Genomic DNA, 461373 nt, shown 5'->3' on the forward strand with positions numbered 1-461373 from the left:
CACACCGATTTCATTGGTGGAGCCGAAACGGTTCTTTACACTTCTCAAAATCCGGTAAGAGGCATGCCTGTCCCCTTCAAAATAGAGCACGGTATCCACCATGTGTTCCAGAACTCGGGGACCGGCAACACTTCCGTCCTTCGTCACATGACCTACAATAAATACGGAGATACCGCTGCCCTTTGCGATCTTCATAAGTATGCCTGTGGATTCCCGGACCTGTGAGACACTGCCCGGCGCGGATGATACCTCCTCATTATACATGGTTTGGATAGAGTCAATGATTACTGCCTCAGGCTTCTCATTTTCTATGGTCGTACTGATGGTCTCCAGGTTCGTCTCACAGAGAAGGCGCAGGTTCTCATTAAATTCCCCGATACGCCGTGCCCGCATTTTAATCTGCTGCAGGGATTCCTCCCCTGATATGTAGAGAATCTTATGCCCCAGATCTGAAAGAAGCTTGCACACCTGCAGAAGAAGGGTTGATTTTCCGATACCCGGATCTCCGCCCACCAGAACCATGGAGCCCTGGACCACGCCGCCGCCCAGAACCCGGTCTAATTCATCCATTCCGGTCTTTACCCGGTTGTCCTCACGGATGTCAATCTCGGAGAGCTTCACCGGCTTGCCTGCCCGTCCTCCCGGACTGCCTGCTGTTGCCTGCCCGGAGCTTTTTTTCGCCCCCTGTGAAACAGTCTCCTCCACAAAGGAATTCCACTCCCGGCATCCCGGGCACTGCCCCATCCATTTCGCAGATTCATATCCGCAGTTCTGGCAGAAAAAAACGGTTTTCTTAGCCTTTGCCATATTTTAATCCTTTCTGTTTTCCTTCCGTCAAATTTTCCCGTAAAATTGAAAAAGGGCCGGAGCACCACACTCCGACCCGCTGATTTTTAAACTGCTGCCCGTTCGGACAAAATCCTTTTTACAGTTTCCTGATACTTACAGATACCTGCTCGGACTGCTCAAGCTCAACGCTGAAGGACAGCTTGCCGCCCAGATTTGTCTTCATCTGACCTGCATTTACTCCATCTATGGTAATTGCATACTCTGTATCTTCTTCCAGTTCCACGGTGATCTGCGCATCCTTAGGGCCCTCTACCAGAAAGCTCATGCCATCCTCCACTACATCAAGATCCAGAACTGCAGTTCCCGGAACAGATTCATACACGAACATGCCGTTGCGCTCCAGCTTTGTAATTTCATTATATGTCTTTACTTTATACATATCTCCGTCATGCTCAAAGTCGGAAAGTTTGGATTTTGCTGCCAATTCATAATTTCCAAAGCTGATTTTACCGTTTTCCTCTGTTCGTATTAACTCTTTTACTACTGACATCTCAATGTCCTCCCACTTATGTCTTTCACCGGGGCCTTGATACCCTCGTGCCTTCCGGTGTCTTTGGTTATATTTCTCAATGGAAACCTTATATGCATGTTACCATAATTCGTAATCTTTTTCTAGTCATTCGACGGATTTACCACAAATTTTATTCCCTGTTTAGAAATGCCCAGAGTCACCTCATCGCCCTCTTTAATCTTCCCTTCCAGGATCTCCTCTGCCATGACATCCTCAATCTTGTTCTGGATAGCCCGTTTCAGCGGTCTTGCGCCGTACTTTGGATCAAAACCTTCTTTCGCGATGAGCTCTTTTACGCTGTCCCGCACCTTTAAGGTGATGTTCATCTGGTCCCTGCAGCGTTTGATCAGATCCTTCATGAGGATTCCCACGATCTTCTTGATCTCTTCTTTGTTGAGGGTGTGGAAGACGATGATCTCATCGATACGGTTCAGGAATTCAGGCTTGAACATGCGTTTTACCTCTTCCATTACCCCTTCCTTCATCCTTCTGTAATCCTGCTTTTCATCTTCCACGGCTCCGAATCCCAGCTTTTTCGGCGCTACGATGGCCTGGGCACCTGCGTTGGAGGTCATGATGATGATGGTCTCCTTGAAATCCACTTTCCTTCCCTGGGCATCTGTAATATGGCCGTCGTCCAGCACCTGGAGCAGAATATTGAACACATCCGGATGTGCCTTCTCGATTTCATCGAAAAGGATGACGCTGTAAGGATTCCTGCGGACCTTCTCACTGAACTGGCCACCCTCCTCATAGCCCACATATCCCGGCGGTGAACCGATCAGCTTGGAGACGCTGTGCTTCTCCATATACTCGGACATATCCACACGGATCATGGACTGCTCGCTTCCGAATACCGCCTCTGCCAGCGCTTTTGAAAGCTCTGTCTTTCCTACGCCGGTGGGGCCCAACAGCAGAAAAGAACCAATGGGGCGCTTGGGGTCTTTGAGTCCCACGCGTCCTCTCTTCACCGCTTTTGCCACTGCGGATACTGCTTCATCCTGGCCGATGACACGCCTGTGAAGGATATGCTCCAGACGGGCAAGGCGTTTTGACTCACCTTCCGCCAGCTTTTTGACCGGTATCTTTGTCCAGTCCGACACCACCTCGGCGATGTCCTCTTCCTTTACCACCAGCTTCTTATTCCTGCACTGCTTTTCATACCGCTCACGGGCCTTATTCAGCTCTTCCTCGGCTTTTTCCTGCTCCGCCTGGAGTTCCTTCGCCAAATCAAAATCCTGGGCTTTCACGGCCTCCTCCTTGGCTGCGTAGATGTGGCGGAGATGGTTCTCTGTCTGCACAATACCCTCCGGCGTCTTATAACCGGCAAGCTGAACCTTGGATGCCGCCTCGTCAAGCAGGTCTATGGCCTTATCCGGAAGGAACCTGTCATTGATATACCGAATGCTCATGGTCACGGCTGCCTCTATGGCTGACTCCTCAATGACTGCCCCATGATGCTTTTCATAATAAGGCGCAAGGCCTTTTAAGATTTCCACGGCCTCCTCCTTGGATGGCTCCTCCACCATGACCGGCTGGAATCTCCGCTCCAGTGCAGCGTCCTTTTCAATATATTTTCTGTATTCATCTATGGTCGTGGCGCCGATGAGCTGAATCTCTCCTCTGGAAAGGGATGGTTTCAAAATATTGGACGCATCCAGTGCCCCCTCCGCGCCGCCTGCGCCGATAATAGTGTGCAGCTCGTCGATGAACAGAAGGATTCCCTTATTGTTCATGACTTCCTGTACTACTTTTTTGATTCTCTCTTCAAATTCTCCTCTGTATTTGCTGCCTGCCACCATACCGGACAAATCCAGCACTACCACACGCTTATCCAGCATGTTCTCAGGCACAAGTCCCCACACGATCCGCTGTGCAAGTCCCTCTGTGATGGCAGTCTTGCCCACGCCGGGCTCACCGATCAGGCAGGGGTTGTTCTTGCTTCTCCGGCTCAGGATCTGGATGATCCTTGAAATTTCCTTTTCCCTGCCGATGACAGGGTCCAGTTTCCCGTCTGCAGCCATTTTGGTAAGATCGCGGCTGTATTGGTCCAGGGTGGGTGTCTGGCTTCCGGTGGATGCCTTCATCAGATTGCCGCTCTGCAGATCCTCCTTTGGAATCATTTTATCCTTGCCCATGGCCTTCAGCACATCCAGATAGAGCTGCTGTATATTGATTCCCAGTGTGTGGAGAAGTCTGGTCCCCACACAGTCATATTCCTTCAGCATGGCGATCAGAATATGCTCCGTGCCTATGACGCCGCCGCCGAAATTGCCGGCTTCCTCTCTGGCGTTATCAAGCACCTTCTGTGCCCTCGGTGTATATCCCTGTGGATTTTCAAGTGCCACATCCCCCTGGGGGGCGATCAGTTTATCGATCAGCGCCAGCAGCTTCATCTCCTCCACGCCGGCTTCCGCAAGGACAAGTCCGGCTGTTCCCGCCGTCTCCTTCAGCAGTCCTGCAAGCAGGTGCTCGGTGCCCACATAGTTGTGGCTGCGTCCCTCGGCAGTTTTCTCAGCGGCTTTCAGCGCATTTACTGCCTGCTTTGAATAACGTTCTTTCATGCAAGTCTCCTTATTTTACTCATATTCTTCATAGATTTCATCTATCAGCTCATGGACCTCTGCCCTGGAAATATTCCGGCAGCTTCCTTTTGCCAAAAGAACCCTCAGTTCTTCCTTCATCTCCTCCAGGGCACGTATCTTATCCGCATCTATGGAAATGACAGCGCCTCTTCTCCTGTCGATCGTGACAAACCCCTCCTGCTTTAAAACCGAGTAGGCTTTATTTACCGTATGCATGTTAATGCCTATGGTGTCAGCCAGTTGTCTGACAGAAGGAAGATTTTCACCCTCCTGAAGCTTGGAGGTGGCAATTCCCAAAATAATCTGATTACACAGCTGAACGTAGATTGCTTCCTCACTGTTGAAATCGATCTCTATCAACATCCTTCCACCTGCTTTCTCTTTTGGAATTTGTTATATATAGGATAGCACAAATAAAGACGTTGTTCAAGTGGATGGGCAAAAAAAGGAAACGCCCGGCGTATGCGGCGTTTCCTTTTCCTTTGTATCAATTGCTTTCCTTTTATGCCTCGTCGATTGCTTTGCCGATGTCACTGCGCATGTATTTGTTGTCAAAATCGATCCACTGTACTGCCTTGTACGCATTGGCACGGGCTTCCTTCAGGTCTGCTCCCTTTGCGGTCACTCCCAGCACACGGCCTCCGTTTGTAACGATCTCACCGTCTTTGAAGGCAGTTCCGGCGTGGAACACATAGTAACCGTCCTTGTCTTTGAAGGTATCCAGCCCCTTGATGGGATATCCCTTCTCATAAGATACCGGATATCCGTCAGAAGCCAGAACCACGCAGACTGCTGCATTATCCTCAAACTGCAGGTCGATCTCATCCAGCCTGCCGTCCACACATGCCTCGAACACTTCCACAATGTCATTTTTCAGTCTCGGAATGACAACCTGTGCTTCCGGATCTCCAAAACGCGCATTGTATTCCAGAACTTTTGGCCCCTTCTCTGTGAGCATGAGTCCGAAGAAAATAATTCCCTTGAACTCTCTTCCCTCAGAAGCCATTGCGTCCACAGTGGCCTGATAGATGTATTTTTCACAGAAATCATCCACTTCCTTTGTATAGAAAGGACTTGGGGAGAAGGTTCCCATGCCGCCTGTATTCAGGCCCTGGTCTCCGTCTTTTGCGCGCTTGTGGTCCTGAGCGGAAGTCATGGTCTTGATCGTCTTGCCATCCACAAAGGAGAGCACAGACACTTCACGGCCTGTCATGAACTCCTCCACAACCAGTGTGTTGCCTGCGGAGCCGAATTTTTTATCCAGCATAATGGTTTTGACGCCTTCCTCTGCCTCCTCCAGGGTGTTGCAGATCAGCACGCCTTTTCCAAGCGCAAGGCCGTCCGCCTTCAGAACAATGGGGAACTCAGCCTTTTCACGCAGATACTTTAAGGAGTCCTCTGCATCCTCAAAATTCTCATAGCCCGCTGTAGGGATATTGTATTTTTTCATCAGGTCTTTTGAAAATGCCTTGGAGCCTTCCAGAATGGCGGCATTTTTTCTCGGGCCGAATACACGCAGACCCTCTCTCTCAAATACATCTACAACACCGCCTACCAGCGGGTCATCCATTCCCACAACTGTAAGGTCAATAGCGTTTTCCTTAGCAAATGCAGCCAGCTTTTCAAATTCCATGGCTTTTATATCTACACACTGGGCATACTCCGCAATTCCCGCATTGCCCGGTGCACAGTAAATCTTGTCCACTTTGGGGCTCTGTGCCACTTTCCATGCAATGGCATGCTCTCTTCCGCCGCTTCCGATAATTAATACTTTCATATTGCGCCTCTTCCTTCCGTTCACTCTTTTGTTTTCACAATACCGTCTTCCACAATTATCCTGCCGTTTGCGATCAGATCAATGGCTTTTGGCATAATGACCCACTCTGCCTCCTCCATGACTCTTCTCTGCAGGATTTCCGGGGTATCCCCTTCTTTTACTTCCACTGCTTTCTGCAGAATGATCGGGCCTGTGTCTGTACCCTCGTCCACAAAATGTACCGTGGCACCCGTCACTTTCGCACCTCTTTTTAAGACAGCTTCATGGACTTTGAGCCCGTAATAGCCGGTTCCGCAAAAAGCAGGAATCAGTGCAGGATGGATGTTGATGATCTTATTCGGAAAAGCTTTTACCATGATCTCGGGGATCACCACAAGGCAGCCTGCAAGAACGACCAGATCCGGCTTGTAGGACTGCAGGGTCTCAAGAAGCGCCTGATTGAAGGCTGCTCTGTTCTCATAGTTTTTCGGGGATACGCACAGCGCGTCAATTCCATGTGTTTTGGCGCGCTCCAGCGCATAGGCGCCGGGATTGTTGCTGATAACCACGGAAATCTCCGCATTCGTAATTGTTTTCTTGTCAATGGCATCTATTATGGCCTGCAGGTTTGTACCGCCGCCGGATACCAGAACTGCCAGTCTCAGCATTGTCTTACCAGCCTTTCTCCATGAGTTGAAAGCCCGCAGACTGCCTGTCTATGCAGGAATCTGCGGGAACTTATCATACTACACTAATTTAACGTCTTTGTCTCCTGCCTCGATGCGTCCGATGACATAGGGCGTCTCGCCTGCTGCCTTTACAGCTTCCATGGTCTTCTCCACATCTGCCGCGTCCACAGCCATCACCATACCGATACCCATGTTGTAGGTGTTGTACATCATTTTCTCGTCAATCTCACCTTTTTTCGCCATCAAAGTGAAGATCGGAGGGATTGGGTAGCTGTCCTTTTCGATCACTGCGCATACGCCGTCTTTCAGCATTCTGGGCACGTTCTCATAGAATCCGCCGCCTGTGATATGGCTGCAGCCCTTGATGCGGACGCCGGCTTCCTTTACGCTTCTCAATGCCTTAACATAGATCTTAGTCGGTGCGATCAGTGCCTCACCCAGGGTTTTGCCCAGCTCGTCATAGTAAGTGTCCAGAGACTCTTTTGTCATGTCGAACACTTTTCTCACAAGGGAAAATCCATTGCTGTGCACACCGGAGGACGCCATGCCCACAAGTACATCGCCGTCTTTTAACTCCTTGCCTGTGATCAGGTCTTTTTCATCTACAACGCCCACAGCAAATCCTGCCAGGTCATATTCATCTTCCGGATAGAATCCGGGCATCTCTGCTGTCTCACCGCCGATGAGGGCTGCATTTGACTGCTCACAGCCTGCCGCCACACCTTTGACGATCTCAGCGATCTTTTCCGGGTAGTTCTTGCCGCAGGCAATATAATCCAGGAAAAACAGCGGTTCTCCGCCTGCGCACGCGATATCATTTACGCACATAGCCACACAGTCAATTCCCACTGTGTCATGCTTATCCATTATGAAAGCCAGTTTCAGCTTGGTACCCACACCGTCTGTTCCTGATACCAGAGTCGGTTTCTCCATGTTCTTAAATGCATCCATGGAAAAGGCACCGGAAAATCCACCGATATTGGTGAGCACTTCCGGTCTCATGGTCTTTTTAATGTGTTCCTTCATCAACTCTACTGATTTGTAGCCTGCTTCAATATCTACACCGGCATTCTTGTAATCCATTTTCATCCTCCAAAGGTTCTGTATTAATATTCGTAACTATTCAGCCAGCTGAATCGTTACGGGTATTCGCCCATTAAAAATCGCTTCGCGATGGGGCGAATACCTGCCGCCACTACTCTTTTGCACGGTCAGCGCAGTAAATGCGCAGACCTGACTAAACAGTTACTAATATTCTTTATATCCAACTTCCTGCAGTCTTGCATCTTTTGCAACGACCTGGTCTTTCAGCTCTTCTTTATAGTCTTTTAACTTCTGCAGCAGTTCCGGGTCGGAAGTTGCTAAAATCTTGGCTGCCAGAATACCGGCATTGGCTCCTCCGTTGATTGCAACTGTTGCAACCGGAATTCCGGACGGCATCTGTACGATGGAATACAGGGAGTCTCTTCCTCCTAAAGATGTGGTGTGCATGGGGATACCGATTACCGGCATGGGGAAAATCGCTGCACACATGCCTGGAAGGTGAGCTGCCATTCCTGCACCTGCAATGATGACTTTGAAATCTTTCTCCTCCGCTGTCTTTGCGTACTCAAAGAACACATCCGGTTCTCTGTGAGCTGAAATGATCTTCATCTCATACTCGATTCCAAATTTTTCCAACATGTCTGCTGCTTTTTTCATAACAGGCATATCGGAGTCACTTCCCATAACAATTCCAACTTTTGCCATGACTTTATCTCCTTTATTTTTGAATTTTGTTGTTGCTGGATTACGGGAATGCCAGAAGCAGTCCCGTGATAACAAGCTGTGCCCCGAAGATTTGCGGACCACAACGCTTACTTTCATCTTTACAGAACAATTTTACATAGAGTTCTAAATATTGTCAACCTCATATCTCATTTTTGATGGCAGCTTATAGGGGAAAAAGGCGGATTTTCACATAAAAAGGAAGCCGTTTTTCTCCGGCTTCCCAAAAATGTACAGGCTGCAGCCAAAAGTACAAGTCTTTCTCTGTCCTGTCAGTGTGAAATCTCTGCGCTGTCGGGGTTCATGGTATCTCCCTCGTATGTAACGGTAACCGTATCCCCAATCTGGTAAGAATCATCAAAACCGGAGAGTATGCCTGTGTCAAATCCGTAGACACCGCCGTCCGCTTCCATAATTCCCAGGGTGGAACCACTGATATCCTGAATGATACCGGTCACGGTCTGCGGGCCTCCGGGTTCTTCTGTACTATCATCCGTATCATCAGTGCCGGCAGTGTTATCCTCACTGTCAACATTTTCTACCTGTCCAGACGCTTCCTCCCCGGTATTGTATTCCTGCTGCCCGGATATTCCCGCGCCGGATTGGGCATCTGTCCCCTCTTCCTTCTTCGGCGATGCATCTTCTTGCTCCCCGTCCCCGGAAGTATCCGGCTTTTTCACTGGCTTTACCACCGTCTGCTCTTTTCTGTCCTTCGTTTTCTCTGTCCCATCCACCCCAGCCTCTGTCTTTTTTTGTGTATCTTTATCCTCCGCTTCGTTTTTTCCACATCCTGCCCCAAGTACGGATACTGCGAGCAGCCCTGCAAGCACAATTGCCGCTATACGTTTCTTCATAAATATTACTCCCCTTTTTCCCATGTAAATATTTGTCTCACAACATCTTCTTCCTCATTATACTGCACAAACAAAAGCAGAAAGCAAAATGTACATAATCGTCGTGATTTTTGACATAATCGTACAGAAATACATGTTTTTTTACAAAAGGAGGGCCGGGTCCGACATCTGCGGCCCGGCGTATGAAAAAGAAACATCACTCATCCAGCACCCGGTTCAGTTCCTCAGTCCCCGGCAGTACAAAACGGCTGTCTTTTATGATCGGTATCCGGCTGCCGTCCCTTTTCACCGCTGTGATCTCTCCCAGCTCCTCATAAGGAATGGTAATATCCGTATGGCATCCGAAGTAGGCTTTGCCCGCATCGATCCTTCTTAAAACAGACACTTCATTGTCCCTGGCAATGATCTCTTTCCCGTCGGGATTATACACTGCGGTATCCTCAGACCAGCTGTAGCAAGTATCACCCACTGCAAAGTGCGGTCCCATCTTCTCCGCAATGAGAATAGGCAGAATGTCCTCAATCCGGTATTTCTTAGCCATCACATAGGCCGTGGTGTTGGTGCCGATGGCAAATTCCCCCAAGGGCAGCATATCGTGGTGGAACAGGATATTTTCCTTAATATAATCCCTGTTCTCCTCCTCTGTCTCAAAATTGGCGCAGATATAATCTGAAACTTTCCCATCCCGGAAAGTTATCTCCAGATTCCTGTAATACAAGCCGTCCAGATACACGCCTGACACGTGCAGCACACCGTTCGTTCCATGAAGAACCGGGCTTGTGAAGACTTCCCCCACAGGGATGTTCACATCTGCCAAACAGTTTTCAAAATTCGTCTGTTTTTCCGGATCTGTAAGGTCATGGAGGCGCACCGTCATATCCGTCCGGTTGCCGCCCCTGCCCTTGATCCTGACCTCGCACCCTTCATCCAGGGCATCAATAAGCTTCTGCTGGATTCCCTGATACAGACGATAGTCAAGGGTGTTCAGGCGCACGGTTTCCCGGAAAATATCCCCGAATTTCTCACCTATCTCACAGACCGGATAGGCAATGATGGTAAAGCTGCGCTCTTCCCCCTTGATATAGCGGTTCACGATCTGTCCCGCCTCATTGTCATAGACCACCTGCAGTTTCTGCTGGTGGGATGACAGGGAAAAGGCCTCCTTTTTACTCACGGGAGTAAAAGGTGTTTCCCCGAAGGTCTCTATAACAGCCGGGCCTCCGTGGGTATTGGCAAGGTCTTTTACCTGCTCATAAGCCACCTGCATAACACGGAGCTTACGCTGTACAAACTCCTGGTTCAAAAACAGCGCCGCGTCATCCTTGTGGTCATAATCATACTGTTTATTTGGAATTGCCCCGTAATAGCCAATCCTGTGGTGCTGCTTTTTATTCACCGCATGGACGGCGCTCCGGTAAATCACAGGCTTTAATCCCATGTCCTCAAACTGGCGGACAGCCGCCCTTACCATGCGCTCAAAACCAAGCTGATAACGGATATTCACACTGTTCTTTTTGGAAATGTCTTTTCTCCCGTTGACAAACCCGATCCTGTAACCTTCTGTAAAGGTACGGGCCATGGCCTCTGTCTCCTCCTCAGAAAAACGGTTCAGATATTCTGCCATGGCGATTTCATTCTCTGTCACATATTCCCCGTACTTATACAAATATCTGGAATCTGTAAGGTCACTGTCACAGACAATGCGCACAGCAAAATCAAGAGAAGGGTCCACCGCTTCCCGGATTCTTCTCCCAACCATCTCCTCACTGTAATCACTCACATACCAGTACAGGGTATCTCTTATCTCCTGCGCAGGCACTGTCGGCTCCTCCAGCAAATTGTAGATCTGCACATAAAGTTCCATGAGCACCGTCATATCAAAGAGGCGGTCCTCATAGGCATAGACAACGATCCCCCGCACCTCTGCTGCCAGAAAGGAAAGAAGCCTTCCGTACTCCTCCTGGAGCATGCGCACCGCATAAGCCGGATTTGCGTAAGATGTCTCATAAGCTCCGGGCAGTATCCTGCCGTAAAGCTCCTCATTGTTCTTCTGAAGTTCTGAAAGGGCAGCATGTTCCAGCCATCCTTCCCTGATCTTCTCATGAAGGGTGAGCACATAATTCAAGTAGGATGTCATCTCATGAAAAAATCCGCAAAATCTCTCCGGCACATCCATCTCCTGCTGCATTTCCCGGATTCTTCCCTTCACCAGTTCAAAACGTTCCTCCAAAAATGTATCTCTACTCATCTCTCAGATTTCCTTTTTCCACATTTTTGTCAAGAATGCCGTTCACATACTCCATCAGCAGCGCAGAGCCCTGTGCGGTTCCCGCATTCCTTTTCATGACCTGTGATCTCTTGATCTCATGCTCTCTCCAGGACTTGCCGTCTGTGGCGTCATTGAGCATCAGAGGCTGCACACAGTCAAGGGAGTGGGCGAATTTTGCCTCCGGTGTCTCGGAAGCCTCAAACTCCTCCCACAGATCCATCATCTTCTCCGCTTGGTCCTCCGGCAGCAGCCCGAAAATGCGTTTTGCCGCCTTCACCTCACGCTCCCGCTTATCCAGATGGCCGGCATCGTCATAGGCATAGGTATCCCCTGCGTCAATCTCTACAATATCGTGTATGAGAACCATGAGCATGGTCCTGGCAATATCAATCTTCTCATTGGCGTGCTCTGACAGAAGTGCTGCCATCAGCGCCAGATGCCAGGAGTGCTCTGCGTCATTCTCCCTGCGGATTCCGTCTGACAGGTAAGTCTGGCGGCGGACAAATTTACTCTTGTCAACCTCCAGCATAAATTCCATCTGTTTTTTTAATCTATCGTCCATATTTCCTCCTTATGAGATTCCCACCAAAAAAAGCGCAATCCAGATGACCATCAGCACGCCGTTGGCCACGGAACCGATCTTGCTGTAAAGAAATGCACGGTTCTGTTCCGAAAAGCTTTTCAGCCCCAGAATAAACCCGTATACGGACAAGCCAAGAGCCAGGATTCCCATAGCTCCCAGATACATGCCGCCCTGTCCACTCATGACCAGGGAACAGATTGCTGCTCCAAAAAACAGCAGGCCGGACATCAGCGCCAGAATAGAGGATTCCACTCCGCCTCTGGTATGTCTTTTTTTTGTAAATGAATATTTATAGCGTTTTTTTGCCATGCTGTCTCCTCCTGTTTTTTCTATATATATAATGGCTCACGGCAAAAAGGATATATCCAAGTGCCGCACCAGTTGTATTCAAAATCATATCGTCCACATCAAAACATCCCAGCTTCGTGATAAGCTGTATGGTTTCCACGCAAAGGCTCAATGCAAAACCGGAAAAAGTGATAAAAAAGAATCCCCTTGCATTTCTGCAAATGATGGGAAGAATCAGGCCAAAAGGAACAAAACCTATTACATTTCCAAACAGATTGGATACCACTGCTAAGACTCCAAGCTGCTCTTTGTAAATCCAGAATCTTCTGATTTCCTGTAAAGGCGTCAGGTTGTAGTGGTATTCCCTCTGGGCAAACTCCACCCCGCTGAACCGCTCCGCGAAAAACAGGAAATAAATAAGCGCAAGTATATAAATCAGGAACAACACGGTTCCTGCCGCTTTGATTTTCCTTTTTGTTTTATTTTTCAATGTTCTAAACTCCTATTGCATAGTCTCTCCTATGTATGAAGAAGAGGGCCGCCTAAAACGCCCTCTTCCCTATTCTTGTGTTGTTCTGTCCGGCTAGAATGTGATCTCACTTCTTTTTCTTAAAAGTTTTGTTCCGTTGATAATAAGCATAACACCGCTGACAATTCCTGTAACTGCAGCGACAATTCCCAGTACCAGAGAGGTAACTCCGGCACGTGACATAGTCTTATAGATCTTTTCGTTCATCCAGCACACTTCCTTCCGTCCCGACAAAGTCAGATGATTATTGTTTACTCGTTTGCGCCATATTTCTCATAATATGCATCAATGGCTGCTTTCATCTTATCATCAATGATAACTTTTCCTTTGTACTCTTTGTTGTACAGATGCTCCACAACCTCCTCCATGGTTACAATGGCTGTTGTGGCAAGTCCGTACTTCTCTTCAATCTCTTTAAGTGCGCTCTTCTCGCCCTGTCCCCGCTCCATGCGGTCCACAGATACCACAAGGCCGATGGGGCTTACATTGCCCTGCGCCCTGATAATGGGTAGTGTCTCTGCGATAGAGGTGCCTGCTGTTGTCACGTCCTCGATGATGACCACCTTATCGCCGTCCTCAATAGGGCTTCCCAGAAGGATTCCCTTATCCCCATGGTCCTTTACTTCTTTCCTGTTGGAGCAGTAGCGGATATCTTTTCCGTAAAACTCACTGATCGCCATGGTTGCTGCTACTGTCAGCGGTATTCCCTTGTAGGCAGGTCCGAACAATACGTCAAAGTCAAATCCGAACTTGTCCGCAATGGCTCTGGCATAATATTCTCCCAGCTTGCGAAGCTGTGCTCCTGTTCTATAAAATCCGGTGTTTACGAAAAACGGGGTGTTCCGTCCGCTCTTTGTGACGAAGTCTCCGAATTTCAGCACCTGGCAGTCCACCATAAATTCAATAAATTCCTGTTTGTACGCTTCCATCGAATTTCCTCCTAGTTTTCTCTTCCCGTTTATTCTACCACACCAATCAGGGATTGAATATCCTGAATTTTATTTTTCTTCATATAATCTTCAATCCCCCGGACTGTCTCCACTGTTGCATAGGGGTTGGTGAAATTAGCTGTTCCTATGGACACGGCTGTGGCGCCGGCCAGGATAAATTCCAGAGCATCCTCAGCACTGCAGATGCCGCCCATGCCTATGATGGGCAGTTTTACCGCACGTGCTGTCTGGTAGACCATGCGGACAGCCACAGGTTTTAAACAGGGACCTGACATACCGCCTGTCTTGTTTGCCAGTGCAAACGTTCTCTTATTGATATCTATCTTCATGCCGGTCAGTGTGTTGATCAGGGAAAGCACATCCGCGCCGCCTGCCTCTGCGGCCTTGGCCATCTCTGTAATATCTGTCACATTTGGGCTGAGTTTCATGATAACCGGCTGTTTTGCATGCTTCTTTACTTCCCTGGTGATGGCTTCCACTGCTTTGGGATCCTGTCCGAATGCAATGCCGCCTTCCTTCACGTTAGGGCAGGAGATATTGATCTCCAGCATATCCACATCTTCCCCGGCCAGACGCTCCACTACTTCACAGTATTCCTCTGTACTCTTTCCGCATACATTGACAATGATCTTTGTATCATATTTTTTCAGGAAAGGGATGTCTCTCTCGCAGAACACGTCAATACCGGGATTCTGCAGGCCGATGGCGTTCAACATGCCGCAGGAAGTCTCCGCGATACGCGGTGTGGGATTGCCCGGCCAGGGTACACTTGCCACACCCTTTGTGACAACAGCACCAAGGCAGCTCAAATCCACAAATTCGCTGTATTCTGCCCCGGAGCCAAAGGTTCCTGAGGCTGTCATAACAGGATTCTTCAGTTCCACACCTGCCAGATTCACTTTTGTATTCATCAAAGCTCTACCTCCGTGCTCAAAAATACCGGGCCGTCCTTGCAGATTCTCTTGTTATGCACATGGGAGTGTCCGTCCACTTCCTTTGACTGACAGACACAGGCCAGACAGGCACCGATTCCGCATGCCATCTTCTCCTCCAGGGAGATATAGCATGTTATTTTCTTTTCCTCTGCATAGGCCTTCACAGCCCGCAGCATGGGGGTCGGGCCGCAGGCAAGGATGACTTCCGGCTCTATATGGTTCTCACGGATGGCATCCATAACATTGCCTTTCGTACCAACACTTCCATCCTCTGTTGTGATAAAAAGCCTTCCCGCTGCCTCCAGCTCTTTTACGAGGAAGAGGTCTGCGCTTCGGTAACCGGATATGATGGTCACATCCGCATCCGCCTCTTTGGCAGTCTGCAGCATAGGGGGCACGCCGATGCCGCCGCTCATCATGAGCACGCGTTTTCCCCTGATCTCCTCCATCGGGAACCCATTGCCCAGAGGTCCCAGTATATCCAGAGTGTCACCTGCACAGGCTTTTGAAAATTCCTCTGTTCCTTTGCCAACTGTTCTGTATACGATCCGCAGGCTTCCCGCTTCTCTGTCTATCTCACACAGGCTGATGGGGCGGGGCAGCATTCTGCTCTGGTCCCTGCTGTAGACAGAGATAAACTGTCCCGGTTTGGCGACTGCCGCAATCTCTTCTGCTGCCAGCCACATGCTGTACACACCCTCAGCCAGCTTCTCCTGCCGGATCACTGTACTTGTTATCTTTGCTTTTGCCATGGTCCTCTCCTTATTTTACAGCCTTAAGAGCGCCGTCAATGTCTGCGATCATATCTTCCACTGCTCTGCGGGATGCATCCGCGAAATTCGCTTCGCCGATTTCGGCGTATTTTTCCTGCTTGTAGGCAGCAATAATACCGCGGGAGGAATTTACAATGGCTCCCAGGCCGTCTTCATTAAAGAAATGCACCAGGTCTTTTCCCTGTCCGCCCTGGGCACCGTATCCCGGAACCAAGATGTAGGCTTTCGGCATGATCCGGCGAAGGATCTTACCCATCTCGGGATAAGTGGCACCTACCACGGCACCGATATAGCTGTATGAATCGCCCATGCATTCCTGACCCCACTCGGCAACTTTTTCTCCCACCAGTTCATAGAGCGGTCTTCCGTTTACTAACTGGTCCTGGAACTCCCCGCTGGACGGATTGGAGGTCTTTACAAGGATGAAAAGACCTTTTTTCTCCTTTTTACACACATCAATAAACGGGTTCACACCGTCTGATCCCAGATACGGATTCACAGTCACAAAATCCTCATCAAATCCGGCGTACTCCTTGCTGCCCACCTGAACCCTGCCGATGTGGCCGGCTGCGTAAGCGGCAGATGTGGAACCGATATCACCGCGCTTGATATCACCGATGACAACCAGGTCCTTTTCTTTACAGTAATCCACTGTCTTCTTAAAAGCCATAAGACCCGGGATACCAAACTGCTCATACATGGCGATCTGCGGTTTTACTGCCGGAATCAGGTCATGGGTGGCGTCCACAATTGCTTTATTGAACTGCCAGACAGCTTCTGCCGCCCCTTCCAGGGTCTCGCCGCACTCTTTGAATGCAGCATCCTGGATGTGTTTCGGAATATAATTGAGCATAGGGTCCAGACCCACCACGATAGGTGCGTGGGTCTTCCTGATCTTCTCTGTAAGTTTATTAATCATGATTTTTCCTCCGTGAGTGAAATTATTTTATTGTCTGATCATGCCGTCCTGGATATAGGCGATCTTACCGTCGCAGATTGTGGCTTTTACCAGACCTTTTACCCTGCGGCCGTTGAATGGCGTGTTCTTTCCTTTTGAAAGGAAAGTCATGGAATCAATAACATATTCTGCATCCGGGTCGATGATGGTCACATCAGCGGCTTTTCCCTCTTCCAGGGAGCCTCTGTCAAGACCGATGATCTTAGCAGGGTTATAGCTCATTTTTTCCGCCATCTGCATGGGTGTCAGAATCCCCTTGTCCACCAGCTCCGTGATGGTGAGGGCAACGGATGTCTCCAGCCCCACAATGCCGAAGGGCGCTCTGGTGATGGGCATGGTCTTCTCCTCACGGCTGTGAGGCGCATGATCTGTACTGATGACATCCATAATATCATCCTTCAGGCCGCGGATCAGTGCGTCCCTGTCCTCTTTTGTGCGCAGAGGCGGATTCATCTTATAGTTGGCGTCATTGGGGTCCACATCGTCAGAAGTCAGTGTGAAGTGGTGGGGGCATACTTCGCCTGTCACCTTGATCCCCTCTTTTTTCGCCAGTTCTACCATGCGGACACTCTCCTTGGTGGAGCAGTGGCACAGATGAAGCTTGGCTCCTGTCTCTTTTGCCAGGATAATATCCCTTGCCGCAATGATGTCCTCCACTGCGTTGCTGATTCCCGGCAGTCCCATCTCTCTGGAATGCTCGTCCTCATTGACGCAGCCCTTGCCCACAATATTCCGGTCTTCACAGTGGGCAAATACGGGAATATCGTATTTTGCCGCGATTCCCATGGCATTTTTATATAATCTGGCATTCATGACGGATTTGCCGTCCTCGCTGATGGCAGGTACGCCCTGCTCGATCATCTCCTCAATATCCGCCAGTTCCTCACCGGACTGTCCTTTTGTAATGGCACCGATCTGCATTACATGGATAGGAGACAATTCTTTTGCTTTATTCTGAACGTATTTCACACGGTCCGCGCTGTCGATGACCGGCTTGGTATTGGGCATGGCAAGAATTGTGGTGAATCCGCCTCTGGCTGCTGCCTTGGAGCCTGACACAATATCTTCTTTATAAGTCAGCCCCGGGTCCCGCAGATGCACATGCAGGTCAATGAGCCCGGGCATTACATAGCAGCCTGAAGCGTCGATGACTTTATCTGTCTTATCCTTTGGCTTAAGGCCCTTGCCTGTCTTTTTCACTTTGCCGCCCTCTATATAGAGGTCGCTTATTTCGTCTGTCTTTGTTGCCGGATCGATGATACGTCCGTTCCTGATTAAAATATTCATAAATTCTTCCTCCGGGACTTTACATCTTTTGATTTTAATAGTAACATACACAATTTCTTTCGTCAATTATACATTTTTACTTGACTTTTTTTCGATTTGCGAATATACTGAATTTGTTAAAGGAATATTGGATATAAATAATTGAAAGTGCATTTAATAAGCTTCCGGTTATCGTGATGTTAAGCGGTTTTTAGAGATTGTATTATTTCTTATTTATAATACCCTCTCTAAAGACCGCTTATTTTTCATAAATAATGGGAACTTTCCACGAAGCGTGCTTCCTGTTTTCTTTATCCAATCCTAATTTTTATTTTTTATTTTATGGAGGTAACACTATGAACAAGGGAACTGTAAAATGGTTTAATGCAGAAAAAGGCTACGGATTCATCACAGGTGAAGACGGACAGGATGTATTCGTACACTTCTCCGCTATCAATGGAGATGGTTTTAAATCCCTGGAAGAAGGACAGGCTGTATCTTATGATTTAACTGAAGGCGCTCGTGGAATGCAGGCAGCTAACGTAGAAAAATTATAATTTCCGGATAAACTGTACGAAAAATGCGGCTGGGCAGAATCTTCTGCCCAGCCGTTTTTTATTCTATTTCCTGCTGCTTTTCTTATTCTCATACATATTCCTGTCCGCCCGGCCGATCAGTTCATGAAGCCACTCATCTGATTCCCCCGTTTTTCTGCCTGTGGCAATCCCTGCCGCTATGGAAATCTTCACCTCGTGTTCCTGATTATACTTCTCCTGGGCTTCCTCCAGATTCTTCTCCCATGACCGGATGCTCTGCAGACGCTTTAAAAATATCAGGAACTCATCGCCGCCGATTCTGTAAATCTCGCCAAATCCACAGAATGCCTCCCTCAGACACCGGGCACATCCCTTGATCATCTCATCCCCGGCTCTGTGTCCAAAAGTGTCATTTACTTTCTTAAGGCCGTTTAAATCTACCATGACCGCTGACAGTTCCTGTCCCCGGGTCATCGTCTCCTGCAGTTCCTGCAGGCGCATCTCATATGCGGAGCGGTTTCCAAGCTTTGTCATAATATCCATATAGGCCAGCTCCTCAAGAATCCTGTCCCCGGTCCTATCCTCCAGGATTTCATTTACCTGACGTACCGTCATCCTGAGCAGTGCGCACACAAAGCCCAAAAGTCCAAGCTGATAATACATGGCATACCTGCTGCCCACCCCGGTATAAAAGGAGACCAGGGATACCACTGCCATGACTATGAGGAAAAAGACACCGCCAAGGAAAATCCTGGCGTACTGGGCCTTACTGCTTCTCAGCTCTTTTACCATATAAATCACAGAACAGATCATGGCAGCCACATAGAGGATATGGGTGATCGGAAGCATCTGCATCAGTTTACGTCCGCCCATCAGGTACACAAGACTCTGCACCAGTACATTGCCGGCCAGTATTGTCTTCATCCAGTCCAGCATGGCTGATCTCCTCTGGCAGACTTCTCTGATAAAGGAAAGCATGGGGATGGGGATCATATAAAACGCATAAAAGGATATCAGGCAGATCAGTCTGGGCCATGGCGATAAGAATACCATGAATTTGGAATCTGTGAGGATCCAGACTGCTGATACCAGGATAAAGATCCAGGCATAAAACACGCTGGATACATGCACAGCCTCCCTGACTCTCAAAAGAAGCCAGAGGAGAAACATACCCGCGCTCAGCACCAGGAGCACCACACAGAATATGATCCTGGGACATTCCCGCACTCGGATATCCAAAAGCATGCTTTCCCTGCTGTCCAGACAGATCACGGGAACCTGAACCAGCCCTTCTCTATAAAAGCCGCTGAATATGACGGTTATCTCTTTTCCGGCATCTTCCCTGCCAAGCCTTGTCATACAAAAGTTGTTTCCCAGCATACCGTGAAATGTCCCTGTCTGCTGTTCCATATACCGGTATCTTGACACACCGTCAACGTATATTTCAACCTGCTGGTAATGGTTCAGAAATCCCAGATATTTTTCCTCCTCGGAAAATTCAGGGATGGTCTGCCTAAGAATGATCTTCCCTCCCCGGATCTTTATTTGGGATGGGACCTCACACGTCTTCTCTGTGCCGTCATCCGCCTGATAGTGCCAGCCGGTATCCCACTGATTAACACTGCTGCCTTTCTCCCGCACATTCCGGGGTTCCGGTTCTGCCTGCAATGCCGTAAACACGCCCAGCACAGCCATGATCACAACTGTAAAAAATAAAATCCAGTGCCGGATCTTCCCGATCCTCTTTTCTCTCAACCGCAATTCCTCCATTTAAAACATACTGCTGTGAAGTATCCTCCGCGCGCTGCGCGCCTTTCGCTGTCCGTGCCTTCCCGCTTAACAAGAAAAAAGGAAATGCATCTTAGCATTTCCCATTCTGCCTTCCCTGTATGCCTATTCGGCTGTCTCTCCTGCAGTAAGCTCCTGGAGATAATCTGTCATGGCTGTCACGTTCATTTCTGTAGTTGTGGCCTCTCCCTCTGCGTCGTCTTTTGTAGCAAGACCGTAGGCAGAATAGCCAATCCATCCAACGATCAGCAGACAAACCGCAGAAACAATGATCTTCTCAAGCAAAAGTTCACGTGCTTCTTTTTTCTGGATCTTGTCGCGGTTATTTTTATAATTTTTATACTTATCGACTTTTTCCTGACTCATGATGCTTCTCCTTATGTAAAGTTATGAATATTCCTTGATTTTTAATTATAGCATATCTTTCTTTATTTTACCACTCTTTTGAGACTTCTTCTTCCCTGATTCCGTACTGCTCCATAAATTCCTGAAGGTCTGCCCTGCTTTTGATCAGGCACACTTCCTGGAATTTTCCTGTCTTCAGATCCTTGAATCCTGCCACCTGCTCTCCGGTGCAGATGCTGGATTTGAGCACAGGCTTCACGGCTATGCGGTCAAAGGGAATGACCTCTTTTTTCTTTTTCCTGCCAAACACAGAACCACGATCCTTTCTCTTATACCAGTCCCAGGGTTTTTAATAAGAACAGCCAGCCGGTCAATGTAAATGCGGAAAAAAAGGTAGTCAGCATTACCGTACTGGAAGTCAGCACTCCCTCATGGCCCATATTTTTCGCCATGACAAAACAACTCACCGTTGTAGCTGACCCCAGCATGACCAGTATGGCGATCAGCCGCTCCTTCGTATAGCCCAGCCGAACAGCCAGGGGGAGGAATACAGCAGCCAGCACCACCAGTTTGATCAGACTTGCCAGCACGGAGGGGCGCAGCTTTGCCAGTGCCTTCTTTCCCTCAAAGGATGCACCCATAGCCATAAGACCGAGAGGGGTTGCCAGAACTGCCACATTCTTCACTGTCTTCTGCATGATCTCCGGCTGCGGAATCCTAAGGACAGACCAGAGAATCCCTGCCAGGATTCCCAGTATGATGGGATTTGTGACAATGCCCTTTGCTGTTTTCAGCAGCAGTTTCCGGTCAAGCTTTTTTCTCCCGGGCTTCATAAGGGAGAGGATCACCACCGCTGCCGCGTTGTAGAGGGGAACTGTCCCCACGATCATAAGGGGGGCCATACCGGAACTGCCGTAGATATTCTGTATAAAGGCAATCCCCAGGATCGCTGCACTGCTTCGGTAGGAAGCCTGCACAAACTCCCCGCGGATCTCCTCCTCCACCAGCAGCCTGGCAAGGAGGGCGATCACGGTGATACTCACCAGCGTGGCGAGAAAGCAGAACAGAACAAAACCGCCGTCCCAGCTTTTCCGCACATCCACAGAGGATATATCCTGGAACACCAGGGCCGGTATGGCTGCCACGAAGACAAAACGGTTGAGCTTTGCCACAAAGTCAGCATTCATCAGCCCCAGATACCTGAACAGAAGGCCCAGAAGCATGGTGAGGAAAATGGGCAGTGTGGCATTCAGGCTGAATATAAGATTCTCCAATGAGCTCAGCCTTCCTTCACCAGTACCTTCAGGATCTCACCGATGTACATGGTGTGATAATCTTTCTCAGGGTACCATTTTTCATCATTCTCCGGAGCATCAAAGTTTTCCGGGAAGAGGTCTCCGTGATACATCTTTTTGCAGACAAACACCAGGCTGGCCTCCTCAAACGCGGGAGCGCCGTCCACAAAGCAGGCAGTAAGTCCGGCCTCACTGATCTTGTCTCTGTCACGGCCTGACACGCTGCCGCATAAGCTTAATGCTTTTTTGTACCCTTCAGGGAAGAAGGAGATGGTAAAGGTGTCATTTGCGTCCACAAATTCCTTTGTGTAGCGCTGGGGACGGATATAGGCTGTCACCACATCTTTGCCCCAGATCACACCAACGCCGCCCCAGCTTGCAGTCATGGTATTATATTTTTCCTCTGTACCTGCTGTGATCAGCATCCACTCTTTTCCTATCTTTGTAAATGGATTGAACTGTAATTCCTCTGCTTTTACCTCTTTAAATGCCATAATAATTCCTTCCTTTCTCCCGGCCTGTATTCAGCAGCCGTTCAGACGTCTGAACGGACACTATAATCTGCCGTATAATTTTGTCATATGCCAGATCCTGCCTTTTAATTCATCCGAAAATGCATTTTTGCTCATTCTCCACTTCCAGTTGTCCCCTAATGTGGATGGCGTATTGATCCTGGCCTCGCTGCCGAGCCCCAGATAATCCTGCACGGGTATGATGCAGGTATCAGCCACACTGCGCATGGCAAGGCTGATCAGATCCCAGTGCTGCTCCTCTTTCGGTGTATGGAAGCTGTTCATATATCTAAGGGCCACATCCCTGTCCCAGTTAGTCATGTGCTCATACCAGCCCACAGTGGTGTCATTGTCATGGGTTCCTGTGTAGACCACACAGTTTCTGTCATACTTGTAGGTGAGATAGTCGCTGTTCTCACTGGTGTCAAAGGCAAACTGCAGCACCTTCATGCCCGGATACCCGCTGTCCCGCAGAAGCTTGTAAACGGTCTCCGTTAGAAATCCCAGATCCTCAGCAATGATGTTCCGCTCCCCAAGCTCCTCTTTCATGGTATGGAACAGGTCCATGCCCGGTCCCTTTTCCCAGTGGCCGTTCTGTGCGGTCTCATCTCCGTAGGGAATGGAATAATACTCATCAAATCCCCTGAAATGGTCAATCCGCACAATGTCAAAAAGCTTGAAACAGTGGGCAATCCTGCGCATCCACCAGCCGTAGTGCATTCTCTTGTGGTAATCCCAGCGGTACAGGGGATTGCCCCAGAGCTGGCCTGTGGCGGAGAACCCGTCCGGCGGACAGCCTGCCACAGCCACCGGCAGATTGTTCTCATCCAACTGGAACAGCTCCGGATTCGCCCAGGTATCCGCACTGTCAAAGGCCACATATATGGGAATGTCCCCAACAATCTGAATCCCTTTTTCATGGGCATAGTTCTTTACATTCTTCCACTGCTCAAAAAACTCGAACTGCAGATACTGGTAAAAGATAATGTCCTCCCGCAGCTCGTCCTGATATCTCTTCAGGGCAGCCGGCTCTCTCAGACGCACTTCCTCGTCCCACTCGATCCAGCTTTTGCCGCCGAATTTGTTTTTCACAGCCATATACAGGGCATAGTCATCCAGCCAGTGGTTGTTCTCCACACAGAAGGTAAGAAAATTCCCGTCAGACAGGATTTTGCTCCTTTCAAAGGCCTTCCGAAGAAGAGGAAAACGGCTCTCATATATTTTTCCGTAATCAATATAGGAGGGATGATCTCCCCAGTCACAGGCGTCGCACTCTTCCTTTGTCAGCCATCCTTTCCCGATCAGGACGTTCAGATCGATGAAATAGGGATTGCCTGCAAAGGTGGAAAAGGATTGATAGGGGGAATCCCCGTAGCTGGTAGGTCCCAGCGGCAGTATCTGCCAGAGTTTCTGACCCGTATCTCTTAAAAGATCAATAAACTCATATGCCTCCTTAGAAAATGCTCCAATGCCGTATGGAGACGGCAGACTGGCTATTGGCAGCAGCATTCCACTTCTTCTCATATCACAATTCCTCTTCCTTGCCGTTTTTATAGTCAATTTTTATCAGGGTCAGCCCCCGCGCCGGGGCGGTGGGGCCGGCTGCCTTCCTGTCTCTGGCAGCCAGTATATCCTGCATCTTTTCCGGCGGATAGGCTCCACCGCCGATCTCCATCAGCGTGCCGGCCAGAATCCGCACCATATTATACAAAAATCCGCTGCCCGTGATGCGTATGGTGATCAGGTCATTCTCACGTTCCACCGAAAAGCTGTGGATGGTCCTGACGGTTGTCTTCACCTGCGCTCCCGCACCGCAGAAACTTTTAAAATCATGTTCGCCCAGCAGGTACGCCCCTGCCTGTCTCATCTTCTCAATATCCATGGGGATATAAGTAAAATGGGAGTAAAAGCGCTCTGTTGGCACCGGAAATCTTCTGTTCAGTATCCGGTATTCATATGTCTTCTCACTGACCCGGTACCTGGGATGAAAATCCCTGCTGACCTCCCTTGACCGCTGGATCCGGATATCTTCAGGAAGCCGCTGGTTCAGGGCGTAGGAAATCTTCTCCCCCGGCATTCTGGCGTTGGTGTCGAACACAGCCACATTGCCCAGGGCATGGACGCCTGCGTCGGTTCTGCTGGCGCCTATGGTCTCCACAGGCTCCTTTAACAGCTCCGCCAGATGGCGGTTCAGCACCTCCTGTACGGTGATCCCGTTTGGCTGTACCTGCCAGCCGCAGTAATTTGTGCCGTCATAGGCCACTTCCAGCATTACACGTTTCATACGGCGCCTCCTAGATCAGCACGCGGATCGCGATGTCCGCGGCCAGGTACAAAAAGATGCACAGGTAAGCTGAGGTGTCCCTGCTGTGGTATTTGAGAGGCTTCATAGATGTCCTGTTCTCACCGCCGTGATAACAGCGTGCCTCCATGGCCATAGCAAGATCATCTGCCCTTCTGAACGCGGAGATGAAAAGGGGAACCAGAAGCGGCAGCAGGTTCTTAGCCTTCTGGATCAGATTCCCGTTCTCAAAATCAGCGCCTCTGGCGATCTGTGCCTTCATGATCTTATCTGTCTCCTCCATAAGGATGGGAATGAATCTGAGGGCAATGGACATCATCATGGCGATATCATGTACCGGCACCCTGATCTTATTCAGCGGCCTCATAAGTCTCTCCAGACCGTCTGTGAGCTGGTTCGGCGTAGTGGTCAGTGTCATGACTGAGGAACCGATAACCAGATAGATCAGCCGGATACCGATCTTCACAGCCTGCAGGATACCCTCCTGTGTGATCTTGAAGATCCAGAACTGCCACAGCACCTTGCCCGGTATTAAAAACAGATTGAAGGCAACAGTGATCAGCAGAATAAAGAACAGCGGTTTCAGCCCTTTCAGCATAAACTTAACGGGGACCTTTGACATGATGATGACTGCTGCCAGAAAAACCGTTGCCAGCAGATATCCCCAGAAGGAATTTGCCACAAAAAGTGACACCAGAAACATGATGGTTCCCACAAACTTCACGCGGGGGTCCAGCCTGTGGAGAATGGAATCCGCAGGGTAATATTGTCCGATGGTTATATCTCTTATCATTTGTCCAATCTCTCCAGTGCCTGTAATATACTTGCCTTTGCCTCCTCCACCGTGGTGGCTGAGGTATCCACATGCAGCCCGCGTTCCCCCAAAGCGTGCATGATGTAAGTGATCTGAGGCGCCGCAAGCCCCATGGCCTCCAGCTCCTTATAGTGGGAAAAGACTTCTCTCGGCACACCGTCAAATGCCTTTTCCCCTTTATTCATTACGATCATGCGCTCCACGTATTTGGCAATGTCCTCCATACTGTGGGATACCAGGATCACAGTGATTCCCCGCAGACTGTGCAGGGATGCGATCTGGTCCAGTATCTCATCCCGCCCCTGGGGGTCCAGGCCTGCCGTGGGTTCATCCAGGATCAGCACCTCCGGCTCCATGGCCAGCACACCCGCAATGGCTGCCCGCCGCTTCTGCCCTCCCGACAGCTCAAAGGGGGAGCTTTTATAAAACTTTTCGGAAAGCCCTGCCTGGGTCAGCGCCCTGACAGCTCTCTCCTCGGCTTCCTCTTTGGAAAGACCCAGATTCTTCGGCCCGAAGCAGACATCCTCAAGAACCTCCGCCTCAAAGAGCTGATGCTCCGGATACTGGAACACCAGTCCCACTTTGCTTCTCAGTTTCTGCCTGTCATATTTTTCCGCCCATATATCCTGGCCGTTGTAGAGGACTTTGCCTGATGTGGGTTTCATAAGGCCGTTGAAATGCTGTATCAGTGTGGATTTTCCGCTTCCCGTGTGTCCTATGATGCCCATGAACTGGCCGTCCGGAATCTCCATATCCACATCCTTTAAGGCGTGCATCTCATAGACTGTTCCCGGACTGTATGTGTATGTGATATGCTCTAATTTTATTGACATAATGCGTTCACCAATTCCTCTGTCGTCAGAATTCCCGCAGGTATCTTCACCCCTGCCTGCTTCAGCTCATAGGCCAGAAGTGTGACCTGGGGCACATCCAGGCGGTAGGATTTCAGCTCCTCCACCCTGGAAAAGACCTCTCTGGGTGTTCCCTGCATCACTACTTTTCCCTGGTCCATGACGAACACCTTGTCCGCGTTCACCACTTCCTCCATATAATGCGTGATCAGAACCACTGTGATGCCTTCCTTTTCATTGAGCTCCTTTACTGCCCGGAGCACTTCTTTTCTGCCGTTTGGGTCCAGCATGGCTGTGGGTTCGTCCAGAATAATGCATTTGGGATGCATGGCCATGACACCTGCTATGGCAACCCTCTGCTTCTGTCCGCCTGACAGCTTATTTGGTGAATGGTGGCGGTAGGCAGTCATACCCACTGCCTCCAGACTTTCATTCACTCTCTGCCAGATATCATCCGTGGGGATTCCCATATTTTCAGGGCCGAAGCCCACGTCCTCCTCCACCACGGTACCGATGATCTGATTGTCGGGATTTTGGAAGACCATTCCTGCCTTCTGGCGGATCTTCCAGATATCCTCCTCCTCCGTGGTGTTCATGCCGTCCAGCCACAGCGCACCCTCCGTAGGAAACAAAAGGGCATTGATATGCTTCGCCAGCGTGGATTTTCCGGAGCCGTTGTGTCCCAGGACAGCAATAAACTGTCCTGCCTCGATATCCAGCTCCACATTGTCAAGGGCTCTGTACGTGCCCTCCACATGGCCGCTTTCATCGTATTTATAATAGTCATGCACCAGTTTAATGGCTTTTACAATTCCCATTTTATATCCTTTCCATTGTACCTGATTGTAACTATCCAGTCAACTGAATCGTTACTCCTGCCCGCAGCTAGTCACTGCAGGTATATCTGTAAACCTCCATATCCTCGCAGTCATCCTCCAGACGGTAATCAATCTTGGAAAAGCCCAGCTTGCGCGCCAGCTTTTTGGAAGCCAGATTGGCACTGCGTATTCTGCAGTACAGATACACAGCCCCTCTTTTCTTTGCCTCCTCCAGGATGCCGCGGCAGGCTTCATAGGCAAAACCTTTTCTTCTGTGTTTTTCATCGATCAGATATCCCAGCTCTACCACAGAGCTGTTGTGGTTCCAGATTTTCGGCTCTACACCGGCGCGGCCCACGATGGTGCCGCTCTCCTTCTCCTCCAGAACCCAGTATCCCATATCACACATTTCGTACATGTACTTGCGGTATGAAGGAAATGCCTCCAGTTCCTCCTCCAGGCTCTTTTCCACGCCCTCCGCAGTGTCGGGTGTGCCCTGGCTTGTGATCTCCATCATTTTGGGGATATCCCGCTCAGACATTTCCCGGATGCGCAGTCTTTCTGTCTCACAGACCACTGCGGGAAGATGTCTGCCATGACAGTACACTTTCTCCAAAAAAGCTGTGTCAATCTCTTCATATCCCTCTATGACCATATCTGCAGAACTGAGATCCTGTTTTCCGGAATCAGGATTGAAGTAGGCAATACAGACGATGCCCGCTGCCTTTGCAGCCCTGCATCCGTTGGCGGAATCCTCCAGTATGAGACACTCCTCCGGATCCAGTCCCATCTGCTTTGCCGTCTCCAGAAATACATCCGGCGCCGGTTTTGGGTTCTTCACCTGCTCCCCGCTCACCAGAATGTCAAAATAGCTGTCGATTCCCAGGGTTGTCACCACCTGCCGGATGTAGGAAAGGGGAGAGGAGGACGCGATCGCCAGGCAGTATCCACCGTCTTTTAAGCGCTTCAGAAGCTGGGGTACCCCCTCGATCATGGGGAATCCTTCCTCTTTTATGACCTGTTCCTTTATCTGTTTCATGGTCTTTACCAGTTCCTCGTCATCCCTGGAAATCCCGTAGTTGTCGTGCAGTATATCCATTAAAAAACCATTGGTGGAACCGATACATGGTTTGTAAATTTCGTAATCCAGTTCAATCCCCCGCGCTGCAAGCGTCTGTTTCCAGACTCTGTAGTGGACCGGCTCACTGTTTATAAGCACGCCGTCCATATCGAAAATAATTCCTTTTAACATACTATCTCCCTTTTAACGGAACTTTACCCTGTATTCAGAATCTCTGCGGCAAAGCGCTGTAACGAAAAACAGGGAGTGCCGCTGTCAAAGCGACACTCCCTCGTATCTCTACACGGTTCTACGCCGGCTCAAACAGCAAACTTTCCGCCAGCTCCCAGATCTCCTCCCTGCCCTGTTTTGTCTCGGCAGAAAAAGGGATCACGGCAGTACCCGGACGCAGCGCAAGCCCTTCTTTCAGGGCTTTCACATGCTTGGGCACCTGGCTTCTCTTTAATTTGTCCACTTTTGTTGCTATGATAATCGGCTCATATCCGTTGTGCACAATCCAGTCATACATGGTTTTATCATTTGCAGATGGGTCATGGCGGATATCAATGAGAAGAAACACTGCTCGTAACTCTTTGGTATTCTGCAGATATCTCTCGATCAGCTTTCCCCATTGTTCCTTTACTGCCTGGGCCACCTTTGCATATCCGTAACCCGGCAGGTCCACCAGGTACAGCGCATCGTTCACATTATAAAAATTTATAGTCTGTGTCTTTCCGGGGGATGCGCTGGTCCTTGCCAGGGATTTCCTGTTCATAAGCGCATTGATCAGGGATGATTTCCCCACGTTGGATTTCCCCGCAAATGCGATGTGCGGCAGCTCCGTTTTTGGAAGCGTGCTGGTGACACCGCAGACAATATCCAGTGATACATTCTTAATTACCATCTTTCATCCTCCGAATATGGTTTCAGACAAAAGCCTGCGCCAGCACCTCTTCCATTGTGCTGACGAATAGGATTAAAAGGCCGTCTGTGATCTCTTGTTCCATTTCTTCAATATCCGGTCTGTTCTCCGCCGGGACCAGTACGGTCTCAATGCCTGCGCTCTTGGCTGCCAGAAGTTTTTCCTTCAGGCCGCCGATGGGCAGGACCCTGCCCCGGAGGGTAATCTCACCGGTCATGGCAAGATTGGCCTTCACCGGAGTTCCCGTCACTGCGGAGAGCATGGCTGTGGCCATGGTGATTCCCGCAGAGGGGCCGTCCTTCGGAACAGCACCTTCAGGAATGTGGATATGTAAATCGTGTTCCTGGAAAAATTCAGGTTTTATATTATACTTATCAGCAATGGAACGGATGTAGCTTACACCGGTCTGGGCCGACTCTTTCATCACATCTCCGAGCTGCCCTGTCAGCATGAACTCGCCTTTTCCGGGCATGAGGTTTACCTCGATCTGCAGGGTATCACCTCCCACACTGGTCCAGGCCAGCCCTCGGACGATTCCGATCTCATCAAAGCTGTTCTTTTTCTGGTAGGTGTATTTCGCCCTGCCTAAGAACTCCTCCAGATTCTCCGGATTCACCGTCACGGATTCCTGCTTATCCTCCAGGATCTTTCGCGCCGTCTTCCGGCAGATCTCACCGATCTTCCGCTCCAGCTCCCTGACTCCGGCTTCCTTTGTGTAGCCGGTGATCATTTCCCGCAGAGCCTCATCATCCAGGATGAGCTGTCCCTCTTTCAGTCCATGGATCTTCATCTGCTTGGGAACCAGATGTTCCCTGCCGATGTGCCATTTTTCATTTTCCGTATAGCTGCTCACCTCAATGATCTCCATACGGTCCAGAAGGGGCCTTGGTATGGTCTGCAGGTCGTTGGCCGTGGCAATGAACAGTACCTCAGACAGATCCAGGGGAATCTCCACATAGTGGTCCCTGAACTTGTTGTTCTGCTCAGAATCCAGCACTTCCAGAAGTGCGGAGGAGGTGTCACCTTTATAGTCACTGCTCACTTTGTCAATCTCATCCAAAAGCATCAGGGGATTCTTGACACCTGCCTGTATCAGTCCATTGGCAATTCTGCCCGGCATGGCGCCGATATAAGTTCTTCTGTGGCCCCGGATCTCCGCTTCATCCCGGACACCGCCCAGGCAGATGCGAACATACTCCTTGTGAAGCGCCCGTGCCACGGATTTGGCAATGGATGTCTTTCCTGTTCCGGGAGGGCCGACCAGACAGAGAATGGGGCTCTCACCTTTTTTAGTGAGTGTGCGCACTGCCAGAAATTCCATGATGCGCTCTTTCACCTTGTGCAGGCCGTAGTGATCTGTTTCCAGAACCTTGTTGGCCTCCTTCAGGTTTTTATTGTCCCTGGTCAGCTTGTCCCAGGGCAGGGAGAGAAGCGTCTCGATATAACTGCGCATTACACTGGACTCTGCCTGGCTGCCGGCAGTGTTTTTAAAACGCTCCACCTCTTTTAATATCTTCTCTTTTACTTCCCGGGAAGCCTTCAGTTTTTTTACATCCTCGCGGAACTGGTCCGCCTCGGAGCGGGTATCATCTTCCCCCAGCTCTTCCCGTATCAGTTTGAGCTGTTCCCTTAAGATGTATTCCCTCTGGTTTTTATCCACCCGTTCTTTTACTTTGCTCTGCAGCTCCGCGCTGATTTCCAGGACTTCTATCTCATTGGTGAGAATAATGCCCAGCTCCTCATAGCGCGCCTCCAGGGATACCGCTTCCAGAACACTCTGCCTGTCCTCATACTTCATGGGGAGATGGATGGATATCTGGTCAATGACTTTGCTCACATCGTCAAGCTCCAGGATCTGTCCTGCCAGTTCTTTGCTCATCTTGGGATTTACACTGCAGTATTTTACAAAGATCTCCTTAATCCCCCGGAGCATGGCTTCCTCCACACTCTCATCCACCTGCCTCAGCTCCTCCTCATCGAATGTGGCTGCCTCGGCGTTCAGATAGTATTCACTTTCCGTAAAACGGATCAGCTCTGCCCGCTCCATTCCCTCTACCAGGACACGGACAATATTCTTCGGCAGCTTTACAAGCTGCTTGATCTCCGCAACGGTTCCTATTTTATATAAATCCTCCTGTCCCGGGTCCTCCACTGCAGGGTCTTTCTGAGTGATCAGAAGCACCCTCTGGTCCTGCATCATGGCCTTCTCAATGGCCTGGATGGATTTTTCCCTGCTCACGTCAAAGTGGACGATCATGTCAGGAAGGATCGTTGTACCTCTAAGGGCGATGGCTGGCAGATTATAGATTATGTCACTCATTCCCGCGCCTCCTTAATCGTTATGCATAATTATGCAGTTTCTGGTGTTCCCCTCTTGCGTCCGCCCTTGTTTCTCCTTGTGGGCGGCTGCATTTCCCCATGTTCAATTAAGGCCTGGCCCTTACCTTCTACCAAATCTTTTGTTATCTTGCAGGAGCGTATGGTCTCATCAGAGGGCGCTGTATACATAAGGTCCATCATGGTATTTTCCATAATGGCGCGCAGTCCCCTGGCTCCTGTCTTTCTGTCCATGGACTTCTTGGCAATGGCCACCAGGGCATCATCGTCAAAGTCCAGATCCACGCCGTCAAGCTCAAAAAGCCTCTTGTACTGTCTGATCAGAGAGTTTCTTGGCTCCTTCAGGATCTTCACCAGTGCCTCCTCATCCAGGGCATCCAGGGATACCACTACAGGAACACGGCCCACAAACTCGGGTATCATGCCGAATTTTACCAGGTCCTGAGGCATTACCTCTTTCAGGATCTCTCCCACATTTCTGTCTTTTTTATCTGTCACAACAGCATTGAAACCGATGGCTTTTGTATCTTTTCTGTTTTCAATGATCTTATTGAGTCCCTCAAACGCACCGCCGCAGATAAAGAGAATATTGGTGGTATCGATCTGCAGAAATTCCTGGTGCGGATGCTTTCTTCCTCCCTGAGGCGGAACGCTGGCAACTGTGCCCTCCAGGATCTTAAGAAGCGCCTGCTGGACACCCTCACCGGATACATCTCTTGTGATGGACGCATTCTCCGACTTTCTTGTTATCTTGTCAATCTCATCAATGTAAATAATGCCGTACTGCGCACGGTCAATATCATAATCAGCCGCCTGAATGATCTTCAGCAGAATATTCTCCACATCCTCGCCTACATATCCGGCCTCCGTGAGGGTTGTGGCGTCTGCAATGGCAAAAGGTACATTCAAAAGTCTGGCAAGTGTCTGTGCCAGCAGTGTCTTACCGGAACCGGTAGGTCCCAGCATAAGGATATTACTCTTCTGAAGTTCAATGTCGGAATCTTTTCCCGCCATAACGCGCTTATAGTGATTGTAAACGGCTACAGACAGCACCTTTTTCGCCTCATCCTGCCCGATCACATAATCATCCAAAAATGTCTTGATCTCCTGTGGTTTCAGCAGATTGATCTCCCCGCCGCCATCTTCCGTGTACCCTGTACTGTCCTCATCTATGATCTCCGCACAGATTTCCACGCATTCATCACAGATGTAAGTACCGCTGGGGCCTGCAATCAGTTTCCGTACCTGTTCTTCTGTCTTTCCGCAGAAAGAGCAGCGGATTTTTGGCTCGTTTCCTTTTATCGCCATTCTTCTATTCCTTTCTTGATTTCCGTATTAATGCCGAAAGACCCCCGCAGCTAACACCGCAGGAGTCTTATCATTCGTTCTTACCTGTGCTCGATCACACTGTCAATCAGACCATAAGCCTTTGCCTCTTCTGCGGACATATAATAATCTCTTTCCGTATCTCTGGCAATGACTTCAAAAGGCTGACCTGTGTTGGCGGCCAGAGTCTCATTCAGTTTCTTCTTGGTCTTCAAAATCATGTCGGCAACAATCTGAATTTCCGTAGCCTGTCCCTTCGCGCCGCCGGACGGCTGGTGAATCATGATCTCCGCGTTTGGAAGCGCGAATCTCTTTCCTTTTGTACCGCCTGCCAGCAGGAATGCACCCATGCTCGCAGCCATACCAATGCAGATTGTGGACACATCACATTTAATGTAATGCATGGTATCATAGATAGCCCATCCTGCTGTCACAGAACCGCCCGGACTGTTGATATACAGATGAATGTCCTTTCCCGGGTCCTCTGATTCCAGGAACAAAAGCTGTGCCACAGTCAGGCTTGCTGTTGTGTCATTCACTTCTTCTCCCAGAAATATGATTCTATCTTTTAACAGCCTGGAGTAGATGTCATAACTCCTCTCTCCTCTGCTGTTCTGTTCGATGACGTATGGTACTAAACTCATGAAACTCCTCCTATTCTGTCACGCGGGCGTAAGAAACGAACTTTCTGTTCGTTATTCCTCTGTCTTCTCCACTACCTCTGTCACTTTTGCAGCGTCAGCTACTAAGGTAACAGCTTCCTGAACAGCGATGTCTTTCTTCATCTGCTCTTTCTCGTAGTCGCCCATTAATTCTTTTAATTTGTCGGCTTCCATCTTGTACATTTCAGCCATTTTTGCGATTTCTTCATCTACTTTTTCATCAGTAACCTGGATGTTCTCAACCTCTGCAACCTTCTCCAGTACCAGACGGCTCTGGATTCTCTTCAGGGCCTGCGGTCTCATCTGCTCCTGGATCTTGGCATTGTCAAGACCTGTGAACTGATAATACTGGTCAATGGATAAGCCCTGGGACTGCAGTCTTCTTACGAAGTCATCCACTAACTGGCGGATCTGGTTCTGGATCATTGCTTCCGGAATATCCATCTGCGCGTTCTCAATGATCGCGTCAACTACTTTATCTTCTTTTTCACGTTTTGCAACGTCTTCTTTGCGCTCTTTCAGTTTCTGCGCAATGTCTTTCTTGTATTCTTCCAGAGTATCAAACTCAGAGACATCTTTTGCAAATTCATCATCCAGTTCAGGAAGTTCTTTCACTTTGATGGCTTTTACATTGCATTTGAATACTGCTGCTTTTCCGGCCAGGTCATTTGCGTGATAATCTTCCGGGAATGTCACATTGACATCTTTTTCTTCGCCGATCACAGCGCCTACCAGCTGCTCTTCAAATCCGGGGATGAAAGAGTTGGAACCAATGGTCAGAGGATAATCTGTGCCTTTTCCGCCTTCAAATGCCTCTCCGTCTACGAATCCCTCGAAGTCAAGCGTGATCATATCGCCGTTTTCCACTGCTCTGTCGTCCACGTCGATGGTTCTGGAGTTGTTCTCCTGCTCTTTCTTCAGCTCGCCTGCGATCTCTTCTTCTGTCACTTCCGCTTTTGTAACCTCAACCTCTACTCCTTTGTAATCACCCAGAGTCACTTCCGGTTTTACAGCTACTTCTGCTGTGAAGATAAACGGTTTGCCTTTTTCGATCTGTACCACATCGATCTCCGGCTGGGAAACGATCTCCAGACCGCACTCATCTGCTGCTTTAGGGTACTCAGACTGGATCAGGGCATTTGCTGCATCTTCATAGAAGATACCTGCTCCATACATTTTTTCAATCATTACACGCGGAGCTTTTCCTTTACGGAATCCCGGGATAGTGATTTTATTTTTGTTTTTCTGGTAAGCAGCCTGTACTGCTTTTTCAAAATCTTCAGCGGAAGCCTCAATAGTAAGCTTCGCCATGTTCTTCTCTAAGTTTTCTACCTGTACGCTCATTTTAAATGATTCCTCCTTGAATTCTATATGTATTCATGCATTTTGAGTATTCATGCATTCCTGCCCAAAACGGACACTTTATCATACTTACAGTCATTATCACAGTATAGCACAAGGAATTTAAAAATACCAGCATTTTTTTATGAAACAATGGATTTTTTGATCTGGCGGGCCTTCACTTCTCCCTCAAGCTGTGAAATCAGCTCCAGCGCAAAGGGGATAGCTGTTCCCAGGCCTCTGCTGGTGGTGATATTTCCGTCTTTTACCACCGGATCGGTAAAGACCAGCGCGCCTTCCAGCTTCTCCTCAAATCCCGGATAGCAGGCCGCCTTCTTCTCCCTTAAAATCCCGAGACCGCCCAGGACACTGGGTGCTGCGCAGATTGCCGCCACTTTCCGGTCTGATGCGGCAAATTCTTTCAGCAGGTCCGCAAGTCCCTGATGCGCTCCCAGATGTTTGGTTCCCGGCATGCCTCCGGGCAGCACCAGCAGGTCCACTGTGCTGTAGTCCACATCCTCAAAAAAAACATCTGCTTTTATCTCAATTCCATGGGAACCGGTCACACTCAGATTGTCGGAGATGGATACCATGAGCACTTCCTCGCCGGCTCTCCTTAAAAGGTCCACCACAGTCAGACCTTCCACTTCCTCAAAACCATCTGCGGTAAATACACAAACTTTTGCCATATGAGTACCTCCCTATTATAAATTCAAAACACGTATAAAATCCTGCCTACCCGTTTATTATACCATAGGATCACATGTTAATTCTAAAACTTCCGTTTCTTTTTTATAAAAAATATGATATACCTGTTTATATAGAAAAAAGGAGGTCCTCACAGAAATGGAAATCGAAAGAAAATTCCTTATTAAAGAGCTGCCCGCTGATTTGAAGAACTATCCCTGTCACGTGATCGAGCAGGCATATCTGAACACCAACCCGGTTGTCCGCATACGCAGACAGGACGCCACCTATATCCTCACCTATAAGGGAGAGGGCCATATGGTGCGGGAGGAGTATAACCTGCCGCTGAATGAGACGTCCTATTATCATCTGAAGGAAAAGGCGGACGGCATCGTTCTGTCCAAGATCAGATATCTGCTGCCCCTTGAGGGAGAACTCACCATTGAGCTGGATGTCTTTCAGGCACCTTATGAGGGTCTTTTTCTGGCAGAGGTGGAATTCCCGGACGTGGAGTCAGCCAATTCCTTCACACCACCGGACTGGTTTGGGGAAGATGTCACATTCTCATCACAATACCATAACAGCACCCTCTCAACAGGAACGGACAGGCCGCAGTGATGCCGGCCTGTCCGCTTTTGATTCACTCCTCACCGAGGCTCTTCATGATTCTGTGCCAGGTATCTTCCCGGCGTTTCTCAATCTCTTCCTCCAGTGCCTCTTCCCCTTTTCTTGTTTTCTCCAGACTCTTAGTATATGCCCTGGGAATCTTGTAAAGCAGTTTTCCCAAAAAACGCAGAAACGCATTGCCACTGTCCAGCAGCCATACACTGATTTCAAAAATATGGTCCATAAGCAACCCCTTCTGTCTCGGCCAAGCAGCACACAGGTGCTTTTTGCCTTTTCTTATATTCTACCAGCAGTTCGCATTTATTGCAATGAGAAATATTGCTAATTCCCGTCAAGACATTGCCCGTTTCTACAGTTCTCTGGTCTTCTTTACACAGGCGCGGATGCAGTCCATCACAGCACTGCGCATGCCCTTTTGCTCCAGAATGCCCACCCCTTCAATAGTGGTACCTGCCGGTGAGCACACCATATCCTTGAGCTCGCCCGGATGCATCCCTGTCTCAAGGACCATTTTTGCACTGCCCAGAACGGCCTGTGCCGCAAATTCATAGGCTTTTTTCCTCGGCATGCCCTCAGCAACAGCGCCGTCAGCCATGGCCTCAATGAACATGAAAACAAAGGCCGGGGAACTTCCGCTGACAGCTCCCACCACATCCAGCATGGGTTCTGTCACTACCTCTGCCCTTCCGAAGGAGCGGAGCAGCACCAGGGCCTCCTCCAGCTCTTTTTCTTCCACCAGTGCATTCCTGCAGACACCTGTGATTCCTTCGCCTACCAGAGCCGGTGTATTTGGCATGGTGCGGATGATCTTCCTGTCCCCGCCTATGCGTTCCTCCAGCCAGCTCATGGTCTTGCCGGCAGCGATGGAGATGATCACCTGGTCACTGCCAAGCACATCTTTTATCTCCGCAATCACGTCCTCCAGAAACTGCGGCTTTACTGCCAGGAACACCATGTCGGAATGCTTCGCTGTCTCCCTGTTGTCCGTACTGCAGGCGATGCCCAGTTTTTCTTTTATCTTTGCAGCAGATTCCTCTGACTTTGTGGACGCTGTGATATCTTCCCTGTCTACGATCTTTTTTTCCAAAATGCCGCCGATAATAGCAGAAGCCATATTGCCGCATCCGATAAATCCAAGTTTCATCTGTAATCCTCCTCGTTTCGTAACAGCTCAGCCGGAACCATTACCTTGTATTTACTTTTCCTCCCCATTATCCTCCGTTGCCTCTATTTTTTCAAGTGTCATACATATATTTTTTCAATTCCCAGCATAATTTTAAACATAATGCATGTTAATCCCCGGAGGTCTCCCTATGCAGCAATCTTTTAAAGTCTTTACCGTGATCGGTATCCTGTTCACCATGATCCTTGGTTCCCTGTCCCACTTTTTTTACGGATGGTCCGGTGATTTTTTCCTGGTCGGACTGTTCAGCCCGGTAAACGAGAGTGTGTGGGAACATCTCAAACTGCTGTTCTTCCCTGCACTTCTCTTTATGCTTACAGAACGGCGCCTGCTCTCCTACCGCTGTCCTGACCTGTTCTGCAAAAACCTGGCAGGTCTGTATGCCGGGCTGGCCGCCATGCCCGCGCTCTTTTACGGGTATACGCTGTTCACAAAAAAGAATTACCTGTGGGCTGATATCACGGTATTTATTCTCAGCGTCCTGACCACCTATCTGCTGGCCTATGCCCTCAGAAAAACGAAGCTATCGGATTCCCTGTGCCGCATCCTTTATGCTGTCCTCTATCTTTTACTGGCTGTCTTTACGGCTGTCTCCGTCTTCTTTATGATAAAATAAAATACGGCACAGAGAACTTTCCCGTACCGTAAAAACTCCCCTGTACTTTTTCCCTGTCTTGTATTATGATATTGTTATTCTGACAAAGGAGAAAAAGATATGAGCAATGAAGTATTTTCTGTGTACCACTGCAAATCCTGCAATAAAATAGAAGTGACACAGTACATATCTCCACAGCAGATGGAGGAATTCGGCCTGACCGCCGAGGAACTTCTTCCCATCTGTCCGGTCACCGGCAGCTCGGACTTAGAAGAGCTGGGACAGATGACAGAAAAGGAACTGCGCCACTTTGCCTACAGTGATGTGGAGGGCGTAAAAGAATATCTGAAAAACAGGGAAATAAAAACTCCCAGGCTCTAAGCCCTGGCCCTGATCCGAAAGAGGGGACCACACGCGTGATGCTGTCATGCGTGCGATCCCCTCTTTTTTTGCTGTTCAGCACTCTTTTCCCAGTTTACGGGAACCTATGAGTTTCCAGGTCTTATATTTCTTAACTCTATGCACAATATGGCGGGTTTTTCCGCATTTCATACACTGTCCCATAAAATCATATACCAGCACATCCTCCCGCTTCAGCTTCAGTCCGTATGTCTCATTCAGGCACGACCTGCAGTATCCCAGTCCATGTATTCTTTCATTTCTTGTCATCTTCACTCCCGCTCCCTGTAAATTTAATAATATCTTAATGAATCTAATATTTCTTTTTATAATATCAGATACAATACGATATTTCAAGACAGATTACGCATTAAAAACGACATTTTGGGGCATAGTATCATGTACAATGTTATATATTAGGTGGTGAAAAATATGTACAGCGAGAATACTTTTGAAGAAAACAGCTACGAAGAATTGTTTTATGACCGTCTTACGCAGCTTCGGTCAGCGAAGAAGGTCTCTGCAAGAGACATGAGTCTTTCCATTGGACAGAACCCGGGATACATCAACGGATTGGAAAATAAAAAAGGACTTCCCTCCATGACGGTATTTTTCTATATCTGTGATTATCTGAATGTTACACCAAAAGAATTTTTTGACGAGAGCATTGTCTGTCCTGAACAATTCAAGAATCTGTACCAGGATATGCAGGAACTGGACCGTGATGATCTCCAGCTCTTGTGGACATTGACAAAACGTCTGCAAAAATAAGACGCAGAAAAGCCGTGGGCTGCAGTAAGATACGCTGCAGCCCACGGCTTTTTTAATTCTGCCGGCCGGTTTCCTGTTTGCTTTCCAGCATTTTTTTTTCATTACTCTTTCTGTACTGATTCGGCGACATGGAAGTCATTCTCCGGAATGCCTGGGAAAAGTAAGACTGGGAGGAGTATCCGACCATACCTGATATTTTCGTGACCGGATAGTTGGTGGTCTCCAGAAGATGCATGGCCTCTGACAGCCGTTTCTGTGTCAGATAGCTGATGGGAGAGATTCCCTTATAGGCCTTAAACGCATGGACCAGATAGTATTTATTGATATGGGCCAGAAGGCTCAGGGATTCCAGGGTGATCTCCTCAAAGTAGTGTTCATTGATATACTGCTCCACAAAACGGCATTCTCTGGTGGCTTTCTTGGGCGGCGCTGCCAGAAGGTTCTGGCGGGTATGCCTGGTAATATACAGAAGGAGCAGCTCCAGAAGCTTCTGGCAGATCACCCCACTGTCCGGTTCTTCCAGACGCGCCTCCGCAACCATCTGCGCCAGGCAGTCTGAAATCTGCCTGTGGCGCTGTCCCAGGTAATGGACACTGTAGTCATAGGGTCCGCTCTCCTCCCCGGAATGGAACTGCAGCCCCTCTATGCCCAGGGCAATGTATTCCCAGGGGCTTTTTTTATTTCCCAGTTCCGTGTGGGAGACACCCGGGTTTACTAAAACCAGATCATTTTCCCGCACGGGTACTCTCTTATTGTCTATGATAAAGCTCCCCTCCCCCTTTGTGATGAAGAAAAGCTCTGCAAAATAATGGGAATGCTCCATACTGTGCCAGTCCTTGTCAGACCTGGCGCAGGTCACATACAAAAGCTGAACAGGCAGTGACAGAGGAGGCGGCTCCATGGAATATCGCTGGTTGCTCATATAGGGTTCCTCCCGTTTTCTCTTTGTAACTCCATTATAAAATTTTTCTGCTTTGGGAACAAGCCTGTTTTTTAACACCGGTCCCGGAACTTCTGGCAAGCCTTTTTCATACCTTATTATATGTCCCGGAGCACCCTGCGGCCTTTGGGAATATTTTATTGCACCAAATAACAGGAGGGAACTATGAAAAAGATTTTATCCGTTTTACTCGCAGTCACTCTCTGCGCTTCCATGTGTCTTACAGGCTGCCAGAAGTCAGCAAAGAGTGGGAAAGATTCCAAAGATTCCGGCACGGAAAAAGAACTGGTGGATGTGAAACTGAATGAAGTTGCCCATTCCATCTTCTATGCGCCGCAGTATGTGGCCATTGAGGAGGGATACTTTACAAAGGAAGGCATCCGGTTAGAGTGCGTGACAGGTTTCGGCGCTGACAAAACCATGACTGCTGTCCTCTCCGGTGACGCAGACATCGGCTTTATGGGCGCAGAGGCATCCGTGTATGCCTACCAGGAAGGTGCCAATGACGCAGTCGTCAACTTTGCGCAGCTTACACAGCGTGCCGGAAATTTCCTGGTAGCCAGAAAAGAGATGCCGGATTTCAAGTGGAGTGATTTAAAGGATAAGGATATTCTGGGCGGGCGCGCCGGCGGCCGACCTAACCACGATGTAACATTTGAGCACATTAGGGAAATTTACGAATGGACAAGCCGAAAATCCCTGGAATTGCCGGTTTTCAAGTATGAGGAAAAGATTATATCTGCTTCATAGCATTGATTGAATATATAGAGTTTGCTTAAAGAGGACAGGCCCGCACTGTCCTTTTTACTATCCTCAAAGGAAGGAGGCGAAAATTGTCGCAAGGAAATAACCCCTTAACCGGGCCTGACCGTAATGGTTGGGCCTTTTTTCATGTCACGAAAAGGAGGTAATGCACACATGGCTGATGATAAGCCTAAAATTTCACAGGAACAGTCCTCTCCCACCGACCCGCCTGTCAGTCAGGAGGTCAAGGACACTGCTCCGGCTGTAGCTCAACCGGGTGAGGAAAGGGACAAGGCGGCTGATACAAAATCGTTTGAAACGAAGGAAACAGAATCCGCTGGTTCTAAAAAGCTGGACGATATTGTAAAGCAAGTCAAAGATGCCCAGCAGAAGCAGACCGAGGCCAGTCTTGCCGCTCCCGACAAAAAACAGTCCGCTTCTATAACTAAGTTATCTGATTTGCCAAAGACCGGACAGAAGAAAGTTGAGAAACCGGAGCCCACACAAAAGACTGCCGCTGCGAAAAAAGAGACAAAGAAAAAGCCCGCACAGACAGCGAAACCGGGAAAGCCCAAAAGTACGGCTTCAGCTTCTAAAGGAGCTCCCGGAGCCAGTGTCCCGGCACAATCAGCACCCACGCCCCCGGAGCCACCAAAGGAGGCACCACGCCGGGGAGAGGAACAGATTGTCTATCTGAAGCTGAATGAGCTCCACGCCTTCAAAAACCACCCCTTCGGCGTGCGTGACGATGAAGAAATGCGGGCCATGGTTTCCAGCGTCAAGGACAAGGGTGTGACCCAGCCCGCTATCGTCCGGCCCTTGGAGGGCGGCGGCTATGAGATTGTATCCGGCCACCGCCGTCAGAAGGCCAGCGAACTGGCAGGCTACACGGACATGCCCTGTATCGTCCGCAACCTGACCGATGATGAAGCCATCACGCAGATGGTGGAGGACAACTTAAACCAGCGTGAGGAAATCCTCCCCAGTGAAAAGGCGAAGGCCCTGAAAATGCAGTTGGAGGCCATCAAACATCAGGGAGCCCGGACTTCGGGCCATGTTGACCCGAAGGAGGCCGGGAAACGCTCCAATGAGATTGTGGCAGAGCGCAACAAGATGGCGGTCAAACAGGTTCAGCGGTTTATCCGGCTCAATGAGCTGGTTCCCGACTTAATGAAGCTGGTGGACGATAAGAAAATCGGCTTCACAACTGCCGTGGAGCTCTCCTATATCAATAAGAAAAACCAGAACTATATCGCTGTCTCCATTGACAGCCAGCAGGCTTCCCCCACACAGGCACAGGCCAAACGCATGAGGGAGCTTGACGAAAAGAAACTGCTCAACGGTGACGTGATTGACGGAATCATGATGGAGGATAAGAAGGAGGTAGACAAAGTGATTTTAACAGGTGCAGAGCTTGGGAAATATTTTGGCGCGGAGGCCACCCCGAGGGAAATGAAAGACCAGATCATCAAACTGCTGGACGATTGGAAGGGACAGCAGAAGGAACAGGTCAAGCCGGAGAAAAAGGCTGACAAGGAGAAATAAGCGGGGCTTCGGGCCAGTGTGACCCGAGACTAAGACCGTGGGGCGCAGCCCCACACCCCGAAGCTCGAAGGATATATAATTCCCCGTCGCCGTTTGTTGGATAGCATAGCCGGGAAAATCTGTCAAGGGCCTGCCGCCGTAGGCGGTGCTTCGCACCCTTGACAGATTTCTCCCGGTTATGCTTTAAGGCGGTCAAGCGACGGGGATATAAATTCCTTTGAGCCGTTCCCCTTCCCACGGGAAGGGGCGGAGGGGTTGGGCTCTATCCTGCTACTACTCTTTTATAGAAGAAACGGAGGTAAAAACAGTGAAACGACCTTTAGCTTATATTACTGCGGCATGGAACGGGGAGCCGGATATTGACGCCGCCCTTGCCGTCCAATACTGCCGGATTACTTACGAAGCGGGATTCTCACCGATCTGCCCGCTGTTGTATCTGCCGCTGTTTATCAATGACGCTATCCCCGAGGAACATAAGGACGGGATTGACATGCGCCGGGATATGCTCCGGCGGGCCCGGGTGCTTGTTGTCTGCGGCGGTGCTGTGGACGAAGATGTAAAAAATGATATTGCCGTGGCCCAGCGGCTGAACATCACGGCAACCACCCTGGACGGGATTGTGACGGTCAACCAGCAGGGCCGGAACGCAGATGATGTTTGAAGCCTATCTGACAAATGTGGCCTTATATGCTACCAGAGGCGTTGAGGTCGGGGAGTATTTAAAATTCCCAGCCACCACGGAGGAAATACAGGCGCTTCTTTCCCGGATAGAAATAGACGGGAAGAAATATTCAGAAATCTTCATCACGAACTTTGAAAGTGACGTGCTGGGGCTGTCCGACTATCTTGATGAATATGAGGATATTGACGAGCTGAACCATCTGGCGCATGTTCTGGAGGAAGTACGGGATAAGGGCGAACTGGCAAAGTATGAAGCCGCCCTTGTTTTGGGAAAACATACGGCAAGCGTAAAAGATTTAATCAATCTCGCTCAAAATCTTGATATTTACAACTTTCAGCCGGGTATAGAAACTTGGGAGGCTTTAGGCTGTTATTATGCGGACGAGCTCATGGCAATCAATATCCCTTCCGATATACGGGCCTATTTTGACTATGAGGCATACGGACGCGATATCGCCATCAACGAAGGCGGCTGTTTTGCGCCGGGTGGTTATGTGTCCGCCGCTCCCCTTGTATTTACCGAGTATTATCACGGAATAGGGGATATCCCCGCAGAACACCGTGTATTTGCCTATCCCAACGAAACGCCACATTCCATTCTGGAAACCTTGAAACAGTTAAAAGAAGCCCCGCTTGCTCCGAAAAAGGAAAAGACGGGGCCTTCCCATGAGGAACGGTAAGACTTCGGGCCAGCATGGCCCGAGGCCGCAAAGGAGGTGCAGGTAACATTAACTACTATCCAATCAACGAGACAGCGGCCCGCCGTGCCAAAGAGATGAACAGCTTTTATGATTATCAGGAAGGGAGTGCAACCGCCGAATACCATAGCCTCGTAGATAAGGCCGCCGCTGTGGCAGAGAAACAGAAAACAAGGGTTGACCCCATGTTTCATGAAAAAATCGACCATCTGCTTGATACCTATGCCCGCAAGCTGGCAGAAAACATGAACCAGCAGTTTGCGATTGACGCGCGGGTTCCGTCCGTCATGATAGCCGGGCCTGCCAACTTCCCCATCAGGCAGAAGGAAAACCAGAACCGGGCCCGCGACAGCAACATGGAGGAATGGCGGCATATTCAGGGCCTCCTTGATAAAATCCGCAGTACCGGCATGGGCGGAATCAGCGCAGATGACCCGGAGGCCATCACGAAGCTGAAAGAGAAACTGGAAGGACTGGAACGCTCCCAACTGATTATGAAGGAAGTCAACATTTATTACCGCAAACACGGGACACTTGACGGCTGTGTGCTTCTCTCCCCTGACCAGATAGAAAAGCTAAAGGCGGATATGGCCCGGTACAGTTGGCTGAGAAAGCCCTTTGACCTTACGAATACCAGCGCGGAAATCCGCAGGGTAAAGGAACGAATCGAAGATTTAAGCAAACGGGCCGAAACGGAATTTTCCGGCTGGGAGTTTCAGGGCGGCCATGTGGATATGAACCGGCAGGACAACCGCCTGCAAATCTTCTTTGACGGGAAACCGGACGCCGATACCCGGACGGAACTCAAAGGGAACGGATTCCGGTGGGCCCCCAGCGTGGGCGCATGGCAGCGACAGCTTACCGATAACGCAATCTGGGCCGCCGACCGTCTGGATTGTATCCAGCCGCTTTCCGGTGAACGTCCTTCCCAGCTTCAAAAGAAGGCGCAGGAAAAGCCGTCTATCCTGAAAACCATGCAGGAATATCCAAAGGAGCCGGGACAGGAAAAACCGCTTACGCCTAAGAAGGAGGCCGAACGGTAGGCTTCGGGCCATGCTGGCCCGAGGTTATGAAGGGAGTGATTGATTATCAGTAAGACCAGACAAAAGCGGCTGGCGGAGCAGAAGGAAGTAAAGGAACTGCTGGCCGTGCTGAAGGAAAACAATTTTTCCAGCGCAAAGGATCTCATGGCCGCCATCGGCCATGTGTCAGACTTGGAGGAACAGCTTTCCAGTGCGGTTCAGGAGCTTACCGCCATGCGGCAGGAATTGCAGGAAATGAAGCAATCGCCGTTAAAGGCCGCCCTGCAAAGGTCGGTTCAGACCTTGGAGGCGAAAGTTTCCCAGTTGAGGGTGCAGATTGACGCGCTGAAAGAAATCATCATAGAGGGCTGTAAACAGGCCCTTGCCGATTTTAAGCAGCGAGGAACGGCGGCCTTAGACGGCGTGGCCCGCTTCTTCCATCTGCGGGAAGGTCTGGAAGGGGTAAAGGAAACCATTCAGGCGGGGATTGCCACAGACGAAAAGGCCCTTGCGAAAATCGAAGCCGTTTCAGCCGAATACCACGAGGCGGGCAGGCATTTGAAAAATGTAGGCCGGGCCCTGATGGGGAAGGAGGCCGTATCAAAGGCAAAAGGCCCGGGCAAGCTGGCAAAAACAGTTGCGGCACCTTACCGGGCTGAACGCTCCAGCCTGCTCTCCATGCAGAAAAGCGTGGAAAAAGCCCTCGCCCGGATAGAACGGCTGGAACAGGCGGCAGAAAAAAAGCCGTCCATCTTAGACACCATGCGGACGCAGAATGAAAAGATACGGGCGGAACCGGCAAAAGAGGCCCCGCCCTCCAAATATGCCGAGCGGTAGACCTCGGGCCACATTGGCCCGAGATTTTCCGTCTCCCGTAAAGATAAGAGGCCCCCCGGAGTTTATGGGAGCCTGACAGGAAGGAGGTATTATGCAGGACGAAGTAAACCAAAAAACGGTTGCCCTCTCAATCCGGGCAACAAAGCTCACAGGCCGGGTGCTGGCCTCCGCAATATGGAAGATTTTAGAGGAAGGGAAAAAGCGTCACCAGAAAGCGCTGACCCCGCAAGGCCGCCAAAGCGTGAAAAAGCTGATGAACCATTACGGGGCCAAAAACTCCATGCCCCTCGTGGGAGCGCCCCGGCAGTTTGACCGCATAGCAAAGGAATTTCATGTAGACTATGCGTTCCATAAGGTCAGCCCCGGCCACTACCTGCTGTTTTTCAAAGCGGGACAGGCGGACGCCATGACGGCGGCGTTCCAGAAATACAGTGACAAGGTGCTGAATAAGGGGAAAGACAAGGCTTCTATCCTCGGCCAGCTACGGAACCTTTCAGAGCATATCAAGTCCCGGCCGAAGGAGCGCCAGAAAACCAGAGAGGCGGTGAAGGAAGAACGGTGAGTGACAAAATCCGAAAATATGTGCTTCCCAACCTCCCCTACCTCTTTGTATTCTGGTTCTTCTCAAAGGTGGGGACGGCTTACCGCATGGCCGCCGGAGCCGATTTCGGCACGAAGCTCGTAGGCATGATGAAAACTTTCCCTACGGCCTTTGAAAACTACCTTCCGGGCCTTGGCGGGCTAGACCTTCTGGTGGGGCTTACCGGGGCCGTGGGAATGTACCTGCTTGTGCAGTCCAAAATCAGGAAGGGAAAAAAGTTCCGCCGTGAGGAAGAATATGGCTCGGCCCGCTGGGGTACGGCAAAGGATATCAAGCCCTTTGTAGACCCGGTATTTAAAAACAACGTCATTCTCACGGGTACGGAGTTCCTGACACTGAACACCCGGCCCAAAATCCCGGCCAACGCCCGGAACCTAAACGCCTGTGTGATCGGCTCGTCCGGCTCCGGAAAAACAAGATTCTGGCTGACCCCGCAGCTCCTTCAGGCCCATTCGTCCTATGTGGTCGTAGATCCAAAAGGCGGCACCCTCGAACAATGCGGGCGTTTCCTGCAACGACAGGGCTACCGGCTCCGGGTGTTCAACACTATCGACTTTACCAAATCCATGCATTACAATCCACTGGCCTACATCAAGACGGAAAGTGACGTGCTGAAATTTGTGACCGCCCTGATTGCCAACACCAAAGGGGACGGCAAAGACGGGGACGAGTTCTGGACAAAAGCGGAAACCCTTCTTTACTGTGCGTTGATTGCCTATATCGTCTTTGAGGGGCCGGAGGAAGAACGGAACATGAATACCCTTGTGGAAATGATTAACAGCATGGAAGTCCGGGAAGATGATGAGAGCTTCAAAAATGCCGTTGACTATATGTTTGACGGGTTGGAACGGAGGAACCCCAACCACTTTGCCGTGAGGCAGTATAAAAAGTATAAATTAGCCAGCGGCAAGACCGCAAAAAGTATATTGATTAGCTGTGGAGCACGTCTCGCGCCCTTCGATATTGGGGAGCTCCGGGAAATTATGACCTATGACGAGCTGGGGCTTGATATGCTGGGAGATGAAAAAACAGCCCTGTTTTTCCTGATATCCGACACAAATACCACCTACAACTTCCTCGTTGCCCTTGCCTTCTCCACTATGTTCAACATGCTCTGTGAGCGGGCCGACAACAAGTACGGCGGGAGGCTCCCCCATCATGTGCGGGTGCTGTGGGACGAGGCAGCCAACACGGGACAGGTGCCGGGACTGGAAAAAATCGTGGCCGTCATTCGTTCCCGCGAAATCAGCCTGACGCTGTTCTATCAGGCCATGAGCCAGTGCAAGGCGCTCTATAAGGACAACGCCGAGACAATCATGGGGAATATGGATTCCATCGTCTTCCTCGGAGGCCGGGAAAGCTCCACAATCAAGGAAATTTCTGAAAATTGGCTGGGCAAGGCCACCATCTCCATGCAGACAGAAAGCCGCACCCGGGGACAGTCCGAAAGCTACGGGCAGAATATGCAACGTCTGGGCCGGGAGCTTCTCACCACAAGCGAAATCACCACCATGCCCGGAAATATGTGTATCTGCCAGCTCCGGGGCCTCCCGCCTTTTTACAGCCCGAAGTATGACTTGAAAAAGCACCCCAGCTATAATCAGACAGCCGAGTACGACAAAAAGAAAAACGCCTTCCGCTCGGAAACCCTGTTCCGCCACCGGCCATTGAGACTAAAACCGGAGGACGAATACACGGTCTACGAGATAGAGGAAACAGACGCAGAGGAAGAAGCTGACATTCTCAACTTTGACGACATGGACAGTGACGACTTTGCGTGACCTCGGGCCACATTGGCCCGAAGCGCCGCCGTTATGGGCGGCTATTTTGTTACCCGAAAACCGATTCAATCTAAGAAAATGGAGGAAACCACATGGAATTTTTCAACTCTGCTATCGACATATTAAAGGTTCTCGTTATCGCCCTGGGGGCCGGGCTTGCGGTGTGGGGAGTCATCAACCTGTTAGAAGGATACGGCTCGGACAACCCGGCGGCAAAATCACAGGGAATTAAACAGCTCATGGCCGGAGGCGGTGTTGTCCTGATTGGCACACAGCTTATCCCCCTCTTATCCGGCCTGTTCTAAAGCGTTCCCATTTAAAGGAGTGATATATGGATACTATCATCAATGCAATCGTGGAATGGCTCAAGGGTGTGCTTGTAGATGGTATCATGGGAAATCTGGACGGCCTTTTCAACAACGTGAATGAGCAGGTCGGAGGGATTGCCTCGCAGGTTGGGACGACCCCGGCGGATTTTAACGCCGGGGTCTTTTCCATGATACGGCAGATATCGGAAACGGTCGTTCTGCCAATCGCCGGGATTATCCTCACGTTCGTCATGACCTATGAGCTCATTCAGATGCTCATAGACCGGAACAACCTCCATGACATAGACACATGGATGTTCTTCAAGTGGATATTTAAAACCTTCGTGGCCGTGACGATCCTGACGAACACCTTCAATATCGTGCTGGCTGTCTTTGACGTGAGCCAGCATGTGATACAACAGTCGGCGGGGCTTATCCAGAGCGGCACGGAAATCACGCCGGACATTATGGACAGCCTGCGCACGGACTTGGAGGCGATGGAGCTGGGCCCGCTGTTCGGGCTGTTCCTCCAGTCATTCCTCGTCCAGTTCACCATGACCGCCCTGAATATCGTGATATTTGTCATTGTCTATGGCCGCATGATTGAGATATACCTGCTGACCAGCCTTGCCCCTATCCCCTTCTCCACCGTGGCGAACCGGGAAACCGGGCACATGGGGCAGAACTATTTCCGGTCACTGTGCGCGGTCGGCTTTCAGGGGCTCCTGATTATGGTATGCGTGGCAATCTACGCCGTGCTGATTCAGAGTATTGCAACGGACGGCGACCCCATGGGAGCCATCTGGCGCTGTGTCGGCTATACGGTGCTCCTGTGCTTTTCTCTCTTTAAGACCGGGAGCCTGTCAAAATCCATCTTCGGCACCGGTTAAACCGGCAGAAGGACTTCGGGCCACCCTGGCCCGAGGCGGGAAGGAGGACATATGCCGAGACGCTACAAGCTGGGGGCGGACGGGCAGGCCCACCCGGCCTACTTTGGAAAGCTCCCCGAGGAATTTACAAAAGAGGATACCCTGCGTTTCCTCGCAGACACGGATATCCAGTTATACAGGCTTCTGTCGGCGGACACTCATGCCGCACTCCGGGCAGAAGGCTACGAGTATAAAAACGGGGGCCTTATCCCCATTTCAGAAAAGGAGACAGTTATGCAGGAACAGACAGGCGGCGCACCCGCCGCTACACAGGAACCCATGAAGCTGGACGTGAGCGTGAGGCTCATTGACCCCGTAAAAAACCTGATTGGCTTTGCCAGTGTGAAATTCAACGACTGTTTTGTGGTGGAGAATTTCAAGATACTGCAAGGCGAAAAAGGGATTTATGCAGGTATGCCCAGCCAGCCGGACAGAAACGGGGGCTACCGTGACGTAGCAAAACCCATCACGAAGGAGTTCCGCAGTCAGCTTAACGAAGCGGTTGTGGAAGCCTATACGACGGAGCTCGACCATTTGCAGGCAAGATTAGCAGCCGCACGGGGAGGCCAGGAACGGCCCTCCATCAAGGAACAGCTCACCGCCGGGGCAAAACAGGCGGAACAGGCGCAGGCGGAGAAACCCGCAAAGGCAAAGGCCAGCCGCGGGCAGGACAGATAACTTCGGGCCATGGTGGCCCGAAGTGAAGGAAGGAGGCGTATGCCCATGACACACATAAAACAAGCCTATGACGCCGCCTGCTACTACGATGGAAAGCTGTTGGGCCGCTGTACCGTGGCTGACAGTGAAGCCTATTCCCTTCTGATGAAGGAGTGCGGCGGCGAGGCCGTCCGTGTCCTGCGGGAATATCCCTACCTGTCCCCGGAGCTGAAAGCCATTCTGGAAAAAGCGGCGCTCATGCAGGCCGACCGCCAGAGGACAGGCGGCATGTTCCATGAGCCGGAAAGCTCCCCGTGGGGCAAGGTTCAGACCTGCGACACGCTCTGCCCCGGGGTGTTCCTTGTGAGCACGGCCAGCCACGGCGGGACAATGGTAGCAAAGGAAGTGGCCGCCGTCCTGTCTACTGCGGCTAAAAAATGCGGTTTCCAGAGGAACGGTTACATCTGTTTTGAGGAGGACGCACAGGAAAGCGTGGTACTGCGGGAGCTCTTAGATAAAAAGCTGTGGAAAATCCCTGACCGTATCAAGGATAAGGAAAAATTTGAGGAAAACATCAACCAGTCCATCAGACAGTATAACCCCGACTACTGGCGGGCAAGGCAGGCCGGACGAGAGGCCGCCGTGGAAGGGAAACGGCCCCTGCCCGCAAAGGAGACGGCCAGATAGCTTCGGGCCACCATGGCCCGAAGTGCCAAAGGAGGTGAACAGCCCATGGCATATGTACCCGTACCAAAAGACCTAAACAAAATCAAGACGAAGCTGGCCTTAAACTTGACGAAGCGCCAGCTTATCTGTTTCTCCCTTGCGGCGGCGGTGGGGATTCCGTCCTACCTGTCCAGCCGTGGAACCATCGGAAACAGCCCGGCCCTTTTCCTGATGATTGGCCTCATGCTCCCGTTTTTCTTTTTCGCCATGTATGAGCGTGACGGCCTGCCACTTGAAAAGGTGCTGAGGAATATCCTGCGCACCCGGTTCCTATATCCGAGGGTGCGGCCCTATCAGACAGAAAATTTTTATGCTCTATTGAGCGGTTTCAAGAAGGAGGCGAAGCCGATTGCAGAACCAGAAAAAAAGAAAAAGCCCCGCAGGAAAAAAGCCTGACCGGAAAGGCGGCCTGTTTCCCGGCGGAAAGCGGAAGGTTCCCGCCACCGCCCAGCAGACCCTTCCCTACCGGGAAATGTACCGGGACGGCGTGTGCCGGGTGGCCGACCATTATTACACGAAAACCATAGAATACGAGGACATCAACTACCAGCTCGCACAGGCCGAGGATCAGGCCGCCATTTTTGACGGGTGGAGCGCCTGCTTAAATTACTTTGACAGCACCCTCCCCTTCCAGCTCTCATTCATCAACCACCGGAGCCGCCCGGAAAGCCGCTACAGCGTCAACATCTCCATGCAGGAGGACGAATATAACGGGGTGCGGCAGGAATACGTGGAAATGCTGGAAAACCAGATAGCCAAAAGCAACAACGGAATCGTGCGGACGAAACTGTTGACCTTCGGCGTGAACGTGGACGATTTATCCACGGCCCGGGCGAGGCTGGAACGGGTGGAGGCCGATATCATGAACAATTTTAAGAAGCTGGGCGTAAAATCAGCCGCCCTCTCCGGGCTGGAACGCCTGGAACTGCTCCACGGCCAGCTCCACCCGGGCGGGAATGACCCCTTCCGTTTTTCATGGGATATGATACCAAAAACCGGGCTTTCCACAAAGGACTTTATCGCGCCCACCAGCTTTGACTTCCGGTTCAGCCGTCTGTTCCGGGTGGGCACCACATGGGGAGCCTCCTCCTACTTGCAGATTCTTGCCTCGGAGCTTTCCGATAAACTGCTGGCGGAGCTGTTGGAGCTGGACGCGGAAATGACCATCACCCTCCATGTGCAGACAGTCGATCAGGCCGCCGCCGTGAAAGCTATCAAGGCCAAAGTCTCCGATATCGACAAGATGAAGGTGGAGGAACAGAAAAAGGCGGTGCGCTCCGGCTACGACATGGACATTCTGCCTCCCGACCTTGTGACCTACAGCCAGGACGCTAAGACCCTTCTGGAAGATTTGCAGAGCCGGAATGAAAGAATGTTCCTCCTGACCTTCCTTGTGGTCAACATGGCGCCCACCCGGCGGGAGCTGGACAACGACCTGTTCACCGTGTCAGGAATCGTGCAGAAATACAACTGCGCCCTGAAACGGCTGGACTTCCAGCAGGAGCAGGCGTTCCTTTCCAGCCTTCCCCTCGGCCACAACGCCATTGAGATACAGAGGGGCCTGACTACCAGCAGCACCGCCATTTTCGTCCCCTTCATAACGCAGGAGCTCCGCATGGACGGGGAGGCGGTCTATTACGGCCTGAACGCCCTTTCCCACAACGTCATCATGGCGAACCGGAAGAAACTGAAAAACCCCAACGGCCTGTTCCTTGGCGTACCCGGTTCCGGGAAATCCTTTGCCGCAAAACGGGAGCTTGTGAACGTGTTCCTCGCCACCCGCGACCGGATTATCGTAGTAGACCCCATGGGCGAATATTCCCCGCTAATCCGGCGGCTGGGCGGTCAGGTGATTGAGATTGCGCCGGACAGCCCGCACCACATCAACCCCATGGACATAGATTTGAGTTTTGACGAGGAAAATCCCATGGCCTTAAAGGCCGACTTTATCCTGTCGCTGATGGAGCTCATTGTTGGCGGCAAGGACGGCCTACAGCCCATTGACCGGACGGTGATTGACCGCTGTGTGCGCTTCATGTACCGGGAGCATATCCAGCACCCGGAAAAGAAACAGATGCCGACGTTGCAGGATTTATACGAACTGCTCTGCAAACAGCCGGAGGCGGAGGCTTCCCGTCTGGCAACCTCCCTTGAAATCTACGTGTCCGGTTCCTTAAACGTATTCAACCATGAAACCAACGTGGACTTGAACCGCCGCCTTGTGTGCCTCGATTTAAAGAAGCTGGGGGCGGGACTGCGCACGATTGCCATGCTCATCATGCAGGATTTAGTGAACTCACAGGTTTCCCTGAACTTCATGAACGGGCTTTCCACATGGTGCTACTTTGACGAATTTCACGTACTGCTCCGGGACGCCCTGACGGCCAGCTACTGCGTTGCCATCTGGAAAATGCTGCGGAAGAAAGGCTGCGTCCCGTCAGCTTTGACCCAGAACGTGAAGGTGCGCCCAGATAGGGCGTTGTGCAAAGCAGTTTAAGGTACTGCCGCACACGGCAGTGTGCGAAACAATCTGCCTTACCGACTAAGGAGAAATCCTTTACGGGAACAGCGCATGGCAGAAAAAGGAATAGTCACCAAAGGACTTAGGTGCGACTGTTTCCTAATGTTAAGAAGATATGAGGATAAGATTGGGTTTATCGAATGTAAGGTTCCAGTTCCTGTTTTTTGCAGGTGTGGGAAAAGTCCTGTAACCCATGTCATAACGCTGTCACGTCATCTTTCACGGCGGGACAACTGCTACACGTTATGAAACAGGCGTGAGAACACGTCATAACGAACCGAAAGCATATCCGACAATCTTCATTCACCTAAGCACAACGCTAACTGGGGATTGCCTAAGTCCGGCTCATTCGCCGGATATGGTAACGGAGGCTCCATAGTAGTCCGAGAGGGGTAATGACCCTTACATGGCGAAGGGAGCCAGTTAGTAACATCTAAAATGTAAGAATGAAAGGGAGGAGAAACCTCAATGAAACCAACATCTGAAATTTTAGAGCGTATTGAAAGGTGTTCCAGCGAACACAAAGACGGCGTATTCACAAGGCTATACAGATATTTACTCCGTGAAGATATTTACTACGCCGCCTATCAGAAACTTTATGCAAACAAAGGCGCAACAACACAGGGTATCGACGACGATACCGCAGACGGTTTCAGTGACTTCTATGTAAAAGAGTTAATCCAGTCACTAAAGGACGGAACCTACAAGGCTAACCCTGTAAGACGTGGGTATATTCCAAAGAAAAACGGAAAACTCCGTCCGCTGGGTATCCCGTCTTTCCGTGACAAGCTCCTGCAAGAAGTTGTCAGAATGATTTTGGAAGCTATCTATGAACCTGTCTTTGACAGTCACTCCCACGGTTTCAGACCGGGCAAAAGCTGTCATACCGCACTCCGTCAGATTTCTTCTGACTTCACAGGCGTGGTTTGGTTTATCGAGGGTGATATTCAGGGTTGTTTTGATAACATCAATCACGAAAAACTGATTGAGATTTTGAGCAGGAAAATCAAAGACAGTCGTTTTCTGAACATCATTCGCCAGTTTTTGAAAGCTGGGTATATCGAGAATTGGAAGTATAACGCCACTTACAGCGGTTCTCCGCAGGGTGGTATCTGTTCACCGATACTTGCAAATATCTATCTGAATGAGCTGGACAAGAAGTTTCGGGAAATCGCAGAACGCTTTGATAAACCGAGGTCCGCATATCAGACACCGGAATATCATACGGCAAGCAAAGAATTAAAAAGGCTGTCCTACTGGATTGACCATACCGATAATGAAGCGGAAAGACAAGAACTGATTGACCAGCATAAAGCGCAGAAGAAAGCTATGAGAAATCTGCCCTGCAAACCCGCCGACAATAAGAAATTTACTTTTGTCCGCTATGCGGACGACTGGCTGGCAGGTGTGTGCGGCACAAAAGCGGAATGTGAAGAATTAAAAACCGAAATCGCTGAATTTCTAAGCACAGAGTTGAAATTGACCTTGAGTGAAGAAAAGACGCTGATAACGCACAGCTCCGAAAAAGTCCGTTTCATTGGCTATGATATTTGCGTCCGCAGAAATCAGGAGGTCAAAGGTCACAGAATGAAAAACGGGACGTGGAGAAAATCCCGTACCCTGCACATGAAAGTTGCCCTTACTATTCCCCATACGGAAAAGATTGAGAAATTTATGTTTGCAAAGAAAGTCATTCGCCAAAAGGAGAATGGGGAGTTCCAGCCGATACACAGAGCCGGACTTCTCAACCTTGCGGATTATGAGATTGTGGAGCAGTACAATGCCGAAGCAAGAGGACTATGCAACTATTACAATCTGGCCTGTGACTATCACACGCTGGACTACTTCTGCTATCTCATGGAGTATAGCTGCTTAAAGACGATTGCCAACAAGCATAAAACCAGTATCCGCAAAATCATCCGCCAGCACAAAGACGGGAAAACGTGGTCTGTTCCTTATGAAACCAAAGCTGGGACAAAACGTGTACGCCCTGTTAAAATCGCAGATTGTAAGCGTGGCGAAGCGAGTGACATCATCTATCAGAGAAAGAAATTTAGCTGGAAAACCACTATCAGACAACGGCTTAATGCCAGAGTTTGTGAACTATGTGGGTGTAAAGAAGCCGACTTGTACGAGGTTCACGTTATACGGAACCTAAACGAGTTGGGGAATTCTGATTGGGAAACCGTGATGAAAAAGAAGCGGCGGAAAACACTTGTTGTTTGTAGCAAGTGCCATGAAAGAATACACAAACACTAATCAATACGTCAATTACTAATGGGGAGCCGGATACTTCGAGAGGAGTAAGTCCGGTTCCGAGGGAGGGTGTAGGAAACCTGCCGCCAACGGCGGCAAGACGCCTTTACCCTACCCTACGATTTTCTGGCAAGCCCCGAGATTGAGAATATTTTCGAGAACTCGGATTTCCTCGTACTGCTCGCACAGGCACAGGGCGACCGGCAGATCATCGCAAAACAGCTTGGTATCAGTCCGCACCAGCTTTCCTATGTGACCCACACCAATTCCGGTGAGGGCCTTTTGTTTTTCGGGAACGTCACAATCCCCTTCGTAGACCACTTCCCGCAGAATACGGAGCTCTATGCAATCATGACAACCCGCCCGGAGGATAAGAAGAATGAGCCAAAACAGGAATGACACCACTTCGGGCCAACGTGGCCCGAAGCTCACGGTACGGGAAATCCCCAAAGAGCAGGCCATCGGCTTTATCCGCCGCTACCATTATTCCAAAATCATGCCCCGGCTGAATAAGCACTATCTGGGCTTTTACACTGGAAACCGACTTGCGGGCGTGGTGGCGCTGGGCTGGGGAACCCAGCCGCTCCAAAGCATACGGAAGATGTTCCCCCGCCACAGGCTCCAATCCGGCGACTATCTGGAAATCGGGAAGATGTGTTTTCTCCCTGAAATGAACGGGAACCAGTGTTTTGGGAGCCGGGTGCTCTCCCAGCTTGTAAAATGGCTGAAAAATAATACAGACTGCCTGTTCCTCTACACGCTGGCGGACGGCATTATGGGGAAATGCGGCTATGTGTATCAGGCCGCGAACTTCCGGTACATCGGGAGCTTTCCCACCAGCGTCTACCGCTGTACGGCCACCGGGGAGAAAATCCACCCACGGAGCGCAAGGCTCTTACTGGAAGAAAACGCCGCCCTTGACGGGGTGGAAAGACGGTTCTGGCTGACCCATGGCTACTGTGAATACAAGGGGATTGAAAAAATCAACGGCCTCATGTTCCGTTATCTCTACCCGCTGAACAGGCAGGCAAAAAAAATCCTGAACGCCTACCCGGAGTACCGGGGGCTCCCAAACCCGAAGGATAAGGATTTGAAATTCACCATGCGAACCGCCCCGGGCGTATACGCCCCAATCCCGCCGCCGTTATTTAACCGTGATGTATGCCAATTCAACACACAGAAATGTTGAGCTGGCTTTTTTTGTTCCGGGAAAGGAGGAATGACCTATGGGAAAGGAACCAAAGAAAGTCAGGCCAAAACAGCCGCCGCCGGATACCTTCACCTCGGGCCAACATGGCCCGAAGCAGGAAACCAGCCCGCCGCCGGATTCCGCCCCTTCCGGCCGCCTGCGTTTTGAGGAAGGGGACACGCCGCCGCAGGACGGGGCCACCTCGGGCCAGCATGGCCCGAAGCCCTCCGGGAAGTTCCGGCAGGATACGGAGCGGGCCCGCCCCTCCGACCATATGCGGCGGGAGGAAAATGCGGACGGAGACGGAGGGCAGGAACCCCATGACAAAGAGGCCGGGCCTGACCGGGCCGGTAAGAAACGTACTGATGGTGAGAAATATGCCGATGGGGAGAAACGGGCTGACGGCAAGGAACGCTCTGACGGCAGGAAACCGGACAAGACGGAGAAGGCACAGGAAAAAGCGGATAAGGCCGGACGGAAACTGGAATCGGCCCGGGAAAAGCTGGCCTCACAGAAGCCGCCCAAACAGCCGGGACTGGCAAAGAAGGCTGTCCGGGGTGTGCGGGCGGAGGTATGGTTTTACACCCACAACAAAATACACGAGATTGAGCATGAGAACGTAGGCGTGGAAGGAGCCCATAAATCCGAGCTTGTGGCAGAGGCAGGAACCCGTAAGCTCGCCCGGTTTGCCAGACGCCGCTACCGTGAGCACCCGGCCCGCCGGGTGGCGAAATGGGAACGAAAGGAGCTAGCGGCACGGGCCAATCTGGATTTTCAGAAGATGGCAAAGGAACACCCGGAGCTTGCCAGCAACCCGCTCTCCCGCATGGCACAGAAATGGAAACTGAAACGCCAGTATGCCAGACAGGCAAGACAGGCCGCAAAGCAGGGGGCACGGGCGGCGAAGAAAACAGCCGCCACAGCCGGAACCATTACGAAACGGGCGGTTCAGGCGGCGGCCCGCCACCCGGTATTTATCCTGATTATCGTGGTACTGTTCCTGCTGTTTTATATCCTGTCAGCGTTTTCCTCCCTTATCCCCATGCTGGGGAGCGGCCTTGCAAACGCCATATCCGGCACCTCCTACGCCTCCGCTGACAGCGACCTTTTAGGGGCGGACGAGGACTATACCGCTCTGGAAAATGACCTGAAACAGAAGATTGCCAATATCGAGCACACCCACAGCGGCTATGACGAATACCGCTACAACGTAGATGAAATCGGCCACAACCCCTATGAGCTTGCCTCCTACCTGTCGGCCAAATACCACAGCTATACCCGGTCAGGGATACAGGGCGAACTTGGGGAGGTCTTTGAAGCACAGTACGAGCTGACGCTGACCGAGGAAGTGGAAATCCGCTACCGCACAGAAACCAGCACAGACGCGGACGGCAACGAGACGAGCGAGGAAGTCCCTTATGAATACTATATCCTCCATGTGACCTTAAAAAACCGCACTCTCCCCGCCGTGGTGAATACCCGGCTTACCATGGAGCAGAAGGAGATTTATTCCGTCATGCAGGAATTAAAGGGCAACAAGCCCCACCTGTGGGAAGGCATTTACACGGGAGGCGGCACAGGGACGGACCCCGGCTACCAGATACCCGGGGAGGCCCTGTCCGACCCGTCCTTCGCGGCCCTGATTGGGGAGGCGGAGAAATACTTGGGCTATCCCTATGTATGGGGCGGTTCCAGCCCGTCCACCTCCTTTGACTGCTCCGGCTTCGTCTGCTGGGTATTTTCCAACAGCGGCGTCCATAACCTGCCCCGCACCACGGCGCAGGGCATTTACAACCAGTGCGCCCGTGTCTCCCCCGCTGACGCAAAGCCCGGCGATATCATCTTTTTTACTGGCACCTATGACAGCGGCGTGCCAGTCTCCCACGTAGGAATTTATGTAGGCAACAATATGATGATCCACTGTGGGAACCCAATTCAATACGCCAGTATCAGCACGTCCTACTGGACGCAGCATTTCTACGCATTTGGCCGTTTATCAGGAAATTGACCGTCATAAACAGAAAGGAGATTCGCATGAACAGACTTGAAAAAATCGAGAAGGATTTGGAGAAAGCCCGGGAGAAGGCCGCCGAGTGCCAGGCCAAAGTCCGGGAACTGGAAAAACAGAAACAGGAGGAGGAAAACAGCCAGATCGTGCAGGCGGTGCGCTCCATGAAGCTGACCCCTGCCGAGCTCCTGGCTTTCCTAAACAACCCGAAGGACACCCCTGCCGCTTCGGGCCAGACTGGCCCGAAGTCCGCTGACGGAAAAGAAAAGGAGGACGAAGCCCATGAAGAAGCCTAACCTTCACCGATTGTCGGCGCTGGCCGCCTGCCTGCTGTGCGGTACTTATTTTACAATCCCCGCCTACGCCCAGAGCAGTGAACCGCAGGCCGAAACCACATCGGCTGAAACTATCCCAGTTGAAACCGTGACCCCGGAGGAACCGGCGGAGCCCAATCCCTTCACCCCGGACGGAACCGGAACCGTGGTGGATAAGGCCACCGACAAGGACGGGAAGGAATTTTACACCATCACCACCCCGGACGAGAATATCTTCTTTCTGGTGATTGATAACCAGAAGTCCAGCGAAAATGTCTATTTCCTGAACGCCGTCACGGAAACAGACCTCCTTCCCCTTGCGGAAAAAGACGGTGAAGGAACGGCTGTGGAGCCGGAAACCACACCCGCACCGAAAACGGAACCGGAAACGGAAACGCCCACGGAGGAACCAGAACAGCCGGAGCCAGCGCCCAAAGAGGATAAGGCAGACAACGGCCTGTTCTCCCTCCTTCTGGTTGCGGCGGTAGTCCTGATTGGCGGCGGGGCCGGATATTACTTCAAAATCTATAAGCCCAAACATCAGGCCCCGGACTTGGAGGACGATTATTGCGAGTATGAGGAAGAAGCCGAGGAACCGGAAGAATCCGAAGAAGATGATACCCCACCGTGGAACGAAGAAGAACCGGAAGCAGGCGGGGAGGACAAGGAGGACAGGAAATGAATTTCACAGACAGCCCTTTTGAACAGATGATGAAGGAGGTTCCCCGTCCGGGCAGGGGCAGTTCCGGTCCCTGCGCCGGGTGCCGTTATGCTAAAGAGTGCAAAAACCAGAAAGGACGCTGCCGGAAGAAGTTCCGCGCCCTGCTTGTGGAGCCGCAGGCTTCGGGCCAACGTGGCCCGAAGTCCTGATGGCCCGGGAGCTGACCCGTGACGAGAGGAAGAAAATCCGGGGGCTTGTCACGGGCATGTGCGCCAACTATGACAGCGAAACCGGCCTGTGCCTCCCGCTGGACTGCCCCTGCTATATGCTGAATAAATGGTGGACAGGCGCTTACTGCCGCTACTTCCGTCGCTCCGTCCTGCCCCTCAATCCGGCATTGGAAACCACCTTATTGGAGAAAGGGCCCGCCCCCGGGCTCCGACCCTGCACGGTCTGCGGCAGGCTCTTTTTGCCAATGGGGCGGCAAGCCTACTGCTCCGAAGCCTGCAAGGCCGAGGGGAACCGCAAAAAGAGCCGGGAACGTATGCGGAAAATGAGAAGGAAAACGGAGGGCCCCTGTTACGTTTTGCCCTCCGGGAAAGCCTGATTTTGCAGGATTTCTAAGAGGCAGAACCGGGGCCGTGATAATCTGATACCTTTGTCCCCGGTTTTGCTGTTTATTTCGTAACATCATCAGACTTCAGGCCATGCTGGCCCGAGGTCGGAAAGGAGAATCTGCATGGAAGATTTAAAAGGGTATCAAATCCAGAAGGAGGCCGTCTTTGAGAATGGCCGGGGCTTCGCGCTGGCCCATAACCCGGAGGCGCAGTCCCCCTTTGTAATCTGGCATTTCACGGTTATGCCGGAAGGGGAACGCAATTATTATGGCTATACGGCCTGCCGTGGTATCCTGCCGCCGGAAAAAGAATTTGAGAGGTTCCTGTTCGCCTACGACTATGTTTACAAGGTTCCGCAACTGCCGGAGGGCAAAAGGCCGAGGGGAACGGATTATTACCGGTATTACACCCGCTATCCCCTTGACGCGAATGCCTTCCCAAAATCAAAGGAGCTGGGGCTGTTGGAGATTGCCCCTTACGATAACCGGACGATGGTGGAAGGCAATTCCATACGGACGTGGGGAGAACTGATTTATACTAAGCCGCTGCCGGAAAAGCTGGTGGCTGATTATGAGCTCAAACCCTCCCGCCTGAATCCTGACGTAAGAAGGAAAATGGAGGAGCAGACGCAGGCGCTTGGCAAATGGGAGGACAGCCGCCATTTCGGTGATAAGCGGCGGCTGACATGGTTCCATCCGGATTTTGGGACGTATATCCTGAAACAGCCCCTTTCCCCAGAACAGCTTTCCGAACGGATTGAGGCCATGGAGGAATTGGAGGCAGAGCGGAAAGAAAAACGGTCAATCACCGCCCAGCTCCGCAAAGAGACGAATCAGGAAAAGGAAAACAGGGAACCGCCCGCGAAAAAGGGCGGCCACTCCCACGAGGACAGATAGGAGGACGAACCATGCACGAAAAAGACAATTATTTAAAAAATGCAGAGCTTTCCACAGAGCAGAACTGCAACATGATTGACGGGATTCCCAATAATACGCCGCTCCCTCCGGCTCCCCCGGAACCGGACAGAAAGCCGCTGGATAAAGTAAAGGAGCCACCCTCCCGCAAACGGAGCCGGGAACGTGAGGACAGATGAAAGGCCGCAGGCGCGATATCCACCTTCATGTGATGGTGACGGCAGAGGAACTGGCAAGAATAAGAGAACGCATGGACGAGGCCGGTATCACCAACGCCGGGGCCTATGTGCGCAAGATGGCCTTAAACGGCTATATCCTCCATGTTGACCTCTCCCCCGTAAAGGAGCTGGTTTCCCTTCAGCGGCGGTGCGCCAACAATCTCAATCAGGTGGCCGTCCATGCCAACATGTACGGCGTATACCCGGAGGAAATCGCAGGGCTCCAGCGTGATTATGAAACGCTGTGGGGGCAGGTTTCCGATGTGCTGAAAGAGCTTTCCGAGCTGGTGGCAAAGTAACAGACGGGGCGGCGGCCATGGACTGACAGTTATGGCCTGCCGCCCTTTCTTTTTTTGAGCTTCGGGCCAATATGTCCCGAAGATATAGTCAAAATCACGTATATATGATAAAATACAAATATTATGTAGAATCGTGTTCGTTAAAATTGAGAACCAAATTATCAGAGATTGTTTGTATAAATATCGTATGCAGGAGGATACAAAAGTGAATAATTTAAGAGGCTCGGAATGGCATAAGTGGGATTTACATATTCATACAGCTTCATCATATGATAGTCCTTATCGGGGAGATGATGCTGATGAATTACTTTGTGCTACATTGCATGATAACAATATTAGTGCTGTAGCTATTACAGATCACTTTAAAATTGATGCTGATAGAATTTCCCATTTAAGGTCTTTGGCTCCCGATATCGTATTTTTTCCAGGAGTAGAACTAAGAACAGATAAGGGCGCAGACAATCTTCACCTAATAATTGTGTTCTCTAATGAAATAGATTTATCAACATTATCAATGGATTTTGAAGCAATTATGTTAAGGACTAATGCAAAATCAAATAGTTCACCAGAAACAATCTATTGGACATTTGAAGATATAGTAAGTTTTGCGAAATCACATGACGGACTTATTACAATTCATGCGGGAAAAAAGACAAATGGTATTGACAAGGAAATTTCTAATGCTCTTCCAGTAAAAGAGGCAATAAAGGCAGATATTGCAGAAAATATTGATTTCTTTGAAATCGGTAAGAAAACAGATATTAATGATTATTATAAATGGGTATTTAAGGAAGTAGAAGAAAAACCTTTAATTATGTGCTCGGATTGCCATGACCCGAGAAAATATACATCTAAAGAGAACTTATGGATTAAAGCTAATCTTACATTTGAAGGTTTAAAGCAATGCCGCTATCAACCTACGGAACGCGTTTATATTGGTAGTATTCCACCAGCATTAGATAGAGCGAACAAAAATGGAAAGTCTAATATACAACGAATTTCTGTCCATAAAAATGAGAATCCTAAAAATGTAGATATAGATTGGTTTGATTTTGAATTGCCACTAAATTCAGGTCTTGTAGCAATAATCGGAAACAAGGGAAGTGGTAAAAGTGCATTATCAGATATAATTGGCCATTTATGTAAATGTAATACTATGGAAAATGCTTCGTTTTTAAATGAAACCCGTTTTCGTAAACCACCGAAGAATTTTGCAGAAGATTACATTGCTACTATACAGTGGGGAGATTCTCACGTTGAATCTATATCTTTATCAGAAAGTAACTACAATACAACCATTGAAGATGCCCAATATCTCCCTCAAAAATATATTGAGGAAGTCTGTAATGATATAGGTAATGAATTCCAACGAGAAATTGATCGAGTGATTTTTTCTTACGTAGACCGTACTGAGCGTGGCACAGCAACCAATTTAGAAGAATTAGTTTTTAATAAGTCAAAAGCTATTTCTTTGTCCATGCAAAAATTAAACATTGAAATTAATGATATCAATGATACCTTGATTAAACTTGAAGAGAAGAAAACTACCCAATATAGGATACATATAAGTGACAGCCTAAAAAAATTAAAAGATACTTTAGAACGACATGAGAATACTAAACCACAAGAAATAAAAAAGCCCGAACCTAAGGAAGGTAAATCAGATTATCAAGATAAATTAAAAACTTTAAATAGTTCTATTGAGAGTTTAGAAACAAAAATTGAAGAGTATCGTAATAATTTAACGCAAATAAACATTGTAATAGATGAAGCAAACCAACTTATTGCCAAACTGGATTTATTAGAATCTAATGTAAAAGAAACAGAGTTATTATTGAAAGATTTTATAAAAAAGTATTCATTAGATGTTGACGAAAGCGGCATTACGTTGGTTACGCCTAAGGAAACTATACAACAGTATATTCTTAAATTAAGTAATGATAAGATTGTATTTCAAAAATCACTTAATGGTTCTGATACAGAAGATGGTCTTTTAGATAAACTCGAAAAAGAAAAAGAAAAGAAAAGTTCGCTTATATCCACAACGGATAGCGAAGAAAAGCAATATCAAAAATATTTATCTGATCTTGATGAGTGGGAAAAACAGCGCAAATTAATTATTGGCACCAAAACTACAGAAGATACATTAACATATTTTCAAAATGAAGCCGACTATATTGAAAACGAGTTAGATACAATTTATGAAGGCACAAAAAGTAGACGAGATGAAAAAATCAGAGAATTATATCTACAAAAAAGTAATCTTGTTTCAGTGTATCACGAAATATATGCGCCAGTAGAAATTGAAATTAAAAAGCTGTTAGGAGAATTAGAAGAAAGCATAGAATTTGCCGCAGAAATTCAACTGGAGCAAAGTGATTTTGCTGAAACCGCTTTATCCTTAATAAATCAAAAATATGCCGGCCTTTTTAAAGGAAAAAGTGAAGCATATAATAAAATGAATCAGTTGCTTAGAAGGACTGAATTTGATAACGTGGATAGTGTTATAGATTTTATTCACGATGTTCTGGTTGTAGTGGATGAAGATTTAGATAATTCAACAAAAAAAGTTCCTGATAAAAAAGCATTATATAATTTGTTATGTTGCTTGGATTATATCGGAGTTTCCTTTAAATTAAAAATGGGAGAAAGAGATTTGGAGGAATTATCTCCTGGCGAAAGGGGCATTGTCTTACTTGTCTTTTATCTGGCATTAAGTCAAAATAATATTCCAATAATAATTGACCAGCCAGAGGATAACTTAGATAACCAGTCTGTTTATAGTAAATTAGTTCCTTGTATATGTGAAGCTAAGAAAAAACGACAAGTTATTATAGTTTCTCACAATCCAAATATAGCAATAGCATGCGATGCAGAGCAAATTGTATATTGCCATATGGATAAAAATACACATACAATTACCTATGAAGCTGGTGCTATAGAAAATTCAATAGTAAAAGGTCATGTCGTTGATGTTTTGGAAGGTACTATGCCTGCATTTAATTTACGTCAAAGGAAATATACACAGAAATAAACGGATTTTTAGGGAGAGCTACTTATGCTCTCTCTTTTCTATTCTTCGGGCCACACTGGCCCGAAGTCCCGGGACAGGATTCGCTAATCATTCGCAACATTCCTGTCCCGGGGCCGCCATGGTAAAATATAGGTAGAAAGAATAAAAGGCGTTATAAATGAGATTACTGCTAAAGCTGTTTGCCGTTCCCGTCATGCTGGCGCTGACAATCCTTGCGGCCATGTTGATGTTCCTGTTTGATATCTGTTCGTATCTCCTGACAGTGGCTTCTGTCATAACAGCACTTTTGGGTATCGGGCTTTTCTTTACACCCACTCCGCACGGCGGGTTCATCTTCCTGTTTCTGGCCTTCCTGCTTTCCCCTTATGGATTGCAGGCGGTTGCCGGACTTCTGATTGAGGCGGTGGACGGGCTGGGCAGTTCCCTCCGCCAGTTCCTCGTAAGCTGATACTGCTTCGGGCCACACTGGCCCGAGGCCAATGACGGCGGCTCGCAAGGGCCGCTGTTCTGTTTGGGAAGGAGGGATTCATCTGGCTACCACCACTCTTTTGAAGCGTCACGCCAATGAGGGAGAAACCATAGCCGAGGCAATCCGTGACTGTCTCGACTATGGGAAAAATCCTGAAAAGACGGAGAACGGAAAATACGTTTCCTCATACGAGTGTGACCCGGCTACGGTGGCCGCCGAGTTCCTTTTGGCAAAGGCCAGCTATAAGGCTATCACAGGCCGGGAGCAGAAAAAGGAGGACGATATCCTGTGCTATCAGATACGCCAGTCCTTCCTCCCCGGGGAGATTACGCCAAAGGAGGCAAACCGTATCGGGTATGAGTTGGCTATGCGCTGGACAAAAGGCCGCCATGCCTTTATCGTCACCACCCATACGGACAAGAAACACATTCACTGTCACATTTATTACAATTCAACGACCCTCGACTGCACCCGGAAATTCCGTAATTTCTGGGGCTCGTCATTCGCCCTGCGCAGGCTCTCCGACCGGTTGTGCCTGGAAAATGGGCTGTCCATTGTGGAGAATCCAAAGCCCCGGAGCAAAGGAGATTATAAGAACTACGGCGAATGGCTCCAAAACAGGGAGAGGCCGCTTAACTTTCAGGATAAACTGCGGCTGGCAATCGACACGGCACTGGCAAAGCGCCCCGGCGATCTGGCGGCCTTCCTCTCCCTCATGGAACAGGCCGGCTATGAAATCAAGAAGGTCAGAGGCGGCGGCCTGTCTTTCCGGCTGGCCGGACAGGGGCAGGAACGGTTTACCCGTCTGCGGGCCTCCACGCTGGGGGAAGGGTATGACTTAAAAGACATACTGGCTGTCATAGACGGGAGCCGAAAACACTCCGGCCAAAGCCCCCGCAAGGTCAATCTGCTGGTGGATATTCAGGCAAAGCTGGCCGAGGGAAAAGGGGCGGGATATGAGCGCTGGGCTAAAGTATTCAACTTAAAACAGATGGCCGCCGCACTCGCCTATTTGCAGGATAACGGCCTGACGGAATACGGGGAATTGGAGAAAAAGGCCGCCGAGACAACAGACTGTTTTCACGTCCTCTCTGACCGGATAAAGCAGACGGAGAACGCCATGAATACCAACCGGGAACTGAAAACGGCCACGGTACAGTACGCCCGCACACGGCCTGTCTTTGAGAAATACAAAGCGGCAAAATACAGCCGGAAATTCCTTGCGGAGCATGAGGCGGACATTGAGCTTTACCGGGCGGCACAGGCCGACTTGAAGCGTCTGCTTGACGGGGCGAAGCTCCCGAAGATGGACGTATTAAAGGAGGAAGGCCGGAAACTGGCGGAGCAGAAACGGAAGCTCTATGCAGAGTATCAGAGAGTACGGCGGGATATGCAGGAAGTCAACACGGCGAAAGCAAACATTGATTATCTGCTGGGCTACGCCGGGCAGGACAAAAAGAAAGAACAGGAGCGATAGAGACGGTGAAAATAAGGAGCAAAGCGACGCTGCCACTTCGGGCCAGTATGGCCCGAGGTTCCGGGTTTGGGGCGGGCCCCAACAAGCGTCCTCCGTGCCATCTGTGGCCACGGAGGAATTGCTTGCCATTTAGTGACACCCCGGAAAATGGCGCAAAAAAACAGAGGCTCTTATTCCTGAACCTCCGTTTCCCTTGCTTTTTTCAGCCCTTCGGCTGTGGCCTCCATGACAACAAGCTCCTTCTCATTCATCGCATTGAGCATAACATCAATGTGCTTACGGCAACTTTCCCCGCCCCGCTGATTTTCCTTGTAGAAAAACTGGTCTACGGAAATATCAAACATGGTAACGAGCTTAAAGAACAGATTAAAACTGGGGTGTTGCCCCTTGTTCTCAATATTCATAATCGTGCGGTCAGTTTTTCCAACTAATTCCGCAACATAGGCTTGCGTCCAGCCCCGTTCCTCACGGGCCTTTTTGAGAGCCAGCCCTAAGCCATGAAAGTCAAACTTCCTCTCGTCTTGGTACATATTTTATCACCCTATGTCATTGTACATTTCAGGTGATAGTATTGGAATGTAATAGGATTTTATGCAAGGTGGTATTTTATTTCATGACACACATATAGGAAGGTGATAATAAACGCCTGAAAAAGTTTTTTTATCTTTATGAAATCTTCAAATTTACCATATACACTAATTTCAGACTAAACAATGAAAGGACAAAAAAATTATGGAAATGATTTTGAAAACAAACAGTCTATGCAAAAAGTTCAAGGGGCAGGTGGCTGTCAATGAGGTATCTTTAAATATCCAGAAAAACTCTGTCTATGGCTTACTTGGCCCCAATGGAGCTGGAAAATCTACCACATTAAAAATGATTACCGGGATTCTCCGGCCTACATCTGGGAGCATTGAGTTTGACGGCCACGCTTGGAGCCGAAAAGATTTGAATGACATAGGAACCTTAATCGAAACCCCGCCTCTTTATGAGAACCTGACTGCATTTGAAAACTTAAAAGTGAGGACGGAGCTTCTCGGATTACCAGATAAACGCTGCCATGAAGCGCTTGATATTGTCGGCCTTACGAATACCGGAAAGAAACGGGCAGGACAATTTTCTCTTGGCATGAAACAGCGGTTGGGAATTGCGATTGCAATTTTAAACAATCCCCGCCTGCTGATTTTAGACGAACCTACAAACGGCCTCGATCCTGTTGGTATAGAAGAACTCCGTGAATTGATTCGTTCCTTCCCCTCTAAAGGAATTACGGTAATTCTTTCCAGCCACATTCTTACAGAGGTACAGCAGATTGCCGACCATATTGGCATTATCTCGGAGGGTGTCTTGGGGTATGAAGGTGTTTTACATGCCGAAGAAAACCTCGAAAAATTATTCATGGATATTGTGAAAAAGAACAGAAAGGAAATGTAAGAGTATGAAATATCTTAAATCAGAATATTTAAAATTCAGAAGAACCTTTTCTAATAAGTTACTGGTGATAGCCCCGATTATTACAGCGATTTTTGCGTGGCTTATGGGAGGATTTACCGGGTATCAATATATGTCTCTATTCTGGTGGTACTCCTTTGTACTTCCCGGAACGATTGCGATTCTCTGTCATTTGTCCAATCAAAAAGAACTACGGGCAGATAAATACTATTCCGTATATTCCATGCCAATCAATCTGAAACAATTTTGGATAAGTAAGAATCTGGTCTTAATTAAAAAACTGTTACTTGCCGCTTTTGCTTTAGCGTTGTTGATGTGTGCCAGCAATATCATATCTCCGGCAACCGCTATATTTTTACCGGGTAAATCCATTATCGGCAGTATTGTCATTATGATTGGCTCTATCTGGCAAGTTCCTTTATGCCTGTTTTTGACTTTTAAAGTGGGAATGTTCGTACCTGTTGTAGCAAATACAGCCTTTGGTATTTTTCTTCCCAGCTATTTTGGAAATTCGCCTTTTTGGTGGCTCTTTCCATACTGCTGGGCCCCTAAAATGGCAGAACCGTTAATGGGTATCGGTGTCAATGGAACACTTATTGATTATAACGGGATTCCTGAATTAACTATAGGATTAACTTTGATTTTATCATTACTGCTCTTTATAGTTTTCACAATTTTAGGAGCAGAGAATTTCGGCAGACAGGAGGCAAAATAAAATGTCACTATATAGGGCAGTACGCTCCGAATTAGTAAAACTTCGGCACACACCGTTGTTGCCTATTCATATAATTGTTCCAATAGCCGGGGCAATACTTTTCACAAGTTACTTTGGCCTGTACCGTTCCCAGCCAGATTACAAAAAATATAAGCTGATGTTTGAGATAACAGCTACTTTTTTTCCACTCCTTATCAGCATTATTACCGGTCTGAATACCCTTATGGAAGATCACACAGCACATGCACAGCCGATTCTTTCTGTACCGAAAAGGAAAACTGTTTTTTGTGGAAAGTTTCTCGTCCTCTTGGGCGGTGGCGTTATTTCTCTGGCTAGTATGGTTCTCCTGTTTTCAGCACTGGTGGCAATACAAGGACTGGTTTCATATACGCCGTACCCCATGCTGTTAGAAACTATAACAGTTCTTGCATTTGGAAATATCATTCTATACATTTTTCACTTGTTTATCGGCTTTAAATTCGGACTTGGGCCATCATTGTTTTTAGGCGTGTTTGAGAGTTTGCAAGTAATCATGTATAGCAATATTGTTTTGGCCGGAGTATGGAAGTATATCCCCTTTGCCTGGGCTGTAGATTTAAGTCATTATGTCTTAGACGATAAACTGTCCCTTCACAAAAATGAGGTTTTTATAATGGGGCTTATTACGGTAATTGCTTTTATTGCAGTAACTTTTTGGATTTCACTATGGGAAGGAAGAAAAAACAATGATTAAGAAAATGATTTTACTGGTATCTGCTATTTTGCTGGTTGGTGCAAGTATGACTGGCTGTTCTATTTTGGAAAAAGGAATTGATGAATATTCCAAAGACAAAGAGGAATGTGTACTGAACACGGATAATGTAACACAGTTTACCTACAAAGGGGACAGCTATACTATTCTTGATGATACGCTGTCCAATTCAGAACTTGGAGAATGGGTCGGCTATATCAGAAAACTTGCAGTCACAGATTCAAACGGGAAAATCCTGCTTCAACAGGACACGGAAAAGGCCACTTTTAAAACTTTAGCTGATATTGCTGATTCGGAACCAGACGCCGCCTATATCATTCCATTCTTAAATGTTTATACAGTCAAAGGTGGAAATACACAGGAACTTATTGTTGACGCAAATGGAGGTTATCATAAAGCGGTTCTTAATAGCTTTATTACAGATAAAGATATTATTTTTCGCTACGATCAGCAAACAGAGGAAAAATCGGAAGGGGAATTTACAATAAATACGCAGGATTATACACAGTTATTATGCGGAGATAAGGTCTACCAGATAACAGACGAAACCGTTCCCTATGAAAATATAGGGGAATATATTGATATAATTGCTGAATCCTATACATTTGACAGTGAAACAAAATTACAAATTCCCAAAGAAGAATTAAATCATATTGATTGGAGCGGAAAAGAACAGAGCTCACAAAAACGTGAACAGTGGACAATAGGTGATATACGTGAAATTCTGGGCAAGGATATATCTGATTCTGTGGCGGTGAAAATAAATTCTCAATACCGGGTAGCAAAGTGTCAGTAAACTTTGCAAAATAAAATGATGGTGCTACAATAGTACCGGACTGAAAGGAGGTGCATTTTATGGCAAATATCCTTGCTATAGATGATGAAATTCCTATTTTGGAATTGATAAAAAATGGATTGCAGAAAGACGGACACACCGTTTCCGCATATCCATCTGTTTCACAGATTCCCTTAGAGCACTTAAACCGATATGATTTGATAATGCTTGACGTTATGATGCCTGACACAGACGGCTTTACGTTCTGTAAAAAAATCCGTTCCCTTGTGGATTGTCCGATTCTGTTTCTTACGGCTAAAACATTGGAGAATGATATAACCTTCGGTTTGGGAATCGGAGCTGATGATTATTTGACAAAACCATTCCGAATTGCTGAATTGCGGGCCCGTGTAAACGCCCACCTACGGAGGGAAACCAGAGAAAAACACAGCACAATCGTTTTTGAACATATAAAGGTAGATTTGTCTGCCAAAGAAATCCGGGTTGATGACTGCCCGGTAGCCTTTACAAAAAGTGAATATTTAATCTGTGAATATCTCGCTAATAACAGGGGGCAGGTTTTTTCAAAAGAACAAATTTATGAGGCTGTATTCAGCATTGACGGAGACAGCGATAATTCAACAATTTCTACACACATAAAAAATGTACGGGCAAAATTTAATAAGATGGGGGTACAGCCTATCATTACAGTCTGGGGGATAGGATATAAATGGGAACAAAAATAACAACACTAAAAACAGCTTTTATCAAATACCTTGTCATGCTGGTTGGAGGGCTTGGTTTATCCGTAGTAATACCTTTTATTATTCTATGGCTGTGTGTTAATTTCGGGGTTATCAACTACGCAAATAGAAATGAACAGATAGTAAAAGCGGTTGCTCCTGTTCTGGCTTCAATGCCGGACTTGACCACAATGACTGAAACCATACCAGACGGCTGTGATTACCTTTTGCTGGATAAGTCCTACAACATACTTGAAACAACCTTAACGGATAGTGAACTAAAACCTGCATTAGAATATGCAACAAAAGGTTCTTTACCCCCTGATAACGATAAGCAATTCACATTGGTTACAAGGGATAATGAGTTGATTGTGTTGCAATATTACATAGGCTCACGTTTCTTAAATCCATGGCTAAACAGACACTTGCCTTCCCCGGAAATATTGCTCCTTTGCTTTATTTCCCTGAATGGCATACTTGTATGTGTGCTTTTGACCCTTCACTTTTCCGGGCGTTTGAGGAAACAGCTATTGCCTTTGTTTCATGCTACAGAAGAAATTTCGTCACAAAATCTTGATTTTGAAATAGGAAAATCTAACATTAAAGAATTTGAAGATGTTCTGCTTTCTTTCTCTAAAATGCGGGATAATCTGAAAAACTCTTTAGAGCAACAGTGGGCGGCTGAACAGACCAGAAAAGAGCAAATTGCCGCTTTAGCACATGATTTGAAAACACCTTTAACCGTCATACGGGGAAATATTGATTTGCTGGAAGAAACGCCCTTGAACAGCGAACAGCAGGAATTTATAAAATATGCTTCATTCAGCTCTGAACAGATGGAATCCTATATTAAAACTTTGATTGAACTGTCCAGAGCTTCCATGGAATATGGGCTTTTGATTCAACAGATTCCCTTTTCGTCTTTCTGGGAGAATCTATGTGAACAAATACGGGCTCTTTGTAGCATACGGCATATAAACCTACAAACTGGCACAGATACCCCGCCTGAATACTTTCAGGGAGATAGAATATTGATTGAACGCGCTGTCATGAACATAATCAGTAATGCCTTAGAATTTTCACCTGAACAGAGCATTTTGAAAGTAAAGGCCGGGGGTGACGATAAAACACTGAAACTCTATATAACGGACAGCGGCACAGGCTTTTCACAGAAAGCATTAAAACACGCAAAAGAACTGTTTTTCATGGACGATCAGAGCCGGAGCTCAAAACTCCATTTCGGCATGGGACTATATATTACCAATCATATCGTGGAGCAACATCACGGAAACATGCAGATACAAAATTCAGCGGAAACAAAAGGCGGCGAAGTTATTCTTACCTTCCCTCTTAATCAGGAACAGCAAGCGGCACCACTATAATGCCTTTTGATAGTTGGTGCCCCAATCACAAAGGGCTTTTAAGACGGGCTGAATCGTCTCGCCTAATTCCGTCAGTGTATACTCCACTTTTGGCGGAGTTTCAGGATATACGGTTCGCCTCACTATGCCCTGTTCTTCTAACTCACGAAGCTGTGACGTTAAGGTTTTGGTTGTTATGGCTCCTAACAGCCTTTGTAATTCATTGAAACGGACAGGCCCCTTAGATACATGCCATAAAATACGCAGTTTCCACTTACCGCTTAATATATTCAATCCAACCTCCATTGGACACTGATCTGTTATTGCCATTGTTTTTGCCATATTGAAACCTCCAATCTATAAAGTGTCAAAAAAGATACCACATATCAAAAAAGTGCGTTCTTGTTGGGACACGTCATAAGTGCTAACCTGATTATAGCACTAAAATAAAAAGAAAGGAAATACATCAAATGATTATTGATAGCCATGAGCATGTTATGCTCCCCACCACTATGCAGATTGAAAAATTAAACGAAGCAGGTGTAGATAAAGCGATACTATTTACAACTACCCCGCATGTAGAAAAAGCAAAATCTTCTACATTGAAAGATATAAACAGCGAAATGCAAGCCTTATACCGGCTTTTGAGCGGGGGCTATACACCACAAGAGAGAATGGAAAAGATGAAAGATACGATTGCAGAATTGCAACAGGCAATCTCTGTAGCGCCTGAAAGGTTTTATGGTTTTGGCGCTGTTCCGCTCGGGCTTTCGGAAGATGATACATCAAGCTGGGTTGAAACATACGTCATTGGAAATTCTTTTAAAGGAATTGGAGAATTTACGCCCGGTTCCGAAGCTCAAATTGAGCAGTTAGACACAGTTTTTCAGGCAGTATCAAGCTATGTTAATTTTCCATTGTGGGTACATACGTTTAATCCGGTAACATTAAATGGAATCAAAATACTAATGAATCTATGCAAAAAATACCCTGCGGTTCCCGTTATCTTCGGACACATGGGCGGTTCAAACTGGATGGACGTAATTACTTTTGCAAAAGACAATGAAAATGTTTATCTGGACTTATCGGCAGCATTTACACCTTTGTCAGTAAAAACGGCCTTAACAGAACTACCAGAAAGATGTTTATTCAGTTCAGACGCACCATTTGGCGAACCCAGATTGTCCAGAGAGCTTATCGAATTTGTAAGCCCATCTGCTGAGGTTACAAACATGGCTTTGGGAGATAATATTACAAGGCTTTTAACGCTTTAAATAGAGGAGATTAACAGCATGGAAAATTCACAAAATGCGGTAGCACAGCTAATCAAAAAACTTGGTACTGATAAATGCCAACTATATACTCAACTAAATTCAGACGCAGTTAAAGGCCAGATTGTGCTTGCAGGCGATTCACTTATTGAGAATTTTATGATACCAGAATTATATCACGGCGATAAAATAATATATAATCGCGGGATTGCTGGAAACAGTACCTACGATATTTTAGAACGTCTTGAAACTACTATTATTCCACTACAGCCCAGCAAAATATTCCTTCTTGCCGGGACGAATGATTTTATGCCGCATATTCCAGATAATGATGAACTTTCAATAAGTAAACGTATTATCAAGATATGCGACACATTAAAAAATACGCTTGGCGATTGTACTATTTATGTTATTTCACTTTTCCCAGTGAATTTATCTAACGAGCCAATTATTTATAGAGATTGGCTTATTGGAAAAACTAATGAAAAGGTTCAACGAGTTAATTTGCATTTAAGCAAGCTATGCGGTGAAAGAAATTATAGCTATATTAACGCATTTTCATCTTTACAAGATAAAAATGGACAACTAGATATCTCTTTTACACTTGATGGAACACACCTTAACATTGAAGGGTATAAAATACTTTTAAATCTATTAAGTAAATTTTTTTAAAAATAACATCTACCCTGCGGAAAATAAAAAAAATCGCAGTTTGGTAGTTGTATTGTCATGTAAAAAATATAATTGTTATCAGCAAACGGCGGTTTTGAAAAATCAAAGCCGCCGTTTCTTATACCTCAATGGAGAGGAATGACGACTAATTCCCTGTAATAATGGCGGCTTATGGAGGTAGCCGCCATGACACAAAATAAGCGCCGACAAATTACGACAGGAATCTTTCTGTTAAAAAAAGTCCGTATCCTCCGCAGGGACAGTCCGGTGGCTTATATGAAACATTTTATGCCATAACCGATAATGTAATTTCATGCGCCTGTATAGCTTTTTGCTGTGCAGGCGTTTTTGCGTTCTTACAGACAAACCTCGGGCCAACATGGCCCGAAGCACCACCCCGGTGCCGCTCTCCACCACCTCTATTTCGGCTGCTCATTCACCCAACACCGAAATGGAGGAAATTATGACTACTATAAATCTCCGGGACTATTACCCGTTTTATACCCACGACTGTTTTATTGACGTACCTGACGAAGTGGCGGAACTGTTCAAGGAATTTGACCGCAAGGAGGCCGCCTATCGTCTGCGTACATATCGCCATAAAGCCTACTACTCTCTTGACCGGAATGACGGAATTGAGCATGAGGCGCTTTTCGTTTCCCTCTCTCCCCATGAACTGTATGAGCGCAAAGTTTCCATGCAGGATCTTCATGCCGCCATATCCAGTCTGCCGGAAAAACAGGCGAAGCGTGTCTATGCCCATTTCATTCTTGGCATGAGCCAGACAGAGATTGCCAAAGCCGAAGGTGTCAGTAAAATGGCGGTAAGCTATTCCATTGAACGCGCTTTAAAGTCCATGGAAAAATTTTTAAAAAATGCTCTGGATTGACTTTACAGAGAAGCGATTTTTGAAATGGCTTATGAGAGGCCAACAGCCTCGGGCCAACATGGCCCGAAGAAAAATACGCCTTGACTGCAATTTGAAAGCTGAATAAAAAGATACCCGGATACGAAGGGTTGATGTGTCCAGTGACAGGCCCGCCATGACCTCCATTGTCAGAGAATGGGGAGAGCGAAAAGGCTCATGCCGCAGGCAGGCCGTGGCTGGTCTGCCGGATAAAACACAAAGACTTTGTTACTTGCGTTTAGTCACCGTCCGAGCGTGAAGCGGCCTTGCAAGCCGTGAGCCGTCGCAGGCCATGAGAACGCCTTGCCATAAGAATGGGGAGAGTTGAAATACTATGGGGTGGACATGCCTACACCCGTCCGGGAATCTGATAAGCAACATCATATCATGGGGAGCCACCCGGCCTTACTGTCTTGTGACAGGCCAAATATTCCGGTGCGGCTCCCCTATTTTTCAAGAAGGAGTTTTTCAATGGGAAGAACATTTGAGGAAATTCAGGCTATGGCGGCAGACCCATGGAGTAATGACGCCTGCCGAGGCTATGTTATCTGGGCTATGGAAAGCTGCGGATTTAAGCCAAAGGAAATAAAGCAGGTTGTGGCCGAGTTGTACACGGTATTTGACTACAAGACCATTGAAGAAGCGGCCAAACATTATTATGAAAGTTCTTTTTAACTTCGGGACAGCTTGACCCGAAGTTTTAATTTTGCCCATTTCAAATTTCATCTATAGGATAAGCCTCAAACCGCATATGATGTAGCAAGCATACATAGAGGTGATTGTTATAAAAAGAGGAAAAGAAATCTGTTACTTACTTCAAAAAGCTGACACTGACAGTAATGAAATTGCTGAAAAAAAAGAACGTCTGATAAAGCAGGGGTATCTTGTTGTCACCATTATCGAGGGTGCGGAACACATGGAGAAAGGTTTGCGGGAGGTTGTGAAGAACCATTTCCACTAATCATTCGCAACATTGTGTTATTCCACCTATATAGTACAATATAGGTATAACGATAAGGAGGACGATATTATGATCTCAAAATTAACAGATACCCCTGAAATTATAGATGGCTATGTTCGGCTTTCCAGAGACGATAATAAGCGGAACTACTCGTCTATTGAAAACCAGAAAAAGATTATCCAACAATATGCAGAAGAAAATAACATGATAATCCGCCACATTTATGAAGATGACGGAATTTCCGGCTACTCATTCAACCGACCCGATTTTCAGAAAATGATGGCTAGTCTTGATACCATTAACATAATTGTTGCTAAAGACTTATCCCGAATTGGCAGACACAATGCAAAGGTACTGCTCTTTCTTGAAGAAATGGAGGAAATGGGAAAACGTGTTATCCTGATTGACGATAACTACGATTCTTTTTACTCTGATGATGATATAATCGGTATCAAAACATGGGATAATGAACGTCATGTAAAAAATACAAGCCGGAAGGTAAAGCGAATCAAGCGCATGGAGCAGGAAAGCGGAACGCTTGTCAGCCAGACACCATTTGGCTATACCAGACACCCTCTCAATAAACAGATGATTTTGATTGATGAAGAAGCCGCCGCTATTCTTAATCTGGAAAAGGAAATTTATCTGGACGGCAACGGAATCCGAAAAACGGCTGAAATACTTTCAGAACGTGGTGTTCCCACTCCCAGTATGATAGATAAAGAACGCCATGAATCGTTAGGGCTTGTATATAATAAACAGGTAGCCTATCAGTGGAGTTACGGAATGGTAAAGGACACATTATTCAACGACTATAACAATGGTGTCCTTAGAACACACAAACGGGAACGTGTTACAATAAACGGTAAAGATAAAAAAGTTCCTAAAGAAAATCAATATATTTTTCCGAATCATCACCCCAAAATTTTTGATGATAATACCATGAAGCTGTTAAATGAAGTCAAGGACAGCCGCCATCACAGCCAATACAGAGGACAGAGAGCCCATGTAAACCTTTTTTCCGGCTGTCTGTACTGTAAAGATTGTGGCTGGAAACTAACAGCTATTAACCGACCTAACCGTGGGAAATACTATGTATGCGGCACATACAATAAGAAGGGAAAGCAGTTTTGCCAACACGCCCATCTTGTAACAGAAGAAACCCTGATGGACGCTCTTGTAAAATATCTGGTTCTCTGCCGTGACAGTCTGGCAGATATTATCCAGAATTTTGACTTGTCAAAGTTAAAGGTAGAAACCTACACTCCCACTGACAGCAAACAGCGCTTAGAGGCCGAACTTGAAAAAGTCAAGGAAGAACTAAAGGTTCTCATAACACAAAAGGTAAAGGAGATTACCGCCAATCCTTCCATGAATGAAATTATCACTGAAACCTATGCGGCCCTTCAAAGTGATAAAATGGAGCGTATCTCCGCTATTGAAAAAACGTTGCAGGATTTAACAAAGGAGCCGCATATCCCCTCCACCACAATCAAACCCAGCTTACAGACGGCGCTGGATATTCTGAACGAGGTTCTTGAAAAGAAAGAACTAAGCAGAAAAGATATTGAGGTTCTGGTTGAGAAAATCATAGTGGATAAGGACGGCAACGTAGATATTTACCTAAAACACGGCCTTGGCAATCTTGCCGCCTATGATTTTAAGGCAGACAAAGAAAACCTGAAACTGACTATGCTGATTGAATCTATCCGGCTTTTGGAAAAGGACGAAACGGGCTTTACCTCGGTAAAATTCCTTGCCGACAGCCTGAAAGAGATGGGCTATCCTATGCACAAGAAGAAATTTGTGACTTACATGGAGCACCTACTTGACTTGGGGCTGGTTGAGAAAACAGGAATCTACCATTATCCTTATAGAATCGTGGCTTCTCGACAGCAACTGCGTGATGTGGAAAAAATGTTCATCGTGGTAGGGCAGACTGGCGGCATGCCGGAAATGGTATTTGAATATATCCTGAAACAGAACGGTCTTGACCCACAGAAGGATATGAACATTGACCAGAGTATTGATTTCGGCTCCACTGCTGCCGCTTTTTCCGGAGGACAGGGTGACTTCACCGTGGAATTTGAACCAAGCGCCACTGCCCTGGAAAAAGAAGGAGCCGGTTATGTGGTAGCCTCCTGCGGCGTGGATTCCGGTTATGTCCCCTATACGGCTTACAGTGCCAAAAAAAGCTTTATGGAAAAGAACCCGGAGATCGTACAGGGATTCGTCAATGCCCTGCAAAAAGGTATGGACTATGTGAATACCCACACCGCGGAAGAAATCGCCAAGATCATCAAACCTCAGTTCAAGGAAAATGACCTGGATACCATCACCACCATTGTAAAACGTTACAAGGACCAGGATACCTGGAAGGATAACCTGATCTTTGAAAAGGATAGCTTTGAACTTCTGCAGGACATTCTGGACAGCGCCGGGGAATTGAAAGCCAGAGTTGCCTATTCGGATCTGGTCATCACGGATTATGCCGAGACGGCTGCAAAGTAATTCTGATAATTTCCCGTAACATCTTGCAATATCGTTTTTAATCTGATATTATATCATTATATCACATTTTATATCTGACACATGTAAAAGGTGATATAAATCCTTTGAACTTCTTGCTGTAAAAAGCGGCTGTGCTGTCAGCATCTTCACTGACAGCCCAGCCGCTTTTTCGCATTATCTTTTCATCAGATCTCGTACCAGATGATCTCATTGGCATCCAGATGCAGCGCAAAGCTGCTTCCGTCCCCTTTATATACCACAGTATCCTGCGGTTCATAGGTATTGTTGACTACACAGTATTTTCCGTTCTTTACATAGGCGTGTACTTCCACATTGTAGTTCTCAGAGAACCATCTGTGCAGATTCTCCTCATCGTGGGATGACCAGAGGATCGCCCTGTAGAGAAGCCTGCTGTTCTCAAAGCTGTAAGGCAGTCCGCTGATATACACACTTCTGCCCTCTCCGAAATCATTGGCCGCAAGCTGTACTTCCTTATCCACCTGCCTGATGATGGTGGTTTCCGGGAGTGCGAAGATGCTCTTCTGTCCCTCACCGAAGTCCACTTCCCCTCTGCAGTCCTCTGTGATAAAGTGCTCATGCTCTTCCCAGTTGTATTTGTCCACATTGAGGGTGAATCCGTTTTCTTTCTCCACTCCCATGACACCGGAGAGCTGGAAGTAACGTCCCTCCCGCTGGCAGGCTGTAGGTTCACCCACGCCGATGAATCCGCCGCCTTCGTATACAAAGCGTTTCACGGCTGTCAGGATCTTCTCATCAGCCCAGTTCTCCCCGCCGGAATATGCCGTGTAGGCGCCTCCCACATTGAGAATAACATCAATATCTTTCAGGATATCCGGATTCTCTCTGATATCATCAAAGCTGATAAATTTCACATCAAAGGGGGCACCGCTCAATGCCTCGATGATGCCTGCATAGGAATAATTCTGTTTGTAATAGATCGCATGGTGTACCATATGGTTGCCCCAGGCGCGCATTTTGCCCCAGCTGTTCAGTACAGCCACACGTTTTACACAGTAAGGTGTGGTTCCTTTTATGTTGTTGTACAGGGTCCTGAACTCCTGGCAGACGCTCTCCACATAGTCGATGAAATCCGGGAACTGCATAGCCAGCTTCAGGTATCCGCCGTAACCGATCCGGTCGATGGGCTTTCTAAGGATAGCTCTTCTGGCTGTCACCCAGTTTACCTTTGCCTCCTTCACCGGGTCACCGCCCTCGTGGAAGGTATCCGGGAAGAAGTAGGGAAGAAAACGTCCCTCTGTATAGTTTACGCCCTCAATATCGCTGATCAGTCGCAGAGTAGAACCATTTCCCACACTTCCCACTACCGCATCCAGGCCGATGGATTTGAACTCCTCCATAAACGGTTCGGTACCGATCCAGTGGTCGCCCAAAAACATCATAGCTTCCTTGCCGCACTCGTGTGTGATATCCACCATTTCTTTTGCAAGCTTGGCAACCTCACGCCTCTGGAATCTCTGGAAATCCCGGAATTCTTTTGACGGAATGCGGTATGTATTGTTCATATAGCCCTGGTCAATGATGTATTCCGGGCGGAACTTATAGCCTGCCTCAGCCTCAAACTGCTCCAGGATATATGGGCTTACAGACGCGGAATAACCGTACCAGTCCACATATTTTTCCCTTGCCAGCTCATCAAAGATCAGGGTGAACTGATGGAAAAAGGTGGTGTAGCGGATCACATCAATGTGAGGATTGTCCTCAATATATCTGCGCAGCCTCTCCATGGAGAATTTATGGGTTTTCGGCTGACGTACGTCAAAGGTGATCTGCTTTTCCACGTCCTTCCAGTCATTGGTCACCGCGTTATACATATGTACCGGGTCCCACATGATATAGGCAAGAAAACTCACAGTGTAATCATGGAATGCGATCGTCTCATGGATGGTCACGTCCCCTGTCTCCTCACTGTACTCCCACTGTGCAGGGGGAACCACTTCACCGGTGGTACGGTCAATCACTTCCCACCAGCGGGTGATATCATCTCTGGAATTGACTTTCAGCATATCCGGATACAGATGATTCATCAGATGGATGCTGAGCTCATTTCCCGCCGCGTTGTAGAAAGGTGTCATAATGTACATCTGCTGAATCTCATCCGGGTTGGCTTTTGCCCATGTGTTGTCTTTCCTGGTGGTGTAATAAGTCGAGTAAACCTTTGCATCCACATCCCGAAGCTGGGCCGGATAATCTGTTCCGTCACAGTCACGGATGGCATCTGCGCCCCACCGCTTTACAAGCTCCAGTGTCTCCGGAACCACATCCACATCTGTGGGAATCGTAACACGCCCCTTCATTTCTGCTTTTTCACTCATAAGAATCTCCTTTCATCCGGTAAAAAATTTCAACTTTTTCCTCCCCGTAAGAACACTGCCGCGCGCTCCGGGAACTCTCGTTTCACTATCTATAGCATACGCAAAATTTCGTCATAAGTCTATCGCCTTCTTGCTCATAATATTATATATATTGCTTTTTTATGTTTCATTCAAACAATAAAGATGGGGTAAATACAGCATTTTTCTAAAAAAACAGACGTACGGATATTAAAATCCTGTACGTCTGTTCGTCTCTGCCTGCTCTTTAGGAGACCGGCCTGTTTATGGCTTTTATTACAACCAGTACAATCAGCATGAGAAGAATCGCAATGGGAAGGGCAATCCATGCTGTCTGTACAAATCCCGCGATGATGTAGGATACAAAGCTGACTGCTGCCGCTGTTATGGCGTAGGGAAGCTGTGTGGAAACATGGTTCACATGGTCACACTGGGCTCCGGCGGACGCCATGATGGTGGTGTCGGATATGGGAGAACAGTGGTCACCGCACACAGCACCTGCCATACAGGCGGAAATGGAAATGATCATAAGCTGCGGATTGGAATTGGCGAACACGGAAACCACGATGGGGATCAGGATACCAAAGGTTCCCCAGGAGGTTCCTGTGGCAAACGCCAGGCCGCATCCGACTAAAAAGATGATGGCCGGAAGCAGGTTCATAAACCCGTTGGCACTGGACTGCACCAGATTCCCCACATACTCTGCCGCACCTAAGCTGTCTGTCATGGCTTTCAGCGTCCACGCAAAGGTCAGGATCAGGATAGCAGGAACCATGGCTTTAAAACCATCCGGGATACATGCCATACACTCCCTGAAGGAGAGCACCCGGCGCGCAATGTAAAGGATCACCGTGATCACCAGACCGAAGAAACTGCCCAGCGCAAGGCCTACAGATGCATCGCTCTGTGAAAATGCCTCCACAAAGCCGGCTCCCTCAAAGAAACCGCCCGTATAGATCATACCGATCACACAGCATATTACAAGACATAAGATAGGAATGACAAGGTCCATGACTTTTCCTCTCGTGTTTTCCTTCTCTGTCTCCGCGCTGGCATAAGGGCGGCCCGGTGTGGTATACAAATCACCGTTCTTTGCATTTTTCTCATGCACTGCCATGGAGCCGAATTCCACTTTCATTAGTACCATTCCCACCATCATGACAATGGTAAGAAGGGCGTAGAAGTTATAGGGAATAGCCCGCACAAAAAGGGAAAGACCATCCTCTCCCTCCACAAATCCGCTGACTGCAGCAGCCCATGAGGAAATAGGAGCGATGATGCAGACTGGAGCGGCTGTGGCGTCAATGAGGTAAGCCAGCTTTGCCCTGGAAACCTGCTGCTTGTCCGTGACCGGACGCATAACGCTGCCCACGGTAAGGCAGTTAAAATAGTCATCAATAAAGATCAGCACACCCAGCAGAATCGTGGCAAGCTGCGCGCCCACACGGCTTTTGATATGTTCGCCTGCCCAGCGTCCGAAGGCCGCAGAACCTCCCGCGTTGTTCATGAGACATACCATAACGCCCAGTATCACAAGGAATACCAGGATACCCACATTGTAACTGTCGGAAAGCACGCTGATAATGCCTCCCTGGAAAATCTGTGTCACAGTTCCCTCAAAGGAAAAGTTGGAGTAAAATACAGCACCCACTAAAATACCGATAAACAGGGAACTGTATACCTCCTTGGTGATCAGTGCCAGCGCAATTGCCACAATGGGCGGCACCAAAGCCCAGAAGGTGGCGTACATCTTCGGCACATACTCTGTCTCGCCTTCCCCGGCAAATACCGTGACTGCGCACAGCAGCACCACAAGCGCCGCGGACACCCACATGGCCCATCTTCTTCTCTTGTTTCGCATTAGAAAACATCCTCTCTTTCTTTTCCCGGTTTCTGCCCTGTACTGCAGTGCTTTCCATTATTTAGGATAACAAAAAGCCATGAACGGCAATCCCTTACGGGAACGCGTTCATGGCAGTAAAATCTCTTTTCCTGTCCAAGATGATAGCGCTCCACTTCCAGTGACAGTACGACGCATCTTATGCGGCGTCCCAGAAACAGACACCCGGGCGGGTATCCATCCCTTCGGCAGTTTCCCCTTTCTCTCCGGCGGCCGCCCGGCCCTTTTTCGCGGAAATACTCTTGAAACCTGCACCTCTATCATTCTGCCGTTCCTGACACTTCGTCAGAAACCGTTTTTATATCTTTTTTATCATAACATTATTCTCTCAGAAATCCAAGTATTTTTTGACATTTTTCTTCTTCATTCCCCCGGATTGGTACAGTTCACTCCCAATGGTGATCCTTTACGTCTGACTCCCACGAGACAGGCACATAGGGTGGCCGCAGCTTTTCCCTGCTTTACAGATAATTTAAAGGAATATTTGGGGTTTTGTATGTAATTTTAAGGAGTCTGACTACGGTTTCTTCCCGCTTTACATATAATTTAAAAGGGACCTTTCATTTTATTATGTAATTTTAAAAGGCCCCATCATATTATCCTCTTGTTTTACAGATAATACTGAAAAAATCTGGAGCTTTCGTATGTAATCTTATGGAATTTGCTTGCTGATTCTCCTCTTTCTACAGATAATTCATAAAAAGCTCTTGGAATCTATATGTAAATCAAATCACTGCGTGCCCAGCAAAACGCTTCGTGATACACAGATATGTTGCATTCTGCTCCATATCACACCGGCTGCCTCTGCCGGGCTGACGGATTCTGAACTATTGCGATTAATTTCCCATATATATAGAATGCTTTCAGAAAACATGTTATAATGACTGTAAGAATAAAGAATTAATGACACCCGACAGCATCAAAGTTTCATATAGGAGGGATGGATATGGCGAACCGTATTATAACGATTAACCGGATGTACGGAAGCAATGGACGGCTTATCGGAAAAGCGCTGGCTGAGAGGCTCGATATTCCGTTTTACGACAAAGAACTCATTACCCTGGCAAGCCAGGAAAATGATATTCCCCTGGAAGAACTGAAAAAAGTGGATGAGAAGAAAGCAAACCAATGGCATCTGCCCATCAAAGACGCTATGCAGATGGAACCGCAGTACCACTTTCAGCCGATGAACGACGTGCTTTTTGAATCCCAATCTAAAATCATCCATGACCTGGCAGAAAAAGGAGACTGTATCATCGCGGGACGCTGTGCGGACCAGATCCTAGAGGGCAGATGCAAAAGCGTTTTCATTTTCGCCCCCTTTGAGCGCAGGGTAAAAAATATCATGGAACGGATAGGCAGGGAGGAGCGCAGCGCCCGCTCCCTGGTAAAGAAAATGGATAAAAGGAGACGTTCTTACTACGAATATTTTACAGACGCAAAGTGGCTGGATATGACTCACTATGACCTCTGTATTGACAGCAGCAAGTTCTCCGAGAAACACATTCTGGATATGCTGGAAGCTGTCTACAGGGATATGTAAACAGGAAATGCTTTGAGGGACATCCCAGGATGTCCCTTTTTTCACAGCCTGACAGAAACATAGGTTCCGTCCTTACCTGTGACATTTACGATTTCCAGGCCCTTGAACTGCCGCAGTGCATGATAGCATTCCCGGTACGCCCGGCGGAGGAATTTCTTGTCCACCTCTTTTCCGCAGAGAGCAGGCAGTGCACTCTGCATTTCCCGGATTGTACGCTCCGGGATGCAGGCTATGGCGATTCCTCCAAACCTTAACGGTACCGGTATAAAAAGGCGTACATCCTTAGAGCGTATAATGATTCTCATCTTCTCTCCCCTTTGCTTATCCCACGTAAACCTTTACGATATCACCGTTTTTCGATTCCACGTTCACGATATCGCCGATGGCCTCAGCATCTAAGCAGTCCACAACGGTATCCAGAATCTCCGTAAGCTCGATCCCCTGCAGGCTCTCACTGACAGCAGGAAGCTTTCCTGTCACTTTTAAGATCTGGCGGATGGCTGTTACCGGGAGCTGCACGTTCACTTTATCCCCTTCACTGCTGTCCACTACAATACGCACCATGCGCTTGTCATACTCCAGATTGACCCGCTCCGTCTCTGCCACTTCATAGGACGCGGCTTCCGTCTCCTTCTGCGGTGTCAGGGCCGTGAGAAATTCTGACGCCTGTTCTGCCGTAATTTTTCCTTCTTCCAGCATTTTTAAGATTCTCAACTGTTCTTCCATAACGTTCTCCTTTTATTCTCTCATTTTATTTCAATTTTTATTTCATTTGTTCCAGAGCTTCCTCCGGTGTGATTTCTCCCCGCTCCAGGGCGTCCAGGATTTCCTTCTTTTTGTTGTCAGGCGCCGGCGCCGGTTTGTAGCCCAGTTTCTCTATGACCTCATCCAGACGGGAACGGACGGTGGGGTAAGAGATTTTCAGTTCTTTTTCCACTTCTTTGATGTTGCCGCGGCAGCGGATGAAGGTCTCAATGAAGAAAAGTTCCTGCTCGGACAGGTAATCAAATTTGTTCAGGCGGAAATCATTTTCGATGACCGTATCACATTTGTCACATTTTAATTTGATCACCTTGAGCCGGCCGCCGCAGACAGGACATTGGCTGATTACTTTATACATTTGTTTTCCTCCTTATGTTTTATATCATAAACCTCTTTTTCGTATATGTCAATATAAATATTGATATTTTCAATTATATACTTAATTATTTTAATATCTATATTCAATATATTAATTTCTTCAAACTGATTCTTTCATAATATCAACTTACACTCCTCTTTTTGCATTCTGTCTTATACAAAAAACGGAGCCGGTACTTTAATGTACCAGCTCCGCCAGTTGTTCCAGAACGCTCCGCCCGCCGCCCAGGGTGATATTTCCCACCTTGTCGCATATTTTCTCCAGATACTCCATCTCCTTTAACTTATACAGTGTCGTATTCTCCTCCATCAGCCGTGCTGTGTTCAAAAGGCTTCTGGTGGATGCCACTTCCTCTCTTCTCATGATGACATTGGCCTGGGCCTTCTTCTCCGCCACCAGAACCGTATTCATAATGTCGCGTATCTCACCGGGAAGAATGATATCCTTGATTCCCGCACTCAGCACTTCCACGCAATACTGCTCCTGCGCCTCCTGAAGCTTTCTGAAGATAAACTCCCCGATTTCTTCCTTCTGAGCCAGCAGTTCATCGAGCCGGAAATGTCCTATGTAATCTCTTATGGTAAGCTGGGCAAATGTATACAGAAGCTTTCCCACCTCATCCATCCGATTCACCAGCCGTTCCGGGTCTGTGATCTGGTAATTGACTGTCACATTCAGGCGCACGGACACCTTGTCTGCCGTGAGGATTTCCTGACCGCTGATTTCCAACTGCTGAATCTTGAGATCGTATACCCTGCAGGTCACTTCTTTTCCGTAATTCCAGAAAAAGTATGTGCCCTGTTCCAGCTTCCTTTCAAACCGGTTGTCAAAGTAGAGAAGTCCGGCCTCCCCATCTCTTATCACTATCTTCCTGTAATATTTTACCGGAAGCAGGTCTATGTACATTCTCGGCAGGCTTTCCTGCATGTAGGGATTGGTGATATCAAAGATCCGAAAAGTGTTCTCCTGGAAAACATTCCAGTAGTAAGTTTCCGGTCTCACCACCACATCCTGATATGCCTGGTTCACAAAGTGAAGGGCTATGCTGGTGTCCGGAAGCTGTATTTTCACCACGCGGCTTGAAAATGCTTCATGCTGCATCAAGACCTCACAGGGAATGCCGCAGCAATCTACTTCCCCTGTCATGTCCACAGTCAGTACCTCATATCCCAAAGCCCTCGGATAGCGGTATTTTCCCGCTGTGAGCAGTTTTATAAACTTTCCGTTTTTCATCAGATATCCGCATTGCTGTTCTTTGATCAAATATTTCATCTCTTCTGCCTCTTTTCTTTTTTGGATTCCGAAAAGAAAATGTCCCGCTTCATCCTATGGCAGCGGACTCTTCCTTCAGTTTTTCTTCCCGTACAGGCAGGCCGCACAAGACCCCTGCGTCTGGCTGCAGGTTCCGAAAAACGGTATCCGGAAAAGTTCAGGCCGCTTTTGGACTGCCGCGGACGGCCAAAGCCGGGACTTTTTCTTTTCTCATTTCATGGTTTTTTCGTGTGATTGCTATACCAGCTTAGCTACATGTATCATCATGGCGGGAGTCGAACCCGCGGCAAATCCGTTCTTCCCGGTATCCGGCATACCTCTTCCGCTACGGCGGCGGCACCGCAAAGGCTCCTTTTTTCGGAAAACCTTGTGCTGATGGAAAGCAGGAAGTTTTTGTATCTCTGATACACCGTTATCATACCGGGAATTTCTGGAAGAATCATTTAAAAAAAGATGCGAAGTTGATTTTGCAGACTGCAGATAGTAGAATAGAGAGATACACAGGAGGTGTGCCATGTCGGAATATCAGGAGCTTATAAAGAATTTTGAGAGAATCCGGGACTATATGCGGCAGTTTTTCGTGTATGGTTTTAAGGTCCGCGGGGATTATAAAGGAAAAAGCGCCCGCACGTATGACAACGAGAGAAGGCGCATAGAAAGTTTTCTGACCGGTTACACCAGATCGGAATATACCGCCAAGGGCAAGAAAATATATATCAATGTGGACAGCAAAACCATACCGGAAAATCCCCTGTACGCTGCCTGGAAGTCCAAAAGCTTTACAGACAATGATATTATGCTGCACTTTTTCCTGCCTGCTCTTATAAAGGACAGCCCAAATGGACTTACCAGCAGTGAAGCCGCGGAACAGATTTCCCTTGTCTTTCAGGTTGTCTTTGACAGCCAGACCGTCCGTCTGAAGCTGAAAGAATATGAAAGACTGGGTATCTTCACATCCCGGAAGGAAGGCAGGGAGCTGCGCTATTTTATCGCCCCGCCGCTGCCCATGGAGTCCCCTTCCCACAAAGGACTTTGGAATCATATGATCCGGGCCGCTGCTTTTTACCAGGGCGTATCCCCTTTCGGCATTGTGGGAAGTACTCTGCTTGACAGGGAAGAAAAACGAAACTGCTTTTTCCAGTATAAGCACCAGTTTCTCGTACATACGCTGGAGGATGAAGTCCTTCTGGACCTGCTCCTTGCCATGCATGAAAAAAGAGCTGTGTCCTTTCAAAACAACAGCCACCGAAATGGATCCTCCGTCACTTTTTGGGGCATTCCCCTGAAAATATTTGTAAGTACACGCACCGGACGACGTTACCTGTGCCTGTATCTCACAGCAAGGCACCGTTTTCAAAATGTCCGCCTTGACAGCCTGACAGATATAAAGCTTCTGGAGCCTTTTCCGCAATATAGGGACCTGCAGAAAAAACTGGAGAAAAACATGCCCCGCTGTTTCGGCGTCTCTTTCGGAGGCCGCAGCCGCATGGAGGAGCTCCATATGGAATTGTATATCCATGAGCCAAAAGAGTCTTATGTGCTGGACCGGCTGTCCAGGGAAGGGCGGGGCGGCCAGATTAAGAAAATCGGAAGAAACAAATATCTGTACAGCGGATATTTTTATGATACCAATGAGATGCTGTCATGGGTAAAGACCTTTACCGGCAGGGTGCTGGACATCCGGGGCAGCGCCCCCGCCTCCGTCCGCAAAGTCACCGATGACTGGGCGCGCATGTATGAAATGTATTGCGCTCCCAAAGAAAGCGAAGTATGACAGGAGTTTATAATGGGTGAAATACGTTTTGATATCTTTGATAAAGTTTACAGTTGTTATTACAGAGTTGTCCAAAAGATTCTGGAGGAGGCCAAAAGCCATCCTATCACCAGAAAGGATATGGAGACGATCGCTGCTGCCTACGGATACGGGGAGAGCGCCCTCACCATTGTCCCGAAGCTGTTAAACAGAGAATGGGACCTGCTGCGCACCGAGGATGGAAAAACCTTTGCCCCGAAAACCGTTCCCGGCAGGCTTCCCCTTACCCTTTTGCAGCGCTCCTGGCTGAAAGCCCTTCTCGCTGACAGAAGAATATCCTGTTTTCTCACCCCGGAGGAGCAAAAAGAAGCAGCACATTCCCTGCGGGACGTGGAGCCGCTTTTTGGGCAGGCGGATTTCCACTATTTTGACCGCTGTCTGGACGGGGATACTTACAGCTCGAAAGCCTACCAAAAGCATTTCCGCACAGTTTTGGAAGCTTTGGAACAGGGTCTGGTCCTGCGGATCTCTTACTGCGGCAGACAGGGCGCGGTCTCCCGGTTTGAAGCTGCGCCCTATCAGCTTCAATACTCGGAAAAAGATGATAAATTCCGCCTCTGCTGTCTGAAAAAGACAGGGGGACGCTTTTCCCTCAATACAACATTAAACATGAACAAAATAGCCGGCTGCAGCCTCACATCCGTTAAAGTACCCAAAAAGGCTTTGGCGCTGCGCTTTTCTCCCATACAAAAATCCAGAGAACCCGTTCTTCTGGAAATCAGCAAAGAACGAAATTCTCTGGAGCGCTGTATGCTTCATTTTGCCAACTATGAAAAGCACACGAAATATGATGAGGAGCGTGATGTCTATTACTGCAGCATTTATTATGACCTGGCCGATGAGACGGAACTGCTCATAGATGTGCTGTCCTTCGGGCCTGTCATAAAGGTGCTTGGTCCCGCCTCTTTTCTCTCCCAGGTGAAGCAGAGAGTGAGGCGCCAGTATGAAATGCTGAACAGCCAAACACATACTTCCCGAAATCTGCCGGAATGAACGTGTCGGTGCTCTAGATTTCCTTCACCGGCAGCAGCTCAATATACCCTCTGCGGCCCACAGGTTCCAACTGTATGCGCGGATTCTCCGTATCCCAGCAGCAGCCGATGACAGCGGGATCATATTTTTCGATCGCCTGCTGCACTTCTGTGATCGCCTGGCAGTAATTTTCCTCCGCAAAGGGTTCCCCGCGAAACATCAGGTATTTTGCCGCGGGAAGTTCAATACACGCAAAGCCCTCCGGCACCGGTTCCTGATAGTCTGCCGCCACCTCCACGCCCTGCACATATTTGGATGTGCCCGGCGTGCGGAGGGAATCCGGAAGCCAGAGGCATACCGGCTCACCGCTAATGGATTTTATGCTGGAGAGAATCCCCCAGACATCGCATCCCACTTCACTGCAATACTGAAAATACTCCTCCGCGTCCACACCTCTCTTTATAATAACTTTTCTGGACGGTCTCTCCGTCATCTGAACAAACACACTTTTTACGTTTTCCATTTCCTCTGGCTCCTTCCGCAGATTTCTGTATTTTACACCATAGGGGATGAACAGAAGCAGAGGCCCGGGGCTTGCCGCGTACTCTCTGGGATTGCAGCCGAATTCCCGGAAAAAAGCCCGCTGATAACCATCCACACTTCCAAACCCCATGTCCAGCGCCACATCCAGGATCCTGCATTTCTCATCCCGCAGGCGCAGGGCGGATCTGGACAGACGCATGCGGCGGATGTAATCTGCCGGGGTGAGATTGGTGTGCTCCTTAAACAGCCGGTAGGAATACCACGGGGAGTAAAGAGATACTTCCGAAAGCTTTGCCAGCGTAATATTTTCACTCAAATGCTGTTCAATGTAATCCTGCATGCGCTGAACAGCAAGTATCTGCTCTGTCATTTCTGTCACCTCCTGTCTACTGCCATCCTATCAGATTTTCCCCGGACTGTTCTCGACTATTTTTGCCAAATATAAAAGGGAATCCTGTGTGAGGATTCCCGCATTTACATTGCCGCCTGCCTGCACTGCCGGCCGAATTGTCAGGACATCTGCAGGCAGCTGCGGGTCTTGGTTGTCTCATGGTATCTTTTAAATCACGTAATTCAGGGAACATTGTTTCTGCCATTCCACCAGATCCGCCAGGGTGTATTTGTCCACTACACTTTTGATGGCATTGTCAAGCTCCTGCCATAGGACCAGGGTGGGGCAGGCTTCTGCCCTGGGGCACTGGTTCGTATCTCCTTCCAGACACTCCACAGGGGCCAGGCTGCCTTCTGTCAGGCGGAGAATAGAACCCACGGTATATTCCTCCGGCTTTTTCACAAGACGGTAGCCGCCCTGGGGACCCCGGATGCTTTTCACATAGCCGGCTCTGGCCAGGATGGACACGATCTGCTCCAGATATTTTGTGGAGATTTCCTGCCTTGATGCTATTTCTTTTACCCTCACCGGGCCGCCCTCATCGTGTATGGCTATGTCCAGCATCATACGCAGTGCGTAACGTCCTTTTGTTGATATTTTCATGGTTACCTCCAGATTTTTCTTACTGTCCGAAGGCAGATACTGTCCCCTGTGCCCTCCCGGATCCGTCAGGAAACAGCGTTAAACGCCTCTTCCAGATCCTGAAGGATGTCATCAATATTCTCCGTCCCTATGGACAGGCGGACCGTGTTGGGGCGGATTCCCTGCTCTGCAAGTTCTGTTTCGGTGAGCTGGGCATGGGTGGTGGAAGCCGGATGGATGACAAGTGACTTCACATCAGCCACATTTGCAAGCAGAGAGAAAAGTTCCAGATTGTCGATAAACGCTTTGGTTTTTCCGGCATCTCCCTTCACCTCAAATGTGAATATAGAACCACCCCCGTTGGGGAAATACTTTTTATACAGCCTCTGCTGTTCGGGATCCGTGCTGACAGATGGGTGATGAACCTCCTCCACCAGCGGATGCTTCTGCAAATATTCTACCACTTTCAGCGCATTCTGTACATGGCGTTCTACCCGCAGGGACAGGGTTTCCAATCCCTGAAGGAATAAAAAGGCATGGAAGGGTGACAGGGTGGCTCCTGTATCCCGCAATAGAATGGCTCTGATCTTCGTGACAAAGGCTGCCGGACCCACCGCTTTCGTAAAGCTGACCCCGTGATAGCTGGGGTTGGGCTCCACAAGAGAGGGAAATTTCCCGGATGCCTCCCAGTCAAATCTGCCGCTGTCCACGATCACGCCGCCGAGAGCCGTGCCGTGGCCGCCGATGAATTTTGTAGCGGAATGCACCACGATATCGGCGCCGAACGCGATGGGCTGCACCAGGAAAGGTGTGGCAAATGTGTTGTCTACGACCAGAGGGATTTTATGGGCGTGGGCAATCTTCGCTATGGCTTCCACATCCACCACCTCAGAGCGTGGATTTCCGAGAGTCTCAATAAAAACAGCCTTTGTATTCTCCCGGATTGCGCCCTCCACTTCTTCCTTATTAAATATATCCACAAATGTAGTTTCAATTCCATAGTCCGGCAGTGTATGCTCCAGCAGATTATAGGAGCCGCCGTAAATGTTTTTTGCGGAGACTATGTGGTCGCCCTGTTTTGCCAGGTTCTGGAATGTATAGGCGATGGCGGCTGCACCCGAGGCAACGGCAAGTGCCGCAGCACCGCCCTCCAGCGCCGCGATCCTCTGTTCAAAGATATCCTGGGTGGGATTGGTCAGCCTGCCGTAAATATTGCCTGCATTTGACAGATCAAAACGTGCCGCCGCATGTGCGCAGTCATCAAATACATAGGAGGAGGAAGCGTAGATGGGTACTGCCCTTGCACCTGTCGCCGGGTCCGGAGCCTCCTGGCCCACATGCAGCTGTAACGTCTCGAATTTAAAGTTCCTGTCTTTTCTCTCTGTTTTCTTCATACTTGTCACCCTCGCCTTTTCTGATATTTTAGTTCTGGAATAATTGTGTGGAATAATACCTGTCTCCGCTGTCCGGCAGAAGCACTACAATGGTTTTTCCCGCGTACTCTTTTCTTTTAGCCAGTTCCATGGCTGCGTACATGGCTGCACCGGAGGAGATTCCCACCAGTATGCCCTCTTTTTTCGCGATCTTTTTTGCAGTCTCAATGGCTGCGTCATTTTCCACCTGCATGATCTCATCATATATGTCTGTGTTCAGCACAGCCGGAATGAAGCCTGCGCCTATGCCCTGAATCTTATGCGGGCCCGGTCTGCCTCCTGAGAGAACCGCGGAATCTGTGGGTTCAACCGCCACAATCTTCACATTGGGATTTTGGAATTTTAAATACTCTCCCGTTCCCGTGATAGTTCCGCCTGTACCTACCCCTGCCACAAAGACATCCACTCTACCCTCTGTATCCTTCCAGATTTCCGGGCCTGTTGTCTTTCTGTGCATTTCCGGATTGGCGGTATTTTCAAACTGCCCCGGAATGAAGCTGCCCGGAATTTCCCGGCTGAGCGCCTCCGCTTTGGCAATGGCTCCGTTCATCCCCTTGCTGCCCTCTGTCAGTACCAGCTCTGCACCGTATGCTTTCAGAATATTTCTGCGCTCCACGCTCATGGTCTCGGGCATTGTGAGTATGAGGCGGTAACCTCTGGCTGCTGCCATAGAGGCAAGACCTATGCCTGTATTGCCGGAGGTAGGTTCTATGAGAACCGTGTCCGGGCCTATAAGCCCTGCCGCTTCCGCGGTATCCAGCATGTTTTTGGCAATTCTGTCCTTTACACTGCCGGCGGGATTCAGATACTCCAGCTTTGCGAGAACTACTGCCTGCAGCCCCTCCTCCCTTTCCATGTTCCGCATCTCCATGAGGGGAGTGCTGCCTACCAGTTCTGATGCACTTCTATAAATATGATTTCTGCTCATCATTTTCTCCTTTCATATATTTCCTATCGAATTAATAGGAATTATAACTGTGTTTGATTCTAATGTCAAGAAAAAAATCCCATATTGCCCGATTTTTTTCGGATGCAATATGGGATTTTGCTGTATGTGCTGTCAGCCTTAAAGGGCTTGTGGGGCCTCTCCTTCTGGCATCTCTCCATCCGGCGGCTCCATTCCTTCCGGCACTTCCCCGTCCGGCGGTTCCATTCCTTCCGGCATTTCCTGGCTGCCATCTCCGGGTTTCCGGCCTTTCTGCATATCTCCTTTCATACCGCCGCCCATTCTTCCCATGCCTCCCGCCGAGCCATTGGAGGTGACCACAGATTCCAAGGTGAGCGTACTGCTTTCACTTCCCGCTGTGAGGGTATATGTTTCTCCCTCCTGCATTTCCGGACAGCTGACCAGTACAGAAGAATACTTTTTCTTTGGTGTAAAGCTAAGCAGCTCCTTTCCGTCTTCGTCCTGCAGTGTCACAGCAGTCTGTGCTTCCTGGGTATTGGTGAGATTGTGCAGGATGGAACACTGGGCGGAGGAATCGCTGAATCCCTGGGCCATGCCGGAACTTCCCACAGCGATGATGGTGCCACCTGTGATATCCGCGCCTCCGTTATAATCAAGGGCACCATCCCCGTCAGACACCGGCCCGTTCACATACACCGTTCCGCCTGACAGGAAGATGCTGCCGTTGGAGTCAAGGCCGTCACCCTCTGCGTCCACTTCCAGAGTTCCCCCTGTGATCTTGATGTAGGCTTCCGTGTCATTCTCCATACTGCCGTCTCCTCTTCCTCCGGGTACATCCGCCTCCTCCTCTTCTGTCTTAGCCTTTGCCGCGTTTACCGCGTCATCGCTGGCTGTCAGACTGATTTCACCGCCGTTTACCACAACTCTGCGGCCTTCCAGCCCTTCATAGCAGGCATTTACGGCAATTGCCCCATCATTTACAACCATATCCAGGTCCGCATGAAAGGCATCGTCTCCTGCATCCACAGTAAAGCTGCCTCCGTCCAGAACAATACTGCCTCCGGTGTGAAGGGCATCATCCTCTGTGTCAATGACAAAGGTGCCGCCTGCCACGTAGATGTTCCCCTTTTCGGATTCCTCCGTATTCTCTGACTTCATCCCTTTGCCCTGGGCAGTCAGATGAAAGGTTCCGTCCAGTATCTTAATACAGTCCTTTCCTGTCATGCAGTGCTCCACTGCGCTGACCGTGATCTCACCTCCCGTAATGACCAGATCATTCTTCGAGACAATGCCGTGTTTGTAAGCGGCTGTCACATCCAGGGCACCGCTTCCGTTGACGGTAAGGTCATCCTTTGAAAAAATCACCCCGTCCACCGTGTTATCATCTGTCTGGGTATAGGTACTGCCCCCGCTCAGACTGTTTTCGCTGTTTTCTGCCAGCGTGAGAAACACCTTATCCGCATTTTTCACATAGACGGCAGCGCTTGTCTCACAGTGGACCGCCGCATTGTCAAGGACGATCTGTACCTTGTCACTGTCCCCGGCATCCACCACGATCTGTCCGCTGCTGAGCGTTCCCGTAATATGGTAAACGCCCTCCCCGGTTATTGTCAGTGTACTTTCCGTAATCTCCGCGCTGCCGCTCTCTGCCCGGATGGAATCCCCGTCAAGGGTTATCATAACCACCTCCTCCGCGTCATAAATCCCCTCTTTATCCCGATCCGCAAATTCCGTATCCACCTCCGATTCCGTCAGTTCCAGGTTCTGGTCCACACCCTCTGTACTGCCGGTCCCCGCCATCATGCCGCCTCTGCCGCTGCTTTCGGATGATGTCTCAGCCGTATTTTCACCGGCTGCCTGTCCGCTGCCGCATCCTTCAAGGGTGCCTGCCGCCAGAAAAATACCCAGAAGCACTGCTGCCATTTTCTTATTATCCATCTGTTTTACAGCTCCTCTCTTACAATTGCAGTCCTGCTGCATAAGATTTCCAGGTTCCCGTTTCGGCAGCGCAGGTCATCGATCATTTTTTTCTCCTCTTTCCGATTTTTCAGCACAACCTGATAATCCAGGCGGAACAGGCTGCCCATGTTGGTGGTCTTCACCTGGACCAACTCCCAGCGTTTCAGATATTGCTCGAATATTTCCTCAAATACCTCTGTATAATCCAGTGACTCCGGAATGGTAATGCGCAGCGCCCGTTCCCGGGTCTGCTTCTCTCCAAAACGGCTGACTGTAAATATGGTATCTGCCGCGCCGATCACCACTACAAAAAGTGCCGCAATACCGATATACCCCATTCCGGTGGCAAGTCCCACTGCCATAGCCAGGAAAATACTGCTGATCTCCCTGGCTGTTCCCGGCACAGACCTGAACCTGACCAGGGAAAAGGCGCCCATCACCGCCACGCCGGTGCCCAGATTGCCGTTGACCAGCATGATCACCATCTGTACAATGGCCGGCATCAGCGCCAGGGTCACCACAAACCCTTTTGTATAGGTATTGCGGTACATATAGATTACCGCGATCACGATTCCCAGCACCAGAGAAGCTGCTGTACATGCCAGAAATGTGCCAAGAGAAAATGCGGCGGTTGTTTCATTTACAAGAATGGATTGAAACCATGAATTAAGCACAGTATTTTCCTCCTTCGTCTTTTCTTTCCTCTGCCTGCTGCATCCGGTAGGCTTTGCCGTATTTTGAGAAGGATACAGGGTAAATGCAAAGCTGGTCCAGAAGTTCGCAGAGCCATACCGGCATGGCACCGGGAATCTTAATTTCCATAAGCTGCTGCCCCTCCTCCAGGATCTGCTGTCCCCAGGTCCCCTTTTTCAGATCCAGTTCCTGATTCCGGAAGCGGATATTCCAGTCAAAGGTCACTCTCAGTTCCGGCTTTTGCGTATCATAAGCCGCGATTCTGTCATAGGCTATGTACATGGCTGGCCTGATGTCTCTGTAATACTTTAAAAACCAGTCAATCTCCCGCAGCACCTGTGTCTCCACTCCGGGCGCCTCATGGCGCAGAAGATACCCCTCCGCCTCGGACAGCACCATACTCTCCCGGCGTTTGTATACAATTCCCTTATATTTTTTCTTCAGTTCCAGAAATACAGGCCCATCCTTTCCGGGTGTCCCGTAACTGCGGAGCCGCAGCTTTTCTTTATAGACCGGCTTTTCAAGAGATGTGCGGATAAGCCGGGCGTCCGGTGTGTCAAAATAGATATTGCATATGGTGGTTGTCCCGTATTCGTCCGGGACAATCCTTCCCCCGGTCCTTTTTATAAACTCTTTATACTGGATTTCGTCCAGCAGGTATTTCTTCTCGTAGCGTTCAAATGTCATCTGATTACTGCCCATCATGTTCCTCCTTGATATTCTGTTCTTTCTTACCACCTCAGTATAACGCCCAAACCTTAAATGAACTTAAAAAGACAGACAGCAAATTTTATTTCTGCTGTCTGCCTTCCCTGTATCACGTGTACTGCTTCTGCACAGTATCCGCTATTTCAGGGTCATATTCTTTTTTTCATTCACCGGAAGCTTTGCCGTAAAACAGATGCCTCTGTCTTCTGCCCTGGCTGTAATCTTTCCTTTATGAGCCTTAACAATGGCCTGGGCCACGGACAGACCGATTCCATAGCCTCCTGTCTCCCGGGACCGGGAACTGTCGGCCCGGTAAAAACGGTCAAACAGCCTGTTCAGATCCCCCTCCGGAATCTCCTGGCAGTCGTTGCAGACGGAAAGCTCCAGATACCGCTCTTTTTTCTCCAGAGATACCCTTACACTGCCCTCTTCCGGGCTGTATTTGACTGCATTGTCCATAAGGATGGTGACAAGCTGGCGGATATTGGCTTCGCATCCGTTCATATAAAGGCCTTCCGGTATGTTTTTTTCCATCTTCAGACCTTTTGCCTGCGCCATGGGAGCAAAGGCATCCACAGACTCCCTCACAGTCTCGGAACAGGAGAAATCTGCAGTCTGAAGCCTGTCCTGCATCTCATCCAGTCTGGAGAGTGTGAGCAGGTTCCTGACCAGCTCTCCCAGGCGCTCCACCTGGTTTCGGATACTTCTGGTCCACTCGCTCTCCCCCTCACACATTTCAATCACCTCCGCGTTGGCCAGGATTATGGCAATGGGTGTCTTGATCTCATGCCCCGCGTCTGTGATAAACTGCCTCTGCTTCTCCATGCTCTCGATCACAGGCCGGATTGCCCGCCCGGACAGTACGCTTACCAAAAACAATACCAGCACCAGACAGAAAAAAGCCACAATCAGGGAGATAACGGCAAAATTCCGGATGGACTGCAGATCATTGCCGCAGTCCACAAACACTAATAGGGTCTGCCCGTCCTCCTTAACGGTCTTCTGGTATTTATACTGTCCGCAGTAGCCCTTTTCCCTGTCCTTCTTAAGCACCTCACCGGCAAACGAAGCAGCCTCCTCCTCTGTGACTGCTGCCACATGGGTCAGATCTATCTGCATCTGTGAGACATCTGCGGCATTTTCAGACCCCGCTTTTGCTGCCGGGATCGTTACGGAAAAATATCGTGTCTCAAATGGTGTCTCCTCTGACATCCGATAGCCAAACAGACCACCTCTTCCGCGTATCCCCTTATCCTGCGGTTCCGCAAAGGCCTCTTCCTGCTTCCGTCCTTCCCCGGTCTGCCCCTCGGGGTCCTTTGGCACTGTCTCCTCCGCGTCCTTCGGCATTGTCTCCTCCGCGTCCTTCGGCATTGTCTCCTCCGCATCCTTCGGTACTGTCTCCTCCGCGTCTTTTGGCACTGTCTCCTCCGTCATCCCGGGCGGATGGTTTCCCTTGTCCCATTGTTTCGGAAATCTCCCTCCATTTTCAGCCAGCATTTCCAGAAGAATATCGGATTTCCCCGTGACCTGAAAAATATTCAAGCCATTGATTCCCCCTACCACCAGCAGCAGAACAGCCAGCAGGGAGATCATGGTGATCATGACAAATTTTCTCTGCAGTTTTTTAATCATATGCATACCTTTCCGGCTCAGACTTTTTTCTCCAGCTTATAGCCGATTCCCCTGGCTGCCCTGATCTCTATGGGCGCCTCCAGATTCTGCAGCTTTTTTCTCAGATAGGAGAGATAGACCCACACCACACTCACCTCTGCCTCCGCCTCAAAGCCCCATATCTTTTCCATAAACTGTTCTGCTGAGATGAACTGGCCGGAATTTCTCATGAGCATTTCCATCATCTGGAATTCCTTATTTCCAAGGCGGAGAGACTGGCTTTTATAAGCCAGCTCGAAATTCTCCCTGTTTAGGGTCAGACCTTCAAAATCCAGTATATTTGCGGAAAATTCTGATTTTCTTCTGGTCATGGCTCTGATCCTGGCAAGCAGTTCTTTCATGGCAAAGGGCTTTGGCAGGTAATCATCTGCTCCCATGTCAAGGCCTGTCACACGGTCTTCAATCTCTCCTTTTGCGGTGAGAAGCAGGATCGGTACGGTACTTCCCTGCTTTCTGAGCGCTTCAAGCACTTCAAGCCCGCTCATCTTCGGCATCATGATATCCAGGATAATACCGTCATACTCAGCCGCCTGGGCCCAGTCATAGGCATCTGCCCCGTTGTAAACCACATCTATGGAATACTTGTTGTGTTTCAGCACCGCTGCCAGCGCATTCGCCAGTTCCTTTTCATCCTCTGCAAGCAGTAAACGCATGTTTTCCCCTCCGTTTTTGTGATAAGATTGTTTGTTACCTTTTATCTTATCATAAAAACCTTAAAAGAAGCTAAAAAAATCCCCGGGCCGCAGATGATCTTCTGCAGCTCCGGGAACTATATATTTTTTTATCCAATGGGTTCCTTCTCATCGCCGTCACTGTAAATATGTACTGCATAATTCACGCCATCTTCCACATAATACTCCACTTCCACGCTGAGGCCCGATTTTATAATAACAGGACAATCCACAATCGCCATGCCTATATTATATTCGACTGCTCTGTCTTCTCCTTCACCTCCATAAGTACGTCCGCCTATGTTCTCTTCATCAATCCGCATGGTATTGCCATTCACATCAAGCACATATCCTGCAGTTTCGTATGTCTCTCTGCCGCCTGAAGGATCGTAATGTCCTTCTTCATCTGTGTACGCATCCTGATTTTCACTGCTTTCGTCTGTATTCTCCTGGGTGCCGGATTCATTACTCTCCTCTGACTGCTCCTGGCTGTCTGTCTGCTCCTGGCCGGCTGTCTTATCCTGATTGCTGTTCTCCTCTCCACCGGCAGTTTCCTGGCTGCCGGAATTATCACTTTTGTCCGATACCTTTACGTCTTCTGTCTTCTTTTTTGGTTCTATGACCTTTGCTTCTTCTTTCTTTTTGTTCTTGTCATTTTCTGCAGTCTTATCCTTCTTTGCTGTGTCTTCTGTCTTTGTCTTTGTTTCTTTGTCCTCATTGCTGCTGCCGCAACCTGCCAGAAGACTTGCCGATAAGATTGCCGCTGCCGCCAAAACCATAATTTTTCCTGTTCTCATTATTTTTCTCCTTTGTTTATTTCTTTCAGGGGTGGGTTTATACATCCAATTCCGGCTGAAAATTATTTTCTCCGGAATCGGATGATATCCTGCATGGAATCTGCTCCGGTTCCCAGGCCTTCACAAGCTTTCCATCCAAAAACCCGAATGTCTGGCGGTATATCACGCTGTCCCAAACCTCAGGGTTCTTATCTGCCCCATTACAAAATACTCCCAGGCTGTATATGATATAACTCCCCTCATATCTCTCTACCTGCTGTACATGGGATGGGTGATACCCCAGCACCAGATCTGCCCCCGCTTCAACGGCTCTGTGTGCCCACTCCTCCTGACTTTTGCCGGGCTTTTGGGCCCCTTCTTTGCCCCAGTTCATGCACACGACGATCATGTGTGCGCCTGCACCCTCAGCAAGCCGTATATTTTTAACCAGCAGTGCCTGCATATCCATGGATCTGTCAAGCACATCAATGCCGATGAAGCCAATTTGAATCCCGTTTATATTTTTGAAAGAGACACGGTCATGTCCGAAAGCTCCGACTCCCGCTTCATTTAACGCGATAGCCGTGTCATAATATCCGTCCTGTCCATAGTCCTTTGTTCTGTCATTCGCCAGGTTCACCAGATCGATGGAACCTTCTTTGAGGATTTCCGCGTATTCTTTCTGTCCTTTGATAGGATGCTTCCTGCCTGCCGCCGTTTCCTCTGACATATCACCGATAAAATTCGTGACATTTACATCCGCCTTTTCAAGCTCTGTTTTCACATTCTGAAAAAAATAGGCAGGGTTTTCTTTCTTCTCGTATGTCTCCAGGAAACTGCCTTTTATACCTGTTCCCCGCTCATCGCCAAAGATACAGGTACCGATCGCTCCTATTGTCACCTTTGTCATCTTGGCTTCCAGCTCCGCCTCCCGGGCTGATCTGGCCTTTAATTCCCTCTCTGCAGATACCTTTGGTACAAACACCAGGGAGAGAAAAAGCAGGGCTGCCAGCAGAAGAACTCCTGATGTCAGCATTTTCTTCATGCGTCTGACCTTGCGTGCCCGCCTGATTCGGTTCCTTCTTATCTTTTTATCCATAATAATCCCTCTTTTGCAGCAAAAAACTGGATTTGCTGTCCATGTTTGGTATTATATAGAAAAGATGTTACTAATATAAGCAATCTTGTTTTACGTTTACACGACTTTAATAGAACAAACTCATGACTATTTTTTTAATGAACTGACAAAGTTTGTGACTATTTTTGCGTTTCTATGTACAATAAAAAATAAATTCTTAACATGTCCCGTAGCAACTATGTAAAATTTCCTCTTTCAATCCACTGTTTAAGCCTGATTCCGGATGTAATCTATGACAAAACGCGTTATAGATGTGTAACATTCTGCTGCACCATAGGTTCCGGTTCTATATTATCAGACTATAATAGGTTTTGCGCGATAACAGCACCAACGTAAATCGTATATGCACAAACGTTTTCTGCTGTCATCCCAAACTCCTGTATATCCCTTTACAAAACAGGACATAAAAAGAGAGGATTATACTTTTTTCATAAGCTATGCTGTAAGCAAGGAGGCAGAAAAATGGAATGGTTAAAAAAACTGAGCAGTGCCATCGCATATATTGAGGAAAATCTGGACAAGGAAATTTCCTATGACAAAGCAGCGGAAATTGCCTGCTGCTCCACCTATTATTTTCAGCGAATGTTTTCCTATGTGGCAGGTATTCCCCTGTCTGACTATATCAGGAAGAGAAGAATGACCCAGGCTGCCTTTGAACTGCAGCGCACAGACCATAAGGTTCTGGATATCGCCTTAAAATACGGCTATACTTCCCCAACTTCCTTTAACCGCGCCTTTCAAAGTGTCCATGGCATTCCCCCCACCGCTGCCAGAAATGAGGGATGTGTGTTACATGCCTATCCTGCCGTCACGTTTTCCGTGACCGTGGCAGGAGAAACGCCCATGGCCTACCGGATTGAACAGAAGGGTCCTATGCGCATTGCAGGTATCCGCATACCCCTGACAGAAAACATGGAGAAAAATATGGAACGCATTCCCGCCTTCTGGAAACAAACCATGGAAGGCCCGAAATTCTGGGAAATCTGCGCACTTGCTGACCAGGAACCACGGAATATACTGGGCGTCAGCACTTACCGGGACCCACAGAATATCTTCTATTATATTGCTGCCCAGACAGAAGGGCCGGTGCCGGAAGATATGCTGGACTACACAATCCCCGCTGCCACATGGGTGGTGTTTGAAAGTGACGGCAGCCTGAAAGAACAGGTGCAGAGCATTTTCCGCCGCTTTATGACAGAATGGCTTCCATTCTCCGGTTACGAGTACGCCTATCTGCCGGATGTGGAAGTCTATCCCATATATGAAAAACAGCCGGAGAACGGACATTTTCAGGTATGGATCGCAATCACAAAGAATAAGGAGGAATGATCATGGATCACAAAGTAGAAATCAGAGAAATCGAGCCCATACGGGCTGCATACATGAAATATCGGGGAGACGCCGCAAAAGCAAACCGCATGTTCCCCAAAGTGTTTCAATCCGTACGCGGAAAGACAAACGGGTCTCCTTTCTTCTCCTATCTCAGCATGGACCCGGAAACGAAAATGGGGAATATGGAACTGTGTGTCCCCACGCAGGAAACACCGGCCGGCAGCAGTGTAAATGTGAAAGTTTTCCCCCGCATACGGGCGCTCTGCGTCACACATACCGGTTCCTATGATACACTTTTTCAGGCATATGCCGCAATCGATCACTTTGCCGCAGAGCACCACCTGGTTCTAAGACCTCCCTTCCGGGAGATTTTCCTCAAAGGACCGGGCATGATCATAAAAGGAAACCCGGATAAATACATTACGGAAATCCAGTTTCCCATTGAGGAGGATTGATAGGCCATGCAGCAGACATCACCTTACGCCATCTGTGCCGAACAGGTGTACAAGCAATATAAAAACGGCGTGCAGGCCCTGTCCGGCCTCAGCCTGACAGTAAAAAGGGGCGAGATCTTTACCCTTCTTGGGCAGAACGGCGCCGGCAAGTCAACACTCATACGAATTTTGACCACCTTTTTGAAACCCGGTTCCGGAAAGGTATCTGTTCTGGGCCTGGACCTTAACCGTGACGCGGACCGCATACGGGCAAAAATTGCCTGTGTCTCCCAGCAGACCTCTATTGATATGCATTTGTCTCTCAGAGAAAATATGATGTTTCAGAGCCGTCTATACCGAATTCCGAAAGCCGCGGCAAAAAAACGCATGGACATGCTGATTGATGCATTTGACCTGACACAATATCTGAAATATCCCGTCTCCTCCTATTCAGGCGGCATAAAAAGGCGGCTGGACATTGCTCTGAACCTTATGTCAGAACCGGAAGTCCTGTTTCTGGATGAACCTACTGTGGGCATGGATATCCAGTCCCGCATGGCTATGTGGAAGATGATGGAGAAGATCCGGGAAGAATTCGGCACCACTGTCTTTCTCACAACACATTATCTGGAGGAGGCTGACAGTCTGAGTGATACGGTCTGTATCATGAAGGAGGGAAAAGAAGTGGCCCAGGGAACCCCCTTTGCCCTGAGGCAGTATATCAGACAGGATATGATCCGGATCACCTTTTCTTCCAAATCTGCCGCCGGGGATTCTGTAAAACGGATGTCCGGTCTCTTTCTGCCGGACAGGATCAGAATACAGGACAACTGCTGTCTGCTCTTTACGGAAGATATCCGCCGCGATATGGAAACTGCCAATGTGTTTCTGTTAAAGAATCAGATTCCCTTTCTGGGCATTGAGATAAAACAGCCGTCCCTGGATGATATTTTTCTGAAACTCACAGAGGACAGCAAACAGGAGGCATGCATATGACAGTCTTTACAATCTTATGGAAAAATATAAAATGGCGCTTTCACAACAAGCTCACCATTATCATCACCCTGACGCAGCCAGTTCTCTGGCTGGTATTATACAGCACCGTGGCAGGACAGACCTTGCAGGGGACAGAGATAGGAAATTACACGGCATTTATCCTGCCCGGCCTCATGGTGCTGGTCTCCTTCTCTGTGTGCAGCAGCAGCGGAATCATGAATTATATGCTGAAGGCAGAGGGAAGCTTCTACCGGATTCTCATCGCTCCGGTCCAAAGAACCTCCGTCATACTGGGGCAGATATTGGAAGGTGTTCTCTGCACTTTTTTGGAAGTCGGCCTTATGGGGCTCATCAGCCTTTTCTTTTCCGTGAGATTTCGTACCGGCATATCAGGCTTCTGCATCATTTTGCTTCTGATCTTTCTGATTGCCTTTTTCATGTCCGGAATCTGTTACGGCATCAGCCTGATCCTTCCCAATGAAATGGTGTACGAGTCTGTGATGAACGCCATTGTGCTGCCCGTGTTCTTTTTAAGCTCTGCGCTGTTTCCTGTGGATAGAATCACCGGTATACTGAAAATCCTGGTAAGCGGCAATCCCTTTACCCATGTGATCAACAGCATCCGCTCCATTTTGCTGGGCAAGGCGGTGTCAGGCCGTGAGTTAGTCCTCACCATATGTCTGCTTCTGCTCATGGGCGGACTGGGATTTTGCTTTGCTGCCGTCAGACTGAACAGGGAAACAGATCTGTGATTATTTCTGCCTATTTTTCTCCTGCATGTACCTCTCTATTTCTTCATGCGTCAGCCTCCGCACCTGGGTAAATGGGTACTCCCGGTATTCTTTCACGGAAAAGACAGGTGACATGGCTTCACATATTTTGTTTCTGTTCTTTTTCAGGTAACTCTGCAGTTCTTCTTCACCGGGGAAAATTTTATACGAAATTCTTCCCCGGCTGCTCTTTATCTCATAGATGCCGCAAGACTTTTTCATGGCCACATCCGCTGTGCGCAGATAAAGCTTTGCCTGTTCCAGAGACTGAAAGGGAAAATTCCATCTCTGCAGCCCTCTTCTCAAATCCCGTTCTATACAAATACAGCGCCCGCATGTTCCGCAGATATATTGGGTATGATGACTCAGGCAGTCTACGGGATTCAGCAGCGGTGTGATTCGGCTGTTGTCAATATAACATTCTTTGCACATTGTAAACATGTCCCTCCCCTTTTTACTTCAGTTTCTCTTTTTAATAAGTATAAACGATGACATTATGTGAGAGTCAAGGCCGTATATTCCTGTTCTTACATCCATTTTCATGCTGCACCTGTCAGGATAAATGCGGCCGTAATTGCCACCTGTCTTCTGATTGCTGCCCTGCTGCTTCAAAATAATTGACACTTATGTACCAAATGTTTAAAATAGAGTAATCAATCCATAATCCATTACAGCCAAAAGGAGTTATCCCATGATAATTAAAATAGAAAAAGCATGCCGCAGCGACGCTAAAAGGCTTGCCGAAGTTTATAATATGAGTTTTTACAGCGACTATTTAAAGTACGGGGAATGCCCGGGATATAACAAAACAGAAAATGACATTCTGGATAACTTACAAAAACGTGATGTATATAAGATAATCGCTGATGGCGCCATTGTTGGCGCAGTCTCTGTCAGGCCGGATGGGGATGAGTCCTACTATCTTGGCGCTCTCTGTGTCATACCCAAATACGCCAACAAAGGCATTGGACAGACAGCCATGCGTTTTCTTGATAAAAAATATCCCAACGCCAGACACTGGGCGTTGGAGACACCTTCCGATAAAACACAGAATCACTATTTTTATAAAAAATTCAATTTCAAAATAACAAAAGAATATATGTCCGGAGGTATTGCTATCTCTTTCTTTGAACGCAGCATACAACCCTGATTTTCTTTGGCGGACGAAAAAAGGGGACTGCTTTCCGACAGCCCCCTTCTTTCATCTCTTCTCTTACTCTTCTTCCAAATCATTGGTCAGTTTAAATCTGTCCAGTACATAAAACAGCAGGCTTAAAAGCATACCCACTACACAGGCCAAAACCATACCCTTCAATTCAATCTGTCCAAATTTCACCGAAATTCCCGACAACCCGGTCACAAAAATAACCGAGGTCAGTGCCAGGTTCCTGGAACGTCCGTAATCCACGCGTCCGTCCACCAGAATACGGATACCGGAAGTACCGATCATACCATACAGAAGGAAGGAGATTCCCCCGATGACCGGTCCCGGAATGGTACTGATAAGGGCTGACAATTTACCTACAAAAGAGCAGATAATCGAAAGCACCGCTGCCCCGCCGATCACATACACACTGTAAACCCTTGTCACAGCCATAACCCCAATATTCTCTCCGTAAGTGGTAGTCGGCACAGAACCGATAAACCCGGAGATCATAGTAGAAAAATTATCCGCAAAAAGAGAACGGTGCAGACCCGGATCCTTGATCAGGTCCCTTCCTACAATCTTCCCTGTTACGATCTGATGTCCAATATGCTCTGAGGCGATGACCAGAATAACCGGCAGAATGATCAGGATTGCCTGCAGATTAAATTTCGGCGCAGAGAAATTCGGCAGTGCAAAAATTGAGGCATTCGCCACCTCCGTAAAATCCACGATCCCGCAGAGAAGTGCTGCCGCATATCCTGCCAGAATAGCGATCAGAATAGGAATCACGGACAAAAATTTCCGAAACACCACCGACCCGATCACAGCGACACCAAGCGTCACCAAAAACACAATGGCATTCTTCGGATTGACCACCTCATCCAGCATCCCCGCATTACTGGCCGCCGTAGAAGAAAGCTCCAGACCGATAAGCGCCACAACCGGCCCCATAGCTGCCGGAGGAAGCACAATATCGATCCAATCCGACCCAAACTTATAAATAATGAAAGACAGGATGCACCCCAAAAATCCCACTGCCACGAACCCGCCAAGCGCATAGGCATATCCAAACTTACTGATCACAATACTGGCCGGCGCAATAAAAGCAAAACTGGACCCCAGATAGGCCGGCGCCTTCCCCTTAGTGATCAGTATAAACAACAGCGTCCCCACACCGTTCATAAACAGAACCACCGCCGGATTGATTCCAAACAAAAACGGAACCAACACAGACGCCCCGAACATGGCAAACATATGCTGAATACTGAGCGGTATCAGAAGCTTTGGCGGAACTTTCTCTTCCACCTGGATAATTCTTCGATTTTCCACAATATTTCTCCTCTCTAAATTCCTTTTCGGTTTATTTTAACACAATAAGCTACAATCTTCCATACAAAAATCGCCGTTTTTCCTTTCTTTCATCCTCCCCTGTCCCCAGAACATTCCGTGCCAAGTAATATGATTTACGCAGTACCGATATGGTACATTCTGCTTCATACCATGGCTGGCTGCCTTGCTTTTTCATGTCTGCAGAATGAAAACACCTGGTGATATACAGAACCGGCACATATTATGACTGCAGATTTTCTTTATTTTACAGTTGGTAACAAAGGATGAACACAGATTTTTCCTGCTTTACAGATAATTGGAAAAAGATGTTTAGCTTTCGTTGGTAGTTTTTAGATGCCTCGTCATGGTTTTTCCTCTCTTTACGGATAATTTGAAAGTAGCATTTGACTTTTGTAGGTAATTTTAAGATGTTTCGCCGTGGTTTTTCCTCTCTTTACAGATAATTTGAAAGTAGCATTTGGCTTTTGTAGGTAATTTTAAGGTGTTTCGCCGTGGTTTTTCCTCTCTTTACAGATAATTTGAAAGCATCATTTGGCTTTTGTAGGTAATTTTAAGGTGTTTCGCCGTGGTTTTTCTTCTCTTTACGGATAATTTGAAATCCCCTCTTACCTTTCGTATGTAATCCAAGAAATTTTCACCGCTAACTCACCTATTTTTACATATAATTCAAGAAAAATCTTTAGAATCCATACGTAAATCCAAAATTTTCAAACTAACAGACCTCATTATTACCCAAATAATATCTAATCCATAAGTCTGCCCTGAGAAAACCAGGGATGAGGCGGTGTGCAGCCGGGGACGGCGGGCGGGGGTCTGTTTGTGTCAGCGAGGTTAAGTGGAAGGGTCTGTGAAATCCACCTCCTACGGAAACTTCGGCGCGAGCCCTCCGGCGAGCGTCTTAGTTGCAGTTGGAGGTTAGTTCACAGTCCTGGAACGTCGAGCGGACACAAACAGACCCCCGCCCGCCGTCCCCGGCTGCACACCGCCTCATCCCGTCCCCTTTGCCACAAAAAAAAGAGCCCGCATGCAACTTCCACACAGACTCTTTTCCCCTATCTCTATTTCATTTCCAGTTCAAACCCAAAATAACGCACCGCATTATTATAAGAAATCCCCTTCACAATCCTCTCCAGCATCTTCATATCCTTAGGATACTCTCCATTTTCCACCCAATTACCGATCATCTCACAAAGTATCCTTCTAAAATACTCATGCCTCGGATAAGAAAGAAAACTTCTGGAATCCGTCAGCATTCCGATAAAGTTCCCCAGCAGACCTAAGTTTGCAAGAGATGTCATCTGCTTTGTCATCCCTGTCTTATGGTCATTGAACCACCATGCAGACCCCTGCTGAATCTTTCCCACAGCATCTGAATTCTGGAAACACCCGATGATTGTTCCAATTGCCTCATCATCATTGGGATTCAAACTGTAAATCACCGTTTTCGGAAGATTTCCCTCTGCATTCAGCGCATTTAAATAATCTGCGATCTGACCTGACGGCGCATAATTATTGATACAGTCATACCCTGTATCCGGCCCCAGTTTTTCAAACATATCCGTATTATTATCACGCTTACATCCATAGTGGAGCTGCATAGCCCAGCCCATCTTCGCATATTCCCCGGCAACAAAAAGCATGAACGCTGTCTTAAACTTCAGCTCTTCCTCCCTGGTAACCGTCTCCTCATTCAACCGCTTCTGGAAGACAGCCTCAACCTCCTCATCAGAAGCCGGAACATACATGACATACTCCAGCCCATGATCTGACGCCCGGCAGCCCATCTCATTGAAAAATGCCATTCTGGACTTCAGCGCTGCTTTCAAGTCCTCAAAAGACTGGATATCCATATTAGCCGCCTCTGCCAGTGTCTCCAGATACTGACCGTAATCCGGTTTTTCCAGATTCATGGCCTTATCCGGTCTCCATGCAGGAAGTACCTGTACCGGGAAACTCTCATCTTCTGCCAGCATTTTGTGCCATTTCAGGTCATCTGCCGGATCGTCGGTGGTGCAGATCAGCGTAACATTTGACTGGAGGATCAGATTTCTTGCACTCATGGAAGCCTCCTGAAGCTTTGCATTACACAAATTCCATACTTCCTCCGCAGTATCCCCGTTTAACACACCTGTATATCCGAAATACCGCTGCAGCTCCAGATGACTCCAGTGAAACAGAGGATTGCCGATGGCTTTCTCCAGTGTCTCCGCCCATTTCTGGAATTTTTCTCTGTCCGGTGCGTCTCCGGTGATATAACGCTCCTCCACACCATTGGAACGCATCTGGCGCCATTTGTAATGGTCTCCGCCCAGCCATACCTGTGTGATGTTCTCAAACTTTCTGTCCTCTGCGATCTCCTGCGGATTGATGTGGCAGTGGTAGTCAAGAACCGGCACCTTTGCCGCAAAGTCATGATATAATTCCTGTGCGGTGGGGGTGCTCAATAGAAAATCTTTGTCCATAAACTGTTTCATAAAACATTACCTCCTTTTATTTTACACATATCCCATCAGACTTGGCAGCCAGAGACTGAGCTGCGGGATATAAGTTACCAGCATAAGTACAACGAAGATCGCTGCAAAATAGATCAAAAGCTGTCTGAACACCGTCTCTATCTTCACCTTTCCCACCTTGACGCCCACAAACAGTGTGGTGCCCACAGGCGGTGTGATGGTTCCGATACAGAGGTTGAAGATCAGCATGATACCAAAATGGATAGGATTCATGCCAAGCGCCGTACACACCGGAAGGAAAATCGGTGTGAAGATCAGGCAGGCAGGTGTCATATCCATGAAAGTTCCTACAATCAGCAGAATCACATTGATCAGCAGGAAGATAACGATCTTGTTGCTGCTGATGGCCAGCAAACCATTGGAAACGGCTGTGGGGATATTGGTAAATGCCATAACCCATGACATAATACTGGAAACACCGATCAGGAAAATAATAATACCTGTCATCTCAGCGCTTTCCTTGAAAATCTTGGGCAAGTCCTTCAAGCTGATGGAACGGTAAAAGAACAGAGATAAAACAAGACTATATACAACCGCCACCACAGACCCCTCTGTGGCTGTGAAGATACCGCCGATGATACCGCCGATCACAATAATGATAAGCAGCAGACACGGCAGAGCCTGTAAAACAATTTTCATAGCTTCTTTAAATGTAAATTTTGTTTTTGCCCGGTATCCTTTTTTCTTTGCAATGAAATAGATCACCAGCATACATGCCAGTCCCCACAAAATCCCGGGTATGTAGCCCGCCATAAAGAGCGCTGCCACAGAAGTCCCGCCGCTGACCAGGGAGAAGGTGATCATAACATTGCTTGGCGGAATCAAAAGCCCGGTTGGGGCAGTGGCAATATTGGCAGCCGCGGAGAAGTTAGGGTCATATCCCTCATCCTTCTCAATCGGGCCGATGATGGACCCCATGGCTGAGGCTGCCGCTGTACCGGAACCGGAGATGGCTCCGAAAAGCATGTTTGCAATGACATTTGTCTGGGCCAGCGCACCGGGTGCACGTCCTGTGATGAGCTTTGCCAGATTGATCAGACGGACCGCGATGCCGCCCTTATTCATGATATTTCCGGCCAGAATGAAAAACGGTATGGCAAGAAGACTGAACACGGAAATACCGGAAAAAATCCTCTGCGCGCCGGTGAGAACCGCAACACTTGTATCCATAACCGGCAGAATGGCGCATACGGAAGAGATTCCCAGCGCTACTGCAATGGGCACACCTGCCAGCAGCATGATGACCAGCAGAACCAATATGATCAATCCTGAAACTAATGCTGTATTCATAATCGAAACTCCTTTTCCTCAGATTATTCTTTCACTTCCCGGTGCTCCTGCTCATATCCACTGCACAGATCCACAATATTGAAAATGGAGTACAGAACAATGAGCACGCCGGAAAGCGGTACGACCGTGTAGATGATACCCATGGGGATTCCCAGGGAAGCCGTCTTCTGGGTCATGGTAAGGTTCATGATCGTAGCTCCGCCGTAAATCATAACACTTCCGGCCAGGATCATAATCAGGATTTCGATTACGATCTCCAGGACTTTTCTTTTTGTCCCTGTGATCTTATCTGCTAAAAATCCCATACGCATATGGTCTCTTTTACCAAACACATAAGCGGAGGCAAGCAGCGCCATCCAGGTAAAGCTGTAGGTTAGAAGCTCCTCGGAAACGGTGCTGGGACTGTTGAAGAAGTAACGGATCACGATTTGATAGGTTCCGATGCATACCATAAACGCAAAAATAACAGCACAGGCAGAGCTTAAGATCGTATTGATAACTTTTCGGATTGAGTGTAAGGCTTTCATTTACTCTTCCTCCTTTGCGTATTTCTCATTGATTTTCTGGATATGGTCATACAATTCCTGAATGTCCGGGTTATCATCCAGCATATCCTGCTGCACATTGGACACCTTGTCCTTAAATGCCTGCACATCCACGTCAATGAACTCCACACCCATCTGGTTCTGCGCAATATCTTTTGCCTCTTCCACCTGCTTGTCCCACTCTTCCATCTCCACCTCTGTGGACAGAAGGGCAGCCTGTTCAAATACTTCACGTTCTTCACTGCTCAGTCCGTTTAAAAATTTCAGGTTTCCGATCAGCATATCCGGCACCATCTGGTGCTTGTTGTAAGAGTAGTATTTTGCCACTTCCCCGTGTTTGTTATTGGTAAGGGCAAGCTCATTGTTCTCCGCACCGTCAATGACACCCTGCTGTATGGCGGTGTAAACCTCGCCGAAACTCATAGGGGAGGCAGCCGCGCCGAAAGCTTTTACCATGTTTACACTGGCCGGACTCTGCTGTACACGGATTTTCAGGCCCTTTAGATCCTCCGGTGTATGAATCGGTTTTTTTGCGTAAAAGCTTCTGGTTCCCGCATTGTACCAGGTCAGTACCCGGAAACCTGCCTCGTCCGTGGACGCATATACCTGATTCATATAGTCCGTATCGCCCATCACCTCATGATAGGCTTCCTCGGAAGTAAACAGATACGGCATGCTGAACACCTCATATATATCTGCAAAAGTCTCCAGGTTGGCTGTGCCCGCCACAACAAAGTCAATGGCTCCTGTCTGCGTCAGCTCTATGGCCTTCTGTGCGGAACCCAGTATCTCATTTGGAAAAATCTGAACCTCATATTTGTCTCCCAGATTCTCCTCCACATATTCCTTAAATTTTAAAAGTCCCAGATGCTCCGGATGTGTCTCAGACTGGGCATGGGAAATCCGAACGATTCTCTTCTCACTTTTAATGGAAGAACAGCCGCCAAGTCCCAGAACTGCAGTGACACATAAAGCAAGTATAAAGGCTTTCTTTAATCCTCTCATGATTCTTTTCCTTTCACTCTTTTTCCGCTACGTTTATGCGGAAATTTTAAAACCGCCTTTGGCGATGGGCTTTTTATCAAAAATCTGTGGTGCACCGTTTTTCCAGACGGCACCGCACATATTTTCTGTGCTCCACGCTTTCTCCTTTTAAGACCTCCATCAGGGAGTCAATTGTCATCTTGCACAGCAAGTCACCCCTGCCGTCTATGGATGTCAGCTCCGGCTCACATCCAATGGAAAGTTCTGAATTATTGTAACCTATAATACTGATATCCTGCGGTACGGACAGCTTCTTTGCCTTGGCGTATTTTACTGCGCCCACTGCCAGACCGTCATCTGTGGCAATGACACCGTCAAACACCAGATCTCTTCTGGCCAGCAGAATATCCCGCACCAGATGGATCTCATTTTTGATGTAGACCTTGCGCTCCCCGAACACCGGAATGCCTGCAGCCTTCAGGGCATCCTCATACCCCTGCAGCTTATGCATGGCACTGTATGAATAAGAATCACTGAGAAACAGGATCTGCTTTCTGCCTGAGGCGATCATAGCGGAAACGGCATCAAACACGGACTGGTAGTCATCTGTGAGCATACAGTAGATATTCTCCCCGTCAATGAAACCGTTCATAATAAACACGGGGATCTCTTCGGAAGCCTTCTTAATATAAGTAATGTCTTCCCCGTACTCCTTGTCCCCCGCGTAGCAGGAGCCCACTAAAAGCAGCGCGTCAATGCGTTTCTGCAGAATCATCTGCACAGAGATCTCCTTATCCTCCTGCTCATATCCGCTGCAGTATAAAATGCAGTCATAACCGTAATTTCTCAGGTTCTTCTCCAGATATGCCACAGCAGATGCCATATAATGGTCTGAAACACTTGGACAGATGATTCCCACTGTCTTCATGGAGTTCAGGCTCATGCCCCTGGCAAATACATTGGGTATATAGTCATTTGCTGCCATGACTGCCCGTACCTTTTCTTTTGTCTTTTCACTCACCTTTGGGCTGTCATTGACCACTCGTGATACGGTGGCAATGGAAACCCCTGCAAGCTTCGCGATATCGTATATGTTCATAATCCCACGTTCCTTTCGCTGTGGAAGTGTAAGCCCTTACACTTTATTTTTCATTATACAGACAGGAAAACAAAAAAGCAATTCTTTTTGCCGCGATATTTTTCACAAGTTTTCTCTTTTATTTTTGTGAAACATTAATAAAATTCTTGTTTTTTGTCCAATTTTTAAAATTCATGTTGACGAACTCCCCACCAAGTTGTAGATTTAGTGTAAGCCCTTACATTTCATACTTAGCTATTATATGGAATCGCATTTTATAAAGGAGGATGAATATTCCCATGCAGACTTATCTGAAGATTCATCCGGATGACAGTGTTGCCGTAGCGCTTGCTCCGCTTGCAGCAGGCACCTCTGTCCATTTGGATCACAAGGAAATCCTGTTATCAGAAGATATCCCCCAGGGTCACAAGTTTGCCCTGAAGGACATCCGGGCAGGGGAGGCAGTTATAAAGTACGGCTCTCCCATCGGACAGGCCAGGGAGGACATCGCCCAAGGCTCCTGGATTCATACCCATAATATGAAAACAGGCCTGGGAGATCTTCTTACCTATACTTATCATAAGGATGCGGCAGAGCTTGCCCCCACTGAGGAGCGCTTCTTTCACGGGTACAGAAGAAGCAATGGCCAGGCCGGTGTCCGCAATGAAATCTGGATCATTCCAACCGTCGGCTGCGTCAACAACGTGGCAGAAGCCATTGAAAAACAGGCACAGATCTATAAGACCGGCACCATTGATGACATCGCAGCCTTTCCTCATCCCTACGGATGTTCCCAGATGGGGGAGGATCAGGAACACACACGCAGGATACTGGCAGACTTGATCAACCACCCCAATGCAGGGGGCGTCCTTGTATTGGGCCTGGGGTGTGAGAACAGCAATATAGAGGAACTGAAGCGATATATCGGTTCCTACGATCCCAAAAGAGTTCGTTTCCTGGTGGCACAGGAATCTGAGGATGAGATCCGCGACGGGCTTGCCGTCATCCGGGAACTTGCAGAATATGCAGGCAGTTTTTCAAGAGAACCCATAAGCTGCAGGGAACTTGTCATCGGCATGAAATGCGGCGGCAGCGACGGTCTGTCCGGCATCACAGCCAACCCGACCGTGGGCGGTTTCTCAGACCTGCTCATCTCCAAAGGAGGCACTACGATCCTCACCGAGGTACCGGAAATGTTCGGCGCGGAGACACTGCTTATGAATCGCTGCGCCAATGAAGCGCTGTTTGACAGGACCGTTGAACTAATCAATGACTTTAAAAATTATTTCAAAAGCCACAACCAGACCATCTATGAAAACCCGTCCCCCGGCAATAAAAAGGGAGGGATCTCCACGCTGGAAGACAAATCCATGGGATGCACACAAAAATCAGGCAGCGCGCCTGTAAAAGGTGTTCTCGCCTACGGGGAACCGGTAAAGGAAAAGGGTCTGAACCTGCTCAGCGCCCCGGGCAATGATCTGGTGGCCTCCACAGCCCTGGCTGCATCAGGCGCCCATATTGTCCTGTTCACCACAGGAAGAGGCACCCCTTTCGCCTCCCCTGTGCCCACCGTGAAAATCTCCAGCAATACTGCCCTCTATGAGAAGAAAAAAAACTGGATCGACTTCAACTGCGGTCCCATGACAGAGGGTGTGCCCTTAGAGGAGCTGAGCAGTCAGCTTTTTGAGTATGTGCTGCAGGTCGCTTCCGGTGAGAAAGTCAAAGCAGAGAAAGCCGGTTTTCATGACATGGCTATTTTCAAACAGGGTGTTACGCTTTAACACATTTCGCGTGACAGCGCCTGTGGATGGTAATGTAAATATAACAACAGGGGAATAAAAATCATGGAAAAACTCAGTTATCAGATATTAAAAGAACAGAATTACAAAGGCTATCTTCTCCGGGAGGCTCCCGAACGTGTCCTCCAATTTGGGGAAGGAAATTTTATGCGTGCCTTTACAGACCATTTTATTGATATGTTGAATGAAAAGACAGGTTTCAACGGCAAGGCAGTTCTTGTCCAGCCCCGGCCAAAACGCCCCGGCCACAGCCTGGCTGATGACCTGAACACCCAGGAAGGGCTTTACACCTTATATCTGCGCGGCTTTGAAAACGGAAGAAAGGTCAGTGACAAGCGTGTCATCTCCTGTGTCAGCCGCTGCCTGAATGCCTATGAAGATTACGACGCGGTCATGGCCTGCGCCGAAAATCCTGATCTGCGCTTTATCACCTGCAACACCACCGAGGCCGGAATCGTATACGACCCTGCCTGCAGGTTTCAGGACAGACCGGCCTCCAGCTTTCCGGGCAAGCTGACCCAGTTTCTCTACCGCCGTTATGAAGTCTTCGGCAGCGAAAAAGGAAAGGGATTCGTTATTCTTCCCTGTGAGCTTATTGCGGAAAACGGAAAAGAGCTGAAAAAATGTGTGCTTTCGTATGCCGCACAGTGGGATCTGGAGGAAGGCTTCCTTACATGGCTGGAGGAGGAGAACATGTTCTGCTCCACGCTTGTGGACCGCATTGTCACCGGCTTTCCCAAAGGGGAAGCGGATGCGCTGAATGAGGAAAACGGCTATCTGGACGCCGCCATGGATACCGGTGAAGTCTTTGCCTTCTGGGTCATTGAGGGACCTGCTGCTTTAAAACAGGAACTTCCATTTGAGAAGGCCGGACTTCCGGTCCTCATCACAGATGACCACAAACCATACAAGGAGCGCAAGGTCCGAATCTTAAACGGCGCTCATACCTCCATGGTCATGGGGGCATATCTGGCCGGGTTCGATATCGTGCGGGACTGTATGGAGGATGATGTAGTCTGCGGCTTTATGAATAAAGCAGTCCATGAGGAGATCATCCCCACCCTGTCTCTTCCCAAAGAGGAGCTGGAGAGTTTCGCCTCCGCCGTCACAGAGCGTTTTAAAAACCCGTTTATCGACCATGCACTGCTGTCCATCTGCCTGAATTCCACCTCCAAATGGAAAGCCAGGGTCCTGCCGTCCCTGAAGGCGTATATGGACAGGACAGGAAAACTGCCGCTCTGTCTCACAGCCTCCTTTGCCTTCTATCTGGCGTTTTACCGGGGGAAGGAACTGACAGACGCGGGTCTTGCTGCCGTACGTCCGGACGGTGGTGCTTATACTGTGTCGGACGACAGAAATGTTCTCTCCTTTTTTGCAGCACATAAGGATGATACCACAGAGGAATACGTGCACGCGGTCTGTGGCAATGAAGCACTCTGGGATATGGATCTGTGCTCTATACCCGGATTTGAAGCCGCTGTCACAGATATGCTGAACAAGATCCAGCGCGACGGCGCATATGAAATGATGAAATCCGTCTGCTGATTCTTTAAAAAATAAAAGTGCCCCATATGGAAGCCTGTAAATTTCCGGTTTTCCATATGAGGCACTTTTATTTTGTTCCGCATTTCTCACCCGCTGTATTCTGAATCCGGAGGACACCGCCGCATAAAATACATGTCCGCCGCTTATCCCTCCGCCTGTTTCTCTGCGACAGCACAGATTGTCGTATCCCGGCCTGTAAACGCCTTTCCTGCCACATTATCATAAAATTCCGTGCAGCACAGCCCTGCACGCTCTATTTCCTTTTTTAAGGTTTCCCTGGTGTACCGCTGGTTCCAAAGATTATAACAGTGGCAGTCCTCCTCTGTGATTACCAGATACTGCTCCAGAGTGTTATCTGTCTCGGGATATCTGTAATTGCGCTGAATGACCACATGAGGTCCGGCTGACCAGAATCCCTTATCCTGATACTGAACCGTCTCCAGTTCTTCAAAAGGCAGAGCACGGGTAAATCCGTCAAGAATAAGGATTCCACCCTGTTTCAGTGCCTTTTTTATTTTCCCCAGCAGAATCCTCCTGTCCTTTGGAGGCAGTACACCGAAATCACAATAGATCAAAGTTATGACATCAAATGCATTCTCCTCATCCATATCCAGATAATTCTTATATTCATACCGGATGTCCCTCTTTGTCCCGGCAGCATGTTCTCTGGCGTATTGGACGGACCGTCTGGAAAAATCAAGACCTGTCACCTGAAATCCCCTGTCATCAAACAGCTCTGCATAGAGTCCCGGTCCGCATCCCAGGTCCAGAAGCTTCTTTCCCGCTCCTCCCCCGCAGCGCTCTGCAATCCAGTCCGCGGATCTTTGTATAAATTCATGCTTCCTGGTTGCGCCTTCCGCATCCGGGTCCAAGTGCGCCTCCAGCATATATCCGGAAATATTCTCATCATCCCAGAAAGCGGAGGAGCTGGCTTCATATATCTGCGGTTTTTGTTTTATATACTCAATCAGTTTCCTGCTGCTGTTATTTTCCAAATATTTTCTCCCTGTCCTGTTTCTGCCGTGTCTACCGGTTTCCATCACTGCAGTTTGCCGCGTCAATGGCGATCACCGTCAGCAGGCCGATCAGCTCATCGTCCTGGCAGGCATAGTCGATCACATACGTGTCCCCCCAGTGAAAGGGCTCTTTCCTGATATGCATGATCGGGCAGCATTCCTGATAGACATCGTAATCCCATTCCAGAAAATCGCCTTCCACTCTCCAGTCATTATAGTCGATCTCATATTTGGGCTTAAACAATGCAAAGCGTTTTTGGATACTCCCCAGAGCCCTGCCCCCTGCAATCAGCTCAAACCGGGGCATGACAGTCATCAGTTTTTCTTTCACCATGCCTACTTCCTCACCGGTATCGTGACGGTAAATGTGTATCTTATGGCCAATAGACAGAAACTCTCCTTTGACAAAATACTTCGGGTTACCGTATTCATCGTACACATCATAGGTGTCTGTCCAGGAAAATACCCTCTGTTTTATCAGTAATTTCATAAATCCTCCTCCGTTTTTCCTTTTCCTTTGCCTGTATGCTTATATCTTACCACAATACCTGTACTTTATGGAACAGAAATCGTTACTCTCACTGCTTGCCCGGCAGCACGCTTCGCGGGACAGTGCTTACCATTCAAGCAGCGCGGCTCCCCAGGTCAGACCAGCTCCGAATCCTGACAGGATGATCTTGTCCCCCTTTTGCAGCCTTCCTTCACGGTTCATCTCATCCAGCAAAATGGGAATACTGGCGGCGGATGTATTGCCGTGACGTTCCAGATTTATGGGAAATTTTTCCTCCGCCTCCTTTAGTCTTTTGGCAACTGACTGGATGATTCTGCTGTTGGCCTGGTGCAGAACATAATACCTGATCTCCTCTTTCTCTGTCCCGGTCTTTTCCAGTACCTGTGTAATACACTCCGGCACCTTTTTTACGGCAAATTTGAAAACAGGCTGTCCTTCCATGGCAACATAATCCGCCTCCTGGGCACCGGGTACCAGAACGTTCTTCATCTGGCGGGCACCACAAGTAAGAACACTGTCCCCTCTGCCGTCTGACCACTGGACCATATCCATGAATCCTGTCTCATGAGCCTTTACCACGACGGCCCCTGCCCCGTCCCCAAACAGCACACATGTACCTCTGTCTTCCCAGTTGAGGAGCTTTGACAGAGTTTCCGCTCCGATGATCAGCGCATTTTTGTAAACTCCGCTTTTTATATACGCCTGAACCGTGCTTAAGGCAAATACAAACCCCGAACACGCTGCACTTAAATCGAATCCAACGGCGTTCCAGGCACCGATTTCCTTCTGTACCCGGCAGGCAGTATTTGGGAAAAATGAATCCGGTGTACAGGTAGCCACTAGGATCAGCTCCACATCCGCGGCATCCATTCCCGCATTCTCCAAAGCCTTTTTGGCGGCGCGGCATGCCAGAATGGTTGTATTTTCCTCTTTTGCAATCCTTCTCTCCCGGATTCCGGTCCGTGTGGAAATCCACTCATCATTTGTATCCACGATCCTGGACAGATCATCATTTGTCACAATATTTTCGGGAACTGCACTGCCTGTTCCGACTATCCTCGCTACCATATTCTTCCTACCTCTTATTCCATCATATTTTCACCGGATAACTGTTCAGCGCAGTAAATGCGCAGACCTGCTGAATCATTACTTCACAGAATCACATCCGGGAATTCATTTAAACTTTCAAATAGTTTGATTATCAAATCTTTTCTTTCAAAGTATACTAAGAAAGAGACCGTTTGTCAACTACACAAACGGCCTCCCGGTATCTATTCATCCTCTTTATAAATTTTCTGTATTTCCTGGGAAAGCTCCCGGCTCAGATCATCCAGGTCAATTCCCGTTCCCACACCCCGGTATGGGGCATTATCCGGCTCCGGTCTGCGGTTATAGTCCTGTTCCCGCAGCTTTGCCATATCGGGGATCTCTCTTGTCTTCTCTCCCGGCTCCTCTGCCGGCCTGCGCGGTGTCTGGCTGCGCGGCGTCTGGCTGCGGCTGCCGCCCCCGCTTCTTCCTGTTCCGGAAGATGTCCGGCTCTGGGCCGTATTATTTCTGCTCTTCTCTGTGGTCTTATATACCGTTTTCTTCCTGGTCTTCTTTTTCCTGCCCGGCAGCGTGGGAAGGCTGAACTTCCGTTTCTTCCGGTTGAAAAGCGGTTCCCGGCTGCTGCCTTTGCTGCCCTGCTTTTTTTCCCTGTTTCGAAGAAGAGGCGCTGCCTGCACCGCGATTCCGAGAAAAGCCAGGATCAGACCCAGCAGCCATGTACCCGCGCCGCCGTCTTTGCCTGTCATGGAAAACAGGATCCTGATAGCGCCAAGACCGCCGCAGATACCCGTGATGCCGATGATCACATACTCCTCATATCCGATAGCCATGGTGGCCGCAAAGATTCCTATGGCAATACAGATGATCCTGCCCGTGTCCGTAGGCGCACTGAAAAAAGAGTTTGCCAGCGCATATACAAGGCCTGCGCACAGCACGAAAATTCCAAGTTTATAAAATACCCATGCAAGCGCACCCAGCACCACCGCTCCGGCAAGTCCCGCGATCACCACATATTTTGCCTCGTGCAGAAAATAATACCCTGCAATACCGCCCGCTGCGGCACCGATCACAAGCCCGAGGATACTGCCCCAGACTTTCCTGAGCTTATAGCCCATAAAACAGTTCAGCAGTGCAAATATAAGCCCTGCCAGCATAATTCCCGTCGTATACTTTTCCACAACATTCCCGTACTGGGAAGTCACAATGTTTAAAATATCTGCCGGATTCATTTTGATCACCTTACCCCTTATCTGTTTATGTAACTGTTCTTCACCTGCAGTCCCTTCTCTGCCCTTTACAGAAAGGGAACTGCAGCATCACACACTCTCTCCCCTGAAAGTGGTTTTCAAATATACTTTTTTGATATACCTGAGGGTTTCCTTTTCCCCTTTTTCCGCCAGCATGCGCAGCAGAAATTCCAGGTCCTCATTGGTCTTCTCATGCACAAACCAAAGTCTGTCTCTGCTCTTCAGAAAATAGGCCAGAGGCGCCTGATCCGTATAAGTCCCCGGATTATAGACCCTGGAAGCGCTGATCCGGTCCATGACCATCTCCGCAATGTATTTCCTGGGCATGGGAACACCCTGAATGACTGTGTCACAGTCCACACCGTAGTCCACCCAGTGCTCAAAATGATGCTTATTCCTTCCATAGTGGTGAATCCAGGATGTGGACAGCCCGGTGTCTTCCCGCTCCGCATTGTTGGGACTTCTGTTTCCCTGATAATACCTGCATCCAACGGAAAATTCCGTCCAGGAATATTTTGACAGGTCATGCAGCAGCCCCTGCCGGTACAGACCTATTTTAAAACAGTAGCGCATGACCAGCAGCTTATGGCTGGTAATTGTCTTGAAATGTGCCCATATATGCATTACGCTGTTTCCTGCTTTCCGATTAATATTGCTATAGTTCTCGACGGCACCTCCACAGCTTTTTTACCCTTCCCCTTCTGCTTTGCCGTCTTTACCTCTTCTTCTGTAAAAACCTTTCCTTCCTGCCTGCTGGTGCTCGCCACGAATTTCCATACAGACCCTTTCGGCAGATTGGGCAGTGCAAATTCATGAGGCATCCAGTGCAGGTTATATGCTACAAATAAAAACTCTTTTTCCTGCTTCCCATAATCTCCGCAGTACATCATTCCCAGATGCCGCAGATTTCTCTCACAGGGCGCATACCAGGCCTGCGCTCCGTGGTAAGACAGATCCGGATAGCCAAGTGCCCTGTAGTCCACTCCTTTTAACTCTTCCTGCATATGCAGAATGTAGTATTTTTTTCTGAAGGCAATGGCTTCTTTAACAAATTCATAGAGTGCCCGGTTGGATTTGAACGCACTCCAGTCCACCCATCCGATGTCATTGTCCTGGCACCAGGCATTATTGTTGCCCTTCTGGGAATTGCCGAACTCATCCCCCTGAAAGATCAGAGGCGTGCCCTGGCTCAGCAGAAGCAGCAAAAACGCATTTTTAAGCTGCTGCAGCCGCAGTTCCCGCACTGTTCTTTTCCTGGTGGGACCTTCTGCCCCACAGTTCCAGCTGCAGTTGTACTCCATGCCGTCCCTGTTGTCCTCACCGTTGTCCTCATTATGTTTCTCATCATAGGACACCATATCCATCATGGTAAAGCCGTCCTGGTCCGCCAGGTAATTGATGATTCCCGTCTCTTTGGGATTTCTCCGGTTCCGGTAAATGAAATCCTCCAGCATGTTCTCATCGCTTTTCAACAGATGGCGCATACAGTAGAGAAACCCTTCGTTGTACTCCGCCACATTTTTAAATGCCGGTATTTTTCCCTGATAGAGATATCCGCCGTCCACATCGTGAAAGAAGAGCTTTGTTCTGGAAAGCAGCGCATCCCTTACCAGGACTTCCTGGCAGATGCCGCTCCCCATCAGATGAAATCCATCCACATGGTACTTAAGCTTCCAGTAACGCAGAATATCCAGCATAACCGAAGGACTTACAGAACCGTCAAAATAGAATTCCATCAGACACTCCATCCCTGCCTGGTGCAAAGTATCCACCAGATGTGAAAATTCCCGCACCGGACGGTCTGTGGCACAGAAGGATGCCTTTGGAGCGAAATAGCAGGCCTCGCCTGTATACCCCCAGCAGTTTATCTTACCGGGCGCACTTTCCTTATAAGCATAGGCAGGTTCCGGCCGCCTTCCGGCGCTGCGCTTCCTCTCAATCTCCCTGTAATCATAGGCCGGCATCAAAAGCACTGCCGTGACACCCATATCTTTCAGATATGCGATCTTCTGCTCCAGCCCCTTAAAGGTTCCTTTTAAACGGACCCCGGAATTTTTCTGCATGGTATATTCCCGTACCTGCAGCTTATAGATAATAGAATCCGACAGGGAACAGGGCTGAAAGGAATCATCCTGCCATCTGTACTTTTCATTCCGGAACCCGCACCGGATGATGTCCGTATCTTCTGTCTGCGGCTGTCCGAATTTTTCTGCACCGGAAAGATAGACCGCGTAGGGATCCTGTATCACTTCATTTCCGATACGGTAATTATACTCATACCTATCAGGGGAAATGCCTGTCACGCAGACAGAAACCAAATTCCCTGTCTTCTTTTCTTCTGACAAAGGGATTTCCTTTACCGGCTTTTTCTCCCCTGCATGGTACAGAAGAAGAAATGCCTCATCCCCATCCGGGACAGAAACAGTAAACTGATATCCCTTTTCCATCCTTATGACTCCCGGTTTGCCCGGATATACTGGCAAAGCTTGTATCTCCTTTGATGCCTCGTCCATTCTCTTCGTCAAGCTGTTCACCTCATTTCAATCTCTCTTGTTCCGAACACAGTGCCTCCATCCTGTCATGTACTCCCGGCGCGTCCTGTTCATCTGTCATGGTGATAATGGTATCACTTGCCATCAATATGGTGCGCCCCTTTGGAATCAGCTCTGCACCGTTTCTCTGCACTGCCACCAGAAGGCAGTTTTTCGGCCATTCGATCTGCTGCACCATTTTATTCTGCAGCTCACAGTTATGGCGGACCACAAATTCCTGTAAAATCTTCTCACCTGTTTTCTCCGGCACCGGCTCGCCCCGCTTTCTCAGCAGATTTTCCAGAAGGCTCTCATAAATAGGCTGCGATTTCACCGCAGTTGCCACCAGAAAGGCCACGATGGACACCAGGGACAGGGACAGCATCTGGCTGACACTGCCTGTCATCTCAAAGATCAGGATAATACCTGTAATGGGCGCCCGCACGATCGCAGTAAAATACCCGGCCATAGCCAGCATGATCAGATTGTTCAGATAATGGGCATCAAGTCCCAGAAACTGCACGGCAAAGGTTCCGTATGCCCCGCCGATCAAAGCCCCCAGTACCAGCAGCGGAAAGAAAATTCCTCCCGGCGCGCCGGAACCAAAGGAAATGACAGAAAATAAAAGCTTCATCACAAAAAGCAGAAGGATGGTCTTCAGCATCACATTGCCCTCTGTGATAATATCAATAATATTATGCCCGCTGCCCAGGATTTCAGGCATGATAAGGCCCAGCGCCCCGGCCAGCAGAAAGGGAATAAGAAGCCTGGTCGTCTCAGCCCTCTTCCCCCGGATTTTCCCAAACAGGGACTGCACAAACAGGGTCAGCTTATTATAAAAGGCGCCCATCAGTCCCAGAATGATCCCCAGCACAATAATATGTCCGTAATACTTTGCCGGAATAGAACCTGTTATCTCAAACTGAAATACAGAACGGAATCCCAGAAATCTGGAGGATATGTAATCTGCCGTGATGGATGCTGTCATGACAGACACCAGCACAGATACAGAAAAGTTCTTGTGAATCTCCTCCAGTGAAAACATCACACCTGCCAGAGGTGCATGGAACGCAGCCGAAAGTCCGGCACTTGCGCCACAGGTGAGCAGGAATTTTTCTTCTGTCTTGCTCCTGTCCAGTACCTTTGATACTGCCTTTCCTGCCATGGCCCCAATCTGGATGGACGGACCCTCTCTTCCCAGAGACAGCCCCGCAAAGAGTGACAAAAAGCCGCCCAGAAATTTTGCAGGCAGCACTCTCCACCAGACCTGATTTAATTTACCTGCCATCTCTCCTTCCACCTGGGGAATACCGCTCCCGGAGATAAATGACTCATATTTTACAAGACGCCCTACAACACAGGCGAGAATGAATAAAACAACAAACCAGCCTCCCGCAGCCAGTGGATATTTTCTTCCATATGCAAGGACAACGTTCATGCCCCTGCCCGCGTACTCCAGAAGTACCCGGTATAAAAGGACCACAAGTCCGGCTACGATTCCCACCAGGAATCCCTCTGCTGTCAGAATGGACTTAAAATGCTCTGCTCTCTTGATCACATAGGAAGTGTCCCGCTTCACAATGATTCCTCCCTCTTTGGTACCTTACTGTTACACTGGTCTTCTTCTGAAGACTACTCTCATTATACGTGTGACCCCATAAAATTGCAATCGCCAATTCGTAACTGTTGCAATCTTTTCCCTAATCTGATAGTATGAAAGCAGTCAAAATGCGGTTCTTGGCCGTATTTTGAATACTGATAGAAAAGAAGAGAGGTAACACATATGAGTGAAGAAACATTCACAGCAAATATCGGCGGCTGCGACCCCAGCGACTGCGCTACCTGCAGCTCCAACTGCTCCAGCGCCGGCAAAGGTTCTATTCCCAGGGTTCCGAACCCAACCATCAAACTGACTCTGGAGGATAACACAGTCCTGGAGTGTGCCGTTCTCACCACTTTCCCGGTGGAGGACTTCGGTGAGTTCATTGCTCTTGTTCCCCTTGACAAGGATGGCAAAAGTACATCCGGAGAGACTTATCTGTTCCGCTATGCGGAGGACGAGGAAGGCAACCCTGTGGTGACCAATATCGAGCGGGAGGATGAATACATGGCTGCTGCTGAGAGCTTCCATGAATTTATCGCCAATCTTCCAAGCGAGCAGGATATGGAAGAAAAATGATCAGGGTTCTGTAATTAAATATTTTTCATGGGGAGGATCTGCCATGCATGATTTTAAGATCTGGGACAGCCATGTCCATCTCTTTCCCCCTGAGGTCTATGAGAACTGGGAGAAATACGCTGCCAGGGACAACTGGTTTGCCCTTCTCACAAAGAAGCCGGAAAACGGCAAGGGGACCGAGGAGGCCTGGGCCAACGCCGAGGAAGCTCTGGAATGCGCAGACAAAGCCGGTATTTACGGCCTTGTCATGCAGGGATGGTATTGGAATGATGAGGGACTCATGACCCTGCACAATGATTATATGGCTGATATGATGAAACGCCATCCCAAGAGGCTGAAAGGCTTTCTTTCCATTAATCCCAAATTCCGGGAAAAAGCCATCGCCGAAATTGAACGGTGTGCCAAGCTGGGCTTTACCGGCATAGGCGAACTTGGCCCCGGGGGAAATGGATATGATTTTGAGGATTCTGATTTTATAGATGTTCTGGAATGCGCACAGCACTATGGTCTTGCCGTATGCATCCACTGCGGGGAACCGGTGGGACATGCCTATCCGGGCAGGGACTTTACCAGTCTGGCCCCTATACCCGGACTGGTGAAGAAATATCCTGATTTGAAGCTCATCCTGGCCCACATGGGCGGCGGACTTCCCTTCTATGAAATGAACCCAAAATATCAGGGCAAATTCCAAAATGTCTGCTATGACACAGCCGCCAATCCCCTGTTGTACCACATCCGCAGTTTTCGCTCCGTCATCTCCATGATCGGCAGTAAAAGGCTGCTGTTTGGAAGTGATTTTCCGCTGCTGCTCTATCCCTCCAAATGCAGGGAGATGGATTTTTCCATGTTTGTGGAGGATATCCGGTCAAACGCCGGGCTTACGGAGGAAGAGTGGCATGATGTGATGGGCGGTAATCTGATTCGTTTTCTGGAATGATGCGGATGGTCAATGATAGGATGGGTTAATGATGTGATGAATCCTGTGGGTTCCTTGCATAAATCTGATTTTTAAAGAAATGAGGCTTTCATTGTACGGAAGCAGGGATATGGTATAGCCAGTCGGGACTTCATGAAATTTGCGCAGTTGGATAAAGATAACTGCGGCAAAGCGCATGAAGAATCCGGCTGGCTTTTTTATGTTGTTTTTGGTAACTGTTCAGTCAGATCTGCGCATTTACTGCGCTGACCGTGCAAAAGAGTAGTGGCGGCAGGTATTCGCAGCATGGATTTCTATTTCAGTTCTTTGATCCTCTCCAGTGGGATATCCAGCTTTTCTGCTATTACCTCCGGGGGCAGAACATCAAGAAAACTGACCGCCGCTTTTTCCAGTCCCATCTGTTTTCCTCGCCTTTCACCTCTTTTTTCACCTCTTTTCTCACCTTTTCGTTCTCCTTCCCTTTCTGCATCTTCCGTCAGCATACTGTACAGCCACGTCATACTCAACACCTCCTTAATTTCTTCCAATTCCTCTTTTTCCAGAAATTTTTCCGCCAGTGTGTACAAAATAGATTCTGTCTTCTTAACCTCCTGCGTGACCTCCTGGCTGGCCGTTAGGCGAAAGGCCCGTTCCATCCTGTCTTTCTGGGATATCTCGCCTCCCAGTAACGGAAGCAGGGAAAGCTTTGCCAGATCTTTTCTTGAGAGTTTCCTGCCCTCTCCCTGTTTCTTCTCCAACTTTTTCAAAAGTTTGTCTCCGTCTCTGTCAGACAGCATCACAGGAACCACTTTGTAAGTATTTTTACCGCATTTCATGCTGGTAACAGGATGTTTTACACTGCCGCTGTATATAACATAGGTCACAACGTCAATCCCATACTGATAGCTGATAATACTCTCATATAGCCGGAACCGTCTCATATCCTCGATTCCCCCATCCCTGCTCTGAAACTCCAGATGACCGCAGGTATCATCCTCCATAATGAGGTTTAAATCCTCATAAAATTTTTTCAGTTCCAGATGGATACTCTCTGTAGGAGCTATCCTTCTGACCTTCTGTCTCACACCCGCCATGGGCAGCAGTTCCCTGGCGAAGAAGGACACGGCGGTCTTCAGGGCCTTGTCCTCATGTTCCGAATGTGCCGGGAACTTCTCACGCACAGCAGGCGGCCTGGATTTTTTCACTGTACCTCCTTACAGGCACTCTGAAAAAACATCCGCTTATATAGCACTGCATTCGCTGCATTTGTAAATATACACAGACAGACTGCATCTCTTTTTTATACTATAGCAAATTATCATTTTGCAGGCAATGGTTTTACCATGATTTTTTTATATTTTGGGAAATTTCGTCCTGAATAGGACATATAAGACTTTTTTATAAGATAAGGAAATAAAAAACAGGTCAAAGCGGATCCTCTTTACAAAGAGTACCACTGTCCCCAAATGCTGAATCACCATAGAAAAGGAGTTGTCCATGAGCTGCATACTGCAGGTGCTGTTAGTTATAAAGTATATGAAATCATCCGGAAAAAAGCAAGTGTTATTTTCCACAAGGCCTTTTCAGGCCATAGGCATGTAACTCCCGCGGCAGCCAGCGCGATATGGAGCAGCTTGCTCCATATCTGTGCAGCACGAAACGTGCTGCCGGGTGCCAAGGGAACGCCCAGCCTATACCAAGCTCGGAATTTCCACCTGTATCTCCACATCTCTGCTGTAATCCACATTGTCCAAATGGAAACCGAACATATGGTAGAAGTCTTCCCAGTATCCTTCGATATCAGAAAGTTTCTCCACATTCTCCGTATTCACTTCTTTCCAGCAGTCCATGACAGCGCCCTGTACCTGAGGTGCCAGCTCCCAGTCATCCATGCGGATACGGCCCTGTGGGTCTGTGGGAATCTCCGCAGCAAAAAGTTTGTCATGGAACAGGCGTGAAATCTGTTCAATACATCCCTCATGTGTGCCCTGTTCCTTCATCACCTTATACAGAATGGCAAAATAAAGAGGCACGATAGGAATAGCTGCACTGGCCTGTGTCACAAGGGCTTTGTTCACAGAAATATATGCCTGAATACCCGGATGTTTCTCGTGTATCCTGCCTGCTGTCTCTGTCAGATGCTTTTTGGCCTGTCCGATGGTTCCCTCTGTATAGATGGGATAAGTAAGTTCCGGTCCGATGTAGGAGTACGCCACTGTCACAGCATGGTCAGCCAGCACGCCGGCATCTGTCAGGGCATCCATCCAGTCCATCCAGTCCTCACCGCCCATAACTTTGATGGTGCCCTCCAGCTCCTCCTCATTTGCAGGCTCTACTGTCTTGGTCACAATTGTATTGTTTCTCAGATCCAGGCTCTTCTCCGTGAAAGCACCTGTTGTCGTCTTCAGAGTGGAGGACCATGTTTTGTTGTCCGCAGTCGTCCTTCTCGGTGCCGCCAAGCTGTAGATCACCATGTCCACCTGTCCCAGGTCCGCCCGGATCATGTCGATTGCCTGCTGTTTTACTTCCGCTGAGAAGGCGTCTCCATTGATGGATTTTGCATAGAGTCCTTCCTCCTGTGCAAGCTCCTCAAAGGCTGCCGTGTTGTACCAGCCCGGCGTTGCTGTCCGTTTGCCGTTGGACGGCTTTTCAAACATGATTCCAATGGTGGCTGCCTGACATGCAAAAGCCGCCGTAATTCTGCTTGCCAGTCCATATCCTGTGGAAGCACCGATTACCAGTACCTTTTTCGGTCCGCATACCTGGCCCTTTTCCTTCACATATGCAATCTGCCTTTTCACATTTTCCCGGCATCCTTCCGGATGTGCTGTTGTACAGATAAATTCCCTTACCTTAGGTTCAACGATCATTATCCTATCCTCCGACTTTTTATTATCTGAAAGCTGAAATTTCTTTCTGCTTACTTTTATCTTCTAATAGTTTGATTACCAAAGTATATTATCATAAATACACATGAAATGCAACCCGGTAATTATATTCTGTTTCCTTATTGACAAAGCGACATGCATGTCGCATAATAAAAGCAACACACGTGTCGCAAATGAGGTAATATCCAATGGGAACAAAAGGTGAAAAAACAAAACATTTTATCTGTGAAGCCGCATTCCGGCTTTTTGCGGAAAAGGGTTTCAAAGATGTAACTATGAAAGATATCTGCGAGAAAACCGGGCTCAGCCGCGGGGGCCTGTACCGCCACTATGACAGCACCAGCCAGATATTTCTGGAACTCATCCACACACTGATGGCAGACCAGCAGAACGAATTTGAAGAGAAAATAAAAGCAAAGGTCCCTGCGCGGGAAATCCTGCTCCATGTGCTGGACCGCTATGAAACGGAAATGCTTGACCGGGAACATTCTCTCAGCATTGCGATCTACGAGTTTTTCAGCGGCCCTTCTGTATCGAAAAGCAGCAATTCCATACAGCAGCAGTATGAGGCCTCTAAGGAGATGTGGACTGCCCTCATCCGTTACGGGATACAGACAGGTGAGTTCTCTCCGGTCAGCCCGGAAGCAGTCTATGACCTGATCGTTTTTTCTTACCAGGGTGTCCGCATGTACAGCAGGCTCATGGAAATAGAGGAGACCATACCGAAGAACATTACCAGCCAGATCAAATCTCTGTTATTAAAAGAAAGGGAAAAGAAATGAAAACAGTCTTTTACAGAAAAGAACGCCCCGGCCGGGCATTTATCAACCCGACAGATACCGTTGCCCCCGTATCCGGTTTTCCGAACATCTGCGTATCCACATACTCCCGGATAATCATTGAAAAATTTGCTGCCCTGGAAGGTGTGGAAGTCATTTCGCATCTGTATACAGCCAATGGAGCCATACCCATCTATAAAATCCCTTACGGCGGCAGTGAAATCGCATTTTATATGTCGCCGGTAGGCGCACCTGCATGTGTGAGCTGCTTTGAGGAGGCAGCAGCCATGGGTGCTGAAAAATTTGTTTTCTTCGGATGCTGCGGCATTCTGAATGATGAGGCCGTAAAAAACAGGCTTATCATACCAACAGGAGTCATACGCGATGAGGGGACCAGCTACCACTACCTTCCTCCCACAGAGGAACTGCAGCCTGACAGCCATTCCACGGAAGTCTTAAAAAGCTGCATGGAAAAATACGGATTTCCCTACGCCTGCGGCAAAATCTGGACAACAGATGCTATATACCGGGAGACGCCCCAGGAGATAGCCGCCTGGAAAGAAGCCGGGTGCATCGGTGTGGAGATGGAGTATTCCGCCCTGCTGGCAGCCGCAGCATACCGGAATCTGCCGCTCATCCAGTTCTTCTATGGAGCAGACAGCCTGGATAATCCCACATGGCAGCCCCGGGACCTGACCGACTGGGGGCTTTCAGGCGCAGAAACATACATGACCCTTGCCTTTGCATGCGGACTGGCTATGTAATGAACGGATATCTGTTCTGATGCCGCAGCCGTCTAAAAAATTCGGCACATCCATGGGGATGACCGCATGAATGTACAGCAGCAATCCGTTTCCTGCCGCTGCTGTACTAAATCTTTCCCTTTCCTATTTGACATATGCCATCTTAACTATTAGAATAAAAGAAAATGTTATGTATGACCCGATAAAAACCGGGCAGGCTGCACAGGATTCTTACCTATCCGGCCTGAAAAGAAAGGGAATGCAATGACGGATAGAGAAAAGATAATACAGGTGTTCTATGATTATGAGGATGGAGGTCTTGTTTCCCTGGATCTGAACAAAATCTTGAACTGCCTGGATGAAACTCTGATAGGCATCGGAATCGGAGAACAGGGATTTGTCACTTCCAAAGAGGATGTTCGTCAGGTCTTTACCACCGGCCTGAAAAATAATACCGATACAAAGCATTCTCTGTCCTTTGAACAGATTCATGTTCTGATACACGAGGAGGGTTTTGCCAACCTCTGTGCAAAGGTCATTGTCAGGGCTGAAAAGGAAAATAACGTGTCCATCAGTCAGTTCCTGCAGTCACTGACTTTAGTCCGCAGAGGAAAAGACTGGAAAATCTGTGCCCTCCATGCCTCCTCTCCCATCGTAACAGAGGAGAGTGTAGAGGCATATCCCTTGAAATTTGCCGAAAAAACCCTGCAGAGCCTGAAAGAAAAAATCGGTGAGGAGGCATATCTGGCTGAGGAGCAGTACCGGCAGGCTGTGCTGGCTGATACTGTAGCTTTCTACATCATCAATTTTTCCAAGGACGTCTTTGAAAAATGCCAATTAAATGGTGATTTATGCGCTTTTGTGGAGCCGCAGACTCCCTATGAGCAGTTTATATGTGATAAACTGCCGCAGTATGTGGCCTCGGAAGACCGGGCATATTTTCTGGAAACCCTGTCGCTGGCAAGTATAAAGGCTGCTTTTGAAGCCGAAAAAAAAGAACTGAGCTGCGAATACCGCTTTCTGTGTCCTGACAGCTCTGTGCTCTGGATGGTCACCACTGTACGGCTTATCACAGATGTAGTGACCGGCGACAAAAAAGGCATCATGTACGTAAAGGACATTGACGCCGGTAAACGAAGAGAGCTGGAGATGATTGAAAAAGCAGACAGGGATGAGATGACAGGCGTTCTCAACAAGGCCGCATTTATCCGTTCTGTCACAGATTCTCTTCTCTTAAGTACAGGAACTCCTGCTTTTGTCATGCTGGACATCGACAATTTTAAATCCATCAATGACACCAAAGGCCATCCGGCAGGGGACCTGGTGCTGATGGCTATTGCCGGTATTTTGAAGGATATTTTTGCCGCTGATGGTATTGTTGGACGTCTGGGAGGCGACGAGTTCGCGGTTTTCCTTCCGGGTACTCATACACAGGATGCACTTACCGCAAGGCTGGAACAGGTACTGGAACAGGTCAAAAGCGTAAAACAGTGCAATAAGGCTCCGTCAAATGTGACCTGCAGTATCGGCGTGACGTTCTGTGACGATAAGAGGAGTATTGAGGAAATCTATAAAAATGCAGACGATGCCCTGTACCGCGCAAAGCAAAACGGCAAAAACCAAATCACATTTTTCTGATAATACAATATATAAAAACTCCCCCTTAAACAGATTTTGGTTCTTTATCTTGTCTGCTTAAGGGGGTATAGAGTAAACTACTCAGTCTATTTATTTGGTTGTACTACCAAATCCTCCGTTTCGAATCTCACACACGTCGTCATCCACGGTAATCCCGTATTCCACAAAGATTCCCTGCGCAAATCCGGTACCTGCTTCCACGCATACGGTTTTTCCCTCATTGGAATCATTTGTTATTTTCACAAAAATATGACCCTCATTGTCTGAATGAAAATAATCGCTGTCTATGATACCAACTGTATTGTTTAGCTGCAGACGATATTTAAATCCCAGTCCGCTTCTCGGATACAATTTAAGGACCCATCCCTCATCCATCTCCGCGCGCACACCGGTAGGGATCTTCACCGTCTCACCGGGTTTCAGCTCAAAGGAGAGGGGGCTGTAAAAATCATAGCCCGCACTTCCTGCGGTTGCTCTTTTTGGGAGTTTTATGCTGTCGTATACGGTATTGATCTCCTCTTCTGTCACCTCACCAAAGGTGTCTTTCCATCCCTCTGCAAACTGTTCTCTGCTCACTTTATGAAATTTTGCAATTCTTCTCATAGTCATCTCCTGTATGTTTTTTATTTTAATCTGCATGCAGTACCACATTTCCCTCTTCCAGGGATCTCTGCACATCAATCACCCTCTGGTTGGAACTGCCTTTCCATTTCAGGGCAATATCCTTCTTCTCCGCCACAAACCTGCCGTCCACCAGCACGTCCAGGTATCTCAGAATCTCTTTTCCCTGTAGTTCTTCCCACAGGTATCCGGTGTAAAGCCATATAGTCTTGGCCGGATATTTTTCCCTGATCTCTTTTGCAAATGCCGTCACTTCCGGCTCGTTCTGAAAATACAGCGGGTCCCCGCCGGAAAATGTGATTCCGGATATGTAACTTTTACCCAATTGCTCGAAAATCTCTTCTTTCGCTGCCTCATCAAATGCAAGACCGCTTTCCGGGTCCCAGGTGATGGGATTCTGGCAGTCCTTGCAGCAGTGGGAACAGCCGGATACCCATAAGACTACCCGCAGGCCATCCCCGTTCAGCATGTCATCTTTTGTGATGTTATGATATCTCATGAAACTTCCCTCCTGCCGTAACCGTTTCTATTCTCATGAAAAAAGGAGAGGACCGGCAGTCCGGATACAGGCTGCCTGGCTCTCCCCTCAATATTTTTACGAATTACTGTGCGTCCTTCGGCACGTCCTTGATGCTGAAGCTGATTCTTCCCATCTTGTCCTTGCCCATGCAGATTACCTTTACCTTGTCTCCAAGTGTCAGGACATCCTCTACGCGGTTGATTCTCTCTTTGGCAATTTTGGAAATGTGAACCATACCCTCTTTGCCCGGAGCAAATTCCAGGAATGCACCAAAATCTTTGATGCTTACCACCTTGCCTGAATAGATCTGGCCTTCCACGAAGTCTGTGGTGATGACCTTCACATAGTGAAGTGCTTTATCCATCATCTTCTGGTCTGTGCCGCAGACAGAAACTGCACCTGTATCATCAATGTCAATTTTAACGCCTGTCTCGTCGATGATCGCGTTGATTGTTTTTCCTCTCTGGCCTACCACGTCACCAATCTTCTCCGGATCGATCTGGATCTGGATGATCTTCGGTGCGTACTCATTCACGTGGTCTCTCGGAGCCGGAATACATTTTTCCATAACTTCTGTCAGGATGTACTCTCTGGCTTCTTTTGTTCTGGCAATGGCCTCCTCAATGATCGGTCTTGTCAGTCCGTGGATCTTAATATCCATCTGGATCGCTGTGATGCCGTCATGTGTACCGGCTACCTTAAAGTCCATATCTCCGAAGAAATCTTCAAGACCCTGGATATCTGTCAGAACAATATAATCATCATCTGTGTCGCCTGTCACCAGACCGCAGGAGATACCGGCTACCGGTTTCTTAATGGGAACACCTGCTGCCATCAGGGACATGGTGGATGCACAGATACTTGCCTGTGATGTGGAACCGTTGGACTCAAAAGTCTCAGATACGGTACGGATCGCATACGGGAACTCCTCTGTTGCAGGAAGCACCGGTACCAGCGCACGTTCAGCAAGAGCACCATGACCGATCTCACGGCGTCCCGGACCTCTGGATGGTTTTGTCTCACCTACAGAATAGGACGGGAAATTATAGTGGTGCATATAGCGTTTGCTTGTCTCAAACTCATCCAGTCCGTCCAGTCTCTGTGCCTCGGAAAGAGGAGCCAGAGTGGTGATGGTACAGATCTGCGTCTGTCCGCGGGTGAACATAGCGGAACCGTGAACGCGCGGAATCAGGTCTGTCTCTGCTGCCAGAGGACGAATCTGTCTGATCTCACGGCCGTCCGGACGCTTATGGTCTCTGAGGATCATCTTGCGGACTGTCTTTTTCTGGTACTGGTAAACAGCGTCCGGAATCAGTGCCAGCCACTCTTCGTTCTCAGCAAAAGCCTCTTCCAGCTTTTCTGTGATCGCGCGGATGTTGCCTTCTCTTGTCTGCTTGTCATCTGTAAACACAGCTTCTTCCATGGCTTCCGGTGTCACCACCTCTTTGATCGCCGCAAACAGTTCTTCCGGAACTGCACAGCTCTCATACGTGTGTTTTTCTTTTCCGCATTCTGCCACGATCTTATCTATAAATGCAATGATCTCACGGTTCACTTCATGAGCCAGGAAAATTGCCTCGATCATCTTGTCTTCCGGAATCTCGTTGGCTCCGGCTTCGATCATGATCACTTTTTCTCTTGTGGATGCAACGGTAAGCTGCAGGTCTGAGATATCTTTCTGTGCCAGTGTGGGGTTCACGATCAGTTCCCCGCCGATCATTCCGATCATGGTTGCCGCACAGGGACCATCAAAAGGAATATCGGAAATACAGGTAGCGATAGAAGAACCCAGCATAGCAACGACCTCAGGGTTGCACTCAGGGTCTACGGACATTACCATGTTGTTCAGGGTAACGTCATTTCTGTAATCCTTTGGGAACAGAGGACGCATAGGACGGTCAATGACACGTGAAGTCAGGATGGCATGCTCACTGGCCTTTCCTTCTCTCTTGTTAAATCCTCCCGGGATTTTTCCGACTGCATATAATTTCTCTTCGTACTCAACGCTCAGCGGGAAGAAATCAATTCCCTCTCTCGGTTTGTCAGAAGCTGTCGCCGTAGATAATACGGTGGTGTCTCCGTAATGCATGAATGCTGCGCCGTTTGCCTGCTTAGCCACACGGTCAATGTCAACCGTCAGGGTTCTGCCTGCAAGTTCCATGGTAAAACTCTTGTACATATTATTTCTCCTTTACATTCTTCGGCGATGCGCTGTCCGAAACAACTGAAAAATGCATTTCCCTGTAAGGAAATACCCTTTTCAGTGGTCTCGGTTCCAGTATCTTCGCCGTGATAAAATGGGGCGGAATACTCCGCCCCTAGGTTTGACTGATTATTTTCTAAGACCTAACTTCTCGATCAAAGTACGGTATCTCTCAATATCAGTTTTCTTCAGATAAGCAAGTAAACCACGTCTCTGACCTACCATTTTCAGAAGACCTCTTCTGGAGTGATGATCTTTGTGGTTTGTCTTTAAGTGCTCTGTCAGTTCCTCAATCCTTGCTGTTAAAACTGCAACCTGCACTTCCGGTGAACCTGTGTCGCCCGGTGTTCTTGCATATTCTGCCATGATAGCCTGTTTCTTTTCTTTAGAAATCATTGTATGTTCCTCCATATTCTTTTTTATAATCGCCTCTGATTAAGAAACGGTCGGAGTTTCCAATTCCTGAATCAGGGCTGTGCTCATACTGGTTTAGTATAGCATAACAGTCCGTAGTTGTAAAGATGCATTTTCAGAAAAAACGCACGCCCCAGACAGCCTGTTCCCTGTACAGATCAGACACTTTTATGCCTGTGGCGGAACTGCTGGCATGGACCACCTGTCCATCGCCGATGTACATGACCACATGATAAATATACCCGTTTTCCGAGTAAAAGATCAGGTCCCCGGGAAGTGCTTCCTCCACGGATATTCTCTGTCCCGCGTTTGCCTGGTCTGCTGCCACCCTGGGGATATCCACGCCAAAATCATTGTAAAGGGTCTGTACAAAACCGGAGCAGTCCGCGCCGTTTGTCAGGCTTGTCCCACCCCAGACATAGGGATTCCCCACAAACTGAAGGGCATAATTGACCAAAGACGTGCGCACGTCCGAGGGGTTGATAACAGGCACCGGCTCCGGGTCATCCACCGGATATGCCAGCACCGGCTCTGTAAGCCCTGTCATCTCCAGATAATCCGCCTCATTGGTGCCCAGCATGTCCAGATACAGGTTGCACACATACCCTGTCATCTCCCCGGAGCTGATATAAGACCATTCTCCCTCTGTGCTCTCCACATAACAGAGCCCGTCCTTGGGGAGTTTGCCGATGATGGCAGCATCCGTACCTGCCCCCTCCCTGATATTCAGGCAGCTATCCACATCTGCCACGGCACAACACTGCTCTGTGGGAACGTTCTCTGCCGGTTCTGCCATAACTGGCACTGCTGCCAGAAGCATACCGGTACCTGCCAGTGTATAACTGATTTTTTTCATAAAATTCTGCATAAAATACTCCTTTTCAAAGAAACCATCATTCCTTCCGGCCGTACTTTGCCGGGCCGGACGCAAAAAGCCCGCGGCGCTTCTGCCGCAGGCTTTTTCTTTGGTATTCAGGACAATAAAAGCATATCTTTTATTGTATTATAGAGTATTGCCTGTATTTTACGATTTTATTACGATTTCATTACAATTCTCTTATCTTCTTCCGGTTCTTCGTCCAGAATGGAGAATGCAATGTTTGTTGCATGGTCAGCCACACGCTCCAGACCGGAAATCAGGTCTGAATAGATCATGCTGGCGTCGGGTGTACATTCATTTCTGGTAAGACGCTGTATATGGGTCTCCTGGAGATGTCTCTCCATCTCATCAATGCTGTCCTCCAGCTCCAGGATCTCCTGGAGATGCTTCTGGCTGTTATGGGAGAACATGTCCATGGAGTAAGTCATGATCCTTATAACCTTGTCCATCATTTCAGCCAGCTCCTTCTGGGCCGCCGGACTGAACTCGATATTTTTCTCCCTGCGCTCAATGGCTGCGTCTGCCACATTCTCCGCATGGTCTCCGATTCTCTCAATATCGTTCACCACATGGAAAAGGCCGCCGATGCTCTTGATATCATCAATGGGCAGCGTGCTCTGGTTGATGGCGATCAGATAATCCGTGATGGCGTGGTTCATATAATCAATATGTTTTTCCACCCGGTAGACCTCTGCGATCTCCTCCTCATCCATTGTGATCAGCGCATTCATCGCTCTGTTTAAATTGGTGATAGCCATATTACCCATTCTCTCCAGCTCTTTTGTAGCTTCCACTACAGCCGTACTGGGTGAGAATACATTGGTGGGACCTATGTATTCCAGCTTGAAGCCGCCGTCTGTGGCCTCTTCGTCCTTTCCGGGAACGAAGAGATAGGTCATCTTTACAATGGCACCGGAGAACGGCAGTAAAATCAACACCTGGAAAACTTTGAACAGGGTGTGGGCATTTGCCACGCTCCGTCCTATGTTGCCTCCGGAAAGTGTGGTGATCATATTCTCTACCCAGCTCTCTCCCAGCAGAAGCATTACCGCCATGATCACTGTACCGATCACGTTGAACAGAAAGTGGATCAGCGCCGCGCGTTTTGCGTCTTTGTTTCCATTGAGGCTTGCCAGCAGTGCGGAAGTACACGCACCGATATTACATCCCAAAATGATGTAGAAGCAGATTCCCAGCGGAAGCAGACCCTGCTGCGCCATCAAAAGCAGTATGCTGACCGTTACCGATGAGCTCTGGATAATGGCAGTGATGAGAAATCCGATGAAAATACCCAAAAACGGATTTTTCAGATTGGAGAGCAGGCTGATGATAAATGGTGATTCCTTCAGGCCCGCCATGCTTCCCGACATGAGTGAAAGTCCCATGAACAGCACGCCAAAGCCCAGAATGACCTCACCTACCTTTTTCACCTTCTCCTTCTTGCAGAACATGACAATGATCACGCCCAGCATCAAAAATACCGGGGCAATCTGGGAAAGGTTAAAAGCTACAAGCTGTGATGTGATGGTGGTACCGATATTGGCACCCATGATCACGCCTGCCGCCTGGTAGAGATTCATAAGCCCTGCATTTACAAAGCTGACTACCATTACTGTGGTTGCGCTGGATGACTGGATGATGGCACAGAAAATCATACCGAACAGCATTCCCACAACCTTGTTTTTTGTAAAGAAAGCCAGAAAACTACGCATCTTTGCTCCCGCGGCCTTCTCAATGCTGTCACTCATCACCCGCATGCCGTACAGGAACAACCCTAAACCGCCTATCAGCGTCAAAATGTTTCCTACGTTCATTCTTATCTCCTTGGTAAAAAAGATTTCGTTATAAACTATAATAGAAAATCTGAGGTTTGTCCATCATTATTTGTCAAACGCTTTGAAAAAATCTCGACCTTTTTGGACATCCACATCCAATTGTCCCTTTAATTCCTGAAGGGAGGCGAATTTTCTCTCCGGCCTCAAATAGCGGTAAAAACGCACCTCTGCGTCCTGTCCGTACAAGTCCTCGTCACAGTCAAAAAGGTATGTCTCCACACCCAGAAAATGTTCCGCAACTGTGGGCTTATACCCTACGTTGGTAATTCCCTGGTATATTTTGTCACTAATGCGGGAACGGGTGATATAGACACCGTTGGGCGGCAGTTTCTTACAGACCGGAGGGATCAGGTTGGCAGTGGGGACGCCTATGGTACGCCCAAGCTGCCGCCCGTGCACGATCTCACCTCTGGTAAAATACACATATCCCAGAAGCTCATTGACCTTTTCCATATTTCCCTTTTCCAGTTCTTCCCGCACATAGGTGCTGCTGATCTCCCGGCTGCCGTCTTTTAATTTTTCTACTACGTCAACGGTAAATCCGTAAGTTTCTCCCATTTTTCGCAAAAGTTCGGGGGAACCTGCCCTGTCGTGCCCGAATCTGAAATCAGGGCCCACAGCCAGATACCTCACATGCATGCGGTTCACCAGGAACTCTTTTACAAATTCCTCTGCTTCCATGTGCATGAGCGTATCGGTAAAAGGACACTCCACCAGAATATCCATTCCCCGCTCACAGGCCAGCTCCTCCCGTTCCTCGTTGGTCAGAAGTCCCTTTGCAGGGGTATGTAGAAGCCTCACCACAGGCGACACGTCAAAAGTAAAGATAACCGCCTTACAGTTATCTTCTTTTTTCTCCCGTATGCAGTTCATAAGCTTCTGATGTCCTCTGTGCAGCCCGTCGAATTTTCCGAGGGTGACTGCACTTGTCTCCCCCTCGCCAAGCCGTGGCACATCTGTTGTATATATCATGGTGTCTCCTTTCTGCTCTCCGCAAAATCCTCCGGGGTGCAGAACATGGTAATCAGCCGAAACTGTTTTTTCTTCTCTTCAAATTCATACAGGCCGATAAAACGCCGGCTGCTGTCGTACATGCGGACTCTGGTGCCGTCCTCCATGACGCATTTGGCGGGAACCGCATTTCCGTTGCGGAGCATTTTGTCAAAACACGCCGGTGCCTGTATCTCTCCGTATTGGGAAAACATCTGCTCAATTGTGACAACATGGGACAGGACCGTGCCCGCTTCTGCCGCCTTCTCCACCTCTGAAAGCTTCAGGGCATCCTTCACGTCAAAGCGCTCCACACGGGTGCGCAGCAAACTTTCCATACAGCCGCCGCAGCCCAGCTTCTGACCGATGTCATGACACAGGGTCCTGATATAAGTACCCTTGGAGCAGGTAACCGAAAACCGCACAAGCGGAAGATTCATCTCGAGAATATCAATCCCGTAAAATACCACGCGGCGCGGCTTTCTCTCCACTTCTTTTCCCTCACGGGCAAGCTCGTAAAGCTTCCTGCCGTTTACCTTTAAAGCAGAATACATGGGAGGGATCTGCTGCTGCTCTCCGAGAAAGCTCTCGATACAGGCGCGCACGCCCGAAGGGTCGGCACAGACCTCTTTTTCCTCCAGCACAGTGCCTGTCATGTCCTGGGTATCTGTGGTGATCCCCAGATGCAGCACCGCCTCATATGTCTTCTGCTTATCTGTCAGAAGGTCACACAGCTTTGTGGCCTTTCCCAGACATACCGGGAGAACACCCTCCGCGTCCGGGTCCAGCGTACCTGTATGGCCAATCTTCTTTTGTCTTAAAATGCCCCGAAGCTTTGCCACAACGTCGTGGGATGTATACCCCTTTTCCTTGTATATGTTAATAACTCCGTTAATCACAGCATTTTTCCTTTATCTGTTTTTCTATATGTCCGGTCAGATTGTTGATCACGTCATAGACAGAGCCCTGCATGGTGCAGCCCGCTGCCTTCACATGGCCGCCGCCTGAAAAATAGCTGGCTACCATATTGACATCCACAGGACCGTTGGAGCGCATGCTCACTTTAAATTCCTGTGTCTTTACTTCATACAAAAAGACTGCAACTTCCACACCTTTTGTAATGCGGAGCTGGTCAACAATACCGTCTAAATCCTTTGGTTCCACACCGTAGAATTCCATATCGCGCTTTCTGATACACCCGATGATGCATTTTCCGTTCAGCAGCATAATGCTCTCCATCAGGCATCTGCCCAGGATCTGGTTCTGCACATAGCTTTTCCGGTAAAAGGTCTCATCAATGATCCTTGTAAAATCAATCCCTTTTTCCATGAGCTTTGCGGCAATGCGCATGGTCTCCGGAGTGGCAGAGGAAAATTTGAACACACCGGTGTCATGGGCCATCCCCATATAGATGGCCTCTGCCGCCTGCTTTGACACTTTTTCCTCATCCAGAAGGCCAAACAGCACCTCTGACGCGGAGCTTACATCCGGCTTCACCACATTGATATCACCAAAGCCCTTATTGCTCACATGATGGTCAATGCAGATTCGTTTCCGCGCTTTCTGATACGCTTCAGATGCCACACCGATGCGGTCCGACGTGCTGGTGTCAATGAGAAAGAACACATCATACACCTCATCCCCGCCGCACACGGTCCTGATCTCATCCAGATGTGAGATCAGGGAAAAGGCATCCCTGGGCTGTTCCAGATAGACATCTGTCTCAATCTCCGGATAATTTTCGCGCAGATAGAGGTAAAGCCCCATGCAGGAGCCTACACAGTCACCGTCCGGACGAACGTGTCCGGCGATGGCTGCCCTCTTGATTCCCTTCAGTTCACTCGCTATCTTCTCCATCCTCATGCACCTCCGATGCTGTGTCCTTTCTGCTGACCTCATCAATCAGCTTAGACATGGTTACGCCATATTCAATGGATTCGTCCAGAATAAACCGGATCTCAGGCGTATTTCTCAGGTTCACCGTCTTGGCAAGCTGCCTGCGGATATAGCTTTCCGCACTGCGAAGCCCTGCTAAGGTGTCCTTTTTCGCTTCTGCATCGCCAAGCACACTGATATATGCCTTGCAGGTTTTAAGGTCCGGCGCAACTTCCACTGCCGTGACGCTTGTCATCGGCTGGATGCGCGGGTCCTTGATACCGTTGCGGATGATCTCTGCCAGTTCTTTGTGAACCTCAGCATTCACCCGTGTATTTTTAATACTGTTTTTTCTCATAAAAGCTCTCCTATCTCGGCACTTCCACCATAATGTAAGCTTCTACCCTGTCTTCTTCCAAAACGTCGTTGAAGTCCTCGAATACGAGACCGCATTCATAACCTGCTTTTACTTCTTTTACATCATCTTTGAAGCGTTTCAGAGATGCCAGAACACCTTCGTAAATCTGTTCTTCGCCCCTGGTGATGCGGACCTTGCAGTTTCTCTGGAACATACCGTCCAGAACATAGCCGCCGGCAATGGTACCCACTCCGGATGCCTTGAATGTCTGACGTACTTCCGCATGGCCGATGACTTTCTCCTCGAATACCGGGTCCAGCATACCCTTCATGGCAGCTTCCACATCCTCGATGGCCTGATAGATGACACGGTACAGTCTTAAGTCAACACCCTCCTGCTCTGCAATGGCCTTAGCCGTAACATCCGGGCGTACATTGAAGCCGATGATAATGGCATTGGATGCGCTTGCAAGGGTAACATCAGATTCGTTGATGGCACCCACACCGCCGTGGATGACTTTCACCACAACCTCCTCGTTTGAAAGCTTCACAAGACTCTGTTTCACTGCTTCCACAGAACCCTGTACGTCGGCTTTTACGATCAGAGGAAGTTCTTTCAGATTACCTGCCTGAATCTGTGTGAACAGATCATCCAGGGACATCTTGGCTTTTGTCTCTTCCAGAAGACGGTTTTTATTTTCGGAAACAAAGGTAGCAGCAAAGTGTTTTGCCTCTTTGTCATTTTCTGTTGCAACCAGGATCTCTCCTGCGTTTGGCACGTCACTAAGACCCAGGATCTCTACCGGAGTGGACGGACCTGCCTCTTTTACTCTTCTTCCCTTGTCATCCATCATGGCACGGACTTTACCGGAGCATGCGCCGGCGGCAATGAAGTCACCTACACGCAGGGTTCCTTTCTGTACCAGGATCGTGGCAACAGGGCCTTTTCCTTTGTCAAGCTCTGCCTCGATCACGAGACCTCTTGCCATTCTCTTCGGATTGGCTTTCAGCTCTGAAACTTCCGCAGTCAGAAGGATCATCTCCAGAAGGGTCTCGATACCCTCCCCGGAATGTGCGGATACCGGTACAAAGATGGTGCTTCCGCCCCAGTCTTCCGGAATCAGCTCATACTCGGATAATTCCTGTTTTACTCTCTCAATATTGGCACTCGGCTTATCAATCTTGTTGATGGCAACAATGATCTCAACGCCTGCAGCCTTGGCATGGTTGATCGCTTCCACTGTCTGAGGCATCACACCGTCATCAGCGGCAACTACCAGGATCGCAATATCTGTAGCATTGGCACCGCGCATACGCATGGCAGTAAACGCCTCATGGCCCGGTGTGTCAAGGAAGGTGATCTTCTGATCATTGATGGTAACCACGTAGGCACCGATGTGCTGTGTGATACCGCCTGCCTCTCTGTCTGTCACATGGGTGTTTCTGATACAGTCCAGAAGAGATGTTTTACCATGGTCAACGTGGCCCATAACGCAGACTACCGGAGGTCTCGGAACCAGTAAGGAGGCATCTTCTTCATCTTCTTTCAGAAGTTCCGCGATCACATCTACCTTCTCTTCCGGTTCTGCGATGATATCGTACTCCAGAGCGATCTCCTGTGCCTTCTCAAAATCGATCTCATGGTTCACAGTGACCATGATACCGTCCATGAAAAGCTTCTTGACGATAACTGAGGGCTGCATTTTCATCTTCTCAGCCAGCTCGCGGATGGTCATTTTCTCCGGAAGCGTGATCTCTTTTACAACTTCCTTCTTCTCCTCCACCTTAGGCTGGGTGCTCGGTCTCTGCAGCGCTTTCGGCAGTCTCTGGTTCGGACGTCTTCCGCCTCCCTGGTTCGGGCGTTTTCCGGCTGCCTTGAAATCGTCTTTCTTGACATCCTTCTTCTTATTCTCACGGTTTAATTTGCGGCTGTCCTTCTCCACAAATTCCAGTTTGGGAGCATCTGCTTTGCCGCCTTTGTCTCTGTTAAATCCGCCGCCCTGACGGTTATCCGTACCTCTCTGACGGTTATCACCGAAGCGGTTCGGACCGGTGCCTGTTCTCGGACGATTATCACCGCCTCTGTTGTCGCTGCTGTAGCGCGGGCGGTCGCCTGTACCTGTTCTCGGACGGTTGTCACCGTTTCTGTTGTCGCTGCTGTAGCGCGGACGGTCGCCCGTACCTGTTCTCGGACGGTTGTCACCGTTTCTGTTGTCGCTGTTGTAGCGCGGACGATCACCTGTGTTTGTTCTCGGACGGTTGTCACCGTTTCTGTTGTCGCTGCTGTAACGCGGACGGTCGCCTGTACCTGTTCTCGGACGGCTGTCACCGTTTCTGTTGTCGCTGTTATAGCGCGGACGATCGCCTGTGCCTGTTCTCGGGCGGCTGTCACCGTTTCTGTTGTCGCTGTTATAGCGCGGACGGTCGCCTGTGCCTGTTCTCGGGCGGCTGTCACCGTTTCTGTTGTCGCTGTTGTAGCGCGGACGGTCGCCTGTGTTTGTTCTCGGGCGGCTGTCACCGTTTCTGTTGTCATTATTATAACGGTTCTGGCCGTCTCCGCTGCTGGTTCTTGGGCGGTTATCACTGTTTCTGTTATCGTTATTGTAACGATTCGGACGGTCTCCGTTTCTGTTGTCGCTGTTCGGACGATTATCCGTCCTGTTCTGAGTATTTGCTGTACTTTCCGTTTTCATTCCTCCCTGTGCCGGACGATTATTCCCCGGCTGGCTGCTGCTGTGCACACTGCCTGCTTCTGCAGGACGATTCTGTGGTTTTTGTTTTCTCTCAGGCATATGACTGGCGTTCTGCGGTCTGAAGACCTGGATCAGCTTTTTCTTTGGTTTCTCTTCTGCTGACGCCGCCGGCTTTGCAGAATCTGTGCTGGCTGCTGCCATATTTCCCTTTCTCAAGTTTGCTCGTATCATGCTCACGTGGTCATCCTCAAGGCTGCTCATGTGGCTTTTTACATCTATATTTTTGGATTTCAAAAAATCCATGACCTCCTTGTTGGTTTTATCTAATTCCCTTGCAATTTCATGCACTCTCAGTTTTGACATATATTGCCCTCCTTTTTATTTTCCCATCTGTTCCAGCTTTTTCTTCATCGCCACTGCGAAATTATCATCCGTCACACCCAGAGACGCGCGGTAATCCTTTCCAATGGCACCTCCCAACTCCTCCTTTGTTCCGACAACATACAGCGGCACCTTATAGTAAGTACACATGTCGGAAAACTTTTTTTTTGAATTATCTGATGCATCGCCTGCCACAAGGACAAGGCGCGCTTTTCCTGCCTTCACTGCTTTTTCCGTGGCAAACTCGCCGCTTACCACTCTTCCGGCTTTAGCCGCCAGTCCCAGAAGGGACAGTTCTTTACTGATGCTCAAGCTTATCAAACTCCTTTTCCAGGCTCTCATATACAGATACCGGAATCGCTGTCTTTAAAGAGCGCTCCAGTCCTCTGTTTTTGATGGCCTTCTGCAGGCATTCCTTGTCAAAACACAGATATGCCCCTCTGCCGTTCTTTCTGCCTGTGGCATCCAGAATGATCTCATCCTCCGGTGTCTTTAGAACACGGAGCATTTCCTTCTTGCTCTTCATCTCACCGCAGCCGGTACATTTCCGCATAGGGACTTTCCTGACCGTACCCATACTCTCACCTACTCTTCTTCACCGGGAAGCGGCAGATCGGAAGGTTCTTCATAGTTCTCTATTATGTCCTCTTCCCCGTATGCTTCCTCGTCGTAGCCTTCTTCTGTAAACTCTTCCTCTTCAAACTCTTCCTCATAGAAATCGAAATCACCGGACTCTCTGGCCTGTGTCTCGCTCTTGATATCGATTTTGAATCCTGTCAGCCTGGCTGCAAGTCTGGCATTCTGTCCCTCTTTGCCAATCGCCAGGGAGAGCTGGTAATCCGGAACAATGACCATAGCAGTCTTCTCATCCGGGTCAGCCATAACAGAGATGACTTTTGCGGGACTTAACGCATTCTCAATGAGAAGTGCCGGGTTGTCGCTCCAGTTGATAATATCAATCTTCTCGCCCCTTAACTCTTCCACAATAGCATTGACTCTGGCGCCGTTCATACCAACACAGGCACCCACGGGATCTACATCCGGGTCATTGCTCCACACAGCGATCTTCGTACGGGAGCCCGCTTCTCTGGCAATGCTCTTGATCTCCACCGTGCCGTCCTTCACCTCTGTGACCTCCGCCTCAAAAAGACGTTTCACCAGTTCCGGATGTGTCCTGGACACAAGGATCTTCGGTCCCTTGGGGGTATCTTTTACCTCCAGGATATACAGTTTGATCCTCTCTGTGGGGCGGAACACCTCTGTCTTCACCTGTTCGTTCTCTGTCAGGATGGCATCTGCCTTGCCCAGGTTGATGCTGTAGTTTCTGCCCAGGCTTCTCTGTACGATACCTGTCACAACATCTTTTTCCTTTCCGTAATACTGGTTGAAGATCACTTTTCTCTCTTCTTCACGGATTTTCTGCAGAATTACGTTCTTGGCATTCTGGGTGGCGATCCTTCCGAACTCCTTGGACTTGATCTCCACATTCACCACATCTCCCAGCTCATACTGGGAATTCATCATCTTGGCATTTGCCAGGCTGATCTCCATGACCGGGTCCATCACTTCCTCCACCACAGTCTTCTCCGCGTACACGCCGAAATCACAGGTCTCGGGGTTGATATTCACGTGCACATTGTCAGCCTTGCCGAAATGGTTCTTGCACGCCTGGATCAGGGACTGCTCAATGGCTTCCAAAAGCGTATCTTTGCTGATGGATTTCTCTTTTTCCAGAATATCCAGCGCCTCTAATAACTCTGTATTCATTTTTTTACATCCTCCTGAATTTCTTCTATATAATATCCACTGCTGTTAAAAGTCAAATGCCTGCCTGATCAGTGCAATGTCAGCCTTCAAAAAGGTGCGCTCCCCATCTTCATTCTCAATGGTCACGCTGTCCGCATCGTAGGCTTTCAGTATACCGTAGAATTCCTTCTCCCGGTCAATGGCACGGTAAGTTCTGATCTCCAGCTCTTTGCCCATGTTTCTTAAGTAGTCCTTTTCTTTTTTCAGTGGTCTTCCAAGACCCGGGGAACTCACTTCCATAATATAAGCAGTGTCGATAAAGTCTTCTTCATCCAGCTTTTCAGAAAATGCTCTGCTGACAACCTCACAGTCATCTACAGTAATGCCGCCTTCTTTGTCAATGTAGGCACGCAGATACCAGTTACTGCCTTCCTTCACATATTCCATATCCACAAGCTCAAACCCATTGCTCTCCAGTATGGGTGTTATCAGGGCTTCTGCTTTCTGCTCGTATTTTTCTCTCTGACTCATTCTTTCACCTTCTTCCGCATTTTCTGTCCGCTATTCGATAAAGTTATAACGGAACATTTATATTCGTGGCAACTTTATGGGTACTTAGTTTCCCACTACATAATAAGAGTGGACCGAAGGCCCACTCTTATGTTATCGTGATTATCAAGTTCTATACCAGAATACCACTAAAGCAGTAAAGTTGCAAGTGTTTTTATAACTATTCCTCCCACAACCACTATTCCGCGAGGTGTTTTGCGAAGCAAAATCCCGAGTTGGCCAGCGCCAAAATGCAATTTATTGCATTTTGTGTGCATCGCGAAGCGTGTTACTGTTCACAGAACTGCGCTTTTTGCAGGGCTGTGAATAGTTACGTGTTTTTTACCAATAGACCGTGAGGAGCATGTCCTCATCGCTGTATCCGATGTTCCACTGATAGGTTTCCCCCTCCTGGAACGGATAGGCATCCCGCACAGCCCGCTCGATCAGATCACCGTCCACCATGGCGGCTACAGCCTGCCGGTAACTGTCCGGATCGGCAAACTTGAAATCTTCCCGCTCCCTTCCTTCCGATATGGATGCAGTGAGTATATTGTAGAATTCATTCTCCTCATAGTATGAGTACCAGGTGCCGTTCATTTTGTAATAGTTATAGCTGTCATCTGTGCATTCCGGCAGCGGCAGAAGGTCGTCCGGTGTATGTGTAGCAAGGAGTGTGGCGGCATCACAGCACAGATAAGTGTAGGAGATCTCCTGCACGGCCCCTTCCTGTTTCTCCGAAAATCCCGGATTTGCCCAGGTGGTATCCACATAGTAATAATTCTCTCCTATCTTCACCAGATTCCATGCATGTTCCTCATCATTTGGCGCTGCTTTTCCGGTGACCAGCGTACAGAAAATTCCCATCTTTCCCAAAAGGTACTGGGTCGCTTTGGAAAATCCGGCACATACCGTGACCTGGTTTAAGAAGACGCTCTGAATATTCTGGTTGTTTGGGCAGGACTGGTCATATGCTGTATTCTGGCTCAAAAATTCGTAAATATACTTGATTTTCCCATATGTATCCGCATCTGCCGGTACCTGTGCGATCCACTGGTCTGCTGCCGCCTCAATGCCGGCTTTTGTGGATTCTATCTCTGCCTTATCTATATTGTACACAAGCTGCAGATCCACACTGCCGGCCGCCTCCGCGCTGCCGTCTCCCTGGAAGGTGTAGGACTGCTGGTCCAGCCAGAAAAATTCCGGATGGTCCACGAACACCATATTGTTGACCCGGTTGATATCTGCCTCCGTACAGGCATCCACAGTGACGATATCCTTATATTCCAGAATCCCGTTCAAAAGCTGTCGGTATAACTTCTGCTGGTCCTCTGTCAGGCTCTCATAACCATAGGGTATGTATTCGCCGTTTATATACTGAAGGGCATCCGCCTCCGCAATTTTCTCCTTCTCCGGCTCAAAGACCTGATAGATCTTCTTTTGTACGGATTCGGTCACACTTTCTTTTGTCTCCGCCTCCGTCTCTATCCCCCTGCCGCAGCCGGAAAACAGAAAGGAGACCAGGAGCGTCCCGCACAGAAGCAGGCTGTATACTCTTTTTCTCATAGGCATCTTCTCCTAGTCAAACCAATTCTTATGTTTAAAATACAAAATCTCTATGATAACGATCAGAAGCACCACACCGATAATGATAAAATAGCTGCCTTTATAGTAAAGCTCCGGCATATTCACAAAGTTCATGCCATACCAGCCGGTGATCAGCGTCAGGGGCATGAAAATAGTGGTGACGACGGTGAGGAACTGCATGATCTTGTTCTGCCGCTCCGCAGTTCTGGCCTGATACATTTCCCGGATCTGAAGGGTATATTCCCGCAGGTTTCTGGTGTTGTCCGCAAGGCGCTCTATTCTTTTTGCCATTACTCGGAAAAGGCGGCAGTCCTCCTCCCCGAGAAATCCCGTATAATTTTCCTCCAGCATTTCACAGAAGTCCGCAAGCTGGTCATAGTAGGTGTTCATGCGCAGAAGCTCCCTGCGCACAGTCAGCATCCTTGCCGGACAGTCCTTGATCTCCCGACGGAACAGCCCGTCCTCCAAGTCTGTCATCCTGAGTTCATACGCCTGGAGAAAACGGACATCATCTTCTAACAGGCGCTCCATAAATTCAAAGAGAAAATGCGCCACATAACTCTGCTCCTGGAACCGGATTTCCTCCATCTCTTTTACTATATGGGCCACAAATCCGGATTCGTCCACAAACAACAGCTTCTCCCTATCCATATAATACCCGAAGGAGATGGGTTTTTCCAGAAGTTTTTCTTTCTGGGGCACGGAAAAAGTTCCCACTACGCAGTCCTTCTGCAGCTCCGCCTTGCAGAAATGCACGTGCTCCAGGCTTCTTAAAAGCAGGCGCCCCGGACTGCTGTCCCCGTATTTTCTTTTGTAGGATTCCACTGTCAGTATCTCAATAAGGCAGTCTCCGGGAGCCAGAATTTCCTTTTCCCCGAGGCCTGACATTTTCTTATTCAAACGATATCTCATTAGGCCCTCCCGTATCGGCGCTGTTCCCTGCGGCCAAACCGGCCTGCTACAGCCTTACCTTTGTACCTTTTGTATCACGTTTTGCCAGCTTCAGCCGGTTCAGTGCCACACTCTTCTCCTTGTAGGTAACGGTATACTCTGTGCGGCCTTCCAGCAGGTAAGCGTGCTCCACCTCATCGTCCCCGGCAAGGCGAATACCGCGCACGCCGATGGCTGTTTTCTTCTTATCCGGAACCTCTTCCTTCAGAAAGCGCAGAAAAATGCCGTTCTTTGTCTGCAGCACCACATATTCCATGGGGTCGGCGATCTGTACCAGTACCAACTGGTCGCCTTCCGCCAGCTTTGTGGCTGCTATGGTCCGCTTGGACACATCAAATTCTGTTCCTGTCACCTGTTTCAGCATACCTGTCTTCGTGGCAAAGAACAGCATGGAATCTTTAATTCCGGAGAGGCTGGATACAAATACCATCTGCTCCGCAGAGCTGTCATAGTTGCTCACATTGTCAATGGGTGTGCCTTTATCTCTGAATTTTCCGTAGGGCAGGTCCAGCACCTTGATGGTATGCATTCTGCCGGAATCTGTAAACACACAGATCTTGTCCGTGTTCATACAGGAGAAAATATATTTATTCTCACTGTCCGCAGTCTCCTTATTCCGTTCATAGGCTGCCTTGTCGATGGTCCTGGCATACCCGAAACGATCCATGAGAAAGACAACTTCCATCTCTTCTATTTTCTTTTCCTCGTACACAGCTTCTGCTGCGTTTTCAATGGCAGTGAGACGCTTCTTTCCGAATTCTTTTTTCACGGCTCTGAGCTCGTCGATGATAACAGCTGCCATGGAGTCATAGTTGTTTAAGATATCCTCGTAGCGGGCAATATTTTTCAGCGTGGTCTCATGCTCTGCCATAAGTGCCTCCACTTCCAGGCCGATAAGCTTATAGAGACGCATATCCAGAATAGCAGCCGCCTGTCTTTCCGTAAACCGCAGCTTTCCTGCCTGCCGCTCGCTTGTCTTTGTCTTAAAGCGTATCCCCTCTGTGATACCGCTGACCAGGCAGTTTTTCACCTGTTCTCTGTTCTTGCTTCCCCTGAGGATCTCAATGATCAGGTCTATGACATCACAGGCCTTTATGAGACCTTCCTGTATCTCCTGTTTTTCCCGCTCTTTTGCAAGGAGTGTCTGATACTTTCTGGTAGCCACCTCGAACTGGAAATCCACATGGTACTCAATGACCTGTTTCAGACTTAAGATCTCAGGCCTTCCGTCCGCAACGGCAAGCATATTTACGCCGAAAGTGTCCTCCAGCCTTGTCTTCTTGTACAGCATGTTGGTCAGGTTCTCCACATCCGCGCCCTTTTTCAGTTCCAGCACAATGCGGATTCCCTCTTTTGAAGACTGGTTGGAGATATCCACAATATCCGTGGTCTTTTTTGTCTCCACAAGGGTTGCCACATCGTTCAGGAATTTGCCGATGTTGGCGCCGATCATGGTGTATGGGATCTCTGTGATGACCAGAAGGGTTCTTCCTGCTTTTCCCTTCTCCACCTCCACCTTGCCGCGGAGCTTGATCTTGCCGCTCCCGCTCTCATAGATGGCGGGAAGGTCATCCTTGTTGACCACGATTCCGCCTGTGGGGAAATCAGGGCCTTTGATGTATTTCATCAGCCCCTGCGTGGTGATGGTGTTATCCTTCATATAGGCGATGACACCGTCAATGACTTCGTTTAAGTTGTGGGGAGGAATACTGGTCGCCATACCTACGGCGATGCCGTCCGCTCCGTTTAACAACAGGTTCGGGACCTTCACGGGAAGCACTGCAGGCTCTTTTTCCGTCTCATCAAAGTTGGGAACAAAATCCACCACATTCTTGTCAAGGTCTGCCAGATATACCTCCTGGGTTATTTTCTCCAGACGGGCCTCTGTGTACCTCATGGCAGCCGCCCCGTCCCCTTCTATGGAGCCGAAGTTGCCGTGGCCGTCCACCAGGGTCTGGCCTTTTTTAAACTCCTGGGCCATGACCACCAGGGATTCATAGATTGAACTGTCTCCGTGGGGATGGTATTTACCCATGGTATCGCCTACGATACGGGCACATTTCCTGTATGGCCTGTCATAGCGGATCCCCAGCTCATACATATCGTAAAGGGTTCTCCTCTGCACCGGCTTTAAGCCGTCCCGCACATCCGGAAGGGCGCGGGCGACGATAACACTCATGGCATAGTCAATATAAGACTTCTGCATGATCTCCGAATATTCTGTTCTGATAATATTATCCTGTACGTTCGCCATTTTGCTCCTCCTATATGTCTAATTCCGCATCCTGGGCGTGCTCGTAGATGAATGCTTTCCGGGGAGGCACTTCCGTTCCCATCAGTACCTCTGTCACGTCGGATGCCATACGCGCATCCTCGATCTCCACCAGCTTCAAAAGCCTGGTCTCCGGGTTCAGGGTTGTCTCCCAGAGCTGCTGCGCGTCCATCTCACCGAGACCTTTGTACCGCTGCAGGGTGAAGGGGCCTTTGTGCCTTTTTCTGTAACGTTCCAGAGCCTTGTCGTCATAGAGGTATTCCTCTTTCCCTTTTGCGGGCATGGCTTTATAGAGGGGCGGCATGGCAATGTACACGTGTCCCTCATAGATCAGTTCCGGCATGAACCGGTAGAACAAAGTCAGAAGCAGGGTGGAAATGTGGGCACCGTCCACGTCGGCATCGGCCATGATGATGATCTTATCATAGCGCAGCTTGCTGATGTCAAAGTCATTGCCGTATCCCTCGGAAAATCCGCAGCCGAAGGCATTGATCATGGTTTTGATCTCCGCATTTGCCAGCACCTTGTCAATGGTGGCTTTCTCCACGTTGAGGATCTTACCGCGGATGGGAAGGATGGCCTGGAAGCTTCTGTCCCTGGCTGTCTTGGCACTTCCCCCGGCGGAATCTCCCTCCACAATGAAGATTTCACACAGAGAAGGGTCTCTTTTTTCACAGTTTGCCAGCTTGCCGTTGGAGTCAAAGGAGTATTTCTGCCTGGTCAGCAGATTGGTCTTGGCCTTCTCCTCCGTCTTTCTGATCTTTGCGGACTTCTCCGCGCAGGACAGAATGTTCTTCAGGGTGTCCAGATTTCTGTCCATAAATAAGACAACTTCTTCCCCTGTCACTTTTCCTGTGGCTTTGGCCGCGTCCTGGTTGTCCAGCTTAGTCTTGGTCTGTCCCTCAAACCGGGGAGAGGGATGCTTGATGGACACCACCGCCGTCATTCCATTTCGGATGTCCGCCCCTGTGAAGTTGGGGTCTTTTTCCTTCAAGACACCGAGTTCCCTGGCATAGTTGTTCATCACCGAAGTGAATGTGGTCTTAAAACCGGTCAGATGGGTGCCGCCCTCTGCATTGTAGATGTTGTTGCAGAAGCCCAGCACATTTTCCCGAAATTCATTGATATACTGGAAGGCAACCTCCACGGTGATGCCCTCGGATTCTCCCTTAAAATAGACAGGCTCATGGAGGATCTCACATTTTTTGTTCAGATCCTTGATAAAGCCCACGATACCTTCCGGCTCATGGAAGGTGATGCTCTCCGGTTCGTCCCCTCTCTTATCCTCAAATACAATGGTCAGCTCAGGATTCAGATAGGCAGTCTCGTGAAGACGGCTCTTCACCTCCGTGGCAGAGAATCGTGTCTTCTCGAAAATCTCCGCATCCGGCAGGAAATTCACCAGCGTACCTGTGGCTTTTGTCCTTCCGAGCTTCGGAAGCAGGCCCTCCTCCAGCTCAATGGTGGGGATTCCCCGCTCATAGTGGTCGTGATGGATATACCCCTCCCGGCTGATCTTGATATCCAGATATGTGGACAGAGCGTTGACCACAGAGGAGCCGACACCATGAAGGCCTCCGCTTGTCTTATACGCGGAGTCATCAAACTTTCCGCCTGCATGCAGTGTGGTGAATACAAGCCTCTCGGCTGACATCCCCTTTTCATGCATGCCCACAGGGATTCCACGTCCGTTATCCTCCACAGTGGCAGAGCCGTCCCGCTCCAGCGTCACGCGGATATCCGTACAGAATCCGGCCAGATGCTCATCCACCGCGTTGTCTACAATCTCATAAATCAAATGGTTCAAACCCTTCCGGGAAACACTGCCGATATACATACCGGGCCGTTTCCTTACAGCCTCCAGTCCCTCCAGAACTGTGATGCTGCTGGCATCATAGGTTGTTTTTTTTGCCATTCCTGTTCGTCCTTTCTATTTCAGTATACTCTCAATCGCTTTTGCAGCACCGTCATTCTCATTGGTGTCTGTCACTGCGCTGCTGATCTCCTTCACTCTGCTGCAGGCATTGCCCATAGCCACAGAGTATCCGGCATTTAAAAGCATTTCATAATCATTATTGCTGTCACCGACTGCCATGATTTCTTCCTGTCTGACCCCGATCATGTCGGCCAGCTTTACAATGGCATTCCATTTGCTCCATCTTCCGTGCACCACTTCTATATTATTGGGGATGACGGAAATGGGATGTACACCGGGGAGCATATCTATTTCCCTTATCAGCTTATCCTTTTCTTCCATTTTGGATACTAAAATATGTACCTTTCCCACACGGATTCCATCCTCTGCAAGAAGCTGCCTGTAGTCTGCTGTCATTTTGTTGGTGGCAAGAAGCTGGTCGCAGTATTCAACCGGAAGGCCGCACCTTCTTATAACTTCCTGCCCCTTTACATCCATATAGGCATCCTGTCCCGCATAGATTTCCACATATGTATCATACTGTGCCGCAAGCTCGTAGATCTTCCTGACATTGTCCATATCCATTTCATGAAAATACAGGACATCTCCTGTCCTGCCGTCGGTGATAACGGAGCCGTTACCGTTTATGAAATAGGAAATCTCCCTGAAATCTTTTAAAACAAACCGGGCATTGCGATAGGAGCGGCCCGTTGTGGGCACGATCAGGTATCCTTTTCTTCCCGCTTCCTCCACAGCTTCCCTGGTCCTCTCTGAGATGGTGCAGTCGTCCCGAAGAAGCGTACCGTCCAGGTCAATGGCTATCATTTTTAAATCTTTTCTCATCTTGGTTCTCCTGTTATTTGTTCGGATTCATTCGGCGGCTTTTCACACAGCCAAATACATACGCAGACAGCAGCCCGCAGCAGATGCCGATGACAATGCCCGCCATTACATCTGTAGGGAAATGCACATACAGGTACAGGCGTGAAAAGGCGATCAGGGCAGCCAGCACATAGGCGCAGATGCCGGCCTTTTTATTGCCCGTAAACAGCGCTGTGGCCGCGGCAAAGGAGGCCTGCGTGTGACCTGACGGAAAGGAATAGTCCTTCGGCACCCGGATCAGCAGCTCCACGGTGTCGTTGATCCAGCAGGGACGCTGCCTGGCCACCAGCGGCTTTAATATAATATTTCCAAACAAAGCGGATAATATCAGCGCCCCCAGCACAAGAACGCCATACTTTCTGTATTTCTTCACACAGAGCAGCACCAGACCAAGTACGATCCAGAACCATCCTGCGTTTCCAAGGGATGTGATAAATACTAAAATTTTGTCCAGCAGAGGGGTATGTATCTGCTGCAAAGCATCCAATATCGTAAATTCCCAACCCATATCTTTTTCCTTTCTGTTTCGGATTCGTCCTATATCATAACTTATTTTGGGGATTTTTTCAAATCTATTCTGTAATTCGGTAAATATGTGGGGTGACGGCAAAAAACCTCCGGCTCCCGGGATGGGAGCAGAGGTTCTTATCATCGGAATGTTGTTCGCTGCAGCAAAAGGCCGCTGTAGGATACAACATACTATTTTTTCACCCTGCAGAAGGTGTGCTTCTCTTTTTTAATTCTTCCTGAATATATGGCAATTCTTTATCCAATTTATAAAATTGTAATGCCAATACAGCCAGAAAATACAAAGCCGCCGGTACCACGGTAAACAAAAGGATCACGGAATTTACTGCCGAACTGCTTTGTACCACCGCAGTGCCGTCATAACCGCCCAGTGCTGTGACAAGTCCTAACATGCCGCTTGCCAAACCGGTTCCGACTTTACTGCAAAAACCCGATACACAAGTATAAATCCCTTCTCCTCTAACCCCGTTTTTATACTCACCATAATCCATACAATTGATAATTACATTTGAGGTAAGAATAAAAATGGGCATAAAAGATATAGAAAAGAATAATGCCGAAACCAATAACAGCGGCATACTTGTCACCCCTAATAACGGCAGCAGTTTTCCAACGGCACCAATCAGTAATGCAGCCGCCATCAAATTCTTCATTCCTATCTTCTTTGACAGCATAGGATAAAAAGCGATCGTCAATGGACCCGCAATGGATGTCACCGAAACAAGTGACATCATGGAAATATCCCCCACAACATACTTAAAATAGTAAGTTTGTGAATTCGCGACGATATTAGATGCAATATTTGTCATCAAAAGTGCCAATCCAAAAAACATCAGATAACGATTGCTAAATAACAGTTTTGCACTCTGTACAATTGTAAGTTTCTTTGATTTATCTTTCATTACAGTTTCAGCAGTACCATCCACTTCCGGAATAAGAAAAATTCGGATAAAGGATAAAACAATTGCAGGAATACAGATCATAGCAGCGATCGTTCTCCAGCCGGATGCCGTTTTTCCGATTTTATCGATTAATAAAGGAAGTAAAACGCTTAACACCACAGATGAAAATGCTGAGATCATTCCTGTCAATGCTCCGACAGACACCTGGTCCTCTTTATCTGTCACTGCCCTTGCAAGATATACGGTTCCTGCACAGGAATACAATGTCTGAAAAATCGAAAAAACCATTGTATATAAAATAAACACAAGAATTGCCGTTCCAACTGTTCCGATATTCGGAATGGAAAACAATATAAGCGTTGCGATCGCATAGAACGCAAAGGTGATATCATATGGTCTTGCCTTTCCCCATCTTGTATTTGTCCTATCAATCAAATACCCAGCCAAAATATCGGTCACTCCATCAAAAATCTTTGATAAAAGCAGCAGAAGGCCCACAAGTCCGGATGGCAGTCCTAAAACATCTGTTGAAAAATATGTAATATATCCAAGAAGAATCAGTACACATGCTGATCCGATCAGAGGCGCTGACCAAACAAAATAGAATAATTTTGAACGTTTACCCTTTTTATTCCTGATTGTAATCATTTGTTTTCCTTCTTTCCCACATAAAGAGTCGTATGTAATTCTGCATTCACATTCCCTCCAACCCATATGTCGATGACTGTTTCATCCTGAACATAGGCTTTTTTGCTGCTGCTGTAATAACGCAAATCATCTGCTGTCAATTTCAATGCAATTGTTCTGGTTTCACCCGGCATCAAATCTATCTTCGTAAATCCCTTCAACAGTCTCTTTGGTCTGGTGTCACTTCCATATCTCTGGTGGATATAGAGCTGCGCAATTTCAGCCCCTGCCCGGCTTCCTGTATTGGAAAGATTGAATCGCACAACAGCCTCTTCCCCTAACTGGATCTTCTCTTTTTCCAATACAAGATCGCTGTATTCAAATGTTGTATAACTCAGTCCATATCCAAACGGATATAAGGGAGTTCCCTCTTCATTCCAATACCTGGAATAAGGTTTTGGCTGATCTTCCGCTGGCTGATGTGTGAGATTTTCTGCATAGAATTTCGGACACTGTCCGGCACTTCTCGGAACTGTGATCGGTAATTTTGCACTTGGATTTACGTCTCCGAAGAGAATATTAGCAACTGCATTGCCGCCTTCCCATCCCGGCTGAAAAGCTTCTACAATGGCATCTATATGCTCATCGGCCCATGTAAGTGAAAGCGGTCGTCCGCCCAGGAGCACAAGTACAATCTGCTTTCCTGTTTCGTATACTTTCTCAAGAAGTTCCTGCTGTCTGCCGGGTAAATCAAGGGTTGTTCTCGATGCAGCTTCCCCTGACATATTGACTGCTTCTCCCAGCACCATGACAACCGTATCCACCTGTTTTGCCGCCTCAACTGCTTCTACAATTGCAAGTTCCGCTTCCTCATCCGTCTGCTTTTCTTTTTCCTTTTTGCCGCAAAAATCAGGAAGAATCTGAGAGACCATACTCGGAATATCTCTTTTTAACCATGCTCCCGGTCTGTAAATAATCTCTGCATCAGGAATCTTATTACGGATTCCCTCTAATACGGTTACTGCCTGCGGCACATTAGACATTCCGAGAATTCCTTCTGTGTCATCTTTTGCATCCGCAATTGGTCCGATCACAGCCAGTTTCTTAATATCTTTTGATAAAGGAAGAATGGATTCTCTGTTTTTAAGCAGTACAATACTCTGTTCTGCACTCCATAGAGCTTTTTTTCTATGTTCCCTTTCATCTTCCTCTGATTCTATGTCAGTGTACGGATGTTCAAATAATCCAAGTTCAAACTTAGTTTTCAGAATACGCCTTACCGCATCATCAATCTGCTCCTCTTTTATTTTTCCTTCACGGACAAGTTTGGCCAGAAACTGGACATATTGAAAGCTCCCCATATCCATGTCTACATGCGCATCCATTGAGCGCAAAACAGCGTCTTCTCCGTCTTTTGTCAGTCCCTGAGTGATAAGGCTTCCGATGGTTCCTGCGTCTGTCACCACGAACCCATTAAACCCCCATTCCTCTCTTAATACCTCATTTAAAAGAAAGTGATTGATCGTTGCGGGAACATTGTTCAAATCCATATAGGCGGTCATTACCGTCTCTGCGCCTGCTTTTAATCCTGCTTCAAATGTAGGGAAATACACATTGCGAAGCTCTGCTTCCGATAAAATGACCTGGTCGTAGTCTCTTCCTCCCATGCAGGCACCATACCCGGCAAAATGCTTGACACATGTCATCAGGGAATCTTGTGCGTTTAATGATTCACCGTGAAAACCCTGAATTTGTGCCTCTACAAGCTTTGATGCAAGGCAGGGATCTTCCCCCATGGTTTCCCCCACTCTTCCCCATCTGGTGTCTCTTGCAATGTCAGCGTTCGGGAAAAAGGTCCAGTGGATTCCATCTCTTCTGGCTTCCTCTGCTGCAGCACGCTGGCTTTCCCGAAGCACTTTGGGGTCCCATGAAGCAGCCATTGCCAACGGAATGGGGAATCCCGTTCTATATCCGTGGACTACATCCGAACCATATAAAATGGGAATCCCACATGGGCTTTCTTCTACTGCGATTTTCTGAATGGCATTTCTTTTTTCTTTATTTAGCAGGTATAACATAGAACCTGCAAGCCCCTTACGCGCCATATCTTCGGGGTCCGGTCCTCCGAATTCTTTCATCTGCTCCAATCCCCATACCTGGTTCATCTGTCCAATCTTATCCATCAAATTCATCTGTGCCAACAAGTTTTCCGTTCGTTCTTCTATTGAAAGCTCCGGATTGAGATATGTTTTATCCTGTAACATGGTTATTTCCTCCTGATCTCTGCCTGTCCACGGCCACATAATTTTTATTTATTTAAATCCTGCACTATCTGCATCAGCTGCTCCCTTGTCATTCCGCCGAAACTTTCCAGTATCCCCAGGGGCATTTCCAGAAACATTCTCTGCTGCATTTTCGCCGCACCTTCTCCCAACACGTCAAAGGTGCTTTCTTCCTCTCCCTTCGACATGGGAAGCATCAGCTGCTCCAATACAGCACGTCCCTTTGCTGTTTTTAACAGGCTGCCGACATTTGACTCCAAGGTGTAATGGTATGGCAGCTCTGCACTGCTGTCCACATGAACAATTTCTCTTAATCGGATATCTCTGCTTGAGGCACCGATCTCAATGGCAAAATCGCCGCTTTCCACATACCAGTCATGAATTTTTGTTTCATAGTAAGCAAAACTTCTCTTATCCAAAAGAAACTCTACCTGTTTTTCCTGATTCGGATTCAAGTCAGTCTTTACAAAACCTTTTAATTCTCTCACCGGTCTGTCCACACTGCTTTCCAAATCTCTGACATAAAGCTGTACGACTTCCTTTCCGTAAACAGAACCGGTATTTTTTATTTTACATGTAACCCGCACAGTTTCTGTATCTGACAAAGTCGATTTTTCGACCTTTAAGTCGCTGTACGCAAAATCTGTATAAGAACATCCGTGTCCAAACGGGAACTGCACATCCATTTCTTTTTTGTCATAATAACGATATCCCATATAAATCCGCTCACAGTAATCAGCGATACCGTCCGGTCCCGGGAAATTCAGATAAGCCGGGGTATCCGGCAATTTTTTTGCCCATGTCTCTGCCAGCTTTCCGCTCGGATTGTCCTGTCCATATAGCAAACGGACCGCTGCGGCTCCAACCTGCTGTCCTCCCAGATGCATACACAACACCGCTTTCACTTTTTTAAGCCACGGCAGATGCATAGGGGAACCGCCATGCAGTACAACAACCAGATTCTTCTGTACTTCTGAAATTTCTTCGATCAGTCTGTTCTGATTGTCAGGGAGCTGATCATGTTCCCTGTCAAAGCCTTCCGATTCAAAGGAATCCGGCAATCCGGCAAATACAACTGCAACATCTGCCTGTTTTGCTGCCTTTACAGCCTCCTGTACCAATTCCTCATCTGCTGATTCCGTTTCTGCGTGATATCCTTTTGCATAGGCAACGCAATATTTTTTCGCTGCCTCTAATGCACTTGTCACACGGTTCGCATTAATATGGCTGCTGCCGCTTCCCTGATAACGTGGTTTCTCCGCAAACGCGCCGATAAATACAGCCTTTTTTTCAGTACTGATCGGCAATACTTTTTCGTCACACGAATCATTTTTCAGCAGTACCGCACACTGAACAGCCAGTTCTTCGCTTAATTTTGCTAATTCCTCTCTATCAATACCGGTATTTTCCTGTTTCTGTTCCTGATAGTCGAAAATGAACTGCAAGACATCAGCGACAATAGCATCCACTTCCGATTTCGTCACCTTACCGCTCTCCAAAGCGGCTTTTAATGCTGCCTCATGGGTACCATATCCTCCCGGCATAACCAGATTCAACCCTGCCCGGATGCCCTTTACCACATCCTTTGCAGCGCCCCAGTCTGTGACAACAAAACCATCAAATCCCCACTTTTTACGAAGAATATCTGTCAACAGCATTTTGTTTTCTGAACAGAATTCTCCGTTGACCGCATTGTAAGCACACATTACACTGCGTGTTTTTCCTTCTTTTACAGCCATCTCAAAAGCCGGAAGATAGATCTCATGCAGGGTTCGTTCGTCCATATTGGAAGAACCATTCATACGCATGGTTTCCTGGTTATTAGCCGCAAAATGCTTTACACAGGCTGCGACGCCCTGCTTCTGCAGGCTCCTGATATAAGCACCCGCCAGTTTTCCCGCCAGATAAGGATCCTCACTGAAATATTCAAAGTTTCTTCCGCACAGGGGACTTCTCTTCATATTCAGTCCCGGTCCGAGAAGCATACCCACATCCTCTGCCTGACATTCTCTTCCCAATGCCTCTCCAAGCTGTTCCAGAACATTTTCATCAAAACCGGAGGCCAATGCCGATGCACTCGGATAACAAACCGTCTTAATACTTTCGTGAATTCCCATATGGTCACTTTCGCCCTCCTGTTTGCGAAGACCATGAGGGCCGTCGCACATCATCACGGATGGGATCCCGAGTCTCTCTACTTTTTCCGTGTGCCAGAAATCAGCACCGGAACAAAGTGCGATTTTCTCATCTAACGTCAGCATATTCAACATTTCTTCCACTTTTTTCCTCATAATTTTTTCCTCCTGCATGTTTTCCTAATCACTCTTTCTGCCCGGATAGGACTGATACCTGGATTATAGCAAAAGAAATTTCTTTTTTGTGTTCGTTTAATTGTATATTTTTATTGTAATGTATGTTTTTTAGATATATTATAGAGTAGAGGATTTATGTATATGGAGGTATATAATTGAAGAATATAAATGACACCTATATTAAACTGCAGACAAATAACACCCTTCTCTCTCACAAACTTAAACACTTCTCTACCACCGCTGAGTATATTGACACAAACGTCAATATTCTCGGCTCCAAAACCATAAACCAAACATTTCAGAATGAATTTATTGTGAATTACGCGGATTTTCAAACATCAGGCATCATAAACGGCTCCATAGATATGGGAAAAATATACGAAACAGCCATTCAAAAACATGGTGGATTTGAAATGATTTACGTTGTAAAAGGTACATCCTTAAATCAAATCAATCATACGAATTATCAGTTACAAAAAAATGATATTATGATCATGAACCCCAATTGTAAAAGCGGTATGATATCCTCCTCTGATTCAATCATCATAATTTTAACGGTTACCTCTGAGTTCTTAACTTACTTTTATAATCAAAACCACCGGTTTACCATGCTTCCGAAAATATTTCAGGACTTTTTTCTTTCGTGTTATAGAAACAGTGAATATAAAAATTCAGACTATTTTATTTTTTCAAATCAGGGTGAATCAGGGGAAACCCCTGAAGTCTCCGATCATTTTCATCAGATCAATGAGGAATTGCGGAAAAAAAAGCCCGGATACGAATCTATCGTATACGGACTTTTCTGCCGTCTTCTTTTTTCTATTACGGATTCATCCTATAAAGCGGAACAACACCAAATCGTTCCGCAATCCATGGAAGATTTAACAAAAAACATAAAACAGTATCTGGATACCCACCGATATAAGATAAGCGGTTCTGAGCTGTCTGCTGTTTTTCACTTTCACAAAGATTATTTATCAAAAGTGTTTCAGGCAAAAATGAATCAGACAATCAAAAAATATAACCAGGCTGTCTGTATGGAAGAAGCATATAACTTATTATGTAATTCTCAGTTGACCATAAGCGAAATCGCAGATGCAATAAATTATTCCAGCAGATCACAATTTTATGCTGCCTTTGAAAGTACGTTTGGGATGAAGCCTTCTTCTTTAAGATGATGACCGGGCAGGTACGGCCTGCCCGGTTAAAGTTATCCTTATAGCATTTTAAAACCTTTTAGTACCTGACTCAGATAAATATTGAAAGGTTTCCATTCTTTGTAAAAACTCTACCGCAGGCTGAATAAGGAATGTGCCTTACGTTAATACTGAAACCTTATACGCGTTTGAGCATATAAAAACTTGCTTGTACTTAGTGAGTAAACAGATAGAATGAAGACAGTTGTGACACAATCTCAATAGCCTGGAAAATTTACCATAATAGCTAAAATAGGTCTAATTATATACAATCTACAGTGATCACTTATCATTTTTCGTTCTTTTTTAAACGAATCATTTAAAAAAATCTCATAAATCAAAAATTGGAATTTAATACTATATGGTGGTAAAAATCATATACATACGCTCATTTCCGATAGAAAACTTATATCTTGTTTATAAACTAATCTTCTTTTTGATTTGTATTTTGAGTTTCCAAATTTTTACAGTATTCTTTCATACAATCAGGCACATCTGGTTCGTAAACATGAATAATCGATGAACTTTTTGTAGATGTCAGTGCAGTTTTAATAATTTTTTCAACTAAAATATCCATTTTTTTATTTATCATAATATTTTCACTCCTTTTTATAAGATAATGATATAATTATATAAGATTTTGTCTTGAAATAGCGTATATACATTATGTAATTTAACCTTACTAGTCATATAGCAAAATTATGTGTGCTCTTAACCCATGTCTATAATATCGTTATTAGTCTCTTGTTCTTATAATCATTCTATTAACATCTTTTAATGATAATGTACTAAATACTTCTATAGAACAAGCCAAGAATATAATATCTTTCACCTGTCTGTCTTGTATTATTAGTTCTGTCAACATTATAAAAAATAAAATGATTATTGAATTTCTTTTTCTCCGTCTTATTTCCGACTTATCCGAAATCGGGTGTTTTTCAGTACAATATGGCGCATATTCATATAATAAAAAAACATAAAACACAAAACAAATTACCATCAAAAAATCCGGAAACTTTACCAGCTTTCCAAATAAGATAGAACCGTAAATAATTGAAATCATAGTTAGACTGCATCCCCAACTTGTTTTACAATGCCGACCTCCTGCTTGGCTACGAAGCCCACTAAACACAAGTAAGACCACAACTGTCTCCGTCAAGTATCCACTACACAATCCCAGCAATAAAAAAAATAAAGTCTTACCCCAAGTAGCTCCTATCACCTCCAATCCATATATCAATATATCAACATTATAATTTTTTCTATCCGAATGACTCAATAACCAATTTGCAATTTTCTTATACATAATTGCTCCGTACTTTAATACTATTTCTCTAACATCTCTAACAAATTTTATATCTAATCTTAACATAAATAACAATAATACACAATATTTTCACAAAAATATACCCAACTCTGACAAGTAAGTTTTTTAATGGAACACCCCCAGCTTCAACCTGTATTTTCAAGTCCGATCTTTTTCCTTTATATAAAAATACACAATCCCCCTAAAATTTTCCGTTACTTTCCTGCTTTTCTACCTCTTCCCGGCATCCGCCCTATAAATACTACAGCACAATCTCAAAATACCTCTCCAAAACCCCTTTCATCTCCTCCTCCCCAATCTCCATCTCCTGCACCACTACCCCATTCTCCACTTCCGTAAACCGATTCCCCATCACCGACACACTCCCACGCTCTGTCCTCTTATTCAGATAAAGCCTCTGACGGAACACGGAATTTTCGTTCTTGGAGCAGTATTCATTCATGGGGATATAATCCACAGCTTCCTGGGGCATGGTATAGAACTGCAGCATGGACTCAATCTCCCCGCTGCCGGTCCTTCTCTTCATGGTCCACCAGGGGACTTCATCCTTATACATATAGTACCGCTCTCCCCTCATATCCGCCACTGCTCCGTCCTGCACCGGTACTGCTCCCGGGGGCATGGGACCGCCGTAGCCCACGTCGCAGAAATACTTCATGCCATCCAGCTCCACAATAATTCCCCTGTGAAGCACAAGCGGCACATAATTCTTATTCCTGGTGATCCGGCACATACAGGAGCTGGCATGGAACCCCAGGTCCTTTAACAGAGCGGTAAACAGGGCATTCAGTTCAAAACAGTAGCCGCCTCTGTGCTTTGTCACCACCTTTTCATAGATTGCTTCAATGTCTAGCGGAATGTCCTTTTGAAACATCCAGACATCCAGATTTTCAAATGGAACATGGAGCTGATGCCCGTAGATCAGGTCATCCAGGTATTCCTTTGTGAGCACATCCCTGCGCTTTCGCTGAATCCGTTTCAGATAGGCGTCTGCATCGGGAACAGACGCATACAGTGCTTCATACATAATCCTTCCTCCTTTTGCAGCACACCATATGATATCTTCATTATATACAGGTGCATTTTTGTTTGTAAAGCGGAAAAAAACTTTCGTCATATTGATCATACCCTATGCTACAAAAAGTAGGAATCTTTTTTCGGCAAATGAAACCCTGTGCGGATTTACGCACCGGAAATCCTGTTATATACTGATGTTATGAATTTATTACTGCATACCGGTATGTGAGCAAAAAGTATGAACGGGCAAGTGCGCATTTTGTCCAAAAGGAAGGGAGAAATTCAGATGAGTAACGAAAAGAAAGGACTGAGTAAGGCGCTGAAGCTGTTCTACGGCATCGGCGACTGCGGCTTTACCCTGATGACCAATGTGGAGAGTTATTACTTTAACTTTTTCCTCACAAATCTGGCACAGTTCGGACTGGCAACCGTCTCCTTTATCACCACCACCGCAAGCGTCATAGACGCCTGCCTGTCCTGGATATATGGAGCCATCTTAAACAGTATCAAACCGAAAAAATGGGGCCGCTACCGTTCCTGGCTGATTCTTCTGCCATGGCTGGTACCGTTTCTCTATGCATTCCAGTTTCTGAAAATCGGAGACGGGCCTCTTTCCATAGCGATCATTATCGCGGCTGCTGTTGTCAGCCATGTTGTATGGAACTTCCCCTATGTGGCCAATGTATCCATGATCGCGGTAGCCGGAAAAACACCGGATGACAGGGCGCATCTGGCCTCCACAAGAGCTGCGTGGGCTAACTTTTCCAAGGTGATCTTCTCCTATGTGGGGCCTCCCCTGGCTGCTCTCTTTGCAGGCATGATCGGAGAAAAAAGCCAGTACGGCGCAACCGCTTTTGTACTGGGATGTATTATGGCAGTGCTTTATTTCGCACATTTTAAAATGTTTGACGGATACGAGGAGGCAGAAGCAGCGGCAAACAGCGCAGCAGCTAAAAAAGATACCACCAAGACAGGCGGTATGGACCTGATCAAGGCCCTTCTGCAGAATCCGCCCCTCCTCTCCCTTTTGCTGGCTGATCTGGCAAAATGGATGTTCAATTTCGTGTGCTCCGGCGTAGCCATCTATTACTTCACCTATGTGGCACAGAATGCGGACCTTCTGGCAAGATATATCCTGATCTCCAACATTTTGTGCGTGATCGGTTCTTATTTTGCCAAAAATATGGCAAAGAAAATCTCGACCAGATCCACCACCATCGTCACCTTTTTCGCCATGGCTGTCATACTGATCGCCGCCAATTTCATCTATTCCAACGTGACCCTGGTCATTGTTCTTATGTCAGCGGCACAGTTCGGATATGGAGTTGCCTACGCGTGTACTCCGGCTCTCTATGCCGATACCATTATCTACTCTGAGTGGAAAACAGGAAAAAATGCTACCGGGTGGATCAGCGGACTTCAGAATGTCCCCTTAAAAGTCGGTGTTATGACAAGGGGTATCATCATCTCCGCCTGCCTTGCCTTCGCTGCCTTTGACCCGAGCATCGACGCTGCTATGGCATCCGTGGAGCTGAAAAAAGGCATCTGCATGGCATTTATGGTCATCCCTGCACTGGCCCTGATTGTGGCCGCTGTCCTACTTCTCTTCGGCTTCCGCCTGACAAAAGAGAAAGTGGAGCAGTATTCCGCTGAGATTGCCGCAAGAAACAGAAAATAACAGGAGGTATCAGAATATGAAATTTGACGAAAAAGAACTGGAGATCATCGGTGAATACAACATGCCCGGCATTTACGGCGCGCCGGACAGCATAGTTCCCAAATACAACCGTCCCATCACCCCAAAGGAAAACATGCTCCGCATGCTGGAAGGCAGGATGCCTCTGTGGGTGCCAAACCAGACCCTTGACAACAATGCCATACAGCCCCTTGTTATGCCGGATGCAAAAGCCCGCAATTTCGGCGGCACGGACTGGTTCGGCATTGAGTGGGAATACGAGCCGAACACAAAGGCAGCCATGGTAAAACCAGGTACCCGGAGGCTGTCTGACATTACAAAATGGCGGGAAGAACTGGAATTTCCTGACTTGACCGCCATAGACTGGAAGAAAGACTACGAAGAGAATTATAAAGGACGGATTGCCTGTGACCGCTTTTCCTACTTTGTCATCGTAAACGGATTTTTTGAAAGAACTGCTGACCTGATCAGTTTTGAGGATGCCTTCTGTGCCCTCATCGAAGAGCCGGAGGAGCTGACTGCCTTCTATGACAAGCTGGCTGAATGGCACATTGAACTGATCAAGATTGCCCATGATGTCTACCACACAGATATGATCCTCTTCCACGACGATATGGGAACCCAGATCAGCACCTTCTTCTCACCGTCTACCTATGAAGAGCTGTTTGTTCCCCAGTATAAGAAGATCACCAAAGCCGCCCACGATATGGGCATGTATATCTGTCTGCACTCCTGCGGCTGCATCAAAACACTGATGCCCCTCATTATTGAGGCTGGATTTGATGCCTGGGAGGGCCAGGACAGCGCCAATGATAAGGCAGCCATCATGGAGGAATACGGAAAAGACCTGGCACAGTGTACACTGTATATCATACCCGCGGATATGAGCGATGAGGACGCTGTCGCGGATATCCACAGAAAAGTAGATGAACTGGCTATGACCGGCCGTTTTGCCTGCCGTCTGAAGGATGAGAAGCCTGACCGTGCAGTGAATCTTGCCGATGAACTGTACCGCTACAGCAGAATCAAATATGCAGAATTGGAGGAATCAAAATGCTGACACCAAAAGAAAATTTCCTGGAAACCCTGAAAAAGGACGGAAAACCGGACCGCCTGGTCAATCAATATCAGCCCTTTGTCCCGATCATGAATGATCCCCTGCAGAAATTCACCAGAGGAAACCGTGTACGTGGAAAAACTTCCGTGGACCGCTGGGGAACGGAGATTCTCTTCCCCGAAGACGCTCCCGGCCCCATGCCCCATGTCACGGAAGCCAATAAAGTGTGTCCGGATGTGACCCGGTGGCAGGAATCCGTAAAAGTCCCGGACCTTATCGCCAACTGCAGCGACGGATGGGAAGACGCCCTCAGCGCCGCATCCCAGGTGGACCGCAGCGAAAAACTGGTTCTCGGCTTTATGGGTACCGGAATCTTTGAGCAGAGCCATTTTCTCATGGGCTTTGAGGATGCCCTGATGAATCTTCTTCTGGAGCCGGAATCCATGCAGGAGCTGGTGGACGCCATTGCGGAATACCGTTTCCGGTATGCCAAACTGCTGGTTGACAATCTGCACCCGGATATCATCCTGTCACACGATGACTGGGGTTCCAAGACCAGCCTGTTCATGCAGCCTGACATCTGGAGGCAGTTCTTCAAAGAGCACTACCGACGCATTTACGGATATATGCACGACCACGGTGTTCTGGTCATGCACCATGCAGATTCCTTCCTGGAACCTATTGTTGAGGACATGGCAGAGATTGGTGTGGATGTATGGCAGGGCGTGCTGCCGGAAAATGACATTTTAAAACTGCAGAAGCAGCTTGACGGCCGCATGACTCTCATGGGAGGCATTGACGCCACCATAGACCGTGAGGACGCCACGGAGGAAGAAATACGCGCAGATGTCCGGAGGGCCTGCAGCACTTACGGACCGGGCGGACACTTCATCCCCTGCATGACCTACGGCCTTGCCGGTACCATTTATCCCAAGACAGACGAGATCATCGCCGACGAGATTGAAGCTTACAACAGGGAAACCTATCATATCTGACGAAGCAGTCAAGAATGCGGAAACGGGAAAACAGCATTTCCCGCTTCCGCTTATTTTTCCATATATCATTGGAAACTTTGCACCCTTTTTCAGGAAATGTTATACTGTTGCCATACAAAAAGTAAAAGGAGAATCCGGCTTTGACAGAATTATCTTTCAATCCAGAGGAGAAAAACCGCCTATTCCGGCTGAACATGCAGATACTGGCGGACGCCTTCTCGGAGCATGACCAGAATGTCACCTTCTATTCCCAGAATGACCGTCCCTGCCTGGAAGGTATACGCCTCTACAAAAAGGGAAAAAAACTGTATTCCCGGTATGTTTACCTGCTTCAAAGTGCGGATGTGGATCAGACGTTCCTCGATTACCGGGATGTTGATTTTATCGCTGTGGGACGTATTGATATCTCCTGTATCCATCCAAGCTGTCCTGTCATAGAGCTGAAAAGCGGCACCGACTTTCTGGATGCCTTTGAGCTGGTACAGGAAATTTTCGCCAAATACAGACAGTGGGACAGACGCCTGCAGTATGCCCTTGCCAGTGAACATCCCCTGGATGAAATGCTGCTGGCGAGCCTGGGGCTCTTCGGCAATCCCATGTTCATCCACGACACTGATTTTTATATTCTCTCCTGTCCCAGATATGTACAGGGCATGACCGTCTGGGAGCGGGATTCACGGACGGGGCGCAGCATGGTCCCTCTCAGCCTGATCCATGACTTCAAGGCAGACACCGAATATCTGGATACCCTCAGCAAAAAATCACCCGACCTTTTCTCCGCGGAACAGCGGGGCTACCGGATACTCTATGTGAATCTCTGGAACGGAAGCCGCTATGAGGGCCGCATCTGCGTGGATGAAATACAGAGTGAGATTCAGGAAGGCAACTATCTTGCCCTTGAATACCTGGGGCAGTCCATAGAGCTGGCGATCAAGCACAAAAGTCTCTTTTATCTGAGCATGGGCAATGATATGGACCGCTTTTTCAATGAATACCTGGACGGCACCATCACGGACCCGCAGCGCATCCTCAATTACCTCTATTTCCTGCACTGGAAGCAGAATGACCGCTATCTCTGCCTGCGCCTGGAGACAGAGCAGAGGGATATCAATATGCTGTCCGCTGCCGCCACTCTGGGGCATATTGAGACGCAGATTCCCACGGGACACGCGTTCCTCTACCAAAACAGCATAGCTGTGGTGGTCAACCTGTCTTACGCCCATAATACCTCCTCTGAGGTCATCAGCAGCCTTGCGATCCTCATGCGGGAAGGCCTCCTGAAAATGGGTGCCAGCTCAGAGATCAGCGATTTCATGCTGGTCCCTCAGGGATACATCCAGGCCAGCGCAGCCCTGGATCTCGGCCGGAAAAGCGACAGCATGACCTGGTGCTACCGTTTTGACGACTACCTGCTGGAATATCTCCTGAAAAAAGGCAGGGAGGAAATCCCGCCCCAGCTTCTCTGCTCTGAAAAACTGCTTCTCCTGAAAAAATACGACGATAACAACAAAACAGACCTGTACCATACCGCCAAGGTCTATCTGGAGCTGGAACGCAATGTTCTGCAGACCGCAAAGGAGCTGTACATTCACCGCAGCACCCTCTTCTACCGTCTGGAGCGCATCCGGAAAATCGCCGGCATAGATTTCGAGGACAGCAGGGAACGGCTTACCCTCCGGCTGTCCTTCTATATCCTGGAACAGAAGCTGGAAACCTGATTTTCCCAAATATTCACTCAAAAAAAGGAACAGAAAACGGCAGCCTTAACCGTTCTCTGTTCCTTTTTATTATCTTCCTCTAAGCGGAGCAATCTTCTCCCTGTAAATCTTCTTATAGAAATACGCACTCAGCAATACAGATGCGATCTCCGCAATGGGTATGGACCACCACACAGCGGATAATCCTCCTACCTTTGCCAGAATCGCGGCTGCCGGCAGAATGATCAGAAGCTGTCTGGTCACGGATATGATCAGACTGTAGACACCATTTCCCAGAGCCTGGAACACGGAGCCCACAATGATACAGAATCCCGCGAACAGGAAGCTTAAGCAGATGATCCGAAGAGCCGGCACACCAATCGCCAGCATATCCTTGGAGGCATTGAACATACCCAGCAGCTGTGCCGGGAAGATCATGAACAGCGCCAGTCCCAAAAGCATGATGATCACCGCTGACGCAATGCTCAGATGGATTGTCTGGGTGATACGCTTCTTGTCCCCAGCCCCGTAATTATAGGCAACAATGGGAACCATACCGTTGTTCAGACCGAACACAGGCATGAAGATAAAGCTGTTCAGCTTGAAATATACTCCGAATACGGCAGTTGCCGTTGTGGTGAACTGAATCAGGATCTTGTTCATTCCAAAGGTCATGACAGAGCCGATCGCCTGCATGATAATGGAGGGCACGCCTACAGAATAAATCACTTTGATAATTCTTCCTGACGGTCTGAAATGCCGCATACCGATATGAATGTCCTTGTTGAACTTCACATTGAAGAACATTGCCAGGAACATACCGCAGAACTGTCCTAAAACTGTAGCTGCCGCGGCTCCCGCAACCCCCATCTTCGGAAAACCGAGAAGGCCGAAGATTAAGATCGGGTCAAAGATAATATTGATGACAGCGCCCAGTCCCTGGGATATCATAGTGTAAAAAGTACGTCCTGTGGACTGCAGAAGACGCTCAAACATAACCTGCATATAGACAGCAAGGCAGAGGCCTGAAATAATGGTCATATACTGGATTCCGTATTCCCGGATCTGCACATCCGAGGTCTGCATGTGGAAAAATGGCTTTGCCAGAGCAACTCCCAGCACTGCGAAGACCACGCAGCTTATGAATGCCAGAAAGATACCGTTTTTCGCCGATTCATCCGCTGTTCTGAAATCTTTTTCTCCCAGACTTCTGGATAACACGGCATTGACACCCACACCGGTACCCACTGCGATAGCGATCATAAGGCTCTGCACCGGAAAGACCAGAGAGACGGCAGTCAGCGCGTTCTCATTGATCTGTGCCACGAAAACACTGTCCACCACGTTGTATAAAGCCTGCACCAGCATGGACAATATCATGGGCAGAGACATCTGAAACAGAAGCTTCGGCACCGGCACGACTCCCATTTTATTCTCTTGTACATTTGTTTCTGTCATATAAGACTTCCTTTCCTTTATGTATTTCCCCCGGCAGAATATAGGAGACAAAGTTTCCTATATCATGAAATAAGAGTCTGCCGAAGCAGACTCATCTATCTTTCCTACCGTCTCTAGTTTAAAGGAATTAAAAAATATTGTCAATCCATTATTCTGTCTTTTTCTGAAAGCTTTTCTGCAACAGAGTGTAGAAGTGTCACGGGACTGTACGGTTCTGTCAGCGTAACGATTCAGCCAGCTGAATCGTTACGGGTATTCGCCCATTAAAAATCGCTTCGCGATGGGGCGAATACCTGCCGCCACTACTCTTTTGCACGGTCAGCGCAGCAAATGCGCAGACCTGACTGAACAGTTACCTGTCAGCTTTCTTTTATTTTCTCCCACACGGAATAAGGGATTTTTAAATTCCCCATTCCGCTTCCCAGATCAATATGCGGTTTGTTCGTACCATGAAAATCACTGCCTCCCGAAATGCAAAGAGACAGTTCTTTTGCAAGCCTTATCATGTTTCTCTCCTCAAAAGGCTTGTACGTGGAATACATGGCTTCCAGCCCGTCAAGTCCGGCCTTTTTCAGCTCCTTCACAGCTCGGATCAGTCTGTCGTCTATAAAACGGCACAGCACAGGATGGGCAAAGACTGCCTTGCCGCCCCCTTCATGTATGAGCCGTATGGCCTGGGCCGGCGTCACCTTCTCCCTGGGCACATAACAGCAGGCTCGGTCCCCCAGGTATCTGTCAAAAGCCTCACTGACAGAACCCACATATCCGTGCTCAAACAAAAATCTCGCAAAATGTGCCCTGGTCCACACACTATCCGGAAATGCTTCCTTCATCGCCTCGTATGTGATATCCATACCGTGTTCGTTCAGCCGCTCTATCATTTTAATATTTCTGGCATCTCTTGACTGCTGGAAGTAAGTCAGCTCTTTCCTGAAATGTGTGTCCTTCCAGTCAATCCCCAGCCCCACAATGTGCACATCCTTCCCCCACCAGGTCGTGGACAGCTCAATCCCGGGAATCACTTCCAGCAAAGTTCCCTCTGCCGCCTCCATGGCCTCCTCTATCCCGTCCATGGTATCGTGGTCAGTCAGTGCAATGGCCCGCAGCTCCTTTTCCAGAGCATACGCAATCAGCTCTTTCGGCGTATAAGTGCCGTCAGAAGCGTTTGAGTGTGTGTGCAGATCTATCAAATCTCTCATATGGATTCTCCTGTATCAGAAATAAACATCTTAATTTTTTACAATATCAGTATAACAGAGAGGCAGGAAAGATACAACGTTTCCTGCTGACGGCAGATAAGGAACAAACAAGGCAAAATCCTGTTGCGGTCCGCTAAACGATGTGTTAGAATAATGAAAAGCAAATTTTCTAAGTCATTTATCTGGTTTTGTATCCGATCAGGATTCAAAATATCTGTAAGCATTTCATTACAGCAGGTTTGTATTCTTTGACCTGTCTTTTCGGAAAATTCATGCTTTTCTCACACTATAGCAGGGGTTTTTCGGAAACTTTAAAACCTCCTGCACACATGAATTAAATAAGGAGGAGGATTTACATGGACAAACCAAGAACACATGCACTGCAATGGCATCCTGCCTTTTATGCTGATATTCAGATTGAGCTGGAAGAAGAAGCAGGACTTCTGGTTTTTGAAAATGAACATCAGCTTGGGACAAAGCCAAAGGAGATTGACGTACTGATTGTTAAAAAGGAGGTAGAAGTTCCTATACGAAAAAATATCGGAAGGATTTTTCGGAAGCATAATATCGTAGAATACAAGAGTCCAACCGATTATTTAAGTATAGATGATTTCTATAAGGTTTATGGCTATGCCTGTTTTTACAAGGCAGATACGGCAAGGGCCGACAGTATTAAGATTCATGATATCACCATAACCTTCGTATGCCACCGTTATCCCCGCAGTTTGATACGGTATTTAACGGATGAAATAGGGTATCAGATCACCAGAGTTGAGGATGGTATTTATTATATTATCGGAGATAAAATCCCCATACAGTTGATCCTGACAAAGGAATTGTCAGAAAATCACAATTTATGGCTGAAAAATCTGACCGATAATCTGGAAGACCCAGAAATGGTAAATCGTTTAATCGAACAGTATGCAAAACATAAAGAAAATAGCCTGTATAAATCAGTAATGAATCTAATTGTCCGCGCTAACCAGGAAAAATTCAAGGAGGTAAAGGCCATGTGTGAAGCATTGGAAGAATTAATGAAAGATGAATTGGAAGCCAAAAAAGTAGAAGGAATAACAGAAACTATTTTAGATCTGCTTTTTGAACTGGGCAGTGTACCTGAGCTACTGCAGTCTGAAATCATGAAGCAGAAGAATCCTGAAATTTTGAAACAATGGGTAAAATACGCCGCCAGGGCAGATACAGTTGAAGCATTTGAACAGAAAATCAGGAAGGCTGAGTAACAGCAGGATTACCGCTCTGCCTGTGGCTGAAAATAAAGAAAGCAGGTATCCGCCCGATTGTGAAGCAATTTTTCATAGGGGAATACCTGCATTTCTATGCCGGTGTGCTTATATAAAGACATGATATCCGAAAAAATGATTCAAAAAAATAACTTTTTTCAAAAAAACTCTTGCATTTTGGAATAATATGTAGTATCATAATCAAGCGTCATGCGAAACGACAAAGCAAAACGCAGAATGGTTCGTTGGTCAAGCGGTTAAGACGCCGCCCTCTCACGGCGGAAACAGGGGTTCGATTCCCCTACGAACTGCTCATACAGTATGCTACAACAGAAAAGCGCAACACGGTTCGTTGGTCAAGCGGTTAAGACGCCGCCCTCTCACGGCGGAAACAGGGGTTCGATTCCCCTACGAACTGCTCATACAGTATGCTACAATTGAAAAGCGCAACATGGTTCGTTGGTCAAGCGGTTAAGACGCCGCCCTCTCACGGCGGAAACAGGGGTTCGATTCCCCTACGAACTGCTAAGAAGATTTCAGTGTTTATGCTGGAATCTTTTTTGTTATGTAAAAATAGCATGGCAGAACTCTTTCCCTTCCGGAATACTTTTCTGCCATGCCATTTCCCTCGCCAAAAAAAGGCCGATATCCGAAGGCATGTCCTTCCCCGGATACCGGTCCTTTTACATTCTTCTTTAATCCTCCGGTGCCTCCGCAGGAATGAACACGCGCTTATCCACAGAACTCTCCGGCAGTCTGGCATTCTCCCATGCCTCCTCGCAGAAGTAATCCTGGGAATTAAGAAGCACTTTGCCCCTCTTGTCAATCTTCTCATACCTGCCGTCCGGCTGCAGCACATGGGCTTTGACATTATCCGCAAGCTGTATCTCCAGAATTTGCTTCACTTCCTCTTTCAGCCGTTCATCCTCCACAGGGAATACAATCTCCACCCTCTTATCCAGGTTTCTCGGCATCCAGTCAGCGCTTCCCATGAAGACCTCCTCACGCCCGTCACTGTAAAAATAGAAAATCCTGCTGTGCTCCAGGAAATTTCCCACAATGGAGCGCACCGTGATATTATCACTGATTCCCGGAATCCCCACCTTCAGACAGCAGATACCCCGCACGATCAGATCGATCTTCACCCCGGCGGCGCTTGCAGCATACAGAGCCGCAATAATATCCCTGTCGCAGAGAGAATTCATTTTCGCCACGATCCGGGCCTTCCGTCCTTTCAGCGCGTATTCCCGCTCCATCTCAATCTGATGCAGGAAACGGTCACGCATCCAGATAGGCGCCACTACCAATTTATTCCACGTCCTCGGTTCCGAATAGCCTGATAACATATTGAACACCGCTGTGGCGTCCTCCCCGATCCTGGCAGAACATGTGAGAATTCCGCAGTCTGTGTACAGTTTGGCTGTGGAATCGTTGTAATTGCCTGTACCCAGGTGCACATATCTGCGGATGCCGTTCTCCTCCCTGCGCACCACCAAAGTGATCTTGCTGTGGGTCTTAAGCCCCAGAAGGCCATAGATCACATGACATCCGGCCTTCTCAAGCATTTTTGCCCAGACAATATTGTTCTCCTCGTCAAAACGGGCCTTCAGCTCCACCAGTACGGTGACCTGCTTGCCGTTCTCCGCTGCCTGGGCCAGAGCCGCGATAATGGGTGAATTGCCGCTCACACGGTACAGGGTCTGCTTGATCGCCAGCACATCCGGGTCCTTGGCTGCCTGCCGCACAAAATCCACCACAGGCTGAAATGTCATGAACGGATGGTGCAGCAGAATGTCTCCCCTTCTGATCTGGGTGAAAATATCCTCATCTGTCATCATAGCCGGCACCAAAGCCGGTGTGTATGGCTTGTTTCTGTACTCCTCAAAGCCGTCCATTCCATACATTTTCATCAGGAAGGTCAGATCTAAGGGGCCGTTTATCTGGAAGATATCCTCCTCCTTGATCTCAAATTCCATTTTCAGAATGTTCAGAAGCCTTTCGTCCATCTTGTCTTCCACTTCCAGACGGATCACCTCGCCCCACTGGCGCTTTTTCAACTGCTTCTGAATCTCCTTTAAGAGGTCTGCCGCCTCGTCCTCATCTATGGTCAGATCCGCATTCCGCATGATCCGGTACGGACAGGTGCAGGCCACCTCATTGCTCAAAAACAGTTTGCCGATATTCCGCTCGATCACCTGCTCCAGCAGGATCACCACGGTGTTGCCCTTTTTGTCCTCAGGCAGCATAACGATCCTCGGCAGCACAGATGGCACCTGGACCGTGGCAAATTCCAGCTCCTCCCTGCCCTTTTTGTCCTTTTTTGAGATCAGGGCACCGATATTCAACGTCTTATTCCTGATAAGCGGAAAAGGCCTGGCGGAATCCATTGCCATGGGTGTCAGAACCGGGTATACGCTTTCCTCAAAATAGCGGTCCACATATTCCTTCTGTTCCTTTGTCAGATCCTCATGCTTTTCCACCACGTGAAGCCCCACTTTGTTAAGCGCAGGCAGAAGGGAGCGGTTGTAGGTGTTATACTGTGTCTCCACCAGCTCCTTTGTCACAACAGACAGCTCTTTTAACTGCTCCTTGGGCGTCATGCCGGCAATGTCCGGCTTTGTGTATTTAGCATGTACCATATCCTTCAGGGATGCCACACGGATCATGAAAAATTCGTCCAGATTGGATGCCGTTATACTCAAAAATTTCAGTCTTTCAAACAGGGGAAGGCTTTTGTCCCTGGCCTCTGAGAGGACTCTCTCGTTAAATTTGATCCAGCTCAGTTCCCTGTTCCAGTAATATTCCGGTTTTATATAATCTTTTAAATCCATCCTCATGCCCCCTATCTTCTCTTTTTCCGGCGCAGCCTCGGTCGGATGCTGAACACCTCTTCAAAGAAATCCGCCTTTTCCGTCAGAAGCCCTTCCTCCAGTGTCAGATCCTCCTGCGTGTCAATGGTCAGTACCAGTTCCTTCTCCCTGACTGCCGCTTTGATCTCCTCCACCTTCTGCTTATGGCTGCGGTCCAGGGCATTAGCCACCCGCAATATGGCTGTCAGCTTGCCGATGAGCATGTAAGTATCACGGTCAATGGCACTTTTGGAGTCCGCCTCCCCGTAATATTTGAAAGGCTCTGAGTTAAACCGCACCACGCTGGCGATCACTTCCCGCTCCATATGGGACAGGCCGATGATCTCTGTGGACATGATGATCGCGTAGGAACACTCCGCCGCATTGCTCATGCTGATATATTTTCCGCAGTCGTGAAGGATGACCGCGATCTGCAGAAGCAGCTTCTCCCTGCTTCCCATGCCGTGCACTTTTTTCATGCTGTCAAAGATGATGGTAGCCACCTCCGCCACGGCCTGTGTGTGGCTCTTGTTGCTCATATAACGCTTCGCTATATTTCTGGCGGATACCAGTATGTCATTTTCAAAATTGTGAGTGCTCTTGATGAGCTTTTGTTTCTGGGCGTAGTCATAGGAAACACCGTCATTTAACTGGGTTCCCGGCAGCCATAAGGTGTCTGCCCCCATCTCATCAATAAATACCCTGCAGATGATCAGGGTTGGCACCAAAATCGTGGCAAACTCCAGGGAGATTCCCAGCTCCACAGCCGCCTGCTCCGGCGATTTATGGACAATGCCCTCATACACCTGCATAAAGGCCTCCCGGCTGACCGTCCTGTTTTCCTCCATGCTGCTCTTTTTCTTCAGGAGTGTTTCAATAAACACATCCCCCAGAAGAATGATATTGTCAATCTTCCGCTCTTTCAAATGCAGCTTTTTAAAGCTCAGGATATCGTTGTGTATCAGCTCCTCCACCAGGTGCTCATAGTATACGGTCTCCTTTTCCACAGGAATCAGGCGCTCCCGGATACGCAGGCTGCCCATCTTGAAGTTCTGGGTAGTCACCAGCGCGTCCTTGTCAAACAGGGAGATCTGTACATTACCGCCGCCGATCTCAATGATGGCGGTTCCCTTCTGGATGATCTTCGTAAAAGCCGCGTCCTTGGCTGCCAGTGATTTATAACCGTAAAACCTCTGCTCTGAATTGCTGAGAATCTCCACATTGATGCCTGTCTTCTGGTATACCTGGTCCAGCACGATCCAGACATTCTTTGCCTCCTGCAGCGTGCTGGTGGCACAGGCGCGGTATGCATCCACCTGGTATTCCTTCATGATGCCTGCAAAATCGTGGAGCACAGCACACAGCTCCTGGGTGGAATCGTACCCGATCTTTCCGGTGCCGTAGGTATCCCGTCCGATTTCCAGACGGCTTCTGACCTCATCGATCTGGCGGATTCCCGCCTTGGGTGATATTTCATAGATATCCATGGATACATGATAAGACCCTACGTCGATTGCTGCAAATCTTGTAATTGCCATTTTCTCACCTCTTCCGTAAACGGACTATATCTTATTTCTGTACTCGTTGGCTGAAATCCCCTCTATCTTCTTAAAGACCCTGGAGAAATGCGCCATATCCAGAAATCCCACTTCCTCCGCCACATCCCCGATACGCAGGGACGGGTCCTTTAAAAGCTCCTTGGCCTTGTCGATCCGGATGGAATTGAGGATCTCCGAAAAGCTCTTTTCCAGATGCTTGTTCAAAAGCTTGCTCAGATGCCACTGGCTCACAAAAGTATTCTCCGCCACTTCACTTAAAGAAATCTTTTTATTATAGTTTTCCTGTATATAAGCCAGGGCATTCTTCACAATAAAACTTCCGGCAGTATTTTCAGATTCATCCTCCTCGCCGGTGATATTACACTTTTTCAGGTTTTCCGCCATGACCTGCACAGCTTCCTCTATCTCATCCATGTTGGAGGGCTTTAACAGAAACCGCGTCACACCCAGACGGATTGCCTGCTGCGCATAGTCAAAATCCCGGTACCCTGTCAGAATGGAAATCTGCATCTCCGGAAATTCCACCCTGAGAGCCGCAATCATTTTCAGCCCGTCCATGCCCGGCATGGAAATGTCGGATATTACAATATTGGGCTGCTCTTTCCTTATGACTTCCAGGCCTTCCTGTCCGTTGCCTGCTGTGGCTGCGATCTTACAGCCGTATTTTTCCCACGGTACCACTTTGGAAAGGCCCTCTGCAATAATTGGTTCGTCATCTACGATCACTACTTTATACATATGTACCCCCGGCTCCTGTTTTAGTTTATCACAAATTTTCTGTTCTTCTTTCAAATTTGCCTTAAATTTATGTAAAATATATTCACTTTTTATTATTATAAAACATTAACGAAAAAAAGGAAAGTATTTGGCCGGTTTTCCACCAAATACTTTCCTTATAGCTTTTATGATTCAGGCATCATCCTTTTACAGCTCCCGCTGTCATACCCTTGATGATGTACTTCTGCAGACATACATACACAACCAGAAGCGGTACGATGATCAGTGTCACTACTGCTGCCATAAGGCCATAGTCTGTTCCTTCTCTGGAAGAGATCTCCATGAGCAGTCGTGTGATCGCCCACTGGTCTTTGAAACGAAGGAAGAAGGTCTGGGAGAACAGGTCATTGTAGCTCCACAGGAAACTGAAGATACCGACGGTTGCAAACGATGGTTTCGTAAGCGGTACCACGATCTTGAAGAAGATCTGCATGGGATTGCAGCCTTCCAGGTACGCCGACTCTTCCAGCTCAATGGGAAGACTCCTGATATACCCTGTGAGCACCACCATGGCAAAGGCCAGGTTTCCGGCTATCTGCGGCAGTATCAGCGATATGAGCGAGAGGGAAACCTTATCGGTATTTACGATTCCCCAGGAAAACTCCATACGGAATACCGGGATGATGGTTGCGAATACCGGGAACATCATAGCTGCCACAACCAGTGTGTTCAGCAGTTTCTTGGTTTTCAGGTTATAGCGGACCAGTGCGTAGGAGGCCATTCCTGCCAGGAGGATAACCACAAGGGCCACACAGCAGGAAACGATGATACTGTTTTTATATGCGGTGAAGATGTTCAGCCTGTCAAATGCTGTCTTGTAGTTATCCATACTGAACAGATCCCCGATGGGAAGTGCAAAGGAATTTGCTATTATTTTCTTTTTGTCCTTGAATGAGTTTAAGATAACCCACAAAATCGGATAAATTGTTGTAAGTGCCCAGAATATCAGGATGAGATATACGACGCACATTCCTGGTGAAAATTTACGCTTTTTCATTTTTTATATCTCCCTTCTAATAATCTTTCTCTTTGAAAATGACATTTACAACCTTGGATAGTATGATGCCGAGAACAACAATTACGATCGCAATGGTGGAACTGTAGTCCGCGTCACTTGCCACGAACGCGTAGTAATACATATACGTGCCGGTAAGCCATGTCTTGCCGTAGGGCATGCCGTTGGGGAACATCATCCATGGCAGGTCGAAGACCTTCAGTGCTCCTGTCACAGCCAGCACACAGCAGGTGCAGATGACATTGTGGAGAAGCGGGATGGAGATGAAACGTACTCTCTGGAACCTTGTGGCTCCGTCAATGGATGCTGATTCATACAGTTCATCCGATATATTGTTAAGTCCGGTCAGCAGTATGATGAAATAGAATCCCACATACTGCCAGGTGACCGGTATCATCATGGTCATTATGGCGTGGGCCTCGTCCTTCCAGTCTGTCAGGTTCGTCATGCCCAGGAACTCCAGAAGCTGGTTGATCATACCTTTGTCATACAGGAAGATCAGGTTGAACAGAAGTCCTAATGCGGTTGCGGAGATAACGATCGGGAAGAAGTAAACGATTCGGAAGAACTTCGCTCCTCTTTTAATATTATCTACCAGAAGTGCTATGATAATTGCGATTCCCACCTGCCCTACGATGGTTACGATAATCATGATAAGCGTGTTTTTCAGGGCAATTCTCATGTTCGGGTCTGTGAACAGACGTGTGTAGTTTTTGTAAACCGGGTCATTGAACCCTTTGGCCGGAGTTGCCAGTCCTTTGATTTTCATGAAACTGTTGAAGATGTTCTGGATAAATGGGTAGTACAGATACAGAATCAGGAACAGGAATGCAGGCAGCAGGAAAAAAATGGCCGGCTTCTTATTCTTATAAATATTTGATGTGTTATTCATAGATTTCGCCTCCCAGACTTTCAAGCGAACACCTGCGTCCATTTGAAAGTTACTTCACTTGCTTTTCTTTAAGAAGGACCGGAGGATTTTTTCCTCTCCGGTCCTTGAAAAAATACAGTTTTTACGTTACAAATACTTTATCTGCGGATACAGATATGATTATTCTTCCATTGCATCAATAACCTGCTGGATCGCGTCATTGATTTCCATCTGACCTTCTACGATCTGCGGCATATTTGTGAAGATAGGAGCTCTCTGATCTTCGGTGCACAGATCCTGGCATGCGCCTGATGTAGCGGTTACGGATTTCAGCATGGTGAGGGCGTCTTTTTCCAGAGAGTTCAGTTTGCTCTCGTCAATCTGGGCGCCGTCTTTTAAGGATGTTGTGGCTGTTCCTGCAAAATCGGAAACGGTTTCTGTGTTGATGAAATATTCCACTAAATCTACAGCTGCTTTCTGTTTTTCCGGATCATCCCAGGCTTTTTTGGAGATGTACCATCCTGATGACAGACCGCTGATGATATCTGTTGTCTTTCTCTCATTCTGTCCCGGTACAAAGGTAACGGTGAAGTTATCAATGTTTTCAGCGTTATCTCTGATACCGCCCATCTTCCAGGAACCGTCTACATAAAATGCTGCTTTGTCCTGTAAGAATCCCTGGAATGCCTCGTCAGCTTCGCAGGTATTGGTATTTTCTGTGAAGAAGCCTTTTTCATAAACATCTTTGATGTCAGCGATGCCTTCTGCCCAGGCTTTGCCCACTTTGTCATCTACTTTTTCCGGTACTGCCACGTGTGTTGCCGGTGTGTCATGGTTGAAGATAGAATACTCAAACCAGTAGTGCGGCTCTTTGATCAGAGAAGCGGCGATCGGTGTATAACCTGCGTCCTTGATCTTCTGGCAGGTCTCCATGAACTGTTCCCATGTGGTATCCGGTCCCGGAATCTCAACACCTGCGTCCTCACAGACTTTCTTGTTCACGTACATGCCTTCCCAGTATCCGTAGAAAGGAACCGCATATTTTACACCGTCTACCGGGGATGCCGGGATCAGGTCATCATTCATATTTGACGCATAGTCCGGGTATTTTTCACGAATCTCATCAATGGAAACTACCTTGTCAGCCTCTACGAAGGGGTTGGAATCATTGCCGTTGAAGTAGAACATAACATCCGGTTCTGCACCTGTCTCAAAGTCTGTGATCACACGGGCTTTCATGGCTTCATCTGCAGATGCGGAGGAATCATTGATCTTGTTTCCTGTCTCTTTCTGCCAGTTCTCAATGGTTTCCTGATATTTATCCACATTGCTCTCGGTTCCTGCAAAAGTTGTGGTCACATTCAATGTAACTTTGCCTTCCGCACTGCCTTCGTCACTGTCATCCGATGTATCCGCGGTATCTTCTTTCTTGGTATCGTCACCAGCGTCCGCTGCTTTACTGTCGCCGCCGCAGCCTGCCAGCATGGTTCCTGCCATTGCTCCAACGAGTAAAACTGCTACAACTTTCTTCTTCATAACTAACTTACCTCCCTGTTTGCTTTGTTTTGCTTTGTTTTTCTTGATGACATTATAATACCGCAAATATTGTAAAAAGCGAATAACTGAGGCTGTGATTTTTTGCTTTTTATTGTGCTCTTAGACCAACAAAAATGGTCAAGCGGGCACAAATCCGGTCATCTTTTTCCTGGAAAATGGCCAGTCCGCAGGGTTCCCCGTACAAAATACCCAGTCTCTGGTTCACATTTGCTATGCCCAGATTGCCGGAGGATTCCTTGCTGGTGTCGTAGTCAGGCGCAAGCAGCCTGTCCACCTTTGCCCTCTCCTGCTCGTTCATCACACCGTTGTTCTCGGTCTCCAGATAGAGGTAGTCCCCCTTTTTGTAGCTTCTCAGTACCACTGTGCCGCTGCCGCTTCGGATAACGCCGTGTTCTATGGCGTTCTCGATCACGGGCTGCAGGATCAGCCTCGGCACCTTCTCATTCAGGGTGTCCTCCGCAATCTCCACCTCCACAGTGAGCTTGCTTCCCAGCCTCTCTTTCATTATATGAAGATAGGCCTCCACATATTGCAGCTCCTCCTTCAGAGGCACCACATGGCGGCGTTTCCTGTCCATGGCAGCGTTCATGAGCACAGACAGGGATTCTATCATCTTGGATATCTTCATATTACCGGAGAGACGGGCCTCCCAGTTGATGATCTCCAGTGTGTTGTTCATAAAGTGGGGGTTGATGTGGGACTGCAGGGCCATGATCCTGGCATCCTTGAGCGCCATCTCCTCCTGGTAAATATGGTCAAACTGGTATTTCAGCCGGCTTGACATCTGGTTAAAGGACTCTGTCAGGTAGACGAACTCCCTGCTTCCCGCCTCGAAGGTGATCTGATAGCCCAGATTGCCCTCCTGGATCTCCCTCGCCCCCTCCATAAGCTGTTCTGTGGGCTGCAGGATATGCCGCCGTACCATGAGGATCAGGAACACCACCAAAGGCACCAGCAGCACGATCATCACGCCCAGAATACGAAGGTACGCGTACATGGAATCCATGACCACCATCTTAGGTATCCGCACAAGGGTATCCAGACTGTAGCTGTTCTCCTTCACCAGATTCCTGATATACAGATAGCCCCCGTCCCAGGTGCTTCCCTTAGGATATTCCTCAGGGTGAAGTCCTTCTGTCTTCGTCTGTTCTTTCCCCTGGCTGAACTCCAGATTCAATTCATTTAAATAGATACTCATATCAAAGTCTTCCAGGAAATGCCGCATGCCCTCAAAGCAGTAGGCAATATTCATACGCATGACAAGTACACCCACAGGCTCAAAAGAACGGTTTACCAGGTTACGGATCATGTAGACCCTGCCGTCACACTCCAGAAAACCGATGTTTGTATCAAGGGTCTCGGCATATTTTTTCACTGTCTCGTGATCTTCCTTCCAATAGGTGTCAATCTGATGATAGGACCCGCCGGCGCTTGCATTGTACACCTCGCCGTTCAGCTTTTCCGGATCATCCAGATACCAGAATACGGTGCTGGAAAAGCTTTTATCCTTGGTATACTTGGTGTTCAGATATCCGCGCACCCTGCCGCTGAGCCAGTAATCTTTATAATGATTGTTCATAAAAGCCTCGTATACGGAGCGCAGTTCCCCCTCATAGGAGGCGTCTCTGGAGTCCTCTATGGCCTGGTTCAGCCGCTCCACGCTTGTCTGCATATTAAAGTTCACCTGGTCCGTCATATTATCCACCCGGTCACCTAACTGATTGGACAGGATATAATGGACCATCATCCCCACCATGAGCACAAATGGTATCATCCAGCAGCCAAGAGCAATGGCGATCACTCTCCACTGGATGGAAAATTTCTTCTTTTCTTTCATCTCGTTTCCCCTCTCCTGCATTCTGCGGTTCCCGTCCCGGCACCGCTCTTTCTCTATCATACCATGTACTATCCTTTTGCGCAGAAAAAATTAGAGGGTATGCTGCAAAATTTTAACATCCTGCAGCATACCCTCATCCTTTATCCGATCAATTTTTCAGTTCCAGGAATTCCTCGAAAATCTCGCACATGCGGACAGCCTGGTAAGCCTCAGGCATCTCACAGAAAATGCGCAGAAGAGGCTCTGTGCCGGAGAATCTGGCAATGATCCAGCCTCCGTTTTTAAAGTAGATCTTACAGCCGTCCATGTAGGAAACCTTTTCCACCGGTTCGTCAATATCGGGAAGGGCCTTATCCACCATGAGGGTCCTCTGGATCTCCTCTTTTCTTTCAGGCGTGAACTTGTAGTCCCTCTCCTCCATATAGATACTTCCGTACTCCTCCTCAATGTCCCTGGCGATCTGGGATATCTTCTTTCCTGTCACTGCGATCATTTCCACCAGCAGCATGGCAGCATATACGCCGTCCTTGCCGTTGATGTGTCCTTTTACGGTCAGGCCGCCTGAAGACTCCCCGCCGATAATGGCGTCTGTCTCCTCCATCTTGGAAGAGATATACTTAAAGCCAACGGGAACCTCATAGCATTTCTGCCCGAAGCTCTCTGCCACACGGTCCAGCATGTGGGTGGTTGCCACGTTGCGGACGACCGGGCCGCTCCAGCCTTTATATTTTACCAGATAATAATACAGCAGCACTAAGATATCATTGGGGTGCAGGAATTTTCCCGTATCATCAATGACACCGATACGGTCCGCATCCCCGTCGGTGGCCACACCGATGTCACAGCCTCTGTCCAGCACATAGTTCTGCAGGGAGCGCAGGGTCTGGGCATTGGGTGCCGGCAGCTTGCCGCCGAACAGCGTGTCGTGGCGCTCATGGATGATCTCCAGCTCGCAGCGGGTGATGGAGAGCAGAGTCTTCAGGGATGTCTGGCTCACACCGTACATGGGGTCAAGAGCCACACGGAGTCCTTTGTTCTTGATGGCCTCCACATCCACAGCGGCAATGATATTGTCCAGATATTCATTGAGAGGGTTAAATTCCACCACTTTCCCCTCAGCCACTGCCTGCTCATAGGGAATGGCGGCGATGGGAGTTCCAGCGGCGATCTCCTCCTCCACTTTTGCGATATATTCCTCAATCTCTGCGGTCTGCACTTCATTGGCATCCCTTCCGCCTCTTGTGAAGACCTTGATGCCGTTATAGATCGCCGGGTTATGGCTGGCTGTCACCATCATGCCGTATGGCAGGTTGTGTGCCATCACATAATACATGATAAGTGGTGTGGGTGAGGACCTGTTGATGAACCAGGCGCGGATTCCCTCCGCTGCCAGCACCTCACAGGACCACATAACTGCCTCTTTTGCCAGGAAACGCCTGTCATATCCGATGCAGATGTCCTCCTTCTCCACGCCCTCTGCCTTCATTTTCATGGCAAGGGCCTTTGTCAGCTTCTGGATATTCTCCTTCGTGAAGCCGTCACCTATAATTGCTCTCCAACCGCCTGTTCCAAATTTGATCATTGCTGTTCTCTCCTTCCTGTACGAACCCACAAGTTATCCCATAACAATTTTTACTGTATTTTCACTGCCTGCTTCGCAGACCGGTATCTTATCTACTTTTTCCTTGTTGAGCCAGATTTCCTTCACGCCTTTTTCCACATGGTCCGGGTTTTCCACTGTGATATCAAAGGACGCACCGCGAAATACCCTGTGCGCGGAAAATCCGTCCCAGTCACCCGGAATACAGGGATCGATCTCCAGTCCGTCCATCAGCGGACGGATGCCCAGCATATATCTGGTGGCTGCAAAGTAAGCCCAGCCGCCGCTGCCTGTCATGAAGGGATGGCGTGCCCTGCCGTAGGCTGTGTGGTCCCTGCCCATGATGAACTGGCAGTAGGAATAAGGCTCTGCCTGGCGCACCTCTATCATGTCATTCTGATAGTACGGACACAGAGCGTTGTAGAACTCCATGGCACGGCTGCCTCTGCCCAGCATACATTCCGCTGCCCATGCCCATGGGTTGGGATGACTGAACACAGAACCGTTTTCTTTCAGGCCCGGGTACACCCTGGTCACAAAACCGATATCATCATCCGGCACCGTATAGGAGGGGCCGTTGAGCATGATGCCGTAAGGAGTGAAGAGGTTCTCATAGACAGCATCCATGGCCTTTGTTCCCTTTTCTTTGGGCGCCGCGCCGGAGAGCACTGCCCAGGCATTGGATTCCAGATGTACTCTTCCCTCTTTGTCCTTCTGTGTTCCGATCTTCCGGCCGTTTTTCGTGATGCCGCGGATATACCACTCTCCGTCCCACAGCTCCCGGTCACAAACTTTTTTCACATTTTCAGCCATTGACCTGTATTTCTCCACATCCTCTTTCTCGCCCAGATAAGAAGCCATCTCGAGAAAGCTCTGTATCGCCCAGTAGTGCAGGAAGGATACCATGGCACTCTCGCCGCCGCCTAAGTTCAGGCAGTCGTTCCAGTCCGCGCGCAGACCCTTGCACACGCCGTCAGCTCCCACCTGTCTGGCGGAAAAGTCCAGAATTCGTTTCATATGGTCATAGACTGTGCCCTCGCCTTTGTCCGCATAAGGCACCACCTGTTTCAGCAGTTCAAATTCCCCTGTCTCTTTTACATACTCCACAATGGAGCTGACCAGCCACAGGGCATCGTCTGAGCAGGTGTCCTCCAGACCGTGGATCATCTGGTCCTTACTGGGTGTGGGCACGACTGTGGGGGACTTAAAGGGCTTCACTTCCGTATCCGGGTCAAACCATTCCGGCTGGAACAGATGCAGGCCGTATCCCTCCGACACCTGGCCCCTTAAAAGCTCTATGATCCTCTGGCGGCATTTTGCCGGATTGGAATGCGGTACCGTCATGGCATCCTGGGCAGTGTCCCGATAGCCCAGTCCTGTCCGTCCGCCCACTTCGATGAAGGAGGCAAACCTGGAGAACATCACATTGATCTCCGCCTGATAGAGAGTCCAGGTATTGATAAGCGTGTTCATGCCTTCATTTGGAGTCCGGATCTGCAGTTTGTCGAACTTGCTCTCCCAGTAGTTTTTCAGTTCCTCATAGGCTGCGTCCACATTGGCAAAACTGCTGTATTTTTCTCTGTAGGGATAAGCGGCTTTTCTGTTTCCCTCGCCCAGCATGAACACCAGGCGCACTTCCTCACCGGGAGCCAGTGTAAGCTTTTTCTGCAGGGCTCCGCAATGGTTGTTGCCCTTCTCAAAACCGCCGCCAAGAACACCCTTTTCCACCCCGATGGGATTGGTCTCCGTGCGGTAAGAGCCGATGAACTCATCCCGCAGACACTCAAATCCGTCCGGCCGGAAACTGGCTGTAAACCACTGGAATCCAAACTCTTCATAGAAAAGGTCGTGTTCAATGATGCCGTCCTCGCAGGAGGAGGCAGCCGCGTACATACTCATCTGAAAGTTCTTATTGTCCATCTCGATCTGATGGAAGGAAAATTCCAGATAGGAATACACGCTGAGGCTTCTGGTGCGTCCGCTGTCGTTTTTGATCTTCACATCCCACAGCTCCACCGGGTCCTCTTTGGGGATGCACATTTTCTGAGACGCTTTGATGCCGCTGTAATCGCATTCATAGACCGTATAGGACATACCGTGGCGGCAGGTGTATTTTGCCTGATCCAGCGGTTTTCCCACCGGCTGCCAGGATACGCTCCAGTAATCTCCGTCCTCATCATCCCGGATATACACATAATGGCCCGGGCGGTCCATGGGAACTGCGTTGGCCCGAAAGCGGGTTATGCGGTGGTACTCCGGTGATTTATAGAAAATATATCCGCCTGCGGTATGGTTCAAAACCGCACACATGTCTTTTACTCCCAGGTAATTGGTCCAGGATGTAGGCAGATCTACCCTGTCAATCACATACTCTCTTTTCTCATTGTCAAAATGTCCGTATTTCATGTTACGAAACCCTCCTGAATCTCCTATTAAGAACTTTGCTGCAGATACCCGCTGTAATGGCTCTGCGCCCTCCCAAACGAAAGGGGCCCGCACCGGCAGACCCCTTTTCGTCTTCCTGGCTCTATTATAGAAAACTTTCCGTTTCAGTAACATAGTTCAGGATGTTAATATTTGTTTTTTCTTGTTACATAAACCTGTCCGGCAGCTTCCTTAAGAGCGTCAAACAGGCTCTAGCCTTCCAGGTATTTTTTCAGCGCCTCTGCTCTCTGTGCGGCTGTCTCGTATCCCTGGCGGTAAAGTGCCTCCAGTTTTTCCCCGTCCTTTTCTATACGCCCGATTTCCACAGGCCTGGGAGGCTGGATCAGGAAAACCCTGCCCTCTTTTTCTTCCCGGTACAGATAATCCAGGGTCTCGTTGTAATCCAGATGTCTGTTTTCCATACGCTCTACAAGCTTTGGAAACTGTCTGCCGTAGCGGATGCGCAGAAGAGGCATCATCTGGTTCTTCTTTTTCCGGTATTCCCTGCCGCGGGTGAGAATCACCACATTTTTCTCATTTCCCAGGCTCTCGGATTTTCGGATGGGAATGGAATCTGTGATGCCTCCGTCCAGGTAGGGTTTCTTCCGGATCCACAGGGTTCTGGACATAAGAGGAAGGGAGCTGGACGCGCGGATATAACAAATCTCACGGCGCAGATCCCTGATCTGCTTATACTCTGCCTGCCCGGTCTCACAGTTTGTCACCACAGCGTAAAACCCGGCAGGGTTGGCGTCAAAAGTCTCATAATCATAGGGGTCCAGCTCTTCCGGAATGGTTTTATACAGCATCTCGGCTCCAAAATAATCGCCTGTTTTGATAAAACTGCCTATTCCGCAGTATCTGGGGTCATCCAGATATCCGGTGATCGTCCGGTATCCCCTTCTGTGCTGCTTGGAAAGATAGCTACAGGCCAGGCAGGAACCTGCGGAAACGCCAATACAGGTGTCAAACTGTATGTCCTGTTCCAGAAAATAATCCAGCACGCCTGCGGTAAACACACCGCGCATGCCGCCTCCCTCCAAAACAAGACCTGTTTTTGTAATGCTCTGTGTCATAATTCTGTCATCCCTCTTCCGTCTCTTCTTTACTTTCATATACTAAAAATTCCCCGGCCGGCGCCCCGCAGACCGGACAGCGCTCCGGGCGGCTCTCCATCAGGCATCCGCAGACCGGGCACACATAAAATACGGTTTTTTCAAATTCGTCACCGTCTGCAGCCTCCCGAAGAAGCCTTGCATGGGCTTTCTCCGCGGAAGCGGCATCCCGGTAAGCCTGCCTGGTCAGCAGGAGATCATGCTCTTGGGCGTAGTCCGCAACCATGGGGTACAGCCGTTCGTACTCGAATTCCTCTCCCGGCACATAGGTGTCCACGGATTCATGAAAGGCCTTCGGCTTGTCTAAAATGGCGTAAAAGCTCTTGGCATGCCGGTATTCCGACTCTGCCAGGGCGCGGAACAGATTGGCGATCCTGCCGTATCCTCTCTTATCCGCGCGTTCCGCAAAGGTCTGATATCTGAGAAACGCATACAGTTCTCCCTTTACCGTCTCCTCAAGCTGACTCCTGGTGATCTTATCCTCCCGCTCCCTCTGGTAAGGGGCATCCCCCAGATTTTCAAACCTGTGGCAGAGCCTGCCGTTCTCCCGGGCAAAGCGGACAATGTGATGCTCCACATCCGCTGCCTTGATATTCTCGGATACGTCCTCAATAATGGCACCGCCTCCCCCTGTACAGACAAAGGGGATGTTATCCACTTCGTCCTCAAAGCAGGAGTGGACATGGCCGCACACAAAATATTTGATCTTCTCTTTATAGGGTAAATACACTGCCCGCAGGCGTTCAAACTCCTCCTGGGAGACTGAATTTCCCGTAAAATGGTTTGGAATAGGTATGTGGAACGCGATCACCACATTTTTGCATTCCTCCATGGCAAGTACCTGTCCCAGAAGTGCAAGCCCTGCATCGGAGAATTTCCGGAAGGCATTATCCACCACCACAATGGTGAAGGTCTCTGCAAGGACCGCGTAATCGTGCAGGCCGAAGAAAGCTTCATAGTCTCCTGTATCGTGGTTTCCCCGGAGCACAAATACATCTTTTTCGGCTACGGATTCCGTGAGGGTACATACATTTTTATAGTGCCGTTCATCCCCAACAGGAACCATATCGCCCGCAATGAGAATCATATCCTCCTTCGCTGCCTTCTCCAGCGCGCCTGCGTACGTCTTCATCATAACAGTGCCCAGCCCTTCGCATCCCGGGTCTCCAATCACTGCAAATGACGTACAGCCGGGGCGGCGGACGATGGGTTCTATAATTTTCTGAATATTACGTTTCTTCATGATAATACCTCCTCAATGGTATTATTTTACTTCATTTTTTCTGAACTGGCAACCCGAATCGACCGCGCGGGCTTCTTAGCCTCCTGTTCCAGGTATGCCTTAAGGGACGCGGTATCCTGTTTCAGCAGGAACAGAATGCTCTGGAGATACATTTTATTGTAGCTGTCGTTTAAGTCAAGACCCAGCATTTCGTGGATACGTCTTACCCTGTATTTCAGCGTACTGATATGGATTCCCAGATGGGAAGCGGTGCGGCTCATGACCATAAAGTTGTCAAAGAGAGCCTCCAGGGTCTGATAATAGCTGGTGTGGTGGATATAGTCATGGAGGAGCAGGTCCTTCAGCCCTCCGAATAAAAGGACATTGACCGGCAGGGATTTCCACCCCTCATAGATGATGTAATCCAGCGCAAAATCCCTGAATAGACATGCCTTTTTCGTGTAATCCAGTTTGTTTCCGATGCGTATGGCAGCCAATGCCTGGGTACAGTAATCCGGGTAATCTAAAAAACTGCGGAAAGGCGTGCTGACACCTGCGATCAGCGGGGAATCTTTCAGTATCTTTTCCAGCCGTTTTGCGATCTCATCCACACCGCCGGATATCAGAAGCAGGTTGCAGAGGAAGAAAATCTCAGTCCCTGTCTTTACCATGAGACTGCTTCGCTCAAACAGCTCATCATCGGGTATCTCTCTCTGGCTGACTTTGCTGAAAAAGGCTGATTTCAGCACAATGCACACATAACTGCCCTTTATTTCCCAGCCGAGGGTGGAGAGGGCAAGCTCCAGGCATCTGGGCATCTGCAGAAAGCTGCTGCCCTTTTCCGCCTGTATCGCCAGGGTTTTCTGCATCCGTTCCATACCCTGATAACTGTTTATAAAATTCACACGGAGCAGGCTCCTTAAATACTGCCCTGTATGACAGAGCAGTATCCTGTCCCGTTCCGTCAGCGGCATTGTGACAGAGAGAAGAAAGATCCCGAACAAAAACTTATCCTCCTTACGGACCGGCACTGCCAGAAAGGGAATCCCCTCCTCTGTTTCGGAAACCCCGCCCTCCCCCTTACATGCCCTGCAAAAAGAACGGGCAAAAGACGGCCGCAGAAAATCGGTATCCCCGTCCCTGCACTCACAGGGAATCCTGCAGGCATCTTCATTCTGGGACAGGGCCAGGATCTCCATATGTTCTCCCACCAGGATAATGGGATTGGAGAACACAGACAGAAGCACAGGGGCAAGGGCAGAGAACGGTTTTCCGTCCCTGCACAGCCGGTCCAGCTCTTCCTCAAACATCCTGTATTTTTCAAACAGTTTCATAAGCAGCGACAAGATCATCTGAGGTGTCAGATAGGGTCTGACCCAGAGAATATCCATGCCCTCTCTTTCCAGGCACTCTTTGGAGGGCTTTCCGATGCTCACTAAAGTAAGGGCAGGATGTTTTTTCGGTATCCGCTCCAGGTCCCCGGCGTACATGACATATACGTGATAGGCTCTCGGCAATATCCCCTCCTGCCAGATCAGGGCGCCGGTCAGACAAAGCTCCGCAGGGTCTGATTTCAGGGAACTTCCCTCCACCCCCTTTAAGTCTTCCGCCAGTATCCATCCATTCAGCTTCATAATACCACCTCCTGCTCCCCTGCAAGCTCAGGATACCGTTTTAAGATTCGGAAGATGAGCATCAGATAAAGCCTCTCCTGAGGGGAATCCAGATCCATATCCAGAAGCTCCCTGATCTTTTTCATCCGGGACTTAAAGGTATTCCTGTGTATGTACAGATCATCAATGGCCTTTGCTGTGTGGGAGTCAAATTCTATGTAATTCAGTAAGGTCTTGTAATAGCTGGTATCGTGGGTCCTGTCATAGCGGATGAGTTCCAGGATGGACGCCGGTATCAGCGTCCGCACCGGCAGGGTGTCGGCACCGCAGTTCAGCACATAGTGCAGGGCATAGTCCTCGAATTTGAACAGCCACTGGGTGCTGCTGCACTCCTTTCCTGAATAAAGGGCTGCCTCTGCCTGCCGGTAGTAGTCAGGAAACTGGAAGAAGTCAGAGAACTCTGTGCTGATTCCTGACTTGAACAGATTATCCCTTACAATATAGGCCAGGCGCCTGCATTCCTCATCCCTGCCCTCCAGCCCAAGGCCCAGATTGCACAGAAGCAGCAGCCTGTCCTCATATTCCAGGGAGAGGTAACCGTGAAGCTGGTGGTCAAAAAGCACGCTCTCATAGGCGGCTGAATGCAGCTCCTGCCCGGTCTCCGTCAGTTCCATGCAGACACAGAAAAAAGGGCCGCTCCGCTTCCATCCTGCCAGCCGCATTGCCATGAGAAGCTTATCCACATCAAATTCCGACGGGCTTCGCAGATACTCCAGGGCATAATTCTTAAATGCCTCCAGAGCATTGAATCTGGAACCGGAATGACGCACAGCAAGCGCCCGCACCGTCTCGGTGAACACAGAGAGCAGTGCCAGATGTCCGTCTGTCAGAGTGATATTCACCCCGTCTATGACAATCCTTCCCCAGTATTCCCCGTTCTCGTCGAATATGTTGCTGTATATACTTATGAACTTTTCCCCCTCGTTGCTCCAATACTGGGGTGTTACAAATTCCAGGGTGGTCAGGTAATCCGAGCGAAAAAACAGCTCATCCGTAATATTCCGGTCCAGATAATTGGTCCCCTCCTGTAAAAGGCTGTAGGAAAAACTGGCATTTCCCGCCTCCGCATACCCCATAAGCTCATATTCCCTGTTGTGCACCATGACAGGGCTGTTGAAAATGGGCAGGCTGAGGCGGCAGAGTGCCTCAATGCTCCGCTCCCCGGAGAGGACAGCGGAAAGCCCCTGCTCCCATCTGTTGTATTTCTCAAAAATTTCTTCCAGCCGGGACAGCAGCGCGTCCGCTGTCAGACTGCCGTCCATACAGATCCAGGAGCAGCCATACGGGAAATCTCCCGCCAGTGGTTCTGTCCCCCCTAAAAACAGCAGTGCGGTTCCTGATTCCAGCTCCGGAATATCCAGTGCCTGGTCTGCAGATTCCATCAGATACAGTGTGTCCCTGCGCAGCACACAGCCCGGCTGATACAAGGTGTAGAAGGACAGCTTTCTATCCAGATAATCCTGTTCTCCCCGGTACCCGGACACATGCTCCAGTTCATTCATCAGAATATGTATATTTAATTCCATTCTGTACCTCCCTATACCTTCCGTTTCCTGTTTCGGCTTCTATAGTTCCATTATAAATCCCTTCTCTTTGTTTTACCAGATTATCCTTTCCTCCGTTTTGACGTTTTTTCATCTCCAAATTCACAAAAACGGACGAAAAACAGGATGCCTCTGCGTTTTTTCAAAAGTTTTAGACGGTAAGGTCACGAAAATACAGGAATTTCAAAGGATGGTAAGAGAATTTAAATAAGATATAATGGGTACATAAGATCCGGATCGCAAATATTTTATGGAGGTGTAAGATGGACAAAGAAATGACCAGAGGGCGTGCTCTTCTGTTTTTAATCTCTCTTTTTCTGACAAACGTGGCAGTTATGGCAGATATGGTTATCATTCCGGCCGGAAACGGGCTGTATGAGACCTTCCAAAATGACGCCGCCGTGAATTTTATCCTGTCGGGACCATCCTTTATCATGCTTTTCTCAGCCATGCTGTGCGGAAAACTCATGCAGTATCTGAGCAAAAAGAAAATTTTAATTGGGGCTATGATCCTGTTTGCCGTATCTGCCATTTTAGGCGGAGCTGTGGCAAATGTGTATTATGTACTGGTTATGCGTATACTGGTGGGCATTTCCATGGGCTTTGTAAATGCCGCTGCCATGGCTCTGATCGCTGAGGTCTATGTGGATGAAGACAAGCGCGGAACCATCATGGGTATCTTCAATGCCACTATGGCAGGTACCGGTGCTGTCATCAGTCTGATCGCAGGTGTATTTGCAGTACGTTCCTGGAACGAAGTTTTTAAGGTCTACTGGATAGCCGTGCCGGTGATCGTCATGATGATTTTCTTCCTTCCCACAACGCCGGCGGAGGGCAGTCCCTCAGAGGAAAACCAGGCGAAAGTACAGGGAAGAAATCCATATCTGTCGAGGCAGTTTATGCTGATGGTCTCCTGCTTTGCCTATAATCTGATCTACGCGGTCATCTATTATCAGGTATCTGTCCTGGTGGCAGAACAGGGGTATGGAAATGAAAGCGTTGCCGCACTGCTCTCCACACTGGGTACCGTGGGAAGCTGCATCCTCTGTATCCTGTTCGGAGCCCTGTACTCCAAGCTGAAAAGGGCAACCATCATTTTCGGATATGTGGGACTCTGTCTCTCCTATCTACTGCTTTACCTGGCATCCGGACCGGTCATGGCCGGAATTGCATGTACGCTGTGCGGTGCTTCCTATGGATACGGTTTCTCTTACTTCTTCCTGAGATGCACGGTCGTCGTACCCAAGGAGCGGGTATCCTCCTCTATCTCCATGACAACAGCCATCGGAGGTTTTGGAATGTTCCTCTCCACCTATGCCTGCACCATGCTGCAGAAGCTTCTGGGCACCACAGGCATTTTAAAACTGCTTCCCGTAGCCATTGCCGCTTCCGGAATCGGTGCTGTACTGTCTATTATCTGCACTGTAATGGATAAGAAAAATCCCAGCGACCTGTCCATGCAGGAAGTCCGGGAAAATGAAAATATGTAATATGTAAAAACGGAACTCATGAAAGGAGATTTTTGATATGCTGACAAAAAGACAGAATTTACTGGAAACCATCAGAGGCGGACATCCCGACCGCTTTGTAAACCAATATGAATTTATGCACATTATTTACGGCAGCCCGTTCTTTGACCTGCACAACGGCCCCATTCTGGAGGAAGGTGTCTTAAATGCAGTCAATGGCTGGGGCATCACATTCTCATGGCCAAAAGGAACCCCCGGCGACTTCCCGGTCCACGATGAGGAGCATCTGGTACTCAAGGATGTTACGGAATGGCGGAAATACGTTCATGCGCCAAGTCTGGATTACCCGGATTCTGAATGGGAACCTTACATCAAAGAGGCGGAATCCGTGGACAGAAATGAATATTTCGTAACTTCTGTCATGTTCCCGGGACTTTTTGAACAGTGCCATCATCTGATGGATATTCCTGAGACTATGATGAACTTTATTGAGGAACCGGAGGCCATGCATGAGCTGATTGACTATCTCACTGACTGGGAGCTGGAATATGCGGATAAGGTCTGCAGATACTTAAAGCCTGATGCCCTTTTCCATCACGACGACTGGGGTACCCAGACCTCCACCTTCATCTCTCCCGCTATGTTTGAGGAATTCTTCCTTCCCGCATACAAGAAGATCTACAAGAGATACCGTGACAACGGCGTGGAGCTCATTGTGCATCACTCGGATTCCTACGCAGCCACACTGGTGCCCTATATGATAGAGATGGGTGTGGATATCTGGCAGGGTGTCATGACCACAAACAACGTACCGGAACTGATCAAAAAATACGGCGGACAGATTTCCTTCATGGGCGGCATCGACAGCGCCAAAGTGGATTATCCGGGCTGGACCAGAGATGTGATCAAAAAAGAAGTGCGCCGCGCCTGTGACGAGAACGGCAAACTCTATTTCATTCCGTGTGCTTCCCAGGGACTTGATATCAGTACCTTCCCGGGGGTGTATGAGACACTGAGCGAAGAGATTGATGCTTACAGCAAAGAAGTCTTTTAATATTCCGTTATTTGAAAATGGCCGGCATTCCAACTCCTCTGGAATGCCGGCCATTAAAAAAACTCTCTGGCTTCTGCCAAAGAGTTTTCTGCCACTGCCGCTGGCCGGACTCGAACCGGCACGGTGTTACCCGCTTGATTTTGAGTCAAGTGCGTCTGCCAATTCCGCCACAGCGGCTCGTTCTCACGAACCGAAAATAATCTTACCATATATTTTCAAATCACGCAAGTGTTTTTGTCTTTTTTTAATATAAAATGTTGCTGTACTGAAATACTCCCCCTCCTATTTCAAACCAGTATGCCAATCCATACATTTTCCGTTAATAGAATATAAACTATAATACGTTTATTTCATGTTGTATCCTTAATATCCAATATGTTATAGTTAAATAATCTTTTACAGCTATTGTCCCATATAGTGCTGCCCCATGAAACGACCCTGCTGTTTTTACGATAATAATTCAATTTGGAGGTAATCATGATCCGTATTGCTGTGTGCGACGATGACACAGATTCAATTATCAATAACCAGACGATATTAAAAAACTGCCTCAGCCTGCAAAAAGCGGTAGCTGAAATACAGACCTATAATAATGGCCGGATGCTGTTAAGTGACATTTTGGAAGATCACAGCTATTTTGACCTTCTCCTTCTGGATATTGAAATGCCCGGTATCAGCGGTATGGAAATTGTTCAGGCCATAAAACCGGAGCTGCCCAACGTAAAAGTCATTTTCATTACATCCCATGTAAAATATGCTATTGACAGTTTTGAATTAGCCATATTCCGGTATGTGCCCAAGAATGATCTGGAAAAGAGACTGACCTATGCGGTTACAGATGCGTTAAAGCTCATCATGCTGGAAGATGACAAAAATTATACTGTGCTGACGGCAAACCGGATGGAAAAGGTGCGCTTCCGTGATATCCTTTATATTCTTCGCGACGGTAAGAACGCCGCGCTCCATACCTGTCACGGGATCATCAAAGTCAGGAAAAGCCTGCTGACGGTTTACGAAGAATTGGGGGCAGAAGAATTTATATTCATTGAACGGGGATGCATCATCAACCTGATACAGATCACCCAAATAAAAAACAGCAGTGTCTGCTTAAAAGACGGCACGGTCCTGCCAATCAGCCGCTCCCATCTCCAGAGTGTAAAAATGGCAGTCAATACTTATTGGGGGAAACATATATGATGATTTATGTACTTGAGTTTTTGCTTTTATTTTCCGGGATATGCTGCGGCGTTCTCAGTATCGGCAGACTGCAGGATGAAAGCAGTGAAAAATGTGTGGCCTGGGCTGCTGCTGCCGGGTTTGCAGGACTGCTCTGCTTTTTTAACAACAGCGTCAAAAGTGCGGCTGTCACTGCGGCTGCTCTTCTGGCTGTGATCCTTGTGATTTCTAAGTTTCTGTATCATTTGGACTGGAAACTGCTTTTATGCTGTGGCTGTTCTTATCTGAGCGTACTCCTGTTAACGGATGTTCTTTCTTATCTGATACTATGCAGATATTTTTCCGTACCTTTGGTTTATTGGCTTGTATTTTTGCTTCTCTGCCGGGTACCATTTTATTTCGCTCTGTTCGCATCACATCGCTTTCAGGAATGCATCAGTAATTTCAGTAATTACTATACATCCATATACGGAACTCCTGCAGTGGCATTTTGCGGAATATCCATTTTGCTGCATATGGCTTTTGCCGGACGGCCTTTAAACACATTGACCATAGTCACTATAGTTATGCTCTCTGCTCTTTTTCTCCGAATCGTTCTTGCATACAGCCACATAAAATACCAGCGTGAGAAAGAACTGCTGGACACGATTGAAATGCAAAAAGAGCTGCTGGAACAGAATTACGCTGCAGTCAACAAGGCCTACTCTCAAAATGCCAAACTGTTTCATGACTTCCATCGGCATTTAGAGGTCATACACCAAATGGCAGACAGATATCATGCTCCGAAGCTCTCTCAATATATTGATTCCATTATAAGTCCTGTACAGAACATTTCTTCCATGGTATGGACCGGCAGCCAGACAGTTGATTATATCATCAACAGCAGATACGAAAAAGCAAAAAATGCCGGTATCCGTATGGAAATGAACATAGAATATCCTTATAATACCAATATTAAATCCAATGATCTGTGTACGATTCTCTCAAACCTTCTGGACAATGCGCTGGAAGCCGCTGCTATACAAAGCAGGAAAACCTCCCCTGACACATGCAGCATAAACCTTACGATTCGGCGCATTCAGAATATTCTTGTCATCAAACTGGAAAACAGCAGCCCGGAACCGAAGTATACATCTGACGGAGAACTCGTCACCGTAAAAAAGGAAAATGAACCGATGCTGCACGGCTGGGGTATGAAAAATATTGAAGCAGCCGTACAAAAATATGATGGTATTCTCCAGACTGCCTATGCTGACCATATCTTTCAGACTACCATTACTATGTGCTTTGAAGGCATAGAAATGGACTCTCCCGAATCCTGAATTTCCGGAGGGCTGTGATGCCCTCCCGTACTGTCCGGAGCCTCACGGAATCCTTGCGGGCTCCTTTCCCCATCCGACTTATAAGGCGTCTTCCCGTGTACGGCTTCTGGCGCTGGTATCCATAGTTCATAACTCATTTCTCACAATCCCACTATAACTTACATATAATAGTAAAGACTGACTTTTGTGCCGGAAAAGAGGCGATAATCGTATGCATTCAAACTGCCATGATGACTCAGTTCAAAGGAATTCATCTGAGTCAGAACATGATATACAGAAAGAATCCATGGAATACATACCTCCCTGCTGCAGAAAAAACACCTGCTGCTGTCCGAATTGCTGCTGCAAACGCGGTCCTACCGGGCCTGCCGGTCCTCCGGGACCCACGGGGCCAATGGGACCTGATGGTCCTGCCGGCATGACCGGCTCGATTGGACCGACCGGTCCCACTGGCATAACCGGCTCTACTGGACCGACCGGGCCCACCGGTATGACTGGCTCTACTGGTGCTACCGGTCCCACTGGTATGACCGGCATAACTGGCTCTACCGGGCCTACTGGCATGGCTGGCTCCATTGGACCTACCGGTCCCACCGGTATGACTGGACCTATGGGCCCCACCGGTATAACTGGCTCAATCGGGCCTACCGGCCCCACCGGTATGACTGGACCTATGGGCCCCACCGGACCTGCTGGTATAACTGGCTCCATTGGACCTACCGGTCCTACTGGCTTAACCGGTTCTACTGGAACCACTGGACCTACTGGTTTATCTGGCCCCATCGGGCCTACGGGCTTAACGGGTTCCACTGGTCCTACCGGGCCAACTGGCTTAACCGGTTCCACTGGACCTGCCGGGCCTACTGGTTTATCTGGCCCCATCGGGCCTACTGGCTTAACGGGTTCCACTGGTCCTACCGGGCCTACGGGCTTAACAGGTTCCACTGGTCCTACCGGGCCAACTGGCTTAACCGGTTCCACTGGACCTGCCGGGCCTACTGGCTTAATCGGCCCCATCGGGCCTACGGGCTTAACCGGTTCCACTGGTCCTACTGGCCCAACGGGTTCCATTGGACCTACTGGTTCTATTGGTCCAATCGGACCTACCGGTTTAGCTGGATCTATTGGCCCCACCGGGCCCACCGGAAGTACAGGTGCCACCGGACCTACGGGGCCCGACGGACCCATTGGAAACACAGGTGCCATCGGACCTACGGGGCCCGACGGACCCACCGGAAGCACAGGTGCCACCGGACCTACCGGACCCACCGGTATAATCCCGGATGATACGTTTGCCTCCTTTTCCAACTATGCACTGCAGCTTATTGACAGCACGCTGATTCCCCTCCTCCCTCAGATTTCCGATTCCACCGGTCAAATTTCCTATGAAAGCCCGGCCACTGTTATCCTAGGACCAGGTTATTACTTAATATCTTACGGTGTTTCAGCAATCCTGCGGACCGAAGGATATATGCAGATTACACCTTTTTACAACAGCGCTGCGCACCTTGATCAAGGAATTTATTTCAAAACTGGTTCTGACTCTTCAAGCGCTACAGGTTCAACTTATTTCATTCTTTACGCCCCTGCGCAGACAAGATTAAATTTCACTTTTAACAGCCCTGTATCTGTCATTGAAGGAGAAATATCCCTGACTATTGTAAAATTAAGGCGGAATTCCTGAATGCAGATTCATACTTTCATTTTTTTTTCAATTTAAAAAACAACTTCAAATCCCCGTTGTCCGTTATATCATTTCACTTATAATACCGTTTCGCATCACTATATCGGATTTTCACACTCATCATGCATTTTCTGTATTCATTTAAAATCAGGGTCTTTAAACCCTCAACGAGTTAAAGGAGATATTATGATTTTTTCTAATTTTCGTAGTAAACGCAGTCACGATGACTGTATGGAATACGATCAAAATTTACAGGAAACGTCTACGAAGGCCAATAAGAATTATTGCAGTATAGCCGACTCAACCAGACCGGCCGGCTTAACCGGCCCTGCCGGACCCACTGGACCAACCGGCTTAACCGGTCCTGCCGGACCCACTGGACCAACCGGCTTAACCGGCCCTGCCGGACCCACTGGACCAACCGGCTTAATCGGTCCTACCGGACCCACTGGACCAACCGGCTTAATCGGTCCTATCGGCCCCACTGGACCAACCGGCTTAACCGGTCCTGCCGGACCCACTGGACCAACCGGCTTAACTGGCCCTGCCGGACCCACTGGACCAACTGGCTTAATCGGCCCTGCCGGACCCACTGGACCAACCGGCTTAACCGGCCCTACCGGACCAACCGGTTTAAACGGCCCTGCCGGTCCCGCTGGTCCTGCCGGAAAACCTGCCCCCAGACCGGCTTATGCTGCCTTTCACAGCACCCAGTCCCAAACGATTCCTGCGGCCGCGCCTAACGCCGCCCCCGTTTCCATAACCTCCGACATTTTAAACGATATACGCCTCGAGGAAGACGGAATCACCATCACATTTCTGCGCACCGGTTTATACCACATCAGCTACGGTATTATCGCCACATCCGCTGCAGGACCTGATGCCTCAATAGGCATATATGAATCCAAACACGGTACACCGGCTCCTGCTGCCGCTGCCTCCATACGCCCTCTGCTGACCGGCAACCGGGAAGTAAACGGCACGTTCATGAGCACTTATTCAGCCGGAGATACCATTTTTCTGGGAATCAGCAGCTCCAATCCGGTCACATTGTTTACCAATACGACCGAAAGTGCGGTAAATGCCCATATCACCATCAACTCACTGGATCTGTACGACTAACAACAGCCTCTTTCCTCGAAACGATCCAACCATTTCACTGTACCTATAAAAAGACGGGGCTGACACATGCAAAACAACATGTCAGCCCCTGCAGCTATATATTCTGTTTATCTATATATTTATCTCTGTCCTCTCTTCTTTTCCTGTACCTCCTCCGACTGGAAATTGCCGCAAATAGGATAAATGCCCCAATCAAAATGAAGGTTCCTATCCTATCAGCCTACCATTCTTTATTCTTTGAAATCCGTACAGATATACCAATCGAAATACATACAACAGCCGTAAGATAAAGCACAAGCAGACACGGCCCCAGATATCTGTTTTCACTGAGCATCCGGAACAGAACACCGGTACGGATATCCGCTTTTTCCACCACAAACATGGTCAGCAAGATCCCCACCACCGGCACATACATAAAAACTCTCCCTTTGATCGGCCCAAATTTATAATACGCCGGAATCTGAAAGCAGACATATGTAATATAAAGTACCATACCAGCCAATACTGCCGTCATAACTTCCTTACCTGAAACATTGACCCCAAGCATCCCCAGAATCATGGGCTGCAAAATACCAGACACTGACACAGCCAAAATTCCCATCAAAAACGCATGCAGATATTTCCCGCAGACCAGTGCCTTCACTGAAACAGGCAGAATGCGGTAAAGCCTCTGCATATCATTTTTATCTGCCACTGAAAATGTATAGATAGACGACATTGCCATCATAAACATTGCAAAGGAAATTCCCACTGCAAGCGTACGGTAAAGCAGAATAAAAGCCAGGGGAATAAGAAGCGTAAAACAAATGGACTTATAATAATACTTCAAAAGATTAAAATCCAGCTTGGCAGCCTTCCATATTTTCATAACAAAACATCTCCTTTACTGACAAATACAATAATATCATCCATAACCGCCGGCCTGGTCTGCAGACCGGCAAGACCAGACAGCTCTTCCCTGCTGACCAGCGCCTCAAAAGAATCCGGATATATCTTAATATTAGGCATTGCCGCCTTACGTTCCGGTGTCAATTGTCTGCTGCTTCCGGAAACGATACAATAACTCTCTGTAAGCTTCTCCTTTTCCCCGGAATAAAGCAGCTTTCCGCGATTGATAAAGGTGATGCTGTCGGCAATTTTATTCAGATCCGGTGTAATATGTGTAGAAAAAAGGACACTATGCCTCTTGTCCTTCGTATATTCTAAAAGAATATCCAGCAGCTCATCCCTGGATACAGGGTCCAATCCGCTGGTAGGCTCATCAAGAATCAACAGTTCTGCTCTGTGTGAAAAAGAACAGGCCAGCATCAGCTTCATCTGCATGCCCTTTGAAAGCTCCTTGACACGTTTCTCTCTGTTTATCCGAAACTTCTCCAGATATCTGTAATAAACTTCTGTGTCCCAATTTTCATAAAACATGCCCATAGCCTTCTCCACGTCCGGCATTTTCCATTCATCCACAAAAAAATGTGAGTCAAACACTACCCCGATTCTTTCTTTAAATATCTGCTCTTCCTTTATATGGTCAAATCCCAATACCGTGATCGAACCGGACTGCTTCTTCAGCAGATTCAGTATCAGCTTGATCGTAGTTGTTTTTCCGGAACCATTCGGCCCGATCAGCCCCATTATGGAACCTGTCGGAACGGAAAAGCTGATATTCTCTAAAGTAAAATCCGGAAATCTTTTGGTCAGCCCTTCCACATGCAAAGCGTCTGTCATAATCCATTCCTCCGTTTCTTTCTGATAACAGAAGTTTACCGCAGAAATATGCATAGTACACAAAATGTCCGCAATCTGCACCTCAATGTCCATCATCCGTCCTTCGTTTCTGCTCATCCCCGGCACTTCCCCATAACGTTTCACTGTCGATGAAACAAACACTTCAGATGATATTTGCACCGTAATACTCCGCCGAACCGCCGCAGAAGAATTACCGTTATTTCATTGCTAATGCCCGAAAATAACGGTATAATATCATCATCAATTGAAAAAGGAGCAGGCAAATGAAAAAATACGAATATGTAAATGTAGAATACAAAATGAAAGATATGGTAATGGCATCTGTTTCCGAACACCGGGAAATCATTGACCGCTACGCCAATCAGGGATATACCTATGTCGGCATGATACCAACAGAAATCAGTGCAAACGGCTGCATTAGAAAAATGGACCTGATTTTTGTGAAAGATGAATCATTATGAAACTGTTCTTTGAAATTTGTATCGGATTGACAACCGGCCTTATCGCAGGCTTTGTATGTGCCGGATTGAAACAGATATTCAGAAAAAATTATACAGAAGAAGAAAAAGCTCATGCCCGGAGGATGATCAACAGGTTTTCCGCCGTATTAAAATATTTTACATTTTTGCTTCTTATCATTGGACTTGTCTGGTGTGTGTATTTCCTGGTTCTGGGCGCAATGATCCCGGAGCAGACCGATTACGCCAACAATATGGCAGAATTGATCGTATCTGTTCTTACTGTTATTTCTATCATTTTCGCGTTTGTTGAGTTCTTAAGAAGAAAAAGTGACTGATAAAAAAACAGAGCATTCAGGCGATCCGTCTGGACACCTATGAGGAAAATCTTCCGGCTGCCCGGTTATATAAAAAATAGTAAATATGAGCTGTTTGACATTTCCATGCGGTCATATTAAAAAAAGGTTGTTATGGGTTTGTAAGCATTAGGCGGATAAGGCGTACTTAACAAATAATAATTAGGTGATGAGATAAAATGACTGAAATTAGATATGTACAATTAGAGGACAAAGAATTTTGGTATGGACTTGATAAGCATTTATCAAATAAAGAATTTGAAAAAAAAGTGCGTGACAAGCAAGGATATATTTTATTGGAAGATAACAAGCCAATAGGACTATTAAGATTTAATCTTTTTTGGGATAACACACCATTTTGCACAATGTTATTCGTTGATTGGAATTATCAAGGAAAAGGTTATGGAAAAAAACTTATGGAATATTGGGAGTCTGATATGAAATCTCAAGGATATGGTATGCTATTGACTTCTACACAGGTTGATGAAGAAGCACAACATTTTTATAGAAAATTGGGCTATAAAGATTGTGGTGGCTTTGTTGTAGATATTCCAAAATATGAGCAGCCAATGGAGATGTTTTTAATCAAAGCAATTTGACAACTTCCGGTTTGTCGGGCTGATTAAATGCGCCTTCTTGATATAAGATGTGCAAGTAACGTACCTGTACCCTCAAAAAACAGGTTTCTAACATTCCGCATATGTGTCCTTTTACCAGCTGGAAAGAAAGGCTTGTGGTGCCCAAATGGTGACCGACAGTACAAAACCATCTGTTGAAAAGTAGTGCTATGAAAAACCGACATATGAGGAAATAAAAATGCGGCTATCAATATATAGGGCTGGCCAATCTGGGACTTGAGGAAATATATGCCCACTTAATCCGACAAAATAATGGCCGCAGGCACATAACCTGCGGCCATCCTTCCGAAATCCCTTCGGCCCCCTCTCCTGCATCAATGCACATTCAGCATTTCGTATAACTTTCACCAAAATCTTTCAATATAAAATTCTCTACCAAACGGCTTAATAGCTGGGCCTGGGAAGACAGTTCTTCACTGGCCGCAGCGCTTTCTTCCGCTGTGGCTGAATTTGTCTGCACTACGCTGGATATCATGGTAAGGCTGTCTGTGATATGGCGGATCGCATCGGACTGTTTTACGGATGCTTCCGTAATATAGTTCAGAGCCTCCGCCACACTGTCAACCCCCTCTACCACTTCCCTGAGCACCTGGTCAGTCTCATTGGCTGTCCTTTTTCCATGTTCAACGGTGCGGAGGGACTTTTCTATCAATGCGGCTGTACTTTTGGACGCGGATGCCGATTTATTTGCCAGGTTGCGCACCTCTTTGGCCACCACGGAAAAGCCTTTTCCATGTTCCCCTGCGCGCGCTGCTTCCACGGCCGCATTCAGAGCAAGAATATTGGTCTGAAAGGCAATATCCTCAATGGTTTTCATGATCGTGCTGATCTCATGGGAACCCTTGCTGATCTCTGACATTGCCCCCAGCATCTCCTGCATACAACGGCTGCTTTTCTTTGCCTGGCCCATGACTTTTTCAGCTCTGGCACTGGCCTCCTGTGCACTTTCCGCATTTTGGCTGACCTGATCAGATATCTCACCGATCGTGCCTGTCAGTTCCTCTATGGAGGATGCCTGCTCTGTGGCTCCCCGTGCCAGAACCTGTGCACCGGAGGATACCTGTTCCGAACCGGAGGCAACTTCGTCTGCCGACTGACTGATCTGAAGCAGGGTATCACTCAGACTGGTATTGATATCCTTCATGGACTCCAGAAGCTGCCGAAATTCCCCTACATAGCACTCCTCATTCTCACACTGCACATTAAAGTTACCCTCTGCCATCTGGTTTAAAAGCTTTGTTTCATCCTGAATGACACAGACTAAATTTGCAGTCATTGTGCGTATATTTTCTGCAAGATTCCCCATCTCATCCCTGGACTTATAGCGGATCTTCACATCCGAGAGTTCTCCTTTTGCCATGCTGCGGGCTGCCTTCTCCAGCTCGTCTACCGGCCTGGTGATCCCGCGGGTGATATAGACCCCAAAAACAATGCTGATGACCACACTGATACTGCCCAGCATCAGCAGAGTCACGATTGCCTTCTCCTGTTTCTCTTTCAGCCCCGCAACCAGTTCTTCGCCTTTCCTGTTTCCGTTCTCCACAAGACTCTCCAGTTCTTCCTGTGCTTCCTGAATCACAAATATATTGTTGTTCTCCATATACGCAGCAGCTTCGGCATTCTTATTTTCTCCGGCAAGCTGGAGGACCTTTTCTCTCATGGGTGCCAGCCTGGTAAGTGCATCCTCCAATCGTTCAATGATCTGCGGGTCTCCCAGAAAATGTTCCCGAATCACAGGAAGCTGTTCCTGGATAATCGCGGCGGATTCCCCCGCATCGGCAATAGCATCCTTTATGATCACCGGATCAGAATTGGATATGGACCTGTAAACAGCCTTCTGCATCCTCTCAAAATTGGAATTGATAATATTGGCACTTCCATTGACCATAAACGGACCTTCATAGAAAGTCTCTGTCTGTTCTCCCATATTTAGTAAATCCACCACACTCACGGCGCATCCCAAAATGAGCATTGTGAGTATCAAAGCGTAGGAGATAAATAGTTTTCGTGATAACTTTAAATTTTTCATTTTCTGCTGCCTCCGCTACATTCTTTTCCTTTTGCCCTAAAATATACATGAGCAGTGTTGACTTATTGGAAATTATAGCATAAAACCGGTAATAAAGATATGGAAACTGAAAGATTTTACAGATTTCAACCGCAATACCGGCAGGAAATGAATCGGGCCTGCCGCTTCACAGCCATTATACGACTACAGGCCGCCCAACACATGAGCGGCCTGCAATGACAGGATTGATTCTTATAGCTGTTTTACAAATTCTACGGGATACATGATCCGTTCCGCGGTCTCCTCCACGGAAAGTCCCTGTGCCAGAAAACGTTTTGCCACACTCTCCATACTCTCCGAAACTTCTACAATATACTTATCGGGATCATAAAAACGCATGACACGCTGTCCCCAGGGATATTCCTTGCTTCCATGGATAAATTCTATCCCCTCCGTGGATTTCAGCTTCTTCTCCCAGTGTTCCAAATCCTCCACCTCAAAATAAAGCTGGAAATTATTCGGCCTCTCCCGTGCCTCCAGTTTTACGCCCACAAGCGCCTCATAATCGGACTGCAGGGAAATGCCGCCTTCAAAAGACACATGCGTGCCCAGGTCCATTTCCACCTTCTGCTCCATTACCCTTTCATAAAAATCCTTCGCCCGTTCCATATCAGATACAGAAATCAAAGTACCGCCATATTTCATATTTACAGTCTCCTTATTGGTATGATTTTCTCTATTGTATCTTAAAATTTCGCAATTTCATTGTAAAAATCGGACATCCTCATCCGGTACTCCCCGGGCGTAAGTCCGCACACGGATTTGAAATCATGTATGAAATGGGGAAGATCGTAAAAGCCCGATAAAGTACAGACATCAATCACATGATTTCCGGGGTTCTGCAGCAGCCGAACCGCTCTGTTGATACGGACCAGGCGGGAAAATGTTTTAACGCCCATGCCCAGATACCGGTCAAACACCCGGTTCAAATGCCGTTCACTGTAAAATACAGAAGCAGACAGTTCCTTTAAAGTAATATTCCCCGCATTTTCAATAATGGACCGCACAGCCGCGTGGATCTGGGGCGGACACACATGAATCAGCTTTGACAAAAACAGTCTGTCAGCGCGGTCAGCCAATTCCTGTATGCTGACAGAACTTTCCAATATTTCCGTCATGGATTTGTTTAACCCCTGATCCATCAGTGCAAAGGAAAAGGTCTTATCCAAAAGCTCCTTCTGTCCTCCCCCTGTAAGCGCAGACAAACCGGCCGGCTGAAATTCAATAATGAACAGCATACCAAACCGGTTTGCCTGCTCTCCCACCCTACAGGACAGGGATGCCGGGCCGAACAGATTACTGCAGATGCCCTTTTCATCCGCACAAAAGGTAAGGGTGGCACTCCCGTGAGGTATCACAGTATAATGATCCGGCATTGCATTCTCACACGGAAACGTGATCGTATAATTGGAGATCCACGCACGCAGCGCCGGATGAGGCAGAAGATAAATAAAATCCTCACCGGAAAGCAGAATGCGGCCTGACCCGTGGTATAACAGTATCTCATCTTTCGTTATCATAGTCTGTTTTCCACTTTCTTTTTCGCACAGCCTCCGCCGTCCCGTTTGCAGGGTGTGCAAATGGTTTTTCTTTTATTCTAAGGTCTGCCTGCAGAAATGTCAAACCTCATGCGCCCTGTCCTTGTGATAACCGGCTTTCAAAATACTGCAGATGATACTCATCACCCCCAGCCCCCAGCTCCACATACTGTAAGGCGCATAGACCGCGGCCTGGACGCCCACCACACCGGACATGTAAAGAGCCACATCTGTCCAGGGGATGATACTGAGCATGGGACTTGCCGCAGTGTTCGCTACCACTGCGCAGTCCAGGGAGGAGTATCCGAATTCCCTGTATTTCTCTTCCAGCATTTCCACAGGCATAAGAATGGAAAGCGCGGAGCTGTTGGTGATTCCCCCTGTTATGGTGCCGATACACCAACTGCTGACAGCCAGGCCGAAGACAGAGCGTATTCTCCCAAACAGTGTCTCCACAATGACTTCAACAGCTTTTATCCTGATCATAATACCGGCAGCCCCCACCGCTGCAAAAAGGATCACAAAAAGAGAAGACATGGAGAGCATTCCGCCCCGGTTGCACAGAGTGACAATCTCCGGCAGAACTGCATCTGCAGAGATTCCTGTCACTGCAGTAAGGTCAAACCCATGATACCCGGCAGCCAGCCCTTTCCAGATGGAAAATCCATTCAGCAGTGTGCCGATCAGGATTCCGATCAAACCTCCTCCGAATAAAGAGACCACAGAGGGCAGGTGTAAGAAACTGCCTGCAACCACCACGATTATGGGGATCAGGGCAATAGGACTGATATGAAAAACGGAAGCCAGCCCCTCTGAAAGCATACTGTGATCAAAGGCAGAATTAGCTGACCCGGAGAGAACCCCCAGAACACTATAAAAAATAATACAGGCAGCAAAAGTGGGAATGCCAATATAAGCCGCCCGTTTCATTACAGTTAAAGAATCTGTTTTTGTAACTGATACCACCAGATTAAAATTATCTGCCATGGGAGAAAAAAACAGACCCACATGGGACCCGGACACCACAGCACCGGCCATTGCCGCAAGATTCACATCCATGACAATGGCAAGGCCCATCATGGCAACCCCAATGGTACCGCAGGTACCGAAGCTGGTTCCGATGAAAAAGGCAGTCACCGCCGTAAACAGAAATCCAAACAATATACACAGACCCGGCGTCACAAATGCAAGCAGATACGTGATCAGCGCAGGTATAGTGCCTGCAAATATGAATGAGGCGGTCAAAAAACCGATCCCGCACAGCAGGAAAAACAAATCTGTAAGCTCTCCCGCCTTCTGATACATTGCCTCCAGAAGCTCATGGAGCGTAAACCCGCAGCGAAGCCCGATCACTCCCACATACGCAGCTGTGATAAAAAGAGAGATAGATATATCAAAGCCCTTCACTGTGCCGGTGAGCATCACTGCAATCATCACGGCAAGACAGGAAAGGGCTTCTGTTTTGGTTGGCCTGCGTGGATTTTTCCCGTTGTTTTTCATACTGCACCTCATTTTTACTTTAAGGTATAGTATCCAACGTTCCATGCAGCTTTATTCACTTATTCCGACACAGTTTCCACGGAATCTCTCTCAATCAAAAGAGGGTTTGCTTCATAAACCCTGACCATTTTTTCTTCCTTTCGCTCCCGGATTTCATTTATGAGAATCTGACAGGCTTTCATTCCCAGCTCCCGCAGAGGCATTCTGATGCTTGTCAGAGCAGGATAAAGATAAGAGGCAAATTCTCTGTCATCGTATCCCACTATGGAAATATCTTTTCCCGGACAGATATCATGGCTGTGGAAATAATCATAGACACCCCCTGCAATGACATCACTCATGCAGAAGATCGCTGTCACGCCCTGTCCGCAAAGGATTTCCGCACAACGGCACCCTGCCTCTCTGGACCAGCTGCCGTAAACAATATATTCCTCACGGACAGAAATTGCCGCATCCTCCAGCGCTTCACGGTATCCTTCCAGGCGGAGCCTGGTGTGGATGCTGTCCTTCTCTCCTGTGATAACACCAATCTTCCTGTGCCCTTTTTTGATGGCAGCCGTCACTGCATCACAGGCCCCTTTTCTGTCATTGATCACAAAGGAGGGATATCTGCTGGAATGCGTGTAGCCGTAAACCATCACCGCCGGAATCCCCAAATCCTCCGGAATGCATTTCAGAACCCGCTCATGGGAAGTGATATAGAGCAGGCCGTCCACCTGTTTAGCGGCAAGTTCTGAAATCGCATTCTGTACGGACTGTGCAAACTCCTTCTTGCGGAAATAATCGTTTCCCAGTTTACTGCACAGCCTCAAATCCACATGCGTCTGGCCGTATCCTGTATTTTCACAGTATTCTGTTATTCCGTCGACCACATACGGCACATGAAAAACAGTCATATCCTCTATCAGGATCCCCAATGTTTTGGTCCGTTGGAGTCTTAAATTCTTGGCAACCAGATTGGGAGTGTAGTTTAATTCCCTGGCCTTTTCCAGAACCAGCTTCTGTGTCCTCTCACTGGCTTTCCGCTTTCCGTTTCCATTTAAAATATTGGAGACTGTGGCTATGGATACATTACAGGCTGCTGCGATCTCACGAATTGTTGTCATGTCTCATCACTGTTTCCTTTTCTTTTTCCTCAATGACACGGCTCCTGATATGACAACCGCCAGAGAAATCCCTGCTGCTGCCAGTGCTTCTTCCATCTTCAGTGTGTCACCTGTCTTGACTTTTCCCGATTTTGACGTGCTGCCGGCCGCGGAATTCTTCCCGGCTGTGGTTTTGCCGGTCTTTTTTGGTGTATCGTCAGTGTTATCAGCCGCTTTACCTATAAAGACCGTGCCGTTTTTACACTCTGCCGTCTCTGTCAGCTCCTCTGATTCTGCGGCAAGTTCCTCAACTGCAACTTTGATCTCTGTTTTTTCTCCTGACTTCAGTCCCGCATTGTCGAATTTCATCTGCAGAAGAGTCCCGTCTATAGACACCGGGCGGGCAGAAGCGAAGACAAATACGATCTCACCCTCATTTTTATTTCCCGTAATCGGGTCATTGATCTCCACCATGGTATCTGCCAGACTGTCCCCCTGGCCGGATTCCTTTAATTTCAGTTTTTCCCGGTCATAAGTAATACGGATTTTTCCGTTGGTCACTTCACCTGCACCGCTTATTTTACATTCTGCTGTTATCTCTTTATCCTCTGTCTCTATTTCCGGCACCTCAATGTCTACGATCCCTTTGGATGCGGCCCTAACTGACACACACAGAAACATGGATAGCATCAATGACAAAAGACTCCATTTCATTATTCTCTTCATAGGCTTCTGTATCCTTTCTCAGGGAGGGACCTGAAGCCCCTCCCTGCATTCTTTAAAATGACGTGATCAGTTCTGCCGCATATTTTTCGATCAGTGCGGCATCTGCCGTATTAACGGCCTGGTCTTTATTGACATCTGCTGCTTTTAAGTCTTCCTCTGCTATCTCTGTCAGTTCCGCACTTGCTCTCAGTACAGAGGCTGCATCACTGGTATTGATCTTGCCATCATGGTTCACATCACCCAACAGCCGCACCTTTGTCAGACTTTCCGTGAGCATAGCCGCAGCGTCATTGATCTCCTGCTGCAGTGCATCCCCATTATCAAGCACCTGCCTTGCGCTGTCCAGTGCTTCCTGCAGGCCTGCAAGGGAAGTATCTGTATAGCTGCCTGCGTTTTTCAGGATATCTTCTGCCATCTGGACAGCCGATTCCAGTGCTGCTTTGTTTCCGCGCACCTGCATGTTTCCGATAGCCTCTGCCACAGCCTCATAAGCCTGGGAGACCTGAGCCTTGGTACGGTCTTCATTTTCCAGCACTGCCGCTGCTGTGTCAATAGCTGTCTGAAGTGCTGTCTGTGAAGCTTCTGTATATTTGTCTGCCTCCTGCATCAGTTCCCTGGCAAGGTCCGTTATATTCTGAAGCCTTGAGGCATCCACCATGTCTTTCAGTTCTGTGAGGGCTGTGATCAGGGTCTCTGTGGCCCGGTTCACATCCTCCTGGGTGGATGTCTCATCAGACAGCACCCCATTTAAAAGCCTGAGTGCTTCTTTCAGTTTCTTTATCCCTGCCGGGCGGTAGACAGATACATCCTGGTCCAAAATAGCCTGTGCTTCTCTGGCAGCTACCTTCGCAGCAGCCGTATTCACACCATGCTCCAGTTTTCCCCACGCTTTTACAAGCGCTTCGTAGGACTGATCCACTTCCTCCTGGGAAGCGTCGGCTTTTTCCAGGACATCCGCTGCCGCTTTTCTTGCTTCGGAGAATGTTTTAAAGCTCTCTTTGGTGTAATCCTCCTCTGACAGATTCTCCATCCTGGTTACACAATTTCTCAGAATCTCAACATTTACCAGGGCATCCATGGCTGCTGCCAGTTTCTGGGCTGCCTGGTCCACTTCCTTTTGATCGGCACTGTCTGCACTGAGTACAGCCTCTGCCTCCCGGATCGCGTTGTTAAGATCAGCCAGACTCTTCTCTGTATACTTTTCTGTCTGGGCAGCTGTCTCTTTTGCAAGATTCACTGCTGTCTCCAGGTTTGTCTTATCGGCAGGTTCTGCGGACTGTTTTGTCTGAATGAGGATATCCTGCTCTTTATCCGCTGACAGCTCCAGTGTAAATACGGCTTCTGTGCCATCACTGGAAAAACTCTGTATCACTTTTTTATCTGCCACAACCTCATACTCTCCGGCCGGCAGCCTGCTGATGGTTATCTCAGGGGCATATTCCTTCTCTGTTACATTCTCAAGTGTGAGTGCAATACTGCTCAGATCATCTGCAATACCGGCTTTTGTATATCTTGTCTTATCAAGCTGTACAGCGAACTTGTCTTTGTTATACAGAGTCAGACGCGTGCGCACACCGTCTTTTGGAACAATGGAATATATTCCGTCCGCGTAATCCAGGTCACAGCCATATCCGTACAGTCCTACAATGTCATCATCCACAATATTGGCAGATGCTGTCTTCAAACCGCCCCAGAATCCCAGGGATGCCTCGCCTGACCATGCCCACCAGCCGTCAAGACTCGGGATATAATTGTATCCGTTAGTTCCTTTTTCACTCTGATACTGCCAGGACGCTGCACCATAGTTTACATCACTGTCACTGATCTGACCCGAGTTGATGTTGGCCCACCCTGCCAGATAAGCGCCATAGGTGCCCCTCATAATATCGTCAAATTCCTGATCCGATGTATCCGCATAGGTATACAGATAGTCCTGCTGCTGCCATGCCCCAAGCTGGGTCTCATATCCCAGATTCCACCAGGATTCCCCCATATGCCTGTTGTCGGATCCGTAATAATACCAGAGCGGCTGCATGCCGCGGCATGCCAGAGAGGCAAGTGTGACTTTGTCTGTCAGCGCCCCATTGCCGTACATCTTCGCAAGCGTATAGCATGCCTCGAATCCTGTGGTGTCAATGCTCATCTCCGAAGCAAAGGGATATGCCTCAGCAAATAAGATATCTGCTTTTTCCTCCACTTTGCCGGCCAGCCACGCCTGCTCCTCACTATGTCCGTTCTGTTCCAGGGCATTCAGTATGTTAGGCAGGTTCATCTCTCCCATATTTCCGAAAATATAGGCGCCTCTTCCTCCGTTTTCGTAATTATGTCCGTCAAACATTCCATATGTAAAGTATGCCTTCAGTGTGTTATAGCATCTCAGCAGATAATCATCTGCACTGAGATAATGAGTCATATCAGGGTAGCGCTGTGCGATCTGGTACATATTGTAATAGGTATTGGCCACATGCACATAATTATAGGATCTCCAGGTGCCCTGGTCCTTTGGCGTGCCATCCTTGCCGTCATACCAGCGGTAGACCTTATAGGTATCATGCTGCTGCATATATCCCCAGATAAAGTTTTCCATATAATACTCCAGGGAATCGATCTGGTCCTGCTGGGGGGCAGTGATATTCTTTTCAGAAAGATAGACTGCCGGGGATAATCCAAGGTCATCAGAACCCCCTGCCATCCATTCTTTCCATCCTCCTCCCGGATAATCATCCCAGGATATCTGTTTTCCGGTGGACATATCCCACTGCAGGTATGCTCCGTTGTACCCTTTTTCCGTCTTTGCCTGCTGCTTGTCCACAAGAAAATCCGTGTTGCTCTGGATCAAAGTCTCTATGGGTTCCGTAGCATAATACTGCAGCACACTTTTCTTATCTTCCCCATAATTTACTGTCACATAGTTCTCTCCCAGGTCAGAGAAAGCGATCTCATAGATCTCATAGCCATTTCTGTCTTCCTTTTTTGTTATCTCTGTGCTGTCTGAATCAGCAGTCACACTGTTGATCTGTTCCTTGCATCTCACTGCCAGCGTTGCCTTCATATCCTGGGGGATCACCATTCCCGGAAGGGAGACCGCATCCACGATCCCGGCTTCATAGAGGATGTCCCGGAGGTCCGAATAATCTGATGCCCAGTAAAATGTAAATCCATACGTCTGTTCCGCTTCCGGCTCAAGGCTCAGGGATGTTGCCGGCAGATAGCCTCCCGGACGGTCTTTGGATATCTCTTTGGAATGGATATAATACTCAACCAGACCTTCCCAGCTCGGATCCTTTTCCGCAAACGGCCCTTCCTTAAATCTGGCCTTATCTTTAAACTCCAGCGAAGTCCCGTCATCAGGCACCATAACTAAAAAGGAACCATCCCCGTTTGGCCGCTGCCAGTAAATGTAAGAACCGTCCTCTGCCACATAAGAATGACGGGCCACATTCTGTTCATAGATTCCCTCCTGGCTGGTATTCCACCAGGAATTCATAAGAAGAGGCAGGCCCAGATCCGCAATCTCAATCGTTTCATCTGCTGTATTCTGTATATTGATGGACCAGTTGAGCTGGTTCCCCTCCTCATTTAACCGGTAAGTCTCACGCAGCGCAAAATCCTTGATGCCGTATTTCCCGGCAGATGGCGATTCATAGGAAACTGTGACCGCGTCATCTCTTCTGGACACCTTTCTGGTATCATCAGACCAAGAGGTAAGCGCCGGATAATAATCAGAATCACCTTTTTTTACAGTTAATTTCACATCGCCTGTCCAGCGGGAATCATCCACGTCAAACTCCGGCTTTATGGTGGGGTTCATCACATAATTGGTCCCGTACTCATCCCCCGGATTTGAAAGCTTAAAAATACCGCCGGTCTTCTCGTCAATATCTACGGTAAAGTAATCTGACTGCAGCTTCAGATTCACCTCTTCATTATACGCAAAATCCACTTCGTCAAAAACGATACTGGTCTCTCCCTGGGCATCCCAGTCATCCGCGATCAGTTCTGCTGTGTGGATACCCGTAAAATCACTCACCGGTATACCGCTGCCCGGTGCCAGCACATACATGTCCTCATCATTTACTTTATAGTAGGCATCTATGGTCTGTGCCTGGCTGTCATAGTCAATACGGAACCAGCCCTGTGACTCTTCATAGGGGATGATCTTCTCCGTTGTCTCCCCCTGATTTACCACAGTAAAACGGAGTGTCCCGTCTCCCATGCGCATCATCTGGGCAAAATTCTCCTCAGATGAATCCAGAGATGTCCGCAGTATGGCCCCTCCTGTCTCATCTGATGAAAAACCGCTCCATTTGGCTTCTATGGAATAATCCTGGTCGCCTGCATTCCTCTTTACCGTACTGATTCCGTCCCCTGCATTTACAAGAGCCAGATGTCCGTCTTCATATCTCACATCACCGTCCTGCCCATACCAGTCATCTGTCAGAACAGGCCCGGTAAAATCTGTGTTTTCTGCTGTGCTATACTGGGCCTCCTTCACAAAAGTGCTGTTGAACTGTAAGAAATCAACAGATACAGGAGCTGAACCGCCCCATTTCTGTGCTCTGAGTTCAGCTACATGCTTTCCTCCGAAATTGGACATGGCCTCACCATTTCCCTCCAGGGGAATGTACTCATCCTCATCCCCTGTCCTGTACACAGCGATCACTGTCCCGTCATCACTGTTATATCCAATCTGGAACCAGCCTTCTGTGTCTGCGAAATCCGTTTTCGTGGTATAAGAGGTCTGCACCTTATCGTTGATCAAAAGCAGCTTCAGCTCCCCGTTGCTGAAACGCTGGATCTCCACCAGATTATTCTCTGTTCCATCGGAGACACGGAAGATGACTACGGAATTGTTTCCCTGGGTATCGGCAGAATAGCTGCTCCATTTAGTCTCAACGGTAAAATCGCCGTTTCCCACATTTCTTTTTATAGAAGACACAGGTCCGCCGTCGTTATTCAGGGTCAGTGCCCCCTCCGTATACTCCACGTTTCCTGCCATATCAAACCAGGCAGGATCAAGATCCCCTGTAAAATCATCCTGGATCACAGCCTCTGTTGTCTTCACGATTCCGTTCTCCTCACCGGCTGCGGCCCCCTCCTCTTCAGCGGCTCTTACCTTGACGGTTCCTGCCGGCAGACAGGTGGCAGCCATTGCTGTACTCAGCACCAAAGAACATAACTTCCATCCTCTTTTCTTCATATAGTCTTTAACCTTTTCCTTTCCCGTTCATTCTTTCACCCTGAGATCAGTTCCTTCACCCACACAGCCATCTCTCCCATACCTCTGTTGTTCCAATAGGCGTAGGGGATCGCTTTCAATGTTACATCTGATAACTTCACCGGATGTTCTCCATACAGCACTTTTTCATCCCAGGCACTTTCTTCCATCCTTTTACCCTGCAGCACCAGCTCCGTGATACCCCCGAACAGCTCAGACGGTACCTCCTGTATTTCCTTCTCTGTATCCACATACAGCTCTGCCAGATTTTTCCCGTTGTCAATTTCCTCCAGACAATATACAAGGGGGCCTTTTACCACTGCCGTTTTGCCGCAGTCAGCACGTACCTTGGGATTGGCACGGACAAATTTTGCCGGCGCTTCAAAAGAAATACTGATATCTGCATCTTGCGCAAGTGCAAGATATGCATATCCTTTTTCTTCTTTATATTCCAGAAGCTGTCCTTTTGCGGTCATTTGGTACATTCCGGCGTATTCCGGAATCCTTACTGCCAGTGTCATTCCTCCGTCCGGCACATGGCTGACTTTTATCCTCACCAGATTCTCAAAAGGAAATTTCGTCTCCAGGGAAACCTTGACTTCCCCTGTCTCCATTTCTATGCATACCTCATTTGAAATAAAGAGATGGACATACAGAGCGGTCTCACCAACAGAATATATGTACTGCCCCATGGAAGCCAGGATTCTGGCTATATTAGGTGGACAGCAGGCAACACCGAACCATTTCTGACGGGTGGGCTTTACATGTTCTTTTGAGGTGCGTTCCATACAATTATCAGGCCACACCTCCAGAGGATTTACATAGAAGAAGCTTTTTCCGTCCAGAGCGATCCCCGCCAGAACCGTATTATACAGAGCCCGCTCCACAGTATCTATGTAGGAAGCGTCTTTTGTTATATTCGCCATCCTGATGCCGAACATAGCCAGTCCGATGGAGGCGCAGGACTCCGCATAGTTACAGTCATTGGGCAGATCATAATCCACTGTGAAACGCTCCAGAATTCCGGATGCGCCAATACCTCCCGTGATATACATCTGTCTCTGTACTATGTTATTCCAGAGTCTTTTACAGGCTGCCATCAGCTCCTCGTCCTGATATTCATATGCCAGGTCCGCCATAGCGCTGTACATATAGACTGCCCTTACAGCGTGCCCCTCTGCTGCTTCCTGCTCCCGTACCGGTCTGTCAGACTGGGAATACTCGGGACGGTAATCGGAAAGCTCCGGAAAGATATTTCCGCTGTCGCCTCTGCTGATCTCCTGAAGAAAATAGTTCTCTCCTGTTCCACGCGCATCAATAAAATACTTTGCCAGATCCAGATATTTCCGTTTTCCTGTCACCTGGAATAGTTTGATCAAGCCGATTTCCACTTCCTGATGTCCCGGATACCCATGGATTTTCCCATCCTCACTGCCGAATGTATCACAGAGCAGATCCGCCAGTTTCTCCACCACGCCCAGGAATTTTTTCTTTCCAGTTCCCTGGTAATAGGCTGTGGCTGCCTCCATCATATGCCCTGCAGTATATAGTTCATGGCCTTCCCGCAGGTTCTTCCACCTTTTATCCGGCTCTTTTATAATAAAATAGGTATCCAGATACCCATCCTCCTGCTGCGCCTCCGCAATGAGATCTATGACCTCATCTGCGGTCTTCTCCAGCTCAGGATTTTTCTCTGCTGCCAGAGAGAATCCCACTGCCTCCAGCCATTTGGCTATATCGGTATCCTGGAATACCGCGCCGTAAAATTCTCCTTTTTTTCTTCCTGCCGCAACAGCGAAATTCTCCAGGCAGTGGGACGGCTCCGCATCCGGGATACGGTCATTCATGGCATCCCACTGGTAGGGGATGATTGCTTCTCCCACCAGCTTCACGTGCTTTGTCCAAAAAGGATCCTGTATTTTTATTTTTTGAAGATCAATAGGTTGTAATCTCATTTTATTCCTCCTGATTTGCCTTATATCCGGCCTATGCCTTGACTGCACCGTTGGTCAGACCGCTGACAATATATTTCTGCATGAAAATGAAGATAAGAACCACCGGCAGGATCGCGATAATACCAAAGGCCATGGTGGCGTTCCACAATGTCTGATACTGCTGCACATAGTTGTAAATGCTGGAGGTAATGGGCCTTCTCATAGGGTCTGTCATAAAAGTGATTCCATAGATCAGATCGCCCCATGCATATACAAAAGAGAATACGGCAGCTACAATAACGCCCGGTTTTGCTATGGGGAGCATGATCTTCGTAAAGGATGTGATGCTGTTGCAGCCGTCGATTTTTGCCGCCTCATCCAGTTCCTTCGGTATGGAGAGGAAATAGGTCCTCAGAATAATAATACTGAACGGGATTCCAAGGGTAGCGTCTGCCAGGATGGGAGCCAGATAAGAATTCAGCAGGCCCATCTTGGAGAACATAATATACAGGGATGTCAGGATCAGGGTTGACGGAAGCATCTGTGTCATAAGGAAATATAAGATCAGGACTTTTCTGCCGCTGAATTTAAACCTGGCCAGCCCGTATGCGGCGGGAATGGACAAGATAGTGGAGATCACTGTGGCGCCCGCTGCAATGATCATACTGTTTTTAAAGCCCCTCAAAGTATCACTGGATGCAGAGAGCTGATCCGCGAATGCGTCCAGAGTCAGATTCTTCGGCCAGAGAGGCGTGGGAATCTGAAAAATCTCTACCTGTGTTTTCAGCGCTGTGACCACCATCCAGTATAACGGGAAAATGAAGATCACAAATACTATGGCTCCGATGATAAAAAATTTCAGGTTTCCTTTCTCGTTCTTCATCTCACATCACCTCGTCTTCATCATTGATCAGTTTAATATAGAAAATACCTACCACGAACAGTATCAGGAACAGAATATTGGCTGCCGCCGCGCCCTTACTGAACTGGAACTGGTCAAAGGACAGCTTGTAAGCATAAGTTGAAACCAGCTCTGTGGCATTGACCGGCCCGCCCTTTGTCATGACCCATACCAGGTCGAACACTTTGAATGTATATACAAATCCCAGCGTCAGCACAGACATGATAGCCGGCTTTATCATGGGGATCGTGATCTGGAACAGTGTCTGGAATTTATTTGCCCCGTCCAGACGTGAGCTTTCATAGATCTCCTCCGGAATGGTGGTGAGTCCTGTGATCAGAAGCATCATGTTAAAGGGGATACCAATCCAGATATTTGCCACTACAATGGCTATCATAGCCAGTTTGGGGTCCAGCAGCCATTCCAGCGGTGCGTTGATCAGATGCAGGGACATGAAAAGCTGGTTGATGATACCGCCTTTGCTGGCAAACATGAATTTGAACAGCAGACCCGCAACCGTGACCGGAAGCAGCCAGGAGATCATGGTCACACCTCGGAAGAAGGAGCTTCCCTTGAATTTTTTGCTGAACAGAAGCGCAAGGCCGAATCCGATAAAAAACTGGAAGAAAATTGATGCCACCGTAAAGATCAGTGTATTTTTAATAGCTGTGGTCAGTATCGCCTCACCGCCTGAAAACAGTTCCTTATAGTTCTCAAATCCTACAAACGCCTGCTTGGATGCATCTGCAAAGGAATATACATCCACATTCTTGAAACTGAGGATAAAGTTCTGTATCATGGGGTATCCCACAAATATCAGCATGTAGATGGCGGCTGGAAGTGCAAACAAAAAACCAACCTTTGGTCCGAGAGTTTTCCCTTTTTTCATTATCTTTCATCCTTTCCTATGAGCAGTTATGGGGTTAAAAAGGGACAGGAGGGTCCTGTCCCTTTCCGGCTGTTTATTTTTCTGATGCCTTCACCTTATCCACGGCTGCCTGTGTATCTTCTGCTGCTTTTTCAGGAGTCTTTGCTGAGGTCATAACCTCCTGGAATCCTGTCTGCAGTGCATCGGAATATTCCGGCCAGGAAGCACTTGGGCCTCTTGGGATGGATGTCTGAAGCTGTGTGATAAATTCTTTCTGGATCGGGTCATCTGTCCAGTAGGAGTCCTGAGCCGCCTCTGTTTTCGGCGGGAAGGAACCGTACTGTTTCATAGCGTCTACCATCACCTCTGTCTTGTCATAGTATTCCATGAATGCAGTGGCTCCGCCCATGTCATCCTGTTTTACAGCTCCCATATTCTCACCACCCAGAATGGAGGTTGCCTGGTCAGAATCCGCGTCTTTTTTGGGGAGTACCGTCACACCGTAGTTCAGATCAGGAGCGTCCTTCTCGATTCCCGGGATCTGCCATGGTCCGTTCTGCTGCATAGCCAGGTTACCTGCCACGAAGTTGTTATTTACGTCTGACTGTGTCCAGTTCACGCAGTCCTTTGACCAGGAACCGTCAGCTACCATCTCCTGCATAAGGTTGTAGGCATCCGTACCGCCTTTCACATTCTGGTAGTCCCCGCCTGCTGTGTATAACCACTGCAGACACTGGAAGGTTCCCTCATCTGTTCCTGTAGCAGCATTGCCGAAGCCAACCACACCGTCTTTCGTCAGCGCTTTTGCCATCTCATGGAAATCTTCCCATGTGGTGTTTTCATTGGGATACTCCATACCTGCCGCATCGAAGATATCCTTGTTGTAGAACAATGCCGTACAGTTGGTGGCAAAGGGAATACCGTAATGTTTTCCGTCCGCCATAGTGGATTCCATAGGGCCTTCCAGGTATTCATCCCATTTGATATCCGCATCTGATACATCCCCGAACAGGTCCATCTGAATGAAGGATGCCATGCTGCAGCCGTCCAGGATGACCAGGTCCGGGAGTTCCCCGGATGCCATGCCCAGTGTCAGCTGTTTTTCATAGTCTGCAAAGGGTACATACACATGGGATGCCTCGTATTCCTCCTGTGATTCATTGAAGCCGTCAATGATGTCCTGCATCATATTCTTCTGAGCATCCGTCTCGAAGTAATCCCAGATGACCACCTCTTCCTTTCCTCCGGCAGTCTTCTTGCTGCTGTCCGTTCCCGCGGAAGCTGTTCCTGCGTTTCCTCCGCATCCTGCCAACATTGTAGCTGCCATAGCCATACAGAGCATAGCGCTCACTACTTTTTTCCTCATTTTGTTTCCTCCCTTTCGTTCGTTTCTGGTGATTTATTTGATATCTAAAGTATAAGAGAATACCGACCTGTCTTATAGTCTAAAAAATTAAACAGGGTGGAAATTCTTCAACTGAATTTCCACCCTGTTTAATTTCTATCCGCATCAATACCTTCGGAACATCTGTTCATACCAAATCATACTTCTTGCACAAGTCTATTTTTATGAACTGTATTACGGTGCCTGTTATCCGTATCTGTGATTTTTTCTCTCCTGTTAACCAATTCTTCCAAAACAACGCTCTCGTTTTTCTCGAATCTGTAATAAAATATCATAATGACCGCACCTATGATGAAAAATGCAGCCGGCAGGTAAGAGAAACCGGTCTTCATCGCTGCCAGTGCAGTCGCCGACTGCTTCTGATTTGCAACATACCCAAAATGCTGCATCAGCTTCAGCGGTACAAAATCTCCCAATCCGGTACCTACCTGAAGTCCCACTGCACTTCCCACTGCGGTCAAAAAGCCGCTGGCTCTCACTCCGTTTTTATATTCACCGTAATCCACGGTGTCAGACAGCATGGCAAAGGGCATGGACACCGCGATCCCGGTTCCGATACTTGTGATCACCCAGGCAATCACGATCACTGTAAAATTTCTTCCTGCAATACCTAAGGATATCTGACCTACAGCAGCGATAAAGAATCCAAGAATCATAATACAGGTTTTTGATAATCTTCGTGCCAGAAATGGAATGGCCGCAACTCCGATCATCTGTGTCAACACCAATGCGTTCAGAATAGAAACATAATTCTCATTTTCCAGATAATAACGGGAATAATAGATCAGGGAAGAGGTTCTGGTTGAATTGCCCAGCCAATAAAAAGCACTTCCCAACACCACGATAACCCACGGCCAGTTTGACCTGAGCGCCTTGAAGCTGTCTCTGATCGGAAGACTTTTAGCAGTCTTTGCATTTACTTCTCTCGTATTCCTGAATGCATAGAAAAACATACATACTGAAATAGCTGTGTATAGCAGCACGGTCAGTGAGAATCCCTGCTGTCTGTTGCCTCTGCCCAGCACGGATACCAGTGTCAGGGTAAATGTCGCCGTTACAAAATATCCTATGTTTCCTCCAATCATTCTAAAAGAATTCAGCTTTGTCCTCTCATAGGACTCATTACTTAAATTGGGCAGAATGGCCGTTATAGGTGTAGAAATACCGGTATAGAGGATGCTTGCGGTCAGATAAGTGAATGCCGCGTAAGCAACTCTGGAGTTTCCCGACAAATGCGGTGTAAAGAAAGTAAGACACATAAACACCCCAAAAGGTATTGCCAGCCTTGCAAACCATGGACGGCTCTTGCCGTATACTGATCTTGTTTTATCAATTGCCAGCCCCCACAGTGGAACAGTGGCGGTATTGAGTATCCGGACAAACAGAGCGATTATAGCCGCTGTTCCGATAGAAAGTCCGAATACATCTGTGTGGTAAAAATTAATAAAGCTGGTCAGAGTACAGTACAATAGGTTTCCTGCCGCATCTGTACCCGCGTACGCGATTCTGTTTTTTAAAGACAGGCCGTTGCTGTTTGTTTTTGTATTACTCATTTTAAATGTGCTCCTCATACTTTTTTCTGTAATTCTGCGGAGAAATACCCATACGTTTCTTGAAACAGTTGGAAAAATATATCTCTGAATTGAAACCAACCATCTTGGCGATTGTCCCTATCCCATATTCGGAACGAAGCAGATATTGTTTCGCATATTCCATCCGCATTTCCATCAAAACCTCCATTGGTGTTTTTCCATAAGCCGCCTTCATCACTTTTGCCAGGTAATTACTGTGCAGATGGAAGACCTCTGATAAAAGTTGATTTGATACAGGCTGTCCTAAATTATTCTCTAAATACATATAGATCTGTTCTGCCAGCACCGTACTTCTATCCTTATACATACCCAGACTTTCAATGAATTTCAAAAATCTCAAAAACAGCTCTTCCGTCTTCCATATATATTCTTTACCGGAAGTTGTACTGTCCAGCAGGTTATGAAACAGTCCAAACAGCATGGCCGGCTCTTTGATCAACGCATGCTTCGGCAGATGAAGCGTGTAAGAACATTGATGGTAGTGTAATTCCGGTATAGGCAGATTGGAAATAAACCGGCTCGCTCTTCTGCTCTGCCTCCACTGCGCCGTTGTATAAAAATGCAGCCAATAGAATTCCGTATCCTCCTGACACGGTCTCCATGAAAAATGATGTCTGTCAGGTAATAAGATAAACAGTTCATTTTCCTTTACCACATATTGAGAGTCATCTTCAGAGAGAAATAACTTCCCCTTCTTCACCGCAATCAGGTCAAAGTATCCTAGATTCCTTCTGTTTATATGATTCTGGCCTTTTTTCATCATCCGATAGTTTCCCTCTATAAAATCGGGAAATGGCGGAACCGAAATAGAGATAATATCATCTGACATATAGTTACCTTCTTATCTGTAATACAACACTTCTCCCGTCTCCCTGGCGCTCTAACAAAGTCATACCATCTTCTGATATATAATAAAAGTCCCTGCTATATGGTGCGAAGCTGGTAATTTTATATCCTGTCTCTGTCTCTTCATAACTGCCATTTATCACACGTAAGGTTCCTTTGTTATTTATGATATATGTCTTCTGTCCAAAGCTGTCAAGATATGCTGTCATCTCTTCGCCCATATCCCAGTCAGGTGTCTGGTCATCACTGTCGAATAACCTGGCAAAAATACCGCCGTCCCTATAGAAAGCAGCCTGTCCAAAACGGTCTCTGGATAAGTCCGGACGATTGATGTGCGGCCCGGCAACAGCATAGGTGGAAACAGCCATCCCCTTTTTTAAGGGGGTTACAGCCGTTGCATGCGTATCATAACAGTATAGTACACCTGCAGTGGCCCGGTAGCTTCCTTCCAGGAATTCTGTATTTTGTAAATAGGAGAAGACTTTATATGCTGCGGCTGCCGTCAGGCCACCCCACAGGGAGTGGGTCATATAAGACAGGGCTTCCCACCAGCGATCCGGATTCTGTGCCCGAAAATCATTGGAGTATCCTATATTTGCCAGCAGAAGCTCACCGTATTTTTCCGCACTCTCCCGCTTTTTACTTACGCTCAGAGCGCCGGCAGCAGGTCCGAATCCCGCGTTATCATAAAAATGCTCTGTAATTGCCGCTGCATAAGAATCTGCCCCCCGGTGGACCCTGTCCATCATCTTATCCCACAGGGATTGTATTGTCTGCAGTTTTTCTGTCAGCTCTTTTTCTTTGAGTTTTATGAGCAGATCCTCAAAATACAGGAAATAGACACCCAGCATCTGTGATTCCTCTTTTCCCCGTTCATCTTCATGCAAATCCGGATTCACCCTTAACTCAAAGACATCCGCTGCCCACTCCAGATACGTGTCTGCTGTATACAGCTCCAGGATCTGATCATCAAATTCTGACAGCAGATAGAACAAATGTCCTATGTATTCAAAATCCATGCACCGATAGAAGTCTCCGTATAATTTACGGGGTTTTTTAAAATCTCCGTCCTTAAACCATTTTGGCCGCACATATTCCACTGCGCTTTTTTCTACCTTCCTGACTTGATCCACATCCAGGGAACCTAAAAGATTTTTCTTCAGTACGAGATTCAGTTTTCCAAGAGATTCCCCTTGGTTGGATACCGGCTTAAAAGCAAAGGGCGGATTCCCCTCTTTTCCCTCATAAAGTTCATCACAAATATATGCCACGCGTTCGTCTATGACCCGATCCAGCTTATCCATGACATTCATTACCACAAAATCTTTTGTGCCATCTGAAAACTTAATGACTGCTTTATGCTCTCCCAATGCTGTTGGTTTGTATGAGAGATGATACATTTCTCCTTCATACTTTACTTCAATGGACAAACTCTTTACTGTGTCATTTTCTTTAAAAAGTGCCTCGGCTGAGAGGATTTTCAGAGATTCCGAAACTTCAACGGTCAATCTTGCAGTCTCACCGATTATATTAAGCGGCGTATAATCCACTTTAGGATGATTCAGTTTCAAGCCCTTTTCCAGAAACTCTTCCTGATTTCTGTTGATACTTACGACATATTTCCACGTCCTGTCTTCTTCTGCTTTCAGCATAAAGCCATCTTTTTTATATATCCAATCCTTGTTTTGAAAACCTTCCGGATATCCGCCTGCGAAATATAGTTTATGGAACAACATTCCATCCAGAGAAGGGGAAACGTTTTCAAAAAACAAATTTTCATAATCACAGTAAGTACCGATGGATAAGGCTTCGCCTTCAACCTGATAGAATCCCAGATTTCCTCCCCGGTTGTCCCGGCGCACTGCATTTAATTTCGTATAATTGTCAGATATGGAGGAGAATACCGCTGCGGAATTATGTATATTCCTGAGTACCTCTTTGTCCCTGAACATCACATAGGCAAATGAGATCCACACCCCAAAATCTGAGATCCAGATATCTTTTTTCTCCTGGTTTACTAAATGGATGGTCCAGTGAAGCTCCCCGTCATTCTTTCCCATGTCGTAAATCATTATGATCTTCATATTTCCAAAATCATATGTAACTGTGATCTCTGCACCTTCCTTTTCAATCACAGGAGAGAACTCACGGCTGTTACGCTGTTTACCATCTGCCGTAATATCAAAATATCCAAATAACTTATCTGCATCCTGATATCCGGCCTGCGATAAATATGCTTCTTCAATGACCCAGTTCATTTTATACGGGTCATCTTTCATGGATAATTTTGAAATGTATCCCTTTTCTGATATCATCATTTCCAAACTTTTATTTTCTATTTTTATATCATGTTTCATGGAACGCCTCCTTTTCTTAATGTAAATTTATCACCTTCTTTTTCCATAAACAATATGGATATCCAGCCAAAACTTAAGAAATTTCACACGGATCACTACGCATAAAACCTCTCTGAGGAATCCTTTCCCCCGAGAGGTCTCATAATTGATCTTCTGTCACGATGCGATATATCCCCTAATACTTTCTTCCAATGTCTTTGTATCATCTGAATAAACAGATAACCTTACCTTCTTTCCAACGCCTATTCCCAGAACGCCAAGTATAGATTTTGCGTCAACTGAATAATGACCATAGCTTAAGTCTACATGTTCCGGAAATGTAGTTATTTTTGAAACAAAGTCAACTGCATCTTTTTCTGAGTTTAACATAACCTCTAAAATCATTTGTATTTTCTCCTTTAACTATCTGCATGTTTTCTGTTCCTGTTTTTTCATTCTTTTGTATCTGCAACTTTATTTGTTATCTAAAATATAACTAAAAACCTTTCTGTCTTACAGTATAAAAGATTAAACAGGGTGGAAATTCTTCAACTGAATTTCCACCCTGTCCATGTTCTGCATCTATTTCTTTATTGTTTCAGCGCTTCCTGTATTCTGCTGCACACATCCTCCGGTGTGCTCACTCCCGTAATGATCTCATACTGTCCTTCTGATAACTGCTCTGACAGAACTGACCAGTTTTCAAAACTGGTCCTTGAGATGCAGTTTTCCATCTGCTCCAGTATGATCCCGTATTCCGGCTTAGCTTTTAAAAACAATTTTGCCACATCTTTTCTGGGAGGCAGAGAGTTCGCTCTCAGATTTGCATTCAGCATTGTGTCAATCTGGCTGTAATATTTTAAAAACGCAACGCTTCCCTCTTTGTTTTTCCCTTTCAGCACTGCTATGTTCTCTCCTCCACGGACACCCATATATCGTTGGTCCCCGGGAAATGCTGCAACGCCGTAGTTGATGCCAGCATCATCCAGAGCAGGAAATACCCATGGCCCGTTTTCCATCATGGCACATTCTCCTGCAATAAAGGTCCTTGCCACGTCATTCTGTGACCAGTTTACACATTCCCTGGACATCATGCCCTGTTCCACCATATTCTGTATGAACTGAAATGCCCTTTTTGTCCCTTCCCCGCCTGCCTGGTCCAGCTCATCACCGGCTGACAGCATAAAAGAAGCAAACTGGAAAGCACTCTGCTCCCCGCTGACAGCAGACATGGCAAACCCGTACCTGCCCTCCTCTGTAAGACTTCCGGCAGCCGTCTCAAGCTGTTCCCAATTCTCGGGAACAGCAATCTTCTTCTGTTCCAGAATGTCTTTGTTATAGATCAAAGCCACATTGTTGCAGCAAAAAGGAAGTCCGTAATAGCGTCCCTCATACTCCACAGATTCCATGGCATTTGGAAAATACTGATCTAAATCCTCTATCTCCTTTACTGCCTCTGTAATATCCTCCAGCTTATCCATACTGACATAGGAGGGCATATCAGGATTGTCGATGATCACCATATCAGGAAGCTGGTTCTGGGTGATTCCGATTGCCAGTCTTTTGCTGAATTCCGTCACTGGCCCGTGATATTCCCATGTGAGGTGATACTGCTCCTGAGAGGCATTAAATCCATCTGCCAGTTCATCCATGGATGTCCTCTGTTTCTCAGTCTCGTAATAACTCCAGAGTACCAGTTCTTCCCGCTCTTTTTTCTCACCGTCTTCCACCCTGATGCCCTCCGCGGAACATCCTGCCAGGCAGAGGGCACAAAAGACAAGAACCATACTTCGTATACCTTTCATGCATCTTACCTCCTAATTCATCTGCCTGTATTCACCGGGGGATACGCCTGTCTCTTCTTTAAATACCCTCTGGAAATATTTAGGATCATTGTACCCGGTGGCTTTTGCGATCTCATAAATTTTCATATCCGTTCCTTTTAACAGACGCTTGGCATGGCTCATGCGGAACTGCTTCAGAAAACTGGAGAATGTGATTCCCATCTCCCTGTTAAAAAGGGTACTCAGATATTCGGGTGTGATCTCCAGGACCCGGGAAACTTCCTCCTGCGTAAGGCCCTCCTGATAGTGCTCCCTTATATAATTGATAGCTTTTTTGATCACGTAATTGCTGATATCCTCCCGCTTTACCCTGGTGCTGGTGATGAGCTGGATGACATCCCTGTACGCATTCTCCAATTCATGCCAGGTGACCGCTGCCTCTATATTCCGGAGCAGATTCGCACTTTTCAGATGCTCAAAAAGTGCTCTGTCTATATCCTCCAGGGTATCTCCGATCATATAGTAATTCTTTACAAAAGCCCTGCGGATATCATCCGCATCAAAATGCCCATCCTTCATATAGCGCAGAAATTCCTCTGCCCCTTCTTTTTCTTTTTCCGGATTTCCCTGACAGACAGCATTGCGAATGCGTGTATAAATCTCAGCGGGGGGCAGAAAGGGAGCGGGGTGGTATGCATTCACATCTTCCCTGGTAAGCCATCCCTTTTGGTTCCAAATGAGGGAGAAAGAAATAAGATCATTCAGGTTCTGTGCTGTTTTCTTCAAATCTCTCAGACTTTGGAACGCCTGTCTGGTCCAGATTGGCCGCTCCTCCTTATCCTGCCAGTGGAAGATCAGTCTGTTATAAAAAGATTTTTCCAGGTCCGAAATCCTTTCAAATCCCCATTCTGCGCAGGCCAGAATATAGAACTCCTGCAGGTTTTCCATATAAAAAGCGTACCATTTTATCTCCCGGTACTTCTCTTTCAGCTCTTCCAGGGCTTTCTCTGCCTGTTCTCTGTAGGAAGCCGGTGCGGAACCTATGTACCCGGCAAAGAGAATGTATTGGGCCTGTTCTGCCAGACCACATACCTTCTCCAATATGTCATACTGTTTTTCCTCCTCCTGCTCTTCCCCGAAGATCAGATTTCTCAGATGCACCTCAGGACTGCCCTTGGTAAGCTGTTCCTTTTTTATTTTCTCTTCAATTTTTTCCAGCATATCCTGCACGTCATCCACTGCCAGGGGTTTCAGCAGATAATCATCCACCCCATACTGTATAGCTTTTTTAGCGTACTCAAACTCGGAATATCCGCTCAGGATAACTGCATGTACCGGTATTTTCTGTTCATAAAGACGTCGGATCATCTCCAGGCCGTCCATTTTCGGCATACGGATATCTGTGATCACAAGATCCGGTTTAAAACGGAGAACCAGGTCAAGTCCTTCCTCCCCATCGGAAGCCTCCCCCAGAACAATATGGTCTGTCAGTGATTCTATCAGTTTTCCCATACCTTCCCGAATTTTTATCTCATCCTCCACGATTATGATCCTCATTGTCTCCACTCCTTATCCCGTACCGGTATTTTCAGTGTAATAATAGTTCCTATATCCTGTATACTCTTTACATCCCATGAAACATCTTCACCGTAATACATACGCATTCGGGCAAATGCATTGTTCAGGCCGATGCTCCTGCCGTCATCCCGGACTGCCTTCTCAGGATCATTAAAGGTATCTGCCATACCGGGCGGCATTCCCTTTCCGTTATCTTCTATGATGATATCCAGCTCTTTCTTGTCCTCTGACACGATAATATCAACCCGCAGGATTCCTCCGCCCTCAATGCCCTTGAACCCGTGCAGGATCGCATTTTCCACAAAAGGCTGGATGAGAAGCTTGTGAATCCTGATATTTTTTGCCTCTTCACTTACATATATCTCACAGATAAAAGCATTGTTGAACCGCATTTTCTGAAGGCTGACATATTTTTCCAGCCAGTCTGCCATCTCCGAGATGGTCACCATCTGGTTGCTTTTATTTATGCTGTACCGGAGAATGATCCCCAGGTTGCGCAGCATTTTGCTAATCTCATATTCTTGCTTTTCAATCGCCATCCAGTTGATGGAATCCAGCGTATTGTACAGAAAATGCGGATTGATCTGAGCCTCCAGCGCCCGTATCTCCGCGTCTTTCTGCTTCTGTGTGATCTCAGTTACTTCTGTGATCAGATTCTTGACTTTTCCTGTCATGGTATTGAAATTGTCCGCGATCTGTCCCATCTCATCCTCAGTATCCACATGCACCTGAACATCCAGATTACCGCTCTGCACCTGCTGGATTCCCCCTACAATACTCCTTGTGGACCGCTCTATAAGACTTACCGTATAACGTATGAGCAAAATAGAGGCGGCAAACAACAGCGCACCGATAAAAATGGTCAGAAACTGGATCCTTGTCACATCACGCAGCATATAATCCCTGTCATATGCATTATAAAAGATCCATCCCAGCTGCTTGTCCTCGTAACGGTTCACAGCAATATTTTTTCCTTTCAGCTCCCCTGTGTTCTTCACAAAATCCTTGATGGTCTTATTGGTGCTGATGGCTATGCCGGAGTAAAAGGAGTTGGGATAAGTGAGCACATTACCCTTGCGGTCTGTGATAAAATTAACCGCATAAATCTCCGATTCTTTTTCTGTCTGCCCCGTGCTGCACACTGCATTTAAGACAGATTCATTGACACTGGTCACCACTGAGGCAATGGGACCCTTCTGGATATCTTTAAAGTCATACATCTGCTTTGCTATGTGGAAGATCCGTTCCTCCTGATTTCCCCGAACAAAACGCTGGGTAGGTGATATGATCATATTTGTGGCATCCTGTGCCTGACGGTATGGCTCTATGGATGTCATATCCTCATAACTTTCCCAGAGATTATCCACAGCGGATGCCATACCGAAATCATATGTAATATCCTGTCCGTCCGGCAGGATAATACTGATACACTCAATCCCATTGACGGAAGTTCCGTACTGCTGCAGTTTATCACAGATTTCCCGGTAGATACGCGCCTTAACCTCTGAATCTTCTGCCTCATAAACCTTGATTCCATCAATGATCTGGTTATCCGCATAGATCTGGTAGACAAGATTTGTGTAAATATCCAGGGTTAAATTCGTCCTCTCTGATATCTGGGCAAGCTGGTTCACCATAAGGGTATCTACCTTTTCTTTTATGTTGTTTACAATGACATAGAGCATTAAAATCTGTGCCACCAGAAGTGGTATGACGGATGCAAGTATGAAGGTATATAAAATCTTCCGGCCTAATTTTTGGTTTTTGAACCATTTTAGAAATCCATTTCTACGTTTCATGATTACTTTTAGTTACCTCTTCCTTTTTGCTGAGATTGAGATTCTAACATATTATACTTAATATGCGCCCATTAGACAAGAAGAGATATTTTTGAGAATCGTACTTCCCTCAGCATTGCCGGAACCGACCGCTGCAAAAAAAAGCCTGCAAAGCAGTTCGCTTTACAGACCTATTTTTATTTTTCACTATCTGTTGTTTTCAAAAAACGTTCCTCATATTCCTTCATAGGCACAGGTTTACTGAACAGGAATCCCTGGACCGAATCCACGCCGCAGGAGCGCAGTGTCATAAACTGTTCCTCTGTCTCAATGCCCTCCGCAACCATATGGACACCAAGGTCATGGCAGACACCGGAAATGAGGCCCACAATGGTTTTGGTTTTCGGATTGACGGCTATATTGTCGATCATACTCTTATCCAGCTTGAGCACGTCAAAGTCAATCTCAGACAAAAGGGCAAGGTTGGCATACTCTGTGCCGAAATCATCAATGGCAACCGCAAATCCCGCATTGTGCAGATTTATGATCAGAGACTTAATATCAAGCCCCTCCACATCATGTATCTTCTCGGTAACTTCTATCTCCAGATACTCCGGTGAGATGTCATATTTTGTACAGATGCCTGTCAGATGCTCCACAAAGGAAGACTGTATCAGGGATGAGATGGAAAAGTTTACAGACACAGGGAATGCCTGTTTTCCCTGATTGATCCAGTCTTTCAGTTTTACACAGACAAATTCAAACACATAGAAATCGATCAGGCTGATAGACTCATTTTCCTCCAGCAGCGGCAGAAAATTCCCGGGAAGCATCAGGGTATCGGATTTGGAGCGGTATCGGATCAAAGCCTCCGCGCCCACGGCCATACGGTCTGATGAGGAAACCTTTGGCTGGAGATATACCTCGAACCGGTTTTGCTGTATCTCCTCCATCAGAATACCGGGATCTGCAAGATGAAGGACTTCATCGCTGTGATGCCGGTAACGCTGTGAGACAGGATTCTGCCGGTAAAATTCCTTCTTATCCTCATACATTCTGGCATCCGCTTCCGCAATGATCTCTTTTAAGCTGCTGACCGTTTCTGTCCACCGGGAACCAATGGCCGCCCGGTAATGCGGTTCTTTCTGGAACTGTGCCCTCAGTTCACGAAGCTTGCTGTGGAAGACATCCTTCTCTATCCCCGGGCAGATGATCACAAACTCATCACCGCCGATGCGGTAAAAATCAGCGCCTTCAAATACCTGCTTCATCCGTCTGGCACACTCGACCAGTACCGTATCCCCAAACTCATGCCCGTACTGGTCATTGATGTCCTTTAATCCGTTCACATCCAGGTACACGATCCCTGCCGGGCTGTCCGTGTGTGTCATGGCATTGGTATCCTCAATGTAACGGTTTCTGTTGTAAAAAGAAGTGAGCGTATCAAAATAACTCAGCCGCGAAAGCTCCTTCTGGCTCTGCGCATTACTGCGCGCAAGCAGCAGAAAATAGCACAGGGTCTGCAGCTGTGACGCAATACTGACAATCTGCCCTGCCGGCGGATTGTCAACGACCAGACAGCCAAGCAGTGTCCCGCCCTTTTCAAGGGGCGCTGCCACCAAACTGGTGATCGCATGTTCCCGCAAAAGCCTGTATTCTGCCGTATTCGTATCCCCAAGCTGATTCACGTTTTGGATAATGACACATTCCTTCCTGTTAAAATAAGGGATCCAGCGTTCAATCAGGGAAACCGGAATCCCCTGCAGCCGCTCCCTATGGGAAATGATTCCATCCGCACACCATTCCAAACGGGCATACATCCTATCCTCTTTGATATCTATAATATAGACACGGTCCGCATGCAGAAAACTTCCGAACTTCTCCAGGACCTGTGCTGAGGTTTTAATGATATCCTTCTGCTGATACAGCATGCTCACGCAGTCTGTCACCAGTTTCTCCGCCTCCAGAGTAAATTTCAAAAACAGCTTTTCCTGTTCCGCCTTGGTGGTATCAAAAGCGATCTCCATTCTGGCAGGCCGCCCGTTCCATTCCAGCAGACGGTCCTTCAGAATATAGTGGCGCCCGGTTATGGGGTTGTCATGCTCCCATGTATAATTTTCACCTTCCCTCAGGATCGGTGTGGTGCAGAATTCACAGGGTGCGTCCTTTCCCTGGAGGACACGGTAACATTTCTTCCCTTCCAGGGAATCCACATGAAAGATTTCCATGCCGGCCTGGTTTAAAAACAACAGATCATAATTTTCAATGTCTGTAATGTACATGAGCTCAGAAATGTCATTCATGGGTGCCTGCAGATTCTCCTCCTGCCTGGAGAGCTGTTCTTTCTTTTTCCGGTTTTCATCCTCTGCTTTCTCAAGCTCCCTCTGGCGCTCTGCCTGCCTTGCGTTATATATATAGATCAAAATGACAAGAATGATAAATGCAAAGTTCAGGATCAGCAGGCTCACTGCAGCGGATCGGACTCTTTTTTCGGAATACTGTTCAGCCGCCGCCACAGTCCTGTCCGCCAGTGCAAAGAATGTCTCGCTGTCATCAAAGAGAATTTCAGCACCCTCTCCGGCCCGGACAAGGTAAATCTCTTCTTTCAGGTCTTTCCACTCTCTCTGCATTTCAACGATCAGCTCCTGAAATGCATCACTGTTCAGGCGTGTGAGTCCCACATCCCCTTCCCCTGTCTGCAGTTCTTTTAAGATACCATCAATTTTTTCCACCAGGGAATCATTTTGCTGACCGTTCAGTTCCTGCTTAACCAGGCGCTGGGTAGCCCCCCGCACAACACCTGCATAGTTGATCACTTTCGCATTTCCCTGAAGATTGTAAATGTAAAAGAAAGAAACCAAACTGGATATCAGCAGCGCTATTGTTAAAATGATAGGAAATATTTTCTTTTGCATAGAACTCCCCCTTATATCCCGTATCTGTTTCGATTCCGGTCCTGTGCCAGACAATTCTGAATGCAAAGCTGCAGGGATATAAAAACCACTTTCATTCCTCCCGGAAAGGAAATTTAGAATAAAAGAATTTCATTCTGTTCTCTATAAATATCTGCCACTGTTCCGCAAACGCATCAAAGTCATCCGTCCGCAGATCTTTTTCCTGGCGGTCGATAAACCCGGTATAATCCGCGTCAAGCTGTCCGGTTCCCATCAGTACCGCAGATAAAATATAGCCCCATGTGTTCAGCTCCCTGAGTTTATCATAGCATTCCCGGATGATCGCAGAGGGACATTCCGCGGAGATAAAGCTCAGAAGCACATCAATGAAAAGAATACTGCTGGTTTTTCCGCGCAGTTTTGTGATTGACCGCAGGAATTCCTCCCTCTTTCTTTTCGTGACGGATTCCATGGTAAAGAGTGTCACGCTGCGGACTGTCATAGCCAAAATCTGCATACCTTCTCCGTGAAGCCGCATATTTTCACGGATCTCCGATATCTTCATAACCTCCATACCCACGGGTTCCAGGCAGACCTTTGTCCCGATTCCCATATAGGTTCTGGTCACACCCAGAGAATGGAGTACATCCAGTGTTCGCCGGACTGTGCTTAAAGATACCTGGTACTGCTCCGCCATTTTGGGCAGGGAGGGCAGATAGCTGCCGACTGGATAACGCTCCCATAAAATCTCACGGATGATCACAGACGCCAGCGTATACCGCACCTGGGGCCGCCGACGGTAAATCGTCCACGAAAATGGGATCTGCCTGACGTTTTCCAAATGATATGCTTCACCGGCATGTGCGATGAATTCCAGCACTTCATTCTGTATACTGTCAAAATAGTCATCAAACTCTGACTTCAGCCCCTGCATATTTGTCTCCGGCAAAGTTTCGCCTGCGGCTAAAACCGGTATATCCGTATCTCTTTTCGGATATAGAAAATTGAGATAGCGCAGGCACTGCCAGTAAAGATTTAAAAGCAGATCATTGTGAAAAGTGCGCAGAACCTCAAAATACAGCTTTACAGGTATGGGAACTGTTTGGTCCGTAACTGTATCATGGTTCTCATTTAAATTTCCCCGGATATCCGTTTCCAGATTATGCACCCCAATCTTCCACATCGGGAAAAACAAAAGTTCACCTGCATATTCAAAATCCAGGATTCCCTCTTTGCGGGGCACAAAATATTTTGCGGCATTCTCCCTGAAGGTTTCTTCGGTTCCCTGATATACCACCCTTGCCACTTTCCGCTCTTCGGTTTCTATATAACCGTTTTTTTCCAGTTTATCCAGTGCCATCTGAATCGTATTACGCCCCAGCCGAAAAGAGGCACAGATTTTCGGCACTGACAACAACTGTTCCCCATATCTGTATACGCCAAAGAGGATACGGGATTCATAATATTCATAGATCAGTTCGTTAAGTCCGCTGTTTTTTTTCATTCCTGTCCTCCCTGTAAACATTAACCCTGTTCATGTTAGGTAATACCCTGATTGTAACACTATTTACATTGCCACGCAATAAATTGCATACATTTCTTCGTTAAAATTCATAATTACAGAAAAAAAGACAACCACTCGTAAACGAGGATTGTCTTAAGTCCAAAAGCCTTACAGGACCGCCAGCATAACCGTCCCCGCAGTGATCAGCACCACACCTGCCCCTGCCTTTTTTGAAAGTTTTTCATGGAACACGATCCGGGAAAAAGCGATCGTCACAAGGATACTCAGCTTGTCAATGGGAACCACCACACTTGCCGCCCCATCCTGCAAAGCCCGGTAATAGCACAGCCAGGACGCCCCTGTAGCGAGCCCGGACAACACAATAAAGAAAAGTTCATTCCTCCGTATCTTCCTAATCTCATGCTGTCTTCCTGTGACAAAGACCATGATCCAGGCCATGAAAAGGACAACTGTTGTCCTGATTGCCGTTCCCAGGTTGGAATCCACGCCTGTGATCCCTATTTTTCCCAGAATGGCTGTCAGACTTGCAAACACAGCCGACAGAGAAGCAAATACGATCCAGCTTCCGCCACCCCGTCCGCTGCCGTCCGCTGCCTCTTTTTTTGAGATCATCAGCATGGTCCCTGCGCCTATCAAAAAAACAGCAGCTATTTTTGCAGGCGTCACCCCCTCATGAAGGAAAATGAATGCCAGCAGTATGGTAAGGACTGTGCTGGACTTATCAATGGGGACCACTTTATTGATATCCCCTGTCTGCAGGGCGCGGAAATAGCAGAGCCAGGATGCCCCTGTAGCAAGCCCGGACAGTATAAGAAACAGCATGGTCTTCCCGGTGATCTGTCCGATTCCCGCCCATGCGTCTGTCAAAAATACCATAAGCCAGGAGAATATCAGTACCACAACGGTTCTTATAGCTGTCGCCACATTAGAATCCGTCTCCCGGATACCGCATTTTGCCAGAATCGATGTGATTCCCGCAAAAAATGAAGACCCTACTGCATATACTATCCACATGATCTCTGCACCTCTCTGTCCGTATCAAATATTTCAACCATTTCAGTCGATTCCGTTGATTTTATTCCTAATTATTACCATAACAGGTGTACAGCGCTCTGTAAAGGCATAGATATAATATATATTTATATAGAGGAAGGGACCCGGCTGTCAGCCAGCCAGGCCCCGTTATGATGAAGTTTTTGTTCTTCACAAGTATCATTTTAGTACAGTTTTTCATAAAAAACTATCCGATTCCTGCCTTAATTTAGCAATATCCTGCCATCTGCGGCGATACTCCGTGGGGGTACATCCGGTATAACCGCGGAAGACTTTTCCGAAATAGCTGCTGCTTCCCAGGCCGCAGGCATGGCTGACTGCTGTGATGGTATCCCTGCCTTTTGCCAGCATCTTACAGGCCATCTGCAGACGAAAGTTCTGCAGATACTCCACAGGCGACATATGAAGGCAGTCCCGGAAGACACGGTAGCACTCCCGTTCACTGGAAAAGGCAGCCGCCGCCAGCTCTGCCACCGTAATCTTTTCCGGGTAGTGCTCATGGATATAGATCATCATCATTTTAATCTTGTCATCCGAGCTTCCGGCCTCTCTTTCTTCCTGCAGAAGCGGGGCAGATACTGACAGGAGCCTGACCCATATGTCTGAGAGCACTTCGCGCAGTTTGATCTCATATGCCCACTCCTGTTCCGAGAGGGAAAACGAGCGGCGAAGCAGCGCGAGAACCTCTTCCTGCGCCGGGTCTCCGGGATAGAATGCCATGATCTCCAACTGGGAGGCCGCCACAACAGGAAGGACAAATTTCTTCTCTATCCTGCTCCCCGGTTCCCCGGCGATGAAAGAAGGGTCGAAAATATGGATGAGCTGTACATTCCGCTCTCCTTCTGACCCGGCTCTCGTCATGTGCAGCACATTGGAGTTCACCATTCCTCCGGAACCGGCAGGAAACACGGTCTTCCCTTTGGGTGTATTGTATTCCAGCACACCGCTTTCCACGTAAAACAATTCCACGGTCTTGTGCCAATGCCAGGGCACAAAACGTCCTATGTATTTGTCCAGCTCCGCCCGGGAGGCAATGTATGGAAAATCAGGAGCAAACCCCGGAAGTCTCTCTTCCTTGCTCCCTGAACGAAATTCTATGTTCGTTATATCCTTCACCTCTGCATCACCTCCTCGTTCGCAAAACGGTCCGCAGGAATCTTCCTGCGAACCGTGTCACTGATTTATTTACCATTTGGGTGCTGTAATTCAGCCTTACATGCTGCCGCCTACGGATCCCTCCCAGGTATCCACCTCTTTTGCCTTTTTCTCTTCCTCGTCGAACCAGTGGGTGGTGACTGCTTTTATCTCGGTAAAGAAGCGAACACCGTCCTTGCCCAGACAGTGCAGGTCGCCGAAAAAGCTGTCCTTATGGCCGCTGAAGGAGAAGATGCCCGCCGGAACCGGGATTCCCACATTGATTCCCACCATTCCGCCGTCTGTGCGGCGCGCAAACTCCCTGCTGTAATAACCGCTCTGGGTATAAATAACACTTCCGTTGGCAAACGGATTGCGGTTCATCATTTCCAGGCCCTCTTCAAAATCTTTGCAGCGCTTCACAGCCAGAACCGGTCCGAAGATTTCCTGCCGGCCAATCGCCATATCCTCTGTCACATGGTCAAATATGGTGGGGCCTAAGTAGAATCCGTTCTCATAGCCGGGCACTTTGATGCCGCGTCCGTCCAGGACCAGTTCTGCACCCTCTTCCACACCTTTTTCAATCCATTTCTCTACCTTTGCTTTATGGGCAGCGTCCACCACCGGACCCAAATCCGTTGTCTTATCATAGGCAGGGCCTACTTTCAGTTCACCTGCGAATTTTATAAGCAGCTCTACCAGCTTGTCCGCTATGCTTTCCTGGGCAACCACCACGGGAAGGGCCATACAGCGCTCTCCGGCACAGCCAAAAGCGGAATTGATGATTCCTCTTGCGGTGCGCTCAAGAGCCGCGTCTTCCAGCACCAGGGCATGGTTCTTTGCCTCTGTCTGGGCCTGGACGCGTTTGCCATTGGCAGCCGCAATGCCGTAGATATGTTTTCCCACACCTGTGGTTCCTACAAAGCAGATTCCCTTCACATCAGGATGGGTCAAAAACTGCTCGGATTCCTGTCTGGTACAGGTGACAATATTAAGCACACCATCCGGAAGTCCTGCCTCCTGCCAAAGCTCTGCGCAGCGCAGCGCGGTCAGCGGTGTTTTGGAAGCCGCTTTGATGACAATGGTATTGCCGGTAGCGATACAGATCGGCGTCATCCAGCCCATGGGAATCATACCCGGGAAATTAAAGGGAGCGATTCCCGCAAATACGCCCAGAGGCTCCCGGTAGCTGACGGTGTCATATCCCTTGGAGGTATCCATCATGGATTCTCCCATCATGAGCGTCGGCGTTCCGCAGGCCAGTTCCACAGGTTCCTTCACCTTGGCAATATCACCGGCAGACTCCTTCCAGTTCTTTCCGTGCTCTCTCGCACAGCACTCTGTCAGCTCATCCCAATGCTGATCCAGCAGATCCCGGAATTTGTAGAGTACCTGTACTCTTTTCATCACCGGGGTATCACGCCAGGCCGGAAATGCCTTTTTCGAGCATTCTATGGCATATGCCACTTCCTCTGTGGTACAGCTTGGTATTTCTGCCTGCACCTCACCGGTACTTGGATTATACACTGGCGTGTATTTGCCTGATTTCGTATCCAGCCACTGTCCCCCTGCCAGGTATTTCATTCTTTTCACTTCGCCCATTTCTTACCTCCTTGTTCTGGTTTATCTGTCAGCATAGTTCTCTTTCAGGATAGTTCTATTATAAAAGATTGCCTTCGTCAGTTCAACTCATTTCTCTTGTGATCAGGCATTTTTTTTGTGCAGAACTCACAGGCCCTGCTGTATCTGCCCGCAATTTACGTCAGCGGTAAAAGGTACTGTCTGTCACGGAATATATCCCTCTGGGCGTGATCCGGATCTCCGGAATGACCGGAAGCGCCATAAAGGACAGGGCAATAAAGGGATCCATTCCCCCCGGCACACCCATTTCATGGGCTTTCCGGATCATCCTCTCCAGCTTTTCATTGGCCTTTTCAAATCCCATGTCCGTCATCAGCCCCATGATGGGAAGCTCCAGTGTCTCATAGACCTGATGCTTCTCTATAAGGGTATACCCGCCCTGCGTCCGGATCAGTTCCCTGACAGCCAGCTCCATATCTTCATCGTTATCCCCGATCACGATGATGTTATGGGAATCGTGGGAGACACTGGATGCTGCGGCTCCGCATCTGAGCCCGAAGCCCTTTACAAAGCCCACACCTGTCATTCCCGTTCCTCTGTGTCTTTCAACCACAGCGATTTTCTGCAGGATGCCGTTTCCCTCCAGATCATCCTGGCAGATATCTGTTACTGTGACGTCTCTTGTGGTGATCTGCCCTTCCTCCATCCGGATGACATGGCAGGGGAAGGAACCGATGTATTTCAGTTTTTCTTTTGTAAAGCCTTTTACATGCACAGTGTTTTTCAGCTCTTTTGGGCAGGAGTGGACCGGACAGGCATTTTCTGCTTCCACCTTTTGTCCTTTAAAATAGACTTCCAGGACATTGACCCCCTTAAGGTCCTCCAGCACCAGAAGGTCTGCCTGAAAGCCCGGGGCCACTGCTCCCAGACGCTGCAGTCCGTAGCACCTGGCTGGCTGGATCGTGGCCATCCGGATGGCGCGGATAGGAGAGATGCCGAGGGCAATGGCCTTTCTCACATTGTAATTGATATGTCCTTCCCTCCTGATATCCTCTATATGCTTATCATCCGTACAGAAACAGAAGCCTTCTGTGCTCATATGGTTCTCCACAATCCCCTGAACGATATCCTGCAGATTTCTGGCAGCACTGCCCTCACGGATGTGAACCGTCATTCCGTTTCTTTGCTCTCTCACCGCATAGGCGTATGCGGAGCACTCGTGATCTGTGGAAATGCCCGCCATAACGTATGCCTGCAGGTCCGGCTCTTCAAGAAACGGCGCATGTCCGTCCCGCACTTTCCCGTCAAACAGACACAGTTTTTCGTGCATATGGGGGCTTCCCTCCACCACGGAGATGTAGTCCATGACCTCCCCCAGTCCCAGGATCCGTTTGTTCTTGAGATAGGGCTTCATCATTTCCGCTGTGATCGTACACGCATTGTCATCAATCCCCGTAGCCGGTACGCAGGACGGCATCATGACAAAGACATTGGCGGATACCTCCTCTGTCTCCCTTAATATATAGTCGATTCCGGCCAGACCGGCCACATTGGCAGACTCATGAGGGTCCACAATAAAGGAAGTCGTTCCGCACAGGGCGGCCTGGGAGATCAGTTCCTTCGGCGTCACCAGCGTAGATTCCAGATGCAGGTGGCTGTCAATGAACCCTGGGCATACATATTTTCCCTCCAGATCCGTCTCACGGATTCCTTCGTATGTGCCGATCCCGGCGATCATACCGTCCGCCACAGCGATATCCCCCTCAAGGATCTCCTCTGTAAAAACATTGACAATCTTTGCATTCTTCAGGACAAAATCTGCTTTTTTCAGTCCGCGGGCAATATCAGAACACTTTTGATACCTTTCTAATTTCACACTATCATCTCCTATATTCCACTCATCAGAAACGGGAAAAACCAAATTGGATGCCTTTTTGTTGGCATGGTCAGAATTATCCGCGTTGGATATGATCTGCTGTGAGATCTCGTGGATGCCGGAAGCAAGTTCCGTTGATATTTTCCTTTGCTTGTTCCGAAATCTTCTGCATAAATCAAACCCCGTAATCTTTATTTATTCCCCGGCAGTCTGCCCTGCCAGCAGTCCTGTCAGCGTATCCCGCAGTATCTTCACATCAATAGGCTTTGCCACATGGGCATTCATTCCCGCTTCCAAAGCCTCCTGCACATCCTCCGCAAAGGCATTGGCTGTCATAGCTATGATCGGAATGGTTCCCGCGTCCTCTTTCGCCATTCTGCGGATGGCACGGGCCGCGTCGTATCCATTCATCCGCGGCATACGGATATCCATCAGGACAGCGTCATAGGTCCCCGGCTCTGCCCGCTGAAATTCTTCGACTGCCTGTATGCCGTCTGTCATCACCACGGATCTTGCCCCGTACATTTTCAGCAGCTCACACAGAATTTCTGAATTGATGGCGTTGTCCTCCGCCACCAGGAAACAGCGGCCTGTTAATATCTGAGCGTCATCCTGTCTCTCAGGCTCCCCGTCCCCATCCTGTTTTACTGCCGCCTCGCCCTGCATGGTCTCACAGATGATCTCCACACAGAATACACTGCCCTCATTTTGTCTGCTCTTTACCCATATCTTACCGTCCATGAGATCCACAAGACCTTTCGTGATACTAAGACCCAGCCCGGTGCCCTCAATCCCCACTGTATTGGTATTTCTGGAAAATGGCTCAAAGATATGCTCCACAAACTCCTCCGTCATGCCGATGCCGGTATCGCTGATGGTAAACCGGTAGCAAACCTGACCATCCTTACAGCCCCGGTCCGTCTCCTCCGCCAGGAATTCCACTCTGCCTCCCTTAGGCGTAAACTTAATAGCATTGCTCAGAATATTGATCAGAATCTGGTTTATGCGCAGCTTATCCCCATAGAAATTCTGGTGGCGGATTTCCCTGGCTTCCATGGAAAAGGCAAGGCCGTTTACCTCCGCCTGAGGTTCCATCATAGCCGACAATTCCTTCAGCATTTCCGGCATAGAGATCTGCATCCGGTTGAGCATGATCTTGGAGCGCTCTATTTTGCTCATATCCAGTATATCATTGATGAGACTGAGCAGGTATTTGGAGGAGGAGGAAATCTTCTGCAGGCAGTCCTTCACCCGTTCTTTTTCATCCAGATTGGCCATGGCCAGGGAGGTCATGCCGATCACAGCGTTCATAGGTGTCCTGATATCATGGCTCATGGAGGAAAGAAATTCGCTTTTTGCCCGGTTCGCCTTCTCCGCAAGGGCCAGTGCTTCCTGCAGAGCATCCTTTGCCTCACGCTCCGCAGCCAGCATATCTGTCACATCCGCGCGCACCATGCAGACCCTCCGGTGTCCCCTGTCTCCCCACAGCACATTCACCTGCTTGTACCGCAGCCCGTTCTCTGACTGGTACGGAAGTACAAAATCATACCCCGAAGGTTTTTCTTCCAGCCGCTTCATCATATTGCCCAGATCAAAGTACTGTTCATTCTCCTCCTCAATATGACTGGTGATATAAAAGTCCGTAATATTCTTCACCAGCTCCCTGTATCCCTCCAAAATATAGGGTGACAGGTTCTCCAGCACGGTCTGCCGGGTGTACATGGTCACACGGCCGTCGTTTACGTCAATAAAAGCCATAAGCTCAAAGGTATAAGCCACCACATTCAGCATACTCTGCTGCTCCCGCACAGAATCCGTGATGTCTGTTCTTGCCAGACACACACGCCCAAGTCTCAGATCAACAGCCGATACCGTCATGTTTTTTGTGAGCACATCCCCCTTCTCGTCTGTGATGGAATAATGGAAGGAATAGCTGTTCTCCCTTTTCAGATGCTCCATCATATATGCGCCGGCAAGCATTTTGGTGACATGTTCTTTATCCCTGGGCACTATGCCCATACAATACTTCTCCATGATCCACTGGGAATAACATCCCCGGTGGTTTACATCCTCTCCCGCGGTCCCGCTGCCGGTCAGGACAGTATAGCTGTCCTTCAGCACATCCACATCAACGACCAGGTCATAGCTGGTAACAGACAACTGCCTCAGTATCCGTTCGGATATAGCCTGCTCCGTAATATCCGTCACGGTCAGGATTCCTGTTACGCCGCCTGTATCCGGTGTTTCCACCAGGTTCACCTTGAACTGCACATACCGCCCGTTCTTTTCTTTCGGCAGTTTCACATAGCACTCCCGGATCTGCTCTGTATCTCCCTTTTTGAACGCGGCAAGTGTGGGTGCATTGAGATAGGTATCCAGAAAGAGCTGCTTTTCATCCGGGTCTGTCACCAGTTCCGCAATTCCGGCAAAGAACTCCTCCCGCACACTTCCGAATGTTTTTAAAAGGTCTGAATCCGTATAATCGAGAATCTCCAATATCCTGTTCTGTGTTATATTGCAGTGTCCCACGATCAGAGCGTTTGGCCCCGGTGTACGGTAATGCTGCAGGATCAGGTCATTATACTGCTTCCGTATCTGTGCCTTCTCCTCCCGCTCTTTTGTCATATCATGAAATCCGGCATAGATGCGTTTTTCTCCGTTGGCGCTCTTGACCAGGGACAGGGTATTCTTCACCCATACATAATTCCCGCCGCCTGTTTTTAAACGGTACACAATCTCACAGGGACCATCCCCTGCAGCCATATACTCCTCCATCCGCCGATTCACAAATGCCCTGTCATCAGGGTGCACACCGGCCATGGCATCCTTTTTGTAGATCGCCCAGGCCTCCTCCTTGGTCATCTTTGTCATCTCAGCAAAGCCTTCCGACAGAAATTCCGGTATCATTCTGCCGTCCGGCTCATACCTTACCACTGCTACGCCTCCGGGCAGGTATTTCAGCACATTCTGGAAATACTGCTCCAGCCTCTCTTTCTCACTCTGGGTCCTCATTTCCTCTGTAACATCTCTCACGTACTTGATATACGCCGGGATGCCGTTCCAGTCTGTCTCCCGGAAACGGATACTGTAACAGCGGTCATTCTCCGGGTCCATCATGCGGTGTTCTTCCCCGTCCGGCCGATGCTCTTTCTGGGTACAGAACTCACAGGGCCTGTCTTTTCCGTACATGGCTTTGTAGCATTTCTGTCCCAGACATTTTTTTCCTTTCTGAAACAGAAGCTTGGACTCATTGGCATAGAGCAAGTCATAATTGTCCTTTCCAATCACATAGATTCCGTCTGCCGTATCATTGGCAATGCTCTGGAACAGTCTCGCCTCCGCAGACATGCCGGTGAACACGGCGTAGAACCGCATAGATTCTGAGCAGGCGTCCATTCTCCTGCCTCTTAAATGGACCCAGACAAGGCCCCCGTCTCTGTGCCTGATCCGGTAAGACACATCCAGCACCTTGCCGGTTTCCAGGGAAACCCGCATGGCTGACAGCACACGATCCCTGTCCGGCTCATGGATCAGCCGGAACGCGTCATACTGTTCCAGCTCCCCTCTGGTATGGCCTGAGAGTGTCATAACACCGTCTGATATAAAAATCGGAGTGATACGTTCCCCCTCGATACGATAGCTGGCGATTCCTCCCGGAATGGAGTTCACCAGATGGTCCATCTCAAGCTGTGTCTCCTTCAGATCAGATATGTTGTGGAACACACAGTGGAGGAGCGGACAGCCCTTATCTTCCCCGATCCATTTTACATGAGCACGCACCCAGACAATATGTCCGTCTCTGTGCTGCTTGCGGAACTCAAATACCAGCACTTTATGGGTGCGAATGACCTCCTGTACCTTCTCGATGACCATCTCTGTATCTTCCCAGTATGTCATCTCCACAGCGTCCCGCTTAACAAGCTCGCGGTATTCCTCTACCGTATACCCGGAAAGCTCCGGAACACCGTCTGAAAAATAGATTGTCTCGAAGATATCCGATATTCTGTAAATAGCTACGCCGCCGGAAATGGCATTGACAATATCCTGTACCTTATCCTTTTCCGCTATCAGCTCCTTTTCCATCTGCACCTGTCCGCTCACATCTCTGTAGACTGCATAGAGCAGCTTTGTCCTGTCCGTCTGGGATTTTACAGATGCCTGCAGATGGATCCAGCCGTATTCCGCCTTCCTGTCGTTCCAGACCCGGTAAGTGTGCTCCATGGTACCGCTGGCCTTGATCGTTTTCTGGATCTTTTCCCGGAGGGCACCGCAGTCGTCAGGGTGCACGCCCATGTATTCCGTCTTTTCCTCCACATTTCTGATGTGTTCTTCCGAATACCCCATGATCTCATAGAAAGCAGGGTTGTGGAAGACAGGCCGAATCCCGGTTCCGTCATAGCGGTATACACAAAGCCCGCAGGGGATACTGCTGAATGTGTCCTGAAGCTCTTTTTTCAGGATAGCTGACTGCTCTTCTTCCCGTTTTCTGTCCGTGATGTCCTGTATATATTCAATATGCGCGGCATTCCCGTTCCAGTCTATAATCTTGCCGCTGAGCTGATAGATTCTGCCATTGGCAGGATGGCGGTATTCGCGGAACAGCAGTTCAGGTCCGCTGATCTCCTCCCTGCGGCAAAACGCGCACGGCCTGTCAAAACCGGCCACCTGATAACAATACTTTTCCTCCGGATCCGCACCCGGCATAAACGTCTCCCATGCCAGCCGGTTGGCGTACAGTATCTCGTATGTATCCGCTGAACTGACACAGACCGCTATCGGTGCATTGTCCATCAGTGCTTTCACCTGATCCGCCAAAAGAGAAACTTCCCGTATCATGACTTACCCTCCCTTACACAATTCTCCATAGAAACACTTTCCGTAATTTTGATTAAGGTGTAAGGGAAAAACAACATTAGAGATTTAAAACAAGATATGTCGACAAAAGCAGGAAAATAAATGCGGACCAGCAAAAAACATCGGGTGTTTTTTGACTGATCCTCTGCCAGGGCCGACCCTGCGCTTCATAATGTACTGCCCCGAGAGCAGCCCGCTGTACAGCCTTTCGGATTAACAGCAGCTATTTTCCACACCTGTTGTTCACGCGTTGTGCGCCCCGTAACAGCCGCACTGCTTTACAGAAATGGTTTGATCCTTTGATGTTCAAACTTCTTACTTTTTAACAATATTTTTGAATTGGTCAGAATATTATATTTTTTTCTACTTATTTCTTTTAATTTTAACACAGGGAGGATAAATGTGCAATCGTTTTGAGAAAACCATTGACATATACGGATGAAAAAACAAACAGAAAATACCCCACGGGACTCTATATCTGTCAGATACAGTTTCCCGCGGGGTGTCTGATCAAAGCTCTCTCTCCAATCGTTCCCTGGCTTCCGGTGCCTGCCTCTCCATTTTTTCCGGAAATCCGAACATGGAGACACAGGCTATATTATCTCCGCCTGCTTTCGGGGCATCCGGGAGAAGCTGTTTTTCTGCGAAATTCATCTCCCGAAGTGTCCGGAAGATTCCGTCAAAGTCTACATCGCCCTCGCCCATAGCAAGGTGCTGATGGATGGTCACATCCGCCTTTCCCCTTCCATTCAGCCACGGTGGATTGGCAATATAACGGCAGTCAAGAGTCTGGTTGAACGTATCTGCAAACAACACATGCGTCAGTTCATCTCCGGCATACTTAAGCATGGAGCACACATCTCCCTTTCCCTCATCGTAAAAGAACCCATGAGGCGCAGAGTATACATATCCCAGATTCCTGGAGCGGAAGGACTTCACCATGTCACAGGTCTCATTGTTCCGCTCACAAAAATCATAAGGATGAGACTGGATTTCCACCCGGATACCCTCCCGCTCTATGATGGGAAGCAGTTCCTCCATGGATCTAAACCACATGCCATTGCAGATTTCCTGATGGTTGGGATCTCCTGAGAGCTCCGTGTTGATGACCTGTACCCCCATGTCAGCTGCAATCTCTATCATTCGTTTCCAGTTCGATACCGCAAACCTGCGCTCCTCCTCTGTGGGACCTGACCAGCGGTATACCACAATAAAGGATGAGATTTCCACACCTGTTTCTCTGAGTGCTTTTCTGTACTCCTGTTCGCACTCTCTTGAAAAAAGAGGGTGCTTATAAAAGGGATTTATCCTCGGATGGGGTGACTGTTCAATATACCGGTATCCCCAGTCCGCCACCTGATGGACCATACGGTTAATATCCATCTGTTTTGCCAGAACATCCACATCAAATGCTATCTTCATATCACTGCCTCCTGCCCTGTTTTCTATCAGCCTTTATAAAAATCCGGGCGGTCAGTCAGCGGAACGTCCTCAATTCCTCCGCTTATCTGGGATTTCAGGCAGGCATCTGTGGTAACTGCTGCACAGTAACCATCCCACGCTGACGCTGCTGCCGCACAGTAAGTATCTTCATTGCAGGCATCTACCCATGCCTGGAATTCCCTGTTATAGGATTCTTCAAAAAAGCCAAGACCGTCAGAGGTCATGCCCACTGAGGAACTGTTCTTAGTACAGACATTAACGCGGGCATGGCGCGGCAGGGTCGCAGTGCCGTCCTCACACAGAACCTCGCAGCGGATATCATAAGCATACTGGCAGTTCACCCAGATTTCTGCCGTGATCACCATACCGGAAGATGTGGTAAGCAGTACGATCTGCGGATCATGCAGATTAGGGTTCTTAGAATATTTTGTAGTCTTCGGAAAAATTACCTGGGCTTTTGTGAAATAATCCCCAACCAGCCAGCTCATGGTATCAATCTCGTGTATCGCAGTGCCTGTCACAGCGACAACATCATCAAATGCTTCCGGGTAATCCGCATTTCTGTGAGCGCAGTGCGCAACCAGGGGCTCACCCAGTCTGCCGGATACCACCAGTTCTTTCAGCTCCTGGTACGCCTCGTCAAACCGGCGGTTAAAGCCAAGCTGGATCAGGCGTTTGCCGCCGGCCATCTCCGCATCCACCACTTTCCTTGCCCCCTCTGAGGATGCTGACAGCGGTTTTTCACAGAAAATAAATTTTTTAAGCCGCAGTGCCTCCAGACAGAACTCCTCATGTGTCTTGTCAGCGCTGACGATCACAATAGCATCCACTTCCGGGTCCCGGATCAAGGCGATGGGGTCGGCCATAAAACGAACGCTCTCATAAGGGGCAGTCACTTCCCTTGCACGTGCCTCATTGACATCCGATACTGCTGTCACCGTAGCGTTGTTGATTCTTGTCATCAGACGAAGAAAATGCTGGGTTCCCATAGCTCCTACACCAATAATTCCTACTCTAAGCATAATAAAATTCCTCCTGAATTTATATAAATTTTATAATCGGGTTTTAATAACCCGTTGTTATACATTTTCCATAATCGCTTTCACTGCATCCTGTGTACCGTTTGCCGGGAACAGTTCATATCCTATCCTTCCGGTATAGCCGCAGTCTTCCAAATGACGGATGACCTTTTTATATTGGATCTCCCCTGTGCCGGGTTCGTGGCGCCCCGGTGCATCGGCGATATGGATATGCCCGAACTGGTCATAGTATCTGCTGATGTTGTCGCAGAGACTTCCTTCGTTTAACTGCATGTGATATACGTCATAAAGTATTTTCAAACGCGGTGAACCGATCAGCCTGCATATCTCCGCCCCCATCTGTGTGGTCGTAAGAAAATTTCCCACATGATCTGTTGTTATATTGAGTGCTTCCAGGTTGAGATTTATTTCTTCCTCCTCCGCGATCGCTGCGCATTCCAGAAGCGTATCATACATGGAACACAGTTTGACCGTGTGAGACAGATTCTCATAGTGGTTTACAACGACGCCCCCTTCCCCCAGTGCGTTGGAGTGGATCGTCACACTTACGGCCCCCACTTTTTTTGCAGCCTCGATGGACTGTCTGAGGTAATCCAGATAAGCAGTCTTATGTGTGGGGTCTATCAGAGAATAATCCGCATCTCCATTGAAGCCCGAGATCACAATTCCGGCCTTTTGGGCTGCTTCCCGTGTTTCCTCAAGATTCCTGATACGCCAGTCCCAGAACTCCACAGCCTCAAATCCGTCATTCTTTGCCGCCTGGAAACGTTCCAGCCAAGGCAGTTCGGTATACAGCGTGTCAATACATGCACATTTTGCTAAACTCATACTATAAATATCTCCCTTCTTTTTATGTATCTATAATCTTTGATCAGACAGTGCTTACCGCCTGACCCAGTTCCCGTTCCACAGATTCTGATGATTCCCTGTCAGCTTCCATTCTCTCATTTTCCATTTCCCGCTCCAGAAGCTCTTTCATTATGACAGGATATTCTTTATCCAAATGGTAAAACAGCAGGATCACAATGACAAATACCGCTGTGCCTATCATACCGTAGACGAAAAGGTTATATACCGTGTCCAGGGCCTTCTGGGACTGCTGTCCGGCCGCGGCGACACCATTATATCCTGACCAGCTCATGACAGCCCCAATGGCAGCCGAGCAGATACCCTGGCCAAACTTCTGCCCTGATGTCACTGCACTTTGAATGGCTGAAGGGGTTCGTATTCCCGTTTTCCACTGTCCGTATTCCACCACATCCGCAACCATAGTGTACATCATGGCGTATTCACAGGCCAAACCTGCACCGCGAAGCAGAGTTCCCGCAAAGACCACCGGTACGCTCGTGGGGCCGAGAGGCACTACCAGCGCACCTGCGATAATACACACAGCACCGAAAATACACCAGTTGCGCTTTGTCATCTTGTGAATCAGCAGTCCCACAAGAGGTGTCACAGCGATCATCATGATCTGACACGCGAAGTTAATGACACCCATCAGATTCTCTGTTCCCAGAAAATTCTTACAGTAATAGGTCAGCATGGTACCGGAAACTGTCTGGTAAAACGCAAGGGCAAAGAAGAAAAGGAATGCCAATATAAAATACTTATTTTTGAACAGCACCGTCACCGCTGTCTTCAGCGGCACTTTTTCCCCGTTGGAGTCATCCACTACCTGTACTCTCTCTTTTGTAAAAAAGAAACACCACAGAAGCAGCAGGCTGCATGCAATTCCATAGATGGAAGTAGCCTTGACCCAGGCTGCCTGTCCGCCACCCAGCAGGTCAACCAGGGGAAGAAACCCCAAGGTCATAGCCATGTTAGCCATGGGAGAAATTGTCATACGGATAATATTGGTCCGCGCTCTTTCATCCTGGTTACGTGTAAGGTAAGTCACCAGCGTGGCATAGGGAAGCTGAGTCATGGTATACACAACAGTCAGCATTAAATTATAGGTAAAGAATATGTAAACCGCCTGGGCAAATGCTCCAATCTGCGGCACTGTCATCAGCAGCACAGAGGCAATAGTATAAGGAACTGCCATTCGCAGCAGCCAAACACGGACCCGTCCGTATTTTGATCTTGTCCTGTCCACAAGAAACCCTGCCGCCATATCGGATGCGCCATTAAATACCTGCGATATTGCAATGATCATTCCCACTGTCGCCGGAGATACCCCAACCACATCTGTGTAGAAAAACACCAGCAGTGTGGTGAACAGCGCGAACATTGCACATGTTGCGACCTCACCCATGCTGTAAGAAAGCTTCTCTCCCAAACTTAAACGTCCGTCCTGGACTTTTGTCTTATTCATCTCTTACCACCCCAATCGGCAATCAGCCGTATTTTTTTAGATTTACTTAAATTCCCGCATGGATTCGTATGTATTCCCTTGCGCTTTTCGCACAGGCAAAGGGATTTGCTTTTGCCGGGTCCTGCTCCGCCTCCACAATAAACCAGCCCTCGTAATGAGCCTTCTGCAGTTCTCCGAATACGCCGGGAAAGTCTACGCATCCATCACCCGGTATGGTGAAACACCCTTCCAGCACTGCCTTTCGGAACGGAAAACCTTCCTTGTATGCCTGCGCCATTTTATCAGGTCTTATGTCCTTTAAATGTACATGACCGATCCGCGGCCCGAATTCCCTTGCTGCTCTGACCGGGTCCTCTTTTGAAAAGGTAAAGTGGCCCGTATCAAAACATAGGTAAACATAACGCGGATCTGTATCTTCCATAAGACGTTTTGTCTCCTCAAAGGTCTGCACCACTGTTGCCATGTGATGATGGTAGCAGAGTTTAAATCCACGCTCTGTTGCAATTTTTCCGAGTCTGTTCAGGCCGGTACATAGCTTCTCCCACTCTTTCTCATCCGCCGACGGTTTACTGCTGCCAAACATGGAACAATTCTCTGCAAACAGACAGCGTGTCAGTTCACAGACATTGATGCGGGCCGCCCCTGCAGCTTCCAAAAAATCAAGCTGTTTGATGAATGCTGCTTCGTTTTCTTCATAAGGTGTCGAACAGAGAAAACTTGAAAACCACTGGGACGCTGTTTTTATCCCCCGCAGATCAAGGGCTCTGTTCAGTTCTGTGGGATCAGTCGGAAACTTTCCCCCCACCTCTGTGCCCTGAAAACCGGCAAGTGCAGCTTCTGAAATCATCTGTTCAAACGTCAGTTCTCCTCCAAGCTGCGGCATATCATCATTTGTCCAGCCTATAGGGGCAATGCCCAGTTTCACATTGTTAAACATATCCTTCCTCCTGCTCTGTATTTGTTGCGCTGTTATTTTTGTGCTTTTATTGTGCCAATTTTGTTATTGTGCCGCTGTGCACAATTTATTTATACCATTTTCTGCCGTCAGAGTCAACAGTTTTTGCTGTATCTCTGTACAAAACGGCAGTTTTCATATTTTCCATACTGCATAATCATATAATAGTTCCAAAAAGCAGACTGTTTTTGATGCAAAAATGCACATTTCACAAAAATCGCACAACACTAGTGTACATATCTCCTTTGTGCGCAGCCCATTCTGCCGATTGCATAACAAAAAAAGGAACAGGCTGTCAGCCTGCTCCCATTTTCCTTTATTATGAAGCACAATATTTCTCAGACGCAATATTTCTGCGTATATGATTATGGTCTACCCTTCAAATTTTCCGCACAGATAATCTCAATAGCCGGCTGGTCTTTATCTGGTCTCGGTTCCATGTTCTGCTGTATATATTCACGCAGTACAAAAAGGGGCCGATACCCCTGACGGTATATATCCTGTGCTATTGTAAAGTCGATTTCTCCTTTTTGCAGCAGCCGTTTAGTCTCGTCTGTCAGATCATGGCTGATGACCCGAATTTCTCCCTGGCGCCCAACGGCACGAATCGCCTCCACACAACCTGAAACACTGTGGTTCGCCATATATATCCCTTTGATTTTTGGAATCCTTTCCAGTACAGCCTTTACCTTCTGGTAAGTCAGTGCATAGTCATTATAGGTCTCTATAATTTCAATGTGGCTGCTGGCAAAACGACTCTCATGTATGCGCTGACAAAAGCCCTGCATTCTCATACGGTGCGCATTAAACTCTGAATTTCCCACGCAGATCAGCAGATAGTCTTCCGGCCGCAGATATTTTACCATCAATTCCCCTGCAACACGGCCTCCCTGCAGCAGGTCCTGACCGATGAAACAGAGCCGCCTGCTGTTCGATATATCAGAATTAAAAGTGACCACAGGAATGCCCTGCCGGTACAGCTCATCTATTTTCTCCACTATGGAAATGTGGTCTTTGGCACACATGGCGATTCCCTGCACCTGCTGCCTCAACAGGCTGTCCATACGCTCAATGCTCTCATCCGGTATATCGGTTTCACATTCCTCCACGATAACCTCCACAGAATACGCATCCAACAGCGCCTGTGCATCCTGTATGCCCCGCATGATCTCCCTCTTAAAATATCCCTGCCAGTTGGGAAGCACAACGCCAAGCCTGCAGGGGCCCGGAGACGGCGGTGTCAGTCCCAGAACCGCTGCCTGTTCTTCACTGGGCGGAATATAGTTAAGCGCCCTCATAGCCAGAACCACTCTCTCATATACATCAGGTTTTACATGGGGCCGGCCGTTGAGTACACGGTCCACAGTTCCCCTGGAGACACCTGCCCGTTCAGCCACCATGCTGATCGTCACTTTTTTTGCCACGTAAATTCCGCCTTTCCATACTAAATTTCATTTTAGTACAGTATAGCACATAGATGCACAATTGCACAATACCCAAAACAAAGGACAATTCTTCTTATCAATCCCATTCAGATGCGAACCTGTCATGCACGGCTCTCATTGCCGTCTCCGCCTCGGATTCCTTTATCACCGCTGTTATACGGATCTCAGAAGTGGTCACCATATCGGTATTGATCCCCGCGTTTGAAAGTGCCTCGAACATTTTTGCGGCCACTCCGGGGTTGGAGCTGACGCCTGCGCCTACCACGGAGACCTTTGCCACATCCTCCTCACAGCTCACATTGGCATTTCCGATCACGTCGCTGTATTTCTTGAGAAGGTCCAGAGTCATCATCATATCCGGCCTTGCCACGGTAAAGGTCAGGGTCTTGGTGCCGTCCTTTTCCAGGGACTGGATCATGACATCAATGTTCACCCCGTTTTTTGCCATCAGGTTCAGAAGCTTAAATGTGCTCTCCGGGTTGTCCTTCATACCTGAAACTGCAATCTTCGCTATATTCTTGTCGACGGCTACGCCGCTTATCAGCATTTTCTCCATCTTTGTGGTCTCCTTTACAACTGTTCCTTCCTCTTCGCTCATACTGGATCTCACCACCAGGTTTACATCGTACCGCCTTGCCATCTCCACACAGCGGCTGTGCAGCACTTTGGCTCCCAGAGACGCAAATTCCAGCATTTCCTCATACGTCACCTCCGGCATCTTTCTGGCCTTTGGCACAATGCGTGGGTCAGCCGTATATACGCCGTCCACGTCCGTATAGATCTCACACAAATCCGCATTCAGCGCTGCCGCAAGAGCCACGGCTGTGGTATCCGAACCGCCTCTTCCCAGGGTGGTCACATCGTCGTATTTGTTGATGCCCTGGAACCCGGTCACCACAACGATCTTGTTTGAATCCAGCTCTTTTGTGATCCTCTCGGAGTCGATTCTTTTCAGCTTCGCGTTCTGATACGCAGAGGTGGTATGCATGGGTACCTGCCACGCGTTCAGGGAAATGGCTGTCACTCCCATCTGAATCATTGTCATAGCCATGAGAGATACAGACACCTGCTCCCCTGTGGCAAGAAGCATATCCATCTCCCGTCTGGAGGGCATACTGCTGATCTCTCCTGCCTGGGCAAGCAGGCGGTCCGTGGTCTTTCCCATTGCAGAGAGGACCACTACCACCTGGTTTCCCTCTTTCCATTTCTTTATACAGCGCTCTGCCACATTTCTGATTTTATCCAGATCCGCCACTGAGCTGCCGCCGAATTTCATTACTACAAGCATGCTGTTCTCCTATTCCTTCCGTACTTTAAATAACGCCGGACGGACACTTCCCCATCCGCCGGACGAAAACCATGTATTATTATATCAGTGAACTACTCAGCAATTGAATTACCGAGCATCTATATGCCGCACCTTCGGTGCTACCATAATGGGCAGTCCATGTGCCCAATATTGCTAGTCCTTTCGGACTTACACAAATACTTTCTGCGGACAGTTCAGTCCGGCCGCTTCCGGAAATGGAAGTTTATTTTTTTGCAGATACAGACGCAGGATATTATATGCCCCCACGCAGTCTGCATTATAAATATCCGGCTCGTCTATATATAATCCCCGATATTTTCGATTCTGACTTTGTGCAAACGCTTTTCCCACTTTATCACTTTTCGGACTGCACTGACTGCTGTAATTTTCTTTCTGCCGGATCATCCTTATTCCGTACCGTTTCAGCTTATACTCCAGTTTCTGGAGGATCTTTTCATACGGAAAGGAATGAAGCTGCTGATTGATCCTTCCAAGATCCTTTCCCTTACGTATCCCCTTCATATCTCCAATCACAACCGTTGTGATATGCTCTGCCTGACAATACTCAGCGACATATCTGGTTGTTTTATGGATAAGATCAGAAACTTTATTTTTCTTCTTTCGATATAGGGAACGTACCTTTTTCGTTTTTTTCGGGTACTTAATCCCACAGCATGACTGCTGACGGTCACTGATCCCCTGATATCTGGCAATCTCTTTATCAAAATAATGTGTAGTATTCAATAATCCGTTTAACAGAAATGTCTTCCCTGCACTGTCATAGCAGGCCAGCGTATTTTTCAGTCCCATGTCAATCCCCAAATAATGTCCATTATCTTCCTGCATCGGAACATCTGTCTCTTCATATACTGCTATTGCTGTATATCTTTTTTCATCAAACTTGATCTGAATTTCTTTGATCTGAATGTCTGAAAACCGCTTTGTTTTCAGATAAAGATGATCAGCATCCACACCCTGGCTCTTCAGATAAGTTTTTAACTGTTTTGGAATGGTCAGCCGGATCTTTCCTTCTTCCTGCCGGATCGCATCTTTCAAAAAAGTAATATCCATCTTCTCTTTTCGGAAACGCGGCGGTCTCGGATTCTCCACCCCTTTGCTCCTCAGCAATACAAAAAAGCTTTTCCACGCCTCTTCCAATTGTTGGAGCACATCCTGTGCCGTCTGTGATGGAAGATTTTTATAAAAGAAATTTTCTTTTAACCGTTTCTTCTGGTCATACCAGTTCGGATATCTGGTCATTCCAATCTCTTTGTAATTCCTTTTTTCATAATTTGCCACATTCCAGAGTTTAAATGCTGCATATCCCATATGTCCCAAAATGATCTTCTGTTCTTCTGTTGGTAAAAATACTTCTCTTCTCGACAAGAGCATATGCATTCCCCTTTCCTGTCAGTAAGACTTCGTTTGTTTTTCAATATATCTGCGGATGTTTTCCTCCGAAACGTTTCCTATTGTTTCCACATAATAGGAATGATCCCACAATTCTCCCTTCCATAAATATTTACGGAGTTCCGGATATTATTGGAAAGTATATCTTCCAATAATACCCTTCAGCATCTTTACAATATATGAGATCGAGATCTTAGGTGGTGCAGAAACAAACAATGGATATGGTCTCTTTCTCCAGCTTCAAATCAAATACCCCGCTGCAAGCAACGGGGTATTTGACCCTCGCGGCAGTCGCCAAATATCCATGCAAGCATGGCTACTTGGCTCGTTGCTCGCGGGAATAAATGGACTGTGAAGCCCTTCTCATCAGCGATCTCCACAGCCCTTTTTTCATCGTCTGCTCCATGTCTTCTGTGATAATCTTCCTGCGAGGCTTTACCAACCGCATCACATGGTAGTTGATATTATATACGCAGGTTCTTGCATGTATCAGATTTTCTTTCATGCATATAGTATACACTATTTCAATAAGCAAAGCAATATATTGTCGAATGTCTGTTCTTTTTTTATAGGCTGGATACAGCCACTATTGTTTCGTGCAGAAATGCACATTTTGACGCTTTCATCTCGGCAATTGAATAGCTGAGGATTCCCGCTTGCTATCCTAAACATGCGTATTTGCGACAGCATGTAGATAAATATTGCAAAAAATCGCACACATTACGGTTCATACGTCTTCGGCAAAGCAGCCCGGGCCATCACATCCGGCTTCTGCCCCTGCCATCACAGCTGCCTGTCGTAATATAAAAGTGCAGACAATTCCAGAATATTACGGAAAGCCACATACAGTACAGCGATAGTCATGACCCGGTTCAGCGTAAAGGTCATCTGCACATGGGAATGGAGCGTCACCATATCCACGACCGCCAATAATAAGAGCAGAATATAGTGGGAACAATTGGCAGTGCGGTTCGCTTTGTTCTGTACTGCCTCCCAGCGCTCATCGCCTCTGTACTCCATATGTTTCTTCGCCTTCCAGATATAGAGAAACAGTGTCGCCGCTGTGCCGATCAAAAGAAAAAGCAGGATAATTATCTGGTCATTCATTGTATCACTCCCCCTTATACTCAAAAACTTCATTGATGGAAACCTGAAAAACCTCTGCGATTTTGAAAGCCAGTTCCAGGGACGGCGTATATTTATACTTCTCTATGGATATGACCGCCTGCCGCGAGATTCCCACTCTGTCAGCCAAATCAGCCTGGGTCCAGTCGCGCTCTGCTCTCAAAACCTTGATCCGATTCTTTATCAAGGTATTACCTCCTTACAAAATGTAACCTGTTGATTACATTTTTACTGTAACGTATTCATTACATTTTGTCAAGAGCTAAATACGAAAATAGGGAGCCGGGCGATATAGCCGCCCGGCTCCATAAACTTTCTCATCCGTATTCGGTTCTCCCAATCGTCGTTATCCGTCAGGACTATGCCTCTATCCGCAGATTCTGCACATATATACACCCACTTCATCCCCGGCAGATTTAGAAGTCCGGATGCCGGAAACCTGCTTTTTCTTTTGTCAGATGTCCGTAAAAAACTGTTTTTATTTTACACTGCCAAGCATTGCATGTATATTCTCTTTCGGCGTATCCCCTCCCAGCGCGCATCCCGGCCCCAGTATAAACCCGGTGGCGTTCTTTCCTCCGGTGATCCCAAGAATCCTCTCCGCCGCTGCTTTCACTTCCTGCTGCGTACCGCCTGAAAGCAGTACGGGATTTATCTGACCAAGCAGTGCACACTTTCCTTCTGCCTCTCTGACTGCTGCCTCCAGGTCTGTTTTCTGGTCTATCTCCAGCACATCCGCCCCCAGACTGCACATCTTATCTATGATCTTTGTGGCGTTGCCGCAGATGTGAAGGGAAATCAGGCCGCCTTTTCTGTGGACCGCTTCTATCACCTGTTTTTCATAAGGCATGGCAAAAGTTTCATACATGGCGGGTGAGATCACATCCGGCCCTGCGGTGCTGTCACCCATGGAAGTCATGGGAACCCCCAGCAGGAGCAGTCTCTCATGGTAGGCAATACACGCCCGGGTACAAAAATCCAGCAGTCTGCGGATGTCCTCCTCCGCGTCCTCATCCATCAGATCCTCCAGCAGCCGGTCCATGCCGTAGAGCTGGGAAGCCAGGCTGAAGGGGCCCTGGTCCCCGCGCCCGATCAGAAACACCTCCCTGCCGAAATGCTGCACCAGCCGCTCCACAGTCAGAAGCTGAGCTTTCAGAAGCGGACTTTCCCAGAAATTATCCGGCATCTCCAGATTCCTCACATCTTCCAAACGCTTTATTGCTGTGGTATGCGCCACCGGTGCCCCTTTTTTCCTGTAAATCACGCCGCAGCCAAGGGCCTGCGCAAGCGCTGCTGTCCCATTTTCAACCAGAAGCATATCGTGTCCGAACTCTTCCCACATACTTATCTGCATTCGGGCCATTATACTGTCATCCAGCACAAACTCTCCAAAATCCATGCCTGACTCTTCTGCGCACATCAGAAAATTATGCAGGTCTGTGGGCATTCTATCCACGTCCTGAAACTGAATGGCAGCCAGACACCTTTCATATGAATTCATATATTCTTTCATATGGATTATTCCTGTCCTTTCCGTATCTCTTCTATTTTCAGCACCAGAAGTCCGCCCCTACTGGTTTTGTCTCTCCTGATGAGCCATTTATGTTCAGACAGATTTATCCCGTTTTCCACAAATTCTGCCTCATCCCCCTGCGCTTCTCCGAACAGAATCGATACCCGGCAGCGGCTTTCCGGCTGCAGTATCTGTGACAGATCCAGCCTGATCCATACATCTTTCTCCTCGTCAGGGTTGGCGGCGATCAAAAGCACTTCATTTTCCTCCCTGTAACAATAAGGAATGGGCAGTATCTCCTCCGCGTCGTAATCCACAGGGCAGAAACGGTCTGTTTTCTCCCCCATTTTCCCGGGCCGTATGAGATGGGGATGTGCTCTGCGGATCTGTATGATACGCTTCATATCTTCCAGCATTGCTGCTTTTTCCGGATTCTTCAACTGTTCCCAGTCTATCCAGCTTCCGTACAGCCAGCGGCCTTTTCCCGGTTCTCCCTCACCATATAAGCCGGGAGCGAGCTGCGGCAGGGGACGGTAGTCTGCATTAAACTCCTCCCCGGACATGAACACCGGAATCGCCGGGGCCAGAAGTGTTGTGTATCCGGCCAGATAGCGGCTTCCCTTTGCCGCATACGGGCTCTCCTCCTCCGGAAAACCGACCCATCCGTCATCGTGACAGCTAAGCTGAACAGATAAAAATTGTCCGTCCTGAATCCTGTATGGAAAATATACCGTCAGTTTATTTTTGGCTTTTGTATACTCCACTGTGTAGTCCACTTCCAGAACACCTTCCCGACTGCTGTTCCAGACCTGACCGGCCTTATTTATCACCTGAATGTTTTGAATACGCTTTTCATCGTGGATGTTCTCCACACGCAGCCTGCCCTTCTGGATACGATAGGATGCACAGCCGTCTGCGCACACAATTTTCTCTGTGACATCCCCCTCAAAGATCACTTCCGGCACTTTGCTCTTTCCGAACCAGGAGCTGTCCCTGCTGTCCTGTATGGTTCCGTCTTCATAAAAAATCTTCACTTCCCAGCGCTCATTGGCCCTTATCTGCCTGTCCCTGCAGTAGCCTGCTGCGTCGTGCAGCATTCTGAAAGAATGGTTCAGGCCATGATTGTGGCTTACAGCTTCCCCGTGTTGCAGGATATCTGTCACACCGGGAATCGCAGGCCCTGTCTCTGCAATGATCACTATTTTCTTTCCCATATCAGCCGCTTTTCTGCGGATCAAAGCCCAGAGATCATTCCGATAATGGGCAACATCCAGCCGGTATCCGTCAATCCCGAATTCCTTTATGTACCACAGCCATGTATCCACCCACCATGCATCCAAATCTGCGTGTCCGCCGTACCAGTCAAAATCACGCATCCCCCAGGAACCTCCCAGAAACCAGTCAGGGCGTTCTTTTACAAGCGGGCTGTCCTCCATGACGCCATGGGTTATTACATCCAGAAAAATTTTGATTCCGCGGCTATGGGCACTCTCTACGAAATGCCTGAACTCCGCCTCTGTCCCCAGACTCGGGTCGATGCAGTCCGGACGGATACACGCATATTCTGTCCAGATATTATAAAAATGGCTTTTGTCGCAGAGCTGATGGCCGGTAAGCCAGACAGCATTAATCCCCAGCTCCTCCAGATACGGCAGCTTCTCTTCCATGGAAGCAAAGGTGCCCGACTCCGGACCATTCGGTGAAGTAAAGCTTTTTGTTGCAATTTCATAGATAATAAGCCGTTCCAGATACTCCGGCGCGTCTATGATCTCATAATCCATAAGAATTTCCCTCTCTTTCACAATAACAGTTACCGTTCACTCCGTCCCCGGCTGTACGCTTCGACATGCTCTCATCCCTTGACGGAACCTGCCACCATACTCTCTGCAATCTGCTCCTGCAGAATCACATAGACAATCACTGTGGGCAGGATACACATCACGAGCGCCGCAAACATTGAGGAATAATTGAAGCTGAACGTAGATGTAAAATACTTGATCGTCAGCGGAAGTGTCCTGTTCTTTTCACTGGAAGTAAGCAGCATGGCATACATAAATTCATTCCATGAAAAAATAAAGGTAAGGATCGCGGAGCTTGCCATGGCAGATTTACTAAGGGGCAGCATAATCTTGGTAAATGTTTTTAAGAATCCCGCCCCATCCATATAAGCCGCCTCCTCCAGTTCCTTGGGAACTGACATGAAAAAGTTCTTCATCAGGAACAGGCTGAGCGCCATGCCGAATCCGGTATAAATAAGGATAAGTCCTGCCTTCGTATCGTACAGCCCAAGCTTATTGATAACAAAATAAACCGGCTGCACCATGGCATTGGAGGGAATCAGCATGGAAGAGATCAGCAGCATAAAGATTATCTTCTTCCCTTTAAAATCGGTTCTCGCCAGCACATATCCTGCCATGGAGTAAAGCACCACTGCCAGCACCGTACTGATCCCGGCCACAAACAGGGAGGTGAAAAACCGTGAGATAATGTCCACCTTCTCCAATGCGATCCTGTATCCGTCTGTATAAAATGAAGTCGGCAGAGAAAAGCTGGAGGAAAGGATCTGACTGTTTGTCTTAAAGGAAGACAGCAGCACCCATAAAAAAGGAAACAGGGAAATGATGATCACGATCCCCATAATAAAGTAATCAAATACCCGCTGTCCTGTCTGTTTTTTTACTTTCATACCTCTCCACCTCTCAATCTACACTGTCCATACGAAACAGTTTGTTGCAGAACAACATAACAAGGATACCCAGGACCAGAAGGAGTATTCCAAGTGTATTGGCATAGCCGTACTGATTACTCTGAATAATCTTGTTCACCATCATGACAGATATGGTCATACTGGAATCTCCGGGACCTCCGTTTGTAGTCATATAGATGGACTCAAATTCCTTGAACACCGATGTGACCGCCACAATAGCTCCTGTTCCAATTGCTCTTCTGAGCAGCGGTAGATATATAAAACAGTCTACCTGCCTTGCCGTTGCCCCGTCAATCCTGGCGGCGTCCTCTATTTCCGAAGAAATAGAGCTGAGTTCCGCCAGGACGATCAGGGTGATAACTGCCGCATACCAGAGCCAGATATTGGTAACACTTAAAAATGCTGTTTGGGAATCCACCAGCCAGTTTCTGGTCAGATGTTCCAGTCCTACACTTTTTAACAGCATATTCAGGATTCCCATATCCGGCTTATAGATAAATACAAACATCAGCGCCAGTGCGGACCTGGAGATTATGTTGGGAAGCATGAATACGGATCTGGTAAATCTCCAGCCTCTCCTCTTTCTTTTCAGCACCAGCGCCACTAACACACCGAAAGGAACATGCACCGCCACAGCCAGCAATGCCCAGAACAGGGTATGCCAAAGGGCCGCATGAAATACAGAATCCCTGAAAATCTTGATATAGTTCTCCAGACCGATGAAACGCATACTCTGCATCCCGTCCCATTTGGTAAAGCTGGACACCAGAGCCAGAACCATTGGCCCAAGATAAACCAAAGCAAACATCACCAGTGTAGGAGCCAAAAAAATAACAATCCAGACTTTGTTTTTCTGTTTCATCCCAATCACCCTCTGCCTATTCTATATCTTGTTTATACTGTGCGGCTCCTTCATTCATCATCTGGATAAACTCATCCACCGTGATACTTCCTGACACCAGATTGGGAATTTCCCTTCCGAATACATCGTTCTGAGAAACAGGATCCCACTTTGTCTGGTAACTCGGCAGCACAATACTCACATCTGAGGAGGCATCCACACAATTTTTCATAGGGGGAATCATCTTGTCATATTCGTCCTGTGGGAAATCCACTACAGAAGACAGTTCCCCTGCCTCAACCGCTCTCTTGGTACTGTATACAGGTTTTGTATAAAATTTCATAAATTCAACAGCACCGTCAATGACATCCTGTCCGTGATCTGTAGTAATACACCAGCTTGACTGCTCCATAGAACCGATCATCACATCCCCGGGGTACTTTGCATAGCCTACTTTATCTGCGAATCCCTCGGAGGCATAATCCGGGTCCGTAAGGCTTGACATCATCCAGGGACCATTGGCTATCATAGCTGTATTACCGCTGAAGAAATTATTGGCAGCCAGGGCATAGGTTCCGCCTACTGCGTCGGATGTGGTGTAATCAAACTGCTTTTTCAGAACTTCCACTGCCTCTTTAAATTCCGGGGTGTCAAAATCATCTGGGAACTGCTGTGCCATAAACTTCTGTCCTTCCTCTGTTCCTCCCAGATAAGCAGTGGCAAGAAGCATCGGACACCAGGCTGTCTCCGTTGTGTGGAGGGACAGTGCCGGTATGCCCGCCTCTTTTAACTTATCGCATGCCTTCCAGAAATCATCCCAGGTCTCAGGGAATGTCTCAATACCCGCCTGCTCAAATAACTCCTTATTATAGTAAAAACCTGAAAGCTGAAGGCCGGCACTGGGAATCAGATACATTTTACCGTCTTCTCTGGTAAACGCTTCAATCCCCTGAGGCATCAGCTGGCCCTTCCATTCCGGGTCTGCTTCCAGATAAGGTGCCACATCCACCAGCCTGTCATTTTCCACAAGCAAATCATAAAAGGCAGGTTCCGGACCGACCTGGATCAGCGCCGGAAGTGAGTTAGAGGCATTCAGCATTTTCAGTTTTGAGCGGTAATCATCTGAAGCACCAGCCAAATATTCCACCTCCATCTGATATTTTCCTTTGTATTCCCGGTTAAAATCTTCTACCACCTCTTTCATCTGAATATCCATAGCGTCATTTGCACCCGTTGTGATAATTATGGGGATTTTCACCTCCCCTTCACTCTCGCCTGCTGCCTGGCTTTCAGAGGCTGCCCCTTTACTATCCCCGGTCTTTTCGGCAGTGTCTTTCCCGTTTCCTCCTCCGCATCCGGCCAGCATAAATGCAGTTGCCAGACTTAAAATCCTCATAATATTTTTCCTTTTCATTAACAGGAACCCCCTTTTCTTTTGATGACTGTATTATAACAGGCTCTGTGTTTCAACATATACAAAAAATTATAGCTGTATTGTTGTTTTTTATACATATGAAAGACAGCAGCGGACATCTACAGCAACCCCCTCCGACAGTTCGTCCGTTTATACCAAAAAAGGCGCGGGACAATCGGCATTTTGTCCTACGCCTTTTTTACCTGATTTATCTGCGGTACCCCGCATATTATCCCGCATCGGCATCTGCTGCCATAGGAATCCTGATGGTACAGACTGTCCCTGTCTCTTCAAAACTTTCATAATGGATCTGAAAACAACTTCCATACCGCAGACAAAGCCTGCACACCACATTGGATATGCCGTATCCCCCTTTCTTCTGAGGAAATGCCTGTTTTATATCCTCCATGCCCTGGTACTGCATATGGTTAAGCTTCTCCAGGATATCCGGCTCCATGACGCTGCCGTTATTGCTGACCTGCAGAACCATAAAACCATCCGCGGCCTTTACATCCACTTTGATTCTTCCGCCTTTGTCCATGTCAGCGAATCCGTATTTGATACAGTTTTCTACCACCGGCTGCAGGATGATCTTGGGAATCTTCACCTGCAGAATGGACTCCTCCACTTCTATCTCATACTGAAACAGATTCTCATTTCTTATCTGTTCTATATTCAGATAACATTTCACATGCTCCAGCTCATCTTTAAGGGAAACATCATTTTCACCCTTGCTGATACTGATCCTCAGCATCCGGGACAGCGACTGGATCAGTTTCACCATCGTCTCGTCGCCATCCATCCTGGCAAGCATATGTACATTATCCAGTGTGTTATACAGAAAATGAGGATTGATCTGATAGACCAGTGAATTATATTCGTTGATGCGGATTTCCTCCTGTTCCTTTTTCACTTCTTCCATCAAACTGCCTATGTGCTTGAGCATTTTGTTATAGGAAACCGCCACATGGTCCAGCTCTGTATTGGTACTGATCTGTATTTCCTGATTCAGGCTCTCCCCGTCAAAATGGCTCATGATCCGGCTGATGCCCGAAATCGCTTTTCGGAAGGGATGTGATACAAAGGCAGACATAATGACACAGACAATAACAGAAATCAGCATGGTCAGGCCAAGACTTTTCAAAAAATTTCTCGCCGGAGCCTGCACCACAGATTCCGGTACAACGGAAAGAAAGATAAATTCTCCATCCTTATCTGTATTGGCAAAACAAATCCTGCTGTCTGCCGCAAAATGAACCACCTCACCGGCTTCATCCGGCAGTTCTTCCCCGGCTTTCCTCAAAATTTCCCGGCTGATCTCTTCTTCCTGCTCTTCCCCTCCCGTCCGGCAGCAAATCTCACCTTCCATGGTGACCATGGCATAGACTGCAGGTGTATGCTGATTCACATCAAAGAAAATATTGTCGTAAAAATCCTGGTTCAGCTTGACGATCAGAACTCCGGGGCTTACATTCTGCTCCATGTGCCGTATATTCCGGACCAGAAAAATGCCTGAATCTTCCTGTCCGTTCCGGTTAATCGTACTGTACATTATCTTTGTCAGGGAATAGTTATCCTTAAGCGCTTCACTTAATTCCTCTGACAGGATATCCTCCGAATTTACATTTTCTATCACTTTATTGGAGAAGTATTCATTCCCTTTATTGTCAATAAATATCCCATATTCCGTATACTGATTATTGGGATACCAGAGGCTTCTGTTGACGTATGCCTTATCCTGGGGCAGCAGTTCTTTCCTCTCCAGGGATTTCTGGATATAGGAATTTGTAATATAGCTTCTGGTCAGCTCATCAAATCCCTGCTCCATCATCTGGTAATTGCCAATCATCTTGCTGTTGCTGTGGGAATAGTTCTCCAGATTCAATTCTGTCACGTTTCTGTTTATGGAGCCTGCCAGGACAACCCCCATAATACCCAGGGGAAGGATTGCAGCCAGAATGGTAAAGACCACCAGCTTTTTGCGTATACCGTAAAATTGTTTACTGTTCTTCATACTTTTCTTTCCTGTACTCTGTCGGCAGACACCCTACATGCTTCTTGAACTGCTGTGTAAAATATGATGGGTTGGGTATCCCCACCTTCTCACAAATTTCCGTTATTGTATCGTCTGTAGTTTTTAACAGACTTTTCGCCAGCTTCATCCTCTCTTCCAGCAGATACTGTTTAAAAGACCTCTGCATTCCCTGCCCGAAAAGCCGGCCGAAATATACGGGATTTAGATGCACCTCCCTTGCCGCCATGCCTACACTCAAAAACTCATCATTCAGATGTTCCTGCACGTAGCAGACGGCCTGGCTGATATAAGTCCTGGCATGGCTGCGAATCTGATCCAGTTCTCTTAGATTCCTCTTCTTCTCATTCGTCTGCTCCAGGTTTTCAACTGCCTGTACATATACTTCTTTTAATCCTTTTATAGCTCTGCTCAGTCCGGATATGCCATACCGAAAATCCACCGAGAATTTTTGTCTCAGCATCTCCAGTTCTCTCTCCAGGACTGGAAGTACCAGGTATTCTTCCCCGGAAGCTGCAAATATGATGATCCTGTACCCGCTTTCATTCTGAAAATAAAAATACTGATAGGCATCCCCCAGGTCACTTTCCAAAAAACCGGCAATCTCCTCCTGTGTTGCCGCCTGCATATATTTCCCGTCCTGTGTTCTGACAAAATCAATACAGACAGCCCGATAAAATAGGGCATCCCAATCCTTTCCCCCAAAACGCGCCAATGCCTCCTGCAGTTCCTCCTCATCTATCTGATCCCCGCTGAACTTTCCCACCATATAATTTTCAAAGACTTTTCTGTTATTCTCTATGAAATGTTCATAGTCCTGTAGGATCTTCCTGCTCTTTCTTCTCTGCCGTATGGCGTTCGCAGCACTCAAAACAGCTTCCTCCAGTTTACTGTCCTCAATGGGTTTCAGAAGATATGTAAACGCCCCCAGTTCACATGCCCTCTGCGCATATTCAAAATCCCGGTATGCGCTGATGACGATCCATAAACATTTCTTCTCCGCCCGCCTGTCCACCTCCTGGATCAGGTCCAGGCCTGACATCTGTTTCATACGGATGTCTGTTATGACAATGTCCGGCCGTTTTTCCAAAATTTCATCCACGGCCTTCCTGGGATTTCGTGATGTGCCTGCCACCACTGCCCCCATTTTATCCCAGGAATAGGTAGTCTCCAACCCTTTTAAAATGATTGCCTCATCATCCACCAAAAAAATCTTGATCTTCTCCATTTTTCCGCCCCGCATCTTTTCGTATTTCATGGTAAGTTTTTCTTCCTGCTAAGAGGAATGTGCATTGTATAATGAATTTATTATACCGCGGAAAATGGGGTTTTGGTAGTCTTTAATCGCTGTTGGGAATTTTTAGAATTTATGACAGAGTTGTGCTGTGGCTTTGATATAAGAATTGTTCGGCAGGTGCGGTTTTGGCAGAGACAGAAGTCACTGCTACGCCGGGATTGGCGCTGTGTCGGAATTGCTGTTGCACCGGAATTGGTACAGCAATGTTTGCCCGGACGTATACCACACTTTAGTTTTCGTATAGGGCTGCTATATCATGCACTCTGCGTTTCATCTCCTCACGGATATGTAACGGCTCTAAACACTCGCATTTATCTCCGAAACTCATGAGAATATTATAATAATACTCATTCTCTATGAAAGGAAAGCTGACAATGTAATACGCATCACCGTCCGGCGAAAAATGTTCATACGTGCAAAAATCAAGTACCCTGTCCATGACAGATTTGTGGATGCGGATCTTAATTTCTGTCTGCATGGTTTCCAGGATTTCCGCAAAGCCTATAAAGGGTTTTTCATAATCCCGTGGTGTGAAAATTTCCTCCTGCATCTGCAGGTTCGACATACGGGATAATCTGAATAAACGAAAATCATTTCTTGCATGGCAATACCCCTGTAAATACCAATGACTGCTTTTCAGTACAAGCTGATAAGGCTCAACGCTCCGTATGGTTTTATTCCCGTGGTGGGCTATATATTCAAATGAAAGCAGTTTACTCTCCTGCATTGCTGCTTTGATCATTTCTAAATATGGCTGTATGTCGCTTTTTCCCATCCAGGGACTTAAATCTATACATATTTGATTTACTTTCAATTCAATTTCTTTTGCTCTGTCAGCGGGTATAAAGCTCTTGACTTTCGCAAGTGCGTGTACCAGCTCATCTCCCCGTACCATGTTTGAAAGGCTTGCAAGCCCCATCAGGAGAGCGGAAAGGTCCGCAGCAGAAAAAACTTTTTTATCGATCTTGTATCCCTCCATGATCTCAAAACCACCGCCCACTCCCGGTGCCCCGCGAACAGGAATCCCCGCCATGTTGATTGCATCTATATCGCGGTAGATTGTGCGGAGTGAGACTTCAAACATATCTGCCAGCTCCTGTGCACCGATACGTTTTTTATCAAGGAGTATCATAATAATACTAACCAGTCTGTCTACTTTCATCTGATAGCCGCCTTTCGATTTGGATTACTGCCATATTGTTGTCAACAATCACATGGTACAATAAGCCTGAAAACAAATCAATAAGTAATGATTCATCCAGTTGAATTGTTACGTGTATACGTTCATTAAAAATCGCTTTGCGATGGGGCAAATGTAAGTACAGTCAATGCGCAGACCTGACTGAACAGTAACATCAATACTAAAATGAAAACGGAGGAAATTTATGTTTACAATCTATGTTTATGTTCTTGATACCTTAGCCGACTGGGAGATTGGATATGTCACCGCGGAGCTGAAATCCGGCCGATTTTTCAAAGAGGATGCACCGTCTGTTTCGCTCAAGACGGTCAGTGATTCAAAAGAGCCTGTCCACACAATGGGCGGCCTAACAATTGTACCGGACTGCCTGGTCGAGGATATTGTGGTGAGCAAGACAAGCGTACTGCTGTTACCCGGTGCAAATACATGGAACGCCCCCAGCCGCGGTGCTATCATGAAAAAAGCAAGCGAATTTTTATCTTTTGGCGCTGCGGTATGTGCAATCTGCGGGGCTACCACTGCACTTGCCGGCATTGGGGTATTGAATCAGCGCCCGCATACCAGCAATGGACCGGGATTTCTTGAAATGATCTCTCCCGGTTATAATGGGCAAAGTTTTTATATCGACAAGCCCTCCGTATGGGATAACAACCTCATTACCGCAAGTTCCACCGGAACTTTATTGTGGGCCAGACAAATCATTGCGTATTTAGGTGTTTTTCAAGCAGACACACTGGAAGCCTGGTATGAATATTTTAATACCGGTAAGCCTGAATATTTTTTTGCTCTTATGCAGACTTTGCCGTCAGGCACTGAGAACTGATATATATTTTGTCATAGACAGATTACGGCAGGATTACATATGCCAGGCAAAACAGACATATACGAAAAGAGACATGGCATAAATTGTGAGAGTGTGAAACTTTTTCTGTAAAATAGGATTTATAAGGTTCTTCTATGATAAAATAAAAATCATAGGAGGGCCTTTTATTATGGCAAGACAAAAGAAACCAGTACACAGAGTACAAATGACGGAAGGAAAGCGCAGCATTATCCATCAGCTTTTGGAAGAATACGATATTCAGACAGCTGAAGACATTCAGGATGCCCTGAAAGATCTTCTTGGCGGAACCATCAAGGAAATGATGGAGGCTGAGCTGGATGATCACCTGGGATATCAAAAATCGGAACGCTCAGACAATGATGATTACCGGAACGGTTACAAACGAAAACGGGTCAACAGTAGTTTCGGTTCCATGGAAATCGATGTGCCGCAAGACCGAAAATCTACCTTTGAACCACAGGTGGTCAAAAAACGCCAGAAAGACATTTCTGATATTGACCAGAAGATCATCTCCATGTATGCGAAGGGAATGACTACCCGGCAGATATCTGAAGCTATTGAAGATATCTACGGATTTGAGACCTCGGAAGGATTTATTTCTGATGTTACAGACAAGATCCTTCCTCAGATCGAAGACTGGCAGAACCGTCCTCTGGATAATGTCTATCCCATCCTTTACATTGACGCCATCCACTATTCTGTCCGTGACAATGGTGTGATCCGCAAGCTTGCCGCCTATGTCATCCTTGGGATCAATACAGAAGGAAAGAAAGAGGTACTGACAATCCATGTGGGAGAGAATGAAAGTTCAAAATACTGGCTGTCTGTTTTAAATGAACTGAAGAACCGGGGGGTAAAAGACATCCTCATCATCTGTGCGGACGGCCTTACGGGAATAAAGGAAGCCATTGCTGCCGCATTCCCCAAAACAGAATATCAGAGATGCATTGTCCATCAGGTAAGAAACACATTAAAATATGTTCCAGATAAAGACAGGAAGGCATTTGCTGCAGATCTAAAGACCATCTACCAGGCAGCTGATGAAAAAAAGGCGCTGGCAGCACTTGACCGGGTAACAGAAAAATGGACGCCCAAATATCCGAATTCCATGAAGCGCTGGAAGGATAACTGGGATGCCATATCCCCAATTTTCAAGTTTTCAGCAATGGTCAGGAAGGTCATATATACGACAAATGCCATTGAATCGCTGAATTCCACTTATCGAAAGCTGAACCGCCAGAGAAGCGTATTTCCAAGCGACACAGCGTTGCTCAAAGCGTTATATTTAGCAACCTTTGAGGCTACAAAGAAATGGACCACAACCATCCGGAACTGGGCTCAGGTGTATGGAGAATTAAGTATCATGTACGAAGGACGGCTTCCGGAGTGATCGAACATGAGCAAATAACAGGCGGATTTACCGCCTGCTGTTGACATGCCTTTTTGTAACTGTTATATATAAAGTAAGGGTGAAAAGCCTATTCTTAAGACTTTTCACCACTCATTATCATAGAAGAATCTTATTTACAGACTTTTCTTCATAGTCTCTAAATTGTCATATCTCTTTTTTAAAGACTTACTTTTTCTGTTCTTTTGAGAATTGCTTATAATAATACTCTGCCTTTTCTCTATCCAGCATAAAGTGTCTTTGTAATTTTTCTATTATAATTGTTCTCTCTGTCCGCTCCTCCTCTTTTTCAGCTATAAACGCCCTTATCCCCTGTTCCAAGCCTTTTTCTATCCCCTTCTCGATTCCCTTCTCGATTCCTTCTTTTATTCCTTTTTCTACCCCTTCTTCATAACTGCGCTTTTTCTCATTTTTAATATGGCGTTCCGCATTATACTCTGTCAGTATCACGTCTTTCACCTCTCCTCGCTCTTTCTTCAGGAAATCTGCAAGAATACCTTCCGCAATACATTCCTCCACCGCTCTGTCCACTGCACCCTCTAAATCTTCGGGGTACATTTCCAGATACCGCCGCACCTTTGATACAAAAGAAGCATACTGCCACAACAAGCTGCAGTCTTCCATCAACTGTCTGTTATGTCCTGCATTAATATTCAGAACCGTGGCAACACATTCCAGGCAATAACTGTCCTGCTTCTTTTCAAATGCGTCACTCAGACGGTACTCCCGGCGGTCTGGTTCTTCCTCCGATCCGTTATAAAATACAATATACCGCGGAAGCGGGATTTTGATACGGCTGCCGGAATACAGATCAAGCTCTCTCTTTTCCACATATCCCTGATATACTCTCGCAAAATAGATCAATCCCCGCAGAGGCATATTGGGATTTCTGGTGGATTGGGCTTCATACAGATTCATCACACTGTCGATCAAAAAGGACAGGTCATTCTTTACACCCATATAAATGGCACCCTCAATTGTAGTGATCTCCAAATCCTCCGGATTTTGATAATTGGAATGATTGATGGCATTATAAAGCTTCAGTGCAGCCTTTCTGTTCCCGAAGATCATGCGGAACAGGCTATCCTTGTAATTTCTGTTTACTTGTTTCCTTCTGATGGCTCTGCTTATCTTTCTCCTTCTGTTTCTGTTCATATTTCCTCGTCTTTCCGAAGCAGCCATAAGCCTCAGGAACCTGTAAACATTATAACAGAATTATACCTGCTCCACAACTTGCCGCTTCCTCTGTTTTTTATTCAGTTACTTTTACATAGTGAATTCCGGCAGAGATTGCCGATTGGATTAATATAGAAAATAAATTTTCAGAATATCTTTTAATTGAGTATAACAGAAATAACGCTCTGTTGCAATCGAAATATCCCCCAGCTCAACAAAACAGATTGTTAAATCCATCCGCCCCGGAACTGCGGCAATAAGGACACTGATTCGCAAATACTTTCTTGAATCCCATCCTTCTGCCGCATTTCCCGCAGCACCATCCGTGCGATGCCCACATACACATAACAGGAATGTAAGCCCAATAAAACCGCCTGTAAATATAAAACAGATACCTTTTCCCGTTATTTTTTCCAGATTAGTTCTGATTCTTCTAAGTCTGCCGAAAGTTCTTCAGGACGTTCAATCCTAAACTTACCGTAATACACCTCATCTATCTCATCTGCATTCCCAAGAAAAATCAAATGATCCTCTGTATCCTTCTGTAACAAAGCTCTTAATTCAGACCAGGGTGATTTATAGATATAAAAAAATGTCACATCTTTTTTCTCTCCGTCCTTTTCTAATGGAAAAGAGTTTCTGGCAACACTTCCATCTAAATTACTGCCGATATATCGTGCATAAAGTTTTTCATCAATTTTTTCAACTTTTATACATGTGCTGTCATAAGGAATGAAGAGTTTTGGCGTTACCAGTAAAGCATATGTGCCCAGCATTATGATAAATGCAAGAAAAACAGATACCGCAGAAACCACTGCTTTTTTATTCCGAAACTGTTTCTTTAAATATTTTAATGTCTTTATTTCTGCATCCTGTGCCCCGGACCCTAACGGCAGGATCAAATCTTCATTAAGGAGTACCGCCTCCTTTCTGCAGGATTCACAGGATTTTAAATGCTCCTCTACCATATTCTTTGTATCCTCACTCACTACATCATCCAGATACAGAGGAAGCACATCTTTAATAATATTACAGCTGATTTTTTTCATATTCCTTTGCCTCCATATATTCATATATTTGTTTTTTTGCCCGATAAAAAGTGACCCGGGCCCAGCCAGGACTTTTCCCGAAAAGTAACCCTATTTTCTCAAACGGCAGTTCCCCAAAAACCCTAAGGTTAAATACTTCCTTATAAGGCTCTTTCATATTGTGAAGAAACCGATGAATCAGAAAAGCCCTTTCTTCATCCACAAAATTTTCTTCAAAGGATGCCCCCGGATTTCCTGCATTATCAGGCAGTTCCTCATATGCATACATTTTTTTGCGTTTGCAATATGTGTAATATGTATTCTTCGCAATGGTAAAAAGCCATGCCCGTATATTCTTAGAGCCATCAAAGGTATCTATTGCTTTCAGGGCTTTGACAAATGTCTCCTGTGTGATTTCTTCTGCCATATCCTCACTGGCGGATAAACTGCGTAAATATAAAAAAACATCTTTGAAATAGGATTTATATATCTGCTCAAAGTCCATATCTTTCACCCCCCTCCTATTCTATTAACTTCCGTGCCGCAGAAACGTTACATTTTTTATTTTCGATTTCTTTTATATTTCGTAACTGAAATAATTCACCGCAAAGGCATTATAGCAGAAAAATATCTTCCGTTACAGAAGTATAATTTTTGTACCCCTTCGACGGTCTGATATTATTAGTATTTCCTGCCTTTTTATAAAATTGACGGACTTAATCCCAATGTGGTAAAATAAGCACATACCGGTTGTCAGGACATATAGGAAAGGAGTATGTTATTATGAAACGAAGTACATTACATGCTATTTCTATAGTAATGCTGCTGCTTTTAATCGTTGCTAATAAATTTATACATGTGAACTCCACTATAGCAGCAGTTTGGATCATACTGGCCCTCATTGTCTTTGCAGTGGGATTTATAAAAGGCAGATTATAAAAGAGGTTCCAGATGAGCGATAAATTAAGAACATTTCATTTAGAAAAATATGAATAGTAGTATATCATTTACCAGGAGCTGCCTTTTCAAAAGGAACAAATATTTTATTCTATGGAGGTATTTATGAAAATCAGAAAAATGGAAATCAGCGATTATGACTCTGTTTACTCCCTCTGGATGTCCTGTCAAGGCATGGGTTTAAACAATATTGATGATGCAGAAGAAGGCATTGAAAGGTTTTTGAAAAGAAATCCAGACACCTGCTTTGTGGCAGAAGAAAACGGCCGGATTGCAGGTATCATCTTGGCGGGAAATGACGGAAGAAGGGGATATATCTATCACACAGCAGTCAGCCCATCGGCACGCCGGAAGGGAATCGGAAGCCAGCTGGTCCGTGCGGCGCTTGACGCACTAAAAAACCTTGGTATTATCAAAGCGGCACTTGTCACATTTTCCAGGAATGAAGAGGGAAACCATTTCTGGGGAAAACAAGGATTCACTGTGAGAGATGACTTATTATACCGGAACAAAACACTGATAGAAATGACCCGGATTGATACCTGATATCACACCCCTGCGGCCTCTATATCCAAATACAACAGAAACTGTACCTCCTCATCCGCATCTCCATAATACGCATACCGGTTGACAGCGCCCAAATGGGCCCCCTGTTTAAAATAAAACGCAGCTGCCGGGACATTATTATTCTGGCATTCGATTTTAAGCTGGCAGAGCCCCATCCCCATTGCTTTTGTCATTACCATATCAAACAGTTTTCCTCCGACACCTCTGCGTTTATATGCGGAATCCACACGGATATCCCAGAGAATCCCCAAATCCTCTCTGCCCTCCAGCATATGAAGCTCCGCGCTGTTGCAGCACAGAACAGCTCCGCCCACCGGCTTTTCTCCGTCAAAAGCCATGAAAAAATGCCAGTTTGACAGATCAAACTGCTGATTCCACCTTTTATAATTCGCATGGCCGGAAAAATCTTTTATATATGGGGCTACGGCTCTTTTTATAAAACTGATACCGTCCAGATCTTTTATTACCACCTCATAGATTTCTTCAACCCTTACCTTCATTTCAACTTTATCATAGATGTAAGCATCTGTTTTCTCTATTTCTGTGTAACGAATTTCCTGATCTCGTTCCATAATTTTCCCCCTCACTCTTTACCCTGCAGCATATCTTACCCCAAACCCATAAGCCTGCATCAGCGCCTGTACTTTCCTGTAATGCTTCCTTGCCGTATCATGTGGCCCTTCATCGCCTCCAGAAGTTCCCTTTTCCCTGCATCTTTTTCCAGGTCAAGGAAACAGTCCAGCACTCCCCCTTTATCATGGGAATATCCAGATCATCCATGATAACAGCGTCGCTTCATTTTTCCCCATTTTCCATTCACCAGACTAATATTTACCTATATCTTAACACAAAACAACAGGGATATACAGTATGGTATTCCTTTGAGACAGTGGAAGACTGAACGGTTGCCGATATTTCGCCTTTCATCATCTGCTTCTGGACAAGGACAGAGCAGCCTGATACAATGGGAATATATGAGAAGGAGGGATCCGTATGTGTGGAAAGAAGACCGGTTTCTAAGTTAACTTATAAAAATCGGAGGTAATTATGAAATATACAATTAGGGAAATGTATCCGCAGGAGTATCCGCTTCTGGCAGATTTTTTGTATGAATCTATTTTCCAGCGGGAAGGGGACGATCCGTTTCCGAAAACAATCATCCATCAGCCTGAACTGCAAGTCTACATCAAAGATTTCGGGACCGGGAAAGATGATGCCTGCCTGTGCGCAGTGGTTGACAATAAGGTGGTTGGCGCAGTCTGGGTCAGAAATATTCACGGATATGGGGACCTTGATGATGAGACACCTGAATTTGCGATTTCTCTCTATAAAGAATACCGTGGATACGGCATCGGGACAGAACTTATAAGACAGATGCTGGAGTTATTAAGAAAAAAGGGGTATAAAAGAGCTTCCCTGTCCGTGCAAAAAGAAAATTACGCGCTGCGTATGTATCAAAAATGCGGCTTTAAACCCGTCATTGACAAAGAAGAAGAATTCATAATGGAATACCGCTTCTGAGATACCGCATTATAAAAAGGACTGCATATGATTGCCGGTGTGCAGCCCTTTTTTCTGCTTTAGGCAGCGCACATGCCAGTGCACTTAGACTCTCTGTCATCCCGGAACTCATCCATCTTTCACGCAACGTTCATGTAAATATAATAAACGTTAGTGCATGAACAGCGTTTACCGGAACAGCGGATGATATAATATAGACCACATTAACTGTTTTAGCCCATACACAGAATGACCATTCTATCACCCTTAAAACTCGGAAAGGAGATAACGCCAAATGGAAGTAACCTCTTCATTGTTTAACTCACTATTTAGCCTTAGTTTGATTCTTATATTTTGTTTTGTCTTATATCTTGTGATAAAACGAGCTGTTAAAAATGGTATTCTTGAAGCACATGATGAAATCCAAAAAAAGAATGGAAAAACAGAATAAGACTTATGGTATACAAAAAACCGCACCAGAACATTAATCCTTCCGGTGCGGTTTTTGGGAGACTGGATAAATATCGCAGGCCTGTAAAAACAGCCTGATATTCTCTTCTTCCTCTTTTCTTTTACTGCCTGTTCTTCCCAGTCTGTCGCACAGCCCCAGAAGCGCAATCTCATCTGCATCGGTATGATACTTCATTCCCTCAATATCTGCAAAGCGAAGTCCTTTCACAACGTACAGAATCTGCATATGATATCGAATCAGCTGTGAAACTTCCTCCACAAACTCCTGATCCTGCACAAACTGTGACAGAAACTTACGTGCCATAACCGCACCGGCTTTATCATGGTCATATGCTGTGATTTTCCCTTTTCTTCGTCTGGTCGTTACCGCTTTTCCTATGTCATGAAGAATGGCTGCCCACATGAAGACCAGCGGATTTTTGCTCCTGTTTTTTACTTTTGCCGCTTCATCTACAACGAGCATCGTATGATTCCATACATTACCTTCGGGATGGTGTATGGGAGACTGGACAGTATTTTTCAGCTTATGCAGCATATCAAACGGATACTGCTGAAAATCCGGATTCTCATAGATTTCATTTAAATAAATCGATGGCTGTCTATCCCTCATCAAATGGCTCTCTATATCAGCATAGAGATTCTGCATGCTTTTTGTTATATCACTCATGTATTTTCCACCTCTCAGTCAGTATTCCTCTGTATTAAATCTTTATACTGCCCTTTGTCCCGAACAGCATCCCCTTATGAAAAATCCTCCGTCAAACAGCGATTTGCAAAATAGACGGATACTGCTTCTAGACAGAAACAGAGCCGCCTGATACAATTATTACAAGCTCTAAGAAACGGAGGAAAATATAAACAATGAATCTCCAACTGGAACACATAACCCGCAAGTTTCATGCTAATCGCCAGACCATTTATGCTCTTCAAGATTTCAATCTCTCACTGAATCTGACACACGGAATTTATGCATTTGTCGGACCAAACGGTTCCGGCAAAACCACTCTTTTCAAAATTCTCTGCGGCCTGCTTCTGCCCGCTGAAGGAGAAATCAAACTGGACAGCCAAAAGCTGAAAACATCGTGGATAAAAAATAATATCAGCCTCCTGATATCCGGAGACAGAAATCTGTATCAGCGGAACACCGTTATGGAAAATGCCGTTTATTATGGTGTTCTGAAGGGGCTTCATCCTGATGAGATTAAGGAAAACGTACACAGATATTCTAAATTATTAGATTGTGACACGATTCTGAACCGCTGGGTGGAAGGACTGTCATCCGGAGAGCGAAAGAAAGCGGGCCTGCTGATGGGCTTATCCGTACGCTCTAAAATCATGCTGGTGGATGAACCCACATGGGGGCTTGATATCGATACTGTACTGGCGCTTCAGGAGACCTTTGAGATTATTAAGGACGAAACAGAACTGGGCATTTTTATCTCCTCCCATGATACTCTTTTTCTCTCAAAACTGGCTTCTGAATATGTTTTCCTCAAAAACGGCGCTTGCTCCGGCACGGTTACACATCCTTTAAACGCTGATGAATTAATCTCTTTCTATAAAAAGGCAGGTGAAAATAATGACAGCATTCTGGTATGAGATAAAATTCAATTTACTAAGACAATACCGCTACAAACTCAGCTTTTTTACCACACTGGTCTCTAATCTGATCCTTTTTGCCGGTATGACAGCCGCAAAATCGAATCAACCTGTAAATGGCTCTGATGCCGCATATGCCATAACTTTTTCTATGATCACATACCTTTTCTGGAATTTTGGCTCTTCTTTGATTTCATCTAATATGAGTAATATCAGCGGAGATCTTATGTCCGGTATTTTTGAGAGTAAACTGCTCTCAAAACTGGACATTATATGGCTGCTCTTTGCCAGGATGCTGTCCGGCCTGGTGCTGTGTATCGGTTCTCAACTGATTGTCTTTGCTGTATCCGGGCTGCTTGGTATCATTTCCCTCTCATTTATTATAGACTATCTTGTTATATTATGTATTTACCTTCCGGGATTATGGGGTATGTTCGGTTTCAGTCTGTTATTCTGCGGACTGATATTAAAATTTAAAACTCTGGGCTCTGTCAGCACACTGTTCACTCTGGTTTTATTCTGTATAAATGCCCTGTATTCCGGTGAAAGCCTGTTGGTGAAAATTTTAATACCCTATACCTTAGGGATAGACATATCTAAATTATATGTGGTAAGCAGAAGTTTTTCCTTCCGACTCAACATTTTGTACATCCTTATAAATATAACCTGGGGATTCGCAGGATGTATCTTTTTCAAATTCATGCTGCAAAGAACAAAACAAAACGGTTACTTTAATGCCTATTGATTCCATCCCCAAAGAACAGTTCACCAAATTTACACACTTCCTCCTCAATTTTATCACAGAATCACGACAATTTCGCCACAATTATCCGATATGCTATAGACATAAACAAAGAGATACCAAATACAATAACAAACACAAAAAATAAAAAATAAATAAAAAGTTGAGGAGGAATTCTTATGTCAAACTACTACGATTTTAATTCAGATAACAACAGCGAACTGTCCCATTACCCAATCTTTTCCGAAGGCCCGGCATCTTCTCCGAATCCGGATAAAAAGCCGTCCAAACGAAACCGGAACAAAAAGAAAACTCTGGCAAAACGCATTGGCTCCCTGACTCTGAGTGCCGTTCTGTTCGGTTCTGTGGCAGCCGGTTCTTTCCAGGCAGTCAATCATATTTACGCTGCCAATTCACCTGCCGCAGCCGCAAATACATCTGCTGGCAGCACAAGTGATACAAAGGCCGGCCTTCTGAAGACCACAGCAGTTTCCGGCGGTTCCGGCAGCAATACGGGAAGCCTGGATGTTTCCGATATTGCAGCGGCAGCCATGCCCTCCATTGTATCTATAACCAATAAATCCGTACAGGAGGTGCAGAATTATTTCAGCCAGTTCGGATACGGCGGTTATCCCCAGACTCAGGAGACGGAAAGCCAGGGTTCCGGTATCATCATTGGGAAAAATGACACGGAACTTCTGATTGTAACCAACAATCACGTTGTGGAAAATGCAGACACCCTCTCCGCATGTTTTATTGACAACAATGTACTGGAAGCAAAAGTGAAAGGCACTGATGCGGACAACGATCTGGCCGTTATTGCCGTTCCGCTGGACAGCATTTCCGACGAAACCATGTCCGCCATCGCGGTTGCCAATATCGGCGATTCCGACTCCCTGAAGGTGGGCGAGCAGGTTGTTGCCATCGGCAATGCCCTTGGCTACGGACAGTCCGTCACAACAGGCATTGCAAGCGCTGTGAACCGTACACTCTCCGGCTCTTCCTCAGAAGCAGGTACCGATGATTCTAACGCTGCCACTTACATCCAGACAGACGCTGCCATCAACCCGGGAAACAGCGGCGGCGCGCTTCTCAATATGAACGGCGAGGTCATTGGCATCAACTCCGCCAAACTGGCTTCCACAGAGGTGGAAGGCATGGGATATGCCATTCCAATGTCAAGGGCATCAGATATCATTGAAAACCTTATGAACAAAACAACACGCGAAAAAGTTGCGGAAGGCGAACAGGGCAGTCTCGGAATCAAAGGTGCCGATGTCACAAGTGAGGCAGAAGAAATCTACGGCCTTCCCAAAGGCGTATATATCTCAGACGTCACCCAAGGCAGCGCAGCAGAGAAAGCAGGCATCACCCCGGGCAGCGTCCTGACTAAATTTGACGGCGAATCCGTCACTGCGATCAGCCAGCTTCAGAATCTGCTCCAGTATTATAAGGCAGGCGAGACCGTGGAGGTAACTCTGCAGGTTCCCGGCCAGAACAACAGCTATGAAGAAAAGACGGTCTCCATCACACTCGGAAGCAGCACAGATACACAGAACAGCCAGGAAAGCAATGCTCCCTCTCCTGCAGGGAATAACTTTCGCTGATACAAATGTCTCATATCATACAAAATGCTCCGGCCGCGGTATTTACAGAACCGCGGCCGGAGCCTCTTTTATCAGTTACTGAAAATTTGACACATAGATATACGCATCCTCCAGCGTCACCTTTGCCGGGCTGCAGGGAACATCCGGCTTTTCCGGACTGATCACCCGGACCGTCATCCCGTCCTCCTGAATCTGTTTGGATGAAACACGGTATTTCTGTTCCAGAGAGCGCACCTGCGCCTCCTCCTCCATTCTGCAGATCCAGGTATGTCCCTCTGCCCTTTTTAACAGCTCTTTCACGGAACCGCTGTAAAGCATTTTTCCTTTTTTGAGCACAGTCAGCTGGCTGCAGGTGGCCGCCAGATCCTCCACCACATGAGTGGAAAACAAGACGGTTCTCCCCACGGCAAACTCCACCAGAAGATTTCTGATACGGATTCTCTCCTCCGGGTCAAGACCGGTCGTAGGCTCATCCACAATGAGAAACTCCGGTTCATTTAAAAGCGCCTGGATCAGGCCGACTCTCCGCTTCATTCCGCCGGACAACTGTTTCATTTTCTTCTTCTGGTGCTCCTCCAGACTTGTCTTTTCCAGATAATAATCAAGCCTTTTTTTACACTCATCTTTTGGTATACCGGACAGTCCTCCCAGATATTCCAGGCATTCCCGTACCGTTAGATTCGGATACAGGGAAAGCTCCTGGGGCAGATACCCGATTTTCTTCTGTATGGAAGGATAATTGTTCTCCCGATACACCAAATGATTCATTAATACATCCCCGGATGAGGGTTTTAACAGTGTTGCCAGCACCCGCATGAGTGTTGTTTTTCCCGCTCCGTTTTCACCCAGAAGCCCGTATACGCCGGAGGGAATTGTAAACGAAACATCATCCAGTGCCTTCACATTCTTTTGAAACGCAACGGTTACATTTTCTAATCTAACTGACATATCTTCACCTTTTTCCTTTCATTCTCTTCTTACCCAAATGTCTGCCGAAATTTCCGACTGCTCCAATGCAGATAGCTCCCAGGACCAGTGCGGTAACCTTCCCGTAAATCCACCGTAAGTCCCCATCCCCCATTTCCATCCCTCCAAATGCAAAGATCTGAAGAAAAAGGGGCAGTTTTAAAGCTCCGCTCGATATAAGAAAAAACCAGAGTGCTGCTGCTGCGCCAATGCCCCCCCAAAGGCTCCCGGTTATTTTGGAAATAAGCACCGGAAGTGCTCCGAACAAGACGATACTCGCCGCTGTTGCCGCCATTGCTGTTGCAAAATGATAAAGTTCATTCTCCCGCATATATGGCTGCTGTATAAGATAAAATAATCCGTATCCTGCTGCTGCCGTACAGATCAAAAAAACATACTGAACAGCAAAGCGTTTGAGAATGGTCAGCCTCTGCTGTTTTCCCGGCTTTATGGCAAGTATTTCCCATCCGCCTCCCGGAATCTCCTGATAGCAGGTATCCGCACACAGGACAAGCGTCAGCAGTGTAATATAAGAATCAATGGTCGGCCCGATTTCTTTTATGCTTGAAATCCCCCTCACAATCGCCAGAATGAGGATAAAAAACAGGGCACAGATCATTTTATACGGCGGCAGGCTTATTTTTATTTCCTTCATCCAAATACCCTCCTCTTCTTCCATGTTCTCACGCAGACCCATATGATCACCGCTGCTGCAATGAGAAGCGCAGTCTGATTCATTAGAGCCAGCGGAGGCGGTGTGGTATCCAAAAACAGTCCCGGAAAGCGGACTATAATAGCCAGAGGCCTTCCGTAATAGCCGTAATTTCCATCCGGCCCGATACTTCCCATATTGGAATAAACCATATACAGGATCAGAAGCGGTGTTGCCGGCAGCGGATTCTTAAAAAGGAAGGCTGTCAGGGCATACACACAGATAACCATAAGAAGATTTGGCAGGACATACACCACAGCCGCCGCGAATACATCCCATACAGCCACGGGAAACCCCTGTTCCCTTCCTCTGTGCATACACAGAAAAGTAAATACCGCGGTCATAACCGCAAGCGGCAGCAAAAGTGCTGTAAAACCGCCCGCTATTTTCCCGGTCACATACTGCCATGCGGAAACAGGCTTTGTGTGAAGCAATTCATAAGTATTCTTCCTGGTATCCTGAAGGAATAAAAATGCCATCAGTATGGATGAAAAAAACACGAAGAAAAGCCCCGCAAAATCAGTGTATTTCCTGGCAAAATATTCTGAATACCGCATCTGGCTGAATTTTTCATCCATATACGCGTTGACTTCCTCTGCAGTCCCCTGTCTGAGCTCTGCCTCCTGGAAATAATAATCGGCATTGGGATAATCATAATGTTCAATCAGGTAATTCAGGATTTCGTCCTGGCTGTACCCCTCTTCCAGAAACATTTTTGTCATCTGATCCGTTTCCTCTTTGCTGATTCCCGAATCCTCATTGAGATCTCTGCAGATATCCGGCATGGCGATCTCAATCTGTTCTTTTTCTGTGGAAGGAAAATATCCATCCATCACATCCGCGTCATGGATATGCTCTAATTTTGCCGCCTCCACCTGTGCATCACTTTCCCAGTAATGCAGCTTCAGATAAGGCTGCATGATCTGAAAAACCTCAAAGAATATCAGCAGAATACCCACATAATAGATGGGATTTTTGAAATAATTTTTAAGCTCTCTTTTAATTATTACCTTCATATTGTTTTCCTCCTGTCTTGATCTTATTGTAAAACAGAAATCACAACAAAAAGACAACAAAAAAAGAACTGCCAAACATGACAGCTCTTTTACGGAGCAAACACACGGGCCGTGTGAGCATTTTTTTCTGCTGACACGGTCACCACCACATATTCTGAATGTCCTCCTGTGCGTATGGGATATCCCCAGCCGCCTATACCGGAACTCACGATCACCTGAAGTCCGCCGATTTCTTTCCACCCATAATTCAGCTCTGTAAACCCGGTCAGCTCTCCCACCTGCCCGGTAGGCCAGATCTGCCCCGCGTGGGTATGACCGGAAAGCTGAAGGTCCACACCCGCCTCTGCATTTTCCGGAAGTTCTGTAGGCTGATGGTCCAGAAGAAGTACAAAAGTATTTCCGTCTGCCTCCCTGCACAGCTCCTCTATCCCGGTTCTTCCCTTTGGAGAGACCATGCTCCCGACAGAGGCGTCTGTTCTTCCGATGACAGTCAGCTCATCGTTTACGGTATAAACCCGGTCCTTTAGTACAACGATGCCGCTGCTTTCCAGTGTACTGCAAAGCTCCTCCGGTGAATAGGCCGGGGTGCCGGTATACGCATTATAGTCATGGTTTCCGAACACATAATACGTGCCATATTCAGCTTTTACAGCACCCAGGACTTTTGCCGCGGCTTCCATCTCCTGCCTGGATGTATTTTCATCAAATATATCCCCGGTCAGGGCGATCAGATCCGGCTTTTCCCTCTGCATCTTATCACAGCAGTCCTTTAATTTCCCTATATCCATGGTGGTACCCATGTGAAGATCCGAAATCTGGAGAATTTTCAAATCCTGGCTCAGTTGTTTTTCTGTCTCAATCCGGTATTCGGTCCTTCTGATATCATTTATATTAAAATAACCGTATCCTGCGATCAAACAGATCACCAAAAGAGGAATCGCACCGCTTGCGTGGAGGAACCCCCATATCTTACGGGCTTTTTCCTTTCGGAACTTTCCTCTGCAGATAAAGTAAATGCCATCCATCAAAATACTGAGCACAAAAAAATGTAGGATGATCACAGCTCCCAGCCCATACAACATCCACCCCTGGGCCACACAGGCAAGTGTTATGAGCAGAGACAAAATCCGCACCGCCTTTTTCTGCTTTCCCAGTCCAAAAAGCCCAAGGAAACGCCTGAAAAAGAAATAGAGGTATGTCCCCACCGGGATATAAACCACCAGAGGAAACAGCAGATAACTCATTGATTCAGCCTCCGATGATCAGCCGTTCAGCTTCTCTGCAAAATCAGCCATGGCCTCTGAAATCTTGATCTGCTGCGGACAGACTGCCTCACAGCTTTTACATCCGATACACGCACCGGGCTGCTTCTCCTTTGGTACCGCCTGCAGAGCCATAGGCGCCAGAAAGCCGCCGCCTGTAAAGCAGTGCTCATTATACAGCTCCAGAAGCATGGGAATGTCCAGCTCCTGAGGACAATGGCTGGTGCAGTAACGGCATGCCGTGCAGGGCAGAGCAATGTGCTTTACCATGCTGTCAGCGATCTCAAACAGAACTTTTTTCTCCTGTTCATCCAGAGGCTTATCCGTCTCAAAGGTATGTATATTATCCTGCATCTGCGCAAAATCAGACATGCCGGACAGGATCATCTTCACTTCCGGGATTCCCTGCAGGAACCGGAAAGCCCATGCCGGAACATCCTCATCCGGACGCAGCGCCTTTAACCTGTCACTGTCTTCGGCGGACAGGGAGGCAAGGCGTCCTCCGCGCAGAGGCTCCATTACCCATACCGGAATATGATGGGCATTTAACAGCTCCACTTTGTCTTTTGCATTCTGAAAAGACCAGTCAAGATAATTTAACTGAATCTGGCAGAACTCCATATGCTCTCCGTATGCATCTAAAAAACGCTTCATAACGTCATAACTTCCATGAGCGGAAAAGCCCAGGTGACGGATTCTTCCCTTTTCCTTCTGCTTCATCAGATAGTCGAAAATACCGTATTTCTCATCCAGATACGCGTCAATGTTCATCTCGCACACGTTGTGGAACAGGTAAAAATCAAAGTAGTCCACCTGGCATTTTTCCAACTGTTTTTCAAATATCTCTTCCGCTTTATCCATATTGGAAAGGTCATACCCCGGGAATTTTGTAGCCAGATAATAGGTACTGCGTGGGTATTGATTTAAAATCCTGCCCATAACGGTTTCTGAATTTCCCTCATGATACCCCCAGGCGGTGTCATAATAATTGATGCCGTGTTCCATGGCGTATGCCACCATCTCAGCGGCTGCCGGTTCATCAATCCTGGAATCCTCTCCGTCAATGACCGGAAGACGCATGGCTCCCATTCCAAGCGCAGATAATTCCATATCCTGAAAATTTTTATAAATCATTTTGTACGCTCCCTTCTTCTGCTTATTGTATCTATTTTATATCATTGCTGCACATGACGCAAATACTTATAACGTATGTTTTTCCATAGCTTCCGGTTATGAATAAGCACTCAGCCTGTCTGAACGGCTGCAGTTATAGGGCTGTATCCGTCCGGGATTCTTCTATGCAAAATCCTGCTTTTACATAGGCCCCGCCCAGATCGGCGCTGCCCAGAAGCAGTTTTCCTCCATGCTTCTCGCAGTATAATTTGCTCAGATACATGCCAAGGCCAAAGTGTTTCAGGTCATCTGCCAGATTATCGTGATAGAAGGGTTTCGTGATTGCTTCCGCTTCGGCGTGGAACCCTTCCCCGTCATCCCCCATGGAGATAAACAGCATATGGTCCTTCACTTCCATGGTGATCACAACTATATGGCGGGCATACCGCACGGCATTCCCCAGCAGATTGTCGAACACCTCGCAGATGATAGAAGAATCCCCCCAAAAGTGGTCCGGCATCCCCTCCGCTTTTATGACCGTATGGCACGGTTCCCGGTCTGCCAAGGCCTTTGCTGCCTGTTCCATATACCGAAGCAGAACAGCAGTCTCTATTTTCTCTGCATGCATCTCCCTCTCCTCAATACCGGAGAGCTGTCTCATCTGTTCCACAAAGGCATTCATTCTGTCGATCTGCTGCATTCCTTCCGTCAGCATTTCCTCCATATCCTGCCGGCTTAACTGCTCTGTGGGCAGAAACTCTATAAGTGTTTCCTGGTATCCCCGCAGCACCGCAAGAGGGGAACGGATATCATGGGCAATGACTGCCTTCAGCGTCCGCTCCTGTTCCACTGCGGACCAGAGTTTTTGGTTGTTTTCCCTAAGCTGGGCGCGCATACGGTCAAATTCCCGGCACAGGCTGCCCATCTCATCCTTCTTCCTGTAATCCACAGGAAAATCCAGGTTATTCTCCTGTATTTTCCTGGAGCCTTCTGTCAGTATCTGAAGCGGTTCTTTTATCTTGTCACGATAGAAGCAGAATACCGCGATCACACTGCCGATCATGGGAATGACAAGCATGGTCCAGGTCTCCACTGCATCGCAGATTTCCGTTATGACATGGTCCCTGTGCAGCATATCATTCTGCGCAGGCCTTGTGATCTCAGCGATGTATCCTGTCTTCTCCTCATAATCCGATACTTTGTCCCCGTCCATATAGCCGGCCCAGATCTGCTTCTGCGTCTGTTCCGCCATCCTGACGATTCCCGCAGACAAGAAAAAGGAGATGACAATTGCAGCGGACATATAGAGCACGATAGTTTTTCTGAGCGAAAGATTTCTTATTTTTTCCATCGGTATCCACTTCCCCACACGGTCTCAATATATTCTGTACCGGTGTACTCCCCTATTTTTCTGCGTATTCTCCGAATCAGCTCTGTGATCACCCTGCTGTCGCCCTCCGCATCATAACCGCAGACTTTTTCGTAAATCCTCTCCTTGTCAAACACCTGGCCCGGATTCTTGGAAAGGAATTCCACAATGTCGTACTCCAGCTTTGTAAGCTCCAGTTCATGTTCATCATAGAGGACTTTTCTGGCGCTGTAGTCTAAAAGCAGGCCCTCCCGGTATCGAAGCTGCGGCCTTTTCCTGTTTCGCTCTTCTCTCTTTATATGCGCCCCGATCCTGGCTTCCAGTTCTTTCAGGCTGAATGGCTTGACAATATAATCATCACCCCCCGAAAGCAGGCCGTTCACCCGGTCCTGCTCCTCCACTCTGGCTGTGAGAAACAGAATGGGACATGAGACAAATTCCCTGATTTTCACACACAGCTCCATTCCATCCATGCGGGGCATATTGATGTCCAGCAAAATCAGGTCCGGGGTATCTTCAATCCTCTTCAATGCCTCCAGACCGTCCTCAGCCAGCAAAATGCGGTATCCCCTTAAGCGGAAATAATTCTCCAGCATTTTCAGGAGAGCTTTATCATCATCCACAAACAACAGTTTATACATATATCTTTCCTTTCAGGCTCTATGGGCCACCTGTTTTTAAGACAGGGCCTCGATTATTTTAAAACAGAACGAAAAAAACGGCGCACTTTTTCAAGGTGTGCACCAGCTTTTTTGTATCTGCTTATTGTTCCTTCCATTCAGTTTCCATCTCTTCCACAAGATAATGATCACTGCGGCAGTGCATATCAGATATCCCTTCACTCATCTCCTGATACAATTCCGAATGATAAAAAAAATCCAGTGCCTGTTCCAATGGGATGTTGGCAGACCGGGCAAACATTTCAATGATTCTGGAATATTTACGCTGGAGTAATATACGGTTTGCCTGCATCATAACACCTCACTTTTCTGATAAATCAAGTATTTATCCAATATTTCCTGTGAACAGATGCAATATTGCAAATTAGGTTTCTCATACTTTAACCGCTGGATTGCCATATTTTTATCTATTAACCCGTCAAAAAACAGCTCAATTGTATCAAATACCTTATCATTTGCAACTCCTCCGATAATAATATCATACTGCCCTGTGTTCATGCCTCCTCTGCAAGTAATAATATAATCCAGCCATTCCTCTGAATAGCTGGAAAATTCTTTTATCCTGGCCTCATGACGCAGTTTCTTTTCATCCAATTCATACCAAGAGATCACACTTTTCCCTTTTTTCCGTTTAAAACGCAGAGACCATTTTTTCGCCTGTTCATATATGGGTGTAACATAAAATCCTTTTCCGAAATCAAGTGTGTCTCTTGAATAGGAGATATCCGGTTTTCTCACCTCTGTAAAAGAACCATGATATAAAATCATCCCACCACCCCTTCCTGCTGCATATAAGCGATAATATCATCCACTATATATTCTTTACCCAGCGTATGCAGAACTTCATAATTAGGAATAATATATTCTTTTAAAATACTGCTTTTTTCTGTCAGAAGCTCATATACTCTTTCTCCTTTGCATCCAAGCCTTTCAGCTACACTCTCGATGCAGAATACAGAAAATTCCAATTCCTTATCATTCATTGCCAATAACCCCGCTTCCGATTTTACAAATATGCTGCTGTTCAGTTCTATAACTAAAATTATACTATAAAAAACTGCAACATACAAATCAATCCTCCGAAAATCCTCCTGCATTTACCGTACAAAGTCAAGCTGTCAGCAAAACAAACGGCAAAACGGCATAGCCGAAATTGACTATGCCGCCTGCCGGAACAATACTTCTTTATTGAGGGATGCCTTGTCAGCCTCCCGGTTATCCTCATGTATTTTGTTTTATTTTGTCATAACCCTGCAGCCGTTTACCGGCAGCTTGGGCAGGTATTCAAAATACCAGTTCTGCCGTTCACCGGAATATTTCAGTATGGCAGGTATCCACGCATTGGAGACCTGCACATACACATATTGTTCCGGATGAACGGGTATCTTTTTACTGCCGCCTTTCTCTTTGAGAACACAGGTGCAGCCATGATTCATTAAAGTTCCTATCATGTATGAAGCCTCCTTTACTCTTTTTATAATAAGAGTATACATGGTAATTATGACCATTATTTGGAAAAAATGTGAAGGGTTGGTGATATTTGTATGAAAATACTAAAGTTTTTATGAAAAGCAGCCGTTTCCTGCTCTTTTATGGGATGTGATAAATGAAATACATGGAGATAGCGGGATTCGAACCCGTGACCTATACGTTGCGAACGTATCGCTCTCCCAGCTGAGCTATATCCCCAAAAAAAGAATGGAAGCAAGGAGGCTCGAACTCCTGACCTTTCGCGTGTGAGGCGAACGCTCATCCCAGCTGAGCTATGCTTCCATATGGAATATTATAGCACTTTATCCGGGAAATGCAAGAGAATTTCCGGAAGATTGGTTGTAAATTGGTTGTATATAAATGACAGCAGTGAGACAGCCGGGATAAATATGACTTTACTCGATATAAAAATCTATTACATCTGCGTTATTAATACTTATCATAGGTTCTCCCGAACCGCGTTCCAGTTTCTTCTCTTTGAACAGATCCTCCGGAACATTAACCGCGCTGTTTGGAATCGTGTTAAACTCCATCTTGATATTATCAGGTAATTTGTCGAAATAAACAGAAACATTCCGAAATGTATTTGACTCCAAACCATCCAGCATAATATTGTGATCCAGTTGATCAGCCATTAAATCAAGCACTACTGCGGAATCCCTGTTTGCCTGAATCCATACGTCTGAATTCAAGGTATTGAGATGAATCTGATTAAATTCACCGGTAGTTTCAATTTTTTCTAATTCTTTTGAGGGTATACAAATAACAATAGAACCCAGGATGTTGTTACTCGAATCCGCGTTATCCATCATCACACAAACATTAAGGCTGTTATCCTTTTCTTCACAACTGATTTCATACTTATTATCGGTATCTAAATCCGCGTTAATAAATTCAAAGCAGTTACTGTCACTCTGTTTTATAACAATGGATCTGGCATTGCCGCTTATATTAACACAGCGAATGTTTCCGACTGCAATATCATCATGTATCTTTTTCTGGCCTTCCCCGCCCGCAGATATTAATGCATCCTTTTCTCCTGCACAAGCAGAAAATGCAGTCACACAAAAAATGCATAAACAGAGTAAATAGATTTTTTTTATTGTTCGTTTTTTCATTATAATTACCTTATATTTCATATATTCAGATAGCTGTAACAAATATAATCATATCACACAGCCTGATCATAAACAAGGAATACATGGCTCTGTATGTAAACGGCAAAATCTGTACTACAATTGAAACTCCGATATGTTATCAAAATCATTATTCAATACATAATAAACTTTATTTTGAAGCGCAGAATATACAAATGAAACCCTTGTTGCCCAAAGCCCCTTTTGACATACCGATTTTAATACTTTGTATGCGTCAGAAACCGAAAATTTTTTATCATATGCTTCCAGTAATTCTTTAGCAGCTTCATATCTTGTATCGCCCGAAACAATATATGGCTTTGTAGTTTCCGGACTCAGTACGGAATAATTTGTAATCAGCGAAAAATCCTTCTGTTCGTATTTATAACCGATACCTGGTTCAATGATCAGTACACGTCCGTTTTTATCGGAGAGCATAGCCTGCATAGAAGCATCCGGAGCATAAATAATTTCCCGCTCTTGTACTATGTTCAGGGCTTCCTCAAAAGAAACCTCTCCTTTGATGAAATTTTCTGTCAACGCAGATATTGTATAGCAGTTTTCATCCTTTCTGTATGCTGCATTTTCGTTTCCATGAACGTAAAGCAGCGTCCCGACATTCCCGTTTTTATTCACTCCGTGAAAAGAATGGTATTTGTTATCCGGCATTTTTATGCCAATATAAAATCTATTTTTTTCAGTCACTACAGTATGCGTCCACACAGAAAGGTCAATATCGAAATTGAAACCTGTAATTGTGTCTACACCATTAAAAACAAATCTCGTACACATATCTTCACCTCTTGTTTCACTAATTAAAATAGTATTTTAACTAATTATATTAGTATATTATATTGAATTTGTAGAAATGTCAATATATATACACATTTTTCTAATAGAATTATTGACGATACTAATTTAATTAGTTAAAATTATGTCTATACTTATTTTGAATGAGGTGCATAACATGAAAACAACCAAGGAAGCAGTAATAAGAGCTGCATCTGACCTGGCAGATGAAAAAGGATTAAATAATGTTTCTCTAAAATCAGTTGCGGAAAAATTGAATATTCGTACCCCGTCTTTGTATAATCACATAGAAAGTCTGGATCATCTCCTTTTAGAAGTAGCTCATCAGGGCATGAGGTGTATGAATGATAGGATGACTCAGGCAGCCATTGGCAGCATTGGAGAGACAGCAATTCAAAAGGTTGCTGCTGCATATCTCGATTATATGATTGAGCATCCCGGAGTTTATGAAACGATTCAATGGATTTCATGGCACGGTACAGAAGAAACAAGCTCCATCTTTCATAATTATATCTTACTTTTATCAACCCTTATTCGCTCCTGCCCATTTAAAGAAGAAAACACAACAGATATTTTGAATATGCTGATGGGTACGCTTCATGGATACACAACTTTACAGCTAAGATACGCATTTTCAAATCCCGATAAAGTAAGGGATGGATTATGTAATGCTATCCATACATTATTTTTAGGTATACATCAGAAATACGATTAGCAAAATATTTATTAAAAATCGCTTTTCGATGGCACGAATGCCTGCTGCCACTACTCTTATGCATGGTCAGCGCAGTAAATGCGCAGACCTGACTGAGCGGTTACAATAAATCTTCTTTTATCACTGCCATTTCCCCCTGTTTCCTTCCGGTACAGTGTGTCAGAAACCCAACTCCCTGTAAACTGAGAATTTTCTTTAAAAAAATAAAACCTTTTTCTTCCTCCTACGGTTATATATAATGGAAGACAGAAAGGGAGGCGCCTATGGATGACAGAAAAGCCATAAAAGAAATAAAAAAAGGCAATAAAGAATACCTGAATCTGCTGGCAGAAAAGTATTATGATGACATTTACCGCTTCTGCTGTTACCAGACCGGCGATCCCGACAGCTCTTATGATCTGGCGCAGGAGACGTTTCTTCGTTTTATCCGATATGTGGACATCTGCCGCTGCAAAAACCTGAAAGGCTACCTGCTGACCATAGCCAGAAATGTCTGTTATGACTACTTCGGCAGAGAGACTGCGGCGCACAGTCGTCTCTCCTATCTTCCTTGGGAGGAGGCCTGCCCGGAAACGCAGACTGCCGGTACAGCGGACACATTCCGGTCCCGAACCGATCTTCTGGAGGAAGTGATCCGGGAAGAAAACTCCCGGCAGTTGGTTCACGCACTTATGAAACTTCCCAAAATCCAACGGGAAGTCATTGTTCTTCACAGTCTCTACGGTCTGAAACACCGGGAAATCGCCCTGATCACCGGCACCAATTCGTCGACTGTGAAATCCCGTATGAAACAGGGTATGGACAAACTAAAACGCACTTTGAGAAAGGAGGATTTCTATGGCTGATAACAAGATAAAGATACCATTTCCACCCATAGACGAAGCCAGAAAAGAGGCATCTCTGCAAAAGATTCACAGAGAAATTTCTCATAAAAGCCTGCCCGTACCAGTCTCATTTCCGGAGCTGCTGCTGGACCAGATGCATTATATCTCATTGGAATACTGGGTGATACAGGCTTTTTTCCTGCTTGCCGTCATACTCTTTACAACCTGTTTCGGTACCCTTATCAAAGACAGCGAGAGTATACTACCCTCCGCCTGTGCCATCGCTTCCGGCCTGGGGCTGGCCGCTGTTCTGGAGCTTTCCAAAAGCCGCTCCCGGCATATGGCAGAGCTGGAACAAAGCTGCTGCTTCAATCTTGGACAGATTTGGTCGGTAAAGCTGTTTTTATCTGCAGGACTTAACCTGTGCATCCTGACACTGCTCTTTTTTGGTGTACAGGGAAAAACAAAATACGGGATTTTTGCTCTCTGTCTGTACCTGCTCGTCCCTTTTGTTTTGTCCAATATCTGTTATTTTTTTCTGCTGACCACAAGGCGGTTCGCCTCACAGAAAGCCATTTTGTCGGGGACATTTCTGCTGCTGTGCCTGTTTTCCCTGTTCCCCACTGCCTTTCCCAGAGCCTATCTGGAGGTTTATCTGCCTGTATGGGCCATAGTACTGGCAGCGGGGATCCTGCTTCTGGACTTTGAACTTCACAGACTGTTCCACAGCTTAAACACAGGAGGTAAAGAACTTTGCTGGAACTAAAAATACAAAATATATCAAAACATTACAAAGAAAAAACCGCTGCCGATGACATCACCTTTACACTGAAAAACGGAGTGTACGGACTTCTGGGCGAAAACGGTGCAGGCAAAACCACACTGCTGCGCATACTCTGCGGCATTCTCATGCCCGACCGGGGAGATGTGACGCTGGATGGCATATCCATACGGAAAATGGGTGCCGGATACCGTACCCTGCTTGGCTACCTGCCGCAGGATTTCGGCTATTATCCCGACTTCACAGTGAAGCGCTACCTTCTCTATCTCGCCTCCCTAAAAGCGCTTCCCAGGGACAAGGCCCTTGTAAAATACAAAGAAATGCTGGAGCTTACCGGCCTGCTGGGAGAGGAAAAACAGAAGATCAAACATCTCTCCGGTGGTATGATACGAAGACTCGGCATTGCACAGGCCCTGTTAAATGATCCCAAAATCCTGCTTCTGGATGAACCTACCGCCGGCCTTGACCCAAAAGAGCGCATCCGATTCCGCAATATCATCAGTTCTCTGGGGCATGACCGAATTGTGCTTCTGTCCACCCATATCGTATCTGACGTGGCAAATGCCGCTGACCGGATACTGATCATGCGCCGGGGAAAAATCATGGAAAACAACACGCCGGACGCCCTGATACAGGCAGCTTCCGGCCATGTATGGGAGTTTGTTACCACGCCTGCAAAAGCAGACATCTGCCAAAAACAGTTCACTGTATGCAATGTAAAGACTGAGGGAAATGAGCTTAGAATGCGCGTACTCTCAGGGGAACGCCCATTTGCCGGCGCCCTGGCAGCTGCGCCGGATCTGGAGGACGCCTATCTCTATGCAACAGAAAACAGGGAGGTACTTTGAAATGCTGTTCCGAAATGAATTCTATAAAATATGTTCAAGAAAAATACTTTTCACAGGAGTGCTGCTGGGCTTTTTATTCCTGGCCGCTTATTTTCAGATGTCCGTACTTGGCTCAGAAAGCGCTTATGTGGACGGGACCTGTCTGAGAAGAACCGACGCCATTCAATATAACAGGGAAACTGCCCGCCGCTTCGCAGGTCCCATGACCCGTGAAAAAGCTCAGGCTATCGTAGATGAATTCGGCTGGCACATCAATGAAGATGAACTGGAAATGTCGGAAACAGGGGATACCACACCGGGCTATTATGATAATTCCACCAGCCGCTTTGTAACCTACAATCTTTCCAATATCAGATCCAACGAAGGCACTCCCACTGCCCTTGCCGCATCAGAAAACAAGTACACCGAAGAGATGATGAACGGAGAATATGAGTACGGATACATGGGCGGATGGGATGACACATTCCGTGAAATGCACATGATGCTGCTCTGGATCGTCGCTGCCCTTGTGATCATTGCCTGTGCTCCTGTTTTCTCTGAGGAATATGCCGGGCAGACTGCAGGAATCCTGCTGACTACACAGAATGGAAAAGGTAAGACCGCAGCCGCCAAGATACTGGCCGCCTTTACATGGGCTGCCGGGATATATGTGCTTTTAACGCTTTTTCTTGTCGGTGCTTTCCTGTGTTTTTATGGCACGGATGGACTTTTTGTCAGTGCCGGCCTTTCTTTTCCTGACCTGATAACAGGAAGCGTCTTGTGGAATACCGATTCTCATAAACCGACAGGGATCGTACTGCTTCTCTATCTGATGGCAGGGCTTTTATCTGTTCTTGTGACCGCGGCTATCACCCTGTTTATCTCCTCTGTAAAGAAAAGCACCTTTTCTGCCCTGCTGTGGTCAGCCGCTGCTTACCTGCTCCCTGCAGCCATTTACTCTGTCTTTCTTCTAGGTATGAGAGTTTCGAAAGTGATCATGCTGCTTCGTCTGCTGTTTAACAGCCTGCCCTTTTTCCTGCCTCTCCACGAGCTCACATCCACACCCGTTCTCTACCGCTTGTTCGGGTATCTCTTTTCGGGATGTATCCTGGTCTCAGGCTGTGTACTGGGGTGCAGAAAATACTGCCGATACCAGGTCGGAAAATGAGCCTGGATGCCTGTTCCGGCCGTTTTTCCACCGGTACAACAAAAAAGGGCTGCCGCGCTGAACCATAACAGCGCAGCAGTCCTCTGACCATCCCGTCCGAAAGGCTTTTTACTGCTCTTCCAGAATCAGCAGATTCCATTTCTGCAGCATCAACTGATCTCCTGCCTTCTTTGTTTCACCGGAAAACAGTTCTGTCCATGTACCTTCCGGGCACACAGCCTTCTGTTCTTCGCCGGAATAATTGAGGAAATAATATATCTGTTTTCCCATCTGGTTTCGTCCGCCTCTGACAATCACCGGGAATCCGCAGGAACCGGGGTTCGGGCGGATCTCACATTCCTTCAGGAGCTCTCCCATGAGTTTTTTCAACAGTTCTGAACTGAACATACATCCCAAGTACACCGCTTTTCCTTTGCCAAAAGTATTCTCAGTCACTGCTGCATACTGTCCCCAGTTATCATGCACATACCCAAGAATCGTCTCTGCTCCTTTTGGCTGAATGCATTCCAGAAATACTTTTACTTTCTCTTTATCCTCTCTGCCGCAGAGCCTGCCTTCCAGATACGTCTCGGCAGTCTTCTCCGGATATGTGAACTGGTTATACATAATTCCAAAGCATTCTGACAGAATATGAGGCTGTGAATCGTGATATACTTTCACATTTTCATTGGTATATCCCGTCTTGAAGGTACCTACCAGGCAGCCGCCCTTTTCCGTAAAGGAGCGGATTCTAAGCAGTGTCTCTTCGGGCACACAGTAGAGCGCCGGAAGGATCAGCATCTTATAATCATCCAGGTTTTCCGCCTCAGGTGATACAAAATCACACTCCACATTCATCTCATACAGAGCGTCATAGATCCAGCGTACCACATCGTTGTAGGATATCTCTGTGCCTCCTCCGATGGGGAACCATTTCAGCCCTGTCAGTGCCTCATTGCTCACCATAATGGCAGCCTTGTTCTGCTTCTTCAGATGAATGAGATGGCTTCCCAGACGTTTCATCTCACTGCCGATGACAACCGCTTCTTTATATGTCTTATTCTCTGCAAAATCATGGCTTAACAGCCCCCGCCAATACGTCTCAAAAGAGTTATGGATGGAATGCCAGTGCCAGTATTCCACGCATTCCGCTCCTCCTGCCAGATGGGAAAAGGCCTGCAGCCTGAGCTGGCCGTCATAGGGCACCCACTGGGCAAACCCCTGCGCCTCTGTCTCCAGCACATAGTAATTATCCTGTTTCAGGGAGCGGGTCATATCTCCGCCAAAGGCGATCTCCTTTCCCGTCAGCTTTGACTGGGTGGGATGGTAGATGTCGCAGCCTGCAATATCCAGACATTTGGCAGCCCGGAAATGGTCCACATCCGGCTGTACGCCAAAGGAATAATTTCTCCATTCAAAATCAAAATTCTGAGTGATGAACTGGTCTTCCTTCTTATATTCCCGCACAATCTCTGCCTGCCAGGACAGAAATTCTGTCACAAGGCTGCGTTGGAATTTCTCAAACTCACAGCCCAGGCTGCCGTTGATAGTCCCCCTCACATCCGGGAAATCCTCCCAGGAATGAAGGGCATTGCTCCAGTAATTCATTCCGAACTCCCGGTTCATGGCCTCCACATCGCCCTGGAATTTTTCCTTTAAGTATTCGACAAATTCCTCCTGTACCCGCTCTCCTGAGGTGCCGTAATGTTTTGTCTCATTGTCGATCTGATAGCCTATGATACATTTTCTGTCCTTCACATGCTCCATCAGTTTTCTTATGACACGCTCGCTGTAGAACCGGTAATGGCGGTTTGTGATGTCCATGATTTGTCTGGCCCCGTAGATGCCCCGGCCCTGTCTGGTCACTGCCATCACATCCGGATGCTTTTTCTCCATCCATGCCGGAATGGCATAGGTCGGCGTACCCACGATCACATGAACCCCCGCTTCCTCCATGGCATCCAGAACTCTGTCAATGTGGTAAAAGTCAAATACACCGTCCTGGGGTTCCAAGGTACTCCAGGTGGATTCTGCGATCCTTACCAGATTAATCCCTGCCTTTTTCATCATCTCCACGTCTTTTTCCAGTCTGTCATAAGGCATATATTCGTCGTAATATGCTACCCCATAGAGTAATTCTTCCATATATTTTTCTGCTGTCCTTTCTGGTTGATATTCATGGCAGCTTTACTTTGAAGGGGCAATGACCGGAACCTTTTCTCCGGCTTTTTTCATCTCCTCCTGAAGCTCTTTGGCAAGCTGCGCTCTGATATCTCTATACTTATCATCTTTTGCCAGATTCGTCAACTCAAATGGGTCATTTTTTAAATCATAGAGGAAATCTTCCTCATAATAGTCGCTGGAAGGGTACAAGTTGCCGTCAAGTCCCGGAGCATGTATGCTGTAGAGCCAATCCCTTGTGTGGATGCAGCGGCCCACCCTGCTTTCACTGATCTGAGCAAATACCCTGTCTGTATGATTCCGGAGATTTCCGTCCGCGATCTCCTTCAGATTTTCACCTGCCATGGCATGCCCCACATCCACACCGGCAGCAGCCAGAATCGTCTTTGGAAGACCCGCAGTGCTCACCAGCTCCCGGACTCTTTTTCCTCCCTTAAATCCCGGCCCGGCGATTACCAGGGGCACATGCAGGCAGGCAGAATGGCATGACCTTTTGTAGTCATCCCCTCCGCACAGATGTTCATCTCTGTTTCTCGTACGGAAATGGGAACCATGGTCAGAGCTGTAAATTATGATAGTGTCCTTATAAATTCCTTTTTCCTTCAATTTTTCTATAAGTCTGCCCAGATTGTCGTCCAGGCTTCTGCAGCATCCCAGATAATCCGGATACATCTCTCTGGCATCGCCATGCAGTGCCGCCAGATCTCCCGGCAGTTCAAAATCTTTGAACCTCTCCTTTGAACCCTCAGGGCCTTCATAGCATCCTCTGTCATTCTGGTGATGGGGTTCTATGTGGGAAATGGTCATAAAAAACGGCTTTTCTCCCTTATACTGTTCCAAAAAATCCAGTGCAAAATCTGTGATACAGTCTGCCCTGTATCCGTCAAACTCACACTTCTGCATATTTTCATCAAAGACATACCCGCCATACCCGTGGGAGGTAAATTCCAGGAGGTCTGCTGCCCTCCAGTATCCACGATAGCCGCCCCTTCTCTCGGGAGGAATCGCCTTTATCTCATAGTCCACAATTGGCGGTGTGCTGTAATCCTTCCTCTCGCTTGCCAGATGCCATTTGCCCACATAGGCAGTCTCATATCCCGCCTCATTCAGGTAATCTGCCAATGTTTTCACATGCAGGGGAAGAGGCTGCGCATTGCGAAAACAGTTGATTGCTGTGGGATACTGTCCTGTCTGAAAAAGCGCCCTGCATGGCCCGCACACCGGCTGGGCTGTATAGGCCTCCTCAAAAAGAATGCCCTCCTTTGCCAGCGCATCCAGGTTAGGGCTGATATCCAGCTTCTGACCATAGCATCCCAGCGTGTCGTGTCTCTGCTGGTCTGTAAAATAAAATATAATATTTGGTTTTCCCATCCTTTTCTCCTCCTACTTCAGTCCTGAAGTGACAATTCCCTGTACAAAATATTTCTGTGCACAGAGGAATAACAAGATCATAGGCATCACTACCAGAACAGAGGCTGCCATCATCTGCCCCCACTGGATATAGCCGTCTGTTTTGAACATGGTGAGTGCAAGCTGCACGGTTTTCATATCCTCTGAGTTTGTCATGACCAGAGGCCAAAGGTAATCATTCCATACAGAGACACCCTTTAACAGTCCCAGTGTAGCCAGTATGGCCTTGGAATTTGGCAGGTATATTATGAAATACGTCTGCCACTTGTTCGTCCCGTCAATTTCCGCCGCCTCATCCAAAGACCGGGGGAAATTCTCATAAAACTGTTTACACAAAAACACACCGAAGGACCCTGCCACAAGAGGAATCACCAGACCTGCATATGTATTGATCATGCCCGTTCCGCCGGCTCCGAACAGACTGTTGCCTCCCATCATGGGGAATTTTGCCATGATGAGAAACGTGGGGAGCATTGTCACCTGGGGCGGCATCATCAGGCCAATCAAAAGAAACATAAAAAGTACCTTAGATCCCCTGAACGTCAGTCTGGCAAAGGCATATCCTGCTATGGAATTAAACAGAAGAGAAAACACAACGGCAGCCAGGGTGATAAACAGGGAGTTCCTGAAAAATATATTCCAGGTACCTGCACGCATGGCGTCAGTAAAATTATTCAAGGTAAAGTTCTGAGGCAAAAGGTGAAACACCGCGGAACGTATTTCCTCTATGGGCTTGACTGCCGTTGTGATCATCATGATAATCGGTATCAGCATGAAAACAGTCAGTGCACTCATAAAGATGATCCATAAAATGTGGTTTACTTTCTTCTTTTTCATATTTATCCTCCTTATGATACATCCACATCCTGTCCGCGGCTTCCGAACCGGAATACCAGTACAGTGATGAGTATGGAAAACAACAGCAGCATAACCGAAAGCGCACTGGCATAGCCCATCTTGAATTCCAGAAAACCTCTGCGGTAAATCTGGTGTACAATGGTGGTTGTCTTGTTCAGCGGTCCGCCTGCAGTCATAATATTGATCTGTTCAAACACGGAAAAACTATTTACGATTCCCGTTACAAGAAGGAAAAATGTGGTTGGCCTGAGCATGGGCCAGGTAATGTAAAGAAACTTTTTCAAGCCCCCTGCTCCGTCCAGACTGGCGGCTTCGTACAGGGAGTCCGGTATGGAAGTAAGACCTGACAAAAAGATGACCATACTGTATCCACAGCTCTTCCAGATGCTCATGAACACCACACAAAACATAGCCATTTTAGGGTCCTGCAGCCACTGTTTGACGGAAAAGCCAAAATATTTCAATACACTGTTCAAAAGGCCAAAGGTTGGGTCATAGATCCACAGCCACACCATGGACATGCACACCATAGACATTACATTAGGTAGATAAAAAGCTGTCCTGAATATGGGAATCAGCTTTGATTTTCTGTACAGCATCACTGCCAGCATAAGTCCCAGAAACAATTGAGGGAACAGGGTACACAAGGTATAAAGCAGTGTGTTTTTGACAGAGATCAGGAAATCTGCATCCCTGAACATCGTAAGATAATTCTTCATCCCCACAAATTCAGGAGCGGAATAAAGGTTAAAATTCGTCACACTGTAATAGATGACGATTCCAATGGGGACCAGAATAAATATGGTGAATACAAGGTAAGCAGGTAAAATCATGATATACGCGCAATTATCATTTTTCCTCACTTTTGGCACTGTATTGCTTGTTTTAGCCATGTAAATTTCTCCTTTTTATCAGTTTTTTTAATGTTATCAGATACTTACAGTCATATTTCAGGGGATGCCTCAGGAGACATCCCCTATACCGATAAAATCTTTTAGAATTTACTGATTGTTGATTTCTTCCTGTATCTTTTCTGCTGCCGTATCCATGGCATCTTTTGGTGTCTCCACATCATACATCACTTTTTCCATGGCCTCATTGATAATATTATAGACGGAATTGGCGTATGGCACTTTTGGTGAACCAGTTCCGCAGTTGATAGAATCATAGATCACCTGGTTTGTCTCAGGGTCCTGTTCAATAAATTTCTCTTTCAGAGATTCCCGGATCGGTGTGGTGCCCAGATCTTCGTACCTTGTCCACATACTCTCGGGACTGGATACATATTCAATAAATTTCCACACTTCATCCTTATGCTTGGTTTCTCCGCTCATAAACATAAAGCTCATGCCGCAGAAAGTCGCCTGCTGTGTATTTTTAAGTGGGCTTGCAAGTGCGATCTTGCCTTTCAGCGCGCCTTCATTTAATTGTTTATATGTCTGGTCAGTTACAATTCCCATGCCTGCAGTTCCCATACCGAAGGGATCCTGCTCGGAGTTAGAACAGTCAAAGGGAATCACACCGGCATCTGCAACCTCTTTCATAAATGCCACTGCCTCAACCGCCTTGTCAGAATTGCAGAGTATCTCATTATTATCCTCATCTACCAGATTCTTAACACCATTCTCCTCTATGAAAATAGACATATAATGCTGCATGGATGTTCCTGAGGTGGGCATGGCAAATCCTGTCTGTACTACAGTGCCGCTGTCGTCTTTTTTTATCAGCTTTTTATGGTCCTCCAGCATTTCCTGCCAGGTTGCAGGAGGGGTATCCGGGTCAAGGCCGGCCTCCTTAAAAAGCTCCTTGTTATATGCCAGCATTCTGGGATCCGGAAAAACAGCGATTCCATATATCTTACCGTTGACTTTTCCAAGATTCAGGGCATTCTCCATAAAATCGTCTTTTCCATCCCATTTGTCCACATACTCATCCAATGCAGCATACTGGCCAAGAGGTACTCTGGTTCCCAGAGAAGCCATGGTAAAATTAATAATGTCCGGGGCCGTGCCGGAAGCAAACCCCGTGTTCAGCTTTGTCTCGAAATCATCACCGTAAGGGCATTCCTGAAATTCTATCTCAATATTCGGATTTTCCTTTTCAAAACCGGCAATCATTTTTTCCCAGTAAGCCTTACGCTCAGGCTCTGTTCCGCTTCTTAAAAATACCAGTTTTGTCTTTTCTCCTGATGTGTTTTCGGTATCGGCTGATGTCTGTTCCTTTTTTTTCACCAGCTCTTCTGTACCCTTATTTCCGCATCCGCCCATTCCGAGTACCGCAGATGTCCCCATGATTCCTGCCAGAAGCAGTGCCACTTTTCTTTTCATATCCAAGTCCTCCTATTTTTTATTATATATCCAGTATAAGAAAAACGGGCCCGCACATCCATGTACCCTGTCTACTTGTTTTTGTACTATATTTTGCGGTTTTTATGATTTTTTTCTTCTTTTTTTTCTTGCTGCGCTGTCTGCGGAAAATATGGATTATCTTTTGATTTATTTGACTGGTTTTAGATTCCTTTCCGATATTCCATAGGTGACTTTCCATACCGCTCCTTAAAAGCTCTGCTGAAATACGCCGCGTCCGGAAAGCCTGCCATTCCGGCTATCTCCTGGATACTTTTTCTGGTGGCTCCCAGCAGTCTGCGGGACTCCTCCAGACGAACGCGGAGAAGAAAGTCGCTGAATTTTTCTCCTGTCTCTTTTTTAAAAAGTACAGAGACATAGCTTTTATTCAGATGAACCAGAGAGGACACCTGCTCCAGGGATATCTTCTGTGTATAATTCTGCTTCACATAGCCTATAATGTCCCGTACCGGGCCGGAATACTGATTCAGACTGCTCTTTATCTCACAGATTCTGCGAAGCTCTGCCATCCCTGCATACGTCCAGTTTTTCAAATCCTGAAGCGTCCTAAATCTCTCGCAGAACATCATCTCTGTCCTTCTGACTTCCTCCACCTCCGCGGCTGTCAGGGCATACGTTCTGGCCTTCCGGATACAGGAAGAAAGAATCTCAATACACAGGGCCTTCACATAGGCAGGAGGCAGCACAATTCTTCCTTCTATGTCCGCCAGAATCCCCTTCATCTTCTCCTCTGCACTTTCAAAATCATTCTTTTCCACCGCAGCCAGAATCTCTCTCATCTCCACTGCGTAATATAAATCTCCATGTCCCGAATCAGAATTTACCGTCATGGCATCATATCTCCAAATCCCCGGAAGCCTGAAAAAAGTACGGTTTTCCCTGGCCATTCTGGCCTGCCGCAGCATGTCCCTCAAATGATGGAAGCCATCCTTTTTCACACTTATTCCGATATATACCTCCGTCCCCAGATTATGCCGCAAAAGTGCCTCCAGCTTTCCGGAAAACACCTCCCGGTCCATATGAAGGCTGGGATTATAGAGGAGAAGATACTCCCCCTCTTCTATGGATGCACAGATGCCGGATATATGTTCCTCCTGCATAAAAAGCTCCGCCACCTCCAAAGCTGCATCCCCCTTTTCTTCTCCGGACAGGGATATGGACAGAAGAACTATACCTTCCTCTTTCAAAGCAATGCCCCGGTTCTCCAATCCACGGAGAACTTCTTCCCTCTGCTGCTCTGTGGTCCCGGTTTCCAGCAGTTTTTCCATGGTGATCCTCCGCCTCTCCGGTTCGGAACCACACGCCGCTTTGCTGTCCTTTGTCCTGCTTTTCTCCAGAAAACGCTTTGCTTCCTCCAGTGTAGTCTTCATCCCCTCCTTTGTGATCTCAGGCTTTAAGATAAACTCATTGGCCCCGGCTTTTATGGCCTGTCTGGCATAATGAAATTCATCGTAAGCGCTGAGGATCACCTTGTAAGGCTGGGCAATCCTTTCATTTTTCAGCCTGTCCAGAAATTCCAGACCGTCCATGACAGCCATCCGGATATCAGTAAACACAACCTCCACCTCATGTTCCCTGCAGTATTCCAATGCCTGTTTTCCGTTTACAAACTCCCCTGTCACATGGTAGTTGATATCCAGCTCTTCTATTTTTTTTCTCACCCATCTACGGGTTACTGCCTCGTCTTCCACGATTATAATCCGCATTTTCACATCTCCTTCTCTGTTCTGCATGGGATCCTGATATCAAAACGCATGCCGCCTTTGTGGGTATGCTCCGCAGAGATTCCATATTCCTCTCCGTAAATGATCTGCAGGCGTTTCTGTACATTCCGGATTCCGATTCCACTGAACTGCTCGTTAGACCGGGCTTCCTCCCTGCCGTCCAGTACTCTGCGGATATATTCCAGATCTCCGCCGCTCCCATCATCCTCCACACGAAGCAGCAGATTCTCCCCCTCCGCTTCAGCCCTGATCAGGATATGTCCGGTGTCCTCCTTCTGGCAGAAGCCGTGGGCGATGGCATTTTCCACAAGGGGCTGGACGGAAATCTTCGGTATGAGCCAGTCTTTCACTTTCCCGGACACTTCTATGTTCCACACAAAGGTATCCTGATATCTGTTTTCCATAAGAACAAGATAGTTTTTCAGGGATTCCATCTCTTCTGTCACAGGTATGCATTCCCTTTTATCGGAATAGGTCCTTCTCAGCAGTTTTGCCAGTGCCAGCAGACACTGGTCCGCCTGTTCTGCCATATCCATCTCCACCAGAAAACGTATGGAAGCAAGGGTATTATACAAAAAGTGGGGATTGATCTGAGCCTGCAGAGCCTGCATCTCCAGCCCCCGCTTCTCCTCTTCCTCCTGTTCCAGTCTTACGATCAGCTCCTCTATCCTGCCAATCATCTGGTTAAACTGCAGGCTGAGCTGTCCGAACTCATCGTTTGTCTCCACAGGTGTGCGCACAGTCAGGTCACCTCTGTATACATTTTTCATGTCAGCCTTTAATTTCTGCACCGGCCTGCTGATATACCTGGAATTGTACACAGACATGATCACAGCAAGCAGTACATAGACTGACGCCACCAAAAGAATCATGACAAAGATACGGTTGCCGGCCCACACAGCTTCTTTTTCCTCTTCATACATGACCAGTTTCCAGCCGGTGGTCTCATTTGTGACAAAGGATATCTGTGCCGGCCTGCCATTCATCTTCGCTTTAAAATAGCCGTGGTCAAATCCTGTCAATTTCTTCAGATATTCCTCGTTCTCCACACTCTGCTCTACAAGGCTTTCCTCTGTACTGCACAGTATTTTCCCTGTTTTGTCCATCAGAAACACCTGCTGGCTCTCTTTTTCCACACCGCCCCGGAAAATGTCTTCTACCTGCTTCCGTGGAATATTGACCTCCATGATTCCCAGTACTCTGCCGCTGTTCAGATTTTTAAGAAGACGGACAGCCCGCATAGCGCTGTTATCCTCTGTCTTCTGAAATTCACTGCTTACATATGCAGGAATGTATTTGATACTGCTGGTGTTCTCCCCCAGTTTTTGATACCATGGCTCCTGCTCAAGTTCTTTGAGCACAGGATAGTCAACGTACTCACTTCCATCATCCTCCACGGAGTAATTCCTTCCGCTGTCACAGAGAAGACGCAGATTATAGTCCATATTACTGTAGATTGCCCTGCTCTCTTTAAAATAACTGCATATATTTTTCTTCGCCACAAGCTCCTCATAAGGGCTCCGGAATTCACGCAGGGATATGAGACGATTCAGCTCCCTGTTGCAGTAAAAATAATTAGTGTAGGATACAATGTCCTGAAACATATCCTCCATATTTCTGTCTATCTGATTTAAAATGACCAGCTTGGAACTGTTCAGGCGCTCATTGGCTCCTGTCTGCACAAGATGAAAAAGGAGCAGCATGAGGACCATACAGGGTAACACAAACAGAACCAGATTGGATAGGAGGATTTTCTGTCCAAGACGCAGATTATGAAATTTTTTCTTTATTTTCCCCATAAGCGCACCAACTCCTCAAGCCTCGGAAGGGCATATGCGAAAAATTCCCTGTATGCCCCGCAGTAGTAGTTCTTTCCTCTTATGTACGTGCCATCCTCCTGTTTTTCCATACTGCACAGGCGGCAGCATCCATTCCGGCAGAGAGCCAGGTATGGACATATCCGGCATTCCTTTGGAAGAGTGCGGGAACGGCTGATAAATCCCAGCTCTTCTCTTTTTTGATCTATCTGCTCAAAGGAATCGTCTTTTATATTTCCCAGTCTCCATTCGTCCAGCGCATAGAAGTCACAGGGATACAGACTGCCGTCCGCCTCCACCACCCACTGAAGCCCGCAGATTCCACGCATACTGCACAGCTCCGGCTCCCGTCCTGTGAGTATGGCTGCCAGGTTTTCAAAATAGCGGTTGTAGATCACATGGCTTTTTGTGCCTTTCGCAGACGGTCCGGTCATATCCTGATACCAGCAGTCGAACAGATTTTTCAGGAATCTTCCGTATTTCTCCGGTGTCAGGGAGTAAGGGCTTGTACCCTGTGCTTCTCTTATGGGATCCAGACATTCGATGTACTGCTGATAATACAGGCCCTGCTTTTTGAAAAAATTGTAAAGCTGCCGGGCATGGCCTGCTGAGTAACCGGTCACTACAGTCAGAACATTAAAGTCAATCCCATACTTTTTAAATAATGCAATGGTTTTCATCACCTGTTTATAGGTACCCTTTCCTTTTGCATCACGGCGCAGATAGTCATGGCAGGCAGCATCTCCGTCCAGTGACACGCCTGCCAGGAATTTATTTTCCTTCAAAAAAGGAAACCAGTCCTCCTGAAGATGGTATCCGTTGGTCTGGATATTATAGCTGACCGGGATATTTCTTTTGTTGGATTTTCGGACAGTCTCCGTAAAATATTTAAAATAATCAAGCCCGGCAAGTGTCGGCTCCCCGCCCTGGAAAGTAAAGATACATTGCTTTTTGGCATAGTCCATGGACTTTTCAATCAGAATGCGCGCGGTCTCTCTGTCCATCACACCAAAGGACGGCGTTTCCCTGTTCGCTGCTTCATCCGCATAGAAGCAGTAGGCGCATCTCATATTGCAGTTCCCGGATGCCGGCTTTATGAGCAAGTGAAGTGTATCTGCCATATCGTTCTCCTTATTTTTCCGCAGAATATGCGTATTTTCTCATATACATATACTTAGTATATCTTTTGAAAAAAGCAGGAACAATAGGCAATCTTTAGCATTTTTTGAAATATATTTGGATAAAAGAAAAATACCGCCCGGGGACTGTATCTTTCCCAGTCCGGGGCGGTATCTCCTGTTTACAGATTCAATTTGTTATAAACAGCAAAGCAGTCCAGTGTGGCAAAATAATCCTTAGGCGTTTCCGCGCGGCGGATGAGCGCTGTACTGCCGTCCTCCTTCAGGAGTATCTCAGCGGATTTTAATTTGCCATTGTAATTGTATCCCATGGCATAACCGTGTGCACCGGTGTCATGGATGACCAGAAGGTCTCCTTTTTCGATTTCGGGAAGCATGCGGTCAACTGCGAATTTATCGTTATTTTCGCACAGGGAACCTGCGATATCGTATTTGTGGTCACAGGGGCTGTTCTCTTTTCCCATCACAGTGATATGATGGTATGCGCCGTACATGGCAGGGCGCATGAGATCTACTGCGCAGGCGTCCACGCCAACATACTCTTTGTGGGTATGTTTCTCATGGATCGCTTTGGTGACAAGGCAGCCGTAAGGTCCCATCATATAGCGCCCCATTTCACAATAGATCGCCACATCTGACATGCCTGCCGGTACCAGCACTTCCTCATAAACCTTCTTTACACCGGCTCCGATGGCACGGATATCATTTGCCTCCATGTCCGGGGTATATGGGATTCCCACACCGCCTGACAGGTTGATAAACGTAATATCAGCCCCGGTCTCTTTTTCCAGTTTAACTGCCAGCTCAAAGAGTTCTTTAGCCAGAACCGGATAGTAGTCATTCGTCACCGTATTGCTTGCAAGAAACGCATGGATACCGAACTCCTGCGCACCTTTTTCCTTCAGCACGCGGAAGGCCTCAAACATCTGCTCTGTGGTCATTCCGTACTTGGCGTCTCCGGGATTGTCCATGATGCCGTTGCCCATCTCAAACACACCGCCCGGGTTATAACGGCAGCTGATGCGTTTTGGAATATATCCTATGGTCTTCTCCAGAAATTCAATATGCGTAAAATCGTCCAGGTTAATGGTAGCCCCCAGTTTCTCCGCGTACACGTAATCCTCCGCCGGGGTGTCATTGGAGGAAAACATAATGTCATCACCTCTGCAGCCCATAGCCTCGGAGAGCATCAGCTCTGTGTAGGAGGAACAGTCGCAGCCGCAGCCATATTCCCTTAAAATGTCGATCAGAAACGGATTGGGATTGGCTTTCACTGCAAAATACTCCCTGAAGCCTTTGTTCCAGGAAAATGCCTCGTTCACTGCCCTGACATTATCCCGGATTCCCTTCTCATCATATAAATGAAAAGGGGTTGGATACTTTTTTATGATCTCGTCCAGTTGTTCTTTGGTGACAAATGTCTTTTTCTCCATTGAAATTTTCTCCTTTGGTAAATTTTTTATATCAGCAGGATTCTATCCACCTGGCAACAGCAAGCAGGGATTCCATTTTGCCGTCCAGCAGTTCGTCCACCGGTGAGGAATCTGTGAGCAGGTCAGGTATCATGACAGTTATCATACCCGCCCCGTGCGCAGAGCGTATGCCGTTGTAGGAGTCCTCCAGTGCAAGGGCGTGGGCGGGACTGACCTTCAGCGCTTGGCACGCCTTTTTATAGATCTCAGGAGAGGGCTTTGCCTCGGAAACCATGCTCCCTGTGATCACAGCGGAAAAGCAAGCCTCTATCCCCTCCCGCTGCAGATTGTTCTTCGCATACTCATGGCTGGAGGATGTCGCCACTGCCATAGGGATATTCTTTTTTGCCAGCACATCCAGCAGCTCATGCAGACCTTTCTTTGCAGGCAGGCCGTACTTCTCCTCGTATTCCCAGAATGCCTTTCTGTACTCCTCCCGGAACTGTTCAAAGGGGAAATCTTCCCCGTAGGTATCCTGGAAATGGCGTTTTCTTTTATCTACGTTAAAACCAAGGGTATAAAAAATATTATCTCCCAGCTTACCGTACCCCATCCGTTCTCCCGCCACGTCCCAGGAATATTTCACGATCCTCTCACTGTCAAACATAAGGCCGTCCATATCGAAGACGACGCCGTGGATATCTCTTTTCTCCATATTTCTGCTCCTTTTTGTACGGATACTATCATAACGGTTTTTTCTCTGTTTTGCAACAAAAAAAATATATCCTGTCTGTGGATGAGCCTGTTGGACAAATGAAAAAAGCCATCCCGCCGGCGGTCCATGACCATGGCGGAACAGCTTTTTATTTATTTCACTTCGATCACATGCAGCATGTTGGTCACATTCTGCTCATCCCTGCGGCTGTTGGTAGCCGGGTCGCCTGCGGTGAAGACGGCAAGCTGGCCTTTTTTTACAAGGCGTTTGCGTTTTACAGTCTCCATGGCACTTGTCAGGATATTTTCTGTGGTGTCTTTTGTGTTGCCTTTCAGCGGTCTTACGCCCCAGTAGAGCTGCATCTTATGCTGCACAAACTCGTTTGGCGTGATGGCATAGATGGGCATGGTCGGACGGAAACTGGATACCAGTCTTGCGGTCTTGCCTGACATGGTGGGGGTGATGATGCAGTCTGCATCAATGTTTCTGGCCGTGCGGACAGACGCAATACCGATGGCACTGGAAACCAGAGTCTGTTTGTACATGGTCCTGTGCTGAATGTATTTGTCATAATCCACATGCTTCTCTGTATCCTCTGCGATCTCGCCCATCATGGTCAGCGCTTCCACAGGATATTTTCCCGCTGCAGTCTCCCCGGAGAGCATGACTGCGTCGGTGCCGTCGTAGATGGCGTTTGCCACGTCCGCCACCTCTGCACGTGTGGGACGCGGGTTACGGATCATGGAATCCAGCATCTGTGTTGCTGTGATAACCGGAATATAATTTTCATTGCATTTCTTGATGATCATCTTCTGGATATAGGGAACTTCCTGTGCCGGGATCTCCACGCCCAGGTCACCTCTGGCTACCATAATGCCGTCGGCTGCCCCGATGATCTCGTCAATATTCTCAACACCTTCTGCATTCTCAATCTTGGCGATGATGGCAATCTGCTCCGCATGGTGCTCGTGGAGGATCTTGCGGATTTCCTTGATGCCCGCTGCATTCCGGATGAAAGAGGCTGCAATAAAGTCAATATCCTGCTGAATGCCAAAGATAATATCTGCCTTGTCTTTCTCTGTGATAGCCGGAAGCTTCACTCTTACATTCGGTACATTGACGCCCTTTTTCTCGCCCAGCTCACCGCCGTTTGCAACGGTGCAGACAATGTGATCTTTTTTTACGGTCTTTACATCCAGCTCGATAAGGCCGTCATCAATGAGGATCTTGTTGCCCGGTTTGACTTCTCTTGCCAGCCCGGGATAAGTGATGGAACATCCTTTTTCATTACCCACCGTCTCTTCCATATAGAGAGTAAAATCTGCGCCCTCTGTCAGAGTGACTTTCTTTCCGTCCTCCAGAACCCCGGTACGAATTTCCGGGCCTTTGGTATCCAGAAGAATAGCAACCGGTTTATCCAGCTCCTCCCTGACATTTTTCAGCAGGTTCATACGGTTTCTCTGCTCCTCGTAATCCCCGTGTGAAAAGTTGAAACGGGCCACATCCATGCCGTGTCTTACCAGGGCTTTCATTGTGGCTTTTTTGTCCGTATTCGGACCCATGGTACATACAATCTTCGTCTTGCGCATAAATTCCTCCTATTTTATATGTTCATGAGTAAAAAGATGATCCTGACAGTATTCGTAATTGCCGTTGCATTTGGAACAGAAGCGGAACTCCAGGTTATCCCCGTCCTTCTCTGTCCTGCCGCATATGGCGCATTTATGCTTTGTCACACCCGGTGCCATTTTGGGATGGACTGCCTTTTGGAACTGCTGCCGCCTGTGTACTTCTTTCGGATTGATATGGCTGTAATTCCTGGTGGCAAAAAAGAACACGATAAAGTTCAGCAGGGACGCGATGATCATCATCCTGATGGACCAGATCGGTGTCTGTATAAAATTATAGACCAGGTATGCAACATCCAGATACGCCAGCCATTTGATCTTCACCGGAATCACAAAGTACAGAAGAAGCTGCATATCCGGGTAACTGGCTGCAAAAGCCAGGAAAATGGACAGGTTGATATAATATGTGGAGATCGCTGCCATTCCGTAAAGGGAATTCATGGGTCCCTGAATAAAATAGAGCAGAAATGCACCGATGATAGTGCTTAAAATACCTCCTAAGATATAGACATTGTACCTGAAATCCCCCCATGTCTTCTCCAGTGAAGTTCCCAGGGAATAGTAAAGTGCAAGCATGATGATGGTAAAAATATTAAGCCCGGAGGGCGGAATCAAAAGCCAACTCACAAGTCTCCATATCTGTCCGTGCAGAATGTGGCCGGGGCTCAGCATCAGATAAGCGCTGAAAGGAATTCCGGTAACTGTGCCCAGAAAAGAAAGTACATATCCGATCACATAAAGCAGGATGATGTACTTTGTCAGATTTCTGATAGCAAAACGACCGCATTTCCTTTCCATTTTGTTCAAAAAATTCATATATTCTCCTCGTTTCTGATATCAGTATTCCCCCCTCAGGGAAACTCTTCCAATTAGAAAAGGTTTTTCTTGGAGAAGATCAATGCAACCAGTAAGCTCAGAACCAGGGACAGCACAATGACGATCACGAACCCATAAGGGCTCCCCGCAAAAGGCATCCCCGATGTGTTCACATTCATACCGTATGCACTGAATATCATGGTCGGAATCGACATGACAATGGTTACGGTTGCCAGAAACTTCATGACAATATTCAGATTGTTGGAAATAACAGAGGCAAAGGCATCCATCATTCCGGAAAGAATACCGCTGTAAATATTGGCCATCTCAATGGCCTGCTTATTCTCCACAATGACGTCCTCCAAAAGGTCCGTGTCATCGGGATACTGTTTGATCCGTTCCACTTTCAAAAGCTTCTCCAGCACCACCTCATTGGAACGCAGGGATGTGGTAAAGTACACCAGGGACTTTTCCAGCTCCAGAAGCTCGATCAGCTCCTGATTCCTGGTAGAAGCGTGAAGCTTCCCTTCCACTTCCTCGCTCTTTTTATCTATGATGCGCAGATAATGCAGGAACATACTGGCATTGTTATATAAGATCTGCAGGATAAATCTGGTCTTCATATAAGTATAAAAGTTCCGCACGCGGCCGTCCATAAATTTACCCAGCACTGAGATATCCTCCAGACACACAGTGAAGATCATTTCATTGGTCACAATGATGGACAGAGGGATGGTTCCGTACCAGTCCTTTTCGCCCCTCTCCTCAATGATGGGGGTGTCAACCAGGATGAGTGTGTAATTGTCCTCCACCTCTATACGGGAGCGCTCTTCCTCATCCAGAGGTGCACGCAGATCGTCCACCTCTATCTGGTACTTGTTGGAAATCTCAAAAATCTCTGTTGCTGTCGGATCTGTGAGAGCGATCCAGCATCCCTCGCTGGCTTCCTCCACCTGATGCATTTTTCCGTCTATCGTTTTAAAAATTCTGATCATGTTATCTCCCTTCACGCCCCATAAACGGGCGCAAAGATATCAGATGCGCCTGCCTATGGGGTTTCTACTCTTTATTTTGCTTTCTTGATTCGTATTCCCGGGACAAGGCCCACCTTCCATGATAACACTTCCTTTCTCCTATTCTTCCTCACATTTGTGGAAGATAATACTGTTTGGTGTCTCCACCTTCAAAGGTTTCCCCTTCATAACCAACAGCTTGTTTTCATAATCAATGGTAAATGTGGTGATAGAGTTGGACTCATGGTTCACCACTGCCAGATGTTTCCCGTCCGGGAATACATCCAGATCCTTTGGATACTCGCCGCTGATGGGCAGTATAAACTGTTTTTCCAGACTGCCGGTCTCCTCATCCACTTTGTACATGGAAACCGTATCTTCACCTGCTGTGGAGCAGAAGAGATACTCACCGTCCGGTGACAGGCACATGCCGGATGTGGCATCGTGCGTCTCATCATCGTGGGATACCAGCGTGCTCTCTGTCTGAATCAGCTCGAAAACAGGATTCTTGCCGCTTCCGTCGTAGCGGTATACCTGCACCTCATTGCTCAGCTCAAAATTCAGGAATGCATATTTGCCGTTGGGACTGAATTTGATCAGTCTCGGTCCGGACTCCCTCACACAGCGCAGTACATCCACAAGCTCCAGCTTGCTGGTCCTGTTATTGACACGGTAGATCTTCATCTGGTCGATTCCGTTGTCCACTGCACAGAGATATTTTCCGTCCGGTGTAGGACGCACACAGCTTACATGGGGACGGAAGTTTCTCTCCGCCACGCTTCCCAGTCCTCTGTGGAATACCCCGTCCATGACGCTTCCCAGGCGTCCGTCCCTGTGGGTATGTACCACGGTAACCTTACCGTCGTGATAACCTGCCACATAGAGATATTTTCCTTCCTTGTCGGTGGACAGGTGGCAGCCTCTCATTCCGTCAATGTCTACTTTATTAATAAAGGTAAGATCTCCGTCCGGATCAATTGAAAATACGGCAACTCCTTCGTCGGCAATGGAATAGAGATATTTCCCATTTAATGATATGGCCAGGTGGGAGGAATTATTTACAGGAATGACTTTTCGCTCTGTAAGTGTCCCCTCTTCTACATTTACATCATATAAATGGATTCCGATACTGCTTCCATGGGTATACGTTCCAACATATGCAACATACTTCTCTTTCATTTATGCAATACCCTCCTGTTTTATTCTGATTCTCCCCGGTTGGCGGAATTTTCAGCCGCTATCCGTGGTCTAACGACATTCTACCACAAACTTTTTCTTTATACAATGCAATTCCCGCTAAATTCGCAACATTTATGTTGACAAGGTTTGTGTGTTTAGTATAATGAAATTCAGAGTCTTTCCACGGTCAGGCCGGTTTTACGGGACAGATTCTGCATTTATTTCATATCACGTAAAGGAGAACGCGAATGAACCATACACTGGTGGATTTAATTGACATTTCCAAAGGATTTGGCGATCAGATTGTTCTGGACAAGCTGAATCTCTCCATCCGGGAAAATGAATTTCTTACCCTTTTAGGCCCCAGCGGCTGCGGTAAGACAACCACTCTCCGTATCCTGGGCGGTTTTGAAACGCCGGATTTCGGACAGGTTATTTTTGACGGAGAGGATATTACCAATCTTCCGCCCAATAAGCGAAATCTGAACACCGTATTCCAGAAATACGCCCTGTTCTCCCACATGAATATAGAAGAAAATATTGCTTTTGGTTTAAAAATTGCCGGAAAGAGCAACGCTTATATCAAAGACAAGATCAAATACGCACTGAAACTGGTAAATCTTGAGGGCTTTGAAAACCGTCTGCCTGACTCTTTAAGCGGCGGCCAGCAGCAGCGTGTAGCCATAGCCCGCGCCATTGTAAATGAGCCGCGTCTTCTGCTATTGGATGAGCCTCTGGGCGCTCTGGATCTGAAGCTGCGCCAGGACATGCAGTATGAGCTGATCCGCCTGAAAAATGAGCTGGGCATTACCTTTATCTACGTGACCCACGATCAGGAAGAAGCACTTACCATGTCAGACACCATCGTGGTCATGAACCAGGGATATATCCAGCAGATGGGGTCCCCTGAGGATATCTACAATGAGCCGCAGAACGCATTTGTAGCCGACTTTATCGGCGAGAGTAATATTATAGAAGGTACTATGCTTGAGGACAGGCTGGTGAAGATCCTGGGTGCCAAGTTCCCCTGTGTGGACGAAGGCTTTGGCCGCAACAGACCCGTTGACGTTGTCATCCGGCCCGAGGATGTGGACCTGGTGAAGCCTGAGGAGGGCACGATCCAGGGCGTTGTCTCCCATCTGATCTTCAAAGGCGTCCACTATGAAATGGAAGTCCAGGCAAACGGGTTTGAATGGCTGGTACACAGCACAGACATGTTCCCGGTAGGCCAGAAAGTCGGTATCCATGTGGACCCCTTCGACATCCAGATCATGCACAAGCCGGTATCGGAGGACGAGGAGGCCATAGGAGTGAATGAATAGAAAAAAATTACTGACCGGACCTTATTTTTTCTGGGCCGTGGCCTTTATTCTGATTCCCCTCGCCATGGTCTTATATTATGGTCTGACAGATGTGGACGGCCATCTGACTTATGAAAATCTTCTGGCCATCGGGACAGTGGAGAATTTCAAGGCCCTGTGCCTCTCCCTGCTGCTCTCCATTGTCAGTACAGCCATCTGTCTGTTGTTAGCCTACCCTCTTGCCATGATTTTATCCGGCATGAAGGTAAATCAGACCAGTTTTATTGTGTTGATCTTCATTCTGCCCATGTGGATGAATTTTCTGCTGCGCACCATGGCCTGGCAGACCCTGCTGGAGAAAAACGGCGTCATCAACCAGCTTCTGGGCTTTCTGCACCTGCCCTCCATTCAGCTCATCAACACGCCCTATGCCATCATCCTGGGTATGGTGTACAACTTCCTGCCTTTCATGGTGCTGCCCCTCTACAATGTGCTGTCCAAGATTGACAAGGACGTCATCTTCGCAGCCAGAGATTTGGGGGCCACGGAATTGTATACCTTCCGGAAGATCATCTTCCCTCTCAGCCTTCCCGGCGTGGTGAGCGGTGTCATCATGGTATTTGTGCCTGCTCTCACCACATTTGTCATCTCCGATCTGTTGGGCGGAAGCAAGATCCTGCTCATCGGAAATGTCATTGAACAGAAGTTCAAACAGGGCAGCAACTGGCATGTGGGAAGCGGACTTTCTCTGGTGCTGATGGTCTTTATCCTGATCAGCATGGTGGTCACCACCAAGTATGACAAAGATGGACAAGGAGGTATGTTCTGATGAAGAAGACAGCCAGAAATATATATTTGGCGCTTATTCTGATCCTCATGTACGCGCCGATCGTGACACTTATGATCCTCTCCTTCAATGCCTCCAAATCGCGCTCCAAATGGGGCGGATTTACCCTGCAGTGGTATAGCTCCCTGTTCCGGGATGATGCCATTATGAGTGCCCTTTACAACACCCTTGTCATTGCATTTTTATCGGCAATACTGGCGACTCTCATCGGAACCTGTGCTTCCATCGGCATTAATTCCATGAAGAGCAGATGGCGTACAGTATTTATGGGAGTCACCAATATTCCCATACTGAATTCTGACATTGTGACCGGTATTTCCCTCATGCTTCTGTTTATTGCATGCAGGTTTACCCTGGGCTTTTCCACCATTTTAATGGCACACATAACCTTCAATATCCCCTATGTGATCCTGAGCGTTATGCCGAAGCTGAAGCAGACCAACAAGAGCACTTATGAGGCCGCCAGAGACCTGGGCGCAGGCCCTTTCCAGGCATTTATGAAGGTAGTGTTCCCGGATATCCTTCCCGGTGTGCTGTCAGGATTTCTCATGGCTTTTACCATGTCCCTGGATGATTTTATCATCACGCATTTTACCAAGGGACCCGGGGTGGATACCCTGTCCACCAAGATATATTCCGAGGTGCGGAAGGGCATCCGGCCGGAGATGTACGCGCTCTCCACTCTGCTCTTTTTATCTGTCATGGTCATTATGATCCTGGTAAATTCAGCCCCCAAAGAGCCGGATAAAAAGCTCAGCTTAGAGCTTGAAAATGAAAAGAAGAAGCTCCCTCTGCGCCAGGTCATTCCGGCAGCACTTGTCATCCTTGTGGCAGGCGCAGGATTTCTTTTCCATCTGGGAAGCAAAGGAAGCGTGTCCGATGAAAAGCTGATCGTGTATAACTGGGGGGAATATCTGGACCCTGAGGTCATAGATATCTTCGAGGAGGAGACCGGTATAACCGTCACCTATGAGGAGTACGAGACCAATGAGATCATGTATCCGAAAATCATGTCAAAGGCCATTGCCTACGATGTGGTCTGCCCCTCTGATTATATGATCCAGCGTATGCGGGAGAACGACCTACTGGCCAAGATCAACTGGGACAATGTGCCCAACATCAAGAACATTGACCCCACCTATATGGAACAGTCCAGGAGCTTTGACCCGGAAAACGAATACTCAGTGCCCTACTGTGTCGGCACTGTGGGCATTCTCTACAACAAGACCATGGTCAAAGAAAAGGTGGATAGCTGGGATATTCTCTGGGATGAAAAATACAGGGACAGTATCCTCATGCAGGATTCCGTCCGGGATGCCTTCGCGGTTGCCCTGAAGCGCAGGGGATATTCCCTGAACTCCGTAGTCGTGGACGAGCTGATCCAGGCCACGGATGATCTGATCGCGCAGAAACCTCTGGTCCAGGCCTATGTGGTGGACCAGGTCAGGGATAAGATGATCGGAAATGAGGCTGCGCTGGGCGTTATCTATTCCGGCGAAGCCCTCTATACCCAAAGGGAGAACCCGAATCTGGAATATGTGATTCCCAAAGAGGGGACTAACGTATGGATTGATTCCTGGGTGATCCCATCCAATGCGCAGAATAAGGAAAACGCGGAAAAATTCATCAATTTCCTCTGCCGCCCGGATATTGCGCTGATGAACTTTGAGTACATCACCTACGCAACACCAAACAAAGCTGCCAGAGATCTGATCGAGGATGACAGCATCCGAAACAGCAGAGTGCTCTTCCCCGAAGCAGAAGATCTGAAGGGAAGCGAGACCTTCCAGTTCCTGGGCGATGAAGCAGACTCATACTACAATGAACTGTGGAACAAGGTAAAATCCAAGTAACCGGGAAGGCATTGCCGTACGGCTTATGTGGAACCTTTTCCGCAGCCAAACAGGAGTTTTTATGAATCGGACATTGATCTACAAGATAGAAGAAAAGGATTCCCCCTGCACGGTGGAATCCTTTTTAAAAGCCAGGGGATATTCCCGGCAGATTATCATTCAATTGAAAAAAAACGATGACGGCATAACGGTAAACGGCAGATGGGCCTATGTCAAGACCATGCTCCGCACCGGGGATGAGCTGAAGATCTTTCTGGAGGAAATGCAGTCCTCAGAACATATCCGTCCGGTTTTGCTGCCCTTAACGATCGTCTGGGAGGATGAGGATATTCTGGTTATCAATAAGCCCGCCGATATGCCGGTACATCCCTCCGTCAACAACTATGACAATACCCTCGCCAATGCAGTAGCGCATTATTACCGGTCGGCCGGAGAAGAATTTATCTTTCGCTGCATCAACCGCCTGGATCGGGATACCACCGGCCTATTGATCGTGGCTAAAAATGCTCTGAGCGCCTCCTTATTGTCCTCGCAGATGAAAAAGCGGCAGATCCACAGGACTTATCTGGCTCTCTGCGACGGTATCCTCCCGTCGTCTCAGGGGACCATAGACGCTCCCATTGCCAGAAAGGAAGGTTCGGCCATTGAGCGGTGTGTGGATCTTGAAAGAGGAGAACGGGCAGTCACACACTACAAAGTGCTGGAAACACGCCGCCATGTGACACTGGCCGAGCTTCATCTGGAGACAGGGCGCACCCACCAGATCCGGGTGCACATGCAGTATCTGGGCGCCCCGCTGCTTGGGGATTATCTCTATCATCCGGATTTCACCTGCATATCCAGGGTTGCCCTCCACTCCTCCGCGCTTGCGTTTACCCATCCCATTACCCGGGAACCCATGCAGTTTCGTGTACCGCTGCCCAAGGACATGGCAGAAGCATTTTATCAAGCCGGATATGGCAGCATCTGAAAAACCGTTCCTGACATGTAACTTTCTGTTTCATTCTCTTCCAGAAGTGCTATAATGAGAATTATAAACTATATCATGTATTTATAACGGTAAACTGTTCTTCCGTCAAAAGCCTGAACAGTCTCACCGGCATCTATCAAGGGAGGAATTCAAATGACTAAAGTTAAGATTGAACCGGGAATCTGTAAATTTTCCACTCTCGTCACTGCCACTGCATCAGAGGATGAAGAGACGGAAGTCACCATCAAAGTCGCAAGCGGCTGTCCCAGTGTGAAGAAAATGATGGAAGAACTGGGAAGTACCTTTGATGCCTACGAAGTCTGTCTTGTAAAACCAGGATCCGGACCCTTCTTCGAGTATGCCAACAAAAACTTTCCGGTACACTCGGGATGCCCGATCATTGCGGGAATCACCAAATGCATTGAGGCTGAGGCCAATCTTGCATTGAAGGCAGATGCCTCCATCAAGTTCCTGGACAACGAATAAAAGGAAATCTCCTGGCGCCAATGGATACCAAATAGGATACCGCACATAGATATCCTATGGCGCACAAAAGCCGGGCGGAACACAATATTCCGCCCGGCTTTTACACGATAACAGCCTGTTGCCCCTGTCTCTTTACAGCATTCTGATTCTCGGCACCTCATCAATATGAAGATATCTTCCCAGAGTCTTCACAATGATATCATGATTGATATAGTGGTTCTGGTTGGTCACCATAACAGCACCCACAACACCCACTTCCTCCACGCGTACCGGGAAGCCTCCACCCATGCAGGAAAATTCTTTCGGGTCCAGAGCAATGTCAACCATGGTCTCCTCGCTTTTCTGCAGTTCAGTGTACACCAGAAGACTGCTCTTCTCCAGTGTGCGGACCGTGTTGAACGTTCTGTCCATCCAGCGGTCATTGTTCAGATTGGTTGTATTCCCCGCGTATTTGAATACTGTGTATCCGTTATTTCTGCGGATGGATACAGCACAGTCCAGACCTCTTCGTCTGCTCTCTGCCACAAGCATCAGCCCCAATTCCCATGCGTCCTCGTTGGTAAAATGTGAAAACTGGAGTATCTCCTCCTGCATACTGAGTACGGTGATCACTTCATCCATTGTCATATACATTCCCTCCTGTACAATTTTCAATTATATGCCGCCGTGTGTCCCCGGCGCGGCTTAACGGATCCTATCCGGAAATCCCACTTTTCTCTGTACCTTGCGCAGGGTTTTATTGGCAAAGTAGCTGGCTTTCTCAGCATTTTCCTTGATAATGGAATCAATGTATGACTTATCTTTTTCCAGTCTTGCAACCTCATCCTGCAGAGGTTTCAGAACACTTACCACGGCCTCACCCACAGCCATTTTCAAGTCACCGTATCCTTTTCCTTCAAACTCGCGCAGCGCTTCATCGGTGGTCTTTTCCGTACATGCGCAGTAGATATCCAGCAGGTTTTTCAGCCCCGGCTGCTCATCCCTGTAGGCGATACATGCCTCAGAATCTGTCACGGCACGTTTGCATTTGCGCATGATGGTGTCCGGGTCATCCATGAGGTAGATGCTTCCGTTTGGATTCTCATCTGACTTGGACATCTTCTTGGACGGCTCCTGAAGGCTCATGATCTTGGCCCCCACTTTGCCGATATATGCCTCCGGAACTGTGAACACATCCCCGTAAATGTTGTTAAATCGGATGGCAATGTCACGTGTCAATTCCAGATGCTGCATCTGGTCAATTCCCACCGGAACCACATCTGCCTGATACAGCAGGATATCAGCCGCCATCAGTACCGGGTAGGTGAAAAGTCCTGCGTTGATATTGTCCGCATGTTTGGCGGATTTGTCCTTAAACTGTGTCATACGGCTCAGCTCACCCATATAGGTAAAGCAGTTTAAGATCCATGAAAGCTCTGCATGTCCTGATACATGGGACTGGTAATAAATACAGTTTTTCTTCGGGTCCAATCCTGCCGCAATATATAAAGTCAGAAGCGCACGGGCTCTCTTGCGAAGAGTAGCCGGGTCCTGGCGTACTGTGATGGAATGCATGTCCACTACACTGTAAAAGCACTCATATTCATCACTCAATGTCACCCAGTTTTTCAGCGCTCCCAGATAATTTCCAAGTGTCAGGTTTCCGGTTGCCTGCATACCGCTGAATAATACTTTTTTATCGTTAATCATTTTAATGTCCTCCAGAAATTTACTACGATAAATTGTATCATTCTGCCCGTACAAAGTCAAATCTTTATAATCAAATCCCTATAAAATGGTCCACTGGGAGGGAGAATATCAGTCCTTTTGCCTCTGTCTTCAGACCGCATGCTGTGTTGACAGCCTGCATGATCCTGGTATACGCGTCAATACCGGACAAAATCATGACCACATCCTTCTCTCCCTGCAGTCTTATCCCCAGAAAGGAAGAGGCATCCTCATCGTGCAGGGAACGGGCATGAAATACCGTACCCCCTGTGGCATCCGCCGCTTTTGCGGCATCCATCACCTGATCCTGAAAGCCGTGGTCCACCACTGCAACCACCAGTTCATATTTTCTTTCCGCCTGCTCCATATACTCCTCCTTTTCCGCGCCCCGGCACAAAACTTTCTGCTGGAATAATGTACTGATACCGCTCAATGGAATTGTGAACATAATACCATGCCCAGGTTTCTTGATATTGATTTTCGCGGCTATTTCATTCATGACATCACGTTCCAGACAGGCCGGCAGGAAGCTGAACAGCAATTCCTTGTCTGTCTCCCCGATTCCCAGATAATCCAGAAGCTCACTTCCCGCAGTTCCAAGCGCCAGTGTCCCGCATGTAAAGCAAATCTGACGGCTTCTGCAGATATCAGCTACCAGCCTGCCCTTTCCACGGTTAACAATAGTGACCAAACATTTTACTTTTTGTTTACTCATCTGAAACCTCCTCAAAGGCAAGAATCCCATCCTCTTCCTGAGCTGAAGATACTGCCCTTTTCTTTCTCCTCATCATCAATCCCAGAATTTGAATGGTAACAAGCGGTGTCATGGCAACCATTGCCACGATTCCAAAGGCATCCATCATCACATCCCCGCCCAGGCTTTCACACGCCCCCATTGCCAGAGGCAGCAGAAAGGTTGCCGTCATGGGCCCGCTGGCCACTCCGCCGGAATCAAAGGCGATGCCGGTAAACACCTTCGGCACAAAAAAGCTCAGCAGCAGAGCAGTGAAATAGCCCGGAATAAGAAAATACATGATGCTGATTCCCGTCAGCACACGAAGCATGGCGATTCCCAGTGAAATCCCCACACCCACAGAGAGGGAATAGAGCATCCCCTTAGAGGAAATAGCACCGGATGACACCTCCTCCACCTGGCGGTTCAGCACATGTACCGCAGGCTCTGCCTTTACAATGTAAAACCCTATAACCATGCCCACAGGCACCAAAACCCAGTTATAGGACAGGGCCGCCAGCTCGGAACCGATAAAATATCCCGCCGGCATAAATCCCACATTGACACCGCACAAAAACAGGATCAGCCCCATATAAGTATACAGAGTTCCCACCAGTATTTTAATGACCGATTTCTTTTTAAAGTACCTGGTTATCATCTGGAAGAAAAAGAAAAAGCAGAGAATGGGAAACAATGCCTTACTCACCTCCCTGACATACCGGGGCATCTCTGCCAGGAATGTCTTAGCCACGTCCTTTGTGGTCTCAACATGCACCATCTGAAAAGGCGTATAGGAAGCCCCTTTAGGGTGATACAGAATTCCCAAAAGCAGAACAGCAAGAATAGGACCTATACTGCCCAGAGCAACCAGACCAAAACTGTCCTCCTCTGCGTGGCTGTTCCTCATATGAGCCATGCCGATCCCCAGCGCCATGATGAACGGAACGGTAATAGGTCCGGTGGTAACGCCCCCGCTGTCAAAAGCCACTGCCATAAAGCTGTCCATAGAAAAAAATGCCAGGATAAAGACAACTATGTAAAAGAAGATCAGCATATACTTCAAATCCACGCCAAAGGTAATACGTATCCATGAAAACATCAGAAAGAGTCCCACACCGCAGGCCACAGTCCAGATAAGTATCTGATCCGGTATGCCGGGAACCTGATGTGCCAGAACAGTCAGGTCAGGCTCTGCAATGGTAACTATAAATCCGATTGCAAAGGTAACAAGAAACATAACCAGCTTTTTCTTTGATGACACAAGAGCATTACCAATACCGTCCCCCATAGGCATCATGGACATATCCGCTCCCAGTGAAAAAAATCCCATACCCACCACAAGCAGAACCGCCCCCAGCACAAACAGCAGAATGGTCCCTATGGGCATGGGCGTGATCGTGATACTTAACAAAAATACAATGCAGGTGATAGGCAGTACAGAGGATAATGCCTCATTGATCTTCTCTTTTAATTTTGTCATCCATTCACCTCTTTTCTAATAAATATTATGCGCGTGCGGCTCTCTGTGACTTTACGCAAATGCATTCATTTCATACTTAATTTCAGGGTTTCATTGATTCAGATAAGATGAATAGCAAAAGAATGTTAAGAATATAAGAAAAACAGAATTTATAGATAAAGTTTAGCATAAATACTTTCTCATTTCAATTGTTTATTTCAATGAAGTAAAAAAGCGGGTTACAATTCAGTCTTTCTGCTTCACAGCGGCAAAAGGATGCTGCCCTCAAAAGGCATGCATCCTGTCCGCCGCGTACCCGCCGGTCAGCCAGAAGCATGCCCAGAACCAGATACGTTTCTCCCCCGCCAGGTAAAGGCCGCTGTCCCCCAAAAAGCAGATGACCCCCAGCAGTAAGATCCAGGACAATAATATCCCCGCCAAAACTTCCGCTGTACCTGCATTTTTTTCCCATCTGTACCCCACAGCATATAGCAGCCAGGCCATAACACAGTATTTCAGGCAGGAAAAGAACGGGCGGAGTACAAGCAGATCCAGACTTGTCTTTTTCGTCTGAAGCAGCAGTTCCAGATTATTCTGTATCTGCTGTATGGTCTGTCTCCAAAAGTTAAAATCCGACCATTTTGTAGGCATCATATCCCTGGTCACTCCAAGAGAGGGCCGAAAAAGCCAGTAAAACAGAACTGCCATAAGAACGGGCACTGCATACATGCCTGCTGTCCGTATTCTGGTGTTTCTCTGCCTCCCGTCTTTCCCGGCGCGTGTCCGCAGACTGCGGGAATGCATTTTCCGGCATGCATCTGCCGTCCTGCCGGCCATTCTCAAAAATATGATCAGAGGAAGAAGAAATACCAGAAGCTCTGCGCACACTGCAAAATACCTCCACGGCTGGACTTTTCCCTGTATCCCATGGCGCATCAGAAATGCCTGCACCGGACTTTCCAGGGAATCTCCCTCCGTGTTCGCCTCATACGCTATGGTGTCCAGAACGCTGTCCCCCTCCTTTTCTGCCTGTACGGCGGCAGTCCCCTCCATCCCTCTCAAGATCCCACGGACCGTCAGGGTCCTTCCCCGATAGGAAATCTCTTCCCCCATCACATATTTACTTCCGAAAAGTCTGCAGGCCAAATCCTCGGACAAAAGACAGCCATCCTCATCCTCCTCATACAGAGGTGCCGTGGCCGCAAGAAGCCCCTGTGTATCTCCCAGAACCTCTATGACAGAAGCCTGCTCCATTCTGTCCAGTTTCTCATTTTCCAGAACCTCCTCTTCCCGCTCTCCCCAAAATATACAGGAATCGGGGAACTCCTGCTCTGACTCCTCCTGCCGGATGGAATCCGCCTCCGCCGGGGACCAGGTACCCTTCGTCTTTCTTACGGAAACCCCTTCGCTGTATTTTTCTGTACCGGCTGCAGCGGCTTTTGCCAAAAAACAGCATAAAAGCAGCAGCCCTAAAATCCCAAGTCTGCAGACAGCCTTCCTTCCCCCTCTCATGGTTCCCGCAGGCGCACTCTGCTGCCCGCATCTATGGTCCTGTCAGATTCTGTGATCACCCGGTCATCCGGCAGAAGACTGCCGCTTTCCAGGGCAGCATAGGAACTGTTTTTGTCCTTCACCGCCACATCCTTTCTCACGGCTGTCAGCTCTGTTCCCAGGACCGTCTTTTTTTCCTCCGCCACCAGAACATAATATTTTGAATTTTCCACATGCAGAGCCTCCACGGGAATACAGTTATCCTGTACCTTTGTTCTGCGCATACAGGTCATGGTGGCTGCCGTGCCAATCTCCATGGAATCTGCGGGGAGCAGAACCGTCACATTGAGTTTTGTCTTGTCCTCCGCATCCGGTGTAATGCTCTCCACCTCCAGATTTTCTATGTCCTTTTTACTGCCCTCCGCGGACAGCTTAACAGGATCTTTTCTGGCTATATATTTTTCCAGACTCTTGTCGATCTGCGCCACAAACCTGCATCCGGAGCTTACATCCGCCAGTGTCATAAGCGCCGTATCCGGTGTATTGTCACCTGCCCCCACTTGCACTTCCGTCACAACCCCCTTCACCGGTGACAGAATCTGCCCCTGATCCTCTTTCAGCTTCTCCAGCTTCTCAAGACTCTTTTTCTTAGCGTCCAGATCCAGCGCATTGATCTTCTCCGTACTGTCACTGCCATCCGAAGCCTCCGCATCCTCCAGCGCTCTCTGGGCCTGTGTCTGGCTGTCCTCTTTTGCCTTTTCCGCCTCCTGGCAGGCCTGTCTTTTCGCCTCGATATCAGACAGAAGCTGCTCTTCCCGGGCTTTGGCACTCTGTTCCCCGGCAGTCTGCCCCAGACTTTCGGCCTCTGCAAGGGCACTTTGTGCCTCCTCAAGAGCCTGCTTTGCTGCCTCCGCGTCCTCTCTTGCCGCTGCAAGCTCCCGGGCATTCTCCTCTTCTATGCGTGTCCTGATCTCTTCTTTCTGTGCCTCAGTCAGAGAGCCGTTTTCTTCCTCCGCGGCGCCAATCTCTTTTAAGATCTCTTCCTCAATTTTCTCCCACAGGGCGTCTGCTTTGGCTTCAAGGACGGAGAGTGCTTCCTCCCTCTCCTTACACAGCTCCTGCAGAGTGGAAACCGTCAGCTCCTCACCGCCGCTCTCTTCCTGCCCGGCCTGATAAAATTCCTCCAGCTCTGCCTCCGCCCGGGCAAGCGCTGCCTGTGCCTGGGCCACGCGGTTTCCGCCTTCCGTCTCGGCCCTGTCGTAATCCTCTCTGGCCCTCTGGGCCTGTACGGATTTTTTCTGCTGTTCGGATTGCTTCCTGCTTCCGAGATCCTGGTTGTTCAGCTCCAGCTTCTTTATCTCCGTATTCAGATTCTCAATCTGTTCCTCAATATCTGCCATCCTAAGCTGCATGAGAAGCTCCCCTTCTTCCACCTGGCTGCCCTGTGCCGCATACAGCGTCTCCACCATGATATTTGGCTCTGTGCTTATGGCCTTCTCCAGATTCTCTTTTACCGTCCCCTCACCCACCACAGGGTGCTCAATCGCCTTTGAGGACATATTCTCCACATCCACCTGCGCTATGGTCACACTGTCGGCAGCTCTTGATATGACCGTAAATACCATCATCATGACCAGAAAAACGGCAAGCATAAAAAATGCTTTCTGTCTTAGGCTTTTTCTCCCTTTTCCTCGTATCATCTCTCCACCTCTATTCCTTCACTGCCGCTGCCACGATCCCCTGTTCCAGATAATCCTGTCCGCCCAGAAAAATGAAAAAAGCAGGCAGAAGAACCACCACGGAAGCCGCAAAGGCTGCCGGCGCTTCCAAAAGCCCGATATCCGGCAGATACAGGGAAAGGGGCCATAATTCCTTATTTTTCAAAAATGTAAGGGGCTGTTCAATGAGATTCCAGCACTCCAGAAATCCCAGCACCATGGCGGAACAGATCCCCCCGGATCCCAGGGGAAGTCCCAGATGCAGGAATATCTTCCACTCTCCTGCCCCGTCTATCCTTGCAGATTCCACCACAGCCTCCGGTATGCCCGTAAAGAACCGGTACATGATAAACACCGGAAAGGTGGAGAACGCCCCCGGAAGAATCACTGCCCAGAGGGTATCCATAAGCCCCATCTGATCCAGCACCAGATAATTGGAGAGCATGGTCACCTGGAAGGGCATCATCATCAGTGTCACATACACGGTGAACACTGCTCTCTTAAACGGAAATTCAAATCTGGCAAATCCCCATGCCGCAGGCACACCTGCCAGGAGCTGCCCCAAAAGGATTCCTGCTGTAATACGAACGGAATTCCAGAACATTATAAAATATCCGGGAGAATCCAGCAAAAGTTCCACATATGCCCGCAGGGTGGGATACATGGGAAAGAGACGAAATGCCGCGTACCCGCCCCCTTTTGCCAGAACCGGCGCCAGATATACGGCCAGCTCCTGCTTTCCCATCAGGGAACCTGCCGCAAGAAACAACACCGGATACGCTGCCAGCAGTGCAAAGAATCCCAGAATAACCAAAATAACTTTCTTCATTCCTCCATCAACCCTCTCTCCCCCAGGCTCTCTGCAGAAGCAGGATAAGTATCAGAACAGCCAGAAACGTAAGCACTGCCCCGGCTGCCATCTTATCAAGCGAAAGCTCCCTGAACCAGTTGTTAAACACATGCTGCAGCAGATACATACTGTCATGGGGATAATCCCCGGCCACCAGATATGCCTCCCGGAACACCTTGAAGGAATTCAGGAAAGAGAGCACCGTGATGGTATAGAATACAGGCAGAAGATTCGGCAGTGTGATCCTGAAAAAGCAGTCCAGACTGCCGGCACCATCCACCCTTGCCGCCTCATACAGATTGTCCGGTATAGCAGCCAGACCTGCGCTCCACAGTATAATGTCATACCCCATATTCTTCCACAGATAACTGACAACCAGCACCCAGAACGCTGCGCTGCTGTTCATCCAGTCCAGTGACGGCAGGTGCACCATACTGCAGAAGGCACTCAAAAACCCCTGGCTGTGAAATAAAAACTTCCATAAAAGTACTATGGACGCCACCGGAACCGCCATGGGAATCAGATAAAAGTTTTTCAAAAGCTTCCCCCTTTTCCCTGCGCCTGTGAGCAGCACCGCGATTCCCAGGGAGAGAAGCAGCAGAACCGGAATACAGATAAACGCAAACCGCATGGTATTCTTCACTGCCAGCAGAAAGGCTGAATTGTGAAACAGCTCCAGATAATTGCCGATTCCTTTAAACTCCATCCCCATGGCATCCAGAAAGGACCGCCTGATCACATCCGCAAAGGGTATCAGGACAAACAGCGCCACACCGCCGAGGCTTGGCAGCAGAAAGACTGCTGCCGCCCTGTTCTTTTTCCTTATTCCCGCTTTCTTTCTGCCGTGACGCCTCATTGCCTTCTCCCCTTTACTCAGCCAGATAGAGATTGACCTTCTGTATGATATTGCTGCATGCCTCGTCCAGGCCCAGGCCTTCATTCAGGTATTTTTCCCCCTGCTCTTTGACCGCGTTCCATATGGTATCATCCGTGGAAGCCGGTACCTCCGCCTGTTCAAGAAGCGCTTTCAGCCCGTCCAGTTCTTCTTCGCCGGGCCATCCTAAGTTTACGGATGACATACTGCCTGAACTGTCAGACATCGTGATGGACGCACCTCCTGCTGCGTCATCCCCTCCGCCGCCGTAGGTGGTTTTCGCAAATTCCATTACCTTCTCATACCCCTTCTGATTGATGGGGAAGGCTGCGTTTAAGGTGCCCTGTACCTCCACGCCCAGCAGGGCTTTCAGGAAATCGGAGGCAAGCTCTTTCTCCTTGCTCTTGCTGCTGATTCCCACACTCTGGTAGGGAAGAAATACACTTTTACCCTCTGATTTCAGTTCTGTGTAGTCCAGACCACAGGCTTCATTTACCCCCAGGATCTCCACAAGCTGTGACACGGAACCGATCCACCCCGCGCCCGCCTTGGACTGCTGGGAGAGCAGCACCATAGACTGCAGGCGCAGTCCGTCCAAGTTTGACGCGACCCCTTCTGCTGCACTGAAGTACCCTATGGTATTTTCCTGTTCTTCCTGGGTGATGGGTTCCCCATATAGTTTTTTCATGTTTTCCAGAAAAGCTTTCAGCGCCTCTTCATTCAGAGTGCCGTCCTCATTTCTCATAGCCGCGTTCTCCAGGTTGTAGAATATCTCCAGAAAATCAGAGGAATCTGTGGGAATCATAATGCGCCCTGTATGGGGATTTGCTTCCCTTATCTCTGCGATCTGCTCTGCCAGTGTATTCATGCTTTCGGCTGCATTTACAACGGCTTCGTCACCCTGGACAACAGGGAGTAAGAAGCCCAGCGGCACTGCGTAGATCTTGTCATCCTTCTCAAAGGTCCTCATGATATTTTCAAACAGTCCGTCTTCCCGGCTGACTGCTTCCACAGTGTCTGTAATATCCTCCAGAAGCCCCTTCTGAATATAATTCTCCACAGGCATGCCGTCCAGGATCAGGATATCCGGTCCCTTTCCTGCCATGATATCGGTATTCAGGGTGCGCAGGGCATCGGATGCTGTGACGGAATCCTCGCCGCTCATACCAATCTCCAGGTCCACATACACATCCGGATTCTGCTTCTGGTATACGGAGATTGCCTGTCTCAGCACAGAGCAGTCTTCCAGAGAATACACCTTGATCTCCTTTTCCGGCACAGAAGACGTGTCAGCGGAGTAAGAATAGCGGTAAATCTTGTACTCCGCGTCCACGGAGCAGGCCACAAGGAAGCTGTCATCATCCATAACGGCCAGGGAAATGAGCATGGTCTTTGGATTTCCGATGGATGTCAGGCTTCCGTTCACTGCCTGCTCTACCACCGTGCCGCCCAAAATGTGCCGGTAAATGCCGCTCCCTGCACAGTAGAACAGCTTATCTTCCTCTTTCCCATACCCAAAGACCACGCTGTTTCTCAACTTTTTCTGTTCGGTCTCCATCTCTTTTAAAAGCTCATCAGAAAGCGCCCGATCTGCCTCCGCGGATTCCCCGGTGTTCATATCATAGGCTTTCAGCCCCTTGTCTGTGAGCAGCAGCAGCGTATCTTCTGTATTGGTAACCTGTTGGATTGTCTCACCCGGCTGGATGTTCTGCTCCACATGTCCGCTTTCCGGGTCGATCACGCACACCGTTCCATATGTATATGTGGCGATCAGCTTTCCGCTGTCAGAAAATGCGATCCCGGTGATGACTTTCATGTCATCTGTCTTTTCCCCATCAAGGTTCAGGGCTTTCAGGGATTCCCCCTTCTTTGCATACAGAAGGGAAAAGCTCTGGGATACCATTACCTCAGACGCCTCAGGCATGGCAGATACGGCTATATCTCCCTCTTTACTGATGCAGGCCCAGTCTATGTAAGCACAGTCGGCAAGTCCCAGTCCTCCCGGCAGCGTATCCTCCTCCCAGCTTTTGCCCAAATCCGCTGACTTCCACAGACAGCGCTCACCCGTCTCCTTATCCTCTGTCAAAAGTGACAGGCTGTTGTCATTCAGTCTCTCCATTGCCAGGACCCTGCCTGTATTTCCCGGAAGGGATACCTCCTCCTCCAGATAACGGCCCATGGCGCCTTTCCCGCTCTCATCCTCTGTTTGTTTTCCGCACCCTGCAAGCCCTGCCACGGCAATGGCAAGAGCTGCTGTCAGACAGACTGCTTTTTTGATATATCGGTTCATGTTTCTCCTCCTGTCTTTCATTTGCGTTTATCTTATCATTCCATTCTCTAAACATTCTCTAAGATTCCCTCTAATTTTTCTTTCATTTTTAGAGATAACTTAAAGATTCCTGTGTTATACTTCTAAATAAAATGAAAGACCGGAGGATATTTTTTTCATGAGAATATTGATAATAGAAGACGACCGCAAGCTCTGTGACTCCCTGAAATTCCAGTTGGAAAAGGAGGGGATACTGACGGATTTGTGTTACGACGGGGAAGATGGCCTGGATTATATCAGGCAGCGCACCCATGATCTGGTCCTTCTGGACCGAATGCTCCCCTCTATGGACGGCCTTACTGTCCTGGAAAAAATACGCGCGGAGGGTATTTCCACTCCTGTCATCCTTGTCACCGCACTGGGAGAACTCTCCGATAAGATCACAGGACTCAACCAGGGGGCAGATGATTATCTGGTAAAACCCTATGATTTCCAGGAACTTCTGGCGCGCATCCGCTGTATTGCCCGCCGTCCGGTCAACCTGGAGCTGTCCGATGAGATCACCTTTGGGGATGTGACATACCGCCCTGCTCCAAAACAGCTCCTCTGCGGTTCCAAGGTTCTGGTACTGTCAAAACGTGAGGGCGCGCTTCTTGAGTTTCTGCTCCGTAATCCGGGACAGACGCTTCCCAGGCTCACCATCCTGTCCCGCGTCTGGGGCCCCAACGCGGAGGTGGAGGAGGGCAATCTGGATAACTATATCCACTTTATCCGCCGCCGTCTCCGGACAGTCGGAAGCGCACTCACTCTGCGCACAGTCCGGGGCATCGGCTACTGCCTGGAGGTAACCCATGAATAAAAAAGAAGACCGTCCCCCCCATCCCCTGCTGTTCCGCAAAATGCGGATACGCCTCACCCTTCTCTGCCTTGCGGTCACAGGCGTTATTCTGGCTGCCGCCACCTGTCTGTGTCTCTATTTCTCCGAGTCAGGCATTGCGAAAAACGGCAGCACTTCCTTTACCAACAGCCTGAATTCCATGCTCACCCAGTTGGAAAGCCAGAACACCATTACCCTTCAGTGGATCGCCGGTATCGAGAAGAACCACAATACCATTCTCTCCCTGTTCGACAACGGCCAGCCCCTCTTTTACCAGGAGCTGCGCAGAACCCGGGAGGAAAAGGATGTCATATCCCTTGCAAAAGAAACCGCCTCCCGGGACTACGGGCTGGATCTGGATGCCGCGGATGCCTCCTCCCTTTTGTCCAAACATGTGGAATTCCGGTTAAAACCAAAGGGCGGGCAGGAGTATTACGCCTCCGTCATACTGCTTCCCAGGACAAACGGCCATTTAAGCGCTGTCATCCTGCAGTCTCTGGAGGCACAGAAAACCCAGATTTATGGACAGCGCCTTGTCTTTCTGGGGGCAGACAGCGCTGCGCTTCTCCTCCTCGCCGTCTTTTTCTGGTTCTTCACAGGAAGGACCCTGGCTCCTCTGGAAGAAAACCGCAGACAGCAGGCACAGTTCATAGCCTCTGCCTCCCATGAACTCCGCTCCCCCCTGGCAGTTATGCTCTCCTGCCTGACTGCCTCCCAGAAAGCTGCACCTGAGGAGGCCGCCCGCTTTACAGAGACTATCCAGCTTGAGGGAAAGCGTATGTCACGCCTGATTGATGACATGCTGCAGCTTGCCGGTGCGGATGCCTGCTCCTGGAATCTGGAGCCGGCTCCGGTACCGCCCGACACCCTGCTCCTGGAGACATATGAAAAATATGAGTATCTTGCCAGGGAAAAGGGACTCTGCCTAAGTATCCGTCTGCCTGAGGAGGAATGCCCGCCTGTTCTCTGCGACGAAGAACGGATCTCCCAGGTACTCTCCATCCTCATGGACAATGCCCTCAGTTACACACCTGCGTCCGGCCATATCACCCTTACACTGTCCTTTACTGCCAATCATGTTTCCCTGTCTGTTGCCGATGACGGCCCCGGTATTCCGGACTCGTTTAAAAAGCAGGTGTTCCAGCGTTTTTTCCGCCAGGATAAGGCCCACACCAGCAAAGAACATTTCGGACTTGGCTTAAGCATTGCCAGGGAGATCATAAAGATTCACAGAGGACGGCTGATCCTGTCCGATACACCGGGCGGAGGGGCCACCTTTACCATTATTTTAAGGACAGCACCATCCTGATTCTGCTTGCATCCTGCCGGCATACGGATTATAATTATTTTACCGGAAAAAGAATGAGATAAGTAAAAGGAGAAAACAAATGGAAAAAATCGCAAGCTTTACCATTGACCATATAAAACTGCAGCCGGGCATCTATGTTTCCCGGAAAGATTACGTGGGACAGGAAGTCATCACCACCTTTGACATCCGCATGACCTCCCCCAATGAGGAGCCTGTCATGAACACAGCGGAAGTCCACACGATCGAACACCTGGCCGCCACCTTCCTGAGAAATCACGGGGAATTCGGAAGCAAGATCATCTATTTCGGTCCTATGGGCTGCCGCACAGGTTTTTATCTGCTGCTGGCAGGAGATTATGAGTCTTCTGATATTGTGGAGCTTTTAAAAGAAATGTTTGTATTTATCCGCGATTTTAAAGATGAGGTTCCCGGAGCGTCCCCAAAAGACTGCGGCAATTATCTGGATATGAATCTGGGTATGGCCAATTATCTGGCGAAAAAATATCTGGATGAGGTGCTGGATCATATCGGCCCTGACCGTCTTGTATATCCCAATTAAATAAGAGTCCGCATCGGACTCCACATTCTAACCCTTCCGGCCACGGTGTCTCACCTGACCGGAAGGGCTGCTGTTTTCACTGCGTACCCGGCAGCACGCTTCGCGATGTTTTCAAAACTCCCCCATCTCGTCACAGTAAAAGCAGTAGCTGTCCTTACCGGATTCCTTAGCCTTATAGAGGGCCACATCTGCATATTTTCCTATGGAATTCTTATCCCCTGTGCGGTGCTTTGGATAAAAAGCCACCCCCACGGACAAGGAAAGCTGCATTCCCCCGTACTCTTCCTTCTTTACATGCGCCAGAATCTCTTTCAGAATGGGTTCCAGTTGTTCTTCCCTGTCCATCCCCGGCAGAAACATGCAGAATTCATCGCCTCCGTATCTGGCGGTGATGGTTCCTTCCGGAACAGATTCCGTGAGTATTTTGGCTATCTTCATCAGAGCGATATCCCCATAAGCATGGCCTCTTGTGTCATTGATCCGTTTAAAATCATCCACATCCATCAGGCAGTACGCGCCGCATTTTCCTCCCTGCATAAAATAGGAAAACACTGCCCGCTCAAACGCCTGGCGGTTCAGCAGATTTGTCATGGCATCATGGGACGCCTGATGCTGCATCTCCAGTTCATGCATTTTTTTATCGTGGATATCCAGAATCGCTCCCACCGCGCCGCCTGCCCCGTGTGGCAGCATGAGGCTCATGGTAAACCAGCGGTATTCCCGGTTTCCTTCCGGCCTGAGGCGGAAATCACATGTGATATTCTCTCTCTTATTTACGGAAGCGCTTCTGAGCGCCTCGATATTAAAATTCTGGTAGAGGTCTATCTTCTCCTCTTCATAGACATTATCCAGAATAAACTGTTCCAGGAATTTCTCGTAATCGTACAGGATTCCCGCTTTCAGCTTTACCGACAGGGAGCCTGTATGAAAAAATAATATCTGGTTATTCTTTATGTCCACCTCAAAAATCACGGTATAGACCAATCCTGTCACCACCTTTCAAATCAACATATCTCGTAACTGCTCTTATGCACGGCCGGCGCATGTGTTGTGCCGGCCTGTCCGGACAATCACCGAATATCTATTATAATACAACAATATAACACTATTGTAAACAACAATTGTTGGCTTATAATTTTATACCCATTGGGGCATAATATAGTGCATATACTGGTATATGAATGATCCGAACAGTGTCATAAATGGCATGTGCCATATTTACCATATTTTATGCAATGCTGTATATGTATCTCATAGAAAAGGGAGGTTTCTTATGAACATTGGTGAAAATCTGGCCCGGCTGCGCAAAGATAAACAGATAAGTGTCTATAAGCTCTCTCAATTAAGCGATGTCTCCATTAACTATATCAGGAGAGTGGAAAAGGGCGAGAGTGTACCCAGCATAGAAATTCTAACCGCACTGCTGTCTCCCCTTGGAATGCGTCTCTCGGAATTTTTCAATGAGGAATCTGAAAAATCCAATATTCTTTACCCCTCACCCTGTGAAGCGGAACTGGTTCGTCTCTATCGCCAGTTAAACAAAGAACAGGCAGGGGTACTTCTCAATCTGGCAAAGCTTCTCGCACAAAAATGAGCAGAAAGTATGCTGTGCACACTTTCTGCCCATAATCTCATTCTGCATTTCCTTTTATTCTTCTGTCTTCCAATGACTGTCTGCTGTCATAGTCATGGAGCTGCAGTTCTTCGCCCACATCACAGAGAAATACTTCCTCCGGATGCCTTTTCAGCACTTTCTTCCCTCCTGTATCTCCCTTTAGACCCATCAGCTCCGGTACATAACTCTCATGAAAAATAACCGGATTTCCCGTCGTGTCTCCGCTTGCAAGACATCCGATCTTCTTTCCGCTCCTTAAAAATCCATCCAGAAAACGGTTCACGGTATCTGCCCTCAGATGGGGCTGGTCAGCCACAAAAAAGCAGTAAAAATGTTCCTCTGTCCCGTCAGTTTTGTCCGCCTCCCTGCTTTTTTTAATGCCCAGCTTCAAAGAGGAGGAAATACCCTCCGCACTCTCCCGGTTTTCCGCGGGACAAAATCCGTATTTTCCGGCTGTCTCCAGAATCCGGGCATACTGGCTCACCACGCAGACAGAGGCAATATCCCTTCTGACCGCCTTCAGTGTCCTGAAGATTTCCATGGGATACTGATACATGGGCCTGCCATCCAGTTCAAAGAGCAGTTTATTCTCCCCAAACCGCCTGGAAAAGCCTGCGGCCAGAAGAATCAGATGGATTCTCCCATTGGCCCGCACAGGGTCAGAAGGCCTTCCAAACACAGGTACACTGGTACTTTTCTGCAGTTCCTCCACAGCCGCCGCGTCCTCTGTCTGGTTCAGCAGGATCATCTGCGCCGCATCCGGAAACTGCCTTTTCAGGGGCTGTACATATCCCGCCTCCAAAAGCCGCCCGGCAAGTCCCGGTGTCAGTATCCGTTCTGCCAAAGAACCGTCCCTGCCGTCTTCTGCCGGACCTCTGTTTTCTGTCTCCAAGAGCAGTTTTTCTGCCTCCTCCATTCGGAAGCAGACCCGGCAAAGAGGCCTGCCCATCGCAGGCATACCCGCCAGAATCATAATATGCGTTGTCTCCTTTCTGATCACCGGTTCATGGGAGGCCGGAACTTTAAAGGGATGGCGCTTTGAGCCGTCCGCCTCTATGACAGCCGCGTCAAAATAAGGCAGCACTGCGCCAAAAACCTCCTCCGGCAGTGCCCGCATCTTCATGCCTCCCGGGCCGGACGTGCCGGCTGTCACGATGGGGGATCTCTCCAGAGCTGCCGCTATCTCTTCCGGGGATTGGTCAATGGCGCCGTTTCTCCCCAAAAAGTTCGGATGCTCCATATGAGTGGTGGTAGTGACCAGAACCTTTTTCCCTTCTCCTGCCAGTTCCTCCGCCAACAGATAGGCGCAGGTGGTCTTCCCCCCTGCGCCCACAAGGGAGATCACCGGTTTTTCCGGCCATCTCCCTGTACTTTTCAGCATATCCAACAGCATTTTCTTCATTTCAATACACCCTTTTCAAAGGCACTGACCAGTTCCAGTACACTGCCCGCAATACATCTGGCTTTATCTGAGATCAGGGTACAGTGCGCCCCGGATTCCTCCCTGGGATCCACATCCGCGGACTTGAAATGCTCTGTCACCCGGTAGCCGTCCGGCAGTATACCCCGGAGCACACCGGAGATCACGGTTCTCTGCGGATAACGCTGTCCATCCGAAGTCTCCACATATCCTACCGGGGTTCCTGCCTCCACCCAGTCACCGATGGATGCCTCTGCCCAAAATACACCGGCCCGGTCCGAGTGGATCACCCTCTCTTTTCCGCAGCCGCCGATCATTCCCGGAACCCCTGTATTTGGTATGGCAAAGCCCTTATTCAGTATTCTGCCCAGATAATGCCCCCGCTTTGTCTCAACCACATAATCCACATCACGCCCGGCCTCAAATCCCGGCCCAAGGGCAATGGTCAGTTCTGCCATATCCCTTGTGGTACCCAGATTCCGTTTTGCCAGAATCCCATCCACAAGAACCTCCGGCCGCAATGTATCAAGAGAGCTGCACGCAGGGTCCACTAAAAGGACAGGGGCCAGAGGCGCCGCCAAAGCGAGAGCCGCCTCAGCACTCTCCACCCTTCTGCACACCATACCCTCCACTTCTGTCTCCCCGTCATAAACAGCCTGGGAAAAAGCCACCAGCCTGCGGATCGCGGATGGCCTGTCAGTCTCCAGTATGACGACAGGATATCCGCTTCTGCTGAGACGATGAATGGTCCCTGTTGCCAGATCGCCGCCTCCTCTTACTACAATTGGTCTCATAATCCGTTCTCCTAACCAGTCTTATGCTGCTCTATGGACGTATGATCTTACCGGCATCTGCCTGTTTTTCCACAATCTCATACATATTAGTCACTCTGCCCACTGCCAGTTTTTCCGTGATTCCGTAATGGTTCAGACAGGTTCCGCAGGTGAGGATCTCCACGCCTTCCCCGTCCAGCTTTTTCAAATCTTCCAGAGACTCAGAATCCTCACAGGACAGATAGGCACCGCCATTGTATAACAGTACCGTTTTCGGAAGTTTCGGAAGCTGTGTCAGGGCATAGATAAATCCTTTCATCAGTATTTTCCCCAGAACCTCATCCCCGTTTCCCATCTCTCTCGAGGAGATGACCACAACGGTATTGTCCGCGGCGGGAATCGAACAGGTCACCGGGATTTCTGTCTGCGTCTTATTTTCATTTTCCCCGGTCACGGTTATTCTCACGCTGTATTCTTTTTCCCCCAGCTTTTCGGAGGCATATTCCGCACCTTGTGATGCCGCCAGTTTTCGCAGATTTTCCACTGCCATCTCATTGTCCACTGTGATGAGGACTACATCATTCCGGCCGCAGGCGTCCATGGCCTTTTTTGCTAATATCACCGGCTTCGGGCAGGCAAGTCCTTTTGCGTCTATTCTCTGTTCCATATGTCACCCTTTCGTAACCGTTCAGATACCTGAGCTGTTACGCCTTTTTCTATTTTACTGAGGCGCCGTATACTTCTGTCTGGGCACATATCTGCCCGCTTTTTTCACCTGTACGGTACCTTCGTCTACTACAAGAGTACCATGCAAATAAACTTTGTCAATACATCCTTTTATTTTTGTTCCCTCAAAGGGGGCATAATCCATGGCATAGTGCTGGGTATCTGCGGAGATCACAGCTTCCTTTTCCGGGTCCAGTATGACCAGATCCGCTGTGCTTCCCGCGGCGATGCATCCCTTCTGCGGGTACATGCCATAGAGTTTAGCCGGGTTTTCAGACAGAACGCGGCACATCTGTTCCGGGGATATCCTTCCTTCCCTCACCCCGTATGTGTAGAGTAAAGTTCCCCTTGTCTCCACACCCGGCATGCCGTTTGGTATCTTTGTAAAGTCCTCTTTTCCCATGGCCTTCTGCCCGGTGGTAAAACTGCAGTGGTCTGTGGATACGGTCTGGATACGGTCCTCCTTTAATGCTTTCCAGAGGCATTCCTGATCCTTTTTCTTTCGGAGGGGCGGAGAGATGACGTATTTTGCCGCCTCCGCGCCGCCCTGCACATAGAGGCTGTCATCCATGAGCAGATACTGGGGACAGGTCTCCGCGTACACTTCCTGCCCGCCGGCTCTGGCCTGCTCGATCTCCCGGTACGCCTCCTCACAGGTGAGATGCACCACAATAATGGGTGTTCCCGCAGTCCGCGCTGTCACAAGCAGGCGGTGCACAGCCTCAGCTTCAAGCTGGGCAGGGCGCACCCTGGGATGTGTGTCGGCATCCAGCCTGCCCTGTGATCTCGCTTCCCGGATCAGAGCGTCAATGATATCCGCATTCTCACAGTGCACTCCGGCGATTCCGCCCATATCGTGCAGCCGTTTCAGGACCTCGTAGATCTCACCGTCATTCAGCTTCATGGCAGGATATGTCATATACAGCTTAAAGGTCGTTACCCCCGCCTCGATCATATCCTTTATCTGGGCCGATATCTCCTCATTCCAGTCAGAAATGGCCATGTGGAATCCGTAATCACAGGAAGATCTTCCGTCTGCCTTTTTATGCCAGTTTGCAAGGGCCTCCCGCAGCGTCTCCCCCTTATTCTGTGTGGCAAAGTCAACGATAGTGGTGGTCCCTCCGGCTATGGCGGCAAGGGTTCCGCTTTCAAAATCATCCGCCGTTACGGTGCCGGACACCTCCAGGTCAAAATGGGTATGAGCGTCAATGAATCCCGGAAACACCAGCTTTCCTTCCAGATCCACCACTTCATCCGCTTCCTCAGGAGATATCTCCGTATCCACCCTGCAGATAATCTCCCCGTCAAGAAGGATATCTTTTTTTCCGCTTTCCTGTCCGTTTACAACCGTTCCGTTCTGTAAAAGCAGCTTCATATGACCTCACCCTTTCTTCTTTTCTTTCCTGTAAAATGTATTCTCCAGGGGCAGTTTTCTCCGCTCCACCCCATCCAGTCTGTAATAGGCATGGGCACATGCAGGAGCCGTGGGAACAGTGGAGATCTCTCCCACCCCCTTCGCCCCGTATGCCTCTGTGAGCACCTCCGGGGAGGTGACAAGAATGGTTTTGATATCCGGCGCGGCGGTTGCCCTGAAAAGCCCCAGCTTTCCGTAGCTCAGCACAGGCCTTCCGTCCACCATGGGGAAATCCTCCGTGAAGGCATAGCCCAGTCCCATGACTACGCCGCCTTCCACCTGTCCCTCACAGGACTGTACATTGATCACAGTGCCCACATCGTGTGCTGCCACAACCTCTGTCACTTTTCCGCTCTCATCCAGAATCACCACCTGGGTCGCATATCCATACGCTATGTGGCTGACAGGATGCTCTTTCGGTGAACCCATGGCATCCGTCTCACCTGTATATTCTGCATAGAACTCCTCTCCCTCCAGCGCTTCCAGGGAACCCTTATCCTGCAGGGCATCCTTTAATTGAAGCGCAGCTCTCCGGGTGGCCTCCCCGGTAAAAAGAGTCTGGCGGGATGCTGTGCTGGTGCCGGAATCCGGCGTGTCTATGGTGTTTGCCTTCTTATGTGTCACCTGGTCTGCTTTCAGTCCTGTGGTCTCACAGACGATCTGGATCGCCACTGTGCCGACACCTTGGCCCATACAGGCAGCGGAGGTGAGCACCTGGACTTTTCCGTCCCGTATCCTCAGGTTACAGCGGCCCACATCGGGGTTCCCCACACCGATTCCGCTGTTCTTCATACAGGAGGCGATTCCCGCATAGGGATGGGAATCATAGACTTCCTTTACCGCCTCCAGGGTCTGCGCCAGAGCACAGTCCGGTGTGGCGATCTGTCCGTTGGGAAGCGTCTGTCCCGGACGGATGGCATTTCTGTAACGGATCTCCCAGGGGGTAATACCAACCTGCTCTGCCAGCAGGTCCAGATTGAACTCTGTGGCAAAGCAGCTCTGGGTCACGCCAAACCCCCGGTATGCGCCTGCAGGAATGTTGTTAGTGTATACACCATATCCGATGATCTCCACATCCTGATAATTATAAGGTCCTGCTGCATGAGTACAGGCGCGCTCCAGTACCGGGCTTCCCAAAGAAGCGTAAGCTCCCGTATCCGCATAGAGCACTGCTTTCATACCGGTCAGATACCCGTTTTCATCGCAGGCAGTGGTGAAGTCCATTTCCATGGCATGACGCTTCACATGGCACATCAGGCTCTCCGCCCTTGAAAAACGTACTTTCACCGGCCGCTTTAAGAGCCAGGCACAGAGGGCTGCGTGATGCTGCACGCTCATATCCTCCTTGCCGCCGAAGCCGCCGCCTACCAGCATGGATTCCACAACCACCTTCTCCTGGGGAATCTGCAGGATCCCGGATATCTCCCTCTGTTCATCATACACAGACTGTCCTGAGGTGTACAGATGCACACCGTCCTCCCCTTCAGGGAAAGCAATAGCACATTCCGGTTCCATGAACGCGTGGTCTGTAAAAGGAAGACTGTAGTGGCGTGTCACAACATATTTGGAATTTTTGATGGCAGTGTCCGCATCCCCGCGGATACACTGTTTCTTTGCCAGCAGATTGCCTTCCTCATGCACCCTGGGTGCATCTTCCTCCAGAGCCTTTCTGGGATCTGTCACCGGCTGCAGTTCCTCCGCATCCAGTTCTATGAGGCTTAACACTTCATCCAGATTTTCCTTATGGTTCACAACGGCAAGCGCCAGGGCATCCCCCACGTATCTTGTGATTCCGCCTACGGGGATCATCACATCCCAGTCCTTCTTAATATGACCGCAGATATTTTCCGGCACATCCTCTGCCGTATAGACAGCCACACAGTCCGGATGGGCCAGTGCTTTTTCTATATGAATGCCGTTGATCCTGCACCTGGGGTATGGGGAGCGGAGAGCCTTTGCATAGGCCATATCCGGAAGTACGATGTCATCCACATATTTTCCCGTGCCCCGGACCTTTTCCTCTGCGTCCACACGCTTGAATCTGCGGGTTATGCCGCCATCTTCCTCTGCCCCAGGTACTTCACGTTTTTCCCGGAAAAAGTCTGCTGCCATGAGAATGGCATCCTCTATCTTCTTATATCCTGTACAGCGGCAGATATTGCCGTGGATGGCCTTTTTCACATCTTGTCTTGAGGGGTTTAAGTTCACATCCAGCAGAGACTTGGCGGAGATGATCATGCCCGGTATACAGAAACCACACTGTACAGCTCCTGCTTCCGCAAAGCAGTGCACATACACCTTCATCTCCTCTTCCGGGATTCCCTCCACAGTCGTCACATGCCTGCCGTCCGCCTTGGAAAGCTTGACCACACAGGCTTTCATCTTCTTCCCGTCCACCAGCACGGTACAGGTTCCGCAGGCACCCTCGCTGCATCCTTCCTTGACCGCGGTAAGGCCCAGCTCATCCCTTAGATAATCCAGAAGCCTGCCCTCCTTCTCGGTTCTGCACTCTTTTCCATTTACATAGAACGTATACATAAAAACCTCCCATCCGGAACCTCCCATATGGTTCCCATTTCCTACACCAATACTTCGTAAACACCCTCATACAGGAGACCCTGCTCCTGCATCATTTTCTCCGTTCTTTCTCTTTCCTGAACCTCTGTGCACCAGGACAGGCCGCATCCGGCTGACACTGCTCTCGGCAGAGGGATCAGCCTTCCGGGAAGCCCCTGTTCCCTGCACATTTTCTCCATTGCCATAGCCCTGGTTGTGGTTCCGAACGTGACCACCAGCTTCAGTGTTCTCTCTCTCATAATTCTGCCTTCCTTTCGCTGCATACGCTGGCTTTGATAGTCTAACTATAACACCTGCAGACCCTTATTACAAGGGATTCGGGACACTTTTTAAAAAATATTTTAGTTAACCTAAAAATTTTTGTAAAAACTTCTTGCAATCTCCAAAAAGTATGCTATGATGGAATTAACAAGAAAAAATGAACCCTGTCAGAAAGGAGCTTTCTTATGGGCAGATTGAAATTACTGAAACAGGTGGCAGCCGGTCTTGCCAGACAGTTCGGACCGGACTGCGAAATCGTCATACATGACTTAAAGACCAAAGACCTGGAACACTCCATCGTCTATCTGGAAAACGGTCATGTCTCCGGCAGACAACTTGGGGACGGCCCGTCGAATGTGGTGCTGAAAGCGTTAAAGGAAACACATCCGGAAAATCTGACGGACAGGGCCGGTTATCTGACCCGGACGGCAGACGGAAGAGTTTTAAAATCTTCCACTTTCTACATAAAAGACGAAGCGGAGGAGCTTCACTACATTCTCGGTATTAATTATGATATTACCAAGCTTCTCACCTTAGAAGCCGCCATCCACAACCTGACGGACACGGATGAGGAGAAAGAAAAAGAAGCTGCCCCGGAGATCACCCACAATGTAAATGACCTTTTAGACCACCTCATTGAGGAGTCCGTAAACCTGGTAGGCAAACCGGTGGCACTGATGACCAAGGAAGACAAGGTAAAAGCCATCCAGTTTCTGAATGACTCCGGCGCCTTCCTCATCACCAAGTCAGGCGACAAGGTGGCAAATTATTTCGGCATTTCCAAATATACTTTATATAGCTATACCGATGTGAACAAAGAAAAGGGGGAACTAAAAAAATGAAAGAAATCCAATGGGCAGAGAACCGTATGCCGAAGACGGCAGACACCTCTCTTCCGATCATGTCACTGGAAAATGTAGCAAAAGCCAGAGCTTTCCACCAGAGCTTTCCGCAGTACAGCAAAACACCGCTTGCAAAGCTTGACCACATGGCCGAATATCTGGGCCTTGGAGGACTCTTCGTAAAGGATGAATCCTACCGTTTCGGCCTGAATGCCTTCAAGGTGCTGGGCGGGTCCTTCGCCATGGCAAACTACATTGCCAAACAGACCCACAGGGATGTAAGCGAACTGCCCTACGCAGTCCTCACCTCTGAGGAGCTCAGAAAAGAATTCGGGCAGGCCACATTCTTCACCGCAACGGACGGCAATCACGGACGCGGCGTTGCCTGGGCGGCAAACAGGCTGGGACAGAAATCTGTAGTCCTCATGCCAAAAGGCTCCACCCAGACACGTCTTGAAAATATCTTAAAAGAAGGCGCAGATGCCACCATCACAGATGTCAACTATGACGAATGTGTCCGCCGGGCAAACGCCATGGCAGAACAGACGCCAAACGGTGTCATGGTGCAGGATACCGCATGGGACGGCTATGAGGAGATTCCATCCTGGATCATGCAGGGTTACGGAACCATGGCTTCCGAGGCCGACGAACAGCTCGGCGAATACGGCTGTGACCGCCCCACCCACATCTTCATCCAGGCAGGCGTGGGTTCCCTGGCCGGAGCCGTACAGGGATATTTCGCAAACCGCTATCCCGACAATCCGCCTGTCGTCGTAGTCATGGAAGCGGATTCAGCCGCCTGCCTCTACAAAGGCGCCAAGGCTGCTGACGGCCAGATTCGTATTGTGGACGGCGATATGCCAACCATTATGGCAGGTCTTGCATGCGGAGAGCCGAACACCATTTCATGGGATATCTTAAAGAACCATGTATCTGTATTTACATCCTGTCCTGACTGGGTATCCGCCAGAGGCATGCGCATGCTGGCAGCTCCCGTAAAAGGAGACCCCCAGGTGACAAGCGGGGAATCCGGTGCTGTGGGTATGGGACTTCTCAGCGCCATCATGGAGCAGGAAGAATACAGGGAACTGCGGGACTTCCTGAAACTGGATGAGAACGCAAAGGTGCTTCTCTTCTCAACAGAGGGAGACACAGACCCCCAGCGTTATAAAGAAATCGTGTGGGACGGAAAACAGTATAATTAATATAAGAAACCATTTTATAATTAAGAATAAATGTATTGGGAGGATATGATTATGGATTACGGTAAAATCAAAGAAGCAGCACAGGGTTACGAGCAGGCTATGACAAAATTTTTAAGGGACCTGGTAAGGATTCCCGGCGAAAGTGTCGGCGAGGAAGGCCATGTAAAACGAATCGAGCAGGAAATGAACGCCCTGGGATTTGACAAAGTTGTCATTGACCCCATGGGAAACATTTTAGGATATATGGGAAGCGGCAAAACACTCATCGGCTTTGACGCCCACATTGATACCGTTGGCATCGGCAACCGTGACAACTGGGATTTTGATCCCTATGAAGGTTTCGAATCCGATACGGAGATTGGCGGCCGCGGTACCTCTGACCAGCTCGGCGGCATTGTCTCCGCTGTGTACGGCGCCAAGATCATGAAGGATCAGGGACTGTTGGATGACCGCTATACCGTTCTGGTAACAGGAACTGTTCAGGAGGAGGACTGTGACGGTCTGTGCTGGCAGTATATTGTAAACGAAGACAAAGTAAGACCTGAATTCGTAGTTTCCACAGAGCCTACAGACGGCGGCATCTACAGAGGCCAGAGGGGCCGTATGGAAATCCGCATAGATGTGACCGGTGTTTCCTGCCACGGTTCCGCTCCGGAGCGCGGTGACAATGCCATCTACAAAATGGCTGACATCCTCCAGGAAGTGCGCGCCCTCAATGAAAACGACGCTGAGGACTCCACAGAGATCAAAGGTCTTGTAAAAATGCTGGACGAAAAATACAACAAAGAGTGGAAAGAAGCCCGTTTCCTCGGCCGCGGCACAGTGACCACATCCGAAATCTTCTTCACCTCCCCAAGCCGCTGTGCAGTTGCAGACTCCTGTGCTGTCTCTCTTGACCGCCGCATGACTGCAGGTGAGACCTGGGAAAGCTGCCTGGATGAGATCCGTGCCCTTCCGTCCGTGAAGAAATACGGCGCAAAGGTATCCATGTACAACTATGAGCGCCCGTCCTGGACCGGACTTTCCTATCCTACCGAGTGCTACTTCCCCACATGGGTCATTCCCCAGGACCACAAAGTGACAGAGGCTATGGCAGCCGCTTACACAGAGCTGTACGGAGAGCCGCGCATTGACAAATGGACCTTCTCCACCAACGGTGTTTCCATTATGGGCCGTTTCGGCATCCCATGCATCGGCTTTGGCCCGGGCAAGGAAGCTCAGGCGCACGCACCCAATGAGAAGACCTGGAAAGAAGACCTTGTAAGATGTGCTGCCGTGTACGCTGCACTCCCCTCTGAATACTGCAGATAACTGCTGCCGAATCATTTGAATTTATATAAAGAAAGGATATCCATACCATGAAAACATTACAGGATTATATTGATAAATTAAACAAACTGAACTTCAAAGAAATGTACGAAAACGACTTCTTCCTCACCTGGGAGAAGACAGATGATGAGCTGGAAGCTGTATTTACCCTGGCAGATGCCCTTCGTTTCATGCGCCAGAACAACATCTCCACAAAAGTATTCGAGAGCGGCCTCGGCATCTCCCTGTTCCGTGACAACTCCACCCGTACACGTTTCTCCTTTGCTTCCGCCTGCAACCTGCTGGGCCTGGAAGTACAGGACCTGGACGAGGGCAAATCCCAGATCGCACACGGGGAAACGGTCCGCGAGACAGCCAACATGATCTCCTTTATGGCTGATGTGATCGGTATCCGTGATGATATGTATATCGGAAAAGGAAATGCTTACATGCATCAGGTTTCTGATTCTGTCAAAGAGGGCTACGAGGACGGCATTCTGGAGCAGCGCCCCACACTTGTAAACCTGCAGTGCGATATTGACCATCCTACCCAGTGTATGGCTGATATGCTCCACATCATCCACGAGTTCGGCGGAGTGGAGAACTTAAAAGGCAAAAAGCTTGCCATGACATGGGCTTATTCTCCGTCCTACGGCAAACCCCTGTCTGTTCCCCAGGGTGTGATCGGCCTGATGACACGTTTCGGCATGGACGTGGTTCTGGCGCATCCGGAAGGATACGAGGTTATGCCGGAAGTTGAGGAAGTGGCTAAGAAGAACGCAGAAAAGACAGGCGGCAGCTTCAAGCGCACCAACAGCATGGAAGAAGCATTCAAAGACGCAGACATCGTATATCCCAAGAGCTGGGCACCATTTGCAGCTATGGAAGAGAGAACCGACTTATACGGAAAAGGTGACTTTGAAGGAATTGATAAATTGGAAAAAGAACTTCTGGCACAGAATGCACAGCACAAAGACTGGGCATGCACAGAGGAACTGATGAAGACCACAAAGGACGGCAAGGCCCTCTATCTGCACTGCCTGCCTGCTGATATCACAGGCTTAAGCTGTGAATCCGGTGAGGTGGATGCCTCTGTATTTGACCGCTACCGCACACCGCTTTACAAGGAAGCCAGCTTCAAGCCATACATCATTGCAGCCATGATCATGCTCAGCAAATTTGATGACCCGGCAGAAGTTTTAAAGAAACTGGAAGAACGCGACCAGCCGCGTAAATTCAAATAAAACAGGTCACTCTGAAAGAAACCGGGACGGGGTCAGGACACCATTACCCTGTCCCTTTCTCTTTTCAAAATGTCAATTGTAAGAACAGGGGGTTTTTACTATGCAGAAACAAAAAATCGTTATCGCTCTGGGCGGCAATGCCCTGGGCAATACCCTTCCGGAACAGATGGCGGCTGTGAAAGTGACAGCCAAAGCCATTGTAGACCTGATCGAGGAGGGCCACCAGGTCATTATCACACACGGCAACGGCCCTCAGGTGGGTATGATCAACAATGCCATGGCTGCCCTTTCAAGGGAAGACGCAGCACAGCCCAACACTCCGCTTTCGGTCTGTGTTGCCATGAGCCAGGCTTATATCGGATATGATCTGCAGAATGCGCTCCGGGAAGAACTGCTGAACCGGGGTATTGACAACATTCCCGTATCCACCATGGTCACACAGGTACGTGTCAATGAAGATGATTCGGCATTTTCCTCTCCCTCCAAGCCGATCGGAAAGTTTTTGGGCGAGGAGGAGGCAAAGGTCATTGCCGAAAAATACGGCCACATCATGCGTGAGGATGCAGGCAGAGGCTGGCGCCGCTTCGTCGCCTCCCCGAAACCTCAGGAGATCGTGGAGATCGGCGCGATCCGCTCCCTGGTGGACTCCGGTGAAGTTGTCATAGCCTGCGGCGGCGGCGGGATCCCCGTGACGCTGAAGGGAAACCACTTAAAAGGCGCCAGCGCAGTGATCGACAAGGACTTTGCAAGCTGCCTGCTGGCTAAGGAACTGGATGCTGACTATCTCATCATCCTTACAGCCGTGGAAAAAGTAGCCATCAATTTCGGCAAAGAGGATGAGACCTGGCTATCCGCTGTCTCCACCTCTGAGGCCAGGAAATATGCCCGGGAGGGACAGTTTGCCCCCGGCTCCATGCTTCCCAAGGTGGAAGCAGCCATTGACTTCGCTTCCTCGAAGCCGGGGAGAAAAGCTCTGATCACTCTGCTTCAGAAAGCAAAAGACGGAATTGAAGGCAGAACAGGAACTGTCATCTGCGACAGACTGTGACTGCAGATAAAAACACCCGGAAGGCTCATTTCTCCGCTTTGTGCCTGCCGGGTGTTTTTTTACAGACATCCCCGGACATGGCAGTACCCGGGGATGTTATCGGAATCACTTTATTAGGTTGATATTTCTGAAATTTATTTATTTACCACATTTATGGGATGACCCTCCACAAATGCTTTCAGGTCCTCCACTGCAATATCCATGAGCCTCTGTCTGGATTCTCTCGGCGCCCAGGAAATATGCGGTGTAATGATACAATTCTTTGCCTTAAGCAGCGGGTTGTCCCCTCTGATGGGTTCAGTGGATACCACATCCAAACCGGCACCGGCAACTTTACCGCTGTTCAGCGCATCTTTTAGATCCTCTTCCACGATCAGCGGCCCTCTGGAATTATTGATAATGATCACGCCGTCTTTCATCCTTGCGATACTCTCCTTGTTCACCAGCCCCTGTGTGGAGGGAAACAGAGGGCAGTGCAGGGCGATCACGTCCGACCTGGCAAATAACTCGTCCCTGGTCACATATTCCGCAATCTCTCTCCCGCTGTCATTCGGGTATTCATCATTGGCAATGACCTTCATTCCAAGAGCCTTGGCAATACGCCCTGTTGCCTGTCCGATTCTTCCGAATCCCACGATACCCATGGTCTTGTCAGCCAGCTCGATCAGCGGATAATCCCAGAAGCACCAGTCAGGATTATTTTCCCATCTGCCCTCATGGACAGCTTTGTCATGATGACCGATGTGATGGCAGATTTCCAGCAGCAGGGCAATGGCAAACTGTCCCACAGCCGCTGTACCATAGGTTGGAATGTTGCACACCGGAATGCCTCTCTCCTTTGCCGTTTCCACATCTACCACATTGTATCCTGTGGCAAGGACTCCCACATACCTGATATTTCTGCAGGCATCAAACACTTCCCTGGGAAGCGGTGTTTTATTGGTTATAACAGCCTCCGCATCACCGATCCTGTCTATGACCTCCTGCATATCCGTAAGGGATGTGCGGTCATAAACCGTCAGTTCCCCCAGTGCCTCCATATCTTTCCAGGATAAATCTCCCGGATTTTCCGTATAACCGTCCAAAACAACAATTTTCATACTCATTTCTTCCTTTCCAAAAAAGCTTCTTTGTGTCAGATCTGTGGATTCTCCGGATGCAGCATGGTGGCAATGACCTTATCCAGCACTTCATCTTTCCAGATATCTTTCCAGTTTTCCCTCATGACCAGACGGTTCCCCAGTCCGATCGCCACTTTGCAGGCATCTGAAACCGGCGGATTTCCGGGAATATATCCCAGGAAGTTTGCGGACAGATTATAAATATGGCCTGTCAGGAAGGAGACTGCTGCCTCCTTGGGTATTCCCCTCTTCACTGCTTCCTCCACGGTCTCCGCCATGGCATACAGACAGGTGGCTCCCAAAAGCTCCACAAGGGTTGGCTCCAAAAATGCGATCTGCTCTGAGGACATGACATATGCATGCTCCACAGGGGCATACATCTGTTTTGCCACCTCCACACACTGGGCAAAACGGTCATCATCGCCCTGGATCTTAGACATGACAATGTCCTGTTTTCCGCCCATTCCGCCAAAGCGGTCCTGGCGCGCCTCAAAGGTATCCTGATCCAGGAAATAGGACGGGTGGCAGGGATGAGCCACACCAAAGGTGCAGTCTTCTCTCAGGGTCAGTTCTCTTGCAACCGCTGCTGCAGGGTCCAGGATAATGAATCCGGTTCCCGGTTTTAACTGTGGCACATAAACAGCGGAGAGTTTGCCGATCAGAGTATCCGGCACAGCAAATACCACCACATCAGCCTTTGCCAGGGCCTCCTCCACAGGAACAGGCTCAAATCCCCTTTCTTTGATGCTCTTAATTCCCGCGTCCGTGGCTTCCACCAGAAGCAGCTCAAATTCTTCCGGTTTCTTTGCCAAATTGTTGCTTGTCCTTGTTCCCATTTTACCGCCTGCACCGATTACACTAACTACGATTTTACTCATTTTATTTTCCTCTTTTCCAATTCCTATATTCTGTCTTTCATTCCTGTCCGGAACGATCCTGCCTGTTACAGATTTTCTTTTACTGTCTTTGCAATGTTCTCGGGAGAGAATCCATAGGCATCAGCCAGCTCTTTTGCAGGGCCGGATTCCCCGAAAGTGGTTAGACCTATGCGTTTTACGAATTTCGGCGCGTTCTCTGCTGAAAGCCTGCTTATGTATGCACCCAGACCGCCGTTAATATTGTGGTCCTCCACTGTCACGATCCTCTCCGCTTTCCTGATAGCCTCAATGATCTTCTCCGGATTCTTTCCATATAAGATGTTAATATCCCCAACCGTTACATTTACACCCTGCTCTTTTAACAGATCCGCTGCTGCCAGGACACGGTCCAGAACAAATCCGCTGGATAACAGAAGTGTGTCATTTCCGTATTCTCTTAAGACAGTAATGCCGTCCGAAGAGAAGGGTGCGTCTTTTTCATACACATTTGCCTCTCTTCCGCTGCCTGCCCTTACATATACAGGTCCATTGATCTTAGCTGCCATCTGTACTGCTTTGTATGTCTGGTAACCGTCTGCCGGAGTCAGGATCGTGTAATTGGGAATGTTGGAAAGGATCCCCAGGTCTTCATAGAACTGATGGGTAACCCCCTCTCTCTCTCCTCCCAAAAGTCCGGAATTGATGCCCACAAACTTTACGTTCAGATTCGGATACGCAACAAAGGTGCGCATCTGCTCACAGGCACGCATGGTCATAAACCCTGCATATGTACCTACAAAAGGGGTCAATCCTGCCGCCGCCAGACCTGCTGCGGTGTCCACTGCATTCTGCTCTGATATTCCCACTTCCACATACTGCTCAGGATACAGCTCTGCAAATTTTGTTGCACGCATCGCTTTTAATGAGTCGGGTGAAACAAACATGATCTTGTCGTCATTTGCTGCCAGATCTATAAGCGCCGCAGCAAAGGCCTCCCGCGTTCCCTTGAATTCTGCCATTATTCTGCACCTCCTAATTCTTTTACTGCCTGCTGATACTGTTCCTCTGTGGGAACTCCCTTGTGCCATGCGTTATCATTTTCCATAAAGGAGAGTCCTTTTCCCTTCACACAGTCGCATACAATGACACTTGGTTTTCCCTTTGTCTCTTTTGCTTTTGCAATGGCCGCTTTGATCGCGTCCGCGTCGTGGCCGTCAATCTCCTGGGCATCCCACTGGAACGCCTCAAAACGCTCTTTTATATTGTTGGAGCCAATGGTCTCCTGTACAGAAGCACCGCTCTGCCATCCGTTCTTGTCCACGAATACGATCAGGTTATCAAGCTTGTGGGCTGCTGCGGAATTGATTCCTTCCCAGCACACACCCTCCTGAAGCTCACCGTCCCCGGCGATCACATACACATTGTAGTCTTTCCTTCTGTATTTTCCCGCCAGTGCCATACCTCCGGCGATGGAAATACCGTTCCCCAGGGAGCCGGATGTCATATCCACACCTTTTGTCTTGTTCATGACCGGATGCCCCTGGAATTTACTTCCCAGTGCTCTCAGCTTAAAGTCCTCAATTTTCTCTCCGAAATAACCTCTCTCAGATAATGCCGCATAGTAAATAGGGCATGCATGGCCTTTTGACAGGATAAAACGGTCTCTGTCCTCCCAGTCGGGGTTGGCAGGATCTATTCTCATCTCATCGAAGAAGAGGACTGCCATAATGTCCGCTATTGACAGTGCCGGGCCCGGATGTCCGTCCTTTCCTTTATAGACCATATCCACGGCTGTCATCCGAAGATGATCTGCCACCTGTTTCAATTCTGCGCTGTTCATACGAAAACCTCCTTGAATTTTTATATATTTTATCAGTTACTATCAAACTCCCATAATACCCGGAAGCCAGGTGATAATTGCCGGAATGAAGGTCATTACCAGCAGTGTTGCCACTTCAATGCACAGGTAGGGAATAATCCGTTTACTGATCTTCCCTATACTGGTATTGGCTATACCCGAAGCGACAAACAGGTTCACTGCCATCGGCGGTGTGATCATACCGATGGAGGTATTGATAATAATGATGATACCTAAAGCGACTGGTGATAATCCCAGGGAAGCTGCAATGGGCAGCAGAATCGGGGTTACCAGCAGAATGATGGACTGTGTCTCCAGGAAACATCCCAAAAACAGCAGGATCACATTGATCATCAGCAGCAGTGCCACCTTATTGGTAAACAGGCCCAGTACGCTGGACGCGATAAAAGTGGGGATATTCTGGTTCGTCATAAACCAGGCAAAGGGTGCTGACATGCTGACCACAAACAATACCACCGCTGAACTCACGGTAGATTTACGGAAAATCTCGTAGATATCCTTTAATGTCAGTTCTTTATATACAAATACACTGATGATAAAAGCATACACACAGGCAACCGCCGCGGATTCCGTAGGTGTAAATAAACCGCCGTAAATGCCTCCCAGAATGATCACAGGCATAAAAATGGCGAGGAGCGCCTCTTTAAAAGAGTGAGCAAAGGCTTTTAAAGTAACCTTGCCATTCTCTGCGGCGTCGTATTTTTTACAGATCACAATATTGGTTGCGATCAGCACTGCCGCAAGCAAAAGCCCCGGAATGACACCTGCCATGAACATGGTTCCCACAGATACGGATGCTGTCACCGCATAGGTTACCATAGGAATACTGGGCGGAATGACAACTCCCAGTGTTCCGCCGGATGCTGCAACGGCTGCAGCCACATCTTCCGGGTACCCCTTCTGCTTCATCCTCGGAACTGTGATACCGCCGATGGCAGCGACTGTTGCCGGATTGGAACCGGAGATGGCACCAAAGAACGCGGAGGCCACGACTGTGATACAGGACAGACGCCCGGGTATTCTTCTCATCAGTATTTCAATAAAATCTATGAGCCGTTTGGAAATGCCTCCCTTTTCCATAATGTTTCCGGCCAGTATAAAGAAGGGAACAGCCATCAGAGTAAAATTATCCGCCTGGGTAAACATTCTCTGGGCAACTGCAGGGAGCAGATTCAGGTTCCCGCTGGCTACGATCGCCACGCACACGGCTATTCCCAGGCAGATGGCAATGGGGACTCCCAGAAACAGCATGACAAATAAAACTCCGAACAACATTCCTATAATCATTTTTTCTCTTCCTCCTTCTGCCCGATCTCTTCTGGTTTTTCTTTTCCCGTGACCTTCTCAAATGTATGCCATGCGTAGCAGAGAGCCATAAGGATCAATCCCAGAGGAATGGAGAGATACATGATCCACATAGGCCACCGAAGGCTCGGCGTCACCTGCCCGCTTGCCATCTGTTTCTGCAGAATGGTCACTCCATAATAGGAAGCGAAGATACTGAACGCAACCACCAGGACAGAGTCCAGCACATAAATGATTTTCAGCACTGTCCCGGAGCAGAACAACTCCAGGGCCTCCACGCAGAAATGTTCCCCATTGCATGCCGCAACACCGATTCCGAGAAAAATCACCCATATCATACAGTACCTTGCCAGCTCTTCTGCCCATGGGATCACAAACAAACCGGTGAAACGTGCCACTGTGGCAATAAATATAACTGCGCACATAATAACCATTAACACTACCAGAAGTATTTCTTCCGCTTTCTTTAGTCCGTTAAATAGCTTTTCCAAAATGTCCACTCCTTCTGTTTAGTTAGATGACTGAATTTTCTCTACCAGCTCCTTGTTCAGCTTCAGGCTGTCCAACTGGTCATAAACCGCATCCGCTGCACTCTTCCACACTTCTTTATCCACTTCTGTCACCGTAACGCCTGCTTCTTTCATGTTTTCAATTGCTTCTTTATTATAGCTGCTGCTGTATTCCCTCTGATAATCCTTTGCCTCCTCTGCTGCTTTGTCGAAAGCTTCCTTCTGTGCATCCGTAAACCCATCGTAGGTACTCTGGGCGATCATCAGCACACAGGGGGAATAGAAAATATCAATCATGGAAACGTATTTCTGCACTTCATACACCTTGGCGGATTCTATGATGGCAATGGGGTTTTCCTGTCCGTCCACGGTTCCCTGCTGAAGCGCTGTGAAGATCTCACTCCATGCCATTGGTGTTGCTGTGGCACCCAATGTCTGGTAGGTTGCCATATGTACGCTGTTTTCCATGGTACGGATCTTCATTCCTTTTAAGTCTTCCGGTGTTTTGATCTCCTTTTTGTCGTTGGTCACCTCACGGAAACCATTCTCCCAGAAGCCAACGCCCCTGATTCCCTGGCTCTCCAGCTACCCCAGAAGGGAAGTTCCGATTTCACCGTCCAATACTTCATAGGCATGTTGTTCATCTTCAAATAAGTAAGGGAGGTCCAGCACCGCAAAGTCAGAGACAAAGTTCGGTATGGGTCCTGTGGATATGAGGCACATCTCCTGTACTCCCATCCCCACATTTTCCATCATGTCTCTTTCATTTCCCAACTGGGAGTTTGGATAGATATCAAGTGTCATCTCACCGTCGCTGTACTCCTCCAACAGCTTCTGCATTTCCTGCAGACCTTTCACATAATGACCTTCGGGAGCTGTGGTGGTTCCCACCTTCAGGCGCAGTGTGGCGCTGTCCGCCCCAAGCATGGTGTCTTCACTTTTCGTCCCGCTGTCGGATGTACTTTTGGAGGACTGCGTCACAGAGGCATCTGCGTTTCCTCCTCCGCCGTTATTTCCACATGCAGTCATAACGCCTGCCAATGTTACAGTCAGAATTGCTGCTAAGATCTTGTTTTTCATGTCCATTCTCCTTTTCTCTCATTTCATTTGTCGTTCGTTAACCATCTGATGTTTTATGTATATCATTTATCGACTGATTTGTCAATGAATTTTCCAAACTTTTTTTCTATTATATGTGTATTTTGTTAAATATAAATAAATTACCCATGGAAATCTTATGCATAATATCTTATATCTAATATTTGACGTATGATGATTCCCCATGATAAGATAGTTACAACAACTAAACATTTTTGACTTTTGAGAATAATAATAGATTCGGAGGTGAATATTTGAGTAATTTATTTGAAGCAAGCAAACGGGAATCCGCTGTCGATCTGGTTGTAAACAGTATTAAACAGCTCTTAATGGAAAGGACCTTAAAACCAGGCGATAAACTTCCCAGTGAATTGGAGATATCCGAAGAACTGCGGGTGAGCCGCGGGTCCGTCCGGGAGGCGATGAAGATTCTTTCTGCTTTCGGACTGGTGGATATCCGGGTGGGCAACGGTACTTATGTCTGTGAAACACCGGGAAATACCACTATGGATTCCCTTCTGTTCAGTTTCTTTATCTCCAATCCGCAGATTGATGACCTCTATGAGTTCCGACATATCTTTGAAAACGATATTCTTACTATGATTCTGGAACACTACGATGACAATGGAAAAGAGAGAAAAGCGCTCCGTGATAATCTGGAGCAGTTAGAGCGCCTGATGGCCAACAGCGCATCCGACAAAAAGCTGTCAGAAAACGACCTGGAATTCCACAGAATTTTAGGCCAGGCATCCAAAAATCTCCTGGCTGAACGGGTTTATAATTTTATCATAGACTTTATGGAACCCTCCATTGCTGCCACCCATAAGGGCCGCAGCGGAGAGATTGTCTATGAAATTCATCGCGATATTGTGGATTTGATCGAATCAAAAGACGCGGGCAGAATTGATGAAGCCATCACAAAATCCGTAGATACCTGGTCCATACTCCAGCCTTCCCTGAATCCATGGGGAGAATAAGGATTTCCGCCATTTGTTTGACGTATTATGTTTTTTTTGATAGAATAACTATAATTAACAACGATCGGGGTGGAATACATTATGAGTAATTTGTTTGAGGCCAGCAAGCGTGAATCTGCTGTAGATATTGTAGTGAACAGTATCAAGCAGTTATTGATGGAAAGGCGTCTGAAACCGGGGGATAAACTCCCCAATGAACTGGAAATTTCCGAAGGATTAGGTGTCAGCCGAGGTTCCGTAAGGGAAGCCATGAAAATCCTGTCAGCCTTCGGGCTGGTGGACATCCGGGTGGGTAACGGCACTTATGTCTGTGAAACACCGGGAAATGAGCTGATTGACTCTCTTCTGTTCAGCTTTTTTGTGTCCAATCCTGACATCTCCAATCTCTATGAATTCCGGAAAATATTCGAGACCGATATTCTTGAATTGATTCTGGAGCACTATGACGAGAATGCCGCAGAACGCAAAAAGCTTGCAAAAAACCTGGAAGAGTTAAAAGCGCTGATCGACAGCGGTGCTCCCCAGTCTAAAATAACAGAAAATGATCTGGATTTTCACCGCCTTTTAGGACTTGCCTGCCATAACCAGATTGCTGCCAGGATTTATGCTTTTGTCATGGATTTTATGCAGGCTTCTATCACCAATACCCACAAGCATCAGAATGGGGAGTATGTGTACAATACCCATATGGCGGTTTATGAGGTCATTGAGAAAAGGGATCACACCAGGATTGATGAAGTTGTGGACAGGACGGTGGAGGTTTGGTTTAAACTTCAGGACGCCTGATCAAAAGAGCCATCCGGCTTAAAAGCGGACGGCTCTTTTTCATTTTTCTTATTTTTTCCTGCAATAGAGGATCTTTACTTCCTGTGGTTCCAGATGAAATGTCTGACTCAGCACATTTTCCGAACCCCATTTCTGTTCTGTGACTATATCGGTCACCTCTGCGTCCCATCCCAGGTTTAAGCCAAGGCTGACGCCTATGTGCTCTGCTTCATGGTTGATCACAAAGACAAACTTATCGTTTTCCCGCTCCAAAATACGAACTTCCACATTCTGTTCTTCTCTGGGCCCGCTTAGAAGTATCTGAGAATGGTATTCTGCCATATCGAGCGCTTTCTTAAACAATCTGTTTGTATCTGCCGAATAGTTCCACATGGCGTTTGCAAAAAACAGTGTTCCAAGATAAACGGTCTTTCCTTTGCCGTATGTACTCTTTGTCATAACCGGAAGCCCGTCATCAAGTGTTGCCACTGCCTCTGCATTGTCATGGAGAACCAGTTTTTCTGCAATCACCTTTGCCGTATGCTCATACCGTCTGCCATCCAGAATAATATCTTCTTCATTGATGGTTCTGTAGTCACTCCTTACATGCAGTCCAAACACCTGGTCAAGACCTCCTGCAGGACATACCTCCGCTCCCCATCCTTTGTCTGTAAAATATCCGCACAGGCCGTCGCTGATCACTTTTCCACCATTGCGCACATATCCTTCAATAGCCTTTGCCATCTCAGAGGACAAATTGATACTGTAGGGCAGCAGCAGAAGCTGATATTTTTCAAGTTCTCCCTTAAGAACCTGCTCCCTGCTCACAAAATCCGGCTGTATCTGGTTCTGCATACATAATTTATACGCTCCCATTAAGGAGAGGGAATCTTTATAAAATCTGTTCTGCTTCCGAATCATACAGCTTCCTGACAATCCCAGAGAGATAAGGCCCTCTGTGAAGATACTGTCCAGATTATACAGAATGGCAGCCTGACTTTTTGGTGCCATTGCCTCAGCGATCTGCTCTTTATATGGCGAAAAGACCTGATTAAACTCTTTCAGCGCCTGGCATCTCTCTGTTGGCTCCCCATTTCTCTCCGTAAATCCCAGGGAGATAGTTTCCACAGTGGAAAGCTCAGGCCTCCATCCCCAAAAGAGAATCCCCTTTGCCCCCCTGGCGATCTGTCCCCAGGTCTGCCGCTTGATCTCCTGCCCGGTGATCGGAATTGAAAAACAGAAACTGTCCTCTGTTCTCTCCCCTATAAAAACATACATGGGGCCTGCCCCGGTTCCGGTCTCTCCGATCCAGTATGGTCCATTGTTCCCGGCACTTCTCAGCAGATCGCAGACAAAGGCTGTAATTTCCGGATTGATGAAATCATACATGGAGCTTCCAAGCATGTCGGTAGTCTCCGCAAGTTTGTAATGGTCATTGGATGTGACCACCGGATGCCCTGTCTCATATATGGCTGTATGTACCACGGTACACCTGTTCTCATCATACTTTTTAACCGTATCACTTAAAAATTTCATAGCATCCGCCTGAGCATCCGAGCGGAAATATTTCCAGTCCAGCCAATCCGTATAGATTCCCACAGAGCGCGGCGGCTCTACCTGTGCCCAGTTCTGATACTGTCTCGTCCAGGTTTCATTCAGTTTTTCCAGAGTTTTGTACTTATCTTTCAGCCATGTCCTGAACTTTTCTTTTGAATGTTCACAATAGCAGTATACCAGCTCTCTCCATTCATTTTGGTAATACTGCTGGGAAGGCTCTTCTGTCGGTTCATGGAATACATCAAAAGCTGCAATATTTTCATTTCCCTTATAATACTCTGTAAATGCCCTGATAAAATTCTCGATGGTTTCCCGATGCGGTTCACTGTCCAGACACAATCCCGGCCATCCGCCTGTTGCAGCATCTGCCTGCTGATGGGGTGTCCAAATAGATCCGGCTGCTGATACATATCTGCTGTCAGGATGTTTTTCATAGACCCACTCAGGAGTACATACCAGATATAAGGTAAAAATCACCTGTAGTCCATGTTTCACCGCAGTTTCCAAAATCGCATCATAATATGAAAAATCAAATTCCCCTTCTGATGGCTCAATCGTTCCCCAGGTAGCATGAACCCTTACCGTGTCCATGCCACAGTCCTTCATATTCCGGAAGTCATACTCCCAGTTTCGGCTGCTTCTGTCCCGGTAAGCGGAATACTTGGTTCCAATTGGAAACAGCATTTTAAGTTTATCTGTCTGATTCATCATCTTTCCCCCTTTACCTTACCTGCCCAAATCGGAGTTCCTGTCCATTCGGGTTTTCTACCAGGATTTCCCTGCTTTCACCCGGAAGTATATCAAAGTAGTTGTCTGAACATGAATAATTTCCCTTTACATACGCTCCGTGTATATAGCCTCTGCTTGTTAGTGTGACATGCGTACAGCGCCCGATTTGTTTTGTCTGTACTATTTCGATCTGACTTTTTTCAAACTCCAGATTACGCATATCATCCATTCTCAGACATACGCTGTCCTCCACACCTCTGGATGCCAAAAACATAATACTGCCTTTCCTGTAATCCTCCACCGGAAGTTTTTCCCGCAGTACACACTGCCTGGAGGCTGCCGGAAGCTTAAAGACAACCGTGCGGAGTTTCCTGATGCTTCCGTCAAAAGAAACATATCCCAGTTCACCTTCTGCTTCTGCACAGGTATTGCTGTCATTAAGTCCCCATACCACCAGTTCGCCTTTATCGCAGCGCATGATCAATTTAACCGGAGCAAGCGCCCTCTTCACTGCATAATAAGAAATTTTTCTTCTCAGATAATAATCAACTATCGTCCATCCAGTCTCTCCCCAGGTATCGTTATACATCCAGAATAAAGCCCCGTAACAATCCATTCGTGCCCGTATGGCCTCCAGAGAATAGCCGAGAACCAGAGCCTGGAACATTCCTCCATAGAGAACATATTCCTCCATTTCCAGTTTTTCCGGATCATCCAGATAATGCTTCCGGATACCTGCATATACACTGTCCTTCTCAAAGACATTGCAGTGCATTTCCCATGCTCTGCCAGTTCTTTCATATTCATTCGTTCCCATATATTCCTGTATGGATTCCACACAGCATGGACCGACACAACCATATTCGCTCACAAATCTGGAACGTACTTCATCGTACAAAACCGGCTCTATCCGTTCTTCCATATCCTTACTCATAAACCCATTATGCCATCTGTGCACATCCCCGCAGGAATCATCATTTGGCAGTTTTCCCCCGTACGGTGAGCTGTTCCAATAAGGGATATCCGGACAGTTTGCATGTATGATCTTTTTTGCCAATACATTGGCGATATATAACCCCAATGGCTTTTCCCTGGTAAAATCCACCTGCCACTGCGGATTATCCTGGGGATTAAAAAGCCAGTGATTCTCATTGCTGCCGCAGAACAATGCCATACAGGCATGACTGCCAAGCCGTCTGGTCTGGTATTCCAGCTCCTTTGCGGCTTCTGCGCGGAACCATTCCAGATGGTCCGGATATGTGGCACAGGCGAACATAAAGTCCTGCCATATCAAAATGCCCTTTTGATCACAGAGCTGATAGAAATATTCTCTCTCATATAACCCTCCGCCCCAGATACGCAGCATATTAAAATTAGCATTCACCGCCTCCTCCAAAAGCTTTTCTATCTTCCGGTCCGTCACTCTTGCATAAATAGAATCATTTGGAATCCAGTCCCCGCCTCTGCAAAAGACAGGAACATCGTTTACATAGAACTGAAACTTTCTGTTCTCCCCTTCCAGGGGAGATGTGTCCAGTCTCAGTGAACGAATGCCATATGTGATCTCCCTGTGTTCTTTTATATCATGATCCAGCACCATATCTACTGCAATCCTGTATAATGGCTGTTCACCATATCCATTCGGCCACCACAGCATGGGATGATCTATTTCCAAATCCACACAAAAATAATTAGTACCGGAGGTCAACAGCTGATTTTTCAATACAGATACCGCACAGACCTGCTCTTCGTAAGAAACGCTCACCTGTAAATCGCAGCTCTGTGTGGAGATCATCGGCAGACTTTCCACCTCTGCCGTCACTGTCAGAAATGCTTTTTCCCCCTGCAGCCGATTCCTTATCTCTACATTTCTGATCACCGCTTTTTCACTGCATTGAAGATATACATCTCCCACAATCCCACAGGTGACAACCCGCGGTCCCCAGTCCCATCCTACTGTGTACTGAGGTCTGCGCACAAAAGCCCTGCGGTAATCACTTCTGTATTTTCCTCCATTGTCATCTTCCCGGCATACTGCCCAGTTAATCTGTGAGAGCTGTTCATCTGTAACCTCCTCAAGCCCTGTGGTTACCCGCACTGCAATCTCATTTTTCCCTTCTCTCAGCATATGCCCGGCCGGACAGACAAATGGATAATGCACACTTCTATGGCTGCCTGCATACTGCCCATTTATAAAAATATCACTCTTTGTGTCTAAAGCTTCCATAACAAGCTCGATCGTCTTTCCTGATAAATCAGGCAGATCAAACTCTTTCAAAAACCACCATGCACGCTTTTCCACCCACTCCGACTCCAGACAGTGGTCTGCCACTACCGGATCTTTGATGATTCCCTTTTCGATCAGCGGCATTCTGACATCTGCAGGTATATCACATGTAAGCCACCCATCCTGATATAATTTAACTTCTGCCAGCTTTTCCTTTTCCCAGCAAAGGGGAGAATCATGCAGTTTCCATCCCCGATTCAGATTTATTTTCTCCATAGTTTACCCTCACGTGTAACTTGTTCCGTATTCATCACGAACATTTCTCAAGTTTCCTATAAAACGACGGCAGTTCCTGCATAAATGATTTATACAGCTGCTTTCTGTCCTTATACAATCTATAATTTGCCGCAGATGGCTCATATACTTTGGAAACTGCCGCATATTTCTCCGCAGTTTCTTCCAGACTGTCAAACAGCCCCACTGCATTACCTGCGAGTATACACGCACCCCACATGGATACATCTCCTCTGTTCATGGTACAGTGATTTTTCCCTGTAATGTCAGCAGCCATTTCCGGCCACAGGACAGACTTCGCCCCTCCGCCGATCATCTTAACTGTATCCCACGTATATTCCGGATACAGACAATCCACACGTTCCAGTGCAAGGGAAAAATCATAAGAAAAACTCTCCAGAAGTGCACGGTAGAAATGTCCTGCGTCATGACTCCAGTCAAATCCCATAAAAAGCCCTTTCAGCTCTTCGATCAAAGGCATGGAACTGCCGCCCAGAAGTCCCAGGGCCATCATACCGTCACATCCGGCCGGGACCAGTTTCGCCTCTCTGTCAATTCTGCTGAAGGCGTCTTTTAATGACTCCTCTTTTCTGATAAAATGATTTACAAACCAATCCAGTGTAATACCTGAACCGGCAATAAAATGCGTTGCGTAATATTTACCCGGTACCGCTGCCGCCAGTACATCCAGGCGCTTTTCCTGCAAATCCGGTCTGTATTCTTCCACGCAGCAGCTTATTTCCCCGTACGATGACGCCTCAAATACAATATCTCCCGCCTTTACGTTAGCCGCTCCCAGACATCCTGCCACTTTGTCCCCCGCTCCGGAGACAAGAGGAATTCCACTCTTTAATCCGACTATCTCTGCTGCCTGCCCGCTCAGATATCCGCAGATCGTATTGGATTTCACCATTTTAGGCAGATATGATTCCTTCAGCCCAATACTGCCGCAGATCTCCTTTGACCAGGCATCGTTTCTGATATCTGCAAGTCCGGTCCAGGCTGCATAGGAGCGGTCCATCACAGCTTCATCCATTCCAAGATTCCCCAGTCTGCCAATCACATAGCCGCTGATCATCACATACTTTTCTATTTTTTTAGAGAGTTCCGGGTATTCTGCAGCGAACCATTCATATTTGGGAGCCATCTGCGGAAAATTCGTCCCGCTGATTTCCAGAAATTCATTTTTCAGCTCCTGCATCTGTCTTTTCGCATATGGCATATACCGGGAATCCAGTGAACAGGACCATGTGGTAATATCCTCCCAGTCTTTTCCCACTCCCATAAATCCTGACATCTGTCCGGTAAACGCAATAGCTGCAATATCCTGCGCCCGTTCTCCGAGCTTTTGTGAAACCTTTTTCATGCAGTTAAGCACCGATGAATACAGTTCATCACCTCTCTGAATAAATACACCCGGTGACGGCCTTTCATCTTTCACCGGCTCCATGGCCTCTTCCACACACCGGCTCTGCGTATCATATACACCGCACTTAATAAAACTGGTCCCCAAATCCACCGCCATAAGTAAATACCTGTCCAATTCTAATCCCCCTTACAGCATTTTTCTGCCGCAGCAGTTCCGATATACGGAACTGTTGCTTTCTGCCATCTATTCACAACCTGTTGTTTTCGTAAGAAGCTTTACCGCCGAGCTTGTTCCGATTCTGTCGCATCCTTCTGAAAGAAAGGCTTCTAACGCTTCCCTGGTCCTGATTCCGCCTGCTGCTTTTATTTTTACGTTTTCCCCAATATATTTTTTGAACAGGCGGATATCCTCAATATCCGCACCTTTTGTGCCGAATCCTGTTGAAGTCTTAATATAATCTGCACCGGCACTGGTAACTGCTCTGCACATGGCAGTCTTCTCCTGCTCTGTCAGATAACAGGTTTCAATAATAACCTTTAAAACAGCATCCCCCACAGCTTCTTTCACAGCGCGTATTTCTGCCGTCACTTTTTGAATATCACCATTCTTCAGATCCGTTATATTGATGACCATATCCACTTCTTGGGCGCCTTTTTCCACTGCATCTTTTGCCTCGAACACTTTGGATTCCCTGGTACTGTATCCCAGCGGAAATCCGATAACTGTACAAATATTCAACCTGTCCCCATAAGTTTCCCGTACCCTTTCTATATAACAGGGCGGTATACAGACAGACGCGGTGCCATATGCAACAGCTTCCTCACAAAGTCTCTGAATCTCTTCCCAGCTTGCCGCTGCGTTTAAAAGGGTATGGTCAATATGCCTTAATATCTCTCTGTTCTCTCTCATGCTGCCTCCTGACCGTTTGGAAAAATCATGATTTTACTGAAAAAATAACCGCCTGCATCAATCTTTTTAAAGACTTCAGGTACATCCTCCAGACCTATTCTATGACTGATGATGCCCTTTGCGGACATACCATTTTCATACAGCTTGATAGATTCCGTCCAGTCTCTTCCCGGAAATGGCTTGGTAAAAGAATTCCAGGAACCTACAATCTCAATCTCGCTCCTCATAACATAGTCCACTTCCTCTTCAGACAATGCAAGGCCCTGATGAGAGATACCCAGAAGCACTACCTTTCCCTGCTTTCTCGCACAGCGGATGCACTGCTTCTGTGCAGCCGGAGAACCTGAAAAGTCGATCACCACGTCTGCCCCGATTCCTCCGGTTACATCTTTTACTTCCTGTATGACATCTGTATGCAGGGAATTCATAACACAGTCTGCCCCTGCTTCTTTTGCCATAATAAGCTTCTTATCCCACACATCCACGGTAATGATCTTGCCTGCACCCTGTATTTTTGCATACTGTACCGCGAAAAGTCCAATTGCTCCTGCTCCGAAAATACACACAGTCTCACCGGGCCTAAACCCGGCCTTGAACATTGCATGAAGCGCGTTCGCACAGGGATCCACCGTAGCTATATCTTCAAAGGGAACTTTCCTGTCCACTTTCAGAAGGTTGCTTGTTTTCACCGCAATATACTGTGCCATGGCGCCATCTCTTCTGGAGCCGTAATAATCATAATGATCACACAGGGAATACTGCCCCTCCCTGCACCAATGACAGGAATAACAGGGGATCAACGGCGTGGCAGTCACATGGTCCCCCACTTCAAAGTTTCCGGCTTTCTCACCTTTTTTTACAATGATCCCCCCAAATTCATGTCCCAGAATAATAGGGGAAACATGGGCTCCATACTTATTCGCACGCGGAATATCCGAACCGCAGATTCCCACAGCCATTACCTTTACCAATACTTCATCTTCTTCTATTTCCGGAATGGAAACCTCTTCCACTCTCAAATCCCCCGGTGCATACATTCTAACTGCTTTCATAAGCTGTCTTCCCTCTCCTTCTTGACTCTATACTCACCTTTTTACATCGTTACCACCAGTTTCATGGCTTCTCCTTTTTCGGCCTCCGCAAAAGCATCCTCCACACGTTTAAGCGGATAACAGGCACTGATATATTTTTCAGCATCTATAACACCGTCCCGGATATATTCCATTGCCCTTTTATTCTGCTTCGGTGTGGATGCATGGACACCAAAAACTGATAATTCCCTGTAATGGATCAGATTGCTGTCGATGAATCCCTTAGACTCTCCGGGAAGCCCTCCGAACAGGGATATTCTGCCCCTCTTTGCTAAAAGTCCCATGCCCTGTTCCTGTACTTTTCCGACTGAACAGGCAGTGATCACCACATCCGCACCATTTCCATCCGTTAACTCTCTGATCTTTTCTTCCAGATTTTCTTTAGAGGAATTTACAAAGGTTACCCCTTCCAGTAATCTCTCTGCCTGGCTGATTCTCTCCTGTGATGTCTCTGCGATCACAACTTTCCCTGCCTTTGCATGCATGGCAAGCTCCGCATGCATACACCCGATAATACCGCTTCCGATGATAAGAACACATTCTCCCGGTGCAATATTCAGATAAGACTGGGCATTCATGACACAGGCAAGAGGTTCGCTAAGGGCATACCTTGTATAGGAGTTCTCCTCCGGCAGAGTATAGACATTTCCCATTTCAAAGGCACAATCCGGAACTGCCATATACTCTGCAAAACCCCCGTCATATTCAAACCCTATGGTTTTCAGGTCATCACACATATTCGTGAATCCCTGTCTGCAGCTTCTGCAGTTTCCGCACCCTATGGCAGGTGCCATGGATACATGGGTTCCTACGGGAAATTTCTTCTTAAACTCATCCCGCACTTCTATGATCTGTCCCACAATCTCATGTCCCATAATCCTTCCATCCGGAATTTTATTGCTTCCGAACCGGTAGGTACGGATATCCGTACCGCAGATGGAACAGGCTTCCAGTTTGATAACTGCCCCGTTCCCCGCCTGCAGAGACGGCTTTTCCTTTTCGGTCAATCTCGGTTTTCCATTTTTATCGAATATGTAAGCTAACATACCTCTCCTTTTATTCTTGAATCAATTTCTCTGCTGCTTCTTCATCAATGATCAGGACATTTGCATAGCCTGCTTTAAGAACTGCACGCAGTGTCTCCAGCCTTTTCTCCCCCAGGATTACAGCAATTCGGAATTCACAATTTTTTAACTGTTCCATGGGAACCGCTATGGTCCTGTCCTCCAGGTCCTGATTGGCACATCTGCCATCCTTGTCAATAAAATGGGTACATACCTCTCCCACGGCTCCGGTATCCTTCAGATACTCTATCATATGATCCGGAATATAACCGGAACGGACCAGCGAACTTTGCTGTTCACATTTACCTACCGTAAATACAGCAATATTCATATTCTCCCAGAGCTGCATAACCTGACTTATGCCATGCTCTTTTAAAAAAATTTCTTTGTATGCCTTGTTTTCCACAATAGCAGGCGCAGTCATGGCGTATGCATCCCCGCCGAATGCGGAGACAAAATTATTGCTGATCTCCCCTGAAAATGTGCTGTTCTGGTTCTGGCTCAGCCCGCCGCATAACTGGACAACTTTTATCCCTTTATACTCCTGTTCCGTTGAAAGCCTTTTGGAACACTCATAAATTGTCCGGCCCCATGCAACGCCGATTGTATCTCCATCCTTTACGATGGCATTCAGAATATCATTTAAAACCCGTCCGAGCTCCTGGTAATAAGCCTCTCTTTTTCCTTCGTCCTTCTTTCTGCCCGCTGATACCATAAAGGCTTTTTTCAGCCCGTATTTTTTTCTGAGGTATTTTTCCTCTTCCGTCTCGATCAGCCATGGATTGCTGCTTCTTATCTCTATGAGTTTTTCTTTTCTCGCCTCAATAAGCAGTTTTGAAACATAGGAACGTGAAATCTCCATCTGCTTTGCTATTTGATTTTGACTTAAATTCTCCAGATAATAAAGTCTTACTACCTCTAGTTTTAAATGATCTCTTACCATATTTAATTTCTCCTTGTCTGCTGAAGTTTTATCCCTTCACAGAACCGGCCACCATCCCTTCCATAATCTTTTTATGAAACAGGAAATATACGATCACAACCGGCAAGGTAGCTATGGTAAGCCCTGCCATCATAGGCGTATACTGGACGGAGTGCTGTCCTGTAAAATATGTCAGCGCAATCGGCAGCGTTTTCAGCTCAGGTTTTCCCATCAGTACCAAAGAGAACGGAAATTCATTCCAGGCATCCAAAAAGCTTAAAATAATCACGGTCGAAAGTATAGGTTTGGATATGGGCAGAAACACCTTGAAGAAGATATCATGGGTATTTCCCCCATCAATGATTACAGCCTCTTCAATTTCTCTTGGTATGGTGGCAGCAAAGCTCGTCACCAGGAAAATGGCCTTTGGCAGCCCGAAAGCGGCATAGACTAGAGCCAGTATAAACCTATTATTATTCAGTGTAAATAGCTTTAGCTCCACAAAAATCGGTATTAAGAGGCTGTGTACAGGTATCAGCATCCCGGAAAGGAACATGGTATACAGAATTGTTTTCCCCCTGAACTGATACCTTGCAAATACCACTCCTGCTACAAAAGCAATAAAGACCAAAGCTGCCACAGCCGTAACACTGACTAACACACTGTTGACAAACGCCACATCCATCTTTCCTGTTTTAATGGCTGACAGATAATTGCTGAAATGAAAGGAAGTGGGAAGCCCGATCAGATTCCTTAAAAAAGAGGGCTCATCCTTCAAAGAAGAATAAATCATCCACACTACAGGAAACAGACAGAAAAGAGACAGAAGAGCTATGAGCACATTTACCAGCAGCATCAGTATTTTCTTCGATATTTGTGTCACTCCATAAGTTTTATTCATATTTCTTCTTTCCCTTCCCAAATATCACATTACATATCAACACCAGTGTCAGACTCACTGCCATGATTCCAACAGATATGGTGGAGCCGTAGCCGAACCGTTGTTTTATAAAGGAAGTCTTGTATGCATACATGGCCCCCACCATGGATGCAGTACCCGGACCACCGCTTGTGATAATGTAAATATGCTCAAAGATTTTCATACACCCTGATACAGCCAGAATAACAGAAATTTTCACTGTATCCATTGTCATGGGCCAGGTAATGAAAAATGCCTTTTTAATTCCCCCTGCCCCATCCAATGCAGCGCTCTCAAAAATTTCTTCCGGTATGTTTTTCATCGCACTGACGAAAATAACCACATACAATCCGATCCACTGCCATACAATGGGGACAGTTATACACTTCATAACAATATCCACATCGTCGATCCATGGCCGTATCCAGCTCTCCAGTCCAACCGAATGCAGCAGGAAATTAAGGAGTCCGTAATCCTGGTTATAGATGATCTTCCACAAAAATCCCACAACAACGGGAGCAAGAACTACCGGCATAAAGATTGCAAACTGGTGAAAGGATTTTAATTTGAGACCTTTGGAACAGATAAGGGAAGCAATGATAAAAGCGATCCCTACTTGAAAAACCACACAGCAGGCTGCCAGAATAAAGTTATTGAGCAGTGCTTTTCCAAAGATGGAATCCCCCAATAACCTGGAATAATTGCCCAGACCCAGAAATATCTTCTTCTTTCCTCCGGACCAGTTAAATAAAGAATAATAAATTGCCATAATGATCGGTATTGCTGTAAATACCAGAAACAGCACTACACTTGGAAACATATACAGAAAAAGAGTTCTCTTCTTAGGCTGCAGTACCTTGTTGTTTGCCATTTGGCAGCCACCGCCTTTCTAAATTTATCTGCGGAGACCGGCCGTTATCAGTCGGTCTCCTGTATAGTTACCGGGCACGAAGTGAACAGTAACCCTGTACACAATACTGTTTACCTGTTATCAGTCAAGAGTCAGCTCATATTCTTCCTGTACACGTCCGCCCCATTCCTCGGGAGTGATCTCACCAATGAGCAGTTCCTGGAAATTTGTATTCATGGCGTCTATCACAGAGGTGTCAAAGTGACAGTCGTACTGCGGAGTCTTCTTCACACTGCTTTTAAGCTGTGCATATTCCTGAACTAAAGGAGAAATCGCACTGTAGTCATAATCAATATTCATACCGCCGAAGTCACCTTTTTCTGCAAGATCTTTACACCATTCTTCATCTGTAGTATATTTGATAAATAACTCTGCAGCCTGTTTTTTGGCACCGGTAAGTTTGGCATTGTATGCCTGTCCCCATGCGGAGCCGCCCGGTGTTGCCGGATAATCCCCTTTTCCTCCGTCAATGGCCGGCAGAACAGCCACGCCTGATTTCTCGATCACGCTCTGGTCATCACCTGCGGTTGCAATCAGTGTTGCAAATGTCCATGAACCATCTACATAAGAAGCATATTCTTCGTTCAGATACGGCGGCATAACCTCAAACTGGTCAATGCTGTTGAGATTTGTATTGAGATATTCTTTATCAGCCAGTTCCGCCATTTTCTCAACACCTTTTAACATATCTTTATCTAAGAATCCGTCACCGGTGCCTTCCATGATGTCATCATACCATTTTGTACCGGCTCCTCTGTCTCCCATAGCCCCGAAAATACAGGAATTGGCAACCCACTGTCCGCTGTTTCCCACACCCAAAGGCACATAACCTGCGTCTTTCAGCTTTGCAAAACAGTCCATCATATCTTCCCAGGTCTCCGGGAACTTTTCGTATCCCACAGATTTATAGATCTCCTTATTGTATACTACAAGAGAGCAGCAGAGGTTCTGGAATGGCGCGCCATAGTAATGACCGTCATACTCCATATCAAACAGAACTTCATCATCAAATTTTCCTGACCAGTCTTTGTCATTTTCAAAAAATTCATCTACAGTTCCAATCTGTTCATTCTCCACCAGATTGGGAATCCATGCTCCTTTTACATTAAACACATCAGGCAGCGTATCTGCTGCAGCATAAGTCATCATGATCGTCTGGTAGTCATCATGCACGGAACCGTCATAATTGATCTTAATATTCGGATAATCCTTCTCCAGCCTTTCAATGGCATGGTTCAGTGCATATGATTTTGCATCTGTGGTACTGTCAAGAGGCCACATCATGGCAACATCAAGAGTTACCTCCTCCGTAAAATCTCCGTCGGACTTTGCGTCTGTTTCCGCTTCCGGCTCTTTCTCTTCTTTACTTTCCGGCTTTTCTTCTTTTGTCTCCTCCTGTTTTGCTTCCGGCTCCTCTTTCGGTTCTTCTGTGGAACCACAGGCAGTCAGCATAGAACAGACCATCACACCTGCCAATAATACAGCAATTCTTTTTCTCATTGTTTTCCTCCCAAATTCACATTATAATATTCTGCCGATATCGTTTACTGTTTCAAAAATCAACTGCTTTTTCAGCTCCTCCATTGTAACCGGCCGGCGGAAACTGTTTTTGCTGATTTCCACTGTTTTTATTCTGTCCGGCGATAGGTCAAAGCAGTTATCCGAAAATTCACAGTCATTATTATCCAAATCCATTTTTATACATTTTGCAAAGCAAGATGTCTGAATATTTAAGATATACTTTTCCTTATCATTTTGTACTTCCACACGAAACTCAGGATGTAAAAAATGGAAATGCTTTGGCTTTACAAACAGATAGGTCTCCTCACTAATCCTCTTCCCATCTTGACTGCATAACAAAAGTTCCAAATAATACTGCTTCTTGTCCTCCTCCCTGATTTCCTCTGTCCAGTCCATCTCCTGAAAGACAGAAGAGGAGGAACCCTGTATCTGTATTTCCTTTTTCCCTTCTTTCACTACACATCCCGCAGAATCCCTCAATGCCCATATAAGGTTTGCTGTAAATCCTTCAGGATGATCATTCACCACAAATATCTCCAGTCTCCGCGGTTCAAATCTGTCCTCTTTCACACACAGGACAACTTGACTGAAAAAACGTCTGGCATAATAGTGAAGAACCTTCAGCCGATACTCATAATCAATCCCAGACCAGCTTGTGCCCGGAAAACAGTCCACAATCTGCCAATAAAGTGCTCCCATACATCTCGGTTTCATACTGCGGAAATGATATGTCCCATATTTAATACCCTCAGCCTGCGCATACTGGGATGCGAAAATATATTCTTTAAAATTCTTGGGAGCCCGGACTTCCTGGAATATGTAATTCATGATCTTGCCATTTCCCATATTGCAGTAATTGTCACTGCAGTGCTGCATATAATCCATCACTTCCGAATTCGGACTCATATCCTCCGGTTCCAGGTAACTGCACAGTGTTTTATAATTTTGGAATGATTCCAGACCGAATTCGCTGATAAACCTTCCCGTGCAGTCTCTGTAAAATGTATAGGGTTTTGCCGGCAGATACCAGACATACCAGCAGTGCACATCTCCCTTCTCATATCCATTGGGATCATAATAACCTCCTCCGCTGGAGGGAGAACTCGGCCAGTATAATCTGTCAGGATCATACTTTCTGACTATCTCAGCCAAATGTACTTCATACTGCTGAAGGTTTTTCATCCTAAGTTCATGGGTCAGTCCCTCTGCATGATGCTCATAGTCATGAAACCATTCATTTTCGTTATTCCCGCACCAGAGCACAAGGCAGGCATGATTACGGAGCCTGATCACATTGTCCTTCACTTCCTCCCTGATGCTCTCCAAAAACTCATCGTTTGAAGGATATAAGGCACAGGCAAACATCAGATCCTGCCAGACTAAAAGTCCGTTTCTGTCGCACAGATCATACAGTTCATCATCAGGATATACTGCCCCGCCCCATATACGGATACAGTTATAGTTTGCCTCCTTACAAAGACGTATCAGTTCCCGGTGGCGCTGACCCCTGCAGGCTGTCAGGAATTTGTCCGGCGGCGTATAACTTCCGCCTTTTGCAAATACAGGAACGTTATTTACATAAAAGGCAAAGCTTTCCCCATCCGCATCTTCTTCCCTTCTCACCTCCATAGTACGAAGTCCAACAAAGAATCTTTTTTCCTCCTGTTCATCTCTGCACTGCATTTTGACACAAATCTCATAGAGAGGGTGATCTCCATATCCGTTGGGCCACCATATTTCCGGACTTTCTATCTCTGTCCATACTTCTGCCAGAGATTCTCTGCACTTTGTCTTTTCCCTGAATATCTCTTCCCCCTGAGGATCGTATACAGTCACCTCCACACAGACTTCTTCTCCGTATGCTGCTTCTGTCAAAGTCTCTGTTTTCAAGTAAACCTTTCCCTTTTCATGTCTCTGCCTGGTATAGATATGGGAAATCCTTGCTTTGTCATACGCTTCTATGTATACCTCTCTCCAAATGCCCAGATCCGGTACATTCGGCTCCGCATCCCAGCCAAAAGAACTGTGTGTTTTCCTTATCTGGGAAAATCCGTGGGGACTTGCGGTATTAAATTCAGGCAGAGGATGTTCCCTGTGCTGTTCTTCTATATAGCGCACCGATGAATATATAATCACCTGAAGCAGATTATCCTCGGCCTTCAGTATATCTTTTACCGGAAAACGATATGTGCGGTGCATATTTTCCGTGCGGGCAAGTTTCACGCCGTTGAGATAAATATCAGCTATGGTATCAATTCCCTCAAATACCACAAACTGTTTTTCCCTGAGAAGCACATCCTCCCTTACTGAAAAATGCAGTTTATATTCATAATCCCTTTCAGCAAGTTCATGAAACTCTCTGTCCTGGAAACGATAAAATGGCTTTTTAATTCTCCCTTCTTTTATCATATCCAGAAACAGGGAACCGGGCACTTCCCCATGATGCCATTCGTTCTCCTGTGTATCTCTGTACTTCCACTCCAAACCTCCCAGCCCTTGTACGATCATATACAGCCCCCGCTTCTCAGTCTTCTATTGTAGTAAATCTTGAAATCTCAGGATCCGTATAGACATCTGTGCCGTCATCACTGTAGGATGAAAATTCTGAGACAACTGCTCCCTCCGGCCCTGCCTGGAACCAGTGTTTTGTATTAGGTGCCAGGGTGTACTGCTCTCCTTGTTTCAGAGCAATCTCATGCCAGACAGTATAAACGTCATCTTTCCCATCAGGAATTTTCGCCTTCGGATTCTCGGTGGGCTCTCCGGGAACATGAACATATACTTCACCATAACGACAACGGAAAGTCTCTTCTTTTCCCGGATTTTCCGGTCCCAGCGGCGGATGCCTGTGCTCTGCACAGATTTGTCCGGGAAGCATGGGCAGTTCTTTGGCACAGCATCTTTTTGTATTTACATATACATGCAGCATAAGGCCTTCGTGGTAAGGATCATTCAGGCCGAAATCCGTAACCTCCATCCTTTCCTGTTCTTCCGGTGTCAGATAGATACCGGCTTTTTTCATCAGTTCCAAACCTTCCTTTTTGATCTTGTCATAATCGCTTCTCTTCATTTCCTTCTCCTTTGTGTCATATGACACTAACTTTTCTTTAGTTCTGTTACCATTCATTTTTCAGATGCATCTATAAAAACGAACTTTTTTGTTTATAACTGCATATTATCACAATTAATTATGCCGGTCAATTATGAATTTTCCACAATTTTATACTTAAATTTTCTACATATTTTATTTTTTCCAATTTTTACCATTTGTGTCATTTGACACAGGCAATGTAATCCTTTTTCTCTATTTTAATCTGAATATGCAAATGCACTGTAGTTTCAATGCAGCAGACAGATAATGGATTAAGTTTTAGTCATGTTATGCTCAGGAAACAAAAATGAATTTAGGAGGTATCTTATGCTGGAAGCAAAAGATTTAGAAGCCATTCGGCAGATAATGAAAGAAGAAATCAAATAAAAAAACCCTTGAAAATTCAAGGGTTTTCATCGAGCTGCCTAGCGGATTTGAACCGCCGACCTCCGCCTTACCAAGGCGACGCTCTACCAACTGAGCCAAGGCAGCATTCCTAGTGATGTGCTGTGTAACTCGTCATCACAATTAAGAATTCTAACAAAAGTTGTGTCAAATGTCAAGATATTTTTGAAAACTTTTTTATTTTTTTGTCGCAGCAGCCAGAACGGTGTAATATGCCCCCTGTGCGGTGCCCGGTTTGTGCACCGCACAGGTCATATTGTCACTGCTGTTTATCAATGCAGCGCTTTATTTTTTGTTTCCGCTGCAGTAGCCTGCCTGGAAATCCATGATGTTTCTGAGCTTCTGTCCCTGCATGTACCGTTTCAGGTTCTCTGTGCAGATATTTACCACCTTATCCAGGGTTTCCGGAAGGTGATAGAAGCCTGACACATGGGGCGTGATAAATACATTGGGATAATCCCACAGTCTGTGGTCAGCCGGAAGCGGCTCGGGTTTTGTCACGTCCAGGGCCACGCCTGCCAGACGGCCCTCATCCAGCACATCGCAGAGGTCCTCTGTACAGACCGCATCGCCGCGGCCGCCGTTCAAAAAGAAGGCACCCGGCTTCATGAGATGGAACAGTTCCTTGTCAAACAGGCCCCTCGTCTCCGGTGTACTGGGCAGGAAGGAGACCACCACATCGGCATGAGGCAGCAGTTCTCTGCAGTCCTTCATCAGATGCGGCTCATCAATGTACTCCGGGCAGTTTCCCGGACTTTTCTTCACCCCAATGACATAAGCGCCCAGGGCATGGGCCATCTTGGCAAAGTGGCGGCCGATATCCCCCATTCCGAAGATCAGCACTGTAGAGTCCGCAATGGAAGTCACGGTTCCGTGTTCGTCCCAGATATGCTTATTCTGACTGTCACGGTAGAGATGCAGTTTCTTCTGCATGGCTAACAGCATGGCAAACATATGCTCGGAAACAGTCTTTCCGTAGGCTCCGTTTGCTGTTGTGACAACTGTATTTTCATCCAGAATGCCCTGGCCTGTATAGGCGTCAGCTCCGGCAGAATTTAACTGCAGCCACTGTAGTTTTTTGGAAGCTCCGATTTTATCTGCCGGGACATTTCCCAGAATGATATCCGCCTCCTGCACCTGCTCCCTGCTCACTTCCCTGATCGAGGAATATACAAAATGATTCCCCGGTGCCGCCTCCTCCAGAAGCTCTCTATGTTCTTCTCTCACAGGTATCACTACCAGAATTGTTTTTTCCCTCATGTTGCTACCTCCCGTTCTTTCTGCTGTAACACTTTAATGTTTTAATTATTACTATTTTAACAGGGCAAAGGATTTTCGTCAATCAAATGGAGTGTGGTAGTGCCGATTCTGTGATTTTCCACAGAGTGGACCAAGACCCGCACGCCTGAAAATTCACATTCAAATCTCTCGCCGTTTTTCGGCACCCTTCCTATGATGCTGCAGATAAATCCGTTGAATGTGTCATACGTGTCTGTGGGAAGATGAACACCCAGCGCCTCCGCCACATCGTCCAGCGGAGCACAGCCCTGTACCTTCCACTCCTTGTCGCTGATCTTCTCAATTTCCCTGGGGCGCAGCGCTTCCTCCTCCTCGCACAGCTCCCCTACCAGGGCCTCCATCAGGTCATGAAGCGTGATGATGCCGGAGACACCGCCGTATTCGTCCACCAGCACGGCAAAATATGTCCTGTTCTTCTTCATATTGGAAAAAAGCACATCTGCCTTCATGCCGTCCGGCACAAACCAGGCCTTATCCACAGCCTGCGCCATGACAGCCTCACGCGATCTGTCCTCCATGCGGAAATAATCTCTGGTATCCAAAATCCCCACAATATCGTCACAGCTCTCACCGCACACAGGATAAAAGGAATGGCGGGTACGTCTTATCATATCCTCCCACTCTGCCATATCATCTTCCAGATACAGCGCATCCACATCAATACGGTGGGTACAGATCTGTTCCGCATCCATATCGTCAAAATCAAATATATTCTGTATCATCTCATTTTCCCGGGCATCAATGGTTCCCTGGGCATTTCCCTCCATGAGAAGCATACGGATCTCCTCCTCAGAAACCTTCTCCTCCTCTTCCTCCGGGTTAATACCCATCAGCTTCAGGATCAGGTTCGTGGATACTGTCAAGAGAAATACCAGCGGCGCAAATGCCCTGGACACTCCATAAAGCATGCCCGACATGGACAGCGCCATGGAATCCGCCTTTTTCATGGCAATACGCTTTGGAACCAGCTCTCCGAATACCAGGTTAAAATAAGCCAGTATCAGTGTGATCAAAAATACGGCAATGGATTTCAGCACGGATTCCGGAATGGCCACCCCTGCTGCCGTCAGCCACCCCACCAGGGGTCCGGCAAAGTTTTCCGCTGCAAACGCACTTCCCAGCAGTCCTGCCAGCGTGATGGCAACCTGAATGGTGGCCAAAAACCTGGCGGGCTGTTCCGTCAGGGCAGACAGCTTCACAGCCCTCTTATCCCCATCCGCAGTCAGCTTGCGCAGCCGTGTCTCATTCATAGAGATCACCGCGATCTCCGCACTGGCAAAAGTCGCATTTAAAAATATCAAAACAACCTGTAAAAGTAAAGCTCCTATCATTATCCTATACCTCCTGAAATCGTATTATGGAATCTTTCTCCCCATCTGTATGGGAAGTATGAAAAAACACAAAAAGGCACAGCCTGTATCCGGATCTCTCCGTATACAGACCACGCCTTATCTATCCATAATACGACATGGGGCAGCTAATCTGCTAAATGCACTATCACTATCGTCGCTATCCTCCATGTGCGCAATCACATCCTTTCCTCTTATTGTGTATTAAGATACCACTAAAACGCGCACCTGTCAATGCTGTTCTTTTGTGACTGTTCACTCTAAGAATTCCCTGATCTTCCCCCGGATTCTCTGCAGGGCATTGTCAATGGACTTGGGGCTTTTCCCCATAGCCTCCGCGATCTGGGTGTAGGTCATACCTTCCAGATAAGCGTCCAGCACCCGGGTTTCAAAACGGCTCAGATGCTGCCGGATCTTCTCCTGCATGACATTTACGTTCTCCCTGTCAATGACAATGGCCTCAGGGTCCTGCTGCTCAAAGGCCAGACTGTCCAGAATGGGACTTTCCTCCTCGCTGAGGGAAATGTAGGAGTTCAGCGGCTTATTTTTAAGCCTTCCCGACATTTCTATGGCCTTATAGATCTGCCGCTCCACACACAGGTTGGCAAAGGTGGCGAAGGTGGCGCTTTTCCCCGGCTGGTAATCTCTCAGGGCCCTGAACAGGCCGATCATGCCTTCCTGGATCAGATCCTCCCGCTCGCCGCCCACAATGAACATGGCATGGGCCTTTTTCAGTACCATCCCCTTGTATTTCTCCATGAGATAGTCCTCCAGCTCCTGCTCACCGTCCCTCAGCCGCTCAATCAATTCTTCGTCCGTAAACTGTTCGTAATTATCCATATTTTATCCCAAAAGCCGCTGTCTCACAATTTCATAAGCCAATACTCCCGCAGCCACGGAAGCATTCAGGGAATCAATATCACCTTTCATGGGTATGGATGCCACAAAGTCGCATTTCTCCTTAACCATACGGGATACGCCTTCCCCTTCATTTCCAATCACAAGACCGATCGGCCCTTTCAAATCAAGCTGGTACATGCTGGTGCCGCCCATATCTGCGCAGACAAACCACAGTCCTTCTTTTTTCAGCTCCTCTATGGTCCTGGCAATGTTGGTCACTCTCGCCACGGGCGTGTAATTCAGGGCTCCCGCTGAGGTGCGGGCAACGGTGGCGGTAAGGCCCACTGCTCTGTTTTTCGGTATGATCACTCCGTGGGCGCCTGCCAGATTGGCAGTACGGATGATTGCTCCCAGGTTGTGGGGATCTTCGATGTTGTCAAGGAGCACCACAAAGGGAGCCTCTCCCTTTTCCCTGGCCTTATTCAGAATATCATCCACTTCCGCGTAGTCATAGGCCGCTGTCATGGCAATGACTCCCTGGTGTTTTCCGGTCTCTGACATCTGGTCCAGACGCTCCTTTTTCACGAACCGCACCATGGTATCGTGCTTTTTCGCCTCTCTCAAAATTGTGCGGACAGGACCGTCCTCACATCGCTCCAGCACAAACAGCTTGTCCACCACGCGGCCTGAACGGAATGCCTCCAGCACTGCATTGCGGCCCTCTACTTTACTCTCCTGGAATTTCTCTTCCATCTGCTTCTCCTTCTTCCAAACCTGTTTTTATCAGCTCCAGCATTCTGTCCCACTGCTCCGTAAGATACAGATATCCCATCAGTGCCTCAAAACCGGTTGCTCTTCTGTAATCTGACATACTGGCATTTTTCGCCATGGTATAAGATTTCGCATTTCTGCCGCGCTTGAATACGGCTGCCTCCTCCTCTGTGAGATGCGGTTTCAGCTTCTCGATCATGGAGGACTGGGCAGAGGCCTTTACAAGCCTGCTTGCCCGGTTGTGCAGTTTATTCACCTGTGTATTGCCCTTTTCCACCAGTATGGTGCGGATCACCAGCTCGTAGATAGCGTCCCCGATATAAGCCAGGGTCAGGGGAGAATACGTTCTGATATCCGTATCCTCCAGACAGAACATGTCTTTTAACTTTCTTAAGCTCTCTTCCATTGTACACCTTCTCTTGTATCCTTCAGGATGATGCCCATGGAGGCAAGCTGGTCACGGATCTCATCTGCCCGCGCGAAATCTTTTGCTTTTCTGGCTGCCTGGCGCTCCTCGATCAGGCCTTCCACTACAGAGTCCAGCACTTCTTCTTTTTTATTCACGATCAGGCCAAGTACATCACACAGGCCTGTGATCTTGTCAAAGAGCAGTTTTACAAATGCTTTTGTGCTGCCGCTTCCCGCCTGGGTGTTGGTGAATTTTACAAGCTCAAAAACAGCCGCAATGGCATCTGCTGTATTGAAGTCATCTTCCATGGACTCCTCATATTTCTTCACAAGGCCTTCGATTTCCGGAAGCTGCGCCTTTTCCGCCTCCGTAAGCTCTTCATCCCGGGCATTTTCAAGCAGATGCTTTAACTGGTCCACGCAGGTCACAATACGGTCCAGCGCATTCTTGGAAGCCTCCATCAGCTCGGCGCTGAAGTTTAAAGGACTTCTGTAATGGGCATTCAGCATGAAAAAGCGCAGTACCTGCAGGTCATATTTCTCGCCGATCTCACGGACCGTGAAGAAATTGCCCAGAGATTTTGACATCTTTCTGTTATCAATGTTCAGAAATGCATTGTGCATCCAGTATTTTGCAAAGATTTTGCCGTTGCAGCACTCAGACTGGGCAATTTCATTCTCGTGGTGCGGGAATACCAGGTCCTCACCACCTGCGTGGATATCAATCTCCTCGCCCAGATATTTTTTAGACATGACAGAGCACTCAATGTGCCAGCCCGGCCTTCCCTCACTCCAGGGTGATACCCAGTAAGGCTCCCCTTCTTTTTTCGGCTTCCAGAGAACAAAGTCAAGGGGATCTTCCTTCTGGTCCTCCCCTGATACCTGGATAGAACGGAATCCTGACTGCAGGTCATCCAGATTCTTGTGGGAGAGTTTTCCATACTCGCTGAAATTCTTTACCCGGAAGTAGACAGTGCCGTTCACCGCATAGGCAAATCCTTTGTCAATGAGCGTCTGGATCATGTCGATCATGCCGTCGATCTCCTGGGTTGCCAGGGGATGTGTGGTGGCAGGCTTTACATTCATATCAGCCATATCCTTTTTGCACTCTTTGATGTAGCGCTCGGAGATCTCTTCCGCAGGTACACCCTCCTCGATGGCTTTTGCAATGATCTTGTCATCCACATCCGTGAAATTGGATACATAGTTTACTTCATATCCCTTGTACTCCATATATCTCCTCACTGTGTCAAAGACGATCATGGGTCTGGCATTTCCGATGTGGATAAAATTGTATACGGTAGGGCCGCACACATACATTTTTACTTTTCCTTCCTCCAGGGGAACGAAGTCTTCTTTTCTCTTTGTCAGGGTATTGTAAATCTTCATGTCTCTACTCCTTTTCTTCTATTAATTCCTGAAGTTCGTATTCCAGCTTCTGCAGCTTTGACTTCAGGTGTTCATTCTCACTCTGCAGTTTTCTGATATCCTCCAGTACCGGGTCAGGCAGATGAACCTGGTCCATATCACTTCTTGGCACTTTCTGGTTCTCCCGCTTCACAATACGGCCCGGAACACCGACTACGGTACAGTTGGGAGGAATCTCCTCCAGCACTACGCTTCCCGCACCGATTTTGGAATTTTCCCCAATGGTGAAGGAGCCCAGTATTTTCGCCCCGGCACTTACCATCACATTGTCCTTCAGGGTGGGATGGCGCTTGCCGGTCTCTTTGCCGGTACCGCCCAGGGTCACGCCCTGGTAAAGCGTCACATTGTTGCCTATGACTGTTGTCTCACCGATGATAACACCGGTGCCGTGGTCAATAAACAGTCCCTTTCCTATTTTTGCCCCGGGATGGATTTCAATACCTGTTTTTCTGGCTGCCCTCTGGGAAATCCATCTGGCAAGGAAATAGTGGCCTTTTTCATAGAGCTTATGCGCCCTTCTATACTGGATCATGACCCGGAAACTGGGATACAGAAGGACTTCCAGCGGCGTTTTGATGGCCGGGTCCCTTTCCCGGATAACCTGAAATTCTTCTTTTATATGTTTGACAAATCCCATGGTTTATTTCCTTTCTATGGTAAATATGGAATAAAAAACGCCTCTATATGGCTGTTACTGCCATATAGAGACGAAGAAATCACTCCGCGGTTCCACTCTATTTGAGGACATCAGTCCCCCGCTCACACCTTTAACGCAGGTACACGGACCTTCCCGTATGACAGGCAGGTCAGCTCCCGGATGCACTTTCACCTTTTCCTTTTCGGACAGCTCTCAGCCGGTGACTGTCCTTCTCTGTAAAAATTCCCAGGTTACTCTTTCCGTTCACAGCTTTTTCCATATCTTTCTCTAGTTTATGCATAAATGGACTGTTTGTCAATGGATTTTTTCACTTTACGTTTTCTCTTGCCATCAGCAGACTGGTAAAGGAATCTGCCGGCATAGGTCTTGCATAGTAATAGCCCTGTCCGTATTCACATCCCACAGAGCGCAGAAAATCTCCCTGCTCCTTCGTCTCGATACCCTCTGCAATGGTGCGCATGCCCAGTTTTTTTGCCATGCGTACCAGGGAGGCAAGGATCTCAGGGCCTCTGCCGGAGATCCCCTGGTCTTCCAGGAATTTCATGTCCATTTTCAGGATATCCACAGGCACATCCTTCAGCATGTTCAGAGAGGAATATCCGCTCCCGAAATCATCCATCAGCACCTGGAACCCGTAGTTCTGCAGTTCCTTCATGGCTGCCAGAAGCTGCTGGGGATTGTCCGTATAGGCACTCTCCGTAATCTCCAGCCGCATCATCTGCGGCTCCAGCCGGTACCTTTCTGTCAGGTCTATGATGCTTCTGCAGAGATTGGGATCATAGAACTCCAGCCTGGATACATTTACAGACACCGGAATGTTTCTTAAGCCGCGGCGCCTGAGCTCCATCATGTTCCTGCAGACTTCCTCCCTGATGTAGGCGTCCAGCTTGATGATAAAGCCATTATGCTCAAAAAACGGAATGAAAAATCCGGGCGATACCATACCCTTTTCCGGATGGTTCCACCGCACCAGCGCCTCAGCGCTCACCACATCTCCTGTGTTCAGGTCCACCACCGGCTGGTAATAAACCTCGAACTGCCTCTGGAGGAGCGCCTCCTCCATGGAGTTGGTAAGCTGCTGCTCACTTAAAACGACCTGATGGAGCTCGTCATTGTACACTGCGTAAGCACGGTTTGAATTTCCCTTGACTGTACGCAGGGCCAGGTTTGCCCTGTCACACATGAGATCCACGGACATGCCCCTGTCCTCTATGGTGTAAACCCCGTAATAGAGATTGATCTTCTGCTCTATCTTCACAGACGCCAGGCTTTTCTCCATCTGGTCCCGCACCTGCTGCAGCTCCTCTGTCCCTGCCGGAAGGCATACGGCAAAATGGTCTGCCTCCAGTCTTCCGTAGGTCCCCTTACTTTTCAGGCATTTCTGAAGCCCCTCGGCAATCAGAAGCAGTATCCTGTCTCCCATAAAATTGCCGTAAAGCTCGTTGATCACCTTAAAGCGCTCAATATCAAACTGCACCATATTGTAGGTCCCCTCAGGATTCTGTCTCAGGAAATCCGCGGTCTTCCGACAGAAAGTGGAGCGGTTATAAAGGCCTGTGAGGGCATCATGATCCAGCAGGTACCTGAGCTCCTCATTCTTCTGCTCAATGAGAAGTTCATTCTCCCTGCTCTCCGTCACGTCGATATTCACGATGCGGAAGACAGGTACCCCGTCCTCCACCTTGTATTTCAGGGCATTCAGACTGAACCACCGAAGGCTTTTGTCCTTTCTTCTCACCTGATGGACCAGGGAGATCCTGTCATTACTGTCCTTGTTTTCCCGCAGCCGGTTAAGAATATATTCTGTATCGCCGCCAACCCACAGAGCAGTCAGATCACTGCTGAATTTCTCCTGGAACTCCTCCCTGTCATAGCCGAACTGCCGGCAGAATCCGTCATTAAAATACTCCACCTGCACCTTATCCGTCACCTTCCAGACACCAATGCCGCCCGGGACAGAGTCGATCAGGGAGTTCAATTCATTCCTGGTCTCAAAAAGGGCATTTTCCAGCCGTTTCCGCTCCAGAATATGCTTAACCACAATATTTTCTACACGCTTTTTTACCACCATGGCCCGGTACGGCTTGTTGATAAAATCGTCCGCCCCAAGCAACAGGGCCCGCTCCTCCGAATTTTCCTTCTCTGAAGTTGCCATGATGACCGGAATACCCGAAAGTGTCTCCTCCTCCTTCATGGTTTTCAGGACCTCGAACCCGTCCATGCGCGGCATGACAATATCCAACAGGACAACATCCACCGGCTGGCTGCGAAGGATCTCCATGGCTTCCACTCCGTCTGCAGCCTGAAGAATGCTGTACTCGTCATCAAAGATATTCTCCAGGAGCGCTCTGTTCAATTCTACGTCATCTGCAATCAGCATGGTCTTTTCTCTCTGCATCTGTTTATAACCCTTCCTCGTTTTTCTCCTGTCTGTTCTCAAAAGCTTTTGGTGCCCTGCAGAATCTTTCTATCATATCCTGCATCTTCTCTGCAGTCCTCACTATCTTTTATTATAGCTCACAGTACGCCTGCAAACAAGATTTTTCCGGACAAAAACGGGTACAAAATCCTGCGATTCTGCACCCGTTTCTTACAAGAGGCTGATTTTTGTATTTTTATTTTCAAGGAAGGCTGTTCAAATCACAAAACTTAGCAGATGCCCTGAGCGAGCATTGCTTCTGCAACTTTTTCAAATCCGGCTGCGTTGGCACCGACTACATAGTTGCCCTCGTGGCCGTATTTCTTAGCTGCATCTACCATGTTGTGGCAGATGTTAACCATGATGCCCTGTAATTTTGCATCCACTTCTTCAAAGCTCCAGCTCAGACGCTCGCTGTTCTGGGACATCTCAAGTGCGGATGTGGCAACACCGCCTGCATTGGCAGCTTTGCCCGGTGCGAAGATAATGCCGTTCTCCTGCAGATATTCGGTAGCTTCCAGTGTGGTAGGCATGTTGGCGCCCTCGCATACTGCAAAGCATCCGTTAGCTGCCAACTGTTTTGCATCCTCAAGCTGCAGCTCGTTCTGTGTCGCGCAAGGAAGGGCAACATCCACTTTTACGCTCCACACACCTCTGCCCTCGTGGTATTCTGCATTCGGTCTGTAGTTCTTGTACTCCGTCAGACGGGCACGTTTTACTTCTTTGATCTCTTTTAACGCTGCCAGGTCAATGCCTTCGGGATCATAGATCCAGCCTGCGGAGTCGGAGCAGGTCACCGGTTTTGCACCTAACTGGTATGCTTTTTCAATAGCGTAAATGGCAACATTTCCTGCGCCGGATACAGCAACGGTCTTGCCGGCCAGCTCTTTGCCGTTTAATTTCAGCAGCTCTTCTGTCAGGTATAACAGACCGTATCCCGTAGCCTGTGTTCTCACCAGGGAACCGCCGTATGTGAGGCCCTTTCCTGTGAGAACGCCTTCGTAAGCGTTGCGGATTCTCTTATACTGGCCGAACATATAGCCGATTTCTCTTGCGCCTACACCGATATCACCTGCAGGTACGTCAGTGTCTGCACCGATGTGTCTGTACAGCTCTGTCATGAAGCTCTGGCAGAATGCCATAACCTCTCTGTCTGATTTTCCTTTCGGATCAAAATCAGAACCGCCTTTGCCGCCGCCGATGGGAAGTCCGGTGAGTGAGTTTTTGAAAATCTGCTCAAATCCCAGGAACTTGATGATTCCCAGATATACGGACGGATGGAAACGGAGACCACCCTTGTACGGTCCGATGGCACTGTTGAACTGTACGCGGTAACCTTTGTTCACCTGCACATTGCCGTTGTCATCTACCCACGGTACACGGAACATGATCACGCGCTCCGGCTCAACCAGACGCTCCAGCAGTGCTTCTCTGCGGTACTTTTCTTCGTTTGCTTCAACAACAGGTTTCAGGGACTCCAGGACCTCTCTGACAGCCTGATGGAATTCCGGTTCACCTGGATTTTTCTTAACTACTGATTCAATTACCTCATCTACGTATGACATGACGATCCTCCTATAGTGATATGTGTAAAACTTATGTAGGTTATTATAAAACCTGTTGCCAGATTTTGCAAGTTTTATTTTTAGTTCCTGCAGATTTTTTCATAAATTTTACTTTTTCCGGACTTTTCCAAAGAAAAGTGAATCTTTCTTTCGTGAAAGTGTCATATACTTCTTCTATTTAAAGTGATTTATTTGTAGCGTATTGACAATACAAAACAAATGTCAGATTCTGGTCGTCCACTCTGAGCAGTCCCATACCTTGGAAACCAGGCCGTCATAGAACTCCGGCTCGTGGCATACCATGAGGATCGTCCCTTTATATTCCTTTAGGGCGCGCTTTAATTCTGCCTTGGCATCCGCGTCCAGATGGTTGGTAGGCTCATCCAGAAGCAGCAGGTTTGTCTCCCTGTTCAAAATCTTGCAGAGGCGGACCTTGGCCTGCTCCCCGCCGCTCAGTACCCGCACCAGGCTCTCGATATGCTTTGTGGTCAGACCGCATTTTGCCAGGGCTGCTCTCACCTCATACTGGGTATAGGCGGGGAACTCCTCCCAGATTTCCTCAATGCAGGTACGTTTATTTCCCTGGGGCATCTCCTGCTCAAAATAGCCAATCTCCAGATAATCACCCAGATGTACTTTGCCGGACAGCGCGGGGATCAGGCCCAGAATACTCTTAAGAAGTGTGGTCTTGCCGATGCCGTTGGCACCCACAAGGGCAATCTTCTCTCCCCTCTCCACCGTGAGAGTCAAAGGCTTTGACAGCGGCTCTTCGTAGCCGATCACCAGCTCTTTTGTCTCCACCACAAAACGGCTGGGTGTCCTGGCTGTCAGAAAATGAAATTCCGGCTTCGGCTTTTCCTTTGCCAGCTCAATGACATCCATCTTATCCAGCTTCTTCTGCCTGGACATGGCCATGTTTCTGGTAGCCACACGGGCTTTATTGCGGGCAACAAAATCCTTCAGCTCACTGATTTCCTGCTGCTGCCTTTGGTATGCCGCCTCAAGCTGGGCCTTCTTCACTGCGTAGACCTCCTGGAAGTGGTCATAATCCCCCACATACCGGTTAAGCTGCTGATTGTCCATATGATAGATAAGGTTCACCACCTGATTCAAAAAGGGGATGTCATGGGAAATGAGGATGAACGCATTCTCATATTCCTGGAGATACCGTTTCAGCCATTCAATGTGCACCTCGTCCAGATAGTTGGTTGGCTCATCCAACAGCAGAATGTCCGGTTTTTCCAGCAGCAGCTTGCCCAGAAGCACCTTGGTCCTCTGTCCGCCGCTCAAATCCGTCACATCCTTGTCCAGCCCGATGTCTGAAAGTCCCAGTGCCCTTCCCACTTCCTCCACCTTGGAGTCTATGATATAAAAATCGTGCATGGTGAGCATATCCTGGATGGTGCCCAGCTCCTCCATCATTTGGTTCAGCTCCTCCTCAGAGGCGTCCCCCATACGGTCGCAGATGGAATTCATATTCTCCTCCATCTCAAAAAGCCAGGCAAATGCGGATTTCAGCACATCACGGATGGTCATGCCTTTTTCCAGCACGGTGTGCTGGTCCAGATAGCCAACCCGGACATTCTTCGCCCACTCGATCTTACCCTCATCGGGCATCAGTTTGTTGGTGATGATATTCATGAAAGTGGATTTTCCCTCCCCATTGGCACCCACAAGGCCAATATGCTCGCCTTTTAAAAGGCGGAAAGATACGTCCTGAAAAATAGCCCTGTCACCGAAGCCGTGGGACAGATGTTCTACGTTTAAAATACTCATGTTTCCTGATCCTCTCCTGTTGTTTATTACTGCCGCTGGCAGCATCCGCCGCAGCCGCCGCCTGTGCGGTCATCCGGCATCAAATCCCTTGCGTCAGTCAGCGCGCAGATGGCCTGGGCAGAAATCCCCTCGCCGGCTCCCGTGAAGCCGAGTCCCTCCTCTGTGGTCGCTTTTATATTGACCTGGTTTGTCTCCAGATGCAGGACCTCCGCGATGTTCTCTGTCATTTTATCTATATGGGGCAGCATCTTGGGCTTCTGCGCGATGATGGTGGCATCAATATTATTGATCACATACATGTTTTCTTCCAGAAGCTTTCCCACATGCGCCAGCAGTTTCATACTGGATGCCCCCTTGTATTTTGGGTCCGTGTCCGGAAAATGCCTGCCGATATCATGAAGGGCCGCAGCGCCCAAAAGTGCGTCCATAACGGCATGCAGCAGCACATCCGCGTCGGAATGCCCCAGAAGTCCCTTCTCCCAGGGAATCTTCACGCCTCCAAGTATCAAATCCCTTCCCTCTACCAGTTTGTGTACATCATATCCCATACCTACACGTATCATAGTGGTTCTCCTTTCCCGCGGTCGTTTTATCTGTTCTGCGGACAGACTGCCCGCATGCTCGATTTGTAACTATCCGGCCCTGCGCTTGTCTGCGCAGATTTCGGCCATACGCAAAGTATAACAGATAAGCTGTCTGCATGACAAGGCCGTTCTGTACATGGCCAAAAAGAGGCAGAATACCGCTTTTTTGGATATTCTGCCTCTTTTCCTCATTCTGTTCTATGAAATGTCTGTTTCTTGCTGTTCAGCCCTCTGCAGTCTGTGTGCATGCTCCGAACGCCTACTCTATTCCTGTCACTTCATAGCCTGCATCCGCAACCGCTTTTTTCAGTGCGTCCCTGGATACGCCTTCGCCTGCTTCCACATACGCAGCTTTGTCCTCCAGGCTTACCTCTGTCTTAGTCACACCCTCCACTGCGTTCAGGGCTTTTGTCACTGCTGCCTGGCAGTGCGGGCACATCATTCCTTCGATTTTCATGGTGATCATATTGGTTTCCTCCTTATTTTCCGGCAGTGTTCTGCCTTTATTTGCTGTGTTGACGGTTTCTGTCTGTTCTTTTTTGACGGGTTTCTTCAGTACATGGAAGAAGCGGAGCCGCAGGGCATTGGTCACAACGAAAAAGCTGCTGAGACTCATAGCCGCCGCGCCGAACATGGGACTTAGCTTTAACCCAAACATGGGATAGAGAAGTCCTGCCGCCAGCGGGATTCCGCAGGCGTTATAGAAAAATGCCCAGAACAGATTCTGTTTAATATTGCGGATCACCGCTTTACTAAGGCCCACGGCGGTCACCACATCCAGAAGATCACTCTTCATCAGCACAATATCTGCGCTCTCAATGGCTACGTCCGTACCTGCGCCGATGGCGATTCCCACATCAGCTCTGGCAAGCGCGGGGGCATCGTTGATTCCGTCGCCTACCATGGCCACTGTCCTTCCGCCCTCCTGAAGCCTTGCCACTTCCCGTTCCTTGTCCTGAGGCAGTACCTCGGCAATGACGGTATCTATATCCAGCTGCCGTTTGATGGCCTCTGCAGTCCTTTTATTGTCCCCTGTGAGCATGATGACCTCTATGCCCAGCTTCTTCATCTCCCGGATGGCCTGGGCGCTTGTCTCCTTCACCACATCGGCGGCGGCGATGATGCCCAGGATTTCCTTTTCGTCAAAGAACAGAAGCGGTGTCTTGCCCTCCTCTGCCAGGCGTTCCATGTCACGCGCCTGCGTCTCTGTGGCAAGTCCCTTTTCCCCGGCGAACTTTTCATTACCTGCAAAGTACAGTTTTCCGTTTATCTCTGCCTGCACGCCCCGGCCTGATATGGCAAGGAAGTTCTCCGCTCTGGCAGCTTTTATCCCTTGTGCTCCGGCTCTTTCAAGAATCGCCTCTGCCAGGGGATGTTCACTTTTTTCTTCCAGGGCAGCCGCCACTTGAAGGAGCTCCTCTTCTGTCCGTTTATTTGGAAGGATATCGGTCACCTGGGGTTTGCCCTGGGTGATCGTGCCTGTTTTATCCAGCACCACGCTCTTTATATTGTGGGTGATCTCCAGTGCCTCCCCGGATTTGATAAGAATTCCGTTTTCCGCGCCTTTTCCCGTTCCCACCATGATGGCAACCGGTGTCGCCAGTCCCAGTGCGCAGGGACAGGAGATGACCAGCACGGCAATGGCGCAGGAGAGTGCAAATTCAAAGGTGGCCCCCGCAATGATCCAGGCAGCCGCTGTGATCAGCGCGATTCCCATGACCACCGGCACAAAAATACCTGCTATCTTATCCGCAATCTTGGCAATGGGCGCTTTGCTGGAACTGGCCTCCTCCACCAGGCGGATGATCTGGGAAAAGGTGGTGTCATCCCCTACCTTTGTTCCCCGGAAACGGATAAATCCCGCCTTGTTCATGGTCGCTGCTATCACGGTATCTCCCACGTTCTTCTCCACGGGAATGCTCTCCCCTGTGATGGCGGCCTCATCCACGCTGGTGCTGCCCTCGATTATAATGCCGTCAGCGGGAATGCTGCTGCCCGGTTTTACGATAAAGATATCGCCGGCCACAGCCTCCTCAGCCGGAATCTCTATCTGACGGCCGTCACGTTCCACAACAGCCGTTTTTGGTGCCATATCCATCAGTTTCCGGATCGCCTCGCTGGTCTTTCCTTTGGAACGGGCCTCCAGGTATTTTCCCACATTGATAAATGCCAGGATCATCACGGCAGACTCAAAATAAAGGTCATGCCTGTACTGGTTCACCAAAGCGGTATCCTGCACGCCCAGGCCGTAGCCTATGCGGTATATGGCAAAGATGCCGTAAACCAAAGACGCGGTTGAGCCGATGGCAATCAGGGTATCCATATTGGGCGCCCCGTGCATTAAGGTGGAAAAGCCCTTTGTGTAATAAGCCCGGTTCACATATGCCACCGGAAGACATAAAAGGAACTGGGTCATGGCAAATCCCACCGCATTCTCAGGCCCGCTTAAGAATCCCGGCAGCGGCAGCCCTGCCATATGCCCCATGGAGACATACATAAGCGGGATCAGGAACAGGAAGGAAAGAATCATCCGGTTCTTCATCTCATGCATATGTTTTTCCACCGGTGACTCTCCCGGCTCAGCGGCATCTGCCCGGGATGTCTTTGTTTCGGAGACGTTTTGGGTCTTTTCTGCTGCCTTGTGATCTCCTGCGGCAGCGGCGCCGTAACCCGCGTGTTCCACCGCATTTTCTATATCCTGCACAGACAGGGCGGACTCATCGAAATCCACCTGCATGCTGTTTGTCAGCAGGTTTACGCTGACATCCTTCGTGCCGGGCAGCTTTCTGACACATTTCTCTACCCGGGACGAGCAGGCGGAACAGGTCATGCCTGTCACGTCAAATTTCTGTTTCATAATATTTCGCTCCCTTCCGCGTGCTCCCGTTACACTGCTGTACGGATTCCGACACGGCAGACCATGGCCTGCACGGAAACCGCAGCGGTATACGGGTTATTTTAATATTTTACCCAGCATAGTCACCAGTTCATCCACCTTTTCTTCTCTTTCCTCATCAGTGTCTGCATTTCGAATACAGTTTTTCAGATGGGCTGTGAGGATCTCCTTGTTCGCTTTGTTCAGAATGGCTTCTGTTGCCATGAGCTGCTGGGAAATGTCAATACAGTACCTGTCTTCCTCCACCATCTTCAGAATCCCGTCTATCTGCCCCCGGGCTGTTTTCAGAAGACGGCTGATCTTCGCTTTATCTGCCTGCATTTGCACAGCTCCTTTCCCTATGTGGACCTCCATTTTACCACTACACCCCTGGGGGGTGTTATCTCTTTCAAAAATACAATAACAAAAAACGGAGCAAAAGTCAACACTTTTACTCCATTTTCTTTCCTACGGCAGTATTTTATTTTAATGTTACTGTTCCCACGCTGCTGCCTCGTCACCATTTATTTCTTACTTTTTCCGCAAATCCCAGCATGTGATGGATTTTCAGCTCTGTGCCGTCATCCAGAACTGCTGTACCGTCGAAATGGCCGAACACCTGATGCTGGTCACTTAAGATAATTCCTGCCGAGGTATATGCCCTGCGGTCCAGGACCGGCGTGAAGGTCAGATCCAGCCTGTCATCTGAGGAGGTAAAGTACCAGGGTTTCAGATACTGCTCCCTGCCCTCCTTCTCCCCCGGAATATGGAACCTGACCTGTTCCAGTTTATGGGCGTGACCGTCATAGAACAGCATGTTTTCAGACGCTGCGGAGGTATCACCAAAACCATACCCCAGATTAAAGCCGAACACTTTACCGTCGATCCATCCATGCATGGCACTCCAGTACCAGGTGTTGCTGTAGGTCCAGACACCGCGTCCCCAGTCCAGAAGTCCGAAACTGTCCTCCGGGTTCAGGTAATGGCGGCGGCCTTTGTATTCCACTACGCCTCTGGCCCGCATGCCGATGATCTTCTGGTTGTAGTAGAACGCCTTCTCCTTCTCAAAAGGAGTGGCGATCACCATGCTGTCCTCCGGCTCCTTATCCAGGATGATTTTCATTCTGATCGGCTCATGGTCCTCAAAGTTCTTCATCCAGGCCCTCAAAACACGTCTGCCTTTCTCGACACGGAAGGAGAAATAACACTTTTTGTCGTGATATTTTGTCTCCCCGTATCCCGAATCCGGCGGCAGATTGGTCTTTCCCATAGGGAAAACCGTCATAGGGCTCACGGTCCGTTCTGTCCGGGCATCAAAGTCCAGAAAAGAAATGCTCATAAGCCCCATATAACTGTTGTCATCCACAGTCAGAGCCACCCCGAAATGAGAATTATGGATCAGATAGTAATCCCATTCCTTAATTCGGAAAGGATTGGCCTGAATCTTATCCCTGTCGTATTTTTTTACCAGTGACAGGGCATATCCGGCCTGCGCCAGATTTCCGTATTCGTCCAGCAGATTCCCGGGTTCCAGTTTTTTCTGCATACAAAATCCCCCTTTCACACAGTCCTTTTATCCCAGTGCTACATCCAGAATCATCATGACTACAAATCCAACGGCAAATCCGATGGTCGCAATATTGGAATGATCTCCCTCACTGGCCTCAGGGATCAGCTCCTCCACCACCACGTATACCATGGCACCTGCTGCAAAAGACAGCAGATACGGAAGAACCGGTGTGATATAGGAAGCCAGAAGTATTGTCAAAAGCGCTCCGATAGGCTCCACGATTCCGGAGAGGGTTCCCATGGTAAAGGCCCGTGCTCTGGTATTTCCCTCACTTTTCAGCGGAAGGGATATGATGGCTCCCTCCGGGAAATTCTGGATGGCTATACCGATGGAGAGGGCAAAAGCTCCCATCATACTGATGTCTGAATTCTGCGCCAGCATACCGGCAAACACCACGCCCACTGCCATACCTTCCGGTATATTATGAAGGGTGACTGCCAGGACCAGCATGGTATTCTTCTTCAGACTGCATTTTTTTCCCTCCGGCTCGCTGCATCCCAGATGCAGATGGGGAATCAGGCGGTCCATGGCAAGCAGAAACAAAATTCCGAGTCCAAAGCCTACAGCCGCCGGTATGAAAGCCAGTTTTCCCATATGCTCCGACATATCCATGGAGGGAATGAGCAGCGACCACACGGAAGCGGCTATCATAACACCTGACGCAAATCCCAGAAGCATTTTCTGCACCAGGGGTTTGATCTCATTTTTCAGGAAGAACACACAGGCAGCTCCCAGTGTAGTTCCGGCAAAGGGAATTAAGATTCCCAGAAATGTATTCATATTTTATCACCTGCTTTTCTTTTATTCGTAGATTTGCCGATGTCTGTTTACGCAGCTCTGTTCTGCGGTTTATAGGATACCGGCAAATGTTAAAATTATTGTAGCATAATCCAGACTAATTTGCACTAATTTTGTTAAGTTTTCTGTTAGCTTCCATTCCTTTCCTAACGGTTCGCACGCCGCTGTCCCGTCAGGTGCTTTCAGGCCAAAAGCATAAAAACACCCGGGCAGCCGGGCAGGCGGAACATTCTTTACAGAAAAAGACCCTGTAAAGAAACAGCTGTGCGGCCGTTCTCTTTTACAGGGTCTGCGTCTGTAACCTTTGAAATATGTAACCTTTAAATTATGAAGCCAATGATTTCCCCAGTTTTCTGCAGGCTTCTTTTTCATCATCACCGGGTTCCTCGCTGCAGATCACGCTGTCGCAGACAAGCTCTGCGCCGTCCTTTCTGCATTTTTCCTCCCAGGTGCGCATCCATTCTCCATCACCCCAGCCGTAAGAACCAAACAAAGCGATTTTCCTGCCTTTCAGCTTTGGTTCACAGTCCGTAAATAAAGGTTCAAATTCTGTATCCTCAAGCTCCTCATCTCCCATGGACGGGCATCCGAAGGCCACTGCGTCAAATTCATCCATTTTCTCTGCGCTGAATGTTTCAGGAGTGAAAGAAAAGGCCTCCGCCCCTGCTTCTTTTGCACCTTCTGTCACCGCCTCAGCCATCATCTCGGTATTTCCGGTTCCGCTCCAGTATACAACTGCTATTTTACTCATGATTATATCCTCCATATCGCATCATCTTGGGCAGAAGCTTTTTATGCCGCCACTGCCAGTTTCCAGACAGGTTTTCCCTGCTGCCACAGCCTGAGATAGATTTCCCTGCATTTCCGGAATCTCTCAAACAGCTTCATGGTCTCACACTCGTTGCAGTACACTTTCCAGCAGCCTGCACATTTGCTGTTTTTCCCGGCGTTTTCAATAAATCCTTTCACATCGCCTAAGGGATATCCCAAAAACAGGCCTATCTCGTGAGGGAAGTTCCCACCTTTCTCAAGCCGTATGTGCAGCCGTTCAATTGCCTGGTCAACGTCAGTATTCTCATATCCGTATGTTTGTAAAAATTCTGCCACACCGGGTTTTGTCAGATCTTCTTTCAGCTTCTGCCTTCTGTAGACGTAAATCAGTGCCGTCCCTTCCCGTTTTCTCACCACGGAAAGGGAGATTCCTTTCTCGGCAAACTGTTGTTTCAGGCTTTCAAGCTGGCCATCCAGCTCCTTCCAGGAAGCATAAGGCATATTAAAAAGATTTGCCGTCTTGATGGATGCCAGCGTCGGTGAACAATGTTCTACCAGATAACGTTCCAGCATATGGTTTTATTCCTTTCCTGCATATTCTTCTAAGACATTGTGCAGGGCCGCGGCACTGCTCGTGTGCACCCTGGCCACCGGAATCTGATTCTTCTTTGCCTCCTGAAGAGCGCTCACCACCATTTTATGGGAAACCGTGTTGGTGAACAGGATCATCAAATCCGGACAGCCCAGTTTTTTCTTCAGGGCGCCTTTTTCCTTGGCAAAAACCTTGGCCTTACAGCCATGGCACTTACAGATAGTTTCATACTGACAGACCATTCTCTCATTTCCGCCTACAATGACAATACTCATGGGCAAATTCTCCTTTTTCAGTTAGTTGTATCTAACTCATAGTTTTTATTAGAGCGGATGCAACTGCGTACATCCGCTGATTGGGTTGTGTATGTTTATGTGGAGTGGTGTTTCTTTTGGTTAGCTACAGCTAACTTATGTCATATACTATACACAGTTTCATAGCGTGTGTCAAGAAGATTTGTAAAAAAGATTGCCGTCTTGTATCCGCCACTGCCCGCCTGTGCATAACCGCCTAAATTTCAAATGTCTCCAGATCTTCCGGTACGAAAAGATTTCCGCTGTAGTATTCCCTGCCCTCCTCTGTATAGAGGCGTTTTCTGTCAGCCAGGTTTCTGTCCTCCGTGTGGTACAGGATGAGATTCGGCACCTCCAGTTCCCGGGCGGTTATGCAGGCGTCTTTTGCCGTGCTGTGGTGTTTTTCATAAGGTTTGAAAATATCCCTCTGTGCGTAGAGGCAAAACGCCTCATGCATGAGCCAGTCGCTGCCTTTTATAAATTCCTCATCTTTTTCGTTATAAGGTTCATCTCCGGCGCAGGTCAGTCTGATACCCTCTTTTGTTTTCAGAGTGAATCCGAATTGTTTTGCCTTGGTGGAAAAAATATCAAAAAATACAGTCTCGCATCCCAGAATCTCTGCCCGGCTTCCGTGTTCCACTGTGACAAAACGGATGCGTTCCCCCAGATGCCTGGTTACTTTCTTCTGTATGGTCATTTCCGTGATGGTGGTGAGAATCCGCTTCAAGTCCTCATGACAGTAGATCCGCAGTTCTCCCTCATACTTTCCCTGCTCTATGGCTGTGCCAATCATGCGTATCATCCACACAACTCCCAGAAGATGGTCCACGTGTTCATGGGTTACAAAAATATCATGTATATCTGTAACCGGAATCTCTGCCGCTTTCAGTCTTTCCAGAATTCCGTTACCGCCTCCTGCATCTACCAGAAAGTGCCGGTTTCCCTCAGTAAGGGCAAAACAGGTATTGTAGCATTTTGTCACCGTAGCATGACCGGTGCCCAGCATTGTAAGTTTCATATGTAACCTCCCTTTGTAAAAACAATGTATCCTTAAATATCATAGACAGTTTTCCGAAGAAAATCAATTTCTTTCTCTGCTTTTTTCTTTTATCCTCTCATTTCTGTCTCTTATGATGTCTCTCTTGACTCTTTGATTTCGCTTCTCTATAGTAACAGTAAAAGTAGCTGTGAAGGGGGCTGTTTCATGAAAATCAAATTACCGGTTACACTTTACCAGCGTATTTTAAGCATATTGTCCTTCCTGCTTCTGGCCGGACAGATCTTATGTCTTATTCTGCGCTGGAATCATTTGCCTGATGAGATTCCCACCCATTTTGGACTGAATGGACAGGCGGATGCCTACGGTTCCAAAGGGTCTGTGATCCTTCTGCCGGTCATAAGTATTTTGATCTATCTGCTGATGATATTTGTGGAAAAATTTCCCGAACTCTGGAATGTGCCCGGTCATGTGACGCCTGAGAACATCGGATGGATCTATGGAAATGTAAAAAGTATGCTTGTCTCCGAAAAGTTCGGTGTCTGTTTTATCTTCTTCTATATAAATTACTGCACCGTATTCTGCCGCGATATAGGGGCGTGGTTCCTGCCTGTATCGATGCTCTATCTTGCAGGCACTATGGTTTTCTTTCTCCGGAGAGCCGTACATTTTAAATAGCTTCTTCTTCCCTGCCAAAACGCGCATAAAAGAGGCACACAAACGCATCTTACTGCCTCTGTGTGCCTCTTATCACTTATCTCATAGTATCAACAGCCGCCCTCTCAATAGCCAGTCCTTTCTGATACCGTTTGATAAATTTATCAAATCCGGCCACATCTGCCGGGTCGGGAGCCATCTCGCTTCCCGTCTCTCCTGCAAATACTTTATTGGTCAGATACTCATCCAGAGTTTCATTCTCCTCTTTGTGGACCATATAGGAAGCCAGCAGGGCAATTCCCCAGGCTCCGCCTTCTCCTGCAGTCTCCATAACAGACACCGGAACGTCAATGGCTCCTGCCATGATCTTCTGTCCCACGCCCTTCGTCTTGAACAGACCGCCGTGACCCAGAATCTTGTCCAGTTTCACGCCTTCATCTTTTAACAGAATATCAAGACCTGTCTTCAAAGCGCCAAGGGCTGTGAACAGGTGTACTCTCATAAAGTTAGCCAGATTGAATCTGCTCTCCGGCATACGGGCAAAGAGGGGGCGTCCCTCCTCAAATCCGGTGATGTGCTCCCCTGAGAAATAGTTGTAAGCCAGCAGGCCGCCGCAGTCATCATCTCCCTCAAGGGCTTTGTTATACAGGGTTTTGAACAGCTTATCCATGTCCACTTCCACCCCGAATGCCTCTGCAAATTCCTTGAACAGGGATACCCAGGCATTCAGATCAGAGGTGCAGTTGTTGCAGTGCACCATTGCCACGTGATTGCCGGTAGGTGTTGTCACCATATCAATCTCCTTGTATACCCTGGAAAGCTCCTTTTCCAAAACGACCATGGCAAATACAGATGTTCCGGCAGAAACATTACCTGTACGTTTTGCGATGCTGTTCGTTGCAGTCATACCGGTACCGGCATCTCCCTCCGGAGGACAAACCGGAATACCTGCCTGCAGATTTCCACTCACATCCAGAAGTTTTGCGCCCTCCTCTGTCAAAGCACCGGCATCCTGGCCTGCACTTAATACTTTCGGAAGGATTTCTCTCAGTTTCCAGGGATATTTTTTATCAGCGACAAGGGCGTCAAACTGCTCTATCATGCGGGCATTAAAATCTCCTGTGTTCATGTCAATGGGGAACATACCGGAGGCCTCGCCTACGCCCAGCACCTTCTGTCCGGTCAGTTTCCAGTGGATGTATCCGGCCAGTGTTGTCTGGAATTTGATTTTTGCCACATGCTCCTCCTGGTTCAGGACAGCCTGGTACAGATGGGCAATACTCCACCTCTGGGGAATATTAAAATTAAATACTTCTGTCAGCTTATCCGAAGCTTCCTCCGTCATGGTGTTTCTCCATGTACGGAACGGTACCAGCAGTTCATCCTTCTCGTCAAATACCATATAGCCGTGCATCATGGCACTGAAACCCACAGCGCCCAGTTTTGTGATGACAGCGCCGTATTTTTCCTTTACATCCTCCGCCATTTTGGCATAGCTGTCCTGCAGTCCTTTCCAGATGTCCTCCAGGGTGTAGGTCCAGATATTATTTACCAGACGGTTTTCCCAGTCATGGCTTCCGGATGCGATGGGGGCGTTGTCTTCGCCGATCAGCACTGCCTTGATGCGGGTAGAACCAAATTCAATCCCCAGAACCGCGTTGCCGCTTTCAATTACACTTTTTGCCTTTTCCAAATCAAAACCCATGAAATCTTACCTCCGATATATTTTTATTTCTGTCCGTAGTAGGCATTTGCACCGTGTTTTCTGTAATAATGCTTGTCCTGCAGTTCCTGGGGAGCCGGCTGTACCTGCGGGTTGATGGTCTCGCAGCGGGCTGCCATCTTGGCAACTTCCTCCAGAACGACTGCATTGTGGACTGCTTCGTGTCCGTCTTTGCCCCAGGTAAAGGGTCCATGGTTCTTGCACAGGACTGCAGGAACCGCTTCATAGTCCCTGTCCTGGAAATATTCCGCAATGAGAAGGCCCGTGTTCTTCTCATACGCCCCGTCAATCTCCTCTTTTGTCAGGCATCTGACGCAGGGAATCTCCCCATACATATAATCTGCATGGGTGGTGCCGTAGCAGGGAATGCCTCTTCCCGCCTGTGCCCAGCTTGTAGCCCAGGAAGAATGTGTATGTACGATTCCGCCGATGTTTGGAAATGCCTTGTACAGCTCAACATGTGTGGGTGTATCGGAGGATGGATTATATTTCCCCTCAATTTTGTTGCCATTTAAATCCATGATCACCATGTCTTCCGGTGTCAGTTTATCATAATCCACACCGCTTGGTTTGATGGCAAAATAACCGGTACTGCGGTCAATCTGGCTTACATTTCCCCAGGTAAAGGTTACCAGTCCGTATTTTGGCAGCAGCATATTTGCCTCGTATACCGCTTTTTTCAGTTCTTCCAACATAATTTATCTCCTCGCTTCCGCTTTTATTTTTTTCAGTCTCTTCATCACATCGTTGCCTCCCCGCCCGAAATAGTCGTGCAGGATCTTAAATTCATGATACAGCTTTTCATAAGCTGCCGCATGTTCCGGGTCCGGCCTGTAGGTTCTCTCCTCCACGCGTCCCATGGCTTTGGCCGCTTCAAAGATGGTATCATAACCGCCCTTCTCCCTTCCTGCCGCCACGGCGCCGAACATAGCTGAGCCAAGGGCCGGAGACTGGTCAGAGGCACCGATGAAAATCTCCCGGTTAGTCACATCCGCATAAATCTGCATCATCATGGCATTTTTCTTGGAAATGCCTCCGCAGGCGTAAAGTTCCTCCACCGGTACGCCTGCCTGCTCAAAATTATCAATAATGGTGCGCATGCCGTAGGCTGTGGCCTCGATCAATGCCCTGTAGATTTCCTCCGGTTTTGTGGTCAGTGTCAGGCCCAGGATCATGCCTGTCAGGTCCGCGTCCACCAGAACGGAGCGGTTGCCGTTCCACCAGTCCAGGGCAATCAGGCCGCTCTCTCCGACCTTCAGCCGGGATGCCTTCTCAGTGAGCAGCTCGTGGATATTCATGTCCCTTTGTTCTGCTTCCCTGACATATCCCGCGGGCACACAGTTTTTCACAAACCACTCAAAATGGTCCCCCACACAGGGCTGTCCAGCCTCATATCCATAGAGGCCCGGGAGAACGCCGTCCTCCACAACGCCGCAGATTCCGGGAACCATTTTCTCCTCCCTGCTGCACATAATGCCGCAGGTGGAAGTGCCCATGATCATCAGAAGCTTATTCGGCTCTGTGATTCCCACAGCCGGCAGAGACACATGGGCATCCACATTGGCTGTCCCCACTGCCATGCCCTCTTTAAGACCCAGGCGCTCTGCCATCTCTCTTGTCAGCTCACCGGCTTTTGCCCCCTGGGGATAGACCTCTGCCCCAAGCTTCTCCTGCGCCACATGCTCCAGGCGCGCATCCAGTGCTTTGAAAAATGCGGGGGAAGGATACCCCTCCTTTTTATTCCAGAAAGCCTTGTACCCGGCTGCGCATCCGCTGCGCTTTTCCTGCCCGGTCAGCCTTAAGACCACCCAGTCCGCAGCCTCCACGAACCGGTCTGCCTCTTCATAGACCTCCGGTGCCTCTTTCAGGATTTCCATGAGCTTTGGGATCATCCATTCTGAGGAAACCTTTCCGCCGTATCGTGAGAGGAATGTCTCGCCCCGTTCCTTCGCAATACGGGTGCAGATATTGGCCTCCTCCTGCGCCGCGTGGTGTTTCCACAGTTTCGGCCATGCGTGGGGAACATGCTCCCACTCCTTCTGTATACAGAGAGGGGTGCCCTCCCTGTCCACCGGCATGACAGTACAAGCGGTAAAGTCTATGGACAGACCTATGATATCCTCAGGTTTCACCCTGCTTTCCCTAAGAACAGCAGGTATGGTCATATCCAGCACCTCCAGATAATCCAGGGGATGCTGAAGAGCCCAGTCCGGGGGCAGTCTGGTTCCGTCCGGCAGGTATTCCTCCATCACTTTATGGGTGTAAGCTTTGGTGCTCTGTGCAATTACGGTTCCGTCAGATACATCCACCAGCACTGCCCTGCCGGACTGTGTGCCGTAATCCACACCGATTGCGTATTTTCTGTTCATCCGCCTTATCTCCTATCCATTCTCCGTATTCCTGTCTTTGGTGGAGCCCCGCACGATCAGCTCAGGCTGGATCAGACGGGGAATCCGGCTTTTTTCCTCCGGCACCTTACGGATTTTCTCAAGAAGCAGCTCCGCTGCCATCTCGCCCAGCTTTTCCTGGGGATGCGCAATGGTTGTCAGCCCTACGGTCCCCTCCGCGATGACGGAGTTGTCATACCCTGTCACAGAAATATCTTCCGGCACCCGTTTCCCGTTCTTCTGCAGGGAACGGATGACCTCCAGCGCGATCTGGTCGTTATAGCATACAACTGCGTCCATCTCCACCTGCTGCTTCAGAAGGATCTCTATCATCTGCGCCGGCTTCATTTTCCGGTCCTCTGTGTGGAACCACACCACCATATCGGGATCATAGGACAGCCCGGCCTCCTGGAGTGCTTTTACATACCCCTTGTGCCGTTCTTTTCCCTGAAAATCGTCTGCCTTGAAGATACCCAGTATCCTACTGTGCCCCAGATCCAGCAGATGTTTCGTGACAAGATAACCGCCCCTGCAGTCATCCATGAGGATATGGGGCCTGTCCATCATCTGGGGATATACCCCCTGGATAAATACATAGGGGATTTCATACTGGTCCAGCATTGCATACAAGTTCATGTGTCTGCAGAAAATCTGGCTCTTGCTGGGTTCAATGATCAGTCCCTCAATGTCCTTGGTCAGAATATCCTCCAGGACACGCTCTTCCTTGGTCCGGCTGTTGGCTGTGTTCTTCAGGATGATGCTGTATCCGTTGGCTGTCATCACCTTGTCCATGCCCTGTATCAGGCGGGGAAAAATATAGTCAGATATGTAGGTTGTAACAACCGCGATATTCCTTGAATTCTTCATATGCCCCATGCGCTGGGAGCAAAAGGTTCCGCGGCCGTGTTCCGCCTCGATATAGCCTTCGTTTATGAGAATCGACAGGGCCTTGCGCACCGTATGGCGGCTGATCTGATAGCGGGCAGACAGTTCATTTTCCGAGGGCAGCTTCTCCCCCGGCTTGATTTCTCCGCTCAGTATGGACTGCTTTAATTCCTCCATGAGCACATAATATTTTGTCTTTCCGTTTTCGTTTGTCATATGCCCCTCCTTATGGTTTTCATTTTACAACTTGTATGGTTCTCTTCACAAGTTGTTTCCGTATAAAAATACCTTTTGCTGCACATGCGCGAAGTATGCCGCTTGGCACAGAGTGAACCGGAGCCGGTGCCGAAACTAAAAAGAGCCCGGTAAACCGGACTCAAATTTCAAACCACAACTGCCCGGGGCAGCGGATTTCTGTCAAAAATGTTCAAACATATGCTCCCTGATCTCACTGATGATCTGGTCCATCTCCTCCATCTCATCTCTTACCAATTGGATACCGCACTCCCTGCAGATGTCCTGAATGGCGGCAAATACCCATGGGTTTCTGGCTTTGATGCGCAGCATCCTGCCCTTGTTCTGCAGATAATCCACAAAGAAATCAAGAACAACATCAATCTCGGATTCCTCCGGATTCACCATCTTCATATCCAGAACCATCCCGGATGCATGGTCCAGGGTAACAAACAGAAGAGGGCTGATGGGGCGCTCATACTCTTCCATCTCTATGCCTGCATGGACGTAGGCAAAGTCAACCGATATCTCTGTCCCAACCTTGGGCCTTTTTTTCAGGCGCCTTCTCAGTACCTCGTCCTGAAGCTGAACCACCGGATATTCCCTCTCCACCATGGGAATGGACTCTGCAAACATATTCCACATCCCGGTTTTCTCATTGTAGGCCCGAAAGAGTATCTCCCCCTTATCCCAGTCTACAAAGATTTTTTCCTCTATCACGGCCCGCACAGCCATGAACAGGTTCTGAAAAGTATCCGTAAGCACCTCCACCTCCCTGGCATCCGGCGTACAGGGCACGAACCGGGGCACACAGGATTGGAAGAAAGGCCATTCCCCGCGTCCCCGAAACCGGAATCCCAGTTCTTTGATCATCTTTTTCTGGTCCGGGGGAACCTCTTCCCGGTCTCCGAAATAACAGGTAAGAGAATGCTGTTCCAGCATTGCATAATCGGGAGGAAGACCGGTCTCTTCCGTGGAAGCGATCATATCAAAATCCCTGAGCCCCTCCAGCCCTTCGTAGACACTGATCCCGTAACAGTTTCCGCCGCATCCCATAATACTTGCGAAAACAGGCTCCTCACTGTCCTTTAAAAATATAGCCACAAGCTGGGTATCCCAGAAATATTTCCACGGCTCCAGGGCCTTCAGATTACAGGTTACCTCATACAATTTCTCCCACTGCTTTGGCGATGCCTCTTCTCTCATACACGATCCTCCTCTTATCCTCCCGGCCCTTCTGTCTTACTTACTGGAACTCAGTCGTGGGATGGTATATACTGGCGTATCCTGCCGCAGAATTCCCCGAAGTTCTGGGTCTGCAGAATCACCTTGCCCGGTCCGGTCAGCTTTGTGAGGAACAGTCCTTCACCGCCCAGAAAAATGTTCATGCCGCCTTTTACCATCTCGATCTCATACTGCACACTGCCCTCAAAGGCCACCACATTTCCGGTATCCACCTTGATCACTTCTCCCGGAAGAAGTTCTTTCTCCACTTTATTACCGTCCACTTCCAAAAATACCATGCCGTTCCCCTGCATCTCCTGAAGGATAAACCCCTCACCGCCAAAGAATCCGGATGATACCTTCTTTGTAAATGCCACTTTTGTCTCCACTGCGCTTTCCGCACAGAGAAAAGATCCTTTCTGGCAGTAAAATCCTCTGTATTCCCTTAAGTCCACCGGGACGATCTCTCCGGGTACGGTTGAAGAAAACGCAACCATGGCACCGTCCATCTCCGCCTGGTAACTTGTCATGAAAAAGGATTCCCCGGAAAACATACGGCCCAGGCCGCGCATAAAGCCGCCTCTGGCATTGGTGCTCATGCTGATGCCGTCACTCATCCAGCACATACCTCCGGTCTGTGTATAGATACTCTCTCCTCTGTTCAGCAGCACTTCCACTGCCGGCATAACACTGCCCTCCAGCTTATATCTCATAATACATACGCCTCCTTTTCTTTCCTTACTCTCTCAGCCAGTTTCGGCTGTATCTCCGGATAAGTCAGAGCCTCCGGCAGGCTGTCGAAAAAGCCGATCCGCTCAATCTCGCTTTCGATTTTCCCGAAGGAAGTGATCTCAGCATAGAACAGCATTCCGTAAGTCTCCTCCCCCGTGTCATTGACCCGGTTTCGGCCTGTGACAGAATAGACAGACACCGGCTTCAAGGTAAATGTCTCTGCGCCTGTCTCCTCCTTAAGCTCCCTTGCCGCAGTCTCTTCTATGGTCTCTCCCGGCTCCCTGTGACCGCCCGGAATCTCATAAGTCCGGCGTTCCCTGTGTTTGACCAGGACCATTTTCTCTCCTGCCACGGCGTAGATCACCGCGAATTTTAAAAGCCGGTCCTCGGCCTCACTGTAAAACTTTACCTCCAGCACAAAAGCTTCCCCCCTTCAGCGCCCTGGCTTTTAAACCGCACCGCTTTGCAGCATCAGATTTGATACAGAAATACATAATCATCCATATAAAATCCATTGCCGATATCATTTTTCTCTTCCCGCAGAAGCTGAAATCCCATATGCCTGTAGACAGCTGCTGCCGGATTCTTTTTATTTACATTCAGAAAAATTTTTCCATATCCCGCCTCAACTGCCTTTTCCTTTACAAAATCAAACATCCGGCCCGCATATCCTCTGCCTCTTGCACTGCTTTTCAGATAGAATTTGCTCAGATAAAGCATTCCGTCCCTGGGATAAAAGGCCAGAAATCCCACATCCCCGGATGCGTCCTTTACCATATAATATGTGTATCCGTTTTCAAGCTGTCCTTTTATGGCGGGAACCGTCTGGAATAAATGTATCATATAATCATTTTGTTCTGCCCCGATCATGGGGTCGAACACTTCCTTTACCACAGAGGACGCCAGTTGTGACAATTCCTCCACCCGCCTGCCATCCTGTAAGGTTATCTGTTCAAACAGGAGTTCTTTCTTTCCTGTATATCGCATAAGATATTCCGTTTCCCCGGTTTCCGCATCGGTGTCTGACTCCCGGAGGAGAAAACCGTATTTTTTATAAAAACGGACCGCATTTTCATTCTTTTCATACACTCTGAGCGACAGCTCCTCATGGCGCCTGCAGGTTTCCTTTAAAAGCGCTGTGCCGATTCCCTGTCCCTGCATTTCTATACGGACAAAAAGTCCCGCAATAAAGTCCTCCTGCATGCCGATAAAACCCGCGATCTGCTCCTCAACCTCACACACGAGGATTTCCGCCTTCAAAAGCTCCCGACTCACATACTCATAATTTTCCTCCCAATAGTAAGAAGGGATAAAGCTGTGCGCCCGGCAGTTGGCCTGCAGCCAGATTTCCATTAACGCCTGTATGTCTTTGGGGGTAAACTCCCTGATCACGAATGCCATATCCTTCCACTGCTCCTTTTCCCTTTGCAGGGTGTACCCCGCCTTACTTTATCCGCCTATCGGTCCGCCCAGAAATTTCTGCCCACATAGCGGAAAACTTTTCTTCTGTATTCCCTGTATTCCCTGCCAAACACCTTTTCCAGATATTTTTCTTCCTGCCGGATCTGCAGATGCAGGGTAAAAATAGCAAAGCAGGTAAATGCCAGCAGCGGAATATTGAAAAACATAAGTAAAATGCCGATATACGTCAGATCAAATCCGCAGAACGCAGGATTTCTGCTGACAGAATAGATTCCCTCTGACACCATTTTTGTTCTGCCGTGCTCCGGAATGCCTGCACGCCAGCTGTCGCGCATGGTATATACGGAAAGTGCAAATACCATAACACCTGCTGTGGCAATAATCAGACCCGCGATCCGCACATTTTCAGATGCCTGATTAATTCCCCAAAAGATAGATACCAATTCATAAACAGGTACGCCGATGGTTGCTATTTTCATGATGAACTCTATGTATAGAAGCTCCTCTGCTTTGTCCCCCTTAGCAATCTGGTTCGTCCTGATCCCTTTCTTTTTCTGACCCAGCATTTTGCCGAAATAGATGCCATAAAATACAAGCATGATAACAATGCTGCCTGACTGAAACTTGTCCATTTGTGGTATCTCCTCTGTTATGTTATTGTCCGAATCCACTTTCTGTCCTGTTACAAACATAGCTGAATTCTTTCAATACAGTATACCCTACATGCTCCGGGATTGCAATTGTTAGTTGCTGTCCGCGGCTGCCGGTCATTTCCGGGCTTTTATAACACACAGCCAACCGGCCGAAACAGCGTCCGGCCGGTCTCTTCTTATCGCTACAGCTCCATGAAATCTGAAAGCTCTATCTGACTGGCTGTATTTTTCTCTTCAAATGTGTGCAGCCATGCAAAGATCCTGTTTATGCTGCTCTCCAGCCCATTTTCCCTGCAGATTTGGTAAAAGACGGACATCAGCTTTTTCCCGCTGGGGCTGTCCACCTCATAGGCATTTCCGTAGTTTTCTATATATTTCCTGCGAAGTCCCGGAAAATGCTGCTCCAGCTTCTCATAAAAATACTGCCTGTCCCCATCCCGCAGGGTGACGCCCATGCCAAAATTCAGGACACCGTACACCTTTGCTCTGACCGCGTAATCCATAACACCCTTTATGTTTTCTTCTGTGTCATTGATAAAGGGCAGAATCGGGCAAAGCCAGACAACCGTGGGAATCCCCTCGTCCCGAAGGATATCCAGCACCTCTGCCCGCCGTTTTGTGGTGCACACATTGGGTTCCAGAATACGGCACAGCTCCTCATCTGCTGTGGTCAGCGTCATCTGCACCACGCATTTTGTCTTCTCATTGATCTTCTTCAGCAAATCCAAATCCCGCAGCACCAGATCGGATTTTGTCTGCAGCACTGCGCCGAATCCGTAGTGTTCAATCAATTCCAGGCATTTTCTGGTCAGGCAGAGTTCCTTTTCCAGCGGCAGATAGGGGTCGGTCATGGCACCTGTGCCGATCATACATTTCTTCCGTCTGCTTCTCAGGGCTGCTTCCAAAAGCTGCGGAGCATTTATTTTCACCTCTATATCCTCAAACGGATGCTTCATTCCATAGCATGTGCTCCTGGAATCGCAGTAAATACAGCCATGGCTGCAGCCGCGGTACAGATTCATGCCGTTCTGGGCAGACAAAATGGATTTTGCATTTACCTTATGCATATCTCCTCCTATGACGCGGCGAACCGGTAACCGGCCTGTTTCAGGCACTCTACGGCCTTTTGGAAATTTTCCTCTTTTGTGAGGATATAGTCCGTATTATAAGTGGAGACTGCAAAGATACCTATATGATTCTCCGCCAGAACAGCGGAAATTGCGGACAGGATGCCTATGAGGGAAAAATCAAGAACCCCCTGGATCCGAAACGCCCTCCAGCCGTCATCGCGTTCCAGTGCGTCTTTTGGCACATGTTTCGCAGCACATACAAGTGAAAGCTCTTCGTCTGTCCTGCCGATAAAACAAAAGCCGTCTTTCAGCAGATCCGGCGAAAATTCCTTTATTTTACAGACGGAAAAATCCTGGTCAATGATTTTAAGCTCCATTTCTATTGTCCTCCTGCTTTTAAGCTGCGCTCCAATAATTCCGGTCCGGTTTGAAAAGCACCGGTGACTTCTCTGTACAGACTTTTATAAAATGCCTCTGCCGCGGCTTTTCGCTCCCCGGCAATTTCACGGCCTCTTTTCGTATAGAGTTTTTCATGGATATTACATAGTTTATGTCTGTATTCATGAAAAAAGGAATCAGCTGACTCCTCCTCCCCATCGGCGATGCGTCCGTCAGGCAGACGCGTGTATATGGGTTCGGATGCATGGCCGCCATACTGAAGCGTTCTGGCAACGCCCACCGCGCCGGTAACGTCTATTTTATCCGCGTCAAACAGGATTTTTGCCTCTGTGCTGTCCGGCTGATTCCCCTTTCCTTTTCTGAACCGATGTGCTAGTATGCAGTGTTCCACCTTCGCAGTATAATCTTTGTCAAAACCCTGTTCCGTCAGATATCTTACGGCCATTGCCGCCCCGGCCTTAGCATGACAGACTTTTTTATTTTCAAACTGCGCTTTCCTGCCAATATCGTGCAGGAGACAGGCACATATCAAAACATCGTAATCCACGTCTTTTTCATGATCCGCAATATCCAGCGCGGTATACAGGACCCGGTAAATATGCTCCATATCGTGGGCACTGTCCTGCATACAGGATTTCATATAAGCTTCAAGCTGTTCATATGTCTTTTTCGTCATCTCTGTTTCCATTCCTCCCTGAGCAGACCATACTCATAAGTATCTTTCCAGATTGGATTTCCCTCCTCATCACAGAAAAAGTATACATTCTGCTTCAATTCCCCTTCCCTGCGCATGCCAAGGCGCTCCATCAGCCGCCAGGATGCCGTATTTTCCGGGTCACACATGGCTGTCACCCGCCTGACATCCCATTCCCTGAAGGCCAGGTCAAGCAGTGCCCACGCACTCTCATACGCATATCCCTGTTTCCAGTACCTGCGGTTAAACACATACCCCAGCTCCCAGGTATTAAGGTCACCTTTGTCGAAATACAAATTTCCAATAAGCGTTCCATTCTTTTTGCAGACCGCCCAAAAGCTTTTATCCTCCGCTCTTCTGACTGCCTCGGCCCTGACCTCCTCCATACTCATGGGGTGATACGGCTCATAACGCACTACTTCCGCATCCGAAAGATATTCGTACAATGCTGGTTCATCCTCTGCCCGAAACGGCCTTATGATCAATCGTTCTGTCTCTATCTGCATCTGTTCTCCTTTTTTCATCCTGTGCTTAGAGCATATTTGAAAATTCATTCCGACAATCTGCGCGCCCCAGGCTCTACATTCCGAACATTTTCTTCTTTAACTCAATGCCTGCCAGTTCTGCCAGCCGGATGATTCCCTCCTCCGCCAGCGTCACGGTGGACTCCACATGGATAAAATCCGTCACACTGTAGTCAAATAATATATTTCCCTGGGCAGGAAATTCCTCATCGCCATCCCAGAACAGATACTGCATGGGGATACAGGAAAACGCATGAACGATATATCCTGCATCGCCCTGCCGTACAGGCTGTCCGCCCATCTTTTCGGCTGCACGCCTGAGTTTTTCTGTTTTCCCTTCAAAGGTCATGGCAAAAGGTTTCAGTATGTTGCTCTCAAAAGCCGGCGCAAAGGGTCCCGCGTTTCTCACGTCCCTGAAGGGCACCCAGCGCTCTTGGAGGCTGGCATTCTCTTTGGAATACCAGAACAGATTGTAAATATTCATTTTCGTTCCGTTGCGCAGAGGAATGTCATCCTCCATTGCTCTGATATATCCTTCTTTTCTGTGGATTCCGTACTTTTTTCCGAAATGGACAATGGTCAGATATTCTCCCTCAGCCTTTATTTCCGGCAGCTTTCTCATCAATATCTCCTGGTCCATCTGCAGAAATTTTTCTCTCCAGTCTTCGCAGAGCTTATCATAATTGGACTGCTGTGTCTTCTGCATATTATTTCTCCTTTCTGTCCTGTTTCTCCGGGGCAGACGGCATATCTGCCGGTTTTCTTTTTCTAATTATAACGGATTTTATGGATGATTACAATCAAATCCCGGTCAGCTGCACCTGTGGGAAGCGCAGCACGCTAAAAAGCGCATACCTCCCATTCTCCAGGAGGTACGCGCTCTTCTTCTGTTAAAACTTTTTACAAAATCACATCATCGGATCAAGACCCAGAGCCGGATGTCCTTTTTCTGTTAAGAATGCAACTAATTCTTCCGGATCTGTTGCGATGGTCTCATCACCAACCATGTCTGTGAAGTTGTCGATACCGTATAATTCTTTTGCTGTCTGGTTCAGTCTCTCAGCAACAAATTCTTTCAGCTCTTTCGGCATCCAGACGATCCTCTCGATACCGCCCTCTGCCTTCATGAACTTCTTAGAACCGATGAAGTGTTTTCCATGGCCCATGAAGCCAGGTGTCTGTACACCGCCGCCTGTCATGGATGCCAGTTCCGGGAAGGTCATTCCAAGCGGTGTCATACCCGCATACTCACGGTTTGTGATAACTACACCGTTGGAGAACGGCTCGATACCGCAGATACACTCAAAGCATCCGCAGGATGTCATTGGTTTTTCCATGATGGAGTACAGAGATACCTCTTCCAGAGCACCCTGGGAGAATTTGCGTACGGCTTCGTTAACATCCTCGTACTCACCAATCCTCTCGTCAATACATTTCTCTTTCGTGATAACCTGGCATGGTCCGTTTGGATCCAGCTCGTTGGTCGCCTTTGCATCCAGCCATGAAACGGCACCGCACAGGCCCAGACGTTCCGGTGTTACCACACATACGTGTGACGGGGAGAATGCCTGGCACAGGATACAGCTGTAGTATACGTCTACAGACTCATCGGTCAGGGATTTCAGACGGTCATCACGTTTGTTGAAGGTAGGAACTGCCACTTCGTGACGGATCCTCTTACACTCTGCAGGATCTGTGTAGATCACAACTTCACATTTGTCAACAACAGCGTCAAATTCATTCTTAACAGATGCGTACAGAACTTCACCGATATGTTTCAGGCGGAATCCTGCATGGAATGCATCCTTGCTGATACGGATACGCTGCATATCACGCTGTCCTGTGTGGTATACACCTTCGATACAGTTGATGTAGTTATGGAACTTACGCTCGATAACCGGTTCAAAGTCAGACTGCATGTTCTTGCCTGCAACTTTTACAACATAAGCAATGCTGTTCTTGCTGCCCAGCTCCATCTCATCTGCTTCCGGTCCGATCACAGTGATCTTGTGGTCTTCGATCTCTGTAGCCTCTGCTGACTGAACAAGCTCTGCACAGTCTACACGGGAACCGTCGAACTCTACCTGCATGTCGCCGCGGCGGATGATCTCACCCTCGAATGCGGATGCGAATGCAACCGGAATGTCGATATTGGTGATCTTGATCTTGATATCGCGTGCTTCCAGGGATGTAGCGTTGAATTTGGAAACATCCGGCTGTAAGATCAGGCTCTTCGGTACTGTGGATACGCCTTCCTGGTTTGTGATAACAGGGAAGCCCAGTGCGATGGCACCTGCGCCGCAGGCAACGATCACATCGTCCAGAGGAGCGAATGCGTTAACGAATGCCGGTACACGCTCAAAGGTGTATTTCATCAGGTTTGCTGCATCACCGGGTGTTACATTACCAAAGATAAGCGCTGCCCTTAAAGCAACGGATACTACATGGATCACGCTTGTCACGTCTTTGCCCAGCGGGATAACACGTAAGTTTGCGCCTGTCTTCATGCCTGCCTCTGCCACCTGATCGATCACACCGCCGACCAGTGTTACCAGGATACCCTGTGCCTGATAGCTCTTAACCAGGGCAACTGCTTCCTCTTTTGTAGGAGCGCTTCCCAGGATAACAGCAACACCGGGGATATCACCGGTTACAAGGGGTACACCCAGCTCACGGATCACAGCATCTGCCAGATGTCCGTAGCAGGGCTCTGTATACGGCTCTGCGCCGTCGATATATTTCAGAACTTCGATGAACTCTGCACAGAGAGCGGTCGCTACACCTGACATAAATACGTCATTTAATCTCATCTCTCTTGTCATCAGAGTTTTCACTACACCTAAAGCTTCTTTTAATTCTCCTAAAGTTTTAACCTTCACGCCTGTCACTGCATAGTAGCATGGTAAGCAGTAAGCGGTGTTCGGGAAGCTGACAGCCTTGTCAGCACCGTGCTGTTCGATGGCAGCATTGACAGCGCCTTCTGTCAGCCCATACACTGCGTCATTTCCGCTAAATACGGTTTCAAATAATGTCACTGTTTCATCCTCCGCAAATGATATTTTCTTGGTAAAAGCGAATCTTTTTTATATCCCCAGAGCCGCACGTTTTTCTTCTATTCTGGCGATCATGGCGTCGCCCAGTTTTTCAATATCTTTCTCCACGGTGTACGCTGCTTCCACCCACTTGCGGACACCCTCTGTCAGCCAGTATGTGACCTCAGAGGAACCGCTGACCTGCGGGTCTACACCCAGGAATGTATCAATCCCCGTGGCAACCACATAGTTTCCGATGGACACGGCTTTCTCTGACATCCATTCCGGCGCGCATCCCACAACGGGAAGCTTGGAGATGGGCAGCCCGGAATCCTTTGACAGCTCAGACGCCAGGACCATCATACGGCTGATATCCACACAGGATCCCATATGCAGGACAGGCGGAATATCTGCCAGCTCACAGACTCTCTTTAAACCGGCTCCGCACAGGTCTTTTGCCCTCTTATCCATAAGTCCGGCCCTTGCCGCTGCCTGGGCGGAACATCCTGACAAAATCACGATGATATCGTTTTTGATGAGCTTTTTCATCAGCTCAATATGCGCGTAGTCCGGGCGCACCCTTGGATTGTTGCAGCCGACCATAGCTACAGCGCCCCGCAGCACGCCGGATGTGATACATTCCAGCAGCGGTTTCGTGGTGCCCAGCACGTCCACCTGTGAGTTTGTGACACCGTCCAGAGTCTTGACTATGGCCTCCACGGAATAGCCCACCGTGGCCTTTTGCTTTAACTGCGGAATATGTACCAGCTCCTGTTTTCTGTTGGCAAAATTCTCAACCGCTGTGCGGACGATCTTCTTAGCATTCTCCCCTGCTGTCTCTGCGTTAAAACGAATGAAATCGGAATCCGGCATCTGCGCAATGGGGGAGGTGGTGATAAACTTGGTATGGAAGCATTTGGAGAGAGGGCCCAGTGCCGGGAAAATGCACTGTACATCCACTACAATGGCTTCACAAGCTCCGGTCAGCACCACATTTTCCTGCTGCAGGAAATTTCCCGCCATGGGTACGCCTCTTCGCATGGCAACCTCGTTGGACGTACAGCAGACACCTGCAACGTTGATCCCGTTTGCTCCCATGGTTTTTGCAAGTGCCACCATCTCCGGATCATCGGCGTATTCGCAGATCATCTCGGAAAGACTGGGATCATGTCCGTGTACAATGATGTTGACCTGATCCTCTTTCATGACACCCAGATTAGCCTCTGTATCCACCGGTTTCGGAGTGCCGAACATGACGTCTGAAAATTCCGTGCCGCACATGGAGCCGCCCCATCCGTCAGACATACCGGAGCGCAGAGCCTGACGCACCAGTGCCTCCGGTTTGCTGGAATTTCCCATATGTGTCATATGCATGGCAGTGGAAACTTCACGGTCAATGGCTCTCGGCTCGATCTCCGCGTCATGCCAGAGCTTCTGTGTATGCTCCGGCGCACGTTTCAGCCATCTCTGCACACCGAAGGGTTTTCCGTATTCCATAAGGGCCAGCTCTGACATCTCATGTGCCAGTTCATAGATATCCCGGCCCTCTGTCTCTACGCCCCATTCTTTTGCGATGCGGATCAGTTTCTCCGCGTCCTTTACCTTATAATTGCCATCCGGTGCCACCGTGTGCAGGGTATGGCAGATCTCACGCCCATGGTCTGAATGGGTGGCTGCCCCTCCTGCCGTAAAACGCAGAAAATTCCTTCCCGCAATGCCGTGTGCGTCACAGCCGCAGATACCTCTCGGCGCCTTTTTTGTGATCCGGCAGGGTCCCATGGAACAGATACGGCAGCAAATGCCCTCCTCGCCGAATTTGCAGTGGGGTGTCTGGTTCTTCACGCGCATCTGCCAGGAATCCGCACCGACCTTTGCCCCTGTCTCCAGCAGCCTGTCTGTGGCTGCCTCGAATTCTTCTACTGTTGTCAACCTAAACGAACTCATCCTTATCCTCCTGAAATATTGTATTTGTCTATATTATAACAACCCCGGGCAGGGGTTCCCATCAACGTTTTATTGACTGTCTTCAACGTTTCATTGATGGGGTATGCAAAAAGAAAGACACACCTCATTTGCGGTTCTGAGATGTGTCTTTCTTTATGAGTGAATTCGTGATTATTGTAACATACCGTTTCTTCGCTGATAATAAACAAAACGTTTCAAGCATGCAACGAATCTCTGAGGCGTTTCACCTCTGTATGGAATTTTTCCTGATCTCCTCCAGCCAGTACATCACATGGTTGTGAAAAAGGCTGATATCCGGGTTCTCTGCCTTTCCCTCCCGGGTCAGCATATAGGTCTCCCAGTTGAAAGGCCCCTCCTCAAAGGGAAGCATGACCAGATCGTCCTGTTTCATGTCATCAAAAATAAAATCCACAGTGACAGAGATGCCTTTGTTCTGCTGAACCATTTTATGGCACAGACTGAATCCGCTGGTCTCGAAAACGATATCCGGCTTAAATCCTGCCAGCCTGCACTGGCTCAGTATCAGGTTATGGATATTAAATTCCGAGCTTTCAATGTAAAGCTTTTCCCCCTCCATATCCTTTATGGAGACGGTTTCTCTCCCACTGAGAGGATGCTGCCGGTTGACCAGCAGTTTGATCTCGTACTTTTCCATAAATGTAGCCCTTGTGTTTTTCAGCAGGCCGTTTCCCACTGTAAAGGCCACATTTCCCTCTCCCTCCTGGAACAGCCTTTCCACCTGGCGGTCAGGATATTCCCGGTAATTGAATTTAATATGGGGATACTTTTTCTTAAAATCCACCAGGCATTCCGGAGTCACAAGCCTCAATATGCCGTAGGCGGACAGCAGGTCGATCTCATGGTTCTGCCGCTGTTCAATGCAGCGGATCTCGCTGCATATGGAGTGGTAAGAATTCAGAAATTCAGGGAGCTTGGCATACAGATAAGCGCCTGCTTCTGTGAGACTGATTCCCGTACCTGTTCTGTTTAAAAGAGAGGCGCCCATCTCACTCTCAATATTTTTTATGATCTTGCTGAGGCCCTGAGGTGTCATATACAGAGCGTGTGCCGCCTTTGTGATACTTTTGTGCTGGCACACGGTTTTAAAATACTCCAGCTCCTTTATATTCATCTTCTCACCTTTTGGCCGGAAAAGGACTTCCGGTCTCTCCCTATTTAATCAAGCTCAATTTCAATGAGTTCCGCTGCCGGAAGTTTTTTCGTGGAGGATGCCTTATATTTCTTAAGCTCTGCCGCGGCTTCCTTTAACGGAATATTGGTTCCGGCTCCCGCCATACAGCCGCCCGGGCAGCCCATGCCTTCTATGAGGCAGCCATTCATTTTTCCGGCTTTGGCAAGGGTCAGCACTTTCTTACACTCTGCCAGACCCTCTGCATGTTCAATATGTACTGGGACTTCCGGGTGGTATTCCTGCAGGCATTCCTCAATCGCCTGGGCCACACCCCCGGCTATGGCATAACCTCTTCCCGCTGCGGTTGCATTGTGCAGGCTGCCCTGTTCTTCCATCATTGCCGGATCTATTCCCTTTGCGTCAAACATTCCCTGCAGTTCTTCAAAAGTAATGACAAATTCCACATCACTGCGGACGTCCGTTCTGGATGCCTCCAGTTTTTTCGCCGCACAGGGACCGATGAAGACCACTCCGGCATTGGGGTATTTCTGTTTGATACTTCTGGCAGAGGCGACCATGGGGGTCAGCTCCTGGGATACACTGTCAATCAGATCCGGAAACTGTTTTTTTGCAAGCATGGACCAGGATGGACAGCAGGACGTGAGAAGAAAGGGCAGTTCTCCGGTGCTCACCTTTTCCGCATAGTGATGAGCTTCCGCGATTGCCCCGATGTCCGCGCCAAGCGCTACCTCATACACTTCCTTAAAGCCGAGTTTTAAAAGCGCGGCCTTGAACTTTGCCGCAGTCACGTCTTTTCCGAACTGGCCTACAAATGCAGGCGCCACTTCGGCAATGATCTCTTTTCCCTCACGCAGTGCCCTGGAAAGCTGGAAGATCTGGGACTTATCCGAAATTGCCCCGAAGGGACAGCTCACCATACACATGCCGCAGGACACACATTTTTTCGGGTCAATGGCAGCTCTGCCCAGATTGTCGCTTCCGATGGCCTTGACGCCGCAGGCCCTGGCACAAGGGCGTTCCATTTTGGAGATGGCGTCATAGGGACAGATGGCCTTGCATTTGCCGCATTTGATACATTTTTCCTGATCGATCACAGATTTTCCATTCACTATAGATATGGCATTTTTCGGACATACCTGTTTGCAGGGGTGAGCCACACAGCCTCTGCACATGTTGCTGACTTCATATTTGTTGGGCTCGCAGGCATCGCAGGCAGAAGGGATGACCTGCATAAGAGGCGGCTCATAATATTTTTCATCTATGTTACTGTTTTCCATTCCTGCAGTGATATGGACTGCTTCATTTTCCGGGCGCAGGGACATACCCATGGCAAGGCGGACACGCTCGCTGGCCACCGCTCTCTCCCTGTAGATACTCTCCCTGTAAGTTGCCCTCTCCTTAACAATATGATACGGGATGGCTTCTATCTCATCATTGAAATTATCCTTTGTGGATGCAAAAGCAACCTTGCAGATTTCTGTAAATACTTCACGCCTGATCTTCTTTACCGGGGTTTCTACACTTCTCATTTAAAATCTCCTGTTCTCAATCATGCTCTAATACCATCTATCCGCACATTAAATGGTTAGAATCTATCGTTTACATATCTTGCGTAACTGTGGTCAGTTACTATCTTTCATTCTATGAAATATCAGGAGAAATGCAAGTTTTTTATTCAATACACTGACCGGTCCATTCTCTTATAGGACAGGCATATGGGTTTTCCCGTCCACGGGTCCCGGCTGATACTGGCATCCAGGGAAAATACATCCGCCAGGGTCTTTTTCGTCATGATTTCCTCCGGGGTTCCCTTATAAAGCACTCTTCCGGAGCGCATGGCAATCATCCAGTCTGAAAATCTGGCCGCCAGATTCAGGTCATGGAGGACCATGGCAATGGTTTTTTTCTGTTTTTTATTCAAATCCTCCAGAAGCTCCAGCACCTCAAGCTGATGCGTCATATCCAGATAGGTGGTTGGCTCATCCAAAAGGATGAGAGGCGTATCCTGGGCAAGGGCCATGGCGATCCAGGCCCTCTGCCGCTGTCCTCCCGAGAGCGCGTCCATATCCCTGCCGGCAAGCTCCTCCATATCCGTAATGGAGAGCGCCCAGTCAACGGCCTCATGATCCTCTTTTTTCAGCCGCCCGAACCCTCTTTGATGGGGATATCTGCCGTAAGACACCAGCTCTTTGACCGTCAGGCCCCCCGGCGCCTGAGGCCCCTGGGGCAGGATCGCCATTTTTTTTGCCACCTCCACTGTGGACATTTTGGCGATCTGGCTGCCGTCCAGAAACACATGGCCCTCCCGGACAGGTGTCATGCGGGACAGGGCTTTTAAAAGAGTGGATTTCCCGCAGCCGTTGGGCCCGATGATCGACGTCATGTTCCCCCCGGGGATCTGCACATCCATGGCCGGGATGACAATATTTTGATGGTATGCAACGGAAATGCCTTCTCCTGTAAGTACAGCATCCATATAAAAATCTCCTTTACGTTTTAATCAGCAGATACAGAAAATAGGGGGCACCGATCACGGCAGCCACGATTCCGACGGGAATCTCCCTCGGCGACAGCAGCGTGCGGGATATCAGATCCGCATATGTCATCAGCACAGACCCGGTAAGCACAGTGGCCGGAACCAGGATTCTGTAGTTCGGTCCCACCAGACGGCGCGCCATATGAGGGCAGACCAGGCCTACAAAGCTCAGTCCTCCGCCCACCGCACAACAGAGGCCGGACATGGCGATGGCTGCACCGAGAAGGATCACGGTCTGCCTGGACACGGCTGCTCCAAGTCCCACAGCCGTCTGATAGCTTAAGGACAGCACATTCAGCGTGCGGCTTTTATAAAAAACAAACAGTCCAAGGAGCAGAAGGCTGACAAAAAGCAGCCGCACATTCTGCCAGTTCGCTCCCCATATGCTGCCGGACAGCCAGTTCTGCACAAAGGCATAATCGCTGTCCGGCAGGCGCAGCATTAAAATGGTGGTCACACTGGACACGGCAGTGGAAACCGCCACCCCCATCAAAAGCAGCCTGCGGGGTGAAATCCCCTGTCCTGTGCGGGCCAGCCGGTAATCCAGCACAGCCACCGCCATGGAACCGGCAAAAGCCAGTACAGGAAGCAGCACAGTAAGGCTGACAGAGCTTTGCGGCACCAACACCAGAAACGCTGCCACAAAAAGCCCGGCACCCGCATTGATTCCCAGGATTCCCGGCTCAGCCATATCATTTCTCGATACACCCTGGATCACACATCCGGAGACCGCCAGCCCCATGCCCACCAAAAGACTGGTGAAGATTCTGGGAAGCCTCAGGTTCAGAAGTGTATAGCGGACACTTTTTGTGCCTCCGCCCTTTAAGATCTCCCACATTTCCTCCGGGCTGATTTTCCGGTATCCCGCATTTATCTCCAGCCATATGCCTGCAAGCAGCAGGATGATCAGGATCATAAATACCGTAACCATACGGATCCTGCGTCTTCTCTCACTCAAAAGTCCTCTCCTCCTTCCTGGCTGTCCAGATAAAGAACGGCACCCCCACCACAGCAAAAACAAGGCCGATGGGCACTTCACCGGGGGCATTTATCATTCTGGAAAGAATATCTGCCGCCAGCATGAAGAAAGCTCCTGCCACCATGGAACAGGGAATCACAGACCTGTAATCCGCACCTGTAAAATACCGCACAACGTGAGGTACCATCAGGCCCACAAAAGCCACCGGACCGGCAAGCGCCACGGAACCGCCCGCAAGCAGCAGGACCACAAAAAGGCAGACCGTCCGGGAGCGTTCCACGGAAAGTCCCAGCCCTCTTGCCGCCTCCTCCCCCAGACTCAGCAGTGCAACTCTTCCTGAAAGAGCCGCGGCTGCGGCCAGTCCCAGAAGGATCACCGGACCGGCGAAGATGAGCTGTTTTCCGCGTATTCCCGCCACGCCTCCCGCAGTCCAGAAGGTGAGATTGTAACCGATCTTACACAGAATCGCCACTGCCTGACTCAGGGATGAGAGGAAGATACTCACAGCGCTTCCCGCAAGCACAAGCCGCACCGGATCCAACCCGCGCCTGTTCAGACTCATAAGCCCATATACAGTAAACATAGCCCCTGCTGCCCCCAGAAAGGAAAAAAATACAACACCTGAGAACCCCAGCCCCGGCAGGAAGGCCAGACAGAGTGCCAGCGCAAAGGAGGCTCCCGCGTTGATTCCCAACAGTCCGGAGTCTGCCAGCGGGTTCCTGGTCACCCCCTGCATCATGGCGCCAGCCGCTGAAAACGCTGCTCCCACCAAAATACAGCCCGCTGTCCGCGGTATCCTGAGTTCCCGTATGACCAAATGCTGCCGGTCTGTAAAATCCGGCCGGAGCACCGCATCCAGAATCTTCCCGGGAGGAATGCCCGTACTTCCGTATAATATGGAAAGGACTGCGGCAAGTAAAACTGCCGCAGCTCCTGCTGTCAAAAAACATACTGTCTTTCTTTTCGCATCTCTGCCCATTATTTTCCCTCAAATCCTCTGAAGAAATCAATAAAGATATCAAGCTGCGCATTGTAGGTGATCGGATCCCTGTGCATGAAGGACACCTGCTCATAAGGGAGCACTCTTCCCTCCTGCACGGCCTCCAGGCTGTTCCAAAGCTTGGAATCCTCCACAAAGGCACTGTCCGTATCTGCCAGCACGCCATACAGGATAAAATCTCCTGTGTATTCAGGCAGCGCTTCCAGGGAAACCACCTGATACTGGGTATCCCCATCCACCATATCTGCCTGCACTGCCTCAGGCGCTTTCAGCTCCCACATATCGTATAGAATGGAACCGCCTCTTGCGAAATGGCTGCCCATGGTGTAGATCTGCTGAGGCCATACCTCCACAATGGATACTGTCCTGTCACCCACGATTCCCCGGATTTCCTCTTTGACGTCAAGCGCCCGCGCCTTAAAATCAGCAATATATTCCTCCGCTTCCCCGCTTTTTCCCACCAGGTCCGCAATATACCGGAATACTTCCTCATCACTGCGCTTTCCGTCCTGAATATAAACCGTAGGGGCAATTTCGGAATATTTCTCATAATCTGCCTCTGTGATGGTTACGATCAGGTCCGGCTCCTGCGCAGCAATTATTTCCAGGGAAGTCTCCACGCTTGTAATGTCCATCTCCCGGATTCCCTCTGTCTTATCCGCCAGAAACGGATTCGACAGGGAATACGGGGACGCGATGGCAGGCTTTACGTCCACAGCCAGAAACTCACCCAGATAATAGTCCGTGACAATGTTCTCCGGGTTTATGGGAATCTCCACCTGTCCCTTATCTGTCTCCACTGTCCGCATGCCCTCTTCTGCATCCCGGGAGGCGGCGTTTTTCTCAGGGCCTTGGGCTTTCTGAGCGGTACTTTCATTTTCTGTGTTCACCTTGTTATTTCTCGATTCTCCGCCTTTTCCGGAACAGCCTGTCAGCATGCCCACAGCGGCAAGTACGGCAATGGCCGGCGCCAGTCTTCTCGTCCTATTCATCATAATGTCTTCCCTTTCTCGTAACGGCATATTTTATTCTTTAGTTAGTTATAGCTAATTGACAGCAGTCATTCTAGCATACTATACTATTTAAGGCAACATTTTTTTGCAATTGCACCTGATCGGAATATATCTGTCACCGTATGAATAAACGGTATTTTTTGTGGTAAACCTCTGAAGCTGAGGGATAATAAGACTGCAGCCCTGCATAAAACTACCTTCCGCACATGGAATTTGTACAGCAGGCTGCCGCATTTTCAGAAAAGGAGTATGGAAAATGAGTATACAAAGTCATCGTGAATTTCAAGACAGGATTTGGCAGAACCTGGGATTTGACTCTCATAAAGAGAAACACTGCACCCGATATGCCAATGAAAATCGGCCGGAAGACGGAACCTGCCTTTTATATGAGCGGCCCGGCCTGTATGCTTTTACTGTGGCGGACTATACGGTATCTGCCCCTTTTTCTCTCGCCTTTGCGTGCCGTGATACGCAGCTCCGGTTCGGCAGTTTCTATGACGGCAGGACACGGTTTGATATGGAAGGGATCTCGGCCCACACCTCCACCCCGGCATCCTTTCTGGTGCGGGAGGAGAAGGTGAGAGGACAGCAGTTCTGGAATGCCGGACAACACTGCAGGGGAATCGAGTTCGCTGTATTTCCTGATTTTGTAAGATACTTAAAAACCATTGACCCTCATGCTTCTGTACTGGACAGTCTCTCCAAAAACCGCACATACCATGCACTGCCCCCGGAAATCGTCACCGTGCTGCACCGTTTATTTAAAGTGGCGCAAAACGGCAGCCTCACCCCGCTTATGCTGGAAGGCTGCCTGCTGCAGTGTATGGACATTCTGACAAATGCAGTAAAACAGGGAACGTTTTCTGCACCGGATTTGATGCCCACCGTATATTTAGGTAAAAGAAAAATCACCTTTGATGAATTCGACCTGCTGGCCGTCCAGCGGGCAAAAGAAATTCTCACAGAAGACCCTGCCAATGCCCCCACCATTTCACAGTTGAGCAGACAGGTTTTTCTCAATGAGCAGAAACTAAAGGCCGGTTTTTCCATGTGTTTTCACATGACAATCGGCCGGTATCTGAAGGAATGCCGTATGGCCAAAGCGGCTGCCCTTCTCACCTCCACCTCCATGAGTGTCCGCAAGGTCGGACAGGCTGTGGGATATACAAGCTGCGCATCCTTCATCAAAGCCTTCCGCCGGCACTACAGGAAAACACCTCAGGAGTTTCGCTGTGCAGATTCGGAAAAATAATCCTCCGCCAGTATGGCATACCCTGCCGCATCACAGCGGCCCTGGTTATTCCAGTCTGCCTGTCTCCTGGTGCCCTCGTATTTCATCCCGCATTTTTTCATCACTTTACCGGAGTTGGCATTGCGGGGGTCATGACGGGATTCCACGCGGTTTACCTGCACATCCTCCATGAAAAAGCGGATCACTTCTTTCAGGGCTTCTGAGGTCACACCCCGGTGCCACCATTTCCGGCCGATGCAGTAACCGATGTGGACCATTTCTATGGAATCATCTTTTGATACGACAGAGATAGAGCCTATGGGTTCCTCTCCGTTTTCCTTCAGCGTGATCGCCCACTGGTAAAAATCCTTCTCCCCATAGTGGAAGATCCACTCCTCCAGAACTTCCCCGGATACCTCCGGGCTCTTGTGGGCAGGCCACATAAGATAGGCTGTCACCTGCTCATCCTTTGCCCAGTTATGAAACATCGCCTCTGCGTCGTGCATGGTAAAACGGCGCAGCACCAGCCTTTCTGTCTCCAGTTCCTCTGTTCCTCTGTGCTGCATATCCTGCTCTCCTTTCTTGTTAAAACAACTCGTCCAGCAATATATAATATCTGATCTTATCCCAGTCCGGGGCCATTCCCAGTTCCTCAAAAAGCAGATTTACATATCCCTCATTTTTTCCTGTATTGTACTCTAAGCTTCTCACGCACAAGGCAATATCCTGCCAGATATCCGCTGTCCCCGCTCTTCCCAGGTCTATAAAACCACTGATTTTGTTATCCTCTGCAAAAATATTCGGCAGACAGTAGTCCCCGTGTGAGAACACCGTCTCTTCTTCCGGCCTGTGTTCCTTCAGCCACAGAAGAAGTTCCTCAGGATTTTCAAATTCCTCCCTCCCATAGGTGTCCGGCTCATGGTCAAACTGCAGGCCTTCCGACACACGCAGGGATGCCTGTTCCAGTTTGTAATCCAGATGCCGCTTAGACGGGCAGCCGCTTACGTCCACTGTCCACAGCATTTTCAGCCCTTCTGCCAGAAGATGCACCAGAAGCCTTGGACTGCTGAGATACACCTCATCACAGAGCATTTTCCCCCTGGCTCTTGTCATCAGAAGGTATCTCATATCACCGCTTTTCTCCGCACAGATGATTTCCGGAACAGGGAGTCTGCCCTGCAGCCATCTGAGCATTTCGTGTTCACTGCGGGACTCGTTTTTCTCCCGCTCTGCTTTTAGTACCATATCAGTCAAGCAGAATATTTCCGAACCGGATCTGCCTATGGTGTCTTTCCTGTATTCCCGGTGTTCCGTATATTCTCTTATACGCTCCGGAAGTGCTCTTTTCATATCAGCCTCTCATTTCTGTGTCAAAGTAAATTGGAAAATCGCTTTCGGCAGACAGCGGCGTGCAGACTGCCGGAATGACGTCTCAAAAACACTTGGATTAAATCTGTTTTTTCATAAAGATCAAATCTTTATCTGTCTCAAAACCGTTTTTTTCATAAAAATGTTCGGTCGCATTTCCACGCAGGGTCATGAGCTGAACATTCTCAATGTTTCTTTCGCGGAGCCGCCGCTCAAATTCCCGGTAAATTTCAGAGCCGATACCGTTTCCTCGGCTGGTATTTCTTACACAGAATTCTTTTATCTCAAACAACACCCCGTCATAAAACTGCTCGGCAAACCCAAGCACCATACCACATAACGCGTCCTCCTCATACGCGCAGATCCCGTAAAAGGTTTCCGCTTCTGCCATCTGCCGAAGCCTGGTTCCCGCCGTCTCCGGGGTCCAGGCATCGTTCCAGGGCGGCGCATTAAAGGTCTCCACATACATGGCTGCAAGGGATGCCAGATCCTCTTTCTCAATCTCTTTATATGTAAGCATTTATCTGTCCTCCTTTTTCATGGGCATTCTTCAGGGATCAGTCAAACTGTGTCTTCCAGTGCTCTGCCCCCGCTGCCTCAAAGCACATGGCGATCTGTTCCTTTGTATTTTTATCCTCCGCAAGAGGCGGCAGCTCATCTATGGAAAAGTAGCCGCTGTCCACCGTTTCCAGATTTTTTTCAAAATGTCCGCCGATCACGGTGCAGAGTATGATGACTTTGCAGATTTTATATGCGTACCGGGGCTGGTTGTGTTTTTCCCTGTCCTGGATGGCAATGACCAGATCCGCTGTCACGTCCAGACCGGCCTCCTCCTTTACCTCTTTGATGGTATTCTCCTTCACAGACAGATCCACATCCACCCATCCGCCGGGCATGGACCACCTGCCGTCATTTTCCTGTACCAGAAGGATCTTGTCCCCCTCAATTATGGCTGCCCTGCAGTCCATCTTCGGCGTCTGGTAACCCACCTCACAGCAGAACAAGTCTTTTGCTTTCTCAAATGGCATATCTGCCTGCTGGCTGATCATCTCCGCCGAAATTTCCCGGATTCGTTCAAAACGCTCTATATCGTATTTATCTTTACAGTAATATAAGGCACTCTGGGCAAGACTCTGCAGCTCTACTGCCCAGTCCAGCCAGTTTTGTTTTTCGTCTTTCATATGTATTGATCGCAGGTGGGCCGCTTTTATTATACTGCGGAAAGCCGAGGCTTTTAGCCCGTCTGCTGCTCCTTTCGTCGTTCTGTCTGTTTCCATTTAAATAATGGAATCGTTCCGTTTTGTTTTTATTTTATACTTCCGAGCGCCACGCCAAGGGCAAGTCCTATGGCAATGCCTGTGCCCAGGTTTCCGAATATGGTTTTTCCAAAAACCACACCGAAAATAATCCCCATACTGATACCCATAGCCAAACGCCGGCCCTTTTCGCTCTCCTCCAATTCATTGCCAGGTTCCTCTTCCGGTTCATTGTCGGGCATCCCTTTTGTCTCGTTATTTTTCTCCTCTTCCGGCCCGCTGCCGGAATCAGCTTTCGCATGATTGCCGGTCCGGCTTTTTTCTTCATCCTTCATACTTCTTCTGCCTCCTCAGCAAGCTTCTTATCTTTTTTTATCTGCTCCCTTTTATCCACTCCATCCGGAACAAAACGAAAGACAACAAACTCCGCGTTCTCCTCCGTGTCATTCTGAAATGTATGGATCGAATTTTGCACCCGCACAATCTCTTTTTCCTTTGCCCAGTCTGTGCGGACTTTCCCCTCTTCCTTCCACTTGCAGGTCAGAATCCCTTTTGTCACTACCAGGATTTCCTCTATTTCTGAATGGTAATGCCACTCCTGAACCGCCCCTGCCGGAAGGCTGTTCAGATGGACTTCACATTCCGGATAGATGAAATAATCCACTGCTGTGCGGTTTTCCTTTACTGTGTGTATCCCTTTCCCCTGGCGGTCTATTTCCAGTCTTTCTCTCATATTATCCCCTCTCCCCTTTCACTCTGCCTATTTTGTAATTTTTAAAGCCGCCGGAAGCAACACTGTGAACAGCAGGAATCTGCCACTTGTTTTGATTATACAGGATTCCCCGCCTATTGACAATGAAACTCCTCAGAGTTTCCATTTACACCTGTCCTCAATCTATGATAGACTTATCCATATCAGGCAGAATAATATCTGCGCTCCGCCCAGCTTACATTATGAACAGACCAGATCCCGCAGTTGGAGAAAGAACTTGACTGCTCCTATCAGGCCGAACCCATGGAGGGCATATTTAAGGAAATTGTATCCTCACAGCTTCTCGCGTGTAAAAAAGATTCCGCACATTATATGTGGTACACCTTCTGGTTTCTGATCCGAAAATCTGACCGGACTATTGTAGGCTCTGCAAGCTTCAAAGATATTCCCGATGAAAAGGGTGAAGTGGAGATTGGTTACGGCCTTGGAAAAGCCTTTGAACATAACGGATATATGACGGAAGCTGTGAAAGCTCTGTGCCGGTGGGCACTTGGTCAGAACGGGGTACAGCATGTGACCGCAAAAACGGATCCGGAGGGTTCTGCCTCCCAGAACATATTGAAAACATGCGGTTTCACAGAGTATAAAAGAGATGAAACGATATGGTGGCGTCTATAGAATTGATATGTCAGGAGAAGAAAAATGAATGACAGACCTGTTTTAAACAAGCATCTGGACGGAGATACTTTCCGCAGTTATTACTATCTGAAAGAGGAGTTAACCGCGTTCTGCCGTCAGAACGGCATACCAGCGTCAGGCGGAAAACTGGAGCTGACTGACCGGATCGCGCACTTTCTGGACACAGGAGAAATTTCTGCTGCTTCCAAAAAGCCAAAAACAAAACCCGTGTACACAGAAATAACGGAAGATACCCTCATTGAACCAAATTTTGTCTGCTCTGAAGTACACCGGGCATTTTTCCAATCCAGAATCGGCAGCGGCTTCACCTTTCTGGTCCCCTTTCAGAAATGGCTGAAAACCAATACGGGAAAAACGTATCAGCAGGCCATTGAAGCTTACTTTCAGATACAGCAGGATAAGAAAAAAGGCAGAACAGCCATTAACCGCCAGTTTGAATACAACACCTATATCCGAGACTTTTATGCGGAAAATACCGGCAAACCATTGGAGGATGCTATTAAATGCTGGAAATATAAAAAAAGCCTTCCGGGCCACAACCGTTATGAAAAATCAGACCTGCATATTTTATAACTCCTTTATCCATAACACACCACAGCTATACCTTTGGTGACATACTGCCCTGAAAAACATTTTGCAGATACACAAAGGAGGCTGCACCCCGCCAAAGCGGGTACAGCCTCCTTTGTATGTCATGCGTGAATCCAAATTCATTTGGAGCCGCAGTTTGCGGAGGATGCGGCTATGGTTATATCATAGCGAATCTTCTTCCGTTTTACAAGCCACCCCAGGGGATATTTTTTCTATTTCAGGGGAATCTGCTTTCTCCTGGGGCTCATTTTCGGCATTTTCAGCCTTTTTTCTTTTATCTTCCCCGGTAAGCATCTTCTTTACTGAAATGATCAATAAGATCAACACCGCGATCAGCGGCAGCCCTGTGAGTACGGAAATGGTCTTCACTGCCTCCAGTCCGCCGATCAGCATAAGGCCGATTGACAGAAGACAGAACAAAATCGCCCAGAATATTCTGTTCCATCTGGCAGGCTCCTCATCTCCTTTCAGTCTCTTCATGGTTGTCCCGGCCAATACATAGGCACAGGAATCAATGGTTGTGGCAAGATACACAAAACAGACAAGACACAGGAATATCATCATAAGCTTAGGCATTGGCAGAGTCTGCAGAATCGCTACAATGGCAGCGCTCTGCCCTTCACTCTGCAGAATGGACGCGAGATCCACTCTGCCTGTTTCCTGCAGAAATAAAGAGTATCCTCCGAATATCATAAAGCTTACACAGCAGCCCAGAGATCCCCATATCAGTTGTCCCCACACGACATTCCGAATGGTTCGCCCTCTGGAAATACGTCCCACAAACATTCCCATCATAGGCATAAAGGCCAGCCACCAACCCCAGTAGAAAACTGTCCATTCCTGCGTAAACTTTCCGCTTCCGAAGGGGTCTGTGTATGTACTCATCTTCACAAAATCCGAAGCGTACAGCCCCAGCGAATTCACTTCCATCTTAAAAATATCTGTTGTCGGCCCCACAAAAAGCACAATTGCCATAAAGATAAATGCCATTACAACATTTATGTTGCTGAGTTTTTGGATTCCTTTATCCAGGCCCAGATATACGGAGGTTCCGAATATGCAGACCCAGATGATCAATACTATGATACGCACAACAAAATCATAGTTCTGCGGGATACCGAATACTTCCCGGATGATCACGGAAAGTACAGGCGCCCCGATACCGAGAGATGTGGAAATGGAACCCACAATACCGAAAATAACAAGCATGTCGATCACATTTCCCAAAAAACCTTTTGCATGCTTTTTTAAAACAGGCTCGCAGGCAATACTCAGACGCATTCCCGGTTTTTTGCGTACAAACATCATATAGGCTGTGGCGATGATAGCCGGGTTATAGAACGCCCAGGCACTCAGGCCCCAGTGAAACTGTCCGTACATATGGGCATACTCATATGCCTGTTTGCCAAACGGCTCCAGATCAAAAGGAGGGCCGCTTACATAGTAAATCGGTTCCAGAAAGCCCAGAATCACGATGCTGGTTCCCACACCTGCAGTAAAAAGCATGGCGATCCAGGAGAGATTGGAGTACTGCGGCTTATCCTCAGCGCTGCCCAGCTTCACGTTCCCGTGCTTACTGACTGTCAGCCAGATCAGAAAACCAAAGGATACAAGACAGGCCAGCAGGTACAGAAACCCCAGCCTTCCTGTACAGAACTCAAATACACTTGAAATTATCTGGTTGGAAATCTCCGGTGCCAGATACAGTGGAATAATTATGACTGCCAGGATCACTACAGCCGGGATAAAAACTTTCTTCTCAATCTTCTCAAACAGCTTCACATCGTGTCCCTCCTTTATGATGCCAACCGTTCCGTCATCGGTTTTACTCTTTGTATTTGACAACAAGGGCGTCAGCTACGCCTACCCCTTCCCCTTCCGGGTATACAAACAGAGGGTTGATATCCAATTCCTTCAGGGTATCCCTGTTTGCACTGGCGAAATCAGCAATGCTTACAATGGTATCACACAGGGCGTCAATATCACATTTTGCCCCGCCGCGGTAACCGTTCAGCAGTTTAAAGGATTTCAGTGATCTGAGCATGTCTAAGGCCTCCGCCTTACTGATGGGCGCCGGGTACAGTGCCACATCCTTGAACAGCTCCACGAACACACCGCCCATTCCCACCATGACCATGGGGCCGAACTGCGGGTCATTGTTCACACCGATGATCATCTCTACTCCTGATTTTAACATGGGAACCGTTAAAATCCCGTTGATCTTCGCATCAGGACGTTTCGATGATACACTCTCCATAATTTCATTATATGCCTGAACCGCTTCCTCAGGACCATGGATATTCAGTTTCACACCGCCCACATCACTCTTGTGCAGAATATCAGCGGATTCCACTTTCATGACCAGAGCTTCCTTTGTGTTCTTGGCAAACTCTGCCGCTTCCTCCGCAGATGTGACAATGACTTCCTTGGGAACCGGAACCCCGTAGGCTCCCAGCTCTTTCTTGCTGTCATGCTCGGACAGGGCATAGGTCTCATCGCTCTTCTTCTGGCCCACTGCAAGACTCAGGCTCTTATTCTCCGGTGTATAGGAAATAAAATCAGCCAGGTGGCGCAGGATCTTAAACGCATAGACCGTAGGCGGAAGCACCGGTACACCGATATTGAACAGCTTTTCCTGGTATTCCGCATTCCTGGTGTTTTCCGCAAAGGGGATCATGGCGATCGGTTTGCAGTTTTCCCCTTTTTCTTTTACCACTTTCTCAATTCCCTGGTACATATAGTGGATAGCCGGGTCCGCGATCTCCAGAAGCAGTGTATAGCCAATGAGGACCATACCGATATTGGGGTCATCCATCACAGTGCGAAGCGCTCCCGCGTACAGATCCGCGTCATAGGAGAGGCTCGCCGTCATATCCAGCGGATTGTTGGGTGAGGCGTAAGAGGGAAGCTGCTCTTTCAGAGAAGCCAGGGTCTCCTTCGTGAAATCCGGGTATTCGATACCGTTTAAACTTCCCACATCGGCACAGATTCCTGTCTCCCCTCCGGAGAGGTTCATGGAGGCAAATGTGGCCTGCTTTGGCATCTGTTTTAAGGTGGAGAGCATAAGGGACATGGCCATCAGCTCTTCCAGATCATCCACACGGATAGCGCCGAACTTTTTCAGCACAGCGTCAAAGGACGCATCGGAACCGGAAAGGCTTCCCGTATGGGAGGCTGCAATGGCGCCGCCCTTGGCACTTCTTCCCGCCTTCAGGATAACGACGGGTTTTCTCTTGTCCGCAGCTTTTTTCAGAACTGCCGCAAATTTATCCGCATTTTTAACGCCCTCAATATAGACACTGACTACTTTTGTATTCGCATCCTCAACCAGAAAATCCATGTAATCCTCCATCTGGACGATCTTTCCGTTTCCGGCTGATATACTGTAGGAGAAACGCATGCCCGGGCAGTCCATCAGGGACAGGCAGAGCTGTCCGCTCTGGGAGACTACACCCACACTGCCTTTTCTGTCTCTCTTGTCAGAGATAAACGCAAAGGCCTGCACATTGTCCACATAATTGACGAATCCCGCGCAGTTCGGTCCCATAACGGCAATGCCCAGCTCCCTGGCGGTCTCCATCAGTTCCTTTTCATTGGCCCTGCCCTCATCGGTTCCCACTTCACCGTATCCGCTGGCAAATATCACGGCACCGCCGCATCCTTTTGCAGCCCCTTCTTTTAACAGAGGGATCACTGTCTTCTGGGAAGTACAGATGACCATCAGATCCACAGATTCCGGTACTTCTGTCACACTCTTATAACAGGGAACCCCAAAGACCTGGTCACGCTTGGGATGTATAAAATATACATGGCTTCTGTCTTCCATATAAGTAAGGATATTGCGGCATACATCGCCGCCGAATCCTTCCTTCTCACTGGCACCGATGACTGCTACGGACTTCGGTTTCAGCAGTTTTGTCAAATCCATAGTTTTCTACCTCCTGTGAGAGGGCGGCAGAACCGCCCTCTTACTCAAAACCCCTATATTATCTGCCCTCCACCCCACGGCGATAGCAGGCTACATTCTTCTCATTAAATTTGCCCTTTCCCTTTTTCTCAAAAAAGGAGACAATGGCTGTTTCCATATATTCAATAGTAAACAGATCACTGTGGGCCGCCAGTGCTCCCAGCATGACCAGGTTGGCACCCTTTGGATTTTTTACCTCTGCGGCAATATCCGTTGCGGGAATCTTTACTACCTTGATATCCTCTCTGTATTTCCTGTCCTCGGGCACAATGGAGGAATTTACCAGCAGAAGCCCGCCGGGTTTCAGACGATCCTCGAACTTGTCGATAGCCGGTGTGTTCATGGTGAACAGAATATCCGGGTGCTTGGAAACCGGGCTGGCGATCAGCTTGTCACTGATCTTCACGGTACAGTTAGCGGTTCCGCCGCGCATCTCTGAACCATAGGAGGGGTAAAATAAAACATTTTTATCCTGTTCCATGCCGGCATTGATGAGGAGCATTCCGGCTGTCAGCACTCCCTGTCCGCCGAATCCGGCACAAATGATTTCTTTTGCCATGTCTATTCCTCCTCCTTTTTGTCTTTAAATTCACCCAGAGGGAAGTATTTCTCCATCTCATTTTTCAGGTGTTCCATGCTCTTTACAGGAGTCATGTTCAGGTTTGTTGGACATGGGGAGAGCAGCTCAACCAGGCAGAATCCCTCGCCCTTCATATGTTTTTCAAATGCTTTTTTGATGTATTTCTTACACTGGATCATACCCTTGGCATCTGCCATGGTGCCTCTTGCCAGATAGGCAATGTCGAAGCCGGTAAATGCCTGCTCTACACGAAATGGCATACCCATCTTTTCCGGGTCTTTTCCTCTCGGTGTGGAGGTGGTAATCTGCCCCGGAAGGGATGTGGGCGCACACTGACCGCCGGTCATGCCGTATAAGCTGTTGTTGATGACTACAGTCACCACGTTGTCATTGCGCAGTGCGGTGTGCATGGTCTCCGCCATACCGATGGAGTATGCGGCGCCGTCGCCGATATAAGCCAGCACCGGATTTTCCGGGCGCACCTTCTTGATGCCCACTGCGGTAGCCACGGGGCGTCCGTGGGCTGCCATAACTGTGTCAAATCTCCAGGAATCAATATTTAAAGAACCGCAGGCCACGTCAACCACAGCCAGAAGCTTTTCACTTAAACCCATCTCTTCCATTACTTCGGCAATCAGACGGACTGCCAGGCCGTGTCCGCATCCGGGACAGAAGCCACTCTGCGTAAATGTTACGGTTTCAGGAGCTACCAGTCTCATATCATACGCCCTCCTTTTTCAGCATTTCTTTTGCTTTCGCGATGATCCCGTCAGATTCCGGAATCTCGAAAATAGAACCAAAATGGTCAACCGGATATTTACCGCCGGTAGCCAGGCGCACATCGTCTGTCATCTGGCCTAAGATATTCATCTCCACAGTGAGGAATGCTTTGGCGTTCTTTGCCTCCTCAAATGCCTTCACCGGGAACGGCCACAGTGTGATGGGGCGGATGAGTCCCAGCTTCAGGCCCTCTTCTCTTGCAAGTTCAACGGTCTCACGGCATACTCTGGAACTGATTCCATAAGCCACAAGCACCAGTTCTGCATCTTCCACCTGAATATTCTCATAGCGCTGTTCGTCGCGCTCCATGTCATCGTATTTCTCTCTCAGGTAATTCTCATAATCCGGATGGGTATAATAAACGTTCTGGATCTTGCGCTGTTCACAGCCTTTTTTACATCCCTTGATGCTCCAGTCATATTTATCAATATCGTGTTCCCTGAATTCCGGAATCTCCACAGCCTCAATCATCTGGCCGATGGCCGCGTCGGAGGCGATGAGAACCGGATGGCGGTATTTTTCAGCCAGATCAAAGGCTTCCACCATAAGGTCCGCGTTCTCCTGAACAGAAGCCGGTGCCAGTACCAATGTGTGGTAATCCCCGTGGCCGCCGCCTCTTGTGAGCTGCCAGTAGTCCCCCTGACCCTGAGCAATGTCACCAAGACCTGTGCCAATACGCATAACATCCACGATAACTGCCGGAAGGTCTGCTGCCACCAGGTAGGAGATCCCTTCCTGTTTCAGTGAAAATCCGGGGCCTGCGGATGTGGTCAGTGCCCTTGCACCTGCTGCGGATGCTCCCAGTACCATGTTGACGCCTGCCAGTTCAGACTCTGCCTGGATGAACACCCCGCCCACATCTTCCATTCTCCAGGAGAGATATTCCAGAATCTCTGTCTGCGGAGTAATCGGATATCCGCTGTAGAAGCGGCATCCGGCTGCCAGAGCGGCCTCCGCCAGAGCCTCATTTCCTTTAAATAATACTTTTCCCATAATGAACCTCCCTCATCGTATTTCAAACACATAATCCGGGCATACGCGGTAACACATACCGCATACCACACATTTCTCTGCATCCACTTCAACCGTATTGTATCCCTTGGCGTTTACATGGCCGGATTCCTTTATGGCCTCCTGAGGACATGCGTTGATACAATACCCGCAGCCTTTGCAGCGGACGGGATTGGTGTAAACTTTTTCTTTTCCCATAATTTCATTTTCCTTTCTATAAATACTTCAGGAGATTGCTCCCTGTTTTGCTTTCTTACCGTGCCTGTAAATCAACATTGCCAGTGTGGCTCCCACCAGACCTGAAACTGCAAGAAAACCAAAGATAAAATTGTACCCTGAGCCGCCGAAGGCATCCAGCCACTTTCCAAAGAGCACAGAATAGATGGAATCCGGCAGATAGCCGATAATGGATGCAATACCGATCACGGTTCCCGTCATAGCTCTGGGGATTCCCGCCTCACTGACCGTGGAAAATACAACACCGTACATCATCATGGCGAACGCCCCCGGAATCAGTGTGTAAAGGCTGGCTGCCATGGGACTGATACCGGAAGGCAGAATGAGAACTGCCCCGAAAAGAACTGCCAGTATGACAAATGCCGTGGAGAGCCATTTACAGGTGGATTTAAATACTTTATCTGCAATGATGCCGCCCACAGGAGCCAGCAGCAGAAGCAGGTAGTTGCGGACAATGGAGATAAATCCTGAACTCTCCGGAGATACACCTATCACCTCGGTCAGATACGGATTGAAATAGGATATACTGGTGTAAAAACCATATCCGCAGAAAATAGTAAAGGAGACGATCCAGACAACGGGGTTTTTCAGCAGTTTTCCCACATCACCCATGTTGAATTTTGGTTCCCCGTCATCAACTTTTTCATCCTTTTTGTCACTGCCCTGCATAAGGAAGAACAGCAGAATGGCTGCGATAATAGCAACGGAGCCGCCTGCCAGAACGGCTCGGAAGAATCCCTGTTCCATATTTCCGCCTGCTGTCTTGTAAATGTTCAGCGCCAGCGTATTGGTCAGGGCTGCTGTAATTCCGTTGCAGGCATAATAAAGACCGTACATGAATCCTTGTTCTTCCTCTGTTCCGATGATGCGGACTGCTTTCATGAGCGCGGACCAGAATACAAATGCCGTACTGAAGGAGAGCCCCATCCAGATGAACATGGCGATCTTAAAGTCCATGGTAAATGCGTACAGGAAAGCCAGAGCTGATGTGCTGAGCAAAGATATGATCAGTGCTTTTTTCGGTGACACTTTATCTGCAATGATGCCGCCCGGTATGTAGAGGATCATATTTCCCACGGTGTACATGGTGAGCAGCAGGCCGGACTGGGTGTTGCTCATATGCATGGCTGCAAGCTGTGCGTCATAAAAAATGTATTTCACGTAGGGCAGAAAATAGATGGAACCTCCTGCCAGGCCAAGGGTTATGACCGTAAGATATTTTCTCACTTTAGAATTCATAAAAAACCTCCATATGCATAGAATGGGGATGCTTTTTTCGCATCCCCACCCTATCTAGCAGAATAACGGATTACATATCCGGAGTGTCGGATTTGTCCGGTGTGAACAGCCTTCTGGCTACGTCACGGGTGAATTCACCTGTCTTTTTGGACTCCTCAAATACCCGGCGTGTCTGTTTGCGGATCAAGTCTACGGTATCTTTTACGATTGCTGCTGCCGCATCCTCATCGTTCATGTCTTCAATCTTTACAATGCGGAAGATAATTGCTTCGTAGATACGGATGCCTCCCATATTTGTAATAAAGTCAACAGCTACGTCTACACCCTTTTTGCGGAGGATCTCGTCTGCTTCCGGTGTGGTGGGAATATTGGCTGCCTCCACTAACAGGGATGCTTTGATCTTGTCAGCATTGTCTTTATTGATAACATCTTCCAGGGCTGCGGGAATCAGGATATCACATTCTTTTTCCAGCCACTGGCTGTTTGGATAAATTTCATAGTTGTCCTGGAAAGCTTCTTTATTTAATTCGCCCTTCGGAAGTCTGGTTGCCACCAGTTTAGGAATGTCCAGGCCGTCCTTGCAGTAAACAAGTCCGTTTACGTCAGCGATTCCGATCACCTTGTAGCCCATGTCGTTCAGGGAGTTCACACAGCTTGCTCCTACACATCCGAAGCCCTGGATCACAACGGTAGCGCCTTCTTTTCCACCCTTCATCTTCCACGCTTCATCCGCTGCGGCCGCAACACCGTAGCCTGTGATCATGTCATACATTTTGAAGCCGTCATATGTCAGTTCTTTTTCCGCTCTGTCATGGTTTACAATACCCTGATGGATATCCGGATCTTCCTTCATGGCCTTTGTCTGCGGAATACCGATTCCCAGGTCATCTAAAATCCTTAAAACGTCGGAGTAGTCCACCCCTAAATCTCCGCCGATGGAAACACCTGCGTTGATAACCGGAGCGGTGGCTGTCAGGAAACGCCTCAGAACATCCAGGGCATCCGGAGCTTTGTAGTCATAGGCGATACCTGCTTTACATCCGCCTGTTGTGAGGGACTCACATGCTTTGTATTTGTATCCCATGGTTGTTGCAAGGCGGATCACTTCCTCCTTGGTAACGGTGGGGTGCATTCTTGTTCCGCCTCCGCAGTAATGATTTACGAAGTTGTATGCACACATCCATCCCTTTGCATCTGTCTCTGTGTCGTTCCATTCCACTACTAAATACGGTTTGTTTGCCATTGTAAAAATCCTCCCATTTTTAAATTGTTCTCTATTACAGAACCCTGTTCTTCATTGGTTTTATTTTTTTACTCGGCATTTTGCCGAGTAACCATTCTGAATTCTTTTTCTTTCTGTTCTGTATGTAAGAACTTCGTTCTTTTTTGATGTTATGAGCATATCACACCTTGTTTAATTTTTCAATATCTTATGGGAATCTTTTTCCTTTTTGTGCAAATTATCCAAATTTGACCTTTTATTTTCTATAGACGTTTTTGAATATCATTTGCATATCGTTTGAGGATCTGTACGAAAATATCCCGCTTCTCATCATCCATGCGAAGGGAAGGGGTGCTGATGCTCATGGCGCCCTCTACTTTGCCCAGGTGATTCAGCAGAGGAACTCCCACACATTTGACACCGAAGGTATTCTCCATGTTGTCCATAGCATAGCCGTCTCTCCTGGCATTCCTGACTTCCTCCCACAACTTCTCCTTGTCTGTAATGGTATAGTCTGTGAATGCCTTCTTCTCGCGGCTCAGAATCTCCTCCACTTCCTCATCCGTCATCTGGGAAAGGATGACCTTACCCACACTGGTGCAGTACATTTTTGAGCGCTCCCCTGTGACCGACCTGCCGGGCAGCATCTGGCCTTCCGGATAGACTGCCTCCAGATAGACCACCTCATCTTCATGGGGAATGGCAAGATATACCAGCTCTCCCGCCTCTTTTGCGATCTGATGCATATAGGGCAGCACTACCTTGGAAATAGTAAGGCTCTCCTTCAGCGCACGGCTGAGGGTAAACACTGCGGTCCCCAGACTGAATTTCCCGGTCTCCGGGTCCTGTTCCAGATAATCCATAGCCTTAAAAGTCATTAAAATATTATGCACGTTGCTCTTGTATAATCCCAGCTTCTCACTGATCTCCGTCACACCCAGAGGTTGTTTTTCCACGAAACATCCCAAAATTTCCAAAGCCTTCTGCAGGCTTTTTACCTTGATTTCTCTCTCTTCACTCATAGCGGTTCGCCCTCCTGATTTTTATATAGGTGCCGTTTGTTCCGTATATAAGAACCCTGTTCATTATTGTACCTTACTAAAATATTACCATCTCCGACCACACATTACAAGCATATGTTTACAAAGGATACGCAAAAAGCCGCATCCCGGCATAGGATGCGGCTTTTTGAACTTGGAGTGTCTGTGAATTCAAATCAGGCTTTTCTGTACCGTTTTATAAGCGGAGGGACGGCACGCCAGCCAATACTGTAATTTTTACGGTCATCGATCGGAGGAAGATTAACCGTGATATCATCATACAACACCCGGCCCCTTCCCGCAAGCCGCCCCCTGGGTTATAAAAGAGAAAAAGTTTCACTCTTTTTTCCCCGCCAAATAAGGGCTTTCTGCTGTGTCCGCAGTGTTTTTTCCCTGCCTGATTTCCCCATCCCGGGGTTCCTTGCAAAATCTTATTTCAGGAAAGAATCCAGAGCCTTGTTCAGGCGTTTCAGACTCTCCGTGTCTCCCTTTTCCAGAGCTTCCTCAATACACTCATCCATGTACTGTTTCAGCACTTCCTTCCCCGCACCGTTGACTGCGGAGCGCACAGCCGCAAGCTGGATCAGGACTTCACTGCAGTCGCGCCCCTCCTCCACCATACCGCGTATGGACTTCAGATGACCGGTAGCCCTGGCAAGACGGTTTACCATGCTTTTATCATACTTCGTACCTGTGTCTTTTTTCTCTTCTCTCATCGCACAGTTCCTTTCTCACTCCCTTTGCGCCCTGTCAGCAATAGATCTCCTCCCCGCCGGCAGAGTCCCAGGGATATCCCATCTGCCGGGCTGCCTCTGCTGCCACGTCAATGTCGATCTGGTCTGCCACCATCCAGAGTGTCATATCCAGCCCTGCAGCTGTACTGCTGCAGGAGTAGTATTTTCCGTCTGCCACCACCCTGGCCCCCTCGATTCTCTCAATACCCGCTGTAAACATCCTGTTCCAGTTCTTGTCAAGGGGACAGTCCGCCAGCTTCCGCCTGTACAGAAGCCCTGTCTGTGCCAGGATCGCGGAGCCGCTGCCCACCATCATACAGGTATCTGCATTCTCTGCCGCCTGCTTCACCAGATTCAGAGTGCGCTCATCCTGCCACAGAAGGCGCCGCGCTCCTTTTCCTCCCGGAATCAGAAGAATACCTTCCACCTCCTCCGGGATCAGGAAATCCGTCCATATCTTGGCCCCCTGCACGCTGTTTATCACATCCCCTGACACGGAGAGATAACGGATGTGGAAATATTTCTGCAGTTTCCCCAGTATCTCTGCCGGCCCGAAGATATCCATACACTCAAAATCATCAAACAGTACCATATTCACATCCATTTTTACACCCGCTTTCCTCCGCACATTTTATGTGATTCACCTGAGCCAGATTGATGGTCCTGGTACACACACAGTCTGCCAGGGCCATGTTGTGTGTGACTGCCAGCAGACCTATTTTTCTCTTTTCCACCTCACGCAGCATGAGATTCCAGATCTGCGCCTGCGTGATCACATCCAGCATGGTGCTCATCTCGTCAGCCAGCAGAAAATGTGTCCCCCCGAACAGGGAGCGCGCCACGCAGAAGCGCTGCAGTTCTCCCCCGGAAAGCTCCCTCGGATACCGCTCCAGCCATTCCTCCTCAATCCCCAGGGCCTCCAGCACTTCCTCCCGGTACATGCCTGACTCCTCCAGGACCTTCTTCATCTTCCAGCGGGGATTGATCGCCTTCTCCGGGTGCTGGCAGATAAGCTGCACCGGACAGACGCCTTTCTTTTCCATGGGTTTTCCATCCAGCAGGATTTCCCCCTCACAGGGTTCCAGATATCCCGCCAAAAGTTTTACCAATGTGCTTTTTCCGTAGCCGCTTGGCCCCACCAGGCCCACCCGTTCCCCTTCCTCCATGGAAAAGTTCACATCTTTCAAAATCCACGGCCCGCCTGCATAACAAAACCCTAAATTTCTCGCTTCAAGTCGCATGTATACACCTCACATATCCTCCCCTGATCTCGCTCATGGGAATATCATTTTCACACTCTTTTGTCTTATGGGGACATCTTGGAGAAAAGAGACATCCCTTTGGCAGATACCTGGCATATGGCTGAAATCCCGGAATGGGCCTGAAGCCGTTCTGGGGAAGTGCCTGCCACAGTGCTTTGGAGTATGGATGGCGCAGCTTTCCCGCACCCTCCAGAAAATCTTCCGCCTTTGCCATCTCTACTGTGGTTCCGGCATAAAATACGGCGATCCGGTCAGCAATATGAAAGGCCAGGTCAATGTCATGGGTGATGAGCACCACTGCCTTTCCCTCGTCCGCAAGCTCGCGGAATACTTTAAGCGCTTCCAGAGCCATTTCCAGATCCAGGCCCGGTGTGGGTTCGTCCGCGATGATCAGGGAGGCGTCGCTTATGACAGCCGTTGACACCAGAACCCTGCGGGCCATGCCGCCTGAAAGCTGGAAGGGATAATATTTTTCTATTTTTTCATCCAGATGGAATCTCTTAAAAATCTCCTTTTTGGAAATTTCCGCCTCTTTTCCCCGGTCGCCTCCCGTCACCTGTTTTCCCACTTTCATAAGGGGGTCCAGATAGGCGATGGACTGGGGCACCAGGGCGATCCGGGTACCTCTGAAAGCCTCCTTTTTCTTCTGGTCAAGGATCTCGCCCTTGTATGTGATACTGCCTGTGAGCCTGGCATTCTCCGGCAGGATTCCCACGACAGCATGGGCCAGAAGGCTTTTCCCGGAGCCGCTGGAGCCTGCGATCGCCACAATCTCCCCCGGTTTTACATCCAGGCTCAGGTTGGATATTACCTTCAGATCATATTGTTCCAGCCCCTTGTCATACATGTGGAAGGATACGGACAGGTCTTCCACTTTCAGCAGGGGCGCATTTTCCATTCGTTCTTTTTTCATGTTCTACTCCTATTCATGTGCGCTGTACGGGTCTAAGATCTTCTTCATATTTTCACCCAGACGGTCAAAAAGCAGTACAATGACCACAAGCATAAGGCCCGGGAAAAATGCCAGCCACCACATGCCGGATGACAGGTATTTCATGGATTCCGACAGGATGATACCAATGGCGGGCTGCTCCGGCGAGAGGCCGAATCCCAAGAAGGTAAGGCCGGACTCATGCATAATGGCATGGGGAAAGAGAAGGATCAGACCGATGATAAACTGCGGCACCATATGGGGCAGAATGTGATGTACGGTGATCCACCAGCTGGAATGTCCCAGCTTCTTTGAAACGCCTATATACTGCTGAGAACCAATCTGGAGCACCTCACTTCTTATAATACGGGCAAGCCCTGTCCAGTGGGTGACCGCCACGCCAATCAGTACCCCTTTTAACCCTTTTCCGCAGGCAAAGGAGATGAGGATCAGAAGCACAGTGTGGGGGATTCCCATAACCAGGTCTATGACCCAGTTGATAAAATGGTCCAGCCAGGAACGCCCCGTCGCTGCCGCCACACCCACGAACAGAGCGATCACGGCACTTACGCTTGAGGCGATCATACCCACGGAAATGCTGACCGAAAGCCCTTTTACCGTGCGCACCAGCATATCCCTTCCCAAAAGGTCTGTGCCGAAAGGATGCTCCAGGGAAGGTTTCAGCGCTTTTTTTGAAAAATCCGCCTGAATCAGGTCATCACTCAATAAGGCCCCCGACAGATATACGCCCAGGATCACGAAAAAGATCAGGGCGGCAAATAGTATGGTCTTTGTTCTCCGGTTCACGAAAATCCTTCGTCTCTGTGCACCGGATACCGCTGCAGTCATATCACTCATTTCTGTATCCCTCCCTTATCTGCGGGTCCACGACCCCGTATATGATATTTGCCAGCATATTTCCCACGAAGACAAAGAGCGCTGAGAACAGGGTGATCCCCAAGAGCAGCGGCACGTCAGAACCCATACCCGCCGCGGAAGCCGCAGCGCCCAGGCCGGGATAGGAAAACACATTCTCCGCCAGCACGGAGCCGCCGAAGAGCTCACTGAAAGAGCCGAACTGCATGGTCACGGCCGGCAGCATAATGTTGCGCAGCCCATGCCTTTTCAGGATACTCCACTTGGATTCGCCCCTGGCCTTTGCGAACATGACATACTCACTTTCCAGCACATCCACCAGTTTCTCTCTGGTGTGGAGCGCCACATTGGCAAAAGACAAAAAACTCAGTGTAAGGGCGGGCAGGATCAGGTGGTGGATTCTCTGGAGTATGGTCACCTGGTCCGTGGGAACGCCTTTCGGCACGCTCATGCCCATGGGAAACCAGCCCAGCTTCACGGAAAATACCATGAGGAATACGATTCCGATCCAGAAGGTTGGAATAGAGCACATGATGAGACAGACCTTCTTTAGGACCTTATCCGGCCCTTTCCCGTGGAAGGCCCCCATCACACATCCCACCGTGAATCCGATGATCCCCGAGAACAGCCAGGCCGCCGCCATGAGCGCCAGGGAGGTGACGAATTTTTCTTTGATGATATCCAGCACAGGTCTTCTGTAGATCAGAGACACACCGAAATCCCCCTGCAGAACAGACCTGCCCCAGGCGAAAAAACGTTCTACCGGCGGATCATTCAGCCCCCAGTATTCCGCTATCTTAGCTCTCTGTTCCATACTCACATTCGGCACAGCCCCCACATACTGCTGCACCGGGTCCACCGGAGACATGCTGACCAGAAGAAAGCTTATGATGCTGACCGCTATGAGAAGTGTTACCATGCGGAGCAGATATTTCCCCGTCAATTTCAGATAATACTTGTTTTTCATTCTGTCTCTCCATTTCATTTTCTCTTGTAAAAAACATACCGGAACGTGCAGATTGTCGGAATGAATTTTCAAACACGCTCCAGGACACGAACAGCCCCGAACGTAAAATCATTCCTGCCGATTTACGTCCGGAGCAGCTTCTCCTGCTTTTATTTATTTCCAGGTCCACTCTGCAAGGTTGGCAACCAGAGGCCACGCAGCACCGTGCGCATGGATTCTCTGTTTTCCGATGTCCAATCCGTCTTTCACATAGTAGAGATGGGACATGTTCACATAGAATGCCCAGGGCGCTTCCCCTCTCATGGAAGTACCGGTCTCACCATCCCACTGTGCTTTCTGCCACCACTGGTAAGACTCCTCTATGCTGAGGGAATTCATGGCCTTGTCAAGATATTCGTCTGTTTTTTCGCTGGTATAGAATTCCGGATTATAGAAGTCCGTCTTACCTGCATTGCTGCTGTGGTACAGCATATAGGAAGTCATGGGACTGTCTGAACCCCAGCCCATTATCATGGGTTCTGAGAACATCCTCTTTACGGTGTCGTCCGCGCTGACGCCCTCCACCGTAATGTCAAATCCCATGTTTTCCTTTGCCTGGTTTGCCACTGACATGGCAACTGCCTGCCGCATGGAATCCCCCGCAAAATACATCAGGTTAAAGGCCAGCTTTGTGCCGTCTTTCTCCCTGATCCCATCGCCGTCCTCGTCTTTCCAGCCCGCTTCATCCAGAAGCTGTTTTGCGTGGTCCACATCTGTCTCAATGACCGTTTCCTCATTCCACCAGGGCATGCCGTCACACTCTGTATAGGCAGGTTTCGCAAATCCGTTCAGAGCCTCTTCCATGATCCTCTCCCGGTCAATACCGCAGCACAGGGCTTTTCTCACATTCACATCTGAAGTGATGTTGTTTCCGATCTTGTAGCCGTCCTCGGTTGTCTTTCCCTCATCCGGCACGGTGGGAAGGGTGATCCCGCGGTTGTCTACAGACTCCACTTCCTCCACGTGCATGCCTTCTATCTCATTGGTCGCAATCGTGGCGGATGTCAGGGCAATATCCACATCCCCGGCTTTTGCGGAGACAAATCTGGCGTCCTCCTCCTGTACCAGGAACACTGCCTTTTTGATGGCAGGCTGTTCTCCGTAGTAATTTTCATTGGCCTCCAGGATGAACTGCTGTCCTTTGTCCCACTGTGTCAGCTTGTACGGACCGGAGCCAATGGTCTCCTCTGCGGACAGGCCGAACTTGTCGCTGTAGGATTTCTCGGGGACAATTCCAATCTGGGCAACTGTATAGATGAAGGTCACGCAGGGCTTGTTCAGTTTGAACTCCACTGTGGTGTCATCCGCTGCTGTACAGCTCTCCAGCATGGTGAGATCCATGTAGGTTGCCTTTTCCTTTGTGGTGTTGAAGGTAAACGCCACATCCGATGCCTTTAATGGCTCTTTGTCTGAAAATACCACGTCGTTTCTGATCTTAAAGGTCCAGGTCAAAGCGTCTTCACTGACACTGTACTCTGTAGCCAGGTCATTTTCCAGCTTGTCATCCCCGTTTACTCTCACAAGCGAGGAATACAGGGGGGAACCGGTGTAGCCGAACCCGGTGCAGGGGTCCCAGCTGTCCGCGTCATTGGAAAAGCCAATGGTCACCTCATCTTTTGCAGACGCATCTGCCTGTTCTTCCTTTGGAGCATCTGCCTTCGCTGACGTCTCCTCACTTTTCTGTTCTGTCTCATCGCTCTTCTGTTCCGTCTCCTTGGCGGAATTCGTACCGGAATCCCCTCCGCTCCCGCATCCTGCCAGCAAGGTCATAGTCATGGCCAGACAGCAGAGGACTGCCGCAATCTTTCTCTTCATGTGTTCTGCTCCTTTTTCTGTTTCGCACTGCAGCTATTCAGTAGTCTGCACATTTACTTTTTCTCATCCCGGAAGATATCCCGCTTCCGGTCTGTCTTGAATGGAGTATAACAGAGGGAAAAATGGCCCGCAAGCCGCCCCCGGGGTTTTGAGAGCAAGGTTTTTTCAACCAAAAAAAGCCCGCAGACGGCAGGTTTTCTGCCGGCTGCAGACTCTCATTCTGAATCTGCGAACCCCATCCCGGGGTTCAGTCTTCGCCCTGGGCCAGTTCTTTATAATAGCAGCCAACGTGACGCTGGCAGTGTCTGCATCCTCCCACACAGGTAAACAGGCTGTCCTCGCAGGCTGACACCCCTGCCCCTTTCAGGCCGAGGCACAGCTCCCATGCCTGCTGGATAGATGCCTCCTCCCCGCGCAGGACAAATGTCCTGGTTCCGTCGCCGGTCCCGAAGCCGCTTCCCGCTATCACCACAGCTTCCACGCCGAAGAGAATCTCAAATGCTTTCAGCTCCGTGATGACAGGGCCGAACAGATTGTATAATCCGATGGCAGCCCCCATGGACAGATCAATACCTGCTCTGCCGCTGTGAGCCTGGGCTGCCCCCAGATCCGGGATCAGTTTGTTGATGCCCGCCAGGATCAGCATGGGAACACCCTGCATATATGCACTGTGAAGGGCATATCCCCTGCTGCCTCCCCCCAGTGCCGCAAAAGCCAGCGCTGCCCTTCCCATAGGGTCAATGGCATTGGCCCCCACAACTACCAGGTCTTTATCATTCAGGGACTCTGCCACCTTCTGGATACTACTGTCCACATTCTGTCCTTTTCCATGGTCCAGCAACAGATTATGCGGCGCTTTGGCCTTCTTCAGGGCTGTCCTGGTACCGCTGGCATCAATTCTGCCGGAAATGCGCAGAGGCCCAAAACCCAGCTCCTCTGAGAGAGCCGACACGGTAGTTCCGCCGCACAGAAGAATCTTATGATTTTTCAGACGATTTTGTATCTCAGGCATTCTGCCTGCCGCTTTTGCGATCAGACGCTTTCCCTCATTTGCTGTCAGTGTGACCTGTACTTTTTTCGCCATATTTATCCTCCCGACAACATCTACATATTTCTGGTTCTGGGGTCCAGGTAATCACGGAGCGCGTCCCCGATCAAATTCACCGCGACTACGGTTATGGTGATCGCTATACCGGGGATCAATGCCAGATAAGATGCGGTCCACACATAATTTCTGGCAGCGCTTAACATGGCTCCCCACTCAGGTGTGGGCGGCTGTGCTCCCAGTCCCAGAAAGCTCAGGGTAGCTGCCAGCAGAATAGAAGAACCGATCCTCAGCGTGGCCTGAATGATAATGGGACCAATGGAATTCGGCAGCAGATGCCGGAAAATAATACGCAGATCCCCTGCCCCCGCAGAGCGAACGGCTTCCACAAAACAGCTCTCCCGAAGTGACATGAACTGTGCCCTCACAAGGCGTGCGAACACCGGTATGGAGCTGATACCCACTGCCACCATTGGAGTATAGATTCCCGGTTCCATCACCATTACAATGGCCATTGCCAGCAGAACACTGGGAAACGCCAGCAGAATATCACAGACAGTCATTAGAATCTGATCCAACAGCCCGCCGTAAAATCCGGCAAAAGCCCCCAGAAGAAGCCCCCCTGTAAGTCCCAGGATCACGGAAATAAAACCTGCCAGAAGGGAATAGTGCGCCCCTGTGACAATCCTGCTGAACACATCACGGCCAAAATCATCCGTACCAAACCAGTGCTCCGCGGAAGGCGGCATAAGCTTCACCGCGGTATTCTGTTCATAAGGCGATTCCACCAGAAAAGGTCCTGCTATACTCACAACCACCAGGAGCAGAAGAATACACAGCCCCACAACCGCGCTGGGGTTTCTCATGATCTTACGAAATGTACTCACATCCTTCCCTCCCTTCTATGAATACCTGATCCGGGGATCCAGCAGTGCATATACCAAATCCGTGATCAGATTAATAATAGTAAACGTAGCCGCAAGAATCAAAATACCACCTTGCACGATCTGCAGGTCTCTGGTATTCAGCGCATCCACGATCATTCTGCCGATACCCGGCCAGGAAAATACAGTCTCTGTCACCACCTGACCTCCCAGCAGCACTCCGAACTGAAGGCCGATGATGGTGACCACCGGAACCGCCGCGTTCCTCAGCGCGTGCACCCATATGATTTTCCCGCTTTTTACACCTTTTCCTTTGGCTGTCCTTATGTAGTCCTGTCCCAGAACCTCCAGCATGCTTGTCCTGGTAAGCCTGGCTATATTGGCAGCCACTCCCAGACCGAGAGTCAGGGAAGGCAGAACAAAGCTGGAGATCCCTTCCCTTCCATAGAAAGGAAACCAGTTATGATTGACTGAAAACTCTATGATCAGCAACAGTGCCAGCCAGAAAGAGGGCATGGACACTCCTAAAAAGGCAGCTATCATTGCAATGGTATCTCCTGCCTTTCCCCTGTGAATGGCCGCGAAGATACCGATGGGAACCCCCAAAAGCACTGCCACGATCATGCTGCATACCGCAAGCTGCAGGGTTGCCGGCCATGCGGACTTTAAAATATCCATAACCGGCTTATTGGTCCTGTATGAGTATCCCAGATCACCGTGGAGCAGGTTTCCCATATAACTGATATATTGCTTTCCCAGCGGCTGGTCCAGCTCCATGGCACGGCGCAGATTATCCACATCCTCCACGGTTGCCTGCGGTCCTGCCAGCGCCTCCGCCGTATCTCCCGGAATCGCATGGAGGAGCAGAAAGGCGCACGTGGCAGCCCCCACCAATACAATGCATGTAAAAATGATTTTCTTTATTATATATTTCAGCAAACAACCGCCTCCTTGGCCTTATGGCCTGCCAAAACAGCAGGCCGGTGGTCTCATCTATTACTCTGTATAATTACTGCTTTGTAACCTTTTCAAGCATGATATGTTCTGTCGGCAGCATCTCAATGCCGGAGACATTGCTGCGGTAGGACAGTGCCTGTTTCGGATAATACAGGAAGGTCCATGCTGCATCTTCCATGATGGTCTTCTCTGCCTCTGCATACATATCCTTGCGGGCATTTTCGTCTACCTCCGTCTTAGCGGAATCCAGAAGCGCATCCACATCCGGATTATTATAGAACGCCCTGTTGGAGTTCGGCGGGAACTGGGAGGAGTGGAATACCGGATATAACCCCTGGTCAGCATCTCCTGTAGATGGACTCCATCCCAGAAGAACCATGTCAAATCCTCCGTTCTTTACCTCTGACATCAATGCCTGGAATTCCCACTGACGGATATTCACGTGAATTCCGGCTTTCTCCCACTGTGCCTGCAGGTTCTCACTCACCTGTGTATCCATCAGATAGCGGCCCACCGGTGTCCACAACTCAAGCTCTATACCATCCGGATATCCTGCTTCTGCCAGAAGCTCTTTTGCTTTTTCCACGTCACACTCGTATTTCATACTGGAATTGTATCCCCAGGTATATGGAGAGATGGGGGAGTCTGAAACCGTGGCCATGCCTCCCAGGATATCATTTACGATCACATCCTTGTCCACCGCGTAATTCATTGCCTGGCGTACTTTTTCATCCTGGAGTACGCCTTTGCTGTTATTCAGGGCAACGTACATGGTCATGACTGTGTCGCCCTTCTGGATCGTCACATTCGGGTCGCTTTCCAGTCTGTCGGTCTCTGTCACGGGAAGCCTCAGCGCCACATCTGCCTGTCCTGACTGGAGCAGCAGCGCTCTTGTGGCATCCTCGGGAACTACTCTGAAATATACCTTTTCCACAGCGGGAGCCCCTTTAAAATACTCCGGATTTCTCTCCAGAACAAGTTCTTCTCCTGTCTTCCATTCCACGAATTTAAAAGCACCGGTTCCAACCGGATGTGTGGAGATCTCCTCCCCGTAATCCTCCAGGGATTTCGGACTGATGATCGCTGCGACCGGGTGGCATAACTGCTGCAGCAAAGCGCCGCAGGGCACGTCTGTTGAAATATTGACTGTATGCTCATCCACAGCTTCAATCTTGGTGATCGCTGCCAGCACAGACCTTCTCGGGGAACCCAGGTTCTCATCCAGCACTCTCTCAAAGGAAGTCTTAACAGCCTCTGCGTTGAAATCCGTACCATCGTGGAATTTGACCCCTTCCTCCAGCTTAAAGGTCCAGGTCAGCTGGTCCTCCGATATGGACCATTCCTTCGCCAGATCCGGCTCTATCTCCATATCTTCATTGAAGCGTACCAGGTTATTGAAGATATTCTTATTGAATATTTCTGTTGCAGAGTCTGTGCAGAAGTGAGGATCAAAGGTAGACGCGTCACTTCCTGTCAGTACAATAAGCTCATCCGCCACTTGCGCGGTCTGGCTGTCATCAGACTGTTCTGTTTTTTCCTCCTGCTTCTGTTCCTGATCCGTCTCTTTCTTATTTCCGGAATCGCCTCCGCAGGCTGATAATGCAAATACTAAAATACCGGTTAAAATCATGGAGCACATTCTTCTCTTCATCTGCTAAACCCTCCCCGGCCTTTACGGCCTTTCATCTGAGATAACTGCCTGCACACACTTGTGCATCATTTCTTCTGCATGGTTCCATACACTTCTTTTTCTCTCTGCAGCCCTCTTTACAGAACCGCTCTGTTCCTTTTGCAGCCTGAGCATTCTGTATACCTGAGATGGAGCTGCCGCGCCCTGACAGTCCCTTCTCTCCACAGCGATCCTGAAATTCTTTGCCTTGTCCACCTGTTCTTCTGATAACGGTAGGCCCTTTTTGCATATTTCACGGCACCAGCCATCCAGCAGCTCCCAGGTCAGGTCATCCTGACCCTTTCCCGCACGGAAAAGCTCGCTGACTGCTCCTCCCACCACTCTGTGTGCCTGTCTGAAGGACAGTTTTCCTTCCAGCACCAGGCTGTCCGCCAGCTCTGTAGCATTGGAGAATCCCTTATACAGGATTTCTTCCATAACTTCTTTATTGAATTTCAGGGATTTTACATATTCTGCGCTGATCCGGCACATACCTTTTGCAGTTTCCACACATTCCAGTACATCAGACCATGCTGCCGTCATGTCACGGCTGGCCTGAAATTCCACGGAGCATGCAGAGCATATTCCTGCGTATCTTCCTGACAGCAGCCTTGCCTGGGAACGCACTGTTGCACAAATGACAGGATTGCGCTTCTGCGGCATAATACTGCTTGAATCGATCAGGTCATCTGACAGGTCCGCAAACCCCGCTTCATTTGAACACCAGTTGATAATATCCTCCGCCAGTCTTGCCAGAGTGACCAGAACAGATATTCCGATGCCGGCAGCCTCCATCATATAATCAGCGCTGGCCACTGCATCCCCGGTGTGTTCCCAAACCCCCTCAAATCCCAGCAGCTCTTCTGTCCGTTCCCTGTCTATGTTGTATTCTGTTCCGGACATGGCAGCCGCTCCCAGAGGGTTTTTGTTAAACCGTTCAATGCACTGCAGGATTCTCTCTGCGTCCCGCAGAAGAGGAGCCGCGATGCCTGAGAGATAGAAACCCATGTTGACAGGCTGTGCCTGCTGCCCATATGTATAGCCCGGGAAAATATAGTCCACGGTTTCCTCCGCACGCCTGTGCAGCACCTCCACATGTTCCAGGAGAGCATCCGCCAAATACAGCAGTTTTTCCCGCAGCTCAATCCGCCACATGGCAGCCTCCACGTCATTACGGCTTCTGGCAACCGGCAGATAACTGCATATATCTTCCCCGGCCTCCACCGTGATCAGATGTTCCAGATTGATATATAAATCCTCCAGGGACGGGTCAAGCGTCGGAATCCGTTCCCCCCATCCCTCCATGACTGAAAGCAGTCTGCGCGCTGCCTCTTCCGGGATAATGCCCTGTTCTTTCAGCATGATGACATGGGCTTTCATGACACGGACCAGGTAGGGAAAGGATGTATCGGATTCCTTCATTTTCGGCCCGTAGTAATATTCCAGAACTACCGGATTGATATTCCCCTGTATCTGTTCAAAAAATCCTCCCTTTTTCTCCTTGTTCTCCATTTCTCCTCCTACTTTTTCCTTTTTAAGATTTCTGTGATTTCCATAACACTATCCGAAGCATTGCTTTTTAAAGCTATGCAGGCGATTTCCCGTGCTGTCTCTTCTCCCATAATGCCGCCTGCCAGATCCATGAACTTTCCCGTGATATCTTCTTTTGACAAAGGATTAAACATGGAGCCCTTCGGTGCTGTTACTGTCTCTGTATCTGTGCTGCCATCCTTCCATTGAACCGTAACTTTGGCGGCACTGCGTTTTTCCTCTCTTCTCAGACGATTCATATCCTCGCTTTCCGCTACCCTGACTTTTTTCGCAACAGCAAGGATCTTTTCATCCCTCAGGCGCTCTTCCGAGTAGTCTGCTGCCTTCCCCTCAAAGCCCATCAGGCCAAGTGCCACACCGTAGGGGATACTGATCTGGGCGGATACAACCGAATCCCGGCGGTAGGTGCCGCCTGCCATCTCAATGGCGGACTGGTTCACCTCTGCCCGCACGTCCCGGATTTTCTCCGCATCTGTGAATCCGTGCCGTTTAAAAATCTCATGGGCCGCCGTATATGGGGAATGTACGGATTTGCAGGATGCAAACCACTTGTACTCCACCTCCTCTATAGCCGCCCTCTCTTTTACGGCATCCAGCACATCCAGACAATACTGCCTGCTCATCATGCGGTAGATGCCACCGTCTGCAGCTTCCAGTACCTGATGGGGCCCTGTGATCCCATTTTTTGCAAGACAGGCGCTCACGATACCGTCACGTGCAGCCAGACCGGGATGTATGCGTTTTGTCATGGCCCCGTCCGCGGCAAAAGCCCAGCTTCCCCCTGTCCTGCTTCCCGCGATCCCCAGAGCGTTTACCATCTGCTGCTCATCCAGACCCAGCAGAACTCCGGCGGCTGCCGCTGCTCCGAATGCACCGCATGTGGCGGTTCCGTGCCAGCCTCTTTCCCTGTGATCTAAAAAATCCATGCCTTCCGCGATTCTGACAGACACCTCCACACCTGCAGTGACGGCCCACAGCAATTGTCCCCATGAGGAGCCACAGCGCTGTGCAACTGCCAAAGCGGAGGGCACGCATACAGCACCTGTGTGCAGGATGGCGTAATGGACATCATCCATTTCCCTGATATGGCAGAGCGCGCCGTTTACCATGGCCGCCATATCCTCTGTGAGCAGGACACCTGTTCCCCATACGGGAATGTCCCCGCCGTTTCCAAGTTCTGCCGCAGTCTTGATAATACCGGCCCCCTCCTGTGTCCGGCTGCCGTAAATCCCGCACCCAATCTCATCTAAAATGCACATTCTGGCTGCCTGTTCTGCTTTGGCAGACCGCAGTGCCTCCTGATGTGTAAAAAGGTAGTTTACCAATCTTTCAATTCCCGTTCTCTCTTTCATCTATTCCAGCGGAAAGTGACATGCCACGATCCTGTCTCCTATCTGCCGATACGGCGGTTCTTTTTCCCTGCAGATCTGTTTGCAATATCTGCATCTGGTATGGAAGTAACATCCTGCCGGAGGGTTGGATGCTGAAGGGATGTCCCCCTCAAGTATGATTCTCTGCTTTACAAAATCCGGATCCGGTATGGGGTTCGCTGACAGAAGAGCCTGTGTATAGGGATGCGCCGGTTTTTCAAATAACTGCTCCGCATTCACCACCTCTGCCATCTTTCCCAGATACATAACGCCTACCCGGTCCGATATATGTTTTACAACGCTTAATCCGTGGGCAATAAAGATATATGTCAGCCCCAGTTCTTTCTGCAGATCATCCAGAAGGTTGAGAATCTGAGACTGCACAGACACGTCCAGCGCTGATACCGGTTCATCACATATGACCAGTTTCGGATTTAAGATCAAGGCTCTGGCAATACCGATCCTCTGCCTCTGGCCTCCGGAAAATTCGTGTGGATAACGATTGTAGTAATCCGGCTGTAATCCTACACGTTCCAGCATTTTCTTCACTTTTTCCCTGCGCTCATTCCCGGAACCTATGCGGTGTATGACCAGGGGTTCCTCAATGATCTTTCCTATGGTCATTCTGGGGTCCAGGGATGCAAAGGGGTCCTGAAAGATCATCTGAATCTCTCTTCTGGCCTTTTTCATCTCCGTTTTGGACATCTGGAATAAGTCTTTTCCCTCAAACAATACCTGCCCCCGGGTGGGTTTTGTCAGGCAGTTGATCACTCTTCCCGCTGTGGTCTTACCGCAGCCGCTCTCTCCCACCAGTCCAAAGGTTTCCCCCTGGTAAACAGTAAAGGAGATGCCGTTCAGGGCATGTACTGTTTTCTTTCCCCTGCTTCCCTTACTGACAAAATCTTTCCCGAGATCTTTCACTTCCAGCAGCGGTATTTTCTTATCACTGTCTCCCATTGCGTTCTCCCTCCTTCTCTGTATGCAGCGGAAAATGACATGTTACCCTTGTTGTCCCGATCATCTGCTGGGGAGGCTCTTCACGGGTACATAATTCCTTTGCATAAGGACATCTGGGATGGAAGCGGCAGCCCTTGGCAAACTGGTCCGGTGAAGGCACCATACCTTTGATCACCTCCAGCTTCTGCCTGCTGTCCATTCTGGGAATACACTTTAACAGGCCAAGTGTATAGGGATGCCGTGGGTTTTTAAAGATTTCCCTCACCTCTGCCTCCTCCACCACTCTTCCCCCATACATGACGATGACGCGCTGTGCCATCTCAGCCACGACGCCCAGATCATGGGTGATAAAAAGGATCGTCATATCCAGCTCCTGCTTCAGCTTTTTCATCAGGTCCAGTATCTGGGCCTGTATTGTCACATCCAGCGCTGTAGTCGGCTCATCCGCAATGAGCAGCTTCGGCTCACAGCTCAGCCCCATGGCGATCATGACCCTCTGTCGCATACCGCCTGACAGTTGATGGGGATACTCTCTCATACGCGATTCCGGGTCTGAGATACCCACCAGGCTCAGCATATGGACCGCCTTTTTTTGGGCCTCCTTCTTGGTCAGCTTCTGATGGATCCTCAGTGTTTCCATCAATTGATCCCCAATGGAGAAGACAGGGTTCAAAGAAGTCATGGGTTCCTGATAAATCATGGAGATGATATTGCCTCTTATACCGCACATTTCGCTCTCTGTCTTTTTCAGAATATCTTCCCCTTCAAACAGAATCTGGCCGCTTACATACTTTCCAGGGGGTGTGGGCACAAGCTGCATGACGGACAGAGAGGTCACGCTTTTGCCGCTTCCTGATTCCCCCACAATGCAGAGTGTCTCACCTTTGTTGATATGAAAACTCACCCCGTCTACTGCCGGTATCGTCTTATCCGGGGTAAAAAAATAGGTCCTCAGATCATTCACTTCCAATAGTTTTTCCAACTTCACACCTCCTGGTCATGCCAAAAAATCAGTAAATACTTCCTTCGTTATCTTAAATTTCTATTAACTATCATCAATTATACCGAATCGCCTTGTTTAAATGTTCTTATAACTTGCTTTGTTAGAACATTAAATTTGCTGTTTTTCTGCCTCTGTCGGTACTATTCCAAAAACCTTGTTTTTCTGCGCCAAAATTCATACAGTCCCTTTCTTTCGATTTTCTGTAATTCCTGAATCTTGCTTTTTTTTCGGTAAAATATGTGTTATTTTGCGATTTTACATTGGTATTATTTGCCATCTTTCCCTGATTCGACATCTATTGACAAAAGAAACGGCCTGGGATATACTTTTCAAAAAGTAATGATGACAGCACTCGTACACGGCCAGTGCAGCAGATATACAGACCTGACGAAACAGCTGCAGACAATATACATAACAGGAAAAAAGGGGGGAAAAACAGATATGGAAATACGCTTTTTTACAAAAGAGATCTGGCAGGAAAGTCCGTTTCATTTTCATGACCAGATGGAAATACTGCTCATAATGTCAGAAGGCGAAAGCTTCTATATCCGTGACAAAATATACCCCATTTCCCGAGGCAGCATCTTTATTTTAAACAGCAGTGACCTGCACAGAAGTGTGCCGAAACCACGCTCGATCTATCAGTATTATTCTATTCGTTTTTATCAGGAAGAGGTGGAAGGAATCTCCACAGAAGATTTTGACCTGCTGAAATGTTTCAGGAACCATAACCAGTTCAACCATATGAACAAGCTGAATATTGACCAGATAGACCATCTTCTGAAGCTGATCAACAAGATTGAATACTATCTTGCCTCAGACTGCTCTGCCTTCGGCAAAGACATCTTTGCCAGGACACTGCTGGCAGAAGTGCTGGTCTATATTAACTTTCTCTACGATACTCCGCTGCTTACACAGGTTCCAAGTGAAGAACAGATCTCTGCTTATTATCCTGTGATTGACTATATAAATGAACATATAACCGAAAAAATAAGCCTGGATCTGCTTGCGCAGAATTTCTATGTGAGTAAATATTATCTGAGCCACCGCTTTAAGGATCTGACAGGGATGACCATTACGGATTATATCATCAGGAGACGTCTCACCCTGGCGAAATCATATCTCAGGCAGGGTCTCTCTGTTATGCTGGCCGGTGAGCGTGCCGGTTTTAACAGCAACAATCATTTTATACATACTTTCACAAAAACCGTCGGCATGTCACCAAAACAATATGCCAGACAGTATTTGACTTTGGACAGCTATGTATCTCCAACTCCCCCGAAAAGAGATATTTTTACACGATAAAGGTGCCACTAATCTTATGCACGGTCGGCGCAGTAAATGCGCAGACCTGACGGCACTGTTACAATAAAATACCTGTTGACAAAATTACAAATATAGATTATGATTCAGCTATATGGTAAACATGTTCACCACATAATCGGTTTGACCATTCTGCCATTTACAAATATAGATTACAGCAGGTAAAAAAATGAACTCGGAAAATAACACCAAACAAATGCTGATTGAAGCAGCTTATAATATGATTCTGGAAAAAGGCGCTGAAAATATCCGCGTACGTGATCTGGCAAAAAGAGTCGGATGTTCGGCAGCCGCCTTGTACAAGCACTTTGAAAGCCTGGACTATTTACTGGCCCTGGCATCTGTAAGGTTTCTGAAGCCTTACATAGAGGAATTAGAGGAAAATCTGAAAAACGAGGATGATATTATCGAAGCACAGATAAACGCCTGGAGACTTTTTGACAAGTATGCGTTTATGCATCCCTATATATTTTTGAATTTGTTCTGGGGCAACATACGCAATGATCTGGAATCCATACTGCAGGAATACCTTAAAATGTATCCTGTTTTTGTGGAGGGTTCAAACACTGCCATGTTTTACTGCTCCATTTTCAGCGGATGTATTGAGGATAGAGATTACATCTGGTTTCGCCGTGCTGCTGCAGAAGGACGGCTCAGCTATGATGATGCGGAATATGTAAGTCAGATCAACTGCCTGATTGCCAGGGGACTCTTAAGTGAGTATATCAACAGTCCAAAAGACCCTGATGCCTATCAGAAGGCAGTTGCCCATTGTGATGCTCTGATTGAAAAAAACATCCGCATGTATCTCATCTGAATGGTCTGTGTCTGTACCTGACAGGACATAAGGCGGATTTCATCTATATCTATCCGCCCCGAACAGGATAAGAAAATTCTTGTCCTGTTCCATAAATATTTTTTTTACCCTACTGGTTAACATGTTCACCACAAAAAAGGAGGTTATTTTCCAAATGAACGACAATGTAAAAAAGATTCACGAAGCCAGCATGCAGATCCTGAATAAAACAGGAATGAAATTCTACCATCCGGACGCCCTGGAGATACTGAAAAACCACGGCATAAAGGTAGATGGAAATGTGGCGTATTTCACAGAGGATCAAATTATGGAGTGGGTCAGAAAAGCACCTTCCACTGCCCCCCTTTACGCTTCTGATTCCAGATTTGATATGCAGATCGGCGGAAACAGGCGCTATAACGGACCGTGCGGCGGCGCCACTTTTATTATGGACAAGGATGGACAGACCAGGCCTGCCCTGTTTTCGGATTTCATCAAATTGATCAAGCTGTTTGAGGGAAATCCCTCCTACTGCCTGAACGGGGGACTTGCCTGCCAGCCCAATGACATCCCCACGGAATCCTACATAACGCTCTTGGCCCTGGCCAGTATGCTGCACACACAAAAATGTATCTTTGCTGCTGCAGGGGATTACGAATCCATGGAAACACTGATCCAAATGGCCTGTATCCGCTTTGGCGTCACGGTTGAGGAGCTGAAGGAAAAACCCCGCCTGTGTACCATCGCCAATACAAATACTCCTCTGTATCTCGACAAAATCATGACGGAAACCGTCCTTACTATGGCAAAATACCGCCAGCCTGTGATCATCGCATCTGCCGCTATGGCCGGTACCACCGCCCCTGTCACACTGGCGGGCATGATCGCGGTTGTCAACGCAGAGGTACTTGCAACCATTGTGCTGGCACAGATGTGTGAACCCGGTGCCCCTGTCATCTACGGCTCCCAGTCCACGAATGCCGACATGGCAACCGGAGCCATCGCCATCGGCTCACCGGAAGGGGCCCTCAGTTATAAATATTGCGCGGAAATGGCAAAATTTTATGGTATCCCAAGCCGGGCAGGAGGCTCGCTAAGCGATGCAAAATCATTTAATGTACAGGCCGGATATGAATCCATGATGACCTGCATGGCCTGTAAGGAGAGCGGAATCAACATCATGACTCAAAGTGCCGGGATCATAGACAGCTATCTGGCTGTATCTTATGAAAAACTGATAACCGATTTTGAAATTCTGGATTTTACCGAGCGGTATCTGAAAGATATTGATGTAAATGCTGACACGGTTCCCCTTGACCTTATCCATGAAGTGGGTCACGCCGGACAATACCTTATAGAAGAGCACACCCTGGATTACTGCCGCAGTGAATTGCTGGCACCTCATGTAAGTGTGAGGGGTGCCATTGCAGACCCTGTGGGACAATTTGGAAAAAACATCGAAAAACGCATGGAACAGCTTCTGAAAGTGTACCAGAAACCGGATATATCCACAGAAATATGCAGAGATTTAAAGGCATTGCTTCTAAAAGAAGGCATTGACGAAGCCTATATTGATATGGCAGTCGACTCGTAAGTATATACAAAACAGGGAGGGAATTAGGATGAATCTGACGAAATCAAAACGTAACCTTTTAGTGACTCTTTTAAGCTTTATGGTTGGAATGATTTATTTCATTCCATTTATCCGTATCTCATTTTATGATCAGACCATTGCCGCACTCAACCTTACGAATACGCAGCTTGGATTTTTGGGGTCCATTTACGGAACTCTGGCAATCTTCTGTTATGCTGTGGGCGGTATTCTGGCGCAGAAATTCAGTCCCAGAATCTTGATCGGAATATCTCTTGCCGGTACCGGCGCCACAACGCTGTGGCAGGCAACTTTTCCGTCTTATACCAGTCTTATCATCATATTTGCACTTTATGCCGTATTCACTACGGCTACACTCTGGTCTCCTTATATTACTCTTATGAGGAGTTTTGGTTCTGATGCAGAACAGGGCAGACTGTTCGGAATCAGTGAATCCCTGAGAAGCCTTGTCTCCGCGGCTGTCGGCTTTCTGTTTATCTGGATCTTCAGTCTGTTCTCTGATGAGATGGGCGGTTACCGGATGATATTGATCATAGCCGCTGTCATTTACTTCGTTTTTGCTGTCCTTGCACTGATCGTATTTCCCTCTTCTGTCCAGACGGAAAAGAAAGAAACGGCAAAAAAGGGCAGTATACTGGCAGCCTTAAAGCTTCCCGGCGTCTGGCTGGTAGGTCTGTTCATTTTCTTCTGTTACGCGCTTAACTGCGGCGGAGCCTATTATTTTGGCACCTATACCACACAGGTTCTTCACACAAGTACAGCGGTATCCAGCGGGCTGCAGATTCTGAGGACGTATATACTGGCGATCGGGCTTGGGGTGATCGGCGGTATTATAGCCGACAGGTTTAAATATCGTTCCCGTTTCCTGATCTGTGTGCTTGCCGCCGCCACAGCAGCCAGTGCGTTCATGCCTTTCCTGGGTAATTTTTTATGGATAGCCATTGTTGTATCGGTCCTCATTTCCGGAATCAACTATATGATCAAGTCCATCTACTATTCTATCATGGACGAGGCGGTCATTCCCAGGGAACTGACAGGTGCCGCCAGCGGTATCATTGCGTTTATCGCGTATATACCGGATGCTTTTATCACATCCATGGTGGGGGTCTGGCTGGATAAGGATATCACCGGAGGTTTTAACAAACTCTTTGCCTTTATGGCTGCATGTGGTTTGGCTGCCATAATCATAGCTGTCATCATAAATAAACGCTATATAAAAGCCAATCCCGAAACCGGGCAGGGAAAGTGACAGGGCCTGTGTGAAATGGAGGGGTATGGCATGAAAAAAATAAAACCAGAAGTATTTTTACCGCCGTTTTTTCTGTTTTTTGTGTGTATTATCATAAATATTGCAGACAGTGATCTGTTCACAGAGATCGTCAACACAGTAAATGGCTTCGTTGTCCATGAATTCGGCTGGCTGCTCATCTTACTTCCGGTCCTCATATTTTTTGTATGTATTGCCATCTATTTTTCCGGATTCGGCAAAGTAAGGATCGGAGGACCTGATGCACAGCCAAAAATGAGTCTCCTTTCATGGTTCAGCATCAATATCTGTACCACCATTGCCTGCGGTATTATATTCTGGTCCGCTGCAGAGCCGGTACAGCACCTGCTGCATCCTCCAGACAGTCTCCATATAGAGGCCATGTCACCGGATGCCGCCAAATTTGCCATGTCGGCAATTTATACTCACTGGACTGTACTTCCCTATGCAATCTATACACTTCCTGCAGTGATGTTCGCCTTTGGGTATTATAATAAAAAGAAATCCTTTTCGCTGGCCGCCATGGTCACGGTTCTGCTTGGCGGACGGGAACATAAGTATCTGAATGCAGTGATTGACAGTATCTGCCTGTTCACGCTGGTCGCCGGACTTACAGGCTCTCTGGGGGTAGGAGTTCTCAACCTCAGCGGAGGTCTCCATAAACTCTTTGGCATGGAATCCACTCCATTTTTGTGGTCCGCAATCATGCTTGTAGTCATTATCACCTTTCTGGTCTCTGCGCTCTCCGGTATCATGCGCGGTGTACGGCGGCTGTCAAATATCAATGTCTACATTTACTTCTTTATTATTGGCTTTGTACTGATATTTGGCGGAACACAGTTTATCTGTAATTTTGGTGTGGAATGCCTGGGGGATTACCTAAATAACTTTTTTTCCAAATCCCTTTATACGGGCACCTTTGCGACTGATTCCTGGACAGCCCAGTGGCCTATCTTCTACTTTGCAAGCTGGATGTCCTGGGCACCTATCACGGCAGTCTTTCTTGGTAAAATCGCATATGGGCGGAGGATTAAGGATTTAGTAGCCATGAATCTGTTCTCCACGTCTGTATTCAGTATCCTGTGGTTTTCCATTATGTCCGGTTCCACCATCCATTTTACCCTGAACCGGTCAAATGGCGGAATGGTTGAAGCGTTTGAATCCGGAATTGAAAACACGATCTATCAGCTTTTTGAAAACATGCCCTTTACCGGCCTGCTGGTTTTTATTTTCCTCATCGCTGTATTTCTTTCCTTTGTAACTGCAGCCGACTCCACTGTCATTGCGATCTCCGACCTGTCCACCCATGGCCTGGATCATGAAGGTGATGAATCTCCCAGCTGGATCAAAATACTCTGGGCGGGGGAAATCGCACTGATTACACTTATTATGATGAATGTGGGCAGCGGTGTCGACGGACTGAAAATGATATCCAATATCGGGGGGCTTCCCGCAGCAGTTTTCCTGCTGTTTGTCATGATAAGTGCAATAAAACTTATGTTTACACCCCATATGTATCAGGATAAAAAGGAACCTCCGGCATAAAAACACGAAAAGCCCTTGCGGAATTTCTTCCGCAAGGGCTTTCTTATAGTAGCGAGAGGGGGACTTGAACCCTCGACACTACGGGTATGAACCGTATGCTCTAGCCAGCTGAGCTATCTCGCCATCTGTTATCCTTCTGCTTTTTGGCAAAAGAATGGGACCTATAGGGCTCGAACCTATGACCCTCTGCTTGTAAGGCAGATGCTCTCCCAGCTGAGCTAAGATCCCAAGACTTTTATTTGATTGTATGCTGCTTGTACAGCAAGTAGCGAGAGGGGGACTTGAACCCTCGACACTACGGGTATGAACCGTATGCTCTAGCCAGCTGAGCTATCTCGCCATCTGTTATCCTTCTGCTTTTGGCAAAAGAATGGGACCTATAGGGCTCGAACCTATGACCCTCTGCTTGTAAGGCAGATGCTCTCCCAGCTGAGCTAAGATCCCATTTATTTAGCAGTGTTTGCCATCGCTTGACTGCTTTGCTATTATAACCTTAAATTGTGTCAATTGTCAATACCTTTTTTCAAAATTTTACAAAAATCCTTATCATTCCGCCTTGCACTAAAAACGAACACAAGACAGCCTTGATTTTAGGGCCGGAATAAATATAAAGCTTACATAATTTATTTATTCCGGCCTCTATGAAATCATTACATGTTGTAAGTGTTTCTCTTATTTTCTGAAGGTTTCTGGCAATTAATAGGTAGCCTTTTACAGATTTCTGTATTTTCTGTGGTCCTCTTTTATCCTCTCCATCACTTCCGGCTCCGATGCCAGCTTATATCCCAGTCCGGCTATGATATACGCGCCGTCTCTCAGGACTTCTGCGGCTGCTTCTGTGTGGAGAAGTCTCTCAAATTCCCTGTCGTGGATCACGATGTCCTTCCGGCTGCCGGTAATGTCGATCATGGGATGGAACACGGGAATCTTAAGATTTACATTTCCCAGATCCGTGGAACCTCCGGGACCTTTTGATCTCACGGTCGCCCTTCCGGTATCCGAAAACAGTTCCTGCATGATTTCGTCCATATAAGCATTCCAGTAGATTTCCCCGTAGTCCGGATACCGCTGGCTCCACTCCACAGTCGTTCCTGCAGCCATGGCTGCGCCTTTTGCGCAGGTCTCTGAGATTCTGTTGAGCTTCCACAGATTTTCAATAGTGGCTGCCCTGTAATAATAATCCAGACACACCTCATCCGGGACAATATTAGGAGCTGCCCCTCCCTTTGCCACAATGCCGTGGAACTGGCAGTCCTTTGTGATATGCTGCCGCCACATATCCATGGCCTCCATAAAGAGACGGGCCGCGTTCAGGGCATTCAGCCCCTCCTCCGGACACGCGGAGGCATGGGCTGCTTTTCCGCGGAAGGTAAAGTATCTGTCATTGGAGGCCAGTACCTGAAAATAGGTGACATTCTCATTGTTGAGATGCACCATGGCCGCATACTGATAGCCGTCAAAGCCCCCGTTCTCTGTCATATAACATTTTCCGCCTACAAATTCTTCACCGGGCGTGCCGATCAGATCAATCCTCACCGGCAGGTCAGGATATGCCTCCCGCAGGGCAAGCGCTCCCAGTATACTGACGGCACAGCTATAGGAATGTCCGCAGGCGTGCCCCACCTCAGGCAGGGCATCATATTCGCACAGAAATGCCGCCTTTGGCCCCTGAAACTCCTTCTTCTCTTTGTCCACAGCCAGGAACGAATGAGGCATCCCTGCATACGGCGTTGTTATCTCATACCCCACTTCTTTGAGAAACTTCGTTATGTACGCGCAGGATTCCTTTTCCTCCCCGCTGATCTCCGGGTGTTCTGTCAGATAATCCGCCAGTGCCTTTACCTTTTCAAAATATTTCCCTGCCTGATTCCGAATCGCTTCCTGTGTCATAGCCTTCTCCTTTTCCCCATGCAGGCCGGCGCACGGAAAATGAAACGATCTGCCCGCCGGTCCATGACAGTCCAGATGACTGAACTGCTGCCGAAATCCCTTTATTTTTCAAAATCCTGGTACATTTTACTGGCCTCTACCCCTGTGTTATTCTGATATTTACCGCTCTTGTAAAGGTCATATTCCCCGTCAATATCGTGGTAATAGATCTGACACACCTCCACATTGGGATATATTTTCACCGGATGGATGCAGAATATCTCCAGCGTCCAATGGCCGGCAAAGCCAATATCCCCAAATCCCGCACTCACATGGATAAACAGGCCCAGCCTGCCCGTGGAGGAACGTCCTTCCAGCATGGGCACATAATAGTCCGTTCTGGTATATTCTTTCGTTCTGCCAAGGTACAGCTTGTTTGGTTCCAAAATAAGCCCCTCCTCCGGGATGATGAGCTCTTTGACCGGGTTTGGTTTCTTCATATCCAGAACCGGTGTGTCGTAGACTAAAAGCTCATTTGCAAGAGAGAGGTTGTAGCTGTTTGGGTTAATCCGCTTTTCGTCAAACGGCTCGATAATGATCTCCCGGCCCATGTGCTTTTTGATTTCTTTTCCTGATAATATCATTGTTTTATCCCCCAAATGTATTTTTTATTTTTTGTAGTAAAATGCTATTTTGAGTATATCATTTCTCTGCATAATTGCATACCCGGGTCAGTTACAGATTTGACTCTTACCTATAGATTTTTTCTTGGCAAAAATTCAATTTTAAGGTTCATATCCATGCCATCTGCCAAACGTTTCAATAATTTAAGAGATGGATTCCTGGTCCCATTCTCCAGTTTACTGATATCTGCCTGATTTATTCCTGTTTTCTCCGCAAGTTCTTTCTGTGTCAGATTGCAGGACATTCTCGCCTCAACCATTGCCCTGATAATATCAAATTCCGGCGTTAATTCTTCATACTCTTTTTTTATTTCCGGATCCTGCATTTTTTCATCAAAAAAGTCATCAAATTTTCTCATATCTTCTCACCTATCCGTTTCATATAATCATATTGGTATCTTTTTGCCTTCAATATTTCCTTTTTTGGTGTTTTATTTGTCTTTTTTACAAAACCGTTTGTCATTATGATTCTTCCATCCAAATAAAAGAAATATAGAACTCTGGTTATATTATTTCCTATCTTTCCCCGAAGTTCATAAATGCCTTCTTCCAGATGCTTACTATACGGTTCTCTTAGATAATTTCCCTTTTCTTCAAGTATTTTTATGATGCCCAGCAATTTTGCAAGCATCTTTTTATCAAGAGAATTTAAAAATTCCTCTACCGGGCATTCTCCATTAACTTTCTCATAAAATTCTACTGTATACTTCTGCAAATATATCCTTTCTCTGACCAACAGAACAGACATATACTGACGTTCTATTGCCACACTTAAATTATATGGCATATATACCATATTGTCAATTTAGTTGCATTATACGCTCTTATATATCGAATTAGTTTATCCTGGATTATTAATAAGCCGATTGACTAATAGAAATCATTACCATGATTTGTCTGTAAACATCCCATAGATATGAGAATGTTTCGTAATTAAAGAATTGTTTTTGTTTAGGAAAAATCAGCAAGGGGCTGAGGGGTATACTTTTTATTTCCCTCAGCCTTCCCTGTTGTATAAGTTATACTGCTAAATGATTATTTGAAGTATTCCACCCCAGATTCAAAGATCCGGATGTCCTGCTCGCCATAGATATTCATGGCTACCCCGCACCCGCGGCGCTCACTGTGGGCCATCTTGCCCAGGATACGTCCGTCAGGGCTTGTGATACCCTCGATGGATGCATAGGAGCCGTTTACATTCCACTCTTCATCCATGGTCACATTGCCGTCCAGATCACAGTACTGGGTAGCTACCTGGCCGTTGGCGAAAAGTTTCTGCAGCCACTCATCACTTGCCA

414 protein-coding genes, 11 tRNA genes, 6 pseudogenes, 1 riboswitch and 1 other annotated feature (2 of these 433 cut by a window edge) are annotated in these 461373 nt (G+C 48.1%); of the genes and pseudogenes, 116 read left to right on the forward strand and 315 right to left on the reverse strand.

The window, feature by feature from the left end; all coding sequences use genetic code 11:
• The 19 genes from radA to LC508_RS08685 all read right to left on the reverse strand — a co-directional run.
• Positions 1-807 carry the 5' portion of a DNA repair protein RadA gene (radA, locus tag LC508_RS08595; RefSeq protein ID WP_033144210.1) on the reverse strand. It extends 570 nt beyond the left edge of the window, so the window shows 807 of its 1377 coding nt (coding positions 1-807); the start codon lies at positions 805-807; the stop codon falls past the left edge of the window.
• A 118-nt stretch (positions 808-925) separates the two neighbouring features.
• Complete coding sequence (locus LC508_RS08600) at positions 926-1339, reverse strand: hypothetical protein (RefSeq protein WP_033144211.1); 414 nt, start codon at positions 1337-1339, stop codon at positions 926-928.
• A 122-nt stretch (positions 1340-1461) separates the two neighbouring features.
• Positions 1462-3924, reverse strand: a complete 2463-nt coding sequence (locus LC508_RS08605) for an ATP-dependent Clp protease ATP-binding subunit (protein WP_103732514.1) — start codon at positions 3922-3924, stop codon at positions 1462-1464.
• A gap of 15 nt (positions 3925-3939) precedes the next feature.
• On the reverse strand, positions 3940-4308 hold the full coding sequence (locus LC508_RS08610) for a GntR family transcriptional regulator (protein WP_033144213.1): 369 nt from the start codon (positions 4306-4308) through the stop codon (positions 3940-3942).
• Positions 4309-4447: 139 nt separating this feature from the next.
• On the reverse strand, positions 4448-5722 hold the full coding sequence (purD, locus tag LC508_RS08615; RefSeq protein WP_103732513.1) for a phosphoribosylamine--glycine ligase: 1275 nt from the start codon (positions 5720-5722) through the stop codon (positions 4448-4450).
• Between the two features lie 20 nt (positions 5723-5742).
• Positions 5743-6369, reverse strand: a complete 627-nt coding sequence (purN, locus tag LC508_RS08620) for a phosphoribosylglycinamide formyltransferase (protein WP_033144215.1) — start codon at positions 6367-6369, stop codon at positions 5743-5745.
• A gap of 78 nt (positions 6370-6447) precedes the next feature.
• Entirely contained in the window at positions 6448-7473 is a 1026-nt protein-coding gene (gene purM / locus LC508_RS08625; RefSeq protein WP_103732512.1) for a phosphoribosylformylglycinamidine cyclo-ligase, read from the reverse strand.
• Between the two features lie 165 nt (positions 7474-7638).
• The gene (gene purE, locus LC508_RS08630; protein ID WP_033140980.1) at positions 7639-8139 is read right to left on the reverse strand and encodes a 5-(carboxyamino)imidazole ribonucleotide mutase; all 501 of its coding nucleotides are present in this window, start codon (positions 8137-8139) and stop codon (positions 7639-7641) included.
• Positions 8140-8429: 290 nt separating this feature from the next.
• Positions 8430-9011: a hypothetical protein gene (locus LC508_RS08635; protein WP_146051786.1), complete on the reverse strand. Its 582-nt coding sequence runs from the start codon at positions 9009-9011 to the stop codon at positions 8430-8432.
• Positions 9012-9207: 196 nt separating this feature from the next.
• Positions 9208-11259, reverse strand: coding sequence for an aminopeptidase (locus tag LC508_RS08640; protein WP_033140978.1), 2052 nt, complete (start codon positions 11257-11259; stop codon positions 9208-9210).
• Positions 11252-11842: an HD domain-containing protein gene (locus LC508_RS08645; RefSeq protein WP_033140977.1), complete on the reverse strand. Its 591-nt coding sequence runs from the start codon at positions 11840-11842 to the stop codon at positions 11252-11254. Before LC508_RS08645 ends, LC508_RS08640 begins: the two co-directional genes overlap by 8 nt.
• Before the next feature lie 9 nt (positions 11843-11851).
• Entirely contained in the window at positions 11852-12172 is a 321-nt protein-coding gene (locus LC508_RS08650; protein ID WP_033140976.1) for a DUF6142 family protein, read from the reverse strand.
• A complete protein-coding gene (locus tag LC508_RS08655) occupies positions 12153-12641 on the reverse strand; it encodes a VanZ family protein (RefSeq protein ID WP_033140975.1) in 489 nt (162 codons plus the stop codon). The genes LC508_RS08650 and LC508_RS08655 overlap by 20 nt, the downstream gene beginning before the upstream one ends.
• 93 nt (positions 12642-12734) lie before the next feature.
• Entirely contained in the window at positions 12735-12887 is a 153-nt protein-coding gene (locus LC508_RS08660; RefSeq protein ID WP_181014597.1) for a hypothetical protein, read from the reverse strand.
• A 44-nt stretch (positions 12888-12931) separates the two neighbouring features.
• The gene (pyrE, locus tag LC508_RS08665) at positions 12932-13609 is read right to left on the reverse strand and encodes an orotate phosphoribosyltransferase (protein ID WP_103733261.1); all 678 of its coding nucleotides are present in this window, start codon (positions 13607-13609) and stop codon (positions 12932-12934) included.
• 29 nt (positions 13610-13638) lie between these two features.
• Positions 13639-14541, reverse strand: a complete 903-nt coding sequence (locus tag LC508_RS08670) for a dihydroorotate dehydrogenase (RefSeq protein WP_181014480.1) — start codon at positions 14539-14541, stop codon at positions 13639-13641.
• A complete protein-coding gene (locus LC508_RS08675) occupies positions 14541-15317 on the reverse strand; it encodes a dihydroorotate dehydrogenase electron transfer subunit (protein ID WP_225305351.1) in 777 nt (258 codons plus the stop codon). Before LC508_RS08675 ends, LC508_RS08670 begins: the two co-directional genes overlap by 1 nt.
• Before the next feature lie 10 nt (positions 15318-15327).
• The gene (pyrF, locus tag LC508_RS08680) at positions 15328-16257 is read right to left on the reverse strand and encodes an orotidine-5'-phosphate decarboxylase (protein WP_033140970.1); all 930 of its coding nucleotides are present in this window, start codon (positions 16255-16257) and stop codon (positions 15328-15330) included.
• 27 nt (positions 16258-16284) lie between these two features.
• Positions 16285-17583, reverse strand: coding sequence for a dihydroorotase (locus LC508_RS08685; RefSeq protein WP_103732414.1), 1299 nt, complete (start codon positions 17581-17583; stop codon positions 16285-16287).
• A 335-nt stretch (positions 17584-17918) separates the two neighbouring features.
• On the opposite strand from LC508_RS08685, the gene LC508_RS08690 reads away from it, so the two are divergent.
• A complete protein-coding gene (locus LC508_RS08690) occupies positions 17919-18119 on the forward strand; it encodes a cold-shock protein (RefSeq protein WP_018596689.1) in 201 nt (66 codons plus the stop codon).
• 63 nt (positions 18120-18182) lie between these two features.
• Here LC508_RS08690 and LC508_RS08695 read toward each other — a convergent pair whose 3' ends face one another.
• The 17 genes from LC508_RS08695 to LC508_RS08775 form a co-directional block, all read right to left on the reverse strand.
• Positions 18183-19853 carry a sensor domain-containing diguanylate cyclase gene (locus LC508_RS08695; protein ID WP_158587270.1) on the reverse strand — a complete coding sequence of 557 codons (1671 nt, stop codon included), beginning with the start codon at positions 19851-19853 and terminating at the stop codon, positions 18183-18185.
• 138 nt (positions 19854-19991) lie between these two features.
• Complete coding sequence (locus LC508_RS08700) at positions 19992-20252, reverse strand: hypothetical protein (protein WP_054352920.1); 261 nt, start codon at positions 20250-20252, stop codon at positions 19992-19994.
• A 67-nt stretch (positions 20253-20319) separates the two neighbouring features.
• Positions 20320-20541, reverse strand: a complete 222-nt coding sequence (locus LC508_RS08705) for a hypothetical protein (protein ID WP_054352919.1) — start codon at positions 20539-20541, stop codon at positions 20320-20322.
• 19 nt (positions 20542-20560) lie between these two features.
• Positions 20561-21505 carry an AEC family transporter gene (locus LC508_RS08710; RefSeq protein ID WP_033140965.1) on the reverse strand — a complete coding sequence of 315 codons (945 nt, stop codon included), beginning with the start codon at positions 21503-21505 and terminating at the stop codon, positions 20561-20563.
• A 5-nt stretch (positions 21506-21510) separates the two neighbouring features.
• The gene (locus LC508_RS08715) at positions 21511-22020 is read right to left on the reverse strand and encodes a flavin reductase family protein (protein WP_033140964.1); all 510 of its coding nucleotides are present in this window, start codon (positions 22018-22020) and stop codon (positions 21511-21513) included.
• Positions 22021-22080: 60 nt separating this feature from the next.
• Positions 22081-23562 (reverse strand): 4-alpha-glucanotransferase, encoded by a 1482-nt coding sequence (malQ, locus tag LC508_RS08720; protein WP_103731918.1) that lies wholly within the window; start codon positions 23560-23562, stop codon positions 22081-22083.
• Between the two features lies 1 nt (position 23563).
• On the reverse strand, positions 23564-24322 hold the full coding sequence (gene truA / locus LC508_RS08725) for a tRNA pseudouridine(38-40) synthase TruA (protein ID WP_033140962.1): 759 nt from the start codon (positions 24320-24322) through the stop codon (positions 23564-23566).
• A gap of 10 nt (positions 24323-24332) precedes the next feature.
• Positions 24333-25133, reverse strand: coding sequence for an energy-coupling factor transporter transmembrane component T family protein (locus tag LC508_RS08730; protein ID WP_103731917.1), 801 nt, complete (start codon positions 25131-25133; stop codon positions 24333-24335).
• Positions 25130-25987: an energy-coupling factor transporter ATPase gene (locus LC508_RS08735; protein ID WP_054352918.1), complete on the reverse strand. Its 858-nt coding sequence runs from the start codon at positions 25985-25987 to the stop codon at positions 25130-25132. Before LC508_RS08735 ends, LC508_RS08730 begins: the two co-directional genes overlap by 4 nt.
• Positions 25978-26823, reverse strand: a complete 846-nt coding sequence (locus LC508_RS08740) for an energy-coupling factor transporter ATPase (RefSeq protein WP_033140959.1) — start codon at positions 26821-26823, stop codon at positions 25978-25980. Before LC508_RS08740 ends, LC508_RS08735 begins: the two co-directional genes overlap by 10 nt.
• 67 nt (positions 26824-26890) lie before the next feature.
• Positions 26891-28075, reverse strand: a complete 1185-nt coding sequence (locus LC508_RS08745; RefSeq protein WP_103731916.1) for a GNAT family N-acetyltransferase — start codon at positions 28073-28075, stop codon at positions 26891-26893.
• A gap of 118 nt (positions 28076-28193) precedes the next feature.
• Positions 28194-28787, reverse strand: coding sequence for a ribosome biogenesis GTP-binding protein YihA/YsxC (yihA, locus tag LC508_RS08750; protein ID WP_033140957.1), 594 nt, complete (start codon positions 28785-28787; stop codon positions 28194-28196).
• 22 nt (positions 28788-28809) lie between these two features.
• Positions 28810-31125 (reverse strand): endopeptidase La, encoded by a 2316-nt coding sequence (lon, locus tag LC508_RS08755; protein ID WP_033140956.1) that lies wholly within the window; start codon positions 31123-31125, stop codon positions 28810-28812.
• Between the two features lie 29 nt (positions 31126-31154).
• A complete protein-coding gene (gene clpX, locus LC508_RS08760; RefSeq protein ID WP_033140955.1) occupies positions 31155-32450 on the reverse strand; it encodes an ATP-dependent Clp protease ATP-binding subunit ClpX in 1296 nt (431 codons plus the stop codon).
• Between the two features lie 80 nt (positions 32451-32530).
• Positions 32531-33112 carry an ATP-dependent Clp endopeptidase proteolytic subunit ClpP gene (clpP, locus tag LC508_RS08765; protein WP_033140954.1) on the reverse strand — a complete coding sequence of 194 codons (582 nt, stop codon included), beginning with the start codon at positions 33110-33112 and terminating at the stop codon, positions 32531-32533.
• A gap of 51 nt (positions 33113-33163) precedes the next feature.
• A complete protein-coding gene (tig, locus tag LC508_RS08770) occupies positions 33164-34474 on the reverse strand; it encodes a trigger factor (RefSeq protein WP_033140953.1) in 1311 nt (436 codons plus the stop codon).
• Between the two features lie 140 nt (positions 34475-34614).
• A complete protein-coding gene (locus LC508_RS08775) occupies positions 34615-35160 on the reverse strand; it encodes a DJ-1 family glyoxalase III (protein WP_033140952.1) in 546 nt (181 codons plus the stop codon).
• Positions 35161-35317: 157 nt separating this feature from the next.
• Between LC508_RS08775 and LC508_RS08780 the strand changes: the two genes are divergently transcribed.
• Positions 35318-35776: a CYTH domain-containing protein gene (locus LC508_RS08780; protein WP_033140951.1), complete on the forward strand. Its 459-nt coding sequence runs from the start codon at positions 35318-35320 to the stop codon at positions 35774-35776.
• Between the two features lie 22 nt (positions 35777-35798).
• Here LC508_RS08780 and LC508_RS08785 read toward each other — a convergent pair whose 3' ends face one another.
• Entirely contained in the window at positions 35799-36008 is a 210-nt protein-coding gene (locus LC508_RS08785) for a hypothetical protein (RefSeq protein WP_033140950.1), read from the reverse strand.
• A 126-nt stretch (positions 36009-36134) separates the two neighbouring features.
• A complete protein-coding gene (gene proC / locus LC508_RS08790) occupies positions 36135-36929 on the reverse strand; it encodes a pyrroline-5-carboxylate reductase (RefSeq protein WP_033140949.1) in 795 nt (264 codons plus the stop codon).
• A 169-nt stretch (positions 36930-37098) separates the two neighbouring features.
• Here proC and LC508_RS08795 point away from each other — a divergent pair, with 169 nt between their 5' ends.
• Both LC508_RS08795 and LC508_RS08800 read left to right on the forward strand, forming a co-directional pair.
• A complete protein-coding gene (locus tag LC508_RS08795) occupies positions 37099-37584 on the forward strand; it encodes a DUF6512 family protein (RefSeq protein WP_033140948.1) in 486 nt (161 codons plus the stop codon).
• Positions 37585-37683: 99 nt separating this feature from the next.
• On the forward strand, positions 37684-37944 hold the full coding sequence (locus tag LC508_RS08800) for a hypothetical protein (protein WP_033140947.1): 261 nt from the start codon (positions 37684-37686) through the stop codon (positions 37942-37944).
• A 75-nt stretch (positions 37945-38019) separates the two neighbouring features.
• On the opposite strand, the gene LC508_RS08805 is transcribed toward LC508_RS08800, so the two are convergent.
• Complete coding sequence (locus tag LC508_RS08805) at positions 38020-38232, reverse strand: hypothetical protein (protein WP_033140946.1); 213 nt, start codon at positions 38230-38232, stop codon at positions 38020-38022.
• Between the two features lie 162 nt (positions 38233-38394).
• Here LC508_RS08805 and LC508_RS08810 point away from each other — a divergent pair, with 162 nt between their 5' ends.
• Entirely contained in the window at positions 38395-38733 is a 339-nt protein-coding gene (locus LC508_RS08810) for a helix-turn-helix domain-containing protein (protein WP_033140945.1), read from the forward strand.
• A 52-nt stretch (positions 38734-38785) separates the two neighbouring features.
• Here the strand turns inward: LC508_RS08810 and LC508_RS08815 are convergent, their stop codons facing one another.
• Positions 38786-39655 carry a helix-turn-helix domain-containing protein gene (locus tag LC508_RS08815; RefSeq protein WP_103731221.1) on the reverse strand — a complete coding sequence of 290 codons (870 nt, stop codon included), beginning with the start codon at positions 39653-39655 and terminating at the stop codon, positions 38786-38788.
• A 183-nt stretch (positions 39656-39838) separates the two neighbouring features.
• Here LC508_RS08815 and LC508_RS08820 point away from each other — a divergent pair.
• The 28 genes and pseudogenes from LC508_RS08820 to LC508_RS08955 form a co-directional block, all read left to right on the forward strand.
• A pseudogene (locus tag LC508_RS08820) lies at positions 39839-40339 on the forward strand (ABC transporter substrate-binding protein); the annotation flags it as partial.
• Positions 40340-40591: 252 nt separating this feature from the next.
• Positions 40592-41962, forward strand: a complete 1371-nt coding sequence (locus LC508_RS08825; protein WP_025491509.1) for a ParB/RepB/Spo0J family partition protein — start codon at positions 40592-40594, stop codon at positions 41960-41962.
• A 307-nt stretch (positions 41963-42269) separates the two neighbouring features.
• On the forward strand, positions 42270-42623 hold the full coding sequence (locus tag LC508_RS08830; protein WP_009299172.1) for a DUF7768 domain-containing protein: 354 nt from the start codon (positions 42270-42272) through the stop codon (positions 42621-42623).
• Positions 42613-43323, forward strand: a complete 711-nt coding sequence (locus LC508_RS08835; RefSeq protein WP_009299173.1) for an antirestriction protein ArdA — start codon at positions 42613-42615, stop codon at positions 43321-43323. The genes LC508_RS08830 and LC508_RS08835 overlap by 11 nt, the downstream gene beginning before the upstream one ends.
• Before the next feature lie 14 nt (positions 43324-43337).
• A complete protein-coding gene (locus tag LC508_RS08840; RefSeq protein WP_009299174.1) occupies positions 43338-44384 on the forward strand; it encodes a hypothetical protein in 1047 nt (348 codons plus the stop codon).
• A gap of 39 nt (positions 44385-44423) precedes the next feature.
• The gene (locus LC508_RS08845) at positions 44424-45200 is read left to right on the forward strand and encodes a DUF6674 family protein (RefSeq protein ID WP_057573016.1); all 777 of its coding nucleotides are present in this window, start codon (positions 44424-44426) and stop codon (positions 45198-45200) included.
• Between the two features lie 91 nt (positions 45201-45291).
• A complete protein-coding gene (locus LC508_RS08850; protein WP_009299176.1) occupies positions 45292-45762 on the forward strand; it encodes a PcfB family protein in 471 nt (156 codons plus the stop codon).
• The gene (locus LC508_RS08855) at positions 45759-47582 is read left to right on the forward strand and encodes a VirD4-like conjugal transfer protein, CD1115 family (protein WP_021638948.1); all 1824 of its coding nucleotides are present in this window, start codon (positions 45759-45761) and stop codon (positions 47580-47582) included. The genes LC508_RS08850 and LC508_RS08855 overlap by 4 nt, the downstream gene beginning before the upstream one ends.
• Positions 47583-47674: 92 nt before the next feature.
• Positions 47675-47887, forward strand: a complete 213-nt coding sequence (locus LC508_RS08860; RefSeq protein WP_002571582.1) for a Maff2 family mobile element protein — start codon at positions 47675-47677, stop codon at positions 47885-47887.
• 26 nt (positions 47888-47913) lie between these two features.
• Entirely contained in the window at positions 47914-48780 is an 867-nt protein-coding gene (locus tag LC508_RS08865; RefSeq protein WP_009296695.1) for a VirB6/TrbL-like conjugal transfer protein, CD1112 family, read from the forward strand.
• A gap of 51 nt (positions 48781-48831) precedes the next feature.
• On the forward strand, positions 48832-49497 hold the full coding sequence (locus LC508_RS08870) for a septation protein SpoVG family protein (protein WP_009296696.1): 666 nt from the start codon (positions 48832-48834) through the stop codon (positions 49495-49497).
• 45 nt (positions 49498-49542) lie between these two features.
• Entirely contained in the window at positions 49543-50163 is a 621-nt protein-coding gene (locus LC508_RS08875; protein ID WP_009296697.1) for a DUF7007 domain-containing protein, read from the forward strand.
• Positions 50164-50208: 45 nt separating this feature from the next.
• Entirely contained in the window at positions 50209-50598 is a 390-nt protein-coding gene (locus tag LC508_RS08880; RefSeq protein ID WP_009296698.1) for a PrgI family protein, read from the forward strand.
• Entirely contained in the window at positions 50552-52699 is a 2148-nt protein-coding gene (locus LC508_RS08885) for a VirB4-like conjugal transfer ATPase, CD1110 family (RefSeq protein WP_009296699.1), read from the forward strand. The genes LC508_RS08880 and LC508_RS08885 overlap by 47 nt, the downstream gene beginning before the upstream one ends.
• Positions 52700-53191: 492 nt before the next feature.
• Positions 53192-54982 carry a reverse transcriptase domain-containing protein gene (locus tag LC508_RS08890; RefSeq protein WP_002382861.1) on the forward strand — a complete coding sequence of 597 codons (1791 nt, stop codon included), beginning with the start codon at positions 53192-53194 and terminating at the stop codon, positions 54980-54982.
• A gap of 117 nt (positions 54983-55099) precedes the next feature.
• Positions 55100-55378, forward strand: a pseudogene (locus tag LC508_RS08895) (VirB4-like conjugal transfer ATPase, CD1110 family); the annotation flags it as partial.
• The gene (locus tag LC508_RS08900) at positions 55359-56168 is read left to right on the forward strand and encodes a Mom family adenine methylcarbamoylation protein (protein WP_009296700.1); all 810 of its coding nucleotides are present in this window, start codon (positions 55359-55361) and stop codon (positions 56166-56168) included. The pseudogene LC508_RS08895 and the gene LC508_RS08900, both read left to right, overlap by 20 nt.
• Before the next feature lie 37 nt (positions 56169-56205).
• Entirely contained in the window at positions 56206-58176 is a 1971-nt protein-coding gene (locus LC508_RS08905; protein WP_057573106.1) for a C40 family peptidase, read from the forward strand.
• A gap of 26 nt (positions 58177-58202) precedes the next feature.
• Positions 58203-58472 carry a DUF4315 family protein gene (locus LC508_RS08910; RefSeq protein WP_009296703.1) on the forward strand — a complete coding sequence of 90 codons (270 nt, stop codon included), beginning with the start codon at positions 58203-58205 and terminating at the stop codon, positions 58470-58472.
• Positions 58459-59172 (forward strand): DUF4366 domain-containing protein, encoded by a 714-nt coding sequence (locus tag LC508_RS08915; RefSeq protein ID WP_009296704.1) that lies wholly within the window; start codon positions 58459-58461, stop codon positions 59170-59172. The genes LC508_RS08910 and LC508_RS08915 overlap by 14 nt, the downstream gene beginning before the upstream one ends.
• Entirely contained in the window at positions 59169-59360 is a 192-nt protein-coding gene (locus LC508_RS08920) for a hypothetical protein (RefSeq protein WP_009296705.1), read from the forward strand. Before LC508_RS08915 ends, LC508_RS08920 begins: the two co-directional genes overlap by 4 nt.
• Positions 59360-59758, forward strand: a complete 399-nt coding sequence (locus LC508_RS08925; RefSeq protein ID WP_009296706.1) for a cysteine-rich VLP protein — start codon at positions 59360-59362, stop codon at positions 59756-59758. The genes LC508_RS08920 and LC508_RS08925 overlap by 1 nt, the downstream gene beginning before the upstream one ends.
• A 132-nt stretch (positions 59759-59890) precedes the next feature.
• Entirely contained in the window at positions 59891-60664 is a 774-nt protein-coding gene (locus LC508_RS08930; protein ID WP_009296707.1) for a defense against restriction DarA-related protein, read from the forward strand.
• 11 nt (positions 60665-60675) lie between these two features.
• On the forward strand, positions 60676-60861 hold the full coding sequence (locus tag LC508_RS08935; protein ID WP_009296708.1) for a DUF4316 domain-containing protein: 186 nt from the start codon (positions 60676-60678) through the stop codon (positions 60859-60861).
• Positions 60858-61199, forward strand: coding sequence for a plasmid mobilization protein (locus LC508_RS08940; RefSeq protein WP_009296709.1), 342 nt, complete (start codon positions 60858-60860; stop codon positions 61197-61199). The genes LC508_RS08935 and LC508_RS08940 overlap by 4 nt, the downstream gene beginning before the upstream one ends.
• A 205-nt stretch (positions 61200-61404) precedes the next feature.
• A complete protein-coding gene (locus LC508_RS08945) occupies positions 61405-64233 on the forward strand; it encodes a TrlF family AAA-like ATPase (RefSeq protein ID WP_009296710.1) in 2829 nt (942 codons plus the stop codon).
• A gap of 157 nt (positions 64234-64390) precedes the next feature.
• Positions 64391-64681 (forward strand): CD1845 family protein, encoded by a 291-nt coding sequence (locus LC508_RS08950; RefSeq protein WP_009296711.1) that lies wholly within the window; start codon positions 64391-64393, stop codon positions 64679-64681.
• Between the two features lie 82 nt (positions 64682-64763).
• Entirely contained in the window at positions 64764-66179 is a 1416-nt protein-coding gene (locus LC508_RS08955; protein WP_025491495.1) for a relaxase/mobilization nuclease domain-containing protein, read from the forward strand.
• Positions 66180-66349: 170 nt separating this feature from the next.
• Here the strand turns inward: LC508_RS08955 and LC508_RS08960 are convergent, their stop codons facing one another.
• Positions 66350-66709: a helix-turn-helix transcriptional regulator gene (locus tag LC508_RS08960; RefSeq protein ID WP_009296713.1), complete on the reverse strand. Its 360-nt coding sequence runs from the start codon at positions 66707-66709 to the stop codon at positions 66350-66352.
• A 202-nt stretch (positions 66710-66911) separates the two neighbouring features.
• Between LC508_RS08960 and LC508_RS08965 the strand changes: the two genes are divergently transcribed.
• Genes LC508_RS08965 through LC508_RS08990 form a run of 6 tightly spaced genes read left to right on the forward strand, consistent with a single transcriptional unit; the run spans position 66912 to position 71997 of the window.
• Positions 66912-67613, forward strand: a complete 702-nt coding sequence (locus tag LC508_RS08965; RefSeq protein WP_009296714.1) for a lantibiotic protection ABC transporter ATP-binding protein — start codon at positions 66912-66914, stop codon at positions 67611-67613.
• Between the two features lie 4 nt (positions 67614-67617).
• Positions 67618-68346, forward strand: a complete 729-nt coding sequence (locus tag LC508_RS08970; protein WP_009296715.1) for a lantibiotic immunity ABC transporter MutE/EpiE family permease subunit — start codon at positions 67618-67620, stop codon at positions 68344-68346.
• A gap of 1 nt (position 68347) precedes the next feature.
• The gene (locus LC508_RS08975) at positions 68348-69079 is read left to right on the forward strand and encodes a lantibiotic immunity ABC transporter MutG family permease subunit (RefSeq protein WP_009296716.1); all 732 of its coding nucleotides are present in this window, start codon (positions 68348-68350) and stop codon (positions 69077-69079) included.
• Positions 69072-69893 (forward strand): NisI/SpaI family lantibiotic immunity lipoprotein, encoded by an 822-nt coding sequence (locus LC508_RS08980; RefSeq protein ID WP_009296717.1) that lies wholly within the window; start codon positions 69072-69074, stop codon positions 69891-69893. The genes LC508_RS08975 and LC508_RS08980 overlap by 8 nt, the downstream gene beginning before the upstream one ends.
• 59 nt (positions 69894-69952) lie before the next feature.
• Positions 69953-70618: a response regulator transcription factor gene (locus LC508_RS08985; RefSeq protein ID WP_009296718.1), complete on the forward strand. Its 666-nt coding sequence runs from the start codon at positions 69953-69955 to the stop codon at positions 70616-70618.
• Positions 70603-71997 carry a sensor histidine kinase gene (locus LC508_RS08990; RefSeq protein WP_009296719.1) on the forward strand — a complete coding sequence of 465 codons (1395 nt, stop codon included), beginning with the start codon at positions 70603-70605 and terminating at the stop codon, positions 71995-71997. Before LC508_RS08985 ends, LC508_RS08990 begins: the two co-directional genes overlap by 16 nt.
• Here LC508_RS08990 and LC508_RS08995 read toward each other — a convergent pair.
• Positions 71992-72318 (reverse strand): winged helix-turn-helix transcriptional regulator, encoded by a 327-nt coding sequence (locus LC508_RS08995; protein ID WP_009296720.1) that lies wholly within the window; start codon positions 72316-72318, stop codon positions 71992-71994. The genes LC508_RS08990 and LC508_RS08995 overlap by 6 nt on opposite strands.
• Positions 72319-72446: 128 nt before the next feature.
• On the opposite strand from LC508_RS08995, the gene LC508_RS09000 reads away from it, so the two are divergent.
• The 6 genes and pseudogenes from LC508_RS09000 to LC508_RS28555 form a co-directional block, all read left to right on the forward strand.
• Positions 72447-73250 carry an amidohydrolase family protein gene (locus LC508_RS09000; protein WP_009296721.1) on the forward strand — a complete coding sequence of 268 codons (804 nt, stop codon included), beginning with the start codon at positions 72447-72449 and terminating at the stop codon, positions 73248-73250.
• 18 nt (positions 73251-73268) lie between these two features.
• Positions 73269-73919: a GDSL-type esterase/lipase family protein gene (locus tag LC508_RS09005; protein ID WP_009296722.1), complete on the forward strand. Its 651-nt coding sequence runs from the start codon at positions 73269-73271 to the stop codon at positions 73917-73919.
• Between the two features lie 463 nt (positions 73920-74382).
• Positions 74383-74808 carry a sigma-70 family RNA polymerase sigma factor gene (locus LC508_RS09010; protein WP_009296723.1) on the forward strand — a complete coding sequence of 142 codons (426 nt, stop codon included), beginning with the start codon at positions 74383-74385 and terminating at the stop codon, positions 74806-74808.
• Positions 74809-75297: 489 nt separating this feature from the next.
• On the forward strand, positions 75298-75501 hold the full coding sequence (locus LC508_RS09015; RefSeq protein WP_009296724.1) for a hypothetical protein: 204 nt from the start codon (positions 75298-75300) through the stop codon (positions 75499-75501).
• 355 nt (positions 75502-75856) lie between these two features.
• Positions 75857-76966: pseudogene (locus LC508_RS28550) on the forward strand (recombinase family protein); the annotation flags it as partial.
• 726 nt (positions 76967-77692) lie between these two features.
• A pseudogene (locus tag LC508_RS28555) lies at positions 77693-78298 on the forward strand (ABC transporter substrate-binding protein); the annotation flags it as partial.
• Between the two features lie 185 nt (positions 78299-78483).
• On the opposite strand, the gene gnpA reads toward LC508_RS28555, so the two are convergent.
• Both gnpA and LC508_RS09035 read right to left on the reverse strand, forming a co-directional pair.
• The gene (gnpA, locus tag LC508_RS09030) at positions 78484-80652 is read right to left on the reverse strand and encodes a 1,3-beta-galactosyl-N-acetylhexosamine phosphorylase (RefSeq protein WP_033140943.1); all 2169 of its coding nucleotides are present in this window, start codon (positions 80650-80652) and stop codon (positions 78484-78486) included.
• Positions 80653-80917: 265 nt separating this feature from the next.
• The gene (locus tag LC508_RS09035) at positions 80918-82531 is read right to left on the reverse strand and encodes a Na+/H+ antiporter NhaC family protein (RefSeq protein ID WP_033140942.1); all 1614 of its coding nucleotides are present in this window, start codon (positions 82529-82531) and stop codon (positions 80918-80920) included.
• A gap of 136 nt (positions 82532-82667) precedes the next feature.
• Positions 82668-82838: riboswitch (Lysine riboswitch) on the reverse strand.
• Positions 82839-83516: 678 nt separating this feature from the next.
• On the opposite strand from LC508_RS09035, the gene LC508_RS09045 reads away from it, so the two are divergent.
• Positions 83517-84113: a cytidylate kinase-like family protein gene (locus tag LC508_RS09045; RefSeq protein WP_033140940.1), complete on the forward strand. Its 597-nt coding sequence runs from the start codon at positions 83517-83519 to the stop codon at positions 84111-84113.
• A 41-nt stretch (positions 84114-84154) separates the two neighbouring features.
• Here LC508_RS09045 and LC508_RS09050 read toward each other — a convergent pair whose 3' ends face one another.
• From LC508_RS09050 to LC508_RS09065, 4 genes are all read right to left on the reverse strand, one after another.
• Entirely contained in the window at positions 84155-84418 is a 264-nt protein-coding gene (locus LC508_RS09050; RefSeq protein ID WP_033140939.1) for a hypothetical protein, read from the reverse strand.
• 16 nt (positions 84419-84434) lie between these two features.
• Positions 84435-84839, reverse strand: coding sequence for an SHOCT-like domain-containing protein (locus LC508_RS09055; protein ID WP_033140938.1), 405 nt, complete (start codon positions 84837-84839; stop codon positions 84435-84437).
• A 37-nt stretch (positions 84840-84876) separates the two neighbouring features.
• A complete protein-coding gene (locus LC508_RS09060) occupies positions 84877-85233 on the reverse strand; it encodes a DUF2089 domain-containing protein (protein ID WP_103731269.1) in 357 nt (118 codons plus the stop codon).
• A 198-nt stretch (positions 85234-85431) separates the two neighbouring features.
• Positions 85432-86526 (reverse strand): slipin family protein, encoded by a 1095-nt coding sequence (locus LC508_RS09065; RefSeq protein WP_103731270.1) that lies wholly within the window; start codon positions 86524-86526, stop codon positions 85432-85434.
• 514 nt (positions 86527-87040) lie between these two features.
• Between LC508_RS09065 and LC508_RS09070 the strand changes: the two genes are divergently transcribed.
• Together LC508_RS09070 and LC508_RS09075 are read left to right on the forward strand one after the other, a co-directional pair.
• The gene (locus tag LC508_RS09070; protein ID WP_054352914.1) at positions 87041-88300 is read left to right on the forward strand and encodes a WYL domain-containing protein; all 1260 of its coding nucleotides are present in this window, start codon (positions 87041-87043) and stop codon (positions 88298-88300) included.
• 12 nt (positions 88301-88312) lie between these two features.
• The gene (locus tag LC508_RS09075) at positions 88313-89332 is read left to right on the forward strand and encodes a WYL domain-containing protein (protein ID WP_054352913.1); all 1020 of its coding nucleotides are present in this window, start codon (positions 88313-88315) and stop codon (positions 89330-89332) included.
• Positions 89333-89345: 13 nt separating this feature from the next.
• On the opposite strand, the gene LC508_RS09080 is transcribed toward LC508_RS09075, so the two are convergent.
• From LC508_RS09080 to LC508_RS09130, 11 genes are all read right to left on the reverse strand, one after another.
• Positions 89346-90224 (reverse strand): helix-turn-helix domain-containing protein, encoded by an 879-nt coding sequence (locus LC508_RS09080; protein WP_103731273.1) that lies wholly within the window; start codon positions 90222-90224, stop codon positions 89346-89348.
• Positions 90225-90413: 189 nt separating this feature from the next.
• Positions 90414-90848: an RrF2 family transcriptional regulator gene (locus tag LC508_RS09085; RefSeq protein WP_033140931.1), complete on the reverse strand. Its 435-nt coding sequence runs from the start codon at positions 90846-90848 to the stop codon at positions 90414-90416.
• Between the two features lie 65 nt (positions 90849-90913).
• Positions 90914-92221 (reverse strand): O-acetylhomoserine aminocarboxypropyltransferase/cysteine synthase family protein, encoded by a 1308-nt coding sequence (locus LC508_RS09090; RefSeq protein ID WP_033140930.1) that lies wholly within the window; start codon positions 92219-92221, stop codon positions 90914-90916.
• A 28-nt stretch (positions 92222-92249) separates the two neighbouring features.
• Entirely contained in the window at positions 92250-93188 is a 939-nt protein-coding gene (gene cysK, locus LC508_RS09095) for a cysteine synthase A (protein WP_103731274.1), read from the reverse strand.
• A gap of 138 nt (positions 93189-93326) precedes the next feature.
• Entirely contained in the window at positions 93327-95105 is a 1779-nt protein-coding gene (locus LC508_RS09100) for a carbohydrate-binding domain-containing protein (RefSeq protein WP_103731275.1), read from the reverse strand.
• Between the two features lie 5 nt (positions 95106-95110).
• Entirely contained in the window at positions 95111-95800 is a 690-nt protein-coding gene (locus LC508_RS09105) for a DUF4956 domain-containing protein (protein WP_103731276.1), read from the reverse strand.
• A complete protein-coding gene (locus LC508_RS09110) occupies positions 95793-96524 on the reverse strand; it encodes a polyphosphate polymerase domain-containing protein (RefSeq protein WP_330659996.1) in 732 nt (243 codons plus the stop codon). The genes LC508_RS09105 and LC508_RS09110 overlap by 8 nt, the downstream gene beginning before the upstream one ends.
• Before the next feature lie 141 nt (positions 96525-96665).
• Positions 96666-98159, reverse strand: coding sequence for a sensor histidine kinase (locus LC508_RS09115; RefSeq protein ID WP_158587269.1), 1494 nt, complete (start codon positions 98157-98159; stop codon positions 96666-96668).
• A gap of 17 nt (positions 98160-98176) precedes the next feature.
• Positions 98177-98851 (reverse strand): response regulator transcription factor, encoded by a 675-nt coding sequence (locus tag LC508_RS09120; RefSeq protein WP_033140926.1) that lies wholly within the window; start codon positions 98849-98851, stop codon positions 98177-98179.
• A 128-nt stretch (positions 98852-98979) separates the two neighbouring features.
• Entirely contained in the window at positions 98980-99666 is a 687-nt protein-coding gene (locus tag LC508_RS09125; protein ID WP_054352907.1) for a hypothetical protein, read from the reverse strand.
• 37 nt (positions 99667-99703) lie between these two features.
• A complete protein-coding gene (locus tag LC508_RS09130) occupies positions 99704-100744 on the reverse strand; it encodes a CapA family protein (RefSeq protein ID WP_052099377.1) in 1041 nt (346 codons plus the stop codon).
• 501 nt (positions 100745-101245) lie between these two features.
• On the opposite strand from LC508_RS09130, the gene LC508_RS09135 reads away from it, so the two are divergent.
• From LC508_RS09135 to LC508_RS09150, 4 genes are read left to right on the forward strand one after another with little or no spacing between them, the layout of a single operon-like run.
• Entirely contained in the window at positions 101246-102112 is an 867-nt protein-coding gene (locus LC508_RS09135; protein ID WP_054352930.1) for an AraC family transcriptional regulator, read from the forward strand.
• 2 nt (positions 102113-102114) lie between these two features.
• Positions 102115-102570 (forward strand): GyrI-like domain-containing protein, encoded by a 456-nt coding sequence (locus LC508_RS09140; RefSeq protein ID WP_033140923.1) that lies wholly within the window; start codon positions 102115-102117, stop codon positions 102568-102570.
• 6 nt (positions 102571-102576) lie between these two features.
• A complete protein-coding gene (locus tag LC508_RS09145; protein ID WP_054352905.1) occupies positions 102577-103545 on the forward strand; it encodes an ABC transporter ATP-binding protein in 969 nt (322 codons plus the stop codon).
• Positions 103542-104297, forward strand: coding sequence for an ABC transporter permease (locus tag LC508_RS09150; RefSeq protein WP_054352904.1), 756 nt, complete (start codon positions 103542-103544; stop codon positions 104295-104297). Before LC508_RS09145 ends, LC508_RS09150 begins: the two co-directional genes overlap by 4 nt.
• Here the strand turns inward: LC508_RS09150 and LC508_RS09155 are convergent, their stop codons facing one another.
• Entirely contained in the window at positions 104298-104747 is a 450-nt protein-coding gene (locus LC508_RS09155; RefSeq protein ID WP_054352903.1) for a hypothetical protein, read from the reverse strand. It lies immediately after the preceding gene.
• Between the two features lie 259 nt (positions 104748-105006).
• On the opposite strand from LC508_RS09155, the gene LC508_RS09160 reads away from it, so the two are divergent.
• On the forward strand, positions 105007-105465 hold the full coding sequence (locus tag LC508_RS09160) for a GNAT family N-acetyltransferase (protein ID WP_054352902.1): 459 nt from the start codon (positions 105007-105009) through the stop codon (positions 105463-105465).
• Positions 105466-105528: 63 nt separating this feature from the next.
• Here LC508_RS09160 and uraA read toward each other — a convergent pair whose 3' ends face one another.
• The 6 genes from uraA to LC508_RS09190 all read right to left on the reverse strand — a co-directional run bounded on the left by uraA (position 105529) and on the right by LC508_RS09190 (position 113243).
• A complete protein-coding gene (uraA, locus tag LC508_RS09165) occupies positions 105529-106791 on the reverse strand; it encodes a uracil permease (RefSeq protein ID WP_033140918.1) in 1263 nt (420 codons plus the stop codon).
• A gap of 1079 nt (positions 106792-107870) precedes the next feature.
• On the reverse strand, positions 107871-109286 hold the full coding sequence (uxaC, locus tag LC508_RS09170; RefSeq protein WP_054352901.1) for a glucuronate isomerase: 1416 nt from the start codon (positions 109284-109286) through the stop codon (positions 107871-107873).
• Positions 109287-109307: 21 nt separating this feature from the next.
• Positions 109308-110615: a TRAP transporter large permease gene (locus LC508_RS09175; protein ID WP_103732854.1), complete on the reverse strand. Its 1308-nt coding sequence runs from the start codon at positions 110613-110615 to the stop codon at positions 109308-109310.
• Positions 110616-110638: 23 nt separating this feature from the next.
• Positions 110639-111142, reverse strand: coding sequence for a TRAP transporter small permease (locus LC508_RS09180; RefSeq protein WP_033143269.1), 504 nt, complete (start codon positions 111140-111142; stop codon positions 110639-110641).
• Positions 111143-112165 (reverse strand): TRAP transporter substrate-binding protein, encoded by a 1023-nt coding sequence (locus LC508_RS09185; protein WP_033143270.1) that lies wholly within the window; start codon positions 112163-112165, stop codon positions 111143-111145.
• Positions 112166-112241: 76 nt separating this feature from the next.
• A complete protein-coding gene (locus LC508_RS09190; protein WP_033143271.1) occupies positions 112242-113243 on the reverse strand; it encodes a LacI family DNA-binding transcriptional regulator in 1002 nt (333 codons plus the stop codon).
• 278 nt (positions 113244-113521) lie between these two features.
• On the opposite strand from LC508_RS09190, the gene LC508_RS09195 reads away from it, so the two are divergent.
• Together LC508_RS09195 and LC508_RS09200 are read left to right on the forward strand one after the other, a co-directional pair.
• Positions 113522-115003, forward strand: coding sequence for a UxaA family hydrolase (locus tag LC508_RS09195; protein WP_103733006.1), 1482 nt, complete (start codon positions 113522-113524; stop codon positions 115001-115003).
• Positions 115004-115066: 63 nt separating this feature from the next.
• Positions 115067-116566 carry a tagaturonate reductase gene (locus LC508_RS09200; RefSeq protein WP_103733005.1) on the forward strand — a complete coding sequence of 500 codons (1500 nt, stop codon included), beginning with the start codon at positions 115067-115069 and terminating at the stop codon, positions 116564-116566.
• Between the two features lie 143 nt (positions 116567-116709).
• Here the strand turns inward: LC508_RS09200 and LC508_RS09205 are convergent, their stop codons facing one another.
• From LC508_RS09205 to LC508_RS09235, 7 genes are all read right to left on the reverse strand, one after another.
• The gene (locus LC508_RS09205) at positions 116710-117561 is read right to left on the reverse strand and encodes a class I SAM-dependent methyltransferase (RefSeq protein ID WP_103733004.1); all 852 of its coding nucleotides are present in this window, start codon (positions 117559-117561) and stop codon (positions 116710-116712) included.
• Between the two features lie 31 nt (positions 117562-117592).
• Positions 117593-118072, reverse strand: coding sequence for an LURP-one-related/scramblase family protein (locus LC508_RS09210; protein WP_103733222.1), 480 nt, complete (start codon positions 118070-118072; stop codon positions 117593-117595).
• Positions 118073-118198: 126 nt separating this feature from the next.
• Complete coding sequence (locus LC508_RS09215; protein WP_054352899.1) at positions 118199-119161, reverse strand: beta-ketoacyl-ACP synthase III; 963 nt, start codon at positions 119159-119161, stop codon at positions 118199-118201.
• 203 nt (positions 119162-119364) lie between these two features.
• Positions 119365-120369, reverse strand: a complete 1005-nt coding sequence (locus LC508_RS09220) for an ABC-2 transporter permease (protein ID WP_118593896.1) — start codon at positions 120367-120369, stop codon at positions 119365-119367.
• Between the two features lie 87 nt (positions 120370-120456).
• Positions 120457-121011, reverse strand: a complete 555-nt coding sequence (locus LC508_RS09225) for a DUF5662 family protein (protein ID WP_033143277.1) — start codon at positions 121009-121011, stop codon at positions 120457-120459.
• Complete coding sequence (locus LC508_RS09230; protein WP_225305352.1) at positions 121011-122912, reverse strand: glycogen operon protein GlgX; 1902 nt, start codon at positions 122910-122912, stop codon at positions 121011-121013. Before LC508_RS09230 ends, LC508_RS09225 begins: the two co-directional genes overlap by 1 nt.
• A 10-nt stretch (positions 122913-122922) precedes the next feature.
• Positions 122923-124497, reverse strand: a complete 1575-nt coding sequence (locus LC508_RS09235) for a ClC family H(+)/Cl(-) exchange transporter (protein ID WP_054352897.1) — start codon at positions 124495-124497, stop codon at positions 122923-122925.
• Positions 124498-124701: 204 nt separating this feature from the next.
• On the opposite strand from LC508_RS09235, the gene LC508_RS09240 reads away from it, so the two are divergent.
• Positions 124702-125097 (forward strand): DUF1292 domain-containing protein, encoded by a 396-nt coding sequence (locus tag LC508_RS09240; protein WP_033143280.1) that lies wholly within the window; start codon positions 124702-124704, stop codon positions 125095-125097.
• Between the two features lie 43 nt (positions 125098-125140).
• Positions 125141-126034: an amidohydrolase family protein gene (locus LC508_RS09245; RefSeq protein WP_052099679.1), complete on the forward strand. Its 894-nt coding sequence runs from the start codon at positions 125141-125143 to the stop codon at positions 126032-126034.
• A gap of 293 nt (positions 126035-126327) precedes the next feature.
• On the opposite strand, the gene LC508_RS09250 is transcribed toward LC508_RS09245, so the two are convergent.
• On the reverse strand, positions 126328-127218 hold the full coding sequence (locus LC508_RS09250; RefSeq protein ID WP_103731763.1) for a hypothetical protein: 891 nt from the start codon (positions 127216-127218) through the stop codon (positions 126328-126330).
• Positions 127219-127704: 486 nt separating this feature from the next.
• Positions 127705-128883, reverse strand: coding sequence for an enoyl-ACP reductase FabV (fabV, locus tag LC508_RS09255; RefSeq protein WP_033143282.1), 1179 nt, complete (start codon positions 128881-128883; stop codon positions 127705-127707).
• Positions 128884-129089: 206 nt separating this feature from the next.
• Here fabV and LC508_RS09260 point away from each other — a divergent pair, with 206 nt between their 5' ends.
• The 3 genes from LC508_RS09260 (at position 129090) to LC508_RS09270 (ending at position 132061) form a co-directional block, all read left to right on the forward strand.
• Positions 129090-129683, forward strand: a complete 594-nt coding sequence (locus LC508_RS09260; RefSeq protein WP_103731762.1) for a TetR/AcrR family transcriptional regulator — start codon at positions 129090-129092, stop codon at positions 129681-129683.
• Positions 129680-130444: a nucleoside phosphorylase gene (locus LC508_RS09265; protein ID WP_103731761.1), complete on the forward strand. Its 765-nt coding sequence runs from the start codon at positions 129680-129682 to the stop codon at positions 130442-130444. The genes LC508_RS09260 and LC508_RS09265 overlap by 4 nt, the downstream gene beginning before the upstream one ends.
• A gap of 243 nt (positions 130445-130687) precedes the next feature.
• A complete protein-coding gene (locus LC508_RS09270; protein ID WP_103731760.1) occupies positions 130688-132061 on the forward strand; it encodes a sensor domain-containing diguanylate cyclase in 1374 nt (457 codons plus the stop codon).
• A gap of 90 nt (positions 132062-132151) precedes the next feature.
• Here the strand turns inward: LC508_RS09270 and LC508_RS09275 are convergent, their stop codons facing one another.
• From LC508_RS09275 to LC508_RS09390, 24 genes are all read right to left on the reverse strand, one after another.
• On the reverse strand, positions 132152-132664 hold the full coding sequence (locus LC508_RS09275) for a dCTP deaminase/dUTPase family protein (RefSeq protein WP_033143311.1): 513 nt from the start codon (positions 132662-132664) through the stop codon (positions 132152-132154).
• A gap of 25 nt (positions 132665-132689) precedes the next feature.
• On the reverse strand, positions 132690-133181 hold the full coding sequence (gene nrdG, locus LC508_RS09280) for an anaerobic ribonucleoside-triphosphate reductase activating protein (RefSeq protein ID WP_033143286.1): 492 nt from the start codon (positions 133179-133181) through the stop codon (positions 132690-132692).
• Positions 133182-133284: 103 nt separating this feature from the next.
• Entirely contained in the window at positions 133285-135381 is a 2097-nt protein-coding gene (locus tag LC508_RS09285; RefSeq protein WP_033143287.1) for a polyribonucleotide nucleotidyltransferase, read from the reverse strand.
• 153 nt (positions 135382-135534) lie between these two features.
• Positions 135535-135801, reverse strand: a complete 267-nt coding sequence (rpsO, locus tag LC508_RS09290) for a 30S ribosomal protein S15 (RefSeq protein WP_033143288.1) — start codon at positions 135799-135801, stop codon at positions 135535-135537.
• 133 nt (positions 135802-135934) lie between these two features.
• Complete coding sequence (locus tag LC508_RS09295; protein ID WP_033143289.1) at positions 135935-136687, reverse strand: C40 family peptidase; 753 nt, start codon at positions 136685-136687, stop codon at positions 135935-135937.
• Positions 136688-136854: 167 nt separating this feature from the next.
• Positions 136855-138513: a Na/Pi cotransporter family protein gene (locus LC508_RS09300; protein ID WP_033143290.1), complete on the reverse strand. Its 1659-nt coding sequence runs from the start codon at positions 138511-138513 to the stop codon at positions 136855-136857.
• A 66-nt stretch (positions 138514-138579) separates the two neighbouring features.
• Positions 138580-139506, reverse strand: coding sequence for a bifunctional riboflavin kinase/FAD synthetase (locus LC508_RS09305; protein ID WP_033143291.1), 927 nt, complete (start codon positions 139504-139506; stop codon positions 138580-138582).
• Entirely contained in the window at positions 139503-140423 is a 921-nt protein-coding gene (gene truB, locus LC508_RS09310; RefSeq protein ID WP_033143292.1) for a tRNA pseudouridine(55) synthase TruB, read from the reverse strand. Before truB ends, LC508_RS09305 begins: the two co-directional genes overlap by 4 nt.
• Positions 140416-141381 carry a DHH family phosphoesterase gene (locus LC508_RS09315; protein WP_033143293.1) on the reverse strand — a complete coding sequence of 322 codons (966 nt, stop codon included), beginning with the start codon at positions 141379-141381 and terminating at the stop codon, positions 140416-140418. Before LC508_RS09315 ends, truB begins: the two co-directional genes overlap by 8 nt.
• Complete coding sequence (gene rbfA, locus LC508_RS09320; protein ID WP_033143294.1) at positions 141362-141757, reverse strand: 30S ribosome-binding factor RbfA; 396 nt, start codon at positions 141755-141757, stop codon at positions 141362-141364. The genes LC508_RS09315 and rbfA overlap by 20 nt, the downstream gene beginning before the upstream one ends.
• Before the next feature lie 10 nt (positions 141758-141767).
• Positions 141768-144812 (reverse strand): translation initiation factor IF-2, encoded by a 3045-nt coding sequence (gene infB / locus LC508_RS09325; protein ID WP_118593895.1) that lies wholly within the window; start codon positions 144810-144812, stop codon positions 141768-141770.
• 15 nt (positions 144813-144827) lie between these two features.
• On the reverse strand, positions 144828-145172 hold the full coding sequence (locus tag LC508_RS09330) for a L7Ae/L30e/S12e/Gadd45 family ribosomal protein (RefSeq protein ID WP_390424989.1): 345 nt from the start codon (positions 145170-145172) through the stop codon (positions 144828-144830).
• Positions 145129-145407: an RNase P modulator RnpM gene (gene rnpM / locus LC508_RS09335; protein WP_033143297.1), complete on the reverse strand. Its 279-nt coding sequence runs from the start codon at positions 145405-145407 to the stop codon at positions 145129-145131. Before rnpM ends, LC508_RS09330 begins: the two co-directional genes overlap by 44 nt.
• 8 nt (positions 145408-145415) lie before the next feature.
• Positions 145416-146597 carry a transcription termination factor NusA gene (gene nusA / locus LC508_RS09340; RefSeq protein WP_033143298.1) on the reverse strand — a complete coding sequence of 394 codons (1182 nt, stop codon included), beginning with the start codon at positions 146595-146597 and terminating at the stop codon, positions 145416-145418.
• A 45-nt stretch (positions 146598-146642) separates the two neighbouring features.
• Entirely contained in the window at positions 146643-147107 is a 465-nt protein-coding gene (locus LC508_RS09345; protein ID WP_033143299.1) for a ribosome maturation factor RimP, read from the reverse strand.
• Between the two features lie 360 nt (positions 147108-147467).
• On the reverse strand, positions 147468-148691 hold the full coding sequence (locus tag LC508_RS09350; protein WP_054352796.1) for a transglutaminase domain-containing protein: 1224 nt from the start codon (positions 148689-148691) through the stop codon (positions 147468-147470).
• 12 nt (positions 148692-148703) lie between these two features.
• Complete coding sequence (locus LC508_RS09355) at positions 148704-149624, reverse strand: magnesium transporter CorA family protein (RefSeq protein ID WP_054352795.1); 921 nt, start codon at positions 149622-149624, stop codon at positions 148704-148706.
• Positions 149625-149670: 46 nt separating this feature from the next.
• Positions 149671-151917, reverse strand: coding sequence for a DNA gyrase/topoisomerase IV subunit A (locus LC508_RS09360; protein WP_118593894.1), 2247 nt, complete (start codon positions 151915-151917; stop codon positions 149671-149673).
• Positions 151918-151927: 10 nt separating this feature from the next.
• On the reverse strand, positions 151928-153850 hold the full coding sequence (locus LC508_RS09365) for a DNA gyrase/topoisomerase IV subunit B (protein WP_103732210.1): 1923 nt from the start codon (positions 153848-153850) through the stop codon (positions 151928-151930).
• Between the two features lie 15 nt (positions 153851-153865).
• Positions 153866-154693 (reverse strand): Cof-type HAD-IIB family hydrolase, encoded by an 828-nt coding sequence (locus LC508_RS09370; protein WP_103732209.1) that lies wholly within the window; start codon positions 154691-154693, stop codon positions 153866-153868.
• Between the two features lie 13 nt (positions 154694-154706).
• Entirely contained in the window at positions 154707-155240 is a 534-nt protein-coding gene (locus LC508_RS09375; RefSeq protein WP_103732213.1) for a phosphatase PAP2 family protein, read from the reverse strand.
• Positions 155241-155439: 199 nt separating this feature from the next.
• Positions 155440-156810, reverse strand: a complete 1371-nt coding sequence (locus tag LC508_RS09380; RefSeq protein WP_158587268.1) for an MFS transporter — start codon at positions 156808-156810, stop codon at positions 155440-155442.
• Positions 156807-159053: a glycoside hydrolase family 3 N-terminal domain-containing protein gene (locus LC508_RS09385; protein ID WP_158587267.1), complete on the reverse strand. Its 2247-nt coding sequence runs from the start codon at positions 159051-159053 to the stop codon at positions 156807-156809. Before LC508_RS09385 ends, LC508_RS09380 begins: the two co-directional genes overlap by 4 nt.
• A gap of 44 nt (positions 159054-159097) precedes the next feature.
• Positions 159098-161362, reverse strand: coding sequence for a glycoside hydrolase family 3 C-terminal domain-containing protein (locus tag LC508_RS09390; RefSeq protein ID WP_118593893.1), 2265 nt, complete (start codon positions 161360-161362; stop codon positions 159098-159100).
• A gap of 176 nt (positions 161363-161538) precedes the next feature.
• On the opposite strand from LC508_RS09390, the gene LC508_RS09395 reads away from it, so the two are divergent.
• Entirely contained in the window at positions 161539-162561 is a 1023-nt protein-coding gene (locus LC508_RS09395) for a helix-turn-helix domain-containing protein (RefSeq protein ID WP_103733227.1), read from the forward strand.
• A 442-nt stretch (positions 162562-163003) separates the two neighbouring features.
• On the opposite strand, the gene LC508_RS09400 is transcribed toward LC508_RS09395, so the two are convergent.
• The 3 genes from LC508_RS09400 to LC508_RS09410 all read right to left on the reverse strand — a co-directional run bounded on the left by LC508_RS09400 (position 163004) and on the right by LC508_RS09410 (position 164933).
• A complete protein-coding gene (locus tag LC508_RS09400; protein WP_158587266.1) occupies positions 163004-163171 on the reverse strand; it encodes a hypothetical protein in 168 nt (55 codons plus the stop codon).
• Between the two features lie 144 nt (positions 163172-163315).
• Positions 163316-163885 carry an accessory gene regulator B family protein gene (locus LC508_RS09405; RefSeq protein WP_158587265.1) on the reverse strand — a complete coding sequence of 190 codons (570 nt, stop codon included), beginning with the start codon at positions 163883-163885 and terminating at the stop codon, positions 163316-163318.
• Positions 163886-164147: 262 nt separating this feature from the next.
• The gene (locus tag LC508_RS09410; RefSeq protein ID WP_158587264.1) at positions 164148-164933 is read right to left on the reverse strand and encodes an arylamine N-acetyltransferase family protein; all 786 of its coding nucleotides are present in this window, start codon (positions 164931-164933) and stop codon (positions 164148-164150) included.
• A gap of 276 nt (positions 164934-165209) precedes the next feature.
• Here LC508_RS09410 and LC508_RS09415 point away from each other — a divergent pair, with 276 nt between their 5' ends.
• The 4 genes from LC508_RS09415 (at position 165210) to LC508_RS09430 (ending at position 170389) form a co-directional block, all read left to right on the forward strand.
• Positions 165210-166601 carry an MFS transporter gene (locus LC508_RS09415; RefSeq protein ID WP_033143304.1) on the forward strand — a complete coding sequence of 464 codons (1392 nt, stop codon included), beginning with the start codon at positions 165210-165212 and terminating at the stop codon, positions 166599-166601.
• Between the two features lie 16 nt (positions 166602-166617).
• Positions 166618-167679 carry a uroporphyrinogen decarboxylase family protein gene (locus LC508_RS09420; RefSeq protein WP_033143305.1) on the forward strand — a complete coding sequence of 354 codons (1062 nt, stop codon included), beginning with the start codon at positions 166618-166620 and terminating at the stop codon, positions 167677-167679.
• Entirely contained in the window at positions 167673-168671 is a 999-nt protein-coding gene (locus LC508_RS09425) for a uroporphyrinogen decarboxylase family protein (protein ID WP_033143306.1), read from the forward strand. The genes LC508_RS09420 and LC508_RS09425 overlap by 7 nt, the downstream gene beginning before the upstream one ends.
• Before the next feature lie 140 nt (positions 168672-168811).
• Positions 168812-170389, forward strand: coding sequence for a PucR family transcriptional regulator (locus LC508_RS09430; protein WP_103732527.1), 1578 nt, complete (start codon positions 168812-168814; stop codon positions 170387-170389).
• Between the two features lie 69 nt (positions 170390-170458).
• Here the strand turns inward: LC508_RS09430 and LC508_RS09435 are convergent, their stop codons facing one another.
• Both LC508_RS09435 and LC508_RS09440 read right to left on the reverse strand, forming a co-directional pair.
• Positions 170459-171826 (reverse strand): MATE family efflux transporter, encoded by a 1368-nt coding sequence (locus tag LC508_RS09435; protein ID WP_103732528.1) that lies wholly within the window; start codon positions 171824-171826, stop codon positions 170459-170461.
• A gap of 359 nt (positions 171827-172185) precedes the next feature.
• Positions 172186-173025 carry a PHP domain-containing protein gene (locus LC508_RS09440; protein WP_103731295.1) on the reverse strand — a complete coding sequence of 280 codons (840 nt, stop codon included), beginning with the start codon at positions 173023-173025 and terminating at the stop codon, positions 172186-172188.
• Positions 173026-173381: 356 nt separating this feature from the next.
• Here LC508_RS09440 and LC508_RS09445 point away from each other — a divergent pair, with 356 nt between their 5' ends.
• The 4 genes from LC508_RS09445 to LC508_RS09460 all read left to right on the forward strand — a co-directional run bounded on the left by LC508_RS09445 (position 173382) and on the right by LC508_RS09460 (position 174791).
• Entirely contained in the window at positions 173382-174266 is an 885-nt protein-coding gene (locus LC508_RS09445) for a 3-isopropylmalate dehydrogenase (protein WP_103731296.1), read from the forward strand.
• A gap of 239 nt (positions 174267-174505) precedes the next feature.
• Positions 174506-174577, forward strand: a tRNA-Glu gene (locus LC508_RS09450).
• A gap of 35 nt (positions 174578-174612) precedes the next feature.
• A tRNA-Glu gene (locus LC508_RS09455) sits at positions 174613-174684 on the forward strand.
• A 35-nt stretch (positions 174685-174719) separates the two neighbouring features.
• Positions 174720-174791, forward strand: a tRNA-Glu gene (locus LC508_RS09460).
• Between the two features lie 170 nt (positions 174792-174961).
• On the opposite strand, the gene LC508_RS09465 is transcribed toward LC508_RS09460, so the two are convergent.
• The 13 genes from LC508_RS09465 to LC508_RS09525 all read right to left on the reverse strand — a co-directional run bounded on the left by LC508_RS09465 (position 174962) and on the right by LC508_RS09525 (position 194291).
• Complete coding sequence (locus tag LC508_RS09465) at positions 174962-177097, reverse strand: RNA degradosome polyphosphate kinase (RefSeq protein WP_103731297.1); 2136 nt, start codon at positions 177095-177097, stop codon at positions 174962-174964.
• A gap of 11 nt (positions 177098-177108) precedes the next feature.
• Positions 177109-178653, reverse strand: a complete 1545-nt coding sequence (locus LC508_RS09470; RefSeq protein WP_033141944.1) for a Ppx/GppA phosphatase family protein — start codon at positions 178651-178653, stop codon at positions 177109-177111.
• A 24-nt stretch (positions 178654-178677) separates the two neighbouring features.
• Positions 178678-179412 carry a response regulator transcription factor gene (locus LC508_RS09475; RefSeq protein ID WP_103731298.1) on the reverse strand — a complete coding sequence of 245 codons (735 nt, stop codon included), beginning with the start codon at positions 179410-179412 and terminating at the stop codon, positions 178678-178680.
• Between the two features lie 178 nt (positions 179413-179590).
• A complete protein-coding gene (locus LC508_RS09480) occupies positions 179591-180448 on the reverse strand; it encodes a carbohydrate ABC transporter permease (RefSeq protein WP_033141942.1) in 858 nt (285 codons plus the stop codon).
• Positions 180449-180464: 16 nt separating this feature from the next.
• Complete coding sequence (locus tag LC508_RS09485) at positions 180465-181358, reverse strand: carbohydrate ABC transporter permease (protein WP_033141941.1); 894 nt, start codon at positions 181356-181358, stop codon at positions 180465-180467.
• Positions 181359-181517: 159 nt separating this feature from the next.
• The gene (locus tag LC508_RS09490) at positions 181518-182873 is read right to left on the reverse strand and encodes an ABC transporter substrate-binding protein (RefSeq protein WP_033141940.1); all 1356 of its coding nucleotides are present in this window, start codon (positions 182871-182873) and stop codon (positions 181518-181520) included.
• 109 nt (positions 182874-182982) lie between these two features.
• The gene (locus LC508_RS09495; protein ID WP_225305353.1) at positions 182983-184791 is read right to left on the reverse strand and encodes a sensor histidine kinase; all 1809 of its coding nucleotides are present in this window, start codon (positions 184789-184791) and stop codon (positions 182983-182985) included.
• A gap of 88 nt (positions 184792-184879) precedes the next feature.
• Positions 184880-186313, reverse strand: coding sequence for a phosphoglucomutase/phosphomannomutase family protein (locus tag LC508_RS09500; RefSeq protein ID WP_103731299.1), 1434 nt, complete (start codon positions 186311-186313; stop codon positions 184880-184882).
• A gap of 33 nt (positions 186314-186346) precedes the next feature.
• Positions 186347-188737 (reverse strand): GH36-type glycosyl hydrolase domain-containing protein, encoded by a 2391-nt coding sequence (locus LC508_RS09505; RefSeq protein ID WP_103731300.1) that lies wholly within the window; start codon positions 188735-188737, stop codon positions 186347-186349.
• Positions 188738-188967: 230 nt separating this feature from the next.
• A complete protein-coding gene (locus LC508_RS09510) occupies positions 188968-189870 on the reverse strand; it encodes a patatin-like phospholipase family protein (protein WP_225305354.1) in 903 nt (300 codons plus the stop codon).
• Positions 189839-191113: a ferritin family protein gene (locus tag LC508_RS09515; protein WP_103731301.1), complete on the reverse strand. Its 1275-nt coding sequence runs from the start codon at positions 191111-191113 to the stop codon at positions 189839-189841. The genes LC508_RS09510 and LC508_RS09515 overlap by 32 nt, the downstream gene beginning before the upstream one ends.
• Positions 191114-191139: 26 nt before the next feature.
• Positions 191140-192726 (reverse strand): PucR family transcriptional regulator, encoded by a 1587-nt coding sequence (locus LC508_RS09520; RefSeq protein WP_103731302.1) that lies wholly within the window; start codon positions 192724-192726, stop codon positions 191140-191142.
• Entirely contained in the window at positions 192723-194291 is a 1569-nt protein-coding gene (locus tag LC508_RS09525; protein ID WP_054352772.1) for a helix-turn-helix domain-containing protein, read from the reverse strand. The genes LC508_RS09520 and LC508_RS09525 overlap by 4 nt, the downstream gene beginning before the upstream one ends.
• 281 nt (positions 194292-194572) lie before the next feature.
• Between LC508_RS09525 and LC508_RS09530 the strand changes: the two genes are divergently transcribed.
• Positions 194573-195799, forward strand: a complete 1227-nt coding sequence (locus tag LC508_RS09530) for an MFS transporter (protein WP_033141934.1) — start codon at positions 194573-194575, stop codon at positions 195797-195799.
• A gap of 37 nt (positions 195800-195836) precedes the next feature.
• A complete protein-coding gene (locus LC508_RS09535) occupies positions 195837-196832 on the forward strand; it encodes a uroporphyrinogen decarboxylase family protein (RefSeq protein ID WP_033141933.1) in 996 nt (331 codons plus the stop codon).
• A 95-nt stretch (positions 196833-196927) separates the two neighbouring features.
• On the opposite strand, the gene LC508_RS09540 is transcribed toward LC508_RS09535, so the two are convergent.
• A tRNA-Leu gene (locus LC508_RS09540) sits at positions 196928-197009 on the reverse strand.
• Between the two features lie 300 nt (positions 197010-197309).
• On the opposite strand from LC508_RS09540, the gene LC508_RS09545 reads away from it, so the two are divergent.
• The 3 genes from LC508_RS09545 (at position 197310) to LC508_RS28235 (ending at position 202136) form a co-directional block, all read left to right on the forward strand.
• Positions 197310-198029: a LytR/AlgR family response regulator transcription factor gene (locus LC508_RS09545; protein ID WP_054352771.1), complete on the forward strand. Its 720-nt coding sequence runs from the start codon at positions 197310-197312 to the stop codon at positions 198027-198029.
• Positions 198026-199330, forward strand: a complete 1305-nt coding sequence (locus tag LC508_RS09550; RefSeq protein WP_103733030.1) for an ATP-binding protein — start codon at positions 198026-198028, stop codon at positions 199328-199330. The genes LC508_RS09545 and LC508_RS09550 overlap by 4 nt, the downstream gene beginning before the upstream one ends.
• A 2671-nt stretch (positions 199331-202001) precedes the next feature.
• The gene (locus LC508_RS28235; RefSeq protein WP_255611272.1) at positions 202002-202136 is read left to right on the forward strand and encodes a hypothetical protein; all 135 of its coding nucleotides are present in this window, start codon (positions 202002-202004) and stop codon (positions 202134-202136) included.
• A gap of 220 nt (positions 202137-202356) precedes the next feature.
• Here the strand turns inward: LC508_RS28235 and LC508_RS09565 are convergent, their stop codons facing one another.
• Positions 202357-203004 (reverse strand): ABC-2 transporter permease, encoded by a 648-nt coding sequence (locus tag LC508_RS09565; RefSeq protein WP_054352767.1) that lies wholly within the window; start codon positions 203002-203004, stop codon positions 202357-202359.
• Positions 203001-203975 (reverse strand): ABC transporter ATP-binding protein, encoded by a 975-nt coding sequence (locus LC508_RS09570; RefSeq protein ID WP_330425192.1) that lies wholly within the window; start codon positions 203973-203975, stop codon positions 203001-203003. The genes LC508_RS09565 and LC508_RS09570 overlap by 4 nt, the downstream gene beginning before the upstream one ends.
• A 167-nt stretch (positions 203976-204142) precedes the next feature.
• On the opposite strand from LC508_RS09570, the gene LC508_RS09575 reads away from it, so the two are divergent.
• From LC508_RS09575 to LC508_RS09585, 3 genes are all read left to right on the forward strand, one after another.
• A complete protein-coding gene (locus LC508_RS09575) occupies positions 204143-204340 on the forward strand; it encodes a DUF4177 domain-containing protein (RefSeq protein WP_033141922.1) in 198 nt (65 codons plus the stop codon).
• A complete protein-coding gene (locus LC508_RS09580; protein ID WP_054352766.1) occupies positions 204337-204675 on the forward strand; it encodes a hypothetical protein in 339 nt (112 codons plus the stop codon). Before LC508_RS09575 ends, LC508_RS09580 begins: the two co-directional genes overlap by 4 nt.
• Before the next feature lie 197 nt (positions 204676-204872).
• Positions 204873-205292 carry a GNAT family N-acetyltransferase gene (locus tag LC508_RS09585; RefSeq protein ID WP_103731627.1) on the forward strand — a complete coding sequence of 140 codons (420 nt, stop codon included), beginning with the start codon at positions 204873-204875 and terminating at the stop codon, positions 205290-205292.
• Between the two features lie 364 nt (positions 205293-205656).
• Here LC508_RS09585 and LC508_RS09590 read toward each other — a convergent pair whose 3' ends face one another.
• The 44 genes from LC508_RS09590 to LC508_RS09805 all read right to left on the reverse strand — a co-directional run bounded on the left by LC508_RS09590 (position 205657) and on the right by LC508_RS09805 (position 269412).
• Complete coding sequence (locus tag LC508_RS09590) at positions 205657-207360, reverse strand: methyl-accepting chemotaxis protein (protein ID WP_118593889.1); 1704 nt, start codon at positions 207358-207360, stop codon at positions 205657-205659.
• Between the two features lie 231 nt (positions 207361-207591).
• Positions 207592-208044, reverse strand: coding sequence for a VOC family protein (locus LC508_RS09595; protein WP_033141918.1), 453 nt, complete (start codon positions 208042-208044; stop codon positions 207592-207594).
• A 41-nt stretch (positions 208045-208085) separates the two neighbouring features.
• Positions 208086-208919, reverse strand: a complete 834-nt coding sequence (locus tag LC508_RS09600; RefSeq protein WP_054352765.1) for a helix-turn-helix transcriptional regulator — start codon at positions 208917-208919, stop codon at positions 208086-208088.
• Positions 208920-209018: 99 nt separating this feature from the next.
• Positions 209019-210437, reverse strand: a complete 1419-nt coding sequence (locus tag LC508_RS09605) for a Na+/H+ antiporter NhaC family protein (RefSeq protein ID WP_158587263.1) — start codon at positions 210435-210437, stop codon at positions 209019-209021.
• Between the two features lie 59 nt (positions 210438-210496).
• Positions 210497-211543, reverse strand: a complete 1047-nt coding sequence (locus tag LC508_RS09610; RefSeq protein WP_103731625.1) for a LacI family DNA-binding transcriptional regulator — start codon at positions 211541-211543, stop codon at positions 210497-210499.
• A gap of 6 nt (positions 211544-211549) precedes the next feature.
• Positions 211550-212248 (reverse strand): hypothetical protein, encoded by a 699-nt coding sequence (locus LC508_RS09615; RefSeq protein WP_146051677.1) that lies wholly within the window; start codon positions 212246-212248, stop codon positions 211550-211552.
• A gap of 52 nt (positions 212249-212300) precedes the next feature.
• On the reverse strand, positions 212301-217448 hold the full coding sequence (locus LC508_RS09620) for a DUF5695 domain-containing protein (RefSeq protein ID WP_103731624.1): 5148 nt from the start codon (positions 217446-217448) through the stop codon (positions 212301-212303).
• 35 nt (positions 217449-217483) lie between these two features.
• Entirely contained in the window at positions 217484-219421 is a 1938-nt protein-coding gene (locus LC508_RS09625) for a glycoside hydrolase family 127 protein (RefSeq protein WP_118593888.1), read from the reverse strand.
• A gap of 31 nt (positions 219422-219452) precedes the next feature.
• Positions 219453-220283: a carbohydrate ABC transporter permease gene (locus tag LC508_RS09630; RefSeq protein ID WP_033141911.1), complete on the reverse strand. Its 831-nt coding sequence runs from the start codon at positions 220281-220283 to the stop codon at positions 219453-219455.
• A gap of 1 nt (position 220284) precedes the next feature.
• Positions 220285-221190: a carbohydrate ABC transporter permease gene (locus tag LC508_RS09635; RefSeq protein ID WP_033141910.1), complete on the reverse strand. Its 906-nt coding sequence runs from the start codon at positions 221188-221190 to the stop codon at positions 220285-220287.
• A gap of 73 nt (positions 221191-221263) precedes the next feature.
• The gene (locus tag LC508_RS09640; protein ID WP_103732569.1) at positions 221264-222535 is read right to left on the reverse strand and encodes a sugar ABC transporter substrate-binding protein; all 1272 of its coding nucleotides are present in this window, start codon (positions 222533-222535) and stop codon (positions 221264-221266) included.
• Between the two features lie 176 nt (positions 222536-222711).
• Positions 222712-224127, reverse strand: a complete 1416-nt coding sequence (locus LC508_RS09645; RefSeq protein WP_103732570.1) for an MFS transporter — start codon at positions 224125-224127, stop codon at positions 222712-222714.
• Between the two features lies 1 nt (position 224128).
• On the reverse strand, positions 224129-224995 hold the full coding sequence (locus LC508_RS09650) for a helix-turn-helix transcriptional regulator (RefSeq protein WP_033141908.1): 867 nt from the start codon (positions 224993-224995) through the stop codon (positions 224129-224131).
• A 4-nt stretch (positions 224996-224999) separates the two neighbouring features.
• Positions 225000-227369: a hypothetical protein gene (locus LC508_RS09655; RefSeq protein WP_118593887.1), complete on the reverse strand. Its 2370-nt coding sequence runs from the start codon at positions 227367-227369 to the stop codon at positions 225000-225002.
• A gap of 156 nt (positions 227370-227525) precedes the next feature.
• On the reverse strand, positions 227526-227753 hold the full coding sequence (locus tag LC508_RS09660) for an HPr family phosphocarrier protein (RefSeq protein WP_054352751.1): 228 nt from the start codon (positions 227751-227753) through the stop codon (positions 227526-227528).
• 185 nt (positions 227754-227938) lie between these two features.
• Complete coding sequence (locus tag LC508_RS09665) at positions 227939-229153, reverse strand: ABC transporter substrate-binding protein (protein ID WP_033141907.1); 1215 nt, start codon at positions 229151-229153, stop codon at positions 227939-227941.
• A 12-nt stretch (positions 229154-229165) separates the two neighbouring features.
• On the reverse strand, positions 229166-230689 hold the full coding sequence (locus LC508_RS09670) for a response regulator transcription factor (protein WP_103732250.1): 1524 nt from the start codon (positions 230687-230689) through the stop codon (positions 229166-229168).
• Entirely contained in the window at positions 230686-232509 is a 1824-nt protein-coding gene (locus LC508_RS09675) for a sensor histidine kinase (protein ID WP_033141905.1), read from the reverse strand. The genes LC508_RS09670 and LC508_RS09675 overlap by 4 nt, the downstream gene beginning before the upstream one ends.
• 176 nt (positions 232510-232685) lie before the next feature.
• A complete protein-coding gene (locus LC508_RS09680; protein ID WP_103732249.1) occupies positions 232686-235403 on the reverse strand; it encodes an EAL domain-containing protein in 2718 nt (905 codons plus the stop codon).
• A 91-nt stretch (positions 235404-235494) separates the two neighbouring features.
• Positions 235495-236886 (reverse strand): GntR family transcriptional regulator, encoded by a 1392-nt coding sequence (locus tag LC508_RS09685; RefSeq protein WP_033141903.1) that lies wholly within the window; start codon positions 236884-236886, stop codon positions 235495-235497.
• A gap of 168 nt (positions 236887-237054) precedes the next feature.
• Positions 237055-237921, reverse strand: coding sequence for an EamA family transporter (locus tag LC508_RS09690; RefSeq protein ID WP_103732248.1), 867 nt, complete (start codon positions 237919-237921; stop codon positions 237055-237057).
• Positions 237922-238137: 216 nt separating this feature from the next.
• On the reverse strand, positions 238138-239076 hold the full coding sequence (locus LC508_RS09695; RefSeq protein ID WP_103731580.1) for an AraC family transcriptional regulator: 939 nt from the start codon (positions 239074-239076) through the stop codon (positions 238138-238140).
• 96 nt (positions 239077-239172) lie between these two features.
• Complete coding sequence (locus tag LC508_RS09700; RefSeq protein WP_054352745.1) at positions 239173-240696, reverse strand: CoA-acylating methylmalonate-semialdehyde dehydrogenase; 1524 nt, start codon at positions 240694-240696, stop codon at positions 239173-239175.
• A gap of 160 nt (positions 240697-240856) precedes the next feature.
• Complete coding sequence (gene ade / locus LC508_RS09705) at positions 240857-242551, reverse strand: adenine deaminase (protein ID WP_103731579.1); 1695 nt, start codon at positions 242549-242551, stop codon at positions 240857-240859.
• A 195-nt stretch (positions 242552-242746) separates the two neighbouring features.
• The gene (locus tag LC508_RS09710; RefSeq protein ID WP_103731578.1) at positions 242747-247387 is read right to left on the reverse strand and encodes a PAS domain-containing protein; all 4641 of its coding nucleotides are present in this window, start codon (positions 247385-247387) and stop codon (positions 242747-242749) included.
• A gap of 528 nt (positions 247388-247915) precedes the next feature.
• The gene (locus LC508_RS09715) at positions 247916-248827 is read right to left on the reverse strand and encodes a sugar phosphate isomerase/epimerase family protein (protein WP_103731577.1); all 912 of its coding nucleotides are present in this window, start codon (positions 248825-248827) and stop codon (positions 247916-247918) included.
• 26 nt (positions 248828-248853) lie between these two features.
• A complete protein-coding gene (locus tag LC508_RS09720; RefSeq protein WP_103731576.1) occupies positions 248854-249870 on the reverse strand; it encodes a Gfo/Idh/MocA family protein in 1017 nt (338 codons plus the stop codon).
• Between the two features lie 57 nt (positions 249871-249927).
• Positions 249928-250716: a TIM barrel protein gene (locus tag LC508_RS09725; protein WP_103731575.1), complete on the reverse strand. Its 789-nt coding sequence runs from the start codon at positions 250714-250716 to the stop codon at positions 249928-249930.
• 43 nt (positions 250717-250759) lie between these two features.
• Complete coding sequence (locus LC508_RS09730) at positions 250760-252202, reverse strand: MFS transporter (RefSeq protein WP_103731574.1); 1443 nt, start codon at positions 252200-252202, stop codon at positions 250760-250762.
• 46 nt (positions 252203-252248) lie between these two features.
• Positions 252249-253139 carry a myo-inosose-2 dehydratase gene (iolE, locus tag LC508_RS09735; RefSeq protein WP_103731573.1) on the reverse strand — a complete coding sequence of 297 codons (891 nt, stop codon included), beginning with the start codon at positions 253137-253139 and terminating at the stop codon, positions 252249-252251.
• A 383-nt stretch (positions 253140-253522) separates the two neighbouring features.
• Positions 253523-254581 (reverse strand): LacI family DNA-binding transcriptional regulator, encoded by a 1059-nt coding sequence (locus LC508_RS09740; RefSeq protein WP_225305355.1) that lies wholly within the window; start codon positions 254579-254581, stop codon positions 253523-253525.
• 97 nt (positions 254582-254678) lie between these two features.
• Positions 254679-255890 (reverse strand): aspartate kinase, encoded by a 1212-nt coding sequence (locus LC508_RS09745; protein ID WP_033141897.1) that lies wholly within the window; start codon positions 255888-255890, stop codon positions 254679-254681.
• A 189-nt stretch (positions 255891-256079) separates the two neighbouring features.
• On the reverse strand, positions 256080-257303 hold the full coding sequence (locus LC508_RS09750; protein ID WP_054352798.1) for an RNA-guided endonuclease InsQ/TnpB family protein: 1224 nt from the start codon (positions 257301-257303) through the stop codon (positions 256080-256082).
• An 18-nt stretch (positions 257304-257321) separates the two neighbouring features.
• A complete protein-coding gene (locus tag LC508_RS28565; RefSeq protein ID WP_118593885.1) occupies positions 257322-257414 on the reverse strand; it encodes a transposase in 93 nt (30 codons plus the stop codon).
• A gap of 690 nt (positions 257415-258104) precedes the next feature.
• On the reverse strand, positions 258105-258428 hold the full coding sequence (locus LC508_RS09760; RefSeq protein ID WP_054352735.1) for a hypothetical protein: 324 nt from the start codon (positions 258426-258428) through the stop codon (positions 258105-258107).
• A 4-nt stretch (positions 258429-258432) separates the two neighbouring features.
• Positions 258433-258633, reverse strand: coding sequence for a helix-turn-helix transcriptional regulator (locus LC508_RS09765; RefSeq protein WP_033141895.1), 201 nt, complete (start codon positions 258631-258633; stop codon positions 258433-258435).
• A 291-nt stretch (positions 258634-258924) separates the two neighbouring features.
• Positions 258925-259959 carry a uroporphyrinogen decarboxylase family protein gene (locus LC508_RS09770; protein WP_103731985.1) on the reverse strand — a complete coding sequence of 345 codons (1035 nt, stop codon included), beginning with the start codon at positions 259957-259959 and terminating at the stop codon, positions 258925-258927.
• A 5-nt stretch (positions 259960-259964) separates the two neighbouring features.
• The gene (locus LC508_RS09775) at positions 259965-261740 is read right to left on the reverse strand and encodes an alpha-amylase family glycosyl hydrolase (RefSeq protein WP_103731984.1); all 1776 of its coding nucleotides are present in this window, start codon (positions 261738-261740) and stop codon (positions 259965-259967) included.
• A 71-nt stretch (positions 261741-261811) separates the two neighbouring features.
• Positions 261812-262645 (reverse strand): carbohydrate ABC transporter permease, encoded by an 834-nt coding sequence (locus LC508_RS09780; protein ID WP_033141892.1) that lies wholly within the window; start codon positions 262643-262645, stop codon positions 261812-261814.
• 13 nt (positions 262646-262658) lie between these two features.
• Complete coding sequence (locus LC508_RS09785) at positions 262659-263528, reverse strand: carbohydrate ABC transporter permease (protein ID WP_054352730.1); 870 nt, start codon at positions 263526-263528, stop codon at positions 262659-262661.
• A gap of 16 nt (positions 263529-263544) precedes the next feature.
• Positions 263545-264921, reverse strand: a complete 1377-nt coding sequence (locus LC508_RS09790) for an ABC transporter substrate-binding protein (RefSeq protein ID WP_103731983.1) — start codon at positions 264919-264921, stop codon at positions 263545-263547.
• Between the two features lie 229 nt (positions 264922-265150).
• Positions 265151-266935, reverse strand: a complete 1785-nt coding sequence (locus tag LC508_RS09795; protein ID WP_103731982.1) for a sensor histidine kinase — start codon at positions 266933-266935, stop codon at positions 265151-265153.
• Positions 266922-268211, reverse strand: a complete 1290-nt coding sequence (locus tag LC508_RS09800; protein WP_103731981.1) for a response regulator transcription factor — start codon at positions 268209-268211, stop codon at positions 266922-266924. The genes LC508_RS09795 and LC508_RS09800 overlap by 14 nt, the downstream gene beginning before the upstream one ends.
• Before the next feature lie 268 nt (positions 268212-268479).
• Positions 268480-269412 carry a helix-turn-helix transcriptional regulator gene (locus tag LC508_RS09805; RefSeq protein ID WP_054352724.1) on the reverse strand — a complete coding sequence of 311 codons (933 nt, stop codon included), beginning with the start codon at positions 269410-269412 and terminating at the stop codon, positions 268480-268482.
• A 223-nt stretch (positions 269413-269635) separates the two neighbouring features.
• On the opposite strand from LC508_RS09805, the gene LC508_RS09810 reads away from it, so the two are divergent.
• Positions 269636-270274 carry a type 1 glutamine amidotransferase family protein gene (locus LC508_RS09810; protein ID WP_054352723.1) on the forward strand — a complete coding sequence of 213 codons (639 nt, stop codon included), beginning with the start codon at positions 269636-269638 and terminating at the stop codon, positions 270272-270274.
• 169 nt (positions 270275-270443) lie between these two features.
• A complete protein-coding gene (locus tag LC508_RS09815; RefSeq protein WP_225305313.1) occupies positions 270444-271685 on the forward strand; it encodes an IS256 family transposase in 1242 nt (413 codons plus the stop codon).
• A 186-nt stretch (positions 271686-271871) separates the two neighbouring features.
• On the opposite strand, the gene LC508_RS09820 is transcribed toward LC508_RS09815, so the two are convergent.
• The 4 genes and pseudogenes from LC508_RS09820 to LC508_RS09830 form a co-directional block, all read right to left on the reverse strand.
• Complete coding sequence (locus LC508_RS09820) at positions 271872-272858, reverse strand: RpnC/YadD family protein (protein WP_054352571.1); 987 nt, start codon at positions 272856-272858, stop codon at positions 271872-271874.
• A gap of 425 nt (positions 272859-273283) precedes the next feature.
• Positions 273284-273847: a hypothetical protein gene (locus tag LC508_RS09825; RefSeq protein WP_242980836.1), complete on the reverse strand. Its 564-nt coding sequence runs from the start codon at positions 273845-273847 to the stop codon at positions 273284-273286.
• A 9-nt stretch (positions 273848-273856) separates the two neighbouring features.
• Positions 273857-273952: pseudogene (locus LC508_RS28730) on the reverse strand (hypothetical protein); the annotation flags it as partial.
• Positions 273909-274412 (reverse strand): RNA polymerase sigma factor, encoded by a 504-nt coding sequence (locus tag LC508_RS09830; RefSeq protein WP_103732662.1) that lies wholly within the window; start codon positions 274410-274412, stop codon positions 273909-273911. The pseudogene LC508_RS28730 and the gene LC508_RS09830, both read right to left, overlap by 44 nt.
• Before the next feature lie 278 nt (positions 274413-274690).
• On the opposite strand from LC508_RS09830, the gene LC508_RS09835 reads away from it, so the two are divergent.
• Complete coding sequence (locus LC508_RS09835; protein ID WP_156120888.1) at positions 274691-274846, forward strand: hypothetical protein; 156 nt, start codon at positions 274691-274693, stop codon at positions 274844-274846.
• Positions 274847-274969: 123 nt separating this feature from the next.
• On the forward strand, positions 274970-275410 hold the full coding sequence (locus LC508_RS09840; protein ID WP_103732661.1) for a GNAT family N-acetyltransferase: 441 nt from the start codon (positions 274970-274972) through the stop codon (positions 275408-275410).
• A gap of 2 nt (positions 275411-275412) precedes the next feature.
• Here the strand turns inward: LC508_RS09840 and LC508_RS09845 are convergent, their stop codons facing one another.
• Complete coding sequence (locus LC508_RS09845; protein ID WP_103732660.1) at positions 275413-276003, reverse strand: GNAT family N-acetyltransferase; 591 nt, start codon at positions 276001-276003, stop codon at positions 275413-275415.
• Between the two features lie 475 nt (positions 276004-276478).
• Here LC508_RS09845 and LC508_RS09850 point away from each other — a divergent pair, with 475 nt between their 5' ends.
• Together LC508_RS09850 and LC508_RS28735 are read left to right on the forward strand one after the other, a co-directional pair.
• Positions 276479-276952, forward strand: a complete 474-nt coding sequence (locus LC508_RS09850) for a GNAT family N-acetyltransferase (protein ID WP_054352562.1) — start codon at positions 276479-276481, stop codon at positions 276950-276952.
• A gap of 274 nt (positions 276953-277226) precedes the next feature.
• The gene (locus LC508_RS28735; RefSeq protein ID WP_225305356.1) at positions 277227-277382 is read left to right on the forward strand and encodes a DUF6019 family protein; all 156 of its coding nucleotides are present in this window, start codon (positions 277227-277229) and stop codon (positions 277380-277382) included.
• Positions 277383-277415: 33 nt separating this feature from the next.
• Here LC508_RS28735 and LC508_RS09860 read toward each other — a convergent pair whose 3' ends face one another.
• Positions 277416-278069, reverse strand: a complete 654-nt coding sequence (locus LC508_RS09860; protein WP_103732659.1) for an HDIG domain-containing metalloprotein — start codon at positions 278067-278069, stop codon at positions 277416-277418.
• Between the two features lie 194 nt (positions 278070-278263).
• Between LC508_RS09860 and LC508_RS09865 the strand changes: the two genes are divergently transcribed.
• The 3 genes from LC508_RS09865 (at position 278264) to LC508_RS09875 (ending at position 281350) form a co-directional block, all read left to right on the forward strand.
• Positions 278264-279001, forward strand: a complete 738-nt coding sequence (locus tag LC508_RS09865) for an ATP-binding cassette domain-containing protein (protein ID WP_103732658.1) — start codon at positions 278264-278266, stop codon at positions 278999-279001.
• Positions 278982-279746, forward strand: a complete 765-nt coding sequence (locus LC508_RS09870; protein WP_103732657.1) for a hypothetical protein — start codon at positions 278982-278984, stop codon at positions 279744-279746. The genes LC508_RS09865 and LC508_RS09870 overlap by 20 nt, the downstream gene beginning before the upstream one ends.
• 176 nt (positions 279747-279922) lie before the next feature.
• Positions 279923-281350, forward strand: coding sequence for a S1C family serine protease (locus tag LC508_RS09875; RefSeq protein WP_103733008.1), 1428 nt, complete (start codon positions 279923-279925; stop codon positions 281348-281350).
• Between the two features lie 75 nt (positions 281351-281425).
• Here the strand turns inward: LC508_RS09875 and LC508_RS09880 are convergent, their stop codons facing one another.
• The 15 genes from LC508_RS09880 to LC508_RS09950 form a co-directional block, all read right to left on the reverse strand.
• A complete protein-coding gene (locus LC508_RS09880; protein WP_033142998.1) occupies positions 281426-282298 on the reverse strand; it encodes an ABC transporter ATP-binding protein in 873 nt (290 codons plus the stop codon).
• 4 nt (positions 282299-282302) lie between these two features.
• Entirely contained in the window at positions 282303-282971 is a 669-nt protein-coding gene (locus LC508_RS09885) for a hypothetical protein (protein ID WP_054352556.1), read from the reverse strand.
• Positions 282968-284044, reverse strand: a complete 1077-nt coding sequence (locus LC508_RS09890; protein ID WP_118594098.1) for an ABC transporter permease — start codon at positions 284042-284044, stop codon at positions 282968-282970. Before LC508_RS09890 ends, LC508_RS09885 begins: the two co-directional genes overlap by 4 nt.
• Before the next feature lie 89 nt (positions 284045-284133).
• A complete protein-coding gene (locus LC508_RS09895) occupies positions 284134-285288 on the reverse strand; it encodes a metallophosphoesterase (protein ID WP_103732511.1) in 1155 nt (384 codons plus the stop codon).
• Between the two features lie 18 nt (positions 285289-285306).
• On the reverse strand, positions 285307-286440 hold the full coding sequence (locus LC508_RS09900; protein WP_103732510.1) for an aldo/keto reductase: 1134 nt from the start codon (positions 286438-286440) through the stop codon (positions 285307-285309).
• Between the two features lie 133 nt (positions 286441-286573).
• On the reverse strand, positions 286574-287770 hold the full coding sequence (locus LC508_RS09905; protein ID WP_033142993.1) for a HAMP domain-containing sensor histidine kinase: 1197 nt from the start codon (positions 287768-287770) through the stop codon (positions 286574-286576).
• Positions 287758-288429, reverse strand: a complete 672-nt coding sequence (locus LC508_RS09910; RefSeq protein ID WP_054352549.1) for a response regulator transcription factor — start codon at positions 288427-288429, stop codon at positions 287758-287760. Before LC508_RS09910 ends, LC508_RS09905 begins: the two co-directional genes overlap by 13 nt.
• Before the next feature lie 121 nt (positions 288430-288550).
• Complete coding sequence (locus tag LC508_RS09915; protein ID WP_033142992.1) at positions 288551-288760, reverse strand: DUF3791 domain-containing protein; 210 nt, start codon at positions 288758-288760, stop codon at positions 288551-288553.
• The gene (locus LC508_RS09920; RefSeq protein ID WP_033142991.1) at positions 288760-289236 is read right to left on the reverse strand and encodes a DUF3990 domain-containing protein; all 477 of its coding nucleotides are present in this window, start codon (positions 289234-289236) and stop codon (positions 288760-288762) included. Before LC508_RS09920 ends, LC508_RS09915 begins: the two co-directional genes overlap by 1 nt.
• The gene (locus LC508_RS09925; RefSeq protein ID WP_033143007.1) at positions 289233-289451 is read right to left on the reverse strand and encodes a DUF3791 domain-containing protein; all 219 of its coding nucleotides are present in this window, start codon (positions 289449-289451) and stop codon (positions 289233-289235) included. Before LC508_RS09925 ends, LC508_RS09920 begins: the two co-directional genes overlap by 4 nt.
• A 252-nt stretch (positions 289452-289703) precedes the next feature.
• Positions 289704-289919, reverse strand: a complete 216-nt coding sequence (locus LC508_RS09930) for a hypothetical protein (protein WP_033142990.1) — start codon at positions 289917-289919, stop codon at positions 289704-289706.
• Between the two features lie 165 nt (positions 289920-290084).
• Positions 290085-290157: transfer RNA gene (locus LC508_RS09935), tRNA-Ala, on the reverse strand.
• Positions 290158-290167: 10 nt separating this feature from the next.
• Positions 290168-290241, reverse strand: a tRNA-Val gene (locus tag LC508_RS09940).
• Between the two features lie 113 nt (positions 290242-290354).
• Entirely contained in the window at positions 290355-291077 is a 723-nt protein-coding gene (locus LC508_RS09945) for a hypothetical protein (protein WP_054352548.1), read from the reverse strand.
• A gap of 114 nt (positions 291078-291191) precedes the next feature.
• Positions 291192-291887, reverse strand: a complete 696-nt coding sequence (locus LC508_RS09950) for an Ntn hydrolase family protein (protein ID WP_103732509.1) — start codon at positions 291885-291887, stop codon at positions 291192-291194.
• Positions 291888-292062: 175 nt separating this feature from the next.
• On the opposite strand from LC508_RS09950, the gene LC508_RS09955 reads away from it, so the two are divergent.
• The 5 genes from LC508_RS09955 to LC508_RS09975 all read left to right on the forward strand — a co-directional run bounded on the left by LC508_RS09955 (position 292063) and on the right by LC508_RS09975 (position 296220).
• On the forward strand, positions 292063-292620 hold the full coding sequence (locus LC508_RS09955; protein WP_033142987.1) for a TetR/AcrR family transcriptional regulator: 558 nt from the start codon (positions 292063-292065) through the stop codon (positions 292618-292620).
• A gap of 263 nt (positions 292621-292883) precedes the next feature.
• Positions 292884-293465, forward strand: coding sequence for an RNA polymerase sigma factor (locus tag LC508_RS09960; RefSeq protein ID WP_033142986.1), 582 nt, complete (start codon positions 292884-292886; stop codon positions 293463-293465).
• A complete protein-coding gene (locus LC508_RS09965) occupies positions 293458-294210 on the forward strand; it encodes a hypothetical protein (protein WP_103732328.1) in 753 nt (250 codons plus the stop codon). Before LC508_RS09960 ends, LC508_RS09965 begins: the two co-directional genes overlap by 8 nt.
• The gene (locus tag LC508_RS09970) at positions 294198-295073 is read left to right on the forward strand and encodes an ABC transporter ATP-binding protein (protein ID WP_103732327.1); all 876 of its coding nucleotides are present in this window, start codon (positions 294198-294200) and stop codon (positions 295071-295073) included. The genes LC508_RS09965 and LC508_RS09970 overlap by 13 nt, the downstream gene beginning before the upstream one ends.
• Positions 295045-296220: an ABC transporter permease subunit gene (locus LC508_RS09975; protein WP_158587330.1), complete on the forward strand. Its 1176-nt coding sequence runs from the start codon at positions 295045-295047 to the stop codon at positions 296218-296220. Before LC508_RS09970 ends, LC508_RS09975 begins: the two co-directional genes overlap by 29 nt.
• 108 nt (positions 296221-296328) lie before the next feature.
• Here the strand turns inward: LC508_RS09975 and LC508_RS09980 are convergent, their stop codons facing one another.
• From LC508_RS09980 to LC508_RS10045, 14 genes are all read right to left on the reverse strand, one after another.
• Positions 296329-298344 carry a beta-galactosidase gene (locus LC508_RS09980; protein WP_103732325.1) on the reverse strand — a complete coding sequence of 672 codons (2016 nt, stop codon included), beginning with the start codon at positions 298342-298344 and terminating at the stop codon, positions 296329-296331.
• Positions 298345-298386: 42 nt separating this feature from the next.
• Complete coding sequence (locus LC508_RS09985) at positions 298387-299751, reverse strand: sulfatase-like hydrolase/transferase (protein WP_103732324.1); 1365 nt, start codon at positions 299749-299751, stop codon at positions 298387-298389.
• A gap of 12 nt (positions 299752-299763) precedes the next feature.
• Positions 299764-300627 (reverse strand): carbohydrate ABC transporter permease, encoded by an 864-nt coding sequence (locus tag LC508_RS09990; RefSeq protein WP_033142980.1) that lies wholly within the window; start codon positions 300625-300627, stop codon positions 299764-299766.
• Positions 300628-300638: 11 nt separating this feature from the next.
• Positions 300639-301541: a carbohydrate ABC transporter permease gene (locus LC508_RS09995; protein WP_052099650.1), complete on the reverse strand. Its 903-nt coding sequence runs from the start codon at positions 301539-301541 to the stop codon at positions 300639-300641.
• 108 nt (positions 301542-301649) lie between these two features.
• On the reverse strand, positions 301650-302975 hold the full coding sequence (locus tag LC508_RS10000) for an ABC transporter substrate-binding protein (RefSeq protein ID WP_033142979.1): 1326 nt from the start codon (positions 302973-302975) through the stop codon (positions 301650-301652).
• Between the two features lie 182 nt (positions 302976-303157).
• Positions 303158-304720 carry a response regulator gene (locus tag LC508_RS10005; RefSeq protein WP_033142978.1) on the reverse strand — a complete coding sequence of 521 codons (1563 nt, stop codon included), beginning with the start codon at positions 304718-304720 and terminating at the stop codon, positions 303158-303160.
• Positions 304721-304722: 2 nt separating this feature from the next.
• The gene (locus LC508_RS10010) at positions 304723-306537 is read right to left on the reverse strand and encodes a cache domain-containing sensor histidine kinase (RefSeq protein WP_103731566.1); all 1815 of its coding nucleotides are present in this window, start codon (positions 306535-306537) and stop codon (positions 304723-304725) included.
• Positions 306525-307676 carry an anaerobic sulfatase maturase gene (locus LC508_RS10015; RefSeq protein WP_103731565.1) on the reverse strand — a complete coding sequence of 384 codons (1152 nt, stop codon included), beginning with the start codon at positions 307674-307676 and terminating at the stop codon, positions 306525-306527. Before LC508_RS10015 ends, LC508_RS10010 begins: the two co-directional genes overlap by 13 nt.
• Positions 307677-307855: 179 nt before the next feature.
• Positions 307856-309127, reverse strand: coding sequence for a diaminopimelate decarboxylase (locus LC508_RS10020; protein ID WP_103731564.1), 1272 nt, complete (start codon positions 309125-309127; stop codon positions 307856-307858).
• A 31-nt stretch (positions 309128-309158) separates the two neighbouring features.
• Positions 309159-309821 carry an HAD family hydrolase gene (locus LC508_RS10025; RefSeq protein ID WP_054352537.1) on the reverse strand — a complete coding sequence of 221 codons (663 nt, stop codon included), beginning with the start codon at positions 309819-309821 and terminating at the stop codon, positions 309159-309161.
• A gap of 152 nt (positions 309822-309973) precedes the next feature.
• Positions 309974-311410 carry a pyruvate kinase gene (gene pyk / locus LC508_RS10030; RefSeq protein ID WP_033142973.1) on the reverse strand — a complete coding sequence of 479 codons (1437 nt, stop codon included), beginning with the start codon at positions 311408-311410 and terminating at the stop codon, positions 309974-309976.
• A 9-nt stretch (positions 311411-311419) separates the two neighbouring features.
• Positions 311420-312265 carry a hypothetical protein gene (locus LC508_RS10035; protein WP_033142972.1) on the reverse strand — a complete coding sequence of 282 codons (846 nt, stop codon included), beginning with the start codon at positions 312263-312265 and terminating at the stop codon, positions 311420-311422.
• Between the two features lie 53 nt (positions 312266-312318).
• The gene (locus LC508_RS10040; RefSeq protein WP_033142971.1) at positions 312319-313260 is read right to left on the reverse strand and encodes a magnesium transporter CorA family protein; all 942 of its coding nucleotides are present in this window, start codon (positions 313258-313260) and stop codon (positions 312319-312321) included.
• 138 nt (positions 313261-313398) lie between these two features.
• Entirely contained in the window at positions 313399-314457 is a 1059-nt protein-coding gene (locus tag LC508_RS10045) for a lactonase family protein (protein WP_033142970.1), read from the reverse strand.
• Between the two features lie 248 nt (positions 314458-314705).
• On the opposite strand from LC508_RS10045, the gene LC508_RS10050 reads away from it, so the two are divergent.
• From LC508_RS10050 to LC508_RS10070, 5 genes are all read left to right on the forward strand, one after another.
• Positions 314706-315779 carry an ABC transporter ATP-binding protein gene (locus tag LC508_RS10050; RefSeq protein WP_018596301.1) on the forward strand — a complete coding sequence of 358 codons (1074 nt, stop codon included), beginning with the start codon at positions 314706-314708 and terminating at the stop codon, positions 315777-315779.
• A complete protein-coding gene (locus LC508_RS10055; RefSeq protein ID WP_033142969.1) occupies positions 315772-316587 on the forward strand; it encodes an ABC transporter permease in 816 nt (271 codons plus the stop codon). The genes LC508_RS10050 and LC508_RS10055 overlap by 8 nt, the downstream gene beginning before the upstream one ends.
• On the forward strand, positions 316587-318458 hold the full coding sequence (locus LC508_RS10060; RefSeq protein ID WP_033142968.1) for an extracellular solute-binding protein: 1872 nt from the start codon (positions 316587-316589) through the stop codon (positions 318456-318458). The genes LC508_RS10055 and LC508_RS10060 overlap by 1 nt, the downstream gene beginning before the upstream one ends.
• Positions 318459-318519: 61 nt before the next feature.
• Positions 318520-319428 carry an RluA family pseudouridine synthase gene (locus tag LC508_RS10065; protein ID WP_054352536.1) on the forward strand — a complete coding sequence of 303 codons (909 nt, stop codon included), beginning with the start codon at positions 318520-318522 and terminating at the stop codon, positions 319426-319428.
• A gap of 153 nt (positions 319429-319581) precedes the next feature.
• Positions 319582-319914, forward strand: coding sequence for a DUF6951 family protein (locus LC508_RS10070; RefSeq protein ID WP_033142966.1), 333 nt, complete (start codon positions 319582-319584; stop codon positions 319912-319914).
• Positions 319915-320046: 132 nt separating this feature from the next.
• Here LC508_RS10070 and LC508_RS10075 read toward each other — a convergent pair whose 3' ends face one another.
• The 9 genes from LC508_RS10075 to LC508_RS10115 form a co-directional block, all read right to left on the reverse strand.
• Positions 320047-320541 carry a heme-binding protein gene (locus LC508_RS10075; protein WP_033142965.1) on the reverse strand — a complete coding sequence of 165 codons (495 nt, stop codon included), beginning with the start codon at positions 320539-320541 and terminating at the stop codon, positions 320047-320049.
• Between the two features lie 57 nt (positions 320542-320598).
• Positions 320599-321603 (reverse strand): tryptophan--tRNA ligase, encoded by a 1005-nt coding sequence (gene trpS, locus LC508_RS10080; protein ID WP_033142964.1) that lies wholly within the window; start codon positions 321601-321603, stop codon positions 320599-320601.
• 70 nt (positions 321604-321673) lie between these two features.
• A complete protein-coding gene (locus tag LC508_RS10085; protein ID WP_118594097.1) occupies positions 321674-322336 on the reverse strand; it encodes a transcriptional regulator in 663 nt (220 codons plus the stop codon).
• Positions 322329-323834: a DUF1538 domain-containing protein gene (locus tag LC508_RS10090; RefSeq protein WP_033142962.1), complete on the reverse strand. Its 1506-nt coding sequence runs from the start codon at positions 323832-323834 to the stop codon at positions 322329-322331. The genes LC508_RS10085 and LC508_RS10090 overlap by 8 nt, the downstream gene beginning before the upstream one ends.
• A gap of 264 nt (positions 323835-324098) precedes the next feature.
• On the reverse strand, positions 324099-325325 hold the full coding sequence (locus LC508_RS10095; protein WP_103731470.1) for an ABC transporter permease: 1227 nt from the start codon (positions 325323-325325) through the stop codon (positions 324099-324101).
• The gene (locus tag LC508_RS10100) at positions 325322-327004 is read right to left on the reverse strand and encodes an RND family efflux transporter (protein ID WP_103731471.1); all 1683 of its coding nucleotides are present in this window, start codon (positions 327002-327004) and stop codon (positions 325322-325324) included. The genes LC508_RS10095 and LC508_RS10100 overlap by 4 nt, the downstream gene beginning before the upstream one ends.
• 10 nt (positions 327005-327014) lie before the next feature.
• Positions 327015-327851, reverse strand: a complete 837-nt coding sequence (locus LC508_RS10105) for a carbohydrate ABC transporter permease (protein ID WP_103731472.1) — start codon at positions 327849-327851, stop codon at positions 327015-327017.
• Positions 327852-327858: 7 nt separating this feature from the next.
• Positions 327859-328728, reverse strand: coding sequence for a carbohydrate ABC transporter permease (locus tag LC508_RS10110; protein ID WP_103731473.1), 870 nt, complete (start codon positions 328726-328728; stop codon positions 327859-327861).
• A 13-nt stretch (positions 328729-328741) separates the two neighbouring features.
• Positions 328742-331036 carry an ABC transporter substrate-binding protein gene (locus LC508_RS10115; RefSeq protein WP_158587329.1) on the reverse strand — a complete coding sequence of 765 codons (2295 nt, stop codon included), beginning with the start codon at positions 331034-331036 and terminating at the stop codon, positions 328742-328744.
• 157 nt (positions 331037-331193) lie between these two features.
• On the opposite strand from LC508_RS10115, the gene LC508_RS10120 reads away from it, so the two are divergent.
• From LC508_RS10120 to LC508_RS10130, 3 genes are all read left to right on the forward strand, one after another.
• Positions 331194-331874, forward strand: a complete 681-nt coding sequence (locus LC508_RS10120) for a response regulator transcription factor (RefSeq protein WP_103731475.1) — start codon at positions 331194-331196, stop codon at positions 331872-331874.
• Positions 331867-333201 carry a sensor histidine kinase gene (locus tag LC508_RS10125; protein ID WP_103731476.1) on the forward strand — a complete coding sequence of 445 codons (1335 nt, stop codon included), beginning with the start codon at positions 331867-331869 and terminating at the stop codon, positions 333199-333201. Before LC508_RS10120 ends, LC508_RS10125 begins: the two co-directional genes overlap by 8 nt.
• Before the next feature lie 79 nt (positions 333202-333280).
• Positions 333281-333760, forward strand: a complete 480-nt coding sequence (locus LC508_RS10130) for an S-ribosylhomocysteine lyase (protein WP_103731477.1) — start codon at positions 333281-333283, stop codon at positions 333758-333760.
• Between the two features lie 111 nt (positions 333761-333871).
• Here LC508_RS10130 and LC508_RS10135 read toward each other — a convergent pair whose 3' ends face one another.
• Positions 333872-334744 (reverse strand): GGDEF domain-containing protein, encoded by an 873-nt coding sequence (locus tag LC508_RS10135; RefSeq protein ID WP_103731478.1) that lies wholly within the window; start codon positions 334742-334744, stop codon positions 333872-333874.
• A 289-nt stretch (positions 334745-335033) separates the two neighbouring features.
• Between LC508_RS10135 and LC508_RS10140 the strand changes: the two genes are divergently transcribed.
• Entirely contained in the window at positions 335034-335354 is a 321-nt protein-coding gene (locus tag LC508_RS10140) for a helix-turn-helix domain-containing protein (protein WP_033142952.1), read from the forward strand.
• A 37-nt stretch (positions 335355-335391) separates the two neighbouring features.
• Here the strand turns inward: LC508_RS10140 and yqeC are convergent, their stop codons facing one another.
• The 6 genes from yqeC to LC508_RS10170 are packed head-to-tail and all read right to left on the reverse strand — an operon-like array spanning position 335392 to position 342524.
• Positions 335392-336777 (reverse strand): selenium cofactor biosynthesis protein YqeC, encoded by a 1386-nt coding sequence (yqeC, locus tag LC508_RS10145; RefSeq protein WP_103731479.1) that lies wholly within the window; start codon positions 336775-336777, stop codon positions 335392-335394.
• Positions 336774-337589, reverse strand: a complete 816-nt coding sequence (gene yqeB, locus LC508_RS10150; RefSeq protein WP_103731480.1) for a selenium-dependent molybdenum cofactor biosynthesis protein YqeB — start codon at positions 337587-337589, stop codon at positions 336774-336776. Before yqeB ends, yqeC begins: the two co-directional genes overlap by 4 nt.
• Before the next feature lie 31 nt (positions 337590-337620).
• The gene (gene yedF, locus LC508_RS10155; RefSeq protein WP_033142950.1) at positions 337621-338235 is read right to left on the reverse strand and encodes a sulfurtransferase-like selenium metabolism protein YedF; all 615 of its coding nucleotides are present in this window, start codon (positions 338233-338235) and stop codon (positions 337621-337623) included.
• A 54-nt stretch (positions 338236-338289) separates the two neighbouring features.
• A complete protein-coding gene (gene hydA / locus LC508_RS10160; protein ID WP_103731481.1) occupies positions 338290-339669 on the reverse strand; it encodes a dihydropyrimidinase in 1380 nt (459 codons plus the stop codon).
• Between the two features lie 6 nt (positions 339670-339675).
• Positions 339676-342246, reverse strand: a complete 2571-nt coding sequence (xdh, locus tag LC508_RS10165) for a selenium-dependent xanthine dehydrogenase (RefSeq protein ID WP_103731482.1) — start codon at positions 342244-342246, stop codon at positions 339676-339678.
• 41 nt (positions 342247-342287) lie between these two features.
• Complete coding sequence (locus LC508_RS10170; protein WP_033142948.1) at positions 342288-342524, reverse strand: DUF3343 domain-containing protein; 237 nt, start codon at positions 342522-342524, stop codon at positions 342288-342290.
• 207 nt (positions 342525-342731) lie between these two features.
• Here LC508_RS10170 and LC508_RS10175 point away from each other — a divergent pair, with 207 nt between their 5' ends.
• From LC508_RS10175 to arcC, 5 genes are all read left to right on the forward strand, one after another.
• Positions 342732-343388 carry a helix-turn-helix transcriptional regulator gene (locus LC508_RS10175; protein ID WP_033142947.1) on the forward strand — a complete coding sequence of 219 codons (657 nt, stop codon included), beginning with the start codon at positions 342732-342734 and terminating at the stop codon, positions 343386-343388.
• Positions 343385-344593, forward strand: coding sequence for a diaminopropionate ammonia-lyase (gene dpaL / locus LC508_RS10180; RefSeq protein WP_033142946.1), 1209 nt, complete (start codon positions 343385-343387; stop codon positions 344591-344593). Before LC508_RS10175 ends, dpaL begins: the two co-directional genes overlap by 4 nt.
• Positions 344594-344638: 45 nt before the next feature.
• Complete coding sequence (locus LC508_RS10185; RefSeq protein WP_334295324.1) at positions 344639-345904, forward strand: YgeY family selenium metabolism-linked hydrolase; 1266 nt, start codon at positions 344639-344641, stop codon at positions 345902-345904.
• Positions 345905-345951: 47 nt separating this feature from the next.
• Positions 345952-347145: a knotted carbamoyltransferase YgeW gene (ygeW, locus tag LC508_RS10190; protein WP_033142944.1), complete on the forward strand. Its 1194-nt coding sequence runs from the start codon at positions 345952-345954 to the stop codon at positions 347143-347145.
• Positions 347146-347245: 100 nt separating this feature from the next.
• Complete coding sequence (gene arcC / locus LC508_RS10195) at positions 347246-348193, forward strand: carbamate kinase (protein ID WP_103733042.1); 948 nt, start codon at positions 347246-347248, stop codon at positions 348191-348193.
• Positions 348194-348327: 134 nt separating this feature from the next.
• On the opposite strand, the gene LC508_RS10200 is transcribed toward arcC, so the two are convergent.
• From LC508_RS10200 to LC508_RS10230, 7 genes and pseudogenes are all read right to left on the reverse strand, one after another.
• Positions 348328-349293 (reverse strand): D-2-hydroxyacid dehydrogenase, encoded by a 966-nt coding sequence (locus tag LC508_RS10200; RefSeq protein WP_033142942.1) that lies wholly within the window; start codon positions 349291-349293, stop codon positions 348328-348330.
• 35 nt (positions 349294-349328) lie between these two features.
• Entirely contained in the window at positions 349329-350192 is an 864-nt protein-coding gene (locus LC508_RS10205; protein WP_033142941.1) for a phosphogluconate dehydrogenase C-terminal domain-containing protein, read from the reverse strand.
• 65 nt (positions 350193-350257) lie between these two features.
• A complete protein-coding gene (locus LC508_RS10210) occupies positions 350258-351190 on the reverse strand; it encodes a transketolase family protein (RefSeq protein WP_054352517.1) in 933 nt (310 codons plus the stop codon).
• On the reverse strand, positions 351190-352011 hold the full coding sequence (locus tag LC508_RS10215; RefSeq protein ID WP_033144144.1) for a transketolase: 822 nt from the start codon (positions 352009-352011) through the stop codon (positions 351190-351192). The genes LC508_RS10210 and LC508_RS10215 overlap by 1 nt, the downstream gene beginning before the upstream one ends.
• Before the next feature lie 42 nt (positions 352012-352053).
• Positions 352054-353337, reverse strand: coding sequence for a TRAP transporter large permease (locus tag LC508_RS10220; protein ID WP_207727950.1), 1284 nt, complete (start codon positions 353335-353337; stop codon positions 352054-352056).
• A complete protein-coding gene (locus LC508_RS10225) occupies positions 353334-353846 on the reverse strand; it encodes a TRAP transporter small permease (RefSeq protein WP_033142599.1) in 513 nt (170 codons plus the stop codon). Before LC508_RS10225 ends, LC508_RS10220 begins: the two co-directional genes overlap by 4 nt.
• An 18-nt stretch (positions 353847-353864) precedes the next feature.
• Positions 353865-354950 (reverse strand): annotated as a pseudogene (locus LC508_RS10230) (TRAP transporter substrate-binding protein).
• Positions 354951-355216: 266 nt separating this feature from the next.
• Here LC508_RS10230 and LC508_RS10235 point away from each other — a divergent pair.
• Together LC508_RS10235 and LC508_RS10240 are read left to right on the forward strand one after the other, a co-directional pair.
• Positions 355217-355939, forward strand: a complete 723-nt coding sequence (locus tag LC508_RS10235; protein WP_103733231.1) for a FadR/GntR family transcriptional regulator — start codon at positions 355217-355219, stop codon at positions 355937-355939.
• 81 nt (positions 355940-356020) lie between these two features.
• Entirely contained in the window at positions 356021-356725 is a 705-nt protein-coding gene (locus tag LC508_RS10240; protein WP_103733232.1) for a FadR/GntR family transcriptional regulator, read from the forward strand.
• 48 nt (positions 356726-356773) lie between these two features.
• Here LC508_RS10240 and LC508_RS10245 read toward each other — a convergent pair whose 3' ends face one another.
• The 32 genes from LC508_RS10245 to LC508_RS10400 form a co-directional block, all read right to left on the reverse strand.
• Positions 356774-358972 carry a beta-galactosidase gene (locus LC508_RS10245; protein ID WP_103733036.1) on the reverse strand — a complete coding sequence of 733 codons (2199 nt, stop codon included), beginning with the start codon at positions 358970-358972 and terminating at the stop codon, positions 356774-356776.
• Between the two features lie 10 nt (positions 358973-358982).
• Positions 358983-361493: a glycoside hydrolase family 2 protein gene (locus LC508_RS10250; protein ID WP_118594096.1), complete on the reverse strand. Its 2511-nt coding sequence runs from the start codon at positions 361491-361493 to the stop codon at positions 358983-358985.
• A gap of 34 nt (positions 361494-361527) precedes the next feature.
• Positions 361528-363054 (reverse strand): xylulokinase, encoded by a 1527-nt coding sequence (locus LC508_RS10255; RefSeq protein WP_103732028.1) that lies wholly within the window; start codon positions 363052-363054, stop codon positions 361528-361530.
• A gap of 69 nt (positions 363055-363123) precedes the next feature.
• The gene (gene deoC, locus LC508_RS10260; RefSeq protein WP_033142592.1) at positions 363124-363789 is read right to left on the reverse strand and encodes a deoxyribose-phosphate aldolase; all 666 of its coding nucleotides are present in this window, start codon (positions 363787-363789) and stop codon (positions 363124-363126) included.
• The gene (locus LC508_RS10265; RefSeq protein ID WP_033142591.1) at positions 363786-364841 is read right to left on the reverse strand and encodes a galactitol-1-phosphate 5-dehydrogenase; all 1056 of its coding nucleotides are present in this window, start codon (positions 364839-364841) and stop codon (positions 363786-363788) included. Before LC508_RS10265 ends, deoC begins: the two co-directional genes overlap by 4 nt.
• Before the next feature lie 41 nt (positions 364842-364882).
• Positions 364883-365926, reverse strand: coding sequence for a zinc-dependent dehydrogenase (locus tag LC508_RS10270; protein ID WP_033142590.1), 1044 nt, complete (start codon positions 365924-365926; stop codon positions 364883-364885).
• Positions 365927-365936: 10 nt separating this feature from the next.
• Positions 365937-366887 carry a sugar-binding transcriptional regulator gene (locus LC508_RS10275; RefSeq protein WP_033142589.1) on the reverse strand — a complete coding sequence of 317 codons (951 nt, stop codon included), beginning with the start codon at positions 366885-366887 and terminating at the stop codon, positions 365937-365939.
• A 28-nt stretch (positions 366888-366915) separates the two neighbouring features.
• On the reverse strand, positions 366916-367767 hold the full coding sequence (locus LC508_RS10280) for a carbohydrate ABC transporter permease (RefSeq protein ID WP_081960475.1): 852 nt from the start codon (positions 367765-367767) through the stop codon (positions 366916-366918).
• Positions 367760-368656 (reverse strand): carbohydrate ABC transporter permease, encoded by an 897-nt coding sequence (locus LC508_RS10285; protein WP_033142588.1) that lies wholly within the window; start codon positions 368654-368656, stop codon positions 367760-367762. The genes LC508_RS10280 and LC508_RS10285 overlap by 8 nt, the downstream gene beginning before the upstream one ends.
• Positions 368657-368776: 120 nt before the next feature.
• On the reverse strand, positions 368777-370195 hold the full coding sequence (locus LC508_RS10290) for an ABC transporter substrate-binding protein (protein ID WP_033142587.1): 1419 nt from the start codon (positions 370193-370195) through the stop codon (positions 368777-368779).
• 21 nt (positions 370196-370216) lie between these two features.
• The gene (locus LC508_RS10295; protein WP_103732027.1) at positions 370217-372724 is read right to left on the reverse strand and encodes a beta-mannosidase; all 2508 of its coding nucleotides are present in this window, start codon (positions 372722-372724) and stop codon (positions 370217-370219) included.
• A 16-nt stretch (positions 372725-372740) separates the two neighbouring features.
• Positions 372741-373286 (reverse strand): D-lyxose/D-mannose family sugar isomerase, encoded by a 546-nt coding sequence (locus LC508_RS10300; protein WP_103732026.1) that lies wholly within the window; start codon positions 373284-373286, stop codon positions 372741-372743.
• 440 nt (positions 373287-373726) lie between these two features.
• A tRNA-Thr gene (locus tag LC508_RS10305) sits at positions 373727-373799 on the reverse strand.
• Positions 373800-373997: 198 nt separating this feature from the next.
• The gene (locus LC508_RS10310) at positions 373998-374972 is read right to left on the reverse strand and encodes a D-2-hydroxyacid dehydrogenase (protein ID WP_033142584.1); all 975 of its coding nucleotides are present in this window, start codon (positions 374970-374972) and stop codon (positions 373998-374000) included.
• Between the two features lie 56 nt (positions 374973-375028).
• Complete coding sequence (locus LC508_RS10315) at positions 375029-376342, reverse strand: hemolysin family protein (protein WP_033142583.1); 1314 nt, start codon at positions 376340-376342, stop codon at positions 375029-375031.
• Between the two features lie 273 nt (positions 376343-376615).
• A complete protein-coding gene (locus LC508_RS10320; protein WP_033142582.1) occupies positions 376616-377200 on the reverse strand; it encodes a sigma-70 family RNA polymerase sigma factor in 585 nt (194 codons plus the stop codon).
• Between the two features lie 3 nt (positions 377201-377203).
• Positions 377204-377953, reverse strand: coding sequence for a 23S rRNA (guanosine(2251)-2'-O)-methyltransferase RlmB (gene rlmB / locus LC508_RS10325; RefSeq protein WP_033142581.1), 750 nt, complete (start codon positions 377951-377953; stop codon positions 377204-377206).
• On the reverse strand, positions 377928-378377 hold the full coding sequence (locus tag LC508_RS10330) for a Mini-ribonuclease 3 (RefSeq protein ID WP_033142580.1): 450 nt from the start codon (positions 378375-378377) through the stop codon (positions 377928-377930). The genes rlmB and LC508_RS10330 overlap by 26 nt, the downstream gene beginning before the upstream one ends.
• Complete coding sequence (gene cysS / locus LC508_RS10335) at positions 378362-379768, reverse strand: cysteine--tRNA ligase (protein ID WP_033142579.1); 1407 nt, start codon at positions 379766-379768, stop codon at positions 378362-378364. The genes LC508_RS10330 and cysS overlap by 16 nt, the downstream gene beginning before the upstream one ends.
• A 4-nt stretch (positions 379769-379772) precedes the next feature.
• A complete protein-coding gene (gene epsC / locus LC508_RS10340) occupies positions 379773-380444 on the reverse strand; it encodes a serine O-acetyltransferase EpsC (protein ID WP_103732416.1) in 672 nt (223 codons plus the stop codon).
• 63 nt (positions 380445-380507) lie between these two features.
• Positions 380508-380721, reverse strand: a binding site (T-box leader).
• Between the two features lie 51 nt (positions 380722-380772).
• Complete coding sequence (locus tag LC508_RS10345) at positions 380773-382863, reverse strand: two-component system response regulator (protein ID WP_033142577.1); 2091 nt, start codon at positions 382861-382863, stop codon at positions 380773-380775.
• Between the two features lie 251 nt (positions 382864-383114).
• Positions 383115-384449: an NADP-specific glutamate dehydrogenase gene (gene gdhA / locus LC508_RS10350; RefSeq protein WP_033142576.1), complete on the reverse strand. Its 1335-nt coding sequence runs from the start codon at positions 384447-384449 to the stop codon at positions 383115-383117.
• Positions 384450-384671: 222 nt separating this feature from the next.
• A complete protein-coding gene (locus tag LC508_RS10355) occupies positions 384672-386225 on the reverse strand; it encodes an ABC-F family ATP-binding cassette domain-containing protein (RefSeq protein WP_054352568.1) in 1554 nt (517 codons plus the stop codon).
• A 26-nt stretch (positions 386226-386251) separates the two neighbouring features.
• Positions 386252-386785: a 2-C-methyl-D-erythritol 2,4-cyclodiphosphate synthase gene (ispF, locus tag LC508_RS10360; RefSeq protein WP_278308725.1), complete on the reverse strand. Its 534-nt coding sequence runs from the start codon at positions 386783-386785 to the stop codon at positions 386252-386254.
• A 283-nt stretch (positions 386786-387068) separates the two neighbouring features.
• A complete protein-coding gene (locus LC508_RS10365; protein ID WP_103731292.1) occupies positions 387069-389666 on the reverse strand; it encodes a heavy metal translocating P-type ATPase in 2598 nt (865 codons plus the stop codon).
• A 96-nt stretch (positions 389667-389762) separates the two neighbouring features.
• A complete protein-coding gene (locus tag LC508_RS10370) occupies positions 389763-390026 on the reverse strand; it encodes a metal-sensing transcriptional repressor (protein ID WP_033142572.1) in 264 nt (87 codons plus the stop codon).
• 175 nt (positions 390027-390201) lie between these two features.
• Positions 390202-391230 carry a DUF2804 domain-containing protein gene (locus LC508_RS10375; protein WP_033142571.1) on the reverse strand — a complete coding sequence of 343 codons (1029 nt, stop codon included), beginning with the start codon at positions 391228-391230 and terminating at the stop codon, positions 390202-390204.
• A gap of 27 nt (positions 391231-391257) precedes the next feature.
• Complete coding sequence (locus LC508_RS10380) at positions 391258-392034, reverse strand: ZIP family metal transporter (protein ID WP_033142570.1); 777 nt, start codon at positions 392032-392034, stop codon at positions 391258-391260.
• 343 nt (positions 392035-392377) lie between these two features.
• A complete protein-coding gene (locus tag LC508_RS10385) occupies positions 392378-392803 on the reverse strand; it encodes a flavodoxin (protein ID WP_033142569.1) in 426 nt (141 codons plus the stop codon).
• Between the two features lie 41 nt (positions 392804-392844).
• A complete protein-coding gene (locus tag LC508_RS10390) occupies positions 392845-393396 on the reverse strand; it encodes a DUF3793 family protein (RefSeq protein ID WP_033142568.1) in 552 nt (183 codons plus the stop codon).
• Between the two features lie 6 nt (positions 393397-393402).
• On the reverse strand, positions 393403-393690 hold the full coding sequence (locus tag LC508_RS10395; protein ID WP_033142567.1) for a DUF2325 domain-containing protein: 288 nt from the start codon (positions 393688-393690) through the stop codon (positions 393403-393405).
• A 235-nt stretch (positions 393691-393925) separates the two neighbouring features.
• A complete protein-coding gene (locus tag LC508_RS10400) occupies positions 393926-394726 on the reverse strand; it encodes an MBL fold metallo-hydrolase (protein WP_033142566.1) in 801 nt (266 codons plus the stop codon).
• Between the two features lie 186 nt (positions 394727-394912).
• Here LC508_RS10400 and LC508_RS10405 point away from each other — a divergent pair, with 186 nt between their 5' ends.
• Positions 394913-395383 (forward strand): DUF1648 domain-containing protein, encoded by a 471-nt coding sequence (locus tag LC508_RS10405; protein WP_033142565.1) that lies wholly within the window; start codon positions 394913-394915, stop codon positions 395381-395383.
• Positions 395384-395459: 76 nt separating this feature from the next.
• On the opposite strand, the gene LC508_RS10410 is transcribed toward LC508_RS10405, so the two are convergent.
• The 22 genes from LC508_RS10410 to LC508_RS10515 form a co-directional block, all read right to left on the reverse strand.
• Entirely contained in the window at positions 395460-397067 is a 1608-nt protein-coding gene (locus LC508_RS10410) for a xylulokinase (protein WP_103731291.1), read from the reverse strand.
• Between the two features lie 23 nt (positions 397068-397090).
• Positions 397091-397780, reverse strand: coding sequence for an L-ribulose-5-phosphate 4-epimerase (locus tag LC508_RS10415; protein WP_033142563.1), 690 nt, complete (start codon positions 397778-397780; stop codon positions 397091-397093).
• A gap of 3 nt (positions 397781-397783) precedes the next feature.
• Positions 397784-399454, reverse strand: a complete 1671-nt coding sequence (locus LC508_RS10420) for a ribulokinase (RefSeq protein WP_103731290.1) — start codon at positions 399452-399454, stop codon at positions 397784-397786.
• A gap of 12 nt (positions 399455-399466) precedes the next feature.
• Positions 399467-400573, reverse strand: coding sequence for a GntR family transcriptional regulator (locus LC508_RS10425; protein WP_033142561.1), 1107 nt, complete (start codon positions 400571-400573; stop codon positions 399467-399469).
• Between the two features lie 201 nt (positions 400574-400774).
• Complete coding sequence (locus LC508_RS10430) at positions 400775-401797, reverse strand: DUF7309 domain-containing protein (RefSeq protein WP_033142560.1); 1023 nt, start codon at positions 401795-401797, stop codon at positions 400775-400777.
• A 50-nt stretch (positions 401798-401847) separates the two neighbouring features.
• A complete protein-coding gene (locus tag LC508_RS10435) occupies positions 401848-402528 on the reverse strand; it encodes a TIGR00266 family protein (RefSeq protein ID WP_033142559.1) in 681 nt (226 codons plus the stop codon).
• Positions 402525-402965 carry an NUDIX hydrolase gene (locus LC508_RS10440; RefSeq protein WP_103731289.1) on the reverse strand — a complete coding sequence of 147 codons (441 nt, stop codon included), beginning with the start codon at positions 402963-402965 and terminating at the stop codon, positions 402525-402527. The genes LC508_RS10435 and LC508_RS10440 overlap by 4 nt, the downstream gene beginning before the upstream one ends.
• Before the next feature lie 53 nt (positions 402966-403018).
• Complete coding sequence (locus LC508_RS10445) at positions 403019-403948, reverse strand: GNAT family N-acetyltransferase (protein ID WP_207727951.1); 930 nt, start codon at positions 403946-403948, stop codon at positions 403019-403021.
• Positions 403949-404004: 56 nt separating this feature from the next.
• Complete coding sequence (locus tag LC508_RS10450) at positions 404005-404601, reverse strand: methyltransferase family protein (RefSeq protein WP_054352495.1); 597 nt, start codon at positions 404599-404601, stop codon at positions 404005-404007.
• Between the two features lie 203 nt (positions 404602-404804).
• Entirely contained in the window at positions 404805-405689 is an 885-nt protein-coding gene (locus LC508_RS10455) for an SPL family radical SAM protein (RefSeq protein WP_103731288.1), read from the reverse strand.
• Between the two features lie 8 nt (positions 405690-405697).
• A complete protein-coding gene (locus tag LC508_RS10460) occupies positions 405698-406069 on the reverse strand; it encodes an ACT domain-containing protein (RefSeq protein ID WP_033142556.1) in 372 nt (123 codons plus the stop codon).
• 2 nt (positions 406070-406071) lie between these two features.
• A complete protein-coding gene (locus LC508_RS10465) occupies positions 406072-406767 on the reverse strand; it encodes an HD domain-containing protein (RefSeq protein ID WP_103731293.1) in 696 nt (231 codons plus the stop codon).
• Positions 406764-407291, reverse strand: a complete 528-nt coding sequence (locus tag LC508_RS10470; RefSeq protein WP_033142555.1) for a GNAT family N-acetyltransferase — start codon at positions 407289-407291, stop codon at positions 406764-406766. Before LC508_RS10470 ends, LC508_RS10465 begins: the two co-directional genes overlap by 4 nt.
• 73 nt (positions 407292-407364) lie before the next feature.
• Complete coding sequence (locus tag LC508_RS10475; RefSeq protein WP_054352494.1) at positions 407365-408015, reverse strand: DUF3786 domain-containing protein; 651 nt, start codon at positions 408013-408015, stop codon at positions 407365-407367.
• Between the two features lie 202 nt (positions 408016-408217).
• On the reverse strand, positions 408218-410344 hold the full coding sequence (gene acsB, locus LC508_RS10480) for an acetyl-CoA decarbonylase/synthase complex subunit alpha/beta (RefSeq protein WP_225305357.1): 2127 nt from the start codon (positions 410342-410344) through the stop codon (positions 408218-408220).
• A 48-nt stretch (positions 410345-410392) separates the two neighbouring features.
• The gene (cooS, locus tag LC508_RS10485; RefSeq protein ID WP_033142448.1) at positions 410393-412285 is read right to left on the reverse strand and encodes an anaerobic carbon-monoxide dehydrogenase catalytic subunit; all 1893 of its coding nucleotides are present in this window, start codon (positions 412283-412285) and stop codon (positions 410393-410395) included.
• A 244-nt stretch (positions 412286-412529) separates the two neighbouring features.
• Positions 412530-413438 carry a LysR family transcriptional regulator gene (locus LC508_RS10490; protein ID WP_054353327.1) on the reverse strand — a complete coding sequence of 303 codons (909 nt, stop codon included), beginning with the start codon at positions 413436-413438 and terminating at the stop codon, positions 412530-412532.
• 44 nt (positions 413439-413482) lie between these two features.
• Entirely contained in the window at positions 413483-414988 is a 1506-nt protein-coding gene (locus LC508_RS10495) for a 4Fe-4S dicluster domain-containing protein (RefSeq protein ID WP_033142450.1), read from the reverse strand.
• Positions 414989-415134: 146 nt separating this feature from the next.
• Positions 415135-415935, reverse strand: coding sequence for an ABC transporter ATP-binding protein (locus LC508_RS10500; RefSeq protein ID WP_103730911.1), 801 nt, complete (start codon positions 415933-415935; stop codon positions 415135-415137).
• Between the two features lie 13 nt (positions 415936-415948).
• Entirely contained in the window at positions 415949-416953 is a 1005-nt protein-coding gene (locus tag LC508_RS10505) for a FecCD family ABC transporter permease (protein WP_103730910.1), read from the reverse strand.
• On the reverse strand, positions 416946-417953 hold the full coding sequence (locus tag LC508_RS10510; RefSeq protein WP_103730909.1) for a FecCD family ABC transporter permease: 1008 nt from the start codon (positions 417951-417953) through the stop codon (positions 416946-416948). Before LC508_RS10510 ends, LC508_RS10505 begins: the two co-directional genes overlap by 8 nt.
• Positions 417953-418969 (reverse strand): ABC transporter substrate-binding protein, encoded by a 1017-nt coding sequence (locus LC508_RS10515; protein ID WP_054353330.1) that lies wholly within the window; start codon positions 418967-418969, stop codon positions 417953-417955. The genes LC508_RS10510 and LC508_RS10515 overlap by 1 nt, the downstream gene beginning before the upstream one ends.
• Positions 418970-419243: 274 nt before the next feature.
• Between LC508_RS10515 and LC508_RS10520 the strand changes: the two genes are divergently transcribed.
• A complete protein-coding gene (locus LC508_RS10520; RefSeq protein ID WP_103730908.1) occupies positions 419244-420239 on the forward strand; it encodes a helix-turn-helix transcriptional regulator in 996 nt (331 codons plus the stop codon).
• On the opposite strand, the gene LC508_RS10525 is transcribed toward LC508_RS10520, so the two are convergent.
• The 6 genes from LC508_RS10525 to LC508_RS10550 all read right to left on the reverse strand — a co-directional run bounded on the left by LC508_RS10525 (position 420206) and on the right by LC508_RS10550 (position 423575).
• On the reverse strand, positions 420206-420784 hold the full coding sequence (locus LC508_RS10525) for a GNAT family N-acetyltransferase (protein ID WP_033142456.1): 579 nt from the start codon (positions 420782-420784) through the stop codon (positions 420206-420208). The genes LC508_RS10520 and LC508_RS10525 overlap by 34 nt on opposite strands.
• A 19-nt stretch (positions 420785-420803) precedes the next feature.
• A complete protein-coding gene (locus LC508_RS10530; RefSeq protein ID WP_103730907.1) occupies positions 420804-421568 on the reverse strand; it encodes an APH(3') family aminoglycoside O-phosphotransferase in 765 nt (254 codons plus the stop codon).
• A gap of 97 nt (positions 421569-421665) precedes the next feature.
• Positions 421666-422106, reverse strand: a complete 441-nt coding sequence (locus LC508_RS10535; protein WP_103730906.1) for a GNAT family N-acetyltransferase — start codon at positions 422104-422106, stop codon at positions 421666-421668.
• A gap of 37 nt (positions 422107-422143) precedes the next feature.
• Complete coding sequence (locus tag LC508_RS10540; RefSeq protein ID WP_054353332.1) at positions 422144-422767, reverse strand: NUDIX hydrolase N-terminal domain-containing protein; 624 nt, start codon at positions 422765-422767, stop codon at positions 422144-422146.
• A 125-nt stretch (positions 422768-422892) separates the two neighbouring features.
• The gene (locus LC508_RS10545; RefSeq protein ID WP_199687341.1) at positions 422893-423177 is read right to left on the reverse strand and encodes a hypothetical protein; all 285 of its coding nucleotides are present in this window, start codon (positions 423175-423177) and stop codon (positions 422893-422895) included.
• A complete protein-coding gene (locus LC508_RS10550) occupies positions 423174-423575 on the reverse strand; it encodes a cupin domain-containing protein (RefSeq protein WP_054353334.1) in 402 nt (133 codons plus the stop codon). The genes LC508_RS10545 and LC508_RS10550 overlap by 4 nt, the downstream gene beginning before the upstream one ends.
• Positions 423576-423818: 243 nt before the next feature.
• Here LC508_RS10550 and LC508_RS10555 point away from each other — a divergent pair, with 243 nt between their 5' ends.
• Together LC508_RS10555 and LC508_RS10560 are read left to right on the forward strand one after the other, a co-directional pair.
• Positions 423819-424232, forward strand: coding sequence for a GNAT family N-acetyltransferase (locus LC508_RS10555; protein WP_330425251.1), 414 nt, complete (start codon positions 423819-423821; stop codon positions 424230-424232).
• A 24-nt stretch (positions 424233-424256) separates the two neighbouring features.
• A complete protein-coding gene (locus tag LC508_RS10560) occupies positions 424257-424826 on the forward strand; it encodes a DUF6434 domain-containing protein (protein WP_103730905.1) in 570 nt (189 codons plus the stop codon).
• Between the two features lie 180 nt (positions 424827-425006).
• Here the strand turns inward: LC508_RS10560 and LC508_RS10565 are convergent, their stop codons facing one another.
• The 24 genes from LC508_RS10565 to LC508_RS10680 form a co-directional block, all read right to left on the reverse strand.
• Positions 425007-426689 (reverse strand): BCCT family transporter, encoded by a 1683-nt coding sequence (locus tag LC508_RS10565; protein WP_225305358.1) that lies wholly within the window; start codon positions 426687-426689, stop codon positions 425007-425009.
• Positions 426670-428772 (reverse strand): acetate--CoA ligase family protein, encoded by a 2103-nt coding sequence (locus LC508_RS10570; RefSeq protein WP_103730904.1) that lies wholly within the window; start codon positions 428770-428772, stop codon positions 426670-426672. Before LC508_RS10570 ends, LC508_RS10565 begins: the two co-directional genes overlap by 20 nt.
• Before the next feature lie 58 nt (positions 428773-428830).
• On the reverse strand, positions 428831-429370 hold the full coding sequence (locus tag LC508_RS10575; protein WP_103730903.1) for a 2-oxoacid:acceptor oxidoreductase family protein: 540 nt from the start codon (positions 429368-429370) through the stop codon (positions 428831-428833).
• Positions 429371-429372: 2 nt separating this feature from the next.
• On the reverse strand, positions 429373-430110 hold the full coding sequence (locus LC508_RS10580) for a thiamine pyrophosphate-dependent enzyme (protein WP_033142470.1): 738 nt from the start codon (positions 430108-430110) through the stop codon (positions 429373-429375).
• 1 nt (position 430111) lies between these two features.
• On the reverse strand, positions 430112-431164 hold the full coding sequence (gene vorB, locus LC508_RS10585; protein WP_033142471.1) for a 3-methyl-2-oxobutanoate dehydrogenase subunit VorB: 1053 nt from the start codon (positions 431162-431164) through the stop codon (positions 430112-430114).
• A gap of 12 nt (positions 431165-431176) precedes the next feature.
• Entirely contained in the window at positions 431177-431380 is a 204-nt protein-coding gene (locus LC508_RS10590) for a 4Fe-4S binding protein (RefSeq protein ID WP_033142472.1), read from the reverse strand.
• 27 nt (positions 431381-431407) lie between these two features.
• Positions 431408-432658, reverse strand: a complete 1251-nt coding sequence (locus LC508_RS10595; RefSeq protein ID WP_033142473.1) for an MFS transporter — start codon at positions 432656-432658, stop codon at positions 431408-431410.
• 70 nt (positions 432659-432728) lie between these two features.
• Positions 432729-433901 carry a Glu/Leu/Phe/Val family dehydrogenase gene (locus tag LC508_RS10600; protein WP_103730902.1) on the reverse strand — a complete coding sequence of 391 codons (1173 nt, stop codon included), beginning with the start codon at positions 433899-433901 and terminating at the stop codon, positions 432729-432731.
• A 242-nt stretch (positions 433902-434143) separates the two neighbouring features.
• Positions 434144-434902, reverse strand: coding sequence for an IclR family transcriptional regulator (locus LC508_RS10605; RefSeq protein WP_054353336.1), 759 nt, complete (start codon positions 434900-434902; stop codon positions 434144-434146).
• A gap of 449 nt (positions 434903-435351) precedes the next feature.
• Positions 435352-435636 carry a metal-sensing transcriptional repressor gene (locus LC508_RS10610; protein ID WP_054353338.1) on the reverse strand — a complete coding sequence of 95 codons (285 nt, stop codon included), beginning with the start codon at positions 435634-435636 and terminating at the stop codon, positions 435352-435354.
• 34 nt (positions 435637-435670) lie between these two features.
• A complete protein-coding gene (locus LC508_RS10615) occupies positions 435671-436258 on the reverse strand; it encodes a DJ-1/PfpI family protein (protein WP_033142477.1) in 588 nt (195 codons plus the stop codon).
• Positions 436233-436895 (reverse strand): ABC transporter ATP-binding protein, encoded by a 663-nt coding sequence (locus LC508_RS10620; protein WP_103730901.1) that lies wholly within the window; start codon positions 436893-436895, stop codon positions 436233-436235. The genes LC508_RS10615 and LC508_RS10620 overlap by 26 nt, the downstream gene beginning before the upstream one ends.
• Positions 436885-437829 carry an ABC transporter ATP-binding protein gene (locus tag LC508_RS10625; protein ID WP_225305359.1) on the reverse strand — a complete coding sequence of 315 codons (945 nt, stop codon included), beginning with the start codon at positions 437827-437829 and terminating at the stop codon, positions 436885-436887. The genes LC508_RS10620 and LC508_RS10625 overlap by 11 nt, the downstream gene beginning before the upstream one ends.
• Positions 437830-437838: 9 nt before the next feature.
• Positions 437839-438705 (reverse strand): ABC transporter permease, encoded by an 867-nt coding sequence (locus LC508_RS10630; protein WP_181014381.1) that lies wholly within the window; start codon positions 438703-438705, stop codon positions 437839-437841.
• Positions 438698-439690 carry an ABC transporter permease gene (locus LC508_RS10635; RefSeq protein WP_054353339.1) on the reverse strand — a complete coding sequence of 331 codons (993 nt, stop codon included), beginning with the start codon at positions 439688-439690 and terminating at the stop codon, positions 438698-438700. The genes LC508_RS10630 and LC508_RS10635 overlap by 8 nt, the downstream gene beginning before the upstream one ends.
• Before the next feature lie 153 nt (positions 439691-439843).
• Positions 439844-441544 carry an ABC transporter substrate-binding protein gene (locus tag LC508_RS10640; RefSeq protein ID WP_103730900.1) on the reverse strand — a complete coding sequence of 567 codons (1701 nt, stop codon included), beginning with the start codon at positions 441542-441544 and terminating at the stop codon, positions 439844-439846.
• Positions 441545-441791: 247 nt separating this feature from the next.
• Positions 441792-442628 (reverse strand): hypothetical protein, encoded by an 837-nt coding sequence (locus tag LC508_RS10645; RefSeq protein ID WP_033142481.1) that lies wholly within the window; start codon positions 442626-442628, stop codon positions 441792-441794.
• Between the two features lie 20 nt (positions 442629-442648).
• Positions 442649-443476 carry an ABC transporter permease gene (locus tag LC508_RS10650; RefSeq protein WP_033142482.1) on the reverse strand — a complete coding sequence of 276 codons (828 nt, stop codon included), beginning with the start codon at positions 443474-443476 and terminating at the stop codon, positions 442649-442651.
• Between the two features lie 15 nt (positions 443477-443491).
• Entirely contained in the window at positions 443492-444412 is a 921-nt protein-coding gene (locus LC508_RS10655) for an ABC transporter permease (protein WP_033142483.1), read from the reverse strand.
• 70 nt (positions 444413-444482) lie between these two features.
• The gene (locus LC508_RS10660) at positions 444483-446081 is read right to left on the reverse strand and encodes a glutathione ABC transporter substrate-binding protein (RefSeq protein WP_052099597.1); all 1599 of its coding nucleotides are present in this window, start codon (positions 446079-446081) and stop codon (positions 444483-444485) included.
• A 21-nt stretch (positions 446082-446102) separates the two neighbouring features.
• Positions 446103-447611 (reverse strand): argininosuccinate lyase, encoded by a 1509-nt coding sequence (gene argH / locus LC508_RS10665; RefSeq protein WP_033142484.1) that lies wholly within the window; start codon positions 447609-447611, stop codon positions 446103-446105.
• A gap of 8 nt (positions 447612-447619) precedes the next feature.
• Entirely contained in the window at positions 447620-449002 is a 1383-nt protein-coding gene (locus tag LC508_RS10670) for an MmgE/PrpD family protein (protein ID WP_103730899.1), read from the reverse strand.
• Complete coding sequence (locus LC508_RS10675) at positions 449003-449977, reverse strand: ABC transporter ATP-binding protein (protein WP_033142485.1); 975 nt, start codon at positions 449975-449977, stop codon at positions 449003-449005.
• Complete coding sequence (locus tag LC508_RS10680; RefSeq protein ID WP_081960461.1) at positions 449964-450959, reverse strand: ABC transporter ATP-binding protein; 996 nt, start codon at positions 450957-450959, stop codon at positions 449964-449966. The genes LC508_RS10675 and LC508_RS10680 overlap by 14 nt, the downstream gene beginning before the upstream one ends.
• A 462-nt stretch (positions 450960-451421) precedes the next feature.
• On the opposite strand from LC508_RS10680, the gene LC508_RS10685 reads away from it, so the two are divergent.
• From LC508_RS10685 to LC508_RS10705, 5 genes are all read left to right on the forward strand, one after another.
• Complete coding sequence (locus LC508_RS10685) at positions 451422-452285, forward strand: helix-turn-helix transcriptional regulator (protein ID WP_158587365.1); 864 nt, start codon at positions 451422-451424, stop codon at positions 452283-452285.
• A 187-nt stretch (positions 452286-452472) separates the two neighbouring features.
• Positions 452473-453120, forward strand: a complete 648-nt coding sequence (locus LC508_RS10690) for a TetR/AcrR family transcriptional regulator (protein WP_033142488.1) — start codon at positions 452473-452475, stop codon at positions 453118-453120.
• Between the two features lie 154 nt (positions 453121-453274).
• Positions 453275-454693 (forward strand): trimethylamine methyltransferase family protein, encoded by a 1419-nt coding sequence (locus LC508_RS10695; protein ID WP_158587364.1) that lies wholly within the window; start codon positions 453275-453277, stop codon positions 454691-454693.
• Positions 454671-455960, forward strand: coding sequence for an MFS transporter (locus tag LC508_RS10700; RefSeq protein WP_330608191.1), 1290 nt, complete (start codon positions 454671-454673; stop codon positions 455958-455960). The genes LC508_RS10695 and LC508_RS10700 overlap by 23 nt, the downstream gene beginning before the upstream one ends.
• A gap of 30 nt (positions 455961-455990) precedes the next feature.
• Positions 455991-457523, forward strand: coding sequence for a BCCT family transporter (locus LC508_RS10705; RefSeq protein WP_158587363.1), 1533 nt, complete (start codon positions 455991-455993; stop codon positions 457521-457523).
• Between the two features lie 49 nt (positions 457524-457572).
• Here the strand turns inward: LC508_RS10705 and LC508_RS10710 are convergent.
• The 9 genes from LC508_RS10710 to LC508_RS10750 form a co-directional block, all read right to left on the reverse strand.
• A tRNA-Met gene (locus LC508_RS10710) sits at positions 457573-457646 on the reverse strand.
• A 32-nt stretch (positions 457647-457678) separates the two neighbouring features.
• Positions 457679-457751, reverse strand: a tRNA-Val gene (locus tag LC508_RS10715).
• Between the two features lie 38 nt (positions 457752-457789).
• Positions 457790-457863 (reverse strand) — tRNA-Met (locus tag LC508_RS10720).
• Positions 457864-457894: 31 nt separating this feature from the next.
• Positions 457895-457967, reverse strand: a tRNA-Val gene (locus tag LC508_RS10725).
• 267 nt (positions 457968-458234) lie between these two features.
• On the reverse strand, positions 458235-459413 hold the full coding sequence (locus LC508_RS10730) for a M20/M25/M40 family metallo-hydrolase (RefSeq protein WP_103733205.1): 1179 nt from the start codon (positions 459411-459413) through the stop codon (positions 458235-458237).
• Positions 459414-459514: 101 nt separating this feature from the next.
• Positions 459515-460036, reverse strand: a complete 522-nt coding sequence (gene dcd / locus LC508_RS10735; RefSeq protein WP_033142491.1) for a dCTP deaminase — start codon at positions 460034-460036, stop codon at positions 459515-459517.
• Between the two features lie 110 nt (positions 460037-460146).
• Positions 460147-460434: a helix-turn-helix domain-containing protein gene (locus LC508_RS10740; RefSeq protein ID WP_033142492.1), complete on the reverse strand. Its 288-nt coding sequence runs from the start codon at positions 460432-460434 to the stop codon at positions 460147-460149.
• Positions 460431-460823, reverse strand: coding sequence for a type II toxin-antitoxin system RelE/ParE family toxin (locus LC508_RS10745; protein WP_052099608.1), 393 nt, complete (start codon positions 460821-460823; stop codon positions 460431-460433). Before LC508_RS10745 ends, LC508_RS10740 begins: the two co-directional genes overlap by 4 nt.
• Positions 460824-461110: 287 nt before the next feature.
• On the reverse strand, positions 461111-461373 hold the end of the coding sequence (locus tag LC508_RS10750) for a phosphoribosylformylglycinamidine synthase (protein WP_103732932.1). Its footprint extends 3505 nt past the window's final position; the window shows 263 of its 3768 coding nt (coding positions 3506-3768); its start codon lies beyond the right edge, outside the window; its stop codon occupies positions 461111-461113.

The organism is Blautia parvula, from assembly GCF_020215665.1.
In the GTDB taxonomy this organism is placed as follows: Bacteria; Bacillota; Clostridia; order Lachnospirales; family Lachnospiraceae; genus Blautia; species Blautia celeris.

Excerpts from the sequence above, each read along its gene's own strand:
- LC508_RS10095 (WP_103731470.1), bottom strand. The coding sequence starts at position 325,325 with ATGAGAGGGGGAAGGAAGGCTGTCTGCAGACTTGGGATTTTAGGGCTG.
- LC508_RS10445 (WP_207727951.1), bottom strand. The coding sequence starts at position 403,948 with ATGGCATTCGTGATCAGGGAGTTTACCCCCAAAGACATACAGGCGTTA.
- LC508_RS10620 (WP_103730901.1), bottom strand. The coding sequence starts at position 436,895 with ATGCGACTTGAAGCGAGAAATTTAGGGTTTTGTTATGCAGGCGGGCCG.
- LC508_RS09005 (WP_009296722.1), top strand. The coding sequence starts at position 73,269 with ATGGAAAATTCACAAAATGCGGTAGCACAGCTAATCAAAAAACTTGGT.
- LC508_RS08915 (WP_009296704.1), top strand. The coding sequence starts at position 58,459 with ATGAAGAAGCCTAACCTTCACCGATTGTCGGCGCTGGCCGCCTGCCTG.
- LC508_RS09985 (WP_103732324.1), bottom strand. The coding sequence starts at position 299,751 with ATGGGAAAACCAAATATTATATTTTATTTTACAGACCAGCAGAGACAC.
- LC508_RS09055 (WP_033140938.1), bottom strand. The coding sequence starts at position 84,839 with ATGGAAGAACAGTTGAGAATCTTAAAAATGCTGGAAGAAGGAAAAATT.
- LC508_RS09635 (WP_033141910.1), bottom strand. The coding sequence starts at position 221,190 with ATGAAAAAAGGGAAAACTCTCGGACCAAAGGTTGGTTTTTTGTTTGCA.
- LC508_RS10115 (WP_158587329.1), bottom strand. The coding sequence starts at position 331,036 with ATGAACCGATATATCAAAAAAGCAGTCTGTCTGACAGCAGCTCTTGCC.
- LC508_RS09585 (WP_103731627.1), top strand. The coding sequence starts at position 204,873 with ATGACTGAAATTAGATATGTACAATTAGAGGACAAAGAATTTTGGTAT.
- LC508_RS09300 (WP_033143290.1), bottom strand. The coding sequence starts at position 138,513 with ATGAACGTAGGAAACATTTTGACGCTGATAGGCGGTTTAGGGTTGTTC.
- LC508_RS10525 (WP_033142456.1), bottom strand. The coding sequence starts at position 420,784 with ATGCAGCACAGAGGAACAGAGGAACTGGAGACAGAAAGGCTGGTGCTG.
- LC508_RS08825 (WP_025491509.1), top strand. The coding sequence starts at position 40,592 with ATGGCTGATGATAAGCCTAAAATTTCACAGGAACAGTCCTCTCCCACC.
- LC508_RS10415 (WP_033142563.1), bottom strand. The coding sequence starts at position 397,780 with ATGTTGGAAGAACTGAAAAAAGCGGTATACGAGGCAAATATGCTGCTG.
- LC508_RS09415 (WP_033143304.1), top strand. The coding sequence starts at position 165,210 with ATGAGTAACGAAAAGAAAGGACTGAGTAAGGCGCTGAAGCTGTTCTAC.
- LC508_RS10210 (WP_054352517.1), bottom strand. The coding sequence starts at position 351,190 with ATGGCAGAATTCAAGGGAACGCGGGAGGCCTTTGCTGCGGCGCTTATA.
- cysS (WP_033142579.1), bottom strand. The coding sequence starts at position 379,768 with ATGAAGATTTACAATACCCTGACAAAGAGAAAAGAAGACTTCGTTCCC.
- pyk (WP_033142973.1), bottom strand. The coding sequence starts at position 311,410 with ATGCGCAAGACGAAGATTGTATGTACCATGGGTCCGAATACGGACAAA.
- LC508_RS09690 (WP_103732248.1), bottom strand. The coding sequence starts at position 237,921 with ATGTGGATAGTATATGCAGTAGGGTCTTCATTTTTTGCGGGAATCACA.
- LC508_RS09225 (WP_033143277.1), bottom strand. The coding sequence starts at position 121,011 with ATGCATATATGGGCACATTTCAAGACAATTACCAGCCATAAGCTGCTG.
- LC508_RS09495 (WP_225305353.1), bottom strand. The coding sequence starts at position 184,791 with ATGATAGAGAAAGAGCGGTGCCGGGACGGGAACCGCAGAATGCAGGAG.
- LC508_RS10175 (WP_033142947.1), top strand. The coding sequence starts at position 342,732 with ATGGGCAGATTGAAATTACTGAAACAGGTGGCAGCCGGTCTTGCCAGA.
- LC508_RS10410 (WP_103731291.1), bottom strand. The coding sequence starts at position 397,067 with ATGGGTTTTGATTTGGAAAAGGCAAAAAGTGTAATTGAAAGCGGCAAC.
- LC508_RS09990 (WP_033142980.1), bottom strand. The coding sequence starts at position 300,627 with ATGAAAAAGAAGAAAGTAAACCACATTTTATGGATCATCTTTATGAGT.
- LC508_RS09380 (WP_158587268.1), bottom strand. The coding sequence starts at position 156,810 with ATGATTACAATCAGGAATAAAAAGGGTAAACGTTCAAAATTATTCTAT.
- LC508_RS09605 (WP_158587263.1), bottom strand. The coding sequence starts at position 210,437 with ATGAAAAACAACGGGAAAAATCCACGCAGGCCAACCAAAACAGAAGCC.
- LC508_RS09145 (WP_054352905.1), top strand. The coding sequence starts at position 102,577 with ATGCAGCAGACATCACCTTACGCCATCTGTGCCGAACAGGTGTACAAG.
- LC508_RS10060 (WP_033142968.1), top strand. The coding sequence starts at position 316,587 with ATGAAGAAGACAGCCAGAAATATATATTTGGCGCTTATTCTGATCCTC.
- LC508_RS10310 (WP_033142584.1), bottom strand. The coding sequence starts at position 374,972 with ATGAGGGAAAAAACAATTCTGGTAGTGATACCTGTGAGAGAAGAACAT.
- LC508_RS09275 (WP_033143311.1), bottom strand. The coding sequence starts at position 132,664 with ATGAGAAGAATTGCAAAATTTCATAAAGTGAGCAGAGAACAGTTTGCA.
- LC508_RS10220 (WP_207727950.1), bottom strand. The coding sequence starts at position 353,337 with ATGATTATAGGAATGTTGTTCGGAGTTTTATTTGTCATGCTGTTTCTG.
- yqeC (WP_103731479.1), bottom strand. The coding sequence starts at position 336,777 with ATGAAGAAAATGCTGTTGGATATGCTGAAAAGTACAGGGAGATGGCCG.
- LC508_RS09795 (WP_103731982.1), bottom strand. The coding sequence starts at position 266,935 with ATGAAGAACAGTAAACAATTTTACGGTATACGCAAAAAGCTGGTGGTC.
- LC508_RS08675 (WP_225305351.1), bottom strand. The coding sequence starts at position 15,317 with ATGGCAAAAGCAAAGATAACAAGTACAGTGATCCGGCAGGAGAAGCTG.
- LC508_RS10000 (WP_033142979.1), bottom strand. The coding sequence starts at position 302,975 with ATGAAAAGAAAAGTGGCACTGCTTCTGGCAGGAATCATGGGGACATCT.
- LC508_RS09485 (WP_033141941.1), bottom strand. The coding sequence starts at position 181,358 with ATGAATAACACATCAAATATTTATAAGAATAAGAAGCCGGCCATTTTT.
- LC508_RS10295 (WP_103732027.1), bottom strand. The coding sequence starts at position 372,724 with ATGATCGTACAAGGGCTGGGAGGTTTGGAGTGGAAGTACAGAGATACA.
- gnpA (WP_033140943.1), bottom strand. The coding sequence starts at position 80,652 with ATGAGTGAAAAAGCAGAAATGAAGGGGCGTGTTACGATTCCCACAGAT.
- LC508_RS10570 (WP_103730904.1), bottom strand. The coding sequence starts at position 428,772 with ATGGATTTGACAAAACTGCTGAAACCGAAGTCCGTAGCAGTCATCGGT.
- LC508_RS10545 (WP_199687341.1), bottom strand. The coding sequence starts at position 423,177 with ATGAAGGATGAAGAAAAAAGCCGGACCGGCAATCATGCGAAAGCTGAT.
- LC508_RS10495 (WP_033142450.1), bottom strand. The coding sequence starts at position 414,988 with ATGAGAAGTGTAGAAACCCCGGTAAAGAAGATCAGGCGTGAAGTATTT.
- LC508_RS09470 (WP_033141944.1), bottom strand. The coding sequence starts at position 178,653 with ATGGCAATTACAAGATTTGCAGCAATCGACGTAGGGTCTTATCATGTA.
- LC508_RS08840 (WP_009299174.1), top strand. The coding sequence starts at position 43,338 with ATGGCCCGAGGCCGCAAAGGAGGTGCAGGTAACATTAACTACTATCCA.
- LC508_RS09195 (WP_103733006.1), top strand. The coding sequence starts at position 113,522 with ATGCAGACTTATCTGAAGATTCATCCGGATGACAGTGTTGCCGTAGCG.
- LC508_RS09065 (WP_103731270.1), bottom strand. The coding sequence starts at position 86,526 with ATGAAATATTTGATCAAAGAACAGCAATGCGGATATCTGATGAAAAAC.
- LC508_RS10330 (WP_033142580.1), bottom strand. The coding sequence starts at position 378,377 with ATGGAAGAGAGCTTAAGAAAGTTAAAAGACATGTTCTGTCTGGAGGAT.
- LC508_RS09720 (WP_103731576.1), bottom strand. The coding sequence starts at position 249,870 with ATGCTTAGAGTAGGAATTATTGGTGTAGGAGCTATGGGAACCCAGCAT.
- LC508_RS08985 (WP_009296718.1), top strand. The coding sequence starts at position 69,953 with ATGGCAAATATCCTTGCTATAGATGATGAAATTCCTATTTTGGAATTG.
- iolE (WP_103731573.1), bottom strand. The coding sequence starts at position 253,139 with ATGTTTAACAATGTGAAACTGGGCATTGCCCCTATAGGCTGGACAAAT.
- rpsO (WP_033143288.1), bottom strand. The coding sequence starts at position 135,801 with ATGATTTCTAAAGAAAAGAAACAGGCTATCATGGCAGAATATGCAAGA.
- LC508_RS09465 (WP_103731297.1), bottom strand. The coding sequence starts at position 177,097 with ATGGATTTAAAAGATTATATAAAACCGGAATATTACTGGAACAGGGAA.
- LC508_RS09830 (WP_103732662.1), bottom strand. The coding sequence starts at position 274,412 with ATGGACTTTGAGCAGATATATAAATCCTATTTCAAAGATGTTTTTTTA.
- LC508_RS09665 (WP_033141907.1), bottom strand. The coding sequence starts at position 229,153 with ATGAAAGGTATACGAAGTATGGTTCTTGTCTTTTGTGCCCTCTGCCTG.
- LC508_RS09535 (WP_033141933.1), top strand. The coding sequence starts at position 195,837 with ATGCTGACAAAAAGACAGAATTTACTGGAAACCATCAGAGGCGGACAT.
- LC508_RS09910 (WP_054352549.1), bottom strand. The coding sequence starts at position 288,429 with ATGTATAAACTGTTGTTTGTGGATGATGATAAAGCTCTCCTGAAAATG.
- LC508_RS09390 (WP_118593893.1), bottom strand. The coding sequence starts at position 161,362 with ATGAGGAAAAAAGTGGAAGAAATGTTGAATATGCTGACGTTAGATGAG.
- LC508_RS09215 (WP_054352899.1), bottom strand. The coding sequence starts at position 119,161 with ATGGTAGCGAGGATAGTCGGAACAGGCAGTGCAGTTCCCGAAAATATT.
- LC508_RS08745 (WP_103731916.1), bottom strand. The coding sequence starts at position 28,075 with ATGTTAAAAGGAATTATTTTCGATATGGACGGCGTGCTTATAAACAGT.
- LC508_RS10465 (WP_103731293.1), bottom strand. The coding sequence starts at position 406,767 with ATGACGAAAAAGACATATGAACAGCTTGAAGCTTATATGAAATCCTGT.
- LC508_RS08780 (WP_033140951.1), top strand. The coding sequence starts at position 35,318 with ATGGAAATCGAAAGAAAATTCCTTATTAAAGAGCTGCCCGCTGATTTG.
- LC508_RS10320 (WP_033142582.1), bottom strand. The coding sequence starts at position 377,200 with ATGGATAATTACGAACAGTTTACGGACGAAGAATTGATTGAGCGGCTG.
- LC508_RS10580 (WP_033142470.1), bottom strand. The coding sequence starts at position 430,110 with ATGAGACTGGTAGCTCCTGAAACCGTAACATTTACGCAGAGTGGCTTC.
- LC508_RS08810 (WP_033140945.1), top strand. The coding sequence starts at position 38,395 with ATGTACAGCGAGAATACTTTTGAAGAAAACAGCTACGAAGAATTGTTT.
- LC508_RS08990 (WP_009296719.1), top strand. The coding sequence starts at position 70,603 with ATGGGAACAAAAATAACAACACTAAAAACAGCTTTTATCAAATACCTT.
- LC508_RS09075 (WP_054352913.1), top strand. The coding sequence starts at position 88,313 with ATGGGTGAAATACGTTTTGATATCTTTGATAAAGTTTACAGTTGTTAT.
- LC508_RS10380 (WP_033142570.1), bottom strand. The coding sequence starts at position 392,034 with ATGAATACATTTCTGGGAATCTTAATTCCCTTTGCCGGAACTACACTG.
- LC508_RS09510 (WP_225305354.1), bottom strand. The coding sequence starts at position 189,870 with ATGAAAGTAAAGAAGAGACGGAAGAGGGATGACAGAATTATGACACAG.
- LC508_RS10035 (WP_033142972.1), bottom strand. The coding sequence starts at position 312,265 with ATGAATTTTTTGAACAAAATGGAAAGGAAATGCGGTCGTTTTGCTATC.
- LC508_RS10645 (WP_033142481.1), bottom strand. The coding sequence starts at position 442,628 with ATGGCGAAAAAAGTACAGGTCACACTGACAGCAAATGAGGGAAAGCGT.
- LC508_RS10560 (WP_103730905.1), top strand. The coding sequence starts at position 424,257 with ATGAATGACAGACCTGTTTTAAACAAGCATCTGGACGGAGATACTTTC.
- LC508_RS09070 (WP_054352914.1), top strand. The coding sequence starts at position 87,041 with ATGTCGGAATATCAGGAGCTTATAAAGAATTTTGAGAGAATCCGGGAC.
- rnpM (WP_033143297.1), bottom strand. The coding sequence starts at position 145,407 with ATGGGTACGGTCAGGAAAGTCCCTATGCGGAAATGTACCGGCTGCGGT.
- LC508_RS10530 (WP_103730907.1), bottom strand. The coding sequence starts at position 421,568 with ATGAAAAGAGCACTTCCGGAGCGTATAAGAGAATATACGGAACACCGG.
- LC508_RS10690 (WP_033142488.1), top strand. The coding sequence starts at position 452,473 with ATGAACTCGGAAAATAACACCAAACAAATGCTGATTGAAGCAGCTTAT.
- LC508_RS09790 (WP_103731983.1), bottom strand. The coding sequence starts at position 264,921 with ATGAAAAGGAAAAATATTATGAGGATTTTAAGTCTGGCAACTGCATTT.
- LC508_RS08870 (WP_009296696.1), top strand. The coding sequence starts at position 48,832 with ATGCCGAGACGCTACAAGCTGGGGGCGGACGGGCAGGCCCACCCGGCC.
- LC508_RS09035 (WP_033140942.1), bottom strand. The coding sequence starts at position 82,531 with ATGCGAAACAAGAGAAGAAGATGGGCCATGTGGGTGTCCGCGGCGCTT.
- LC508_RS10670 (WP_103730899.1), bottom strand. The coding sequence starts at position 449,002 with ATGAAAGAGAGAACGGGAATTGAAAGATTGGTAAACTACCTTTTTACA.
- LC508_RS10185 (WP_334295324.1), top strand. The coding sequence starts at position 344,639 with ATGATTATGGATTACGGTAAAATCAAAGAAGCAGCACAGGGTTACGAG.
- LC508_RS08900 (WP_009296700.1), top strand. The coding sequence starts at position 55,359 with ATGAGCCAAAACAGGAATGACACCACTTCGGGCCAACGTGGCCCGAAG.
- LC508_RS09820 (WP_054352571.1), bottom strand. The coding sequence starts at position 272,858 with ATGAACAGAAACAGAAGGAGAAAGATAAGCAGAGCCATCAGAAGGAAA.
- LC508_RS08880 (WP_009296698.1), top strand. The coding sequence starts at position 50,209 with ATGGCATATGTACCCGTACCAAAAGACCTAAACAAAATCAAGACGAAG.
- LC508_RS09725 (WP_103731575.1), bottom strand. The coding sequence starts at position 250,716 with ATGAGTTTAGCAAAATGTGCATGTATTGACACGCTGTATACCGAACTG.
- LC508_RS09100 (WP_103731275.1), bottom strand. The coding sequence starts at position 95,105 with ATGGATAATAAGAAAATGGCAGCAGTGCTTCTGGGTATTTTTCTGGCG.
- LC508_RS08715 (WP_033140964.1), bottom strand. The coding sequence starts at position 22,020 with ATGGCATTTAAAGAGGTAAAAGCAGAGGAATTACAGTTCAATCCATTT.
- yqeB (WP_103731480.1), bottom strand. The coding sequence starts at position 337,589 with ATGAGACCAATTGTAGTAAGAGGAGGCGGCGATCTGGCAACAGGGACC.
- LC508_RS10370 (WP_033142572.1), bottom strand. The coding sequence starts at position 390,026 with ATGCAGGCAGATAAAGCGAAGATCAGCCGTCTTCTGAAAACAGCCCGG.
- LC508_RS09775 (WP_103731984.1), bottom strand. The coding sequence starts at position 261,740 with ATGGATTATGAGATCATAGACGCGCCGGAGTATCTGGAACGGCTTATT.
- LC508_RS10275 (WP_033142589.1), bottom strand. The coding sequence starts at position 366,887 with ATGGTAAGAGATCATTTAAAACTAGAGGTAGTAAGACTTTATTATCTG.
- LC508_RS09805 (WP_054352724.1), bottom strand. The coding sequence starts at position 269,412 with ATGAAAGTAGACAGACTGGTTAGTATTATTATGATACTCCTTGATAAA.
- truA (WP_033140962.1), bottom strand. The coding sequence starts at position 24,322 with ATGAAACGTGTAATGCTGGAAGTGGCCTATGACGGCACAAATTACTGC.
- LC508_RS10015 (WP_103731565.1), bottom strand. The coding sequence starts at position 307,676 with ATGGCAGATACACTTCACTTGCTCATAAAGCCGGCATCCGGGAACTGC.
- LC508_RS09980 (WP_103732325.1), bottom strand. The coding sequence starts at position 298,344 with ATGGAAGAATTACTCTATGGGGTAGCATATTACGACGAATATATGCCT.
- LC508_RS08805 (WP_033140946.1), bottom strand. The coding sequence starts at position 38,232 with ATGACAAGAAATGAAAGAATACATGGACTGGGATACTGCAGGTCGTGC.
- LC508_RS09800 (WP_103731981.1), bottom strand. The coding sequence starts at position 268,211 with ATGAAATACGAAAAGATGCGGGGCGGAAAAATGGAGAAGATCAAGATT.
- LC508_RS09445 (WP_103731296.1), top strand. The coding sequence starts at position 173,382 with ATGGACAAACCAAGAACACATGCACTGCAATGGCATCCTGCCTTTTAT.
- LC508_RS08785 (WP_033140950.1), bottom strand. The coding sequence starts at position 36,008 with ATGGACCATATTTTTGAAATCAGTGTATGGCTGCTGGACAGTGGCAAT.
- LC508_RS10290 (WP_033142587.1), bottom strand. The coding sequence starts at position 370,195 with ATGAGAAAAAGAATTGCTGTATTATTGGCAGGTGTGATGGTCTGTTCT.
- argH (WP_033142484.1), bottom strand. The coding sequence starts at position 447,611 with ATGGAGAACAAGGAGAAAAAGGGAGGATTTTTTGAACAGATACAGGGG.
- LC508_RS09260 (WP_103731762.1), top strand. The coding sequence starts at position 129,090 with ATGGGAACAAAAGGTGAAAAAACAAAACATTTTATCTGTGAAGCCGCA.
- LC508_RS09500 (WP_103731299.1), bottom strand. The coding sequence starts at position 186,313 with ATGATCAAATTTGGAACAGGCGGTTGGAGAGCAATTATAGGTGACGGC.
- LC508_RS09240 (WP_033143280.1), top strand. The coding sequence starts at position 124,702 with ATGAGTGAAGAAACATTCACAGCAAATATCGGCGGCTGCGACCCCAGC.
- LC508_RS09640 (WP_103732569.1), bottom strand. The coding sequence starts at position 222,535 with ATGAGGAAAAAAGTAGTGAGCGCTATGCTCTGTATGGCTATGGCAGCT.
- vorB (WP_033142471.1), bottom strand. The coding sequence starts at position 431,164 with ATGGGAAAAGTATTATTTAAAGGAAATGAGGCTCTGGCGGAGGCCGCT.
- LC508_RS08980 (WP_009296717.1), top strand. The coding sequence starts at position 69,072 with ATGATTAAGAAAATGATTTTACTGGTATCTGCTATTTTGCTGGTTGGT.
- LC508_RS10390 (WP_033142568.1), bottom strand. The coding sequence starts at position 393,396 with ATGCTGGAACGTTATCTGGTAGAACATTGTTCACCGACGCTGGCATCC.
- LC508_RS10535 (WP_103730906.1), bottom strand. The coding sequence starts at position 422,106 with ATGCTTACATATAAAGAGATTGAGAAAGAGGATCTGGCATCCCTTGCA.
- LC508_RS09610 (WP_103731625.1), bottom strand. The coding sequence starts at position 211,543 with ATGACAACAATTCGTGAGATCGCAGCAGCCTGTAATGTATCCATAGCC.
- LC508_RS10740 (WP_033142492.1), bottom strand. The coding sequence starts at position 460,434 with ATGAGAAAATTTGATGACTTTTTTGATGAAAAAATGCAGGATCCGGAA.
- cysK (WP_103731274.1), bottom strand. The coding sequence starts at position 93,188 with ATGAGCAGAAATCATATTTATAGAAGTGCATCAGAACTGGTAGGCAGC.
- LC508_RS10300 (WP_103732026.1), bottom strand. The coding sequence starts at position 373,286 with ATGAAGAGAAGCGATTATGACAAGATCAAAAAGGAAGGTTTGGAACTG.
- LC508_RS09090 (WP_033140930.1), bottom strand. The coding sequence starts at position 92,221 with ATGAAGAAAACAGAGAGAAAAGACAGGAACTTTAAATTCGAGACGTTA.
- LC508_RS10405 (WP_033142565.1), top strand. The coding sequence starts at position 394,913 with ATGAAAATCAAATTACCGGTTACACTTTACCAGCGTATTTTAAGCATA.
- LC508_RS09345 (WP_033143299.1), bottom strand. The coding sequence starts at position 147,107 with ATGAGTCAGAGAGAAAAATACGAGCAGAAAGCAGAAGCCCTGATAACA.
- LC508_RS08935 (WP_009296708.1), top strand. The coding sequence starts at position 60,676 with ATGCACGAAAAAGACAATTATTTAAAAAATGCAGAGCTTTCCACAGAG.
- LC508_RS09185 (WP_033143270.1), bottom strand. The coding sequence starts at position 112,165 with ATGAGAGGATTAAAGAAAGCCTTTATACTTGCTTTATGTGTCACTGCA.
- LC508_RS09900 (WP_103732510.1), bottom strand. The coding sequence starts at position 286,440 with ATGATTTATAAAAATTTTCAGGATATGGAATTATCTGCGCTTGGAATG.
- LC508_RS09600 (WP_054352765.1), bottom strand. The coding sequence starts at position 208,919 with ATGATAACGAAAGATGAGATACTGTTATACCACGGGTCAGGCCGCATT.
- LC508_RS10510 (WP_103730909.1), bottom strand. The coding sequence starts at position 417,953 with ATGGGCAGAGATGCGAAAAGAAAGACAGTATGTTTTTTGACAGCAGGA.
- LC508_RS09410 (WP_158587264.1), bottom strand. The coding sequence starts at position 164,933 with ATGTATGAAGCACTGTATGCGTCTGTTCCCGATGCAGACGCCTATCTG.
- pyrE (WP_103733261.1), bottom strand. The coding sequence starts at position 13,609 with ATGGAAGCGTACAAACAGGAATTTATTGAATTTATGGTGGACTGCCAG.
- LC508_RS09965 (WP_103732328.1), top strand. The coding sequence starts at position 293,458 with ATGGCTGATAACAAGATAAAGATACCATTTCCACCCATAGACGAAGCC.
- LC508_RS08850 (WP_009299176.1), top strand. The coding sequence starts at position 45,292 with ATGCAGGACGAAGTAAACCAAAAAACGGTTGCCCTCTCAATCCGGGCA.
- LC508_RS08875 (WP_009296697.1), top strand. The coding sequence starts at position 49,543 with ATGACACACATAAAACAAGCCTATGACGCCGCCTGCTACTACGATGGA.
- LC508_RS08700 (WP_054352920.1), bottom strand. The coding sequence starts at position 20,252 with ATGAGTCAGGAAAAAGTCGATAAGTATAAAAATTATAAAAATAACCGC.
- purD (WP_103732513.1), bottom strand. The coding sequence starts at position 5,722 with ATGAAAGTATTAATTATCGGAAGCGGCGGAAGAGAGCATGCCATTGCA.
- LC508_RS09295 (WP_033143289.1), bottom strand. The coding sequence starts at position 136,687 with ATGCAGAATTTTATGAAAAAAATCAGTTATACACTGGCAGGTACCGGT.
- rlmB (WP_033142581.1), bottom strand. The coding sequence starts at position 377,953 with ATGGAAGAGAAATTCCAGGAGAGTAAAGTAGAGGGCCGCAATGCAGTG.
- LC508_RS10070 (WP_033142966.1), top strand. The coding sequence starts at position 319,582 with ATGACTAAAGTTAAGATTGAACCGGGAATCTGTAAATTTTCCACTCTC.
- LC508_RS08995 (WP_009296720.1), bottom strand. The coding sequence starts at position 72,318 with ATGGCAAAAACAATGGCAATAACAGATCAGTGTCCAATGGAGGTTGGA.
- LC508_RS10375 (WP_033142571.1), bottom strand. The coding sequence starts at position 391,230 with ATGCAGAAAAAACTGGAACCCGGGAATCTGCTGGACGAATACGGAAAT.
- LC508_RS10605 (WP_054353336.1), bottom strand. The coding sequence starts at position 434,902 with ATGAGTGAAGAGAGAGAAATCAAGGTAAAAAGCCTGCAGAAGGCTTTG.
- LC508_RS09350 (WP_054352796.1), bottom strand. The coding sequence starts at position 148,691 with ATGAGAAAAAGAGTATACAGCCTGCTTCTGTGCGGGACGCTCCTGGTC.
- LC508_RS10170 (WP_033142948.1), bottom strand. The coding sequence starts at position 342,524 with ATGAGAGAGAGAACACTGAAGCTGGTGGTCACGTTCGGAACCACAACC.
- LC508_RS10010 (WP_103731566.1), bottom strand. The coding sequence starts at position 306,537 with ATGGGGAAAATAAAGAAAAAATTTCATAATCTGCGTCTTGGACAGAAA.
- LC508_RS10385 (WP_033142569.1), bottom strand. The coding sequence starts at position 392,803 with ATGAGTAAAATAGCAGTTGTATACTGGAGCGGAACCGGAAATACCGAG.
- LC508_RS09945 (WP_054352548.1), bottom strand. The coding sequence starts at position 291,077 with ATGAAAAAACGAACAATAAAAAAAATCTATTTACTCTGTTTATGCATT.
- LC508_RS09675 (WP_033141905.1), bottom strand. The coding sequence starts at position 232,509 with ATGAAACGTAGAAATGGATTTCTAAAATGGTTCAAAAACCAAAAATTA.
- LC508_RS10705 (WP_158587363.1), top strand. The coding sequence starts at position 455,991 with ATGAAAAAAATAAAACCAGAAGTATTTTTACCGCCGTTTTTTCTGTTT.
- LC508_RS10200 (WP_033142942.1), bottom strand. The coding sequence starts at position 349,293 with ATGAAAATTGTTGTTTTGGACGGTTATACGGAAAATCCGGGAGATTTA.
- LC508_RS10125 (WP_103731476.1), top strand. The coding sequence starts at position 331,867 with ATGAATAAAAAAGAAGACCGTCCCCCCCATCCCCTGCTGTTCCGCAAA.
- LC508_RS09860 (WP_103732659.1), bottom strand. The coding sequence starts at position 278,069 with ATGAGTGATATAACAAAAAGCATGCAGAATCTCTATGCTGATATAGAG.
- LC508_RS10100 (WP_103731471.1), bottom strand. The coding sequence starts at position 327,004 with ATGATACGAGGAAAAGGGAGAAAAAGCCTAAGACAGAAAGCATTTTTT.
- LC508_RS09045 (WP_033140940.1), top strand. The coding sequence starts at position 83,517 with ATGGCGAACCGTATTATAACGATTAACCGGATGTACGGAAGCAATGGA.
- infB (WP_118593895.1), bottom strand. The coding sequence starts at position 144,812 with ATGTCAAAACTGAGAGTGCATGAAATTGCAAGGGAATTAGATAAAACC.
- LC508_RS09155 (WP_054352903.1), bottom strand. The coding sequence starts at position 104,747 with ATGTGCAAAGAATGTTATATTGACAACAGCCGAATCACACCGCTGCTG.
- LC508_RS08735 (WP_054352918.1), bottom strand. The coding sequence starts at position 25,987 with ATGTCAATAAAATTAGAGCATATCACATACACATACAGTCCGGGAACA.
- nrdG (WP_033143286.1), bottom strand. The coding sequence starts at position 133,181 with ATGAGATATCATAACATCACAAAAGATGACATGCTGAACGGGGATGGC.
- LC508_RS10250 (WP_118594096.1), bottom strand. The coding sequence starts at position 361,493 with ATGGAGAAAATAAATCTGAATCGGGGATGGAAACTGCATGATTCTCCC.
- LC508_RS09760 (WP_054352735.1), bottom strand. The coding sequence starts at position 258,428 with ATGAATGACCAGATAATTATCCTGCTTTTTCTTTTGATCGGCACAGCG.
- LC508_RS09190 (WP_033143271.1), bottom strand. The coding sequence starts at position 113,243 with ATGAACATATACGATATCGCGAAGCTTGCAGGGGTTTCCATTGCCACC.
- LC508_RS10430 (WP_033142560.1), bottom strand. The coding sequence starts at position 401,797 with ATGAGAGAAGAGGCATCGCCAAAGCAGTGGGAGAAATTGTATGAGGTA.
- LC508_RS09870 (WP_103732657.1), top strand. The coding sequence starts at position 278,982 with ATGACAGCATTCTGGTATGAGATAAAATTCAATTTACTAAGACAATAC.
- LC508_RS10085 (WP_118594097.1), bottom strand. The coding sequence starts at position 322,336 with ATGAGTAAACAAAAAGTAAAATGTTTGGTCACTATTGTTAACCGTGGA.
- LC508_RS10450 (WP_054352495.1), bottom strand. The coding sequence starts at position 404,601 with ATGGACAAGTTTCAGTCAGGCAGCATTGTTATCATGCTTGTATTTTAT.
- LC508_RS08670 (WP_181014480.1), bottom strand. The coding sequence starts at position 14,541 with ATGAATACAAAAGTGAATCTGGCAGGTGTGGAACTGAAGAATCCTGTT.
- LC508_RS09440 (WP_103731295.1), bottom strand. The coding sequence starts at position 173,025 with ATGAGAGATTTGATAGATCTGCACACACACTCAAACGCTTCTGACGGC.
- tig (WP_033140953.1), bottom strand. The coding sequence starts at position 34,474 with ATGAGCGTACAGGTAGAAAACTTAGAGAAGAACATGGCGAAGCTTACT.
- ygeW (WP_033142944.1), top strand. The coding sequence starts at position 345,952 with ATGAAAACATTACAGGATTATATTGATAAATTAAACAAACTGAACTTC.
- LC508_RS10280 (WP_081960475.1), bottom strand. The coding sequence starts at position 367,767 with ATGAATAAAACTTATGGAGTGACACAAATATCGAAGAAAATACTGATG.
- LC508_RS09475 (WP_103731298.1), bottom strand. The coding sequence starts at position 179,412 with ATGTATAAAGTAGTGATCGTAGATGACGAACCAATTATTGCAGAGGGC.
- nusA (WP_033143298.1), bottom strand. The coding sequence starts at position 146,597 with ATGAATACAGAGTTATTAGAGGCGCTGGATATTCTGGAAAAAGAGAAA.
- LC508_RS10140 (WP_033142952.1), top strand. The coding sequence starts at position 335,034 with ATGAACATTGGTGAAAATCTGGCCCGGCTGCGCAAAGATAAACAGATA.
- LC508_RS09580 (WP_054352766.1), top strand. The coding sequence starts at position 204,337 with ATGAAACTGTTCTTTGAAATTTGTATCGGATTGACAACCGGCCTTATC.
- LC508_RS10315 (WP_033142583.1), bottom strand. The coding sequence starts at position 376,342 with ATGATAGGAGCTTTACTTTTACAGGTTGTTTTGATATTTTTAAATGCG.
- LC508_RS08610 (WP_033144213.1), bottom strand. The coding sequence starts at position 4,308 with ATGTTGATAGAGATCGATTTCAACAGTGAGGAAGCAATCTACGTTCAG.
- LC508_RS09770 (WP_103731985.1), bottom strand. The coding sequence starts at position 259,959 with ATGAAAGAATATATGAATTCATATGAAAGGTGTCTGGCTGCCATTCAG.
- LC508_RS10500 (WP_103730911.1), bottom strand. The coding sequence starts at position 415,935 with ATGGATGCTGTACTTACAGGAGAAGGCATTTCCGTTGCATACCATCAA.
- LC508_RS09655 (WP_118593887.1), bottom strand. The coding sequence starts at position 227,369 with ATGAAACATGATATAAAAATAGAAAATAAAAGTTTGGAAATGATGATA.
- LC508_RS10075 (WP_033142965.1), bottom strand. The coding sequence starts at position 320,541 with ATGACAATGGATGAAGTGATCACCGTACTCAGTATGCAGGAGGAGATA.
- LC508_RS08650 (WP_033140976.1), bottom strand. The coding sequence starts at position 12,172 with ATGGCAAAAAAACGCTATAAATATTCATTTACAAAAAAAAGACATACC.
- LC508_RS10105 (WP_103731472.1), bottom strand. The coding sequence starts at position 327,851 with ATGAAGAAAGTTATTTTGGTTATTCTGGGATTCTTTGCACTGCTGGCA.
- LC508_RS09420 (WP_033143305.1), top strand. The coding sequence starts at position 166,618 with ATGAAATTTGACGAAAAAGAACTGGAGATCATCGGTGAATACAACATG.
- LC508_RS09175 (WP_103732854.1), bottom strand. The coding sequence starts at position 110,615 with ATGAATACAGCATTAGTTTCAGGATTGATCATATTGGTTCTGCTGGTC.
- LC508_RS10685 (WP_158587365.1), top strand. The coding sequence starts at position 451,422 with ATGGAAATACGCTTTTTTACAAAAGAGATCTGGCAGGAAAGTCCGTTT.
- LC508_RS10470 (WP_033142555.1), bottom strand. The coding sequence starts at position 407,291 with ATGCAGATAGAGACAGAACGATTGATCATAAGGCCGTTTCGGGCAGAG.
- LC508_RS08930 (WP_009296707.1), top strand. The coding sequence starts at position 59,891 with ATGGAAGATTTAAAAGGGTATCAAATCCAGAAGGAGGCCGTCTTTGAG.
- LC508_RS09180 (WP_033143269.1), bottom strand. The coding sequence starts at position 111,142 with ATGAAAGCCTTACACTCAATCCGAAAAGTTATCAATACGATCTTAAGC.
- LC508_RS09730 (WP_103731574.1), bottom strand. The coding sequence starts at position 252,202 with ATGAATAAGACAAAAGTCCAGGACGGACGTTTAAGTTTGGGAGAGAAG.
- LC508_RS08905 (WP_057573106.1), top strand. The coding sequence starts at position 56,206 with ATGGGAAAGGAACCAAAGAAAGTCAGGCCAAAACAGCCGCCGCCGGAT.
- LC508_RS08635 (WP_146051786.1), bottom strand. The coding sequence starts at position 9,011 with ATGAAGAAACGTATAGCGGCAATTGTGCTTGCAGGGCTGCTCGCAGTA.
- lon (WP_033140956.1), bottom strand. The coding sequence starts at position 31,125 with ATGAGTGACATAATCTATAATCTGCCAGCCATCGCCCTTAGAGGTACA.
- LC508_RS10520 (WP_103730908.1), top strand. The coding sequence starts at position 419,244 with ATGAGTATACAAAGTCATCGTGAATTTCAAGACAGGATTTGGCAGAAC.
- LC508_RS09895 (WP_103732511.1), bottom strand. The coding sequence starts at position 285,288 with ATGAGTTATCTGCTGTTTCCTCTGGTGGTTTATATCCCGGTGGGGACA.
- LC508_RS10595 (WP_033142473.1), bottom strand. The coding sequence starts at position 432,658 with ATGAATTCTAAAGTGAGAAAATATCTTACGGTCATAACCCTTGGCCTG.
- LC508_RS09330 (WP_390424989.1), bottom strand. The coding sequence starts at position 145,172 with ATGAGAGCCTGGAAAAGGAGTTTGATAAGCTTGAGCATCAGTAAAGAA.
- LC508_RS09245 (WP_052099679.1), top strand. The coding sequence starts at position 125,141 with ATGCATGATTTTAAGATCTGGGACAGCCATGTCCATCTCTTTCCCCCT.
- purN (WP_033144215.1), bottom strand. The coding sequence starts at position 6,369 with ATGCTGAGACTGGCAGTTCTGGTATCCGGCGGCGGTACAAACCTGCAG.
- LC508_RS09270 (WP_103731760.1), top strand. The coding sequence starts at position 130,688 with ATGACGGATAGAGAAAAGATAATACAGGTGTTCTATGATTATGAGGAT.
- LC508_RS10575 (WP_103730903.1), bottom strand. The coding sequence starts at position 429,370 with ATGGCAAAAGAAATCATTTGTGCCGGATTCGGCGGACAGGGAGTGCTG.
- LC508_RS09995 (WP_052099650.1), bottom strand. The coding sequence starts at position 301,541 with ATGGCTAAAACAAGCAATACAGTGCCAAAAGTGAGGAAAAATGATAAT.
- LC508_RS09930 (WP_033142990.1), bottom strand. The coding sequence starts at position 289,919 with ATGATAGGAACTTTAATGAATCATGGCTGCACCTGTGTTCTCAAAGAG.
- LC508_RS10120 (WP_103731475.1), top strand. The coding sequence starts at position 331,194 with ATGAGAATATTGATAATAGAAGACGACCGCAAGCTCTGTGACTCCCTG.
- LC508_RS09955 (WP_033142987.1), top strand. The coding sequence starts at position 292,063 with ATGAAAACAACCAAGGAAGCAGTAATAAGAGCTGCATCTGACCTGGCA.
- LC508_RS09810 (WP_054352723.1), top strand. The coding sequence starts at position 269,636 with ATGTTTACAATCTATGTTTATGTTCTTGATACCTTAGCCGACTGGGAG.
- LC508_RS08925 (WP_009296706.1), top strand. The coding sequence starts at position 59,360 with ATGGCCCGGGAGCTGACCCGTGACGAGAGGAAGAAAATCCGGGGGCTT.
- LC508_RS09950 (WP_103732509.1), bottom strand. The coding sequence starts at position 291,887 with ATGTGTACGAGATTTGTTTTTAATGGTGTAGACACAATTACAGGTTTC.
- LC508_RS10435 (WP_033142559.1), bottom strand. The coding sequence starts at position 402,528 with ATGAGATATAAGCTGGAGGGCAGTGTTATGCCGGCAGTGGAAGTGCTG.
- LC508_RS08685 (WP_103732414.1), bottom strand. The coding sequence starts at position 17,583 with ATGAATATTTTAATCAGGAACGGACGTATCATCGATCCGGCAACAAAG.
- hydA (WP_103731481.1), bottom strand. The coding sequence starts at position 339,669 with ATGAAGCTGCTTTTACAGAACGGAACGGTTGTAAACGGACAGGAAAGC.
- LC508_RS09615 (WP_146051677.1), bottom strand. The coding sequence starts at position 212,248 with ATGAAGAGAATAATGAAATGGAGTCTTTTGTCATTGATGCTATCCATG.
- LC508_RS09565 (WP_054352767.1), bottom strand. The coding sequence starts at position 203,004 with ATGAAAATATGGAAGGCTGCCAAGCTGGATTTTAATCTTTTGAAGTAT.
- LC508_RS10615 (WP_033142477.1), bottom strand. The coding sequence starts at position 436,258 with ATGGATGTGAATATGGTACTGTTTGATGATTTTGAGTGTATGGATATC.
- LC508_RS09710 (WP_103731578.1), bottom strand. The coding sequence starts at position 247,387 with ATGATACGGGAAGTTTCTCTTTTGGCGGATCAGGTGAAAGCACTGATG.
- LC508_RS09490 (WP_033141940.1), bottom strand. The coding sequence starts at position 182,873 with ATGAAGAAGAAAGTTGTAGCAGTTTTACTCGTTGGAGCAATGGCAGGA.
- LC508_RS09525 (WP_054352772.1), bottom strand. The coding sequence starts at position 194,291 with ATGGAATTAAATATACATATTCTGATGAATGAACTGGAGCATGTGTCC.
- deoC (WP_033142592.1), bottom strand. The coding sequence starts at position 363,789 with ATGAGAGAGAACAGAGAGATATTAAGGCATATTGACCATACCCTTTTA.
- LC508_RS10660 (WP_052099597.1), bottom strand. The coding sequence starts at position 446,081 with ATGAAGAGAAGAATGTGCTCCATGATTTTAACCGGTATTTTAGTATTT.
- LC508_RS09305 (WP_033143291.1), bottom strand. The coding sequence starts at position 139,506 with ATGATATATACAACAGATGTGCCACGGCTTGGCGAGGGGGAGACAAGT.
- LC508_RS09135 (WP_054352930.1), top strand. The coding sequence starts at position 101,246 with ATGGAATGGTTAAAAAAACTGAGCAGTGCCATCGCATATATTGAGGAA.
- LC508_RS09130 (WP_052099377.1), bottom strand. The coding sequence starts at position 100,744 with ATGGATAAAAAGATAAGAAGGAACCGAATCAGGCGGGCACGCAAGGTC.
- LC508_RS09785 (WP_054352730.1), bottom strand. The coding sequence starts at position 263,528 with ATGAAACAGAAAAACAAAGTCTGGATTGTTATTTTTTTGGCTCCTACA.
- clpX (WP_033140955.1), bottom strand. The coding sequence starts at position 32,450 with ATGGCGATAAAAGGAAACGAGCCAAAAATCCGCTGCTCTTTCTGCGGA.
- LC508_RS09385 (WP_158587267.1), bottom strand. The coding sequence starts at position 159,053 with ATGTTACAGGATAAAACATATCTCAATCCGGAGCTTTCAATAGAAGAA.
- LC508_RS08690 (WP_018596689.1), top strand. The coding sequence starts at position 17,919 with ATGAACAAGGGAACTGTAAAATGGTTTAATGCAGAAAAAGGCTACGGA.
- LC508_RS10630 (WP_181014381.1), bottom strand. The coding sequence starts at position 438,705 with ATGAGTGATATGACTGCAGCGGTATCCGGTGCACAGAGACGAAGGATT.
- LC508_RS08960 (WP_009296713.1), bottom strand. The coding sequence starts at position 66,709 with ATGTACCAAGACGAGAGGAAGTTTGACTTTCATGGCTTAGGGCTGGCT.
- LC508_RS09660 (WP_054352751.1), bottom strand. The coding sequence starts at position 227,753 with ATGATTTTAGAGGTTATGTTAAACTCAGAAAAAGATGCAGTTGACTTT.
- LC508_RS09880 (WP_033142998.1), bottom strand. The coding sequence starts at position 282,298 with ATGTCAGTTAGATTAGAAAATGTAACCGTTGCGTTTCAAAAGAATGTG.
- LC508_RS09825 (WP_242980836.1), bottom strand. The coding sequence starts at position 273,847 with ATGGTAGAGGAGCATTTAAAATCCTGTGAATCCTGCAGAAAGGAGGCG.
- LC508_RS09125 (WP_054352907.1), bottom strand. The coding sequence starts at position 99,666 with ATGAGAACAGGAAAAATTATGGTTTTGGCGGCAGCGGCAATCTTATCG.
- LC508_RS10205 (WP_033142941.1), bottom strand. The coding sequence starts at position 350,192 with ATGAGTAAAATCGTAGTTAGTGTAATCGGTGCAGGCGGTAAAATGGGA.
- LC508_RS10065 (WP_054352536.1), top strand. The coding sequence starts at position 318,520 with ATGAATCGGACATTGATCTACAAGATAGAAGAAAAGGATTCCCCCTGC.
- LC508_RS10285 (WP_033142588.1), bottom strand. The coding sequence starts at position 368,656 with ATGGCAAACAACAAGGTACTGCAGCCTAAGAAGAGAACTCTTTTTCTG.
- LC508_RS09645 (WP_103732570.1), bottom strand. The coding sequence starts at position 224,127 with ATGAGTAATACAAAAACAAACAGCAACGGCCTGTCTTTAAAAAACAGA.
- cooS (WP_033142448.1), bottom strand. The coding sequence starts at position 412,285 with ATGAGTTCGTTTAGGTTGACAACAGTAGAAGAATTCGAGGCAGCCACA.
- LC508_RS10005 (WP_033142978.1), bottom strand. The coding sequence starts at position 304,720 with ATGCGGATTATAATCGTGGAAGACGAGGCAGTAACCCGTAGATGGGTG.
- LC508_RS28735 (WP_225305356.1), top strand. The coding sequence starts at position 277,227 with ATGGAAGTAACCTCTTCATTGTTTAACTCACTATTTAGCCTTAGTTTG.
- LC508_RS09000 (WP_009296721.1), top strand. The coding sequence starts at position 72,447 with ATGATTATTGATAGCCATGAGCATGTTATGCTCCCCACCACTATGCAG.
- LC508_RS09480 (WP_033141942.1), bottom strand. The coding sequence starts at position 180,448 with ATGAAAAAGCGTAAATTTTCACCAGGAATGTGCGTCGTATATCTCATC.
- LC508_RS09355 (WP_054352795.1), bottom strand. The coding sequence starts at position 149,624 with ATGAGATATCGTTTGAATAAGAAAATGTCAGGCCTCGGGGAAAAGGAA.
- LC508_RS09365 (WP_103732210.1), bottom strand. The coding sequence starts at position 153,850 with ATGGCAAAAAAAACAACCTATGATGCCAGCAGCATCACAGTTCTGGAG.
- LC508_RS10625 (WP_225305359.1), bottom strand. The coding sequence starts at position 437,829 with ATGAAAAAAGAACGAATGGAAAATGCGCCCCTGCTGAAAGTGGAAGAC.
- LC508_RS08640 (WP_033140978.1), bottom strand. The coding sequence starts at position 11,259 with ATGAGTAGAGATACATTTTTGGAGGAACGTTTTGAACTGGTGAAGGGA.
- LC508_RS09160 (WP_054352902.1), top strand. The coding sequence starts at position 105,007 with ATGATAATTAAAATAGAAAAAGCATGCCGCAGCGACGCTAAAAGGCTT.
- LC508_RS09010 (WP_009296723.1), top strand. The coding sequence starts at position 74,383 with ATGACTACTATAAATCTCCGGGACTATTACCCGTTTTATACCCACGAC.
- LC508_RS10270 (WP_033142590.1), bottom strand. The coding sequence starts at position 365,926 with ATGTTAGCTTACATATTCGATAAAAATGGAAAACCGAGATTGACCGAA.
- LC508_RS09550 (WP_103733030.1), top strand. The coding sequence starts at position 198,026 with ATGATGATTTATGTACTTGAGTTTTTGCTTTTATTTTCCGGGATATGC.
- LC508_RS08920 (WP_009296705.1), top strand. The coding sequence starts at position 59,169 with ATGAATTTCACAGACAGCCCTTTTGAACAGATGATGAAGGAGGTTCCC.
- LC508_RS08950 (WP_009296711.1), top strand. The coding sequence starts at position 64,391 with ATGAGATTACTGCTAAAGCTGTTTGCCGTTCCCGTCATGCTGGCGCTG.
- LC508_RS10515 (WP_054353330.1), bottom strand. The coding sequence starts at position 418,969 with ATGATGAATAGGACGAGAAGACTGGCGCCGGCCATTGCCGTACTTGCC.
- LC508_RS09590 (WP_118593889.1), bottom strand. The coding sequence starts at position 207,360 with ATGAAAAATTTAAAGTTATCACGAAAACTATTTATCTCCTACGCTTTG.
- LC508_RS08970 (WP_009296715.1), top strand. The coding sequence starts at position 67,618 with ATGAAATATCTTAAATCAGAATATTTAAAATTCAGAAGAACCTTTTCT.
- LC508_RS09630 (WP_033141911.1), bottom strand. The coding sequence starts at position 220,283 with ATGAAGAACGAGAAAGGAAACCTGAAATTTTTTATCATCGGAGCCATA.
- LC508_RS09745 (WP_033141897.1), bottom strand. The coding sequence starts at position 255,890 with ATGCTTGTAGTAATGAAATTCGGCGGCAGCTCAGTGGCGGATCTGGAT.
- LC508_RS08835 (WP_009299173.1), top strand. The coding sequence starts at position 42,613 with ATGATGTTTGAAGCCTATCTGACAAATGTGGCCTTATATGCTACCAGA.
- LC508_RS09850 (WP_054352562.1), top strand. The coding sequence starts at position 276,479 with ATGAAATATACAATTAGGGAAATGTATCCGCAGGAGTATCCGCTTCTG.
- LC508_RS09815 (WP_225305313.1), top strand. The coding sequence starts at position 270,444 with ATGGCAAGACAAAAGAAACCAGTACACAGAGTACAAATGACGGAAGGA.
- LC508_RS09370 (WP_103732209.1), bottom strand. The coding sequence starts at position 154,693 with ATGAGAAAAGATTTAAAAATGATAGCCATTGACCTGGACGGTACGCTT.
- LC508_RS08865 (WP_009296695.1), top strand. The coding sequence starts at position 47,914 with ATGGATACTATCATCAATGCAATCGTGGAATGGCTCAAGGGTGTGCTT.
- LC508_RS10490 (WP_054353327.1), bottom strand. The coding sequence starts at position 413,438 with ATGAATATAAAGGAGCTGGAGTATTTTAAAACCGTGTGCCAGCACAAA.
- LC508_RS09920 (WP_033142991.1), bottom strand. The coding sequence starts at position 289,236 with ATGATTTTATATCATGGTTCTTTTACAGAGGTGAGAAAACCGGATATC.
- LC508_RS09060 (WP_103731269.1), bottom strand. The coding sequence starts at position 85,233 with ATGTATAAAGTAATCAGCCAATGTCCTGTCTGCGGCGGCCGGCTCAAG.
- LC508_RS09085 (WP_033140931.1), bottom strand. The coding sequence starts at position 90,848 with ATGAAAATATCAACAAAAGGACGTTACGCACTGCGTATGATGCTGGAC.
- LC508_RS09545 (WP_054352771.1), top strand. The coding sequence starts at position 197,310 with ATGATCCGTATTGCTGTGTGCGACGATGACACAGATTCAATTATCAAT.
- LC508_RS09865 (WP_103732658.1), top strand. The coding sequence starts at position 278,264 with ATGAATCTCCAACTGGAACACATAACCCGCAAGTTTCATGCTAATCGC.
- LC508_RS09375 (WP_103732213.1), bottom strand. The coding sequence starts at position 155,240 with ATGGGTTGGGAATTTACGATATTGGATGCTTTGCAGCAGATACATACC.
- LC508_RS08645 (WP_033140977.1), bottom strand. The coding sequence starts at position 11,842 with ATGGACGATAGATTAAAAAAACAGATGGAATTTATGCTGGAGGTTGAC.
- LC508_RS08660 (WP_181014597.1), bottom strand. The coding sequence starts at position 12,887 with ATGAACGAAAAGATCTATAAGACTATGTCACGTGCCGGAGTTACCTCT.
- LC508_RS10045 (WP_033142970.1), bottom strand. The coding sequence starts at position 314,457 with ATGAAAGAGAAGTATGTTGCATATGTTGGAACGTATACCCATGGAAGC.
- LC508_RS10215 (WP_033144144.1), bottom strand. The coding sequence starts at position 352,011 with ATGAACAGCGCAGAATTGAAACAGGTGGCAGATCATCTTCGGATGACA.
- rbfA (WP_033143294.1), bottom strand. The coding sequence starts at position 141,757 with ATGAGAAAAAACAGTATTAAAAATACACGGGTGAATGCTGAGGTTCAC.
- LC508_RS10355 (WP_054352568.1), bottom strand. The coding sequence starts at position 386,225 with ATGAGTATTTTAAACGTAGAACATCTGTCCCACGGCTTCGGTGACAGG.
- yihA (WP_033140957.1), bottom strand. The coding sequence starts at position 28,787 with ATGGTAATTAAGAATGTATCACTGGATATTGTCTGCGGTGTCACCAGC.
- LC508_RS09835 (WP_156120888.1), top strand. The coding sequence starts at position 274,691 with ATGAAACGAAGTACATTACATGCTATTTCTATAGTAATGCTGCTGCTT.
- gdhA (WP_033142576.1), bottom strand. The coding sequence starts at position 384,449 with ATGTCATACGTAGATGAGGTAATTGAATCAGTAGTTAAGAAAAATCCA.
- LC508_RS09715 (WP_103731577.1), bottom strand. The coding sequence starts at position 248,827 with ATGAAGATAGCATTTGATGTGGATGTTCTGGCAAAACAGATGGATATT.
- LC508_RS09625 (WP_118593888.1), bottom strand. The coding sequence starts at position 219,421 with ATGAGATTACAACCTATTGATCTTCAAAAAATAAAAATACAGGATCCT.
- LC508_RS08860 (WP_002571582.1), top strand. The coding sequence starts at position 47,675 with ATGGAATTTTTCAACTCTGCTATCGACATATTAAAGGTTCTCGTTATC.
- LC508_RS10245 (WP_103733036.1), bottom strand. The coding sequence starts at position 358,972 with ATGATGAATCAGACAGATAAACTTAAAATGCTGTTTCCAATTGGAACC.
- LC508_RS09670 (WP_103732250.1), bottom strand. The coding sequence starts at position 230,689 with ATGAGGATCATAATCGTGGAGGATGAGATAAAAATTCGGGAAGGTATG.
- proC (WP_033140949.1), bottom strand. The coding sequence starts at position 36,929 with ATGAAACTTGGATTTATCGGATGCGGCAATATGGCTTCTGCTATTATC.
- LC508_RS08965 (WP_009296714.1), top strand. The coding sequence starts at position 66,912 with ATGGAAATGATTTTGAAAACAAACAGTCTATGCAAAAAGTTCAAGGGG.
- LC508_RS10640 (WP_103730900.1), bottom strand. The coding sequence starts at position 441,544 with ATGAAGAGAAAGATTGCGGCAGTCCTCTGCTGTCTGGCCATGACTATG.
- LC508_RS09680 (WP_103732249.1), bottom strand. The coding sequence starts at position 235,403 with ATGCAAAAGAAAATATTTCCTATCATTTTAACAATAGCGCTGCTGATA.
- LC508_RS09285 (WP_033143287.1), bottom strand. The coding sequence starts at position 135,381 with ATGTACAAGAGTTTTACCATGGAACTTGCAGGCAGAACCCTGACGGTT.
- LC508_RS09875 (WP_103733008.1), top strand. The coding sequence starts at position 279,923 with ATGTCAAACTACTACGATTTTAATTCAGATAACAACAGCGAACTGTCC.
- LC508_RS09425 (WP_033143306.1), top strand. The coding sequence starts at position 167,673 with ATGCTGACACCAAAAGAAAATTTCCTGGAAACCCTGAAAAAGGACGGA.
- LC508_RS09915 (WP_033142992.1), bottom strand. The coding sequence starts at position 288,760 with ATGCAGGCAAACCGTATATTACTCCAGCGTAAATATTCCAGAATCATT.
- LC508_RS09400 (WP_158587266.1), bottom strand. The coding sequence starts at position 163,171 with ATGATAAATAAAAAAATGGATATTTTAGTTGAAAAAATTATTAAAACT.
- LC508_RS09110 (WP_330659996.1), bottom strand. The coding sequence starts at position 96,524 with ATGATGGGCAGTAATCAGATGACATTTGAACGCTACGAGAAGAAATAC.
- LC508_RS09925 (WP_033143007.1), bottom strand. The coding sequence starts at position 289,451 with ATGAATGATAAGGAATTGGAATTTTCTGTATTCTGCATCGAGAGTGTA.
- LC508_RS09220 (WP_118593896.1), bottom strand. The coding sequence starts at position 120,369 with ATGAATCCGGCAGATATTTTAAACATTGTGACTTCCCAGTACGGGAAT.
- xdh (WP_103731482.1), bottom strand. The coding sequence starts at position 342,246 with ATGTATACGTTCTATGTAAATGGAAAAGAGTGCAGAACCGAGAAGGAG.
- LC508_RS09050 (WP_033140939.1), bottom strand. The coding sequence starts at position 84,418 with ATGAGAATCATTATACGCTCTAAGGATGTACGCCTTTTTATACCGGTA.
- LC508_RS09570 (WP_330425192.1), bottom strand. The coding sequence starts at position 203,975 with ATGAGCAGAAACGAAGGACGGATGATGGACATTGAGGTGCAGATTGCG.
- LC508_RS08730 (WP_103731917.1), bottom strand. The coding sequence starts at position 25,133 with ATGATAAGAGATATAACCATCGGACAATATTACCCTGCGGATTCCATT.
- dcd (WP_033142491.1), bottom strand. The coding sequence starts at position 460,036 with ATGATATTATCAGGAAAAGAAATCAAAAAGCACATGGGCCGGGAGATC.
- LC508_RS08605 (WP_103732514.1), bottom strand. The coding sequence starts at position 3,924 with ATGAAAGAACGTTATTCAAAGCAGGCAGTAAATGCGCTGAAAGCCGCT.
- LC508_RS09750 (WP_054352798.1), bottom strand. The coding sequence starts at position 257,303 with ATGCTCTTGTCGAGAAGAGAAGTATTTTTACCAACAGAAGAACAGAAG.
- LC508_RS09360 (WP_118593894.1), bottom strand. The coding sequence starts at position 151,917 with ATGGCGAACGTACAGGATAATATTATCAGAACAGAATATTCGGAGATC.
- fabV (WP_033143282.1), bottom strand. The coding sequence starts at position 128,883 with ATGATCGTTGAACCTAAGGTAAGGGAATTTATCTGTACAACAGCACAT.
- LC508_RS10550 (WP_054353334.1), bottom strand. The coding sequence starts at position 423,575 with ATGAGAGAAAGACTGGAAATAGACCGCCAGGGGAAAGGGATACACACA.
- LC508_RS10130 (WP_103731477.1), top strand. The coding sequence starts at position 333,281 with ATGGAAAAAATCGCAAGCTTTACCATTGACCATATAAAACTGCAGCCG.
- LC508_RS09905 (WP_033142993.1), bottom strand. The coding sequence starts at position 287,770 with ATGGAAAAAATAAGAAATCTTTCGCTCAGAAAAACTATCGTGCTCTAT.
- LC508_RS08600 (WP_033144211.1), bottom strand. The coding sequence starts at position 1,339 with ATGTCAGTAGTAAAAGAGTTAATACGAACAGAGGAAAACGGTAAAATC.
- clpP (WP_033140954.1), bottom strand. The coding sequence starts at position 33,112 with ATGAGTTTAGTACCATACGTCATCGAACAGAACAGCAGAGGAGAGAGG.
- LC508_RS10425 (WP_033142561.1), bottom strand. The coding sequence starts at position 400,573 with ATGACAAACGAAAACGGAAAGACAAAATATTATGTGCTCATGGAGGAA.
- LC508_RS10345 (WP_033142577.1), bottom strand. The coding sequence starts at position 382,863 with ATGCAGAGAGAAAAGACCATGCTGATTGCAGATGACGTAGAATTGAAC.
- LC508_RS10695 (WP_158587364.1), top strand. The coding sequence starts at position 453,275 with ATGAACGACAATGTAAAAAAGATTCACGAAGCCAGCATGCAGATCCTG.
- LC508_RS09595 (WP_033141918.1), bottom strand. The coding sequence starts at position 208,044 with ATGAAATATGGCGGTACTTTGATTTCTGTATCTGATATGGAACGGGCG.
- LC508_RS09120 (WP_033140926.1), bottom strand. The coding sequence starts at position 98,851 with ATGCGTTTACTGCTTGCAGAGGATGAAAAGGAACTGGCGAATGCGCTG.
- epsC (WP_103732416.1), bottom strand. The coding sequence starts at position 380,444 with ATGGGATTTGTCAAACATATAAAAGAAGAATTTCAGGTTATCCGGGAA.
- LC508_RS09685 (WP_033141903.1), bottom strand. The coding sequence starts at position 236,886 with ATGAAAAAAAACAGCGGACTTAACGAACTGATCTATGAATATTATGAA.
- dpaL (WP_033142946.1), top strand. The coding sequence starts at position 343,385 with ATGAAAGAAATCCAATGGGCAGAGAACCGTATGCCGAAGACGGCAGAC.
- LC508_RS09080 (WP_103731273.1), bottom strand. The coding sequence starts at position 90,224 with ATGACAGAGCAGATACTTGCTGTTCAGCGCATGCAGGATTACATTGAA.
- LC508_RS09265 (WP_103731761.1), top strand. The coding sequence starts at position 129,680 with ATGAAAACAGTCTTTTACAGAAAAGAACGCCCCGGCCGGGCATTTATC.
- LC508_RS10455 (WP_103731288.1), bottom strand. The coding sequence starts at position 405,689 with ATGCATAAGGTAAATGCAAAATCCATTTTGTCTGCCCAGAACGGCATG.
- LC508_RS08815 (WP_103731221.1), bottom strand. The coding sequence starts at position 39,655 with ATGAGCAACCAGCGATATTCCATGGAGCCGCCTCCTCTGTCACTGCCT.
- LC508_RS10040 (WP_033142971.1), bottom strand. The coding sequence starts at position 313,260 with ATGATCAGAATTTTTAAAACGATAGACGGAAAAATGCATCAGGTGGAG.
- LC508_RS09505 (WP_103731300.1), bottom strand. The coding sequence starts at position 188,737 with ATGAAATACGGACATTTTGACAATGAGAAAAGAGAGTATGTGATTGAC.
- LC508_RS09885 (WP_054352556.1), bottom strand. The coding sequence starts at position 282,971 with ATGAAGGAAATAAAAATAAGCCTGCCGCCGTATAAAATGATCTGTGCC.
- LC508_RS09515 (WP_103731301.1), bottom strand. The coding sequence starts at position 191,113 with ATGAAGAAACGTAATATTCAGAAAATTATAGAACCCATCGTCCGCCGC.
- pyrF (WP_033140970.1), bottom strand. The coding sequence starts at position 16,257 with ATGATTAATAAACTTACAGAGAAGATCAGGAAGACCCACGCACCTATC.
- LC508_RS09620 (WP_103731624.1), bottom strand. The coding sequence starts at position 217,448 with ATGAAGAAAAGAGGATGGAAGTTATGTTCTTTGGTGCTGAGTACAGCA.
- LC508_RS09210 (WP_103733222.1), bottom strand. The coding sequence starts at position 118,072 with ATGAAATTACTGATAAAACAGAGGGTATTTTCCTGGACAGACACCTAT.
- LC508_RS08740 (WP_033140959.1), bottom strand. The coding sequence starts at position 26,823 with ATGGGAATTGTAAAAGCCATTAAACTGGTGCATGACTATTATAAATAC.
- LC508_RS09015 (WP_009296724.1), top strand. The coding sequence starts at position 75,298 with ATGGGAAGAACATTTGAGGAAATTCAGGCTATGGCGGCAGACCCATGG.
- LC508_RS10025 (WP_054352537.1), bottom strand. The coding sequence starts at position 309,821 with ATGGAGAAAAGAGATATCCACGGCGTCGTCTTCGATATGGACGGCCTT.
- LC508_RS10395 (WP_033142567.1), bottom strand. The coding sequence starts at position 393,690 with ATGAGTATTGTCATTGTAGGCGGAAATGAGAGAATGGTCTGTCAGTAT.
- LC508_RS10090 (WP_033142962.1), bottom strand. The coding sequence starts at position 323,834 with ATGACAAAATTAAAAGAGAAGATCAATGAGGCATTATCCTCTGTACTG.
- LC508_RS09700 (WP_054352745.1), bottom strand. The coding sequence starts at position 240,696 with ATGGGCGAAGTGAAAAGAATGAAATACCTGGCAGGGGGACAGTGGCTG.
- LC508_RS08775 (WP_033140952.1), bottom strand. The coding sequence starts at position 35,160 with ATGGCAAAAGTTTGTGTATTTACCGCAGATGGTTTTGAGGAAGTGGAA.
- LC508_RS10590 (WP_033142472.1), bottom strand. The coding sequence starts at position 431,380 with ATGGGAAAAGAAAAAGTTTACACCAATCCCGTCCGCTGCAAAGGCTGC.
- LC508_RS09435 (WP_103732528.1), bottom strand. The coding sequence starts at position 171,826 with ATGACAGAAACAAATGTACAAGAGAATAAAATGGGAGTCGTGCCGGTG.
- LC508_RS09975 (WP_158587330.1), top strand. The coding sequence starts at position 295,045 with ATGCAACAGAAAACAGGGAGGTACTTTGAAATGCTGTTCCGAAATGAA.
- LC508_RS10600 (WP_103730902.1), bottom strand. The coding sequence starts at position 433,901 with ATGGCAAACAAACCGTATTTAGTAGTGGAATGGAACGACACAGAGACA.
- LC508_RS09780 (WP_033141892.1), bottom strand. The coding sequence starts at position 262,645 with ATGAAAGTAAAAAAACAGACAGGACAGCGGGTATTTGATTACTTTATT.
- LC508_RS09115 (WP_158587269.1), bottom strand. The coding sequence starts at position 98,159 with ATGATTAAAAAACTGCAGAGAAAATTTGTCATGATCACCATGATCTCC.
- yedF (WP_033142950.1), bottom strand. The coding sequence starts at position 338,235 with ATGGAACAGAGAATAGACGCAAAAGGACTTGCCTGCCCGAAGCCGGTG.
- purM (WP_103732512.1), bottom strand. The coding sequence starts at position 7,473 with ATGGATTACAAGAATGCCGGTGTAGATATTGAAGCAGGCTACAAATCA.
- trpS (WP_033142964.1), bottom strand. The coding sequence starts at position 321,603 with ATGATTAACGATAAAAAAGTATTATTCAGCGGTATGCAGGCAACCGGA.
- arcC (WP_103733042.1), top strand. The coding sequence starts at position 347,246 with ATGCAGAAACAAAAAATCGTTATCGCTCTGGGCGGCAATGCCCTGGGC.
- LC508_RS08910 (WP_009296703.1), top strand. The coding sequence starts at position 58,203 with ATGAACAGACTTGAAAAAATCGAGAAGGATTTGGAGAAAGCCCGGGAG.
- uxaC (WP_054352901.1), bottom strand. The coding sequence starts at position 109,286 with ATGAAACAGTTTATGGACAAAGATTTTCTATTGAGCACCCCCACCGCA.
- LC508_RS09650 (WP_033141908.1), bottom strand. The coding sequence starts at position 224,995 with ATGTCAGATGATATTATCTCTATTTCGGTTCCGCCATTTCCCGATTTT.
- LC508_RS10420 (WP_103731290.1), bottom strand. The coding sequence starts at position 399,454 with ATGAACAGAAAATACGCAATCGGTGTGGATTACGGCACACAGTCCGGC.
- LC508_RS09405 (WP_158587265.1), bottom strand. The coding sequence starts at position 163,885 with ATGTATAAGAAAATTGCAAATTGGTTATTGAGTCATTCGGATAGAAAA.
- LC508_RS08940 (WP_009296709.1), top strand. The coding sequence starts at position 60,858 with ATGAAAGGCCGCAGGCGCGATATCCACCTTCATGTGATGGTGACGGCA.
- LC508_RS10400 (WP_033142566.1), bottom strand. The coding sequence starts at position 394,726 with ATGAAACTTACAATGCTGGGCACCGGTCATGCTACGGTGACAAAATGC.
- LC508_RS10745 (WP_052099608.1), bottom strand. The coding sequence starts at position 460,823 with ATGTCTGTTCTGTTGGTCAGAGAAAGGATATATTTGCAGAAGTATACA.
- LC508_RS09840 (WP_103732661.1), top strand. The coding sequence starts at position 274,970 with ATGAAAATCAGAAAAATGGAAATCAGCGATTATGACTCTGTTTACTCC.
- LC508_RS09520 (WP_103731302.1), bottom strand. The coding sequence starts at position 192,726 with ATGAAGCTGAATGGATGGATACTGGCGGAAGACTTAAAGGGGGTGGAG.
- LC508_RS09140 (WP_033140923.1), top strand. The coding sequence starts at position 102,115 with ATGGATCACAAAGTAGAAATCAGAGAAATCGAGCCCATACGGGCTGCA.
- LC508_RS10475 (WP_054352494.1), bottom strand. The coding sequence starts at position 408,015 with ATGCAGAAGACACAGCAGTCCAATTATGATAAGCTCTGCGAAGACTGG.
- LC508_RS08975 (WP_009296716.1), top strand. The coding sequence starts at position 68,348 with ATGTCACTATATAGGGCAGTACGCTCCGAATTAGTAAAACTTCGGCAC.
- LC508_RS10055 (WP_033142969.1), top strand. The coding sequence starts at position 315,772 with ATGAATAGAAAAAAATTACTGACCGGACCTTATTTTTTCTGGGCCGTG.
- LC508_RS09575 (WP_033141922.1), top strand. The coding sequence starts at position 204,143 with ATGAAAAAATACGAATATGTAAATGTAGAATACAAAATGAAAGATATG.
- LC508_RS08800 (WP_033140947.1), top strand. The coding sequence starts at position 37,684 with ATGAGCAATGAAGTATTTTCTGTGTACCACTGCAAATCCTGCAATAAA.
- purE (WP_033140980.1), bottom strand. The coding sequence starts at position 8,139 with ATGGCAAAAGTTGGAATTGTTATGGGAAGTGACTCCGATATGCCTGTT.
- LC508_RS10675 (WP_033142485.1), bottom strand. The coding sequence starts at position 449,977 with ATGGGAGACAGTGATAAGAAAATACCGCTGCTGGAAGTGAAAGATCTC.
- LC508_RS09845 (WP_103732660.1), bottom strand. The coding sequence starts at position 276,003 with ATGGAACGAGATCAGGAAATTCGTTACACAGAAATAGAGAAAACAGAT.
- LC508_RS08795 (WP_033140948.1), top strand. The coding sequence starts at position 37,099 with ATGCAGCAATCTTTTAAAGTCTTTACCGTGATCGGTATCCTGTTCACC.
- LC508_RS28235 (WP_255611272.1), top strand. The coding sequence starts at position 202,002 with ATGAGCACTTATTCAGCCGGAGATACCATTTTTCTGGGAATCAGCAGC.
- LC508_RS10610 (WP_054353338.1), bottom strand. The coding sequence starts at position 435,636 with ATGAGAGAAGAGAAAAAAGACACAGGTACGAAGTATGATAAAAGCATG.
- LC508_RS10240 (WP_103733232.1), top strand. The coding sequence starts at position 356,021 with ATGAGTAATTTGTTTGAGGCCAGCAAGCGTGAATCTGCTGTAGATATT.
- LC508_RS10635 (WP_054353339.1), bottom strand. The coding sequence starts at position 439,690 with ATGAAAAACAAGTATTATCTGAAATTGACGGGGAAATATCTGCTCCGC.
- LC508_RS09530 (WP_033141934.1), top strand. The coding sequence starts at position 194,573 with ATGGACAAAGAAATGACCAGAGGGCGTGCTCTTCTGTTTTTAATCTCT.
- LC508_RS09150 (WP_054352904.1), top strand. The coding sequence starts at position 103,542 with ATGACAGTCTTTACAATCTTATGGAAAAATATAAAATGGCGCTTTCAC.
- LC508_RS10265 (WP_033142591.1), bottom strand. The coding sequence starts at position 364,841 with ATGAAAGCAGTTAGAATGTATGCACCGGGGGATTTGAGAGTGGAAGAG.
- LC508_RS10020 (WP_103731564.1), bottom strand. The coding sequence starts at position 309,127 with ATGGAGAAAAAGACATTTGTCACCAAAGAACAACTGGACGAGATCATA.
- LC508_RS10730 (WP_103733205.1), bottom strand. The coding sequence starts at position 459,413 with ATGACACAGGAAGCGATTCGGAATCAGGCAGGGAAATATTTTGAAAAG.
- LC508_RS10050 (WP_018596301.1), top strand. The coding sequence starts at position 314,706 with ATGAACCATACACTGGTGGATTTAATTGACATTTCCAAAGGATTTGGC.
- LC508_RS08890 (WP_002382861.1), top strand. The coding sequence starts at position 53,192 with ATGAAACCAACATCTGAAATTTTAGAGCGTATTGAAAGGTGTTCCAGC.
- LC508_RS09200 (WP_103733005.1), top strand. The coding sequence starts at position 115,067 with ATGGAAAAACTCAGTTATCAGATATTAAAAGAACAGAATTACAAAGGC.
- LC508_RS10365 (WP_103731292.1), bottom strand. The coding sequence starts at position 389,666 with ATGAAACAGAAATTTGACGTGACAGGCATGACCTGTTCCGCCTGCTCG.
- LC508_RS09315 (WP_033143293.1), bottom strand. The coding sequence starts at position 141,381 with ATGGAGAAGATAGCGAGTGAACTGAAGGGAATCAAGAGGGCAGCCATC.
- LC508_RS10460 (WP_033142556.1), bottom strand. The coding sequence starts at position 406,069 with ATGGAGCTTAAAATCATTGACCAGGATTTTTCCGTCTGTAAAATAAAG.
- LC508_RS10110 (WP_103731473.1), bottom strand. The coding sequence starts at position 328,728 with ATGAGGCGTCACGGCAGAAAGAAAGCGGGAATAAGGAAAAAGAACAGG.
- LC508_RS09960 (WP_033142986.1), top strand. The coding sequence starts at position 292,884 with ATGGATGACAGAAAAGCCATAAAAGAAATAAAAAAAGGCAATAAAGAA.
- malQ (WP_103731918.1), bottom strand. The coding sequence starts at position 23,562 with ATGAGAAGAAGTGGAATGCTGCTGCCAATAGCCAGTCTGCCGTCTCCA.
- LC508_RS10540 (WP_054353332.1), bottom strand. The coding sequence starts at position 422,767 with ATGAAAGACGAAAAACAAAACTGGCTGGACTGGGCAGTAGAGCTGCAG.
- LC508_RS09890 (WP_118594098.1), bottom strand. The coding sequence starts at position 284,044 with ATGAAGGTAATAATTAAAAGAGAGCTTAAAAATTATTTCAAAAATCCC.